Annotated in this window: 413 protein-coding genes, 2 pseudogenes and 1 riboswitch (1 of these 416 running past the window's edge); of the genes and pseudogenes, 241 read left to right on the top strand and 174 right to left on the bottom strand. The window is 61.0% G+C overall.

Going from position 1 to position 457,085, the window contains the following annotated elements; genetic code table 11:
- Together P3T20_RS16875 and P3T20_RS16870 are read left to right on the top strand one after the other, a co-directional pair.
- Positions 1-1,225, top strand: the 3' portion of a protein-coding gene (locus tag P3T20_RS16875) for a gluconate:H+ symporter (protein ID WP_074266908.1). Its footprint begins 152 nt before the window's first position; only the last 1,225 of its 1,377 coding nucleotides appear in the window; the start codon falls outside the window, past its left edge; its stop codon occupies positions 1,223-1,225.
- A gap of 157 nt (positions 1,226-1,382) precedes the next feature.
- Complete coding sequence (locus P3T20_RS16870) at positions 1,383-1,673, top strand: DUF1272 domain-containing protein (RefSeq protein WP_429287423.1); 291 nt, start codon at positions 1,383-1,385, stop codon at positions 1,671-1,673.
- A 25-nt stretch (positions 1,674-1,698) separates the two neighbouring features.
- Here the strand turns inward: P3T20_RS16870 and P3T20_RS16865 are convergent, their stop codons facing one another.
- Entirely contained in the window at positions 1,699-1,908 is a 210-nt protein-coding gene (locus tag P3T20_RS16865) for a zf-HC2 domain-containing protein (protein WP_429287422.1), read from the bottom strand.
- Positions 1,889-2,497, bottom strand: coding sequence for an RNA polymerase factor sigma-70 (locus P3T20_RS16860; RefSeq protein ID WP_429287421.1), 609 nt, complete (start codon positions 2,495-2,497; stop codon positions 1,889-1,891). Before P3T20_RS16860 ends, P3T20_RS16865 begins: the two co-directional genes overlap by 20 nt.
- 668 nt (positions 2,498-3,165) lie before the next feature.
- On the opposite strand from P3T20_RS16860, the gene P3T20_RS16855 reads away from it, so the two are divergent.
- Entirely contained in the window at positions 3,166-3,450 is a 285-nt protein-coding gene (locus P3T20_RS16855; protein WP_429287420.1) for a hypothetical protein, read from the top strand.
- A gap of 11 nt (positions 3,451-3,461) precedes the next feature.
- Entirely contained in the window at positions 3,462-3,737 is a 276-nt protein-coding gene (locus tag P3T20_RS16850) for a DUF6723 family protein (RefSeq protein ID WP_074266913.1), read from the top strand.
- 264 nt (positions 3,738-4,001) lie between these two features.
- Here P3T20_RS16850 and P3T20_RS16845 read toward each other — a convergent pair whose 3' ends face one another.
- The 3 genes from P3T20_RS16845 to P3T20_RS16835 all read right to left on the bottom strand — a co-directional run bounded on the left by P3T20_RS16845 (position 4,002) and on the right by P3T20_RS16835 (position 8,037).
- On the bottom strand, positions 4,002-4,934 hold the full coding sequence (locus P3T20_RS16845) for a hypothetical protein (protein WP_429287419.1): 933 nt from the start codon (positions 4,932-4,934) through the stop codon (positions 4,002-4,004).
- A gap of 268 nt (positions 4,935-5,202) precedes the next feature.
- Positions 5,203-7,470, bottom strand: a complete 2,268-nt coding sequence (locus P3T20_RS16840; RefSeq protein WP_429287418.1) for an ATP-binding protein — start codon at positions 7,468-7,470, stop codon at positions 5,203-5,205.
- A gap of 222 nt (positions 7,471-7,692) precedes the next feature.
- Positions 7,693-8,037 carry a hypothetical protein gene (locus tag P3T20_RS16835; RefSeq protein ID WP_429287417.1) on the bottom strand — a complete coding sequence of 115 codons (345 nt, stop codon included), beginning with the start codon at positions 8,035-8,037 and terminating at the stop codon, positions 7,693-7,695.
- Between the two features lie 120 nt (positions 8,038-8,157).
- Between P3T20_RS16835 and P3T20_RS16830 the strand changes: the two genes are divergently transcribed.
- The 8 genes from P3T20_RS16830 (at position 8,158) to P3T20_RS16795 (ending at position 15,870) form a co-directional block, all read left to right on the top strand.
- Positions 8,158-8,526 carry a response regulator gene (locus tag P3T20_RS16830; RefSeq protein WP_074266916.1) on the top strand — a complete coding sequence of 123 codons (369 nt, stop codon included), beginning with the start codon at positions 8,158-8,160 and terminating at the stop codon, positions 8,524-8,526.
- Positions 8,519-9,142 carry a chemotaxis protein CheC gene (locus P3T20_RS16825; protein ID WP_074266917.1) on the top strand — a complete coding sequence of 208 codons (624 nt, stop codon included), beginning with the start codon at positions 8,519-8,521 and terminating at the stop codon, positions 9,140-9,142. Before P3T20_RS16830 ends, P3T20_RS16825 begins: the two co-directional genes overlap by 8 nt.
- A complete protein-coding gene (locus P3T20_RS16820; RefSeq protein ID WP_429287416.1) occupies positions 9,139-10,074 on the top strand; it encodes a sensor domain-containing diguanylate cyclase in 936 nt (311 codons plus the stop codon). Before P3T20_RS16825 ends, P3T20_RS16820 begins: the two co-directional genes overlap by 4 nt.
- A 220-nt stretch (positions 10,075-10,294) precedes the next feature.
- Positions 10,295-11,143, top strand: coding sequence for a presqualene diphosphate synthase HpnD (hpnD, locus tag P3T20_RS16815; protein ID WP_429287415.1), 849 nt, complete (start codon positions 10,295-10,297; stop codon positions 11,141-11,143).
- Positions 11,143-12,420, top strand: coding sequence for a hydroxysqualene dehydroxylase HpnE (gene hpnE / locus P3T20_RS16810; RefSeq protein ID WP_429287414.1), 1,278 nt, complete (start codon positions 11,143-11,145; stop codon positions 12,418-12,420). Before hpnD ends, hpnE begins: the two co-directional genes overlap by 1 nt.
- Positions 12,417-14,519, top strand: coding sequence for a squalene--hopene cyclase (gene shc, locus P3T20_RS16805; RefSeq protein WP_429287413.1), 2,103 nt, complete (start codon positions 12,417-12,419; stop codon positions 14,517-14,519). Before hpnE ends, shc begins: the two co-directional genes overlap by 4 nt.
- An 86-nt stretch (positions 14,520-14,605) precedes the next feature.
- The gene (locus tag P3T20_RS16800; RefSeq protein WP_429287460.1) at positions 14,606-15,265 is read left to right on the top strand and encodes a phosphorylase; all 660 of its coding nucleotides are present in this window, start codon (positions 14,606-14,608) and stop codon (positions 15,263-15,265) included.
- Between the two features lie 131 nt (positions 15,266-15,396).
- Positions 15,397-15,870, top strand: a complete 474-nt coding sequence (locus P3T20_RS16795) for an acyl-CoA thioesterase (protein ID WP_429287412.1) — start codon at positions 15,397-15,399, stop codon at positions 15,868-15,870.
- A 149-nt stretch (positions 15,871-16,019) separates the two neighbouring features.
- Here P3T20_RS16795 and P3T20_RS16790 read toward each other — a convergent pair whose 3' ends face one another.
- Both P3T20_RS16790 and P3T20_RS16785 read right to left on the bottom strand, forming a co-directional pair.
- Entirely contained in the window at positions 16,020-17,126 is a 1,107-nt protein-coding gene (locus P3T20_RS16790; protein WP_429287411.1) for an MlaA family lipoprotein, read from the bottom strand.
- Complete coding sequence (locus P3T20_RS16785; RefSeq protein WP_429287410.1) at positions 17,123-19,750, bottom strand: MMPL family transporter; 2,628 nt, start codon at positions 19,748-19,750, stop codon at positions 17,123-17,125. The genes P3T20_RS16790 and P3T20_RS16785 overlap by 4 nt, the downstream gene beginning before the upstream one ends.
- Positions 19,751-19,927: 177 nt before the next feature.
- On the opposite strand from P3T20_RS16785, the gene P3T20_RS16780 reads away from it, so the two are divergent.
- Positions 19,928-20,533 (top strand): MlaC/ttg2D family ABC transporter substrate-binding protein, encoded by a 606-nt coding sequence (locus tag P3T20_RS16780; protein WP_074266926.1) that lies wholly within the window; start codon positions 19,928-19,930, stop codon positions 20,531-20,533.
- Between the two features lie 591 nt (positions 20,534-21,124).
- Positions 21,125-21,346 (top strand): hypothetical protein, encoded by a 222-nt coding sequence (locus P3T20_RS16775; protein WP_074266927.1) that lies wholly within the window; start codon positions 21,125-21,127, stop codon positions 21,344-21,346.
- Between the two features lie 36 nt (positions 21,347-21,382).
- On the opposite strand, the gene hpnH is transcribed toward P3T20_RS16775, so the two are convergent.
- Both hpnH and ispH read right to left on the bottom strand, forming a co-directional pair.
- Complete coding sequence (hpnH, locus tag P3T20_RS16770) at positions 21,383-22,534, bottom strand: adenosyl-hopene transferase HpnH (protein WP_429287409.1); 1,152 nt, start codon at positions 22,532-22,534, stop codon at positions 21,383-21,385.
- A gap of 10 nt (positions 22,535-22,544) precedes the next feature.
- On the bottom strand, positions 22,545-23,489 hold the full coding sequence (gene ispH, locus P3T20_RS16765; RefSeq protein WP_074266929.1) for a 4-hydroxy-3-methylbut-2-enyl diphosphate reductase: 945 nt from the start codon (positions 23,487-23,489) through the stop codon (positions 22,545-22,547).
- Between the two features lie 295 nt (positions 23,490-23,784).
- Here ispH and hpnC point away from each other — a divergent pair, with 295 nt between their 5' ends.
- Both hpnC and P3T20_RS16755 read left to right on the top strand, forming a co-directional pair.
- A complete protein-coding gene (gene hpnC, locus P3T20_RS16760) occupies positions 23,785-24,651 on the top strand; it encodes a squalene synthase HpnC (protein ID WP_429287408.1) in 867 nt (288 codons plus the stop codon).
- On the top strand, positions 24,651-25,826 hold the full coding sequence (locus tag P3T20_RS16755) for a glycosyltransferase (RefSeq protein ID WP_429287407.1): 1,176 nt from the start codon (positions 24,651-24,653) through the stop codon (positions 25,824-25,826). Before hpnC ends, P3T20_RS16755 begins: the two co-directional genes overlap by 1 nt.
- An 88-nt stretch (positions 25,827-25,914) precedes the next feature.
- Here the strand turns inward: P3T20_RS16755 and P3T20_RS16750 are convergent, their stop codons facing one another.
- Together P3T20_RS16750 and hpnA are read right to left on the bottom strand one after the other, a co-directional pair.
- Entirely contained in the window at positions 25,915-26,445 is a 531-nt protein-coding gene (locus P3T20_RS16750; RefSeq protein WP_074266932.1) for a hypothetical protein, read from the bottom strand.
- Positions 26,446-26,547: 102 nt separating this feature from the next.
- Positions 26,548-27,558 (bottom strand): hopanoid-associated sugar epimerase, encoded by a 1,011-nt coding sequence (gene hpnA / locus P3T20_RS16745; RefSeq protein WP_429287406.1) that lies wholly within the window; start codon positions 27,556-27,558, stop codon positions 26,548-26,550.
- Positions 27,559-27,713: 155 nt separating this feature from the next.
- Between hpnA and P3T20_RS16740 the strand changes: the two genes are divergently transcribed.
- Positions 27,714-28,010: an acylphosphatase gene (locus P3T20_RS16740; protein WP_429287405.1), complete on the top strand. Its 297-nt coding sequence runs from the start codon at positions 27,714-27,716 to the stop codon at positions 28,008-28,010.
- Between the two features lie 44 nt (positions 28,011-28,054).
- Here the strand turns inward: P3T20_RS16740 and egtD are convergent, their stop codons facing one another.
- A complete protein-coding gene (egtD, locus tag P3T20_RS16735) occupies positions 28,055-29,023 on the bottom strand; it encodes an L-histidine N(alpha)-methyltransferase (protein ID WP_074266935.1) in 969 nt (322 codons plus the stop codon).
- A 501-nt stretch (positions 29,024-29,524) separates the two neighbouring features.
- Positions 29,525-30,064 carry a DUF962 domain-containing protein gene (locus tag P3T20_RS16730; protein ID WP_429287404.1) on the bottom strand — a complete coding sequence of 180 codons (540 nt, stop codon included), beginning with the start codon at positions 30,062-30,064 and terminating at the stop codon, positions 29,525-29,527.
- A 104-nt stretch (positions 30,065-30,168) separates the two neighbouring features.
- Here P3T20_RS16730 and P3T20_RS16725 point away from each other — a divergent pair, with 104 nt between their 5' ends.
- Complete coding sequence (locus P3T20_RS16725; protein WP_429287403.1) at positions 30,169-30,885, top strand: Crp/Fnr family transcriptional regulator; 717 nt, start codon at positions 30,169-30,171, stop codon at positions 30,883-30,885.
- Positions 30,886-31,012: 127 nt separating this feature from the next.
- Here the strand turns inward: P3T20_RS16725 and P3T20_RS16720 are convergent, their stop codons facing one another.
- The 5 genes from P3T20_RS16720 to P3T20_RS16700 all read right to left on the bottom strand — a co-directional run bounded on the left by P3T20_RS16720 (position 31,013) and on the right by P3T20_RS16700 (position 34,739).
- Entirely contained in the window at positions 31,013-31,408 is a 396-nt protein-coding gene (locus tag P3T20_RS16720; RefSeq protein ID WP_429287402.1) for a hypothetical protein, read from the bottom strand.
- Between the two features lie 281 nt (positions 31,409-31,689).
- The gene (locus tag P3T20_RS16715; RefSeq protein WP_429287401.1) at positions 31,690-32,859 is read right to left on the bottom strand and encodes a glycosyltransferase family 4 protein; all 1,170 of its coding nucleotides are present in this window, start codon (positions 32,857-32,859) and stop codon (positions 31,690-31,692) included.
- Positions 32,860-33,228: 369 nt separating this feature from the next.
- A complete protein-coding gene (locus P3T20_RS16710) occupies positions 33,229-33,489 on the bottom strand; it encodes a hypothetical protein (protein WP_429287400.1) in 261 nt (86 codons plus the stop codon).
- A complete protein-coding gene (locus tag P3T20_RS16705) occupies positions 33,482-34,234 on the bottom strand; it encodes a DNA/RNA non-specific endonuclease (protein ID WP_074266941.1) in 753 nt (250 codons plus the stop codon). The genes P3T20_RS16710 and P3T20_RS16705 overlap by 8 nt, the downstream gene beginning before the upstream one ends.
- A 145-nt stretch (positions 34,235-34,379) precedes the next feature.
- On the bottom strand, positions 34,380-34,739 hold the full coding sequence (locus P3T20_RS16700; RefSeq protein ID WP_074266942.1) for a DUF3564 domain-containing protein: 360 nt from the start codon (positions 34,737-34,739) through the stop codon (positions 34,380-34,382).
- Between the two features lie 231 nt (positions 34,740-34,970).
- On the opposite strand from P3T20_RS16700, the gene P3T20_RS16695 reads away from it, so the two are divergent.
- From P3T20_RS16695 to P3T20_RS16680, 4 genes are all read left to right on the top strand, one after another.
- Positions 34,971-35,393 carry a rubrerythrin family protein gene (locus tag P3T20_RS16695; protein ID WP_074266943.1) on the top strand — a complete coding sequence of 141 codons (423 nt, stop codon included), beginning with the start codon at positions 34,971-34,973 and terminating at the stop codon, positions 35,391-35,393.
- A gap of 177 nt (positions 35,394-35,570) precedes the next feature.
- The gene (locus P3T20_RS16690) at positions 35,571-36,908 is read left to right on the top strand and encodes a heterodisulfide reductase-related iron-sulfur binding cluster (protein WP_429287399.1); all 1,338 of its coding nucleotides are present in this window, start codon (positions 35,571-35,573) and stop codon (positions 36,906-36,908) included.
- A 30-nt stretch (positions 36,909-36,938) separates the two neighbouring features.
- Positions 36,939-37,520: a DUF3501 family protein gene (locus tag P3T20_RS16685; RefSeq protein ID WP_429287398.1), complete on the top strand. Its 582-nt coding sequence runs from the start codon at positions 36,939-36,941 to the stop codon at positions 37,518-37,520.
- Between the two features lie 119 nt (positions 37,521-37,639).
- Positions 37,640-38,302, top strand: coding sequence for a DUF4410 domain-containing protein (locus P3T20_RS16680; RefSeq protein WP_429287397.1), 663 nt, complete (start codon positions 37,640-37,642; stop codon positions 38,300-38,302).
- Positions 38,303-38,427: 125 nt separating this feature from the next.
- Here the strand turns inward: P3T20_RS16680 and P3T20_RS16675 are convergent, their stop codons facing one another.
- On the bottom strand, positions 38,428-40,125 hold the full coding sequence (locus P3T20_RS16675; RefSeq protein ID WP_429287396.1) for an acid phosphatase: 1,698 nt from the start codon (positions 40,123-40,125) through the stop codon (positions 38,428-38,430).
- 239 nt (positions 40,126-40,364) lie between these two features.
- Here P3T20_RS16675 and P3T20_RS16670 point away from each other — a divergent pair, with 239 nt between their 5' ends.
- Complete coding sequence (locus P3T20_RS16670) at positions 40,365-41,321, top strand: IclR family transcriptional regulator (protein WP_429287395.1); 957 nt, start codon at positions 40,365-40,367, stop codon at positions 41,319-41,321.
- Positions 41,322-41,479: 158 nt separating this feature from the next.
- On the opposite strand, the gene P3T20_RS16665 is transcribed toward P3T20_RS16670, so the two are convergent.
- Positions 41,480-42,613, bottom strand: coding sequence for a porin (locus P3T20_RS16665; protein WP_429287394.1), 1,134 nt, complete (start codon positions 42,611-42,613; stop codon positions 41,480-41,482).
- Between the two features lie 377 nt (positions 42,614-42,990).
- On the opposite strand from P3T20_RS16665, the gene P3T20_RS16660 reads away from it, so the two are divergent.
- The 14 genes from P3T20_RS16660 (at position 42,991) to P3T20_RS16595 (ending at position 56,483) form a co-directional block, all read left to right on the top strand.
- Positions 42,991-43,305 (top strand): non-heme iron oxygenase ferredoxin subunit, encoded by a 315-nt coding sequence (locus P3T20_RS16660; protein WP_074266950.1) that lies wholly within the window; start codon positions 42,991-42,993, stop codon positions 43,303-43,305.
- Between the two features lies 1 nt (position 43,306).
- Positions 43,307-43,618 (top strand): recombinase-like helix-turn-helix domain-containing protein, encoded by a 312-nt coding sequence (locus P3T20_RS16655; protein ID WP_074266951.1) that lies wholly within the window; start codon positions 43,307-43,309, stop codon positions 43,616-43,618.
- Between the two features lie 59 nt (positions 43,619-43,677).
- Complete coding sequence (locus P3T20_RS16650) at positions 43,678-44,778, top strand: aromatic ring-hydroxylating oxygenase subunit alpha (protein WP_074266952.1); 1,101 nt, start codon at positions 43,678-43,680, stop codon at positions 44,776-44,778.
- Positions 44,771-45,544 carry an SDR family oxidoreductase gene (locus P3T20_RS16645; RefSeq protein ID WP_429287393.1) on the top strand — a complete coding sequence of 258 codons (774 nt, stop codon included), beginning with the start codon at positions 44,771-44,773 and terminating at the stop codon, positions 45,542-45,544. Before P3T20_RS16650 ends, P3T20_RS16645 begins: the two co-directional genes overlap by 8 nt.
- 27 nt (positions 45,545-45,571) lie before the next feature.
- Positions 45,572-46,099, top strand: a complete 528-nt coding sequence (locus P3T20_RS16640; protein ID WP_074266954.1) for a cupin domain-containing protein — start codon at positions 45,572-45,574, stop codon at positions 46,097-46,099.
- A gap of 137 nt (positions 46,100-46,236) precedes the next feature.
- Complete coding sequence (locus P3T20_RS16635) at positions 46,237-47,136, top strand: alpha/beta fold hydrolase (RefSeq protein WP_429287392.1); 900 nt, start codon at positions 46,237-46,239, stop codon at positions 47,134-47,136.
- A gap of 1 nt (position 47,137) precedes the next feature.
- Positions 47,138-48,010: an IclR family transcriptional regulator gene (locus P3T20_RS16630; RefSeq protein WP_074266956.1), complete on the top strand. Its 873-nt coding sequence runs from the start codon at positions 47,138-47,140 to the stop codon at positions 48,008-48,010.
- On the top strand, positions 48,010-48,816 hold the full coding sequence (locus tag P3T20_RS16625) for an SDR family oxidoreductase (protein WP_429287391.1): 807 nt from the start codon (positions 48,010-48,012) through the stop codon (positions 48,814-48,816). The genes P3T20_RS16630 and P3T20_RS16625 overlap by 1 nt, the downstream gene beginning before the upstream one ends.
- On the top strand, positions 48,809-50,467 hold the full coding sequence (locus P3T20_RS16620) for a thiamine pyrophosphate-binding protein (RefSeq protein WP_429287390.1): 1,659 nt from the start codon (positions 48,809-48,811) through the stop codon (positions 50,465-50,467). The genes P3T20_RS16625 and P3T20_RS16620 overlap by 8 nt, the downstream gene beginning before the upstream one ends.
- Positions 50,460-51,290: an aspartate dehydrogenase gene (locus P3T20_RS16615; RefSeq protein WP_429287389.1), complete on the top strand. Its 831-nt coding sequence runs from the start codon at positions 50,460-50,462 to the stop codon at positions 51,288-51,290. The genes P3T20_RS16620 and P3T20_RS16615 overlap by 8 nt, the downstream gene beginning before the upstream one ends.
- Positions 51,291-51,317: 27 nt before the next feature.
- Complete coding sequence (locus P3T20_RS16610) at positions 51,318-52,823, top strand: aldehyde dehydrogenase (RefSeq protein ID WP_429287388.1); 1,506 nt, start codon at positions 51,318-51,320, stop codon at positions 52,821-52,823.
- Positions 52,824-52,840: 17 nt separating this feature from the next.
- Entirely contained in the window at positions 52,841-53,806 is a 966-nt protein-coding gene (locus P3T20_RS16605; protein ID WP_429287387.1) for a VOC family protein, read from the top strand.
- Entirely contained in the window at positions 53,799-55,055 is a 1,257-nt protein-coding gene (locus P3T20_RS16600) for an NAD(P)/FAD-dependent oxidoreductase (RefSeq protein ID WP_429287386.1), read from the top strand. Before P3T20_RS16605 ends, P3T20_RS16600 begins: the two co-directional genes overlap by 8 nt.
- A 24-nt stretch (positions 55,056-55,079) precedes the next feature.
- Entirely contained in the window at positions 55,080-56,483 is a 1,404-nt protein-coding gene (locus P3T20_RS16595) for an MFS transporter (protein ID WP_074266961.1), read from the top strand.
- 79 nt (positions 56,484-56,562) lie between these two features.
- On the opposite strand, the gene P3T20_RS16590 is transcribed toward P3T20_RS16595, so the two are convergent.
- From P3T20_RS16590 to P3T20_RS16575, 4 genes are all read right to left on the bottom strand, one after another.
- On the bottom strand, positions 56,563-57,024 hold the full coding sequence (locus P3T20_RS16590) for an N-acetyltransferase family protein (protein WP_429287385.1): 462 nt from the start codon (positions 57,022-57,024) through the stop codon (positions 56,563-56,565).
- 258 nt (positions 57,025-57,282) lie between these two features.
- Complete coding sequence (locus P3T20_RS16585) at positions 57,283-57,486, bottom strand: DUF3562 domain-containing protein (protein ID WP_074266963.1); 204 nt, start codon at positions 57,484-57,486, stop codon at positions 57,283-57,285.
- Positions 57,487-57,629: 143 nt separating this feature from the next.
- On the bottom strand, positions 57,630-58,691 hold the full coding sequence (locus P3T20_RS16580) for a DMT family transporter (protein ID WP_074266964.1): 1,062 nt from the start codon (positions 58,689-58,691) through the stop codon (positions 57,630-57,632).
- 60 nt (positions 58,692-58,751) lie between these two features.
- Positions 58,752-59,657 (bottom strand): LysR family transcriptional regulator, encoded by a 906-nt coding sequence (locus P3T20_RS16575; protein ID WP_429287384.1) that lies wholly within the window; start codon positions 59,655-59,657, stop codon positions 58,752-58,754.
- 147 nt (positions 59,658-59,804) lie between these two features.
- Here P3T20_RS16575 and P3T20_RS16570 point away from each other — a divergent pair, with 147 nt between their 5' ends.
- Positions 59,805-61,409 (top strand): MFS transporter, encoded by a 1,605-nt coding sequence (locus tag P3T20_RS16570; RefSeq protein WP_429287383.1) that lies wholly within the window; start codon positions 59,805-59,807, stop codon positions 61,407-61,409.
- A gap of 14 nt (positions 61,410-61,423) precedes the next feature.
- Here the strand turns inward: P3T20_RS16570 and P3T20_RS16565 are convergent, their stop codons facing one another.
- Positions 61,424-62,014 carry a DUF2878 domain-containing protein gene (locus P3T20_RS16565; RefSeq protein WP_429287382.1) on the bottom strand — a complete coding sequence of 197 codons (591 nt, stop codon included), beginning with the start codon at positions 62,012-62,014 and terminating at the stop codon, positions 61,424-61,426.
- A gap of 141 nt (positions 62,015-62,155) precedes the next feature.
- Here P3T20_RS16565 and P3T20_RS16560 point away from each other — a divergent pair, with 141 nt between their 5' ends.
- The 3 genes from P3T20_RS16560 (at position 62,156) to P3T20_RS16550 (ending at position 64,837) form a co-directional block, all read left to right on the top strand.
- Complete coding sequence (locus P3T20_RS16560) at positions 62,156-62,752, top strand: lipocalin family protein (RefSeq protein WP_429287381.1); 597 nt, start codon at positions 62,156-62,158, stop codon at positions 62,750-62,752.
- A gap of 97 nt (positions 62,753-62,849) precedes the next feature.
- The gene (locus P3T20_RS16555) at positions 62,850-63,638 is read left to right on the top strand and encodes a DUF1295 domain-containing protein (protein ID WP_429287380.1); all 789 of its coding nucleotides are present in this window, start codon (positions 62,850-62,852) and stop codon (positions 63,636-63,638) included.
- An 86-nt stretch (positions 63,639-63,724) separates the two neighbouring features.
- Complete coding sequence (locus P3T20_RS16550) at positions 63,725-64,837, top strand: SAM-dependent methyltransferase (protein WP_074266969.1); 1,113 nt, start codon at positions 63,725-63,727, stop codon at positions 64,835-64,837.
- Positions 64,838-64,877: 40 nt separating this feature from the next.
- Here the strand turns inward: P3T20_RS16550 and P3T20_RS16545 are convergent, their stop codons facing one another.
- Entirely contained in the window at positions 64,878-65,801 is a 924-nt protein-coding gene (locus tag P3T20_RS16545) for a LysR family transcriptional regulator (RefSeq protein ID WP_429287379.1), read from the bottom strand.
- A 175-nt stretch (positions 65,802-65,976) separates the two neighbouring features.
- Between P3T20_RS16545 and P3T20_RS16540 the strand changes: the two genes are divergently transcribed.
- A complete protein-coding gene (locus P3T20_RS16540) occupies positions 65,977-67,314 on the top strand; it encodes an MFS transporter (protein ID WP_429287459.1) in 1,338 nt (445 codons plus the stop codon).
- A 26-nt stretch (positions 67,315-67,340) separates the two neighbouring features.
- Positions 67,341-68,393: a hypothetical protein gene (locus P3T20_RS16535; protein ID WP_429287378.1), complete on the top strand. Its 1,053-nt coding sequence runs from the start codon at positions 67,341-67,343 to the stop codon at positions 68,391-68,393.
- Between the two features lie 56 nt (positions 68,394-68,449).
- Here the strand turns inward: P3T20_RS16535 and P3T20_RS16530 are convergent, their stop codons facing one another.
- Positions 68,450-68,827 carry a glycosyltransferase family 9 protein gene (locus P3T20_RS16530; RefSeq protein ID WP_429287458.1) on the bottom strand — a complete coding sequence of 126 codons (378 nt, stop codon included), beginning with the start codon at positions 68,825-68,827 and terminating at the stop codon, positions 68,450-68,452.
- Positions 68,824-69,879 carry a tetratricopeptide repeat protein gene (locus P3T20_RS16525; protein ID WP_429287463.1) on the bottom strand — a complete coding sequence of 352 codons (1,056 nt, stop codon included), beginning with the start codon at positions 69,877-69,879 and terminating at the stop codon, positions 68,824-68,826. Before P3T20_RS16525 ends, P3T20_RS16530 begins: the two co-directional genes overlap by 4 nt.
- A 353-nt stretch (positions 69,880-70,232) precedes the next feature.
- On the opposite strand from P3T20_RS16525, the gene P3T20_RS16520 reads away from it, so the two are divergent.
- Complete coding sequence (locus P3T20_RS16520; protein WP_429287377.1) at positions 70,233-71,024, top strand: class I SAM-dependent methyltransferase; 792 nt, start codon at positions 70,233-70,235, stop codon at positions 71,022-71,024.
- A 68-nt stretch (positions 71,025-71,092) separates the two neighbouring features.
- Here P3T20_RS16520 and P3T20_RS16515 read toward each other — a convergent pair whose 3' ends face one another.
- From P3T20_RS16515 to P3T20_RS16500, 4 genes are all read right to left on the bottom strand, one after another.
- Complete coding sequence (locus P3T20_RS16515; protein ID WP_429287376.1) at positions 71,093-72,028, bottom strand: copper resistance D family protein; 936 nt, start codon at positions 72,026-72,028, stop codon at positions 71,093-71,095.
- A gap of 2 nt (positions 72,029-72,030) precedes the next feature.
- Complete coding sequence (locus P3T20_RS16510) at positions 72,031-72,408, bottom strand: copper resistance CopC family protein (RefSeq protein ID WP_074266977.1); 378 nt, start codon at positions 72,406-72,408, stop codon at positions 72,031-72,033.
- On the bottom strand, positions 72,409-73,335 hold the full coding sequence (locus tag P3T20_RS16505) for a hypothetical protein (protein ID WP_429287375.1): 927 nt from the start codon (positions 73,333-73,335) through the stop codon (positions 72,409-72,411). It abuts the gene before it with no gap.
- Between the two features lie 104 nt (positions 73,336-73,439).
- Positions 73,440-73,820, bottom strand: coding sequence for a DUF2946 domain-containing protein (locus P3T20_RS16500; protein ID WP_429287374.1), 381 nt, complete (start codon positions 73,818-73,820; stop codon positions 73,440-73,442).
- Between the two features lie 407 nt (positions 73,821-74,227).
- On the opposite strand from P3T20_RS16500, the gene P3T20_RS16495 reads away from it, so the two are divergent.
- The 3 genes from P3T20_RS16495 (at position 74,228) to P3T20_RS16485 (ending at position 77,679) form a co-directional block, all read left to right on the top strand.
- Positions 74,228-74,830 carry a cytochrome b gene (locus P3T20_RS16495; RefSeq protein WP_429287373.1) on the top strand — a complete coding sequence of 201 codons (603 nt, stop codon included), beginning with the start codon at positions 74,228-74,230 and terminating at the stop codon, positions 74,828-74,830.
- An 80-nt stretch (positions 74,831-74,910) separates the two neighbouring features.
- Complete coding sequence (locus tag P3T20_RS16490; RefSeq protein WP_429287372.1) at positions 74,911-76,362, top strand: glycosyltransferase family 2 protein; 1,452 nt, start codon at positions 74,911-74,913, stop codon at positions 76,360-76,362.
- Between the two features lie 129 nt (positions 76,363-76,491).
- Complete coding sequence (locus tag P3T20_RS16485; protein ID WP_074266983.1) at positions 76,492-77,679, top strand: aromatic ring-hydroxylating oxygenase subunit alpha; 1,188 nt, start codon at positions 76,492-76,494, stop codon at positions 77,677-77,679.
- Positions 77,680-77,692: 13 nt separating this feature from the next.
- Here P3T20_RS16485 and P3T20_RS16480 read toward each other — a convergent pair whose 3' ends face one another.
- Positions 77,693-78,937, bottom strand: a complete 1,245-nt coding sequence (locus P3T20_RS16480; protein WP_074266984.1) for an MFS transporter — start codon at positions 78,935-78,937, stop codon at positions 77,693-77,695.
- 92 nt (positions 78,938-79,029) lie between these two features.
- Positions 79,030-79,112, top strand: a riboswitch (ZMP/ZTP riboswitch).
- Positions 79,113-79,282: 170 nt separating this feature from the next.
- Here P3T20_RS16480 and P3T20_RS16475 point away from each other — a divergent pair.
- The 7 genes from P3T20_RS16475 (at position 79,283) to P3T20_RS16445 (ending at position 89,100) form a co-directional block, all read left to right on the top strand.
- Positions 79,283-80,149 (top strand): tetrahydrofolate dehydrogenase/cyclohydrolase catalytic domain-containing protein, encoded by an 867-nt coding sequence (locus tag P3T20_RS16475; protein WP_429287371.1) that lies wholly within the window; start codon positions 79,283-79,285, stop codon positions 80,147-80,149.
- Positions 80,150-80,399: 250 nt separating this feature from the next.
- Complete coding sequence (gene cysS, locus P3T20_RS16470) at positions 80,400-81,788, top strand: cysteine--tRNA ligase (protein WP_429287370.1); 1,389 nt, start codon at positions 80,400-80,402, stop codon at positions 81,786-81,788.
- 146 nt (positions 81,789-81,934) lie between these two features.
- Positions 81,935-83,806, top strand: coding sequence for a M3 family metallopeptidase (locus P3T20_RS16465; RefSeq protein ID WP_074266986.1), 1,872 nt, complete (start codon positions 81,935-81,937; stop codon positions 83,804-83,806).
- Between the two features lie 506 nt (positions 83,807-84,312).
- Positions 84,313-86,919, top strand: coding sequence for a valine--tRNA ligase (gene valS / locus P3T20_RS16460; RefSeq protein WP_074269262.1), 2,607 nt, complete (start codon positions 84,313-84,315; stop codon positions 86,917-86,919).
- A gap of 105 nt (positions 86,920-87,024) precedes the next feature.
- Positions 87,025-87,396 carry a VOC family protein gene (locus P3T20_RS16455; RefSeq protein WP_074266987.1) on the top strand — a complete coding sequence of 124 codons (372 nt, stop codon included), beginning with the start codon at positions 87,025-87,027 and terminating at the stop codon, positions 87,394-87,396.
- Between the two features lie 118 nt (positions 87,397-87,514).
- Positions 87,515-88,447, top strand: coding sequence for a prolyl aminopeptidase (pip, locus tag P3T20_RS16450; RefSeq protein ID WP_429287369.1), 933 nt, complete (start codon positions 87,515-87,517; stop codon positions 88,445-88,447).
- A 119-nt stretch (positions 88,448-88,566) separates the two neighbouring features.
- Complete coding sequence (locus P3T20_RS16445) at positions 88,567-89,100, top strand: GNAT family N-acetyltransferase (RefSeq protein WP_074266989.1); 534 nt, start codon at positions 88,567-88,569, stop codon at positions 89,098-89,100.
- A 78-nt stretch (positions 89,101-89,178) separates the two neighbouring features.
- Here P3T20_RS16445 and P3T20_RS16440 read toward each other — a convergent pair whose 3' ends face one another.
- On the bottom strand, positions 89,179-90,012 hold the full coding sequence (locus P3T20_RS16440; RefSeq protein WP_074266990.1) for a class I SAM-dependent methyltransferase: 834 nt from the start codon (positions 90,010-90,012) through the stop codon (positions 89,179-89,181).
- 103 nt (positions 90,013-90,115) lie between these two features.
- Complete coding sequence (locus P3T20_RS16435; protein WP_074266991.1) at positions 90,116-91,534, bottom strand: PLP-dependent aminotransferase family protein; 1,419 nt, start codon at positions 91,532-91,534, stop codon at positions 90,116-90,118.
- Between the two features lie 529 nt (positions 91,535-92,063).
- Here P3T20_RS16435 and P3T20_RS16430 point away from each other — a divergent pair.
- From P3T20_RS16430 to P3T20_RS16410, 5 genes are all read left to right on the top strand, one after another.
- Positions 92,064-92,639 carry a helix-turn-helix domain-containing protein gene (locus tag P3T20_RS16430; protein ID WP_074266992.1) on the top strand — a complete coding sequence of 192 codons (576 nt, stop codon included), beginning with the start codon at positions 92,064-92,066 and terminating at the stop codon, positions 92,637-92,639.
- A 107-nt stretch (positions 92,640-92,746) separates the two neighbouring features.
- Entirely contained in the window at positions 92,747-93,208 is a 462-nt protein-coding gene (locus P3T20_RS16425) for a VOC family protein (protein WP_074266993.1), read from the top strand.
- A 4-nt stretch (positions 93,209-93,212) separates the two neighbouring features.
- Positions 93,213-93,551, top strand: coding sequence for an ArsR/SmtB family transcription factor (locus P3T20_RS16420; RefSeq protein WP_074266994.1), 339 nt, complete (start codon positions 93,213-93,215; stop codon positions 93,549-93,551).
- Positions 93,548-94,051, top strand: coding sequence for an SRPBCC family protein (locus tag P3T20_RS16415; protein WP_074266995.1), 504 nt, complete (start codon positions 93,548-93,550; stop codon positions 94,049-94,051). Before P3T20_RS16420 ends, P3T20_RS16415 begins: the two co-directional genes overlap by 4 nt.
- A gap of 269 nt (positions 94,052-94,320) precedes the next feature.
- On the top strand, positions 94,321-94,752 hold the full coding sequence (locus tag P3T20_RS16410) for a rubredoxin (RefSeq protein ID WP_074266996.1): 432 nt from the start codon (positions 94,321-94,323) through the stop codon (positions 94,750-94,752).
- 56 nt (positions 94,753-94,808) lie between these two features.
- Here the strand turns inward: P3T20_RS16410 and P3T20_RS16405 are convergent, their stop codons facing one another.
- The 3 genes from P3T20_RS16405 to P3T20_RS16395 all read right to left on the bottom strand — a co-directional run bounded on the left by P3T20_RS16405 (position 94,809) and on the right by P3T20_RS16395 (position 96,398).
- Positions 94,809-95,417, bottom strand: a complete 609-nt coding sequence (locus P3T20_RS16405) for a hypothetical protein (protein ID WP_429287368.1) — start codon at positions 95,415-95,417, stop codon at positions 94,809-94,811.
- A 132-nt stretch (positions 95,418-95,549) separates the two neighbouring features.
- Positions 95,550-95,846: a winged helix-turn-helix domain-containing protein gene (locus P3T20_RS16400; protein WP_074266998.1), complete on the bottom strand. Its 297-nt coding sequence runs from the start codon at positions 95,844-95,846 to the stop codon at positions 95,550-95,552.
- Positions 95,847-96,398 (bottom strand): hypothetical protein, encoded by a 552-nt coding sequence (locus P3T20_RS16395; protein WP_074266999.1) that lies wholly within the window; start codon positions 96,396-96,398, stop codon positions 95,847-95,849.
- Between the two features lie 198 nt (positions 96,399-96,596).
- Here P3T20_RS16395 and P3T20_RS16390 point away from each other — a divergent pair, with 198 nt between their 5' ends.
- The 3 genes from P3T20_RS16390 to P3T20_RS16380 all read left to right on the top strand — a co-directional run bounded on the left by P3T20_RS16390 (position 96,597) and on the right by P3T20_RS16380 (position 99,042).
- Positions 96,597-97,163: a GNAT family N-acetyltransferase gene (locus P3T20_RS16390; protein WP_083611577.1), complete on the top strand. Its 567-nt coding sequence runs from the start codon at positions 96,597-96,599 to the stop codon at positions 97,161-97,163.
- A 78-nt stretch (positions 97,164-97,241) separates the two neighbouring features.
- A complete protein-coding gene (locus P3T20_RS16385; RefSeq protein WP_429287367.1) occupies positions 97,242-98,012 on the top strand; it encodes a class I SAM-dependent methyltransferase in 771 nt (256 codons plus the stop codon).
- Positions 98,013-98,211: 199 nt separating this feature from the next.
- Positions 98,212-99,042, top strand: coding sequence for a 4'-phosphopantetheinyl transferase family protein (locus tag P3T20_RS16380; RefSeq protein WP_074267002.1), 831 nt, complete (start codon positions 98,212-98,214; stop codon positions 99,040-99,042).
- 78 nt (positions 99,043-99,120) lie between these two features.
- On the opposite strand, the gene P3T20_RS16375 is transcribed toward P3T20_RS16380, so the two are convergent.
- From P3T20_RS16375 to P3T20_RS16355, 5 genes are all read right to left on the bottom strand, one after another.
- Complete coding sequence (locus P3T20_RS16375) at positions 99,121-101,592, bottom strand: penicillin acylase family protein (protein WP_429287366.1); 2,472 nt, start codon at positions 101,590-101,592, stop codon at positions 99,121-99,123.
- Positions 101,593-101,692: 100 nt separating this feature from the next.
- Positions 101,693-102,520 carry an alpha/beta hydrolase gene (locus P3T20_RS16370; RefSeq protein ID WP_074269264.1) on the bottom strand — a complete coding sequence of 276 codons (828 nt, stop codon included), beginning with the start codon at positions 102,518-102,520 and terminating at the stop codon, positions 101,693-101,695.
- Positions 102,521-102,574: 54 nt separating this feature from the next.
- Positions 102,575-103,345, bottom strand: a complete 771-nt coding sequence (locus tag P3T20_RS16365) for a DUF4118 domain-containing protein (RefSeq protein WP_429287365.1) — start codon at positions 103,343-103,345, stop codon at positions 102,575-102,577.
- Positions 103,346-103,555: 210 nt separating this feature from the next.
- Complete coding sequence (locus P3T20_RS16360; protein ID WP_429287364.1) at positions 103,556-104,350, bottom strand: MipA/OmpV family protein; 795 nt, start codon at positions 104,348-104,350, stop codon at positions 103,556-103,558.
- Positions 104,351-104,611: 261 nt separating this feature from the next.
- Entirely contained in the window at positions 104,612-105,775 is a 1,164-nt protein-coding gene (locus P3T20_RS16355; RefSeq protein WP_074267004.1) for a porin, read from the bottom strand.
- A gap of 340 nt (positions 105,776-106,115) precedes the next feature.
- Between P3T20_RS16355 and P3T20_RS16350 the strand changes: the two genes are divergently transcribed.
- The 5 genes from P3T20_RS16350 to P3T20_RS16330 all read left to right on the top strand — a co-directional run bounded on the left by P3T20_RS16350 (position 106,116) and on the right by P3T20_RS16330 (position 110,053).
- Positions 106,116-106,670, top strand: a complete 555-nt coding sequence (locus tag P3T20_RS16350) for a cytochrome b (protein WP_074269266.1) — start codon at positions 106,116-106,118, stop codon at positions 106,668-106,670.
- A 30-nt stretch (positions 106,671-106,700) separates the two neighbouring features.
- Positions 106,701-107,261, top strand: a complete 561-nt coding sequence (locus P3T20_RS16345; protein WP_074267005.1) for a YceI family protein — start codon at positions 106,701-106,703, stop codon at positions 107,259-107,261.
- 26 nt (positions 107,262-107,287) lie between these two features.
- On the top strand, positions 107,288-107,872 hold the full coding sequence (locus P3T20_RS16340; protein WP_074267006.1) for a YceI family protein: 585 nt from the start codon (positions 107,288-107,290) through the stop codon (positions 107,870-107,872).
- 352 nt (positions 107,873-108,224) lie between these two features.
- Positions 108,225-108,545, top strand: coding sequence for a flagellar transcriptional regulator FlhD (gene flhD, locus P3T20_RS16335; protein WP_429287457.1), 321 nt, complete (start codon positions 108,225-108,227; stop codon positions 108,543-108,545).
- Between the two features lie 215 nt (positions 108,546-108,760).
- Positions 108,761-110,053 (top strand): EAL and HDOD domain-containing protein, encoded by a 1,293-nt coding sequence (locus P3T20_RS16330; protein WP_074267007.1) that lies wholly within the window; start codon positions 108,761-108,763, stop codon positions 110,051-110,053.
- 33 nt (positions 110,054-110,086) lie between these two features.
- Here P3T20_RS16330 and P3T20_RS16325 read toward each other — a convergent pair whose 3' ends face one another.
- The 6 genes from P3T20_RS16325 to P3T20_RS16300 all read right to left on the bottom strand — a co-directional run bounded on the left by P3T20_RS16325 (position 110,087) and on the right by P3T20_RS16300 (position 115,531).
- Positions 110,087-110,581 (bottom strand): cupin domain-containing protein, encoded by a 495-nt coding sequence (locus P3T20_RS16325; protein WP_429287363.1) that lies wholly within the window; start codon positions 110,579-110,581, stop codon positions 110,087-110,089.
- Positions 110,582-110,643: 62 nt separating this feature from the next.
- Positions 110,644-111,840 (bottom strand): aminotransferase class V-fold PLP-dependent enzyme, encoded by a 1,197-nt coding sequence (locus tag P3T20_RS16320; RefSeq protein WP_429287362.1) that lies wholly within the window; start codon positions 111,838-111,840, stop codon positions 110,644-110,646.
- Positions 111,841-111,871: 31 nt separating this feature from the next.
- Positions 111,872-112,345 carry a RidA family protein gene (locus tag P3T20_RS16315; protein WP_429287361.1) on the bottom strand — a complete coding sequence of 158 codons (474 nt, stop codon included), beginning with the start codon at positions 112,343-112,345 and terminating at the stop codon, positions 111,872-111,874.
- 106 nt (positions 112,346-112,451) lie between these two features.
- A complete protein-coding gene (gene gcvA / locus P3T20_RS16310) occupies positions 112,452-113,369 on the bottom strand; it encodes a transcriptional regulator GcvA (protein ID WP_429287360.1) in 918 nt (305 codons plus the stop codon).
- A 79-nt stretch (positions 113,370-113,448) separates the two neighbouring features.
- Positions 113,449-114,795, bottom strand: a complete 1,347-nt coding sequence (locus P3T20_RS16305) for a sensor histidine kinase (protein WP_429287359.1) — start codon at positions 114,793-114,795, stop codon at positions 113,449-113,451.
- 13 nt (positions 114,796-114,808) lie between these two features.
- A complete protein-coding gene (locus P3T20_RS16300; RefSeq protein ID WP_074267013.1) occupies positions 114,809-115,531 on the bottom strand; it encodes a response regulator transcription factor in 723 nt (240 codons plus the stop codon).
- A gap of 283 nt (positions 115,532-115,814) precedes the next feature.
- On the opposite strand from P3T20_RS16300, the gene P3T20_RS16295 reads away from it, so the two are divergent.
- The 6 genes from P3T20_RS16295 (at position 115,815) to P3T20_RS16270 (ending at position 121,861) form a co-directional block, all read left to right on the top strand.
- Positions 115,815-117,986 carry a TonB-dependent receptor gene (locus P3T20_RS16295; protein ID WP_429287358.1) on the top strand — a complete coding sequence of 724 codons (2,172 nt, stop codon included), beginning with the start codon at positions 115,815-115,817 and terminating at the stop codon, positions 117,984-117,986.
- Positions 117,987-117,998: 12 nt separating this feature from the next.
- The gene (locus tag P3T20_RS16290) at positions 117,999-118,688 is read left to right on the top strand and encodes a MotA/TolQ/ExbB proton channel family protein (RefSeq protein WP_429287357.1); all 690 of its coding nucleotides are present in this window, start codon (positions 117,999-118,001) and stop codon (positions 118,686-118,688) included.
- Between the two features lie 2 nt (positions 118,689-118,690).
- A complete protein-coding gene (locus tag P3T20_RS16285; RefSeq protein WP_074267016.1) occupies positions 118,691-119,089 on the top strand; it encodes an ExbD/TolR family protein in 399 nt (132 codons plus the stop codon).
- A gap of 1 nt (position 119,090) precedes the next feature.
- On the top strand, positions 119,091-119,813 hold the full coding sequence (locus tag P3T20_RS16280; RefSeq protein WP_429287356.1) for a TonB family protein: 723 nt from the start codon (positions 119,091-119,093) through the stop codon (positions 119,811-119,813).
- Between the two features lie 63 nt (positions 119,814-119,876).
- Positions 119,877-120,935, top strand: a complete 1,059-nt coding sequence (locus P3T20_RS16275) for a YncE family protein (RefSeq protein WP_429287355.1) — start codon at positions 119,877-119,879, stop codon at positions 120,933-120,935.
- 218 nt (positions 120,936-121,153) lie between these two features.
- Positions 121,154-121,861: a YceH family protein gene (locus P3T20_RS16270; protein WP_074267018.1), complete on the top strand. Its 708-nt coding sequence runs from the start codon at positions 121,154-121,156 to the stop codon at positions 121,859-121,861.
- 59 nt (positions 121,862-121,920) lie between these two features.
- On the opposite strand, the gene P3T20_RS16265 is transcribed toward P3T20_RS16270, so the two are convergent.
- The gene (locus P3T20_RS16265; RefSeq protein ID WP_074267019.1) at positions 121,921-122,205 is read right to left on the bottom strand and encodes a hypothetical protein; all 285 of its coding nucleotides are present in this window, start codon (positions 122,203-122,205) and stop codon (positions 121,921-121,923) included.
- 53 nt (positions 122,206-122,258) lie between these two features.
- Here P3T20_RS16265 and P3T20_RS16260 point away from each other — a divergent pair, with 53 nt between their 5' ends.
- Positions 122,259-123,419: an iron-containing alcohol dehydrogenase gene (locus P3T20_RS16260; RefSeq protein ID WP_074267020.1), complete on the top strand. Its 1,161-nt coding sequence runs from the start codon at positions 122,259-122,261 to the stop codon at positions 123,417-123,419.
- Positions 123,420-123,519: 100 nt separating this feature from the next.
- Complete coding sequence (locus tag P3T20_RS16255) at positions 123,520-124,572, top strand: endo alpha-1,4 polygalactosaminidase (protein ID WP_429287354.1); 1,053 nt, start codon at positions 123,520-123,522, stop codon at positions 124,570-124,572.
- A gap of 45 nt (positions 124,573-124,617) precedes the next feature.
- Here the strand turns inward: P3T20_RS16255 and P3T20_RS16250 are convergent, their stop codons facing one another.
- Positions 124,618-127,098: a penicillin acylase family protein gene (locus P3T20_RS16250; RefSeq protein ID WP_429287353.1), complete on the bottom strand. Its 2,481-nt coding sequence runs from the start codon at positions 127,096-127,098 to the stop codon at positions 124,618-124,620.
- A 178-nt stretch (positions 127,099-127,276) separates the two neighbouring features.
- Between P3T20_RS16250 and P3T20_RS16245 the strand changes: the two genes are divergently transcribed.
- Positions 127,277-127,843, top strand: a complete 567-nt coding sequence (locus P3T20_RS16245; protein ID WP_429287352.1) for a cysteine hydrolase family protein — start codon at positions 127,277-127,279, stop codon at positions 127,841-127,843.
- A gap of 10 nt (positions 127,844-127,853) precedes the next feature.
- Here P3T20_RS16245 and P3T20_RS16240 read toward each other — a convergent pair whose 3' ends face one another.
- Together P3T20_RS16240 and P3T20_RS16235 are read right to left on the bottom strand one after the other, a co-directional pair.
- Complete coding sequence (locus tag P3T20_RS16240) at positions 127,854-128,741, bottom strand: isocitrate lyase/PEP mutase family protein (RefSeq protein ID WP_429287351.1); 888 nt, start codon at positions 128,739-128,741, stop codon at positions 127,854-127,856.
- Between the two features lie 55 nt (positions 128,742-128,796).
- The gene (locus P3T20_RS16235; protein WP_429287350.1) at positions 128,797-130,119 is read right to left on the bottom strand and encodes an MFS transporter; all 1,323 of its coding nucleotides are present in this window, start codon (positions 130,117-130,119) and stop codon (positions 128,797-128,799) included.
- Between the two features lie 505 nt (positions 130,120-130,624).
- On the opposite strand from P3T20_RS16235, the gene P3T20_RS16230 reads away from it, so the two are divergent.
- The 3 genes from P3T20_RS16230 to P3T20_RS16220 all read left to right on the top strand — a co-directional run bounded on the left by P3T20_RS16230 (position 130,625) and on the right by P3T20_RS16220 (position 135,053).
- A complete protein-coding gene (locus tag P3T20_RS16230) occupies positions 130,625-133,222 on the top strand; it encodes a DNA-binding protein (protein WP_429287349.1) in 2,598 nt (865 codons plus the stop codon).
- 239 nt (positions 133,223-133,461) lie between these two features.
- Positions 133,462-134,523, top strand: a complete 1,062-nt coding sequence (locus P3T20_RS16225) for a catalase family peroxidase (protein WP_429287348.1) — start codon at positions 133,462-133,464, stop codon at positions 134,521-134,523.
- Positions 134,520-135,053 (top strand): cytochrome b, encoded by a 534-nt coding sequence (locus P3T20_RS16220; RefSeq protein WP_074267027.1) that lies wholly within the window; start codon positions 134,520-134,522, stop codon positions 135,051-135,053. The genes P3T20_RS16225 and P3T20_RS16220 overlap by 4 nt, the downstream gene beginning before the upstream one ends.
- Positions 135,054-135,077: 24 nt before the next feature.
- On the opposite strand, the gene P3T20_RS16215 is transcribed toward P3T20_RS16220, so the two are convergent.
- The 3 genes from P3T20_RS16215 to P3T20_RS16205 form a co-directional block, all read right to left on the bottom strand.
- On the bottom strand, positions 135,078-135,869 hold the full coding sequence (locus tag P3T20_RS16215; protein WP_429287347.1) for an SDR family oxidoreductase: 792 nt from the start codon (positions 135,867-135,869) through the stop codon (positions 135,078-135,080).
- A 76-nt stretch (positions 135,870-135,945) separates the two neighbouring features.
- A complete protein-coding gene (locus P3T20_RS16210) occupies positions 135,946-137,289 on the bottom strand; it encodes an MFS transporter (protein ID WP_429287346.1) in 1,344 nt (447 codons plus the stop codon).
- Between the two features lie 118 nt (positions 137,290-137,407).
- Positions 137,408-138,340: a 3-keto-5-aminohexanoate cleavage protein gene (locus P3T20_RS16205; protein WP_429287345.1), complete on the bottom strand. Its 933-nt coding sequence runs from the start codon at positions 138,338-138,340 to the stop codon at positions 137,408-137,410.
- A gap of 136 nt (positions 138,341-138,476) precedes the next feature.
- On the opposite strand from P3T20_RS16205, the gene P3T20_RS16200 reads away from it, so the two are divergent.
- Positions 138,477-139,502, top strand: a complete 1,026-nt coding sequence (locus P3T20_RS16200; protein WP_429287344.1) for an AraC family transcriptional regulator — start codon at positions 138,477-138,479, stop codon at positions 139,500-139,502.
- Between the two features lie 45 nt (positions 139,503-139,547).
- Here the strand turns inward: P3T20_RS16200 and P3T20_RS16195 are convergent, their stop codons facing one another.
- Positions 139,548-140,063: an AAA family ATPase gene (locus tag P3T20_RS16195; RefSeq protein ID WP_429287343.1), complete on the bottom strand. Its 516-nt coding sequence runs from the start codon at positions 140,061-140,063 to the stop codon at positions 139,548-139,550.
- Positions 140,064-140,108: 45 nt separating this feature from the next.
- Positions 140,109-141,011: a DMT family transporter gene (locus P3T20_RS16190; RefSeq protein ID WP_429287342.1), complete on the bottom strand. Its 903-nt coding sequence runs from the start codon at positions 141,009-141,011 to the stop codon at positions 140,109-140,111.
- 14 nt (positions 141,012-141,025) lie between these two features.
- On the opposite strand from P3T20_RS16190, the gene P3T20_RS16185 reads away from it, so the two are divergent.
- The 3 genes from P3T20_RS16185 (at position 141,026) to P3T20_RS16175 (ending at position 143,236) form a co-directional block, all read left to right on the top strand.
- Positions 141,026-141,607, top strand: a complete 582-nt coding sequence (locus P3T20_RS16185) for an N-acetyltransferase family protein (protein WP_429287341.1) — start codon at positions 141,026-141,028, stop codon at positions 141,605-141,607.
- Positions 141,604-142,185, top strand: coding sequence for a nucleotidyltransferase family protein (locus P3T20_RS16180; RefSeq protein ID WP_429287340.1), 582 nt, complete (start codon positions 141,604-141,606; stop codon positions 142,183-142,185). The genes P3T20_RS16185 and P3T20_RS16180 overlap by 4 nt, the downstream gene beginning before the upstream one ends.
- 67 nt (positions 142,186-142,252) lie before the next feature.
- Positions 142,253-143,236 (top strand): tetratricopeptide repeat protein, encoded by a 984-nt coding sequence (locus tag P3T20_RS16175; protein WP_429287339.1) that lies wholly within the window; start codon positions 142,253-142,255, stop codon positions 143,234-143,236.
- Between the two features lie 25 nt (positions 143,237-143,261).
- Here P3T20_RS16175 and P3T20_RS16170 read toward each other — a convergent pair whose 3' ends face one another.
- From P3T20_RS16170 to P3T20_RS16155, 4 genes are all read right to left on the bottom strand, one after another.
- Positions 143,262-143,894 (bottom strand): nucleotidyltransferase domain-containing protein, encoded by a 633-nt coding sequence (locus tag P3T20_RS16170; protein WP_429287338.1) that lies wholly within the window; start codon positions 143,892-143,894, stop codon positions 143,262-143,264.
- Positions 143,895-144,247: 353 nt separating this feature from the next.
- The gene (locus tag P3T20_RS16165; RefSeq protein WP_429287337.1) at positions 144,248-145,324 is read right to left on the bottom strand and encodes a threonine aldolase family protein; all 1,077 of its coding nucleotides are present in this window, start codon (positions 145,322-145,324) and stop codon (positions 144,248-144,250) included.
- Positions 145,325-145,439: 115 nt separating this feature from the next.
- Positions 145,440-146,255, bottom strand: coding sequence for an AraC family transcriptional regulator (locus P3T20_RS16160; protein ID WP_429287336.1), 816 nt, complete (start codon positions 146,253-146,255; stop codon positions 145,440-145,442).
- A 135-nt stretch (positions 146,256-146,390) separates the two neighbouring features.
- Positions 146,391-147,332 carry an aldo/keto reductase gene (locus P3T20_RS16155; protein ID WP_429287335.1) on the bottom strand — a complete coding sequence of 314 codons (942 nt, stop codon included), beginning with the start codon at positions 147,330-147,332 and terminating at the stop codon, positions 146,391-146,393.
- 255 nt (positions 147,333-147,587) lie between these two features.
- On the opposite strand from P3T20_RS16155, the gene P3T20_RS16150 reads away from it, so the two are divergent.
- The 4 genes from P3T20_RS16150 to P3T20_RS16135 are packed head-to-tail and all read left to right on the top strand — an operon-like array spanning position 147,588 to position 150,575.
- The gene (locus P3T20_RS16150; protein ID WP_429287334.1) at positions 147,588-148,820 is read left to right on the top strand and encodes a SpoIIE family protein phosphatase; all 1,233 of its coding nucleotides are present in this window, start codon (positions 147,588-147,590) and stop codon (positions 148,818-148,820) included.
- 14 nt (positions 148,821-148,834) lie between these two features.
- Positions 148,835-149,398, top strand: a complete 564-nt coding sequence (locus tag P3T20_RS16145; protein WP_074267043.1) for a SiaB family protein kinase — start codon at positions 148,835-148,837, stop codon at positions 149,396-149,398.
- Between the two features lie 20 nt (positions 149,399-149,418).
- A complete protein-coding gene (locus P3T20_RS16140; RefSeq protein ID WP_074267044.1) occupies positions 149,419-149,805 on the top strand; it encodes a DUF1987 domain-containing protein in 387 nt (128 codons plus the stop codon).
- Between the two features lie 11 nt (positions 149,806-149,816).
- Positions 149,817-150,575, top strand: a complete 759-nt coding sequence (locus P3T20_RS16135) for a GGDEF domain-containing protein (RefSeq protein WP_074267045.1) — start codon at positions 149,817-149,819, stop codon at positions 150,573-150,575.
- A 176-nt stretch (positions 150,576-150,751) separates the two neighbouring features.
- On the opposite strand, the gene soxR is transcribed toward P3T20_RS16135, so the two are convergent.
- Positions 150,752-151,246, bottom strand: coding sequence for a redox-sensitive transcriptional activator SoxR (soxR, locus tag P3T20_RS16130; RefSeq protein WP_429287333.1), 495 nt, complete (start codon positions 151,244-151,246; stop codon positions 150,752-150,754).
- A gap of 70 nt (positions 151,247-151,316) precedes the next feature.
- Here soxR and P3T20_RS16125 point away from each other — a divergent pair, with 70 nt between their 5' ends.
- Positions 151,317-152,330, top strand: a complete 1,014-nt coding sequence (locus P3T20_RS16125; protein WP_429287332.1) for a questin oxidase family protein — start codon at positions 151,317-151,319, stop codon at positions 152,328-152,330.
- A gap of 378 nt (positions 152,331-152,708) precedes the next feature.
- Positions 152,709-153,440, top strand: coding sequence for an OmpW/AlkL family protein (locus P3T20_RS16120; protein ID WP_429287331.1), 732 nt, complete (start codon positions 152,709-152,711; stop codon positions 153,438-153,440).
- Between the two features lie 36 nt (positions 153,441-153,476).
- On the opposite strand, the gene P3T20_RS16115 is transcribed toward P3T20_RS16120, so the two are convergent.
- The 4 genes from P3T20_RS16115 to P3T20_RS16100 all read right to left on the bottom strand — a co-directional run bounded on the left by P3T20_RS16115 (position 153,477) and on the right by P3T20_RS16100 (position 155,623).
- On the bottom strand, positions 153,477-153,863 hold the full coding sequence (locus tag P3T20_RS16115) for an ester cyclase (RefSeq protein ID WP_429287330.1): 387 nt from the start codon (positions 153,861-153,863) through the stop codon (positions 153,477-153,479).
- Between the two features lie 24 nt (positions 153,864-153,887).
- A complete protein-coding gene (locus P3T20_RS16110) occupies positions 153,888-154,616 on the bottom strand; it encodes a haloacid dehalogenase type II (protein ID WP_429287456.1) in 729 nt (242 codons plus the stop codon).
- 58 nt (positions 154,617-154,674) lie between these two features.
- Positions 154,675-155,328, bottom strand: a complete 654-nt coding sequence (locus P3T20_RS16105; RefSeq protein WP_429287329.1) for a hypothetical protein — start codon at positions 155,326-155,328, stop codon at positions 154,675-154,677.
- Positions 155,329-155,449: 121 nt separating this feature from the next.
- The gene (locus P3T20_RS16100; protein ID WP_074267051.1) at positions 155,450-155,623 is read right to left on the bottom strand and encodes a DUF2934 domain-containing protein; all 174 of its coding nucleotides are present in this window, start codon (positions 155,621-155,623) and stop codon (positions 155,450-155,452) included.
- 261 nt (positions 155,624-155,884) lie between these two features.
- Between P3T20_RS16100 and P3T20_RS16095 the strand changes: the two genes are divergently transcribed.
- Positions 155,885-156,502 (top strand): rhomboid family intramembrane serine protease, encoded by a 618-nt coding sequence (locus tag P3T20_RS16095; protein ID WP_429287328.1) that lies wholly within the window; start codon positions 155,885-155,887, stop codon positions 156,500-156,502.
- Positions 156,503-156,568: 66 nt separating this feature from the next.
- Here the strand turns inward: P3T20_RS16095 and P3T20_RS16090 are convergent, their stop codons facing one another.
- Together P3T20_RS16090 and P3T20_RS16085 are read right to left on the bottom strand one after the other, a co-directional pair.
- Positions 156,569-156,877 (bottom strand): hypothetical protein, encoded by a 309-nt coding sequence (locus P3T20_RS16090; RefSeq protein ID WP_074267053.1) that lies wholly within the window; start codon positions 156,875-156,877, stop codon positions 156,569-156,571.
- 136 nt (positions 156,878-157,013) lie between these two features.
- A complete protein-coding gene (locus tag P3T20_RS16085) occupies positions 157,014-157,718 on the bottom strand; it encodes a Crp/Fnr family transcriptional regulator (protein WP_074267054.1) in 705 nt (234 codons plus the stop codon).
- 116 nt (positions 157,719-157,834) lie between these two features.
- Here P3T20_RS16085 and P3T20_RS16080 point away from each other — a divergent pair, with 116 nt between their 5' ends.
- A complete protein-coding gene (locus P3T20_RS16080; protein WP_429287327.1) occupies positions 157,835-158,599 on the top strand; it encodes a class II aldolase/adducin family protein in 765 nt (254 codons plus the stop codon).
- 14 nt (positions 158,600-158,613) lie between these two features.
- Positions 158,614-159,636 (top strand): 2-dehydropantoate 2-reductase, encoded by a 1,023-nt coding sequence (locus tag P3T20_RS16075; RefSeq protein ID WP_429287326.1) that lies wholly within the window; start codon positions 158,614-158,616, stop codon positions 159,634-159,636.
- Positions 159,637-159,639: 3 nt separating this feature from the next.
- Here the strand turns inward: P3T20_RS16075 and P3T20_RS16070 are convergent, their stop codons facing one another.
- Both P3T20_RS16070 and P3T20_RS16065 read right to left on the bottom strand, forming a co-directional pair.
- On the bottom strand, positions 159,640-161,076 hold the full coding sequence (locus tag P3T20_RS16070; protein ID WP_429287325.1) for an MFS transporter: 1,437 nt from the start codon (positions 161,074-161,076) through the stop codon (positions 159,640-159,642).
- 79 nt (positions 161,077-161,155) lie between these two features.
- Positions 161,156-162,217, bottom strand: coding sequence for a LacI family DNA-binding transcriptional regulator (locus P3T20_RS16065; protein WP_429287324.1), 1,062 nt, complete (start codon positions 162,215-162,217; stop codon positions 161,156-161,158).
- Between the two features lie 174 nt (positions 162,218-162,391).
- Between P3T20_RS16065 and P3T20_RS16060 the strand changes: the two genes are divergently transcribed.
- The 7 genes from P3T20_RS16060 (at position 162,392) to P3T20_RS16030 (ending at position 171,239) form a co-directional block, all read left to right on the top strand.
- Positions 162,392-163,921: a UxaA family hydrolase gene (locus P3T20_RS16060; RefSeq protein ID WP_429287455.1), complete on the top strand. Its 1,530-nt coding sequence runs from the start codon at positions 162,392-162,394 to the stop codon at positions 163,919-163,921.
- A gap of 99 nt (positions 163,922-164,020) precedes the next feature.
- A complete protein-coding gene (locus P3T20_RS16055; protein ID WP_429287454.1) occupies positions 164,021-165,307 on the top strand; it encodes an MFS transporter in 1,287 nt (428 codons plus the stop codon).
- Positions 165,279-166,061, top strand: a complete 783-nt coding sequence (gene hpaI / locus P3T20_RS16050) for a 4-hydroxy-2-oxoheptanedioate aldolase (protein ID WP_429287453.1) — start codon at positions 165,279-165,281, stop codon at positions 166,059-166,061. Before P3T20_RS16055 ends, hpaI begins: the two co-directional genes overlap by 29 nt.
- Before the next feature lie 111 nt (positions 166,062-166,172).
- On the top strand, positions 166,173-167,486 hold the full coding sequence (locus tag P3T20_RS16045) for an MFS transporter (protein WP_429287323.1): 1,314 nt from the start codon (positions 166,173-166,175) through the stop codon (positions 167,484-167,486).
- Positions 167,483-168,541, top strand: coding sequence for a cyclase family protein (locus tag P3T20_RS16040; protein WP_429287322.1), 1,059 nt, complete (start codon positions 167,483-167,485; stop codon positions 168,539-168,541). Before P3T20_RS16045 ends, P3T20_RS16040 begins: the two co-directional genes overlap by 4 nt.
- Before the next feature lie 128 nt (positions 168,542-168,669).
- On the top strand, positions 168,670-169,752 hold the full coding sequence (locus P3T20_RS16035; protein WP_429287321.1) for a tartrate dehydrogenase: 1,083 nt from the start codon (positions 168,670-168,672) through the stop codon (positions 169,750-169,752).
- A 14-nt stretch (positions 169,753-169,766) separates the two neighbouring features.
- Complete coding sequence (locus P3T20_RS16030; RefSeq protein WP_429287320.1) at positions 169,767-171,239, top strand: NAD-dependent succinate-semialdehyde dehydrogenase; 1,473 nt, start codon at positions 169,767-169,769, stop codon at positions 171,237-171,239.
- An 82-nt stretch (positions 171,240-171,321) separates the two neighbouring features.
- On the opposite strand, the gene P3T20_RS16025 is transcribed toward P3T20_RS16030, so the two are convergent.
- Both P3T20_RS16025 and metE read right to left on the bottom strand, forming a co-directional pair.
- The gene (locus P3T20_RS16025) at positions 171,322-172,605 is read right to left on the bottom strand and encodes a cystathionine gamma-synthase family protein (RefSeq protein WP_429287319.1); all 1,284 of its coding nucleotides are present in this window, start codon (positions 172,603-172,605) and stop codon (positions 171,322-171,324) included.
- A gap of 226 nt (positions 172,606-172,831) precedes the next feature.
- Complete coding sequence (gene metE, locus P3T20_RS16020) at positions 172,832-175,123, bottom strand: 5-methyltetrahydropteroyltriglutamate--homocysteine S-methyltransferase (RefSeq protein WP_429287318.1); 2,292 nt, start codon at positions 175,121-175,123, stop codon at positions 172,832-172,834.
- Positions 175,124-175,232: 109 nt separating this feature from the next.
- Between metE and P3T20_RS16015 the strand changes: the two genes are divergently transcribed.
- The 6 genes from P3T20_RS16015 (at position 175,233) to P3T20_RS15990 (ending at position 183,124) form a co-directional block, all read left to right on the top strand.
- Positions 175,233-176,147 (top strand): LysR family transcriptional regulator, encoded by a 915-nt coding sequence (locus tag P3T20_RS16015; RefSeq protein WP_429287317.1) that lies wholly within the window; start codon positions 175,233-175,235, stop codon positions 176,145-176,147.
- A gap of 33 nt (positions 176,148-176,180) precedes the next feature.
- Positions 176,181-177,452 (top strand): HD domain-containing protein, encoded by a 1,272-nt coding sequence (locus tag P3T20_RS16010; protein WP_429287316.1) that lies wholly within the window; start codon positions 176,181-176,183, stop codon positions 177,450-177,452.
- 166 nt (positions 177,453-177,618) lie between these two features.
- A complete protein-coding gene (locus P3T20_RS16005; protein WP_429287315.1) occupies positions 177,619-179,004 on the top strand; it encodes a glutamine synthetase family protein in 1,386 nt (461 codons plus the stop codon).
- A 24-nt stretch (positions 179,005-179,028) separates the two neighbouring features.
- Positions 179,029-180,420 (top strand): aldehyde dehydrogenase family protein, encoded by a 1,392-nt coding sequence (locus tag P3T20_RS16000; protein ID WP_429287452.1) that lies wholly within the window; start codon positions 179,029-179,031, stop codon positions 180,418-180,420.
- A 24-nt stretch (positions 180,421-180,444) separates the two neighbouring features.
- The gene (locus tag P3T20_RS15995) at positions 180,445-181,608 is read left to right on the top strand and encodes an iron-containing alcohol dehydrogenase (protein WP_429287314.1); all 1,164 of its coding nucleotides are present in this window, start codon (positions 180,445-180,447) and stop codon (positions 181,606-181,608) included.
- Positions 181,609-181,645: 37 nt separating this feature from the next.
- Entirely contained in the window at positions 181,646-183,124 is a 1,479-nt protein-coding gene (locus P3T20_RS15990; protein ID WP_429287313.1) for a M81 family metallopeptidase, read from the top strand.
- Positions 183,125-183,126: 2 nt separating this feature from the next.
- Here the strand turns inward: P3T20_RS15990 and P3T20_RS15985 are convergent, their stop codons facing one another.
- From P3T20_RS15985 to P3T20_RS15965, 5 genes are all read right to left on the bottom strand, one after another.
- Positions 183,127-184,098, bottom strand: coding sequence for a LysR family transcriptional regulator (locus tag P3T20_RS15985; RefSeq protein ID WP_074267069.1), 972 nt, complete (start codon positions 184,096-184,098; stop codon positions 183,127-183,129).
- Between the two features lie 197 nt (positions 184,099-184,295).
- Positions 184,296-185,270, bottom strand: coding sequence for a substrate-binding domain-containing protein (locus P3T20_RS15980; RefSeq protein ID WP_074267070.1), 975 nt, complete (start codon positions 185,268-185,270; stop codon positions 184,296-184,298).
- Positions 185,271-185,344: 74 nt separating this feature from the next.
- Complete coding sequence (locus P3T20_RS15975) at positions 185,345-186,376, bottom strand: ABC transporter permease (RefSeq protein ID WP_429287312.1); 1,032 nt, start codon at positions 186,374-186,376, stop codon at positions 185,345-185,347.
- On the bottom strand, positions 186,373-187,893 hold the full coding sequence (locus tag P3T20_RS15970; protein ID WP_429287311.1) for a sugar ABC transporter ATP-binding protein: 1,521 nt from the start codon (positions 187,891-187,893) through the stop codon (positions 186,373-186,375). Before P3T20_RS15970 ends, P3T20_RS15975 begins: the two co-directional genes overlap by 4 nt.
- Positions 187,894-188,110: 217 nt before the next feature.
- Positions 188,111-188,992 (bottom strand): aldo/keto reductase family oxidoreductase, encoded by an 882-nt coding sequence (locus P3T20_RS15965; RefSeq protein ID WP_429287310.1) that lies wholly within the window; start codon positions 188,990-188,992, stop codon positions 188,111-188,113.
- Positions 188,993-189,096: 104 nt separating this feature from the next.
- On the opposite strand from P3T20_RS15965, the gene P3T20_RS15960 reads away from it, so the two are divergent.
- The gene (locus P3T20_RS15960; protein ID WP_074267074.1) at positions 189,097-189,999 is read left to right on the top strand and encodes a LysR family transcriptional regulator; all 903 of its coding nucleotides are present in this window, start codon (positions 189,097-189,099) and stop codon (positions 189,997-189,999) included.
- Positions 190,000-190,054: 55 nt separating this feature from the next.
- Here P3T20_RS15960 and P3T20_RS15955 read toward each other — a convergent pair whose 3' ends face one another.
- Positions 190,055-190,789 (bottom strand): hypothetical protein, encoded by a 735-nt coding sequence (locus P3T20_RS15955; protein WP_429287309.1) that lies wholly within the window; start codon positions 190,787-190,789, stop codon positions 190,055-190,057.
- Between the two features lie 179 nt (positions 190,790-190,968).
- Between P3T20_RS15955 and P3T20_RS15950 the strand changes: the two genes are divergently transcribed.
- The gene (locus P3T20_RS15950; protein WP_429287308.1) at positions 190,969-193,578 is read left to right on the top strand and encodes a penicillin-binding protein 1A; all 2,610 of its coding nucleotides are present in this window, start codon (positions 190,969-190,971) and stop codon (positions 193,576-193,578) included.
- A gap of 14 nt (positions 193,579-193,592) precedes the next feature.
- Here the strand turns inward: P3T20_RS15950 and P3T20_RS15945 are convergent, their stop codons facing one another.
- On the bottom strand, positions 193,593-194,369 hold the full coding sequence (locus P3T20_RS15945) for an NAD(P)H-dependent oxidoreductase (RefSeq protein ID WP_429287307.1): 777 nt from the start codon (positions 194,367-194,369) through the stop codon (positions 193,593-193,595).
- Positions 194,370-194,453: 84 nt separating this feature from the next.
- On the opposite strand from P3T20_RS15945, the gene P3T20_RS15940 reads away from it, so the two are divergent.
- From P3T20_RS15940 to P3T20_RS15930, 3 genes are all read left to right on the top strand, one after another.
- Positions 194,454-195,347 carry a LysR family transcriptional regulator gene (locus tag P3T20_RS15940; protein WP_429287306.1) on the top strand — a complete coding sequence of 298 codons (894 nt, stop codon included), beginning with the start codon at positions 194,454-194,456 and terminating at the stop codon, positions 195,345-195,347.
- Between the two features lie 79 nt (positions 195,348-195,426).
- Positions 195,427-196,059: a chromate transporter gene (locus P3T20_RS15935; protein ID WP_429287305.1), complete on the top strand. Its 633-nt coding sequence runs from the start codon at positions 195,427-195,429 to the stop codon at positions 196,057-196,059.
- 5 nt (positions 196,060-196,064) lie between these two features.
- Complete coding sequence (locus P3T20_RS15930) at positions 196,065-196,592, top strand: chromate transporter (protein WP_429287304.1); 528 nt, start codon at positions 196,065-196,067, stop codon at positions 196,590-196,592.
- Between the two features lie 15 nt (positions 196,593-196,607).
- Here P3T20_RS15930 and P3T20_RS15925 read toward each other — a convergent pair whose 3' ends face one another.
- From P3T20_RS15925 to P3T20_RS15905, 5 genes are all read right to left on the bottom strand, one after another.
- Positions 196,608-197,033, bottom strand: coding sequence for a RidA family protein (locus P3T20_RS15925; RefSeq protein ID WP_429287303.1), 426 nt, complete (start codon positions 197,031-197,033; stop codon positions 196,608-196,610).
- Between the two features lie 49 nt (positions 197,034-197,082).
- A complete protein-coding gene (locus P3T20_RS15920) occupies positions 197,083-198,357 on the bottom strand; it encodes a NupC/NupG family nucleoside CNT transporter (protein WP_074267082.1) in 1,275 nt (424 codons plus the stop codon).
- A gap of 17 nt (positions 198,358-198,374) precedes the next feature.
- Positions 198,375-199,421 carry a purine-nucleoside phosphorylase gene (locus tag P3T20_RS15915; protein WP_429287302.1) on the bottom strand — a complete coding sequence of 349 codons (1,047 nt, stop codon included), beginning with the start codon at positions 199,419-199,421 and terminating at the stop codon, positions 198,375-198,377.
- Positions 199,422-199,518: 97 nt separating this feature from the next.
- The gene (locus P3T20_RS15910; protein WP_429287301.1) at positions 199,519-200,472 is read right to left on the bottom strand and encodes a nucleoside-specific channel-forming protein Tsx; all 954 of its coding nucleotides are present in this window, start codon (positions 200,470-200,472) and stop codon (positions 199,519-199,521) included.
- A gap of 396 nt (positions 200,473-200,868) precedes the next feature.
- Positions 200,869-201,846 carry a helix-turn-helix transcriptional regulator gene (locus tag P3T20_RS15905; protein ID WP_429287300.1) on the bottom strand — a complete coding sequence of 326 codons (978 nt, stop codon included), beginning with the start codon at positions 201,844-201,846 and terminating at the stop codon, positions 200,869-200,871.
- A gap of 189 nt (positions 201,847-202,035) precedes the next feature.
- Here P3T20_RS15905 and P3T20_RS15900 point away from each other — a divergent pair, with 189 nt between their 5' ends.
- On the top strand, positions 202,036-202,833 hold the full coding sequence (locus tag P3T20_RS15900; protein WP_429287299.1) for a BPSS1780 family membrane protein: 798 nt from the start codon (positions 202,036-202,038) through the stop codon (positions 202,831-202,833).
- A 77-nt stretch (positions 202,834-202,910) separates the two neighbouring features.
- On the opposite strand, the gene P3T20_RS15895 is transcribed toward P3T20_RS15900, so the two are convergent.
- The 3 genes from P3T20_RS15895 to P3T20_RS15885 all read right to left on the bottom strand — a co-directional run bounded on the left by P3T20_RS15895 (position 202,911) and on the right by P3T20_RS15885 (position 206,791).
- Positions 202,911-204,389 (bottom strand): aspartate/glutamate racemase family protein, encoded by a 1,479-nt coding sequence (locus tag P3T20_RS15895; protein ID WP_429287298.1) that lies wholly within the window; start codon positions 204,387-204,389, stop codon positions 202,911-202,913.
- On the bottom strand, positions 204,386-205,672 hold the full coding sequence (locus tag P3T20_RS15890) for a dicarboxylate/amino acid:cation symporter (protein ID WP_429287297.1): 1,287 nt from the start codon (positions 205,670-205,672) through the stop codon (positions 204,386-204,388). Before P3T20_RS15890 ends, P3T20_RS15895 begins: the two co-directional genes overlap by 4 nt.
- Before the next feature lie 210 nt (positions 205,673-205,882).
- Complete coding sequence (locus tag P3T20_RS15885; protein ID WP_429287296.1) at positions 205,883-206,791, bottom strand: LysR substrate-binding domain-containing protein; 909 nt, start codon at positions 206,789-206,791, stop codon at positions 205,883-205,885.
- Between the two features lie 595 nt (positions 206,792-207,386).
- Here P3T20_RS15885 and P3T20_RS15880 point away from each other — a divergent pair.
- Complete coding sequence (locus P3T20_RS15880) at positions 207,387-208,559, top strand: porin (protein WP_074267089.1); 1,173 nt, start codon at positions 207,387-207,389, stop codon at positions 208,557-208,559.
- Between the two features lie 113 nt (positions 208,560-208,672).
- On the opposite strand, the gene phnX is transcribed toward P3T20_RS15880, so the two are convergent.
- Together phnX and P3T20_RS15870 are read right to left on the bottom strand one after the other, a co-directional pair.
- On the bottom strand, positions 208,673-209,476 hold the full coding sequence (phnX, locus tag P3T20_RS15875) for a phosphonoacetaldehyde hydrolase (protein ID WP_429287295.1): 804 nt from the start codon (positions 209,474-209,476) through the stop codon (positions 208,673-208,675).
- Between the two features lie 37 nt (positions 209,477-209,513).
- Positions 209,514-210,719: a 2-aminoethylphosphonate--pyruvate transaminase gene (locus tag P3T20_RS15870; RefSeq protein ID WP_429287294.1), complete on the bottom strand. Its 1,206-nt coding sequence runs from the start codon at positions 210,717-210,719 to the stop codon at positions 209,514-209,516.
- 117 nt (positions 210,720-210,836) lie between these two features.
- Here P3T20_RS15870 and P3T20_RS15865 point away from each other — a divergent pair, with 117 nt between their 5' ends.
- From P3T20_RS15865 to P3T20_RS15850, 4 genes are all read left to right on the top strand, one after another.
- Positions 210,837-211,694 carry a LysR substrate-binding domain-containing protein gene (locus P3T20_RS15865; RefSeq protein WP_429287293.1) on the top strand — a complete coding sequence of 286 codons (858 nt, stop codon included), beginning with the start codon at positions 210,837-210,839 and terminating at the stop codon, positions 211,692-211,694.
- 245 nt (positions 211,695-211,939) lie between these two features.
- Positions 211,940-212,164, top strand: coding sequence for a hypothetical protein (locus P3T20_RS15860; RefSeq protein ID WP_074269277.1), 225 nt, complete (start codon positions 211,940-211,942; stop codon positions 212,162-212,164).
- A 161-nt stretch (positions 212,165-212,325) separates the two neighbouring features.
- Complete coding sequence (locus P3T20_RS15855; RefSeq protein WP_074267093.1) at positions 212,326-212,715, top strand: VOC family protein; 390 nt, start codon at positions 212,326-212,328, stop codon at positions 212,713-212,715.
- 10 nt (positions 212,716-212,725) lie between these two features.
- The gene (locus P3T20_RS15850; RefSeq protein ID WP_429287451.1) at positions 212,726-213,145 is read left to right on the top strand and encodes a hypothetical protein; all 420 of its coding nucleotides are present in this window, start codon (positions 212,726-212,728) and stop codon (positions 213,143-213,145) included.
- 136 nt (positions 213,146-213,281) lie between these two features.
- Here P3T20_RS15850 and P3T20_RS15845 read toward each other — a convergent pair whose 3' ends face one another.
- Positions 213,282-215,009 (bottom strand): methyl-accepting chemotaxis protein, encoded by a 1,728-nt coding sequence (locus P3T20_RS15845; protein WP_429287292.1) that lies wholly within the window; start codon positions 215,007-215,009, stop codon positions 213,282-213,284.
- Positions 215,010-215,107: 98 nt separating this feature from the next.
- Here P3T20_RS15845 and P3T20_RS15840 point away from each other — a divergent pair, with 98 nt between their 5' ends.
- The 12 genes and pseudogenes from P3T20_RS15840 (at position 215,108) to P3T20_RS15785 (ending at position 225,415) form a co-directional block, all read left to right on the top strand.
- Positions 215,108-215,629 (top strand): hypothetical protein, encoded by a 522-nt coding sequence (locus tag P3T20_RS15840; protein ID WP_429287291.1) that lies wholly within the window; start codon positions 215,108-215,110, stop codon positions 215,627-215,629.
- A gap of 45 nt (positions 215,630-215,674) precedes the next feature.
- Positions 215,675-216,307 (top strand): response regulator, encoded by a 633-nt coding sequence (locus P3T20_RS15835; protein ID WP_429287290.1) that lies wholly within the window; start codon positions 215,675-215,677, stop codon positions 216,305-216,307.
- Positions 216,308-217,009: 702 nt separating this feature from the next.
- A pseudogene (locus P3T20_RS15830) lies at positions 217,010-217,687 on the top strand (sensor histidine kinase); the annotation flags it as partial.
- 380 nt (positions 217,688-218,067) lie between these two features.
- The gene (locus P3T20_RS15825; RefSeq protein WP_074267096.1) at positions 218,068-218,412 is read left to right on the top strand and encodes a hypothetical protein; all 345 of its coding nucleotides are present in this window, start codon (positions 218,068-218,070) and stop codon (positions 218,410-218,412) included.
- A 251-nt stretch (positions 218,413-218,663) separates the two neighbouring features.
- On the top strand, positions 218,664-219,254 hold the full coding sequence (locus P3T20_RS15820; protein ID WP_429287289.1) for a GNAT family N-acetyltransferase: 591 nt from the start codon (positions 218,664-218,666) through the stop codon (positions 219,252-219,254).
- A gap of 132 nt (positions 219,255-219,386) precedes the next feature.
- Entirely contained in the window at positions 219,387-219,965 is a 579-nt protein-coding gene (locus tag P3T20_RS15815; RefSeq protein ID WP_429287288.1) for an RNA polymerase sigma factor, read from the top strand.
- 11 nt (positions 219,966-219,976) lie between these two features.
- On the top strand, positions 219,977-220,306 hold the full coding sequence (locus P3T20_RS15810) for a hypothetical protein (protein WP_074267099.1): 330 nt from the start codon (positions 219,977-219,979) through the stop codon (positions 220,304-220,306).
- Complete coding sequence (locus P3T20_RS15805) at positions 220,303-220,602, top strand: 4Fe-4S dicluster domain-containing protein (protein WP_429287287.1); 300 nt, start codon at positions 220,303-220,305, stop codon at positions 220,600-220,602. Before P3T20_RS15810 ends, P3T20_RS15805 begins: the two co-directional genes overlap by 4 nt.
- Positions 220,603-220,695: 93 nt before the next feature.
- Positions 220,696-221,412 carry a dienelactone hydrolase family protein gene (locus tag P3T20_RS15800; RefSeq protein WP_074267101.1) on the top strand — a complete coding sequence of 239 codons (717 nt, stop codon included), beginning with the start codon at positions 220,696-220,698 and terminating at the stop codon, positions 221,410-221,412.
- Positions 221,413-221,789: 377 nt separating this feature from the next.
- On the top strand, positions 221,790-222,833 hold the full coding sequence (gnd, locus tag P3T20_RS15795; protein WP_074267102.1) for a phosphogluconate dehydrogenase (NAD(+)-dependent, decarboxylating): 1,044 nt from the start codon (positions 221,790-221,792) through the stop codon (positions 222,831-222,833).
- Between the two features lie 118 nt (positions 222,834-222,951).
- The gene (locus P3T20_RS15790; RefSeq protein ID WP_429287286.1) at positions 222,952-223,998 is read left to right on the top strand and encodes a phytoene/squalene synthase family protein; all 1,047 of its coding nucleotides are present in this window, start codon (positions 222,952-222,954) and stop codon (positions 223,996-223,998) included.
- 115 nt (positions 223,999-224,113) lie between these two features.
- Positions 224,114-225,415 (top strand): UDP-N-acetylglucosamine 1-carboxyvinyltransferase, encoded by a 1,302-nt coding sequence (locus P3T20_RS15785; protein WP_429287285.1) that lies wholly within the window; start codon positions 224,114-224,116, stop codon positions 225,413-225,415.
- Positions 225,416-225,491: 76 nt separating this feature from the next.
- Here P3T20_RS15785 and P3T20_RS15780 read toward each other — a convergent pair whose 3' ends face one another.
- The 3 genes from P3T20_RS15780 to P3T20_RS15770 all read right to left on the bottom strand — a co-directional run bounded on the left by P3T20_RS15780 (position 225,492) and on the right by P3T20_RS15770 (position 227,856).
- The gene (locus P3T20_RS15780) at positions 225,492-226,046 is read right to left on the bottom strand and encodes a hypothetical protein (protein WP_429287284.1); all 555 of its coding nucleotides are present in this window, start codon (positions 226,044-226,046) and stop codon (positions 225,492-225,494) included.
- A 257-nt stretch (positions 226,047-226,303) separates the two neighbouring features.
- A complete protein-coding gene (locus P3T20_RS15775; protein ID WP_429287283.1) occupies positions 226,304-227,377 on the bottom strand; it encodes an asparaginase in 1,074 nt (357 codons plus the stop codon).
- 221 nt (positions 227,378-227,598) lie between these two features.
- A complete protein-coding gene (locus P3T20_RS15770; protein WP_143787652.1) occupies positions 227,599-227,856 on the bottom strand; it encodes a hypothetical protein in 258 nt (85 codons plus the stop codon).
- Positions 227,857-228,110: 254 nt separating this feature from the next.
- Between P3T20_RS15770 and P3T20_RS15765 the strand changes: the two genes are divergently transcribed.
- From P3T20_RS15765 to P3T20_RS15745, 5 genes are all read left to right on the top strand, one after another.
- Positions 228,111-228,929 carry an IclR family transcriptional regulator gene (locus tag P3T20_RS15765; RefSeq protein ID WP_074267108.1) on the top strand — a complete coding sequence of 273 codons (819 nt, stop codon included), beginning with the start codon at positions 228,111-228,113 and terminating at the stop codon, positions 228,927-228,929.
- A 98-nt stretch (positions 228,930-229,027) separates the two neighbouring features.
- Positions 229,028-229,753, top strand: a complete 726-nt coding sequence (gene ehuD, locus P3T20_RS15760) for an ectoine/hydroxyectoine ABC transporter permease subunit EhuD (RefSeq protein WP_429287282.1) — start codon at positions 229,028-229,030, stop codon at positions 229,751-229,753.
- The gene (locus tag P3T20_RS15755; RefSeq protein ID WP_429287281.1) at positions 229,750-230,538 is read left to right on the top strand and encodes an amino acid ABC transporter ATP-binding protein; all 789 of its coding nucleotides are present in this window, start codon (positions 229,750-229,752) and stop codon (positions 230,536-230,538) included. The genes ehuD and P3T20_RS15755 overlap by 4 nt, the downstream gene beginning before the upstream one ends.
- Positions 230,539-230,575: 37 nt before the next feature.
- On the top strand, positions 230,576-231,433 hold the full coding sequence (locus P3T20_RS15750) for a substrate-binding periplasmic protein (RefSeq protein ID WP_429287280.1): 858 nt from the start codon (positions 230,576-230,578) through the stop codon (positions 231,431-231,433).
- A gap of 146 nt (positions 231,434-231,579) precedes the next feature.
- Positions 231,580-231,702 carry a hypothetical protein gene (locus P3T20_RS15745; protein ID WP_302050863.1) on the top strand — a complete coding sequence of 41 codons (123 nt, stop codon included), beginning with the start codon at positions 231,580-231,582 and terminating at the stop codon, positions 231,700-231,702.
- 105 nt (positions 231,703-231,807) lie between these two features.
- On the opposite strand, the gene P3T20_RS15740 is transcribed toward P3T20_RS15745, so the two are convergent.
- Positions 231,808-234,129, bottom strand: a complete 2,322-nt coding sequence (locus P3T20_RS15740) for an FdhF/YdeP family oxidoreductase (RefSeq protein WP_429287279.1) — start codon at positions 234,127-234,129, stop codon at positions 231,808-231,810.
- A gap of 172 nt (positions 234,130-234,301) precedes the next feature.
- On the opposite strand from P3T20_RS15740, the gene P3T20_RS15735 reads away from it, so the two are divergent.
- The 3 genes from P3T20_RS15735 (at position 234,302) to P3T20_RS15725 (ending at position 236,282) form a co-directional block, all read left to right on the top strand.
- Positions 234,302-235,717 (top strand): PLP-dependent aminotransferase family protein, encoded by a 1,416-nt coding sequence (locus P3T20_RS15735; RefSeq protein WP_429287278.1) that lies wholly within the window; start codon positions 234,302-234,304, stop codon positions 235,715-235,717.
- Between the two features lie 10 nt (positions 235,718-235,727).
- Positions 235,728-235,994, top strand: a complete 267-nt coding sequence (locus P3T20_RS15730) for a helix-turn-helix domain-containing protein (protein ID WP_074267114.1) — start codon at positions 235,728-235,730, stop codon at positions 235,992-235,994.
- A gap of 153 nt (positions 235,995-236,147) precedes the next feature.
- A complete protein-coding gene (locus tag P3T20_RS15725) occupies positions 236,148-236,282 on the top strand; it encodes a hypothetical protein (protein ID WP_297351763.1) in 135 nt (44 codons plus the stop codon).
- Between the two features lie 53 nt (positions 236,283-236,335).
- On the opposite strand, the gene P3T20_RS15720 is transcribed toward P3T20_RS15725, so the two are convergent.
- Positions 236,336-236,605 (bottom strand): hypothetical protein, encoded by a 270-nt coding sequence (locus P3T20_RS15720; RefSeq protein WP_074267115.1) that lies wholly within the window; start codon positions 236,603-236,605, stop codon positions 236,336-236,338.
- A gap of 258 nt (positions 236,606-236,863) precedes the next feature.
- Positions 236,864-237,787, bottom strand: coding sequence for a LysR family transcriptional regulator (locus tag P3T20_RS15715; protein ID WP_429287277.1), 924 nt, complete (start codon positions 237,785-237,787; stop codon positions 236,864-236,866).
- A 151-nt stretch (positions 237,788-237,938) separates the two neighbouring features.
- On the opposite strand from P3T20_RS15715, the gene P3T20_RS15710 reads away from it, so the two are divergent.
- The 3 genes from P3T20_RS15710 to P3T20_RS15700 all read left to right on the top strand — a co-directional run bounded on the left by P3T20_RS15710 (position 237,939) and on the right by P3T20_RS15700 (position 241,776).
- A complete protein-coding gene (locus P3T20_RS15710) occupies positions 237,939-239,279 on the top strand; it encodes an MFS transporter (protein WP_429287276.1) in 1,341 nt (446 codons plus the stop codon).
- Between the two features lie 22 nt (positions 239,280-239,301).
- On the top strand, positions 239,302-240,477 hold the full coding sequence (locus P3T20_RS15705) for an L-rhamnonate dehydratase (RefSeq protein ID WP_429287275.1): 1,176 nt from the start codon (positions 239,302-239,304) through the stop codon (positions 240,475-240,477).
- A 264-nt stretch (positions 240,478-240,741) separates the two neighbouring features.
- Positions 240,742-241,776, top strand: coding sequence for a GNAT family N-acetyltransferase (locus tag P3T20_RS15700; protein WP_429287274.1), 1,035 nt, complete (start codon positions 240,742-240,744; stop codon positions 241,774-241,776).
- An 84-nt stretch (positions 241,777-241,860) separates the two neighbouring features.
- Here the strand turns inward: P3T20_RS15700 and P3T20_RS15695 are convergent, their stop codons facing one another.
- Complete coding sequence (locus tag P3T20_RS15695) at positions 241,861-243,045, bottom strand: glycosyltransferase family 4 protein (RefSeq protein ID WP_429287273.1); 1,185 nt, start codon at positions 243,043-243,045, stop codon at positions 241,861-241,863.
- Between the two features lie 460 nt (positions 243,046-243,505).
- On the opposite strand from P3T20_RS15695, the gene P3T20_RS15690 reads away from it, so the two are divergent.
- On the top strand, positions 243,506-244,276 hold the full coding sequence (locus P3T20_RS15690) for a transporter substrate-binding domain-containing protein (RefSeq protein ID WP_429287272.1): 771 nt from the start codon (positions 243,506-243,508) through the stop codon (positions 244,274-244,276).
- Positions 244,277-244,359: 83 nt separating this feature from the next.
- Positions 244,360-245,475 carry a succinylglutamate desuccinylase/aspartoacylase family protein gene (locus P3T20_RS15685; RefSeq protein WP_429287271.1) on the top strand — a complete coding sequence of 372 codons (1,116 nt, stop codon included), beginning with the start codon at positions 244,360-244,362 and terminating at the stop codon, positions 245,473-245,475.
- A 57-nt stretch (positions 245,476-245,532) separates the two neighbouring features.
- Here P3T20_RS15685 and P3T20_RS15680 read toward each other — a convergent pair whose 3' ends face one another.
- The 3 genes from P3T20_RS15680 to P3T20_RS15670 all read right to left on the bottom strand — a co-directional run bounded on the left by P3T20_RS15680 (position 245,533) and on the right by P3T20_RS15670 (position 248,477).
- Entirely contained in the window at positions 245,533-245,799 is a 267-nt protein-coding gene (locus P3T20_RS15680) for a cupin domain-containing protein (RefSeq protein ID WP_074267123.1), read from the bottom strand.
- A 130-nt stretch (positions 245,800-245,929) separates the two neighbouring features.
- On the bottom strand, positions 245,930-248,059 hold the full coding sequence (locus tag P3T20_RS15675) for a phosphocholine-specific phospholipase C (protein WP_429287270.1): 2,130 nt from the start codon (positions 248,057-248,059) through the stop codon (positions 245,930-245,932).
- A 64-nt stretch (positions 248,060-248,123) separates the two neighbouring features.
- Positions 248,124-248,477 (bottom strand): hypothetical protein, encoded by a 354-nt coding sequence (locus P3T20_RS15670; protein WP_429287269.1) that lies wholly within the window; start codon positions 248,475-248,477, stop codon positions 248,124-248,126.
- A 215-nt stretch (positions 248,478-248,692) separates the two neighbouring features.
- On the opposite strand from P3T20_RS15670, the gene P3T20_RS15665 reads away from it, so the two are divergent.
- From P3T20_RS15665 to P3T20_RS15650, 4 genes are all read left to right on the top strand, one after another.
- Positions 248,693-250,642, top strand: coding sequence for an amylo-alpha-1,6-glucosidase (locus P3T20_RS15665; protein ID WP_429287268.1), 1,950 nt, complete (start codon positions 248,693-248,695; stop codon positions 250,640-250,642).
- A 139-nt stretch (positions 250,643-250,781) separates the two neighbouring features.
- Positions 250,782-253,505 (top strand): MGH1-like glycoside hydrolase domain-containing protein, encoded by a 2,724-nt coding sequence (locus P3T20_RS15660; protein WP_429287267.1) that lies wholly within the window; start codon positions 250,782-250,784, stop codon positions 253,503-253,505.
- Between the two features lie 159 nt (positions 253,506-253,664).
- Positions 253,665-255,251, top strand: coding sequence for a glucose-6-phosphate dehydrogenase (gene zwf / locus P3T20_RS15655; protein WP_429287266.1), 1,587 nt, complete (start codon positions 253,665-253,667; stop codon positions 255,249-255,251).
- A gap of 207 nt (positions 255,252-255,458) precedes the next feature.
- Positions 255,459-256,214 carry an ROK family protein gene (locus P3T20_RS15650; protein WP_074269280.1) on the top strand — a complete coding sequence of 252 codons (756 nt, stop codon included), beginning with the start codon at positions 255,459-255,461 and terminating at the stop codon, positions 256,212-256,214.
- A gap of 78 nt (positions 256,215-256,292) precedes the next feature.
- On the opposite strand, the gene P3T20_RS15645 is transcribed toward P3T20_RS15650, so the two are convergent.
- The 3 genes from P3T20_RS15645 to P3T20_RS15635 all read right to left on the bottom strand — a co-directional run bounded on the left by P3T20_RS15645 (position 256,293) and on the right by P3T20_RS15635 (position 259,081).
- Complete coding sequence (locus P3T20_RS15645) at positions 256,293-257,288, bottom strand: aldo/keto reductase (RefSeq protein ID WP_074267129.1); 996 nt, start codon at positions 257,286-257,288, stop codon at positions 256,293-256,295.
- Positions 257,289-257,344: 56 nt separating this feature from the next.
- Positions 257,345-258,559, bottom strand: a complete 1,215-nt coding sequence (locus tag P3T20_RS15640; RefSeq protein WP_429287265.1) for an MFS transporter — start codon at positions 258,557-258,559, stop codon at positions 257,345-257,347.
- 216 nt (positions 258,560-258,775) lie between these two features.
- On the bottom strand, positions 258,776-259,081 hold the full coding sequence (locus tag P3T20_RS15635; RefSeq protein ID WP_074267131.1) for a HigA family addiction module antitoxin: 306 nt from the start codon (positions 259,079-259,081) through the stop codon (positions 258,776-258,778).
- A gap of 244 nt (positions 259,082-259,325) precedes the next feature.
- On the opposite strand from P3T20_RS15635, the gene P3T20_RS15630 reads away from it, so the two are divergent.
- Positions 259,326-260,120: a ProQ/FinO family protein gene (locus tag P3T20_RS15630; RefSeq protein WP_429287264.1), complete on the top strand. Its 795-nt coding sequence runs from the start codon at positions 259,326-259,328 to the stop codon at positions 260,118-260,120.
- A 33-nt stretch (positions 260,121-260,153) separates the two neighbouring features.
- On the opposite strand, the gene P3T20_RS15625 is transcribed toward P3T20_RS15630, so the two are convergent.
- The 4 genes from P3T20_RS15625 to P3T20_RS15610 all read right to left on the bottom strand — a co-directional run bounded on the left by P3T20_RS15625 (position 260,154) and on the right by P3T20_RS15610 (position 263,964).
- Complete coding sequence (locus P3T20_RS15625; RefSeq protein ID WP_429287263.1) at positions 260,154-260,627, bottom strand: GNAT family N-acetyltransferase; 474 nt, start codon at positions 260,625-260,627, stop codon at positions 260,154-260,156.
- A 33-nt stretch (positions 260,628-260,660) separates the two neighbouring features.
- The gene (locus P3T20_RS15620; RefSeq protein WP_429287262.1) at positions 260,661-261,641 is read right to left on the bottom strand and encodes a CPBP family intramembrane glutamic endopeptidase; all 981 of its coding nucleotides are present in this window, start codon (positions 261,639-261,641) and stop codon (positions 260,661-260,663) included.
- Positions 261,642-261,844: 203 nt separating this feature from the next.
- On the bottom strand, positions 261,845-263,254 hold the full coding sequence (locus P3T20_RS15615) for a sugar porter family MFS transporter (RefSeq protein ID WP_429287261.1): 1,410 nt from the start codon (positions 263,252-263,254) through the stop codon (positions 261,845-261,847).
- 188 nt (positions 263,255-263,442) lie between these two features.
- A complete protein-coding gene (locus P3T20_RS15610) occupies positions 263,443-263,964 on the bottom strand; it encodes a hypothetical protein (protein ID WP_429287260.1) in 522 nt (173 codons plus the stop codon).
- 380 nt (positions 263,965-264,344) lie between these two features.
- On the opposite strand from P3T20_RS15610, the gene P3T20_RS15605 reads away from it, so the two are divergent.
- A complete protein-coding gene (locus tag P3T20_RS15605; RefSeq protein WP_429287259.1) occupies positions 264,345-265,139 on the top strand; it encodes a sulfite exporter TauE/SafE family protein in 795 nt (264 codons plus the stop codon).
- A 25-nt stretch (positions 265,140-265,164) separates the two neighbouring features.
- Here P3T20_RS15605 and P3T20_RS15600 read toward each other — a convergent pair whose 3' ends face one another.
- Together P3T20_RS15600 and P3T20_RS15595 are read right to left on the bottom strand one after the other, a co-directional pair.
- Positions 265,165-265,965, bottom strand: coding sequence for a hypothetical protein (locus P3T20_RS15600; RefSeq protein WP_429287258.1), 801 nt, complete (start codon positions 265,963-265,965; stop codon positions 265,165-265,167).
- A gap of 220 nt (positions 265,966-266,185) precedes the next feature.
- Positions 266,186-267,394: a hypothetical protein gene (locus P3T20_RS15595; protein WP_429287257.1), complete on the bottom strand. Its 1,209-nt coding sequence runs from the start codon at positions 267,392-267,394 to the stop codon at positions 266,186-266,188.
- Between the two features lie 274 nt (positions 267,395-267,668).
- Here P3T20_RS15595 and P3T20_RS15590 point away from each other — a divergent pair, with 274 nt between their 5' ends.
- A complete protein-coding gene (locus P3T20_RS15590) occupies positions 267,669-268,373 on the top strand; it encodes a nitroreductase (protein WP_429287256.1) in 705 nt (234 codons plus the stop codon).
- A gap of 39 nt (positions 268,374-268,412) precedes the next feature.
- On the opposite strand, the gene P3T20_RS15585 is transcribed toward P3T20_RS15590, so the two are convergent.
- Positions 268,413-268,772 (bottom strand): DOPA 4,5-dioxygenase family protein, encoded by a 360-nt coding sequence (locus P3T20_RS15585; protein WP_429287255.1) that lies wholly within the window; start codon positions 268,770-268,772, stop codon positions 268,413-268,415.
- A 90-nt stretch (positions 268,773-268,862) separates the two neighbouring features.
- Positions 268,863-269,051: a glycine zipper 2TM domain-containing protein gene (locus P3T20_RS15580; protein ID WP_074267140.1), complete on the bottom strand. Its 189-nt coding sequence runs from the start codon at positions 269,049-269,051 to the stop codon at positions 268,863-268,865.
- A 202-nt stretch (positions 269,052-269,253) separates the two neighbouring features.
- Here P3T20_RS15580 and P3T20_RS15575 point away from each other — a divergent pair, with 202 nt between their 5' ends.
- The 3 genes from P3T20_RS15575 (at position 269,254) to P3T20_RS15565 (ending at position 271,590) form a co-directional block, all read left to right on the top strand.
- Positions 269,254-269,607 (top strand): YciI family protein, encoded by a 354-nt coding sequence (locus tag P3T20_RS15575; protein ID WP_074267141.1) that lies wholly within the window; start codon positions 269,254-269,256, stop codon positions 269,605-269,607.
- Between the two features lie 175 nt (positions 269,608-269,782).
- A complete protein-coding gene (locus P3T20_RS15570; protein WP_429287254.1) occupies positions 269,783-270,196 on the top strand; it encodes a YciI family protein in 414 nt (137 codons plus the stop codon).
- A gap of 119 nt (positions 270,197-270,315) precedes the next feature.
- Entirely contained in the window at positions 270,316-271,590 is a 1,275-nt protein-coding gene (locus tag P3T20_RS15565; RefSeq protein ID WP_429287450.1) for an RNA polymerase sigma factor, read from the top strand.
- Here P3T20_RS15565 and P3T20_RS15560 read toward each other — a convergent pair.
- The 5 genes from P3T20_RS15560 to P3T20_RS15540 form a co-directional block, all read right to left on the bottom strand.
- The gene (locus P3T20_RS15560; RefSeq protein ID WP_429287253.1) at positions 271,587-272,180 is read right to left on the bottom strand and encodes a DUF4337 domain-containing protein; all 594 of its coding nucleotides are present in this window, start codon (positions 272,178-272,180) and stop codon (positions 271,587-271,589) included. The two genes, P3T20_RS15565 and P3T20_RS15560, sit on opposite strands and share 4 nt — an antisense overlap.
- 122 nt (positions 272,181-272,302) lie before the next feature.
- Positions 272,303-273,253: a LysR substrate-binding domain-containing protein gene (locus tag P3T20_RS15555; protein ID WP_429287252.1), complete on the bottom strand. Its 951-nt coding sequence runs from the start codon at positions 273,251-273,253 to the stop codon at positions 272,303-272,305.
- Between the two features lie 103 nt (positions 273,254-273,356).
- A complete protein-coding gene (locus P3T20_RS15550; RefSeq protein WP_429287251.1) occupies positions 273,357-273,533 on the bottom strand; it encodes a DUF1427 family protein in 177 nt (58 codons plus the stop codon).
- A gap of 76 nt (positions 273,534-273,609) precedes the next feature.
- Positions 273,610-274,572, bottom strand: coding sequence for a quinone oxidoreductase family protein (locus P3T20_RS15545; RefSeq protein ID WP_429287250.1), 963 nt, complete (start codon positions 274,570-274,572; stop codon positions 273,610-273,612).
- 193 nt (positions 274,573-274,765) lie between these two features.
- Complete coding sequence (locus tag P3T20_RS15540; protein ID WP_429287249.1) at positions 274,766-275,584, bottom strand: AraC family transcriptional regulator; 819 nt, start codon at positions 275,582-275,584, stop codon at positions 274,766-274,768.
- 213 nt (positions 275,585-275,797) lie between these two features.
- Between P3T20_RS15540 and P3T20_RS15535 the strand changes: the two genes are divergently transcribed.
- The 9 genes from P3T20_RS15535 (at position 275,798) to P3T20_RS15495 (ending at position 281,608) form a co-directional block, all read left to right on the top strand.
- Entirely contained in the window at positions 275,798-276,040 is a 243-nt protein-coding gene (locus P3T20_RS15535; RefSeq protein WP_074267148.1) for a type II toxin-antitoxin system Phd/YefM family antitoxin, read from the top strand.
- Positions 276,027-276,317 (top strand): type II toxin-antitoxin system RelE family toxin, encoded by a 291-nt coding sequence (locus tag P3T20_RS15530; protein WP_074267149.1) that lies wholly within the window; start codon positions 276,027-276,029, stop codon positions 276,315-276,317. The genes P3T20_RS15535 and P3T20_RS15530 overlap by 14 nt, the downstream gene beginning before the upstream one ends.
- Before the next feature lie 119 nt (positions 276,318-276,436).
- A complete protein-coding gene (locus P3T20_RS15525) occupies positions 276,437-276,727 on the top strand; it encodes a YXWGXW repeat-containing protein (protein WP_429287248.1) in 291 nt (96 codons plus the stop codon).
- A 433-nt stretch (positions 276,728-277,160) separates the two neighbouring features.
- Positions 277,161-277,721 carry an RNA polymerase sigma factor gene (locus P3T20_RS15520; protein ID WP_429287247.1) on the top strand — a complete coding sequence of 187 codons (561 nt, stop codon included), beginning with the start codon at positions 277,161-277,163 and terminating at the stop codon, positions 277,719-277,721.
- Positions 277,718-278,140, top strand: a complete 423-nt coding sequence (locus P3T20_RS15515; RefSeq protein WP_429287246.1) for a hypothetical protein — start codon at positions 277,718-277,720, stop codon at positions 278,138-278,140. The genes P3T20_RS15520 and P3T20_RS15515 overlap by 4 nt, the downstream gene beginning before the upstream one ends.
- Positions 278,137-278,634 carry a periplasmic heavy metal sensor gene (locus P3T20_RS15510; RefSeq protein ID WP_429287245.1) on the top strand — a complete coding sequence of 166 codons (498 nt, stop codon included), beginning with the start codon at positions 278,137-278,139 and terminating at the stop codon, positions 278,632-278,634. The genes P3T20_RS15515 and P3T20_RS15510 overlap by 4 nt, the downstream gene beginning before the upstream one ends.
- Positions 278,635-278,738: 104 nt before the next feature.
- On the top strand, positions 278,739-280,181 hold the full coding sequence (locus tag P3T20_RS15505; protein ID WP_429287244.1) for a DUF1800 domain-containing protein: 1,443 nt from the start codon (positions 278,739-278,741) through the stop codon (positions 280,179-280,181).
- A gap of 5 nt (positions 280,182-280,186) precedes the next feature.
- Positions 280,187-281,335, top strand: coding sequence for a DUF1501 domain-containing protein (locus tag P3T20_RS15500; RefSeq protein WP_429287243.1), 1,149 nt, complete (start codon positions 280,187-280,189; stop codon positions 281,333-281,335).
- 54 nt (positions 281,336-281,389) lie between these two features.
- A complete protein-coding gene (locus P3T20_RS15495) occupies positions 281,390-281,608 on the top strand; it encodes a YXWGXW repeat-containing protein (RefSeq protein WP_074267155.1) in 219 nt (72 codons plus the stop codon).
- Here the strand turns inward: P3T20_RS15495 and P3T20_RS15490 are convergent, their stop codons facing one another.
- Positions 281,609-282,133, bottom strand: coding sequence for a DinB family protein (locus tag P3T20_RS15490; RefSeq protein ID WP_074267156.1), 525 nt, complete (start codon positions 282,131-282,133; stop codon positions 281,609-281,611). It lies immediately after the preceding gene.
- A gap of 310 nt (positions 282,134-282,443) precedes the next feature.
- On the opposite strand from P3T20_RS15490, the gene hpnJ reads away from it, so the two are divergent.
- The 3 genes from hpnJ to P3T20_RS15475 all read left to right on the top strand — a co-directional run bounded on the left by hpnJ (position 282,444) and on the right by P3T20_RS15475 (position 286,285).
- Complete coding sequence (hpnJ, locus tag P3T20_RS15485) at positions 282,444-283,886, top strand: hopanoid biosynthesis associated radical SAM protein HpnJ (RefSeq protein WP_429287449.1); 1,443 nt, start codon at positions 282,444-282,446, stop codon at positions 283,884-283,886.
- A 43-nt stretch (positions 283,887-283,929) separates the two neighbouring features.
- Entirely contained in the window at positions 283,930-285,171 is a 1,242-nt protein-coding gene (gene hpnI / locus P3T20_RS15480; protein WP_429287242.1) for a bacteriohopanetetrol glucosamine biosynthesis glycosyltransferase HpnI, read from the top strand.
- A 64-nt stretch (positions 285,172-285,235) separates the two neighbouring features.
- Positions 285,236-286,285, top strand: a complete 1,050-nt coding sequence (locus P3T20_RS15475; protein ID WP_429287448.1) for a lysylphosphatidylglycerol synthase domain-containing protein — start codon at positions 285,236-285,238, stop codon at positions 286,283-286,285.
- A 4-nt stretch (positions 286,286-286,289) separates the two neighbouring features.
- Here P3T20_RS15475 and P3T20_RS15470 read toward each other — a convergent pair whose 3' ends face one another.
- Positions 286,290-287,252: an AEC family transporter gene (locus P3T20_RS15470; protein WP_429287241.1), complete on the bottom strand. Its 963-nt coding sequence runs from the start codon at positions 287,250-287,252 to the stop codon at positions 286,290-286,292.
- A gap of 105 nt (positions 287,253-287,357) precedes the next feature.
- On the opposite strand from P3T20_RS15470, the gene P3T20_RS15465 reads away from it, so the two are divergent.
- Positions 287,358-288,224: a LysR family transcriptional regulator gene (locus P3T20_RS15465; protein WP_429287240.1), complete on the top strand. Its 867-nt coding sequence runs from the start codon at positions 287,358-287,360 to the stop codon at positions 288,222-288,224.
- Here the strand turns inward: P3T20_RS15465 and P3T20_RS15460 are convergent.
- Positions 288,221-288,886, bottom strand: coding sequence for a VC0807 family protein (locus P3T20_RS15460; RefSeq protein WP_074267161.1), 666 nt, complete (start codon positions 288,884-288,886; stop codon positions 288,221-288,223). The genes P3T20_RS15465 and P3T20_RS15460 overlap by 4 nt on opposite strands.
- 134 nt (positions 288,887-289,020) lie before the next feature.
- Here P3T20_RS15460 and P3T20_RS15455 point away from each other — a divergent pair, with 134 nt between their 5' ends.
- Positions 289,021-289,557: a GNAT family N-acetyltransferase gene (locus P3T20_RS15455; RefSeq protein WP_429287447.1), complete on the top strand. Its 537-nt coding sequence runs from the start codon at positions 289,021-289,023 to the stop codon at positions 289,555-289,557.
- Positions 289,558-289,595: 38 nt separating this feature from the next.
- Here the strand turns inward: P3T20_RS15455 and P3T20_RS15450 are convergent, their stop codons facing one another.
- A complete protein-coding gene (locus P3T20_RS15450; RefSeq protein WP_429287239.1) occupies positions 289,596-290,336 on the bottom strand; it encodes a GNAT family N-acetyltransferase in 741 nt (246 codons plus the stop codon).
- Positions 290,337-290,447: 111 nt separating this feature from the next.
- Between P3T20_RS15450 and P3T20_RS15445 the strand changes: the two genes are divergently transcribed.
- Entirely contained in the window at positions 290,448-291,974 is a 1,527-nt protein-coding gene (locus tag P3T20_RS15445; protein WP_429287238.1) for a PLP-dependent aminotransferase family protein, read from the top strand.
- 244 nt (positions 291,975-292,218) lie between these two features.
- Positions 292,219-292,539 (top strand): hypothetical protein, encoded by a 321-nt coding sequence (locus P3T20_RS15440; protein ID WP_174567561.1) that lies wholly within the window; start codon positions 292,219-292,221, stop codon positions 292,537-292,539.
- A gap of 94 nt (positions 292,540-292,633) precedes the next feature.
- On the opposite strand, the gene P3T20_RS15435 is transcribed toward P3T20_RS15440, so the two are convergent.
- Positions 292,634-293,377, bottom strand: coding sequence for an ArsR/SmtB family transcription factor (locus P3T20_RS15435; RefSeq protein WP_074267164.1), 744 nt, complete (start codon positions 293,375-293,377; stop codon positions 292,634-292,636).
- A 242-nt stretch (positions 293,378-293,619) separates the two neighbouring features.
- On the opposite strand from P3T20_RS15435, the gene P3T20_RS15430 reads away from it, so the two are divergent.
- Complete coding sequence (locus P3T20_RS15430) at positions 293,620-294,222, top strand: flavin reductase family protein (protein WP_429287237.1); 603 nt, start codon at positions 293,620-293,622, stop codon at positions 294,220-294,222.
- A gap of 221 nt (positions 294,223-294,443) precedes the next feature.
- The gene (gene thrS, locus P3T20_RS15425; protein ID WP_429287236.1) at positions 294,444-295,673 is read left to right on the top strand and encodes a threonine--tRNA ligase; all 1,230 of its coding nucleotides are present in this window, start codon (positions 294,444-294,446) and stop codon (positions 295,671-295,673) included.
- 44 nt (positions 295,674-295,717) lie between these two features.
- Here the strand turns inward: thrS and P3T20_RS15420 are convergent, their stop codons facing one another.
- Positions 295,718-297,157, bottom strand: coding sequence for a DHA2 family efflux MFS transporter permease subunit (locus P3T20_RS15420; protein ID WP_429287235.1), 1,440 nt, complete (start codon positions 297,155-297,157; stop codon positions 295,718-295,720).
- 63 nt (positions 297,158-297,220) lie between these two features.
- Complete coding sequence (locus P3T20_RS15415) at positions 297,221-297,889, bottom strand: glutathione S-transferase family protein (protein WP_429287234.1); 669 nt, start codon at positions 297,887-297,889, stop codon at positions 297,221-297,223.
- A gap of 488 nt (positions 297,890-298,377) precedes the next feature.
- Here P3T20_RS15415 and P3T20_RS15410 point away from each other — a divergent pair, with 488 nt between their 5' ends.
- The 3 genes from P3T20_RS15410 to pbpC all read left to right on the top strand — a co-directional run bounded on the left by P3T20_RS15410 (position 298,378) and on the right by pbpC (position 307,512).
- Positions 298,378-298,755 carry a lysozyme inhibitor LprI family protein gene (locus tag P3T20_RS15410; RefSeq protein WP_074267169.1) on the top strand — a complete coding sequence of 126 codons (378 nt, stop codon included), beginning with the start codon at positions 298,378-298,380 and terminating at the stop codon, positions 298,753-298,755.
- Between the two features lie 139 nt (positions 298,756-298,894).
- The gene (locus tag P3T20_RS15405; RefSeq protein WP_429287233.1) at positions 298,895-305,023 is read left to right on the top strand and encodes an alpha-2-macroglobulin; all 6,129 of its coding nucleotides are present in this window, start codon (positions 298,895-298,897) and stop codon (positions 305,021-305,023) included.
- A gap of 86 nt (positions 305,024-305,109) precedes the next feature.
- Complete coding sequence (gene pbpC / locus P3T20_RS15400; RefSeq protein WP_429287232.1) at positions 305,110-307,512, top strand: penicillin-binding protein 1C; 2,403 nt, start codon at positions 305,110-305,112, stop codon at positions 307,510-307,512.
- Between the two features lie 27 nt (positions 307,513-307,539).
- Here pbpC and P3T20_RS15395 read toward each other — a convergent pair whose 3' ends face one another.
- The 10 genes from P3T20_RS15395 to P3T20_RS15350 form a co-directional block, all read right to left on the bottom strand.
- Positions 307,540-308,763 (bottom strand): dienelactone hydrolase family protein, encoded by a 1,224-nt coding sequence (locus P3T20_RS15395; RefSeq protein WP_429287231.1) that lies wholly within the window; start codon positions 308,761-308,763, stop codon positions 307,540-307,542.
- A 94-nt stretch (positions 308,764-308,857) separates the two neighbouring features.
- On the bottom strand, positions 308,858-310,495 hold the full coding sequence (locus P3T20_RS15390; RefSeq protein ID WP_429287230.1) for an AMP-binding protein: 1,638 nt from the start codon (positions 310,493-310,495) through the stop codon (positions 308,858-308,860).
- Between the two features lie 17 nt (positions 310,496-310,512).
- Positions 310,513-310,917 (bottom strand): RidA family protein, encoded by a 405-nt coding sequence (locus tag P3T20_RS15385; protein WP_429287229.1) that lies wholly within the window; start codon positions 310,915-310,917, stop codon positions 310,513-310,515.
- On the bottom strand, positions 310,914-311,357 hold the full coding sequence (locus P3T20_RS15380) for an acyl-CoA thioesterase (RefSeq protein ID WP_429287228.1): 444 nt from the start codon (positions 311,355-311,357) through the stop codon (positions 310,914-310,916). Before P3T20_RS15380 ends, P3T20_RS15385 begins: the two co-directional genes overlap by 4 nt.
- Positions 311,354-312,568, bottom strand: coding sequence for an acyl-CoA dehydrogenase family protein (locus P3T20_RS15375; protein WP_429287227.1), 1,215 nt, complete (start codon positions 312,566-312,568; stop codon positions 311,354-311,356). Before P3T20_RS15375 ends, P3T20_RS15380 begins: the two co-directional genes overlap by 4 nt.
- 1 nt (position 312,569) lies before the next feature.
- Positions 312,570-313,421 carry an enoyl-CoA hydratase family protein gene (locus P3T20_RS15370; protein WP_429287226.1) on the bottom strand — a complete coding sequence of 284 codons (852 nt, stop codon included), beginning with the start codon at positions 313,419-313,421 and terminating at the stop codon, positions 312,570-312,572.
- Between the two features lie 26 nt (positions 313,422-313,447).
- A complete protein-coding gene (locus tag P3T20_RS15365; protein WP_429287225.1) occupies positions 313,448-314,008 on the bottom strand; it encodes a MarR family winged helix-turn-helix transcriptional regulator in 561 nt (186 codons plus the stop codon).
- On the bottom strand, positions 314,005-314,796 hold the full coding sequence (locus tag P3T20_RS15360; protein ID WP_429287224.1) for an SDR family NAD(P)-dependent oxidoreductase: 792 nt from the start codon (positions 314,794-314,796) through the stop codon (positions 314,005-314,007). Before P3T20_RS15360 ends, P3T20_RS15365 begins: the two co-directional genes overlap by 4 nt.
- Positions 314,793-317,168: a bifunctional salicylyl-CoA 5-hydroxylase/oxidoreductase gene (locus tag P3T20_RS15355; RefSeq protein ID WP_429287223.1), complete on the bottom strand. Its 2,376-nt coding sequence runs from the start codon at positions 317,166-317,168 to the stop codon at positions 314,793-314,795. The genes P3T20_RS15360 and P3T20_RS15355 overlap by 4 nt, the downstream gene beginning before the upstream one ends.
- Positions 317,169-317,325: 157 nt before the next feature.
- The gene (locus P3T20_RS15350; protein WP_429287446.1) at positions 317,326-318,081 is read right to left on the bottom strand and encodes an SDR family oxidoreductase; all 756 of its coding nucleotides are present in this window, start codon (positions 318,079-318,081) and stop codon (positions 317,326-317,328) included.
- 120 nt (positions 318,082-318,201) lie between these two features.
- On the opposite strand from P3T20_RS15350, the gene P3T20_RS15345 reads away from it, so the two are divergent.
- From P3T20_RS15345 to P3T20_RS15335, 3 genes are all read left to right on the top strand, one after another.
- Positions 318,202-319,101 carry a LysR family transcriptional regulator gene (locus tag P3T20_RS15345; RefSeq protein WP_429287222.1) on the top strand — a complete coding sequence of 300 codons (900 nt, stop codon included), beginning with the start codon at positions 318,202-318,204 and terminating at the stop codon, positions 319,099-319,101.
- A gap of 181 nt (positions 319,102-319,282) precedes the next feature.
- Positions 319,283-321,253, top strand: coding sequence for an aspartyl protease family protein (locus P3T20_RS15340; protein WP_429287221.1), 1,971 nt, complete (start codon positions 319,283-319,285; stop codon positions 321,251-321,253).
- A gap of 137 nt (positions 321,254-321,390) precedes the next feature.
- Complete coding sequence (locus tag P3T20_RS15335; protein ID WP_074267183.1) at positions 321,391-321,780, top strand: surface-adhesin E family protein; 390 nt, start codon at positions 321,391-321,393, stop codon at positions 321,778-321,780.
- A gap of 89 nt (positions 321,781-321,869) precedes the next feature.
- Here the strand turns inward: P3T20_RS15335 and P3T20_RS15330 are convergent, their stop codons facing one another.
- The 6 genes from P3T20_RS15330 to P3T20_RS15305 all read right to left on the bottom strand — a co-directional run bounded on the left by P3T20_RS15330 (position 321,870) and on the right by P3T20_RS15305 (position 328,621).
- Positions 321,870-323,531 carry a thiamine pyrophosphate-binding protein gene (locus tag P3T20_RS15330; protein ID WP_429287220.1) on the bottom strand — a complete coding sequence of 554 codons (1,662 nt, stop codon included), beginning with the start codon at positions 323,529-323,531 and terminating at the stop codon, positions 321,870-321,872.
- Entirely contained in the window at positions 323,524-324,765 is a 1,242-nt protein-coding gene (locus tag P3T20_RS15325; protein WP_429287219.1) for an MFS transporter, read from the bottom strand. Before P3T20_RS15325 ends, P3T20_RS15330 begins: the two co-directional genes overlap by 8 nt.
- Before the next feature lie 26 nt (positions 324,766-324,791).
- Positions 324,792-325,685 (bottom strand): ABC transporter substrate-binding protein, encoded by an 894-nt coding sequence (locus tag P3T20_RS15320; protein WP_429287218.1) that lies wholly within the window; start codon positions 325,683-325,685, stop codon positions 324,792-324,794.
- A 118-nt stretch (positions 325,686-325,803) separates the two neighbouring features.
- Complete coding sequence (locus P3T20_RS15315) at positions 325,804-326,202, bottom strand: putative quinol monooxygenase (protein WP_074267186.1); 399 nt, start codon at positions 326,200-326,202, stop codon at positions 325,804-325,806.
- Positions 326,203-326,300: 98 nt separating this feature from the next.
- Positions 326,301-327,425, bottom strand: coding sequence for a porin (locus P3T20_RS15310; RefSeq protein ID WP_429287217.1), 1,125 nt, complete (start codon positions 327,423-327,425; stop codon positions 326,301-326,303).
- 269 nt (positions 327,426-327,694) lie between these two features.
- The gene (locus tag P3T20_RS15305; RefSeq protein WP_074267188.1) at positions 327,695-328,621 is read right to left on the bottom strand and encodes a LysR family transcriptional regulator; all 927 of its coding nucleotides are present in this window, start codon (positions 328,619-328,621) and stop codon (positions 327,695-327,697) included.
- Between the two features lie 352 nt (positions 328,622-328,973).
- Between P3T20_RS15305 and P3T20_RS15300 the strand changes: the two genes are divergently transcribed.
- Positions 328,974-330,518 carry a carboxylesterase/lipase family protein gene (locus tag P3T20_RS15300; protein WP_074269289.1) on the top strand — a complete coding sequence of 515 codons (1,545 nt, stop codon included), beginning with the start codon at positions 328,974-328,976 and terminating at the stop codon, positions 330,516-330,518.
- Between the two features lie 26 nt (positions 330,519-330,544).
- Here the strand turns inward: P3T20_RS15300 and P3T20_RS15295 are convergent, their stop codons facing one another.
- Together P3T20_RS15295 and P3T20_RS15290 are read right to left on the bottom strand one after the other, a co-directional pair.
- Positions 330,545-331,996, bottom strand: a complete 1,452-nt coding sequence (locus P3T20_RS15295; RefSeq protein ID WP_429287216.1) for an MmgE/PrpD family protein — start codon at positions 331,994-331,996, stop codon at positions 330,545-330,547.
- A 58-nt stretch (positions 331,997-332,054) separates the two neighbouring features.
- Positions 332,055-333,764: a carboxylesterase/lipase family protein gene (locus P3T20_RS15290; protein ID WP_429287215.1), complete on the bottom strand. Its 1,710-nt coding sequence runs from the start codon at positions 333,762-333,764 to the stop codon at positions 332,055-332,057.
- 436 nt (positions 333,765-334,200) lie between these two features.
- On the opposite strand from P3T20_RS15290, the gene P3T20_RS15285 reads away from it, so the two are divergent.
- The 3 genes from P3T20_RS15285 to P3T20_RS15275 all read left to right on the top strand — a co-directional run bounded on the left by P3T20_RS15285 (position 334,201) and on the right by P3T20_RS15275 (position 335,105).
- On the top strand, positions 334,201-334,458 hold the full coding sequence (locus tag P3T20_RS15285) for a hypothetical protein (RefSeq protein WP_074267190.1): 258 nt from the start codon (positions 334,201-334,203) through the stop codon (positions 334,456-334,458).
- 63 nt (positions 334,459-334,521) lie between these two features.
- On the top strand, positions 334,522-334,782 hold the full coding sequence (locus P3T20_RS15280) for a hypothetical protein (RefSeq protein WP_074267191.1): 261 nt from the start codon (positions 334,522-334,524) through the stop codon (positions 334,780-334,782).
- Positions 334,783-334,844: 62 nt separating this feature from the next.
- Positions 334,845-335,105 carry a hypothetical protein gene (locus tag P3T20_RS15275; protein WP_074267192.1) on the top strand — a complete coding sequence of 87 codons (261 nt, stop codon included), beginning with the start codon at positions 334,845-334,847 and terminating at the stop codon, positions 335,103-335,105.
- Positions 335,106-335,172: 67 nt separating this feature from the next.
- Here P3T20_RS15275 and P3T20_RS15270 read toward each other — a convergent pair whose 3' ends face one another.
- On the bottom strand, positions 335,173-336,111 hold the full coding sequence (locus P3T20_RS15270; RefSeq protein WP_429287214.1) for an NAD(P)/FAD-dependent oxidoreductase: 939 nt from the start codon (positions 336,109-336,111) through the stop codon (positions 335,173-335,175).
- A gap of 51 nt (positions 336,112-336,162) precedes the next feature.
- Entirely contained in the window at positions 336,163-338,469 is a 2,307-nt protein-coding gene (locus P3T20_RS15265) for a hypothetical protein (RefSeq protein ID WP_429287213.1), read from the bottom strand.
- Between the two features lie 325 nt (positions 338,470-338,794).
- Here P3T20_RS15265 and P3T20_RS15260 point away from each other — a divergent pair, with 325 nt between their 5' ends.
- Together P3T20_RS15260 and P3T20_RS15255 are read left to right on the top strand one after the other, a co-directional pair.
- Entirely contained in the window at positions 338,795-341,077 is a 2,283-nt protein-coding gene (locus P3T20_RS15260; protein WP_429287212.1) for a molybdopterin cofactor-binding domain-containing protein, read from the top strand.
- Positions 341,078-341,092: 15 nt separating this feature from the next.
- The gene (locus tag P3T20_RS15255; RefSeq protein WP_429287211.1) at positions 341,093-341,551 is read left to right on the top strand and encodes a (2Fe-2S)-binding protein; all 459 of its coding nucleotides are present in this window, start codon (positions 341,093-341,095) and stop codon (positions 341,549-341,551) included.
- A gap of 31 nt (positions 341,552-341,582) precedes the next feature.
- Here the strand turns inward: P3T20_RS15255 and P3T20_RS15250 are convergent, their stop codons facing one another.
- Positions 341,583-341,780 carry a hypothetical protein gene (locus P3T20_RS15250; RefSeq protein ID WP_429287210.1) on the bottom strand — a complete coding sequence of 66 codons (198 nt, stop codon included), beginning with the start codon at positions 341,778-341,780 and terminating at the stop codon, positions 341,583-341,585.
- Positions 341,781-342,149: 369 nt separating this feature from the next.
- Here P3T20_RS15250 and P3T20_RS15245 point away from each other — a divergent pair, with 369 nt between their 5' ends.
- Positions 342,150-344,306, top strand: coding sequence for a protein kinase domain-containing protein (locus tag P3T20_RS15245; RefSeq protein ID WP_429287209.1), 2,157 nt, complete (start codon positions 342,150-342,152; stop codon positions 344,304-344,306).
- Positions 344,307-344,359: 53 nt separating this feature from the next.
- Here P3T20_RS15245 and P3T20_RS15240 read toward each other — a convergent pair whose 3' ends face one another.
- Positions 344,360-346,303: an SUMF1/EgtB/PvdO family nonheme iron enzyme gene (locus P3T20_RS15240; protein WP_429287208.1), complete on the bottom strand. Its 1,944-nt coding sequence runs from the start codon at positions 346,301-346,303 to the stop codon at positions 344,360-344,362.
- Positions 346,304-346,466: 163 nt separating this feature from the next.
- Between P3T20_RS15240 and P3T20_RS15235 the strand changes: the two genes are divergently transcribed.
- The 9 genes from P3T20_RS15235 (at position 346,467) to P3T20_RS15195 (ending at position 358,746) form a co-directional block, all read left to right on the top strand.
- The gene (locus P3T20_RS15235) at positions 346,467-346,892 is read left to right on the top strand and encodes a DUF4399 domain-containing protein (protein ID WP_083611596.1); all 426 of its coding nucleotides are present in this window, start codon (positions 346,467-346,469) and stop codon (positions 346,890-346,892) included.
- Positions 346,893-346,937: 45 nt separating this feature from the next.
- Positions 346,938-347,363 (top strand): DUF4399 domain-containing protein, encoded by a 426-nt coding sequence (locus tag P3T20_RS15230; RefSeq protein WP_429287207.1) that lies wholly within the window; start codon positions 346,938-346,940, stop codon positions 347,361-347,363.
- A gap of 262 nt (positions 347,364-347,625) precedes the next feature.
- Positions 347,626-347,907, top strand: coding sequence for a hypothetical protein (locus tag P3T20_RS15225; protein ID WP_429287206.1), 282 nt, complete (start codon positions 347,626-347,628; stop codon positions 347,905-347,907).
- Positions 347,908-348,104: 197 nt separating this feature from the next.
- On the top strand, positions 348,105-349,496 hold the full coding sequence (locus P3T20_RS15220; RefSeq protein ID WP_429287445.1) for an efflux transporter outer membrane subunit: 1,392 nt from the start codon (positions 348,105-348,107) through the stop codon (positions 349,494-349,496).
- Positions 349,497-349,717: 221 nt separating this feature from the next.
- Complete coding sequence (locus P3T20_RS15215; protein ID WP_429287205.1) at positions 349,718-352,216, top strand: FHA domain-containing protein; 2,499 nt, start codon at positions 349,718-349,720, stop codon at positions 352,214-352,216.
- Positions 352,194-353,567: an HlyD family efflux transporter periplasmic adaptor subunit gene (locus P3T20_RS15210; RefSeq protein WP_074267203.1), complete on the top strand. Its 1,374-nt coding sequence runs from the start codon at positions 352,194-352,196 to the stop codon at positions 353,565-353,567. The genes P3T20_RS15215 and P3T20_RS15210 overlap by 23 nt, the downstream gene beginning before the upstream one ends.
- 43 nt (positions 353,568-353,610) lie before the next feature.
- Positions 353,611-354,363, top strand: coding sequence for a peptidylprolyl isomerase (locus P3T20_RS15205; protein ID WP_429287204.1), 753 nt, complete (start codon positions 353,611-353,613; stop codon positions 354,361-354,363).
- Positions 354,364-354,397: 34 nt separating this feature from the next.
- Complete coding sequence (locus P3T20_RS15200; RefSeq protein WP_429287203.1) at positions 354,398-357,457, top strand: peptidase domain-containing ABC transporter; 3,060 nt, start codon at positions 354,398-354,400, stop codon at positions 357,455-357,457.
- Positions 357,454-358,746 (top strand): sigma-54 interaction domain-containing protein, encoded by a 1,293-nt coding sequence (locus P3T20_RS15195; RefSeq protein ID WP_074267206.1) that lies wholly within the window; start codon positions 357,454-357,456, stop codon positions 358,744-358,746. The genes P3T20_RS15200 and P3T20_RS15195 overlap by 4 nt, the downstream gene beginning before the upstream one ends.
- 25 nt (positions 358,747-358,771) lie before the next feature.
- Here P3T20_RS15195 and P3T20_RS15190 read toward each other — a convergent pair whose 3' ends face one another.
- Both P3T20_RS15190 and P3T20_RS15185 read right to left on the bottom strand, forming a co-directional pair.
- Entirely contained in the window at positions 358,772-359,542 is a 771-nt protein-coding gene (locus tag P3T20_RS15190) for a PP2C family protein-serine/threonine phosphatase (protein WP_074267207.1), read from the bottom strand.
- A gap of 5 nt (positions 359,543-359,547) precedes the next feature.
- The gene (locus tag P3T20_RS15185) at positions 359,548-359,838 is read right to left on the bottom strand and encodes a hypothetical protein (RefSeq protein WP_074267208.1); all 291 of its coding nucleotides are present in this window, start codon (positions 359,836-359,838) and stop codon (positions 359,548-359,550) included.
- Positions 359,839-360,307: 469 nt separating this feature from the next.
- Here P3T20_RS15185 and P3T20_RS15180 point away from each other — a divergent pair, with 469 nt between their 5' ends.
- Together P3T20_RS15180 and P3T20_RS15175 are read left to right on the top strand one after the other, a co-directional pair.
- Complete coding sequence (locus P3T20_RS15180) at positions 360,308-360,838, top strand: lecithin retinol acyltransferase family protein (protein WP_429287202.1); 531 nt, start codon at positions 360,308-360,310, stop codon at positions 360,836-360,838.
- A 72-nt stretch (positions 360,839-360,910) separates the two neighbouring features.
- Positions 360,911-361,159: a hypothetical protein gene (locus P3T20_RS15175; protein ID WP_429287201.1), complete on the top strand. Its 249-nt coding sequence runs from the start codon at positions 360,911-360,913 to the stop codon at positions 361,157-361,159.
- 3 nt (positions 361,160-361,162) lie between these two features.
- Here the strand turns inward: P3T20_RS15175 and P3T20_RS15170 are convergent, their stop codons facing one another.
- Together P3T20_RS15170 and P3T20_RS15165 are read right to left on the bottom strand one after the other, a co-directional pair.
- On the bottom strand, positions 361,163-362,488 hold the full coding sequence (locus P3T20_RS15170; RefSeq protein WP_429287200.1) for a peptidase: 1,326 nt from the start codon (positions 362,486-362,488) through the stop codon (positions 361,163-361,165).
- A gap of 71 nt (positions 362,489-362,559) precedes the next feature.
- On the bottom strand, positions 362,560-363,219 hold the full coding sequence (locus tag P3T20_RS15165) for an O-methyltransferase (protein ID WP_429287199.1): 660 nt from the start codon (positions 363,217-363,219) through the stop codon (positions 362,560-362,562).
- Between the two features lie 96 nt (positions 363,220-363,315).
- Here P3T20_RS15165 and P3T20_RS15160 point away from each other — a divergent pair, with 96 nt between their 5' ends.
- From P3T20_RS15160 to P3T20_RS15110, 11 genes are all read left to right on the top strand, one after another.
- Positions 363,316-363,963 (top strand): TetR/AcrR family transcriptional regulator, encoded by a 648-nt coding sequence (locus P3T20_RS15160; protein ID WP_429287198.1) that lies wholly within the window; start codon positions 363,316-363,318, stop codon positions 363,961-363,963.
- A 339-nt stretch (positions 363,964-364,302) separates the two neighbouring features.
- Complete coding sequence (locus P3T20_RS15155) at positions 364,303-365,277, top strand: ABC transporter substrate-binding protein (protein ID WP_429287197.1); 975 nt, start codon at positions 364,303-364,305, stop codon at positions 365,275-365,277.
- Positions 365,278-365,301: 24 nt separating this feature from the next.
- Positions 365,302-366,327 (top strand): amidohydrolase family protein, encoded by a 1,026-nt coding sequence (locus P3T20_RS15150; protein WP_429287196.1) that lies wholly within the window; start codon positions 365,302-365,304, stop codon positions 366,325-366,327.
- A 44-nt stretch (positions 366,328-366,371) separates the two neighbouring features.
- Positions 366,372-367,220 carry an amidohydrolase family protein gene (locus P3T20_RS15145; protein ID WP_429287195.1) on the top strand — a complete coding sequence of 283 codons (849 nt, stop codon included), beginning with the start codon at positions 366,372-366,374 and terminating at the stop codon, positions 367,218-367,220.
- Between the two features lie 94 nt (positions 367,221-367,314).
- Positions 367,315-368,595, top strand: coding sequence for an MFS transporter (locus P3T20_RS15140; protein ID WP_429287194.1), 1,281 nt, complete (start codon positions 367,315-367,317; stop codon positions 368,593-368,595).
- 72 nt (positions 368,596-368,667) lie between these two features.
- Positions 368,668-369,654 (top strand): protocatechuate 3,4-dioxygenase, encoded by a 987-nt coding sequence (locus tag P3T20_RS15135; protein ID WP_429287193.1) that lies wholly within the window; start codon positions 368,668-368,670, stop codon positions 369,652-369,654.
- A gap of 63 nt (positions 369,655-369,717) precedes the next feature.
- Positions 369,718-370,575, top strand: a complete 858-nt coding sequence (locus tag P3T20_RS15130) for an HpcH/HpaI aldolase family protein (protein WP_074267218.1) — start codon at positions 369,718-369,720, stop codon at positions 370,573-370,575.
- A gap of 3 nt (positions 370,576-370,578) precedes the next feature.
- Positions 370,579-372,123 carry an acetolactate synthase large subunit gene (locus P3T20_RS15125; protein ID WP_074267219.1) on the top strand — a complete coding sequence of 515 codons (1,545 nt, stop codon included), beginning with the start codon at positions 370,579-370,581 and terminating at the stop codon, positions 372,121-372,123.
- Positions 372,124-372,151: 28 nt separating this feature from the next.
- The gene (locus tag P3T20_RS15120) at positions 372,152-373,048 is read left to right on the top strand and encodes a phosphate ABC transporter substrate-binding protein (protein WP_074267220.1); all 897 of its coding nucleotides are present in this window, start codon (positions 372,152-372,154) and stop codon (positions 373,046-373,048) included.
- A 214-nt stretch (positions 373,049-373,262) separates the two neighbouring features.
- Positions 373,263-375,107 carry a hypothetical protein gene (locus tag P3T20_RS15115; protein ID WP_254368958.1) on the top strand — a complete coding sequence of 615 codons (1,845 nt, stop codon included), beginning with the start codon at positions 373,263-373,265 and terminating at the stop codon, positions 375,105-375,107.
- A 158-nt stretch (positions 375,108-375,265) separates the two neighbouring features.
- The gene (locus P3T20_RS15110; protein WP_074267222.1) at positions 375,266-376,513 is read left to right on the top strand and encodes an MFS transporter; all 1,248 of its coding nucleotides are present in this window, start codon (positions 375,266-375,268) and stop codon (positions 376,511-376,513) included.
- A 33-nt stretch (positions 376,514-376,546) separates the two neighbouring features.
- Here P3T20_RS15110 and P3T20_RS15105 read toward each other — a convergent pair whose 3' ends face one another.
- The gene (locus tag P3T20_RS15105) at positions 376,547-377,845 is read right to left on the bottom strand and encodes an MFS transporter (protein WP_429287192.1); all 1,299 of its coding nucleotides are present in this window, start codon (positions 377,843-377,845) and stop codon (positions 376,547-376,549) included.
- A gap of 193 nt (positions 377,846-378,038) precedes the next feature.
- Positions 378,039-379,067, bottom strand: coding sequence for a hypothetical protein (locus tag P3T20_RS15100; RefSeq protein ID WP_074267224.1), 1,029 nt, complete (start codon positions 379,065-379,067; stop codon positions 378,039-378,041).
- A gap of 841 nt (positions 379,068-379,908) precedes the next feature.
- Between P3T20_RS15100 and P3T20_RS15095 the strand changes: the two genes are divergently transcribed.
- The 3 genes from P3T20_RS15095 (at position 379,909) to P3T20_RS15085 (ending at position 383,939) form a co-directional block, all read left to right on the top strand.
- Positions 379,909-380,937: a porin gene (locus P3T20_RS15095; RefSeq protein ID WP_429287191.1), complete on the top strand. Its 1,029-nt coding sequence runs from the start codon at positions 379,909-379,911 to the stop codon at positions 380,935-380,937.
- A 571-nt stretch (positions 380,938-381,508) separates the two neighbouring features.
- The gene (locus tag P3T20_RS15090; protein ID WP_074267226.1) at positions 381,509-382,453 is read left to right on the top strand and encodes a helix-turn-helix domain-containing protein; all 945 of its coding nucleotides are present in this window, start codon (positions 381,509-381,511) and stop codon (positions 382,451-382,453) included.
- Positions 382,454-382,811: 358 nt separating this feature from the next.
- Positions 382,812-383,939 (top strand): lactonase family protein, encoded by a 1,128-nt coding sequence (locus P3T20_RS15085; protein ID WP_429287190.1) that lies wholly within the window; start codon positions 382,812-382,814, stop codon positions 383,937-383,939.
- Between the two features lie 138 nt (positions 383,940-384,077).
- Here P3T20_RS15085 and P3T20_RS15080 read toward each other — a convergent pair whose 3' ends face one another.
- From P3T20_RS15080 to P3T20_RS15065, 4 genes are all read right to left on the bottom strand, one after another.
- Positions 384,078-386,756, bottom strand: coding sequence for a TonB-dependent receptor (locus tag P3T20_RS15080; RefSeq protein ID WP_429287189.1), 2,679 nt, complete (start codon positions 386,754-386,756; stop codon positions 384,078-384,080).
- Between the two features lie 574 nt (positions 386,757-387,330).
- Complete coding sequence (rsgA, locus tag P3T20_RS15075) at positions 387,331-388,383, bottom strand: ribosome small subunit-dependent GTPase A (protein ID WP_429287188.1); 1,053 nt, start codon at positions 388,381-388,383, stop codon at positions 387,331-387,333.
- A gap of 701 nt (positions 388,384-389,084) precedes the next feature.
- On the bottom strand, positions 389,085-389,993 hold the full coding sequence (locus P3T20_RS15070) for a LysR family transcriptional regulator (protein WP_429287187.1): 909 nt from the start codon (positions 389,991-389,993) through the stop codon (positions 389,085-389,087).
- A 106-nt stretch (positions 389,994-390,099) separates the two neighbouring features.
- On the bottom strand, positions 390,100-390,993 hold the full coding sequence (locus P3T20_RS15065; protein ID WP_074269294.1) for an amidohydrolase family protein: 894 nt from the start codon (positions 390,991-390,993) through the stop codon (positions 390,100-390,102).
- Positions 390,994-391,213: 220 nt separating this feature from the next.
- Here P3T20_RS15065 and P3T20_RS15060 point away from each other — a divergent pair, with 220 nt between their 5' ends.
- The 4 genes from P3T20_RS15060 to P3T20_RS15045 are packed head-to-tail and all read left to right on the top strand — an operon-like array spanning position 391,214 to position 395,818.
- The gene (locus tag P3T20_RS15060) at positions 391,214-392,227 is read left to right on the top strand and encodes a D-2-hydroxyacid dehydrogenase (protein ID WP_254368960.1); all 1,014 of its coding nucleotides are present in this window, start codon (positions 391,214-391,216) and stop codon (positions 392,225-392,227) included.
- Positions 392,228-392,260: 33 nt separating this feature from the next.
- The gene (locus P3T20_RS15055; RefSeq protein WP_083611599.1) at positions 392,261-393,607 is read left to right on the top strand and encodes an MFS transporter; all 1,347 of its coding nucleotides are present in this window, start codon (positions 392,261-392,263) and stop codon (positions 393,605-393,607) included.
- A 51-nt stretch (positions 393,608-393,658) separates the two neighbouring features.
- Positions 393,659-394,984 (top strand): MFS transporter, encoded by a 1,326-nt coding sequence (locus P3T20_RS15050; RefSeq protein ID WP_083611600.1) that lies wholly within the window; start codon positions 393,659-393,661, stop codon positions 394,982-394,984.
- A 48-nt stretch (positions 394,985-395,032) separates the two neighbouring features.
- Positions 395,033-395,818 carry a class II aldolase/adducin family protein gene (locus P3T20_RS15045; RefSeq protein WP_074267231.1) on the top strand — a complete coding sequence of 262 codons (786 nt, stop codon included), beginning with the start codon at positions 395,033-395,035 and terminating at the stop codon, positions 395,816-395,818.
- Between the two features lie 114 nt (positions 395,819-395,932).
- On the opposite strand, the gene tcuB is transcribed toward P3T20_RS15045, so the two are convergent.
- The 5 genes from tcuB to P3T20_RS15020 all read right to left on the bottom strand — a co-directional run bounded on the left by tcuB (position 395,933) and on the right by P3T20_RS15020 (position 403,745).
- Positions 395,933-397,114, bottom strand: a complete 1,182-nt coding sequence (tcuB, locus tag P3T20_RS15040) for a tricarballylate utilization 4Fe-4S protein TcuB (protein WP_429287186.1) — start codon at positions 397,112-397,114, stop codon at positions 395,933-395,935.
- Complete coding sequence (gene tcuA / locus P3T20_RS15035) at positions 397,101-398,516, bottom strand: FAD-dependent tricarballylate dehydrogenase TcuA (protein ID WP_074267232.1); 1,416 nt, start codon at positions 398,514-398,516, stop codon at positions 397,101-397,103. The genes tcuB and tcuA overlap by 14 nt, the downstream gene beginning before the upstream one ends.
- Before the next feature lie 73 nt (positions 398,517-398,589).
- Positions 398,590-399,534 (bottom strand): LysR family transcriptional regulator, encoded by a 945-nt coding sequence (locus tag P3T20_RS15030; RefSeq protein ID WP_074267233.1) that lies wholly within the window; start codon positions 399,532-399,534, stop codon positions 398,590-398,592.
- A 51-nt stretch (positions 399,535-399,585) separates the two neighbouring features.
- Entirely contained in the window at positions 399,586-402,513 is a 2,928-nt protein-coding gene (locus tag P3T20_RS15025; protein ID WP_429287185.1) for a bifunctional diguanylate cyclase/phosphodiesterase, read from the bottom strand.
- Positions 402,510-403,745, bottom strand: coding sequence for an ABC transporter substrate-binding protein (locus P3T20_RS15020; RefSeq protein WP_429287444.1), 1,236 nt, complete (start codon positions 403,743-403,745; stop codon positions 402,510-402,512). The genes P3T20_RS15025 and P3T20_RS15020 overlap by 4 nt, the downstream gene beginning before the upstream one ends.
- Before the next feature lie 336 nt (positions 403,746-404,081).
- Here P3T20_RS15020 and P3T20_RS15015 point away from each other — a divergent pair, with 336 nt between their 5' ends.
- The 3 genes from P3T20_RS15015 (at position 404,082) to P3T20_RS15005 (ending at position 409,047) form a co-directional block, all read left to right on the top strand.
- Positions 404,082-404,978 carry a fructose bisphosphate aldolase gene (locus P3T20_RS15015; RefSeq protein WP_074267236.1) on the top strand — a complete coding sequence of 299 codons (897 nt, stop codon included), beginning with the start codon at positions 404,082-404,084 and terminating at the stop codon, positions 404,976-404,978.
- 69 nt (positions 404,979-405,047) lie between these two features.
- The gene (locus P3T20_RS15010) at positions 405,048-407,195 is read left to right on the top strand and encodes a tetratricopeptide repeat protein (protein WP_429287184.1); all 2,148 of its coding nucleotides are present in this window, start codon (positions 405,048-405,050) and stop codon (positions 407,193-407,195) included.
- 184 nt (positions 407,196-407,379) lie between these two features.
- Positions 407,380-409,047 carry an ankyrin repeat domain-containing protein gene (locus P3T20_RS15005; protein ID WP_429287183.1) on the top strand — a complete coding sequence of 556 codons (1,668 nt, stop codon included), beginning with the start codon at positions 407,380-407,382 and terminating at the stop codon, positions 409,045-409,047.
- Between the two features lie 174 nt (positions 409,048-409,221).
- Here the strand turns inward: P3T20_RS15005 and P3T20_RS15000 are convergent, their stop codons facing one another.
- From P3T20_RS15000 to P3T20_RS14985, 4 genes are all read right to left on the bottom strand, one after another.
- Positions 409,222-410,364: a substrate-binding domain-containing protein gene (locus P3T20_RS15000; RefSeq protein WP_074267239.1), complete on the bottom strand. Its 1,143-nt coding sequence runs from the start codon at positions 410,362-410,364 to the stop codon at positions 409,222-409,224.
- Between the two features lie 118 nt (positions 410,365-410,482).
- Positions 410,483-411,481 carry an ABC transporter permease gene (locus P3T20_RS14995; RefSeq protein WP_074267240.1) on the bottom strand — a complete coding sequence of 333 codons (999 nt, stop codon included), beginning with the start codon at positions 411,479-411,481 and terminating at the stop codon, positions 410,483-410,485.
- Entirely contained in the window at positions 411,478-413,085 is a 1,608-nt protein-coding gene (locus tag P3T20_RS14990) for a sugar ABC transporter ATP-binding protein (RefSeq protein ID WP_074267241.1), read from the bottom strand. The genes P3T20_RS14995 and P3T20_RS14990 overlap by 4 nt, the downstream gene beginning before the upstream one ends.
- A gap of 284 nt (positions 413,086-413,369) precedes the next feature.
- Positions 413,370-414,347, bottom strand: coding sequence for an SDR family NAD(P)-dependent oxidoreductase (locus P3T20_RS14985; protein ID WP_074267242.1), 978 nt, complete (start codon positions 414,345-414,347; stop codon positions 413,370-413,372).
- Positions 414,348-414,469: 122 nt separating this feature from the next.
- On the opposite strand from P3T20_RS14985, the gene P3T20_RS14980 reads away from it, so the two are divergent.
- Positions 414,470-415,048, top strand: coding sequence for a TetR/AcrR family transcriptional regulator (locus P3T20_RS14980; RefSeq protein ID WP_074267243.1), 579 nt, complete (start codon positions 414,470-414,472; stop codon positions 415,046-415,048).
- A gap of 102 nt (positions 415,049-415,150) precedes the next feature.
- Positions 415,151-415,510 (top strand): Rap1a/Tai family immunity protein, encoded by a 360-nt coding sequence (locus P3T20_RS14975; RefSeq protein ID WP_074267244.1) that lies wholly within the window; start codon positions 415,151-415,153, stop codon positions 415,508-415,510.
- A 167-nt stretch (positions 415,511-415,677) separates the two neighbouring features.
- Here P3T20_RS14975 and P3T20_RS14970 read toward each other — a convergent pair whose 3' ends face one another.
- Positions 415,678-417,231 carry a methyl-accepting chemotaxis protein gene (locus P3T20_RS14970; protein WP_083611602.1) on the bottom strand — a complete coding sequence of 518 codons (1,554 nt, stop codon included), beginning with the start codon at positions 417,229-417,231 and terminating at the stop codon, positions 415,678-415,680.
- Positions 417,232-417,900: 669 nt separating this feature from the next.
- Between P3T20_RS14970 and P3T20_RS14965 the strand changes: the two genes are divergently transcribed.
- The 13 genes from P3T20_RS14965 (at position 417,901) to P3T20_RS14905 (ending at position 433,225) form a co-directional block, all read left to right on the top strand.
- Entirely contained in the window at positions 417,901-419,085 is a 1,185-nt protein-coding gene (locus tag P3T20_RS14965; RefSeq protein WP_074267245.1) for a porin, read from the top strand.
- Positions 419,086-419,415: 330 nt separating this feature from the next.
- Positions 419,416-420,330 (top strand): LysR family transcriptional regulator, encoded by a 915-nt coding sequence (locus P3T20_RS14960; protein WP_074267246.1) that lies wholly within the window; start codon positions 419,416-419,418, stop codon positions 420,328-420,330.
- Between the two features lie 146 nt (positions 420,331-420,476).
- A complete protein-coding gene (locus P3T20_RS14955; protein WP_074267247.1) occupies positions 420,477-421,400 on the top strand; it encodes an intradiol ring-cleavage dioxygenase in 924 nt (307 codons plus the stop codon).
- Positions 421,401-421,467: 67 nt separating this feature from the next.
- Entirely contained in the window at positions 421,468-422,349 is an 882-nt protein-coding gene (locus P3T20_RS14950) for a sugar phosphate isomerase/epimerase family protein (protein ID WP_074267248.1), read from the top strand.
- Between the two features lie 42 nt (positions 422,350-422,391).
- Complete coding sequence (iolG, locus tag P3T20_RS14945) at positions 422,392-423,384, top strand: inositol 2-dehydrogenase (protein WP_429287182.1); 993 nt, start codon at positions 422,392-422,394, stop codon at positions 423,382-423,384.
- Between the two features lie 24 nt (positions 423,385-423,408).
- Positions 423,409-424,497 (top strand): Gfo/Idh/MocA family protein, encoded by a 1,089-nt coding sequence (locus tag P3T20_RS14940; protein ID WP_429287181.1) that lies wholly within the window; start codon positions 423,409-423,411, stop codon positions 424,495-424,497.
- Between the two features lie 97 nt (positions 424,498-424,594).
- On the top strand, positions 424,595-425,665 hold the full coding sequence (chvE, locus tag P3T20_RS14935) for a multiple monosaccharide ABC transporter substrate-binding protein (RefSeq protein ID WP_429287180.1): 1,071 nt from the start codon (positions 424,595-424,597) through the stop codon (positions 425,663-425,665).
- A 92-nt stretch (positions 425,666-425,757) separates the two neighbouring features.
- On the top strand, positions 425,758-427,287 hold the full coding sequence (gene mmsA / locus P3T20_RS14930) for a multiple monosaccharide ABC transporter ATP-binding protein (protein WP_429287443.1): 1,530 nt from the start codon (positions 425,758-425,760) through the stop codon (positions 427,285-427,287).
- Position 427,288: 1 nt separating this feature from the next.
- Complete coding sequence (gene mmsB, locus P3T20_RS14925; protein WP_074267253.1) at positions 427,289-428,497, top strand: multiple monosaccharide ABC transporter permease; 1,209 nt, start codon at positions 427,289-427,291, stop codon at positions 428,495-428,497.
- Positions 428,498-428,647: 150 nt separating this feature from the next.
- A complete protein-coding gene (locus P3T20_RS14920) occupies positions 428,648-428,944 on the top strand; it encodes a Dabb family protein (protein WP_074267254.1) in 297 nt (98 codons plus the stop codon).
- Positions 428,945-428,985: 41 nt separating this feature from the next.
- The gene (locus P3T20_RS14915) at positions 428,986-430,047 is read left to right on the top strand and encodes a maleylacetate reductase (protein ID WP_429287179.1); all 1,062 of its coding nucleotides are present in this window, start codon (positions 428,986-428,988) and stop codon (positions 430,045-430,047) included.
- Between the two features lie 88 nt (positions 430,048-430,135).
- A complete protein-coding gene (locus P3T20_RS14910; RefSeq protein WP_429287442.1) occupies positions 430,136-431,749 on the top strand; it encodes a methyl-accepting chemotaxis protein in 1,614 nt (537 codons plus the stop codon).
- A gap of 285 nt (positions 431,750-432,034) precedes the next feature.
- Entirely contained in the window at positions 432,035-433,225 is a 1,191-nt protein-coding gene (locus P3T20_RS14905; protein ID WP_074267257.1) for a porin, read from the top strand.
- 80 nt (positions 433,226-433,305) lie between these two features.
- Here the strand turns inward: P3T20_RS14905 and P3T20_RS14900 are convergent, their stop codons facing one another.
- Positions 433,306-436,443, bottom strand: coding sequence for an autotransporter outer membrane beta-barrel domain-containing protein (locus P3T20_RS14900; RefSeq protein ID WP_429287178.1), 3,138 nt, complete (start codon positions 436,441-436,443; stop codon positions 433,306-433,308).
- Between P3T20_RS14900 and P3T20_RS14895 the strand changes: the two genes are divergently transcribed.
- Complete coding sequence (locus P3T20_RS14895) at positions 436,418-436,828, top strand: hypothetical protein (protein WP_254368962.1); 411 nt, start codon at positions 436,418-436,420, stop codon at positions 436,826-436,828. The two genes, P3T20_RS14900 and P3T20_RS14895, sit on opposite strands and share 26 nt — an antisense overlap.
- A gap of 190 nt (positions 436,829-437,018) precedes the next feature.
- Here P3T20_RS14895 and P3T20_RS14890 read toward each other — a convergent pair whose 3' ends face one another.
- Positions 437,019-437,990: an NAD(P)-dependent oxidoreductase gene (locus tag P3T20_RS14890; protein WP_302050864.1), complete on the bottom strand. Its 972-nt coding sequence runs from the start codon at positions 437,988-437,990 to the stop codon at positions 437,019-437,021.
- Positions 437,991-438,007: 17 nt separating this feature from the next.
- Between P3T20_RS14890 and P3T20_RS14885 the strand changes: the two genes are divergently transcribed.
- Both P3T20_RS14885 and P3T20_RS14880 read left to right on the top strand, forming a co-directional pair.
- Positions 438,008-438,883 (top strand): LysR substrate-binding domain-containing protein, encoded by an 876-nt coding sequence (locus P3T20_RS14885; RefSeq protein ID WP_074267260.1) that lies wholly within the window; start codon positions 438,008-438,010, stop codon positions 438,881-438,883.
- Between the two features lie 60 nt (positions 438,884-438,943).
- Positions 438,944-440,485, top strand: coding sequence for an FAD-dependent monooxygenase (locus P3T20_RS14880; RefSeq protein ID WP_074267261.1), 1,542 nt, complete (start codon positions 438,944-438,946; stop codon positions 440,483-440,485).
- Positions 440,486-440,584: 99 nt separating this feature from the next.
- On the opposite strand, the gene P3T20_RS14875 is transcribed toward P3T20_RS14880, so the two are convergent.
- Positions 440,585-441,100, bottom strand: a complete 516-nt coding sequence (locus P3T20_RS14875; protein WP_167379432.1) for a GNAT family N-acetyltransferase — start codon at positions 441,098-441,100, stop codon at positions 440,585-440,587.
- Positions 441,101-441,391: 291 nt separating this feature from the next.
- Here P3T20_RS14875 and P3T20_RS14870 point away from each other — a divergent pair, with 291 nt between their 5' ends.
- Positions 441,392-442,033, top strand: a complete 642-nt coding sequence (locus tag P3T20_RS14870) for an MAPEG family protein (RefSeq protein WP_074267263.1) — start codon at positions 441,392-441,394, stop codon at positions 442,031-442,033.
- Between the two features lie 136 nt (positions 442,034-442,169).
- Here the strand turns inward: P3T20_RS14870 and P3T20_RS14865 are convergent, their stop codons facing one another.
- The gene (locus P3T20_RS14865; protein ID WP_429287177.1) at positions 442,170-443,924 is read right to left on the bottom strand and encodes a pyrrolo-quinoline quinone; all 1,755 of its coding nucleotides are present in this window, start codon (positions 443,922-443,924) and stop codon (positions 442,170-442,172) included.
- A 449-nt stretch (positions 443,925-444,373) separates the two neighbouring features.
- Here P3T20_RS14865 and P3T20_RS14860 point away from each other — a divergent pair, with 449 nt between their 5' ends.
- Positions 444,374-445,354 (top strand): hypothetical protein, encoded by a 981-nt coding sequence (locus tag P3T20_RS14860; RefSeq protein WP_074267265.1) that lies wholly within the window; start codon positions 444,374-444,376, stop codon positions 445,352-445,354.
- Positions 445,355-445,405: 51 nt separating this feature from the next.
- Here the strand turns inward: P3T20_RS14860 and P3T20_RS14855 are convergent, their stop codons facing one another.
- From P3T20_RS14855 to P3T20_RS14845, 3 genes are all read right to left on the bottom strand, one after another.
- A complete protein-coding gene (locus tag P3T20_RS14855) occupies positions 445,406-445,888 on the bottom strand; it encodes an SgcJ/EcaC family oxidoreductase (protein WP_074267266.1) in 483 nt (160 codons plus the stop codon).
- A 231-nt stretch (positions 445,889-446,119) separates the two neighbouring features.
- Complete coding sequence (locus P3T20_RS14850; RefSeq protein WP_074267267.1) at positions 446,120-447,487, bottom strand: sigma-54-dependent transcriptional regulator; 1,368 nt, start codon at positions 447,485-447,487, stop codon at positions 446,120-446,122.
- Entirely contained in the window at positions 447,472-448,965 is a 1,494-nt protein-coding gene (locus tag P3T20_RS14845) for an ATP-binding protein (RefSeq protein ID WP_074267268.1), read from the bottom strand. Before P3T20_RS14845 ends, P3T20_RS14850 begins: the two co-directional genes overlap by 16 nt.
- A 232-nt stretch (positions 448,966-449,197) precedes the next feature.
- Here P3T20_RS14845 and P3T20_RS14840 point away from each other — a divergent pair.
- A pseudogene (locus P3T20_RS14840) lies at positions 449,198-449,390 on the top strand (MFS transporter); the annotation flags it as partial.
- Between the two features lie 27 nt (positions 449,391-449,417).
- On the opposite strand, the gene P3T20_RS14835 reads toward P3T20_RS14840, so the two are convergent.
- Positions 449,418-449,807, bottom strand: a complete 390-nt coding sequence (locus P3T20_RS14835; RefSeq protein WP_074267269.1) for a hypothetical protein — start codon at positions 449,805-449,807, stop codon at positions 449,418-449,420.
- 453 nt (positions 449,808-450,260) lie between these two features.
- Here P3T20_RS14835 and oxlT point away from each other — a divergent pair, with 453 nt between their 5' ends.
- The 6 genes from oxlT to P3T20_RS14805 form a co-directional block, all read left to right on the top strand.
- On the top strand, positions 450,261-451,592 hold the full coding sequence (gene oxlT / locus P3T20_RS14830; RefSeq protein WP_074267270.1) for an oxalate/formate MFS antiporter: 1,332 nt from the start codon (positions 450,261-450,263) through the stop codon (positions 451,590-451,592).
- 63 nt (positions 451,593-451,655) lie between these two features.
- Positions 451,656-453,398, top strand: a complete 1,743-nt coding sequence (gene oxc / locus P3T20_RS14825; protein WP_074267271.1) for an oxalyl-CoA decarboxylase — start codon at positions 451,656-451,658, stop codon at positions 453,396-453,398.
- Positions 453,399-453,424: 26 nt separating this feature from the next.
- Positions 453,425-454,675 (top strand): formyl-CoA transferase, encoded by a 1,251-nt coding sequence (frc, locus tag P3T20_RS14820; RefSeq protein ID WP_074267272.1) that lies wholly within the window; start codon positions 453,425-453,427, stop codon positions 454,673-454,675.
- Between the two features lie 106 nt (positions 454,676-454,781).
- On the top strand, positions 454,782-455,213 hold the full coding sequence (locus P3T20_RS14815; protein ID WP_074267273.1) for a PAS domain-containing protein: 432 nt from the start codon (positions 454,782-454,784) through the stop codon (positions 455,211-455,213).
- Positions 455,214-455,676: 463 nt separating this feature from the next.
- Positions 455,677-456,246 (top strand): (2Fe-2S)-binding protein, encoded by a 570-nt coding sequence (locus P3T20_RS14810; protein WP_083611605.1) that lies wholly within the window; start codon positions 455,677-455,679, stop codon positions 456,244-456,246.
- Positions 456,246-457,085, top strand: an 840-nt coding sequence (locus P3T20_RS14805) for an FAD binding domain-containing protein (RefSeq protein WP_429287176.1), incomplete at its 3' end; no start/stop codon positions are given. The genes P3T20_RS14810 and P3T20_RS14805, both read left to right, overlap by 1 nt.

Below are 457,085 nucleotides of genomic sequence, written 5' to 3'. Positions count from 1 at the left end.
GTTTGCCGCCGGCCTGCCGCTCGAAGCGGTGGCAGGTGCTTTCAGCAAGGGAGCGGGCGCGCTGCTTGGAGATGTCGGGATCATCATCGCGCTGGGGGCGATGCTCGGCGCGTTGATGGCCGAGTCCGGCGCAGCGGACCGGCTCGTCTCGACCATCCTCAAGCACTCCACGCCGCGCTCACTGCCGTGGATGATGGCACTGGTGGCGATCATCATCGGGATGCCGCTGTTTTTTGAAGTGGGACTGGTGATGATGGTGCCGATCATCTTCGTGATGGCGCGGCGCTCCCAGCAGCCGATCCTGCGCATTGCAATTCCCGCCCTCGCCGGGATGACCACGTTGCATGCGTTGCTGCCGCCGCACCCGGGTCCGTTGATCGCCGTCAGCGCCCTGCACGCGGATCTCGGCCTGACACTTGGGCTGGGTCTGATCGTCGCCATTCCGGCGGTGATTTTGGCCGGACCGCTCTACGGCATCTGGTTGTCCGGGCGAATGGACGTGGCCGAGCCGGAGGAAATGGGCAAACTGTTCTCCGCGCAGACCGATACGGCCGAACCGCCCAGCTTCGCCATTTCGCTGATCACGATCCTGTTGCCCGTCATTTTGATGTTGGGACGCACCGTCGCGAAACTCGCGCTGCAACCGGAAACGTTCCTCTTTAACGCGCTTAATTTTCTTGGCGAGCCGCTAATTGCCCTCGGGCTCACGGTGCTGTTCGCCATCGTGGCGCTCGGCTGGTCGCGAGGCATGCCGCGCGACCGCGTGAGCGGCATCCTGCGCAAAAGCTTGCCGCCGATCGCCGCGCTGCTTCTGACCATCGGCGCAGGTGGAGGACTCAAGCAGGCGCTCGTGGTCGCGGGCATCAGTACGACTATCGGCAAGATCGCGGTCGGCGCGCACCTGCCTTTAATCCTGCTCGCCTGGCTGATCGCCGTCGCGTTGCGCCAGGCCACCGGTTCGGCCACCGTCGCCACGACGACGACGGCCGGTATCGTCGCGCCGGTCGTCATCGGCCTCAGCCCGACGCACAATTCGCTGCTGGCGCTCGCTATTGGCGCGGGTTCGGTGTTCTTCTGCCACGTGAACGACGCAGGTTTCTGGATGGTGCGTGAATATTTCGGATTGAAACTCAAGCAGACCGTTTTCGTCTGGTCGATCCTGCAGACTATTGTGTCGGTGGTTGGACTCGCGCTGACGCTCTTGATGTGGAGTGTCCTGACCTAAGCCGGATCGCTACCGCGCCCACACGCCGTGGCAGTACCTTGGTACCCGCCTGCCGCAGGATGGGCACCTCGCCTGCCCTGCAGCAGCGCCTACACTGTCTCGTATCGAAGGGCGCAGCGAACGCGCCTTTTTCTTTCTCTCAACACGGGAGCATGCGATGCTGGAACTGAGACCGTCCTGTGAAGGATGTGGCAAGTCATTGCCGCCCAATGCGCCCGACGCGATGATCTGCAGTTACGAGTGCACCTTCTGCGAAAATTGCGCGTTAGGCACGCTCGGCAACGTGTGTCCGAATTGCGGCGGCAATTTCCAGCCCCGGCCCATCCGTCCGCGCGCGATGCTCGCCAAAAATCCCGCAGGCGCGCAGCGGCATTCTGTACACATCAACGAAGCCGGCCACGCGGCCTTTCTCGAACGGTATCGCGCGATCCCGCCCGGCGAGCGCTAATCCGCTGCGGTCGCTTGCCGGCGCGTCAATCGTCAGAATGGACCTCGCCGGCTCCATCGAGCCCGCTTAACTCGCGCGACGCCGTCCGCAGCAAACTGATGTGTTTGCGGTAGTTGCGGCAGCCGCTGCAGATTGGAAGATGCAGGCCGACCGCGATCCACTCGCCGGCCTTCAATGGCCGATCAAGCGCGTCGGATAGCAGCCGCGTGATGTGCTTACATTTCCCCATTCGCATCTTCTCCGGAAAGGCCCTTTTCGGTCAGGCAAGTGCGCAGCCGTAGCCGTGCGCGATACATCAGGACGCTGCAGTGATTGGCGGTTATCTGCAATTCAGTACATATCTCTTCAGTGTCCAGATCGAGGAATTCGCGCATCATGAACACTCGGCCGATATGTTCCGGCAGATGATCGAGGCACATCTCGAAGAGCTGCCAGAATTGCTGCTGGCGTAGCGCGGTCTCGGGCGTCGGCCATAGACGCGGTTTGGCCTCTTTCGACCAGTGGCCGTTGTCCTTGAAAAGCTCGCGGTCGAGCAACGCTTCGTCGTCGAGTTCGGAGTCGAGCGCTGACAGGTTCACCGTGCGTTTGCGGGTGCGCAGGGTGTCGACCAGTTTGTGCCGCAAGATCCCGAACACCCACGTCTTGTGCTCCGATTGCGCGGCGAATCGATCCGCTTGCGACCACGCCGCGGCGAGCGCTTCCTGGACGGCGTCTTCGGCGGCGGCTGCATCGCGCAACTGCAGTCGGGCGAAGCGCAACAGATCGCGCCGCAGTTGCGTCAGATAAACCGGGTCGTCGAAACCCCGCTCCGCCGTTTGCCTCATGCCCGGTCCCACCGCCGTACGGCGTCCGGGCAAGCGTCAACTGAATCCCCAATCGGGCCCGGCGCCGCTTTAACGCGTCTGTTCGGACGCGCTGCAAGATCGATGGTGTTCATGTGTGGATATTTGGGGTATCGAAGATGGGGCGTGGCGCTCATCTTCGCGCTCGCTCCTGCTGTAGCAGACGGAAGTTCAGCATGGATTTGCCTGCAGCGGCGACGTAAACACAGATAAGTCGGTAAAAGCGCGCGTTTATGACAGCGGTATCGGCAATATTGAATGTTTTCTCTTTGAACGGGGCGCTCGAACATTTTCGCCGCGAGGCAACGATCCTCGCGCGGTCCGCCACCATTCAAATGTCCCGCGTCATTTGGGTGCATACGTGCTACAGTGGCTCAACCGCTTGTTGATCTCTCGCGCGCTTGCGCCGACCCCCTCACGTCTTCGCTTTATCGCGCTTCCCGGATCGATCAGGATCCCTCTTTAAGTCACTACGCGTGGCCGCTGCTCCAACGTAACGGAGGCGACCTTCGTTTGCGCGTATCGACATCCCTGCGCCAGTCGCAGAACCGTTTGCCGCAGAAACCGCAGTCGTGTGTTGTGAGTCGCGCAAAAGGCGGCGTCCATACCGCGATCGCCACCCGGCAAACCACTTACGGGAGACAACTACCATGAACAACATCATCAGAAGCTACCGCGGACTCGAGATTTATCCGTTGGTTTATCCGCATCAGCCTCGGGGAGCAAACGGCACGCGTCACTACGATGCGGGTTTCGATGCCGCGGTGAAGATCTGCCGGCGCGGCAAGGACGACACGATGACGACGAGCCGCGTATTTCGCGTGCCAAGCCGCTCGCCCTTCGGAACGACGGGCGATGCGCGGATGGCCTCGGCAAGTCACGCCGAACGGGTCATTGACGGCATGATTGCCGGCCAGTCGATCGTCGGGTTGTGAGCGGCGTCCCGATGGCCTATTCCACTACCACCGCCCGGCGCCAGCCGCTGCAGGACCAGCCCGATCGCCCTGGCCGGGAGAATTATCACGTTGCGGTATCGTCGCGCCGCACGTCGAGCGGGACTGTGCCGACGCTTAAGGTCACACGTTTGAGCGATGGGCGGGCGATCTACCCGTTCCAGGGGCATGCGGACATGCCGTTTTTCGAAGACGCACAAGCTGCGGAACTGTACGCGCAAACGTACGGCTTGCAGCTTGTGGATGGGGATATCGCCGTACCGGAGTAACCGCGGGCGAAAGAAAACAGACGCTATTCCGGCGTCTTGCTGGTTGTCGGCGTGACCGGACGATAGCGCCATTTTTCCGCTCCGTCGCACTACCGCGCCACGCTCCGACAGCGGCCATTTGCCTTAATTCGTCTCAGACCGGAGACGTGCTTGACTGCAAAGGCAAAACCTCCACTTATCCACAAGGTTATTCAGCGAAATTGTGGATAACTTTGGAGGCCACAGGGTTATCCACCGCGACCTCCCACGAAGCGCCTTCACGCGTCACACGTGATGGTGTCCCGTCACGCGATCCCAGCCATGCCGCACTGCTGCCTTGAACCGTTCCCACGTATCGGTCGCGGCCGGTGACGTGGTTTCCCAGTGGCGCCGGGCTTCCGGCTCGACGTCGTCCCAGGGGCGGTCGCGAAAGCGCGCGTCATGGGCAATCGTCGCGCCGTAGCGATACGCGGGCACGTAGTCCTCGTAGCGAGCTTCCTCGCTCGCGTACTGCTCGTCGTAGTGATTGCGGAAGTCTTCTTCATACTCGAGAAACTCGTCCGGAATCGTCTCGCCTTCGATGGGTTCCGGGCGTCGCGCGGCGGGCGCCACATCGACCGGCGTGAACACGGCGCCAAACCCCGGCGCGCTGCCAGCGGCAATGGTGTTGAGCGTGGCCGCTTCGCTGAGTGGCCGCGCCGTCAAAGGCTCGTCGACTAGCGGGTCGGCAGGCACGGGCGGCACGCCTCGCCGTGGATCTCCCGGGGCGACGCTCGCAGAGGGCGGCGTATTGACGCCGCCTATGCCGAGTTCGTCGAGTACCGAGTTTTCCCGGCGGGCGGCCGGTTCGTCCCGTTCTGTGTCCCAGCCCGGTTGGCGCTCACCGATGTCGGTGGCGCCCAGCCGTGCCAGGGTGCTACTGGCGAGTTCCGCATGCGATTCGCTTGCAGCGTTGACGCAAACCAGCACCGCACCGCGGCGCACGGCGTCGGTATAGCGCTCTGCCTCCGGCGCGCGCGGCTCCTTGGCAAACAGGCTGGAGATGAAGCGCTCGATATTGGCCAGCACGCCGGCGTTTTCGACTGCGTCGGCGGCAGAGGGCACCGGGTTGGCCTGCAACTCGATGGCGTCATAGGCGAAACCCGTTTGCACGAGCGTGTCGCGCGCGCTCTCCGCCTGGGCGTAAGTGCCGAATAAACCAATCACGGTATGTCGCATGGCTGTCTCCCGACGTTTTACTGACGGCCGCCGCGATAGCGCGGAGCCTTCTACTGGTCGAGACGCGCAACGATCGTGCCGGACCCCACGCAGCGTCAGGCGGCGCGTCTGCACAGCCATGTGCCGCGTGGGTTAGAGGGTTATAGGCGGTGGCCTGCAGCCTGGCAAGGCGTTTCTTTTACAACAACTGGTAATTCGGGCCGTGCGTGCTGCGCTGCCGAAAATTCAAAGTCCGGCGTACCCAGCGTCAAAACCCGCCGTAGCAAGGTCAATTCGCGGAATGCGCACTGTTCTGTGCCAGATCGTGCTGGATATCCTGCAGCAGCTTGTCGAGGAGGGCGATATCGAACGGTTTGGACAGTACCCGAACGTCGACATGTCGTGCGCGGTCGAGTTCTTCCGCATAACCGGTCACGAGAATGACTGGCAGGCGGGTTTCGAAGGCCTGAACCGCTTCGGCCAGGTCGATACCGTTCGTCGTACCGGGCATATGGATGTCGGAGATCACCAGGTCGAACGGCAGCGGATCGCCGGTGCGCTTCTGCCTGGCGTGCGCTTCGTCGAACAGGCGCAGCGCGGTATCCGCGTTGAACACGCAGGTGACCTGGTGGCCCATCATCTGCAGCAAGGCTTCGGTGCCGGCGGCGACCTCGTCGTTGTCTTCGACCAGCAGGATGCGCAAGCCTTGCGGCGTGCCCGTGTCTTCGACGTTCGGCTCGACGGGGCGTTCGACCTCCGGTAGCGCCGCGGCACGCGGCAGGTAAAGCCGCACCGAGGTGCCTGCGCCGATCGCGCTGTCGATCGCGGCGAGGCCGCCCGAGCGCTCGCAAAATGCGAACACCTGCGGCAAGCCCAAGCCGGTGCCCATGCCTTTCGGCTTGGTCGTGAAGAGCGGCTCAAAGGCCCGGGCGAGTACGTCCGGCGGCATGCCGACACCGGTATCTTCGAGCGAGAGTTGCACGAAATCGCCCGTCAGCGGAAAGCCGTCTTCATGACGGAAGGTAATGTTGGCTGCCCGGACGGTGAAGCGGCCGCCGTTGGGCATGGCGTCGCGCGCGTTGACGGCGAGATTGATCAGCGCCAGTTCGAGTTCTGCGACGTCCACGCGCATCGGCCAGACGTCGGTGCCGATGTCCATCACGAGCGAAACTTTTGCACCCAGCGACGCGCGCAGCAATTCGCGACAGGCCGGCAGCCAGCGCTCGACGGCGAGCGTCTCGTTGCGCAACGGCTGCTTGCGCGCCACGCCGAGCAGCTGGCGCGTGAGCGACTGACCGCTCTTGAGCGCCCGCTCGATGGCGGAGAGCTCGCGATCGAGCCCGGGCGCGCCGCGCCGCCGCGCGATCTGCACATTCGCCGAGACGATCATCAGCAGGTTGTTGAAGTCGTGCGCGACGCTGCCCACCAGATTGCCGAGCGCTTCCATCTTGCGCGACTGCCGGTAGGCAGATTCGATCGAGCGCCGCATCGAAGCCTCGGCCTGCCAGCGCTCCCACGCTTCCTCTTCCGCACCGAGACGCCGCAGCGACAACCAGATCACGCACCACAGCACGATGGATGGCGTGAACATCGACAGGATCAGGACACTCAGATGGCGGTACCAGGCCGCCCAGATCGCCGACGTGCGGTAGCCGCACGACACGTAGACCGGATAAGCGCCGACGCGCCGGTACGCCACGATCAGGTTGTCGTTGGCGAACACCGAGTGCAGCCGGACCACCCCGGCGTGGCTGCCTTGAGCTAAGGCCTGGCTGAGCTGCGTGTGGGGCGTGATCATGGTCGGCTGGCCAGGCGCCGGCGGGTAATGGGCGAGAACCGAGCCGTCGGCGCGGGTCAGGCTCATGGTCATCGGCGTATTGGTGCCGCCGAGCAGTTCCTGATAGAAGGCGATGAAGTAGCCCGGCCGCAAGGCGACCGAGACCACCCCGGCGAAGCCGCCGTCAGCGTTGCGCCGCGCGACGCCCGTGTTGAACACACTTTCGCCGGCAACCTGGCCGACCATATCCTTCGAGACGTGTTCGAGTACCTTGCCGTCGCGAATGCCGGTGAAGTCGTCGCGGTTAGCGATCGACACGGCTGGGGGCGGACTGAACCGGCTGCTCGCGAGGAGCGAGCCGTCCTCGCCGAAAATCGACACCGCTGCGACCTGGGGGTAACCGCCGCCCATGGTGCGTAGCTTGTCATGGATCTGCGCTTCGTCCGCGCGAATACCGTTGTCGTCGAGGCCCTGCACCAGATCGACGACGCGCGCGTCGAGCGCTTCGTTCATGTCGAACACTTTCAGCGCGTGTTCTTCTCCGACGCGCACCGTGTGCACCGTCAGATCGGTCGCGTCGGCTTCACGGGCGTGCAGATCGCTGACGGCCATGGCCGCTACGTAGACGCACGGTAGCACGATCGCCGCGATCAGCAGGGCGATCAGCGTCATGCGCCGGACGTGGAAATTCTGCTCCGGGACGACCGGGAACAGCGCCTCGTCTTCGCGTTCAGCGGAGAGACGACTCGCGTCGCGCGGGTCGGACCGGTCGGATGTCATCTTTAATACCGCTACTGTCGTCTGGGACGGAAAACCTTACGCCTACCATCATACGAGAACCCGGAATTTGCCGGGAAGGATTGTCGAAACCGGTAACAATAGACCTCGGGAATGATGCGAAAGTTTTTTCTCCAAACAGCGAAGAATCCAGAAGCGCAAACGTACACAAAAGCATAAACGGGTCATAGCTTGCGTTTGAGGATATATAAAACCCACAAACTGTCATATGGTGAGTGATTTCTGTTCGTTAAATCCATATTGGCGAGTTGCCTTTTCGCTGGAATAATTTAAGAATCCTGCCACGATAAAAAGTGCGTCCGCCATGCTCGGACGTCTTTGCCGCGAGGGCCAGCCCGAGAACGCATTGCTAGCGTGACGGAAGGAGTTCGCGGAAACGCGCGCGACAGGCTGGGGTACGCCTTCATCCATTCGGCCGCGCAGAACCACCTTTGGGGTAGGCTCGAACATGCCGGTCATCTTTATCGTCCCGCGTGCGCACGCACGCATCCGCATCGTTCCCATCGCACGCGCAACTGCGTGTGCCGTCCCTTGCTGTTCGTCATTCATGCAATCGGTAGTCCCGCTCGCGTCGAGGCATGCTTCGGCCGGTCTGTGTCCGGGCCGCTAAAGAAACTTTGATCCAGGCCGTTAATCCGACCGAGCCCATTCCGTTTTCACCCTCCCGCCATGTCATTGCCCATTGTGATCGCCGACGATTCGTTGCTTGCCCGCAAGGTGCTCACAAAGGCGCTGCCGCCGCAGTGGGATGTGGACGTCAGCTACGCATCCAATGGGCGCGAAGCGCTCTCGCTGTATCGCGAAGGCAAGGCGTCCGTGATGTTCCTCGACCTGACGATGCCGGACATGACCGGCTATCAGGTGTTGGAGGCGCTGCAGCATGAGGACCTGAACACGTTCGTGATCGTCGTGTCGGCCGATGTGCAGCCGATGGCCCAGGCGCGCGTGCGCAGCCTGGGCGCCATTGCCTTCATCGCCAAGCCCGTCACTCCCGAGGCAGTACTACCCATCCTCAAGGAGTACGGGTTGTATGAGTGAGCCAGTCCTCAACGAAGATCGGCGCGACGCGCTGCAGGAAGTTGCGAACCTTGCGATGGGCCAGGCCGCGACGCGGCTCGCACGCCTGCTCGATACGTTTATCGAGCTGTCCGTGCCGCGCGTGCAGGTGGTCGAGGTAAGCGACGCGGCTGCGGCGCTGCGCAAGATGACCGGCATTCAGGAGACCGTGAGCGCCGTGCGTCAGGGTTTCCGCTCCGACATCAAGGGCGAGGCCCTGGTCATTTGCCGCAGCGGCAGCATCGACCAGCTGTGCGCGCTGGTGAACGACCCGTATCCACGTTCGGCCTACGAGGCCGTCAGCCAGCAGGAAGTGATCTTCGACGTCGCCAATGTGCTGATCGGCGCTTGCGTCTCTTGCATCCTCGAGCAGCTTGGCCGCACGCCGGTATTTTCGGCGCCGGGTCTGCTCGGCGAGTCGATGTCGCTCGAGGACGTGTTTCAGCCCGGTTTGCTCGGCTGGGAAGTCGCGTTGCTGGTCGAAGTCAACTTCGCGCTCGAGGACCAGAGTTTCCGCGCCCACCTTGTCATGCTGATGGCCGAAGAGTCCATCGTGCACATGAATGACGCGCTCGACGCGTTGCTGTCCAGTCTATGAATGCCTCCGCTTCGCTAAGCGATCTCGTTGTCGAACGCGTCGGTTTCGGAATTTTCGTGCTTGATCGCGATATGAACGTGCTGATGTGGAACCGTTTCATGCAGGATCACAGCGGTTTATCGGCCGAGAAGGTGGTCGGCAAGTCGATTTTCGCCAATTTTCCCGAATTGCCGCGCGTGTGGCTGACCCGCAAGCTGGAGAGCGTGTTCCAGCTCGGCAGCTTCGCGTTCAGTTCATGGGAGCAGCGGCCCTATCTGTTCAAGTTCGACCACGACCGGCCCATTACCGGCGGCGTCGATTTCATGCAGCAGGACTGCACCTTTATGCCGCTCACGCGCGACCGCGAGGTGGTGGCCGTGTGCGTGACCATCTCCGATGTAACGCACGTGAGCATCGTGCAGCGCGAGCGCGAAGAGGCGGTTGCCAAGCTGCAGGAGTACGCGGACCGCGACGGCCTGACCGGCATCGCGAACCGTCGCTATTTCGAAGCGCGCCTGCGCGACGAGTACACGCGCTGGCAGCGCTACGGCGGCGATATGTCGTTGCTGCTGTTCGATCTGGACCACTTCAAGAAGATCAACGACCAGTTCGGCCACGGCGTCGGCGACACGGTACTGCGCGAGATGGCGCAACGGGTCGCGCAGGTGGTGCGAGTGCAGGATACGTTCGGCCGCTTCGGCGGCGAGGAATTCGCATTGCTCCTGCCATGCACGCCGCTCGAAGATGCGATGCAGGTGGCCGAGAAAATCCGTCATACGATTGGCGACGAGCCGGTCGAGGTGCAGGGCGCCCAGGTACCGGTGACGGCGAGCGTCGGTGGCGCATCGGCGCGGGTCGGCGTGCCGAACTATGACGTGCTGATCAACGAGGCCGACGCCGCGCTCTACAGCGCCAAGCGTCAGGGCCGCAACCGCTCGGTCGCCTTTATCTGACCGGTCTGGCGCGGCCTGCCGCCGCGCCGCCTTGTCATCCGCAAGATTGGCCGATTGCGCCCTCAAACTGCGCCGTCTCGCAAAGATTGTTATACTTTTCGCCGTTTCCGGTATCCCTTGCCGGTGTTATCGCGCGTGTCCGCGCGCGCGGCCTGCCCTCTGGGCGGGCACGCTTCCGATTTCTTGACCGCCTCCAGAGGGCCCCCCAGCGGAGATCGTCTTGGCTGTTTCCAATCTTGTCGTGGACGATACTGAAACCGACGCCGCTGCCGCCACGTCAGGCAGCTCGTTTTACCTCGCGATGCGCATCCTGCCAGCGGCGCAGCGCGACGCGATGTATCAGGTCTACGCTTTTTGCCGCGCTGTCGACGATATCGCCGATAGCGACCTGCCGCGTGCCGAGCGCTCGGCTGGACTCGAGCGCTGGCGCGCCGATATCGACGCGTGCTATGCCGGCGCGCCGCGCGCTTCGTTGCGCGCGTTGACGCGGCACATCCACACGTTTCACCTGCAACGCGAAGACTTCCACGCCATGATCGACGGTATGGCGATGGATGCCGCCGAAGACATCTGCGCGCCGGACGACGACACCCTCGACCTGTATTGCGACCGTGTCGCGAGCGCCGCGGGGCGTTTATCGGTGAGGATCTTCGGGATGCAGGAGGAGCCCGGCCGTCAGTTGGCGCATCACCTGGGCCGGGCGCTGCAGCTGACCAACATCCTGCGCGATATCGACGAAGACGCGGACATCAACCGCTGCTATCTGCCGCGCGAACTGCTCGCGCTCGAAGGTATCGCCACGACGACGCCCGCGATTATTGCCGACGATCCGTCGCTGCCGCGCGTCTGCTGCAAGCTGGTGAAGCGCGCGCGCGAGCATTTCGCCCAGGCCGACGCGATCATGGACGCCTCGCCGCGCAATCACGTTCGCGCCCCGCGCATCATGTCCGGGGTCTATCGCTGTCTTCTCGATCGCACCGTTGAACGCGGCTTCGATCTGCCGCGCACCAAGGTCAGCAAGCCTAAGGCGCGTCTGTTGTGGATCGTCGCCCGGTACGCGTTTTTCTGATGCCGAAACTCGTCCACGTGATCGGCGCGGGTCTCGCCGGTCTGGCCGCCGCCGTGCAATTGCAGCGGCGCGGCGCGCAGGTCGTGTTATACGACGCGGCCGGGCAGGCGGGTGGACGCTGCCGCTCCTGGTACGATCGGACGCTCGGTGCGACCATCGACAGTGGCAATCATCTGGTGATGTCGGGCAACGACGCGACGCTGAATTACGTGCGTGCGATTGGCGCGTTCGACGAGCTGGTCGGGCCCACTCAGCCCGAATACCCGTTCATGGACCTGGCGACACGGGCGCGCTGGACCGTGCGTCCGTCGGCTGGACTCTTGCCGTTGTGGGTCTTCGATCAGGCCGCGCGGGTGCCCAATACCCATCCGGGCGACTATCTGATGCTCGCGCCGCTGCTGTTGGCGAAGCCCGGCCGGACGATGGCGCAGACCATGCGCTGCGACGGAGTGCTTTGGGACCGCTTGCTGCGGCCGCTGCTCCGCTTGATGCTCAACCACGAGCCGCGCGAGGCGAGCGCCGAACTGGCCGCCGCGATGGTTCGCGAGACGCTTGCGGCTGGTGGTCAAGCGTGCCGGCCGCTGCTGGCGCGCAATGGCTTGAGCAGCGCCTTCGTCGATCCGGCGCTGCGTCTGTTGCAGCATGGCGGGGCGGCGATACGGCTTGGCGCGCAACTGAAGGAAATTGTGTTTGCGGACACGGGCCGGGTGAGCGCGCTGGAGTTTGCCGAAGGCGACGGCAATCAGCGCGTCGAACTCGACGATCAGGCGGCGGTGGTGCTGGCGGTGCCGCCGGATATCGCGCAGACGCTTGTGCCCGGTCTGCGGGCGCCGCAGCGCTTTAGCGCGACGCTCAACGTGCACTTTGCCGTGGAACCGCCGTTCGGGGTGCCGCCGCTGATGGGGCTGCTTAACGGCACGGCCGAGTGGCTGTTCGCATTCGACGGGCGTCTTTCGGTGACGATTAGCGGTGCCGACCGCTTGCTCGACACCCCACACGAAACGCTTGCGAAGACGGTCTGGGCCGAAGTCGCCCAGGCCGCGAGCCTGCCGCTCGAACCCATGCCGGCCTGGCAGGTCGTGTCTGAACGCCACGCGACCTTTGCCGCGCTACCGGGCGAAGAAATGCGCCGCCCCGGCACGCGCACCCGCTGGAAAAACCTGACGCTCGCGGGAGACTGGACGGCCACTGGCTTGCCCGCGACGATCGAAGGAGCGATCCGCTCTGGCCAGAAGGCCGCGGATACGCTGCTGAACGAACCGATGGAACGCAGATGAACGATTTTTCCCTTGCCCAGACGACGGGCGCCAATCAAGACGATTCAGCCGATTCTCCTGACGCAGTCGTCTCACCTGACGCGTCCGGGATGGCCGCTGTTTCGCCCGCGAGCGAGCCCGACGCTGCTGCGGCTACCGCCACTGCAGGCGTTGGTGCCGCTACACAGTCCGCCACCACGCTGGACGCCGCCGTCACCCGCGCGACCGACGCGATTCTCGCGGCGCAGCGCCCCGATGGCCACTGGGTCTATGAACTCGAAGCCGACGCGACGATTCCTGCCGAATATGTGCTGCTGACTCACTACCTTGGCGAAGAGCCGAACGTGGAACTCGAGCAGAAGATCGCGCGCTATCTGCGCCGCATCCAGTTGTCGAACGGTGGCTGGCCGCTCTTCACGGATGGCGCGCTCGACGTCAGCGCAAGCGTGAAGGCGTACTTCGCGCTGAAGATGATTGGCGATCCTGAGGATGCCGATCATATGCGCCGCGCCCGCGAAGCGATTCTCTCGCACGGCGGCGCAGAAGCGTCCAACGTCTTCACGCGCGTCCTGCTCGCGCTGTTCGGCGTGGTCTCCTGGTATGCAGTGCCAATGATGCCGGTCGAGATCATGCTGTTGCCGCAGTGGTTCCCGTTCCATCTGTCGAAGGTGTCGTACTGGGCGCGTACCGTGATCGTGCCGCTGCTCGTGCTCAACGCGAAGCGCCCGGTGGCGCGCAACCCGCGCGGCGTGCGTATCGACGAACTGTTCCGCGGCGCGCCCGTCACAACCGGGCTGTTGCCGCGTGCCCCGCATCAGCATCAGGGTTGGTTCACCTTCTTCCGCGGCGTCGATAACGTGCTTCGCCTGGTCGACGGCCTGTTTCCGAAGTACACGCGTGAGCGTGCTGTCAAGGCGGCCGTTGCCTTTGTCGACGAGCGTCTGAATGGCGAGGACGGACTCGGCGCGATTTTCCCGGCGATGGCCAACTCCGTGATGATGTACGACGTGCTGGGCTACCCGGCCGATCACCCGAGCCGAGCGATTGCTCGTCAATCGCTCGACAAGCTTCTCGTCATCAAGGACGACGAAGCATATTGCCAGCCGTGTCTGTCGCCGGTGTGGGACACCTCGCTCGTGGCGCACGCGCTGCTCGAAACCGGCGAGCCGCGCGCCGAACAGGCCGCCGAGCGCGGTCTGCAATGGCTGCGTCCGCTGCAGATTCTCGATGTGCGCGGCGACTGGATCTCGCGCCGCCCTGATGTGCGTCCCGGCGGCTGGGCGTTCCAGTATGCAAACGCGTACTACCCGGACGTCGACGATACGGCCGTGGTGGCAATGGCCATGCAGCGCTCGGCGGCGCTCACGGAGTCGAACGTCGATGATGCGGCGATTGCCCGCGCGCGCGAGTGGGTGGTCGGCATGCAGAGCAGCGACGGCGGCTGGGGCGCATTCGAGCCGGAAAACACGCAGTACTACCTGAACAACATTCCGTTCTCCGATCACGGCGCGCTGCTTGACCCGCCCACTGCGGACGTGTCGGGCCGTTGTCTGTCGATGCTCGCGCAACTGGGCGAACTGCCGGCCAACAGCGAGCCGGCTCGCCGCGCGTACGACTACATGCTCAAGGAACAGGAGTCGGACGGCAGCTGGTATGGCCGTTGGGGCATGAACTACATCTACGGTACGTGGACGGCGCTCTGTTCGCTGAACGCTGCTGGTATGGCGCATGACGACCCGCGCATGAAGCGCGCCGCGCAGTGGCTCGTGTCGATCCAGAACGACGACGGCGGCTGGGGCGAAGACGGCACCAGCTACAAGCTCGATTACCGCGGCTACGAGCGCGCGCCGAGCGTGCCGTCGCAGACCGCGTGGGGCCTGCTCGGGCTGATGGCGGCGGGGTGCGTCGAACATCCGGCGGTGGCGCGCGGCATCGAGTATCTGTTGCGCGAGCAGCGCGAACACGGTCTGTGGGATGAAGCCCGCTTTACCGCCACCGGTTTTCCGCGTGTGTTTTATCTGCGCTATCACGGCTATCGCAAGTTCTTCCCGCTCTGGGCACTGGCGCGTTACCGGCAACTGAAACGCGACGGACTGACGCGCGTTACGGTCGGGATGTAATGGTGTCTACGTCTTCTGGTTCTAGTCAGTTGTTCTCTTCATCCAAGGCAGGCGGAAGCAGGCTGCCCGTGATCGCGGTCACGGGCATGGCTTTCGAGGCGCGCATTGTGCGTGGCGAGGGCGTCGAGGTGGTGTACGCGGCGCGGGCCGATCTGCTCGAACGGGCGCTGCGCGCCGCGCTCGCGCGCGGTTGCTCGGGCATCATCAGCTTCGGTACGGCGGGCGGACTCGCGCCGGATCTGGAACCGGGCGCGCTGATCGTGGCGGATGCCGTAGATGGTCCGCACGGGCGTTTCCCCACCGATCCGCGTTGGTCCGGGCATCTGGCTGCCGCGCTGGCGGCTACGCCGCTTGGTGCGACCCTGCGCCGTGGCCTGATGGCTGGCGTGACGGCGCCGCTCACGGGCGCCGACGATAAAGCCGCCTTGCATCGCTCCAGCGGCGCGCTCGCTGTAGATATGGAATCGCATATCGCGGGCGCCATCGCCGCGGCTCAGGGCCTGCCGTTCGCAGTCTGCAGGGCGATTGTCGATCCGGCGCGGCGCACGTTGCCTTCGGCCGCCACGGCCGGCTTACGCGACGACGGTAGCACGGCGATTGGGCCAATCCTGCGCGAACTGCTGAAGCAACCTTCCCAACTCGGGGCCCTTTTAAGGGTGGCGACCGACGCCCGTGCGGCCCGCACGGCGCTGGTTCAGGCGCGGCAGGCGCTAGGTGCGGCCGGAGCGTTGCAGCCGGGTGTGTGAAACGGGGCTAGATGTCTGTACCCTCTGCTGCGCGGCATAAGGGAAAACCCTTAATTTTAGTATAATCTAGGTATTAACCCTAGGTTCCGGCTGCGATGCCGGCCCGCATCACCTCACGAAGGGGATACCAAATGAATTTCCACACCAGAAAATGGGTCAAGCCCGAAGATCTGAATCCGAACGGCACGCTGTTTGGTGGCAGCCTGCTGCGCTGGATCGACGAAGAAGCGGCCATTTACGTCATTTGCCAGCTGGACAACCAGCGCGTGGTGACCAAGCTCATGTCGGAGATCAACTTTGTCAGCTCGGCGCGCCAGGGCGACATCATCGAACTGGGCATTACCGCGACGCATTTTGGCCGGACTTCGATCACGCTGCGCGCTGAAGTCCGCAACAAGATCACCCGCAAGAGCATCCTGACGATCGAAAAGATCGTGTTTGTGAATCTCGGCGAAAACGGCGAGCCGGCTCCGCATGGCCGCACGCAGATTCGCTTCGCAGATGAGGCGTTTGAGCGCTATCGCTCGAGTTTGGCTCCGGCGGCCCAGCCGGCGGCGAGCGTCGAGGATGCGGCAGCCGGCGTCGAAGCCGATACGATGCATTGAAGTCAGGCTGGGGCGTATTCTTACGCTCGTCACCAGAAGCGAAAAATGAAACAGCCCGACCGGCGTTGATAGCCGGTCGGGCTGTTCCGTTTAGCGCTGGCGAAAGGACGGCGACAAACCACTTGCCTTGCCCAGGCGAATGCGACTAGTTATTGCCTCAGCGGAACCGGCGCGGCGGCACCGGAAGCTGCTGCTGCGGCTGCCGCGCCAGATGCCGCCGGAGCCGTGGCGGCCTTCGCCGAGCTTGCGCCGACGGGAGCCGATGCGCCATTGGCGGGTGCGGCCGGTGCCGACGAATCACCTGGGTCAGTGTAATTCGGTGCCCCTGCGGGCGCTGCACCCGATGCGCCATTGGCAGGCGCGGCCGGCGCCGATGAATCACCTGGATCCGTGTAGTTCGGCAAGCCGGCGGGTTCCGTGCCCGAAGCACCATTAGCTGGAGCAGCCGGCGCCGACGAATCACCCGGGTCGGTGTAGTCCGGCAGACCAGCCGGCGCCGTCCCAGATGCTCCTGTTGCCGGCGCCGCGCCCGCACCGTCCGAGCCCGGATCACCATAGTTCGGCAGCGGAGCGGGCGTCGAACTCGAACCGCGCAACAGCGACTGGCGTTGCTGCGTATACGCGTCGCGAACGAACGAATATTTATCGAGCGCGGCAGCCTGCAGCAGGTCCGACGCACCGAGCAGATCGGCACGCGCGCTAATGAACTGCGCGATATACATCGGATTGCGCACGGCCGGCTTCAGATAGTGGATCACGTTAAAGCGGAAGTCGACGATATAGCCCGTGCTGTCACGCACTGAGCTCGGCCCGAACAACGGCAGCACCAGATACGGGCCCGCAGGCACGCCCCAGCGGCCAAGCGTCAGTCCAAAGTCCTCATGATGCTTCGGCAAGCCAGCCGGCGTGGCAAAGTCGAGCAGACCGCCGACCCCGAACGTCGAGTTCATCACGAAGCGCATGACGTCTTCGGTCGCGTCCGTGATTTTCAACTGCAGAAGGTTGTTGGCGGCATTGCCCAGGTCGCCGAGATTGGAAAAGAAGTTGCTGATCGCCTGACGGACCGGTTGCGGCGTGACCTTCTGATAGCCCTTCGCAACGGGCTGCGCGATGGTCCGGTCGAGCGCATCGTTGAACTTGAAAATCTGCCGGTTCATCGGTTCCAGCGGGTCGCCCGGCTTGCGGTCGGGACCCGTCGCGCACCCTGCAAGCGCACCTGCAACGAGCAGGGTCAGGGCGGTGGTTCGCATCTTCATTTGGTGATTCCTTGCTTTTCTTTCGATGCGCGACGCGCGCGCGGCTTACCCATCAGGACGGGCTGAAACACCACTGCGCCGATCAGTGTGCACAACAGCGATAGTGCGAGCAACCGCCCCATGCTCGACGTGCCCGGATGATGCGACAACCAGAGGCTCCCGAACGCCGTTGCGGTAGTGGCCGCGCTGAACATCACGGCGTGCGTGAGACTCGACTGCAGCAGACCCGTTTGTCCGTTGCGCCACGCCATGACGAAGTAGATCTTGAACGCGACGCCTACGCCGAGCATAAGCGGCAACGCGATGATGTTGGCGAAATTGAGTGGCATGCCGAACACAACGCACAATTCAAGCGTGACCAGTGCCGACACCAGCAGCGGAATCAGCGTGCGCAGCACGTCGCTGAGTCGCCGCAACGCGAGCCATAGCAGGATGGTGATAGTCACCAGCGCCCACGCGGCGGCTTCCAGGAACGCCTTGATGATTACGTCTGCGGAATGCAGGATCGAGATGGTCCCGCCGATCGCGTCCGGCTCCGTCGTCTTCACCGCATGGGCGAAGCGTCGCAGCATCGCATCGTCGCCTGGGTCTGCGCCCGGCGCGACCTTGGGAGCGATGTCGACCAGCGCGCGGCCGTCGGCCGCGACCCAGTCGCGCGAGATTTCGGGCGGCAAGGTGGCACGCGTGATTTCGCTCGGTTGCAGCAACTCGGCGAGTTGCTGCAGCGCGATCTTCAGCGTGCCGGACATCGCAGTTTCTGCGCGGTCGCGCGTGGCGGCATCTGCGGCGGCAAGCTTTTGCAGCGTCGTCGATAGATGCTGCGCCTCGGCCGCACCCGGACCGGGATGGTCCTCCGCGGCAAGCGACAGCTGGTTGGCCGCTCGCTTCAAGGCGGCAACGCGCAACGCATCGCTCGACGGCGGCGCGGGCGTTTGCGTCAAGGCGGGCAACAGCTGCTGCGCAGCGCTATTGATGAGCAGAAGCTTTTGGGACTGGTCGGTCGGAATGAAGGTGCTCAGTGTCGTGACGAGGCCCACCTCCGGCAGTGTCCTGAGATGCGCCGCGATCTTGTCCGCGTCCGCGAGCGATGGCGTCAGCACGTGCACGTTGTTGACAGCGGCCTCGGGCGAATCCTTCAGCGAGAGCAGTGTCGCCATCGATTCCGTATGCGGGTCTTTCAGATGCAGCGGGTTGAAGTCGAAGCGCAGATGAGTCAGCAACGGCATCGCACCGACGACAACCACGAGGGTGCCGATCAGGACGGGTTTGCGGTGACGGTCGAGGAAATCGTCGACGGGTGCCAGTTGCTTGAAACCTGGCGAAGCGACTTCACCAGGTGGATTGAAAATCTTCAGGAGTGCCGGAAACAGCGTCATGTTGGTCCCATACGCGACGAACATGCCGACGCCGGCGATCTGCCCTAGCTCCGCCACGCCGCGGTAGGCGGTGGGCAGGAACGAGAAGAACGCTTCGGCCACGGCGACCGCGGCGAGCGTCAACGGTACGCCGATGGTATGCGCGGTATTGACGAGGGCGGCGGCCAACCGGTCATCGCGATGGCGCTCCTCGCGGTACTTCACGCCGAACTGGACCCCGAAGTCGATCCCGAGCCCGACGAACAACACCATGAACGCAACGGAAATCATGTTGAGCGCGCCGACCATCATCAGGCCGAGCGCGGCGGTGATAGCAAGACCGACGAACAGCGTGATGAGCACGGCGACGATCATCCGGCCGGAGCGCAACGCGAGCCACAGGATCACGAGTACCACGACGAAAGTGATGATGCCGTTGAGCGCGGCGCCATCTTGCACTGAAGCCAATTCTTCGTCGGAGAGCGGTTGTTCGCCGGTCAGACGGATCGACGCACCATAGTGGGCGTTGAGATCGAGCGACGCGGCCGTGGCGCGGATGGCGGCGGAGGCGCGGGCGCCGGGTTCGAGCGCACCGTAGTTGACCACCGGCTGCACGGTGATGAAGGCGCGCGCCGGGTTCGTGCTGATGTCCTTGTCGACCAGCGCGCGCCACGAGAAGGCGGCGGGCTGGCCGGCGAGCACACGGTCGAGCACGGTGGTGCTTTGCGAGAGCAGATGGCTCATATCGCTGAGCTTGACCTGGCCGAGCTGAAGCGGCAGCAGCAGGCTGGTGGTGAGGACCCCTGCAAGACCGGTCAGACTGGGATCTTTGGCGAGCGCATTGACGAGGGGACGCGACTGAACGAGTTGTCCTGTGGTGGACTGGACCTGGTCGAGCGACAGAAACAGCAAGCCGTTGTGCTCGAAGAACGAACCGCCGGCCGGTTGCGTGACGGCGACGAATTCCTTGGGCTGCTTTTTCAGCGCGTCGGTGAGAGCGTTCGCAGCGGCATCGGCGAATTCGGGGGCACGCGCTTCGACGACGACCAGCACGGTTTGGCCGCGTTGGGGGAAGGCGTTATCCATGGCGTCGTCGAGGGACGACCAGGCCTTGTTGGTTTCGACGAGGCGGCTGATGTCGGTGTTGATCTTGAAGTGATGGACGACGTAATAGCTACTCAGGACCGCGAGGATGAGCGATATGAGGATGACGCGCAGCGGGCGGCTGACCGACCAGGCGACGAGGCGGACGATAGATGACTTCAGCATGTAGGCGAGTGGGGCCCTGTCACAGATGGCGTTTTTGGCATAAGGGCATAAGTATACCGACGTAGGGCCAATTGGCTCAGGTTGTGGGGCACGGACGAAGCACCAAAATCGGTATACTGGCTTTCAGCGTGGCCCAGTGGGTCATCCAGTGGTCATATTTACTGTCCTGATGAGCTTATGAAACGTTATCTGTCTGCTTTTCTGGCAGCGGCGGTGGTTTCCACCGCGGCTTTTGCGCAAACCGCGCCTGACGCAGTGGTAAAGAATGCTGTTGAAGGCACGGTCAGCGCGATGAAGGCCGACCCGCAGGCGCGCGGCGGCGACATGGGCAAAATCACCCAGGTGGTGGTAACACATTTCGTGCCTGCAACGGACTTTCAGCGTACGACGCGGATTGCTGTGGGCAAGGCGTGGACGACGGCATCGCCGGAGCAGCAGAAGCAGTTATACGAGCAGTTTCAGACGTTGCTGGTGCGGACTTATGCTGCTTCGTTGGCGCAGTTAAGGGATCAGGATGTGACGTTTAAGTTCGCTCCTGCGAATGTTGGCGCTGGCGGCAAGGATGCTGTTGTGCAGTCGCACGTGTTGAGCAATGGCGGGGATGATTCGGTTGGGTATCGGATGGAGAAGACCGATTCCGGTTGGAAGGTTTACGACATCGATATGATGGGGGCATGGCTGATTCAGGTTTATCAGACGCAGTTTGCAGATCAACTCGCTAAGGGTGGGGTTGACGGGCTTATTAAATTTTTGACTGAGCATAATGCTCGGAGTGCGGGATAGGGCTTTGGTTTTTTTGCCTGCGGCGCCTTGGTTTTTTGGTTTTACTGGGGTGTTGGCCTTTCCTTGCTTTGTTATCGGTCTATTAGCTTCGCCCCTGTGCGGGGCGGCACTTACTTTCTTTGCCGCCGCAAAGAAAGTAAGCAAAGAAAGCGGGCTTGCAACCGCCAGCCTGTAGGTGTCCACCACTGGCATGAAGCCGAAGTGGTCCGCGCACGCAATGTGCCCCCACGCCACCCCCGTTAGTGACAAGGCAGTCATCCGTTCCAGCGTCGCGCTACGCGCCCCGCCGTTGGGCATAACGCCCTTCTCATGCTCTGTAGGGATGCTGACTATGTTGGGTGGACTTGTTTGGTGGGCTGAGAAGTTCCTTCACCTCGCGTCCGGGAGCGGCGGAATGTGCGGCGTTCTTTGCGTTCCAGCGACCCCCGCCTTCCTTTGCAAACCCATCCGCGACGCACGTAGTGCGGAGTGGGGTGGATGAGTGCTTTGTCACTAAGTGTGGTGGTGCGAGGGCACGGTGCGTGCGCGGACCGCTCCGGGTTAGCTTGAGTGGTGGACACCTAAAGGCTAGCGGTTGGAAGCCCGCTTTCTTTGCTTACTTTCTTTGCGGCGGCAAAGAAAGTAAGTGCCGCCCCGCACAGGGGCATCGCTAATAGACCGATAAGACAGCAAGGAAAGGCCAACACCCCAGTAAAACCAAAAAACCAAGGCGCCGCAGGCAAAAAAAGCCCCGCAAAGAGCGACAAAAAAAGCAAAAAGCGCACCGTCAAAAACCCGATGCGCTTCAAGCAACAACTAAGCGGAAAACAGTAAAACCAAGCCCCGCGAAGGGCCCCAAAGCGGGCAGCTTTAATGAGCCGTAGCAGTCTGGACCTTCTTCCCCTTACCAGCGCGCCCAATCTCCTCAAGCTTGATCTCGACATGCCGCGAGAAAACAAACTCAGCAGGCCTTTGCTTATCCAGAGGAAGATCCTTGGCAAACGCGCCTGAAGTCTTAGGCCCGCGCAGCGAAACCCCAAGAGCCTTCAGCGGATGGGTAACCGTATCCATGACGGCGGTAGCCTCAAACCCACAGTGCACCATGCAGTCAGCACACTTCTCGTAGTTACCCGTACCGTACTTCTCCCACTCCGTCGTCTCCATCAGTTCCTTGAAGGTCTTCACATACCCTTCGCCGACCAGATAGCACGGCTTCTGCCAGCCAAACACCGTACGCGCCGGATTACCCCACGGCGTGCACTGATACGTCTGATTACCGGCCAGGAAATCGAGGAACATCGCCGACTGGCTAAACGACCAGTTCTTGCCGTTGTTGCCGCGCTTGAAAATCTCGCGGAACAGATGCTTCGTCTTGTCGCGGTTCAGGAAGTGCTGTTGGTCCGGCGCGCGTTCATACGCGTAGCCCGGCGAGACGGTGATGCCGTCCACGCCCATTTCCTTGACCGTATCGAAGAACTTGGCGACACGCTCCGGCACAGCGTCGTTGAACAACGTGCAGTTGATGTTCACACGGAAACCGCGGCGCTTCGCTTCCTTGATCGCGGCCACTGCCTTGACGTACACACCCTCTTGCGACACCGAGTGATCGTGCGCCTGCTCGTCGCCGTCCAGATGCACCGACCACACGAAGTACGGGTTCGGCTGGTAGTCGTCCATCTTCTTTTCCATCAGCAGCGCATTCGTGCAGAGATACACGAATTTCTTGCGCGCGATGATGCCCTTCACGATCTGCGGCATTTCCTTGTGCAGGAGCGGCTCGCCGCCTGCGATGGAAACGACCGGTGCGCCACACTCGTCCACCGCGCCCAGACACTCTTCGAGCGACAGACGCTGGTTCAGAATAGGATCCGGATAGTCGATCTTGCCGCAGCCATTGCAGGCAAGGTTGCAGCGGAACAGCGGCTCGAGCATCAGCGCCAGCGGATAGCGCTTATTGCGCGACAAATGCTGACGCATGATGTATGCGCCAACCCGGACTTTCTGGAGCAACGGAATAGACAAGGTGTCCTCCTTAAACTTCGCGTGCGGCGAGTGGTTGCGTCAGCTTCGACGGCAACTTGAATTCAACTTTCTCTTCTCGGCCAGCCATCGTCGTAACGTCGACAGGCCCCAATGCGCGTAGCGCATCGATTACGTTTTCAACCATTTCCTCAGGCGCCGAAGCGCCCGCTGTGATGCCGACCGTCTGCACATTCGCAAACCACTCCGGCTTCACTTCCGAACCGTCCGCCACCAGATAGCTCGGTACGCCCGTCTCGCTGCCAATCTCGCGCAGCCGGTTCGAGTTCGAACTGTTCGTTGCGCCCACCACCAGCAATACATCAACCTGCGTGCTCAACTCGCGCACCGCCGCCTGGCGGTTTTGCGTCGCGTAGCAGATGTCCCGTGTATCCGGACCCACAATGTTCGTGAAGCGCCGCTGCAACGCGTCGATGATGCCGCGCGTGTCGTCTACCGACAACGTCGTCTGCGTCACATACGCAAGCGGCGCGTCCTGCGGCAGATCCAGGTGCGCGACCTCGGCCTCGCTCTGCACCAGCAATACCTTGCCGGGGATCTGGCCAATCGTACCTTCGACTTCCGGATGGCCCGCGTGGCCGATCAGGATCAGCGTGCGGCCGGCGCCCACGTATTGACGCCCCTGCACGTGCACCTTGGTGACGAGCGGACAAGTGGCGTCGAGCACGTCGAGGCCGCGTTGCTCCGCGGCGCGCTCGACGGTCTGAGCCACGCCGTGCGCGCTGAAAATCGCCACGGCGCCTTCCGGCACCTCATCGAGCTCTTCGACGAACCGCGCCCCTTTCTGACGCAGGTTGTCGACCACGTGCCGATTATGGACGATTTCGTGACGCACATAGACCGGTGCGCCGTGTTGCTGCAACGCGCGATCGACGATTTCGATCGCCCGGACCACCCCCGCACAAAAGCCACGGGGTTGAGCAAGGATGACTCGCATAGGCTGCCGAACTCCGACTGACGCTGGTTTCGATGAAGTCGGTAAAAACGACTTTGTCGCCGCGACCATGATATTAATTGATGTCTTAAACCAGCGTTAAGCCGGTAGACGAAAACCAAACGCGCATTCTAACGCTATCGGGCTTGCTTTGCTCTGGCCAGGGCCGGGTCGAGTGGGCTGTAAGCGCCGTGCCGCAAGATTTGCGCGCTGCAGTCCCAGTGCGGAACCCTTAAACTATGTGGCCCTGCGGTGCATGCTTACAACCGCATTACCGAATGGATTCGAGGCTCGTTGCGTGGAAGCCGACCACTACGAAAACTTACCGATCGCCGGCGCATTGCTGCCGAAGAGGTTGCGGACCCCGGTCGGCGTGATCTATCAGGTGGCCCGTACGGCCGCTGACATCGCCGAGGAAGGCGACTGGAGCGCCGCCGAGCGTCACACGCGCCTCGCCGACTTCCGGGCCGGTCTCGACGCCGTGGCAAGCGGCCGGATGGCGCCGGTTCATCCGCTGCTGTTCGGCAAGCTCGCTGGCGTGGTTGCACAGTATAAACTGCCGCTCGCACCGTTCTACGATCTCGTGGCCGCGCTCGACCAGGAGATTGACACCACCCGCTTCGCTGACCGGTCGGCTCTGCTCGACTATTGCCGCCGCTCCGCGCACCCGGTGGGGCATCTGATGCTGCATCTGTTCGGCGCTGCGAGCCCGGCGAATCTGGCCGACTCCGACACGATCTGCACGGCGCTCCATCTGATCAATTTCTGGCAGAACGTCGCGATCGACTTCAAGAATAGCCGCGTCTACCTGCCGCAAAGCGACCTCGCGCGGTTCAATGTCAGCGAGTCGCAAATCGGCGGCGGCGTGGTCGACGATAGGTGGCGCGCGTTGATGGCTTATGAAGTGGCCTACGCCCGCGCAATGCTGGTCCGAGGTGCGCCGCTCGCGCTGCGTATCCCGGGGCGCGCAGGAATCGTTCTTTGCGGCATCGTCCATGGTGGCTTGCGCATTCTGGAGCGCATCGAGCGGGCGGGCTACGATGTGTTCCGCCATCGGCCAGCGCTCGATAGCTTCGACTGGTCTGTTGTCACGGCGCGCGCGCTCGCGATGTGGCTGTCCCGGCGCGTCAGCGTGCGCGCCACTTCGATTGAGGGCAACGCGTAATGCAGGTGGTTCTGTTCGTTCTGTCGTGTCTTTCGCTGCTGATCTGGTGTGTGCTGCTGTTTTTCCGCGGCGGCTTCTGGCGCGCGCGTCCCGCTGCTCCGCTCGCGACCGCGCCGCGCGACGCATGGCCGGCGGTAGCCGCCGTGGTACCGGCGCGCAATGAAGCCGATGTGATCGCGCAGGCGGTCGGTACGCTGCTCGCCCAGGAATACCCCGGTCCTTTCCATGTGATCGTAGTCGACGACCACAGCACCGACGGCACCGCCGACGCCGCCCGCGCGGCCGCACTCCAGTTGCAATGCTCCGACCGTCTCACGGTGCTGACCGCAAAACCGCTGCCGCCGGGTTGGTCCGGCAAGGTATGGGCACAGTCGCAGGGTATCGAGGCGGTGCGCACGCTGGGTCTGCCGGCCGACTTCCTCCTGCTGACCGACGCCGACATCGGCCACCCCACCGACGCCGTCACGCAACTCGTTGCGCGAGCCGATGCGGAGAAGCGCGACCTGGTCTCGCTGATGGTGCGGCTGCGTTGCGATTCGCTGTGGGAGAAGGCGCTAATCCCGGCCTTCGTGTTTTTCTTCGCCAAGCTGTATCCGTTCTCGTGGGTCAACAACCCGCGCAACAAGACCGCGGCGGCGGCCGGCGGCTGCATGCTGGTGCGGCGTACGGCGCTGGAAGAAGCGGGCGGTATCGAGTCGATCCGCGGCGAACTGATCGACGATTGCAGCCTTGCCGCGCGTATCAAGCATCGCGGTGAGGGGCGTCATCCGATCCGGCTGGATGTGGCGGCGCGCAGCGTCTCGCTGCGTCCCTACGACAACTCGGGCGAGATCTGGAACATGATTGCGCGCACGGCGTTCACGCAGTTGCGCTACTCGGGATGGTTGCTGGCAGGCACGCTGGCGGGCATGACGATCATCTACCTGATCCCGCCCATAGCGGCACTCTTGCTCGGGCCGTTGGACTGGCCCGCCTGGCTCGCCTGGGCGGCGATGTGCTGCGCGTATGCGCCGATGCTGCGCTACTACGGCCGCTCGCCGCTGTGGGCTCCGTTCCTGCCGCTGGTGGCGCTGTTCTATGTCGGCGCGACGTTTGCGTCGGCCGTGCGCTATTGGCGCGGAAAGGGCGGTCAGTGGAAGGCGCGTGTGCAGGCGCCGGTGCAACAGGACCGGTGAGCGCAGCAGCGGACTGGATGCTGCGCGGCGGTACCTGTTGGCTCACCGCCACGCCGCATCAAGGCAAACGCCTCACGCCGCTGTCACCTTACCGTTGCGTAAGCAGCGCGTACATCTGAATGACGTTAGCCGGCGAGAACGTGAACGGCACCCAGCCGTGGCCGGTGTGCCGCACGATCAGCAGGCGGTCACCGTTCGACTGTTTCTGTACCGCCATGACCGGGTTGCGGGTCGATGCGAAGCGCCAGCCGGCTGGCACGCCCATCGGCGGCTCGGGCGTCATCGAAGCGCGTGCATTCGCCAGCTCCTCGATCAGCTGACCCACCTGCTCGGGATGCAGCGAGACGGTCTTGCCGGCGATCGTCATCGTGATGACGTTCTGAGCGGGACGGCCAATTGAAAGAGTGGGCTTCTCTTCAGCAGCTGCCTCTTGAGCTGACGCGTCTTCGCTTGCCGAAGCCGCTGTTGGCGCGACTTGCTCAGCCTGAGGCGCGGGCGCCTGGGACGCTGCGTTTGCTGCGGGTGTCTCGGGGATGTTCTGGGCCTGCGGGGCCACGACAGCCTGAATGAGCTGAGCGACGCCCACTTCAAGCGCGCCGAGCTGTTCGTGAAGGTTCATGCGAGGATTCTCTGGTAAGACCCGCGATTTTACCTGTTGCGCGCGGGCTTTAACCCGCCGCGGGTCGCGCGACGTTGTAACAAAGTGCGTGCGGGTCCGGCCTCACGCCTTCAGATACCCCGCCTGCCTGAACCACTCGAGCGCATCGGCCAGACCCTCGCGGTAAGGTCGTGCGCGATAACCGAGTTCGCGTTCCGCCTTCGCGGACGTGAAGTACATCTTGTTCTTCGACATCTTCAGACCGTCGACGGTCACAAACGGTTCTCGCTTCGTGATTTTCGCCACCGCTTCGGCGCCCATCGCCAGCGGATAGAGCGGCCAGCGCGGCAGGCTGATGGTTGGGGCTTTGCGTCCAGTGAGCGCGGCGATATCGGCGAGCATCGCCTGCAGCGGCAGGTTCTCGCCGCCGAGGATATAGCGCTCGCCAATCTTGCCGCGTTCGAGCGCGAGAAAGTGGCCGGCCGCGACGTCGTCGACGTGCACGAGGTTCAAGCCGGTGTCCACGAAAGCCGGAATCTTGCCGAGCGCCGCCTCGACGATGATGCGCCCGGTCGGCGTGGGCTTCACGTCGCGCGGGCCGATGGGCGTCGAAGGATTGACGATCACTGCGGGCAGGCCGTCTTCGGCAATCATCCGCTCGACCGCGCGCTCCGCCAGCACCTTGCTGCGCTTGTACACACCGATCGCCTGCTCGGCCTTGAGCGGTGAAGTCTCGTCGGCCGACTGGCCGGAGCTCGTGACCTTCAGCGTCGCCACGCTGCTGGTGTAGACGATGCGCTCGACGCCTTCCTTCAGCGCCGCACGCATGGTCGCCTCGGTGCCTTCCAGATTCGAGCGTTCGATCTCGCCCGGGTCCGGCGCCCACAAACGGTAGTCAGCCGCGACATGTAGCAGATAGCGCACGCCGTGCAGCGCGGCGCGCATCGACGCTTCGTCGCGCATGTCGCCCACGACGATTTCGGCATCGAGCGCTTCGACATTGCGGCGCGGACTGGTGGCGCGCACCAGCACGCGCACCCTGAAACCTTTCTGTTGCGCAATGCGCGCCACCGCCGAGCCGACAAAGCCGGAAGCGCCGGTGACGAGTACGAGATCGCGATTCTGATCCATCATTCTTTTTCAATTCCCTGCGTGGCGGTCGTCGGATTGTACGTGGCGCGTGCAGAGCGTGTCGCATTGCGCTGACTTCTTACGGGTGATGCCGTGCAAGCAATCTCGCCACGAGACGACTAGAATGCCCGCTTGAAAGTTTGCTTTGAGAGGACGGCATGACAGGCCCGGATCTGGATTCGCGGATCGAAACGTATTACGTGCGGGTGCGCGGCGTCGTGCAGGGCGTGGGTTTTCGCCACGCGACGGTACGCCAGGCGCACGCGCTCGGTATCAAAGGATGGGTGGCGAATCTCGACGATGGCTCGGTCGAAGCCATCTTGCAGGGAACGGCCAATCAGGTCGACCGGATGCTCTCGTGGCTGCGCCATGGGCCGCCGGCCGCCCGCGTGAGCGAAGTGGCCGGCGAAGAGCGGTCAACGGAAAAGCGCTACGAGCGATTCGAACAGCACTAGGCTGAGCGGTCGCGATTAAGGGTGGTTACCAGGCCACCCGTCTCTTACCGTGCGACCAGCAGGCTCTCGGCAAATCCCCACTCCCGCTCGACCCACTGATGACTGCACGCGAAACCGGCATCGTCGGCGATCGCGTGGACTTCCTCAGCGCGGTACTTGTGGCTGCTTTCGGTCCAGATGGTCTCGCCTTCTTCCAGCGTCACCGTCAGTTGCGCGGCCCGCACATGCGCAGTGACGGCGCGCCGTGCGCGCAGATGCATTTCGATGCTGCGCGCGTCGGGATTGAAACGCGCCACGTGCTCGAACGCATCGAGCGGGAAGTCGCCGCCCAGTTCGCGGTTGATCCGCGCGAGCAGGTTCAGGTTAAACGATGCAGTGACGCCAATCGGATCGTCGTAGGCCGCGACCAGCACGGGGATCGGCTTCTCGAGATCGGTGCCGAGCAGCAACGCGTCGCCGGGGGCCAGCATGCTGCGGATCGAACGCAGAAAGCGTGTTGCCGCAAGGCGGCTGAAATTGCCGATCGTGCTGCCGAGAAACAGCACAAGCAGCCGTTCGCCCGAAGCGCGCTTCTTGCTCACTTCTGCAAGGCCCGCCAGATAATCGCGCTCGTAACCGACGATCGAAATGCGTTCGATGTCGCCCAGTTCGCGCCGACATAATTGCAACGCGGCGCGCGAAATTTCAATCGGGAAGTACGAAGTGGGGCGCTTTTTACACAGCGCTTCCAGAATTCGGCGTGTTTTGCGGCCGCTGCCGCTGCCCAGTTCGGCGACGGTGACGTCGTGCGGAAGCTGCTCGACGATCTCCGCTGCGTGCTTTGCGAGCAGTCGTTCTTCGGCGCGCGTCACGCCATATTCGGGCAGTACGGTGATCACTTCGAACAGCGCGGAGCCGACTTCGTCGTACAGGTACTTGGACGGCAACTCCTTTTGCGGCGCGTGTGTGAGGCCGGCGCGGACTTCATTGGCGAACTCGGGCGAGACTTCATGCGATAGGGCTGGCTGAGTCATGCTTGCTCCAGTTTTCACGTTCTTCTGACGATTATCTGTCTGGGTAGAGTGTTCACGGGCGCGACACGGGAGGCGTCGCACGCGTCAGGAAGGAGCGGACCGTGGGTCCGCATGGACGGCGATTTAGCCGGGCTAGCCGGGGTGATCAAGCAAGAAGCGCGCTTGCACGCTGTTACGCGGCGGCGCGCCGTGTCATTGGCGCAATGGTGGATCGGCCTACGCGTGAAGTTATGTTCTAGTCCATCGCAGGCCATCGCGCACGAACTAATTATGCGCGGAGGCGCCTGGTTTTGCTGGCAACGCGTCTGGCGTCCAGGAGGCCGGCTCGTGGCACGGGAATCATCAAATTGAAATGAAGCTTGCGTATCGGCGTGATGAGCGGAGTTGCGGTGCGTGCCAGCGCAGTTCGCACGACGCCGCCGGGCATTCCGTCCGATGAATGCCCGCGAGGCGGGAAGATTGGCATCGCGACGAAACTGGCATCGCGGTTAGGTGTCAGCGTCAATGATGCGCGGCGGCGCGGTCCGGGTTGATGCGGGTCGGGCCCACTTCGGCTTCGATTGCTTCGCGTAGCGCAGGACGCCAGCCGAATTCAAACAGCGCTTCAGCTAGCACGAACAGCGGACCGATCAGCAGGCCGATGACATCGTCGACGAAGGCCGGCTTACGATGCTCATACGCCATGTGACCGACGAACTGAAACACCCAGCCGACGACGAATAGTCCTATACCGCTGGCCAACCAGGTGAGCGTGGATTGCGCGGCGAGCCATTGACCACAGATGAGGCAGAGTGCCGAGAAGATCGCCATCATCACGCCCAGCGGCACATCGAGCACGAGGTAGTAGAGCGTGCCCCCTACCAGCATCACCCACGCGGGCGAGAGCTGCAATGGCAGCGCGGCAAACACCCACGCGGGGCGGCTCGACAACACTGCGAGCGCCAGCACGATCATCGGAATGCCGATGAAATGCGTGGCGATATTGCGCCGGTCGCGGTGGTAAGCGGCGTACTGGGTCAGTTGTTGGGTCAGCGTTCTCATGGGTGCCGTTCCTGGATCAAAGCCATCATAATCGCGCTCAAGCGGTTCTGAAACCTTCGGGTAGCCGACAATCTCCGCACTCCAGTCCAGCATGGTGCCAGCCTATGAGTTCGCCTTCGCCCCTGAATGATCCGCTTGCGACGCTTGAACGTAGCGCGTGGTTCCGTGCCGCGCCCGAAGCGTTGCGCACACAACTGGTTCAGCTAGGTCGCGTTGAGCGTCTGCAGACAGGCGAGCGGCTCTTCAGACGCGGGGATCCTGACGACGGCCTCTACTGCGTGCTGGATGGCCTCATGCGTATCAGCGCAGCGAGCTTTGCCGGTAAAGAAGCACTGCTTGCGGTGATCGAACCGGTTAACTGGTTTGGCGAGATCGCGTTGTTCGACGGCCGCGAACGCACGCATGATGCATACGCCGAGCGCGAGTCCGTGCTGTTTCATTTGCCGCGTGCGGAACTGGCTGGGCTGCTCGAACGTGCGCCGCAGTACTGGCATTGCTTCGGTCTGCTGTTGACGCAAAAGCTGCGCCTCGCGTTCGACGCAATTGAAGAGGCGGCGCTGTTGCCGGCGGCGCAGCGCATCGCGCGTCGCTTGCTGCTGATGGCGGGTGGCTACGGCGAACCGGGTGTTTTGCGGCGCGTGCTGAAGGTGCCGCAAGAAGATCTCGCGATGATGCTGGCGTTGTCCCGCCAAACCATCAACCAGATTCTTAAGCAGTTCGAAGCACAGGGTGCACTGCAACTGCGGTATGCTGAAATAGAAATCGTCGACGTCAAGATACTCGCGGCGCTGGCTGACCCGGACGCGAATCGGCGTTCATAGGCTTGATCACGTGAGCTCGCCGTAAGTAAAAGCAAAAAAGGCGAGTCCGTAGACTCGCCTCCCCAACGGCATATTCGGCTTCGACTATAAGACCCCGGCGGCCGGATTATGTCGGCGACCGATCACCCTAGTTGGTTTTGGTAGCGTCGGTCTTTGCGCCGTCTGCCTTCACCGGCGCAGTGCTGGCCTCCTTGCTGCTATCCCCTGCGGCCTTTGTTTTTTCGGCATTGGCAACCGAGGCGTGCTTCTTCTTGCTGACCTGATGCGCCTTGGTCTTTTGCGTGTGAGTGGGCGCGGTCTTTTTGGCGTGAAGCTTTGCTTCGGTCTTTTCGGTGGAAGCGCTGTCTTGCTTCTTCGAGATGTCGGTCTTCGCTGCGTCCTTAGACGCCGCGCCGCCAGCTTTGAGATTTGCCTGGCCAGCCGCTTGAGTTTGTTGATCGCCTGACATCGCCGGTGCAGCGGTTTGTGCAAACACCGTCGAAACGAGCAGGGTGGAAGCGAGGGCAGCAAGAATCATCTTCATGGTTTAACTCCGTGTGTCGCGGCTGAAAAGGTTCAGCGCTGCCGGTTTAACGCTGGCCGGATCACAGGAGTTGACGCTGCTCTGGTGACAAAACGTAACGACGGAAACAATCGCTTCTCACGGACAATGCGTAAGCGTCGAAGCTCACGCATCTGGAGATTTAAGTTTTCCTTAAGAAATGTGAGAGGCGAGTGTGCGTACGATGTGAAGCACGCTCGTGAACATGACGCCGGAGCGTGGCAACACTTGATTAGATATGCTGACCGGTACCGGCGTGTTGCTCAGAACTTCTCTATGGCGTCGCGGTAGACTCCCGCGATTTGCGGCACGATAACCGAGTGGTCGAAGTGCTTGCGCGCGTAGCGGCGGCATGCGTCGTGACTTGGGGTGAGGCGTACGCCGAGTAGCGCATCGGCGATACCGCCGCCAAGCGCCATGTGGTCTCCGGACTGCACCACCAGATCGTCCGATAGTGGCGCCACGGCATTCGCAGCCCCCCCTTCGGAGGTCACCAGAACCGGTGTGCCAGTCGCCAGCGATTCAATGGCCGTCAGCCCGCAGTCTCTCATGTTGACGGTCGGCACAACCGTGAGGTCTGCCGCGCGGTAATACTCGGGCAAGACGTCATCCGATACGAAGCCGGCGAGCCGAACATGTTCCTCAAGACCGCGCGCGATGATGCGCCCGTAAAGCCGGTTTTGCTCGGGACCCATGCCGGCCATCACCAGAAGTACCTCGGGCACGCTCCTCTTGACGATAAAAATCGCGTCGACCAGCTCGTCGAGGCCGATGCCCGGGACCAACGGCCGCGCGCACAGCAGAATCGGCCGGTCGTTCGGCAGACCGAGGCGCTTACGCGCCTGCCTTTTGGTGAAACGTAACGCAAAGCGCGAGGTGTCGACGCATCCTGGCACCACGCTAATCGCTTCTTCCGGCACCTGGTAGCGCCTGTGCAGGACGTCACTGGACTCCTGCGACAGCACGATATGGCGAGTAGCGCCGCCGTACACCATGCGCTCGAGGCCGTAGCGTATCGGCCCTAACAAGGCGGCCCCGCGTTCGGTCCTGTGTTCGTCGACCCAGGAGCCGTGAAAATGCACGACACGCGGTATCTTGCCGAATTTGCCCAGGGTCGGCGCAGCCTGTGACGCAAAGTGCAACGCAACCACGTCGGGTTGACGCACCGGTTCAAGCGCGCCTTTAGGAGGGGCGCGGCGTAAAAGTTTGGCTAGGCTCGCCTGCGCGTTCGCGAAGGTCTGCACGATAGCGTTCGATGGCGCGGTTGAAACGGGCAGCGGTGGGAGCACCGGCGACTCAGCGCTCGGATCGTGTACGTTGACGCCATGACTGGGCAGTGCTGCGGCCAGGGTCTGGAGCATCCGGTCGAGACCATCGGCCCTGGCCGACGGACGGTGCATGCCAATCTGCAGGGAATCAATCGGTTCGCTCATGATCGCGCTCGCGCTAACGATTGCGCGACTGCAGCGCAAATGTTTTCCGGTACGAGACACGTACGCTTCTGGAACGAATGGACACCGGTGCCGCATTTCCGGCTACCCGGATTGCCTACCTGCCCGACGTCCACGAGGAACTGCGGATCTTTCCGATTCATGACTGCCCCTGCGGCTTGTTTGGTGCGGCGCGCCCGGTTCAGGCAGCGCTAAGTCTTTGTGCGTGCACGGTACGTCTGCAAATCGCGTATTTCTGTGTGCTAGCGCACCCAACGCCTGGCAGGAGGCTAAGGTTTTTACAAATTGTTACGATGTCGATCGTCTTGTCGGCGCTTTTGGCCTGACATGGCCGGTTTCGCCAGAAATCCGTCAATTGAATGGATTGTCGGTGACGGCGGGTTTTGCGTCTGGTTCGTCCTTGATCTGCTCAGGTAAATGAGCTTGGGCCTGCAATGTTTCGACAACCCGATCCAGCGCCTGCTTCAAGGCAAGCGCAGCCTGCAGACCGCGTTGGTCTTTGGTCAACTCGAGCGTGCCGCTCAGCGTGACACGCGTCGTACCGTTGCTGACGGTCAGCGCGTCGCCCTCAATGTTGAGTACGTCGTTGTCGTTCGCGAATGCGTTAAACACCTTTGAGTCCTCCTGGCCGTTGATCCTTCAGTGACTCGGGAATGCCCGGAAAGCGGATCCCGCTCATCGTTTCGAGTTCGTGCACGGTTTTGATGTCGTAGCGATTCGTCGAGATGTTGTCGACCACCACCGCGAATGCCATCTGCCTCGACGGCACATACACGACCTTGAACAACTGCGTCGGCACGAAGACTCTCGTGGGTCCGATGGTTTGCAATTGCTGGCCATTGAACATCGGGCCGGTCACGACGTAGGTGTCGTCGTAGCGGAAGGCGATCCCACGTACCGAGGTTTCGATGCGCGCCCACAAACGCTGATTGTTCTCGCGATTCTGCGGTACGACATTCGCCAACGTAAACGACTGTGCCATTGCCTGCGGATTCCAACGGTTGCCGGCGGGACTCATGTGACCACGGTCATAGCCACTGTGCCTGTAATCGTCGAGGGTCGCGCCCTCACCATCCGGCAGACGTGCGTCCGCGAAAAACTTGTTTGTGCGCACCATGTCCTGCGCGGCATCCATATGCGCACGAGTCAGATGTTCTGCAGACCAAAGCGGTCCATGCGTGATGCCCGAATGCAAGACCGCGAAGTCGGAGTAGCAGAGCATGCGCGTCTTCGGCGCCATCCGCGCATTGGCCAGTACGGGCCATTGCGCGTTGGGCGTGAAGTCGGTGCAGGAGGAGGGTGCAGCAATCGCGTGAGCCGCGACGGCGAACAACAGAGAGGCAAACCACTTCTTCATGGGTGAGGTATAGGACGAACGAGGGGGCAAAAGTATAGCGTCGTGCGTGAGGTTCGCGCGAGCAAACCGACGCATCGACGCGTGGGATCAGAAGTGACGCGAAGCAACAGAAACAACAACCCGGCCGCTCAACCCAAACTCAGCCCTAGCTATCGAACACCCGATGTTCCGCGCGCGTGGGCTGACGATCGACAGCTTGCAGACGCCAGTAACCATTAGTGGGCGCACGCGCCGGCACACACGTCCACGCGGCCGATCCCTGCGCCGAGCTGACGCGTTGCTTGCGGTCCACGTGCAGTCCGCGCAGCGTGCAAAGCGGTGCGTCGGTGCTGGGCGCGCAGAGTGTCGTGACGCCGTCGGCGTCGCGCAGTTCGCCCCAAGGGGGCAGATCGATCCCTTGATGCGCTTCTCTCGACCACCGGCGCTCATCGGTGTCGAGCCATAGCACAGCGTAATCGTGACTGACGGTGGGATCGGAACCGTTGATGAGAATGGTCAGGCGCATGGCAGTTCCGTTTACAGAGTGCGAAGTATCGCCTTAACAGTCTAGACCGGACTTCGCGTTATGCAAGGCAAACGGCTATCGGCGGCATTGAAAAACACAATTGGGGAACGTCTTGTCCAGCTTCTAGATTTAAAGACACGGTGCAGTCATGCGCGTCTGCCCGGGAGGTGACCGGACGATCGCTCGTCCATCGTCGCGCACCCCACATTACAGGTTTGTATGGAGGCTCAGATGTCGCAACTCAAGGGTTCGAAGACCGAGGAGAACTTGAAGGCAGCATTCGCCGGCGAATCGCAGGCGAACCGTCGTTATCTGTATTTCGCAGCAAAGGCCGACGTCGAAGGCCAGAACGATGTCGCGGCGCTATTTCGCTCCACCGCCGAAGGCGAGACCGGTCATGCGCACGGGCACCTCGAATATCTCGAAGCGGTAGGCGACCCAGCCACGGGACTACCGTTCGGCTCGTCGCGGCAAAATTTGCAAGCGGCCATTGCCGGTGAAACGCACGAATATACCGACATGTATCCGGGCATGGCGAAGTCGGCGCGCGAAGAAGGCTTCGACGAAATCGCCAACTGGTTTGAAACGCTCGCAAAGGCCGAGCGTAGTCACGCGAACCGTTATTCGAAAGCGCTCGAAGCACTGGTTGACTGATACGGCGCGCTACGACAGCCCGGCACGCATCGGCGCGAGCGCCGGCCCCGGTTAGACAGGCAACGAAAGCCTGCGGCACGGTCCGCAGGCTTTCGTTCTTGTGGGCGCGCCGCATGGTGCGGTGCACCGTCGGCTACGAAACACAAAAACAAACCCGCATTCAAGGAGTTCGACTCCATGCCCCACAAAGAAGGCAGCCTCGAGGCGCCCACCCGGCATCCGCTCGACTGGCTTTCGGAGGCGTTCTACGATCAGGACGCGCTTGACCAGGAACTGGCGCGCGTCTTCGATATCTGCGCGGGGTGCCGCCGCTGCGTCTCGTTGTGCGGTGCGTTTCCAGCGCTGTTCGATCTGGTCGACGCCACCGACACCGGCGAAATACACGAGGTCGATAAAGCCGAGTTCGGCAAAGTGGTCGATCAATGCTATCTGTGCGACCTGTGCTACATGACGAAGTGTCCATACGTGCCGCCGCATCCGTGGAACGTCGATTTTCCGCACCTGATGCTGCGCGCCAAGGCGATCGACTACAAAAGCGGCGACGTCAAGCTGCGCGACAAGTTTCTCTCGAATACCGACGCGCTTGGCCACCTCGCAGGCATTCCGGTGGTGACCCAAACGATCAACGCAGTCAATCACACCGCTGCGGCGCGCGGGATGATGGAGAGCGCGCTTGGCGTGGACAAGAACGCCTGGTTACCGAATTTCGCTCCGCGCAAATTCCGCAGTGCCGCAAAGAGGTCTCGCACCGCTGCCGTGCGCGATGGCGAGCGCACGCCCGGTAAAGTGGCGATTTACGCGACCTGTTACGTGAATTTCAACGAACCGGGGATCGGTCACGATCTGCTCGCCGTGCTCGCGCACAATGAAATTCCTTACGAACTGGTGAAGAGCGAAGCGTGCTGCGGCATGCCGTTGCTCGAACAGGGCAATCTGCAGGGCGTCGCCGATAAAAAGGCCAAGAACATTCCTGTGCTTGCGAAATACGCTCGCGAGGGCTACGCGATCATCGGCGCGATTCCGAGCTGCGTGCTGATGTACAAGCACGAACTGCCCTTGATGTTCCCCGACGACGCCGATGTCCGCGCCGTCAGCGAGGCCTTCTGGGATCCGTTCGAATATTTCGTGTCGCGTCATCGCGATGGACTCCTGAAGACCGACTTCAAGAACCCCCTCGGAAAAGTGGCGTATCACGTGCCGTGTCATGCGCGGGTGCAGAACATCGGCCGCAAAACGTCCGAGACGCTGGCGCTGGTCCCCGATACGCAGGTCACCGTGGTCGAGCGCTGCTCCGGACATGCCGGCACGTTCGGCGTGAAGAAGGAGTTCCACCGCACGGCGATGCAGATCGGCACGCCGGTTTTCAAGGCGATGGCGCAGCCGCACCCCGATTACATTTCATCGGATTGCCAGCTGGCCGGCCATCATATCGAACAGGGGCTCGACGAAAGCGGCTTGTCGAAAGGACAGCTTGCGCATCCGCTGACGTTGCTGCGCAAGGCGTATGGCCTCTGATAACCCCTCACTGACTGGAAGGACACCGAGATGAGCATCGCCCGTAACTCGCTGCTGTCGCTCGAAAACTATTCGAAGTCGCGTATCGCGATGCGCGCCAAGGTGATCGAGCACAAGAAAGACCGTACGGTCGCGCTCGGCAACCACGTCACGTTCCTGTTCGAAGACGAAACCACGATCCGTTATCAGATTCAGGAGATGCTCCATATCGAGAAAATTTTCGACGAGGACGGCATTCAGGGCGAACTGAATGCCTATTTGCCGCTGGTGCCGGACGGCAGCAATCTGAAGGCGACAATGCAGATCGAATACGAGAACGAGATCGAGCGGCAGGCGGCGCTGGCGCGGCTGATTGGGATTGAGGACCGCGTGTTCCTGCAGGTGGTGGGCGAACCGCCGGTCTATGCGATCGCCGACGAGGACCTGGAGCGCGAAAACGAGCAGAAGACTTCGGCCGTGCATTTCGTTCGTTTCGAGCTGACGCCCGCGATGAAAGCGAAGCTACGCGACGGCGCGGCGCTGCAGATCGGCTGCGATCATCCGAATTATCCGGTGCCGACCGAGGCTATCGAGCCGAAGGTGCGGGCGGCGTTGATGAAGGATCTTGCGTGAGGTGCCCGGCGCAGACCCTAGGGGTTTATCCCTTGCGCAAATAAGTGCGTGCCAACCTTACCTGGCAAGCTTGGCCATGTAGGATAGCGGCGTCAATACGACGATCGCGGAGGCGCGTCATGCTACGTCGATGGATGCAACCCGCCGTGGTGGCGGCGTCGCTCGGCACGCTTACCGTTGCCAGTTGCGCCGCTGACAGCGCGCCGCTTCAGCCCCCAATCGTCTATGTGGCTGACTTCGATCTCGACGTCGCCAACGTCAAGCCGGACAGCGGCCCTGGCAGCCGACTGCGGCGCTTTGGCAGTGCGTTGCCGAGCGGTCCTCTACGCTCGTCGAAAGATCCGCAAACCCATGCCAAAGAGATCGTCGCCGAAATGGCGGAGAACCTCACGGATGATCTGAGCAAAGCCGGGATCGACGCGCGCCGGATGCCACTTGGCGCGGCGTTGCCGGCTACGGGCTGGCAGGTGCGCGGCGTGTTTCTGAGCGTCGACGACGGTAACCGCCTGCGTCGCGCGATGGTAGGTTTCGGTGCGGGCCAGACTGACTTTCAGGTGGCCGTTTCGCTCGACGATCTGTCGACGCCCACTCTCCCACCGCTCTACGAGAGCACCGAACAAGGCTCGAGCAAAGATAAACCCGGCGCCGTCATCAAGCTCAATCCGTACGTGATTGCCGCGAAGTTCGTGATGGCCGGCCAGGACGAGAAATCCACGATCAAAAATACCGCACAGCAGATTTCGGACTCGGTGGTGGAGAAGTTGAAGGCCAAAGCGCAGTAAGGGCGGAACGGGGTGTCGCGAAGGCACGCGGCTGCAGCCTCCGAGGTGAGTGCCTACTTACGCCAGACGGGCCGCCCGACGGTCCCGCCACCAGCATTGGCAGGACCGCCACACGCCTTTGCCAATCAGGCTAGATTCAGCGTCCCCGTCATATCGCCCAGCGGCGCCAAGCCGTTTTGCGCGAACGCACGATCGCGCGCCACCACCCCGTCGAGCGGCCTCAGTCCGTGCACCCGCGTGATGAAGCGCAGGATCGAATTGGTGTCGTAGACGGTGTGATCCACATAGCCCTTCTTTGCGAGCGGCGAGACGACCAGCGCCGGAATCCGTGAGCCCGGACCCCAGCGGTCGCCCTTCGGCGGCGACACCGGATCCCACCAGCCGCCGTTTTCGTCGACGGTGACGATCACCACCATGTTGTTCCACTGCGGGCTGCGCTGCAGATGGTCGATCACCGTGGCGATATGGCGGTCGCCCGATTCGACGTCCGCATAGCCCGCGTGCATGTTCAGATTGCCTTGCGGCTTATAGAACGTGACGGCCGGCAAACGCCCCGCGTCGATATCGGCGAGCAGGCGATTGGTCGACGCGTCGTCGCCCACGCCCGCGTCGCGCAGATGCTGGCGGCGCGCCTCGGTTCCCGGCGCATAGCTGACGAAGTAGTTGAACGGTTGATGGTGATACTGGAAGTCGGGCACATCGCCGGTATCGTGATGATCCATCGCGTACTGCCAGGCGCCCGCATACCACGCCCAGTCGACGCCCTTATCCGACAGACGATCGCCAATGGTTGCGTAGTTCTGCGGCGGCAGCACGCGCGGATTGGACAGATCGGCCATCGACTTGTCGCCACCCGGCGCGGGCGGCACAAAGCTCGGCTGATACGGCGGCGCCATCGTGTTGACAGCGTAACCATCGGGCGTGAACAGGCCGTCGTTAACGAACTTCGGCGGCCCATCGAGTGCGGAAGCAGGCGAGTGCGCCGCCACCTTGAGCGCGGTGCCGGCCGGATCATCCCCTTCGACCACGGAGACAAACTGCTTCGCCGCGCTGTTATGCACATCCGGCACGAGCGGCGCCTGGGCGGAAATCAGGAAGATGTGGTTAAGCCACGAGCCGCCGAAGGCCGCCATAAAGAAGTTGTCGCACAGCGTGTACTGCTGCGCGAGATTCCAGATTCGCAGCGTTTCGGCGGAACTGCGGTAATGCCCCATCACCAGACCGCCCGAGTCAGCCCAGGCGACGAACTGGTTGTTGCGCCCGGCGTTGATCTGCATCTGGTTCTGATAAAAGCGGTGCCACAGGTCGCGCGTGATCACGCCGTTTGGCAAAGGCGCGCCCTGTGCATCGGTGATGCGGAATGGCTTGTTGTTCAGACCGGCGATGTCATGCTCGCCAATCATGTAGCGCTTGCCGTCCACCTCCTGCGCTTGCGGCACGAGGCCGCCCCAGATCTTCGGCAGTTGCGGCAACGGCGTCTTGCCGTCGCGATCGAGTTGCACGTAGCGCTCGGCCGGTACGGCATCGAGCGGATGCTGCACGCCCGGGAAATTGCCATACAGATTGGCGAAGCTGCGGTTCTCGGCGTAAATCACCACGATCTGCTTCACCTGATCGTGCAACGCGGCGTCGAGCCGCAGGTCGGCGGCACTGCGCGGGGTGGCGGCTGCCTGCTCTTCCGTGGTGCAGCCGGCGAGGGCGAGTCCCAGCCCTACCGCCGCGATGCCGGTGAGGACCCGGCGACGCTCGGGGTTGTCAGGGCTGTCGTCGCCGGCAAACGCCGCGTTCGCATGCGGCAGGGGCAAATCGTCTTTTTCGTTCATTGGTATGGCTCCTCAGGTCTGGTTCGCTCCCGCGTGCCGTTCGCACACGTCGACGATCCGCAATGATCGCTCGCGACGTCGTCATTTTGTGTGTCAAACGAAAGACACGGCTGCAGATAGCGGTTCGACTTCGGCGACATCGTACGATGCCAGAATTCGCTTCATCCGGCCAAATTCGCCCGCGACGCTTCGCGCTATCATGCTGTCCTATAGACGATCAGCACGAACCACAGCCGGACATGGCAAAAGAAAACATGACAGGAGCGGGACGCAAACAGGCCAGGCCGCGCAGCGATGCGCCAGCCCCGCACGAAGAGGCCGCAGCACCCGTCGACCTGACCGACACTGCCGATGACGAGAGCGCCGGTGGCTCGACCTACCTCGTCCCGGGTCTGGAGCGCGGGCTGCGCATTCTTGCGGAGTTCAGCGCGCGTGAACCGGTGCTGGGTGCGCCGGAGTTATCGAAGCGCATCGGCATTCCGCGTACCACCACCTTTCGTTTGCTGCAGACGCTGGAAGCGCTCGGGTTTCTCGAGCGCGTGAACGGCGACCGCCATTTCCGGCTGAGCGTGGCGGTGTTGCGGTTGGGCTTCGAATATCTGAGTTCGCTCGAACTGACGGACGTGGGTACGCCGCTGCTCGAGCGCTTGCGTGACGCGACGGGACTCAGCGCGCATCTTCTGATCCGTGATCAGCGTGACGTGGTATTCGTTGCGAAAGCCCAGGCGCACGATCCGATGTTCAGCTCGGTCAAGGTGCATGTCGGCACACGTCTGCCGGCGCATGCGACTGTGCATGGCCAGGTGTTGATGGGCGATCTCACATACGACGAACTGCGTCAGCTTTATCCGGAGCCGCAACTCGAGCGCTTTACCGATCGCACTCCGGCCACTGTCGAAGAGCTCAATGAGCGGGTTCGCGAAAGCGCGGCGCAGGGCTATGCGGTGAGCGAAGCTTCGTTCGAGCGAGGCATTTCGGTGGTGACGGCGCCGGTGCGTGACCAGACTGGCCGCATCGTGGCGGCTTTGACGGTGACGGTGCCGCGCTCGGATATTGGTGACGCCAGCGAACGAGAGCCTCTGATCGCGGCGGTTTGCAATGCGGCTGTTGAGTTGTCGACACGCCTCAATTACCGTCCGCCCGCGGACGATCCGACCGTGGTCGAGGCACGCCGCAGGACTCTCGCCGCGAACTAGGCCAACCGGGCGAACCGGGCAAGCGACGCCGCAAAGCGATGCGGCCGGCTGCAGGGCAACCGGCCGCTTACTCAACTCTCTAAAGAAAACGCCCGGCCGCTCCGGATTTTATCGAGTACATCGGCGGACCTGCCACGCAGTGACAAATCCGGTAGCACTCAGAACGAGTGGTGAATGCCCGTCAGAAACACCGTCTGATTGCGGCTATCCGAGACGCCTGCCGTGAAGAACGCCGCATCCGTATTCGACCCCGCACGCTCATACAGCGCGTTCACATAAATCTGCGTCGACTTCGACAGCGCATAGATATCGCCGATCTCGAACTGCGTCCAGCGATGACCATCGAAGCTCGTCGTCGCCGCGCCACCCGCTACGCTGTTAAACGGCGTGAACTGATAGTTCGCGCCCGCATCGTAGCTCTGATACGTGCTCGAGTAGCCGGGCGATTCCAGCTTCACACGCGTGTACAGACCATGCACCAGCAGGTTGCCGAACTGGTAGGACGCACCTGCACCCATGTTCTCGACATTGTCGGCCGTGTATGCCGTGGCCGCGACACCCTGGAAGCGCGTGATGCCGGTCGTGACGATCGACGGCGTGCGGTCATGTTCATTCGAGTAGACCGCGCCGGCATTGAACGGCCCGTTTTTGTAGCTGGCCTCGAAGCTCAAGGTGCGACCGGTCGCGAAGTTCGTCGTATTGCCCAGCCCCATCATCGCGCCGACCGTGAAGCCGGCAAAGCTGGTTGAGCGGAACTTCACCGAGTTGTTGAACGGCACGACACTCGTATCTGCCAGCTCATCGATATTGCCCGGGTGGAACGCATACCAGCTCGCGGCGAGATAACCCGTGCTCAACGGACCCAGCACATCGAAGTTAAACGGCGTCTGGTGACCGAGCGTCAGCGTTCCGATCTGATCGGAACTCAAACCGACATACGCCTGACGATTCCACAATGTTCCGGGCGAAGCCATTGCCCCAGTCGTCGTATAGAAGCCATTTTCCAACTGGAAGATGGCGTGCAGACCGCCACCCAGATCCTCTACTCCCCTCAGACCCCAACGGTCAGGCTGCATGTTGCCCTGCTCTGCGATCCATTTCGAACTTCCGCCGGCATTGCTGATGTACGCGACTCCGGCATCGAGACTACCGTAAAGCGTGACACTGCTTTGCGCCCATGCCCCTGTCGTGGCGCACATCGCTGTGAGTGCGACTGCAATGATTCTTTTCACCGTTGGTTCTCCTAATCGTGTGACGAATGGCTGGATCCCATTCCGCCGTCCGTAGTGCATTGAGTGAGGGAGCGTTGGTCCTGGTTTATGCGCCAAAACTCTGCTTCTTATTTGTTCCACCTATGGGCATGTGTATCGCCTATGGAAAGTATAGGGTCTTCAGAAGTGGTCAAAATAAATTTTCGAGCCCCGAGGAAACCCGAATGCCGCAGGAGGGACGGTTTCAGTCGTGGACAAAAAAGCCTTACGGAATAGGCACGTAGGCTGACGCTCGTGGTCAGGTGAGGAAGGGAACGGTGTCTTTCCTCCGCCACATCAGTGTTTTCCCCTAACGCCGCAGATTTTTATTTTTTCTCGCTCAGACGGCTCCTATAATTGTCCATACACGAACTGATGTTCCTTGTATGGAACATTCGGGATTCAGGAGAAGGTAGCACATGACTGAAGAATGGCGTTGCGCCGGACATGCCGGCGACCTGTCCGAAGACGCGCCGCTCGAGTACAAGCTCGAAGGCACGGAGATCGGCATCTACAAGGTGGGCGATGCGCTGTACGCGCTGGAAAACGTCTGCCCCCACGCGTACGCGTTGCTGACGCAGGGATTTGTCGACGGCGATACCGTCGAATGCCCGTTGCACGAAGCCGTGTTCCATATCCCGACTGGCAAGTGCTTGAAAGAGCCGGGCGGCCGCGACCTGAAGGTGTATGCGGTTCGTCTCGCCGGTGAAGAAATCCAGATCAAGGTGGAATGACATGCGAGAGCAAGCCGTGAAATTCAATCCCTCCCTGAAGCCGTGGCTCGCGCCGCAGCCGAACAACGTGGCCGGCAAAGGCGTCATCGAAAAGCCGGGCGAGGCGCAAAACCTCGTGTGGCAAACCCGCAAGGCCGAACCGACGCAATACGAGAACGACTTCGGCGATGCGCTCGAGAAGGTGTTCGATGCGGGTGCGGTGGAGTTGCAGGACGTTGTCGACGGCTTGAACCGCATCGGCTTCCGGACCCCGGAAGGCGCGGCGTGGACCGCCGAACGCCTGACCGCCGAATTCCGCCTGCTCGCCGAATAGGCGCGCTACCCAGACAACCTTGCGAAACCGTCGCACCGCCTACGCATCTGGAGTCTTTTATGACGTCCCCCACACCCCATCCCACCACGGACCACGGCACGGCCGATCCGCTTCAGGCTTACCTCGACCTCGGTCTGCGCAATTACTGGTATCCGGTCGCCCCGAGCTGGCAAGTCGGCAATGCGCCCATCGGCCTGACGCGCCTCGGCGATCAGATCGTCCTGTGGCGCGATCAGGAAGGCCGTGTCCATGCACTCGAAGACCGCTGCCCGCATCGCGGTGCGCGTCTGTCGTTGGGCTGGAATCTTGGTGGCAGCGTCGCGTGCTGGTACCACGGCATTGAAATCGACGGCGGCGGCACGGTTACCAAAGTCCCGGCCGTGTCGAACTGCCCGCTCGAAGGCCAGAAGTGCGTGAAGTCGTATCCCGTGCAAGAACATGCGGGGGCTATCTTCCTGTGGTTCGGCGACGACGCTCACAAGGAACCCGCGCCACTCGTTTTGCCGGAAGAACTGGTGAACGAGGAGTACGCGAGCTTTCTGTGCATGTCGAACTGGAAGTGCAATTACCAGTACGCGATTGACAACGTGATGGATCCGATGCACGGCGCCTATCTGCATGCGACCTCGCACTCGATGGCCGAAGGCGACAAGCAGGCCGACATGCGCGTGCGCAAGACCGATACCGGTTTGATGTTCGAAAAGGTCGGCCAGCGCGACGTCAATTTCGACTGGGTGGAGCTCGGCGAAACCGGTTGCCTGTGGATGCGCCTCGCGATTCCCTACAGGAAGAAGTTTGGCCCGGGCGGCAACTTTGGGATCATCGGCTTTGCCGTTCCCGTCGATGAAAGCAACTGCCAGGTTTACTTCTGGCGCACGCGCAAGGTATCGGGATGGCAGCGCGACGCATGGCGTTTCATGTACCGCAACCGCCTCGAAGGTCTCCATTGGGACGTGCTGGAGCAGGACCGCTATGTCCTCGAGAGCATGGCGCCGGATGCACGCAAACACGAATTCCTTTATCAGCATGACGTCGGCATGACGCGCGTGCGTCGTATGTTGCGGCAGCGCGCGCAGCAGGATTTCGATGCACTCGCCGCGCACCGTGCGCAAGCGGCCACTGCCACGACGGGTACAGCAGCAGGGCATAGCCATGCATAACGCCAACGCTGCGCCCGCGGCACTCACCGGCCGGCGCGTGATCGTCACGGGCGGCGCGCGCGGTCTTGGCGCGGCGTTTGTGCGCTCGCTGGTGCAGGCCGGTGCGCAAATCGTGTTTGGCGATGTTTTGCACGACGAAGGTCGTGCGCTCGCCGAGACGCTGCAAAGCGAAGGTCACGGGGCGTACTTTCTGCCACTGGACCTCGCCGATCCATCGAACATCCGGAGCTTCGTCGTCCAGGCGGTGAAGCAGCTCGGAGGCCTCGATGCGCTCATCAACAACGCGGCAATCACCAACTCCGGCGGCAAGCTGGCCGGCGAACTGGCGGTCGATACGTGGGATGCGGTGATGAACGTCAACGTGCGCGGCACGTGGCTAATGAGTACCGCGGCGCTGCCGCATCTGCGCGACTCGGGCCGCGGCAGCATCGTCAATATCGCTTCGGATACTGCGCTGTGGGGCGCGCCGAAACTGCTGGCTTATGTCGCCAGCAAGGGCGCCGTGATCGCGATGACGCGTTCGCTGGCGCGTGAATTCGGCGCCGACGGCATCACGGTCAACGCGATCGCACCGGGGCTGACCGAAGTCGAGGCCACCGCCTACGTGCCCGCCGAACGTCACGAGTATTACCTGAAAGGCCGTGCGCTGACCCGCGCCCAGGTTCCCGACGATGTGACGGGGCCGGTCCTGTTCCTGTTGTCCGATGCCGCACGCTTCGTGACCGGCCAGTTGCTGCCGGTGAACGGCGGCTTTGTGATGAATTGATCTTGTCTTGACCGAAAGGAGAAAGAGATGGCGGACACCGATTTCGAACGTAAGTCGTGGGATCAACCCGCGGAAGCCAGTTTTGCGCAATGGATGGACACACGCGTTGCACGTCTTGAAACCCGTCGCTACGACTGGGACGCGCTGAAGTTTCAGGCCGATTACGACCCGAAGTATCGCCGGGCGCAAATGCGCTATGTCGGCACGGGCGGCACGGGTGTCGCGAAGGATGTCAACACGGTGCCTGCAGGGGGCTTCACGTTCTCGACCATGGTGATCCCGGCCGGCAATATCGGGCCGAGCCATATTCATATGGACGTCGAAGAAATTTTCTTTGTGCTGCGCGGCAAGATGAAAGTGATCTGCGAACGCGACGGCGAGACCTGGGAATCGGTGCTCGGCGAACGCGACCTGATTTCGGTACCGCCGGGCGTATATCGCACGGAAGTGAATATCGGCGAAGAGGATGCGCTGATGTGCGTGATGCTCGGTTCTCCGAAGCCGATCACGCCGACCTATCCGCCGGATTCACCGCTTGCCAAGCTGAAGCGATAAGCGACAAGCACTTGGGTGCGAAGCGCAGGGTGGTTGCCCGTTCGACGCTTTGCACTAGCCATACCCACGCGACGACCCTGTGCACCGCACCGTCGCCGCACTGAAGTCACCTTACTTTGCACTTGCAGATAGAAACCATGTCCGCTGTCCCGTCTGTTACTGCCGATCTCGCTGCCTCGCTGGAAGCGCGTCTTGCGCGCTTTCCGCTGCAGCAGGCCGTTACCGCGGCGACGCAGACCGTGGGTTATCGCGAAGCGCGAGAACCGGCTTCTGTGCGCGACGAGGCGTTGCCGCTCGTGTTGCTGCACGGCATCGGCTCGGGAGCAGCGTCGTGGGTGCAGCAGTTTGAAGCGCTCGGTGCGACGCGGAACGTGCTTGCCTGGGATGCGCCGGGATACGGCGTATCGACGCCGGTCCTCCCAGCTTCGCCCCACGCGTCGGACTACGCAGACGTTCTGCGTGGCTGGCTCGACGCGCTCGGCATCGCGCGTTGCGTGCTGGTAGGGCATTCGCTGGGCGCGATTGTCGCTGGCGCATTTGCTGCTGCAAATCCGCAGCGCGTCGCCGGCCTTTTGTTGCTGTCGCCTGCTGGCGGCTACGGCGCGGCCACAATAGACGTGCGCGAATCAAAGCGCGACCAGCGTCTTGCGATGCTCGCCGAACTCGGCCCCGCAGGCCTCGCCGAAAAGCGCAGTACAAACATGCTGTCTGCGCGCGCCGACGAGACAGCCCGTGCGTGGGTACGCTGGAACATGGCGCGCATCGTGCCGCAAGGCTACGCGCAAGCCACACATCTGCTCGCCAACGCCGATCTTGCCGCCGACCTCTCGCGCTTCCACGGACTGGTCAACATTGCTGTAGGCGCCGAAGACACCATCACGCCGCCGTCCGCATGCGAACGGCTGGCCCTCGCGGCTCGTACGTCCTTGCAGATCGTGCTGCGCGCCGGTCACGCCGGATATATCGAAGCCGCTGACGCGTACACCGCGATCATCGACACGTTCTGCCGCGCGAGCGCGGCACCACGGAGCCACTGAAATGACGCCCGACACGATCAACGCCGAGCGCGCAACCGACGACGACAACGCCGAACCCGGCTACAAAGTGCCCGGTCTCGAACGCGGTCTGAAGATTCTGACTGAGTTCTCGCCACGCGAGCCGGTATTGGGCGCACCGGAATTATCCCGGCGCTTGAAGATTCCCCGCACGACGGTCTTCCGTCTACTGCAGACGCTCGAATCGCTCGGCTTTCTCGAGCGAGCCGATAAGGACCGCAACTATCGCCTAGGCGTCGCGGTGCTGCGCCTCGGCTTCGAATATCTGAGCTCGCTCGAACTGACGGATCTCGGCTTGCCGATCATCGAGGCCTTGCGCAACGACACAGGCCTGACAAGCCACATCCTGATCCGCGACGGACGCGACGTGGTGTTCGTCGCCAAGGCGCAAAGTCACACGCCGATCTTCAGTTCGGTGAAGGTCAACGTCGGCACACGCCTGCCCGCCCATGCGACGACGCACGGCCAGGTGCTGATGGGCGATCTGACGCTCAACGATTTACGCGCGCTGTACCCCGAGCCGAAGTTGCATCGCTTTACCAAACTCACACCCGAAACGGTCGAAGAGTTGTACGAACGAATTCGCGATGACGCACAGCGTGGCTTTGCGATCAGCGAATCGTCGTTCGAACGTGGCATTTCGGTCGTGACGGCGCCGGTGCGTAACGACACGGGCCGCATCGTTGCGGTGATCACCACGACGATTCCGCGGCCGGAGATCGATGCAGCGCTGCTCGACAGCGGTCTGATCGACAAGGTGCGCGGCGCCGCTGACGAACTCTCGCAACGCCTGAACTACCGTCCCAAGAACGGGCCGGCCGCGGGCAGCAAGTACATGAAGGCATTGGGGCTCTAATGATCCAGATCGATTTGACCGGTCAGGTAGCGGTGGTGACGGGCGGCTCGTCCGGCATCGGCCTCGCGACCGCCGAACTGTTTTTGCGTGCGGGTGCATCGGTCGCCATCTGCGGACGCGACGCCGAACGCTTGGCGCATGCGGAGACGGCGCTGAAGACGCAATTTCCGTCTGCGCAACTGCTGGCAACGCGCTGCGATGTGCTCGACGCAGAAGAAGTCAACGCCTTCGCGCAAGACGTGCGGCGCCGTTTCGGTCGCGCTGACATGCTGGTGAACAACGCTGGCCAAGGCCGAGTCTCGACCTTCGCCGACACCACCGACGACGCCTGGCGCGAAGAACTCGACCTGAAGTATTTCAGCGTGATCCGCCCGACTCGCGCGTTTCTGCCAATGCTGCGCGACGCGGCTGGCATGGGCAACGCGTCGATCGTCTGCGTGAATTCGCTGCTCGCGCTGCAGCCGGAGCCGCATATGGTGGCGACTTCCTCGGCACGTGCGGGTTTGCTGAGTCTCATCAAGTCATTAGCGGTAGAACTCGCGCCGCAGCGTATTCGCGTGAATTCGATTCTGATCGGCATTGTCGAATCGGGCCAATGGCGCCGCCGCTTTGAGACGCAAGCCGCGCCGGGCCAGAGTTGGGAAGACTGGACGGCAGAACTCGCACGCAAGAAGAACATTCCGCTTGGCCGCTTCGGCCGTCCCGAAGAGGCCGCACAGGCACTCTTTTATCTGGCTACTAATCTGTCGTCCTACACGACAGGCAGTCATATCGATGTCTCTGGAGGCAATGCACGACATGTCTAATAAAACCACCGTCGGCGAGCTGATTGCCGCCTTTCTCGAGCAATGCGGCGTTCGCACGACGTTCGGCGTGATTTCGATCCACAACATGCCGATCCTCGACGCGATCAACAACCGCGGCAAGATCCGTTATGTCGGTGCACGCGGCGAAGCCGGTGCGGTCAACATGGCCGATGGCCTGGCACGCGTGTCCGGTGGCCTTGGCGTCGCTTTCACCAGCACGGGCACCGCAGCCGGCAACGCAGCAGGGGCGATGGTCGAAGCGCTGACCGCGGGCACGTCGCTGCTGCATATCACTGGCCAGATCGAAACCGAATACCTCGACAAGGATCTCGCGTATATCCACGAAGCGCCGGACCAGTTGTCGATGTTGTCGTCGATCTCGAAGGCTGCCTATCGTGTCCGTACTGCCGAGACTGCACTCCCGACGATCCGCGAAGCGGTGCGCGTCGCGCAGACCGCGCCGAGCGGCCCGGTGAGTGTCGAGATTCCGATTGACATTCAGGCAGCAGAAATCGAATGGCCCGCTGACCTCAGCGCGCCGCACGTGACGACGCTCACGCACGACAGCAAGCGTGTCGTGCAACTCGCCGATGCGTTGGCCAAGGCCACGCGTCCGCTGCTGTGGCTTGGCGGCGGCACGCGTCACGCGCGGGCAGCGGTTGAGCGTCTGGTGGCGCTGGGTTTTGGCGTCGTGACCAGCGTGCAGGGCCGCGGCATCCTGCCGGAAGATCATCCGGCGACGCTCGGTGCGTTCAATGTGCACGCATCGGTGGAGAGCTTCTACAAGACTTGCGATGCGGTCCTCGTGGTCGGTTCGCGTCTGCGTGGCAATGAGACGTTGAAGTACAAGCTCGCGCTGCCGCAACCGCTGTACCGCGTCGATGCCGACGCACTCGCAGACAACCGCGGCTATCGCAACGAGCTGTTTGTGCATGGCGACTCCGCTGCGGTTCTGGAAGAACTCGCGACGCTGCTCGAAGGCCGTCTCAAGGTGGATCCGAAGTTCGCTGCCGATCTGGCCGCTGCCCGGGAGATCGCCGTAGCGGATGTAGGCAAGGGTCTCGGGCCGTACAAGCGCCTCGTCGACGCGCTGCAACGATCGGTGGGCAGGGACTATAACTGGGTGCGCGACGTGACGATCTCGAACAGTACGTGGGGTAACCGCCTGCTGCAGATTTTCACGCCGCGTGCGGGGGTGCACGCCTTGGGCGGTGGTATCGGTCAAGGGATGCAGATGGCAATCGGTGCGGCGCTGGCGGGAACAGCGGCGAAGACGGTGTGCCTCGTCGGCGACGGTGGCCTGATGGTCAACGTCGGTGAACTGGCGACGGCCGTGCAGGAAAACGCCAACGTCATGATCGTGCTGATGAACGACCAATGCTATGGCGTGATCCGCAACATTCAGGACGCGCAGTATGGCGGCCGCCGCTGCTTCGTCGATCTGCATCAACCGGACTTCGCGCAGTTCTGCGAGAGCCTGAAGCTCACGCATTACCGCATCAAGTCACTCGACGACGCGGACGAGATTATCCGCGAAGGTCTGGCGAAGACGGGCCCGGTGCTGGTTGAAGTGGACATGCTGTCGGTCGGCTCGTTTGCCACCGCGTTTGCTGGCCCGCCGGTCAAGAAGCAGGAGCCAGAACATGCATGATCTTCGCCACGCGGGACATCATGCGCCCGTCGACGTTGCGATGATCGGCTTCGGGGCGATCGGCCAGGCGGTGTATCGCTCCGTTGTAGCGGATCCGCAAGTGCGCGTGTCGCATGTGATCGTGCCCGAGCGGCATGCGGCGTCGGTGCGCGAGGTGGTGGGCGCGTCGGTAGATGTGGTGTCGTCGGTGGCTGCGCTGAGTAGCCGCCCGCAGTTCGCGCTGGAATGCGCGGGCCACAGTGCGTTGGTCGACCACGTTGTTCCGTTGTTGAAAGCGGGCACCGATTGCGCAGTGGCTTCTATCGGCGCTCTCTCGGACGTGCTGCTGCTCGACGCTCTCTCGGCCGCTGCGGATGAAGGCGATGCCACGCTGACGCTGTTGTCCGGCGCCATTGGCGGCGTAGACGCTTTGGCCGCGGCGAAACTGGGTGGCCTCGACGAAGTGCTGTACACGGGTCGCAAGCCGCCGCAGGGCTGGCTCGGCACACCCGCCGAAGAGATATGCGACCTGCAGAGCCTGACGGAAGAGCGGGTCATTTTCGAAGGTAGCGCCCGCGAAGCGGCACGGCTTTATCCGAAGAATGCCAACGTGGCGGCGACGATTGCACTGGCAGGTCTCGGCCTCGATCAGACCATTGTGCGTCTGATCGCAGACCCCGCTGTGACGCGCAACGTGCACCGCATCCTGGCGCGCGGCGCATTCGGCGAGATGTCGCTCGAAATGTGCGGCAAGCCGTTGCCGGACAACCCCAAGACGTCCGCGCTGACCGCGTTCAGCGCGATCCGTGCCCTGCGCAATCGCGCGGCGCGTTGCGTGATTTGATGAGAAGTAACTGAGCGGATGACCGACATGACTCACTTCGATACCAGCCTCGTGCCCACCGGCGATATTTTCATCGGCGGCGAATGGCGGCAAGGGCGTGGCAACCCGTACAAAAGCCTGTATCCGGCAGATCAGTCGGTCAACATGGAAATCTCGACGGCCAGCGCCGACGATGCGCGCGATGCGGTCGAAGCCGCGGACATTGCATGGCGCAAAGCGGATTGGGCCGGTCTGAAGCCGCATCAGCGTGCCTTGGTTCTGTACCGTATTGCCGATCTGATCATGGCGCGTCACGAAGCACTGGCGCATCTGCAGCGGCGCGATAACGGCAAGCCGATCGGCGAAACACGCGTACTGGTGGCGAGCGCCGCCAACACGTTCCGCTATTTCGCTGCGTGCCTCGAAACGCTCGATGAAGAACTGACGCCATCGCGCGGCGACTACATGACCATGAGCGTGCATGAGCCGATAGGCGTGATCGCGGCTATCACGCCGTGGAACTCGCCGATCGCATCGGATGCGCAAAAGCTTGCTCCTGCGCTTGCGGGTGGCAACGCGGTGGTGTTGAAGCCCGCTGAAGTGACGCCGCTGGTCTCGCTCGCGTTGGCGCGCATCTGCGAAGAAGCGGGCGTACCGAAGGGCGTATTGAGCGTGTTGCCCGGTAAAGGTTCGGTGATCGGCGATGTGCTGGTGCGTCATCCGCTCGTGAAGAAAGTGTCGTTCACTGGCGGGACCGAGGTGGGACGTGGTATCGCGCGCATCGCCGCGGACAAGCTGATGCTGGTGTCGCTGGAACTGGGTGGCAAGTCGCCAACCATCGTCTTCGAAGACGCGGATATCGATCACGCGGTGAACGGCGTGCTGTACGGCATTTTCAGTTCGTCGGGCGAGGCATGCATCGCGGGCTCGCGGTTGTTCGTGCATCGCCCGATCTACGACGCGTTCATGAAGCGACTGGCCGAAGGCGCACGCAGGTTGCGCGTGGGCGACCCTTCGAGCCCGGAAACACAGATGGGCCCGTTGATTACGCCAGCGCATCGCGAATCGGTGGAGCGTTATGTCGCTTTGGGCCTGGAAGAAGGTGGACGCCTGTTGTGCGGTGGCGAGCGTCCCGTCGGCGACGGACGCGAACAAGGCAACTTCTATCAGCCCACGATTCTCGAAGGCCTGTCGAACAGCGCTCGTATCTGCCAGGAAGAAATTTTCGGACCGGTGCTGGTCGCCATGCCATTCGATGACGAAGCCTCGCTAATCAAGCAGGCCAACGACAGCGTGTTTGGCCTCGCTGCCGGCATCTGGACGCGCGACTACAAACGCGCCTGGCGCGTGGCCCGCGCGCTCGAAGCGGGCACCGTGTGGATCAACACCTACAAGCTGTTCTCGATCTCGACGCCGTTCTCCGGCTGGAAAGAGAGCGGGATGGGTCGCGAGAAAGGGCGTCTCGGCATTCGCGAGTACATGCAACAGAAGAGCCTGTACTGGGGCTTGAACGACGCACCTTTGGCCTGGGCCAATGCGCCCCAGACGAATTGAGAAACAAGAGGCACGACATGACGATTCTCGGCATTGAACAGATTACCTACGGTGTGACGGACCTCGAAACCTGCCGGCGTTTTTTCACCGACTGGGGTTTGAAAGAGACTGCGCACGACGAAACCCGCGCTCGCTTCGAATCACTGAACGGCTGCACGATTCTGGCCGTGGATTCGAACGATCCGTCGCTGCCGCCCGCTTTCGAAGAAGGTCCGACGCTGCGTGAGGTGACGTGGGGTGTAGCGACGCGCGCCGAACTCGACGCGTTGCGAGGCCACTTCGCAGGTCAGCCTGGACACTTCGAAAACGACGACGCGGTGGGTTGCATCGACCCGAACGGCATGGCGATTCGTGTGGAAGTCACCCGCAAGCGCGACGTCGAAACGCATGGCTCGCCGTCGAACGTGTGGGGCCAGACGTTACGCGTGAATCAACCGTCGCCGATCTATGAGCGAGCTGAACCGGTGGAAGTGGGGCATGTGGTGTTCTTCACCAACAACCTTGCCGAAACGGAGAAGTTTTATCAGGAACTGCTCGGCTTCGAGATGTCGGACCGTTACCCGGGACGTGGGGCGTTTCTGCGCTGCGCGCCGCATGGCGGACATCATGACCTGTTCCTGCTGGCGTTGCCGAACGGCAAACGTGGCCTGAATCACGTGGCCTTCACCGTGCGCGATATTCACGAAGTGTTCGGTGGCGGCATGCATATCAGCCGCTGCGGCTGGGACACGCAACTAGGGCCGGGGCGCCATCCGGTGTCGTCTGCTTACTTCTGGTATTTCCAGAATCCGGCTGGCGCGCTCATCGAGTACTACGCGGATGAGGACCAACTGACGCCCGAGTGGCAACCGCGCGATTTCGAGCCGGGGCCGACCGTGTTCGCCGAATGGGCGATCGATGGCGGCATCGACGGCAACACGCGTCGTCAGAAGAATGCGAAAGCGCCGGAGGGCAAGTTCATGACGGAGCGCAAACATGACTGACGCCGCTGCATCAAGCGCACACGCGAGCCTGGAGGCACCACGCACGATCGTCGTGATCGGCGGTGGCCAGGCGGCCGGATGGGTCGTGAAGACCCTGCGCAAGGAGGGTTTCGACGGTCGCCTTGTGATGATCGCTGATGAGATTCACTTGCCGTATGAGCGTCCACCGCTGTCGAAGGCGGTGCTGGCGGGAGAAGCGGATATCGACACCGTGCGCCTCGTCAAGCCGGACGACTTCGATGCCCTGAACATCGAAGCGTGGCAGCCGGATACGGCTACGTCGATTGATCGTGAGCAGCGCATCGTGCGTACGCTGTCGGGCCGCGAGGTGCAATACGATCGCTTGGTGATTGCCACGGGTGGGGCCGCGCGACGCTTGCCCGATGCATTAGTGAAGACTTCCAACATCGCTTACCTGCGCACGCTCGATGAAGCGGTCGCGCTCGGCGAACGGTTGCGCGCGAGCCAGCACGTTCTGGTGATTGGCGGCGGCTGGATCGGGCTGGAAGTGGCGGCAACGGCACGCAAGCTTGGTGTTGCGGCAACTGTCGTCGAAGGTGCGCCGCGTCTGTGCGCCCGCTCGGTGCCGCCGGCTATTTCCGGTTTCCTGGCTGAACTGCATCGGGCCAATGGTGTGGACGTGCGCCTCGATTCAGGCCTTGTATCGCTCGACGATCACCCCGATAGCGCCCGCGGCGTGCGTGCCACACTGGCCGACGGCACAACGCTTGATGCCGATTTCGCCGTCGCGGGTATCGGTCTCACGCCGCATACGGCGCTCGCGCAAGCAGCAGGCCTTGCGATTGCCGATGGCATCGTGGTCGACCATTTCGGTGCGACCTCCGACCCGCGCGTCTTTGCATGCGGCGACGTGGCGAATCATCCGAGCGCGTGGCTAAAGCGCCGCGTGCGGCTCGAATCCTGGGCGAACGCGCAGAACCAGGCTATCTCCACGGCGAAATCCTTGCTTGGCACGTTCGAGCCGTATGCGGACATTCCGTGGTTCTGGTCCGATCAGTACGACGTGAACCTGCAGATCCTCGGCGACATTCCCAACGACGCGCAGCTCGTCGTACGCGGCGATCTGCCAGGCAAACGCGCCACGCTCTTTTACGTGGAAGACGGTGCGATACGCGGGGCGATTGCGATCAACACGCCGCGCGATCTGAAACTCGCGCGCAAATGGATGAACCAGGGCCGCACGGTCGACCTTGCAACTCTCACTGACGCCAGCACGGCGCTCGCGTAACTCTTTTCGGACGGCGACAACGGCATGAGAACCATCGACAACACCATGGGGGACCGCAGCAGCGCCGGTGTCTCAGGCCCTGTGACCCGGGGCTCGATCATTGCGCGTCTGGAACGCTTGCCGGGCAATGCGATGCAGGTTCGCGCGCGAATCCTGATTGGACTCGCGACGTTCTTCGACGGGTTCGATGTAATCGCCATCGCTGCTACGTTGCCGATCCTGATCCAGAAATGGGGGCTCACGCCTTGGGAGATCGGTTTTCTGATCGCGTCGGGATCTATAGGGCAACTGTTGGGCGCGTTCGTGTTTCCTTGGTACGCCGAGCGTAAGGGGCGCGTGCGCGCGATTGCGTTGAGCTCCGGGATCATCGGCGTGACGAGTATTGCGTGCGGATTCGCGCCGACGTTTGTTGCGTTCGTTGTGCTGAGGATTGTCCAGGGCCTGGGCCTGGGTGGCGAGTTGCCGGTGGCGGCGACGTATATCAACGAGATCAGCCGCGCGCATGGCCGTGGGCGCTTTGTGCTGCTGTATGAGATCGTGTTTCCGGTGGGTTTGCTGGCGTCGAATGCGCTGGGCGCGTGGATCGTACCGCGTGTTGGCTGGCAGGCGATGTATTTCATCGGCGGCTTGCCGTTGATCCTGTTCTTTGTGCTGCGCAGACTGGTGCCGGAATCGCCGCGCTGGCTAGCTGAGCGCGAACGCATGGCCGATGCGGATGCAGCGGTGCTGGCCTTCGAACGCGCGACCAAGGGACCGCTGGCGCCGGTTGAGCATGCAGTCGAATTCGAAGCGATGGCGAGTCGGCATCCTAAGCGCCGTATCGGCGATCTGTTTGGGCCGGCTTATCTGAAGCGCACGTTGGCGGTGGCGATGCTATGGGTGACGTGCGGATTTATTCAGTACGGGCTTTCCACTTGGCTGCCCACGATCTATCGCACGGTTTATCACGCGCCGTTGCAACTGGCGCTGAACCTTGCGGTGGCGGCTTCCGTACTCGGTGTGATTGGGTCGCTGACCTGCGCATTGCTAGTCGACAAGGTGGGGCGCAAGCCGATCATCAATCTGTCGTTTGTGTTGTGTGCGATTTCGCTGGCGCTGGCCGGTGTGTTCCACGATTCGTCGGTGTATGTGGTGGCGACGTGTTGTGCATTTGCGCTGGGCTTCCTCGCGTGCGGGTTTATCACGGCGTATGTCTATACGCCGGAGTTGTATCCCACTAGCATCCGTGCGTTTGGCTGTGGAGTTGGCGGTGCCTGGCTAAAGGTGGCGGCCATCTTCGCGCCGGCGATCGTTTCGAAGACGATGGTGGGTGGTCATCTCGACGTCGCGTTTTACATTCTCGCGGCCGTGCCGTTCCTCGCCGCGCTGACGGTGCATTTCCTTGGGATTGAGACGAAGGGGAAGGTGTTGGAGCAACTGGAGGCTTAGCGGCTCTTTTAGCTCGGCGCGCTAGCGTAAAAGGAAGAGCGCATCGTTCCGGCAAGAAGCCGTGCGATGCGCGCTCTCGTTACAAAGCCTTCCTATAAACCACAAACCCCGACCGGTCAGCGACACGGTCATACAGCTTCATCGCCGTCTGATTCGTCTCATGCGTTTGCCAATAAACGCGACTTGAACCCGCCGCTTTCGCGTGTTCGTAGACGGCTTCGATCAGCGCTCGCCCGACGCCTTTGCCGCGCTCGCTCTCGAGCGTGTAGAGATCCTGCAGATAGCAGATGGGTCCGGCCATCGTGGTGTGTCGATGATAGAGATAATGCACGAGACCGAGCAGCTGACCGTCGCGCTCGGCGACCATCGCATGCATGGGTTCATAACCGTCAAAGAAGCGCGACCACGTGAGAAGTGTTATTTCGCGGGGCAACGCTGTCTCGCCGGAACGTCCGTAGAAGGCGTTATAGGCATCCCACAGCGGCAGCCATGCCGGAAAATCGGCGTTGGTTACTGGACGGATCTGGATTGATTGAGTCATGCACAAAGCTCCTCGGCTGGGCGTCGTGAAACAAAGCTCCACGACCACCGTCAGCTTAAGAACTTTGCGGCACTATTGTTAGCTCCACGGTTCAGCAATAACCTGGAGCCACGCACTTGCGCTGAGGCCCGCTAACGTGAGATTTCCGGAGCTTGTGCTGCGCCCGCATGCGCCTAGGCACGTCGCGCGCGAACGCACGACATGAACGGCGGAACGATCAATCGAGCGAAGAAGCCCGCGCGAACCGCGGCGTTGGTGTCAGTTCTTCCGGCTTCCTGAATGTCGCAGCGTGTCGCGCACCTTCTTGGCGACCAGCAGCGGCATGTAATCGAACACTCGAGCATCAGTCTTATAGTTGGCCAAAGTATCGGCGTAGATCTTCGAGACCGTTTCCGTGGGGGTATTGGTTTCCGCGGCGATGGCCTGTACAACTTCGTCAACGTTGGGCTGGGGCTGAGCCATTGAGGTTCTCCGGGTTTGGCAGGGGGGAAGTGCAAACGGCAGGAGTTCCATTACAGGACGAGCTTGGCCAGGATGCCAATTGAATCGTCCTATCGCGCTTTCGGATCAGGAAAGGGAGCGATCGCAAATCGCGATCGCTATGCTCAATGTGAGTGCCGATGATGAATATCTGGGAAATGCGCATGCGTGTGCGTGATTGGTGCATGCCGGTGCGGATGCACATGCGGCTCCTCGCCGTCCCATTCGAAATCGTGTTCGTGCTGATGATGTTCGTCATGACGGTGCCGGTGGTTATGCTCCAGCACCTGGTGCGTATGCGGATGGTCGTGCCGTTCGCGGATATGCAGCCAGATGCCGAGAGCCATCAACGCCGCGGCGACCCAGAACAGCAGCGGCGGCATTTCGGGCCACAGAATCAGCGAGATCGTCACGCCGAACAGCGGCGCCACTGAAAAATATGCGCCGGTGCGCGCCGTACCGAGATTGCGCAGCGCGACCACGAACAGCACCAGACTGACCCCGTAACCGGCGAACCCGGTCACCATCGCGGCCGCCATGATTCCGGCATGTGGGAGTTGAGCGCCCAGCAGCAGTGCAATGACGAAATTCACCGACCCTGCGGTCAGCCCTTTCAGACAGGCGATGACCATCGCATCGTTGGTGGAGACCTTGCGCGTGAGATTGTTGTCGATCGCCCAGCATGCGCACGCCGCGGCCACCAGTAGGGCGCCGAGCGGCACGCTTGTAGCGCCGGGATGCCATGACAAGGCCACACCGCCCGCCACGATCGCCACCATGCCCAGAAACACCTGGGCGTCGACGTTCTCGCGAAACACGATCCATGCGATCAGCGCGGTGAAAACGCCTTCCAGATTCAGCAGCAACGAACTCGTGGCTGCCGGCGTCGCGTTCAGGCCGAGCATCAACAGAGCGGGTCCCGCGACGCCGCCCGTGACGATGGCGCCGAGCAGCCACGGGACTTCGCGCAAATGGATCTGTCCTTCGTTGGCTCGCTGGTCGTTGCTCAGTCTCAGCTTGCGTACGAGGATCGTGATAGCCAGGCCAACGCCGCTGCCTAGGTAGAACAGCCCGGCCACCATAAACGGTGACAGGGTGCCGAGCAGCGCCTTGGCAAAAGGCGTCGTCGCACCGAACAAGGCGGCAGCGAGAAGGGCGGTGAACGGTGCGTTCAAACGTGCTGACATGGCTTTTGTCGCGATGAATCGGGCAATCAGCTTAAGGTGCTGACGGCGCCGCGTGGAGTGCTAAGCGGTTCTGGCTGGTTCGGGAAACAGGCGCTCGGAAAGAAAGTCGACCCAGACCCGCAGTTTGGGCGACAACTGTCTGCTCGATGGCCATAGCACCGAGAATTGTCCAGCCTGCGCGAGGTGGTCCGCCATGACCGATTGCAACGCGCCGCTTTGCAAGGCGTCGCGCGCGAGGAACTCGGGCATATAGGCGATGCCAAGCCCCAACTCTGCCGCTGCCCGGAGCGCCTCCATGTTGTTACAGGTCAGCGCGGTCGGAAAGCGTGTGACCGTGTCTTCCGGCAGATCGCGAAAGCGCCACGGCTCCAGTTTGCCCGAGGTCGGAAAACGAAACCGCAGGCAGGCATGCTGCGCCAGATCGGCCGGCACCTGCGGCACGCCGCGCCGCTGCAGATACGTCGGCGACGCGCACAGCACAAAACAGAACGGCCCCAGCCGCTTGGCCATCAGTTGCGAATCGTCGAGCGGCCCGCTGCGGATCGCGGCATCGAAACCGCCTTCGATTACATCGACCAGACGGTCGTTGAAGTCCAGTTCGAGATCGATCTCTGGATAGCGCGCCGCGAACTCCGGCACGATCGGCAGCAAAAAACGGTAGCCGATGGTCGGCAGGCTCACCCGCAGACGGCCGCGCGGGGTCGCCGTGGCTTGCAGCATCATCGTTTCGGCGTCGTGCACGGCCTCGAGAATCTGGCGGCAGCGCTCGTAGAAGCGCTCGCCGTCGTCCGTCAGGCTGACGCGCCGCGTGCTTCGCTGCAGGAGTCGCACGCCAAGATGCTGCTCGAGGCGCGCCACGCTTTTGCCAACCGCCGACGCAGACACACCGAGCCGCTGCGCGGCGCCGACAAAGCTCGAAGCCTCCGCGGTTCGCACGAACGCGATCATGCCGGTCAGGTTTTCCATGGCCTCATTCGAGAATTTTTGTCCGGATTGATCCGACTTTAGCAGTATTTATCACGTTCGAGTCCGTAACTAGACTTGCCTGACCCGTTTTCCGTGTGCGTCGGAAATCGCCAGTCCTCGGTGCCCTGTCTATCCAAAGGAAGCGTCATGTCTGACTCGATCGATCACACCGCCTCGCGAGGCGCCGCCGTGCTTGCCGCGGTTTGCGTCGCGGCGGTTATCCTGCCGCTCAGTTTTTCGGCGGGCGCCATCGCGACACCGGCAATCGGCCGCGCTCTCGGTGGCGGTCCGGTAGCGCTGAACTGGATTACCAATGCGTTCATGCTCGCATTCGGCAGTTGTCTGATGGCGGCGGGCACGCTTGCCGATCGCTTCGGCCGTCGCCGCGTGTTTCTCTGCGGGGTGAGCGTTTTCTCGCTGATGTCGATGCTCCTCGCGCTTGCTCCTGGCATCGTCTGGGTCGATCTGCTGCGGGCAGCGCAAGGGGTGGGCGCCGCCGCTGCGCTGGCGGGCGGCTCGGCGGCGCTCGCGCAGGAGTTCGACGGCCACGCCCGGACCCGCGCGTTCAGTCTGCTCGGCACCACCTTCGGCGTTGGCCTTGCGTTCGGACCGGTGCTGGCCGGCGGCCTGATCGAACTGTTTGGCTGGCGCGCGGTGTTTGTTTCGACCGCGCTGCTCGGCGCGATGTCGCTGCTGCTAGCGGCACCCGGCATGCCGGAGACGCGCGATCCGCACGCGTCCGGCGTGGACTGGCCAGGCATGGCGAGCTTTACGGCGGCGCTCGGGTTGTTCACGGTCGCGATTCTGGAGGCGCCGGATATCGGCTGGGGCCATCCGGCGGTCGGTTCGCTGCTGGCGGTCGCAGCCGGGTCGCTCGTGGCATTCGTGCTGGTCGAGCGGCACACCGTCCGGCCGATGCTCGACCTCTCGTTGTTCCGCTATCGCCGTTTCGTGGGCGTGCAGTTGCTGCCGATCGCGACGTGCTACTGCTTCGTGGTGCTGTTGGTGATCTTGCCGATCCGCTTTGTCGGCATCGAAGGATACGCGCCACTTAATGCCGGCTTGATGATGATTGCGCTTTCGGCGCCGATGCTGGTCATGCCTGCACTTGCCGTGCGCCTGACCCGGCATGCGTCGCCGGGGCTGATCTCCAGCCTGGGTCTGCTGATTGCAGCAGCGGGACTGGTTTGGCTCGGCGGCGTACCGGTAGGCGCGGAACCCGCTGCGCTGCTGGTGCCAATGGGTGTGATCGGCACTGGTACGGGGTTGCCATGGGGATTGATGGATGGTTTGTCAGTCAGCGTGGTGCCGAAGGAGCGTGCCGGCATGGCAACCGGCATCTTCAGCACAACGCGCGTGGCCGGCGAAGGACTTGCGCTGGCGATGGTCAGTGCGGCGCTGGCTGGCATCGTGGCGGCGCGCCTTACGCCGGTTGTTGCCGCGTTGGCGCCCCTTGCACCTGGCCACAAGTTAATGGCCGCTGGTAGCGGTGCGCCGCGCACGGCGATTGATCTGGCAGCCCAACGGCTTGCAACCGGTGACCTGAGCGGCGCGTCGGCGCTATTGCCTGGGGTCTCACTAGCGATGCTCCGTCAGCACTATGCAGATGCGTTTCATCTGTCGACGTATGGGTTAGCTGCCATCACGGTATTGGCGGCGCTGGCAACATTGCACTACCTCGGCCTGGGCGATCGGCAGGAGGCGGTGGTCGCGACCACCGCGACCACCGCGACCTGCGACGACGCGCGCTGATTCACCACGGTCGTTCAATCCGCGACGTGCACGCCATCCCAACGCCGCGCTAGCGCCAGCATTACCGGCATCAACACCGCCCATCCTGCCCCGAGCGCGGCGAACGCAAGCATCGGGTCGGGAAAGCGCACCGCGCCCAGCGCTGCGCCGGCACGAAACGACAGCGGTCCGGCCAGCGCGCCCAACAGGGCAGCCAGCAGTGGGCGATGTTTCAGCCAGCCGAACACGACGTTGAACTGGACTGCGAACAGAGCCCATAGCGCGAGGAGCCACCACGGCGCGGTGCCGGGAATCAGCACGCCGTTCGGATAGACGAGCAGCCCTGTCGCGACGAGGACACTTTCCCAGACCGCCCCGATCAGCACGGCCGCAGCCACCAGCTTGAGTTCCTGCGCAGGCGCGGGCACCTGGCTGGCGTGCCAGACGACCGTGGCCATCACGAACAGCACGCCAATCCACGCCAGCCCGTGCGCCGCGCTCATCACGCAGACCATCCAGCCGGCCTGACAGACGATGAAATACAGCCACGCCTTTGGCGCGCCAGCGCGCGGCGTTCTGGCGTCGGCATTAGCGTTGGCGGCCTGGTGAAGATCTCCAGATGACATGCGATGGCACCGTCCACGTGGTCTCATATCTCTGCTTACGTGGCAGGGCGCCGGTTGGATTCAGATGGGAGGGAGCGGTAAGCGCATCCAGCGGAGCGCGTCGAACGTAATACCTATATCGCCACGACATCCGAGGTCACCATGCGCCGCTTTGCCTGCGCTGCCGCCGCCGTTTTTCTGCTGTTCATGCTGAACGGCTGTTCCGGCGAGCCGCCCAATCCCAACCCGCGCGCCAGTGTGCCGCTTCAGACCGTGCCAGTTGATCTGCCGCGCTATATGGGCCGCTGGTACATCATCGCCAACATTCCCTATTTTGCCGAGCGTAACTTCGTGGGCGCCTATGTGGAATGGAAGTTGCGGCCCGATGGGAAGATCGACGATTCGTACCTCGCGCACAAAGGCAGCTTCGACGCTCCGCTCAAGCACTACCAGTTCCTCGATACGCCGGTGCCCGGTAGCGGCGGCGGTGAATGGAGCGTTCAGGTGTTCTGGCCGGTGCGATTCAAGCAGCTCACGTTGTATGTCGACCCCGACTACCGTTACACGATTCTCGGTTATCCGGGCAAGAACCTCGGCTGGATCTTCTCGCGCGACCCGGACATGAGCGACGAGACCTATCACGCCATGCTGGCCAAGCTCGACGAGATGGGCTACGACACTTCGCGTTTCAGGCGTGTGCCGCAGCGGCCGGAGCAGATTGGTATGCCGGGCTTTTGGTCGCCCGGCGACAAGAACTAGCACTGCCTTCGTGGATGCGGCGTGCTCGGGACGCGGAGCCGCATCCACTGGGCATTTGTCTGCGTATAAATCTGCATTGCCAATGAATGAGGATGTCATGCCGCCTGTCGTCGCCGCCGTGATTGCATTGATCGGGCTTGTGCTGGTGTTTTCCGCCGTCTGGGCATGGCAGTTGAAGTCGGAAAACGCGGGCATGGTCGATCCGGTCTGGGCGTATTCGCTCGGCGCAGTCGCGGTTTTGTATGCCGTGCTGGGTAAGGGTGATTCGTCGACCCGCGTGCTCGCGGCGCTCGGCGGCCTCGTTTGGGGTGTGCGGCTCGGCACGCACCTATGGCGCCGCAACTTCGGGCAGCCGGAAGATGCACGTTACCGGCGCTTTCGCGAGGAATGGGGCGATGCCGCGCCGCGCCGGATGTTCTGGTTTTTCCAGTTGCAGGTCGTGATCTCGATGTTGCTTTCCCTGGCGTTTCTGGTGCCCGCTTACCACTCGAGCGAACCGTCGACCGTCTGGCTCATTCTGGCCGTGGCGGTGTGGATCGCTTCGGTTGTGGGGGAGGCGATCGCGGACCGGCAACTTCGGCGTTTCAAGAGCGATTCATCGAGCCACGGCAAGGTGTGCCGCGTCGGACTGTGGAATTACTCGCGACATCCGAACTACTTTTTCGAATGCGTGCACTGGGTGTCGTACATCCTGCTGTCGATCGGCTCGCCGTGGGTCTGGCTGACGCTTTTGCCGCCGATCCTGATGGCGTGGCTGTTACTCAAGCTGTCCGGGATTCCCTTGCTCGAAGCGAGCCTCGCTAAAACCCGCGCCGGTTACGCGGAGTACATGCGCACGACCAATGCGCTGATCCCATGGCCGCCGCGGCGCTCGCCGCGGGACTAACTGCGTGACGGATTCGATGACACCACAACAAGACCAACGGGTCGCCGTTCGCGTCGACGTCGTGACCGCAAAAGGAGCCAGCCGATATGAGCCTCTCAACCCTTGACCCCGCCCTGCCGCAGCCGCCGGCTTCGGCTCCCGCAGCCCCCGATGACGGCTGGCTGATCCGTTGCTGCGAGCGCCGCTGGCTGCCCGATCCGCTGATCCGCCTTGGCATGCGTCAACTGATGGGCCAACGTCTGCGCGACGAAGCCATCAACGACGGCGAGTTGCGGGCACGCCGGCTCAACCGTCTGCTCGATGACCTGCGGACGAGTCCAATCGCCATCGAAACCCAGGCCGCCAACACGCAGCACTACGAAGTACCCGCGTCGTTCTTTCACGCGCATCTCGGCCCGCATCTGAAGTACTCTTGCTGTCTCTATCCAGAGGGTAAGGAGACGCTCGCTCAGGCCGAAACCGCAATGCTCGAACTCTATGCAACCCGCGCCGAACTGACCGATGGTCAGCGTGTGCTCGATCTGGGCTGCGGATGGGGTTCCCTGTCGCTGTGGCTCGCGGCGCGTTACCCGAATTCGCAGATCGTCGCGCTCTCGAACTCGCTCGGCCAGCGTCTGTTCATTGAAAGCCGCGCGGCGGAACGCGGCCTGACAAACCTCAAGGTCATCACGGGCAATATCGTTGACTTCGAGTTTTCCGAAGCGCAACTGGCGGGCGGTTTCGATCGCGTATTGTCGATCGAAATGTTCGAGCACATGAAGAATTACGGACTGCTACTCGCCAAGATTGCGCGCTGGATGCGCGACTCCGCGAAACTGTTCGTGCATATTTTCGTGCACCGCACGCTTGCCTACCATTTCCAGGTAGAGGATGGCAGTGACTGGATGTCGAAATACTTCTTCACTGGCGGCACGATGCCATCGGAGAATCTGCTGCTCAATTTCCAGGACGATCTGCGCGTGGAGCGGCAATGGTGGGTAAGCGGCACGCATTATGAGCGCACTGCAAACCACTGGCTGACCGCGCTCGATGCCGCGAAAGACCGTGTGATGCCCATGCTCGTCGATACCTACGGCGCGCGCGATGCCGCTATCTGGCTGCAGCGCTGGCGCATGTTCTACATGGCTGTAGCGGAGCTGTTTGGCTATGCGAACGGCAACGAGTGGGGCGTCGGGCACTATCGCTTCGAAAAGCGCTGAGCAGCGGTAGGCACTAGCGACGCAGTGGGCGAGGCGTTGTCTAAACTTCCTGCGCCTGCGCAAATTCAATCACCGTCTGCGCGAAACGCACCGCCGCCGGATTGCCGGCATCGCGGTGCGTGACCAGATGCAACGGCGCCGTGATGGCCGCGTCGCTATCAATCGGGCAATACACCACGCTCTCCTGCTGATAGCGCTGCATCGACGCGGGCACCAGCGTCACGCCCGTACCGGCTGCTACGAGATTGATCGCGCTCAGCATGCGCGGCACCTCGCTGGCGACGCGCGGCGTGAAGCCTGCTGCTTCGCAGGCGTCGATGAAATCCGAATACATGCCGCGCGCACCGGGTCGGCGCACAAAAATAAACGGTTGATCAGCCAGCGAATCGAGTGCGACGGGACGCATCCGGCCCGACTTGGCGCGTCCTTGCAGCAGGCGATGTCCTAACGGCAGCACCAGCACCATGCTTTCTTCGAGCAGCAGATCGAAGCGCAACTCGTCGGGCGTGTCGCTCGGTTTGCGGAGGATGGCCGCGTCGATGCGGCCGCTCACCATCCGCTCGATAATTTCCGCCGCGTTGATTTCGTTGAGATCGATGGAGATGTCCGGACAGGCGTCACGGAACGCGCGAATCGCAGCCGGTGCCAACGGGTGAAATGCCGATGAGCTGGTCAGGGCGATCCGCACCGAACCAATCCTGCCGTCCGCGATGCCTTTGCCTTTGACGACAGCCTGATCCAGCGACTGCAGCAGGGCGCGCGCATCGTCGGCGAAGGACGCACCCGCCGAGGTCAGTTCAACGCCGCGTGCTACCCGCGTGAACAGCGGAAAGCCGATTTCACTTTCGAGCGCCTGAATCTGCTGCGACAGCGGCGGTTGCTGGATATGCAGTTTCGCGGCGGCACGAGTGAATTGCCGCTCGTCGGCCACCGCCAGGAAGTAACGCAGATGCCGCAATTCCATCGCAATGCCTCGTATATGTGAAACGTATGGCAGGGGTATTTGATTGGTATTTTACATTTACCGCGATACTCCGTACGCTTGAGGCATAAGCGCAACGACATTGCACGGACCAGAGTAAGCACCAAAGAGCCAACTCTGGTCGACACATATACGTCTCAGGAGACCCATGGACTCGATGCTTTCCGGCGCGGCGACCCCCGCCCGACCAGCCGCCGTACCGGCTGCCGCGCAGGTGCGGCGTGCCGTGATCGCCTCGGTGATCGGCAACGGTCTCGAGTGGTTCGATTTTCTGATCTACGGTTATTTCGCCAAGACCATCGCGCATGTGTTCTTTCCGGTGGGCAACGTGCTGCTGTCCACGGTGCTGACGCTGGCGACCTTTGCGATCGGCTTCATCGTGAGGCCGATTGGCGGCATCGTGTTGGGCGCGTACGCGGACCGGGTGGGGCGCCGCCGTACCTTATCGCTGCTGATTCTGCTGATGGCTGCCAGCACGCTGCTGATGGGCCTGACACCGGGTTACAGCAGCATAGGCATTGCTGCGCCCTTGCTGGTGCTGCTATCGCGCGTGCTGCAAGGTCTGTCGGTGGGCGGCGAGTTCGCCACCGCAGCGGCGATGTTGTCGGAATACGCGCCGCGCGGCAAAAAGATGTTTTACGGCAGTTTCCAGATGACGTCGCAGGCGTTTGCGTTGCTGCTGTCGTCGGCGTGCGGCTATCTGCTGACGACGCATCTCGACCGCGCGTCGCTGGAAACGTGGGGTTGGCGCGTGCCGTTTCTGCTCGGCGCGCTGATCGGGCCGATCGGCTTTTACATTCGGCACAAGGTGGCCGAGTCACCCGAATTCGTCGAGATGCGCGAGCGGCTCGGCCATGCACCGCGTCAGTCGATCCGCCAGTTTCTGCGCGAGCGTAGCGATGCATGTATGTGTGCGATGGGGGTGATCATCGTCGGCGCGGCGACCAACTATCTGTGGCACTCATTTTTGCCGCTATATGTCGAGCGCCAGTTGCATTTGCCGTTGAAGAACGCGTTGCTGGGTACCGCCGTGTCTGGTCTGATCAGCATCATTGCGTATCCGCTGGCAGGCAAACTCGCGGACCGCGTCGGCGCATGGCGAGTGTTCTTCCCGGTGGTGGTGCTCTGGGCCTTGATCGCGTATCCGCTGTTCGCGTGGGTGGTCGCGCAGCCGACGCCAGAGCGCCTCTTCACCGCGCAGATGATCGCCACGCTGGTGTTGAGCATCATGTCGGGCCCGCATCCGGGGATGTTGACACAACTTTTTCCGACCTCGACGCGTTCTACCGGGGTGGCGCTGTCGTACAACATTGCGGTCACGCTGTTCGGCGGCCTCGCGCCGTTGATCGTGACGACACTCATCAGCTTCACTGGCTCGAACCTGGTGCCGGCCTACTTCCTGATTTTTGCGGCGATCGTCTCGCTGTTGATGGTGGGCTTGAGCCGGTCCGGAAGACACTTGTGGCGCGATCCCGATGCCGTTCCGCAAGAATAATTTCATTCCTTCACTTTGATTCGAACATGACGTCTTCAGGTCCCGGCGAACGGGTACGACCGCGCAATGAATACCCAGTGCGCGAGGTGGCCGGCGCACGCTTGCGTGTTACGACGGCGCGTGGCTCCGGCACGATGCCGGTTTATCGCTCGGCAGACGAGGCGTCGGACGCGCGAGTGAGTCGCGTCGTCATCGTGCTACATGGCCGGTTGCGTGACGCGGATGCGTATCTTTTGTCCGCACAACGGGCCTTGGCTGCGGCTGACGTGGATGCTAGCGACACGTTGCTGATCGTGCCTCAGTTTCTGGCGAGCGCCGACATCGTCGCTCATGGTCTCGATCCGGAAACGCTGCACTGGGACTGGACCGGCTGGATGGGTGGCGATGACGCGGCAGGTCCCGCGCCGATCAGTTCGTTCGATGTGCTTGATAGTCTCGTCGAAGAGGTGGCGGATCGCTCGCGATTTGCCTCGCTGCGGGAGGTGGTGATTGCGGGGCATTCGGGCGGTGCACAGGTGGCGCATCGTTATGCGGTGGTGGGACGCGCGGCGGCGCTGCTTGAAGAGCAGGGCGTTCATTGCCGCTATGTGATTGCGAATCCGTCTTCGTACGTGTATTTCGACAAGCTTCGGCCGCATGGTGACGGCGGATTCAGTCCTGCTGACGAGAGCGCTTGCGCTGGGGTCGATACGTGGAAGTACGGCATTCATCAGCCTCCGCGTTACGCGAGCGGCGATGCGTCGTTTGATGTGCTTGAGCAACGTTACGCTCGTAGCGATGTGATCTATCTGCTCGGGGAGTCCGACTGCGATCCGCAGCATCAGGCGCTCGATCGTTCGTGCGCGGCAAATGCACAAGGGCCGCATCGGCTGGCGCGTGGACTGGCTTACTTTGATTACTTGTGCCGTCGGCATCCGCAGCTTGCGCATCGATGCTGGCAGGTGCCGGGTGTCGGGCACAACGGGCAACGGATGTTCAACTCGGCTGAAGGTTTGCTGGCGTTGTTCGATGCGAAGGCGCGTGCGGATGGAATGGGGGAGGGGCAAGGGCTTTCGACCGAGGATGGTGCGGCCGAGTGAGCGCATTGCGGTGTGGTGTGGCACGCTGCGATCCATACTGCGTGTGGCGCACCCCGCTACCTCCAATGCGAATCTACCGGCTCGTCCAGCCATTCCCTCAACGCGTCTCGCACCTCCTCGATAACTGGATCCCACTGCCCTAACTGGCGTTGACGGAATAGGCGCATGGATGGATACCAAGGGCTATCCGTGCGGTCGGCGAGCCACCGCCACTCAGAATAGCCGGGCAGAAGCACCCATACGGGCAGGCCGGCGGCGCCGGCAAGATGCGCAACGGACGAATCTACAGTGATAACCAGATCCAATGTCTCGAGTATGGCGAGCGTGTCGGTAAAGTCCTCAATCATTGGCCCCAAGGTGTGTACGTCGAAATTGTCGGCCAACGATTTGCGTTCCGCCTCAGTGTCGTCCTTTTGGACAGAGAACCACGTTATTGAGGGTAATTCAAATAATGGCCGCAGCGCGTGCAGCCGAATAGACCGGAAGCGGTCATTGGCCGTGTTAGGACTACCTTTCCAGACGAAGCCGACGCGTCTGGATTTCGCATTTCCTGGCGCGGAGCGGTCGACTCGACGTATGCGCGCCAATGTTCGTGTCGCTCATGTGTTGTCGTGAGATACGGCATTGCAAGCGGGAGCATTGATACCTCCAACTCCATGTATGCCGGTATCTTCATCATATAAGACCAGTATGCATACGAGCCGCCTGGTACGGCGGGATAGGAATAGACGGTTCGCACGCCCGCCATGCCAGCAGCAATTCCGGCTAGTGGTGGATCGACGAGTACATCGACCGTCGCACCTTGTTGGTGTAGCCATTTCGCGAATCTAAGGAACTGGATCTGGTCGCCATATCCTTGATGGAGTACATACAAAAATTCGCAACCCACTAGCGGTTCGCCATTCCACTCAGGAAAATCCGGACGGAACAATTGGCTGCTTATCGACGGATACGTATAGAAAATTTTATGTCGCTTCCAGCCTTCTTTGAAATCACCAAGGGCAAGCTGGACGCATGAGAGGAAGTACTGCACACACGTTCCCGCGTTATCAGGCCAAAGGCGAGCCGCTTCCATGGCATACGGAAGACATTCTCTGGGCAGTCCGCACATCCACAACACCCTGGCCGCGTTGTAGTGCAGAAAATGGTTTTCGGGGTCGATGGATAGCCCCTGTTTGGCGAGTCTGAATCCATCGGCATAACGGTCGTTCTGGTTCAGTGCGCTGGAAAGAAGCGTGAGTGCTTCGACATCGTTCCAGTAACGGCTGCTCAACTGTTCGACTGCACCTTCAATTTCGCCTTCGAGGCCCGTTTTGATCAGAGCGGAGATTCGCTCCAGTTCGTTTTGCAGGCTCGCGTCACTGGAGACGGAAGCGGGCCCGTGTGATCCATGCCGCCGACACACGGACATACTTCGCGTGCGACCTGTCCCGCTGATGATGTGTTGAAAACGAACCTGTCCGGTTTTCGGCGAATCTTCCCTCATCTTTGCGTCTCTCTCAGTTTTTGGTAAGTCGTTATAAGGAAAGCTAACATTCAAAAATGCGTGTGAGCGTTCGCAATAAAAGAGTAAGCGCTTAGAAACCGGGGAGCTAGCAGACGCCGCTGCTTTGTGTGAAAGGTAATTTACTGGCAACGTCAGGAAAGGCGGCGCACCACTCGCGATTTGCGGCAGGCGGTTGAAGAGAGCCTCACAACGGTCTGGCTCGCGAGTCTGTCCGGGAGCCCAGAAGAATGAAATGCACTACGACGGTCTCGACATCGAACGCGGCACAGCGTCATACTCTGAAACTGCCTGCTCCCTCCATGTCCTGTTAGCTCGGTTTCACCAACCCGCCCATGACCACACCCATCCCCTTCGTACCCGACCGCTTCAAGAACAACGCCGCTCACTACCTGAGCGGCCGCCCCGCTTACTCACCGCGCCTGATCCGCCGCGTGGCCGAAGCCTGCAAGCTCGACGGCACGCAACGCCTGCTCGACCTCGGCTGCGGACCGGGGCAACTCTCGCTGGCATTTTCATCATGGGTGGACTCGGGCGTGGCGCTCGATCCTGAACCCGAAATGCTGCGCATCGCCTCAGGACTGGGACTCGGCGTCGCCCCAAACATCGAATACCGGTTGGGCAGTTCCTACGATCTCTCGCCAGAGTGGGGCCGTTTCCAGATCGCCGTCATTGGCCGCGCTTTTCACTGGATGGACCGGCCCGATACGCTCGCGCGTCTGGACAAGCTGATCGACCCATCGGGCGCCGTGGTGCTCTTCGGCACCTCGCACGCGAACGACGCGTCGACGCCATGGCTCGACTCGTACCGCGCGTTGCTCGACGAATACGCGCAAACCGATCCGGCGCGCGAGCAGCGCAAATCCGATAGTTGGGAGAGTCACGAATCCGTCTTGTTCAAGTCGGCGTTTGCTTCGCTCGAACGCGTGTCGTTCATCGAGAAGCGGCGCGTCGCGCTGGAATCGTTGATTGCGCGAGCGTTGTCGATGTCGAGCCTGTCATCGGAGCGCCTCGGTGCGCGGCTCGACGAACTGGTGACGCGTGTGCGATCTCTGCTTGAACCGCACGCCGCGGAGGGCTGGCTTGATGAGCGAGTGGAATCGATCGCGCTGATTGCGCGTCGTTAAGTTGGCGTAGAGGAGGGACGGATGCACCAGCGCGCCATCGAAGCGCTAGCGCATCCGCAAACCATGGTCTAGCCGCCCGAGGGCGACGTGTGGCCCAGTACGCCTGCCACGATCAAGATCGCCACCATTGCGACGGCTTCGACGGCCAGCAGCCGGTCGAAGCTGCGCTGCGCATTGCGATAGGCTTGTCCATCACCGGTCACCGTGTGTTGCAAGCGTGGTAGATGGATCATCCGGTTATAGGCACCGAGCAATACCGCCAACGTGACGAGTATCAGCTTGAGAGTCAGCACGCGTCCATACACCACGTCGAGCAACGGCGTAGTCAGATGCGCCGTGTCCTGCGTAGCGTTATAGATGCCGGTCACGATCACAGCTGCGAGCGCGCCGGTTGCCAGATGCGACAGGTACGTGCAGAACTTCACACGGTTGCCAGGCGCGACATCCGCCACCGCTGTCGCCGCTCCGGCACCTCCACACCACAACAGCGGCGCCGCGACAATCACACTACCTGCCCACAACGCAGTCGCCGCGAGATGCAGCACATGCACGGCTTCGCGCAGGGTGAAATCGCCCGCGTCCGCGGCGTGACTGGCTGCAGCTTTCCCCGCCACATAGACGACCATACCCGCCGCCGTTAGCCACCACGCCGCATGGCTACGACGCGCGCCGCCGAAACATGCGAGCACTACGCCGGCAAAACCCACCGACCACGCAATCCCGAAGTGCGATTGCGTCAGCACCGCGCCCACCACGGGACCCGCCTCACGCAACGGCGTACCGCTCATCACGGCAGCCTCCAGCCACAGGTACAGCACGCAGGCGAGCGAGAGTGCGCAGAGTGCAGCCAACCGCGAGCGTCCCAGCCCGGTAGCAGACGCCATGGCGCGGGTGTCATCCACCCGCGCCAGCATCGCACTGCATACGAGCGCCCCGACCGCCACCGCGAACAGCACGTCTTGCGCAGCTTCGACGACGATCTGTACGACGACGAGCGGATCCACCGTTACTTCACCGTGAAGGTGTAGTGGCCCTGCGTACGGTGGCCATCTTCCGCGACCGCCACCCACGCGACCGTGTAGTCACCCGGCGTGAGCGGGTTCAGCGCGACCGACATATGCTTCTTGTTCGCCGGATCGACCACGGCCTTCGCGCTTGTCACGGGCTTGCCCTGCGCATCGGTCACGGTGATCGCGCTGAAGGCCGGTTCGAGGCCATCGTCGAAATCGATCGCCACGTCCTTTTGCGAGGTGGTCACGGTGGACCCGGCGGACGGCGCCTGGTGAGTCGGGTATGCATGAGCGTGCGCGAGCTGTGCGACCGTCAGCGTCAGCGCGGCAACGAGGCCACGCGCCAGAGATGAGTTCAGGAGAGTGTTTTTCATTTAGTTGAAGAGCGGCTTGCCAAGAGAGTTAGGGAAGATGTCGTCGAAGTACAGGTGCGCATCGAACAGCACGCCCACGTGATTGCCGGTCAGGTGATTGACCGGAATCTGCGCTTCGATGCCGAACTGGCCGTAGCGGTTAAGCCAGAGAAAGCCCGGGTTGATGGTGCCGGTGGTTTGACCGGCACAAGCGCCCGCCGTACAAGTGCTCATCGGCGCTTCGACGACGAGCACCATGTTCTTGAAAGGCTGCGGAATGCCGAGATCCTTCACCTGGCTTTGCAGATACGGAATGCTGTATTGCAGCGTGAAGCCCCAGCCGAATGAATTCGGCCCGTTGGCGGACGACGCCGTGGTGAGGTTCGGTCCGAGTTCGCCGGTGATCGCGAACGGCCGCAGATAGCTGAGCGAGGTGGGCAGATCGCCGAAGCCCTTGCCGAAGTAAAAGTCCGGCGTGAACGTCGAAAACGAGTTCCCAACCGACCTGGAGCCCGTGCCGCCGATCTCCGCCTCAAGCCCGATCGACGCCATGAACTCATGCCGCGCGTTCGCGTAGAGCAGATATTTTGCGCCTATGGTCACGTTGTCCCAGCCCTTCGTCGAGCCGCCGTTCGGGTCGTTCTGGCTGACGTAATCGCTCGAAACGCTGAAGGCCAGGTTCTTCGTGATCAGCTTGTCCCATTCATACGAGACCGTATTGACGTTCATGTTGTCACCGTTGTCGTCCGGACTCTTGATGTGACCGAACTGGGTGTCGAATTCATCCCCGACGCCGGGGTCGTCCACGGTCAGCGTGGCGGGAAAGACGCGGTCACCCACTACCGCGTGAGCAGAAGCCGCCGGTGAACCGGCGAGGCAGGTGGCGCCCGCAGCCGCCATCAACGCGGCGCGTGCGGGCGCCGCGTGTCGTTTGAAAAACGTACGCATGATCTAATTCTTCTCCTAATTGTCTTGATGCCGCGCCGCGTGGTTGTGCGGCGACATCCCGCGACTGCTTGCGCAGCGCGGATGCGGTTCAGGTACAGAACACGTCAGGAGAGAACGGGAGGCGCGCGCGGCTGCGCCGCGGTATAAAAGAGGGGGACGTGGACGGCGTCGCGCGTGACCGGAACCGGTGCGCGCGCAACCGATAGTTCGGCCACGAACACCGTAGCCGTGCCGGGCAGCACCGGCACGTGAGCCAGCATGCCGCAATACGCACAGGCCTGCCAATGCCAGGTAGGCGAAGGCGACGACTTGTCCGTCTTCTCGACCTGGCTGTTATCCGGGTCCGCCGAGCAGTAAGTGGCCAGTGCCTGGCCAAGTCTGTCGTGTGCCGCGAGCGCCTGCGAAACGGTCGGCGCAAGCGTGCTCATCAGGATTGCAAGCAATCCCAACAAACTGCCGATTTTCTGAAGGCGGAGGCGAAGCATGCTGTGCGTCGAGCATGAGAAGGGGCGATGATTGGCGCAGATTATGCCATGCAGGCGGCCGCGAACCTATGTGTAAACCACATGCCCGGCATCTTTACTCTGCGCATATCGGCAGCTGGCGGCAATGCGTCGCACGCGAGATGTGTGGCTGCCGCACGCCTGATGCAATTTCGTAGGAAGATTGCGATTTTCACCACGGTTCGTCTGATTCGGGAAGCGGCACAGCGCCGTTGAAACGAGCAGAAATCTGCCTATAAGGGCATTCTGGGAATAAATCGCCGCGCGGCGACGTTAGCACTATTAGCTGCGATGACGTTGCATTCAGGCGTCGGCGCTTTTGCCCGGTTCACGGCCATTTAAATTTCAAAAAGCTTTCGCATAAGCGCACCTTTCGGACGGAATTACCGATGAGCACTCAGGCAAACTCTCCGCTAACCGACGCCAGCAGCGTGCAGGCGGTCTCTCACTACACCCGCACGGCAATGGCCCTGCACTGGATCATCGCGATCCTGATTATCTGCAATGTGGTGTTGGGGTTGAGCGCCGATTCGCTGCCCGACGACTGGGTGCGTCCAGTGGTCGACACGCATAAGTCGATCGGCATTACCGTGCTCGGCCTCGTGCTGCTGCGCATTCTGTGGCGCGTCTCGCACAAGCCGCCGGCGTTGCCGGCCGCGTTTCCCGCATGGGAGCGGATCGCCGCCCATGTCGCGCACTTTCTGCTTTACCTGTTGATGATCGGCCTGCCGCTGTCTGGCTGGCTGCACGACTCGGCATGGAAGGACGCCGCGACGCATCCGATGCGTTTGTTCAACCTGTTTCCGTGGCCGCGCATTGGCTACGTGATGAACCTCGATCCGACGCTCAAGGAAACGCTGCACGACCGCTTTGGCGCGCTGCATACGTGGCTCGGCTACGCGCTTTACGCGCTGCTGGCGATGCACGTAGGCGGTGCGCTCAAGCATGAGTGGATCGATCGCAAGTCCGTGCTAAAGCGCATGATCCCTTGAGGAACGCGTCTTCGCCAAACGACTCTGACCCACAAGCTCAACCATTCAACCACGCAGTATCGACAGATTCAGCCGCTATTTTGAAGAGAACTCTGGAACAAGCTTTGGCGCTCGCGTCGCCTCGTATCGTGCCTCGCCCGGCCACGTTGTTGAGCACGGTGATCCATCTCAGCGTCGTGGCGCTCTGGCTGCTGCTGTTCGCGCGGGCGTTCTTTCTGCAGGGCGTGGTGGCATGGTCGACGGGGATTGCGTACGTGCTTTACGACACCCTTCTGCTCGTATTCGTCGCGGTCAAGACGCTGCCGCTCATGCGGCCGCTGGCACCGCTCGATCCGGCTTCGGACCGACGCAGTTTGCCGAGCATGGGCGTGATCGTCGCCTCGCATAACGAGGCAGCGGTGCTGCCGATCACGCTGGCTGCGTTGCTGCGGCAAACGCACGGCCCGGAGCAGATCGTGATTGCCGACGACGGCTCGACCGACGATACCGCCGCGCTCCTGACCGGACGCTTTGGCCTGACGGCGGCGCCGGATGGACACTTGAGCGCGCCGAGTTCGCTGCATCCGAACCTGTACTGGCTGCGCGTGCCGCACGGCGGCAAGGCGCGGGCGCTGAACGCCGCCATCACGGAGATGACCACCGACACGGTCATGACCGTCGACGCCGACACGCTGCTCGACGACGACGCCACTTACGCCATGCGGGCGGCCTTCGCGAGCGAACCGAAGCTGGTGGCGGCAGCGGGCATCCTCGTGCCGGTCTGCGGCAAGTCCTTTTCAGGCCGCGTGTTCCAGTGGTTCCAGACCTACGAGTACATGCGCAACTTCATTGCCCGCTTTGCGTGGATGCGCGCCGACAGCCTGCTGCTGATCTCCGGCGCGTTTGCCTCGTTCAAGCGCGAGGCGCTCGTCGAGGTCGGCGGCTTCGACCCGCAATGTCTGGTGGAGGACTACGAACTGATCCACCGGTTGCGTCGCTATTCGGTCGATCACGGGCTCGGCTGGGATGTGCGCGTGGTCGGCGATGCACAAGGGCGAACCGACGCGCCCGGAACGCTCGGCAGTTTCCTGCGGCAGCGGCGCCGCTGGTTTGCGGGCTTCCTGCAGACGCAGTACTGGAATCGCGATATGACGGGCAACCCACGCTACGGCACACTCGGCATGCTGATGTTGCCGGTCAAGGCGATTGACACGATGCAGCCCATCTACGGGTTGACGGCCTTCGTGTTGCTGCTCGCTTTCCTCGCCGGCGGCCATGGGACGCTGGTGCTGTCGATTTTTGGCGTGATCGGCGCGAAAATCGCCATCGACCTGGCTTTCTACGTCTGGTCCATCCATCTGTACCGCCGCTGGACGGGTCAGCGCGTCGGCTCTAGCGTGGGATTGGCGCTGGTCGCCGCAATAGTCGAGCCCTTCACATTCCAGTTGCTCCGCCACGCTGGCGCCCTGCTGGGATGGCTGCATTTTTTACGTGGTGGCCGCGTCTGGGGCGTGCAGCGACGCTCAGGACTGGTCGCACCCGACGAAAGTTGACGGCAGGCGGGAAACCCCAGGTATTGTCAAAAACATCAATTGCGCACCTTCTAGTAGACTGACTCCCCATGTCGGCCCCAATCCTGTTGGGGGCCCATCCAGATTTCAGACTATAAGGAGGCGTCGCCCATGCATGGAGTTCCTTCGCTGGATAGCAGCACTATCGATGCGCCTGTCGACGCTATTGCCGATGCATCTGACGAAGTATCTTCCGCGGCATTCGTCGAAGCGCGCCCTGACGCGCCTGTTCGCGATTTGCGTCGCGTTCCGATCCACCCCGATTACTGGTATCCGCTTGCCTGGTCGCATGAGGTCAAGCGGGGCAAGGCGCACGGCGTAACCTTCGCAGGCGAGCCGATCGTACTCGTGCGTACCGAGTCGGGCGTCACGTTTGCGCTGGAAGACCGCTGCGCGCATCGCCAGGTGCCGCTGCACGGCGGCGTGGTGGACGGCGAAAACATCCGCTGCTGTTATCACGGCTGGACCTACGATTGCACGGGCCGTTGCGTCGATATTCCCTATCTCGGCCGTGAGCGGCTGCCCAACGGCGTGCGCTCGTACCCGTGCCGCGAGGAACAAGGGTTGATCTTCGTGTTCCCGGGCAATCCTGCGCTGGCTGAGGAGCGCCCGTTGCCGCCGCTTGCCTCGCTTGGCGACAAGGCGTACAAGACGCGCCGCTTTGGCCGCGAAGTGAAGTGCCACTACTCGTTCATGCACGAAAACCTGATGGACATGAACCATCAGTTCCTGCACCGCAAGCAGATGGGGCAGATGCGGGCGCGGTCGCTGGGACGGCGTCGCGGCGAGGGCTGGGTCGAGGTGGACTACACGTTCGCGCGGATGGCCGGCGAGCAGCCGATCGGCGAAGCGCTGGTCTTCGGCCAGAGCCGTAAAGGCACGCAAGGCGCGGACAAGGACGTGATGACCATCCGCACCGAATATCCGTACCAGACGCTGCAGATCCGCACGTCGGATTCGACGCTCGTGATGAACCTGTGGATCGTGTATGTGCCGGTCGATAGCGAGCAGCGCGTCAACCGCACCTTCGGCCTGCTGTCCATCCGCAAGCCGGGCATTCCGGTCCTGCTCGATATGGCGTGGCCACTGCTAGTGTGGTTCACCGAGCGGATTTTCAAGGAAGACCGCTGGATCGTTGAGCGTGAACAGGAAGCGCACGATCGCCAAGGGGCGGACTGGAACCACGAGGTGTTTCCGGTCATCAACGAACTGCGCGCACTGTTGCGCGAGTGCGGCGCGCCGCCGGCTGCGGGCCATTTCAAAGGTGTGCGTATTGGGCCGGCCGAAGCAACGACCTAAGGCGACGGCGGGCTCATTCGCTTTCCGCGATGCCCGCCTTGGACAAGCCTGATTCACTCTCGGCGCGGGCTGTGCGTCTGCGCTGCAGCCATGGCTCCGCAATCGACGCCACAGCGCCGATTGCGCCCATCGTCAGCGAGAGCGTCACGATCAGCAAACCCGTATGGGCGCGGCTGGCGAACACCCCTACCAGCAATCCCGCCAGTGGCTGGGTCATGTTGTTCAGCAGGATGATGACGCCCGTGGTTTTGCCGTAGTCCTGGGGTGGAATGATCTTTTGCCGGGCGCTTCGAATGTAGACGTTGAACATCTTGTCGAAGCCGGTGATCAGCACGAAGCCCACCGCGTAGCCCCACGGGCCTGGGCTCGCGCCGGCCAGCACGCCTCCCAGGCAGATTGCCAGAAACGCCAGCAGACCCAACGTTTTCCTCGAAAACGAGGCGCGGGCGATCGTCACCAGAATCAAGACGGTGGCGATTGCGCCGATGGTTTGCAGCACCGCGTAAAAGCGTCCCGATTGATGATGGATGCCGGTGACCATGGCAGCGGATGTGGCCAGCGTCACGCCGATGACCAGGTTCTCGGCGGCGGCCAGCAGAATGACCTTCTTCAGACCGGGTAGGCGCACGACATGCTGTACTGCGGTTCGCAGCGGTTGGGTCCAGTGGCCTTGGGGCGGTTCTGCTGCGATAGCCTGAAAACCGCTCATGCGCTGCCACAACACAAACGACGCGTCGGCGATCAGGAACAGCACTCCGGTGGTGACCACGACGAACTCCCAGCGCCACCAGCCGAGCAGCAGCGCCGCTGCCATTGGGCCAAGTACGACGCCGAGCTGATCGGCCAATTGGGAGACCGCCAGCACGCGTTCGAACTTATGCGCTTTGAAGATTTGCGGCAGCATGACTTCGCGGGCGACGAAGCCTTGGCTCGTCAGGATGCCGCAGCAAGCGGAGAGCGCAATCAGCCAGCCGATTCCGCCGAAGGCCGCGTAACCGACGACCCCTGCGATACAGACGACGGCACGGTAGGTCTGGCTGATACGCATCAGCTTGAGTGGGGAGAAGCGGTCGCTGAACGCGCCGAAGAGCGGGAAGAACAGATAGCGCGGCAGCGCTTCGACGAAAAAGGCGATACCGGACCACGACACTTTCTGGGTCGTCTGGAATACGACTAGTGGTACCAGGAACAGCAGAATCTGGTCGGCCAGCCGTGCAAAGAAAAGCGAGCAGAAAAATGCCTGATGGTTGACGCGCACGGTTCTTTACCTGTTGGTCACGGTGCTTCGCAGGGGTGGCGGGAGCGTAGCGGGCAGACTGAAGGATAACCGGTGTTAGCGTGAGTTATCATAGGCGCCTACGCGACTGGCGAGAGAAGATGGATCACCATCGGGAAGCGTAGAGGTCGCACCGCCGTTCGCCTGGGCATCTTGATCGTTCTCTTAAGGAGACTTCCGATGACTGCCCCGAGTATTGCCCTTCCCCTCGCTTCATTTCTATTGCCCGCATGTCACCGTCTGCGCGGCGTCGTATTTCCCCGGTATTGCGTCCATCTTTTGCAGCGTAGCGGCTATTACAGCGCGACCATCGTGTGGAGCTGAGCCATGAACAATCCTCTGAATTGTGTGATCCTGGACGGCAAGGCGCTCGCCGCTTTGGGCGAACAGTCTTTGTCCGCACGCGTAGCCGCCCTCAAGACAAACAACGGCGCCCAGACGCCCATACTCGCTACCATTCTGGTCGGTGACGATCCGGCCTCCGCTACCTATGTGCAGATGAAGGGCAACGCGTGCCGGCGCGTCGGGATGGATTCGCGTCTGGTCAAACTGCCTGCCAGCAGCACCACGGACGAGGTCCTCGCCGAGATCGAAAAGCTCAACGCCGATCCTAACGTTCAAGGGATCTTGTTGCAGCATCCCGTGCCCGCTCAAGTCGATGAACGCCGATGTTTCGATAGCATCTCGATTCTCAAGGACGTCGACGGCGTGACGAGCCACGGCTTTGGCCGCATGGCGCTGGGCGAACCGGCGTTCGGCCCCGCGACGCCAACCGGCATCATGCGGCTGCTCGCGCACTACAAGATCGAGCTGGCCGGCAAGCGCGCGGTCGTGGTGGGCCGTAGCGCGATCCTCGGCAAGCCTATGGCGCTGATGCTGTCGAATGCGAACGCGACCGTCACCTTGTGTCATTCGAAGACGCTTGATCTCGAGGCCGAGGTACGCCGCGCGGAAATCGTCGTGGGCGCGGTGGGCAAGCCGAGGTTCATCCCGAGTCGCTGGATTAGCGACGGTGCTGTCGTGATCGATGCCGGCTACCATCCTGGCGGTGTCGGCGATATCGATCTCGATGGGCTTACGAGCCGCTGCTCGGCAGTGACGCCAGTGCCGGGCGGCGTGGGTCCGATGACGATCGCCACGCTGATCGCGCAGACCGTTGATGCCGCCGAGCGGGCAGTGCGCGGCGAAGATTAGCGCGGCGAAGGCTAGCTCGCAGCCCGCCAAACCGATTGACCAAAAAATAGACGCGCGTTAGCATCGTCCTCATGAACACCTCTGCCCTCTCCCTCGTCTGCCGCAAACACGCATGCTGTCAAAGCCTGCCAGAGGGAGCTTGCGTCTAGCGCGTCGGTTTGCGTCACGTTCAAGCTGGTTCCTGATGGCCACCCGTTGAAAGACTGGTGGCTTTTTTGTTTTTCGCCTTCCAAACCATACGGAAACTTCGATGTCTCTCGCCCTGTACGACACCTGGTCGCGCACTGTGCGGCCGTTCACAGCTCTGCAACCCAGTCACGTGGGTCTGTATTGCTGCGGACCTACGGTGTACGACCATGCGCACATCGGCAATCTGCGGACATATGTTTTCGAAGACGTGCTGCGACGAGTTCTTGCGCTAAACGGCTACAAGGTGCGGCACGTCGTCAATATTACTGATGTCGGCCATCTTGTCTCCGATGCCGATGAAGGTGAAGACAAGATGGAAAAGGGCAGCCGTCGCACGGGCGAGTCTGCATGGGAGATTGCGGAACGCTACACGCGTGCGTTCATGAGCGACTGGCGGGCGCTCAACCTGCTGGAACCCACGCTGTGGTGCCGCGCGACGGACCACATCGCGGAGCAGATCGCTTTCGTTGCCGAACTGGAACGCACCGGTTGCACATATCGGACGAACGACGGTGTGTACTTCGACACGAGCAGGCAGGACGACTATGGCTATCTGGCGCGTCTCGATCACGCCGGTTTGCAGGCTGGCAAGCGCGTTGCGCTAGGAGAGAAGCGCAGTGCGACGGATTTTGCGTTGTGGAAATTCAGTCCACCTGGATCGACGCGGCAAATGGAATGGGACAGCCCGTGGGGTCGCGGTTTTCCGGGTTGGCATATCGAGTGCTCGGCGATGTCCGCTAAGTACTTGGGGCCTTGGTTTGACATTCATTGCGGTGGCGAAGATCACATCGCCGTGCATCACAGCAATGAGATCGCGCAGACGCAAGCTCGACACGGCACGCGCTCAGCCAACTTCTGGATGCATGGACACTTTCTGACCTTGGATGCCGCCAAGATGTCCAAGTCGAGTGGGGACTTCTTGAGGCTGCAGAGCTTGATCGACCGCGGGATCGATCCTTTGGCCTACCGCTATCTTTGCCTTGGTGCGCATTACCGTAGCAAGCTGCGTTTCAATCATGAGGCACTTGAGGCCGCGCAGGCGGCGTTGGACAGGCTGCGCAAAGCCTATACAAGCTGGCCCGTCAGCGGCACTGCAGATGAGGATTTTGTGGCGCGCTTTAACGCAGAGGTCAATCAGGATCTGAATCTTCCGCGGGCGTTGGCCGTGCTGTGGGAACTGGTCAGGAGCGAGCTGCCCGATGAAACACGTCGGGCCACCGTTGATGTCTTTGACGCGGTGCTCGGGTTGCAGTTGGCTGAGTGGCGGGCGGATACGTTCGAAATTCCAGCGGATGTTGCTGACCTGGCGCGTCAGCGTGGGGAGGCACGCGCATGCAAAGATTGGCCCGAGTCGGACCGTTTGCGCGAGGTATTGAGAGCGAAGGGCTGGCAGATCGAGGACGGTGTGGATGGACAGCGTTTGAGTCCGCTGGATGCTAAAGGCGCTTAGAGAGCGCAGCGCAAAACCAGGCTCTCGCGACACCGCTTAGCAAGTCAACTGTATGCCGACTACGCTACGATAAACGCCGAACGTTGCGCTCTCCCTCGCCGCTTTTCCGGGCCACACAAAACAACGCCTCTAGTGATGCTTCGTACATGAAAAACGCTCGCACCTTCTTCGACCAGATCAATCAGGATTATCTGCAGATTCATCGGAAGGAGGGCGAGCTTTTCTGGCTGACCCACACGGGCCAGAGCGATGAACATGACGCGCAGCGTGCGGCTGGTCTTGCACGCAAGACCTTCCTCGCCGACTCTCGGCTCCTCGCGCAGACCAGAGAACATCTTGCGAGGGTTGAAGCCGCCCAGCAATCCGCTGAGCGCGATGCGTTGGTGAGCGGCTTGCGCGGCTGGGTCGCCGCATTCGAAGGCAATGCGATGGGTAGCGAGCGTGCGTCTACCTTACTTGCCGAACTGATCGCAATGGACGCCGATCTGTTTGCGCGCCGCCAAGCCTACAAGATGCATCACATCGGCGCGTCGGGCCGCACTGAAGAAGCTTCGCCCGCTGCGTTGCGTTCAAACCTCGCGTCAAACCCAGACGAAGCCTCGCGCAAAAGCTCACACGAGGCACTGTCTGGACTCGAACGCTGGGTGCTGGAAAACGGCTTTCTCGAGATCGTGGCGAAGCGCAACGAATTGGCGCGTGAACTCGGATATCGCGACTTCTTCGATTACCGGTTGCGCACCAATAGCGGTATGAGCCCGGAACAGCTCTTTGCGATCTTCGATGAATTTGAACGGAATACGCGCAATACGCATTTTGCTTCGATGGATCGCCTCGTCAGCGAGTACGGCGACGAAGTCTTGCAGCCGCACAACCTGCCATTCAGAGTTCGCGGAGGCGCCGCGCTAAAGGCGGATGCTTACTTTCCCTTTAGCAAGGCGTTGGAGCGTTGGGCTGAATCGTTCCGGCGTCTTGGCGTTTCGTATCGCGGCGCACGCATCGAAATCGATCTGCTGGACCGGCCGGGGAAGTTCACTACCGGCTTTTGCGCGTCGCCCGTAGCCAGTTATCACGACGACACGAACGGCTGGGTGCCTGCCGACGTCCGCTTCACCTCGACGGCCCGTCCGCAACAAGCGGGCGCAGGGCTGCGGGGGATCAACGTGTTGTTTCACGAAGCGGGACACGCCGCTCACTTTTCGAACGTTGCGCTCAATTCGCCGTGCTTTTCGCACGGCTTTGCCCCGACCACACCCGCATACCTCGAAGCCCAGGCAAAGTTCTTCGAAGCGTTGCCGGGTGACCCTTGCTGGATCCGACGCTACGCGCGCAACGCGGACGGCGAACCGATGCCTGACGAGATGATCCGCGACCGGGTCGAGTCGAACCGGGCTTTCCTCGCTTACAACGAACGGCGCGACCTGGTGCCGACTTACTTCGAGCAGGCCCTCTATGCCATGGACGATGCAGAGCGCACCACGGAGTCCGTGCTTGATCTGGAGCGCTCGTTGACGCAGCGCATGCTCGGTGTTTCGAGTAACACCGTCTATGTGCTGGGTATGCCTCACCCCATCTATCACGACATGGCCGTCTACTACCATGGCTATCTGCTAGCGAAGATGGCCGCGTCGCAGACCCGCGCTTATCTGACTCGCACGCTCGGCTATATCGTCGATAACCCAAAAGTGGGCCCCTTGCTGGTGAAGCATTGCTGGTCTGCCGGCAACAGTCTCACGCTCGATCAAACGCTGCGCAATATGACCGGGGAGGGTTTGACGTCGGCTTATCTGGCAGATGAATGCAACCGTTCACCGCAGGAAGCTTGGGCACTCGCGCAGGAGGCCATCGAGCGCACGGATCGGGCACTCGCAGCGCAGGCCGAAGCCGGTGGGGATCTGGATGCATCGATTTCGATCGTGCACGGTGCGCAATGCATTGCGACCAATGAGGAATCTTTACCGGCGATGTATGCGACATTTGAAGCGTGGATCGAGGATATGGCGACACACGACGTCACATAAGACTTGTGCCAATCTCAATGATCGATTATAAAAACATATCCCGACCACAAGTCGGGACACACCTTATCTAACGTTCACTCGCGGAGGATGCTATGTCACCGTTAAACGTAATGCCGCACTGATTTACCTCATCCCCTCGCAGCACGCGCAGCTTTTCATACGCTCGCCACGGCTGCTTCGAGCATTTCGCCGTACCTGTTCTCGCTTCTTTCCCTCGCTTCACTCCGCGCCCGTCGGCCTTTCGGTGTTCTCCAGAGCATCGCTGCTGCATTTCGCGCTATGGAGCTTTCGTGAGCCTGCATCGGGCGTTCCTCCGCCTCGATCGCGCTGTTCGTAAGCCACGTCGCTTAAACACATAGCCTGGCCAAAGACGTACCAAGGCCGCACCGCTCGCGTGTATGCTGGATTCGTTCGTGATCCCTGTCCGGGTCGCGTGGATTCGTGCGTTCGCGTGTGGCCTTCGATACGCACTGCAACCCGAATTTCCTATCGACAGCGAAGCAGCGATGAAACCTTCATCTACCTTATCGGCCACCGAACGTCGTCGTCCGACACGACGGCACGCCGCTCCACGCGTGCCCGAGCGGCCTGGTCTCGACGCACTCGAAGCGCGTTGGGCAGAGCATTGGCAAGTGCACCAGCTCTATGCCTTCGACCGCAATACACCGCGCGAAGGCGTGTTCTCGATCGATACTCCCCCGCCCACGGTGTCCGGCTCGCTGCATGTGGGGCACGTGTTCAGCTATACGCATGCCGACATCATCGCTCGTTATCGGCGCATGACAGGCAAGAGCGTGTTTTATCCAATGGGATGGGACGACAACGGCCTGCCCACGGAGCGGCGCGTCGAGAACTTCTATGGCGTGACGTGCGATCCGGATGCGGCGTACGAACCGCACTATGGTGAGCCTGCTACGCCCGCCACGCGTCGCTCGGAGTTTGCGCGGATCAGCCGGCGTAACTTCATCGAACTTTGCCATAAGCTGACCGCCATCGACGAACGCGCGTTCAGAGAGCTGTTTGTGCGTCTCGGGATTTCGGTCGACTGGAGTTTGACCTACGCCACAATCGACGATCGAGCGCAACGCACGAGTCAGTTGGGATTCCTGCGCAATCTGCAGCGAGGCGAGCTGTACAGTCAGGACGCACCATGTTTGTGGGACGTGACTTTCCAGACGGCAGTTGCACAGGCTGAACTCGAAGACCGTGAGCTTGCAGGTGCGTATCACGACCTGCGTTTCGTCGATGGTCTAGGCAATGCGTTGATCATCTCTACGACGCGCCCGGAGTTACTGCCGGCTTGTGTCGCTTTGGTGGCGCATCCCGATGACGAGCGCTATCGCCATCTCATTGGAACCAAGGCGCGCGCGCCCCTCTTCGATATCGAAGTGCCGGTGCTGGCGCATCCGCTCGCTGAGCCTGAAAAAGGCACCGGACTGGCGATGATCTGTACGTTCGGCGATGTCACCGACGTGATCTGGTGGCGCGAACTCAATTTGCCGACACGCTGTGTGATAGCCAAAGACGGTCGCCTGCAGAGCGAGACGCCAGATTGGCTCGCATCGCCGCACGCCCGAGACGCTTATGCACGCCTCGCTGGCGCAACTGTTCCGCAGGCACGCAACCGGATGGTCGAAATGCTGACGGAAAGCGGCGATTTGCTGGGTCCGCCGCGACCGCTTAAGCACCGCGTCAAATACTTCGAGAAGGGGGACCGTCCGCTAGAGATCATCGCAACGAGGCAATGGTATCTGCGTAGCGGCGGGCGCGACAATATGCTGCGCGAGGAACTCCTTGAGCGAGGCGCGCAGATCTGCTGGCATCCAGGGCACATGGCCACGCGCTATGGCCACTGGGTCACAGGCCTGAATAGCGATTGGTTGATTAGCCGCCAACGGATCTTCGGTGTGCCGATTCCGCTTTGGTATCCCCTCAATGCAGCGGGCGAACCGGATTACAGCACGCCGATATGTCCGGATACGGCGTCATTACCGATCGATCCGCGCTCACATGTGCCACCGGGTTATACCGAGGCGCAACGCGGCCAACCGGGCGGTTTCGTGGGAGAAGCGGACATCATGGATACATGGGCAACCAGTTCGCTGACGCCGCAGATTGCAGGCGGTTGGGAGCAGCCCGACGGATGCTTTGCGAATATCTTCCCGATGGACCTGCGTCCCCAGGGACATGAAATCATCCGCACGTGGCTGTTCTACACGGTGGTGCGGAGCGGCTTCGAAGCGCAGAGCGGACCTTGGCGGCACACGATGCTTTCCGGTTGGGTTCTCGATCCGGATCGCAAGAAGATGTCGAAATCGAAAGGTAACGTGGTTACGCCACTGTCGCTGCTCGATACTTACGGCTCCGATGGTGTGCGTTACTGGGCAGCGTTGGGCGGTCCGGGTACGGATACCGCTTTCGAAGAGAAGCAGATGAAGGTGGGCCGTCGGCTTGCACTCAAGCTGTTGAACGTTTCGAAGTTTGCGCTGGGCTTCGATGGCGAGCCGGATGGCGCCATCACGCATGGACTCGACCGCGCCATGATGCTGCGTCTTACCGCTGTGGTTGAGGATGCGACGGCTGCGCTGGAGGCGTTCGAGTACAACCGGGCCATCGAACGCATCGAAGCCTTTTTCTGGTGGTATTGCGACGATTACGTCGAACTTGTGAAGGGCCGGGCCTATGGCAGTGGATCGCAAGCGGCGTCGGCACGCAATGCGCTGGCGGCTTCGCTTTCTGTGGTTCAACGGCTGTTGGCGCCGTTTCTGCCATTCGTCACGGAAGAGTGCTGGTCGTGGGGGATGGAGGGATCGGTTCATACTGCGCCGTGGCCTACGATGGATATGTACTTCGGCGCGTCGAGCCGCTCGAAAGACGATTCGTTTGATGAGCTCATCTTTGCCGCTTCCGAAGTGCTAAGCGCGATCCGCAAGGCAAAATCCGAGGCTAAGTTGTCGATGAAGGCCGAGGTCGAGCGGGTCTGCGTGGAAGGCCCGGCGGCCTGCCTTGAGCTGCTTAAGATCACTGAAAGCGACTTGTGCGACGCCGGGCAGGTCAAGCGATTTGAAATGAGTGAAGCGTCCGCATTCGGCGTGAAAGTGGAGCTATCCTAGCGAAGGGTTGCGAAGAGGTACAGTCGTGTTATGTATAAAAACGCTGCGCCGCCTCGCGCCGATTCCGATCTTTAGCAGCATTGAACAAGCCAACGGGAGAAATACGTGGACATCTCCATGAGCCGGTTAATACTCTACGTGCACGATGTCGAAGCACTGAAGTCTTTTTACGAAGCGCATTTCGCGTTACCCATCGTTGAAGAGATTCCCGGCGAATGGGTTGTCCTCAAAGCGGGTGCGATTGAACTCGCGCTACATCTTGTGGGTCAGCCGTATCGCAACACGATGGCTAAGCACGTTCACTCGAATGCCAAGATGGTCTTCTCTGTGCCATCGGGATTGAATGCGTTGCGCGACAAGTTCGTTGCAGCAGGCGTCAACATGCGCGAACTGAAACGGTACGAAGGTTTCCCCTATTTGCTTTGCGACGGAGAAGATCCCGAGGGAAATGTGTTCCAGTTATCCCAGGCGGACTAGCGGCCGAGCCGCGTCCGCATCCGAAACGAGTAGCCGGGTTGGAGTTCATCGGGCAGAATCTATTGGATGCGCACGCGGTTCGCCGCAATGCACTGGCATCCACACTCTGGAATCAAACATGTACCCATCAATCGAACCCTATAAGCACGGCTTTCTCGATACCGGTGACGGTCATCAGGTGTATTGGGAGTTGTGCGGCAATCCGAACGGCAAGCCGGCGGTGTTTCTTCACGGCGGCCCCGGCGGCGGATGCAGCCCGGAACATCGTCGCCTGTTCGACCCGGCGCGCTACAACGTGATGCTGTTCGATCAACGCGGTTGCGGCCGCTCCAAGCCGCATGCGAGCCTGGACAACAACACGACCTGGGACCTGGTCGCGGATGTCGAGCGCTTGCGCGAGATGATGGGCGTCGAGCAGTGGCTGGTGTTCGGCGGATCGTGGGGCAGCTCGCTCGGTCTGGCGTATTCGGAGACGCATCCGCAGCGGGTCAGCGCGCTGATCGTACGCGGCATCTTCACGATGCGTCGCGCCGAACTGCTTTGGTACTACCAGGAAGGTGCGTCGTGGTTGTTCCCGGACTTGTGGGAGGGCTTCCTCGCGCCGATTCCTGTCGAGGAGCGCGGCGATCTGATGGCAGCGTATCGTCGCCGCCTGACCGGCACGGATGAGGCCGCGAAACGGGAGGCCGCGCGCGCATGGAGCTTGTGGGAAGGCCGCACGATCACATTGCTGCCCAGCCCCGAACTGGAGGAGCATTTCGGTGAAGACGATTACGCGCTCGCTTTCGCGCGCATCGAAAATCATTACTTCGTCAATGACGGGTTTGTGGAGGAAGGGCAGTTGCTGCGGGACGCCCATCGCCTCGCCGACATCCCCGGCGTGATTGTGCAGGGGCGGTATGACGTGGCGACGCCGGCGCGTACCGCGTGGGATCTCTCCAAAGCCTGGCTGAAGGCGGACTTCCAGCTGATTCCGGATGCGGGGCATGCCTACAATGAACCGGGCATTCTAAAAGCGTTGATCGCAGCGACAGACCGGTTTGCACGCTGAGCGGACTTAAGCCGAAAGCAGGTGTGCGCTGTCCATCGATGGCGTCGGACAGTGCATAGCCGGCCGTAAGCAGAAAATTCACTCTGCACCAGGAAATCCAACATGGCGGAGCGGCACGAATGAATGCATCGGGGGTCTCATATCAAGTCGTCAGTCCTGCTGACCAAGACGCTTACAAGCAGTTCATGACCGATTTGTTCGATGAAGAACTGGAGACATTGCCAGATCGGTTGGCGACCGTCAGCGATCAACAGTGGGCCGAGTTCATCAAGCGTCGCGCGGGCGAGCATTCGGTGTTGTACGTCGCGCGGCACGAGGGACGACTGGTAGGCGGGGGCGGTGTCGGGCGGATCGAACAACCGAGCCGCGAACACACGGTGGGGCTAGCGCTCAACGTCGCGCGGGAGTATCGCGGTCAGGGAATCGGTCGGGCATTGTTAGTGCATACGCTCCTATGGGCCGCCCGCGCTCCGTCTGTTGAGCGCATCGAACTTGAGGTAACCGCGAACAATGCGTCGGCGATTCACCTTTACCAATCGGTCGGCTTTGTTGTGGAAGGCGTGAAGCGCGATGCATTCAAGAAGGGCGAGCGCCTGATTGACCTTGTGCAGATGGCCATAACAGGACACGACGTGCGATTGCCGAAATGCTAAGGATCGCGCTCGCTGCGCAACGGCCTCAGGTTGCCTGATCCCGTTGCGCAGTGAAGCCAGAAAGTCGCAGGACTTTTTCTACTTCGCCCTCGCACGAATCAACCGAACCCCCCAGCCGGTGCGAATGGTCCCATCGCTCTGTTGCAAGCCGCTTAGCGCTTCCAGAAGCTCCTCCCGAAAGCGTGCCTTAGCCGGCTCGGATAGCCGGTCGATAGTGTAGGTTTCAGTCAGCGACTCCCAAAGCTCGTCAGGCTTTGGTTCCCAATCCACATCCAGATCTTCGAACTGCAGGTTTTCAAAGTCCCTCGAGAGCAACTCCGTCCATCCCTCTACGGTGTGGGTGCGTGCATCGCCGAACGGCAACGGCGACGAATCTTCCCTGAGAATCGGCAGCAGAACTTTGTGCAGGACCTGATTCGCCTCACCGAGCAGAAACGCTCGCCCAACTACGGTCGCAAACTGACCGTGCGGACGAAGCACGCGGCGGACCTCCTTGATAACCTGCTCGACGTCATCCATCAGCATGATGGCCATGTGCGACAGTAAGCAGTCGACACTGCCCGTTTCGATGGGCATTTCCTGCGCACGCTCTTTTAACAACTCGACTTCCTTAGGGAGCGTTGCTCGTGCGACGTCCAGTTCGCCCTGACTCATGTCTACGCCAATCAGCCGCAGCGACGACTGTTGCCGGTCCGACAGCAGCTTGAGCAGATATCCATCGCCGCAAGCGAGATCGAGGACGGTCAGCGGCGCAGCCGATGCCGGCACGCACCCAGCAAGCGCTGCATAAGAGGATGCATATTCGGCCACGCTCGAGCGGGCACGAAGGTGACCGAATGCTGCGCTCGTGGCGCCGGCCTGACGTTGATGGAAGTCCTGCAGATACGACTCGACGGGGGATAGCACGCTCATGCGATGAGACTCCACGGAAATATGCTTGATGCTTGGTCGACGGAAGCGATCGGGTCGAGCGGTGGGCAATTATCGACCACCTTCGACTTTCAGATCACCATCATTATGCGGTGCGCAGTTGCGCCAGCTCTTCCGATATCAGCTGACCCAGCGCAGCGATATTCCGTTCAGTACGATCAGTCAGTGGCATGCCCATATTGAGCCGCAAACAATGATTGAGACTGCCGTCGGTGCAAAAAAGCTGGCCTGGCGCAAAAGCAATACCAGCCGTTAGCGCTCTGCGCAACAAGGCGACGGAATCGAAGCCGCGCGGCAATTCCACCCATAGCCAATGGCCGCCCGAAACTGCATGGCTACAGGCTTCCGGTGGAAAATGACGTTGCACGGCTGCCCGGTACATTTTTGCATAGGCTGCCAGCGTCTGACGCAAACGTCGCAAGTGCGGCTCGAACAGACCACTGGCCATAAATGCAGCCAGCGTGTGCTGAAACAGCGGCGCCGGCTCCGGCATAAATTCAAGCTCCCTACGCAAGTTAGTCACCGCGAAGCCCAGAGACATGCCGGGGCTAATCAAGTCGCTCAGGTTCGTGATGTAGTGAACCAGTCCGTCTTGATCAAACGCCTTGAAAGGCAACGGACGGCTCTTGCCGAAATACAGCTCCCCGTTGTGGTCGTCCTCGATAAGCGGCACGCCATACTTTGCAAGCAACCCGACCGTGCGGCGCTTCGCGTCGTCGCTCATGAGTCCGCCGGTGGGATGCGAAAAATTCGCGGAGAAGATACATGCCGCCACCTTCTCCCTTTTCAGCACGAAATCGAGTGTATCGGTGGAAAGACCGTGCTCCGGATGGGCCGGTATTTCGAGCACATTCAGTCCCATCGCATCGAGGTCCCATAACAGCCTCATGGAGGTTGGGGAAGCAATCGCCACTGTATCGCCGGGTTTGATTAGCACTCGCAACAACGCGCGGTGGCTGAATTTCCCGCCAGACGTGATGGTGATGTCTTCAGTCCGCCAGTTGAGGCCCATCAACCGTCCCCGGCGTGCCAGCTGTTCAGCGAGCGGCGATTCGGCGCACATGTCTCCCAGGGTAAAAAACGAAGGATTACGGCGGGCTTGCGCTGTCATGATGCGTTGCAGGGCAACGACCGGATACAACTCAGGATCTATCACGGCAAACAACATGGGCTGTTCGTGAACGTGCAGCCGGTCGAGTTCTCGTAGCAAGGCGCGTTGCGCTGGCAGTGCGGGTTGTGTGGCCACCTCGGGCCGAGGCTGAGACGGCTGGCCAACAATTGCCTGACGTTCCCGAACGTAGAAGCCTGGACGCGGGCGCGCCGCGATCAGGCCGGCGTCTTCAAGCAAGTACAGGGCATGCGTGACCGTGGCGCTGCTTCCCTTGAAGCGCGAGCATAGGGCGCGGATGGATGGCAACTTGTCGCCCGGGCGAAATTCACCTGCGCAGATTTCTGCGTGCAATTGGCTGGCAAGTTCGCCATAACGAGTCGTTCGGTCCCACATCCGCCGTCCACCTGTTTTGGAAGCACAACCAATTCTAACAGTGCCCAACGCCGGTAAAACAGGCCTCGACTCGAAGTAAGGCGCGTCACCCAGCAGGCATCTCAACTGTACCGATTGACCAAGGGATACAGACAGGAAAAACGACGCAGTGCGCCGGTTCAGATTGCTACGCCTGGTCCTATCGCGCGGCCTTACCGATGCGCAGAATGATCCCATGACACCTTCCGGGGATATTCACAATGAACCAGCAGCCACTTTGTTCAAACCAGGACCACGCAACACTGGAAGATCCAGTCCGGGAATGTCTGCATCAGGCAGCCCGATTACTGCGACTCATCCGGCATTTCCTGCGTAGTCAATGGCAATCGTCCTTAAACCGGGTTGACGCAGAGCCGGAAGATTCAGTTCAGGAGCGCCTCGATCGGTCGGCCCGATTGCAGCGGCTGATACGGCATCTCTGGCGCTAGTGGCATTGCGCGAGCCTCTTTTCTGTATTCAAGGATAACTAAATAATAAGCGCATTCATCTTATGCTCTCCGAACTTGAAGAAACGACGCCGGCCACCGTTCTGGGTGGCAAAATTCGCGCGTTACGGCAGCGGCTAAAACGCACACTCGACTACACGGCGGGCGCGGCGGGGATTTCGAAGCCTTTTCTTTCGCAGGTTGAGCGTGGGTTGGCCAAACCGTCAATCACATCCCTGAACGGGATCGCCAGCGCGCTCGGCGTCGCCGTGCAGTACTTCGTGGACACACCCGGCGAACAACGTCCGGTGTGCCGTGGCGATCAGCTGAAATTCTTCAGGTTTGCAGAGTCGCCGAACCTGTTTGCGCAACTCACGCGTGGATCACCTTCCCAGCAACTCGAGGCTATCCTCGTAAGATTCCCGCCCGAGCAAAGGCGACCTACGGATATGCCAACCAGTGCAGCGGAAGAGCTTCTGTACGTGATATCCGGCGAGGTGTCGCTGACCCTGGAGGGCGAGACGTTTGTCTTGCAGGCCGGAGACAGCGCCCATTATCAATCTACGTTGCCACATGGATGGATCAACAGTCAGCGTATGGAAGCTCTCGCACTTTGGGTTGGTACGCCGAAGTTATTTTAGGGGTGTCCGGTCTGGTCGATCCTCCTGGTAACGGTCACCCTTGACATCCCCATTTACTAAACTAATATGTTAAATATTAACCTGTTAGTTTATGAAAGGAGGCTGCCATGAGTGAGGCACTGTCACGTCCGTCCTTGGGCGCTGCGGTCTACTATGACGATCCGCTGGCCGCGCTGGATTGGCTCGAGAAGGCCTTCGGCTTCGAACGTCAGTTTGTCGTCACGGACAACGACGGCCAGCTCGCCCATTCGGAAATGCGGTTTGGCGACAGCTATGTGATGGTGTGCCGTGCATGGGCGGAGGACATGGCGAGCCCGAAATCCATAGGCGGGAGGAACACTCAATCCGTCCATGTGCAACTGCGCGATGGCATTGACGAGCATTGCGTCCGGGCACGCGCAGCCGGCGCTGTGATTACACGTGAACCGGCGGATCAATTCTACGGTGACCGCGTCTATGCGGCGCGTGACCCTGAAGGACACGTCTGGAGTTTCGGCCAGACATTGCGCGAGGTATCGCGTGAAGAGGCTGAGCGAGTGAGTGGCCACAAGATCGACGGGTGGGTGTGAGCCGATGGCACTTGCTGCAAGCGCGTCGCTGGACCGGACGCTGTCCGCGCTAGCCGATCCTAGCCGGCGCCAGGTGGTCGATCTGCTCAGCGAGAAGCCGATGCGCGCCGGCGAACTTGCTCAGGCCACCGGTCTGAGTCCGCAAGCGATGAGCCGGCATCTGCGCGTGCTGCGCTCGAGCGAGCTGATCGAGGAGTCGCACGATGGCATCGACGCACGCGTGCGTCTCTATGTCCTGAGGGCCGCACCGATGACCGAGCTGAAAGCGTGGCTCGAAGCGACCGAGCAATTGTGGTCATCGCAATTGCTCGCGTTCAAGGCACATCTGGAGGCACAGCCGTGAGCTCGCGCGTGCAGGTGTCGGTCCGCGTATCCGCTGCTCCGCACCGGGCCTTCGATGTCTTCACGCGAGACATCGCCTTGTGGTGGCGGCCCAATTCGCTCTTCCAGTTCACTCCGCGGGGCGCGGGTACGCTGTCGTTCGAGGGTGGTGTCAATGGTCGTTTGATCGAGACGCAGACGGATGGCAGCGTGTTCGAAGTGGGGCGCGTCACGGTGTGGGAGCCTGGTGTACGGCTCGCGTTCGGCTGGACTCAGGCGAGCTTCTCCGCTGATCAGCAGACTCATGTCGAGGTGCGCTTCGAGGCGGTAGGCGACGAGACCCGCGTCACCGTCGAGCATCGCGGCTGGGATACGGTGCCGCAAGATCACGTCGCACGTCATCACTTCCCCGATGGCATCTTTCTGCGGCGTCATGGCGAATGGTGGCAAGTGCTGCTGGGTTCTTACGGTGCGCGGATGAAGCACGACGGATCTCTTGCTGCATCGCCGCCTACCGCGTGATCCTCACCGAACATGGAAGCGCGTTTTCGCACAGCCTGTCCCGAGCTTTTAGCTAATGGGAGGAAACAGTGCATCTCTGCAGTGTAGCTAATGCGCTATCCGGGGAAGGCGATAATGGTGGTCTGCCATGAGGGCTGTGGATTGCTCGCAGCGACCGCGCGAATCACCCCTTTAGCGCTGAGTTCGTCGCGCTTGCGTTGCGTCCGTGTCTGCTTCGTTCAATTGCAAAGGGCTGGTGAAAATGGTCGGCCACCGGGATACCGTTTGTTATGTATAAGAAGGGCGTGGCCTTAGAGATTCAGTTTTCCTCCGAGCGACTCAACGATGGTGCTGGTGATCCCTACTGGATCGATCTGACGCAGGCGGAAGCGCAGTCGCTTCTGCAAACGCTTCAGGCGCATCTAGCTGTCAGTAATGCAGGGACCGCGCCGCCGCTCGTCGTGAGCCTCGACGATTCGAAATCTATGCACGCGGTGGCATCCGAAGATGCATCTGTATTGCCCGCTACTGCTCAAGACGCCCAGACGCGCGATGAGTTCAAGCAGTGGGTGTGTGTGATTTGCGGCTGGATCTACGACGAAGCGGCTGGCTTGCCCGAAGAGGGCATCGCCGCTGGAACGCGCTGGGCCGATGTGCCTGCCGACTGGCGCTGCCCACTGTGCGACGTGGGCAAGGAAGATTTTGCGTTGGTGGAGTTTTAAGCAAAGGGGCACGAATACCCGTACTCGATGGAATATCTCGGAGACTTCAAGGTCCGCTAGCGAACTTCGTTCGCCAGTACTCCTTGGCGTTCAACCACTCCGCCTGAACTTTTGCCAAGATGGCCGCGCAGGGAAGTATAGAGTGCGCTGATCCAAAGGATCGCTCCAGTGGCGAACTCGCCGGAAGGGTAGTTGGGACCGCCGCAGTTCATCCACGGGTAGGCCAATGCTACGACGATAAGCGCGATACCTGTGACGTAATGCCGGGGAGCGTGGAAAATTCGCGCTAGCGGAATCAGGTGCAGGCCGACGATGAGGACCACCGCAGGCGTACTCCATTCGGGATGCCCAAGCGCACTCAAGATGAAACTCACCGCGAAGACCGCAAGCCATTGCACGAGGTTGACCCACCTGAAGACGCGCTGCCGCGCCTTGCGTGCTTCGGGTTCTGCATTCATGTCGACATGCGGACGGAACGCGCGAAAATCGCACATAGCCCACAGAAAGAGGGTGCCTCCGGCCAGCACGATTAGCCCGAGCATCGGCCAATCTACTCCATGTGTTTGCAGGCACCACCCTGTCATCCACAGCGTGCCAAATCCGGCAAAGAACATCTGACCAACTGCCGAGCCGGTTCTGTGAGCGTAGATGGTGTTGTGTCCCACGAATATCCCCCGACAAAGGTGTGCGCACGAATTTCGCTAAAGAAGTCGCGGCGTCGCTTAACTGATTAGAGCCAAGGCGACGCTGGCGTCGCCCAACCTGGATTGCCTGCTCCGGTGTGTCTACCGAACGCATCAAGAAGTACCGTCGAGAATGCCTCGCAGATAATCCACATAGCGTTCGAATGCCCGCCTTCCTGACGTGGTCATGGCCACACGCGTGCGCGGCTTTTTGCCGACGAAGTCTTTGGTGATCTCGATGTAACCACTCTTCTCCAGAGTGGCGAGATGCGCGCCGAGATTGCCTTCTGTTGCATCGACGATGGCGCGCAATCGCACAAATTCAATCGCCTCGCGGTTCGGTAATGCTTTGAGCGCTGCCATGATCTTGAGCCGAACCGGTTGATGGATGGTTTCGTCGAGCTGATCCATTCACGCGGTCCTCAGCCAGGCACCAGCCAGTATCAACGCGCCGCCGCCGACCACCGCCATCCACAGGAGGAAGTAGGCAGGAAGCAGGTAGTAGCCGACGAGCGTGAGCACGGCGAGGGCCAAACCTGTGACCGCGAGGCGCGATCCGATCCAGAGGCCGCTCAGAAAGTAGAACAACGCGACGATCAACGAGATCAATACGGCCGACTTCTCGCCGGTGGCTGGCTGAAAGACGTTAAGCACAGCGATGTAAAACACCACAACGGCCAACGCCGACGCGAGCCAGCGCCACGACTTGTCATTGGATGCGTCCTGCTTGCCTCTTCTGCCAAGGAAAATGCAACCGCCTATGCCGATTACGTCCAGCGGGATCCAGATCTGCGAAGCGCGTGTGGGGAAAAAATGGGTCACAGCGAAGCCGACTAACCAGATCACACCCCAAAGCATCAGCATGGGCGCGAACTTCTGATAGCTATACAGCTGGCTGCTGCGATGGCTGACAGCCTCGACTTCGCGCAAGGCCTGTGATGCCTGCTCAGATGAGAGTGACATGATGGCTCCAGAAGGGTTTATGTAGAGTACTCTATACGGCAGAGTATAAAAGTGCAAGTAGTTCGTTTGCGGGGGTCGTAGGGGTGATGTGGTGATCAGTGGTATGCGCCGTCGGTGCGCGGCGCATACCACTGCCGGTCGGTTGCAAGGTCATTTGATAGAGTGGCGAGGTCACGTTAAACCACTGGCGACCATCGAATGTCTTCCCCAGCAAGCCAACCTTACCCAAACGTGGTTCACACGAGACGATTTGTCCTTTCTCCGCTGACGTCCGGCCACGCGGAACGCATGTTCGAGGGATTGAGTGACGTACGCGGTCACGACTACATTCCCGATATGCCGCCCGCAAGCGTGGCCGCGTTAGAGGAGCGCTACAGACGCCTGGAAGGTCAAGCTTCTGGCGATGGCCGAGAGGTGTGGCTGAATTGGGTAATCGGCTCGATAGACGAGCCGACGCTGTACGGCTACGTTCAATTCACGATCAGTCAGGCAGAACAGCGCGCGTTTGTCGCGTATTTTGTTTTTCCTCGCTATCAACGACAGGGGATTGCATCAGAGGCCGTAACCGCTGCCCTGTCGAGTGTTCTGACAACATTTCAGATAACGCGAATCGACGCGCAGATCGATACTCGCAACGCGGCATCGATCGCGTTAGTGGAGTCTCTGGGGTTTGTCCGCACCCGACTGATCGAACAGGCAGACGAGTTCAAAGGCGCCGTAAGCGATGAATATCACTACTCGTTCGACGCGTCTCGCATGCGCTAATCACGCGCCCTGTTCACCATGCCCCCGAACCCGCACCCACGGTCGCAACGCACCCACCTACAAGAAGGAGTTTCCGCAGTGACCAACGATCCGGCATCCGCTACCGCCCTGACGCCGCAAAACATCTACGACGATACGACCTTCTTCCAAGGCTACAAGGCGCTTCGCGACACCGACACCGGCTTGAACGGTGCCCTGGAAATCCCTGCGTTGCATCGTCTGTTGCCCGAGCTTTCCAATTCGCACGTACTCGACCTGGGTTGCGGCTTCGGCGAGTTCGCGCGTTTCGCAAGCGCACGGGGAGCGGCCTCCGTGACCGGCGTCGATATCTCCGCGCGAATGCTCGAAGAAGCCGTCCGACGAACGAGCGATCCGTCGGTGAGTTACGAACGCTGCCCCATCGAACAGTATCGACCCGCAGCAGATTCATTCGACCTTGTCGTCTCCTCGCTTGCGTTGCATTACGTCGAAGACTATGCCGGCGTGGTCGAGCGTGTATTTCAAGCCTTGAAACCGGGTGGCCGCTTTGTATTTTCCGTGGAGCATCCGCTCTGCACCGCCTACCCGGTAGGCTGGGTTCGGGATGACGAGGGGCACCGGCGATATTGGCCGGTCGATCACTATCGCGAGGAAGGGAAGCGAGACACGCGCTGGTTTGTCGATGGTGTCATCAAGTATCACCGGACCGTTGAAACCTACGTCAACACGTTGATCCGCGCCGGGTTGCTGCTCGAGCATCTTGGCGAGCCGGGGCCCACTGCGGAGGCATTGAAAGACCGCCCCATGCTGGAAGCCGAACGTCGCCGGCCGCCCTTTCTGCTACTGCGAGCCTTGCGGCCAGCGGGCTGAAAAGTAGGAACCGCCCGCGTCGCAAGTCGAATTCAATCCATTCAGCATAATTGCAAATGCGAATCATTTGCAATTATGCTGAAACTGTCCGATGATTGAGCATGCTTCACAACCGTGATTCTTTTGCGCATGCTTTCATCCGTTTCAAACGCCCACCCCGATCGCACCGTGTCATCCGCATGTACTGACGAGTCTCAGCATGCCGTCTGATTCGTCAATTGCAAACGTGGACGAGGCGGCCTCGTTGGCCGGTCAATCCGGGTCCACTCAAACCATTCGGCGCGCCGCGGAACTGGAGTTCATCCCCCAGCGTCTCGCTTACCGGCTGGCCGCTGACGTCGCTTATCCGAACGACGGCGAACTGCTCTTGTGGCGTTGCCGTTCGGAATGGCACTTTGTGTCCAAGGACGCGGCGTACGCCCGTCTGTCGCAAGCCGAACTCGCGCGGGTCAAGAGCCATCCGAATCCCGCATTGGGCAAGCGCTTTGTCGTGGGTCGCGCCGCGATGCGTGAGATTCTGGGCGACATGATCGGCTGCGCGCCCGCGGAGGTCGATCTGGTAGAGGATGCGCAGGGTCAACTGCGTGTTGCCAACGTCGGCGAGCGCGAGCCTATCGAGATCGCCATTGCCTATGCCGGAATCTGGATCGTGATCGGCGTGAGCAACAGCCCGCTCGGCCTCGCGACGAGTGTGCCGACGCTGCCTGATAACGCTGCGAGCGGCCATCCTGACGGCGACACAGCGTCGTCCCGTCGCCAGAAAATGTCCCGGTCAATCGAGACGCGAAGCCACGTGCGTCATGCGAGTCTCACGTATGCCATGGGCGCGCAATTGATGAACGCCGACGCCCACGTACTGCAGCAAGATGCGGCTACTTTCTTCGTCGATGCGCCCGACGCGCGTCGCTGGCAGATCATCGACTTGCCGATGCCGGGCATCATTAGCGCGGCAGCTGCGGTCGCTCAACCGGTGACGCGGGTTCATGCGTTCGGCTGGATGGGGCGCGACGGCCGGGCAATCGCTGAGTAAGTTGCGCGCTAACACCAACGTTCACTCGCACCGTCCGCGGTACTGCAACTTTTCAGCAAAACCTCCCCGCAGCAAGACTCAACGCGCCGCCGCACGGTCCGCCGCGGGCGCCGTCAGCACCTGAGTGACCAGCGCCGGATCGTGCGCAATTGCTTCCTCGCTAAACGGCACCCGCATCCAGTGTTTGCTCGCGTATTCGCGGGTCCCGTCGGCGTAATGCGGCGAAGCGGGATCGTCCGATTCCGATGACGCGAGCAACGTATCGGCCACAACCTCTCCTTGCTCGAACCGCACCACCTGCAGGTAGCTGTTGCCGTTCGGATTGACGTTCATCGAATCGCCACGGGTATCGAACGGATGCTGCGCGCAAGCCGCCGTGAAGTACCCTTCCGTGTCGCAGCCGCCAAAGAGCGGAATGCGCTCGTCGTTGCGCTGCACGTAGAGCGCCGCGCTGCGCGGTGCATCGATGGCAATGCCAGCATTGTGCATGTCGGCGAGGGCGGCTTGCATTGCCGTCGCGAGTTTCGCATGGTCCACCGCGATACCAGCCGGTGTGGTCAACGGCTGTTTCGGATCGAACGGCACGGCGTACAACTGCGCCGCCGGGATGTCCCTGAGATGTTCCCAGAAAGCGTTCCACAACGTTGCGCCGCGGGCGTCGGCATCGGCAGTATCGTTCCATGCCGCGAGAACAGCACAGGCCTGTTGCAGATCGTTTGCGTTACCTGTCACGCAAAGACGGTCGAGCACCGGCTGCTTGAAAAGGATCGCTGACATCGAGCGGCTGTCCAGTGCGGCGCGTTGCAGCGCGCCCGGCGATACGCCAGCCGGATCGGCCTGCAGTTGCGCGGCAATCGTGTGGCCGAGGCGGGTGCGCAGAGACTGCGCCGCATCGGTTGGGCCAATCACCCGCGCGTAGCCGGTCAAGGGCTCAGCCGGATTGCTGAGCCAGAAGCTGCCATTGAAATTGCCCACATAGTCACGTCGCAACAGGCTCGGCATCTGCGCGACCGGCATCGCGCCAGGCTGCACAGCACCCCGGTCGAGCTGCCAGTCGCAATCGCTGCGTGTACCGTCAAGCACGGGCACGCCCGGAATCGCGTGGGCGAACGCCTTGCCGACGGGCGGCGTGCAGCGCTCCACGAGACTGTCGGGCGCATTCGGGATGGCGCCGATATCCGCGTACCAGACGCGCGGATCGCCGCGACCAATGGCAAGCGTATTGACCCAGGGCACCGCAGCATTCCGTTTCTGGATGCGGATGAAGTCATCGAGTGAACGTGCCTGATTCCAGTCAAGGAAGTTTTCGAAGACGCGGAAGTTGTCCGCGTCGATGTCGCGCAGGGCGAACGCTTGCTGTGTGTTCCATGCGAGTGCCGGCGACATCGAACTCAGGTTGAGCATTGGCCCAAACCGCGAACGGTAGAGCGTCCGGGTGACTGGATGCACCGTGCCGTCGTCGGAGCGGACCTCAACGGTGACGCGAGTCGGCGTCATCGCTTCCACCTGTCCGTCGTACCGATACGACGTCGTCAAGCCCGGCACCAGGCTCAACTGAAACAACCCGAACCGCGACGCGGTGGACACCGTATGCGTCCACGCAACGTCCCGGTTGAAGCCGATCTCAATCACCGGTGAACCGAGAAACGACACACCGCTGACATCGAGCTTACCAGGGATGGTCAGTTGTGCCTGGTAGAAGCGGGCCGGGCCGCTCCAGAACCAATGCGGGTTACCGAACAGGATAGCGCTGCCATTGTGAGTGGCATCAGCACCAAACGCGAGGCCGTTGCTGCCCACGCCAGCGTGGCCGCCGAAATCCATCAGCGGAGCGGTGGACGCCAGGTTCTGCGAATCCGGTGAGCCTTGCGGCGAAGTCGCGGATGCCATCGGCTTTGCGCCGCCGGGCGTAGCGCCCGGCGGCTGCGCCGTAGCAATCGCGGACACAAAACGGCCCGCACCGGCTGCCAGGTTAGCCGTATAGAGACGCCGGTAGATATCCGCCGTGCTGATCTTGCCGACCCACGGCGCCGAGCGGCAGGCCGCATGCGCCCCGACGAATTCGCCCTTGGCAAGCTCATCCACATAGCGGTTATAGCCGCTCGCGAAGCCGTCTATCAGCGCACGCATTTCCGGCGTCTGGCTGTTGCGGTATCGAGCCACGGCTGCACCGTCGTCGATGAAGCGGAAGAAGAAATCGGCGTCGAGATTGGACGGCAGGCCGAACGTGTCATCGTTGGACGGCCGCGCCTTGGCGCCGAAGTAGCGCGAGCGCTCGCCCCGATAGGTAACGAAGGCATCGGCCATCGTGCACAGATTGTCCTGCGCCTGCACATAGCCGTATCCGTAGCCGAGGCTGCCCCAGTCATCTGCCTTCAGATGCGGAATGCCGAGCGCAGTGCGGCGAATCTCGACCTGGTATGCCGGTGTGGCGGCGTCGGCGTGCGACTGGATGTCTGTAGAAGGCGTGCTGCAACTGAGCAACGCAAGGACAAAGGGAAGAGCAAGCAACAGGCGGGCGCCGCGGGTGAGAGAGGGCATCGGACGCATGGAATGGTAGCAGGGCGGGACCTCATGCTAATGCGAATGAGTCGCAATTACAAGCCTGCGTTGACTTAGATTCCTTTCAATCCACCACGAAACCGCGTTATCAGCTTCCCAGCGCCGCCAGTTGCCGCAGCCGCCGCGCGAGCGCCTTGGAGACGACCTGGGACTCCGCACCGCTGCCAATGCCGCGGGCGGCTTCGCTCTCGCGCAGGAACGCAGCGGTTTCGGACGCCACGATTTCACGCTCGTTGTCCGAGGTGATCATGTGATACGAGTCGTCGAGATAGATCGTGCGCAGAAACGGCGAGGCAATTTTCGCTGCAACGTCATGCGCGTTGCGCGGATTGGCCGTTTCATCGTCGATAGCATGAATGATCAGGCAGTCGGTCGTGATGCCGGCGAGGCTCGCGCGAACGCGTTTTGCTAGCCGGCTCGCCTCGCGCAACGCGGGCAGCGAGATCGTAGACGGCCCGACCTCGCTGATGCCATTGCGCTGCATGGCGCGCGCGATCTTCGCACGCAAAGCCTCGTTGCGCAGACCGAACGGCGAGGCTTCGCGATAACGCCAGCGACTGCGCAGCGGCGTGTAGTAGGCCCAGCCGAGTAAAAACCGGTACCACGGTATCGCCCAACCGTCGTATGAGAGGGTGACCGATAGCAGAACGACTGCGTGGGCCGTCGGCCGTTTGCCGACCACGGCCAGCGCGAGCGCCGCGCCTACCGACAAGCCGCATACCGACACCCGCGCATACCGCTCGGCCAGCAAGTCGAACTCACGTACGGCAGCGTCGACCCAGGCTTGCATGTCGCGTTCAGTTGAGCCCGCGCTGTAGCCATCCAGAACTGGCGCGAAAGTGGTAAATCCTTCGGTGTTCAAATGACGTGCGAGAAAGCGCATTTCGAGTGGCGAACTCGAGAGGCCGTGCAGCATGAGCACGGCGTGCTCACCGCCTTCCTGGAGGATGTGTGTGGCTTGATCCAATGCTTAAGTCTCGATTCGCAGGACCAGAAAGTCTCCGGCATGCGTCGTAAAACGCTCGCCGACGCAGTCGACAGGCTTATACGTGTGGTCGCCGCTCCTGATTCGCAGGCGATGACTGCCAGGCGAAAGGCTGTTCTGGAGGCGTTCGATATCCGCGGGATGCACGACCGAAAAGCGGCTGCCTGGCGCCGAAGTATGCGGCAGGGCGTGCACTGTGCCAGCCGCCTGATCTGCGTCCGGACGCAACGACGCTTTCCGGTCGAGCGCCTGGATCAGGATGATGGAGTCGTGATAGTGCGGCAGATGGCGCAACAGCCGATGCGTTTCGTCGATCGTGCGAAGCCGCAGCGCGCGCTTGTTATCCGCGCGCAGCAGCATTTCATACCGCGATTTGGCCACTGACGCGAACATCTCCGCGCGAAACTGTGCCCGGCGCAGGCGCTCGATCAGACAGATGATGAGAAGCGTCACCCAAGGATACGAAACGACGAGCATCAGGTCGCTGTGATCGAAAACCGAAAAGTCGGCATACGGCGGCACAAACAGATAGTCGGCGATGACCAGTCCGACGAGCATGACGGTCAAGGCGGGACCTAGCCCGAAAAAATATTCGATGAGCGCAGCGGCGACGCAGAATAATGCGCCCGGCATCGCGGGGCCGACGAACGGGCTGAGTAGCATGCGTACTCCGCTTGCTGCCGCCAAAGCGAGAAACGCGGCAAGCCAAGCCCGGGAACCGCGTGGGGCCCACCTTTTGGCGTTTTTAATTTTCACAGCACTGCGTGCTTCATGGCACGCCTAACTTATTGATTGGGGGGCAATGGTATCGCATTCGATGCCGGAGGACATGGGCTCTCACGTGAGATTTTTGCGGAAATGCAGGACATCTGGCTCTTTTCTATCCCTCTCTGCCTGTTGCGCATGTATGACATCTATTCGAAAGGTTTGGGGGTACTCAGCAATTCGCACCGTGGAGAATACGCGTCAAAACGTGTACGTCAGCGCGAAGGTGTCCGTATTTTGCTGTACACGCCGCGTGATCGGACTCGACGCGGAGTTTCCATATAGGCGCGCGAATTTCAGTTCGACCGTGGCGATCAGCGATTTGGTGATCAGATAATCGGCCTCGGCGGTGATGTAGCCGGTGGCCGCGCCGGAATGCGCGTCGTAGACCGCCAAACCGGAAGCTGCGCTTTGACTCTGCGTGATGCCGAAAAATGTCTGCTGATACGTTCCATTTGTCCACGTGACACCGGGGCCAGCGGTCAGAAACAGCTGTTTGCCGATGGGCAGCGTGACCGTGGCATTGGTATCGACCACCAGCCCTTCACGGTTCCCGCCAATATCCTGGGCCGCAGAGTTCGACCACGTGAACGCCGATTGCGTGTAGTTGAGGAAAACCTTGGCTCGTGGCGTCGTGGGCACATTGCGTAGCCCATGCAGGTGGGCGTCTTCACTCGTCTCGCGTTCGGTGAAATCGTACTGCAGCGCCAAGCCTGCGCTCCAGTTCGCGTTGTTAACCAGATACACGCCCGCCAGCATGTCTTCTTTGGCGAAGAAGCGATTCTTGTATTCGATATCGAACGCTGGATAAGGCCTGAGGCGCATGAAGTTTGCGCCGGGATACGCGGGTTCCCACTGCGCTTCGGCGCCGAGCGTCACGGTCCAGTCCGGCGTCGGCGCGGCGTTAGTCGTGGTCTGCTGCGCGAACGACACGACGGGCGTCAGAAAGGCGGCAAGCGCCATCAGGCCAGCGCCGAGTTGGGGTGACGAAAACATAAAGCCAGTTCAGAGAAGGGAAATCTGAGGCGGGACGCTGCGGTAAACCGGTGGGGTCTTTTGCTTTGGGCCTCGTTACGTAGCCCGGAATATTCTGGGCGCGCGTGATTATGAGGCATGCCGAGCAATCTCGCACGTCCCCTGCGAATGCAGTGAACTGGGGGGATGAATACGAAGGTTTGTGTCGGAGGTGAGGTAAGCGGTGGGCGATGAGCGAGGCCGCGCTTGCCGCGCGGCCTCTGTCTTTCAAATACCTTCTATTTAGAACTGGTGACGCAAGCCGACCGTCACGGCCACTTGCGTACCGCTCGACGAGGGCGATAGCGTGTTGATCGATGCGTCGCTGAGTACCGAGCCAGCCGGTGCACCGTGGACGTGCTGATAAACACCTTCGAGGTAGACGTCGGTGCGCTTGCTCAACGAGTAGTCGGTTTGCAGCGTGAACTGATTCCATTCCGGCGATGCGCTCGTGCCGCCATTGCTGAACGAGCCGTCCGTGAACGTGTACGCGCCGGCGATGCTCAAGCTCGGGGTCAGCGCGTAATGCGCGTTCACTTCATAGTTGTCGAGCCGCAGGCCGCCACCCAAGGCGACGAAACCATCGCCGCCGGCAAACACGCTCGACATGTTGTCGATCTGCGAATGGGTCCAAAGGAGGCCAACGGTGGCCGAGCCGAACGTATAGTTGCCGCCTGTGCCCCAGATGCGCTGGCGTTGCGCCACGAAATCGGCGCTGCCGTCATCGAGCGCCACCGCGCCGTTCTGATTCGTGCCGCTGACGCCGCCGCCTGCGTTGTTCAGTTCCAGGTAACCCGCAGCCAGGTTGAACGGGCCGTGCGCATACGTCGCGCCGAAGCCATACACGCGGTTGTTCGAGAACTCGCCGGCCTTGTTGCTGAACCCGTACATGCCTTCGACGGTGACGCCGGCGTAGGTGTTACTCGTGAACTTCACCGCGTTGTTGATGCTCATCGAATCCGCAGCGAGGTTGTCGTTGTTGAACGGATGCGCAGCGAGGTTGCCGCCGTAGGTGCCGCCGGCAGACGAGATCGGTCCGAGCACGTCGTTGACGGTGTCGAACTGGCGGCCGAACAAAACGGTGCCGAACTGGTCGCTTTGCACGCCCACATACGCCTGCTCGCCAAATGCATCGCCCGCGTTAAACAGGCTGCCGCTATTGAGGTTAAAACCGTTTTCCAGTTTGAAGATCGCATGCAGTCCGCCGCCGAGATCTTCGGAGCCTTTAAGGCCATACACGGTGTTTTCCGTCGAGGCGCTGGTTTCTTGCCAGTTGTTGTGGCCGCCCTGGTTGTTCGTGAACACAAGGCCCGTATCGATGACGCCGTACAGGGTGACGCTGCTTTGCGCGTGGGCGGTCAATGCAAATGCGCCTGTCAGCGCAAGTGCCAGTAAAGACTTCTTCATGCTTTTAAGCTCCGTGTTGTCGCGGGACTGCGAGGGTCAATCGCCCGAAGCGGCAATGCGGGCTTGGCGCCGCGGAGAGAAATTCGCATACGAAAACTCAATGATCGATTGCCGGTCGGGTCTAATAATTGAGAACCGGATGCTACGGGTTTGGAGATAAAAACGTTGTATAAAGTGCAGGTTCGAGCCGTGGAAGTCGTCGATTAACGTCGCCAGCACAACAATCTGTTCACTTTCAAGCCGCTATTCAGCATGATTTCGCACTCCTAGAATCGCATCCCAATGACCTGTTCGTTTCCTGTGTGGACGAACTGCCCTCAAGACGCCAGACGGGATGACGATGACGACAGTTCCTCCATTCAAGCAGCGGTACAGCGCAACTGCGATGAGCCTTCACTGGCTGATCGCCTTGCTGATCGTGGCCGGCTTCTATCTGGGCTGGATCATGACCGACATTCCCGGCTTCACGCCCACCAAGCTCAAGTACTTTTCGTGGCATAAGTGGATCGGCGTGACGGTGTTCATGCTTGCCGTAATCCGGCTGGCGTGGCGCCTGACACACCGCGCCCCGGAACTGCCGCGGGGCATGCCGCCGTTGCAGAAGCTGGCGGCGGAGGTGGCGCACGTGATTCTGTACGTGCTGATGTTCGTGATTCCGGCGTCGGGTTATCTCTACAGCTCTGCCGCCGGAATTCAGGTGGTTTATCTGGGTATCGTGCCGCTGCCGACGCTGATCGGGCCGGACACCGCGCTCAAGATCGTGCTGAAGTCCATCCACATCTGGTTGAACTACACGTTGCTCGTGATCGTGGCCGCTCATACGCTGGCTGCGCTGAAGCATCACTTCATCGATCGTGACGGCCTGCTGGCGCGTATGATCCCCTTTCTCAAGTAGCCTTAGGTTTAAGGCAGATTGAAGGCAGACATGAAAACTCCTTTCCTTCGCTGGTTAGTCGCAGCGACCGCAGTGACTTCGCTGTTCCTCGGCGTGGCGCATGCGCAGGTCGATACGTCGAAGAGCACGGTAACCGCGACCTCGAAACAGATGAACGTGCCTGTCGAAGGGACGTTCAAGAAGTTCACGGCACAGCTCGATTTCGATCCGGCCAAGCCGGCGGCGGGCAGCGCCAGGCTGTCCATCGACACCGCCAGCTACGACCTCGGCGACGATAGCTACAACCAGCAGGTGCGCGGCAAGGAATGGTTCGACACCGCGCACTATCCGAACGCCACCTTCGTCTCGAGTGCGATTGCGCCGGCCGGCAGCAACCAGTTCAACGTTAGCGGCACGCTGACCATCAAGGGCAAGTCCGCAAACGTCACGGTGCCGGTCAAGGTTACCCAGCAAGGGTCGACCCAAAGCTTCGACGGCGCATTGCCGATCAAACGCAGCCAGTTCGAAATCGGCACGGGTGAATGGAAAGACACCTCGGTTGTTGCCGACGAGGTCGTGATCAAGTTTCACATCATTGCAGCCAAGAAATAAACCGCAAACCTCCCAGGAGAATCACTTTGAAAAAGCAACTTTTAGCCGTAGCAGTCGCCGCCTTGGCAGTGGGTGCATCGTTTAGCGCGATGGCTGCCGACACCACCTATACGCTCGATCCGACGCACACTTCGCCGAGCTTCGAAGCCGACCACTTTGGCGGCGTCTCGATCTGGCGCGGCAAGTTCACGAAATCCACCGGTACGGTGACGATCGATCGTGAAGCGAAGACGGGCACGCTGGAGGCGACCATCGACATGACTTCGGTGGACATCGGCAACGACACGCTGAACACGGAACTGAAGAGCTCGAAGTTCTTCGACGCGACCCAATTCCCGACCGCGGTCTACAAGGGTACGTCGATGAAGTTCAAGGGCGATGTGCCGGTTGAAGTGATCGGCGAGCTGACCCTGCACGGCGTGACGAAGCCGCTGAACCTGAAGATCGAATCGTTCAAGTGCTTCCAGCACCCGATGCTCAAGCGCGAAGTGTGCGGCACGGAATCGACGGCGACTTTCGACCGTTCGGACTTCGGTATCGACTTCGGCAAGACCTACGGCTTCAAGATGGCGACCGTTCTGCACATTCAGGCGGAAGGCGTGAAGCAGTAAGCAGGCTTTGCCCCGCCAGACGACGGCGGGTTGCATCGACGTGACGACCCGGTCCCATGTGGCCGGGTCGTTTGCATTTTGGGCGCTTGCTCGTCACGAGGCAGGCCTTCTTTAGCGGCTCGTAAGGCCGCGTAATGGTCGACTGACGATCTACCTTTCGGAAAATTTCGCGAACATTGTCTTCGTGGAAGGGCATCCCTACACTCCACTCAAACGTATCAAAATGTAACTTTGTGTTTCTGCTGGTAAATCACAGCGAGTTCGGCCGTGCGTCTGCCCCGCTGCACAAGGCTTTAGCGCGCCAGACGATTGCCGGCTAGAAATGAAGTGGATGTTTACCGAAGGGCGAAAGATCATGAGCGACGGCGAAGCGCAGGGTTTCATCAGGGAAGTCAATCTGTCGTACATCATGCTGGCGCAACGCATGCTTCGTGAGGACAGGCTGGTCGGCATGTTTCGGCTGGGGCTGTCCGCGCAGAGCGCGGAGCTTCTCGCGACCCTGACGCTGGCGCAAACGGTCAAGCTTGCCGCCTCCGACCACGTGCTCTGTCAGTGCCGTTTTGACGACCACACGATCCTGTCCACCCTGACGCAGTCCGGAGGCCATGTGGACGTGACGCCCGCCCATACGGCCATCCTGCTCGCCAGTCAGAAAGCGGCACAGTTCGTTTAAGCCGGCTTCCGATTGCCCCTTTACCTTTCTGCGGCGGCCCGGTGGCGGGGTCAATAACGCCGTCGTCGCGACGCGCGGGATGTCCAAACGCCTTACGCCGGCTTATCCGCCTTCAACTTTTCCCTGTTTGCAGCCGTTATCACCGTTAGGGCCTCTACGCCGCCGCTTGCCAGCGATCGGACAGCGTGGCGCAGGTTCGCTAACCGGTAACCCGCATGAATGACATGTCGCACGATGCTGCCGCGTTGTCCCTGATCGCGATGACCTCGTATCTCGGACGGCAGCCGATCCTCAACCGCGAGGGACAACTCGTCGCTTACGAATTGCTGTTTCGGCCGTTCGCTTTCTCCGATAACGCCGAACCCGCCGACGGCACGCCGCTCGACGAGACGCGCGCCACCGCCGACATCGTCATTGAGACGCTCGGCGAACTTGGCATGGAAAGCGTATTGGCCGGCCGCGCCGGCTACATCAACGCGGGGCGCGACTGGCTGATGAACGAGATGTTTAGCCTGCTGCCATCCGCTCACTTCGTCGTTGAAATTCAGGCAACCGCGCAGTACGACGATCAACTGGTTCAACGCATCAAGGCGCTGACGCGATCCGGCTACCGCTTCGCCATGGAGGATGTTCGCGAGGCCGCCTTGGGCCACGCGGAGGTGTTCGACTGCGCTGAAGTCGTCAAGATCGATGTGCCGGACTGGACTGCGTCGCGACTGGCGCCGTTCGTTGCTGCAATGCACCGCGCCGGCAAGCGCGTCGTAGCGGAAAAGGTCGAGACACCGGACGACTACCGGTGGACCCACGAGGCCGGCTGCGACCTGTTTCAGGGCTACTACTTCGCCCATCCCCATCTGCTCGCGGTGCGCAGGATTCCGCCGCTGCGCCAGGCGCTGGTCAAACTGCTGGTGATGCTGGGCGCCGAGCCGCCGCTGCCGACCCTGGAAGACGAGGTCAAACGCAATCCCGCACTGACGATGCAACTGCTGCGCTTCGCCAGTTCGGCGCATCACGCGTTGACGCGACGGCGCCTGCGGATCCGCGATGCGGTCCAACTGGTCGGCACCGACTGGCTGCGCCGCTGGGCCCTGCTCGCCCTGTACACGGACGGCAATAGCCGGTCTGTCGCATCCAATGCACTGGTGCAACTGGTCGGCACGCGGGGGCGCTTCATGGAACTGGCCGCGCGCAGGCTTAGGCCGCACGACGAGGAGTTCGTCGACAACGCATTCATGACGGGCATGACCTCGCTGTTGCCTGCCGTACTGCAGCGCAACCCCGTCGATCTGTTTTCTGAACTGCAGTTGGCGCAAACGGTGCGCGAAGCCATCCAGACGCGGGCCGGCCTGTTGGGTCAACTGCTCGCGTGTGCGGAAGCCATGGAGAGTCCGGCCGCGGCGGCAAGGGTGACGCAGATGTCCGAGGATCTCGCCCCGCTCAATGCCGCGGCGGTCGCGCTGCTGTCCGCCGCCGCAGCCAACTGGATGGCCGACCGAACCCGTTTTTGACGGCTATCGAGGTGGCCGCGTGCGGCGTGTCGTTCAGGACTTGCTGCCGGACGGCTTGCCGTCATGCGGACCCATCGGGCGCATAGGCCAGTCGACCCAACGGTCCGGGCGAGTGGCTTCGTGAGCCTCATGCATCGGATAACGAATCCGGTTTTCCTTCTTGTCGGTTTCTCCGACCACCAGCAACCGCACGTCCTGATCCGTGTTGTTGATGAAGGTATGGCAAATCCCGGTACCCGCCGGAAACGCCACCGAGTCACCGGGCTTGAGCGGATGCAGATGACCGTCGAGCCACACATCCGGCGTGCCCTCGATGACGAAGGCGAATTCCTCTTCGGCACTTTCCGCATGCGGATACGAGGTTCGACGTCCAGGCGGCACGCGCACATGGTGAATGCCGATGCGCTGAAGTCCAAGCTTCCTGGCAAGCGGCGCACCGATGGCAAGTAGCTCGGTACTGCCCTTGTAGTGGGCATCGTCCGGGTTTTCCAGTTCGCTCCAGTGGCGGATGAACTCGGGTCGCTCCATTGACGTCTCCTTGTATTGGCGTGCGTGATAGCGTCGCCGCGTTGTGTCGCGTGAAGCGTGCCTTAACGGACGAGCGTGCGCAAGCTCCCCACCAGCTTGCCTATCTCCGCCTCGGTGGTCAGGTAACTGACGGAAGCGCGCGCTATCTGGGTGAGACCTCGCGCGTTCATATCGAACGGTGTGTAGCCCACGCCGTTGCTGCCGATGGCCACACCTTGCGCCGCCAACGCACGTTGCACCTCTTTGGCATCGATACCGGCCACGCTGAAGGCCACCAGCCCCGAACGTTCGCGTCCCTGATCGAGGACCGTCACGCCGTCGATCTGCGCGAGTTCGGCGCGCAGCGTCTGCGCGACGGCGTCGATGCGAGTGCGGATGTTTTCAACGCCGATATCCAGCGCCTCCTGCAGTGCATTGGCCAAACCGCAGCGCAGCGCGGACGCGACTTCGACAGATTCGAACCGCGCTGCGTCGCTGCGCACGACAGGTTCGCCGTCGTCATCGAGCGGCGCCGTTTGGGTATCGACATAGGCCGGTGTGAGCCGAGGCAGAAAGTCCTGCCGCACGTACAGCAACCCTGTGCCTCGCGGACCGCGCAACGCCTTGCGGCCCGCGCCGGTCAGCACGTCGCAACCGAGTTGCTCCACATCCACAGGTATTTGTCCGACCGCTTGCGCGGCGTCGATGAAGTAGGCGATGCCATGACGTCGCGCGATTTGTCCGATGGCGGCGGCCGGGTTGATGAGGCCGCCGTTGGCCGGCATCCACGTCAGCGCGATCAGGCGTACCCGTTCGTCGAGCATCGCCTCGAGTGGCTCGGGATCGACCTCGCCGCTGTCATCGGAAGGGATCACCTCGATCGATGCCCCCGCACGCACTGCCGACAGGCGCATGCTGGCCAGATTGCCGCCCCACTCGTGACGCCCAACCAGAATGCGATCGCCGGGCTGCCATTTGCCCAACGCGGCGAATGCGCTGCCCCAGGCCTGCGAGTTGCCCGTCGTCACGGCGATCTCCGCCGGTTGCGCGTTGAACAACTGCGCGGCGAGGGTACGGGCACGCTCTATTTGCGCGCGCGCTGCGACACCGGCTTCCATGGGTCCCATGGTCGCTTCGCGCCACAGATGGGCGTGGACTGCTTCCAACGTCGCTGCGGACGGCAGCGATGCGCCAGCGTGGTTGAAGTGCGTGGTGTGCTGCGTGCCCGGCGTCTGGGCGCGCAATCCGTCTACGGTTGCATCGGTGAGGGGGGCTGACATGACTTGAAGGTTCCAGTGATGCAGGATGGATTCAGGGTTGCTTCAACGAGACGACTGCTTCGACTTCCACGGCGACGCCGGACGGCAGCGATGCAACACCCACTGCGGCACGCGCATGGCGGCCGGCGTCGCCGAACACTTCTACCATCAGATCCGAGGCGCCGTTGGCGATGGCGCTCTGACGGTTGAACTCCGGCGTGCTGGCGACGAAGACACCGAGGCGCACGATGCGAGCTACGCGATCGAGCCGGTCGCCCGTGGCCGCCGCAAGCTGCGACAGTATGCCAAGCGCGGCGAGCCGTGCTGCCTGCACGCCCTCGTCGTCCGAGATATTGTCACCCAGGCGGCCGACGTAGGCAGGCTTGCCTTCCTTACGCGAGATCTGACCGGAAATGAATAGTAGCGAGCCGTCCTGCACGAACGGGACGTAGTTGGCCGCAGGCGCGGCGGCGGATTCGAGCGTGATACCGAGTTCGGCTACGCGGGCGGAGATCGAGAGGGTCATGTCGTGTGCGTCCTATGAATATGTGGATGGACGTTCCATCCTATTGCGGCTGCCGTCGGCTGACGAATGAATTCTTGCCGGCCACGCATGAGCGAAACTAATGCGTTCAGTTTATCGGGTCTTGCGCCGCGGTCTGCATCAGCCAGTCGCGGAAGACCGTTACAGCCTCAATCTCGCCCTTCGCTGCGCGCGGCGTGACGAGCCACCAGCCGATGCGCGGATCGTCGAGTACCGCATCAGGCACTGCCTGCACCAGTGCGCCGCTCGCCAGTTGCGGAGCAATCAGGCGATGCCGGCCCATGGCAATACCTTGTCCTGCGAGGGCCGCTTCCACGACGATGTTGTAGTCGTGCAGATGCACTGTCTGTGCACCGCGCAGGTCCACGCCGAAGCGGGTCCCCCATGCTTGCCATTCGAAGGGCAGTTTGGCGTGTGACGCGAGCAGCGGATAGCGCACCAGGTCTTGCGGCTTGCGGGGACGGCGCGTGCCGCCGAGCAGGGTGGGAGAGCACACTACCGAGAGCCGTTCCGGCATGAGTTTGCGTGCGCGTACGTCGGCCCAGCCGCCGCGGCCGTAGCGGATGGCCAGGTCGACTTCGCCGCCGGGGACGTCGGCGAGCGCGATATCGGGCCGCAATTGCAGTTCGATGCCGGGATGCGCTGCCGAAAACGCCTGCAAGCGGGGGGCGAGCCAGCGTGTGGCAAACGAAGCCAGCAAGCCGACCGTTAGCTTGATCCGCGCGGTAGTGGTTGCACGCGTTTCCGCGGTGCCGGTGCGCAAGAGTTCAAAGGCGGCATGCACTTTTGCAAAGTAGGCCTGCCCTGCTGTGGTCAGTGCAACTGCGCGCGTGCGCCGTTCGAAGAGTGTTACTCCCAGTTCGCTCTCGAGCTTCTGGATGTGATGGCTAACCGCGCTTTGCGTGACGAACAGTTCCTGCGCCGCCAGGCTGAAACTCAAGTGCCGCGCGGCGGCTTCGAAAGCACGCAGAGCGATAAGCGGCGGCAACGGTCGCGTGGAAGGCATGAGACTCGAAAGAGGGCGTAGGGGAGTGCGCCATGCTACGCCTCGCAACCGACCGCAAGCAAGGTGACCTGTGATTCGATTACCGCGCCAGCATATTCCCCCTGAAACGCAGCACCATCCTGCATCCCGGCTGGTTATCGTGGATCTCCACGTCGGCGTCATGCACTCGCGCAATGGCCGCCACGAGGCTCAAACCGAGGCCGTGACCGGCCGGCGCCTGGGCGTGCTGGCTAGGACTGCGATAGAACGGCCGCAGAACGGCTTCGCGCTCGCCGGCTTCAATGCCGGGGCCTGAGTCGGCCACGTGCAGGATGGGCTCGCCTGCCTCAATCCTCGTTTCGACCGAGATTGAGCCGCCTCCAGGGGTGAATTTCAGCGCGTTGTCGAGCAGGTTTTCGATCGCGCCGAATAGCAGATCGATATCGCCCCGCACCTTGACAGGCGCGGGCGCGTGCACCGACACCGTCAGACCGCGGTCGTCCGCTACCGGCTCGTACAGATCTACGACGTCGCGGATCACGGTGTCGAGCGACACATCGCCAAAGCTCGCGCGCCGGCCGTCGGCTTCGATCTCCGCGATTCGCAGCAGGGCGGTAAAGCGGTTGAGCATGACGTCCGATTGCACGATGGCCGCATCGACCGCGCTTTCGTAATCGTCGACGCTATTTGAGCGCCGGCGCGCACGCTCAAGCCCTGCGCGCAAATGGGTCATCGGCGTTCGCAAGTCGTGCGCGATCCCGGCACACACGCCTCTGACTTCGGCAACCAGCCGCTCGATCTCGTCGAGCATCGTGTTGACGATCTCCGCCAGGCGGTCCAGATCGTGATGCGTGCCGCGGGTCGGCAAGCGCCGGTTTAGCTGCCCCGCCATGATCTCGCGCCCAGTCAGGCTGATGGCGCGGATGCGGCGATTGGACATTGCATTGAGCGCCGCGCCGCATCCCACAGCAAGGATGATCGTGAGCGTCAGACCTATGCACAGCATTTTCAGCAGCGTGTGATCGAAATAACGGATCTCATCGATCGAGTGTCCGACGACGACGCGCACGCCGCTAACGGTGGGCACGATGATGCCGCGAAAGTGTTCTGTTTCGGTGCGGTCACCCTCGCGCACGATCTGCGCGTAGTTGAACGGCTTACCGTCGTGCGCTGGCGGCAGGACGTGGATGTTACCGGCGAGCCACGTGCCGTCTGTATCGAAGACGCCATAGGGACGACTGCTTGCCACATCGCGCCGGCTCAACGCATCGATGTTCGCGATCGCCTCGTCGCGGCCGATGGAATGGAACTCGGCCACCTCGCCGAGCAGGCGCTCATCGACCTCGTGCACGAGGTAACTGTGGGTCGCCCAGTAAAGCATCGCGAACAGCACGATCGCCGAGGTGATGAACACCGCCAGCAGCCAGCCGACGCTGCTCAGATGCATGCGTGTTCGCCGCTTACTCGCCGGCATGGAGGATATAGCCGACATTGCGCACTGTATGAATCATTACCGAGAGCCGCCCGTTCAGACTGATCTTGCGGCGTAGTTGACCGATATGCATGTCGATCACGTTGGTCTGGGCGTTGAAATGGTAGTTCCACACGGACTCGAACAGCATCGCCCGCGTGACCGGTTGTCCGGCGTGCCGCATCATGAATTCGAGCAACTGGTACTCGCGCGGCTTGAGCTCGATCACCTCACCGGCACGTTCGACCTGATGCGTGCCCATATCGAGCACAAGATCGCCGACGCTCAATGCAGACGGCTCCTTGGATGACGAACGGCGGCGCAGCAGCGCATTCAGGCGTGCGGTGAGTTCGAGACTGTCGAATGGTTTGGTCAGATAGTCGTCGCCGCCGGCGCGTAGACCTCTCACACGCTCATCCACCGCGGACAGTGCACTGAGGATCAGCACGGGCGTTTCCTTGCCGACATTGCGCAGGGTGGAGAGGATCGACAGACCGTCGATATCGGGCAGCATGCGGTCGAGCACGACCGCGTCGAAGTCGCCATCCAGCGCGCGCAGCAGGCCGGTGTGCCCGCTCGCCACGCTATCGGCCGCGAAGCCATAGTCTTCGAGTGCTGCTGCGACTTCGAGGCGCACACGCTCGTCATCTTCGACGATCAGAATCCGAGGTCTGCGCCCCGCCGGGTAAGAGGCCGATGCATCACTTTCCAAGAGAGCGTTTTTCCGATTGATCGTGTGGCATGAAGGAGGGCCGGCGCCTGGACGAAAGTGCCCATCCTAACGTGGACAAATGAATGCGTAGTGTACGGAAACTTACAAATCTAAGCGCACGTCTGCGCCGTTTTGTTTGCAGCACAGGTTGTTGGGTATCCGTAATAAGAACTTTAACTTCGTAAGTTACCCATCACTCGGTATTAATGCGCTATCGATAGCATCCCGCCTTGTCTGCTCCATCGCCCCCACCGCTCTATTCAAAAACAAGGATGCATGAATCATGCAACGGGTACGTTCAAAGCTCAATCAGAAGCCTCTGACGCAATTCGTTCTTGCGACGCTCTGCGCCGCCGGAACACAGATCTCGCATGCGCAGGCAACCGGCGATCTCGGTTCGGTACAAAGCACGGCCGTGTCGTCGTCCGCTAACAGCACGCCTGCTACGACGAATGTGGAGTCGGCGCCGGCCCAGGCGCCCTCGCAGGGCTCGCTCACGACTACCGAACCGAAGTCGATCATCAGCCAGCACTATATCCAGAACAGCACGGCGCCTACGTCGAACTACAGCGACATCATCCAGATCGCGCCGAGCGTGTCGAACATCGATCCGAACGGCGCGGGGTTGATGGAATCGCAAAGCCTTTCCATTCGGGGCTTCCAGGACGGTCAGTACAACGTGACATTCGACGGCATCCCGTTTGGCGATTCCAACGACTTCACGCACCACTCGACGTCGTTCTTCTCGAATCAGGTGCTGGGCTCGATCAATATCGACCGTGGTCCGGGCGACGCCTCGCAGATCGGTTTCGCAACCTTCGGCGGCACGATTGGGCTGGACTCGAAAGATCCGTCGCTCACGCCGTCGTTTTCGGTGCTGGGCTCATACGGTAGCTGGAACACGTGGACCGCCGGTGCCGAGATGAACACGGGCGACATCCAGCAATGGGGCGATGCCCGTGCGATGGTCGGCTATACGCAAACCAATAGCGACGGCTACCTGACTGATTCTGCGCAACGTCGGGAAAATGTCTACTTCAAGCTCGAAAAGCCGCTTGGCGACGACACGCTGGTCACCTTTTTCGCCACCTACAACAAGATCCACCAAAACGTGCCGCTTGGCGCGACCGCCCAGCAGATCCAGGATTTTGGCCCGAACTTCGGCCTGAACAACAATCCGGCGAGCCAGGCGTACTACGGCTACAACGTCGATCTGATCAATACCGACTTCGAATACATCGACGTTAAAACGAAAGTCGCCCAATGGGTGATCGATAACAAGGTGTACACATACGGCTACTACCATAACGGCTTTAACGGGCTCGATCCGAACGGTGAAACCCCCAATGGTACGAGCCTCGGACCGAACGACGTGCCGGGTCAGGAGATGAACAACAATTACCGCGCGTGGGGCGACGTCCTCACCGCCGAGCGGAAGATCGGCCCAGGCACGCTGCAGCTAGGCGCCTGGATCACGCATCAGTCCAACTTCCGCGACAACTTCAATGTGGACGACTCGCTGAACTTCGCGTTCCTGTCACAGAACTTCACGATGACCGATACGCTGCTGACGTTCGAGCCGTATCTGCAGTACGCATTGCAACTGCCGTATGGTTTGACGGTGACGCCGGGCGTGAAATACGTGTCGTTCAACCGGCAAATCGACTCGCCGATGAATCAGGGCTCAGGCACTCCGGTGGACTTCGGTCATACCTGGTCGAAGGTGTTGCCCTCGCTCACGGTACATGATCAGATTACCTCGGACTGGAGCGCGTATATCCAGTACGCGCAGGGCTTTCTGGCGCCGAACCTGAATGTGTTCTATGTGCAGAGCCCGACGGTTTCTGGCCAGCCCGATCCGGAGCAGACGGATAACTATCAGATCGGCACGACCTTCAAGACGAACCGTTTGACCGTTTCGGCGGACCTGTACTACATCAACTTCCGCAATGCCGTGACGAGCCGCACGGTGGGCGACAACACGATCTTCACCAATGCCGGTGGCGCGGTCTACAAAGGCTTCGAATCGGAAGCGACGTTCTCGCTCGGCTACGGCTTCAGCCTGTACGCCAATCTGACGTTCAACTCGGCCAAGCAGAAGAGCACCGGCGACTGGATGCCGAATGCGCCGCAACAGACCGCCGCGGCTGGCGTGCTGTATGAGCATGGTCCGCTGGCCGGCTCGCTGATCACGAAGTTTGTCGGTCACCAGTTCGGCGATACGGGCGACACCCAGCCGATTGGCGGTTTCACCGTGACCAACTTCTCGGCCGCCTACACGATCAAGAACCTCGCGCCGTGGATGCATGACACGCGTATCGGCTTCCAGATCGACAACCTGTTCAACCGCACCAGCATCGATGCGCTGGCAGGCTTTACCGCTGCCGACAATACCCCGCTGTACTGGACCATCCCGGGCCGTGCATTTATCGGCACGCTGTCCACCGATTTCTAACAGGAGTTTTCCATGACCGTCGACACTCTGCTGCACCTCGCGAACAATTCGGGCGGTGTCCTCTACGTCATCGCTGCCATGCTGTTCGTTGCCCTGACGATCATTATCGAGCGCAGCTGGTTTTTACAGCGCGCTGCCGGCAATAGCCGCGCTGCGCTCGAACAGATCGACCGGCTCGACCAGTTCAATGCGACGACGCTGGGCGCCTGCGCCGAGCAGTTCCACTCGTTGCCGACGGCTACGCTATTCTCTACCGCGGCCCGTCTTGCCGGGCACACCTCACGTGAAGACCTCGACGCATGTCTCGAGGAAGCGATCATGCGCGAAGCACCGCGTATCGACCGCTTTCTCTGGGTGCTCGACACGGTGGTCACTTTGGCGCCGCTGCTTGGGTTGTTCGGCACGATCGTCGGCATGTTCAACGCGTTTCAGGTGCTCTCCAATCCCGGCAACGCACCGACCCAGGTGACGGGTGGCGTCGCCGAAGCGCTGATCGCGACAGCCTCCGGGCTGTTTGTGGCGATGATCGGTCTGGTGTTTTTTAACGGCTTGCACAATCGCGTGCGGGGCGTTGTGCATCAGCTCGAGACCGTGAAGGCTGCGCTCGTCAATCGCCTGGCTGGAACGTCGCAAGAAGCCTCGAAGGCCGTGCGCGAAGCACCGCGCGCCGTGGTCGGAAAACTCGCGTCGCAGGGAGCGTGACGATGAAGTATTTCGAAGCGCGCAAGGCTCGCATCGAGATCATTCCGATGATCGACATCATGTTTTTTCTGCTGGTGTTTTTCATCATGATCACGCTGCACATGATTCCGAATGCCGGCTTGCGCACGCAGTTGCCGACGAGCAGCACGACACAGTCTTTGCCGCCGCCGAAGGTGACTGTCACGCTCGCCACCGACGGCAGCCTCTCTGTCGATGGCCGAACTTTGAGCCCTGCTGAACTGACGGCAATGCTGGCGGCGCGAGCGGATGCGGCGCACACCGTGGTGACGATTGCCGGCTCGAAACAGGCGCAGATCCAGAAGCTCGTCGCGGTCATGGACGCCTGCCGTGCCGCAGGCGTCTCGCAGATCGCGCTGGCTGCGCAACCCGTGGCGAACTGACATGGCGACTGTCTCCGCCCCTGAGGTTGTGCGGGAACGGCCGCGTCTCGCGTCTGCTGCGGCGTTCGCACTGCTTGCGGAAGTGTTGCTGCTTGGCGGCGGCGTTGTGCTCCTGACGCATCGCTCGCAGCCGGCACCCGAACGGCCGCCGACGTTGCTGACGCTGGCGGCGCCCGCGCTTGCTCCCGTCCCGACGCCGCAACCTGCTGCGAAACCGCTGACTCCGCCGAAGCCGGAGACGCCCCAGGTCACGCGCCCGGTTGTCCCGCCGCGTCATGTCCAGCACGTTGTGCATGTTGCGCCGCCTAAGGCCGCACCGGTTCCAGCACCGACGCCTGCCCCGGCGCCGATGCTGCCGTCCGCGACACCGACCGAAGCTCCGCCCGCGCCGCGTCCGCCTCCGCCGGCTGCCGCACCCGCTGCGACGGCGCCGAACGCAAGCTTTGAGGGCGCGCTGCGCGCGGCGATTCAGGCGGCGCTGCGTTATCCGGAGTCGGCGCGCATGGCGGGCATGTCCGGCCGCACACGGGTCGCATTTCAGTATCGCGACGGCGTGGTGTCCGATGTAAGCGTGGTGGTATCGAGCGGCATCGGGCTGCTGGATCGTGCCGCGCTGGCTGCCGTGCGGGATGCAGCCTATCCCAAACCCGAGCCCGCATTTGTGGGCAAAACGCTGTCCGAGCAGTTATGGGTCACCTTCAACCTCAACGACCACGATTCGTAATCGTTCGTCCGGTTGGCCCTATCTGAAACAGCCATAAACAAAATCCACTGGAGTCGACTGAAAGTGAAACAAGGAAACGTTCTGAAGAGCCTTCTTGCCGGCGCGCTAGCGTCAATGCTGGTAGGGGCGGGAGCCTGTGTCGCCGCGGAAAGCGCTCATACGCAGTTCGAAATAACCCAACACTACGGTCTAAGCGGCGCAGATCACTGGGATTACGTGGCATACGATCCGGTGCGCCACCATCTGTTCGTCAGTCGCGACACCCATGTACAGGTGGTCGATACGCGCACCGGCAAGCTGTCTGGAGAGATCGAGAACACCGAGGGCGTGCACGGCTTCGCATTCGTACAGGATCGCAAGCTTGGCTTCATTACCAACGGCCGGGCGAACACCATCACTGTCATCAACCTGGATACGCTGAAGGTGATCGACACGATCAAGGCGGCAGGCCCCGACCCCGACGGCATCCTGTACGTGCCGGCGTTGCAGCGGGTATTCGTCAGCAACGGGCATGACAACAGCGTGAGCGCAATCGATGTGGCCAGCCGCAAGGTGGTCGCGACCATGCCGGTGGGCGGCAAACCGGAGGCGCTCGCCGCGGATAACCACGGGCACGTCTTCGTCAACGTCGAGGACAAAGGCGAGATCGTCGAGATGGACGGCAACGCTGGCGCAGTGCTTACGCACTGGTCGATCGCGCCGTGCGAGGAACCGACCGGGCTCACCATCGACACCACGCAGGAGCGCCTGTTCACCGTTTGCGCCAACCAGCGCATGATGGTGATCGACTCGACCACAGGCCGTCACGTGACGGAGGTGCCGATTGGCGGTCACCCCGACACCGCCGCATTCGATCCCGCCTTGAAGCTGGCGTTCAGCTCGAATGGCGCGGACGGCACGCTGACGATCGTTCACGAGGACGATGCCGATCACTATTCGGTGGTGCAAAACGTTCAGACGCTGGAAGGCGCAAAGACGATGGCCCTCGACGCCAAGGCTCATCGCGTGTATCTGGTGTCGTCTAAATTCGGCCCTGCGGAGGCGGCGACGGCAGACAATCCCCATCCTCGTCCAGCGGTGATTCCGGGGACGTTCGAAGTGTTGGTGGCGCAGCGTAAGTAGTGGCTGAAGACCGCCGGGCATCCTCGCCCGGCGGACGTAGTCGTCTGGGGGGGCGCACCTCATTCGACAACCTGGCGTGCAACGCAGGGCGCAATACATGACGCGAACCCGTCGCGCAGACGCCCCCATGCCGGATATCATAGTGATCTTCGCCCGACATTCCCGTCAGGCTCACGATCAGGGTGGCCCGTCTGGCGCTGCCCGAAGCGAAGTCATCTATGAATACCACCCCTGACGCTATCCCGCGCCCCGCCATGCGTTCCCTGACGCCCATCGAAGCGCGCGTGCTGGGTGTGCTCGTCGAGAAACAGCACACGGTGCCGGACACCTATCCGCTTTCGCTCAACGCGCTGACCGCGGGTTGCAACCAGAAAACCGCGCGCGCTCCGGTGATGAACGTCAGCGAGGCCGAGGTGCTCACCGCCATCGATAGTATGAAACGCCTCAGTCTCGTGCTGGAAGGCAGCAGCAGCCGCGTGCCGCGTTTCGAGCACAACATGAATCGCGTGCTGGGCATTCCGAGCCAGTCCGCCGCACTGCTCACGGTGTTGATCCTGCGCGGTCCGCAAACGGCCGCGGAATTGCGCCTGAACAGTTCGCGCCTGCATGACTTCGCTGATATCTCGTCGGTTGAAGTGTTTCTGGATGAACTTGCGGCGCACGAACCGGCACGCGTGGTGAAGCTGCCGCGTGCGCCGGGTGGACGAGAGCATCGCTGGGCGCATCTGTTGTGCGGAGAAGTCAGCGTGAGCGAAGAGGCCGCGCGTGGCGGCGTTGCGGAAGACCCGGCGGCATTCGCCGAGGTCGAGACACTGCGAGCGGAAGTGAAGCGTCAGGGCGAGGAGTTGGTGCGCCTTCAGACGCTCGTCGAGCATATGGCTGCGGAACTGGGCATCAGCCTCGATAAATTCTCGCGCGAGCCCTGACCGTCTGCGACGCTCAGTCAATTCTTTGCGATTGTTTGCAATTTGCAACTCAGCGCAACTCAGTCGCCCGGAAAGTCGCCGAAGGGGTTTTCCGCTTCCTTTGCTTCCGTGCGCAGATTGTATTCAGCGCGTACCGCCTGGAGCACTGCTGCAATGTCCCGCTCGAATCCTGCGGCGTTGCCGAAGTGCTTCATATCCCAATTGCAGCCGGTTTTGTCGGGCTCTTGCAGCTGCGGACGAGGAACGCGAATCTTGACGCCGTCTTCGACGACTTCCTGAAGACGATGCAGTCGCCGGTTCACTTCCTGCTGTAGCTGGGACGCGTTGAGTGTCTTGCGTATCATGTTGAAATTCGCCTCGAAATCTCAGGCTATATGGTACCGGAGGAGACATCACCATGAACACATTCCGCTTTCAGACCGTGCCGACGCTCGTCGTCGAATATGGCGCCGCACGTCGCCTCGGCAGTTTGCTGCGTGAGCAGTTTCCGGCGCTGACGCGCCTGTGTGTTGTCACGGATAGCTTTCTGCATCGCAGCGGTCTGTTGAATCCCGCCCTGGCCGATCTCGCCGCCCACGGCTGGCAGGTCACCGTGATCGACGATGTGATCGCCGATCCGCCCGAACATATCGTGCTGGAAGCCACTTCGTGGGCGCGTGACGCAAACGCCGAGATTGTGCTGGGCCTGGGCGGCGGCTCCTCGATGGACGTGGCGAAGCTGCTGGCCGTGCTGGTGCCGCAAGACCAGCAAACGCTTGGCGAAATGTACGGCGTCAACAAGGTCGAAGTGGCGCGCTTGCCGCTCGTGCAGATGCCTACCACGGCAGGCACTGGCTCCGAGGTGACCGCGGTTTCGATCGTCACCGTTGGCGAAGCGAAAAAGATGGGCGTCGTGGCGCCGCAGCTGATCGCCGACCTGGCCATTCTGGACGCAGAACTCACGCTCGGACTGCCTGCCGCTGCGACCGCGGCGACCGGCATCGATGCGATGGTGCATGCCATCGAGGCGTACACGTCGGTGCGTCTGAAGAACCCAATCTCGGACATGCTTGCCGTGAAAGCGCTCCAATTGCTGTCGAGCAATCTGCTGCCTGCCTGCGAGAATGGCCAGGACCGCGCGGCGCGCGAGGCGATGCTGCTCGGCGCGACGTTTGCCGGTCAGGCCTTCGCCAACTCGCCGGTGGCGGCGGTGCATGCGTTGGCCTATCCGATCGGCGGTATCTATCATGTGCCGCATGGTCTTTCCAACGCACTCGTGCTGCCGCACGTGCTGCGCTTCAACGCGGAGGCGGCGGCGCATCTGTACGCCGAACTAGCCGGTGTGATCGTGCCGGCAGCGAGCGGTAGCGACGCTAGCCGTACCCAGGCCTTGATCGAGCATATAGAACACCTGATTGCCGCGACGGGGATACCTGCGACGCTGCGGGCGGTGGGCATCGAACGTAGCGGTCTCGAACGGATGGCCAGCGACGCGATGCTGCAGACGCGCTTGCTCGTCAATAATCCCCGGGTCGTTTCGGAGGCCGATGCATTGGCTATCTATACTTCTGCATTCTGATTCACCCGAGTTGCTGAGGCCGCCCGCGCACTGCTACATTTGCAGCGCGCGGCGGCCCGCCGCGCATGCCACGCTGTAGAAAACTCCAACCAGATAAATCATGCGCTCACTATTTGCTCGCTGCTTCTTTGGGGCTGTTTTATTCCTCGCGGCATTGTCAGGCGCGTGCGGTGGCGGCGGAGGCACGCAGAGCTCTTCCGGCAGTTCCACCGGCAGTGCCGGCACGACTTCCAGCGCCACCAGTGCGGTCACGCTGAGCGGCTCGACCAACGTGTCGATTGCGGCCGCGCGAAACCTTCCGGCCTCTGCGGTGTGGGCGGTGTACTACGGCACCGCGGCACAAGCCAATCCTACCCAACTGGCTTCGAGCTTCAACGTGATCGTCATCGACGCCGATCCGGGCACGGGCAGTCCCAACTTCACGCCCGCGCAGATTACCGCGCTCAAGGCAAAAGGGGCGAAGGTGCTCAGCTATCTGAACGTCGGCGCCTGCGAGACCTGGCGAACCTACTGGACAACGGTGCCCGCCGGCTTCGAGTCCTGCGGCGCGAATACAGCGGCCCAGCTCGGCCAGTACAGCGGCTACTCGGACGAGTACTGGATGAACGTCGGCAATGCAGCCTATCAGAACCTGATCGTCAACTACGTTGCGTCGCGCCTTGCGGCGACGGGTGTCGATGGATTCATGCTGGATAACATCGAAATCGTGGGCCACGGCGCGAATGCAGCGCAGGGCCCGTGCAACGCCGCTTGCACGCAAGGCGGTCTGGACCTGGTTGCGCAGCTGCGCACGGAATTCCCAAACCTGACGATCATGCTGAACAATGCGCCGACCTCGGCCCTCAGCGGTTCAAGCGGCGGCGTGTCGTTCCCGATGCTCGTGGATGGCAACTTCGCCGAACAGGTATTTCTGCCGTCGCTGGATAGTTCGCTGTTGCAAGAGCTGCAGACGTGGAAGAGCACGGAGGGAAAGTTACCGCGCAGCGCGTTCTTTACAGGAACGCTCGACTACGTCAGCAGTTGCTCGGACAGCACGGACGCGCAAAACGGCTGGAATGCCAGCGTCGCGGCCGGGTTCAGTCCGTCGATCGCCACCTCCGCGCTTGATCAGGTTTGCTGGTGGTCGTTCTTGCCGGCAGTGACGTCGAACTAAATTTGGGCGGTCCGCATCTTCGTTCGCTCGAAGATTGCTGCGCGGTCAATGCACCTGTGGCACGAGTTCAAGCCGGTGCACCGTAGCACCCGGCAAGAACGGCGTGGTGTCGCCATGTACCCACGCCTCATGTCCCGCCAGAAAGTACGGTGAGAGCGGATTGCCGGACTGCCCGCCCGGCATCTCGAAGATACCCTCCTGCTCGCGTCCCGGCGACACGATCATCCGCTCAGACGCGCCGAACGAAGGTGCCTGCACGCGCGGCATGTTGAAGTCGCCCGGCAGCGGATCGCGTGGCGCAGCGAGCCAGCCGCGTATCCACGGTAGCCAGCCTGGGACGATCCGCGCGAACGGATGTTCGATGGCCGCGCGGTTGCGATCGCCCCAACGCGCATCCGATACGTTCACGTCCGGCGGTAACTGGTCGATTGCGTGGTCGACACGGTTGAGCATGAAGGCACGCCAGTTGGCGACGCCATCCGGCACCCATGCCTGATGGGCGGCGAGCGCTTCCATGACCGCTTCGTAGCGTGAACTTGCAGCGCGAAAGCCCGTCTGCGGGTTGTCTGCGTTATTGCCAAAGCTCGCCGGGATATCTTTGTCGAGCTTGCCGAACCATGCGTCGTACAGCGAGAAATAGAACGCGCGAACGAGACGGTAGCCAATGGCGTCTGCATCGGCGCGGCCGTTCCATGCGAGCACCTGACTGCGGAATTCGGCGCGCTGCGGATGGTCGCGCAACGCATCGGCATCGAGCGCAGAGAGGGCGAGACGGCGCCAACTGTCTATCCATAGCGCGCGGTCGTCGGTCTGGATAGCCAGCATGTCGTGCTCGTTTGCATGTGGCAGCGCGAGCAGGTCATCGCGAATCTGCGACGCACGCGCACCGAGGTCGGCGCCGGCATCGCCAAGCAGCCCCGCTTCGGTGGGTGGCAGCGTATGGTTGTTCGCGGTCCACAAGCGTCCAAGCGGCGGGGCGATTCGCGAGGGGTAATTCGCCGGTTCGAGATAGCCTTGCCAGCCCTGGTAGGTGGCGGAATCAAAGGGCAGATCGTCGAACGAGTTGCTCGCGGCTGTCGCGCCGCTGGTCCAGTGCGGCAGCGGTCCAGCCAGCGTCCAGCCTATCTTGCCGTGCGAATCGGCGACCATGAAGTTCTGCGTTGGAATGCCGCTGGTTTGCGCCGTATGCAGCGCGTCCTCGACGCTGGTGCTGTCTTCGAGCCGCTGCAGGTTGACGTTGACGGCCTGCGCGTCGTGGGCAACCCAGCGCAACGCAAAAGTGTGCGAACCGACCACGATCTCGGGACCCCATTGCGTATCGGCGACCGCCAGGTCGACCGACGCGCCACCCTTCACGTCGATGCGTTCGTGATGCACCGTTGCACTTTGCCAGCTGCCGTCGGGAGTCTTGTATTGCAGCGGATCAGCAGGGTTGCGCTGCAGTTCGATCAGGTCGATGAAGCGGCCGTAGCTGTTGGTGAAGCCCCAGGCAATCTGCCCGTTGCTGCCGGCGATGACGAGCGGCGCACCAGGCAGGCTGACTCCGGTTATGTGCCGCGGATGCCCGTCCGCACCTGGCCACGTGAGCGACAGGCGATACCAGATGTTGGGCAGCGAGAGCCCCAGGTGCATGTCGCTCGCGAGGAGCGCGCCGCCTTGCGCGCTGTGTGCGCCATCGACCGCCCAGCCGTTGCTGCCGATCATCGAATTGCCGGCCATCAGGTCGCTGTAGGCGAGATCCGTCGCAGGCAACGCAATGCTTGCGGTCTTCGACGCGCGGAGCCAGTCGGGGCGAGTGGCGGGCGGTGTCGCGAGGTCGACGGGGGGAGGCTTGGCGACGTCGAACGGTGCGTCCCAATGGCTTGTTGCTGGCAGCAGGAACGCGAACAGATCGGCGGGTACACGCTGGCGCAGCGCCGCGCGCGAAAGAATGCGGCTGACCTCGCCTGACTGGAGGTCGAAGTACATTGCGTAGACGACGAGGAGGGTATCCTCGGGCCGCCAGGCGGCCGGCTGGGTACGCAGTACCCAGTATTCGAATGGACGCGAAGCGAGCGACGCTAGGCCGTCGTTGACACCCGCTGTGTAGCGGTCGATCAACGCGCGCTGGTCGGCGGGCATGGCGTCGATCAGCGCGCGGGCGCGTTCGCGGAAACGGTTCGGCCGGTTGCGGCGGTCGAGGTCGAGCGCGGGCGCCCCGACTAGCGCGGCCATCTCGCCTGCCGCGACGCGGCGCAACAGGTCCATCTGGAAGAAGCGATCCTGCGCGTGCACGAAGCCGGTGGCATAGGCTACGTCCGCCCGTGTATTGCCATGCAGGGTGGGTACGCCGAGCATATCGCGTTCGACCGTGACCGCGGCGGAGAGGGCTGCTGCGTTATGCGTGCCGTCGAGTTGCGGGAGGCTGGCGCGTAGCGTCAGCCAGGCCGCGAGTACGATCGCGGCGAGGATCAGGACGAGGACGTAGAGCGAGCGAAGCAACCAGTTGGCGCGCGGCTGTCGGAAGGAAAGGCTCGGGCGATTCATCGCTGATGACGCATGTTGTGATTGCGGTTAGATGGCGCGGGCACATGCACCGATGGCGTATGACCATAGCACGGGCAGGTTTTTCGGTGTGGTTGGTTCTTGGTGCAGCGGGTCCTGTTCGTACGAGACTTTTCCCTGGCTATACTTCATTCTCCCGGTTCAATTAAGGGTGTGGTCTATGCGCACATCTTCGACCCAAGGCGCCGTGCTCCTTCTGATCGACCTGCAAAAGGCGATTGATCATCCTGACTGGGGTGTTCGGAACAACCCTTCTGCTGAGGCGCAAATCGGCCGACTGTTGACTCGCTGGCGTAAAGAGAAGTGGCCGGTATGGCATGTGCGGCATGATTCCCTTGAGCCTGCTTCCCACTATCGCCCTGGACAGTCGAGCCACGATTTCAAACCCGAAGTCGCTCCGTTACCCGGAGAGCCGGTTATTCCGAAGCGCACCAACAACGCGTTCATTGGCACAGGTCTAGAGGATCGCTTGCGTGAGGGCGGCCATACAGTGCTCGTAGTTGTCGGCGTGATTACAAATAACTCCGTCGAAGCCACGGTGCGCATGGCAGGTAATCTCGGCTTCGAGACCTACCTTGTCGAGGATGGCTGCTTTACATTCGGCCGCGCGGCCTGGAACGGCCGCATGTGGAGCGCGGAAGACGTCCACGCCATGTCGCTCGCGAACCTGCATGGAGAATATTGCACTGTGGTCTCTGCCGACCAGCTGCTAAACGACGCGGCTTAAGCGTGCACGGTCAGTCGTTATCTGCGGCGTATTGTTTGTCGAGGCGATCGAAGAGCGGCTTGTCGACCAGGCGCTGGCGCTCGTTGAACGGAGCCAACAAGGTCGGGTCTTCGTCGAGCTTGCCTTCGTCGCGCAGCACGGCAAGTGCTTTTTGCATGCCGAGCACCGCGCTCTGCAACGCTGCATTCGCATACAGTACGATGCCGAACCCCAGCTCCGCGAGTGCGCTCTGCGGCATGACCGGGGTTTTGCCACCCACCACGATGTTGATCAGCTGAGGTGTGCTCAACAGGGTCGGCAGGCGTTTGATTTCGTCGAAGGTTTCGACCGCCTCGACAAACAGAATGTCCGCACCCGCCTCGGCAAAACGATGCGCGCGTTCGATGGCCGCCTCGAAGCCATGAACAGCGCATGCATCGGTGCGCGCAACGATCTGGAAATTCGCATCTTCACGCGCGTCGACAGCGGCGTGTAGTTTGCCGACCATCTCGCTCGTCGAAATCACGGCCTTGCCTGCGAAATGGCCGCATTTCTTGGGGCTGACCTGATCTTCGAGCTGGATCGCGTCGGCGCCGGCCCGCTCGAGCATCCGCACCGTTTGACGCACGTTGAGCGCGTTGCCAAAGCCAGTGTCCGCATCGACGACGAGCGGCAGATCCACGGCATCGCGAATCCGCGAGGTGTGTTCCGCAATGTCACTCAGGCCGATAAAGCCGAGGTCGGGCAAGCCGAACGACATGTTCGTGACGCCCGCGCCAGTGATATAGAGCGCGCTGAAACCGGCATCCGCGACGACGCGTGCGCTCATCGCATTGAAGGCGCCGGGCATGAGCAGGGCGCGGCGTTGCTGGACGGCCTCGCGAAAGGCGGCGCGCCGCGCCGCGGATGACTGTGACATGGCTGATCTCCCGGAAGATGGAGAATGAGTATGCAGGATTTACGCCGATCCGGCATCAGGCAGCGGGTTCGATCCCCTCGTCGATAATCGGCCGGCGGGCCATGAACCAATAGAACAGCGCCGCACAGCCGGCAATGATGCCGCCCGAGATGAAGGCGAGGGCATACGAACCGGTGCGGTCGACGATAAACCCGGCCACGACCGGCGAAAAAGCCCCGCCAAAGTAACCGCCGAAGTTCTGGATAGCGCTCACCGACGCGACCATCGACGACGGTGCGATATCGGCTGCGAGGGCCCATGCCGAGCCAACCACGGCAGACACGAAGGCGAGACCAACGGTAAACAACGTCAGCGTCACGTTGAGGGAGTGAGTGAAGGGCAACGCGACCGCGCACACGGCGGCGCCTGTCGCGCAGCAGGCAATCAGTAACCGCTTGGCATCGATCGGCGCCGCGAGATGGCGATCGACGATTTTCTTCGCCAGATAGCCGACCGCGATCTCGCCGACCGCGCCGCCGGCCCACGGGATGCCCGCATACACGCCCAGTTGTGCGAACGAGATATGAAAGCGATCGAGCAGATACAGCGGTAAAAACACCAGAAAGATGTTCCAGAGCCAGATGGTGCAGAAGTAGCCGAGGATCATTCCCCAGACGCTGCGGCGCGTGAACAGCGAACGCCACTTGACTGACGACGTCGTCAGCGAGCGTTCATGACCGCCGCCACCTGCTTCGATGTAGGCGCGTTCTTCGTTCGAGAGACGCCGGCTGTCCACCGGGTTGCGATACAGCATCAGGAACAACAGCGCAAACGCGATGCCGAACGCGCCTGTCACGTGGAACAGCGAGCGCCAGCCGAATGCGATCATCAGCGCGACGAGCATGGCCGGCGCAAGCGCCGGTCCCCACTTTGACGACGAATCCCACACGCCGGTCGCAAAGCCTCGCTCCTTGGCCGGAAACCATGCCGCGGTGATTTTCGCGGAGGTCGGCCAACACGGTGCTTCGCCGACGGCAAGCAAGGCGCGCATGACCAGCAAGCCGGACATCGAACCCACTACACCCGTTAGCCACGTCGCGACGCTCCACCAGATCATGCCGAGCGCGTACGCGCGCTTCGCGCCGAAGCGGTCGATCACCCAGCCTGCGGGCAATTGCATCACGGCATACGTCCACGCGAACACGCTTCCGAGCAGGCCGATCTGCGTGCGTGTCAGGCCGAGTTCGTGAATCATGCCGGGCGCGGCGATCGACAGGCTCGCGCGGTCCATGTAGTTGATGATGCCGCCGATCAGCAGCCAGATCACGACATGCCAACGGTAGTTGAGGCGGGTGGTTCCTGCCGCAGCAGCGGATACGTGAATGCTGGGTTCGTCCAAAGCTTGTCTCCGTTCGCATGGCCTTTGGCGGCCATTCATTGTCGTTACCGGCGTCTGTTCCGGCATTGTGCAACGCGAGGTGGATTCGCGTGCGCAAAGCGACCAGTGTACGGACGGAAACCGGCTGGCTCCAATCAGCAAACCGTATGGGCCGATACCGTTTGCGTTATCGGCCCCCGGTGCTTGGTCCCGCTCACGCGACTTGGTCGCTTTCGGACAAGAAATGCGTGATCTGGCGGGCGGGAATGGCTAGGGAAAAGACTTTGTGGTGCGGCGGGTATGCCTATAAAGTATGCCCGTCGGCCCTTCGACAGGGCCGCTGGCTGGCACAGGCGGACGAGGAAGCCACCAGGCAATCAGGTGAAAAGAAGAAGGGAATTCGTAAGGTTTTCGGCCTTTGAGGCAAACTCACGGCAAACGTTATTTCCTTTCATCGGATACGTTGTTGATCGTAGTAACGTATCGGATTATCTTTCGCCCGCTTACATCGATTTTTGAGGCGCTTATGTCCACGGACGCAGACACAATCACCGATGAACAGGTTGCAGCAATCGCGGACCGCATGGTCGAAGAAGGCAAACGGGTCTCCCCGGTAACGATCTGGTCGGAGGTTCGCGGAGGATCGCTGGTTGCGATCGTCGCGGCCTTGCAACGCTGGCGCGAAGCGCGCGAGGACAAAACCCTCGAACTGCAACTGCAGACCGGCTTGCCGGGCAGCCTCGCTGAAACCGTGATGAGCGCCGCCTCCCGGATCTGGACCGCATCCCAGGAGACGGCAGAGCAGGCGTTTAACCAGCGCCTGACGGTAATGGGCCAGCATCTGGAGTCTGCCTTCGCGGATCGGGACGAGGCGCACGCTGAGTACCAAAAGATGTTCGAAGAAGTCGAGGCGCAGCGCGAGCGGCTTGATGCCCTGACGAATGCGCTGAGCGCTGCGGAACAGACCGCCGCACAACTGGGTTCGGAACTCGCGGCGGCGACGAGTCGCGCCGAAGCGGCTGAGGCGCGCGTCGAAGAACTCGCACAGCGTGTGTCGATTGACGAGGCCAGCCTGGAAGCGACGAAAATATCGCTCGACGAGGAACGCGCAGCGCGCGAGGAATTGGCCTCAGTTGTCGCCAGCAAGACCGATGAGATAGTGCAGATCAGCCAGGAGCGTGATTCCGCGCGCCAGGAAGTTGCGACGTTGGGTGAGACCTGTCGGGCGAAATCGCAGGAAGCGGAAAGGTGGTCGCAGGAGTCGAGCGAGGCCACAGCGCGGGCCGAGTCGGCTGAGGCGCGTATAGCGGAGCTGGTGCAGCAGGCATCGGTGGACACGGCGAATCTCGAAGCCACGAAGGCGTCGCTCGACGAGGAACGCAAGGCGTGCGAAGACCTGGTGGCGGTTGTTTCCAGCAAGAGCGACGACATAGCGAGGCTCACTCAGGAACGCGATGACGCACGGCAGGAGATCGCGGCTTTGAGCGCCACGTGCCAGGCGAAGTCGGACGAAGTGGACCGGCTGTCAGCGGAATCGAGCGCGGCTTCGTGGCGCGCGCAAGCTGCCGAGGCGCGTATCGAGGAACTTGTGCAGCGGGCGTCGGTGGAAGAGGCGAATCTGGAACTCACCCGGACTTCGCTTGAAGAAGAACGCAAGGCACGCGAAGTGTTGGCGGCGGCTGTCGCAAGCAAGAGCGATGAGGTCTTGCAAACTGCTCAGGAGCGCGATGCTGCGCGGCAGGAAGCTACCACGCTGACCAATGCCTGCCAGGCGAAGTCAGACGAAGTGAACCGGCTGCTAAACGAGTCAAGCTCACTGGCATGGCGTGCGCAAACCGCGGAAACGCGTATTGAGGAGCTCATGCAGCGCGCGTCGGTGGAAGAGGCCAGCCTTGCCGCTACACAGACGACACTTGAAGAAGAGCGCAGGGCGCGTGAAGAGTTGGCCGCGGTTGTGTCGGGCAAGAACGACGAAATAGCGCGGATTAGTCAGGAATACGATGCACAGCGGCAGGAGGTCGCGACGTTGCGCGACACGTGTCAAACGCAGTCATCCGAACTGAACCGGTTGCTGCAGGAGTCAGGCTCGCTCACGTCGCGCGCCCAGGCAGCCGAGGCTCGCTTGGAGGAACTTGCCCAGCGTGTGTCGGTGGAAGAGGGCAATCTGGAAGCCACCAAGGCCTCGCTCGAAGATGAACGCAGAACACATGACGAATTGACTGCGGTTATTGCCAGCAAAAACGATGAAATAGCGCGGATCACTCAGGAGTACGAGTCAGCACGGCAGGAGGTCGCAACGCTAAGCGCCGCTTCTCAGGCGAAGTATGACGAAGCGAACCGGCTGTCTGATGAACTCAGTGCGACCTCTTCTCGCGTTGACGCCGCCACCTCGCAGGCGAACGAGAGCTTCGCGCGACTCGCCGCGCTGGAGATGGAACTGAACGAGGCGCGCGCGGCACTGGCGGCGGAACGCGAAAACGCTGCGGCGCGAATCGATGGGGCATCGGCTCAGATCGACGAATTGCGGCGCATCACCGATGAACTCGACGAGACCCGCAAGCAGGTCAGCGCGTTGAGCGAAGCGAAAACGGCAACTAGCGCGGAACTGGACCGGCTTTCGCAGGACGCCTCTGCCGCGCGGGAGCGGGCCGAGGCGGCCGAACGGCATGCCGCGGAACTGGAGCAGCGTCTTGCGGAGCAGGCCGATGCTGCCGCCAAAGACGATCAACCTGGGCGGCCAACCGGTGCGCCATCGGACGGCACGGAGAGCGCGGACGAAGTTGGCGCGTTGCAACGCCAGATATCGGCCCAGGCCAAAGCCCACGCAAAGGCGCTCAGCGAACTGCGCACTAATGCCGAACAATGGGTGGCGCACGCGAAGGAGCTTCGACAACGGCTTGGCCAGGCTAGCGAGAAGATCTTGTTCATCGATGCACGCAGCACCGGAGAAGTTGCGCTGGTACGGCGGCTCTCGTCGGAACTGGAACGGCTCAAGCCGGATCACGAGTTGATCGCACGGGATGCGCAGCAACGGCTGATCGGCGCGACGATGGCCCAGCAACTTGCGCAGAAGGGCTACCGGTATGACCCGAGTACGGCGGTCATGTCGAAGGTGGAGGGGTGAGGGACGGGCCCATGCTGTCAACGTAGGTTGACGCAAGGTCGAGAATTTTGTCCATACTATGCGGATGTCTTCGCGGGGACGCTAGTCTTAGGGGTGTCTGTTAGCCGGGCCGGCCGCTCATGGCGGGTTCGCGGACTGCGGCACCCGCACGCCAACGTGGCGCGGTCCACAGATCAATGGCACTATTGTCGCCGCACTGCTAGATTTCTACTCAGCCGAATCACTGTTCGGAGAGATCGATGGCCGACCGACCGACTTCCAACGCGTCCACGGCGCGTTCGCTGGTCCTGATTGCAGTCGTGGTGGTCGTGCTGGTCGCGGCCTTCGCCTTTACGGCCGGTTGGCTATCGCCAGACCGCCTGACGCCGGCCAGGATCGTCAACGCCCTGGCGCCACCGGGCGGCGCGGCGCTCGGCTTCCGGCGCAATCATGCCAAGGGCATCTGTTTTACCGGCACTTTCGAATCGAATGGCACGGCCGCGGCGCTTTCCAGGGCGCCGATGCTCGCGGCCGGCTCGTTCCCTGTCACCGGGCGTTTCAATCTGGCTACAGCGGACCCCAAGGCGCCAGACGCCACGGTGCGGGTGCGCGGCCTCAGTCTGCGCATCGTCGCACCGGATGGTAGCGAATGGCGCACCGCCATGATCGACGCGCCTTTCTTCGCGGTCTCCACGCCGCAGGCCTTCTACGGTCTGCTAAAGGCTTCGGCCGACAAGAGCGATCCGGATGCCATGAAGAACTTTATCGCCGCGAACCCGGAGTTCGGCAATTTCGTCGCGTGGGCCGGCAGCGCGCCATGGACGGGTTCTTTTGCGCAAGAGCGGTACAACAGCCTGAACAGCTTCATCTTCACCAATGAGGCGGGACAGGACCAGGCCGTGCGCTGGTCGTTCGTGCCGGCGGCGCAACCCGAGGCTGTGTCCCCTGACCAGTTGAAGGCGCGTGGCGACGGCTTCCTCGACACCGATATCACGCAGCGGGTGCATAACGCGCCGCAACGATGGACGCTCGTCATCACCGTGGCCAATCCTGGCGATCCGACCGCCGACCCCACCAAGGCCTGGCCGGAGGATCGACGCAAGGTGGAAGCGGGCACGCTGGTGGTGAGCGCCATCGAGCCTGAACCTGACGGGCCGTGTCGCGATCTCAACTTTGACCCCACCGTCCTGCCGCCAGGCATGCACGTGTCGGACGATCCGTTTCCGGCCGCCCGCTCAGCCGCCTATGCCGTCTCGTTCGACCGGCGGACCGCTGAGGATAAGGACTATCCGCACACCCCAGCGGCAGGAGCCACGCCATGAACCCGATCCATGATCGCTTTACACCGTTGCAGCGCGCGCTTCACTGGCTCATGGCAATCTGCATTCTGGCGATGTTGTTTATCGGTGTCGGGATGGTGTCGACTGTCCGCCCCGACTATCTCTCGCTGGTATCTATTCACAAGCCGCTGGGTATCGTGATTCTCGTGCTGGCGCTGGTTCGTCTCGTGGTCAGGTTGGCGTATGGCGCGCCTCCGCTGCCGGCCTCGATGCCGGAACCGATGAAACTCGCCGCGCGCCTTTCGCATCTCGCGTTCTATCTGCTGATGATCGGGCTACCGTTGATCGGCTGGGGCATGTTGTCGGCCGCGGATTATCCTGTCGTGGTCTTCGGGGTACGTCTGCCATCGATCCTGCCGCATAGCAACGGCTTGCACACGCTGCTCTGGAACGCGCACAGGGCCCTCGCGCTGTGTTTCTTTGCGCTGATCGTTCTGCATCTGGCAGCGGCGCTGTTGCACGCGCTGGTTAGACGTGACGGTGTCTTTGAGGCGATGGCGCGCTGGCGGTGAGGCGTCTATCGAGGTGATCAGGCGTCAAAGATACTCGACGTTCCCGTCGACGCTGATTGCCTGACCCGAGATGTTGCGGCCTGCGGGCGACGCCAGGAAGAGCGTCAACGCGGCGATGTCCTGGACTGTCACCATGCGTCTAAGCGAGATCTTCTCGAGGTATTCGCCTTTCATCGTGTCGAAGCTGACGCCGAGAGCATCCGCACGCGCGGAGATGACGCGATTCATGCGTTCCCCTTCGACGACGCCTGGCAGGATCGCATTGACGCGCACGTTGTTCGGCCCAAGTTCGATTGCCAAAGATTTAACCAGGCCGACGATGGCCCATTTGGTGGACGCATAAGGCGTGCGATACGGATAGCCCAGTCGTCCCGCCACCGAAGACATCGCGATGATGCACGGGTCCGACGACGTTTTCTTTAGCACCGGCACCGCTTTCCTGAGGAAATAGTACTGGCTGTTGAGGTTCGTCGTGATGGTGCGGTCCCATTGGTCCGCGTCCATGTCTTCCACGGCCCCGGTCGGTCCGGCGATTCCCGCGTTGTTGATGAGGATGTCCAGGCCGCCGAGTTTGGCGTGTGCGTCGTCGACGATCCGGTCCACCTGTTCACGGTCTGCAACGTCAGCAACGCCCACATGGAGTTGCGGATTGTCGGTTTTCGCCTTGTCGACGGCTGCGGGGTCGATGTCGCAAATGTAGACGTTGCAACCCACTTCCACAAACGCCTGCGCGATCGCAGCGCCGATGCCAGTTGCTGCGCCCGAAATCAATACGCGAAGTCCGGGGGATGGTTTGAGAAGGTCAGCTGTCCTCATACATTTCCTTGATGGTGAGCGTTGATCATCGGGGTAACGCGCATCGCTTCAACGCGATGCGATGCGCGTCCCAGGCTCATTGTTCTACATTCAACAGGGGTTCGCTCAGACTGGCCGTACGCCCTTCGGACTGGATCGCTTTTGCCAACATTGGCACGATAATAAGTCCCAGAACCGACGCGCCGACGATCACCGAAAAGCCTGACGCACTTTTCCCAGATGCGCTTTCCGCCAGTCCGAAAAGATACGGACCTACGAATCCGCCAGTCAATCCGAGGGTGTTGATAAAGGCCAATCCTGCGGCGGCCTGAATGCCGTGCAGCCGTTTCATCGAAATCGCCCAGTACAAAGGCAACACGCCGCCTGCGAAGAAAGCTGTGGCGACGAAGAGGGCAAGTTGCACCGGCAGCCAGTCCGACGAGATGAACAGGATCGCGCTGACAATCAGGCCGGCGGTCAAAACGGCGAGATAGATGCAATCATGGGTCACCCGGCGATGAATGCGCGGCAGTATCAGGACACCAAGCAGAAAGCCGATGCCGACGCTGCTCGAAAGCACCCCAATCATTAATGGAGACTTCACGTGCATCTGCTGGATCATCGCCGGAGTGAAGAAGACGAGACCGACAAACGCCACCTGATTCAGGAAATAGATTAGTCCGGTAAGCACGGTAGCGGGACTTTTCAACGCTGCGACCCAATCGTCCGAAAAGATGCTGGCGTGTACGGCATCCGGAATTGCGCGTGCCTCGAGAATCCGCGCTTCGTCATTCGACAACCAGCGCGCGTCCGACGGTTTCTCCGGCAGCTTGAACCACAGAATCACGCCGACGACGATCGTAGGGAGTCCTTCGAGTAGAAATAGCCACTGCCATCCGTGCAGGCCGGCGAAGCCGTCCATCTGCATGAAGGCGCCGCCCACCGGATTGCCTATTACCAGTGCAAGAGCAGGCGCGACGTAAATCCACCCCACAGCCACCGAACGGTCTTTCGGCGCGAACCATAGTGTCACCATGTACATCAGCGCGGGAAACAGACCCGCTTCGGCGATACCGAGCAACACGCGGATCGTATAGAACGACCATTCGCCCTGCACGAACATCATCGCAGCGGACAGTGCGCCCCATGTGACCGCAATTCGCGCGATCCAGCGGCGCGGCCCGACTCGATGAGCTGCAAGATTGCTTGGTACTTCGAGCAGTGCATATCCGATGAAGAAAATGCCTGCACCCAACCCATATGCGGCGGCGCTGATGCCCAGATCGGCAGCAAGCCGTGCCTTCGCTAGCGACACGTTCGTGCGATCGAGGTACGACATGAAATAGATCGCGCACATGAGCGGGATCAGCCGCAACATCGCCTTCTGCGTCGCGACGCGGTGTAGTTCGCTACTGCTGCCACCCGTTGTTGGGGTTGCCATGATGTCTCCTCCGGGGATGATTGTTCATCGTTGTTTTTGTTAGCTCTGAACGGCCGGCGTGATCTCCGACGCCGGCACACTGCTGCATTCAACTACTGCTATTGCTAAAAGGCCGCGCTCAAAAGTTGACCTTGTCAGCGCCTTTCAGACCAAGCATTTGTCGCGCTTCTGCTGGTGTAGCGATCTCGAAGGAAAGCTCTTCGAGAATGCGTCGAATCTTGCGCACCTGCTGAGCATTAGTTTCGGCTTTCACGCCCTTCGAAAGAAAGACGCTATCTTCCAGGCCGACCCGGACGTTTCCACCCATGATCGCGCCCATCGTCACGAAAGCCATTTGATGGCGACCTGCGCCGAGAATTGAAAACTGGTAGTTTTCGCGCCCGAAAAGACGGTCTGCCGTGGCGCGCATGACCGTCATGTTCTCCGGCTCGGCGCCGATTCCACCGAGAATCCCGAACACCGACTGAATGAAAAGCGGTGGTTTGACCAGCCCTTGGTCGACGAAATGCGCGAGGTTGTACAGGTGACCGACGTCGTAACATTCGAACTCGAAACGCGTGCCGTGCTCGCCCAGTTCGAGCAGGATGCTTTTGATGTCCTTAAAGGTATTGCGGAAAATCGTGTCTTCCATCCCTTCGACGTAGTCCTTCTCCCAGTCGTATCGCCACGACGAGATTCTCGCGGCGATCGGGTGAATCGAGAAGTTCATCGAGCCCATGTTCAACGAGCACATCTCCGGCTTGGCGAGTCGCGGATAGGCGAGCCGGTCCGCGAGTGTCATCTTGGTGCTGCCGCCGGTCGTGATGTTGATAACCGCGTCGGTCGCTTCGACAATCGCCGGCACGAATTGCCTGAACACGTCGGGCGATGGCGTCGGGCGGCCATCGCTAGGGTCGCGCGCGTGCAGATGGAGAATTGCGGCGCCGGCCTCGGCAGCCTCGATTGATTGAGATGCAATCTGCGATGGCGTCAACGGCAGGTATTCGGACATCGACGGCGTATGCGTTGCACCGGTAATCGCGCATGAAATGATGACTTTGCGATTGAGCAAGCGTGTCTCCAGAATCGTTGGCTGGCCAATCGATGGAGTGGCCTGTTGTGATATCGATACTAGTGGGATACGATTGCGCCCGTAAGGTCATTTTCGGACAGCTGGATGTGGTTGCAGGACATTCTGAGGTGAAGCGGTGTCATCGAAACTGCCGTTACTGAACGAGCGCATCTACGCGCCTTACAAGATCGCCGCGCTGGTCGAAGTGCTCAGTGAGCAGGGGATTGCGCCCGAACAGAGCCTGAAAGACAGCGGGGTCGACGCCGACAAGATTTACGACGCCTCGGCGTTGACCTCGGTCCGGCAATACGTTGCTGTCTGCAGAAATGCGATCTTGTTGGGGTGCAGTTCCGCGACGCCGTTTATCACCGGGTCGCGATTGCACCTGTCCGCTTACGGGATGTACGGCTATGCGCTGATGTCCTGCCTTTCCCTGCGTGACTATTTCCGGCTTGGCGTGAAGTACCACCGGCTTGCGACACCTACGCTTACCATCGAATGGACCGAGTATGCCGACGAGGGCATCTGGACGTTTCCCGATGCGTTTATCTCCACGCCCTCACGCGAGCTGGGTCAGTTCCTGATCGAGCAACAGTTCACGCAGCACGTGACCCATTTACAGGACGTTGCCGGTCACACCTGCCCACCGACCAAGGCGTGCTTTGCGTATCCGGCGCCCGCGTACGCGGACATCTATTCGGAGTACCTGGGTTGTCCGTGCTACTTCGATCAACCGCAATGCGAGCTTCATTACGACAGTGGCATCCTTGAACAAAAGCCTCAGCTAGCGCATCGGCTAACGGCGACGCTATTGCAGGAAACGTGTGACAGGTTGATTGGCCAGGCGAAGACTTCGGTGGGTGTTTCGGGTGAGGTCTATCAGGTGTTGATGCGTAAGCCCGGCGAGTTTCCGAGCATGGAAATCGTTGCGGATGCGTTGAAGATGACCAGCCGGACCTTGCGGCGGCGTCTCGAAGCTGAGGGCACTTCGTTTGTGGCGATTGTTGATGACGTGCGTTGCTCGCTCGCGACCGAATATCTGAAGACGACCAGTATGAGTACCGACGATATCGCGATGTTGCTCGGGTTCAGCGACCCTGCGAATTTTCGGCGGGCGCTGAAACGGTGGACGGGGAAGGGGCCGGGGGAGTTGCGTCGATAGGTCTTGCGTGATCGAAAATGCGAATCCATTCGTGCGACGAGGAATTTAAATTTTCTGAGGCGGCATCGACAGACGACTGACGATTGTCTCGACAGCCTGCTCAATCGAAACGTTAGCCGTGTCGACTACGAGATGTTCCGATTCCCATGGATCGTATTGACGTTCAAGTACGTTTTTCCATGTCGGTAGCTTGTGACCGGGAATATCGGCGTTTCGTCCCTCGACTCTTTGACGGTGCGTCGCGGCATCCGAACAAATTATCTCAATCTCGAAGATCGGCACATCTGTCTCGAGCGCAACGTTTCTCCACGCGCTACGCGTAATATGCAACGAGTTGACCGAGTCTGCGACGACAGTCAGGCCGAGGCGTAGATTGTCGGCCGCGACCGCATATGCCGCGAGATAGCCGGCAGGTCCAATATCCGCGCCGGCGTCCCCGGATGCGATAAGTGCCTGTTCCAAGGTATCGATGCGTAGATATACCGCGGCGAGTTTGCGGGCGAGCGCTTGCGCGATCGTCGTCTTTCCGGTTCCCGGCAGACCTCCGAAAGCAATCAACATTGCGATGTTCCCTGTGAGTTAGTGCGAGGCGGCTAGGTGCCCCATTCAAGCCAGCGGCCCCTCTTTATCTTTCCGCCGCACCGCGACCGCAATAGCGCTCCCGACGATGAGCGCAATTCCCGCGAACGACAGCGGTTGAATCGTCTCACCCCAGATGACGTAACCGAACAGCGCCGCCCATACGATGCTCGTATAGTTATACGGCGCAAGCTTCCCAGTGTCCGCCTGGCGAAAGGCGACCGTCATCAGGAGTTGTCCTGCGGTCGCGAACGCACCGAGGAGTGCCATGACCAACAGCGCCGCCACGGACGGCGTTCGCCAGCCGATTACGAGGGTAAAGCCGGTAACAAATGTCCCAACGAGAGTGAAAAACAGAACCGTTGTCGCCGAATCGTCGGTAGACCGTATGCGCTTGATCTGAACGATAGATAACGCACCGAAGAAGGCGCTCAGGAGAAGGAACGTCGGACCGAGCCAGCTCGAAGGACCGCCGCCCGGACGCACCACGAGCAGCACACCGCAGAATCCAACGAGCGCTGCTGCAACTCCGCTTGCTGTCCATCGCTCTTTCAAGATCAGCGGCGCGAGCAGGATGACAATCAACGTCTCCGAATACGCGAGCGCCACCGCTTCGCCCAATGGAACGTAAGGCAAACCGGCAAAGAAGAATCCTGAAGCGCCGAGAAGCGTAAGCGCACGCAGAGTCTGACCTTTGACATCGATATTGGCCAAACGCTCAGCTAGCGAAATGCGACCCCGGCAGCACATCGCCACTGCCGGCACCAGGCCGAACAGCATCCGGAAGAATGTCACTTCATTAGCCGGATATTGCAGCGCAACCGTCTTCGCCAATGCATCCACCACAGCAAAGCAGAACATCGAAGCAAGTATGCTGACGACGCTGTTCAGCGGAAGAGGGTTGGCGCCTGTTGCGCTGGACGATGGCATAGCGGTACGGAAGTATGAGCGTGTCGGTATCATCTCATACGACTGAGCACCGCCCTTTTGTTGCATTTAGAATTACCGCTCTCACTTCGACGGTTCACCTGATGCTAACAATCCGCCGGCTCGCCAACGAGTCGCACGACGACCGCGCCAATGTGCTGCGCATTTTTCTGGAATCGCCCTCGTACACCGAACTGGTTGAAGGTCGTTTGCCCTCTGCAGAAGATGTCGAGGACTTCTTCTATGGCAAACCGGACGCCAAGGATGTGGCGGACAAATCGGTGTTCGGCTTCTATGTTGGGTCGGAGATGATCGGGTGTGCTGACGTGATTCGCGCGTATCCGACTGATGACTGTGCGTGGATCGGGCTGCTGTTCTTTTCTGAAGCGCACCAGCATCGAGGTTACGGCACAGGCGCATTGGCGTTGATAGACGCGATGGCGCGTGAGTGGGGTTACCGCAGATTGCAGCTCGCAGCCATTTCAACGAACCCGGGTGGATTAGCTTTCTGGCGGCGCGAGGGCTTTGAAGAGATCCGTCGCACGACCAATCAGCGATTCACCGGCGAAGTCATCGTCATGGAACGAACTATCAAATGAGTGCGACCCTGGAGCACCGTTTGATTCAGGTTACGAGAGCGAATCAATGGAACTCGCTAATTCTTGATCGGGCGGTACAACTCGGCTTTGAGGATTGGTGGCTGACGGCTGGCTGCATTGCGCAATCCGTCTGGAATATTGCTTGCGCACGAGATATCCATGTAGGCATTCGGGATTACGACCTGTTTTACTACGATCCGGATACGTCATGGGATGCGGAAAACGAGGTCATTGGCAATGCGAGTCGCATATTCGCCGACCTCCCCGTTGAGGTGCAGGTACGCAATCAAGCGCGTGTTCCACTTTGGTATGGGCAGAAGTTTGGAATCCCGGTTGGCCCTGTAAATAGGGCTTCGGATGGCATAGATCGATTTCCGTGCGCGACGACTGCGGTTGGGGTCAAGCGCCGGCAAGGAGAGTTTCAAGTTTATGCGCCCTTTGGTCTGACGTCTCTGTTCGACGGCATATTGAGGCCCAATCACGCACTTTGGATACCTGAGGTGTACGAAGAGAAAGCCGCGCGTTGGCAGCGCGAGTGGCCGTATCTTCGGCGGGTGTCCTGGCAGTTAGTGGAATAGCATTTTTTTCGCGCCGTCATTTGACGCTAGCATGCGAGTTTTCCCCAGGATGTTTATGCCGGTGACCATGAAGCAGATCGAACCGATGCAATCTTTGCTGCGCATTCATCGCCTCCGATGGAGCCGCACGTCAAGACGATCGCGTGGGCAGATCCGGCTATATGCCGCGCTCGCATTCCTTATTGCAATCAGCCTTTCTCGACCGCTGCTCGCCGCGCCGATAGACATCAATCAGCTTTGGAACTGGGATTCACCTGCCCAGAGCGAGGAACATTTCCGCGCCGCGCTGGCAGGTGCCGATGCAGATCAAACATTCATTCTCCAGACCCAGATCGCGCGAACCTACGGTTTACGCGGTCAGTTTGCCCGGGCACGTCAGATCCTCGACAGTCTCAAACCTGAACTGGCCCACGTCTCGCCAGAGGCACAGGCGCGCTATCACCTGGAGCGGGGCCGCACATTTGCCTCGGCCGTATCCGTTCCTGGAGGGGTAACGCCGGACATGATGCGCGAGGCGCGTAATGAATATAGCGCGGCGTTTCGCGTAGCAAACCAGCATCATCTCGACGCGCTAGCGGTGGATGCTCTGCACATGATGGCCTTCACCGATACCGCGCCGGCGGATCAGTTGCGCTGGGACGAGCGCGCGTTGACACTCGCCTTGCAGTCCTCGGATTCCACGGCGCAGCATTGGGAGGCGTCACTGCGCAACAATATTGGAAACGCGCTCAATGATCTCGGCCGCTACGCGGAGGCACTCGAACAGTTTCGCATTGCGCTCGCGCTGCGCGAACGTGAGGGAGACGCAGAGGCAACCCGTCAAGCATGGTGCTCGGTGGGTTGGACGCTGCGCCTTTTGGGCAGGAATACCGAAGCACTAGCGATTCAGCAGCAACTGCTTGCCGAATACGACGCTATCGGAGCAACAAATCCAGATGTTCTGGACGAGCTCAAGGAAATCTATCGGGCCACTGGCGACGAACGGAATGCCGCGGTGTACGCGAGTCGCCTGCAGGTGTATCAGGCGGCGCATCCTGATGCTAGTCAGTGATCGGGGAATATGTGTGCCTGGTAACTCATGGAGGTGCTTCCGTCAGCTCAAATGTGGCTGCAACCGCTTGTTCGATCGCGGCGAGGCTTGTCTCGGGTTTTAGCGCCATTTTGAATACTTCGCAGTGTTTCGCGTTCATGTCTTCCATGGTGCGCAGGGCTTGCTTTGGGCCTAAATACCATCGACCTCGGGCCGCGAAGTAATCCTCGAGCAGTGAGAACAAGAGCCAATGACGCCGGTAGTCACCTTCAGCATCTCCTTTAGCAGCTCGCCTTAGCATCTTCGCTGCCCAAGCCTTGCGAATCGATATCTCGGCCTCGGGTATCTGTTCAGGCCCGGCGGTGTACTGAGCATGCACTTTCGCGAGCACGTCGTCACCGAATGCGCCTCGCTGGAATAGCACTCGACCTGCATGAATGCGGATCCAACCGGGATCGGCTTCGTCGTTTGTGGCGTACACGAACAAGTCCAGGAATAACCCATTCCATTGCGATGCGACACGCTCGGGACCTCCGGCGTCACGAAACGCCATTACGTCGATGTCGCTCGCTGCGTCCCAGTCATCGCGTGCGCGCGAACCATAAAGAATCGCGGTATGGCAATCGTAAGTAGTCTGAAGTTCAGCAGACAGTTTCGTCAGCAAGTCTTTATTGAACATAGAACGCCTCGCCAGAGCTCAATAGCGTTGTTGGCGGGCAGCGATCAAGATCGACCAGCAGCGGCGAAAGGCACGATGCGCGAGACCGGGCGCACGAGTGTAGACAGGGGTGCTTATGCACCCCAGGTAGACTATGTTCCATTGATAAAATCCGTTGTCCATGCAGATACAACCGCACCCGTGAGGATGGCGGCGGCAAAGAGCTATACAGCGGAAACGGGTTTTACATTGGAACGTTTAGATGGAGTCGCTAGGTTTTCGCGCATCCTAATTCAGAATAAGCTCGATACGCAAGTTGATCTTTAATGTCCAACGCCCGCTCATTACTTTGGGCAGGCGTCTTCGCACAATCATCATCGACCCGCGTAATGACGTGTCACATGCGCAAGCAGGTTGTCGACATCCTCAGCCGTGGTAGAAAACGACGTCACGAAGCGGACGACGTTGGTTTCCCAACGATCGTGATAAAACTTGAATCCTGCCTGAAGTAGCGACTCGATCACCGCTGACGGCAATCGGCAAAACACGATGTTGGCCTCAGGCGCGCCGAGCACTTCGATGCCGCTCAACCCCGCGAGTCCCTGGATCAGGCGCTGCGCAGCGTCGTTGGCCTGGCGTGCGTTGCGCAACCAGAGATCGTCGGTCAAGTACGCGTCTATCTGGGCCGAAAGAAAGCGCATCTTCGAGAACAGATGGCCCGCACGCTTGCGGCGGTAGCCCATTTCGGGCGCAAGGGATGCATCGAACAGCACGATCGCTTCCGCTGCGAACACGCCGTTCTTGGTTGCACCGAACGACAAGGCATCGACGCCAGCCTTCCATGTCATTTCCGCAGGCGAGCAGCCCAGCGAGACCAGTGCATTGGCAAATCGTGAGCCATCCATATGAAGTTTGATGGAGGATGCCTTGCAGACCTCCGCCAGCGCTCCGATCTCGTCGAGGGTGTAAACGCCTCCTTCTTCCGTCGCCTGTGTGATGCTGACGCACGATGGTTGCGTCGAATGGACGTCACCCACTTTCACGCGAGCCGCGCTACCAAGACTTGCGGGGTCGATCTTCGCGGATGGGCCGTCCACCGCGACCAGCTTCGCGCCATTCGCATAGAACACGGGCGCGCCGCACTCGTCGTTGTTGATATGGCTCGCCGGATGGCAATAGATGTTGCCCCATGGTGGCGTCATCGCGCTCAGGCACAGCGCGTTGGCGGCGGTGCCGGTGGGCACCAGAAACACGTCGACTTCGCGCTCGAAGATTTCGCTTAACTTATCTTCGACGCGAGCCGTGAGCTCATCTGCTCCATATGGGCTCGCTTGCCCGGTGCTATTCGCCAAGATGGCTTCAATGACCTCCGGCGACGCGCCCGCGATGTTATCGCTCGTGAATCCCATAGCCGGCGTCTGGGCGCCGTGCGACCGATTACTACTGTCCATTGTCGTTTCCTTAACTCGACGGGCGGAGAACTTCCTCCCTGATTGGCGCATCGTATGTCGAGTGAGGTCGCTGGACTTGTAAAAAATTGATCGATCGTCAAGCCGTGGGCACGCTTCAGGCCCTGTAGTTCGACGGCGCGGCGCCGTAGGCCTGCCGGAAAGCGCGATTGAAATGGCTTTGATCGTAAAATCCGACTTCCTGAGCGACGGTTGCGATTGCCTGTGAGCTTCGGGACAAAAGCGCGCAAGCTCGCTCGAGACGAAGACGGAGCAACCACGCGTGAGGCGTCATCCCGACGGTCTGCTTGAATTGCTTGAGGAACTGGAACCTGCCGAGCGAGCAGAGTGCGGCCAGTTCATCCAGCGTGATCTTGTCGCCGAGGTGGTTGAAGCAGTAGTCTTTGACGCGTTCCCACTGAATGCGCGAAAGCGAGCCGCGCACCGTTTCAGGCACGATCGTGCGCGATTGGCTCAACAGACGTTCCAGCAACGTGAGCCATTCCGTCTGCATCTCAAGACTGCTCGCAGCGTTACACCACCTCATCTCATTGTGCAGGCGCAGGAGATGGCCAGCTAGCAGCGGGTCTTCGAGTAAGGCGCCTGCGAATTCCGGTGTGCGGTGAAGGCCGCCGATTTCCTCTGCCACGCTGGCGAGGAGTTCCTGTGAAAGGCGGAATGTCCTGAGCGTGGATTGGCTGCCATCTGCCGTGACGCCATCGTGGATCTCGCCTGGCGGCATCAGAACCACTGTCCCGGGTCCGTGCAGGACAGCCTTTCCGTTGACCCTCTGGCGCTGAACCCCGTCCGTCACCAGCCCCACATGTAAATCGAGGTGGAAGTGGCGGTCGAAACTGAAATCCGTGAAGCGTGCGGTACTCAGCACCAGGCCGGGTATCTCGGACACTTGCTGGAACTGGGCATACTCAGTCATGGAAAAGGGAGCGATGACGCGTGTTGTCGGGCGTTAGTAAAGTATAACGCCGCAAATCTCACCGCGAGGCCACGCCACGTCACGCGATCTGGCTGGTACGAATAGCGTATTCGATGACCCGGAAGTCGCCTTCGTTTATTGCGTGCGGCGCGGAATAAAGCCGGGGCTACCGGTCTTGACGACTTCGTTGAACCTCTGCCGCGTCTCAATCCGGTTAATCTCATCGAACGCGTCTTCTGGAAGTGCGGAAACATCCAGATTCTCTTGCGCGCGTGCTGCAGTTTTCGGGGTAGTAAGCAAAGCCCCACCACGTTGGATCGCCCACGCAAGCAGTACCTGGGCTGGCGTCTTTCCAGTTCGCGCGGCAATCTGCGAAATGACCGGATCCTCGAGCGGTCCCGGCCTGATTCCGTGACCTAGTGGCGCAAAGGCCAAAAACACGATCCCATGCTCTTTGCAGAACTCCAGGAGTTCGGTTTCCGGGAGATACGGATGTGCTTCCACCTGTACCGCCGCTGGCTTGATTCGTGCCGATTCATAGAGCGGCCGTAACTCGTCCAGACCGATGTCGGACAGCCCGATAGCCCCGCATCTTCCATGGTCGACGAGCTTTTCCATCGCGCCCCATGTGTCCAGCAAAGTCACGCCTTTGTCGTAGATGACATTACCGTTCGCATCTCGCGGGTCCTGCTCATCTCCCGGTTGAAATGCAAACGGAGTGTGGATCAGATAGAGATCAAGGTAATCGAGGCCGAGCCTTTCAAGGCTTGCGTTGAAAGCTGGTTCGACTCGCTCGGGCCGATGATTGGAATTCCACAATTTTGTGGTCACGAAGATGTCTTCGCGTGCGATTCCGCCGGCGGCAAGCGATGCGCGCAGCGCTTCGCCCACCTCGCGCTCGTTGCGGTATCGCTCGGCACAATCCAGGTGTCGATAGCCCGCTTCCAGCGCGTCTCGGGTAGCGCTGATAGTGACAGCGGGATCGGGAATCAGCGTGCCAAATCCGAGTGCGGGCATGCGGCCGCCTCCATGATTGAGCACCAGCTTTTTGCTCCGGAAATCGGAAGACTCGAGCATGATGAAACCTCCGCACAACTTCACATCCCGCGATGTATAACCTGCACTTGTTGTAATTGTGGCGCAGGAGTCGTTTCGTCGATCAAGTGTAGCAAATGACGGTCAAAGCCAAAGGAAAACGTTTGCCACGGGCCTTCCGGCCCGCTCGCGTTTTTTCGGGGTTTTTAGCAGGTTTCCTTTAATGGTCTGGCGTAACGAAACTGTCATAAAGACCCTTTAGCGTGCTTGATTTCTCGTTCAACCGGTAGTCGTGAAATGCACCCCGCGCTTGCGCAGTTTCGTCGTCCCGGCGTGCCAGGAAACCCGCGTTGCGCCGGCGACCTGTGTCAGGAAGTCCCCGCCATCGAGGCGGCCGATTCGAACTCCCTGGCAATGGAGATTTTCTATTCGCGGGGCGACATGGTCAGTTTGGCCGTTCTGGAGGGCGATCGCCCCATCGGTCTGATCAATCGCGATATTTTCCTGTCGCAGATGAGCAAGCCGTTCCACCGCGAGCTTTACAACAAGAAAAGCTGCATCGCGTTCATGGACAAGGATCCGCTCATTGTCGACGCGGATATGAGCATCGAAGCGCTGACGTTCAAGACGGTCGAGGTAGGTAACAAGGCGCTCTCCGATGGATTTATCGTGACGCGACAGGGCCGGTTCGCCGGACTGGCTAGCGGCTTTCAGTTGTTAGGCGCCGTAGCCGAGATGCAGGCGGAAAAGAACCGGCAAATCATGCAGAGCATCGAATATGCGAGCGTGATCCAGCAAGCGATGTTGCGCGCTTCGCGCGACGCGTTGTCGTCCATGTTGCCCGATGCCGAACTGGTATGGGAGCCGCGTGATGTGGTGGGCGGCGACTTTTATCACTTTGCTTCGTTCCCCGACGGATGGTTTGGCGCTGTAGCCGACTGCACCGGACATGGCGTGCCGGGCGCTTTCATGACGCTGCTTGCTTCCGCCTCACTCTCGCAGGCGCTTGAACGAATCGGACCACGTGATCCAGCCGCTCTTCTCGCAGCTGTCAATCGCAACGTCAAGGGGTTGCTCGGTCAAGTAAATGGGGCAGGCGAGTCGCCGCAGTCGAACGATGGCCTCGACGCAGCATTCTTCTGGTTCGACGCTGCACAGCAGCGACTCTATTTTTCCGGTGCACGCATCGCCCTTCATGTTTTGCGGCCGGATGCCGATAACTTCGAGAGCATTCCGGGCGAACGCATGGGCGTAGGGTATGTCGACAGTCTGGCGGACTATACGTGGGCGCTGAACGCAGTCGCGCTTCCGCACGGAAGTCTTTTGTTCGTTTCGACAGACGGGTTGATCGATCAGATTGGCGGTCCCCGAAAAATTGCTTTTGGGAGGCGCCGCGCTCTCGAGTTCATTGTCGAGAATCGCGCGCAACCATTGTCCGGCATATGTGAAGGTTTGCAGCGCGCGCTCGCCGACTGGCAGGGCGCACAATCGCGTCGCGACGACGTAACGCTATTTTTTGCACGCGCTTAGGGTAGTCCATGAATATGTTTGAACTCTTAGAACAGGATGCTGCCTTTTTCGAACTTGCTCAGAGGCGCAACCTGCTTTTTTATCACAAGGGCTACTTCTCCCATAGCATAGTCGCGGCGATGAGTGAGGTCGTGAAACTGCAACTGGAAGTGGCCGGCATCAACGCGCCGACCCGGCGCAAATTGTTTTCGTCGTTTATCGAACTCTCGCAGAACATCATTCACTATTCGTCCGACTCGCTCGCCGAGGGCGGCGGGACCGGCGGAGCCATCCGTGAAGGCGCGGTGTGCATCACGACGGACGGTGAACGTCATCTCATGTTATGCGTGAATCCTGTTGCGACGTCGGCTGTGAGCCATCTGCGCGAGAGGCTTGAGCCGTTGTGCAACATGTCGCTTGAAGAAATCAAGCAGGCGTACAAAATATCGCTGCGCTCCGATACGCCAGAAGAGAGCAAGGGCGCAGGGCTCGGGTTTCTGACAATGGCTCGCGACGCGAGCGCTCCGCTGGAATTTGCCTTTTATCCGCGTGTCGATGCCCCTGAAACCACGCTGTTTTGCCTCAAGACCATCATCTGACCAAGGGACGAGTCGGCACCATGGACAACCTTCATATCGCGGCCACGAGTACGTCGCCGGAAATCGATTTTCAATTTGACCAGAACGTTCTGACGTTCAGGGGCGAGTCTTACCCTGAGAACGCAGCCGCGTTTTATGCTCCGGTGATCGAGCGGCTTCGCGCGTACCTTGCGGGTTGCAGCGATGCCGTTATCACAGTGGAAGTCACGCTGACTTACTTCAACAGTTCGAGCACGAAGATGCTGTTCAGCGTGTTCGACGCGTTGGATCAGGCAGCTTCATCTGGGAACCGCGTGGTGGTGAGATGGTTCCGGGACGCCGAGGACGAAACCATTCTCGAGTTTGGCGAGGAACTGCAAGCCGATTTCACGGCAATCGAGTTCAACGATTGCCCAGTTGCGACGTAAGGGCGGCCACGGTGGGCTCAACTTCCTCATCGGACGCAGCTGCGAACGACGCTCCGGACCTGTTTAAGACCGAGAGCGAGGCGCTGGAGAAGGCGCGCGCGATCCATGCGAACGCCGACGCCGACGCGGAGCAGTGTCGTCTGGCGCTGGCTGAGCTGATCGGAAATTTCGAACGCCTGATGCGCGAGACGCGCCGCCTGATTGGCCGCAGCGACCGCGCCGAGCGTGAGATGCATGCACTGACGCAACAGCTGCAATATCGTGCGACGCACGATGCGCTGACCAATGTATTGAATCGTAGCGCCGTGATCGAGCGGACGATCAAAGCGCTGCGCGCCGATCGGGCCGTGATGATCCTGCTCGATATCGACGACTTTAAAAAAGTAAACGACGACTACGGACATCCTGTTGGGGATGCGGTGATACTCGGCATTGTCGACTGCCTGCGGCGCATCGTTGGTGAAGAGGGTGTTATCGGTCGCGTCGGCGGTGAGGAATTTACGGTGTTGTTGCCGGGGTATGGACTCACCGACGCACTGCAACTGGCGGAGAAGATGCGCGGGGCGATTGGTAGCCACGTCTTTCCTGCGCCGGTGAATCGTCGTATTACCGCGAGTTTTGGAGTCAGCGCAAATTCTGCTCGCACTGACTTCGATACTGCATACGGGCTAGCGGACTCCGCCTTGTATAAAGCGAAGCGAGGCGGGCGGAATCGCGTGGAGTTTGCTAATCCGCAGGTGGTCTGTCCCGCGATGCCGGGTGGGGATTGAAGGGGAAGTTGTCGCGGCAGGTAGCGCAGCGACTTTTGGCTTCCGAGCCTACAAGGCCGGCTTGAATCGCCCTGCATTCCGGGCCTTCTACCGTGCATTTGCCCGAAACCGAATGACCATTTCCAGGCGACTCGGCCTGAAAATCCGTCCTGCATGCACGGACGAAAAGTGCGCGCTCAAGATTGGCCTTTAGCCTCGGCCAGCACCGCACGCGAAGTGTCGCCCAGTAGATAGCGGGCACCGCTGCCGCGCCGTCGGGCGACGTCTTCGGGGTTGTAGAGCGAGCAGGATTTCAACGACAGGCATCCGCAGCCCACACAGGACGCAAGCTGATCGCGCAAAGCGATCAGTCCGTCTATGCGCTCCTGGAGCAAAGGCTGCCACGCCCGTGAGAGGCGCTCCCAATCCTGTTTGGTCGGAGTGCGCTGCCCGGGCAACGCGTCAAGCGCGGAGCGGATCTCCGCCAGATTCAATCCAACGGCCTGTGCGGCGCGGATGAACCCGACCCGGCGCAGCGTCTCCCTTCGATACTGCCGTTGACCGCCGTCCGTTCGGGTGCTGCTAATCAGCCCCTGTTCCTCGTAGAAGCGGATCGCACTTGTCGCCACGCCGGAGCGCTTCGCAAGTTCGCCAATGGTGATTATCGTCTCGTTCACGACGCTCCCGGGCATTTGCTCTTGACTTCAAGTTTACTTGAACTTTTACAATGGGACCTCCTTCCTTTGACTGAGAGACAGTCACATGCACAGCGACTCGGTTCGGCTCAAGTTGAGCGAGCTTCTGGATGCGAACGCACGTTTCGACCTTGCCGCAAGAGGTATAACCAATCACTGCCCAATGGCGCTCGTTGCATTGGCGGAAATGGGGGCGTCGCCAGATCGACTGCAAGCGTTCTTCGATATGTGGGAGCGCGAGTACGCCTTGAGTGCACCGCCTGTTGACGCGACTATCTCCCGTAACGATTGGAAGCGACACGTGGGCGAACGTGAGGCATTCGGTGCTTTACGACTTTGCTTCTTGGACTGGATCGTAGACGCCGGTGCTGTTCCGGTGATCACGGCAGTGCTGCAAGCGGTTCCTTTCGCGCCTGCTACGCAGGCCTTTCATTCGCTTATCAGGCTGGCCTACGGCATCGAAGCGGGGCATGCCGGCGAGATTGCAGCGGGGCTGGCGTCGTTGATTTCGTCGCATCTGCCTATTGACGTTAGCCTGGACAAAAATCCGAGGGCTGAGAGTGTCGATGCTGGATTCGATCACGCCGCTCGCGCATTAAGCGGTACGGTGTTCGCCGGTAGCTCGATCACGGCACGCTTGCGCGCCGTTGCAAGCGATGTGCGGTTTGGCACGGCGGTCCTTGCGCCTCCCGCCAGTGCAGCCTTGCTGGACGATCTGGCGCGAGCGACGATTGCCGCATACTGGCGCAAACCTGACTTCACATTGCTGCACACGGTCACGGCAACGCGCGCCGCGCGAATCGTCTTTGCCGAGCTTCACGAAAGCCTCGTCGAGCAATTGCTGCCCGGCTTATGGGTTGCGCTAAGCGCAGCTTACGCAATGATCGGCAGACCAGCCAACACGGAAACGAGCGTTCCGAATAGCGCCGCTGACTGGAGCGAGTTGTGCCGTATGGCGGTCGCCTCGGACGATGATCATGTGATCAAGATGACGTACACATGTCTTTGCGAGGACCGTCGCCAGCCGTCGCCGCTTTATCTCGCTTCGGCAGCGAGGCTGTTTGAGCCGTCGAAAGCTTAGCGTCGACGCTCGAATGCAGGTAAGAAAAGAGAAGGGAGTCGAGGCCAACATCTTCGCGCTAGCCCTTGCATACCGAGTTTCTGCTGAGGTTAAATGGCATTGCGTTGTCGTGTTCCAGGTGACGCGACGATGCAAAAGTATTTTCTTCCACAAAAGGCAACCGGAAGCCCGCTCTAACCAGCGGGCTTTTGGCTTTGTCCAGTCGCTGCGTTGAATGAGATCACACATATTCAAAGCATGCCGAACTAATTCGCCAGCGCGAAAATCCTTACCAAATTTCAGAGGCAACATTCGACAGATAGGATAGCGAATCGAACGAGCGTACGCATAGAATCGCCTCTGATTTATCAAAAAACTGACCTAAACGGAGGAGACAAGATGAGGAAGATTCGCGTGATCGCGCTGGCGGCTGCATTGTTGGCGAGTACTGGTGCGCATGCGCAAAGCGCTGGCGATTTTGTCGCGAACCTTGGATGGTTCCATCTCTCGCCGCAGGACTCGAGCAAACCGCTTACGGTCAATGCCCTTGGCACGAGCGTGACGGAGAGTGGTACGGGCGCGTCGGCTGACGACTCCGACACGTTCGGCATTACAGGCACCTATTTCATTACCGATCACATCGCAACCACCGCAGTATTCGGCATACCGCCAAAATTCCATCTGAGCGGCACCGGGTCGCTTGCGGAGCTTGGGCAGCTCGGCTCGGCCTACGAATGGAGTCCGACGCTGCTCCTGAAGTACTACTTCAACGACGCTCAGAGTCACTTCCGGCCATACCTTGGCGCAGGTGGATCGTACGTCTGGTATAGCGGCGTGAAATTGAGCCAGGCCGTGTCGAGTGGCAGCTTTCTGTACTCGAGTACCTATGGAACTGCGCTGGAGGGAACTACGACGGCGAAGCTGAGCAGTTCTTTTGCGCCGGTCATCAACGCGGGGTTCGCCTATAACATCGACAAACACTGGTCGGTGGATGCGTCGTTGTCGTATATGTGGCTATCGACGCGAGCCACTTTAACGACTCACACGGCGGAGGCCGGGACTGTGACGAGCACCACGAAGCTCAAGCTCAATCCCATCATTTCGTTTGTTTCTATCGGGTATCGCTTTTAACGGCGCTCCACATTGCCGGTCGCAATGTGGAGCAGATTATATTTGCGCTTCGATCGCGCTTTTGTCGATCACCGACCATACCTGCGCGATCTTTCCGTCGCGGAACGCGTAGAACACGTTCTCCGTGAAAGTGATGCGCTTGCCGTCGATGTGCAATCCGAGGAAAGTGCCCTTGGGAGAGCAGCTAAAGCGCAGACGGCTTGCGATAACCGGAGGTTCGGTTACCAGCAGTTCGATATCGAAGCGCAAGTCCGGAATGTCGCGAACGTCCTGCTCCAACATTTCGCGGTAACCCGACAAGCCAAACGGTCGGCCGTTGTGGATGACGTCGTCGCCGACGAACTGGCCTAGCGACGACCAATCCCGTCTATTCAGGCAATCCAGGTAGTTCCGGTAGAGGGTACTCAGGTCTGGCTCGTCCACAGTGACCTCCTTGTCGCTTGACGGCTAGGTAGGGCATCCCAGCTTCGTAGCCAGATCGTTCATATCCGATGCTACAAAGTCCCACGCCTGTGTGGGATGCAGGTCGCTCTGTTGAGCGGGTCCGTGTTCGGTTGGTCGTATGACGAACGCTGTCTTTAGCCCACACTGTCTCGCTGCGGCCAGGTCACCGTTGTGGGCTGCAACCATGCAAACCTCGGCGGGTTTCAGACCGAGAATCTCGACGGTGTCGGTATAGACTTGCGGCGACGGCTTGTATGCCCGAACGACCTCCGCGCCGAGAATCGCGTCCCAAGGAAGGGCAGCCCGTTTGGCCATATCCACCATCAGCCGGATGTTGCCATTCGAGAGCGGCGCAATCATGAAGCGGCGCTTGAGTCTTAGCAGTCCCTCAACGGAATCGGGCCATGGGTCGAGCCGATGCCAGGCGCGGTTCAGTTCGTCGAGTTCATCGTCAGGAATTGAACCCGGATCGATTTTATATGCGGCCATTGCCTTGGCCAGGTTTTCCTTATGCAATACATCGAGCCTGACGAATGGGCGCCGTCCGCTTCGTATCTCTTCCATTGCCGGTGTGTACTCACGCCGCCACGCGTCTGCAAATTCAAACGGGTCAATCGCCAGCGCGTGTCGGCTGAGGAATGGGCCTACGTCGCGAGCGACACCATTGCGCCAATCGACAACCGTTCCGAACACATCGAACACGAGTGCCTTGATTTCAGGGTGGTCCGCCATCTTGTCTACCTCGTAGCCAGTGCGATACAGCAAGTTTAGCTAGTCGTTTTGTCTTTAGTTATCTTTCGCGCTTCCTTCGATATATCATCATCGCGCCCACGCCCAATACGACAATAACGAACAGAAGGCCAGGAACGATGAAGAACGGACTGGACGAATTCCCGCTTACCGTAACGGTGTTCGCGGATGCCGCACTGACCTCAGCCGGGGCGGACGCAGCCGCTGGAACCGACTGCGGCAGCGCAACGCCATAAGCGCTTCCCTGGCGCGAGACGGGGACACTCGACGCTTGCTGGCTTGCCGCAGAGGCGACTTGAGCGGCGACCTGAGAGGCGGGCAACGCACCTGACGCAGGCCCAAGCGCTTCCGATGCGGTCATGACAGGCGCCGCGACGATATTCGCGGGACTTTTGTCGACGGTGCTGTTCGCTTCAGCGAAAACGCCATCAATGCAGTGCACGTCAGTGCAGGCGTCGCGCTTTTGTTTCCAGGCGGCAACATCGCTCGGCGTCAGCTTTCCCTCTTGCAGGAGCCTTTGCTGCTGCTCATAGACGTCATCGTACTCATGATTCAGAATCGCGTGGTCGCAAATGATCCGCTGAGCGGGTTGGCGCGTGCTCTCGCACTGGATGTCGGTGGCCCACGAGCTTGCGCTAAACAGCATGCAGGGAATCAGAACAGCGAGTTTGATGGTGCTTGCGGGTAACGGCAATTCAGCCCCTCCGAATGCGTGATGGGTTGATGATACTCTGGACTTCGCCGCTTATTGATTGGCGCCTCAGCGTTCGTACCAAGGCTGACTTGCGCTAGTCGGACAATAAGACGTTCGCACCTCAGACGTCGTTTGGCGTCACGGACGGTGGCTCGTCCTGTGCTTTGTCCTCACCGGCCAGTTGCCTCTGCGCTTTTAGCCAGTACTCGTCAGACTTGCCTTCCGGACTGCCGTCTTTCTCCCAGAGGTAAAAGGCAAGCGTTCTGATCTGCTCTTCGGTAACGGGGAAGTCCATTTAAGCCTCCGGCACTTGATACGGTTGGATTGATTTCCGCGCTGTTATTGCTGCACGGCGTCGGTGTCAGTCCGTAGCAAACGCTGTGCCGCAGTGCGGAAATCGCCCCCCGCCTATGCCTGGTCGGCGTGTCCTGCTGTGACGCTCACCTGTCCGGAATTGACTTTGCCGGGCAAATTGGATTCCGCTACTATGCATGTCAAAAGGGGCAGGCTCGCGACGCGACTACCCCGCGATGGCACATTGGTAAAGTGACTCGTCATGCCACAACCCTCGATACGGCTCGCACGCCCGACCTCCACCGCCGACTCGCTGTTTGCGCAGCTTAGGGCACGCATTTTCCTTCTCGGTGCCTTTGTCGGTTCGATGTGGGTGATCTTTTTTCTGTCGGCCGCGTTGCCGTTCCTGCAATTGAATCGACACGGAGTGGTGCCGCGTACGCTCAGCGGGCTGCAGGGCATCCTGTTCGCTCCGTGGTTGCATGCAAACGTGATGCATATCGTGTCGAACACGGGTCCACTGATCATCCTGGGCTGGCTATGCATGTGGCCGCGCATCGCGAACTTCTGGCCGGCGACAATCGGCGCAATGCTTGGCGCGGGCCTGTGCGCCTGGCTGCTCGGTGCGCCTTACACGGTGCATATCGGCGCTAGCGGTCTGGTGTTCGGCTACGCTGGCTATCTGGTTGCGCGGGCTTACTACACGCGGCAGATCCTCGCGATGCTGGTGGCGCTGTTCGTGGCAGGCAGCTACGGGCTGACTATGTTCTTCGGCGTGATGCCGGTTTATCCCGGCGTGTCGTGGCAAAGCCATCTTGGTGGCGCGCTGGGGGGGATTCTTGCTGCTGGCGCAGCGGCTCGCAGTTTGCGACGCTCGTGAGCCTGGAGGTCTCGCCCGAACAACCCTCGGCGACGTGCCGGATTCAATCGATCGGCGCAGAGCCGGTCACGATTTCCCTTTGAGGGTAAAGGGAGCTAGCAGCGACTGCACATCGACCTGTTGGCCCTGGAGCATGAGCAGTCTTGCGTGGAGCACCGTGTTTTCGAGGACCAGCTTGGCCGTGCTTAGCAGGTATAGCGCGTGAACGTCGGAGACCGACATGCCTGCTTCGACCAGATGGTGACGCTCGACTAGCGAACTCATCACGAGACGTCTGAGTTCCTGCTCACCAAACGGGAGGTCCGCGTAATCGATGGGATCGTCAGCTTCCACTTCCCGCAGCATGTCAACAAGCGTTTCTGTGCTCACTTCCATGTCGGCTCCACGTAGTCGTGTCGATTGAGATCAGCTTAACCAAACTATAAGCTACGCGAAAGAGATTTTTGCGGGCATATTCGGCTTGAAGTCTTTTCGAGCGGACTTAGGGCATACGCAGCGACATCGACATCCCTCACGTCTCGAGATCCCCAAGACTAGCCGCCCTCAACCGGTCAAAATCAAGAATGGTGATCTCCCCGGATTTCAGACTCACTATCCGTTGACTCTCCAGATTCTTGAGCAACTGATTCGTGGTCTGCCGCGACAGCGACACCATTGAAGCGAGACTGTCTTGCGAGAGCCTTATCCTGTTCTGCGCCGCATTGAGACCGCCGTACCCGCCCGCAATCGACAGCAAGCGGTTCGCTACGCGTTGCGCTGCCGGTAACAAGGTCATCGCTTCAGCGTTGTCGAACGAAAGCCGGAGTCTTTGAGCCATCAACAACGCAAAATCGCGCCAATAGCGGGGCGCAGTGTCGAGCAGGTCTTTCAGCGCAGCCTCGGGCACGTGCAGCAGAAGCGTCCTGCTAACCGCGGTGGCATTGTTCGGACGTGGCAACCCATCGAACAGCGAGATTTCTCCCACCCACGCAGTCGGTCCTAATACCGCAAGCAACGCCTCCTTCCCATCCACCCCGACTGTGCCGATAGCAAGCGCACCGCCGAGCACAGCATACAGACCGTAAGACTGTTCGCCACGCCGATACAGGACTTCACCCCTTTCCAGCGTCACCAGGCTGGCGTGGCTGACCAGATAGTCCCGCAATTCGACGGACAGGCCGCGGAACCACGGCGTCGTTTCGAGTTGCGTCCGGTAGCGGTTCTGGCTGGATTCCATTGGTGCGTCGACCTGTCGTGTACCCGACAGATTTTAGGCCGGTTCGCGAACATCATGGGGACTTGCCGTTGTCCCGGGTTATCCCATGCTTGAATCATCGAATAAGGAGTGTCGACGTGGCCTCATCTAATCTCAGTCTGAAGAACGAAGTTTCATCTGCCGAGTGGGAAGCGCGAGTCAATCTCGCGGCGGCGTATCGCCTCGTTGCGCTGTTCGGGTGGGACGACCTGGTGTTTACGCACATCTCGGCGCGCGTGCCCGGTCCCGAACACCATTTCCTGATCAACCCGTATGGCCTGATGTTCGACGAAATCACCGCGTCGTCGCTGGTCAAGGTGGACCTCAACGGCCGCAAGGTTGTCGAATCGCCTTATGACGTCAACCCGGCTGGCTTTACGATCCATAGCGCTGTGCACGCGGCCCGCGAAGACGCGCTGTGCGTGATGCACACGCACTCGGTCAACGGCGTTGCAGTGTCGGCGCAGGAAGCGGGCTTGTTGCCGCTCTCCCAGCAATCGCTTGGGGTGCTGGCATCGCTCGGCTACCATGACTACGAGGGCATCGCACTTAACGAAGCCGAGAAACCGCGTCTCGTTCGGGACCTCGGAAGCAACACGTATCTGATGCTGCGCAACCACGGCCTGCTGACGGTTGGCGCTTCGCCGGCAGACGCCTTCGTCGCCATGTATTTCTTTGAGGCGTCCTGCATGATTCAGGTACGTGCCCAGTCGGGTGGCGCAAAGCTGACTCCGATCCCCCAGTCGATTCGCGCCGGCATCAAGGAACAGATCCGGGCGGTAACGAGCGGCACGCCAGGAGCGCTGGCATGGCCAGGCCTGCTGCGCCGGCTTGACCGTCGTAGTCCCGGATACGCTGACTAACCGTGAGAACCAGCATGGCAAAGATCTTTATCTATGGCGCTGGCTCGATTGGCTGCTATGTCGGTGGACGACTTCTTGCCGCGGGCAGCGACGTCACCTTCATCGGACGTGCGCGCGTGGCCGACCAGTTGCGCGATCGAGGCATCACACTGTCGCGGCACGACGATAGCCGCTGGCATGCGCCACCGGAGCGGATCGACGTATCAACGGACGCGGCGAGCGCCGCCGCCGCCGATCTCGTGCTTGTCACCGTCAAATCTGCCGCGACGCCTACGGCCGCAGCAGAGCTGGCCGGTGTGCTCCGCCCCGGCACGATCGTTGTGAGCTTCCAGAACGGCGTTGGCAACGCGGACGTGTTGCGTGCCGCGCTGCCACAGCACACGGTGCTGGAAGGGATGGTGCCATTCAATGTCGTCGAACGCGGCCCGGGTGCGTTTCATCAAGGCTCGGGCGGCGAACTGGAGATCCGGCATACGCCGGCCATGCAGCCGTTCGTCGAAGCATTTAGGAATGCAGGACTGCCGCTGATTCAGCACGACGATATACTGCCCGTGCAATGGGCCAAACTATTGCTCAATCTTAACAATGCAATCAATGCGCTCGCGAACCGGCCGCTCAAGGAAGAGCTTTCGCAACGCGCGTACCGGGTTTGCCTCGCTATGGCGCAGGAAGAAGCGCTCGCGCTTCTGAAGCGGGCCGGCATACGGCCAGTCAAAGTGACGCCGCTTCCCGCTACCTGGATACCGCGTGCTCTTCGCTTGCCTGATGCATTATTCGAACGCGTCGGTCGCGCGATGCTGACGATCGATCCCCTCGCGCGTTCGTCCATGTCCGACGACCTGGAGGCAGGGCGCGCTACGGAAGTCGACTGGATCAACGGCGAAGTGGTGCGCCTCGCGCAACGTCTGGGGCAAACGGCGCCGGTGAACGAACGACTCTGCCAGCTCGTGCACGAAGCCGAGCGAGCCGACGCACGCCCTGCATGGTCAGGAAAAGCGCTGTTAGGCGAGTTGCGAACTGCCGCGAAAGCCGCTTAGCCGTCAAGATTTGCCGACGCTCCGTCGATGCCCGCTGACGTGTTCGCCCGCGTCGGGGGCTAACGTAAACACATCGAATATCGCAATCACGCTTAACGCTGCCACCATCAGAAAGGCGATGCTGAAATCTGCCGGCACTAATGTTTGAGCGTCGTGGCCGTGCCACCACGAGGCGATTCGCAGCGCGATTGCGCCGGCTGCGACGCCCATCCCCATTGTCATCTGACTCATCGTGCTCGACAAGGTCGAGGCGCCGCTCATCTGCGGTTTTGGAACGTCAGCGAAACCGAGCGTATTGATGGCGGTAAATTGCAACGAACGTGCGACGCCGCTGACGAACAGTGCGCCGAGAATCCATCCATACCCCGTGGTCGGCCTTAGCAGGCTCATGCTCGCGAGTGTGACTGCGGCAAACGCGCCGTTGTAGACGAGCACGGTCCGGAAGCCGAAACGCTGCAGGATTTGCGTCGTAACGAGTTTCGTCGACAGATTGCCCGCAAACACAGCGAGCGTTAGCAAGCCCGACTGAAACGGGTTCATGCCAAAGCCAATCTGAAACATCAAGGGCAACAGAAACGGCACCGCGCCGATCGAGATCCGGAATAGCGAACCGCCAGAGATCGCCACCACGAACGTCTTGATCCGGAACGCGGACAAATCGATCATCGGATGCGCGGTGCGGCGAAGATGGAACCAGGCTACCGCGCAGGCCACGAAGCCGACCACGAGAAACACCAGCGACGAGTGCCAGGACGTGTCGGCGCGGCCGATTGCCTCCATCGCATACATGACCGAGGTGCCCGCAACGCCGGTCAGCACAAAGCCCAGTAAGTCGAAAGGGCGGGAAGCCGTGTCGCGCTCCGCGCTGAGGAAACGCCAGGCCAGCACCATCCCTATCAAGCCCAGCGGCAGGTTCAGGTAGAAAATCCAGCGCCACGTGAAGTATGTCGTGATGAATCCACCGAGCGGCGGCCCGAGGACCGGCGCGACCAGCCCCGGCCATGTGATCACCGAGATCGCGCGCACCAGCTGTTCCTTGGGCGTGACGCGCAGCACAGCGAGACGTCCGACTGGCACCATCATTGCGCCGCCTATGCCCTGCAGAATGCGTGCGCCAGTGAATTCGACGAGATTGCCGGTCAGGCCGCAGAGTATCGATGCACCGGTGAAGATCGCGAGGGCCGCGGTGAAAACGTTGCGAACGCCGACGCGATCGGCAATCCATCCGCTGATCGGAATAAATACGGCAAGCGTTAGCAGATAAGACGTGATACCGATACTTAGTTCTACTGGCCTGATATGAAACGATTGCGCCATCTGCGGCAACGCCGTGGCAATAATCGAACCGTCGAGGTTTTCCATGAAGAACGCGGCAGCGACCAGTGACGTGACCAAAGTAGTACTACCGTGGCGCACGGAACCTGATGACGAAGTCGACATCGGCCAACACTCCTGAATGGCGAACTGAGGCAATGAAGAAGGTATGAAACAGGGCGATGCTGCTATGGCGCCGACGGCGTCAGGTGCTATCCCGCTCGATCAGATTAAACCCGACGTCGACCATCTGCTCGGTGTCCGGACCGTTTTCAATCCGGTTGACGAGCATGGTCGCCGCAAGCGAACCGATTCGCGTGCCATCGATTCTCATGGTCGACAAAGGCGGCGTGGTGTCCCTGGCAAAATTCTGGTCACCGTAGCCAATCACACGCAGCCGTCCAGGCACTGCAATACCCTGGCTCTCGGCTTCCATCAATACGCCCAACGCAAGGCTATCCGCGCCGCAGAAAACGGCGTCGATATCGGCATCTTTCTCAAGCAAGTCCTTCAACGCCCGCCGCCCGTCGCCGAGATTTGCCGGTGACTCGATCGTCACCACGGGGATGGCGGGGCTCGTCTTGGCGCCACCGAACGCTTCAAGGAACGCTTTGGTGCGAGCCTGCGCGCGCTGGTCGCTGGGTGTGAAGACAGCGGGGCGCCGCGCGCCACGCTTCTTCAGGAATTTTGCCGCGGCTTTGCCAACCTGCTCATGCGAGAAGCCGACCAGCATGTCGATCGGCTCGCTCGTCAGATCCCAGGTCTCGACAACCGGGATGCCGCTCGCATGCAATTTTTGCCGCGCACTCTGGGAGTGAACGACGCCGGTCAAAACGATGCCGGCCGGCCGGCGGCCAATCACTGCATCGAGCAGGGCGTCCTCGCGCGACTCGTCGTAGCCGCTTTGCCCGATCAGCAACTGATAGCCCGACGCGGCAAGCTCGCTTGTGAGGGCCTCGACGGTCTCCTGAAACACGCTACCGCCCATCGCGGGGATCAGCGCGACGATGAGATCGCTGCGTGTCGATGCCAGCGATCCTGCGATGAGATCAGGGGTGTAGCCGGTTTGCCGGACCGCCTCGCGGATGCGTTCCAGCGTGTCGACCGAGACCAGTTCCGGCGTATTCAGTGCGCGTGAGACGGTCACCTTGGTCACGCCGACGAGCGCTGCAAGATCGCTGAGCGTGACGCGCCCGGAGTTCTTGCGGGCGCGCCGCGAGGCGCTTCGTTCGACAGGGGCAAGCAGGGAAGTAGGCGTTTTGCTCACGTCGTTGATCACTCGGGCCCGAAAAAAGTTGCTGGTAATTGTCTCAAAAGCATACTACCATGCGCCCTATGTTACCGGTTACATAAACCGGTAACATTTGTCCGAAGATAAGCGGAACAGGTGCCGCAGGACTTGCAGAGACAGGAGACGTGTATGTCGCAGGCTGGTGAGATGATGGTGAACGAGCCGCTAATCCGGCTTAACGCCGCGGACAATGTACTGATCGCGCGCGAGGCGTTGTCCATCGGGCAACAGCTTTCCATTGGCGATGCGGCCATCCGCATGCGCGCCCAGGTTGCCGCGGGTCATAAAGTGGCGGCGCAACATATTCCGCGGGGCGCGGCCATCCGCAAATACGACACCATCATTGGCCGGGCCGCTCGCGACATCGAGGCGGGTGATCACGTCCATACGCACAACGTCGAGTTGATCGATTTCGAACGCGATCCGGGTTTCTGCCTGGATGTGCGTCCCGTCGAGTACGTTGAACAAGCCGAACGGGCAACCTTCAACGGCATCGTGCGACCCGATGGGCGCGTCGCGACGCGCAACTTCATCGGCATTCTGGCCTCGGTCAACTGCTCTTCTACCGTCATCAAGAATATCGCCGCGTGGTTTACGCCTGAGCGGCTCGCACGTTACCCGAATGTCGACGGCGTGGTCGCGTTTGCGCAGACCAGCGGCTGCGGGATGTCTTCGCCTAGCGAACACTTCGATGTCTTGCGCCGCACGCTCGCCGGCTATGCGCGTCATCCGAATCTTGGCGGCGTGCTGATCGTCGGGCTAGGCTGTGAGCGCAATCAGGTCGGCGCCTTGCTCGAATCGCAGGGGCTTCAGGCCGGTGCCGCGGTCCACACGCTGGTCATGCAGGACGAGGGCGGCACCCGTGCGACGATCGCGGCAGGGATCGCTGCCATAGAGCAGATGCTGCCGGCTGCGAACGATATTCGCCGCAGTCCGGTGCCCGCGAGTCACATCAAGATCGGTCTGGAATGCGGCGGCTCGGACGGCTTTTCCGGCATCACGGCGAACCCGGCCCTGGGCGCGGCGATGGATATTCTGGTGCGCCACGGCGGCACCGCGATCCTTTCCGAAACCCCCGAAATTCATGGTGTCGAATACATGCTGACGCGCCGCGCGGTGACGCCGGAGGTCGGCCAGAAACTGCTCGACCGGCTTACGTGGTGGGAGCAGTACACGCGCGGACACAACGGCCAGTTCAATGGCGTCGTAGGACCGGGTAATCAGCAAGGCGGACTCGCCAACATCTTCGAGAAATCGCTTGGTTCTGCGATGAAAGGCGGGACGACGCCGCTGCAGGCCGTCTACGAATATGCCGAGCCGATCGATCGCGCCGGCTTCGTCTTCATGGACTCGCCCGGCTACGACCCCGTCGCGGTGACCGGGCAGATCGCCAGCGGTGCAAACCTGATCTGCTTCACGACCGGCCGCGGCTCCATGTTCGGTTCGAAGCCCGCGCCCACGATCAAGCTCGCAAGCAACACGCCGATGTTCGAGCGGCTGCGCGACGACATGGATATCAACTGCGGACTGATCCTCGATGGCGAACGCTCAGTCGAAGAAATGGGCGAGGACATCTTCCAGCACATCCTGCGGGCCGCATCGGGCGAACGTACCCGCAGCGAACTGCTCGGCCTGGGCGATCACGAGTTCGTGCCCTGGCACATGGGCATCGTTAGCTGAAACGCCGCCTCGCACCTACAACAAAATCGGAGACAGAGATTGAGCCAAGCGTTGCAACAGGAGCCCCGCAGCAAAGTGCGCTGGGTGGTGGCTGGCCTGATGTGGTCAGCCATTGCGATCAACTACATTGACCGGACGGTGCTATCCGCCGCGGCACCCCATCTTCAGTCCGAGTTCCATCTTGGCGCCATGGAGATGGGCATCGTGATGTCGGCGTTCTTCTGGTCCTACGCGCTGCTGCAACTGCCCGCAGGCATGCTTGCCGACCGCTTCGGGCAGAAGATCGTACTGGGCATGGCCGTATTCTGGTGGTCGCTCGCGACGGCCGTGACCGGACTCGCCAGCGGTTTCAAATCGCTCGTGGCGCTGAGGGTGATGCTGGGTGTGGGCGAAGCGGGCTCCTATCCGAGCAATGCGGGCATCGCGACGCGGTGGTTTCCGCGCCAGGAGCGCGCCACCGTCGCGGGCATCTTCGATAGCGGATCGAAGCTTGGCGGCGCCATCGCGCTTCCGTTGATTGCCTGGCTGCTGGCGGTCTTCGACTGGAAAGTCACGTTTGCGATTACCGGCGCGCTTGGGCTGGTCTGGTGCGTGGTCTGGGTGTTGGTGTTCAAGAACTCGCCGGCCGATCATCGGCGTGTCAGCGCATCCGAACTCGCCTACATTCGCGCCGATGAAGAAGCGCCGCGCCAGAACGGTGCCGCGCTTGCCGATGTTCCCTGGTACCGACTGTTCGCATACCGGAACATCTGGGCCATGTGTATCGGCTTCTTCATGATCAACTACAACTCTTACTTCTTCATCACGTGGTTGCCGACGTATCTCGTCAAGGAACGTGGCATGAGCATGATGGAAATGGGCTTCATGGCTTCGTTGCCGCTCATCCTTTCGATGGTCGTCGAGATCTTCGCAGGCTGGGCCTCGGATCACGTGTATGCCTCGGGACGGCTCTCGCTCACGGCAACCCGCAAACTGTTTCTCATCATCGGCCTGTTGATGGCGTCGAGTATCGGCTTCGCGGCATTCGCCGCCTCACCTTTGGTGGCGGTCGCGTTACTCTGCGTGGCGAAATCAGGCACGACCGTCGCTGCATCCCAGGTCTGGGCACTGCCCGGAGATGTCGCGCCACGCAACATGGTGTCACGCGTTGCGGGTATCCAGAACACCGTTTCGAACATGGGCGGCGTAGTCGGCCCGGTTGTCACGGGTGCGATCGTGGGTTCAACCGGTTCCTTCGTTGCGGCGTTGCTGTTCTCGTCGGCGCTGATCGTGATCGCGATGCTCAACTATCTGTTCCTGCTCGGCAAAGTGGAACCCATCCAGTTCAATCAAGTCCCCATGGAGGCTAGAAATCGTGATGAACGCAACGTCGACGTCCGTGCTTAATCCGTTCAAGACGGCGCTCGCAAACGGCCAGAAGCAGATCGGCTTCTGGCTTTCGATGGCCGATTCCTATCTGGCCGAAGTCAGCGCGACCGCTGGCTTTGAATGGCTGTTGATCGACGCAGAGCACGCTCCGAACGACGTGCGCAGCATTCTTGGGCAATTGCAGGCCGTTGCGCCTTATCGCGCCGAACCCGTCGTGCGTCCTGTGAACGCCGATCCGGCGTTGCTCAAGCGGCTGCTCGATATCGGCGCGCGCAACGTGCTGATTCCGATGATCGATACCGCCGATCAGGCCCGCGCGAGTGTCGCCGCTGTGCGCTATCCGCCGCACGGAATTCGTGGCGTGGGCAGTGCGGTGGGACGTGCGTCGCGCTGGAGTTCGCGTGCCGACTATCTGGACATTGCGGACAGCGAAATCTGTCTGCTCGTGCAAGCGGAGACCGTCACGGCGCTCGAGAATCTACAGGCGATCTGCGAGGTCGACGGTGTCGATGGTGTATTCATCGGCCCGGCGGATCTGGCAGCGTCGATGGGATATCGCGGCAAGCCCACTCATCCGGAGGTACAGAAGGCGATCGAGGGGGCGATTCGCACCATCGTCGCTTCGGGTAAGGCAGCCGGCACGTTGACATCGGACCAGACACTCGCGCGCCGCTATCTCGAGCTTGGCTGCACATTCGTCGCGACCGGTGTGGACATTCTCATGTTCGCGAACGCGGCTCGCAAGCTTGCCCGGGAATTCATCGAGCAATGAACCATGGCGCACGGACCCGGCAAGCCTAAGCATGGGCCGTGCAAACCAGAGCGATAAAAGCGGGGCGTAAGCCCCGTATCACGTCGGACTTTGACCATCAGGAGACAATCCATGCCCCACAACGCAATGGAGCCCGCTACCTTCGCGGAAGGGGCGACACATTCGAATGCAGCTTTGCTCAGGAAGCATTGGCACATTATTTTCGCCGCGACAGCAGGCTGGGCGCTCGACGCGTTCGACTTCACTATCCTCCTGTTTCTGATTCCGCATCTGCGCACGGTGTTCGACGTGGGTCTGCCTGCGATGGCGTTCATCGTCACCGCCACGGGTTTCGCCAAGATCGCGGGCACGATTGGGTGGGGACTCGCTGCCGACCGCTTCGGCCGAAAGTTCGCGTTTATGGCCGCCGTACTATGGTTTTCGTGCGCCGCCGGCTTGAGTGGGCTCGCATGGAGCTATGCGTCGTTCATGGCGTTACGCATCCTGTTTGGCCTCGGGTTCGGTGGTGAATGGACGGCCTCCGTATCGCTGTTGATGGAGACCGTACCCGAAAAAATCCGTCCGCTTGCCTCCGGCATCATGGTCGCGGGCTACGAGTTCGGCTACATGCTGGCGGCACTCTCGTTCCATTTTGTGTTTCCGGTGCTCGGCTGGCGCTGGATGTTTTTTATCGGCGTAGTGCCTGCACTGCTTACGCTTTTCCTGCGTCGTAACGTCAAGGAATCGGACGACTGGGTGCGTCAGCAGCAACACAAAAAGGAAGGTCGAAAGTTCAAGCCGTTCGTATTCAATCCTGCTGTCGCGCAGGCCTGGGCGTTTTCGGCAGGCATCAACTTCATGCTTTGGGCCGTACAGGTGCTTTATCCGACGTTCCTGCTCACGACTCAACATCTGGACTCAGGTTCGATATTTCCTTTTATCGTGGCTTATTCGGTCGGCTCGGTGATTGGCAAGCCGCTCTCAGGTTATGCGGCGAGCCGTTTCGGCGAGCGCTTGACCATCATCGTCTTCATGACGATCGTGATTCCGTCCACGGTCCTCTACACGCTTGTTTCCGATCACTTTCAGCTGGGTGTCGGCGCATTTCTGATGGGCATGTTCGCGAACGGACTATTCGGCATCCTGCCGCTCTATCAGGCGCGGCGTTTCCCGGTCGCAGCTCGGGCAACCGGCATCGGCATTAGCTACGCGATGACTTCGGTGAGCGTGGCTGCGCCCTACGTGATCGCGCTTGTGACGCCGTCGCTCGGACTCAGATTTTCGATGGCGTCGTTTATCGCCGCAGGGGCATTGTTGATCATCGCCATCAGCGTCTTCAATACGTCGCGCTGGATGCCCGACGAGGAAGTTGGTCCAGAGACCCGGTCAGGTCTGGATGGTGCCAACGAAGACGCGAGTTTTGCCATAGGAGATGTAGTGAGATGATGCGGTCAAGCAGTGCCCGGCGGTGGAATCAACGGCCGGAGGATTCGAACTGGGGCGACTTCGGTCCCGACGATCAACTTGGACGGCTCAATCTGCTGACGCCAGAGAAGGTCCTCCAGGGCATACGAGAAGTCAGTGAAGGTCGCGTTTTCTGTCTGAGTTTGCCGCTCGACTGTCCGGGCGGGACGGCGCTTAATCCGCGCCGTCAACCGCCCCGCATCGAGCCGACGCGGCGAGGCAGCCGCCCGAACATGACGTACCCGCTGTCACGCGATAACCCTCATCTACTGGATGTCATCTGCGACGACACGGTCCATCTGGCGCTCCAGTACTCGACGCAGTGGGACAGCCTCGCGCATATGGGGCAGTGGTTTGATCTCATGGGCGATGGTGTGCCGGAAATGGTCTTCTATAACGGCTTTCGCGCGGGAGAGGATATCGTCGGGCCGATCGATTACCGGAATGGTAACGAACGTGTCGTGGAGCATCCTGTGGGTGCGAAGCGCCTCGGGATCGAAAACATGGCTGCGACGGGCGTGCAAGGACGCGGCGTCATGATCGACCTCAAGCGTCATTTCGGCACGAAGAAGGTAGCTGTTGGTTACGCCGAGTTGAGCGAAGCGATGGACGCTCAAGGCGTGGACGTCGAGCCAGGCGACATGGTCTGTCTGCGTACCGGCACGGATGAAGCGTTGATCGAAATGGCCGGCAATCCCGACATGAGCCGCCTGAACCAAAGTTTCGCTGCGCTCGACGGCCGGGACGAGAAATTGCGCGACTGGATTGTCGAATCCGAAGTGGTAGCGCTGATCTCGGACAACGCCGCTGTGGAGATGTTGCCGCCCAAAGCCGCTGAAAGTGATCGGTATGCCTCGCATCCGTTGCATGATCTCTGTCTGTTCCGGCTGGGCGTGTATCTCGGCGAATTGTGGCATCTGAGCGAACTTGCCGACTGGTTGCACGCAAACGGACGCAGCCGGTTTCTGCTTACCGCACCGCCGCTGCGTTTGCCGGGCGCAGTGGGCTCCCCGGTGACGCCTGTGGCCACCGTGTAGGGCAGTTGGCAGCGTGATTCTCGCGTTAGAGCGAAAATGAATCCCGAGGCCCCATCTTTTGAAAGAGAAACCTGCGCAATTCGCCGGGTCGCTCAATGGACCATTCGTTATCTGCAGAGGAGAGTCACATGAACAAGCCGTACCGCATCGCCGTCATCCCCGGAGATGGCATTGGCAAGGAAGTGATGCCGGAGGGGTTGCGCGCGCTGGAAGCCGCCAGCAAAAAATTCGGTATCGCGCTGGAATTCAAGCACATCGAATGGGCAAGCTGCGACTACTACGCGAGGCATGGTCAGATGATGCCAGACGACTGGAAAGCGCAACTGCAGCCCATGGATGCGATTCTGTTCGGTGCGGTCGGCTGGCCGGAGACGGTGCCTGACCATATCTCGCTGTGGGGATCGCTGCTGAAGTTCCGGCGCGAATTTGATCAGTACATCAACCTGCGTCCCGCGCGTCTCTTTGCCGGCGTGCCTTCACCGCTCGCAGGGCGCAAAGCAGGCGACATCGATTTCTGGATCGTGCGCGAGAACACCGAGGGCGAGTATTCGTCGGTGGGCGGCGTGATGTTCGAAGGCACGGACCGTGAGTTCGTGCTGCAGGAGTCCGTGTTCACGCGTCACGGCAGCGAGCGCGTCCTGAAGTTCGCATTCGACCTCGCGCAACGGCGCGAACGCAAGAAGATCACCGTCGCGACGAAGAGCAACGGCATCGCGATCAGCATGCCATGGTGGGACAAATGCGCCGCCGGCATCGCGGCGCAGTATCCGGATGTGACGTGGGACAAGCAGCACATTGACATTCTCTGCGCGCGCTTCGTGCTGAATCCGGACCGCTTCGACGTGGTCGTGGCCACCAATCTGTTCGGCGACATCCTGTCCGATCTCGGTCCCGCGTGTACGGGGACGATCGGCCTCGCGCCCTCGGCGAACATGAATCCCGAACGCACGTTTCCTTCGTTGTTCGAACCGGTTCACGGCTCGGCGCCCGATATCTTCGGCAAGAACATCGCCAATCCGATCGCGATGGTCTGGTCGGCGGCGATGATGCTCGACTTCCTCGGCAACCACCAGGGGGCCGAGCGTGAGGCTCACGATGCGATGCTCGCCGCGATCGAGGCGGTGCTCAAGGAAGGTCCGCTTACTGGCGATCTCGGTGGCCGGGCCAACACCACGGAAGTGGGCAAGGCGATTGCCGAACGGCTCGCCTGAACAAGGAGATTTCGATGGCAACGAAATTTGAACTGAGCGACCTGATCCGCACCGAGCATTTTATCGACGGCAAATGGGTCGCTTCTATTGGCGGCAAGCGCTTCGACGTGACGAACCCGGCGACGGGCGAGGTGATCGCCACTATCGCTGATGGCGGTGAGGCCGACGCCCGCGCCGCTACCGACGCCGCCGCGCGTGCGTTCCCCGCATGGCGCGATGCCCTGCCGAAGGATCGCGCGGCCGTGCTGCATCGTTGGCACGCGTTGATGCTCGAGAACGCCGACGTGCTTGGCCGCCTGATCTCGCTCGAGCAGGGCAAGCCGTTCGCGGAAGGACGTGGCGAAGTGCTGTACGGCGCATCGTATGTCGCGTGGTTCGCGGATGAAGCGACGCGCATCTACGGCGACCTGATTCCGCAACAGCAGCGCGGCAAGCGGATGAGCGCGGTGAAGGAGCCGGTTGGCGTGGTCGCGGCCATCACGCCGTGGAATTTCCCGCTCGCGATGATCGCGCGCAAGATTGCGCCTGCACTTGCTGTGGGATGCACGGTGGTTGGCAAGCCCGCTGAGGACACGCCGCTCACCGCCCTCGCACTCGTGATGCTGGCGCACGAAGCGGGCGTGCCGCCCGGCGTGCTTAACCTGATTGCTTCATCGCGCGAGAGTGCGGTACCTACGGTGGCGGATTGGTTGCACGATGGCCGCGTGCGCAAGATTACCTTCACGGGTTCGACGCCAGTTGGCAAGTATCTGGCGCGCGAATCGGCCGAGACGCTCAAGAAGCTCTCGCTCGAGCTGGGGGGCAACGCACCGTTCATCGTGTTCGACGATGCAGACCTCGACGCCGCGGTTGAAGGCTTGCTCGTGTCGAAGTTTCGCAATGGTGGCCAGACGTGTGTATGCCCGAACCGGGTGTACGTGCAGTCGTCGGTGTACGAGAAGTTCGGCGATATGCTCGCCAAACGCGTCGCCGCGCTGAAGGTCGCGCCGGCCACCGACTCCGCCGCGCAGATCGGTCCGATGATCAACACACGTGCTGTCGACAAGATCGCACGCCACGTCGATGATGCCATGTCGAAAGGCGCACGCACTCTCACCGGTGGCAAGCGCCTCACGGCGTTGGGTCCGAACTACTATGCACCTACCGTTCTCGCCGATGCCACCAGCGAGATGCAGCTAAGCTGCGAGGAAACCTTTGGCCCCGTCGTACCGCTGTTCCGTTTCGAGGATGAAGCGGAAGCGATCCACGCGGCCAACGACACGCCATTTGGGCTCGCATCGTACTTCTACAGTCAGGATGTGCGCCGCATTGACCGCGTCTCAAGACAGCTGGAAGCGGGGATCGTCGGCATCAACGAGGGCGCGATTTCGAGCGAGGCCGCGCCGTTTGGTGGCGTGAAAGAATCGGGCTATGGCCGCGAAGGGTCGAAGTATGGTCTCGATGACTATCTGTCGATCAAGTATCTCTGCCAGGGTGGGCTTGATTAACTAATGGCATTCTTCGGTTCTGGCCCGTAGCAGGTGCCAGAACCGAAGCCCAACGACGCTCCGCAGCCGTGCGCTGCGCGACTCAGCAGTGTTCCAGCGCGTAAGACAGATCGGCGATCAGATCGTCAGGATGCTCCAATCCAACGGACACGCGAATCAATCCCTCCGACACGCCTGCCTTGGCGCGTGCCTCTGCTGGCACGCCGGAATGTGTTGTGGAAGCGGGATGACAAATCAGCGACTCCGTGCCGCCTAGGCTCACCGCCGACTTGAACAGACTCAAACCGTTGATGAGTTTGAACGCCTGCTCGCGACCGCCGTTGAGCACGAAGGCAAACGTCGACCCAGGTCCGCTGCACTGACGCTGATAAACCGCCTGGTAGGTCGGATCTTCAATCAGTTCGGGATGCAAAACTTTCACCGGATGATACGGATTGCTCGCGAGCCATCGCGCGACGGCGCTGCCGCTGCGCGCGGCCTGCTCCATGCGCAGCACGAGGGTTTCCATGGAACGTGTGATCATCCATGACGAGTGCGGATCGAGTTGCGAGCCGAGCGCGCTGCGAATCGAGCGCACCTTCGTGATCAGACTACGGCTACCGGTAACACCGCCCGCGACCAGATCGCTATGACCGCCGATGTACTTCGTCAGCGAATATACGTTGAGGTCGATACCTTGCTTCACCGGCTTCTGATACAACGGCCCTAGAAGCGTGTTGTCGCAAACCGAAAGCGGACGATAGCCGTGGCGCGTTTCGAACGCGTCGATCTCGCGACGCAGTCCTTCAAGGTCGAACAATGCGTTGGTCGGGTTGGCCGGCGTCTCGATGTAGCACATTCGCACGTTGCCCTTTTTCGCCGCGGCTTCGAGCGCGTCGCGGATCGCCTCGACCGAAAGCCCATCCTCGATTACTTGCGAAGTGATGCCCCATTCAGGCAGAAACTTTGAAATGAGCATTTCAGTCCCGCCATAAAGCGGCACGGACTGAACCACACAATCGCCCGGTCGCAGCAATGCCAGCAGAATTGCCGCAATCGCAGACATGCCGCTCGACGTCACGACAGCGGACTCCGAGCCATCGAGCAACGCTAGTCGATCTTCGACAATCTCGAGATTCGGGTGATTGAAACGGCTATAGACGAGGCCCGCGCTTTCGCCTTCGGGCGAAGGCTTGCGGCCTGAGACCATATCGAAGAAGTCGGCGCCGTCCTCGGCAGTACGGAACGCAAACGTCGACGTCAGGAACACGGGCGGCTTAACCGATCCTTCCGAAAGGAACGGATCGTAGCCATACGACATCATCTGGGTTTCTGGGTGCAGATCGCGATCGGCGATCTTGCGCTTGTGATAGTTGCCATAGGCCATGCTTTGCTCCATGTGATGTCGTAGGGAAGGTAGAACGGTGGTTGCTGTCCCAGCGCGCATTTCGCCGAAAGAGGATCGCTCTTTTTGGCTTGCGCGTGATCATGCTACTCCATGGCGGAGATTTATAGCGAGGAGCGTGCCTGTAAACGACGGCCGGCCACCCGAAGGTGGCCGGTGTTGGTTTCCCCGCCATTCAAACATGGCGTGGATTCAAAAAAAGGAGCCCTTAGGCAGAAGCGCGCAGCTTCTTCGCCGCTGCCACCATGTTGGTCAGCGCCGGAATGACTTCTTCCCACTGACGCGTCTTCAGACCGCAATCCGGATTCACCCACAGGCGTTGCGGCGGAATGCGTTCCGCTGCCTTCTTCATCAGTTGAACGATGTGTTCTTCGGTCGGGATGTTGGGCGAGTGAATGTCGTACACGCCCGGGCCGATTTCGTTCGGATAGTTGAAGTTGTCGAAGGCGTCCAGCAGTTCCATGTCCGAGCGCGAGGTTTCGATCGTGATCACGTCGGCGTCCATATCGGCGATCGACGCGATGATGTCGTTGAACTCCGAATAGCACATATGGGTGTGGATCTGCGTTTCGTCATCCACACCATTGGCGGTGATACGGAACGACGTCACTGCCCAGTCGAGATATTCACCCCATTGCGACTTACGCAGCGGCAGACCTTCGCGCAGGGCTGCTTCGTCGATCTGGATCACGCGCACGCCGGCCTTTTCGAGGTCCAGCACTTCTTCGCGTATCGCCAGGGCCAACTGATAGCACGACACCGAACGCGACTGGTCGTCACGCACGAACGACCAGTTCAGGATCGTGACCGGGCCGGTCAGCATGCCCTTCATCGGCTTGCTGGTGAGCGACTGCGCGTACTTGACCCACTCGACCGTCATGGCCTTCGGACGGCTGATGTCGCCGAACAGGATGGGCGGCTTCACGCAACGCGAGCCATACGACTGCACCCAGCCGAACTGGCTGAAGGCGTAGCCGTCGAGCTGCTCGCCGAAGTATTCGACCATGTCATTACGCTCCGCTTCGCCGTGCACCAGCACGTCCAGGCCCAGAGCTTCCTGCTCGCGCACGCTACGTTCGATTTCGGCGCGCATCGCAAGCTTGTAACCGGCTTCATCCAGCGCACCGCTTTTGAACTGGCTGCGCGCATGGCGGATCGTGCCGGTCTGCGGGAACGAGCCGATCGTCGTGGTCGGGTAAGCGGGCAGGTTTAGCAACGCGGCTTGCTTGTCAGCGCGTGCCGGATAGGCGTTCTTGCGCTGGCCCAAGGCCGGATTGATCTTCGCGAGGGCGGCTTTGACAGCGGGGTTGTTCACGCGCGGCGATGCGCGGCGGGCGGCAATCGCGGCACCGTTAGCCGCCAGCTCTGCCTTCACCGCGTCGCGACCGTTGTTCAGCGCGGTAGCCAGCACCTTCAGTTCGCCCAGCTTTTGCAGCGCGAAGGCGAGCCACGAGCGGACTTCCGCATCCAGCTTCTGTTCGTTTGCCAGGTCCACCGGCACGTGCAGCAGCGAGCACGACGGTGCGATCCACAGGCGCTCGCCCAGTTGCTTCGCGACCGGCTCGAGCCAGTCCAGCACGCTGTTGAGGTCCGTCTTCCAGATGTTGCGGCCGTTGATCACGCCGAGCGACAACACGCGGTCCTGCGGCAGTTGTGCGATCACGGTGTCGACTTCGGTGCGCGCATTGATCGCATCCAGATGCAGGCCTTGCACTGGCAGCTTGACCGCCAGCGACAGGTTGCCGAGCAACTGGCCGAAGTACGTCGCCAGCAGCAGCTTGACCTTGCTGTTTGCGAGAGCCTGGTAGGCGGTGACATACGCTTGCTGCCATTCAGCAGACAGTTCGGTCACGAGAATCGGCTCGTCGATCTGCACCCATTCGACACCTTGCGCTGCCAGCGTGGCAAGCAGTTCAGCGTAGGCTGGCAGCAGACGCGGCAGCAGGGCCAGCTTGTCGGAATCGTCTTTGGCCTTGCCGATTGCCAGATAGGTCACGGGGCCGATGATCACCGGCTTGGCCTTGACGCCTTGTGCCTTGGCTTCGCCCAGTTGTTCGAGCAGACGCGATGCATCCAGTTTGAATTCGGTGCTGGCGCTGAACTCGGGGACGATGTAGTGATAGTTGGTGTCGAACCATTTGGTCATCTCACCGGCGGCAACACCACCGCAGCAGGCAGCGTGGTCTTCGGCACCTTTGGCCGAACGGCCGCGGGCGACGCGGAAGTAGTTGTCGAGGGTATCGCCATGGAAGCCTTGCACCCGTTCCGGCAGGTTGCCGAGGGTGAAGCTCATGTCCAGCACCTGATCGTAAAAGGCGAAATCGCCGACGGCCGCAAAGCCTAGGCCGGTCTGGTTCGTCCAGTGACGCTCGCGCAACTGCGCGCCCAGTGCCTTCAGTTCTCCGAGCGAGGACTCGCCTTTCCAGTAGGACTCGAGCGCGAACTTCAGTTCGCGCTTTGCGCCGATACGGGGAAAGCCTAGATTGTGTGTCGTTGCCATCGTGTCGCCTTGATTCGGTCGGTTGCGGATCGGAGCATCCTAACGAAGGCGTCTTATGAAGTAAAATGGTGATAATTCACCTAACCATTAGTTTCGCTCATGTGCAATCATGCTTGAGAGAGTTCATCTGGCCATCGTCCAGGCCGTGGACAAGCACGGCTCGCTGACCGCCGCGGCGGAGATCCTGTGCGTGACGCAGTCGGCACTGAGCCACTCCATGAAGAAACTGGAACAGCAGCTGGGGACGGATATCTGGTTGCGCGAGGGGCGTAGCCTGCGTTTGACCCAGGCCGGTCAATACCTGCTTGCGGTAGCTAACCGCCTGCTGCCGCAACTGGATCTCGCCGAGGAGCGCCTCAAGCAGTACGCACAGGGCGAGCGGGGCGCGCTGCGTATCGGCATGGAGTGTCATCCCTGCTATCAGTGGTTGCTGAAGGTGGTCTCGCCCTACCTCGCGCGCTGGCCGGACGTGGATGTCGACGTCAAACAGAAATTCCAGTTCGGCGGGATTGGCGCGTTGTTCGGCTATGAGATCGACCTGCTCGTGACGCCGGATCCGCTCTACAAGCCGGGTTTGCGCTTCGAACCGGTGTTCGACTATGAGCAGGTGTTGGTGGTGAACCGCGAGCATCCGCTTGCCAACGTCGAGTATGTGAAGCCGGAGCAGTTGACGCGAGAAGTGCTGGTGACTTACCCGGTAGAGACCGACCGGCTCGACATCTATAATCAGTTTTTGATGCCGGCAGGTGTCACGCCTCGTCGCCATAAGGCGATCGAGACCACCGACATCATGCTGCAGATGGTGGAAAGCGGCAGGGGCGTCGCGGCGCTGCCGCGCTGGCTGGTGGAAGAATATGCCGGCAAGATGAATCTTGTGCCTGTGCGGCTTGGGCGGAAAGGCATCGCCAAGCAGATTTTCCTGGGCGTCCGCGAAACCGACATTGAAATCGATTACCTCAAGGCCTTTATCGAGCTGGCGCGCATGCCGGCGGTGGCTTTGACTGAAACACAGGACACGCCATGACACAGTCTCCCGAACGCTCCGCGCTCTACGCACATGCTGCTACGCGACCCCATCCACGGTGATATCGAACTCGGCAGCCTCGAGACCACGATTCTCGATCTGCCGGTGATGCAGCGGCTGCGCGGCATCAAGCAGCTTGGTACGGCGCACCTGGTTTATCCCGGAGCGTTGCATACGCGCTTCGATCATTCCGTCGGCGTCTGCGCGGTAGCGCATCGTATCGTGGCGAGTCTGCGTCGCTCGGGGCTGCAGGTTCCCGCCGAACTGGAAGATGCGATTGGCGTTGCCGCGTTGCTCCACGACGTCACGCATGTGCCGTTCGGCCACACACTGGAAGACGAGCGTCGGCTCTTCGCGCGGCACGACAAAGGCTCGCGCCTCGCGGACATGTTCGCGGGCGAGCTTGGACATGCATTGGACGGCCTGGGCATTCGCGATGCCGTGGGCAGTCTGCTTGGCCTGCCATCGCCTGAAAGCGTGCCTCATTGGGCAAAAGACATTGTCTCGGGCAGCATCGATGCCGACCTGCTCGACTATCTCCGCCGCGACAGCTTCTTTGCCGGCCTGTCCCACGATTACGACGACCGGATCTTCCGCTGCTTCGCCGAGCACGACAACCGTCTTGTGATCCGACTTGCCAAGCATGGCATGGACCGTTCCGACGCCCGTTCGGAAATCATCGGCGTGCTCCGGCTGCGCTACTTCCTGACCGAGCGTGTCTACTACCACCACACCAAGGTCGTGGCGGGCGCGATGATTTCGAAATCGGTGGAGATCGCGCTCGATCATGGCGTACTCGTCGAAAGCGATCTGCTTGAACTTAACGACTGGACATTGCTGGACCGTCTGGCGCGTTGCGGTATCGCGGATGCCGCCGCCCTCGCGCGCCGCACGTTGAATCGCGATCTACTCAAACGCGGCTACGTGGTCTCTGGCCGCAGCGTGCCGCCCGCACTGCGAAAGGATTGGGTGGCGCGGTATCACGTGTCGCACACGCAGCGCGCGCAAACCGAGAGGGAGCTGGCAGAGAAACTGGGCGTGCCTTTCGCGGACGTCGTGTTGTACTGTCCGGCATTGACCGCCATGAAGGAAGCCGCCGTGCCCGTCGAAACCAGTCGCGGCCTCGAGCTTCTGAACGACGCCGGCAGCGGCACCACCACGGAAATATGCGCACTGCAGGACCGGTATGCGGACCTCTGGCGCTTCTACGTATTCGTTCCGGCAGAGGCAGTCGGGCGCGCCGCGCCGATTGCCGCTGAGATGTTCCAGACGCCGTGCGAACTCCACATTGCAGCCCGCGTTTGAGAAAAACGCCGCTCGCATGTGACCTCACAGCGCCGATCATTACCGCAACCGATCATCGCCATAAAGAATAACGATTGTTGTTGATCTGGAATTTTCTCGTTTCTAGGATGGGTCACCGTAACAAGTACAAGCCGGCAACGCGGGGAGACTGAATATGGACGCGCAGGTGAAGCCAGAACGAGCAATCAGGACATTAGACGATGCGATTCGCCTGGTGGAGGCGAGCCGGCTGACGCATATCAAGGTCGGTTTATCCGACGTCGACGGCATTCTGCGCGGCAAATATCTGCGGAAGGATAAATTCCTCGGGGCCCTGCGTTCAGGTTTCGCATTCTGCAATGTCGTACTGGGCTGGGACGTGGATGACCAGATGTACGACAACACGAAGTATACGGGCTGGCACACCGCCTATCCGGATGCTCTGGTGCGCATCGTGCCGGAGAGCTGCCGGCGTTTGCCGCTTGAACAGGGCGACGGCGAAGACATGTTGTTTTTCCTGTGCGAATTCGTAGAGGATGCCGAAGCAATCTGCCCGCGAGGCTTGCTGAAGCGCGTATTGAAGCGCGCAGCGGATATGGGCTTCGAAGCTTTTTCTGCACTCGAATATGAATTCTTCATGTTCGACGAGACGCCGCATTCGGCGCGTGAAAAAAATTATCGTGGCCTGAAAAACTGGACCCCTGGCAACTTCGGTTATTCGGTTTTGCGCAGCACGGTTGAGGGCGATTTCTACCGGCAATTGCTCGATTTGTGTGAGCAGATGGATATGCCGATCGAGGGCCTGCATACCGAAACCGGTCCAGGCGTGCTGGAGGCCGCCCTCGCGGTGGACAACGCGTCCGATATGGCGGACAAGGCTATCCTGTTCAAGACCTTTACCAAGGCGCTGGCCCAGAAGAACAATCTGATGGCCACCTTCATGGCGAAATGGTCGCACGACCATCCGGGACAGAGCGGTCACATCCACGTCTCTTTGCGTGAGATCGGCACCGGCAAGTCGGTGTTCCACGACGCAGGTCGTCCTCACAACATGAGCGCGAAGCAGGCCAATTTTATGGCGGGCGTACAGCGCTATCTGCCCGAATTCATGTCGATGTTCGCGCAGACCGTGAATAGTTATTCGCGTCTGGTGCCGGGCTACTGGGCCCCGCTCGATGCAACCTGGGGCGTGGAAAATCGAACCACGGCGTTGCGGCTGATCCCGGGCTCTGAGAAATCGCAGCGCGTTGAAGTCCGTATCGGTTCGGCCGACGCGAATCCCTATATCGCGCTGGCAGCCGCGTTGGGCGCTGGTTTGCGTGGTATCGAGCAGGGCCTGGAGCCAGAACCGATCGTCCAGGGCAACGCTTATACGCAAGAGTTTCCAGCCCATCTGAGATTGCCCAACACCCTGTGGGATGCCGCACAGCGACTGCGCAATTCCGAAGCCGCGAAGACCTTGTTTGGCGAAGCGTTCGTCGAGCACTTTGTCGCCACTCGCGAATGGGAAGAGCGGCAGTTCCGTCGGCATGTGACCGATTGGGAGTTGGCACGTTACTTCGAGATTATCTGAGTCCAGGAACCCAGGCCCACCATGATGAAAGATGAGTTGATTACCATTAGCCCGATTGACGGCAGCGAATTCGTGCGCCGCCCTTATGCGAGCGAATCGCAGATCGGGGAAACGCTGCAGCGTGCGCAGCTTGCCCAGAAGGCATGGGCTGCAACGCCGCTCTCGGAGCGGCTGGCACTCGTTGGCCGTGCTATAGATCACTTTGTCGAGAACAAGGCAACTATCGCCGAAGCGATTACCCGACAGATGGGACGTCCGCTACGCTACACCGCTGGTGAGGTAGACGGCTTCGCCGGGCGGGCGCGCCATATGATGGCGATTGCGGAAGATTCATTGAAGCCCGTTCAGGTGGAACCGCAAGCCGGCTTTACGCGGTTTATTTCGCGTGAACCGGTTGGCGTGGTGTTGACTATCGCGCCGTGGAATTACCCTTTGCTGACGGCGGTCAACAGTATTGTGCCGGCCCTGCTCGCAGGCAACACGGTGATTCTTAAGCACTCCGATCAGACGCCGTTGTGTGCCGAACTGATCCATCAAGCTTTTGTTCAGGCCGGAGCACCCGAAGGTGTATTCCAGTATCTGCATGTCGACCATGAACGTGTGCGTCGCTTGATACGCTCGAACGAGATCGGCTTTGTCTGCTTCACCGGTTCAGTTAGCGGCGGTCGGATCGTCGAGGAAGCGGCAGCAGGGCGCTTTATTGGCGTTGGGCTGGAGTTGGGCGGTAACGATCCGGCCTATGTGCGAAGCGACGCCAAGCTTGATCATGCCGTGGAGATGCTCGTCGACGGGGCCTTCTTCAATTCAGGCCAGTCGTGCTGCGGCATCCAGAGAATCTATGTGGCTCAGCCTCTGTACAAGGATTTTGTCGAGCGTGCGGTGGCGCTGACGAACCAATATGTATTGGGTAATCCGCTCGATGCGCAAACCACGTTGGGTCCAGTGGTGCGAACGTCGGCAGCGGATGGGGTGCGTTCAGTGATTGCTGAAGCACTCGCCAAAGGCGCCAAAAATCTGATCGCCGAAAGCCAGTTCGGCATGTCGCGCACTGGTACGCCGTATGTGGCGCCGGGTGTGTTCGTGGATGTCGATCACGGTATGACGCTGATGAACGACGAATGTTTCGGCCCGGTGGTGGGCATCATGCCTGTGTCGGGAGATGATCAGGCCATCGAACTGATGAACGACAGCCCCTACGGTTTGACCGCAGCTGTATTCACCACCGACGAAGAAGCCGCGCTATCGATCGGTCGGCGCGTCGAAACGGGTACGTTCTTTATGAACCGCTGCGACTATCTCGACCCGGCGCTCGCCTGGACCGGCGTGAAGAACACGGGCCGTGGTGCGACGTTGTCGGCGGTCGGTTACGAGCACCTGACGCGACCCAAATCTTTTCATCTGAAAACCGGCCTCTGACCGAGACCTTCGAAGGAATTTCGTATGTCACTTCCCTCCGTGAACTGGAATTACCCGACTGCGGTGAAGGTCGGTGCTGGCCGTGTGCGCGAATTGCCGCAATGGTGTGAGAGCCTCGGCATGCGCCGGCCGCTTCTGATCACCGATCCGGGTCTGGCGGCGTTGCCGCTCATCGGTAGCGTGCTCGATCACTGCCGGTCCGCCGGTCTGGAATGCGGGCTGTTTCACGATATCAAGGGCAACCCGACCGGCAAGAATGTCGATGATGGCGTGGCGATCTTCAAGGCCGGCGGCCATGACGGTGTGATCGCCTTCGGCGGCGGCTCGGCCCTCGACGCGGCTAAGGCCGTAGCGCTGATGGTTGGGCAAGACCGTCCGCTGTGGGATTTCGAGGACGTCGGCGATAACTATCTGCGCGTCAACGTGGCCGGTATGGCGCCGGTGGTGGCGGTGCCGACTACTGCCGGAACCGGTTCGGAAGTGGGACGCGCCTCGGTGATCACCGACGACCACGCCCACGTGAAACGGATTATCTTTCACGCGAAGATGTTGCCTGCGGTCGTTATTCTCGACCCTGAGCTGACGGTTGGCCTGCCTGCAAAGCTGACGGCAGCGACTGGCATGGATGCGCTCTCGCATAACCTCGAAGCCTACTGCTCGCCGTTTTATCATCCGATGGCCACGGGCATCGCGCTCGAGGGTATTCGTTTGATCAAGCAGTTTCTGCCGCGTGCGGTCAAGGATGGCCACGATCTCGAAGCGCGCTTGCAGATGCTGGTGGCGTCGAGCATGGGCGCTACGGCGTTTCAGCGTGGTCTCGGCGCAATGCATGCGCTGGCCCATCCGCTCGGTGCGTTATATGACGCTCACCATGGCATGCTGAACGCCATTCTGATGCCGTATGTGCTCAAGGCCAATGAGGCCGTCATCGCCGAGCGGATTGAATTGTTGGCGCGCTACCTTGAACTGGCGCAGCCGTCGTTTGCATCGTTCCTCGACTGGGTGTTGGCGATGCGCGAATCGCTGGGCATTCCCCATACGCTGAGTGAGATCGGCATCGGTGCGCAAGACGCGGCGAAGGTGGGCGAAATGGCGGTGGTCGACGGGTCCGCCGGGACTAACCCGATTCAGTTTAGTGCTGCAGACTACAGTCGCATTTTTGTAGCGGCTGTAGAAGGCATGTTGTAACGCCAGTCGTAACGAGTCGGTGTTATTGGGGGATGGCGTGGCAAGAATCGGGATTGGCGGCTTTCTACACGAGACGAATACCTTCGCCGCCAGCCGCGCGCGCTTCGCTACCTTCGTCGAAGCGGACGCGTGGCCCGGTTTGCTGGTTGGCGAGGAGATGTTCGGCGCGGTCTCGGGCGTGAATCTGGCAATCGACGGTTTTATCCGCGCTGCGCAGACCTCGCATGAACTGGTGCCGCTATTGTGGGCTTCGGCAAATCCAAGCGGCCCGGTAACGGAAGACGCATTCGAAGCGATTGCCTTCATGCTCGACCGGATGATCCGCGATGCGGGTCCGCTAGATGCGCTGTTCCTCGATCTACACGGCGCGATGGTGAGTGAACATCTGGAGGACGGCGAGGGCGAGTTGCTCCGGCGCTTGAGGCAAAGAGTCGGTGCCGCGCTTCCGATCGTCGTCGCGCTCGATTTCCACGCCAACATCACGCCCGCCATGTTCGAACATGCGAGCGGCCTGCTGGCATACCGCAGCTACCCGCATGTCGATATGGCGCAGACCGGGCAGCGTGCGCGGGAGTTAATGGACCGGTTGCTGGGCGGCAGAGTGCTGCACAAGGGCTACCGCCAATTGCCCTTCCTGATTCCCATGCCTTGGCAAAGTACCTTGGCTGAACCGATGCGCAGTCTGGTTGCACTTGGTGATTCACTGGCATCGGAACAGGTTTTTTCTGCCGAGTTTGTGCCGGGCTTTCCACTTGCCGATATTTATCACAGTGGGCCGAGCGTGATCGCGTATGGTCACGATCGCATGGCGGTCGAGCGCGCGGCCGAATCGTTGACGCAAGCTGCTCTCGCGAGGCAGGCTGATTTCGGTGGCCGTTTATATGCGCCCACGGACGCGGTTGCGTATGCGATTGAGCAGGGACTACGTAGGGAAGCCGGCACCATCATCTTGGCCGATACCCAGGACAATCCTGGCGGCGGGGGGAGTGGCGATACGACCGATATCCTTCACGAACTGTTGCGTCAAAACGCGCAACGGGTTTGCGTCGGCGTAGTGTGCGACGCGGGATTTGCCGAAGCGGCGACGTACGCTGGTGTTGGCGCTGTGATCGAGATCCCGCTCGGCGCAGCGAGTGGCATCGGAGCGCCGCCGCTGCAGGTGCCGTTTGAGGTGCTCGCGCTGGGAACGGGCCGTTTCACCGGCACAGGACCGTTCTACCTTGGCTGTCATATGGATCTCGGGCCGATGGCTCGGGTGCGTTGCGGTGGCCCCCTGGGCATCGAGGTCGTGGTATCGAGCCGCAAACAGCAAGCTGCCGATCGCGCCATGTTCCGCCATCTCGGCGCTGATCCGGCTCACTACCGCATTCTGGTTCTAAAGAGCTCGGTTCATTTCCGGGCCGATTTCGGTGAGCTTGCGGACGAAATTCTGGTGGTGGCCGCGCCCGGCGCCAATGCTGCAGACTTGCGGCAGTTACGCTACGAAAAACTGAGGCCCGGCGTCACGCTGCTTTGAAATCAGCCCAACACGATAGACGGCAGCAACCACGGCGCGTTGGCCTCGATGATTGGCAAGAAGCGATCCTTTAGCAACTGCACGCTGTCCTGAGCGAGTTGCTGCGGTAGCAGGCCTAGATCGTCTTGACGGGCAACCATGGTGAGTTCGCGAAAGAACTCCTCTCCGGGAACTGGCGCCAGGCGAAACGCCTGGGAGAACTGCCTATCTGCGGTCAGCCCCGATTGCAGCAAACAAAGTGGCGTCGTGATGGTCCAGCCGGCATTGGCCATCACGAGAGACATGATCGCGAACGTGTTGTCGAGTTGCAGGCGCACGGGTGGCCGAAATCCCCATTTTTCCAGCTGCGTTTCGATACTTCGGCCTATTACGCTGGTGTTGCTGTAGCGAATGAAGTCGTCTCTGACCTGCAGGCTGCGCAAAGAAGGAACCGCTCCTTTGAAATTGCTGGGCAACACCAGAACAAAGGGCTCACGCAGAATGCGCTGGCGGTACAGCGAAGGGTTTTTCGACACCACGTCATCGGAGATGATGATGTCGACCTTTCGCGCGAGCAACGCTTCGGCATGTTGATGCGATAGACCGGTCACCATCGACCAGTTGGCGGTGCGTTGCCGTATTGCGGCCAGCAACTCGGCGCCGATGCTGGTGGCCATGGAATCGACCAGTGCGATGCGAATGTGTTTGAGCGGTTCGCCGTGGGGCTTGTGGAACTCCTGACTCAAATGCCTGGCGTCGTCCAGCAGCGTAAGCGCGCGGTTATAAAACTGACGACCCACGGGTGTGAGCATCGGGGGACGCTGCGAGCGATCCAGCAATTGCAGATTGAGCGCCTGCTCTAGGTTCGATAACGTTTGAGAGACGGAGGACTGTGTGATTTTGAGCCGCTGACCGGCAGCCGTCATGCCGCCGGATTCGACGATAAGCACGAAGACCTCGAGCGCCTTCAGATCGAAATTGATTCCATTTTGCATAAGACCGGCTGATTCGCCACGGGAGGTGGTCAGGAGCGGGTGAGGGGCGTGACGCTTCCAGGTAGTGTACCCGCCGTTAGCGATGGTAGAGAAATGTGGAACCTAAAGCGTGAAAAAAATGGATGTCCTTTGATCGCCTTGCCGTGCTGCAACAAGGCGATCGATCTCGGAGTGCATCATTCAGACTAAAGCCGGAACTAAAACTGCTCCTTGCCGAAAAGCGACTTCGCATTGTTCTGGTCGATACGCTGGGTCGGCACCGTGACATTGCGTGGCACCTCGGTCGCGCAGTCGATCAGGATCTTCTTGGCAAGTTCGAGCGCCTGCGCGGCTCCCGTGGGATAGGTGTAAGTCGCAGCCCATTGACCGTCCGCGACCGCGCGGATGCCGCCTGACGGCCCCGGCAAACCATCCGTGCCGATGATCTTCACCTGATCGGTCTTGCCAGCTTGCTTCGCTGCGATATATGCCCCCGCTGCCGCGAGATCGTTGCTGGTGTACACCAGCTTGATGTCGGGATGCGATTGCAGCATGGCGGAGAAGACGGTCACAGCCTGGTCTTCCATCCAGTCCACGGGCTGCACCGCGACGAGCTTGATCTTGGGATTCGCAGCAATGCCAGCCTTGAATCCTTCGAGTCGCTCAATGGCGGGCGACGAACTCGGCAGACCTTCGAGAATCGCCGCTTCGCCACCATCGGGCAGTAACGTCTTCGCTGCCCACTCGCCCGCTTCTTTCGCGATCTGGCGGTTGTCCCCACCCACGAAAGCCGTGTAGTTGTCGCCCGTGGTCTTGCGGTCGAGTTCGATCACGGGCACGCCGGACTTGTAGACGGCTGTTACGGCAGGCGTGAGCGGCGCGGCCTCGAACGGCGAGATCATCAGCAGATCGACGTGCTGGGTCTGGAAGTTCTCGACCTGCGACACCTGCGTGTTCACGCTGGCCTGTCCGTCCGCGATCACGAGCTTGAATTTCGGGTAGTTCTTCACGAGGCGCTCGAGCTCGTGATTGACGTGCTCGCGATACGGCTCCTTGAAGTTGGCCTGGCTAAAGCCGATCACGTAATCGTTATTCGGCCCGCACTCTTTCGCGAGCGGCGTACCCGCAGCCCACGCGCCGGAGGCGACAGCCGCGCCGGCAACAAGCAAAGTCGTCTGCAGAAGTGTTTTCATGTGTCCGTCTCCAAATCGTTTTGAAAGATGCCGGACGCAACCCCGATCTTCGCCGCCGGGAGCCGCGCGAGAGACTACCGCTTCGAACCTCCGCGGCCGACGACGTAGGTTTGCAGTGCTGCGGCGATCACGATGATTGCGCCCGTCGCGAGAAGCTGCATGGCGGCACTGACGTCATTGAGCTGCAGGATATTGGCGAGCGCCCCCAGCATGATGGCGCCTGCAATCGTGCCGATCATCGAACCGGCACCGCCGAACAGGTCGGTGCCGCCGATTACGACGGCGGCGATCGCGTTGAGCTCATAGCCCAGGCCGTCGTTAGGGCTACCGAATGAAAACTGTCCCGCGTGAACGATGCCGGCAATCGCGGAGGCGAAACCGGTCAGTGCGTAGACCGAGATCTTGATCGCGCTGACCGGAATGCCGGACAGACGCGCCGCCTTCTCATTGCCGCCGACAGCGACGACATAGCGCCCATAACGCGTGTTGTTAAGCAGGAACGCAGCGATGACCGCGAGCACCACGAACACCAGCGTAGCAACAGGGAAAACACCGCCGATTCTCTCGCCGAGCACCCCGAAGGCCGGTGGCGCGTTGCCAGGGCCCACGCCATATTGGATGTTGATGAAAGCGTTATTGGAGGCGATCAAAGCGAAACCGCGCGCTGCCTGCAGACCGGCGAGCGTGACGATAAACGCCTGAATGCGAAACGCGGTAGAGATGGCTCCCTGAATGGCGCCGAATATCACTCCCGTCACGATGACCAGTGACAGCGTGCTCCAGAGCCCCCAGCCCTGGTTGATAAACAAGGTCGCGGTCAATACCGAGCAGAGTCCGAGCACCGCGCCAACGGAGAGATCGATGCCGGCCGCGATAATCACGAACGTCATGCCGAGCGCAAGAATGCCGGTTTCGGAGATCGACCGGATGATATTGGCGATGTTGTCGGGCGCAAGAAACAGGATGTGGCCGTGCCTGCGCGGCGAACAGATAATGCCGGCGGCCATCACGAGTATGAGTCCCAGCAGGCTCTGAAACCGGACTAGATAAGTGAGCAGGCCACGTGGACGGTCTCCGGCCGTGGTGGATGTCGGTGTCGTGCTCATGCGGCCAGTCCCTCCCCTTCACTGACGCGCCGGATCGCCTCTTCGCTGGGATTCGGGCCGAATTCCTGAATCGTCTGCCCCGCGTGCATCACAATGATCTTGTCGCACAGGCCGATCAGCTCCGGCAGTTCCGAAGACGCCACCAGCACGCCAAGCCCCTGTTCCGCGAGGCTGCGCAAGCGCCGGTAGATTTCAGCCTTGGCGCCGACGTCGACGCCGCGAGTCGGTTCGTCGAGCAGCAGCAAGCCCGGATCGCTCATCAGTTCCTTGGCGAACACGACCTTCTGCTGGTTGCCGCCCGAGAGGTTGACGACCTTGGCTTCGGGGCGCCGCGGACGTACGTCGTAGTCTTCAAGGGCGCGGATCACCTCGCGCCGTTCGAGTGCACGTGAGACGAGGCCAAAGGGCGTGACGCGCTTTAGCGTCGACATTACTGTGTTCTGCGCGACGGTGTGATTGAGGATCAGTCCGGTGCCGCGCCGGTCGTCAGTGACATAAGCAATTCCCGCCTGGCGGGCGGCCTTGATATGACCGAGTGCAGTTGGCCGGCCACGCACTTCGACGAGTCCGCGCCAATGTCCGCTTGTGCCGAAGCCGTACAGGGTCGACAGGAGTTCCGTACGTCCCGCTCCCATGATGCCCGCGAGACCGACAATCTCGCCTTCGTGGACGGTCAGCGAAACATCGCGTGGCACCTGCCAGCCGACACGTGGGATGTTGGACTCGAAGGCAGCGTGTTCGAGTCGCAGGATCGGTGCCCCTATCTTTTCTGAGCGCGGTGGGAACAGATCGGAGAACGGGCGCCCGACGAGAAGCTGGACAAGCGTAGCTTGCGGCGCATCCGGGGCAGTCGTGCCGACCACGGCGCCGTCGCGCATCACCGTCACGCGGTGCGCGATGCGCGTCACCTCCTCAAGCCGGTGAGAGATATAAACGATCCCGACGCCGCGTTCGGATAGCTCTTTCACGACGGAGAAGAGATGGTCCGCTTCGACAGCCGACAAAGCGGCGGTGGGTTCATCCATGATGAGGATGCGTGCATTGGCCGACAAGGCTTTGGCGATCGCGACAAGCTGGCGCTCGCCCATCCGCAGGCTCGAAACCGGCAGACTGGCATCCAGCGACACGCCTGCATGAGCCAGCAGATCCTGCGCTTTGCGCCGCATGGCGGCGCCGGCCAGCACGCCCCAACGGGTCATCTCGTTGCCGAGGAACAGATTGCCCGCGATGTCGAGGCCCGGAACCAGATCGAGTTCCTGCGGGATCATGGCGATTCCCGCAGCATGGGCGTCGCGAGGGCTCGCGAAGCTCAGCGGATTGCCGTCGAGTTTGATGACACCTGCATCGGGCCGAACTGCGCCCGACAATACCCCCATCAACGTGGATTTGCCCGCGCCGTTTTCGCCGAGCAGAACGTGCACCTCGCCGGCCGCGACGTCGAAATCGACCCCCTTCAGCGCATGAACACCGCCGAAGCGTTTGCGGATTCCCAGTAATTCCAGGTGGCAAGCCGTCATGGCATGCCGGCGCGAGCTTGACGTACGGGCATACGCAGGTTCTTTTCCGGTGTAGGCGGGCGTCCCCAACGCAGGGGTTCGTTAATTCCTTACTTCCCCAACAAGCCTACGAAAAGCTAAGCGCTCCTACAAGCGCTTGCTTCTCGATACTTACCCTGATATTTGGCAAATGCCCCGGTCGTCCGAGGCATTGCGTTCAGTTCATCAAACCCTGCGCTTAATGCTCCCCGCTTACCTGACGGATCGTGTCCAGTTCAGCGAGCACCGTTTCGGACAGCTTCAACTGCGCCGCCCGCAGGTTTTCGCGCAAATGCCCGACCGACGAGGTACCCGGAATCAGCAGAATGTTAGGCGAACGATGCAAGAGCCACGCGAGCGCGACCTGCATTGGCGTTGCACCGATCGATTCCGCGACCTTGGACAACCCCGACGACTGAATCGGCGTGAATCCGCCAAGCGGGAAGAACGGCACGTACGCGATGCCCTTGGCGGCGAGTTCGTCGACCAGCGCGTCGTCTTCGCGCTGCACGAGGTTGTAATGGTTCTGCACGCAGACAATCTCCGCGATGCCCTGCGCTTCGGCAACCTGCGTCGAGGTCACGTTGCTCAGCCCGATGTGGCGAACCAGGCCTTGACGCTGAAGTTCGGCCAATGCTTCGACCTCCCTGGCAATCGAACCTTCCGCTGGACCGTGGATCTTGCCCATGATCCGCATATTGACGACCTCGAGCGTGTCGAGACCCAGATTGCGAAGGTTATCGTGGACGCCGCGTTCGATATCTTTCGGGTCGGTTGCTGCAAGCCAGGCGCCGTCGTCGCCACGAACCGCGCCCACCTTGGTGACGATGACGAGATCGTCCGGATAAGGGTGAAGCGCTTCGCGAATGATCTGGTTGGTGACATGCGGCCCGTAGAAATCGCTCGTATCGATGTGGTCGACGCCCGACGCAATGGCTTCGCGAAGCACCGCGATGGCCGCGTCACGATCCTTCGGGGGACCAAATACGTTGGGCCCCGCAAGCTGCATGGCGCCGTAGCCCATCCGTTTGACGGTGCGGCCGGCAAGCTTAAAAGTGTCTACAGGGGTAGGTGTAGTCATAACGCCCTCCTTTGGCGAGTGATGGGACGCAGTATGGTCGTGATTGCGTTGTTTGAAAATCCGATCTAAATTGCACAGGTTGTTCAAAATTTTGCACAATCGCCATGGAATTGAATGATCTCGCCGCTTTCGTCTCTGTGGCGCATGCCGGGGGTTTTCGCGACGCCGCGCGCATCAGTGGCGTGTCGGCGTCGAGCCTGAGCATCGCCGTGCGCCGGCTTGAGACGAAGTTCGGCCTGCGTTTGCTCAACCGGACCACGCGCAGTGTGGCGCCGACTGAGGCAGGGCTACGCCTGCTCGAAACGCTGACGCCCCTGTTCAGCGAGATGGAAGCGGCCCTGGATGTCCTGAACGGGTTTCGTGAGAAGCCGACCGGCACGCTCAAGCTCAACGTGCCGTCGAGCGCGGCGCGGATTGTCTTGCCCAGCGTCATTGCGTCGTTTCTGAAGGCCTATCCCGACATCCGCGTGGAGGTTGTGGTGGAGGACGGCTTTGTCGATGTGCTTTCAATCGGCTGCGACGCGGGTATTCGCTACGACGAGCGGCTTGAGCAGGACATGATCGCTGTGCCGATCGGACCGCGTGTGCAGCGTTTTGCTACGGCTGCGGCGCCGGGGTATCTCGATGTGCATGGGAGACCCGAACATCCGCGCGAACTGCTTTCGCATGCTTGCCTGCGTGGGCAGTTTGCTGGAGGCGCGAAACCGACGTGGGATTTCGAACGGGACGGTGAAGTAGTGCGGTTGGATCCTTCGGGGCCGCTGCTTGTCCGGCCGGGGGCCGCAATGGACTTGGCGATCAGCACCGCGGTGGCCGGGGTAGGGGTGATTCACCTGTTCGAGGATATGCTGCGCCCGCATCTCGAGAGCGGAACGCTCGAGCCAATTCTGGAGCCGTGGTGGCAGCGTTTTCCGGGGCCGTTTCTCTACTACCCGGGGCGGCGGCATTTGCCGGCGCCGTTGCGGGCTTTTGTGGATTTTTTGAAGGCGGGTGAGGGATCGAACTAGCGCTCACCCGAACTTCATTCAACCCGTCATATCAGCCAATGGCTAAGGAAAGCGGCTACTGCGTGGCGTGCTTGAACGATTCCAGTTCGCTCGTAAACCGTTGAGTCCTGACGCCGTTGCTTCCGTAGTATTCCTCGACGGACTTAACCCAGCGGCCGGTTTCGGGCACGTACCAGAACGCCTTGTAGAGACGGCCAGTGACGGCCGTCGGCGCGGCCTTGCGGGTCTGCGCTATAACGGTCGTTCCTCCCTGCGTGGAGAAGGCGCCTCCCGTTGCGGATTGAATCGGCGCAGTCTCCGCGGTCCAGTCTCCTTCGGCTTCGACCTTGATCGCGTCAAACTTTCCCGCGGGCACTTCTACGGATTCGGGGCCGACCACCTTGAACCGGCTGTCGAACGACTCCGATGCGTGCTGCACATTCGGATGCGCCTCGGTGTATTTCACTTCCCACGTCTTGCCGACGGTCAGCGGGAACGACAAAGGCCGATTGACCGTAGTTTCGGAGCCGTTCACGTTACGCGAACGGCTCCAGTCCGAGCCCGCGATCAGTTCTTTTGCGGCCTGGGTCGTGCCAACCTGCTTCGTTTCGAAGTAGATATGATCGGACGTGGTCCGCAGTACGACGATCTCGTCATGACTCTGGTGCCAGCCGTTAGGGCCGTTCTCGATCGTATTGACATACGTCCAGGTGTCGCCCTCGCTGAGTTTGGGGGCAGCGACGGACTCTGCGTGCGCAAGCGTGGGAGCAACAAGGGAAATCAGTAGCAGGATGGTTCTTGTCGTTTTCATGGTCTTTGGTTTTTCTCAATTGGTCTGCCGGACGATTCTAGTCACCCAATCTTTCGGTTAGCATTCAGGCCGGTTTTACCAAAACCGGTGTTCCCGATCTCTTTCCACATCTGCCAGAACCTGGGCCCACATATGCGGTTTGATACCATTCACGCTTTTCAAGATGGGCCGAAACCAGCGTGAGTCGCCAATTTGTATCGTCCGTACGTGAATTCTGCCGCCTGTGGGCCGGCCGGCTTGCACGTTTGCTGGGGGCCGCCCTTCTTCTCGTCGTGGAGTTGATCGGGTTCGCCGCTCGCCTGCTCAAACCCTTGCTGGTCAAGGTGCTGTTCCATCTACGTCATCCGACGCGGCGCGGTGTTCTGCTTACGTTCGCCACACCGCCTGCGCTCGTGCTGCTGTATGTGATTGTGCTGATTCCGTTCACGCCGAGCATTAGCGATATCCGCAAGGCGCGGGTCGACCAGCCGGCGCAGATTCTCTCGGCCGACGGCAAGCTGCTCGCTGAATTCAAGCCTTCGAACCGCGAATGGGTTCCGCTCGCCGATATCTCGCCCCACATGGTCGACGCGCTGATCTCTACCGAAGACCACCGCTTTTACCAGCATCATGGTATCGACTGGCGGCGCACGGGATCTGCGGCATTGCACACGTTCGGCGGCGACCGCCAGGGTGGTTCGACGATCACCCAGCAACTGGCGCGCAATCTCTATCCGGACGAAATCGGCCGCGCTCCGACTCTCACGCGCAAAGTGAAAGAAGCGATCACCGCGCTAAAGATCGAGGCGGCTTACAGCAAGGACCAGATTCTCGAAACGTATCTGAACACGGTGCCGTTTCTGTACAACGCGTACGGTATCGAAATGGCTTCGCGCACGTACTTCGGCAAATCCGCGGATCAACTGGATATTCTGGAAAGCGCCACGTTGACCGGCATGTTGAAGGGCAACAGCTATTACAACCCGGTGATCAATCCGGACCGCGCGCTGGAGCGCCGCAATACGGTGCTCGTGCAGATGGTCAAATACGGCCGTCTCTCGCAGGCGACCTACGCAACATTGAGCCGCAAGCCTCTGCGCGTCGATTTCGAACGGCAGATCGAACCGCCGGGACCTGCTCCGCACTTCGCGCAGCAGTTGCGTAAGTGGCTGATCTCGTGGGCCGATCGCAACGACTACAACATTTACTCAGATGGACTAATTGTTCATACGACGATCGATTCGCGTCTGCAGTCGATGGCGACCGCGGCGGTTGTCTTGCAGGGCAATGCGTTGCAATCGGTTGCCAATGGGGCGTGGAGCGGACGCTCCGGCTGCTCGCCGCAAAGCGATCTCTTCAAGAGTTTCATCCGCGAGACGCCGGATTACAAGGCTGCGATCAGCGCCGGTCAAAGCGACGACGATGCGCTCCAGCATCTGGGCGCTGACCGCACATTCGTGCGCACGCTGTGCCACGACAAGACCGAAGTGCAGGCAGGTTTCCTCGCCATCGATCCGCGTAACGGGCAGATCAAGGCATGGGTGGGCAGCCGCGATTTCACTGACGAGCCGTTCGATCACGTTCAGCAGTCACGGCGTCAGCCCGGTTCGACGTTCAAGCCGTTCGTGTACGGTGCCGCTTTTGCAGATGGCGCGAAGCCCACGGACACCTTCATCGATCAGCCGATCGAAATACCGCTGAAGGGCGGCGAGATCTGGCGTCCGAACGACGACGCGCCGCCGAGCGGCAAGCCGATGACACTGCGCGATGCGCTCGCTTATTCGCGCAACCGCATCACCGCGCAGTTGATGGAGCAGGTTGGGCCGGACAAGGTGGTCCGGCTCGCACGCGCGATGGGCGTGCGCGACAGCGAACTCGCCCCTGTGCCATCGCTTGCACTGGGCACGAGCCCGGTGACGATCAAGGAAATGGTCTCGGCGTATGGCACGATTGCGAACGACGGCGAGTATCTCGAGCCGCGCATGGTGACGAGCATCGAGGATCACAATGGCAACGTGCTCGCGCAATTCGAGCCCGCTTCGCCGGAGCGGGCGTTGTCGGCTGCGGCGGATAGGACGCTGCTCGATGTGATGCGCGATGTCGTGAATCGCGGTACTGGTGCCGCTATCCGTTCGCGTTTCGGCATTCGCGCGGATGTGGCGGGCAAGACCGGCACGACGCAGGACAATGCCGACGGCTGGTTCATCCTGATGCATCCGCAACTGGTGGCGGGTGCGTGGGTTGGCTTCGACGACGGGCGTGTCACGTTGGGCAGCAATTATTGGGGCGAAGGCGCGCATACCGCGTTGCCGATTGTCGGGGATTTCTATCAGCGTGCGCTGCGAGCGCGGCTGATCGATTCGCGAGTGAAGTTTGCGACCGAGGTGCAGCCGAGTCTGTTCGATGAGTTCCGCGACAAACTGAATGCGTGGGTGAGCTATCTGTTTGCATCGAAGCCGAAGACGCAAACTGCGCCTGCACCGCTGCGTCATGTGGCACCGAAGCCGGCGCCAGTTACTCCGCCTTCGTCCTCGGCATCGCCAGCACCGCCTGCAGCCCCAGCAGCTTCAGTGCCGCGTGAAGTGCCGCCTTTGCTCGGCGCCCCTGGCGCAGCTGCATCGGCGCCTGCGGCTGCTTCGAATTCTGGCTCGAGCGCTATACCCCCTGCAGCGGTGCTCTCGCCGGCATCGGCCGCCGAGTTGATGGGCGTGCCGCAACGCAACGGCGGTTTCCCCGTTGAAGGGCCAGGTTCGTCGCCTACACCCTCGCCGGATGTACCTGAGGGCGATTCTGGGTCGAGCAGGCAGTGAGCCCAGCGCACTTTCTACGCGACGTGTGCGGCGAAGCCGACCTGTTCAGGAGCAATCTCAGGTCGAAGCGTGCATTCGGGAATGTCGTATTCGCCTGCATTCTGCTGGCGGTACGGTATCGGGTTCGTATTCCAAAGGTCGTCGAGACGTTGTCCGAGTTTGTCGCAGGTTTCCAAAAACCGTTCGTCGTCCATACGGCTGGTCCGATAGACGACGAACGGCGGCAACACGTCGAAGCCGGGGTAATACAGTATCCCGTGCTGAATCGGGAATAACACGTCGTCGATGGGTCCGTTGATACCTCGCGGGCCGTAGTGCGATTCCCATCCACCAGTGGTGGCGATCAGCATCGCCCTCTTGCCCGTCATCGAACCTTCTCCGTAGCGATCGCCCCAGTGAGAATTGGAATGTTCTCCTACTCCATACGCGAAGCCATACGCATAGACGCGCTCTACCCAGCCTTTCAGGATCGCCGGCATCGAGAACCACCACAGCGGAAACTGCAGGATGAGCGCATCCGCCCAGCGCAACTTGTTCTGTTCCAAGACGATGTCCTGACTCTGCCTACCGCTCTCGAACGCAAGTCTGGACTCATGCGACGGATCAAAACGCGTACCGGCTGGCCGATCGATGCTGTCGTCCTGGTCGAGCGACGCTTTCCAGTTCATTGCGTACAGGTCTGATACTTGTACCGTATGCCCCGCATCTTCAAGACGCTTGATCGAGAAGTCCTTGAGCGAACCATTCAATGATCGAGGCTCGGGATGGGCATACACGAGAAGAATATTCATGACTTGGCCTCCATTGCAAAGAGAGGCAGGATAGGTCTCGGTCGGGTATATTGGAAATGAATATCCAATATTGCAGGTATTACCGTGAATAATCTCAGGCGGCTGGACCTCAACTTGCTAGTCACGCTGGATGTCCTGCTCTCGGAACACAACGTGACGCGTGCAGCTGAGCGGCTGAATTTTTCGCAACCATCGGTCAGCGTACATCTCGCCAAGCTAAGGGATATCTTTGGTGATCCACTGCTGTTGCCGGGGCCGCGCGGCATGCGGCCCACCGCGCGGGCGGAATCGCTGCGCGAGCCTTTGCGGCAAGCGCTTGAAGCACTGGAGAGAACAGTCGCCCCAGCCAGCCCCTTTGATCCCGCCACGGCGAGTCATACGTGGCGTGTCGCCGCTGCCGACTACGGGGAATCGACGATCCTGCTGCCGGTGTTGGCCGGCTTGCGCTCGGCGGCCCCTGGCACCCGGCTGGCGGTTGTGGAGATGTTTCCGTCGCGCATCGCCAGACAAGCGGAACGGGGGGAGATCGATCTTGCTTTCCATACCAGCGAGGGGTCACCCGCCGGATTGCATCGCCGGGTGCTGTTTGCGGAGCGGTACGTGCTGGTCGGTCGTGCGGGACATCCGCGCCTGAAGCGGCGGCCAACGCTCGCGCAATTCTGCGAGCTTGAGCACGTAATCGTGTCGCAGGACGGCGCCGGGTTCCTTGGCATTACCGACGAAGTGCTTGCAGAAGCAGGAATGTCACGCCGGGTTGTGCTTTCGGTCCCGCACTTTCTCTTTATGATGTCGGTTTTGGCGAGCACAGATCTCGTCGCGATGTTGCCATCGCGCCTGACTCGCAATACGTCAACGTTGCGCGTGGTCGAGCCGCCGCTGGAGGTATCTGGCTACGAGATGGCCATGCTTTGGCATGAGCGCTCCCATCGCGATCCTGCGCATCGATGGTTGCGCGATTACATTGCGGATTCAGTGTGATCTGCGTCGCTGCGGCACGGAATATGCCGCTGCTATTATCTCCCGCACCGCAAACGAACCGCCCTGAGTGGAATGTCCAATGAACGCACCGATCTCCGATGATGGAAATAGCCAACGTTCCGGCCCGCGCGCCGACGCGCCCTTCGCTTCGCCTAAGCCGACTTTAGGCGAAGTGTTCGGTGCGTTCTTCATGATCGGACTCACCGGTTTCGGCGGTGTATTGCCTTGGGCGCGCCGCATGCTAGTCGAGCGCCGCGGGTGGTTGACCGATCGCGAGTTCGCCGAAGTGCTGCCGCTGGCACAGCTCCTGCCTGGACCGAACGTATCGAACATCGCCACCATCATCGGACGGAAGTATCACGGCGCACTCGGCGCGGTGACGGGTGTATGCGGGCTTTACCTTGCCCCTACGATCATCACCGTAGGCGTCGGCTACGCTTACGCAAGCTGGGGTAACGCGGCCGTTACGACGCACCTGCTCGCAGGCTTGATGCCTGTGGCTACGGGATTGGTGATTGCGACGGTGCTCAAGCTGCTTGTGAGCTTGCCACGCGACCTTCGGAACCTGGTACTGGTGGTCGCGATGTTTGTCGCGGTCGGCTTGCTGAAGCTGCCACTGCTGCCGGTTCTCGCGGTGCTCGGCCCGTTTGGCTCGTGGCTGATGTGGCGTGCGCTGCACGCAGAGGCTTTAACGAAGCCTCGTGCGGAGTGAGCCTGATGACCTCCAGGCTGACCGATCTCGCGCTCCACAGCGCGCTGTGGTCCGTCCTCGCCGTGGGCGGGATGAACTCCACACTGGCCGATATTCAACGTTACGCAGTGGATACGCGTCACTGGCTCACTGCCCAGCAGTTCGTCACGTTTTTTTCAGCCATGCAGGCGGCGCCGGGTCCTAATGGCATGGCGGTCTCGCTGATCGGTTTTCAGGCAGCAGGGCTGGCTGGCGCGCTGGTCGTGACGATTTCCATGATCGTGCCGTCCGCGTTGCTCGCTTACTTTGTGAGCGGCTGGGTCGAACGGCGCAACGATTCACTTGTTGTGAAGGCGGTTCGCCGTGGTCTCGCGCCTGGGACAGTGGGTCTGCTCGCTTGCGCATCCTACGTTTTCGTTCGGGAAATCGACGTCAATATCGGTCGTGCCGTGTTGACGATCGTGACGGTGGTCGTCGCTTATCACACGCGGTTCAACCCGATCTGGCTGGTTGCGGTGGGTGCGGTGTTGGGGCTGGCGGGGTTCGTCAAATAGCGGGCAAGGTCAAGGTCAAGGCGTGTCGGAAGCGGGGTGCCGAAACCTCTGCCGCGGAATTTCCGCAATCGCGGCGATTTCGATCATCAGTTCCGGACGATACAGTCGCTCAACCTGAACCGTGGTGGTGACAGGAAACGGTGCGGCGAAAAACTCCTTGCGGATATCTCCTGTACCCATGAACGCATCGATATCCGTTGCGTAGTGCACCAGTGATATCACGTCGGCCATTTGTCCACCCATGACCGCTAAAACATCGCGGATGTTCTCCAGCACCTGGCGCGTCTGCGCGCGCATATCGTTGTGGCCCACTACCTGTCCGTTTCTATCGAGCGAGATCTGACCTTTCAGGTGCACGATATGGCCGTCACCCTGGATGACGGCCATCGAGAACGCGCCAAACGGCGACCATAATTCGGGCGGATTGAAGGCCTGCACCATTGTCGAACTCCGTTGACGGATTGCTCCCGGAGATTATGCCCCGTCCCGCTCAGTGCAACGAAAAGAACAACCCCGCAATCGCAGCGCTCATCAAATTCGACAACGTACTCGCCGTAAGCGCTCGCAGTCCATGTCGCGCCACTTCAGAGCGTCGCTCAGGCGCCACCGCACTGAAACCCCCAGCCAGAATCGCGATCGAAGAGAAATTCGCAAAGCCGCACAGCGCGAACGATACGATCGCAATCGTCTTCGGATCGAGAATCTGCAGTCCTGCCGCAGCGACCTGGACGCTGTCCTTCAGGTACGGGGAGAGGTCGCCGTAGGCAACGAACTCATTGAGAATCAGCTTCTCGCCGATAAAGTTGCCGGCAAGCGGCGCGTCGTGCCACGGCACGCCGATCAACCAGGCGAGCGGCGCCAGAAGCGTGCCGATGAGACCCTGAAGCGTCACATGTGCGAAGCCGAACAGCGCCGCGATGCCTCCGACGGACGTGTTGACGAGCGCGATGAGTCCGATGAACGCAATCAGCATCGCTCCGACGTTGATGGCGATTCTCAGGCCAATGGTTGCGCCAGAGGCGGCCGCTTCGATGACGTTGGTCGAACCCTTCTCGTCGAAATCGAGCCCCTCTATCGTCGTCTGGCTCGGCTCGACAGTGGGATACAGCAGCTTGCCGAACAACAGGCCGCCTGGGACCGCCATGAACGACGCGGCCAGCAGGTACTCCATCTTCACCCCGAGGCCGGCGTACGCGGCAAGCACAGAACCCGCGACGGAAGCCATGCCGCTCGACATCACAGCAAAGATCTCGGCACTGGTCATCTGCCGGACGAACGGCTTTACCAGTGCAGGCATTTCGCTTTGACCGAGGAAGATGGTTGCAACCGCCGAGCAGGCTTCAATGCGGCTCACGTCGAGCAACTTTTCCAGCGCGATGCCGACGATGGTGACGATCCACTTCATGACCCCGACGTAATAAAGCACCGCGATCAGTGCTGTCACGAAGATGATCATGGGCAGCACACGTAGCCCAAATACGAAGCCACCCGCGCCGAAGAGCTCGAACATCTTGTTGTCGACCAGACCGCCAAAGATAAACGACACACCATGGTTGCCCATTTCGAGCACCCGGTTGACTCCTGCAGCGGCTGCCGCAAGGGCAGTGCGTCCGAAGGGTACGAACAGCACCAGTGCACCGATTGCCAACTGGGTCGCAAGCGCAGCGACCAGGGTGCGCGGCCGAACCGCGCCGCGATTGTTCGACAGCAAATAGGCGATCAACAGCAATATCAACATGCCACAAAGGCTGCGGACAATATCCACGTGGTTCCCCTCGAAATTTAGTTGGCCGGCACGCCGTCTTTCCAGTGCGGCCAGTCCTTGACGATCGCATTCACGAGCGGCGATCCGGCGAGATACAGGTTGTTCAACGCCGGGACAAAGCCTCCCTGATTCTGGTAATCGAGCAGGTTGTCGACGTTCGATACGCCTTGCGGAGGCCGGTCGAAGTCCGAGCCAGCACGCAATACCGCCACACGTTGCGTGTCGGCGAGCCCAGCAGACGCTGCGCGTTTGATGACCTCGAAAGTGGCGTTATCCTCCTGCTGCGTCGTGCAGTACACGCCCTTGCCGTCGGTCAGGAGTTTGGTCCAGTCGCGAGCGCGCTGTCCGATGGCATTCCCGGAAAACCAGGTATCGCCCGCGAGGGTGTCACACTGAATGAGACTCGGGCGTTGATTGGCGGGCGCGCTCGAGTACTTCGCGCGATACGCTGCAGCCTGCGGGCTGTCTGTCAACGTCACGTCGCGCGAAAGACCATAGGCCTTTTGCAGTAGCGCCTCGTTCAGTTGAAACACTTCGGTGCGGTAGTCCAGCGGCGGCTTTTCATTTTCGCTTTTGGTATTGATGCCAAGGTAGCCGGACTTCCAACCCGGCGGAATTTCACGTGCATCCAGTTCCCACTGGATGCCGAAGTCCACCAGGTAGCGCGCCCATGCGGCTGAGCCGAGGGTGCCCTGCGCCGGGTCGATGCCGGCGATACCGGATACAAGGAAGTACGTCTTGCGCAAATCGAACTGTTTCGAGTACACGAGCGCGGACATCGACGCCGCCGCATTCGTGTGCCCCATGCCGGTCGTCAGGACACAGACGCCGTCGTGGGTGCAGTGGACTTCGGGATAGTCGGGGGACAGCCCCAGCACCTTGATGCTCTCCATCGGGCCGAGGTGGTCCAGCCACACTTTGCCCTCCGGTCCAAACATGGAGATGATCAGAACCTTGACCGGGCGCGGGTGATGCGCGTTGTCCCCGGCGGCATGCACGCCGGCAACCAGCGACACGGCGAGTCCCAGTCCGGCGAGCATCCGTAGAAATTTCGTCTTCAACATGAGATCTGTATTCCTAATGGGTTGTTCAAACTTGTCCGGCGTCTGCGACTTCGCTCATGGTGCGATCGTCGATCGCGCCGGATGATGCAGCATACGATCAGAACTGATAGCCGACACTCGCGTAATAACCCCAACCGGTCGCGCGGTTGGCAAACGGGCCATTCCCGAAGTCGAGATCGCCACCAGACCATTGGCCGCCATCGTGGAAGTACCGGGCTGCGGCCCAGAAGCGCCAGTGCGTGAATGAATAGAGCAGCACGTTCGTTTCGACGAAGGCCGTGTCCGTGCGGCTGGTGCCGCCGGTCTCCTCGCGCAGCTTCGAGCCGAAGTCATAGTTGAAGAAGCCGACGTACGTCAGATTGCCGCCATGAAAGCTTCCGAGCGGATAGATGTATTTCATCTGGGCGCGATAGCCGTCCCACGAGTTTTCATTCGCCGCGCCGTAGTTCTCCCATTGCCTGCGCACGTAGAGATTTGCGGACAGGATCAACGGCGTGTGCGTGTCGATATCCGTGCCGATGCCGCTATACAGGGTGTTCTGACGGCCGCCGATGTTGTAGCCCTCGTCATAGATCCAGTCGAACGCCAGATACCATTGCTTGAACGGACCAAAACCGAGGTGCCTGCCGACGAGGTCGTCGATCGATACGCGCGGTTCCTGCTCACTGAACAGGGGAGAGCCGCGGTCCCACATGCCGGTGTCATGCGTATTGCCTACTCCGAACACCTTTGGTGCATCGATATACCCGTATAGGTCGAACGGGCCTTTTCTGCCGAAGTACTCGTACTCCAGATACATGTCGTTGGTCTCATAAGGTCCGAAGCGGATGTCTTTTGAGCCGATCACGCCGAGACTCTGATGAAACCATGACGATAGATAAGGAGACGCGGCGGCCGGTTGCGCTGCGGTATTGGGGACGACGGTGCCGCTTTCCGCGAGAGTCGGGTCGGTCGACGCGTCGGCCCTGGCTGTTTGAACTACGAAGAGGCTGACCGACATGAGCGCTGCGATCAGGGCAGCAAGCTTGCAATGGCGCTTCACGGCAGCCATCCACTTATTTCCAGCTATTTCATTTGGATGCCTAATTGTTATCATCTGATCGAATCCTTACCGTTATTAATATTTACGATGACTGCTGCCGTGCAAGTCTCTTCGGTCCTTGGCAGAAGCACCGCTAGATTGCACAGGCTGCATGCTTCGAGTGCGCTCGCGCCCCAATGTCGACCAGTTGGTCAGGTTAAGCGCACGCTATGCATGTAGGCGGCGATTGAACGCACGAAGCATGCCAAAGTTGTCTGGTTGGTCAGGATTCAGGATTGAGGAACTGCACGCCAGGGAAATCCTGACGCCATCTGATGGATAGATGCGAAATGGATAGGTGAGCGTGAGATTGGCGAGTGTTGGCACTCGTTGCGGGCGACGTGGGCGCGTAATGGCCGTCGTGCCCTAATGTGCTGCTTTTATAGCTCGTCCCAAAGTCCGGTCGATGCGCGCGTTCATTGCTCGCAGGAACTCTAAAAGCTCGGGAGGCTCCTGGATGTCGTATTCGACTTCCAGCGTGCACAGCCAGGATGCGATCGTGTGCAGATCATGCGCTCCCGTGTGCACGATGCAGCGCTGCGAATCGAGCGGCGCCAGTTGCCCTACGAGTGGACAGATGCTTTGGGCGAGCGCCTGCATCGGCGCGTGAAGGATCACCTTGGCGCGCACCGGGTAAGCCGCCGTTGAAACCGAGCGCGAGACGTAGGCGGCAAGATCACCCTTGTCCGGCCCACTACGAGGTTCGAAACGCGCTCCGCTCGAAATCGGCGGAACTACCCGGTCGACACGGAACGTACGCCAGTCCGCCCGCCTGACGTCCCAGGCAACGAGGTACCACCGCGACTCCGCGTTGACCAGGCCTTGAGGTTCGACCGTGCGCTGGCTGACCTGGGCTTTGCCATCCCTATAGTTGAATTGCAATTGCTCGTGGTCCGCACACCCGCCGGCCAGCGTAGCCAGCACGGCCTGGTCGACCTTGGGGCCCGTCTGGGCCAACTTCTGGATAGATGCGAAAAAAGCCCTCGCCTTGCGGTTGTGGCCTGGAGGCATCAAATGTTCCAGCTTGACGAGGGCGGAGAGCGCCGACTCTTCGACGTCTTCCACACCGCTCGCAGCAAGCGTTCGCAGCGCCAGCGAGACGGCCAGTGCTTCGTCCTCCTCGAACAGCAAGGGCGGCAGGGTGGTCCCGGCTTCCAGGCTATATCCGCCATCCGGCCCCGGCGTCGCGCCGATCCGGTAGCCTAGACCGCGCAAGTGGTCGACGTCGCGACGCACGGTCCGCTCGGTGACGCCAAGGCGCTCGGCCAGCACGGCACCGTGCCACGACGGGGAACTCCTGAGCATCCCCAGCAGACGCAGCAGTCTCGTGGAGTTTTGCAACATTTCGGCGTCGCCCTCCTTAGATGCGGACAACCTTTGTCCGCAATGATCCGTAGATTAGCAGTAACAGCACGCCAGGACGATACCGTGGATGCTGGGGAAAGAAGAGGCAATACCCGGACGGCGATGAACCGGATTTTCAGTTTGTAGGAGTACGAATAACAACGCTTCGTTTTCACTGAGGAAACTGTCATGAACATCGATTTTCCGAGCGACGTTTCTAAGCAAACGCGTCTTCATCGTCTGTCGGGACTACCTTTTTCCGGTGGGAGGGAGGTCAACCCTCTGCATATTTCCGATTGGCTGAGGAGTGGCGTGCGCGTCGCGAGCATGCAACCGGTGCTGTGGCTTAGCGTGTTGCTGGTCTGCGCCGATCTCGCGACGTTGCTGGGGTTTGTGCCGCAGTTGTATCCAGTGGCGGTGCTGCTGGCGCCACTCGTGATGGGTGGGTTGATGTTCGTGCAGGACGGCGCTAGCAAGGGGCAACCGGTGTCGCTGCGCGAGACGTTTGCGGCGCTGATTCGGCGCAGCAACGCGTTATGTCTGATCGGTTTGTATGGAGCGGCGATCGTTGCTATCGGCTATGTGGTTCTGCTGGCAACGTTCCATCTGTCTTTGAACGTGTCGGTTACGGCGAGTGGGGTGCATAACGTCTCGATCAGCTTTGGCGGCGACCATGGCGTACGCGGTGCGCTCGAATCGCTGCTGGGGGTGTCCATTTTCGCCGTCGCGATTGCATCGGCCTGCTTCGCCCCGGCTCTGGTGATCTTGCACAACATGACGCCGCACGGAGCAATGTTCGCAAGTCTGAATGGCGCGGCGCGCAACTGGCCGGTGATGGTGATGTACTTCGCGGCGATGACGGTGGCCGTGCTGTTCGCACCGATGGTTCCGCTGGTGTTGCGTGCATTGGTGTTGACGCCGTTGTTGACCGCATTGCCGCTGCTGTCGATTTATGGCGCTTACAGGGACGTGTTTTTGGGGCGATGAGCGGGGCGTGGGCGGTGCTTGATGTTCCTGGCGAGCCATTGTCCGGGGGATACTCAATCCCCTATGGCTCTCCCACCCTAGGCACGCACCACCCCCATCTCCCCACGCGCATAAGCCACACAGCGCCGTGCAAGGATTTCAGTCGGATCCACAAGCCTCACAGCCCGACCGTCACCCGAATATATCTTCGCCTCAGGCAGCAACAACGGCAATTCAGTACACCCAAGAAGAATTACCTCAACGCCGCGCCCGCTTAGTTCATCGACAGCTGCGCGAATATCGTCGAGGCACTCGCCGGTAGTAAATCCCGCCTTAACACCACACTCCCCATAAATCGCATTCATCACCCGCGTCTGCAGATCATCGCTCGGAACGATCTGCCTCAGCCCACGCGCCTCGAATGCTTTTTTATAGACCCCACTCCTGATAGTCCCAGTGGTAGCAAGCAACCCAACCTCACGTAGATCGGGAAACGCCAGCTTCAGATATTCGACGCTCACCGTCAGCATATTGACGATCGGTACGTTCAGATACGGCTGTATCCGTTCGACAAACGCATGAGCGGTATTGCAAGGGATGGCGATAATGTCCACCTCCCCCGCTTCCAGCTTCTTGCACGTCGCGTACAACGACACCGTCGGGTCCCGCCCGTCACCCAGCAGATTCTCCGTGCGATCCGGAATCTGCGGGTTCTGTTCAACGAGCAGTTTGATGTGTTCCTGATCACGCGTCGCCGGCGTGCTACGCACCAGCTTTTGCATGAAGTCAACGGTGGCAGCAGGACCGACACCACCCACCACACCAACCTTGAACGCACGGTTGTTGTGGCTAAAGGATTGCCCCACAGACGCGTATTGCGCGTACACCAGGTTCGAATCGACGATCGGGACGTCCAGCGCCGCAATCTGACTCAACACGAGACCAATTTCAGTCATCCCAGGCAAAATCACGTCCGCCCCCTGCGCGATCAGATCCTGACACGCCTCGCGCAATAGTTCGACGGGCCGTCCACCAAGGTTGCCGCTCTTGATCCCAGCCTCGCCATAGACAGCTTCGGTGACGGGATCCATATCAGCTGAACTACGCTGACGCGGATGCAGCACTTCGAACTCCGGTGCCCGGAAGTACCGCTCAAAAAGCCCCTCGTCGCGAATGTAGTCCGAGGTCAATACACCCACGCGCCGCGCCGATGGAAACGAGCGAGCTACATGGCAACGCAGCGCATCCAGCATGTCGACGATCTGCACCGACGTGTTCTCCTGCAACTCATCGATGAACGTGTGGCTCAAAAAGCAAGGCAGAAGAACACTCGTGACGCCGCGCTTTTCGAAATCGCGGATCATGTCGAAGATGTACAGCTTGCGCTCGGTCGTCGCAGCGCGAGATGGGCTTGCATTGCGAAACGGACGCTGTTCGAACAGGACGTCGAAGTGCTCCGCGTCACTATGCGCAGGACTTGCCTGGATCAGCTTGAAAAGTACATCCGCGCCGGCGAGCGGCCCAAGCCCGCCGATCACGCCAAACACCCGCCTGTTAGCTAACTTCCTTGCTGTCATTGGACTTCGCTCTGAAGTTGTTCAAACTGCGGGGTGGGAGCGGCAATTTCGCTGCTGCTGCGGCGCGCCTCCCATTTTGCGATCACGGCAGTCGCCACGCTGTTGCCGATCACGTTGGTCATCGTGCGTCCCATATCGAGAATCTGGTCGATCGCGAGGACCAATACGACCCCCTCGGCGGGCAAGTGGAACAGCGGTGCCACAGCTGCGACCACCACAACCGACCCTCGCGGCACGCTTGCCATGCCCTTGCTGCTTAGCATCAACACTAGCAGCATGAAGATCTGCTGCGACAGCGGCATGTCGATACCGAAGGCCTGGGCAATGAAAATTGCCGCAAACGATTGATACATCATAGACCCGTCGAGGTTGAATACGTAGCCCAGCGGTAGCGTAAATCCAACTACTTTCTTGTCGATGCCGAATTTCTCGAGTTGCTCGGTCAGGCGGGGATAGGCCGCTTCACTGCTGGCGGTCGAAAACGCTAGCATGGCCGGTTCGCGCACAGCCTTGAGCAAGCCTCCGATCTGCTTGCCCAGAAACAGGTAACCCACGCCAATCAGGAGCGTCCACAGCAGCAGAAGACCCAGGTAGAACGAACCAATCAGCTTACCGTAAGTAAGCAATACGCCCAGGCCGCGCAGCGTCACGGCGGACGCGATCGCACCGAACACCCCAAACGGCGCAGCGCGCATGACGTAATCGGTGAGTCGCAGCATCACGGGTACCATGCCGTCGATTGCCTGCACAACCACCTTTACGCGTGCGTCGTGCTTTAGCGCGCCTAGCCCCAGGCCGAAGAACAGCGAAAACACGAGTATCTGCAAGATGTCGTTGCGCGCCATCGCATCTAGCAGACTGGTCGGAAACGCGTGGGTAATGACGTCCTTGAAGTTCAACGCGGCGGTATTGAGGCCGGTGTTCACGTCGCTGCCGCTCACCACCATGTGCAGCGCTGCGCCCGGTTGCAGAGCATTGGCGAGTACTAATCCGAGGGCGAGCGACACGAGCGACGCACAGATGAACCAGCCGACCGTACGCAGTCCAATGCGCCCGACCTCCTGACCGCTCTCCATGCCAGCCAGTCCGGAAACGAGCGTGGCGAAAACCAGCGGCGCGATGATCATCTTGATCAGCCGCAGAAAGATATCCGTGATGATCGAGAAATAGCCGGCCAGGGTTTTTGCCGAGTCAGCATCGGGGGCGCCGGCGTGACACACGTAGCCTGCTGCGACGCCGAGCACCATGCCGACGGCGATATAAAGCGTAAGGCGATTTTTCATAGCTGTCCTTTTTTTCGTCGACTAGGACGAACATCCGCTTCCGCACGGCTTCCTATACAAAAGCGTGCATATCGCCTTCTCGCGCGACCGAATCGCGGTGATGAGAAGACTTGGACGGATACTAGAGACGAAAAAAATGAACGTGATGCGGGCTTGACATTGCACTATGCGGCAGCCGCATAGATATCGCGAAAGGAGCCCTGGCGTGCCTCAAGCCTCGATGCGGGACTCCAGGTATTCCCAGATGTCCTTCACGAGAGGCATCTCGTTGTTGCGATCGCGGTAGAGGCGCAATTGCAGATCGAGTTGCCACGTACGGTCGCCGGCGGTCACGAGCGTGCCGCTATTCAACTCTGTTTCGATCAGGCTACGCGGTAGCCAGGCGATGCCTTCGCCGTTAAGCGCGAGTTTCTTTAGCACATCCGCCATATCTGATTCGAAGTGCGGAGTCAGTGCTGGATTTTTGGTCGCCCTGTGCAGCAGCAGGTGCAGGCAACGGGCAAAGTAGGTGGTCGCGCTATAGCCAATCAACGGTAAGGGACGGCCCGGCGTCCCTGGAAGACGGAACGACGGTGTCGAGCGCTGGCTGGGTGCGCAGACGGGCAGGAAGACGTCGTGTCCGACGGTGAGGTGAGGATAGCGCGTGGCGTCGAGATGCAGGGGCAGGTCAGGGTGCTCGTAAGCAAGCATCAGCTCGCAGTTACCGTTCACCAGCATCAGAATCGAATCGTGGACGTTGGTCGGGACAATCCTTACACGCAGTCCGCTAAAGCGGCTTTGCAGCGAGCGCAGCCAGTCCGGCACAAAGCCAACGGAGATGGCGTGGCCGGCGGCGATCTGCAATCCGGTCCCGGGCATGCGCTGCTCGCTGCGGATGATCGCCCGCGTGTCGAACAGCTTGCCCAACATGTCCTCAGCGGCTTCGCGGAACAACGCGCCAGCGGGCGTGAGCGTGGGCGGATAGGTGCTGCGGTCGATCAGTTCAGCGCCGATCCACTGTTCCAGCGCCTGAATGCGCCGGCTGAGCCCGGATTGGGTGACATTGCGCACTTCCGCCGCGCGCGAAAAGCTCTGGTGCTGCGCGAGCGCGATGAAATCCTCGATCCACTTGACTTCCACGTTAGCTCCTCGACAACGTGTGAACTGGCTGGCCTGCCAGACTCCCCGTCGACCGATTCTAGCGTCGCCATTTTTTATCGCCAACCGACTGTGGACGCCACGCGTCGGTGCGTAGAGCGACTTTTTCTGCGCGATAGATCGGTAAAACTAAAGCGCGTATCTGATAACGTCTTTCGAGTTTTCAGAGTGCATGTGACGTATTAAATACGTGATCAAAATGACGGCTTGCTGAACGATATTTCGCGGCGCGAGATTCGGTTCCAGACGAAGTATTCACATGTGGCAATCATCCAACACCTGCCAAATAAATCGCTGCGCAGGAGATGGAAAAAAACCGGAGATCCCCTCTGTGTAGGGTTTCCAATCCTTTCAGGTTGCTGAAAGATAGAATTTCAATATGGGTCTGTTTTTTATCATGAAACCATCAGATATATTTGCGCCGCGGTAGTCGATCAGGTCTGTAAACATCAACCAGCTGTTATCCGGACATTAATGTCGCGTTGAAAGTACAGGCTTGAGCGCAATAGCCTTCGGTTTGCGAATCGTCTCGCGGGATAGTAAATCGAGACCAATATCTTTAATTGGATAAATTTTCATGAAAAAAACAATTCTTGCAGTCGCGTCTCTCGCAGCCATGACGTCGATCGCCCATGCGCAAAGCAGCGTCACCTTGTACGGCGCGCTCGATACGAGTATTGCGTACTTCGGCAACCAGCAGGGCACCAACCATTCGGGTGGGACCTTCGAGATGGCGGCAGGCAATATTTCGCCTAACCTGTGGGGCTTGAAAGGCACGGAAGATCTGGGCGGCGGTTTGTCGGCCATCTTCAAGCTGGAAAGCGGCTTCAACATCGACAATGGCCGTCTCGGCCAGGGTTCGCGCATCTTCGGCCGTACCGCGATGGTCGGTTTGACGGGTGACAACACCGGCACGATCTCGCTCGGCCGTCAGTACGATCCGCTGATCGACCTGATCCAGCCGCTGACGAACGACGACACCTTCGGTCCGACCTTCGCCACGCCGGGCGACATCGACAACTACGACAATAGTTATCGCACCAACAACTCGATCAAGTACACCACGCCGAACTACGCAGGTCTGCAGGGTTCGGCGATGTACGCGTTCGGTGGTGTGCCTGGCAGCACCGCGAGTGGCCAGACCTACGCGGCGGCTCTCGCGTACAACCACGGTCCGTTCGGTTTCGCCGCAGGTTACTTCCACGCCAATAGCGATCACGGCACAGCAGCATCGTTCGACGGCCTGAACCCGGATGCAGCCAGCTTTGCGGTAGATTCAGAAGCGATCTCTGGTGGGTTCGTCTCGGCGAACTCGATGCAGATCATCCGCGCCGCGGGCGATTACGTGTTCCGGAATTTCACGTTCGGCGTTTCGTATAGCAACGTGCAGTACAACAACTACACGACTTCTTTCGGTGACCAGAACAACACGAAGTTCAACACGGGCCAGGCGTTCGTGAACTATCAGCTGACACCGGCGATGGTTCTTGGTGTGGGCTACGACTACACGAAGGGCAGCGGCAACAACGTGACAGTGTCGTATAACCAGTTCAGCTTCGGCGCCGACTACTTCCTGTCGAAGCACACGGACATCTACGCGCTGGCCGGTTATCAGAAGGCATCGGGCAATACGATCAGCGCATCGTCGGGCGACGTGGTCGCAGCGGTGGCGTCGATGGGCGACTTCGGTAACGATGCGTCCACCAACAAACAGGCTATGGGCATGATCGGTATCCGTCATAAGTTCTAAGCTGCGGTTTGCAGATAGCGGACATCGAAACGACAAAGCCCGCCTGGGTTATCCAGGCGGGCTTTGTTACTGATGCGGAGTGCCTAATGGACCTCAGGCGTCCTCACGAACTCTTAAGGCCGTTCCCCGCGCGCCAGCCTTGCCTCGATGTCGTACACCACCGGCATCAGATCGGCGACGCTGTCGACCACATAGTGTGCGCCTGCATTGCTCAAGCGTTGGGTCGCCGCGGCGCGGCGTTGGGCAAATTCCTGAGGGGCCAGCGCCTTCACATCGGCTTCGGCCATCCCGAACGCATTGCCGCTCACGGCCACGCCCACCGCCCACGTTCCGCCGTTGATGCCTTCTTCGATGCCCACTTCCGTATCGTCGACCTTGATCGCATTCTTCGCGAGCCATACGCCGAGTTGCGGCAACGTCTTATAGATCATGTACGGCGAAGGACGTCCCTCCGGGGTATCGCCGGTGCAAACGAGGCTATCGGGTGAAAACCCCTGCGCAGCAGCGCCCGGCGTGATCTCAGCCATGATCTCGCGCGTGTAGCCGGTCGTCGTACCGATGCGGATATCCTCAGAACGCAGCGCCGTCGTGACTTCCGCGACGCCCGGGATCACCTGGCTATAGCTTGCCGCTACCGCGATGTTCTTCGGCACGAAGACGTCGTAGACGGCGTCGATATCCTGCTCGGTCGGCGCGCGGCCGTATTTGTCGGCCCACGCCTGCGACACCCTCGGCAGGGCCATCAGCGCGGCGATATGCGGACGCTTGGCCATACCCATCGGCCCGCGCGCCTCGTCGATGGTGATCGAAACGCCGAACTGTTCGAATGTCTCGACAAACGCACCCATCGGCGCCAGCGAACCATAGTCGACCACGGTTCCGGCCCAATCGAAGATCACTGCTTTTACGTGTTTCATTGATGTCGCATCCTGAGAAGAGTCTGGGCCGTCGATTTCAAACCTGTTCGGCGAGCAGGTGGCGTTCTTTGAGCGCGGTGGCCGGTGGGGCAGCGTGCTCTACGCCCATCGTGCGCAACGCCTGAGCGCTCGCTTCGACGACGCGTCGCATGACATCCGCATCCACCTGGCCGATACATCCCACGCGGAAGCTGTCCACCACGGTCAGCTTGCCCGGGTAGATGATGAAACCTTGCTGCTTCATCAATTCGTAGAACTGCTCAAACCGGAACGCCGGATCCGCGGGTGCAAAGAACGTCACGATGATCGGCGAGCGCCAGTGCGCGTCGAGCAGCGGTTCGAAGCCGAGTTCCTGCATGCCGGCGACCAGCACATCGCGGTTGTGGGCGTAGCGTGCCAGCCGGCCAGGCTGACCGCCTTCGATGGCGTGCAGCCTGAGCGCCTCGATAAATGCCGCGACGGTGTGCGTGGGCGGTGTGAAGCGCCACTGTCCAGTGCGGTTCATCACGTCCCATTGGTCGTACACGTCGAGGCTCAGCGAATGGCTGCGGCCCTTCGCCTCCTGCAACGCGCTCTTGCGCGCGATCACGAAGCCGAAGCCCGGTACGCCTTCGATGCACTTGTTTGCCGACGAAACGAACGCTTCGCACTGCAGATGCCGCACATCGAGCGGCACCGCGCCGAACGCGCTCATGGAGTCGATCAGCAGCTTGCGGCCTTTCTTTGCTGTGGCTGCGGCGATTTCTTCGAGCGGGTTGAGAATCCCCGAGCTGGTCTCGCAGTGCACGGCGACAACGTGTGTGATGCCTGGTTCGGCGTCGAGCATGCGCTCGATTTCGCTGCCGCGCGGCGGCAGATAGTCACCCTTGTCGAGCACGGTGCAACGGCGGCCCAGATAGCCAAGCGTGGTGGCGATGCGCTTGCCGTAGGCGCCGTTCGCCAGCACCAGCGCATGTCCGTCACGCGGGACCAGGCTGCCGAGCATGGCTTCGACGCAGTAGCTCCCGCTGCCCTGCAGCGGCACGCAATCGTAGTCACCGGCGGTGTCGCCGGCGATTTCGAGGAGGCGGCGGCGAAGCAGCGCGGTCATCGCGCGGAAATCGCTGTCCCACGATCCCCAGTCGCGCAACATCGCTTCCTTGGTCGAGAGCGCCGTGGTAAGCGGCCCCGGCGTCAACAGATACGGCTCCCCTTTGGCGGGGGCGGCGCACGAAGTAACGGAATGGTCGACTGGGGTGTCCATGCTTGACGTCCGATGAGGATCTCAGTGCTTGGCAGAGTACAGAATCCGGGTTCATCGGTAAAATCGATATAATCGATGTGTGTATCACCGAAACTTATAGTCGAGGACGAGGCGCAGATGCAATACGCTCAATTGCGGGCGTTTCACGCGGTCGCGGAGCACGGCGGGTTTTCGAAGGCCGCGCAGGCGTTGTCGCTGACGCAGCCGGCCATTTCCGATCACGTGCGGCGGCTCGAGCAGGATTTTGGGGTCAAGCTGTTCGATCGCGGGCCTCGTGGCGTCGAGCCGACCGAGCTTGGACGGCGCCTCTTCAGTGTGACGCGGCAAATGCTGAGTTGCGAGCGCGACGCTCGTCAATTGCTCGATTCCGCGGGCGGACTGGCTTCCGGCACGTTGTCGCTCGTGGCGGACGCGCCCGACCTCGCGGTCAAACTGATCGGCGCGTTTCGCAAGCAGTACCCTGGCATCGTGGTGACGCTGTCGATCGCGAACGCAGCCGAGTGCATGCAGCGCGTGCTATCGAGCGCGGTGGACGCGGCCATTACCGCCGCGCCGCAGGTCCACAGCCGGCTCGAATCGCGCATATTGCGGCGCGATCCACTGGTCGCGATGGTGCCCGCCACAAGTCCAATCGCGAAGAAGCGCAAGCTGACCTACGCTGAGTTCGTCAAGGAGCCTGTGATCTTCCGGGAAGCGCAATCGGTGACGCAGCAGTTGCTTGAGATCGAACTGGTGCGACAGTCGTTGCAGGTCGAACCGGTGATGTACGTGGACGGCCGAGAGGCGCTAGAGGAAGCGATCGCGCAGGGCATGGGCGTGGGCGTGATCGCGTCCGCGGAATTCAACGAATCGCGCCGCATCAGAATGATTCCGCTGCAGGACTGCCAGGTCGAGATGATCGAGTCGCTCACACGGCTTGCCGAGCGGCCCGCGTCGAACCTGCTGAATGCGTTGTTCAAGACCGAACTTGAGTAGCGCGGCGTGTCACATCGAATGGAAAATGTAATCTCGATGCGACTGCGTGGTCTGCTCAATTTGATGGCGTGCATGCTACGCGATTAGCGATTTGCGATGATCCGGCAACGCCGCGTCTGAAGCGCCGGAAGTTGACAATGTTTTACAGCTTTGCCCATTCTGAGATGCTATCGTCGTTGCGGATGGCGTGCGGCGAACTGCCATCAGCGAATTCATATCGACCTTCAACATATACGGTGATTGCCATGGGTATTCTGGATACGGTAGGTGAGATTGCAGGCGCAGTCGTGGCAGTAGAAGCAGCTGAAAAAGTCGATCCGGATGCGGGTCTGCTGACAAAAGGCATCGCAGCAGTCGCCGGCTTCAAAGGCGCTGGCGCGCTGGAGTCGCTCGCTGAGAAGAAAGAAGGCGAGGGCAGCGAGCAACAGGCGTCCGACACGGATGCGGACAGCGCCGCTCCGCAAGCCTGAGTTTGAGTTGAGTTGTTCCCAGACCGGTCGCTCGCTCGAGCGGATGGTCTGGCGCCTGATCGCGTCATGCCGCACAGTGATAGAGTTTCGTCTCCGATCTACCGTTTTGGATGGCGCAAAGCCAGTGCAGGTTGCGACCGGCTCGCCAGGGAGGAGACAGCATGTCCGTTCTAGGCTTCAGTCACTACAACCTTCGGGCCAGCCGCGCGGTACTCGATACCCTGCGCAATTTTTATATCGAGGTGGTGGGGTTGCAACCCGGCACCCGACCGCCGTTTCAGAACTTTGGATACTGGCTTTATATCGGCGACGAGGCCGTGCTGCACCTTTCCGAAGCCGACGCGGACGAAGTACGTCCTCCCAACGTGACCAACACGTTCGACCACGTCGCATTCACCTGCCGCGACCTGCGCGGGTTCGAAGCACATCTGACTGAACTGAAGATCCCATATCGGCAAGACGATGTGCCGTTAACCGGGCAGCGGCAGTTGTTCTTTAAGGATCCAGCGGGCAACGGGGTGGAATTGAACTTCGCGCAGAGCGATCTTTGAAATGCCGGCCATGGAAAATGCCTGGCAGTTCCAACTAAGAATCGATGTTTCCCCAGAGCTTGCGGCGAGCCTGCGCGGCGATCCCGCGAGCCAATCATACGCACTGCTTGGCGATGTTCTGCGCAAATACAACGCGTCGTTGAAGTGTCAGTTCGATGCGTTTGCTGACTACGTTAGTGAGGCCGAAAAACGCGGCGTCGAAAATTATCCACTCTATCTTTGGACCAAAGAGACCATCGAGAAGCCTGAGAAAAAGGCCCGCTATCTGCGATCCTTTACGCTCTACGTAGATGGAGAAGAGGTCTACAGCAAGGAGCGCGCCGATCCTATGCAGGCGGAACTCGACGCCCTTGTCGGCCTTGGCGGGATAGAGAGCGTGGTGAAGTTCGATACCAATCCGGCGAACAACCCGCAGCCGCCCGCGCGGTGACAAGGACGCGTCTGGTCCCGCATGGACCTGCCGTCCGGCACCCCATCGATGTTAAAAAAGCGGCGTCGTGCAACGCACGACGCCGCTAAAGGTTCTGGCGCTTTACGAGGGCTATACCAGAACCTGAGAGAACGGTTTAGAAGGTCGCCCAGTCCGCATCCGCCGTGGCGGCGCCTGCCGTGTCCGGGTGTTTGTCTGCAGTAGCGGGGCGATCATCTGCCAATCTTGCGGGCGTTGCCCGATGCCTGGTGACAACGCGTGAAGGCGCCGGGCGAGCCCTGGTTTGCGGAATCGTCCTGATCGGTGCGGATGTCCCGGTGTCGGTCAGCTTGAATGCCGAGACCGCATCCTTTAGCCTGTTAGCCTGCTCTTCGAGCGACTGGGCCGCCGCTGCCGCCTGTTCGACGAGCGCTGCATTCTGCTGGGTGACTTCGTCCATCTGGCCTACAGCCTGGTTCACCTGTTCGATACCGCGGCTTTGCTCTTCGGATGCGGCCGTGATCTCGCCGACAATGTCTGAAACCTGCTTGATCGCTTGCTTGACCTGTCCCATGGTCGTGCTGACTTCGGTCGCCTGCTTCGCGCCGTCCTGAATCATCGTGACGGATGAGCTGATCAGTTCCTTGATTTCCTTAGCTGCTGCGGCCGAGCGTTGAGCCAGACTACGCACTTCGCTGGCGACTACGGCAAAGCCCCGGCCCTGTTCGCCGGCGCGTGCAGCCTCGACGGCTGCGTTCAACGCCAGGATGTTGGTCTGGAATGCAATGCCTTCAATCACTCCGGTAATCTCGGAGATCTTGGTCGAACTGCTGCTGATCTGGCCGATGGTGCCGACCATTGTCTGCACAGAGTCGTTGCCGGTATCGGCCATGTCCGTGGCCCGGGTTGCCAGGGTGTTCGCCTGGCGTGCATTGTCCGCGTTCTGCTTTACCGTTTCGGTCAACTGCGTCATGCTCGCCGCCGTTTCTTCGAGCGACGCCGCCTGTTCTTCCGTGCGCGAAGAAAGATCGGTGTTGCCGCTCGCTATTTCGCGCGCCGCTACGCTGACCGATTCGGTGGACGTCTTGATTCCGCGTACGGTGTTGCTAAGATTCCGGTCCATTTTGCCGAGCGCGTCGAGAAGCTCACCGAATTCGCCGCGTGAGTCACTCTCGATGCGGTTGTCCAATAGCCCGTCGGCGATGTGGTTTGCTGCGTCGATCGCTTTTCGGAGAGGTCGCAAGATCACGCGCAACAGATAGACCGAAACGCCAATAGCAACGACGAGACCAATACCCACCAGGACGATGGCGATCGACAGCAATGTTCTATACAGCGACTCGCCGTCGTCGGAGTACTGCTTCGCTTCCTCTACGTTGATCTGCGAGTCATCCCTGAGCAGGCCGGCGACCGCATCGGCCGCGTCGGCGCTCCGGTTGATCACGTCGCCGGCGGCATCGAAGTTGCCTGCCTTGAAATCCGAAAGGGCTTCGTTGGTCTGCGCCTGCAAGTCCTTCAGGCCACTCGCGATCTGGTCTGCAACCGCACGTTCCTTGTCGCCGGATACGCCTGCCGGATAGTATGAGGACCACTGCTTGTCGATAATGGCCAGATCGGCCTCGACGCTCGTGGCGTTTTTCGCTACATTTTCAGGCGACCTGGCCACCTGCATGCGCCGAAGCTTGGCGCGGATATCCAGCTCCGCGGCGCGCACATCCGAAAGCTGGGCGATCGGGAGCACGGCGGTGGAGAAGGTATCACTCATGTTCGAGTTCAATCTGGCCAGTCCGTTTGCGCCGGACAAGCCGACCGCGATATTCACGGCGACGCATGCGCCAAGCGACACGATGATCTTGAACCTGATGGTATGGACGAACTTGTTCACTTCATTTCCTGTAAGAAATCACTTCGAATTCCGCAGCGTTTCATTCGACATTAAGGCGTCTGCTGATCCAGCAAGTCTCTACAGGTATACGGTTTCAAATGATCGAAGCTAAAGGGCTTTTCGCGTCAGGCGTTGCTGGAATTCTTGTAGGGATTTTCCGCCTAAGGATTTCCTTACCTTCGGTTCAGCGTCCCCGTCGCGCAATTTCCACGCTTCCTGACTGCGCCGGTCGGGCCCACCGCCTAGTATCAGTTATCGAAAACCAATCAGTGGTGGCGACCATGATTTCTCGCCTGTCCGAACGTGAAAATGCGATTGAGCATATCAACGCGATTTGCCTGCGCCTGTTTGATATCTGGTGCCAGCGTCGAAGCACGACCGCGCTGACTTATCTGCTGCACTGCTGGCCGCTCATGGATAGCCGGCCTGCGACAGTCCGGCGTCTCCACAAGACGCTATCGGAATTGCGCAGGACGCACCTTGAAACGATCGACGCCGAGACTGAGCAGGCGCTGTTCGAACTGGCAGACTGGACAGACGAAATTCTGCAGGACGCCCCATTGCCGGATCGCAGCCTGCCATTGGCTAACAGGGAACTCGTGCACGCAATCTCGGGTTAAGGTCAAGCTGACCGGACATATTCCGCCGGCTGGCGGATCAAATTGATGATAAAAATATTGATTGCGGATGACCACGCGATTGTGCGCGGGGGATTGAAACAGATTATCGCTACCACCGACGATATCGTCGTGACCGGAGAAGCGGCGCAAGGCTCTGAAGTGGTCGACAAGCTGCGCATCTGCGAAGTAGATCTGCTGCTGCTGGACATGACGATGCCAGGCATCAGCGGCGTCGATCTGATCCGGCGGGTGCGCGTCGAGCAACCTGCGTTGCCGGTGCTGGTGCTGAGCATCCACAACGAGGCGCAGGTCGTATCGCGTGCTCTGCGTGCCGGTGCGACGGGCTATGTGACGAAAGACAGCGACCCCGATGTGCTGCTTGCCGCGATTCGCAAGCTGGCTGCGGGTGGTCGTTTTATCGACCCGAAGCTGGTCGACGCGATCATCTTCGAGACGCACTCGGGCGATGCGCCGCCGCATGAGGTTCTGTCCGACCGCGAATTTCAGGTGCTGCAGATGCTGGCCGCAGGCACAAGCATCAACGAGATTGCCGAGACCCTCGCGCTGAGCGCGAAAACCATCAGCACGCACAAGATGCGGCTCATGCAAAAGCTCGGTCTCGCCAACAATGCGGAATTGATTCTTTATACGGTCAGACACGGACTCGCTGCTGAATAAGCGGGTTCGCGCGTAGCGCGCGGCACGGGGTGTGCGTTTCGTGGAGCCGGTACTCAAGGGTAGCAATGCGCCCTAAGCCGGCACCTCCGCCATATCCCGGTGTTTCTCGCGAAGAATGGTCAAGCAACAGAATTCAATCGGGCCACCTCCACTGGCCGTGAAGGGCCGGGCATGAAACGGCTCGTGGATATCCCACAGTACCGACTGGTCGAGCGCTTGCGTCGCAGCGTTGCGCTGCGGCTGTATGTCGTCGCCTTCGCGTTTGGCTGCATCGTGACCGTGAGTTCGACTGCGCCACAGTTGTATCGTGATCACCGCACTGGCGTCGAGTTCGCGCGCGCGGCGGCGAAACTCTTCGCGATCCAGGGTGCCGGCATCTTTTCGGTGGCGTTGCTGGTGGCCTGCGCGGCGGATCGACTTATCGTGCGGCATCTGCGCGTAATTGCGCGAGCGGCCCGCAGCGGAGACTATCGCGAAGCGCCACGCCCGCGCCCGCTCGCGCTTGCACGCCGCCGCACCACGACGCTCGACGAACTCGACCGTGTCGTGTTGGCCCTCAACGCATTGAGCACGCACCTGTATTGCTCGCATCTGATCCGCGATGAACTTGAGGCGCGCGTAGCTCAACTCGCCACACAACTTGCTCGGGCAAAGGATGATCTGAACGCACAGACGGATGAGCGCGTGCGTACCAGGGCGAATCAACAGGAACTGCTCGAGTCGCGTGAGAAATTACGTGAGTTCGGTGCGTACATGGAAGCGACGCGCGAAGACGAGAGAAAACGCATTGCCCTGGAAATCCACGACGAGTTGGGGCAACTGCTGACGGCGCTAAAGATGGACGTGTCGTTGCTGAAGATGCGTTTGAGCGCACCGGATCTGCTTGAGAAAGTGGCCGACATGCACGTGCTCGTCGACCGGACGATCTGGATGGTGCGCAACGTCGCCAATCATTTGCGCCCTGCCGCACTCAATTTCGGTCTTGCCTCGGCACTCGAATGGCTTGCCGAAGATTTCGCGCGGCGCAACACGATACCGTGTCTGTTTCGTATGAACGGCAGCGAGCCGGTGCTTCCCGAAGCGCATGCAACCGCAGTGTTTCGCGTCGTTCAGGAATCGCTCACTAACGTGGGCCGCCATGCCCGGGCTTCGCACGTCCATGTCACGCTCACGCGCACCGAACGTGGCTTCGATCTGCACGTCAACGATGACGGCTGCGGATTCGAGCCGGAGACGGCGCGCAACGGCTATTCGTATGGACTTTTGAGCATGAGCGAACGTGCCCGTCTGATTGGGGCTTCATTGCGGATCGACAGCGCGCCGGGTGCGGGCACCACGGTGTCGGTGAACGTTCCACTCCACGTTGGAAGGCTCACGTGACCGGCAGAATATCAAATACGCATATTGTTAAATCGAAGTAGGCATTTCCTGATTTGCAGTAAGGATATCCCGAATCATATTTCCGCTTATATGAGGATTTCCCAATTTAACTCGTAAAATTCGCCATATTGCATATTATTGGCTTAAGAGTTGTACTGGTTCGTCGTAAACATGATCGTGGAGTCAGGGCCTGCCAGAGGGCTTGGCATATGGGATCGACCGGGTAGGGCCATTTTGCATTGCAGCCTTCCCGATAGGCAATTGGGATATGCGGTAAAAAATACCGAAATCATTGATTCGATTATGTAACAGTTGAATCGATTTTGCCGGTGAACGTATGTTTTATAGAAACAGTTTCATCTTGATGGGGAATCAGCAGCATGCAAGACAGACGAGAGATCGATCCAGCTTCGCCCGGAGATAACGGGCTGGTCGAGCCCACGCAGGGGCAGCAAGGCGACGACGAGTTGATTGATCTGCTTGCCACCTTGTCCAAAACCAACGGCAACGCGGTGATCCAGCAAGGCGCACGGATTGCGGTGATCGGCGAATTGCTGGCGGCGTTGCTGAGTCATCTGCCCCAAACGATGCGTAACGAAGTCGACAAGTCATTCCGTGACAGGGTCGAATTCCTGTTGTCGCTGGCCGACGATAGCCGTTTGCCGGAACAGTATCAGTCGGCGCTGCTCACCGAAGTCAATCGCTACCTGTATGCAAGTAAATAGCGTGCAGCGTCCAGCTGCATGGCTTTCTCATCTCCCGTCTAATTGACACTCCCCTCGAAGCTTCTGCGTGCGCGTTAGGCGATATGGCACGGCGCTCCCCCGCGCAAAGCTTGCGTGGAGTGTGCCGACTGAAGACTCGAAGATTCCGTGTTTTTCTCGACGAATGGGGCGACACCGCGCGCAAGTGCAAGTTCGCCGATCCGTTTCCAGAGTGGTCACACTGAAGAGGAACAGATTGATATCCTGTGCGGATGACCGCACCCTTTCCCAATCTGCACCTCCCTGCGACGGCGCGCCTCCAGCTCCGTCCGCTCGACGTTTCCGACACACAGCGCATCTTTGAAATCTGGTCCGATCCGGAAGTGATGCGCTTCTACGACGTGGCGCCGCTGACCCGCTTCGAACAGGCCGAGCACGTGGTGGCGAGGCTCATGCAGGACACGGCTGAACAAACGGGCATCCGCTGGGCGATCGTGTCCACGAACGGCGGATGCGTCATCGGGACCTGCGGATTCCGGCTCAACTTCGCGTTCCGATCGGCAAGTCTCGGCTTCGAACTGGAGCGCCGGTACTGGCGTCAGGGCTTGATGCGCGAAGCGCTCGATGCCGCAATCACCTACGCCTACGATCAGCTCGCGATGAACCGCATTCAGGCGACAACGGACCTGGACAATCACGCGTCAGCGGGGCTGCTGGCAAGCCTGGGGTTTGTCGAAGAAGGCGTAATGCGGCAATGGGGCTACTGGAAAGACGCGTTTCACGACGTGCGTCTGCTGTCGCTAATCAAGTCGGATCGTCGCGAGTGCTGCCAGCCGGCGCAGACCTCTGCCAACGGCGGGTGACCGGCTGACCGCTCAGCCGCCTGAGCGGACCGGCACCTAGGCTTGCGGGACTTATCAACCCCGGCTCGCGCCAGAAAACGCATTATTTTCTGCCCGCCACAATATCCCCGCTCCCCAGTCGTCTACAGACGTATGGAAACGCCGCCGCCCCCGGACCCGATGCTCGAACGAGACAACGACCTCACTGCAACCATTTTGCGTGAGCGTACGCGGCTTGGGCATTTCATCCGGCGCCGGGTGCATGATCCGAGCGACGCGGAAGACATCTTGCAGGACGTCTTTCATGAGTTCGTGCAGGCCTACCGGCTGCCCGCGCCGATCGAACAGGCCAGCGCCTGGCTGTTCCGCGTGGCGCGCAACCGCATCATCGACGTGTTTCGCAAGAGGCGGGAACTGCCGTTGGTCGAAGCCGCGGCAGAGCCGGATGACGAAAGCGAATACCGGCTCGACCTTGCGCTGCCGTCACAGGATGCCGGCCCGGAGGCGGCCTATGCGCGGTCGGTGCTGCTCGATGCGCTACAAGCCGCGCTCGACGAACTGCCGGCCAATCAGCGCGACGTTTTTGTCGCGCACGAGCTCGAAGGGCGCAGCTTCAAGGAACTGGCTGGCGAGAGCGGCGTCAGCGTGAACACGCTGCTCGCACGCAAGCGTTATGCGGTGCTGCATCTGCGTGCCAGCCTGCAAGCCGTGTATGACGAACTGGAAATTTAAAGGAGCAGGTGATGAGATTCAAAGTGAGATGCTTCGGCAAAGCACTGCTGGCCCTGGTGGCGATCGCGGTGCTTGGATGGATCGTAATGTCGCTATGGAATTGGGTGATCCCGGCGATATTCGTCGGCGGCCGTTCGATTGATTTTCTGCACGCGATAGGTTTGCTGGTGCTGAGCCGCATCCTGTTCGGCGGATTCCGCGGCCGCGGCGGCTGGCACGGCGGTGGACGCGGACATTGGCGCCGCTGGGAGCGCATGACGCCGGAGGAACGCGAGAATTTCCTCAAGGGCTTCTCGCCCCGGGACCGCAGGGCGCAGTCGCAGGAGGACAACCCATCGTGAGCAAGACATCGACAGCTGCCGCCTGCAAGCAGGCACCGGGTGTGATTGCGCCGGTGGTCGACTTCAGGCGTTGCGAAGGGAAGGGCGATTGCGCGGTGGTTTGCCCTGAGAACGTGTTCGAGATTCGTAAGATCGACGCTGAAGATTACAATCAGTTAGGTATGTTGAATAAATTCAAGCTGCGGGTGCACGGTCTGAAGGTCGCTTATACGCCGAATGCGGATGCATGCCGTTCCTGCGGGTTGTGCGTGACGGCTTGCCCGGAGCGGGCTATTACATTGGCGCGGGTGAAGTGACGTGAATTGTGACATTCGCAACCTGCACCGCCCGCCAGCATCCCCGCACGACAAACGCTATGCTATGCGTTTCGCCCAACCGAGGACCGCTCGATGACACATTCACCAGGATCCATGATTACCTTCCGCCGTCCCGATGGAAAGGATGTTGAAGGTTATCTCGCCAAGCCGCAGAACCCCGTAGGCGCTCCCGCCATTGTTGTGATTCAGGAATGGTGGGGCTTGAACGACCAGATTCGCGGCGTGGCCGACCGCCTTGCGCAAGCCGGCTATCTGGCGCTCGTTCCCGATCTCTACCGCGGCAAGATGACGGTCGAGAAGGAAGAAGCGCACCATTTGATGAGCGGCCTCGACTTCGGCGACGCCGCTTCCCAGGATATTCGCGGCGCCGTTGAATACCTGAAGCAACACGCGGACCGTGTGGCCGTCACCGGCTTTTGCATGGGCGGCGCGCTGACGCTGCTGGCGCTCGGCCAGATTCCCGAATTGTCCGCCGGGGTGGTGTGGTACGGCTGCCCGCCGCTCGACTACATCCAGGCTGACAACATCAAGGTGCCGGTGCAAGCGCACTGGGCTACGCAAGACGCGTTTTTCCCGCCTGATGCGGTCGAGGCGGTCGAAGCCAAGCTGCGCAACGCGAAAGTCGATCTCGAGTCGTACCATTACCAGGCCCACCACGCGTTCGCCAACGAGACGGCGGTCGGACCCGGCCGTATCGCGGAGACCCAGTACGATCCGGTCTGGGCTCAACTGGCCTGGGACCGCGCTCTGACTTTCTTTGGCCGCACGCTATGGCCGCAGAAGGCTTAAGCTAGTCCAACTTTCGGCGGCGGCGAGCCGCAGCATTCTTCAGCACGCTCGCCGCAGCATTGAACGCCTTCCGTCCTCCCCCTGTCTCACTGTTGCGCTGACCCGCAATCCGGCGCATTGCGTCTTCTTGGCGCATCGGCATCCCCGGCAAGAACTGCGGCGCGCCAGACTTCTGCCGGGAATCGTTCGGAAAAAGATTCCCTGCAAAAGCGGCAAGTGACGACTAACGTACTACGGTACGACCGCGCAGAATCCCCGTTTTCGCATGTGAGCTTCGTTGCCTCGTAACGCAGCGCATGCAGCGGCGGTTCTGCTTCACAACTGCTTGAACGGCCGCGGCAGCAGCCAGCGCGGTATCGCAACGTAAGGAGTGAGAGATGCAGCTAGGCATGATTGGATTGGGGCGCATGGGCGCCGACATGGTGCGGCGTCTGACCGCCGGTGGTCAGACCTGCGTGGTCTACGACGTAGCGCCGGCGGCGGTGGAGAAACTCAAGCAGAGTGGCAGCGGCATCGAGGGAGCCTCGTCCCTCGAAGATCTGGTCAAGCAACTGGCGAAGCCACGCGCCGTCTGGCTGATGGTGCCGGCCGCGGTGGTCGATTCGACGCTGGCGAAACTGACGCCCTTGCTCGAGCCGGGCGACATCGTGATCGACGGCGGCAACTCGTTCTATCACGACGACATTCGCCGCGGCAACGAACTCGGTAGCAAGAAGCTTCACTATGTGGACGTCGGAACGAGCGGCGGCGTGTTCGGCCGCGAGCGCGGCTATTGCCTGATGATCGGTGGCGAGACGCCGATCGTCGAACACCTCGCGCCGATTTTCTCGACGCTGGCGCCGGGACCGGGCGCGGCCGTCCCGACACCCGGACGTCCCAAGGACGCGGGTACGGCGGATCAGGGCTATCTGCATTGCGGGCCGCAAGGCGCCGGCCACTTCGTCAAGATGGTTCACAACGGCATCGAATACGGGATCATGGCGGCTTACGCGGAGGGCTTGAACATCCTCCACAACGCCAACGCCGGCAAAAAGACTGCGGAAATCGATGCGGAAACCTCGCCGCTGCACGGCCCGGAGTTCTATCAGTACGACCTGAATTTGCCGGAAATCACGGAGGTCTGGCGCCGCGGCAGCGTGATCGGCTCATGGTTGCTCGATCTGACCGCTGCATCGCTGGTCGGCGACGCAGGCCTTGAACAGTACTCTGGGCGCGTGTCGGACTCGGGCGAGGGGCGTTGGACCGTTAACGCGGCGATCGACGAAGGCGTGCCGGTGCCCGTGCTGAGCGCGGCCCTGTTCGCCCGCTTCAGCTCGCGCGGCGAGGCGGATTTCGCTAACCGTGTGCTGTCGGCAATGCGGCACGATTTCGGCGGCCATATGGAAAAGGCGGCCGCCAAGACCGGCAAGCCGATCGCGTAAGAAACCGGCGCCCGCCGCGAGGCCAGCAGGCCTGCGCGGCGGCGCCGACGGGTCGGTCGCGTTTTGCAGGATACAATTCGGCAGCGCCCAAATTGTCCCAAACCGACCTGATCCATTCATGCTGAATCCTACCCGGACCTATCTCCTGGGTCCGCTGCTAAAGGGCGTTTCTCGCTCCTTTTACCTCACGCTGCGTATCTTGCCTGCTGGAATGCGCGACCCAATCGGCCTCGCGTATCTGCTCGCGCGCGCCGCCGATACGATCGCGGACACCTCGCTGATTCCGCCGGAGCAACGTCTGGAGCTGCTGCTGTCGCTGCGCGCTCAGGTCAACGGCGCGGCTGACGAAGGCACGTTTTTGCAACGGATGTCCGTCGAAGTGGCGGGCCAGCAGACGCAATCGGATGAGAAGGTGTTGCTCGAATCGCTCGGACCGGCGCTCGCCATCCTGTTGCAGTTGAACGAGTCGGATCGCGCGGCCGTACGCGAGATTGTCTCGACGCTAACGGAAGGCATGGAGTTCGACCTGCGCACGTTCCCGGACGAGCGTTCCGGCCAGATTGTCGCGCTTGAGCATGTGTCGGAGCTGGATCGTTACACCTATCTGGTCGCGGGCTGCGTGGGCGAGTTCTGGACCCGGATGACATACGCGCACCTGCCGGGGACGCTTAAAGCCGAGCCCGCAACGATGCTCGCACGCGGAGTCCGGTTTGGCAAAGCGCTGCAGATGACCAACGTGCTGCGCGATTGCGGCAAGGATCTGCGGATCGGCCGCTGCTACCTTCCCACCGAAATGCTGGATCGCTTCGGCCTCGCGCCGCAGGACCTGCTGGAGCCCGGCAATTCGGTCCGCGCGCAACCGTTGCTATTCGAACTCGTGCGGATGTCATTGGCACACTTCCGCGAGGCCGTCGACTACACGCTGGCGATCCCGCGCCTGTCCATTCGCTTGCGCCTGGCGTGTCTGTGGCCGGTGCTGATCGGTCTGGAGACGTTGCTCCTGCTGGTTCAAAACGAGGCGTGGCTCGATCCGGCGAAGGTCTCCAAGATCCAGCGCAGCAAGGTGTATGAGGTGATCGGATATTCCACGGCGCTAGCGGCCTCGAATACCGCGCTGCGCCGCTGGACTGGGAGCCTGATTGAGCGGATCGAGGCGCGCCTGTAAAGCTGACAAGGCCAAACCGGCCTTTGCAGAAAATCACGTTTTCCGGTCGAGCGTGCGCGCTCGCGCGGTGGCATGATATCGACCTCACGTCCCCTTCCATACGCCTGCGCCGAACATGTCGAACCTGATCGTTCATGGCGGTCTCCCGCTCCGCGGCGAGATCGAGCCATCCGCCAACAAAAATGCCGTCCTGCCGATTCTCTGTGCCACGCTGCTGACCAATCAGCCCTTGCGTTTGATCGGCGTCCCCGAGATTACCGACGTCAAGAAGATCCTCGAGATTTTCCGCACGCTCGGCAGCGAAGTGTCGATGGATTTCCAGACCGGCGTTCTCGAGCTGCATCATCACGCCACCACGTTCGATCCCGTCACGCACAAGCTGCCGGAGGAGATGCGTTCGTCGATCATGCTCGTGCCGCCCTTGCTGGCCCGTTTCGGCGTGGCGCGTCTCGAGAATGACGTGAAGGGTTGTACGCTCGGCGTGCGCGAGATCGATCCGCACGTCGAGGTGTTCGAGCGCTTCGGCGCGCGGGTGACGCGCACGGCCGAGTCGCTGATCGTGCGTGCCGACTCGCAGATGAGCGCGAATCACCACTGGCTGGATTACGCGTCGGTCACCACCACCGAGAACTTCGTGCTGTGTGCCGCGTCGGCAAGCGGCACGTCGACGCTCGTGAATGCCGCGTCCGAGCCGCACGTGCAGGAGTTTTGCCGTTTCCTCGCGATGCTGGGCGTCGAGATTGACGGCATCGGCACATCGCGCCTGAGCGTTTCGGGCGGCGGCAAACTGGGCGGCGGCGAATTCCGCTTCAGCGAGGATTTCCACGAAATTGCCACGTTTCTGGCACTGGGCGCGATCACCGGCGGCGACATCGTAGTCAGGAATACCGCGCCCGAGCAGTTTCCGCTGATCGATCGGACATTCGCCAAGTTCGGCGTCGATGTAGTGCATCGTGACGGCTGGTCGCGTGCATTCCGTGAGGGTCCGTTGCGGGTGCGTCGGCCGTTCACACAGAACATTCTCACCAAGGTCGAAGCGGCGCCCTGGCCTTATCTGCCCGTGGATCTGCTGCCCATTTTCATCGCGCTCGGCGTCAAGGCCGAAGGCAGTGCGATGTTCTGGAACAAGGTCTATGACGGCGCAATGGGTTGGTCCGTCGAGCTTTCCAAGTTCGGCGCACACGTGTTCCTGTCAGACCCGCACCGCCTCATCACGTTTGGTGGGCTGCCTTTGACGCCGGCCAGGGTCGAAAGTCCGTACATCATTCGTGTCGCCATCGCACTGTTGATGGTCGCGGCGAGTATCGAGGGGCGCTCGGAAATCATGAACGCGTTGCCGATTCGGCGCGCGCATCCGCACTTCGTGGAAAACCTGCGCTCGGTGGGCGCAAACGTGGAGTGGACCAGCAGCGAGTAAGTACGCCGCTACTGTGCTGAGGGCCACTGGCCGACAATCACCGCCGCATATCGTCACGCCCGGCTCGGCGCCGATTTCACTGCACGGCGTAACCCTTTCCCTGCATACAGCCGGCGTAGGCGCGCCAGTAGCGCGTCATTGGCGGCTCGGGCGGTGGCATTGGCGGCGGCTTAACCTCCGCCGCGGTTTGCGGGTCGCTGGCACCGCCTAATTGCGGGACGCCGTTCTTGTCGGTTTTCGGCATCGGTTCGCTCGCCTGCGCCGTGGTGGCCGGCGCGCCGCTGGCCGGCATCGCAGTGGCCGGCATGCCGGTAGCCGGCGAAGCGCCTGTGGTTGTCGCACTGGCCGACGCGAGGGATGTTCCGCTAGCAGGCAGCGGCGGTTGCGATACCACGCCGCCTCCGCCTATTCCGGGGGCGCCGGACGCGAGCTTGGGCGGCATTGCAGATTGCGCTTGCCGCGTGATGTTGATGTTGGTTTGACGGCTGGCCATGCCGTAGCACGTGGCGGCGTCGGCGTTCTGCTGCCAGGGGCTCTGGCTGCGAATCGGATAAACCACCGGCTGCCACGCCGAGGCGGCACCGCTCAGCGTGAGCAGCGTCAGGCCCATGATGGATAGGGTGATTTTCATCGCGGAGCCTCCTGGTGCGGTCTCGCTGCAATCCGTGTCTGGATCCACTGCCCCAAGGGGCGTGTTGCGACGTGGACCCATCCCCCTATGCGGCTCGCGCTCGACCGGCGATAGATTTCAATCGAGCGTAACACCGTGCCCTGAAGGCACGCGCTGCGAAATATCGGCTCTGTCGGCCATTCTGAAGCTCAATTAGGGCAGGGTGATCCCTCGCGTGGGTAGGGTTCATTGGGACGGCACGGCTGGCCGTTCAGCCCTTATTGCTTCGCGCCAACCGGTTCGAGCGCGACCGACAGCGCGAGACGTCCGGTTTCCACGCCCATCGTATTGCGCATGGGCGGCGCACGGAACGATTCGAGCTGGGCGCGCTGCGCAGCTGTGCCGATGTCGAGTTGCGTCAGCAACTGTGCCACCACGGCGTAAAGCACAGTCGTATTCCCGTCTTCGACTTTGACGGCGATTCCCAATGCGCCCTTGGCGCCAAGCCGCGCCGTCTGCTCGTTCGGCCGCACGCCGATGGCGTAGCTTGCCTCGGCGCCGAGCTTGCCGACCAGCGCCCCATCGAAGCTGCGCATGAGCGCGGTACAAAAACGTCCTTCGCCCGCGACCATTTCCGGGTACCGGGTCATCGCGCGGTAGATGCGCGCAAGCGCCGCGCTGCGCGCAGATGCTTCAGACGATTGAGCCGCCGCGTCGGCGAGCTTTGCGTAAAGCCGTGCGAGACGCTCGAGCGGGAAAGCGGGCGTGGGCAGATTGCAGCCGTCGACAGCCCACTGGACCGCCTCGTCGGGCAGATCGCAGACGTCGGCGACGGTGTGCTTCACGCGAAGCTGCAGCGGATGATCGGCCTTGTGATAGTCCCGCACGTCCGCGCCGATCGCCTGCGCGCCCGCGAGCATGCCGGCGTGCTTGCCGGAGCAGTTGCTGCATACCGCACCCGGCGTGAAATCGCGCTTGATCCACGACCGGTAAACGGCGTCGGATATAGGCGGATGGCCACCGCAGCGCAGGTCGGCTTCGCTCGCATTGGCTTTCGCAATCATCTGCCGTGCACGTTCAATATGCCGGTCCTCGCTATTGTGCGAGCCGCACATCAGCGCGAGGTCGGCCTCCTCGAAGCCGAAGCGTTCGAGCGCGCCGGTTTCGAGTACCGCCAACGCCTGCGCGGGCTTGGCTGCGGAACGCGCCAGCGTCATGCGCGAAGGGTCGCCAAATCCGTAGAGCAGACCGCCCCGCGCATCGACCACCGCCACATGTGCAACATGCGTGTTTTCGATCGCGTCGCCACGGTAAGTCGTAGCCGCAACCGGCCCATTTACGCGCCCAGTCATTGATGTGCTCCTGATGATCATCGGAATGCAGCCGATTTTACTTTTTATATTGCGCAGACCAAACCGGACCGCGGCTTGAGGCGGAAATTCGCCATGTCATTAGCATGTCAGCAAATGGACGTAACAATGCCAGCGTGGCGTTGCAGTCTTCGTGGGATACCCGATAATGGCGCGCGGATCGTACGATCAATCCGGGGTGACTTGCCGCAGATGTAGATGGCCTAATCCGACAGGCCGGCAAGAATGCGGTCGATTTCGCCGAATTGTGCCGGCGACAATTGATGATTCTCCATGACGCTGCGCAGGCGCTTGCGCCAGTAAGCGCGCGGCAACCCGGACTGGTCGAGGTCGGACGCCGACAAGCGCCCAAGCACGAGTTTGATATGCGCGAGTTCGCTGTGGACGAGTTTCGCGGAGTGTGCGCCTGACATTTTCGACTGCCCGTCGATGCACAAGCCTTCTTCAGAGACTATTCCCATGGTCCTTGCCGCCGAGCTGTGTGACGCCGCGCAAAAAATCCCCGGAGCGCGGCGCCTCTCGAATTCGGCCTCCTGTCGCTATTTTTGTGGCGAGGCGAGCCGCGAATCCGGAGCGCCAGATGCTGACCGATTAATCGTTCGGCACTACCGAACCACGTTCGGCAATAAGTTCATCTTAATTTCCGATTTAGTGACTGTCAATATGAGATGTGGGATGCTACCGGGTAGCTTCATCAACGGAATCAAAACAGAAAATGACAGATGCAGTTCAAACTGCTGAGGACCGATACGCGCTACGCAGTGTCAATCGCGCGCTCGATGTCCTGGAGGCCTTGGGGAAGGCCGCCAGCGAAGGTATGACAGTCGCTGGGGTCGCCGAACAGATCGGGGTGTCGAAGAGTACGGCGTTCGCGCTGCTGCAGACACTCCTGATGCGCAATTTCGTGACCGACGTCCGCCTCGGGGGCTCGCGCCGCTACCGGTTGGGGCTTTCGCTCGTCTATCTCGGCGATCGCGCGGCGGAAGATATCGGCGTGTCGCAACTGGCCATGCCGGTGCTGCGTGAGCTCACCGAACTGACTGGACTGACGTCACGCCTCGCGATCCTCGATCAGGGCTACGCGGTCGCGATCAACCGCGTCGACGCGCCCGGCATTCTGCGGATCGCGTCGGCGCTTGGGCAACGCGAATTGCCGCATTGCTCGGCGCTTGGCAAATCGCTGATGGCCCTGCTGCCGCCGGCAAGGGTGGTCAAACTGCTGGCGCAAACCGGCATGCCGCGCCGCACCGAATACACCCTCGTGACACCCGCCGAACTGATGAGCGACCTGATGCTGGTCGCCGAGCGCGGCTATGCCTTCGATAACGAAGAGGACAACATTGGTGTGGTGTGCATCGGCGCGGCCATTACCAATCGCGAAGGCGAGGGCGTCGCCGCGATCAGCGTGACCACGCTGAAAAGCGGTTTGAGCGATGAGGATCTGCATGAGCTGGGTCGGACGATCCGCAGACATGCAGACCGCGTAAGCAAGATGCTGGGTGCCGAGGTGGATCCGGAAGTCTACGCGGTGTAAATAACCAGGCCACGACATCGAGCGTATTGCCCGGAGCGCGATACCGCAATCAGGTGTGGGAGGGTTGCGCGCGTCAGGCTTCGGCACGAAGGAACCTCATGCTGACAGAATTTCTTGCCCTGTTCGACTTGCACGGCGTGGGCGACTACCTGCCCGCGTTGCTAAAAGGCGCCGCCACCAGTCTGGCGCTGACTGTTTGCATCACGTTGATCAGCTTGCCACTCGGACTGCTGATCGCACTCGCCAAACTTGGCCGCTCGCGGCTGCTGCGGTGGTGTGCTTCGATCTATATCGAAGTGATTCGCGGAACGCCCGCGCTGCTGCAACTTTTCTATATCTACTTCGTTCTGCCGTCGTTCGGTATTCGCTTCGATCCGTTCGTGGCCGGAGTCATCGGGCTGTCGATCAACTATTCGGCTTATCTGGCCGAGGTGTATCGCGCCGGCATCGCTGCGGTTCCGCGTGGCCAGATCGAAGCCGCCAAAGCGCTCGGCATGTCGCGCCGCAAGATGCTGCGTCTGATCGTGCTACCTCAGGCCATCCGCGTGGTGATTCCGCCGCTCGGCAACTACGGCATTTCGCTGTTCAAGGACACCTCGCTGGTATCGATTGTCACCGTCAAGGAATTGATCTTTACGGGGCAAATCATTTCGTCGACGAATTTCCAGTACGCCACGGTGTTCACCATCATTGGCGCGATTTATCTGGCGTTCTCTTACCCCAGCGCGCTGGCGGTGCGCTGGCTCGAACGGCGCATGAATGTCGGTAACAAGGCGAAGCCCATAGATCATGGCGCTCCTGATGCCACGGTGGGTACGCCATGATCCGTCTTGACGGTGTGAACAAGCGCTTCGGCGACCACCATGCGCTGAAGGACGTATCGCTTAGCGTCGCGAAGGGTGAGGTGCTGTGTGTCGTCGGACCGTCGGGGTCGGGCAAGTCGACGATGCTCCGCTGCATCAACCATCTGGAAACCGTCGACAGCGGCACGATCTATTTCGATGAAGCACCCGTTTACCAAGGCCTCAGTAACGGCCGCCGTCGTGCCGATAGCGACAGGGAGGTTGAAGCGATTCGGGCCAAGGTCGGCATGGTGTTTCAATCGTTCAATCTGTTCTCGCATCTGAGCGTGATCGAAAATATTACGGTTGCGCCCGTTCATGTACTGGGTCGTTCGTTATCCGATGCAACGCAATCCGCGTATGCGCTGCTGGACAAGGTCGGCCTGCGCGCGAAAGCGAGTGCCTATCCGCACGAGTTGAGCGGCGGCCAGCAGCAACGCGTGGCGATTGCGCGTGCGCTCGCCATGCAGCCTGAAGTCATGTTGTTCGATGAAGTCACGTCCGCTCTCGATCCCGAACTGGTGGGCGAGGTCTTGCGCGTGATGCGCACGCTTGCCGACGAAGGCATGACGATGGTCGTTGTCACTCATGAAATGGGATTCGCGCGTGAGGTAGCCGACCGGATCGTCTTCATGGCCGATGGACGGATCGTTGAAGAGGGGCACCCTGCAGCGTTCTTTGCGGCGCCTCAGCAAGCACGCACCCGGGATTTTCTGCGTTCGTTGTGGGAACGGAACCGGCAACTTGGTGGAACAGCCAGCCTGTAGCACTCCAAACTTAAGACCAACGATTCAGGAGTTTTCCATGAGAATGGCGACGCTGCTGCTTGCATCGATCGTGACAGGGTTGCTGTCTGTCTCCACAGTCTGGGCCGCCGATGAAGCAGCGGTCAGCAGCGCGCGTTTCGATGGCGGCGACGGCTCTTACCGGCGTGCCGTCGAGAATGGCATTACCCTGGTTATTGCAGCCGACCCCCCGTCGACGTTCCAGGACAACAAGACCAATAGCTTCGACGGTGCGGACGTGCGCATCTTCCGCGAAATCACCAAACGCCTCGGGATCACCAAGGTGAACTGGGATATCGTGCCCTTCGACGCGCTGATTCCCACCTTGCTGTCCGGGCGGGGCGATGTGATCGTCGATAACCTGCATGAGACGGAAGCGCGGTTACGCGTCGTTGCGTTCACGAGTCCGGCCTACTGGTACGGCTCGGGCATCGCAGTCGCGCGTGGCAATCCCCTGAAGATCCACAATTGGGCCGACTTCGCAGGCCATACCGTGGGCACGCTGCGCGGCGGCATCAACCACGAACTGCTCAGCCAGCGTACCGATCTGAAGGAAATGAAACTGTATGCAAGCAACGAGGCGGAATTCGCTGACCTGATGGCGGGACGCATCGACGTGGCGATGGAAGATGGCATCAAGATCTCACAGTTCCTTGAGGCGCATCCCACCGTCGCGATGGAGATGGTGCACGACTACCAGCCGCGTCCCAAGGAATATGGCTACGCTCGTTACACGCTGCGCAAGAACGACGTGGATCTGAACAATGCGGTCTCGCGGGCGCTCGATGAAATCCGCGCAGACGGCACGCTGGGAACGATCATCAGACAGTTCGGCTATAGCGACCGCAATCTCTGGTACTTCCCGGTCAAGAACTGAACCGCAAGGGGGCGGCAATCCGCCGCCGCCCGCAAAAAACCGGCTGTCCCGAACCAGGACGTACAATCACGCCTTCGCAAAACGTCCAGCTCTCGCCGGGCGCCGCGCGGCGTATGCCGTTCCTTGAATTGAAACCAGAAATATTCGTGACTTCTTCCTCAAACTCCTCGTTGTCCCGCTCGCGTAAATCGCTGACCATCATCCAGACGCTCGTCATCGTCGGCACGGCTGGACTGATCGGCTCCTTGCTGGTCAAACTGCTGGTCTAGTTTTGCCAAAGCACGAAGTGAAAAGGCAAAAGGCCGTTCCGACTCATATCGGAACGGCCTTTTCTTTTGCTTCAACCGGGAATCAGGCGGCGTTCGATCTCAGGCTCAGGCGGCCACCGCTTCCAGCTCTTCCACTGAAGCCGTGAGCAGCACCGGGATCGATTTCGACGTCGGCGTACCAGCGCCGTCTGCGACCGACGAAAGCGGCACCAGCGGATTCGTCTCCGGATAGTAGGCTCCGAGGCAGCCACGCGGGATGTCGTACTCGACGAGCAAAAAGCTGTCCGCCCGACGCTCGATGCCGTCGTCCCATACGCTCGTAATGTCCACGCGCTGGCCGGCCACGAAGCCGAGCATCGCGAGGTCGTCCTTGTTGGCGAACAGCACGCGCCGCTGGCCGTAAACACCGCGATAGCGGTCGTCCAGACCGTAGATCGTGGTGTTGTACTGGTCGTGGGAACGGGTGGTCATCAGCGTCATCAAGCGCTCGCCGTGGCGGCTGCGGGCGCGGTGAATCGGCGTGTCGAAGGCAATCGCGTGCACGAGGAACTGCGCCTTCTTGCTAGGCGTGTTCCAGATCCGGTCGCGCGAAGCAACCCCGAGGTGGAAGCCACCAGGATGCTTGAGCCGCTCGTTGTAGTTCTCAAAGCCGTCGAACACCTTTTCGATGCCGTCGCGGATCAGCGCGTAGTCGTTCATTTGCGCCAGCCAGTCGACCTTGCTGCTGCCGAGCGTCGCGTCCGCCATGCGCGCCACGATGGCGATTTCCGACAGCAGATTCGGCGAAGCCGGCTTGTTCATGCCGTACGAGATGTGCACCATGCTGAACGAATCTTCGACGCTCACGCCTTGTGCCACGCCGTTCTGCATGTCGATCTCGGTGCGGCCGAGCGTCGGCAGGATCAGCGCTTCGCGGCCGTGCACGAGGTGGCTGCGGTTCAGCTTGGTGGTGATATGCACGGTCAGGTCGCACGAACGCATGGCTTCCCACGTGCGCGGCGTATCCGGCGTCGCAATCGAGAAATTGCCGCCCAAGCCGATAAACACCTTCACCTTGCCGTCGAGCATTGCCTGAATCGAATTCACGACGTCGAGGCCGTGTTCGCGCGGCGGTTCGAAGTCATAGACCTTGCCGAGGCGGTCGAGGAACGCCTGGGTCGGACGCTCTTCAATCCCCACCGTGCGGTCGCCCTGCACGTTCGAGTGACCGCGCACCGGGCACAGACCGGCCCCGCGCTTGCCGATCATGCCGCGCATCATCATCAGGTTCGACAGGAGCTGGATCGTCGGTACCGAATTCTTGTGCTGAGTGAGGCCCATGCCCCAGGTGGAGATGACCGCTTTGCCCTTGACGTAGATATCGGCGAGCTTGAGCACGTCCTCCATCGGCACGCCCGATTCGGCGACGATGGCGCCCCAGTCTTCCGCGCGCAGATCATCGGCGAAGGCGTCGAAACCTACCGTATGTTCGGCGATAAACTCCACGTCCAGCACGCGTTCGCCGCCGCTCGCGAGCGCCGCGTCGTCCAGCTCGATCACGCGTTTGGCGACGCCCTTGATCAGCGCGAAGTCGCCGCCCACCTTCGGGCGAATGAACACCGAACTGATCTTGGTGCTGCCCATGGTCAGCATTTCGACCGGATGCTGCGGGCTGGCGAAGCGCTCGAGGCCGCGTTCCTTGATCGGGTTGATCGACACGATCGTCGCGCCGCGCTTGGCGCACTCGCGCAGTTCGCCGAGCATCCGCGGATGGTTGGTGGCCGGGTTCTGGCCGAAGATCAGCAGCGTGTCGCTGTGCTCCAGGTCGTCCATCGTGACCGTGCCCTTCCCGACGCCTACCGTGCCCGGCAAACCGCGGCTGGTGGCCTCGTGGCACATGTTCGAGCAGTCGGGGAAGTTGTTGGTGCCGTACATGCGCACGAACAACTGGTACAGAAAGGCGGCTTCGTTGCTGGCGCGCCCCGAGGTGTAGAAGGCGGCGCGGTCGGGATCGTCGAGGGCTTTCAGATGACGCGCGATCAGTTCGAACGCCGCATCCCATTCGATCGGCACATAGCGGTCGAGCAAGGCGTCGTAGACCATCGGGTCGGTCAGGCGGCCGTGTTGTTCGAGTTCGTAGTCCGACTGCGCCATCAGTTCTTCGATGGTGTGCTGCTCGAAGAACTCCGGTGTCACGCGCTTGCTGGTGGCCTCGGCGGCTACCGCCTTGACGCCGTTTTCGCAGAATTCGAAGGTGGAGGCATGTTCGCGGTCCGGCCACGCGCAGCCCGGGCAATCGAAGCCGTTTGGCTGGTTCTGCTTGAACAGGGTCTTGTAGTTGACGCCAGCAACCCTTTCCTTGATGAGATTGATGGCGACGTACTTCAGGGCGCCCCAGCCGGCGGCGGGGTGGGTGTACGGTTCGATGCGCGCTTCGGGTTTTTTCATGACCTTGCTGCCGGTAAACAGGCGGATTTGCCGATAAACCGAAGCCTACTGTGTTCCGAAAAGTTGGCGGAACACAGAAAACGGGAAAGGGGAGGGATACAGTTTTCGGCGATTTGGCATAAACTGCGGTCATTTCCTTTGCCACGCGCCGCCCGCCCGGTCGCCTCGTCCCTTGAAGCTCTACGAAAAACTCGCCGATGAAATCGGTGCGGCCGTGCGCCGCGGCGTGTTCGCCGCCGGCGAGCGGATCCCGTCCGTGCGCCAGGCGAGCCAGCAGCACGGCGTCAGCATCAAGACCGTGCTGCACGCCTACGCGTTGCTGGAAGGCCGCGGCCTGATCGAGACGCGCCCGCAGTCGGGCTACTTCGTGCGTGAGCTGGCAGTCCCGCCGCAGACCGTGCGCGATCACACGGCGGCACCGCCCGCGCCCGCCTCGGAGGTCGACGTGAGCCGGCTGGTGCTGTCGACCTTGCGCAGCATCCGTGCTCACGACGCTGTACCGCTCGGCTCGCCGTATCCTGATCCCACGCTGTTCCCCTGGCGGCGCATCAACCAGTACGCCAACGCGATTGCCCGGCGTCACGCGAGCTGGAACCTGATCGACGACCTGCCGCCCGGCAATCCCGAACTGATCCGCCAGATTGCGCGGCGCTACGCGGAAAACGGCGTGCCGGTGGATCCGAACGAGATCATCGTCACGCTCGGCGCGACCGAGGCGATCAATCTGAGTCTGCAGGCGGTGGCGAAGCCGGGCGATACGGTGGTTGTCGAGTCGCCGACTTACTACGCTATGCTGCACGCCATCGAGCGTCTCGGCATGCGCGCCATTGCGGTGACGACGCATCCAACCGACGGGATCGACGTCGAGGTGCTGGCCGGCATTATCGACAAGCAGAAGATCGCGGCGTGCATGGTGATGCCGAATTTCCAGAATCCGCTCGGTTTTCAGATGCCGGATGAACGGAAGAAGCAGCTCCTCGACCTGCTCACGCAACACGATATCCCGGTGATCGAGAACGACGTCTATCAGGAGCTCTACTTCGGCGACGCGCGGCCTTCCACGCTCAAGCAGTACGACACCAAGGGACTGGTGTTGCACTGTGCTTCGTTTTCGAAGAGCCTGACTGCGTCGTACCGGATCGGCTGGGCGATGCCGGGCCGTTACCGCGCGCAAGTGGAAAAGCTCAAATTCCTGAACACGTTGACGACGCCGTCGGTGCCGCAGGTGGCCGTGGCCGACTATTTGCGGCAGGATGGATACGACCGCCATTTGCGCCACGTGCGCAAGTTCTACCATCAGCAGGCTCGCTTGATGAGCGCGATGGTGCTGCGTTTCTTTCCGTCCGGTACGCGCGTTTCCGCGCCGCAGGGCGGCTACGTGCTGTGGGTGGAAATGCCGGAACGCGTCGATTCGATGCGGCTCTACCGGACCGCGCTTGCGCGCGGCATCACGGTCGGGCCAGGCTACATGTTTTCGACCCGCAACGATTTTCGCCACTTTATCCGGCTGAATTACAGCTATCCCTGGACTGCGCAGACGGAAGCGGCGCTCAGGACGCTGGGCGGCCTTGTTACAGAGATGGCCTGAGGGGGCTCCGATGAACGACGAAGTTGATCCGATGCTGGTAGCAATATTGATGCAGCTGTGGCGCGCGGAGCAGGAGACGCCCGGCCGCGACTGGTCGCTGGCGAAGCTCTCGAAGCAGGCAGGTGTGCCGATGAGTACGCTGCGGCGTCACCTGACGGCGCTGGCCGACGGAGGCATCGCCGAGACGACTTTGAACGAGGAAGGCACCGGCACCGCGCGATTGAGCGACGCGGGGCGGAGTTTGTGCGCTGATCTGTTCCGCGATCCGGCAGAGTGAGCGAACTGGCGTGCCGGCAGCGAGCTTTCAGGCAAGCGTGATATTCTGCAACTGGTTGTGTAGCTAATCATATGGGGGTCGTAAGCGCGTTCCCTACGCCCTCATGATTAGACACGGCAGAAACCAGAGCTCCGCCGTTGCGGCTATTTCATCATGAAGCGAATTGCAGCCTTTACTCTTGCCACCTGGTCGGCCGCGGCCATTCTTTACTTTGGCCAGCACTCTGTCGCGCTGATTGCGCTAAGCGGAGTGGTCGTGCTGGGCGGTTTCGACCTGCTGCGTCCTTAGCACGGCGGACACTCCGCACGCGCACGGGCCGTCACTTACCGCTGATTCGCCCTTCACTCGCCGCCACGCAATTTGACGGCGATTTCATGCCACTCGCGCACTCCGTCTTGCAGCTCGCTGCATAGTTGCGCGTCGACTTCGCCCAGTCGCTTCCATAGCTCGTTCAACTGCTTTTCCCGCAACTGGAATACCGCCGCAGCGGCCATTTTCCTGCTACCCCGCAAGCGTTTTTCGGCATCGAGGCATTCCAGGTAGAGTCGAGCCACTTCTGGATCTGCCAGATCGACCGGGCGCAGTTCGACACTGCTCAAGCGTACGTTCATGATTCCCTCTGATATTTTTTATCGCCGCAACTGACCAGCGAGAGGCTGGGTGAGCGGTCAATCGCGCCGTGACGAAGCGGCGTCGTTAGTGGTGCTAGGCAGTATGCAGGGTCCGTGCTTGACGTTGCAAGCGCAAATCCACCGATTCAACCGTCCTTGAAGACGCAAACGTTTTACTTCGTACGGTAGCGCGCATTTCGTCATGCGCGTCGCATCTCGTCGCTTGTGATGTTCTCATTTCATTAAGCCACCCGCAGCTTAAGCCGTGCGAATTGCGTCGATCACGAGTTGCGTCGCGGGACGGATCCGGCGGTTCTTCCTGAGGATCAGCCCATAGGGGGCGAGGCGGCCGCGCAGCGGTGTGGCGAGTGCGGCCATGGTCCCCAGATCGACGTAGTACTGCGCTACGGAAGTGGGCAGCACCGCCAGCATGTCGGAGTCGAGCAGGAGTGACAGCGTGGTCAGGATCGACGAAGTCTCCACCGTGCTGATGGGCGGCGCCACGCGCGCCTCGCGAAAGGTCTGGTCGATGATCTGCCGCATCGGACTGGGATGCGGCTGCACAATCCAAGGGTATTTCGCCAGTTCGTTGAGCTTCGGACGAACCGTTGCGTGCGCAACCGGATGATCAGGCCGCGCGACGATCGACAAGGCCTCTTCGCCCAAGGTTTCGAAACTCAGGTCGAGCGCAGGAAAGCCATCGGGGATGCGTCCAAGCATGATGTCCAGCTGGTCCTGCTGCAGCGCCTGCACGAGTACGTCACTGGTATCGATCTGCACCGAAATCTGCAGGCGCGGATGCGCAGCCTTGAGCGCAACGATGGCGTGTGTCAGTAGTTCGGGGGCTGGCGCCATCACTGCACCGATGCGCACCTTGCCGATATCGCCAGCCTCGATTGCCGCCAGCTCGTCGCGCAATTCATCGAGGTCTTCGAACACGACCCGCGCGTAGCGCATCACTGCTTCGCCGAAGACGGTCGGCTCCATGCCGCGCGCGTGCCGCACGAACAGCGAGACGCCAATGGTGTCTTCGAGCTCTTTGAGCGCCTTGGTGGCGGCGGGCTGCGTCATCGCAAGCTCGTCGGCCGCGCGACGAAGCGACTCCGTTTCCGAGAGCGCCACCATCAGTTGCAGGTGACGCAGGCGCAGCCGTTTGCGAATGGTCGAGGCAGGCGCAATCATGCGAGCGATAACTCCAGGGAATAAGCCGATTCGATTAATTCACTAGTCAGTTATCGCATAGTTTCGCACACTAGCGAAGCTTAAGCGCTACCAGAGGCGTCCGCGCAATGACTGCGTGCGGCGCACAAAACAAGACTCAGGAGACGAATCAATGAACGCGACAAGCGGCGTGACGCTCGAGAGCGCCATCGCGAAGGCACGCACGAGACTGCTGCCTTTCCTCGTGCTGATGTACATATTGGCTTTTATCGATCGCGCCAACGTCGGCTTTGCGAAGAACGTGCTGCAGGCCGACACTGGCCTGAGCGATGCGGCGTTCGCCTTCGGCGCCGGCATCTTCTTCATCGGCTATGCCGTGTTCGAAGTGCCCAGCAACCTGTTGATGTACCGGCTCGGTGCGCGTGTCTGGATGAGCCGCATCATGGTCACCTGGGGGCTTGTCTCGGCGTGTACCGCACTGGTCCACGACGCATCGAGCTTCTACGCATTGCGGGTCCTGCTCGGTATCGCTGAGGCAGGCTTCTTCCCCGGCATCATCCTGTTTCTGTCCAGCTGGTTTCCGGCAAACACGCGCTCGCAAACCATGGGCGTGTTCTATTTCGGCTTCCCGCTTGCCATGCTGTTTGGCAGTCCGGTATCGGGCGTGTTGCTCGATATCTCCAACCCGTTCGGCTTGCATCCTTGGCAGTGGCTGTTCGTGGTGGAGGGTATCGCTGCTTCCGCGGTCGGCGTGATCGCATTCTTCTATCTGACCGACCGTCCCGCGGATGCCCGCTGGCTCGATACCCCGCAACGCGATGCATTGGTTGCCGCCTTGCGTGTGGAGGACGAGCATAAACGCGCACATGGTCCCGCCTCTGTGCTGGCGGCACTGCGAGATCCACGCGTGCTGTTTCTCAGCCTCATTTACTTCGCTGTTCAGATGAGCGTGTACGGCGTGGTCTTCTACCTGCCCACCCGCATCGCCGGCCTGACTGGTGGCCACGTCGGTACGAAGGTCGGCTTGCTGACCGCCATCCCGTGGATCGCGGCGATTGTTGGCACCTTTATCGTTACGCGCACAGCGGACCGCCATGGCCATCATCGTAACTGGGCCGCGGCAATGCTCACGCTCGCGGCGCTCGGCATTGCCGCCTCCGCGGTGACCTCATCGGTCGTACTCGCGATTGCCGCGTTTTGCGTCGCGGCAATCGGTTTCGTCGCCGTGCAGCCGCTTTTCTGGACTTTGCCGACGGGCTACCTCGGTGGCGCGGCTGCCGCGGGCGGAATCGCACTCATCAATTCGATTGGCAATCTGGGCGGTTTCGTCGCGCCGAATCTCAAGGCTTTTGCCGAGCGCCTCGTAGGCTCGCCGCAGGCCGGCATGCTTTCGCTGGCGGTGGTCGGCCTGATTGGCGCCGCGTTGCTGCAGTGGTTCAAGTCGACCTCGCCGGAGACCGTTCGCCTGCCTCAAGAATCCACCGCATCGCTTGGCAAACGGCCGAGCCACTAATCTTTCCAAGGAGTTGACGTTTATGAAGATCAAACACATCCGCACCCGCGTCTTTGAATGGAAAGGCAAGGTCGTGCCGCCGCAAGCGCATTTCTGCACCAACGCGGTCGATATTCTCTTCGAGCGTGGCGATGCGATGGGCTCGTTCCGTTTTCACGGCTGGCTGGTGGTGGAAGTGGAGACCGACGATGGCATCGTCGGTATCGGCAACTGCGCGCTTGCGCCGCGTGTGGCCAAGCAGATTATCGACGAACATCTCGCCCCGATCGCGCTTGGCGAAGACCCGTTCGACAACGAATACATCTGGCAGAAGATGTACCGCCGTACGCTCGCGTGGGGCCGCAAGGGCATCGGCATGGCGGCGATCTCGGCGATCGATATCGCGCTGTGGGACATCATGGGCAAAGCAGTCAACAAGCCGGTGTTCAAGCTGCTCGGTGGGCGCACCAAAGAGAAGATCTGGTGCTACGCCTCCAAGCTCTATAACAACGACGACCGTGATGCTTTCCTCAGCGAAGCAAAGGGCTATCTCGAGCAGGGCTTCTCTGCGATGAAGATGCGTTTCGGCTACGGTCCCAAGGACGGCCCGAAGGGTATGGCGAAAAATATCGAGCAGTTGCGCCTGTTGCGCGAACTCGCGGGCGATGAGATCGACATCATGGTTGAGTGCTACATGGGCTGGACGCTCGAATACGCGCGCCGCATGCTGCCGCGTCTCGCCGAATTCAATCCACGCTGGATCGAGGAACCGGTGATTGGCGACGACGTCGAGGGATATCAGGAACTGAAGAAGATGAACATCATTCCCGTCTCGGGCGGCGAGCATGAGTTCACGATCTACGGCTTCAAGGACCTGCTCGAACGGCGCGCAGTGGATGTGATCCAGTACGACACGAATCGCGTCGGCGGCATTACCGCTGCGCGCAAGATCAACGCGATGGCCGAAGCGTGGTCCGTGCCTGTGATCCCCCACGCGGGGCAGATGCACAACTATCACCTGACGATGTCCACGACGGCGAGCCCGATGTCGGAGTTCTTTCCGGTGTTCGATGTGGAAGTGGGCAATGAACTGTTCTACTACATTTTCGAAGGTGAGCCGCAGCCGGAAAATGGCTTTCTGCAACTATCCGACGAAACGCCTGGGCTTGGCATTACGCTAAGCGACAAGTATCTGAAGGACTTTAATATCATCGGATAAGCGTAGAAATCGGCATCACACCGGTAACCCTTTCGACCTAAGTGGGCTATCGAGCAGAACACTTTTCCGAGACCTGCCTTTCTCCATACGAGTCCACTGTTTTTACTCGATTTTGGCGTGAAAGTACTACCAAAGTGCGAATAGACTCGCCGTAGTCGGCTCGAACCGCGCGCATTCGTCTGAGCGAAACAATGCGTCTCGCGGCTTGGGGGGAAAGGCAAACAGTATCAACGGGGATCGGGCCCGGAACCATGTGAGTTGCCGATGACAACCGTACGAGACTCAGCGGTGCCTCTTGAACGCGTGATACGCAGCACCCCCGTGGTGCCGTCTGTCACCGCGTCGGCGCGCTCAGTCGAAGCATCGGTTGCTCAATCCATTTTCCACGAACCCTGGTGGCTCGATATCGCGACCGGTGGTAACTGGAGCACGGTGAAAGTCGTGCGCCGCAACGAGGTGCTCGGCGAATTGCCTTACTATCCGACCCGCATGGGGGTGTGGCGGATTTCGCATCTTCCGCCGCTCACGCGGACGCTGGGTCCGGTCATCAAACCCATGGGCCTCGACCGCACGCACGAGCAGCATCACCGGCTGAGCGTCACCTCGGAGCTGATCGATCAACTGCCGCATTTCGACAGCTTCTTCCAGTTGTTCGATCCACGCACTGAAGATGCGCTGGCGTTCGCCTTACGCGGATTTACCGTCTCGGCGCGCTACACGTTTCAGATCGCGCCGGATTGCACGGTGCCTGAGACCTGGGCTCGTCTGCATGGCAAAACCCGCAATGTCATCCGGAGTGCAGAGCGAAATCTCACGGTCGCGCCCATCGCGACACCTAGCGAATTCCTGCAGTTCTACGAAGCAAATCTGCTTGAACGTTCGCGCACGAATGCCTACGGATCGACCGTTATGCGGCAACTGGTCAACGCGTTCGTCGCTCGCAAGGCGGGCCATCTGCTGGGGGCTTATGGCCCGGGTGGGCGGCTGGTTGCAGCTATCGGTCTGGTGTGGGACCAGCATTCGATGTATTACCTGCTCTCGTCGCGTGCCCTTGGCGCGCATGGCGGGTCGATCAGCCTGCTGATCTGGATGGCGATCCAGCATGCGCTCGAGCGCAAGCTGACGTTCGATTTCGATGGATTTTCCAGCCCCGCCACCTTCAACTTCCTGGATGGCTTCGGTGGAGAGCTGAAGCAACGGCTTGGGGTGGAACGGCTGAGTACGATGTATTCGGTCGCGCGGATTCTCAAGCGCCGCATTGCGCCGGGTTCGGCGGCCGTGTTCGCGCCTAATCTTTGAGTATCGCGCTGTTCGTCTAGTGGCTTCGTTGCGTGCGTGACAAGCCACGCAACGAACGGCGATCCAGTGCCCCTGTTCGCGTTCCTAGGCCGCTTCCTGCGTGCGGCTCGCCGGGCCGATCATCGCTTCTGCCAGTTCGATGGTATTCGACGCGAACAGCGCCGGCGTCCAGCGCTTCGCTGATGCCAACGCGTTGGCGGAGAAGCGTTCGCGCAACTCGCTGTTCGTGCCCAGTTGCATGATCTTTGCCGCTAGCGCCGATTCGTCATCCGGCTCGACGATAAAGCCGTTGACGCCGTCCTGCACCAGTTCGTTCGCCACACCGCAAGCGTGTGTGACGATGGCCGGGGTGCCCGCTGCAAAGGCCTCGTTGATACACAAGCCCCACTGGTCGAACTTGCTGGCGAGCACGACGAAATCCGCCAGCGCGTAGAGCCCCGGCATATGGGGATTCGGCACGGAACTCAGAATGAGCACATGTTTGGCCAAGCCGAGCCGGTCGATCTGCTCCAGCAGTTGCGCCTTGCATGGACCTTGCCCTACCAGCACGAGAGAGATGCCGCGCAGGTGCAGTCCCGCGTGAAAGAATGCGCCAATCAGCAGATCGATATTCTTGCGCGCCACAAAGCGGCTGACGCACAGCACGTAGCGCGGCGGCAGCGTAAAGCGTGCGCGAATCTCGTCTGCCGCCGAGGCGGCCTCGCGGGCCATTCTGGAAAAGTACTCCACGTCGATCACGTCGAAGCCCACGCGCGAGCGTTCCATTGGGATACCCAACGATTCCGCGTAGACACGGTGTTTTTCACCAGCGACAAGGGCCGCGTCGAACCTCGACACCAGCAGACGTTTCGCACGTTCCTTGATGGTGTAACGTTTGCCGTCGTCGGCTTTCGAGTCCGACATATAGATCAGCGAGAAACGGCGCGTCAGTGCTTTGAGCACGCACAGCACGATCGAATAGTTCGTGTTGTAGCCCAATGTGACGACGACGTCCGGAGCAAACTTGCGGAAGACCGCGAGCAACTCAGCCGCCACTCGGAAGGTGTGACCATCGCCTTCGCCCGCGTCCTTGATCAACGTGACGCAGTTCGCAGGATGGGTATTGAAGAAGGCCGCGCGGCGATCCTGAGGGAAGCCGTACACGCCGGATTTGCCGAAGATCTCGACGAGAAATACTTCGTGGCCGCGGCTGTTGGCAAGACGGACAAGCGCTTGATACCGGGGCACATGGTAGTCACCCAGATTGCCGACGACGAATAGAACTCGCATGGAAGGGCTAACGGATCGGGATAAGGTTGGCAGGATGCTCATGGCGCAAGCATGTCACTTGTCTCCTTGACCGATTGAGGCGATCGGAGTGTTTTGCGACTACGTTGCCGGTTAAGCGTAGTGTCCTTGTGGGCATCCTAACCTGCTGGCGGCCTTGCCCAAAGAGTTGTCCGGGGACGGCGAGGGTTTGGCGGACAAGTCAGAGTGGCGGACCCCATTTCTCGACGGGACGCTTACGGATCGCGCCCATTCGCCGCTATCCCGCCCGCGCACGGGTCGTGCGGGACGAGACAGGTAAGACCTCGCGCCATGGGTGATCGCTAAATGTGATCGCGATAGCCCCGGAGGGCTTCTTTGACACGCCAACGAGGGTTAGCATGACGCCTGCCAGACGCCACGCGGTCCAGCCGCACGCCATCCGCTCCTTTCCGACATGCTCTCCGAACCGGACCGCCTCGCCATGAAGACCCCGTTGATGATCCTGACCGCCGCGCTGACTTTCAGCAGCGGTGCGTTTGCTGCTGATAGCGCCACGTTGCGCCTTGGCATTGACCCGAGCTATCCGCCGATGGACTCCAAGGCGCCAGACGGCAGCGTGAAAGGCTTCGACGTCGACCTCGGCAATGAAATCTGCCGGCGCATCCATGCCAGATGCGAGTGGGTGGAACTGGAGTTCTCCGGGATGATCCCGGCGCTGCAGGCGCGCAAGATCGACGCGATCATGTCGTCGATGGCGATTACCGAAAAGCGCCAGCAGCAGATCCTGTTCTCGTCGAAACTGTTCCAGTTCAAATCGCATCTCATTGCGAAGCAAGGCTCGGGATTGAGCGACGCGCCGGCGTCGCTGGCGGGCAAGCAGATCGGCGTGCAGTCGGGCACGCAGTTCGAAACCTATGCGCAAACCCACTGGGCGCCCCATGGCGTGGGCGTGGTAGCGTATAAGAGTCAGGACGAGGTCTTTGCGGACCTGGTGAATGGCCGCCTCGACGGCGCCCTGCTGGGTACGGTGGAAGCGGATCAAGGCTTTCTGCGTACACCGGCCGGCAAGGGCTTCGCGTTTGTCGGCGCACCGCTGTCGATGGGCGACCATGGCACAGGCATCGGTCTGCGCAAGGACGAAACAGCCCTGCAGGCGTCGATCAATGACGCGATCGCTTCGATGTTGAAGGACGGCACGTATGCGAAGATTGCGCACAAGTACTTCGACTTCGATCCGTACGGCAGCGATTGAGCATCGATCGCTGCGCTCGCGCCGCTGCACAGACATAGAACAGTCATAGATAACGTTGGTCTCTCCGCATTCGCTATACGCTCATGAAGAAACAATCGATCCCTCTGCTGTCCGCCGCCATTGGCACTCATCGTGAACTGGTGAGCTTTCACTTTGGACCCGAGGACAGTGGTCAGAAAATCTACATACAGTCGACCCTGCACGCGGACGAAACACCCGCAATGCTGACGACGGTCCTGTTGAAGCGGCGTCTGCTCGAGCTGGAGGCGCAAGGCGCGCTGGCTGCGGAGATCGTAGTGGTGCCGGTGGCGAATCCCGTCGGGCTCGGCCAATACGTGTTGGGCCAGTTTCTCGGCCGCTTCGATCTGGCCAGCGGCAAGAACTTCAACCGCAATTTCCTGATGTTCCCGCGTCTGCTTGAACGCGCCAAGGAGTCGCTCGGGGCGGACCCGGTGGCGAACATCCAGATCGTTCGGCAACTGATGAACGCGGAGCTGAACGAGCAAAAACCGCTGACCGAGTTCGAATCGCTGCAAGTGGCGCTGCAAAAGCTTTCGTTCGATGCGGATGTCGTGATCGATCTACATTGCTCGCTGGAAGCCGTGATGCATCTGTACACGAGCGAGGTGGGTTGGCCCGATTTCGAGCCGCTCTCGCGCTATCTCGGCGCACGCGCTTCGCTGCTCGCCACGGACTCGGGCGCTGCAGCGTTCGACGAGATGTATAGCCTGTTGTGGTGGCAACTGCAGCAGAAGTTGCCGGCGCATCAACCGGTCGGTACCGGCACGGTTGCGGTGACGGTGGAATGCCGCGGACAACGGGACGTCTCGTACGCAGTGGCGCAGCAGGATGCCGATGCGCTGGTCGATTACCTGATGTGGCGTAAGGCGATTCGCGGCGAGCCGAAGGCGCTGCCCGAACTGCTCGCGCCGGCCACGCCGCTCGCGGGCAGCGAGCAGTTCTATGCACCGGTGAGCGGAATACTCGTGCACCGCGCGAATATCGGCGACAGCATTCGTGCGGGCGATCCGCTATTCGACATCATCGATCCGCTGACCGACGAGACGACCACCATCAGCAGCAAGACGGATGGCATTTTCTATATGCGTCGTGCGATCCGCTTCGTGACAGCGGGCGCGCCGCTGGGCCGCGTGACGGGAACGAAGCCGCTGCGCACCGGCGTGCTGCTGGGTGCGTGATTCGTCCGGGGAGCGGGGGCGTTACCTATGATGCGCTAACGCGTTACTCGATACGCCTTATTTGCGCCCTACCAGATACTGCACGCCAGCCGGCCCATAGCGCTCTGAATGCGCGATGTGCGCCGGCAGATGGAACACGTCGCCCACCTTGTAGAGCCGCTCTTCATCTCCAACGCGCAGGCTGATTTCGCCTTCGAGAATCAGCGCTTTCGCTTCGAACGGATGCTCGTGCACATCGAGCGCGCCGCCGGGCTCGCGCGTCACGGTGACGAACTCCTTGAACCCCTCTTTTTCGAGGGTGCCGACAAAGGCTTCGCGTTCCATAAAACCTCCCTGGTGATATCAGCGGTGCTGCGCGCGGCCACACCGCTGAACGCGCCGGGCAACGACCGGCACACGCCGCCTAACAACAGCGACGCGTGCAAGTTCGTTGCCCGGCGGCACCTCAGCGGTTTCAGACTACCGTCAACGTCGGCGCGATAGCGGCCGGGTCGCTGATACTCGGACGGCCGTTTTCGACGTGGCCGGCGAGGCGGCGGCTGTAGCTGGCGTCGTCATTGCTGCTGACAGTCAGATCGTACCAGTGGTGGCTCGACGCCAGCACCCATGCTTCCTCGATCTCCGCGCCGGCCGGCACGATCACCTGACGCGGACGCGCACCGTACGCATTGTCGATCACCGTCAGGCGCGCGGTGCCTTTGCCCTTGTTGGTGAACTTCAGGTACACGTTGCCGTTTGCCACGTCGTAGTGCGTGTGGACTTCCGGCAGCGACGGCTTGTCGTTCCTGCTCTGCGTCTCGACGGCATTGCCTGCAAACTTGCGGACAAAGCCATTCGGGCCGAACGCTTCGAACGTGTAGACGCCGATCGTCGAGGTCAGATCGAAAGTCTCCGTCAACGACTTGCCTGCTTCGACCGTATAGCGCCACGGGCCGTCGGTGCGGTTGGTGGCATAGACGTAGAAGTGCGCACCGTGCGTGCCGGTGTTGGCGAGATCGATCGTGAAGGTGTTCGCCTTGACGTCCACCTTGCCATTCACGTGCAGCTCATACGGCAGTGCACGGGCAAAACGGATACCCGACTCCTGCGCGTCGAACGGACCCGGCGTGGCCGGCACGACCGGCGCCGGATTCACGGCGCACTGGTTGTTGGCCATGTTGATGTAGTTGCTGGTGTCTGGCAGCGGCGGCATCGTCGCATCCGGCGTGCGGAAGTCGAACGCCGTCGTCAGGTCGCCGCATACGGCGCGGCGCCATTCCGTGATGTTCGGCTCCGTCACGCCGAAACGCTTCTCGATGAAACGGATCACCGACGTGTGATCGAACACCTGCGAGCAGACAAAGCCGCCCTTGGTCCACGGCGAGACGATCGTCATCGGCACGCGCGGTCCGAGGCCGTACGGCAGGCCGTCCGCAGTGTAGCTGCCGCCGCGCAGCGGATTCACCACATTGTGGATTTCGCCGGCCACGCTGACCGTCGATTGACCCTGGGCCGCGGTCGTTGCCGGTTGCGGCGGCACGAGGTGATCGAAGAAGCCGTCGTTCTCGTCGTACATGATGAACAGGACGGTCTTGCTCCAGACTTCCGGATTCGACGTCAGCGCTTCGATGATCTGCGAGGTATATTCCGCGCCATAAGCGGGCGTGTAGCTCGGGTGTTCCGAGTACGCTGCCGGCGGGCACAGCCACGACACCTGCGGCAGGTTGCCTGCGAGCACGTCGTTCTTCAGATCGACAATCGTGCGCACCGTCTGTGCGCGCTCGTAAAGTGCCGAGCCCGGTTGTGCGTTGATGAAGTTGACGAAGTTCTGCAGGATGTTGGTACCGTAGTTGCCGTTCAGCGGATCGGCGCCGGTCAGCCCTTGCTGGTAAACCTGCCACGAAATGCCCGCAGCCTGCAGACGTTCCGGATACGTCGTCCACGAGAGCAGTGCGTACTTCGGCGGGCCATCGCCGTCCACGTAATCGTTGTTGTCGAGCAGCGGTCCGCCCATCGTGCCGCTCGGGTCGACCATGCCGGTCATCAGATACGAGCGGTTCGGGTGTGTCGGGCCGGGCATCGAGCAGAAGTAGGCGTCGCAGATGGTGAACGCGTCGGCCAGTGCGTAGTGAAACGGAATGTCGCTACGCAGGTAGTAGCCCATCGTCATGTCGGTCTTGTACTGCGGCCACTGGTTGTACGCGCCGTTGTTGATGGCAGAGTGCGTCGGGTACCAGTTGTGGTCGAGATCGCCGATACATTGTGCGCTGGTGGTCTGCGTGTTCAGGTGGAACGGAAGAACCGGTTGCGCCGCGTTCTCTTTCGACGGCTGATACCACACCGGCTGTTGGCCGCCCGGCAGCGGAATCGGGAAGCGGTCGTTGTAACCACGTACGCCGCGCATGTGGCCGAAGTAGTGGTCGAACGAACGGTTCTCTTGCATGAATACCACGATGTGCTCGACATCCTCGATCGTTCCGGTGCGCGAATTGGCCGGGATCGCCAATGCATTGCGGATCGATTCAGGGAATGCGGCCAACGCGGCGGCGGCACCGGCGGATGATGCAACGGTCTGCAGGAAACGGCGACGGCTGTTTGAGGTCATTGGTTATCACCTTCTGCGGGGGGAAAGAATAGCGCGTCTCGATGCGCTGGGGGTAATCCGTTGGTTAATTGCTGTGGCCACTCTGGTCGCTGTCGCCGGGCGCATAGCGCAGCACGGGAGTAACCTGCTGGCTGTCTCCTGCGAGGCTTGCTTCCACGCTTTGCACAGCGCTGTCCGATGCGGCGGTGGTACCAGGCGTAGCGGTGCCTACTAGCGCGGCTGACGCGCCCCATGCGGGAGGCGTCGCCGCCAGGTTTGTCTGAGGAGCTGAGGGTGTGGCCGCGGGTGTGACTGAACTGGTTGCGGCATTGCTTTGGCCGACGCTTGCCGAACTGCTTTCGTCCGGACCACAGGCGGTCAACAAAACGGTTGTGAGTGCAACGACTACGGCCGTGGCCGCGACCTGGAAATTTCGCATGTCTGCATCCTCGTTCGGGTAGCGGGATGCAGTCTCCAGTGACTTGAAGAAAATATTATGAAAGACGGTGTAACGTTTGCGACCTGCGAATTTGATGGCTATTTGTTGGAATTCAGAAAGTGATTAGAAATCATGGCGAACGCCTATCTGGCGATTTTTCCTTGCTGTTTCATTAAATCGGTAAGATCGAAGCAGTAAAAATGGCGGGTGTAAAAATGACGCGCATCGAAAAAACTTTCGATTCCTTCCAGCTCGAATACGAGTGGCTCGAGGCGGACGGCTTCGGCGGTTTCGCATCGGGAACAGTCGGCACGGCGCGTACGCGCCGCTATCACGCGCTGCTGCTGACGGCGATGCATCCACCTGGCGGGCGCGTTGCACTCGTCAATGGTGTCGAAGCGTGGCTCGAAGCAGACGGCAAGCGTTATCCACTCACCATGCAGCGCTATGTGCCAGACGTGGTGTATCCCGACGTGTCATCCAGCCTGCTCGGTTTCGATACGCAACCTTGGCCGACGTGGCGTTTCCAGCTGGACGGCGAAGCGGTACTGATCGCCGAGGTCTTCGTTGCGAAGGCGAGCTGCGAGACGGTCCTGCGTTGGCGTCTTGCGCCGGGCAGTGCTAGCGCGGAAGCCGCAAGCCGTTATACGTTGAACGTGCGGCCGCTTTTGTCGGGTCGCGACTATCACGCGCTGCATCACGAGAACGCCGCGTTCAACTTCAATGCGCAGACAGATGATGCCCGCGCCAAGGTGAGCTGGCAGCCATACGGTGACCTGCCGGCGATTCACGCGTCGACCAACGGAACGTACGCTCACGCGCCGGACTGGTATCGAAACTTCTGCTATGTACGCGAGCGCGAACGTGGCCTCGATTTCAGCGAAGATCTTGCGACGCCCGGTGTGTTCACTTTCTCACTCGCCGACGGTGCCGCACTGATGATCCTGCGCGCCGGCCCTCAAGCCGATGACACGCCGGCTGTCGAACGGGCGCAGGCGCTGGCCGATGGCGAATTTGCGCGTCGCAGCGCATTCGTCTCGCAACTGCATCGCTCTGCGGATGCTTACCTCATCGCGCGTGAAAAAGGCAGCACGCTGGTCGCGGGCTTCCCGTGGTTTACCGATTGGGGCCGCGATACGTTCATCGCGATGCGCGGCTTGTTGCTGGCATCGGGCCGTCACGAAGCGGCAAAGTCGATCCTGCTCGAGTGGGCCAGCACGATCTCCGAAGGCATGTTGCCGAATCTCTTTCCCGACTACGGCAGCACGCCGGAATACAACGCCGTCGATGCGTCCCTATGGTTCGTGGTTGCGGTGCACGACTACCTGGCCGCGGAGCACGCTTGCGACGACACACGCAAGCGTCTGCAGCAGGCGGTCGAGGAGATTCTCACGGGGTACAGTGGTGGCACCCGTTTCGGCATCCGTGCCGATGACGACGGTCTGCTCCGCGCCGGCGTGCCAGGTGTGCAACTGACGTGGATGGATGCGAAGGTCGGCGACTGGGTCGTAACGCCGCGTATCGGCAAGCCAGTAGAAGTGCAGGCGCTGTGGATCAACGCGCTGCGCATTGCTGCGAAGTGGAATCCACAGTGGCAGGAGCCAGCGGCGCGTGCCTCGCAGGCATTTGCAGAGCGCTTCACGGATCCGGCGAGCGGTGCTTTGTTCGACAACGTCGACGCGGACCACGTGCGGGGCAAAATCGATCACTCGATCCGGCCGAACCAGATTTTCGCGGTGGGAGGCTTGCCGTTTCCGCTGCTCGAAGGCGCCGCGGCGCGTGCGGTGGTCGAACAGGTTGAGACGCATCTGTTGACGCCGCTTGGCCTGCGCACCCTGGCGCCGTCCGATCCCGCCTATCGGGGACGCTACGCGGGCGGTCAGGTCGAGCGTGACAGTGCTTATCACCAGGGGACAGTGTGGCCCTGGCTGATCGGGCCGTTCGTCGAGGCATGGTTGCGCGTGAATCAACCGGCCGAGGGTGCGCGGGCGCAGGCGCGCACGCGCTTTCTTGCGCCGCTGATCGAGTATCTCGACCGCGGCGGCCTCGATCACCTCTGCGAGGTGGCCGATGGTGATGCACCGCATCATCCGGGCGGCACGCCGTTTCAGGCGTGGTCGCTGGGGGAATTGCTGAGGGTTAAGCGGATGCTGGCGAATGGGTGAACCGCGAGGCGGACTGCGGAGCAGGCACGGGACAAGCTCCGGATAGGCCCCGGATAAAGCCCACGCCGGCGCACCCTTTGAGCAAAACGCGCTAGGATGTGAGTCCCACCGCCAAGCTCGAAAAGCAAGGGACCGCTCCATGCCGCCGCTGCGTGCCGCCAATCTGCTCGCAACTATCGAAGGCACCCGCCTGCACTCCAGGGAATGCGCCCGCTGGCAGCGCTGGGGGCCCTATCTGAGCGAGCGCCAGTGGGGCACCGTGCGCGAGGACTACAGCCCGAACGGCACCGCATGGGACTATTTTCCCCACGACCATGCCCGCAGCCGTGCTTATCGCTGGGGCGAGGACGGCATTGCCGGCTTCGGCGACGACAAGCTGAACTGGTGCGTCTCGCTGGCGCTCTGGAATCGCCAGGATCCGATCATCAAGGAACGCCTGTTCGGCCTCACCAACTCGCAGGGCAATCACGGCGAGGACGTCAAGGAACTGTATTTCTACCTCGACGGCACGCCCACCCATTCTTATATGCGGATGCTGTACAAGTATCCGCACGCTGCGTATCCGTATGACGATCTGGTGCAGGAGAACGCGCGGCGCGGCGCCGATATGCCCGAATACGAGGTGCTCGATACCGGCGCATTCGACGACAACTGCTATTTCGACGTGCAGGTCGAATACGCCAAGCACACGCCCGAAGACATCGTGATGCGGGTCACGGTCGAAAACCGTGCCGACAAGTCTGCCCCGCTCGATGTGCTGCCGCAGATCTGGGCGCGAAATACGTGGTCGTGGAAAGAAACGAAGGACCGCCCATCGCTCTCGAAGCAGACAGCGAACGGCGCAACGTCTCTGCTGGGGCGCCAGCCAGGACATGATCCGTTTGTGGTGACCGCGTGGTCGAAAGACGTGCCCGAACTGACGTGGCTGTTCTGCGAGAACGACACCAATGTCAAACGCCTCTTCAATATGGATGGGGCGGGTCCGTTCAAGGACGGCATCAACGATTACCTCGTGCATGGCGACGCGCAAGCGGTACGGTCTGACACCGGCACCAAGGCAGCGGCCCACGTGCCGCTCGAACTCCCGCCCTACGGCCGCGCGGTGATTTATATGCGCTGGCGTCCCGAGTCCGCACCGGATGACGTGCCGCTCGATGTCGATGCGCTGTTTGCTCGCCGTCTTGCCGAAGCCGACGGGTTTTATGCGGCGTTGCAGCATGAGATCCACGATCCCGACGCGCGGCTCGTGCAGCGGCAGGCGCTCGCCGGCATGCTGTGGTCGAAGCAGTACTACCAGTTCGACGTCCAGCGCTGGCTGGATGGCGATCCGGCGCAGCCCACGCCTGACGCAAATCGCAAGCGCGGCCGCAACGCCGACTGGCGTCATCTGTGCAATGCGGACATCGTCTCGATGCCCGACAAGTGGGAGTACCCGTGGTACGCATCCTGGGATCTCGCCTTCCATGCTGCGGCCTTTGCGCTGATCGATCCTGAGTTCGCCAAGCGGCAGTTGCTGTTGCTGGTCAAGGACCGTTATCAGCATCCCAACGGACAGTTGCCGGCCTACGAGTGGGCCTTGGGCGATGCCAATCCGCCGGTGCACGCATGGGCCGCGTGGCGCGTCTATGAAATCGACCGGGCGCTGATGGGCAAAGGCGATCGCGATTTCCTCGAGTTGGTGTTCCACAAACTGCTGCTGAATTTCTCGTGGTGGGTGAACCGCAAGGACGCCGACGGCCGCAATATTTTCCAGGGTGGCTTTCTTGGGCTGGATAACGTCGGCATCTTCGATCGCTCGTCGCCGCTGCCGACCGGCGGTCACATCGATCAGGCCGACGGTACCGCATGGATGGCGGCGTATGCGCTCGATCTGATGCGCATCGCGCTGGAACTGGCGTTTGCCAATCACGTGTTCGTCGATATCGGCGTGAAGTTCTTCGAACACTTCCTGTATATCGCCGAGGCGGTCAGTTGCGACGACAACTGCGAGACCGGCTTGTGGGACAGCGCCGACGAATTCTTCTACGACAAGCTGAGACTGCCCGACGGCACCAGCGAGCCAATGCGGGTGCGCTCGATCGTCGGTCTGATCCCGCTGTTTGCGGTGCATGTGCTCGAAGAGCGCCTGCACGGCAGCCTGCCTGGGTTGCGGGAGCGACTGTTCTGGTTCCTCGAGCACCGTCCCGATCTGGCCAAACTGGTGTCGCGCTGGGATGAAACCGGTAAAGGCAACACCCTGCTGCTGTCGTTGCTGCGCGGACACCGGATGAAGGCCTTGTTGCGGCGCGCCCTCGACGAATCAGAATTTCTTTCCGATCACGGCGTGCGGGCACTCTCGCGGGTACACGGCGACGAGCCTTTCGTGTTCAGACACAACGGCGACAGCTTTTGCGTCAAGTACTTGCCTGCCGAATCGGACTCGCGTGTGTTTGGCGGCAATTCGAACTGGCGCGGACCGGTCTGGATGCCGGTCAACTACCTGCTGATCGAGTCGCTGTACGAGTTTCACCGCTACTACGGAGACGATTTCCGCGTGGAGTTTCCGACCGGTTCCGGCCAGAAGTTCTCGTTGCGCGAAATCGCCGATCAGCTTGCACGGCGTGCCACTACGCTATTTCTCAAGGACAGCAACGGCGAGCGTCCGGTGATGGGCGCGTATCCGTTGCTGCAGGCCGACCCGCGTTCGAGCGATCTCGTGCTGTTCCACGAATACTTTCACGGCGACAATGGCCGTGGCGTCGGCGCTTCGCACCAGACCGGCTGGAGCGGGCTCGTTGCGTTGCTGCTGCAGCCGCGTATGGCGGGCGAGACGGGCGAGGTGCCGGCCACAGCGGACGCCGAGGCTGCCTTGGTCACCAAGTAGGTTCTGCAGCAAAACGAAGGGGGAGGGCAGGGTTAAGCGTATTACAGTCACCCTGCAGACAGACGATTCGTAACTGATTTTGAACTGTGCAGCGGCGGCCCTGGTCTTTCTTCTATTGCCACGTCTGTTCCACTGGCTTACTTCGATCAAGTGAACCCTATGTCGACTCCTTCGAATGCACCTGATTCAAGTTCCTCCTCTGCGGGCGCGCAGTCTTCCACTCCTACCGTACCGGCAGGCAAACACCCGGCACCGCCGTGCACCCTCGTGATCTTCGGCGCAGGCGGCGATCTCACCAAACGCCTGCTGATGCCCGCGCTGTACAACCTGACTGTAGACGGCCTGCTGGATCCGCAGATGAAGATCATCGGCGTGAATCACGGCCAGGTCGAAACCAGCGCGTGGCGCGACGACCTGTACAAGGCATTGCAGCAGTTTGCTGCCGACAAGGCCAGCACCTTCCACACTTCGAAGCTCGACGACAAGGCGTGGAGTTCGCTGGCGCAGCGCCTCGAATATATGGCGGGCGAATTCGAAAGCGACGACACGTTTTCCGCCCTGAAACAGAAGCTCGAAAACACGCCTGGCGGCAACGTAGTGTTTTACCTCGCCGTCAGTTCGCGCTTCTTCAAGCCGATTGTCGAGCACCTCGGTAAAGCTGGCCTGCTCAAGGAAGGCGACGACGGCAAAGGCTTCCGTCGCATTGTGATCGAGAAGCCGTTCGGTACGGATCTTGCGTCGGCTCGCGATCTGAATGAACATATCCTGAGTAATGCGAAGGAAGAGCAGGTCTATCGTATCGACCACTTTCTCGGCAAGGACACCGTGCAGAGCATCATGGCCGTGCGCTTTGCGAATGCCTTGTTCGAACCGATCTGGCGGCGCGAGTACATCGACTGCGTGCAGATCACGGCGTCCGAGACGATTGGCGTGGAAGGGCGCGGCTCGTTCTACGAACAGACCGGCGCGTTTCGTGACATGTTGCCGAACCATCTGTTCCAGCTGCTCGGCATGGTGGCCATGGAGCCGCCCAATTCCTTCGACGCCGAAGCAGTGCGCGACAAGAAAGCCGATATTTTCGACGCAATTCAGCCTGTAAAACCGGATGACGTGGTCTTCGGACAATACGAGAAGGGACCGGCAGGGCCGGGCTATCGGCAGGAGCCTGATGTGGCGCCCGACAGCCAGACGGAGACGTATGCCGCGGCGCGCGTGCTCATCGAAAACTGGCGCTGGTCCGGCGTGCCGTTCTATCTGCGTACCGGCAAGCGGCTTGCGGCGCGTCGCACGGAGATATCGGTGCAACTGAAAACGGTGCCGTTCCGGCTGTTTCGCGACACTCCGGTGGATGCGCTGACGCCTAACGTGCTGACCTTGCGCATCGATCCGACGCATGGCACGAGTTTCGATTTCAACGTGAAGGCGCCGGGGCCGATCATGCAGATGGGCGCTGTGCAGTCGTCCTTTAACTACGGCGACTTTTTCGATGAACAGCCGAACGTCGGCTACGAAACGCTGTTGTACGACTGCATGCTCGGCGACGAGACGCTGTTTCAGCGTGCCGACAGCATCGAAACGAGCTGGGCCGCGGTGGACGACGTGTTGCATCCGAAGGGCAGTCCGCTGCCGGTGCACGGCTACCCCGCGGGTAGCCAGGGTCCGGCCGAGTCGGATGCGCTGCTGGCGCGCAGCGGCCATGCATGGCGGCCTTTAAGCAGGGACAAGGACGCGGACGCGAAGAAGTAAGGCTCAACATCACACTAACAGGGGACCACTGTGGCGACACGTAAGACCAACGTCAAAGGTAACGTCAAGAGCAGCACAGGCAGCGCCGTTAAGACCACTGCCAAACGTGCGGCGAAGAAGACCGCGGTGAAAGCCGCGGCTAAGCCCGCTGCCAGGACTGCGGCCAAACCCGCGGCTAAAAGTGCCGTCAGGCACGGCGGAGGGTACATCCTCTCCATCGATGTGGGCGGCACCGGTTTGAAGGCCGCGATCATCGACACGCACGGCAAGATGGTTACCGAGCGTCTGCGCGTGGCGACGCCGCATCCTTGCACGCCAGATCAACTCGTCGATACGCTGGTGAAGCTGGTCGAGCCGCTGATTGCAGAGCATGCCCCTTCGCGCATCTCGATTGGCTTTCCGGGTTTCGTGCGTAACAACCGGGTGCTCACGGCACCGCATTTCGGCGACGAAGGCTGGCACGACATTCCGCTTGCGGATTCGCTGGCCAAGCGGCTCGGCGGCTTGCCGGTGCGCATGATCAACGACGCCGAGGTGCAGGGCTTTGCAGCAATCGAAGGTCATGGCATCGAGTTCGTGCTGACGCTTGGCACGGGTGCGGGCACGGCGCTGTTTCGCGACGGTGAACTGATGCCGCACCTTGAGCTTGCGCATCACCCGGTCAGCAAGAACCGCGCATACGACGAATATATCGGCGACGCGGCGCGCATGCAGGCGGGCAACAAGCGCTGGAACCACCGCGTCGAGAAGGTGATCGGGATTCTGGCTTCGCTCGTGAACTACGACAAGCTATGGATAGGCGGCGGCAACGCCGCGCGCCTGAACTTCAAGCTGCCCGCGAATGTGGCGGTTGTGTCCAACGATGCGGGTATCGAAGGCGGGGCCAAGCTCTGGCATCCGCGCTCATTGCGTGATACACGGCAGTTGCCGGAAGCGACGCAGCGTACCGGCATTTTCGAGTAATCGATGTGCGAGATGCGATTGCCGGTTGGCAATCGCATCGCCGGTTACGCGCTTTAGGACCTTTAAGCTCTTGAGCCTTTAGCGTGCCGCGTCACCCCAACGATATTCGTGCGTCACATCGTCAAGTTGCGCTTTCAGTTCGGCATTCAGTGTTAGATCTATCGCGCTGAGTGTGTCCGTCAATTGATCAGGATTGCTTGCGCCGATGATCGCCGATGTGATGTGCGGATTCGCAAGCACCCAGGCGAGCGACGCTTTCGTCAGCGACACGCCGGCGTCCGCTGCGATGCCCTTCAGCTTTTCGATGGTGTCGAATTCGCGCTTATGCCAGTAGCGTTCCTGATACGTCGCCCCCGCTTTGCCCACCGTTTCGGTGAAGCGGCCGGCCTCAGGCTGCGCATCGTGGCGGTGCTTGCCGGTCAGCAGGCCGCCTGCCAGCGGGTTATACGGAATCACCGCCAGCTGTTCCTCTCCGCAGAGCGGTAGCAACTCGCGTTCGATCTGCCGGAACAGCAGGTTGTAACGCGGCTGAACGGAGACGAAGCGCGCCACACGCAGCACATCCGCGCGTCCCAATGCGCGCGCCAGCCGGTAAGCCAGAAAGTTCGATACGCCCACGTAGCGCGCCTTGCCCGAGCGCACGATGATGTCGAGTGCTTCCAGTGTTTCGTCGAGCGGCGTTTCGTGATCGTCGGAGTGCAGCTGGTACAGGTCGACGTAGTCGGTGCCGAGGCGTCGAAGAGACGTGTCGATGGCATCGAGCAGGTGCTTGCGCGACGCACCTTGATCCCATGACGACGGCCCAACCTTGCCCACTGCTTTAGTGGCAAGGATGAAGCGATCGCGCTTTCCCCTCAACCAGCGGCCGACGATCTCTTCGGTGCGTCCCGCGAGATCTTCGCCGCCGCCCAGCGGATAGACGTCCGCGGTATCGATGAAGTTGACGCCGGCTTCCGCGGCCTTGTCGAGGATGCGGTGCGAGACCGCCTCTTCGGTTTGCAAGCCGAATGTCATCGTGCCAAGACATAGACGTGAAACGCTCAGGCCAGTGCGGCCGAATTTACGGTATTGCATGGTGGACTCCGCGAGAGGAACAGGTTGCCGGTTGCGTGAAACAAAAAGCATAGCGCTTATCGATAATCTGCGTCCGCGGCGACGGCAAGCGCGGCAACCTGCGGCTGCTTGCTAAAACGTAAGGCTACAGCCGCGAGGCAAGCCGCCGCGACGCAGCCAAGGACGATGAAGACATCGCTGGTGGACAGCAGACTCGTCAGTACGGCACCCACGCATGGCGCGACGAATTGCACGAACATGCCCGCGGATTGCAGTGCGGCACTGGCGCTCGCCACCTGATCTGCGAGACGCCGGGCGATAAACAGCCGGCACTCAACCCTGAAGCGCGCACTCATGAAGCCGGTCGCGAAGAACGCGAGCGCGAGCAGCCATTCGGCCGGACGCAACGGCAACCGGAAGATGCCGCCAATGGCGATGAACACGGCACACGACACGAACGCTGGCGCAAGCAGTGGTCCGAGGCCGGCCCGCTCGGCATTGCGTCCCATGGGCAGGAGACTGCCGAACATGCCGCCCAGCGCAGCACAAGAGACCACAATGCCGAGCGCCGACTTGTCGAACCCCTGGTTTCTTAGCATGAGCGGAAACTGATTGTTGACGGCCGCCGCCAGCGCGAAGTAAATGCCGGTGCAAAGCAGCAGCGGCAGGATGGCACCGGTCCAGCGCGTACGCGGTGCAGCCTTTGCGTCAGGTGCAGCGGCAACGGGTAGCACGGCCTTAGCGGCCGGCGCGGCCAGCAGCATCATCAGGATGGCTGCGGCGATGAACACGATCGAGACGAGCATCGTGTGATTGTCGCCGGCCCATGCGCCGACGATTCCACCGGCAGCGGGTGCGCAGATCTTCGCCATGCTTTGAGCCAGACTGAGTAAGCGGAACGCACGGCTTTGCTGCGCCTCGTCGACACTGGTGGTGACATACACGGTTTCGGCAGGATCGGTGAAGCCGAGGGCCGCCGACTTGAACGCGACCACCAGCAGAAAGGCGACGAAGTGGCCGACCCAAAGCAGGGCGGCCGTCGTGCCGAGCGTGATCGCCAATGCGCCGACAAGGACACGTGTGCTGGCATAGCGGTCGCAAACCTGGCTGATGATCCGCGTGAGCAGAATGGGCGGCACCAGCAATGCGGCACTCAGGATCACCAGATCGAATGGTGTCGCGTTGAATCGATAGGTTGCGATGTTCAGTATCGCGAGAAAGTTAATCCATCCACCGAAGCTGGCAAAGAAACTGCCGATCAGAAACATATGGAAGCGGCGATTACCGGACATGTTCATCCTTAATGCATCCTGGTTCTGGATGTCGTGGCGTTTCGATCGCGCGACGGCAGGACGCAACAACGCCTTCGATGCGAGTCGAATAATTAAATAAGGAATGCTAAAAAGGCAGGGCGAAACAATGCGAACCTTTGATGATTCAAAGGTTCAACACTTGCTAACGGGTATGACGGCTAATGCGGATCTTACCGATCGTCGATACGCCGGCGCCTAGAACAACGCCGGCTGTTGAGCGTTCACCATGGGTACGACGTTGAGTTCGTCGAGCCGCAGGCGCGCCTTCGCGAGATCGTGAAGCACTTGCCTTTGCAACCAGGTTTCCGCGCCGCCGCCGAACGCCTTGTCGAGGCGCAGGGCCATCTCCGGTGAGATACCTGCCTTGCCGCTCAACAGATTCGTTAAAGCCTGGCGACTGACGCCCAGAACCAGCGCACCTTCGGTGACGGTCAAATTGAACCGCTCGAGGCAGTTCTGCCGGACAGTGACGCCGGGATGGATGAATTCTGAATCGGCCATGGACCGAACAATATCGATGAATTGATTGCTCGTCAACTGACAAGCGCTTCTTGTCATGCAGGTCTTTGAGCCTTCACGGCGCGTGTTTGAGAATGTATTTACCGCTGCCGATGAAAAATCTGCGGCACGTTGCTTGCTGTAAGCGGAACTCAGGCATCCCGCATGGCGAAGCGCCGGAAGTGCACATATCGCTTTCCGGTCTAGCTGCTACAATCCACGCATTTTCCTCGTCGTAGACTGCATCATGGGCTTTGAACAACTCGCGGCACTGAAAGAACAGCTGGCGAAACAGGCTGAAGAGAAACGCGCAGCCAGGCACGCAAAGCACGCCAGGCCGGCGAGGCCAGCGAAGCCGGCTGAGGCAGCAAAGCAGGCCGCGGTAGCGAAGCACGCTAACGGGGGCCGTAACACGCCCGACGCGGCGCGCACCGCACCTGAGCAAAAAGCGGCCGCACATAAGTCATCTGCACCGAAGCAGTCCGCGCAGAAATCGCCGGCGCAAAAGTCAAAGCCGGTAGATCCGGTGGTGCTCTCTATCGGCAAGCTTCAGAAGCGATTCCCGAAGGCGTTCCCCAAAAATCCGGCTCCGAAGGTGCCGCTCAAGGTAGGCATCTTCAAGGATCTGCTCGAGCACTCCGAAGAACTCGGCTTAAACGAAGCGGCTTTGCGCGACGCCATCAAGGTGTGGTGCTGGGGTAGCCGTTACTGGGCATGCGTCACCGAAAACGCCATGCGCGTCGACCTGAACGGTCAGGATGCCGGTCAGGTGCTGCCGGCGGAAGCCGCGCGTGCGCGCGGCTTGCAGGCCAAGCGGCAAAAAGCCAGGAACGCTGCGCAAGGCGCTTCCGCTCCGCAGGGTGCGGCGGCTGCGCAAGAAGGCGCGGTTCAGCAAGACGGTAGTGCGTCGGAACAAGGCGCAGCTCCGCAAGAGGCTGCGGTTCAGCAGGCTAATAACGCTGAGCAAAACGTCTCCGCTCAACCGGACCACCCCGCCGCTCAGGAAGACAGCGCAGCCCCGCAAGGCAGCGCCGTCGAATAAGCGCGCGTCGCCATCGCGCCCTTGTCGCGCCTGCTATCGGGCGGGCAACGGTCGCGATGCAGACAGGAACAGCGCCATCGGCGTGCTCGTACTTAACTGAGTCTTGTCGTCCACCCGCGTGAAGCCCATCGCACTGTAGAACTCCACCGCGTTAGGCGCTGCATTGACCCTCACATAGGGCCGCTCGTTGCGCGCCACGCACTGTCTGATCGCTTCCTCGATCAGGCTTCGACCGATGCCGCGTCGATGGTCGCCCGGCTCGACAAACAGACTGCACAGATTCCAGAAATTCTTGACCAGTACCGCGCCGGCAATGCGCCCGTCCACGACGCATTTCAGGTGTACGCATTGGTGTGCATGATCGAACGCCCAGTGCATATTTGCGAGAACGTTGGTGATCACGGCGGCCATCTCGTCCGCTTCAATCCGTACACTCGTCCGGATGGTTCTCAACATCATCGACGCTAGCGCGGCTTCGTCGCTGGACTGGACTGCTTCTATTTTCATTCGGTGTCCATTGGAAACCTGTTGAGCGCGACGTTAGCGGATAGCGGTACGCGCCGGCTTCCAGCCGCTGCCGCGGAATGGCGATGTGGTTCGGCGTCCCCACCATAACCAGATCAACACCGCGGTGATAAGGAGCATTGGGAAGATCAGCAGGCTGCCTTCCGGACCGGTTTTGCCGCCGCTCATCAGGATGTTGCCGAGCGGATGCGCCGTAAAGAGCCGGGTATCTACCAGCGTGCCACTATCGGATGTGCCGTAGAAGTACGACTCACCCCAATCCCACGCCGCATGAAAGCCGATTGCCCAGAATAGCGATCCCGTGTACCAGAGACTCAGGCAGATCACGATCCCGAAGCCGCCAGCGGAGATCAGTCCGATGGGCGTCTCTCCGGGATTGGAGCCATGCAAACCGCCGAACAGGATCGAGAGCAGCAGCACGCCCCACCAGAAGCCGATGCCTCGCGTCAGCGTGTATTGCAGATATCCGCGCAACGTCGACTCTTCGAAGATCCCGACCAGCAGAAAGAAGCCGGCCCATGCGACCGCACGCGTCCAGACTGTTACACCGTGGTCCGTGGGTGGGTCGAGCACCAGCAGATGCATTTGCACGAGGACAAGCACCATCAGACTGATTGCGCCAAATCCGCACAGGAGGCCGCCTCCGAAACGCGTCCAGGCGGCGGAATCCCGCAAGCCAAAAGACAGCATTGAGCGTCGCTCGATGGCCGCCACTACGGCCAATGCAGCTATCAGGCCGGCAAGCTGAAATGTCTCGCCTAGATAGGCAACCGGCAGAGTAAACAGGGTGATGGGGTGGTGATGGTGCCCGAAGTGCGCCCGCACCGCGGCGATACCGAAGACGACCGCCACAAACGTCGCGATAAAAACCGCGACACCCCAGCCGGCCCGCATTCCGTTGCGACCGGTGAATACCCAGCGCACCCTTCGTTTGAAGCGGCTTCCGCGTGTTGCGCTCTTTGTTTGTTCTTCAGGCTGCGTGAGTGAGTCGTCCAAGAAGGCCTCCGTTCGAATGACGACGAGGGAATGCGCGAACCGTGCTTTCCGTTGTTATGCTTTTTCTATAGCACGACGGCCTCAAGGATGTCTGGCGTATAACGCTCGTCGAGCTAAGCGCATTACTTTAACTTCGTTTCATGCGCTCGCCAACGTTGTAAAAAATCATCTCTTTCGGGCGGGGGGACGCGGCTGCAACATCCTTACTCTCCGAGCTTGCGCAATGCCCGCCCATCCATCAGATTTCGTTCGATCTGCTCGAGCGAAACGCCCTTCGTTTCCGGCACGAGCCATAGCGTCAGGAATATAAATGCAGCGTTCATTACCGCGTACAGCCAGAACGTTTGCGCATGACCCAGCGTGTTAAGCAAGGTGAGGAACGTTGCGCCGGCAATCGTGTTGGCCACCCAGTTGACGAAGGTTGAAGCCGCGATGCCGAAATCGCGACCCTTCATAGGCTGGATTTCCGCGCAGAGAATCCAGATCATCGGTCCCGCCGACATCGCGAAGCCCGCGATAAACACCAGCAACATCACCACCGCCGCGATCTGGCTAGCGCCGCTCGTCACGCCTATATGCAGTAGTGCGCCGAGCGTAGCGAGCGCAAGTGCCATCACGGTGAAGCCGGTGTAGAGAATCGGCTTGCGGCCCCAGCGGTCCACCAGACCAATAGCGATAAAGGTTGCCGCCACGTTCACAGCGCCCACGATCACCGTGCCCCACAGCTGGTCGTGCGAGGTCCCGTAGCCGGCGAGCCCGAAAATGCGCGGTGCGTAATACATCACCACGTTGATGCCGGTCAATTGCTGCATTACCTGCAGCATGATGCCGAGCCCCACAGTACGACGAAAGTTCGGATTGCTACGGAATAGTCCCCATCCCTGGAATTCTACTTTGAGCTGATCTGCGATCTCGCTCATTTCGGTTTCTATGCTCTTGCGGTCGCTGCGCAGCTTTTCCAGCACGCGCTCAGCTTCCTCGTTGCGGCCACGGCTCATCAGCCAGCGCGGGCTGCGCGGCAGGAACAGCAAACCGAATAGCAAGGCGAGCGCCGGAAAGGCGATCACGCCGAGCATCCAGCGCCAGTCTCCTGCGCCGCTAAAGGCGGTGTTGGAGAGGAAAGCCGCCAGAATGCCGACTGTCACCATTAACTGATGCAGGGAGATCATGGCGCCGCGCATGGTACGGGGAGCGATTTCGGACAGATAAAGCGGTGCGGTAAAAGAAGCGATCCCGACCGCGACGCCAAGAAAAACGCGTCCGGTAATCAGCATCTCCGGGCTCCATGCGAATGCACACACGCCCGACGCGCAAGCGAACAACGCTGCGCCGATCATCAACGAGTATTTGCGGCCGATGGCTTTGGCCATCCACCCCGAGCCAAGCGCGCCGAGCGCCGCTCCGACCATCATCGAACTGACAATCCATTCCTGCATCTGGTCGCCGACATGAAACTGTCGCGCAATAAACGGCAATGCGCCTGAGATCACGCCGATATCGAGGCCAAACAATAAGCCGGCCAGCGCGGCGATTACGCTGGTCAGCACGACGTGAAAGCGGTTATGCGGGTGCGCAGCGGCGTTCGCTGCCAGCCCATGAGGTGTGGCGGACATGGCTTTTCCTTTTAAGAGGCCAGCGGTACGCCATGGGATGCCTGTGCAGATAGCGCGCAAACGTAGAAGTGCGCGATCTGCGGCTACGCGCTTCTCTCATGGCGGACTGCGGCGCGGCTTGTTTTCTTCAGGGGACATAGCATCCGCCGTGCCCGGTCCGGTCATCCGTCCACCGTGTGCAAGGGTCTTTAAACCAGCAGTGAAATGATTCCCCCGATGGTGAGTCCGGCCGCCAGCCATCTGCCCGCAGTATAGAAAGGGTTGTGATTGTCTTGCGATTGATCGGGGCGCTCTAGCCCCAAGGTGCCGTAGGTAAACGATTTGAGCGGCGAGGCGTTGGTGGTGCCGCCGGAGGTGTCACTATTGCCAGCGGTGCCGGTCGTGCTGGCGTCGCTGGTGCTGTCCGTTGCGCTGGGGTCGCTAGCCGAGTCGGCGTTACTGGCGTCTGTCGTGCCGCCAGCAGTGTTTGACGGCGCTGCGCTCTGCGTCGTCGCGTCGCTCTGGGTGCTGCTCGCGTCCTGCGCGGCAATCGCGGCGCCTTCTGGCGAGATGGTAACGGCCGAGTCCTGGCTGGGGCTCGCAGCGGTCGAGCTAACCGATGTCGTTGGCACATCGCTAGTGGCAGACACCGGGGGCGAGTTCGATGCTGTGCTCCCGCTGGCACCCGTTTGCGTCAGCGTAGATGACGCCGCGGCGTTGCTAACTTGCATGGCAATCCTTTCTCATCCGTGTATCCATCTGGGACGGTCTGGTCTCGCGCGACCAGACGCCCATTCAGCGTTGCCGCGGGCCGCCGGAGACGAGACGCCTTCTCCGCGGCGGCCAGTCGGCACGCAGTGCGATGTCGCCTTACCTGACTTTTCGACCGCGCAGAAACTTATCTTTAGGGTTGGTAAGGCGATGTAAGGACGCGCGATGCATAAAGGCCGGCCGGGTGGCCCTAGGCGCACCGGGGTATCATGCGGCTCCGGCGGGCATAGGCGCTCACGGTCAGCGGGCCTGCATGGCGGGTCAGCGAAGACACAAGAAATTCACTGCGCGATATTCGAAGCCACCCATCCGCAGTCATAGCGGGCAGACCCAACACATCATGGTTCACATCAATCTCTCCGACGGCGTTTTAGGCCCCGCTCTGCAGACGCTCGATCCGTACGCGCTAGTCGGTATCCTCGCCGCGTTGTTATTGGGCGGCATGGTCAAAGGGGTGGTTAGCATCGGCGTGCCATTGGTGGCGATGCCGATTCTTAGCCACTTTCTGCCGATCAAGCAGGCGGTGCTGCTACTGTCGATGCCGATCATTCTCGGCAATATCCCGCAGGCGCTCGAAGGTGGCGAGATGCTCGCCACCGTGCGCCGGATCGCGGCGCCGCTGGTCGGCACGGTGCTCGGCAACATCGTCGGGGTGACGATGCTGATTTCGCTTGCGCCTCATCGCGCGCAGGCCGCCGCCGGGATTGCCCTGATCGTCGCGGCGTTGCTGCTGTTCGCTTCGCCCCGGCTCACGCTATCGCCGGGTTTCGCCAAACCCGTGGGGCTGGTGCTCGGTTTCGGGGCGGCCGTGATGGAGAGCATTGCCTCCGTGCCGGGACCGCTACTGGCCATGTACCTGATTGCAACCGGAGCCACCGGCAAGGCGTTTACCAAGCAGATTGCCATCATCCTGGTGGTCTCGATCGTTTCGCTGATTGCCGCATTTAGCGGCGGCGCCCACGCGAGCTGGGTCGATCTCGCCATCTCGGCCGCCGCGAGCATCCCGGTGATCGCCGGCATGCTGATCGTGCGTCCGCTGCGTGACAAACTGCCGCCAGCGGTCTTCCGCAAGCTCGTGCTGCTGTTCGTTCTCGTAGCGGCCGCGCAGATGATCTGGAAGTCCGGCGTTCTGTAGACATCGCCCTTAGCGCAACGCCGTTTCAGGCGGAGACGTCGACCAGTACGCCCACGGGTTGCCAGTTCAGGCTGCTGGCGGTGTCCGAGAGCCCGTCGAGCACATCGGACAGCGTCACCGTCGCGCCGGGGTCCTGGTCGAGCGCGGCAACGTGCGCCTGCAATGCGTTGCTCAGGTTCGACATGGCGGTGTCGAGCGGATCCTCACCGTCGGCCGCTTCGGCTTCCTCGGGTTCGGAAATCTCTTCTACGTCGTCGACTTCAACGTCCCATTCCCCTGCGTCGGTATCGGCATCGGTATCGTCGACTGCCGGACGCGATGCGGTCGACAGATCCGCAATACGTGAACCCATGTCGCGATAGGCGCTCACACCGCCACCCGAGGTCGCCGCATCGTTAAAGCTGGCAATCGCGTTTGCCGAGCTATCGCCGGATGACGTGGCCCCGTTGCTCGACGCGATCGACTGTTGAAGCGCTAGCGCCTGATAGAGCGCGGCAAGGAATTGCGCGCCTGTGCTGGCCGGGTCGCTGCTGGTCGCGCTGACGGTGATCGTCGTGGTGCCATCGGCGCCGTCTGTGCCGCTAGCGGCGTCCGTACCGCTGGTGGCGTCTGTCGTGAGCGAGCCGGATGGCATGTTGTAGCCGAGCCGCGACAGTGTTTGCTGAAGCGCGGCCATCAGCGGGTCGGTGCTTGCAGTCGAAGTCGACGCCGACGATTCCGTCGAAGTGGACTGCTTCTTCGCGGGCACGGCTTCCACCGACGACGCGGGCGGCGCGGCGGGCGTCGGCAGCGACGCCATCGTCATACCGAACGAATCGATCGACATGGTCCATTTCCTCCAGGTAAACACGTTGGATAGCGCAGGGGCCGGTGACATCGAAGGGCGAACTCACTTCGTCATCACGAGCCTGATCGAACGGTTTATCGGAGGGACGGGTCCAGAGGTTGATGGTTTGTAAGGCGAGGAAAGAGCAATGCGCCGTTCACGCCGCTCGGCAGCGTGAAGCGGGTACCAGGGCGGAACGAGTCCGTGGGGAAGAGAATGTCTACGATTCGCTGCGCGCGAACGATGAGAACTGACCCGGATCGGGAAAGCCGCGCGTCCTGTAGCGCGCCGGATACATGGGTTCTTCTTCGAGCAGGCTGCCCACCAGCGGCGTGATCTGTTGCCACGGGACAATTCGTGTCTCGCCCGTTTCGGGACGCACCAGCACGACCCGATCGGCCTGCGGCAACAAAGATTCGACGCCGGCGGTCCACGTTGCGGCCGAGAACATTTCCCCCGCATCGTCCTTGGTGCCATAGAGCAGATAGTTCGCAACGAACACGTCGCTGCCTTCCTGCTTATGCAGACGATCGAGCGCGGCCTTTTGCGAGTCGTAGTCCTCCTTGTGATAGCGCAAGACCAGCTGTGCGAGGCGGCGTACCACGTGGCCCTGGCGCGGCGTAAAACGTCGCAGGCCTTCGTGGTAGCAGTACATGAACGGCGAAACAGGGCGGCCGCTGTGCGCGGCTTCGCGGCTCAGTTCGACCATGCGCGCGATGCCGCCGTCGTCCTTGTCGCTGGTGACGAGCAGCACGTCGCGCGTGGGGATCATAAAGACGGGAACGCCATGCACCGGCGCGCGGTGCAGCAGGTCGGGCAGCAGCGCACGGCTCGCATCGTAGCCATCGCGCCAGTTGCCGCGATATACGCCGCGGGCCACTTCGACGAACGAGTCGGTGGTGATGTCACGCAGGTTGTCGCGCGCAATCGCGAGCGCGTCATCGAGCGAAATGCCCCACGATTCCACGGGTCCGCTCATAAGCGTCGAGGTGGACTCCGGATAGTCGAGTGCAAGAAGGACGGCACAGTCGTCGCCGAACGGTCGCCACGCGGGTGCGAATGAGGCCTCCCTGCCGCTGGTGCGTAACTGATGCAGGCGTACGTCTTCGAGCACACCCCGGCCGCGGATCAGCGGCCGCAGCATCGCCCGCGCCTCGGACAGGCGTTCGGGGGCGGCTCGATGACTCGCGCATAGTGTCGCGACGAACCCTTCCATCGCAGCCCCGCGGAATGCCCTGTCGCTACCGCAATAGGCGCGGTATGCGTGATGCAGGTTAAAGACCGCGTTGTCGCCGTACTCAAGCCGGAATTCGTCGGCGTTGTAGTTCAGCGAGGCATCGAAGCCCCGATGTTGGACGGCTTCAATGAACAGGGCGGCGAACGCATCCGGTGAGGGTTTGCGTCCTAACAGCGCATTGAGAAATCCCATGTTGATCAGTCGTTACGAATCGCACCGGTTGGATTGCCCAGTTTTGGAGCATGTAAGGATTAACGGCCTCGTGCCGCAATTCTTGAAGGTTTCGTGTGAGGGATGTTCGAGGCGGCCGTGCCTCGGGCGGCTGCGGCTTATGGGCCGGGGCTGGGCCGTTTTTACCCCTCACCAGCAGGGCGTGGCGGGGTTGGCTAGAATAGTTTGAAGCAGGGTGCCAGCCGGCGCGTAGATCCCGGTCCATGTGGCGCAGATGATTGGAGATGCTATTCGCATGAATGACACCCCGATGAACGAAACGGTCAACGAGATCGATGCAGTATTGAAGTCGCGGCGTTCGATCCGCGCGTTTTTGCCGACGCCGGTTGCGCGTGAAGAGATCGAAGCGATTCTCGAGGCGGCGAGCCGCGCGCCCTCAGGCACCAACACGCAGCCGTGGAAAGTCTATGTGGTGACGGGTGAAGCGCTCGAAAGGCTCTCACAGGCATTGCTCGCCGCGTATGACGATCCGCAGCGCGACAGCCTGTATCAGGAAGACTACCGGTACTATCCACGTCAATGGGTGTCGCCGTATATCGATCGCCGCCGCAAGATTGGCTGGGATCTGTACGGATTACTAGGCATCGCAAAGGGCGAAAAAGACAAAATGCATGCACAGCACGCGCGCAACTATGCGTTTTTTGGCGCCCCAGTGGGGCTGTTCTTCACGATCGACCGGATTCTCGAGCGGGGTAGCTGGCTCGACTACGGTATGTTCCTCGAAGCCGTCATGATCTCCGCACGCGGACACGGTCTCGACACGTGCCCGCAGGCAGCGTTCGTGCCGTTTCATCGCGTGATCGCGAGCCATCTCGGTCTACCGGATGAAGAGCAACTGGTCTGCGGCATGTCGCTCGGCTGGGCCGATCAGGACGCGCTCGTCAACCAGTTGAGTACCGAGCGTGAGCCTGTCGAGCGGTTTGCGAAGTTCTTCGAATGACGCGAGTACTCGCGTACCCGCTGCCTCGGCAAGATCAGATCACTTGCCGAACACTTCGAGCTTGAGCTGATGCGAATGACCAATCCACATGGCACGGTCACGATGATCGCGTAAATCGTCGCCGGTATTCGGGTGCAGGAAAACGTCGAGCTCGCCGTGATTGAGCGTCAGCCATTCCACGATCTCGGCAAACTGCGTGGGAGCAAACGCAAGCTGATATGACCATTTTGGATGCGGTCCTACCGGGCGCTCGTGAAAACGGCCCAACTCCAGTTGGTTCGCGAAACGCGCCTCAATCTGTTCGCGCAGAGCCCATGCGGCGTCGCGATGATCGCCATCGAAATACACGTGAGCATGCCAGCTATGAACGACGGGTGCGGGTACGACTGAATGGGTCATGTGCTGAAGGTGCTTGAGTCAGGTATTTGGCCCACTCGTGGGCCGCGAGGCAGTGTGCTCTGCCTCGCGCCGCGTGTCAAACTTACCGGCCTATTTACCGAGCTCGTAACCGATCGCGCCGCCGACTACAGCGCCGCCCACGGTACCCGCTGTGCTGTGATTGGTCGCTTCGTTGCCGACTACACCGCCTGCCGCCGCGCCGCCTAGTGTGCAACCGGTCGCGAGGGAGGCTAAAACCACGAGAGTCAGGATTCCTGTCCACCTGGATCGAATCTTCATTTTCAACCTCGTTTTACGCCTTGATACCTGCTTTAACAGCAAGGCGCGTGCCGTAACAGCGTTTTGCACTGCGGCTCCAGGGCAAGCCGCGTTAAGCAAAGGCTGAAGTATCTCGACGTGTTTGCGTCGATCCAGCGGCGCTTGTAGACTGCCTTCGCAAATCGTGCGCAAGACTGCGCATATCCACCGATCGGAGTTCCTCATGGCCTACATGCTGTTCATCGTCGAACCCACTAACCAGCGTAACGAACGCACCGAGCAGGAAGGGCAGGTGCTCTACGAGCGTATGTCGAACTACGCCGACGATCTGCGCGAGCGCGGCTTGCTGCTTGCATGCGAATCGCTGAAGTCCACGCGAGATGCCGTGCGTGTGGAGGTGCGCGGCGGCCAGCCAAGGCTGCTTGACGGCCCCTTCGCCGAAGCCAAGGAAATGGTCGGCGGTTTCCTGCTGCTCAATGTCGATACGCGCGAAGAAGCGGTGGCGATTGCGACGGGCTGTCCGGCCGCGCAATGGTGCACTGTCGAGGTTCGCGAGGTTGGTCCCTGCTATCAATGATGCGGGGTGGCGTGCGTGCCGGGCACTGGCCGCGGCGCGGAGTGTAGTAGGCGCCAGGGTTTTCCCCAGTCGGCGAAATTCGTGTCGATTCAGCGATGAATCGTGCGTCGTGTGAATGAAGAGCCTCCCATGCACTCAAGCAGGCTCGATATCCACGACGACAAGGAGCGATGAAATGCGATTCATGATCATGGTGAAAGCGACCGCGGCGAGCGAATCCGGCCTCAGGCCGGACGAATCCCTGATGGCCGTGATGGGCGCGTATCACGAGGAACTGGCGAAGGCCGGCGTGTTGCTCGACGCAACCGGATTGCAACCGACTTCGAAGGGTTGGCGTATCCATTATTCGCAGGGGAAGCGCACTGTGATTGATGGTCCGTTCGCCGAAACGAAGGAACTGCTGGCGGGCTACACGCTGATCCAGGTGCGCTCGCGTGAAGAGGCGATGGAATGGGCGCGCCGCTTTCCGGCACCGTTCGGTGAAGACGCCGACGGCGAGATTGAGGTTCGGCAACTGTTCGAATGGGACGACTTTGAACCGGGGCCTTCCGTGGACCGCTTTCGCGAACTGGATGAGGGACGGCGCTAGGCCATGTTGTCAGGATGCCGAATCATGTACAAGCCTATTAATCCCGATGGGAAAGCTTGCGCATTGAGCCTCTCGGACGCATGCGAGCGTGCAATGAAAAGCGGTGAACTGAAGTGGCGGTGAACCCGGCGGCGACCCATCGCGCGATCGAAGCGGTGTGGCGCATCGAGTCCGCGAAGGTTATCGCGTGCGTTGCTCGCATGGTGCGCGATGTGGGTGTCGCGGAGGAACTGGCGCAGGATGCATTGGTTGCTGCGCTCGAACACTGGCCCGAACGCGGTGTGCCTGACAATCCTGGAGCCTGGTTGATGGCCACTGCCAAAAACCGCGCGCTCGACCGCTTGCGCCAGGAAGTGCTGCACGCACGCAAGCGCGAGGAGCTCGGTCGTGACCTGGACGCACAGGAGGCCCACCTCGTGCCCGACTTTGTCGATGCGCTCGATGCCGCGCGCCAGGATGACATCGGCGACGATCTGTTGCGTCTCGTCTTCACGGCGTGTCATCCGGTGCTTTCCACCGATGCACGCGTGGCGCTCACGCTGCGCCTGCTCGGCGGTTTGACGACTGACGAGATCGCGCGAGCCTTTCTCGTGCCCGAGCCGACCATCGCGCAACGGATCGTGCGCGCCAAACGCACGCTGACTGCCGCCAAGGTGCCGTTCGAAGTGCCGCAAACGGATGCACGGGTTGCGCGGCTCGCGTCGGTGCTCGAAGTGATTTACCTGGTTTTCAACGAAGGCTATTCGGCCACCGCCGGCGACGACTGGATGCGTCCAGCCCTGTGCGAAGAAGCGCTGCGGCTCGGGCGCGTGCTGGCTGGCCTCGTGTCTGACGAAAGCGAGGTGCATGGCCTCGTCGCGCTGATGGAAATTCAGGCTTCGCGTACGCCTGCGCGAGTCGACGCGCAGGGCCGTCCCGTGCTGCTGCTCGATCAGGACCGCAGCCGCTGGGATACGCTGCTGATCCGGCGAGGCTTTGCCGCGCTTGAGCGCGCCCAGTCACTCGGGGGCGCCAGTGGCCCCTATGCGTTGCAGGCGGCGCTGGCCGCATGTCATGCGCGTGCGTACACCGCTGATCAGACCGATTGGGTGCAGATCGTCGCTTTGTACGACGCACTCGCGCAGATCAGTCCGTCACCTGTGGTGGAGTTGAACCGGGCGGTTGCCGTCGGCATGGCGTTTGGTCCGGCGGCGGCGCTCGAGATTGTCGACCTGTTGGCCGCTGATGCAGCGCTCGCGAACTACCACTGGCTGCCTAGCGTGCGCGCAGATTTGCTGGCGAAGCTCGGAAGAGGCGACGAGGCACGCGCGGAATTCGAGCGTGCCGCCGCGATGACGCGCAATGCGCGCGAGCGCGAGCTCTTGCTGGAACGGGCGCGCTCGGTCTCCGCTTAAATGGACAAAAACGCTGCCGCACCGAACAGAAGGCCGGCCGCGGCGACGCCTATCGAAAGATTACGCAACCACTTCTTGCGCGTGAGCAACGTGATTGCGGTCAGCGCGATCGAGATCTGGATCAGCATGGTGGCCTGCGCCCAACGGTGATGACCGTGCATCAGCGTTTCGCTGCGCGCGTCGTTATCGTTGACCTGCTTTTCGATCGCTTCGGCATTGGCGCGAATCGGCTCTTTCTGCTGCTTGTACTTGTCGACATCGGCGACGAACTTCGCATGTGCGTCGCTGCCCGGCGTCGACAACGAAGCGCCCAGTTCCGCGAGGTTTTCTTTCTCGCCCTTTGCCTGGTAGTACGACCATTGATTGGCGGCCTCGGTCTTCTTGATGGCCGCTTCGTTCTTGTAGTACAGCGCGAGATTTTCGCTGGTGCCGCTCTGGTAGGCGTAGATCGCGCCTATGGTCGCGAGAATGGCCGTCATTACCGCCATGCGGCTCGCGAACGGATCGGCGTCCGCGTGAGCGCTATGTCCCTCACCAACGTGCTCTACAGCATGATCGTGCAGACCATGCACTTCATATTCATCAGACATCCAACACTCCCGCGACTAGCGTATTGAGTTTTTATGAAGAATCGTAGCGGCGCAGCGATCTGCGCGGTCCTGCGCGAGGCGGCACCCGTTGGCCGAGGTGCACACTCTCGCGAGGCTCAATCTTAGCGTGTTTGCGTTGAGGGTCGCTTGGCGTTGCGATCAGCGAGTTGCTCGACCAGAAATTCCACGAAGCAGCGCACGCGGGCCGACAGAAGCCGCCCATGCGGATAGAGAAGCACGAACGGTCGCGTGGCGCCACCGAAGTCCCGCATCACCTCGACGAGATTGCCTTCGCGCAGATCGCGCTCAACCACGAAGCGGTAGGTCTGAAACAGGCCCGCGCTGTGACGCGCGAGCGTCGCTCCGCCAAGGACATCACCGCCGATCGTATAGCCGCTGTCGGTGTTGAAATCGACGAAATCGCCGTCTTTGGCGAGCGTCCACGGAATACGCCGGCCCGTGCTGGGAAGGTCGAACTGGATGCATTCGTGGTGCTGCAGATCGTCGATCGAGCGCGGCGTACCGGCTTGCGCGAGATAGGCCGGCGTCGCCACGACGACCAGTTCCGCATCTTCGAGTTTGCGTGCGATCAGGTTGGAGTCAGCCGGTGCGCGACCGCGGATGGCCAGATCGTAGCTGTCCTCAGCGAAATCGATGTTGCTGTTGCTGATGTGCGCGTCGACCCGCACGAGCGGATAGCGCTCGCGAAACAGCGGCAGCAACGGCAGCACCCGATAGTGCGCATACGGCGTGGGCATACTGATGCGCAGCAAGCCGGATGGCGTCGCTTGCTGTCCGGTGACGAGACGTTCCGCATCCACCAGTTGTGCGAGTGCACCGCTGCATTGTTCGAAATAAAGACGGCCGGCTTCGGTCAGCCGGATTTGCCGGGTTGTACGCACGAACAACCGCACGCCCAGCCTTTCCTCGAGACGCGACACCGAGCGGCTGACCGCCGCGGGCGTGACGCCGGCTGCCGTCGCGGCGGCTGTGAAACTCGCCAGCTCCGCGGCGGCGCAGAACAACTCGATGCTGCCGAGCAGCAAATCGTCGAATTGCCGCTTGGTATTCATTGGAAGATGTATGGACTGAGATGCATGAGGGCCAACTTGCCGTCTCAAAGGGCATCAGTATAGTCCGCACCCGGCCCACTGGACGGCCAGGGCTGCTGCAGCCCTAGTTCACGCTGAAACCGAGCAGCGAGCGCAGCAGCGGAATCAGATGCTCGCCGCCGAGCATGCCCAGCAGTCCGACCAGCGCGATGGTGGGCGGCGCCGGAGATTTCACGTTGACGACGCTGTAGAACAGGCCGACCACAAGGCCCACTACGAGGGAAACGAAATACGCTTTCATGATGGATCACCCATTAGCCAATTAGCCATTAACCATGGCGGGCGGCGGGTATCCGGACCCACCGCCCGAATCGGATTCACATCGTGATGACGACGCGCCCACGGGTGCCCGCGGTGACCGCCTCGTACGCCTCGCGGGTATGCTCGAGTGTGAAGCGCTGCGCGATCGCCGACGGCTGGAACGCGCCGCTCTCGAAGCCTTCGACCAGCGCTGTCATCAGGCGGGCCGACTCGGCGACCCCTAGCTTGGCGCTGTCGACGCCGAGCAGTTGAGTCTCGTTATGGTAGAAGTCGATCATGTCGAACTCGACGCGGCGCTTGCCCGTCGCGCTGATCTCGACCACCCGGCCACGCCGCTTGACGAGGCTCAACGCGGTTTCGAACACCACGCCGCCGACCGCGTCGTAGACCACATCCACGCCACCGTTGGTCAGGGCCTTGACGCGCTCGGCCGCGTGCTCGTCGATTTGCACGAACTCGTCGATCAGACGACCCGCCGGCGAATCCGCCAGCGGCGCATGACGGTCGACACCAATTACGCGGCAACCGCGCGATTTGGCGATCTGCACCACTGCGCCGCCTACGCCGCCGCTGGCGCCGATCACAGCAATCGTCTCGCCGGCCTTCAGTTGTGCATATTCCACCGTGCCGAGCCATGCGACCACGAAATTTACGCCAATCGCGGCGGCCTGTTCGTGACTCAGCGTTTTTGGCTTGCGCGACAACGCGGCAAGCGGAATCTTGATGAACTCGGAATGCGTACCGTCACGCGTAAAACCGATGTCGCCGCCGGTGCCCCAGACGTCGGCGCCGATCCATTCCGCAGGACCGTCCACGACCACGCCGCTGAAGTCGCGGCCCGGCGTGCGCGGCAAAACGGTGTGCTCGAAGTGGCCGGAAACGTTCTTCACGTCGCTCGGATTCACCGAGGCGCTTTTGATTTGCACGACGGCGTTTTCGGCATCGGCTTTCGGTGTCGGGACCTCGACGTATTCCAGTACATCGGGGCTACCAAACGACTTGAACTGAATGGTTTTCATCGAAACTCTCCTGAGTGGATTGGGCCGCGTGGTGCAGCGTTGAAGCCATTCTAGGTGTCCGCGATGGCCTTGTTGAGACAAGGACTTTCGAGTTTCGGACAGGGCTGAAACTGCTGGTTGGGCTCTGCCCGAACCGGTCACTACGCAATTCCGCGACGGCTCCCACCTGCTTCTGCTGCGTACGCTTCGCTGTTTAGCCGCCGGCGGGCGCGCGCGATTCCTCGCGCCCCGTGCTGAGCGTTTCCTGTGGATCGAATTCGGTGGGTGGGGCGCCGAGTTCACGGCGGAACATATCGCTGAAGCTGCTAGGCAGATAACCGAGCGAGCGCGCGATACTGCTGACCGAGCGGCCTTCGGCCAGCCCGGAGACGGCCACGGCTAGTTGCACCTGACGCCGCCATTCGGAAAAGCCGATGCCGAGTTCGCGCGTGAAGAGCCGCGCGAGCGTCCGCACGCTGGCGCCGACCGAGGCGGCGTGCTGTTCGAAGCTGACCGCAATCGAGGGATTGTCGATCACCGCGCGGCACAGCGCGTCGAGCCGGCGATCCGACGCGTCAGGGAGCGGAATGCGCAGCGAAGAGCGGGGCGCGTGCCCCAGTTCCAGCATGGCGAGCTTGTAGGCCGTTTCCATATACGCGTTGTCGCGTGCGTGGTTGTGTTCGTATTCGGCGATGGTTGTGATCAGCTCGCGCAGCAAACCGTTGATTTCGAAGACGTCGCACTGTTTGCTGAGGTGCTGGACGTTGCGCTTGTGCAGATAGATATTGCGCATCTCGACCTCGCTCATCATATGGATCGAGTGCACGGTGCCGGCGGGTAGCCAGACAGCGCGTTGCGGTGGCACCACCAGCGCCTCGCGGCCGACTTCGACCCACATCACCCCGGCCACCGCGTACAGCACCTGTGCCCAGGTGTGCGAGTGGGGCTCGATGTGCAGCCCGCGCGGGTAACGCCGGGCGAGCGAGTGAGCGTCGTCGTCTTCGGGAAGTTCAGGAGGGCGGGCTTGGGACACGGCGTCGTCAGGTCGGAATGGCTTTGTGGGATCAGGCGCATAAGCATAACGCCGCGAGCGGTTTGGTGCGTGTAGAAGGGGGCAGACGGGGTCGGCGCCGAAGATTGGATGCACATAGAGCGGTTGACGAGACCAAATAAAAGACCTATTATTCATGCTTGCATGAGGTCTTTTAATCCACACGATTTGGCCTATAGCGCTTGAGGAATCACCATGGAAAGCATTCTTGCCCGCGCCTCAATCGGTATCAGCGAGCTCAAGGTCAACCCGACCGCAGCAATTGAGCAAGCAGACGGTCCGATCGCGGTGCTGAACCGTAACAAACCGGTCGCGTATCTGATCCCGGCTCAAGAGTGGGAAGCGATCTGCAACAGACTTGAAGATATCGAGCTGGCAGAAATCGTCAGGGCGCGAAGCGGCGAAAAAGCTGTGAGCGTGCGACTTGAAGACCTATGATCTGCAGTTTTTAGAAGTCGCTCTTAAAGAGTGGAAGAAGCTGGACAGCACGGTGCGTGAGCAGTTCAAGCGCAAACTGGCTGAGAGGTTGGCAAATCCACGTGTCGAATCGGCGCGTCTTGGTACGCTTCCTGATTGCTACAAGATCAAATTGACCGCCTCGGGATATCGACTGGTGTATCGCGTCGTCGATAGCAAAGTCACTGTGATCGTAGTGGCAGTAGGAAAGCGGGAGCGTAGCGCCGTCTATTCTTCGGCCATGGCTCGACTGAAGTAAAAGCCCGCTTCGGCGGGCTTTTTCACAAAAGCGCGTCAACCCGCGACGGATTTCCCCCGCAGCCGCGTTTAAGACAAAACGGAGCCAATCCGCTTTCCTTAAACCTACGGGAGCCTTACATGAAATCCAAAACCCTCACACGCCTGCTGGTCGCCGCCACGGTGTCGCTGTCGGCCTCCGCCGCCTTCGCGCAAGCGATCGTCGTCGCCCCGCCAGCACCGCGCGTCGAAGTCGTGCCCGCACCGCGCGATGGCTATGTCTGGGATCACGGACACTGGCGCTGGGACCACGGCCGATACGTGTGGATAGCAGGTCACTGGCAGCCGGTCCGGGTCGGTTATCACTGGGTGCCGGGCCATTGGGCGCAGCGTGGCCCGAACTGGCTGTGGGTGGAAGGTCACTGGGCGTAAGCCGCCAGGGCTAGCCTTCTGATCCCTGTTGCCGGACGCCGCGGGGCGCGCTTGCAAGCGCTGCTCGCTCCGCGGCCTCGGCGCTCTACCCAAACCAGCAGAGTTTTATGAAAACGCTTTTGATTCTGGCACTGGCGGCGGCAACGCTGACCGGTTGCATCGTAGTGCCGGCGCGGCCGGCGTATTACCATCCTGCCGTCGTCGTATATTGAGGACTCGGTCGTCGCGATTGACGAGCTTCAGGACCGGGTCACCCAGTCCTGAACCAGATGCGACAGAAGGTTGATAACAAGCCTGAAACAGGCGCAAAGCGCCCCCTCTCGGAGCAACGGCAAGTGAGAAACGCTCGTGTCGCGACACGATATGTCCGGGTGCAACGGCAACCGCGGCTCACGCCGCCGCGCATGCCGTGGATATCACGGGACCGCGCGCCTTGAGCGAACGCGATCCCGACGCGGACCTCGTCGCACGGGTCGGCAAGCAGGATCCGGCAGCGGTGCGCACGCTCGTGTCGCGCAAGCTGCCGCGTTTGCTCGCGCTCGCGACGCGCATGTTGGGAGACCGTATGGAAGCGGAAGACGTAGCACAAGAGGCCTTTGTGCGGATCTGGAAGCAGGCGCCGCACTGGAAAGAGGGCGAGGCCCGGTTCGACACGTGGATTCATCGCGTGGCGCTGAACCTCTGTTACGACCGCTTGCGAGGGCGGCGCGAAGACCCCGTCGCCGATCTGCCGGACGAAGCCGATCCCCAACCCATGCCTGACATGCAACTTGAAGCCCGTGTGCGCGACGAACGTGTGCGCACGGCGCTTGCCGCGCTGCCGGTAAGGCAGCGCGAAGCCCTGGTGCTCAACTACTACCAGGAGCTATCGAATATCGAAGCTGCCGCCTTGATGGGTATTACCGTCGATGCCCTCGAAAGTTTGCTCGCGCGTGCGCGTCGCAATCTGCGCGCACAACTGGCCGACAGTGGCTTTAGCAAGGATCTGCCATGACACCTGAGAGATTTCGTACCATCGTCGACGCTTACGGCGCCGATCCGCGCCGCTGGCCGGATGAGGAGCGCGCGGCGGCCGAAAGCTGGGCCGATCTTCACCGGATCGAGGCCGATGCCGTGCTGGCCGAATCGGCCAACCTTGATGCATGGCTCGCAGACCATACGGTCGCGCCGCCGGAGCGCGCATTGGTCGAACGCGTAGTTGCGGCGGCGCCCAACCGGCGCCCGGCGAAGCATCGCGTGCGGCTCTGGTGGCAGGGCGCCGCGTTTGCCGGTATCGGGCTCGCAGGTGGGCTGGCGGGTGCCTTTGCGGTGTCGTTTTTTGTCATGACTGGCCAGCCGCCGCAGACGCATGATTCGCCGTCCTACCTGGCTTCGAGCTTCGACGGTTCAGGTGCCGACTGGAGCGGCGAATGACTGATCGTACATGGAAGCTTTTGCTGGCTGGCTCGTTCGTGGTCAACGTCTTTCTGCTGGGCGGCATTGCGGGCGGTGCGTACGAATGGTTCACCACGCACGACAACGTCGCCAAGGCGCCGCAGCAACGTACGGCGCTGCGCTTCGCGACGGATGGGCTTTCGTCCGAGCGTCAGAAGCAGTTCCTCGATGGACTGAAGGAGGCGCGCCGTAACGCTAAGGACTACGCGCGCGAGGCCCGCGAAGGACGTCACGAAGTACTGGCGCTGCTGGCCGCGCCGCAATTCGACCGCACCGCGCTCGACGCCGCGTTACAGCGCACGCGCGCAGCCGATATCGCGCAACGTACCGAAGTCGAAAGCAGCGTGGCCGACTTTGCGACAACGCTCACGCCCGACGAGCGCGTGAAGTTTGCCGAAGGCCTGAAGCAGGCGGGCAACTGGCGTGAACCGCCGCCTCCGCCACCAAAGGAAAAGCGGCCGGCGAATCAATGAGCGAGACGATCTTCGTCTCGCCCGAATAAAAACTTCCGCCAGTAGCGACGGAAACCGCGACGCCGAACGTTTAAAGAAGGTACGCAACGTTCGAAGGAGCGCGCATGATTCCGTCACCCAACGACAAAGCCGCGGCAATTGCGCTGAACCGCTTCGGTCTCGGCGCTCGCCCGGAAGACACGCCGCCCGCCGATCCGAAGCGATGGCTGCTTTCGCAATTCGATCAATATCAGCCTCTGCCCGCGGCGTGGGCGGGCCAGCCGGGGGCGGTCGCGCTCGCGACCCAGTTGGGCGAGCAACGCATGCAGAATGCGAACGTCAACGCGAATGCCGGTCCCGCTTCCGATGCGACCGTCAATCCTGCAGACAAGCAAGCCGCAAAGCAGGCCGCGAACAAGGCGATGCGCGCTGAAATCCGCGATGTTTACCGTACGGCGGTGAATGTGCGCGTCAATAGCGCGCTGACGAGTTCCACACCGTTCATCGACCGGCTCGTCCATTTCTGGGCGAATCATTTCGCGGTGTCCACTGAAAAGCCGCAAGTCGCGGCGCTGGCTGGCGCGTTCGAAATGGAAGCAATCCGCCCGCACGTGCTGGGCCGCTTCGACGACATGCTGGTAGCGGTAGAGCAGCATCCTGCGATGCAGATCTTTCTCGATCAGACGCGCTCGGTCGGTCCCGACAGCATGGCGGCGATGCGTGCGGAGCAACGCAATCCCGACAACAAGCGCGGTCTCAATGAGAACCTCGCACGCGAAATCATGGAACTGCATACGTTGGGCGTGCGCAGCGGCTACACGCAAGCCGACGTGACGGAGTTTGCCCGCGCACTGACCGGCTGGAGTGTAGCCGGCGTGAGGGGGCCGCAGCCAAATGGCGCCGCGCCCGGCAGTTTTGTGTTTCACGAGCAATTGCATGAGCCCGGCTCGCGGACCATCCTGGGGCGCCGTTACGATCAGCAGGGCGAGGATCAGGCGCTGGCGGTCCTGCATGACTTCGCAGCGTCGCCCGCTACCGCGCAACATATCGCGAGCAAGCTGGCACGTCATTTTGTTTCGGACAACCCACCACCCGCGGTTACCGAACGGCTCGCCAATGCGTTCGAGCGCAGCGGTGGCGACCTGCCCACGGTCTATCGCGCGTTGATCGATTCGCCGGAGGCCTGGTCTCCGGTGGCGGTGAAATTCAAAACGCCGTGGGAATGGACCATATCTTCGATGCGCGGCCTCGGCTGGCAAGACGTCGGCAACCTGCAGGGCGCGCCGCTTCTCACGCAACTCGGCGAGCCGGTCTGGCGACCAGGGTCGCCCGCCGGCTACGACGATATCGCCGCGAGCTGGGCCGCGCCCGATGCGCTGGTGCGCCGCGTCGAAGTCGCCCAACGCTTCGCTGCGCGTGTTGGCGACCAGCTCGACCCTCGCACTCTCGGCCAGACCTTGCTGGTCGGCTCCATCAGTGCGCCGACTGCGACTGCAGTGTCACGCGCTGAGAGCGCTTCGACGGCGATAGCGCTGTTGCTCGTGTCGCCCGATTTTCAACGGAGATGAACGCCATGATGTCCCGTCGCCAGTTTCTCAACTTCGCCGCAGCCGGTGCCGGCGCGATTCTCGTCTCGCCGCACATGGCCTTCGCCAGGGTCGAAACGGACCGCCGCTTCGTCTTCGTGATCCAGCGCGGTGCCGCCGATGGCCTGAACATCGTGGTGCCGTACGCCGAGCCTTCGTATGCGAGCTTGCGTGGCGCGCTCGCCGTCGATCCGGCCACGGCGACCAAACTCGATGGCACGTTCGCGCTGCATCCTTCGCTCGCCGAAACCGCGAAGATGTACGCATCGGGCCAGGCGCTGTTCGTGCATGCCGTGGCCTCGCCGTATCGCGATCGCTCGCATTTCGACGGTCAGAACGTGCTGGAGACGGGCGGCACTTCGGCGTACCAGGTGAAGGACGGTTGGCTCAACCGTCTGGTTGCGATGATGCCCGCTACGCATGAAAACGCCATCGCGTTTGCGCCGACTGTGCCGATGGCACTGCGCGGCAAGGCCGACGTGACATCGTACGCACCCTCGGGTTTACCGCAGGCGCCCGACGATCTGCTCATGCGGGTATCGGACCTTTACAACCAGGACGCGCAACTCAGGCCGTTATGGGAATCCGCCATGACGGCGCGCGGCCTCGCTGGCGACGCCGGAGCGCGCCAGGACCCCGCCAGCCTTGGCAAACTCGCCGCGAGTTTTCTGTCACGCGACGACGGCCCACGCATTGCGATGATCGAAACGGGCGGCTGGGACACGCACAGCGCGCAGAACCCGCGTCTCGCGAATCAGCTGAAGGCGCTCGACACGATGCTCGCTTCCTTGCGCGACGGTCTCGGCCCGCTGTGGGGCAAGACGACGGTGCTGGTGGCTACTGAGTTTGGCCGCACCGCTGCCGCCAACGGCACGGGGGGCACGGACCATGGACAAGGATCGGTCGCGATGGTGATGGGTGGCGCCGTGAACGGTGGACGGGTGATCGCCGACTGGCCGGGACTGAAGCCCAACGAGCTGTATCAGGGACGCGATCTCAGACCCACGACCGGACTGGACGCGGTGATCGCGGATGCCGCGAGCGAAAGTCTCGGCCTCGATCCGCATCGAACCGCGGCGGCCCTTTTTACGCAAGCGGGCTCCACGCAGCCCATGACAGGCTTGATCCGTAGCTAGCACGACGTGTATGCCGCGGATGTGTAGTTGCAGTTCTAAAAACGGGAGAGTTATATGACAAAACGATCGACCTTCACTGCTGCCTTGCTTTCTTGCGTGTGCGCTTCATTACTTAGCGCATGTGTCGTTGAGCCGGCGCGGCCACCTGAACCTGCGCCGCTGGTCGAAGTGATGCCGGCCGCGCCCGCGCCCGGCTATCACTGGATGAAGGGTCATTACCGCTGGGAAGGCGACCACTGGGTATGGGTGCACGGGCACTGGGTCCCGAACTGATCAGCCAGGCTGTTGGAGAGCGCGCGCCGCGCGCTCTTCGCGTGCGTACACGGGCAGATCGGTAACAGGCGCCTTGACCGGAATCTGACAAAACATATCCGCAACAAATCCCCGGTGATATGTCGTGTGATTGACGACATGCAGCACCATCTCACTACGCGTCATGGCGCCTTCGCCGCCACCCACAAACTTGAAGTGCACCGTTTCCTCTGCGTCGTGCGGCGTGAAGGCGTCGCTGCGGGCGATATACCAGTTGTCAATTGCCTGCTGCATTTCGCGCAACTTCGCTAGCGGCATGGGTTCGCTGAAATTGCGGCTCGAGAAACCGTGCTCCCGCCCTTCGAGGTGGGCACGAAAGATTTCGCCGACGACATAGCAATGGCTCAATGTATGGACGATGTTGCCAAACACCGTTTCGCGACGCTTGAGTGCTTCGCCGTCCGGCAGCGCGGCGACTGCGTCGAAGATGCGCTGGTTGGCCCAGCGGTTGTAGCGGGTCAGCATACCGAGAGTGCTTTCGCTCATTTCACAAAATCTCCATGCAAGGCTCTCATAATCAAAGAAGGCACTTCTGCCTTTGAACCTGATATTACGTCCGCTTTCGTTTCTGTGTGTTGGCGCCGGTTCATTTACGTTTTGCATACGACTTGCCTGCAAATACGGCAGCGTATTTTAAAAAGATCGTTTGGGAGACGATACCTGGTTGATCGGAGTATTGCGGCGGGTTAAGGTCGAACGCGTCCAGAGACGCGTGTGACGGAATCCCCTTAAGTGCGGGACGAATTCCGCGCACGGCGTCAATAACTAATTGCCATTCCCTACGCTATCAAGCTCGATGGAGCTGGCCGGAGCATTCATGAAGACGCTGTTTTTGCAGGCCCCGTCGTATGACGGTTTCGATGGCGGCGCGGGGTCGCGCTATCAGGCGAAGCGTGAGATCCGTTCGTTCTGGTATCCGACGTGGCTCGCTCAGCCCGCGGCGCTGGTGCCGGATAGCCGCGTGCTCGACGCGCCGGCGGATGGTCTTTCGGTAGAGGCTTCGCTCGATATCGCGCAGCAGTATGACCTCGTCATCATTCACACGAGTACGCCGTCGTTCCCTACGGATGCGATGTTTGCGCAGGATCTGAAGAAGCGCAAACCGTCGATGATGATCGGCATGGTGGGCGCAAAGGTCGCCGTCGATCCGCACAACTCGCTGACCGCAAGCGAAGCGATCGATTTCGTCTGCCGTGAAGAATTCGATTTCACCTGCCAGGAAGTGGCGGCGGGCAAACCGCTCGCGCAGATCCAGGGCTTGAGCTATCGCGCTGCGGACGGTTCGATCGAGCACAACGAGGCGCGCGCGATCCTCGAGAACATGGATGAACTGCCTTTTGTAGCACCCGTCTACAAGCGCGACCTGAAAATCGAAAATTACTTCATCGGTTATCTGAAGCATCCATACGTGTCGATCTACACGGGCCGCGGCTGCCGCTCGAAATGCACGTTCTGCCTGTGGCCGCAGACGGTGGGCGGTCACCGCTACCGCACGCGCTCGGTAGAGAACGTACTGGAAGAAGTGAAGTGGATCCGCGACAACATGCCTGAAGTCAAGGAGATCATGTTCGACGACGACACCTTCACCGACTTCAAGCCGCGCGTCGAAGAGATCGCACGCGGGCTGGGCAAGCTCGGCGTGACATGGTCCTGCAACGCGAAAGCGAACGTGCCGTACGCGACGCTGAAGATCATGAAGGAAAACGGCCTGCGTCTGCTGCTGGTGGGCTATGAATCGGGCGACGACCAGATCCTGCTGAACATCAAGAAAGGCCTGCGTACGGATATCGCACGACGCTTCAGCGAAGACTGCCGCAAGCTCGACATCAAGATCCACGGCACCTTCATCCTGGGGCTGCCGGGCGAGACGCAGGAGACGATCGAAAAGACGATCGAGTACGCAAAGGAAATCAACCCGCACACGATCCAGGTGTCGCTCGCGGCACCCTATCCGGGCACGACACTCTACAACCAGGCCGTAGAAAACGGTTGGCTGCAGGAGAACAAGGTGATCAACCTGGTGAGCAAGGAAGGGGTGCAGCTCGCGGCGATCGGTTATCCGCATCTGTCGCGCGAAGAGATCTATCACCACGTCGAGAGCTTCTACAAGCGCTTCTATTTCCGGCCCTCGAAGATCTGGGAGATCGTGCGCGAGATGCTGCTGAGCTGGGACATGATGAAGCGGCGTCTGCGCGAAGGCGTGGAGTTTTTCCGCTTCCTGCGCGCTCACGAAGCATAACGGGCATGTGCCTCTTCCGTTGTTCCGCGCGGAGGGACCAGGCATGAAGCGCCTCGCCTGGCTTGTGTGTCCGATCGCCGTGCTGCTTGCAATCGGGCTTGTCGAATTCGAAGGGCCTGGGCGCGCAGTGCATCTGATGCTCTCCGCGCTGGCGCTGCTGTGTGGCATGGGTGCTGTGTTCGGTATTGTGTACACGCTGCTGGCCGGCGCGTTGATCCGACGTTTCTTTGCTCGTACTCCTTCGCAACCCACCAGCTTTCCGCCGGTCACCATCGTCAAGCCATTACATGGCGACGAGTGGACCTTGCTCAGCAACCTGTCGAGCTTCTGCCATCAGGACTATCCGGGTCAGCTGCAATTCCTGTTCGGCGTGCACGACTCGGAAGATCCTGCGCTGCAGACCGTAGAACAACTGCGTTTGCTGCATCCCGAAGCGCACATAACGGTTGTGGTCGATGCGCGCCTGTATGGGCCAAACCGCAAGATGAGCAACATCCTCAACATGCTGCCGGAGGCGCAGCATGATGTGTTGGTCTTTGCGGACAGCGACGTGAGCGTTGGCCCGAGTTATCTGCGCAATGTAATCGGCGAGTTGCAGAAACCTGGTGTGGGACTGGTCACCTGTGTCTATCGTGGTCAACCGGATCCGGGCTTTTGGCCGCGTCTTTCGGCGAAAGCCACCAATTACCAGTTCCTGCCTAGCGTCGTGACGGGCCTGGCGTTTGGAATGGCGCGGCCGTGCTTCGGACAGACCATAGCCATGCGGCGCGAGACGCTCGAGAAGATCGGTGGCTTCGCGCAGTTCGTGCATCATCTCGCGGAAGATCACGCGATAGGCGAAGCAGTGCGGATGATCGGCGAAAAGGTGGTGATTCCGCCATTCACTGTGTCGCATGCCTGTGTGGAAAGCAGTGCCGCCAAGCTGATTGCGCACGAACTGCGCTGGAGCCGAACAATTCGCATCATCGATCCGATTGGGCACCTCGGCTCGGCACTGATTCATCCGCTAGCGTTTGCCTGGCTGACCGTGGCGTTTTCTGGCGGTGCAGCATGGGCATGGCCGCTTGCTGCGGTGGCGCTGCTCGCGCGCCTTGCGCTTAAAGTCCAGTCCGATCACGCATTGCGGCAAGCGCATCGCGATCTGTGGCTACTACCGTTCTGGGATATCGTATCGTTTTTGATCTTCGTGGCGAGCTTCTTCTCGACACGGGTGATCTGGCGAGGCTTCAGTTTCAAGGTGGACGGCGATGGTTTGCTGTCGCCGGTTCAGGACGAGTCAAGGTAATGCGGATTTCTTTGAAAGGTTGCGTGGGTCTGGAGCTCGACGAGCCGCGCATAGCGGCTACGTGATGAAGCATCTTGGCCGTATTGCCGCGCTGGCGGGGCTGATTGCGTCGCTGTGGTTAGTTCTGCATGACAACCCGGGTGCGGTGCTTGGGCTGATGCGTGCCGCAGGCGCCGGGTTGGTGCTGGCGGGACTGGCCCACGTCCTGCCGATGCTTGCCAACGCACGTGACTGGCAAAGCCTCATCCGCGGCGCAAACCGCCCGAGCGTTGCGGGCATGTTGCAGCTGGTCTGGATCCGCGAATCGGTCAACAGCATGTTGCCGGTGGCGCGCATCGGCGGCGAGGTGGTGTCGTTCCGCATGATGCGGCGGCGTGGCCTGCGCGGCTCGACCGCGGCGGCGAGTCTCGTCGTCGACATGCAACTCACGCTGATCAGCCAGTTGATGTTCACGATGGTGGGCATCGGCTTTCTGTTCGCGCATGCGGCATCCGGCACGCTGCGTCTTGCTGCCGATCTGGCATGGGGCATTGTCGCGCTCACACCGCTACTGGTGCTGTTTTCGCTGGTGCAGCATGCAAGCCCGTTCGAACGCATCACCCGTGTGCTCAACCGCGCAACCAGCGGCAAGCTGGCCGCGCTCGTCGGTCAGTCGGCGCAGATCGATCAGTCGATCAAACTGATCTGGCGCCGCCGTGGCGTAGTGCTGCGTTACCTCTTCTTCTGGCAACCGTTGCAGTGTGTATTGACCGCGCTGGAGATCTGGCTCGCGTTGCATTTTCTTGGCGCGCAGGTGAGCTTTGTCGAGGCGATAGTGATCGAATCGCTGATCCAGGCGGTTAGCAGTGCGGCCTTTTTTGTGCCCGGAGGCCTGGGGGTGCAGGAAGGCGGTTTCATCCTGATCGGCGGCGCACTCGGTCTCGACCCTTCAACCTGCCTCGCACTCGCGGGCGCGCGGCGGATTCGCGATCTGCTGATTTTCCTGCCGGGTTTGTTTGCCTGGCAGATTGCCGAGTCTTCCGGCGAGGCGCACGGCCGACTGGTCAGCGCGCTATCTTCGACTACGAGGACGACAGTTGCAGCCAGCCAGGGCCACGAAGTCAAGAAGTCCTGATGGATCAGCCGCGCGGCATATACAGCAACAGCAGGGACAGCGTCACGAGTGAGCCTAGCGTCGACAGAAGTATTGTCCGTGACGTGATGTGCGCCTCACGCCGATAAAACTCCGCGAGCATGAACGGCCCGGTGCCTGTGGGCAGCGCGGCCAGCACGACCGACATCTCCACCAGCATGGGCGATAGCGCGAACACGCGCGCGGCCAGCCACCACGTCAAAGCCGGTTGCAGCAGCAATTTGGCGCCCGTCAGTGCCCAGGACGCGACGTGGTTCGACGTCGAGGGTGCGGAGGACCTGTCTGCAGGCGTCCGTTTTTCAGCAAGGAACAATCCGAGGCTGACCAGCGCGCAGGGGCTTGCCGCACCGCCCAGCAGCTTCAGGAATGTCTCCGCGCTTTGCGGCAACGTCACGTGAACGCTGGCGACCAGCACGCCGACGATCGGCGACACGATCAGCGGATTGCGCGCCAAGGACCGCACTACCTTGAACGCCAGCCGATGTGGCGCGCGTTCGGTCTGCAGTCCCACTTCAATCAGGACGATCGCGATCGCAAACAACACGCAGGCGACGAGGATCGTGGCGATCGTGGTCGGCGTCTGGCTGGCTTGTCCGAATGCGATCAGGCACAGCGGAAAGCCAATGTAGCCGGTGTTCGGATACGAGCCTGCAATGGCGTCGACGCTGGCATCGGCGAGCGGCCGGCCACTCAGCAGACGGACCACGAGAATCAGCACGAATACGACGGAACAGGAGAGCGCGAAGGTGGCGACAAACGCCGGCTGATAAAGCTGATGCCAGGTAGCGTGCGCCATGATGTCGAACAGCAGCGCAGGCAAGGCGAGCCAGACGACAAAACGGTTCAGCTCCGACGCCGCCGTGGGGCCCAGCAGGCCCCGCTTGCGGCACACGAACCCCGCGAAAATCAGGCCAAATACGGGAAGCAGGATCTCAAGGGTCGATAACATCGGTGTGGCAGGCTGGCGGCTGGAAAAGACAATGCGCCAGAGTAGTGGTTCGGGTTGATACAATCAAATACCGTTTCAGGCGTTCAACAATACCTTTTTTGCATCGTGATCGACGTCAAACCGCTGCGCTATTTCGTGACGCTTGCCGAGACCCGCCATTTTGGCCGGGCTGCGGCACGGCTCAATCTGTCGCAACCGCCGTTGAGCCGCCAACTGGCGGCGCTCGAGGCGAGTTTGGGCGTTACGTTGATCGAGCGCAGTCCGCGCAGCGTCACGCTGACGGCGGCGGGCGAGCGCTTCTATGTGGATGCCAAGGCCATTCTCAGCGCGATTGAACAGGCCGCGCGCAATGCGCAGGCCGCCGCGCATGGCGATGCCGGCACGCTGGCGATTGGCTTCACGATGTGCGCGGCGTATAGCGTGGTGCCGGGATACGCGCGGACCTTCGGTGCCGCGTATCCGGAGGTGACGCTGAATCTGCGCGAGGTGGTGTCGAACGATTTGGCGGCACAGGTGCTGGCCGGCCAGATCGACGCGGCGATCATGTTTCCGAGCGTGCCGAACAGGGGGCTCGAGGCGCGCACGATTGTCCGTGAACCGCTCTGTGTGGCACTGTCGCGCGCGCATCCGCGTGCCCGGGCGCGGCAGTTGAAAATTGGGCAACTGGCGGGCGAGCCGTTCGTGTTGGCCTCGGAGGAGGTGGCGCCTACGTTGCGGGCCACCATTCTCGAGCATTGCCGCTCAGGTGGTTTCGAGCCCGACATCCGTTTCGAAGTGCAATTGCAGCAGACCGTGCTCAGTCTTGTCGACGAAGGCGTCGGCGTTGCGCTGGTGCCTGCGTCGATGCGTAAAGCGCAGCTTGCGGGTGTGGTGTTCCGGCCGCTGGCGGATGCGCCGATGATTGAGCAGGTGCTGGTGTGGTCGCCGGCGAACCGGAATCCGTGTCTGGTGCGGTTTTTGGAGCTGGCTTAGCGAGGGACGTTAGTGCTGTGCGACGCATTGTGCGGCCCACTGACCAAACGTTCGGCATCCTGCTTGATACGTCGTCGATACCAGAACGTCCACAACATAAGGACGCCATAAAAACTGTAGCGCACGAGATTCGACACCAGCGCCGCATGAGGACTACTCTCGGCGTCCCAAACAATCGACGTGCGTATCACGTTCTCCGCTACAAGACCGATACCCCACACCAGCGTCATGACGCGGACTCTCGAGGCCAGTGTGGGACTCTCCCGCCAGTCCCGTTCGAATTCGCTCGCGTTTTGCATACTCTCGCGAGCCATGGTGGATCGCGCCAGGTAGAACACGATCGGACGCGGCAGCAACAGCGAAACAAGAAAGGCGACGCCGATCATGCCCGACACCATCGGCTCTTCAATCGTCAGCTCTTGCGGAACGCCAGTCACAGTGACCGTCGCCAGCGACAGCAGGATGCCGATCAGAACGATGCTGCTCAAGGCGTCGAAATGACGGTGACGTACCAGGTCCCAGGCCATCCACGCAATGAGCGGCAAGGCCGAAGCGAGCAGGGCACCCGCTTGCCCCCAATGCGGATGGGCGAGGCGGTAAGCGAGCCACGGCAGCGCGAAGTTGATGAAAACGGCGGACAGGTATCTGAGTCGAAGCTTCATGCGCTGTGCTCCGAGTGGGCGCTTATGCTTCTTGCGGGCGTGCGTTCATGCAGGTCAGAGCGGATCGCGCGGACCATTTTATGCCCAAAATCTGCCATCATCCCATCCACCCCTCAACCTTCTTCCTCCTCCCTATGACCGAGTTAAGCACGCTCCTCGAAACCGATCGCCTGATCATGCGTCCCCACGTCCGCGCGGATTTCGACGATAGCTTCGCGATGTGGTCCGATTCCGAGGTGACGCGCTTTATCGGCGGCCAGCCGTCCACCCGCGAGGAGACCTGGTCGCGTCTGCTGCGCTATGTCGGACATTGGACGATGCTGGGATTCGGGTACTGGGCGGTGCGCGATAAAGTGAGTGGCACGTTTATCGGAGAAATCGGTTTTGCCAATTTCGAGCGGCAGACCGAGCCGTCGCTCGGCGGCATGCCCGAAGTCGGCTGGGCGCTGACGCCCGCCGCACAGGGGCGTGGCTATGCGACCGAAGGCGTGCGCGCGGCCCTGAAGTGGGCCGATGCAAAATGGCCCGCCGCCGACACCGCCTGCATTATCGCGCCGGAGAACGCGCCCTCCTTGCGTGTGGCGCAGAAGTGCGGCTACGTGGAGTGGACCCGCGGAACCTACAAGGGCAAACCGCAGATCCATCTACGTCGCGGCGCAGGGGCCGCCTGAGACGCGTGCGTCAGGGCTCGAGCCTCGACGCACCGAACTCAGGCGCCCGCCTCGCCCGCTACCGCTCGCCGCCGTGCAATCAGATCCGCAAGCTTTTCGCGCTGATTACCCTCGGCGTCGAAATTGCTCTGCTCGAGCCATTGCGCGAAACCCTCGCGTACCGCCGGATATTCACTGTCGATGACAGAAAACCACGCGGTATCGCGATTGCGTCCACGTGTGACGATCGCCTGGCGGAAGATTCCTTCGAACTTGAAGCCGTACCGTAGCGCCGCTGCCCGCGATGGTGCGTTGAGCGAATCGCACTTCCATTCGAAACGCCGGTAGCCAAGGTCCTCGAACACGTAGGTCATCAACAGCGCCATCGCGTCGCTGGCGATACGGGTTCTCTTCAGACGCGGCGAGTAGGTGACGTGGCCGACTTCGATCACGCCATTGGGCGCGTCGATGCGCATCAAGGCTAATGTGCCGATGGCCTTGCCGGTTGCGAGATCGATCACTGCATGGTGCATCGGATCGGCCAGCGCCGCGGCCTTCGTCAGGTGTTCGCGATACGCTTCGAGGCTCTGGAACGGCCCCACGGCCAGATAGGTCCAGTCGCGACCGTCCGTGGCGGTGCTATAGGCTCCGTAGAGGTCTTCGACATGCCGCTCCACATCCACCCGCTCGATCCGGCAATAGCGTCCGACGATCGGCTCGCGCCCGGGTAGCTGAGCGCCCTTCCAGTCTGGTAAGGCAAAGCCGATTGGCTGCTTGTATTCGTTGAGGCGTGGTTCCACTTTTTTCTCCTGGCTTGCTTGCATTCAGGAGAGACAATACGGCAAACGTGGTATGTTAAAAAGATCCACGAAAGCAGTATTTGATAGGTCCACAGGGTAGTTCGATACACGATGATCGAAATCATAGGGCCGTTGACGCATGACGCCGTCACGCCGGCCGGCAAGCCTGTGCCGCTGCAGAAGCAGTTGATCGGGCGTCTGCAGCAGGCGATTCTGGCGGGTCGGCTGCCGGCCGGCGCCTTGTTGCCGTCGTCGAGGCTGCTCGCGGCAGAACTCGGCGTCTCGCGCAACACGGTGGTGATCGCGTACGACCATCTGGTCGCCGAAGGCTACGTGCTGGCCGATCGCAAGGGCACGCGCGTGAATCCGCTATCCAGCCCCGCATCGCGCGTCGACGCGCGCCCGGATATGGCTACCGCCGAGGTTGCCTACGCGGCGCGGCTCGAGCCGTTCGCCGCGCTCCGGCCGCATCCGGGCGGGATGGCTGTTTTGATGCCGGGCACCCCGGCGCTCGATCGCTTTCCGCTCGGCGCGTGGCGCCGTTCGCTCGAGCGCGCCATGGAGCGTGCGTTGCCGCATTTGCTTGGCTACGGCGACCCCGCCGGCGAGCCGGCTTTGCGCGACGCCATTGCCGCGCATCTGCGCGTGGCGCGTGGCGTCAGTTGCGACGGCTCTCAGGTGGTTATCACCGAGGGCGCGCAGGAAGCGTTGAACCTGTGTGTGAGGCTGCTCACCAATCCCGGCGATATCGCATGGGTCGAAGATCCCGGCTATCGCGGCGCCAAAGCGGCCTTCAACCTGGGCGATCTGAAAACCGTGCCGATCCGTGTCGATCAGGAAGGCATGGACGTGCCGGCAGATGCGTGGCGCGTCAGCCCACCCAGACTGATTTATACGTCGCCCGCGCATCAGTATCCGACGGGCGCCGTGCTCTCGGTGGCGCGGCGGCTCGAACTGATCGCGCAGGCGCGGCGTGCGGGCGCCTGGCTGATCGAAGATGACTACGACGGCGAGTTCCGGCACACCGGCGAACCGATCGCCAGCATGCAGGGGCTCGTGCCCGACGCGCCGGTGCTGTATGTCGGATCGTTCAGCAAGACGATGTTTCCGGCGCTGCGGATCGGCTTTGTCGTGCTACCGCGCAGCATGGTGGCGCAGACGCGCACACCGTTGCAGGAAATGCTGCGCGGCGGTCATCGGCTTGAGCAGTGGGCGCTGGCGAACTTTATCGAAAGCGGCGAATTTGGCCGCCATCTGGGGCGGATGCGGCGGCTTTACCGTGAGCGGCAACAGGCGTTGCGCGAGGCGCTGGCTGCGCACTTCGAACCCGCGCAGGTTCTGGGCGGCAATTGCGGCATGCATCTGACGCTCAGACTGCCGCCGCACATATCGGATCGCGCGGTCGTCGATCTTGCGCAGCAGCAACAGATCAGCGCGCGTGCGCTTTCCGGGTTCACGTTACAGCCGCAAGACGAAGACAACGGGCTTGTGATCGGCTATGGGAATACGTCGGCGGAGCAGATTGAGACGGCGGTCCGTTCGCTGGCGCGATGTGCAAGCGAGGTGGCGGGCACGGTGCGTCCGAGACGGCGTGTTGCAGGTGCGAAGACCTGGAGACCTAAAGACCTGAACGCGTGAACGCGCAAGCATGTCCATGACCTCACGTCGTGTAAGTTTTACTTTTGTTGAAACGCTCGGCGCGTTGTCTTTACGCGATCTCAGAACGCCTGAAGCTCGCCTGCACGCTGTCCCGGCTTTGCGATGTCCATGCCACCGCTTATCCCACCGGACTCACACCTCACTGGCCGTATTCGGCATTGCCTCGGGCATGAAGAATGCCTTATGTTCTCTCGTGACGAACCTTCGTTCATTCAGAGAGGACATGATGGATATTCGACCGACCGCGTGGTTTCCGCTGGACCGTTATACGCCCGTCCGTGACGGCTGGTACGAGGTTCAGCTAGTGAGCGGCGATACGGCGTTTGCGAAGTTCGGCGAGAACGAGTGGAGCGAAAAGCCGCTGCTCGTATTCACGCATTGGAGAGGGCTTTCCTCCGATCCGGCCCGCTCTGGCGAAAGCGAGTCGTTCAGCGCCGAGGCAACCGCGGCCGAAGGCGTTCGCGCGGCTTGGAATGCGTTCTTTCCGGGGCTTGGTGGGGAGCAGCACAAACCGCTGGAACCTGAGCACGGCGAGAAGAGCTAATTCACGTGCGACCGTGATGCGCCATCCACGGATTGCGATGGCGCATCTCGACAGCAAACCGGTGACGCACCGCGTCACTCAACTTTCATCGTGTCTACGCTTCGGGCACGACCTCCACACGTCTGTCGTCGACGGCGAGTTCCCCCAGCCTTCCTTCGATACCCAATTCGTCTTTTAGCCACGCCCAGCCTTGCGGCGTCACCTGTACCGCACGCGTTGCCTTGACCCGCCGCAACCAGCCCTTCGCGCACAGCAGCTTCATCCATTGCACGCCGAGCGGCCCAGCCAGATGATGCTGCCGCTCCGACCAGTCCAGGCACTGGCGCGCGAGACCTCGGCGCGTGGGTTGCAAATCAGGCACGTTCAACCCCATCCGGGCGAACCAGTCCATTCCAGCGGGGCTGACCTCGAACTGCTTGTCGGTTGCCGCTACGATCACACCGCGCCGTTCCAACGCCTGAGTGACCGCAACGCCGAGTTGTCCGGCCAGATGATCGTAACAGCAGCGTGCAAAGCGCAACTTCCTGGCGTCCGCGCTGAGCGGCTTGATACGAGGGCGGCTCGGCGGCGTGATCGACGCGAGGTTTTCCAGCAGCAATGCCACGTGCGAGCCGCCTAGCCGGTAATAGCGGTGCCGGCCCTGCGCTTCCACTTCGACGAGTCCCCCGGCCAGCAGCTTCGCCAGATGCGTGCTGGCGGTCTGCGCGGTCACGCCGGCCGCATAGGCGAGCTCGCCGGCGGGCAGTGCCCGTCCGTCGACCAGCGCCATCAGCATGCTGGCGCGGGCCGGATCGGCGATCAGGAAGGCGGTGGATGCGATATTCGGCTGGGCACACATGGTCGATCTCCTGTCGATCGGCGCCGGCGCTTTAGCGCGCGACGCCGATCCCATGCAACGTAGTGGCTGCGATGTTTCCATCATAGGGGCTCGCGGAGGCCGCATGCTTCGATGCGTATCGAAACGTTGTGGCGCCGCTGGGCAATGGTGACCCAAGTCTTGGCTAGAATGCCATCTGGCTCGGATTCGATACGCAGGCACGCCGCACGAACCGATGAAGTGTTCGCACGATGAAGGCAGATATGAAAGGCACGAGAGAAGCAGTTGAACTATCGCGGGCGACCCAGTTACTGAATCACGGTCCAGTCACCGTGATCACCAGCGCGCACGCCGGACGTACGAACGTCATGGCGGCGTCGTGGGCCATGCCGCTCGATTTCAATCCGCCGAAAATCGTAGTGGTGGTCGACAGCCGCACCCTCACGCGGCAACTGATCGAAGCGAGCGGCGTGTTCGGCCTGCAACTGCCGAGCCGCGGATTCGCCCGGCAAACGCTTGCGGTCGGCTCGACGCCCGGCAACGATCTCGACAAGTTCGCTGCATTCGGTCTGGAGACGTTTCCGGGTGAGCGCATCGACGTGCCGATGCTAGCCGGCTGCATCACGTGGATGGAATGCAAGGTGATTCCCGACGACAGCCAGCGCCACGATCTGATTATCGGCGAAGTGGTGGCGGCATACGCCGATAGCCGTGTCTATTCGAAGAACCGCTGGCATTTCGGTGACGATCCGGATCTGCGCACCTGTCACTACGTGGCAGGCGGGACTTTTTTCGCCACCGGCGAGGCGTTTGAAGTGGAGCCTGCGATAAGCGGGGCGGCAAGCAATTCCGAAAGTGTCGATTGACGTTTCACCGACAGATCGTTTATTGTCGACTCATGGACCTCTTTTCGTTCTCCTTCGCGCCTGTCACCACCACGACGACCACCCTCATGGGCGGGTCGTCTGGAGGTTGCGCGCGCTAGAGCAACAAGCTGCTGCAAACCCCCAAGGGCCCCGCCGGAGACGGACGGGGCCCTTGGCGTTTACGGCCTTCCGTCGATGGCTCACATCAAACGGAGCGTACTGTGAACGACCTCAATCATCGTGTATTGGGTAACAGGCTGGACCTTTTCCACCAACAGGAGGAAGGCCCCGGCATGGTCTTCTGGCATCCGCGTGGCTGGGAGTTATACCGTGTGCTGGAGGACTACATTCGCCAGCGAATGCGGCGCGCGGGTTTCCGCGAAATCCGCACGCCACAGCTGCTCGCCCGCGCGTTGTGGGAACGCAGCGGGCATTGGGAAAAATTCGGCGCGAACATGTATTCGTTCTCCGAAGGACACGAAACGGGCGGTGAAGAAAGCGCCTCCGAAGCGCGCGCGCTCTGTCTCAAACCGATGAGCTGTCCTTGTCACGTGCAGGTGTTCAATCAGCGCGTGCGTTCGTACCGCGAGTTGCCGGTACGTTATAGCGAGTTTGGCGCTTGTCATCGCGATGAACCCTCCGGCTCGCTGGAAGGGCTCAAGCGTACGCGCGCATTCGTGCAGGACGATGCCCACGTGTTCTGCATGGAAGCGCAAATCGAAGCTGAAGTCGGACGCTTTTGCGATCTGCTGCGCCACGTCTATGCTGATCTCGGATTCCCGGCATTTTTAGTGGCGCTGGCGACGCGTCCCGATGTGCGTGCGGGCTCGGATGAGGTATGGGATCGTGCCGAAGCAGCGCTCGCGCAAGCCGCCTTCGCGGCCGGACTCCAGTTCGAGGTGCGCGAGGGAGAGGGGGCGTTCTATGGCCCCAAACTGGAATTCCATCTGATCGATAGCCGCGAGCGTAGCTGGCAATGCGGCACGGTTCAACTCGACTTCGTCCTGCCGGAGCGGCTCGATGCGCTCTATGTCAACGAGCGCAACGAACGCGAGCGGCCAGTGATGATCCATCACGCGGTGCTCGGCAGCATGGAGCGTTTCATTGGCCTGCTGCTCGAGCATCACGAAGGCTGGCTGCCTATGTGGCTGGCACCGGACCAGGTTGCGGTAGCGACGATCAACGATGCAAGCGCCGCGTACGCCACGCGGGTCGTGCAGGCGCTTGAGGAGGCCGGCGTGAGAGTGGTCCTCGACGACCGGCCGGAACGGCTCGAAAAGAAGATCTACGACGCGCGCGAAATGCAGGTGCCGATCTTCGTCGCAGTCGGGCCGCGCGACGAACGCGACCAGACGATCAGCATCCGCGAACGGGATGGGCAACAGGTGGTGCTTGCAATTGCCGAAGGTGTTGAGCGTTTGCGACACGCAGGCACGCCGCCCGCGAAATAGCAGGGCTCACTGCGGATATCTAGCCGGGTGCGGCCGGGTTTTCATCACTCGGCCGCCGCCTCCGCATGAGCGTTGTTCTGTTGCCCGTTGGCGCGTAGCAACGAAGCGCCAAACAGCGCCGCCACTGCTGCAAAAACCGCTCCGGTCAGAAAGGCGAGGTGGTAGCCGCTGTTCAGTGCGGCCACCGTTCCTTGAGATGCCTGCAGCGCATCCGTGCGCGCCGCGGCAACGCTCGCGAGCACCGCGAGACCCACGGCACCGCCCATCATGAACGCGGTATTGACAATGCCCGACGCGAGACCGGATTCGCTCGGCTCCACGTCGCTCATCGCTGCCAGCAAAACCGGGTTGAACGCGATACCTGCGCCGAGCCCAAGCAGTGTCATGCCGGGCAACACGTCGAGGATAAAGCTGCCGTCAACCGGGGCCCGTGCGAAGCACGCAAGTCCAGCGGCAGCCAGCAGCAAGCCGACGCCGAGCGGCAAGCGTAAGCCGAAACGCATCACGAGCCGCGCGGACAAGCCAAGCGAAAACAGCGCCATGATAAGGTTGGCAGGCAGGAAAGCGAGCCCGACCTGCATGGGCCGGTAACCCAGCACGCGCTGCAGATAAAGCGCCGAGATAAAGAACCACGCGAACATCGCCGCCGCCCACAGCACGCCGACGACATTCGCCACGGCGACGTTGCGCAGCTTGAACAGACCAAGCGGCATCAGCGGATGTTGCACGCGCGCTTCGATGCGCAGGAACAGGAGCAGCAGCGCCAGCGCGGCGACCAGCATGCCGATGGTCTGCAGCGACAGCCATCCCGCTTCGTTGCCATTGACGATCGCGTACACAGCGAGCATCAGCGAAACGGTAATCGTCGCCGCGCCTGCAACGTCGAGTCGTTCGCCGTGCGCGCTGCCGCGGCCATTGGGCAACAGCGCGATACACATGGCGTAAACGGCGATGCCGATCGGCAGATTGACCAGGAAGATCCAATGCCAGCTCAAGAGGTTGGTCAGAAGACCGCCTGCCAGCACGCCGATGCTGCCGCCACCGGCACACACGAAGCCATAAACCCCCATCGCCTTGGCGCGCTCGCCCGGTTCGGTGAACAGATTCATGATCAACGACAGCGAAACAGCCGACACGACCGCACCGCCGAAGCCCTGCACCGCGCGCGCACAAACCAGCAGCACCTGCGAATTCGCCATGCCGCAGGCGAGCGACGCCACGGTGAAGAGAGTGATGCCGCCCAGAAACAGCTTGCGATGGCCGTACAGGTCGCCCAGCCTGCCGCCGAGCAGCAGGAAGCCGCCGAACGTCAGCATATAGGCGTTGACGACCCAAACCAGCGAGGTCTCGGAGAAGCCGAGATCCGCGGCGATCGACGGCAGCGCGACGTTCACGATCGTCGAGTCGAGCACGATCATCAGCACGCCGAGGCACAGGACCATCAGGGCCAGCCAGCGTTTGCGCGCGTCGATGTTATGGGTCATGCGGTGTGTCTCCGTAGTCGGGTTGCAGCGTCCGTCGGCGAGCGTTCGCGCCGGCGGGGGCGCTCAACTCAGCAGGTCATATTTGCCGCCACGTTCCAGCGCACGCTGATACGCCGGCCGCGCGTGGATGCGGTCCAGAAAACCGCGAATCGCGGCAATGTTGTCAACTCCGCCGCGCGCGGCGCCGGCTTCGAGCGGGAAGCTCATCTGCACGTCTGCGGCGCTGAACTCGTTGCCGACGAACCAGCCGGTCGGCGTGAGTGCGTCGTTGATATAGCCAAGGTGCAGCTTGATCTGCGGATCGACGAAGCTCGATTGCAGCGTCGAGGCGATCTTGCGGGCAATCGGCTTGGCGAAGAACGGCATCGGTGCGCTGCCGATCCGCGTTGCCACCAGCTTGAGCAGCAGAGGCGGCATCACCGATCCTTCCGCGTAGTGCAGCCAGTATGTATAGCGCAAACGCTCAGGCGTGCCAACTGCCGGCGCGAAGCGGCCCTGGCCGTAACGGTCCACCAGATACTCGATGATAGCGCCCGATTCGGCGATCGTGAGGCCTTCATCGGTGATAACCGGCGACTTGCCGAGCGGGTGGACCGCGCGCAATTCGGGCGGCGCCAGCATGGTCTTGGGGTCGCGCTCGTAGCGTTTGATCTCGTACGGCACGCCGAGCTCTTCAAGCAGCCACAGAACTCGTTGCGAGCGGGAGTTGTTCAGATGATGGACTGTCAGCATAGGGGATCCGGGCCTGTGGAGTGCCACATGATAGCTCTGTTGGATGGGGCGCTTTTAGAACCCACGGTCGGCTTCCAGGCGGTTCGTGTCCGGGGAGAAGCAAAAGCGCAGGCTTCATGCATCGAATTCACGGCGCCGGATATCAGGCGATGGGTTTGACTCATCTGCACGTGAGCTTTGCCCTACCCGCGCTTTATTGTGGTTTTTTGGTTTAACGATTGCGGTCGTCACAATCAATATTGAAAGTGGCTCTATCCCAGGTGCAGCGCTTTAGTGAATAATCTGCCCGGGAGATTTGCGTTAGAAACTGGCAACTGGATATTGAAACCTGCGCACCCGCTGCAATACGCGGAGGTGATTGGTGTGTCCATGGAAGCCATTAATGCAGCTGGAATAGATTTATGGGACGCGACGAAGAAGCGCCGGTTTTCGGCTGTACCCGTTAATGATAAAAAAACCTTCGTTTTAATCTAAAGGATGCATTGAGCATGAAAAAAATCGTTTTGCCGTTACTGCTGGCTGCATTTTCGATGACGGCTCACGCAGCCGGTTGCGCCAAGCCCCGCAATGCATTTGACCAGGTGTATTGCTCGAGCACGCAGTTCTCCCAGTCCGACCGCGACCTGAACCAGGAATACGACCGCGTGAAGCTGGCCTTGCACCCGGCGGAACAGGCGACGCTCAAGCACGGACAACTCGCATGGCTCAGCCAGCGCGATGCCCGATGCAGCCTTGAAAAGGACGAGGGCTACTTCGTCAATCTCGAGTGCGCAACGGACATGACGCAGCAGCGCATTGCCTTCCTGCGCGAGCGTGAACGCGAATGCAGCAGCACGGGATGCGTCGACGCGAAGCTGGGCGAATAACCGGCTGAAGTTGCTTCTACCGCATCCACGTCAGGCACCGGCAGCACGAGCACGAATCGAGCAGCAATAAAACTAGCGCTAACAAAAGCAAGAGGAAACGGGGATAAGAAGCCGCAAGCTTATCCTTGATGAGGGAAGCATGGATATTCTGCGATTTCTGTTCGTTCTGCCGCTGCGTCTGGTGCGCGGCCTGTTCCGCCTCATCGCGAAGATTACGCGGCCGGTCTTCGGCAGTGTCTCGTGGTCGGCTCCCGCATGGGCGCCGGCCACGGGCGCCGCGATCCGGCGCCGCCCCCGGCACTTCGCTGGCGGCTTGCTCGGCGCCATCGTGCTGGTGGTCGCGGCAGTGGCCGGCTGGCATTGGTATTCGCATCGTCCGAAAGCCCCTGAACCGGAACGGATTAGCTTCCAGGCCAAGGTGCCCGCTGTCACGGATTATGTGCAGGCGGATGGCACGCCCAAGATTACGATTCATCCGCTGGAAGTGGACTTCTCGCGCTCGGCTGCGCCGATCGAACTGGTCGGCAAGACAGTCACCAAAGGCATCACCATGACGCCGGCGCTGAAGGGCGAGTGGAGCTGGGCGGACGATCGCACGCTGCGCTTCGTGCCCGCGGCGGACTGGCCGGTCGGTGCGCATATCGAACTGGCGTTCGATATCAAGCAGGCGTTCGCCCCGCACGTGCTGATGGCCGATGACCATCTGGCCTTCGACATCGCACCGTTCATCGCCAAGGCGGGTGCCGCCGAGTTCTATCAGGATCCGCAAAACGCGGCGGCGAAAAAGACCATCATGCCGGTGAGCTTCAACTACCCGGTCGACACGGCGCAATTCGAAAAGCGCATCTCGCTGGCGCTCGCCGGTAGCGACGGCAAGTTCAACACGCCGCTCAAATTCACCGTGATCTACGACACGGCCAAACTGAACGCGTGGGTCCACTCGCAGCCGCTCGACCTGCCGCGCGACGACGGCGCGGTGCAACTCACGCTCGATAGCGGCGTGCGCAGCTCGCGCGGCGGTGCGGGCACCAAAGACCCTTTGAAGTCGGTGGTGCGGGTGCCGGGTCTTTATAGTCTCGCCGTCAACAGTGTGACTCCGACGCTGGTCGACAACGACCGCTACGAACCGGAGCAGGTGCTCGTTACCGAACTCAGCGGCGCCGTGCGCGGCAGCGATATGAGCGGCGTGATCAAGGCCTGGGTGCTGCCCAAACGCAAGCCGGACGTGGACCAGAAGGGCGACGATCCGCCGTATGAGTGGGACCCCGCGGACGTGAGCGAGAGTGTATTGCGTCAGTCGCAGCCGCTCAAACTCGAACTGGTGCCGACGGAAAACGAATTCGCGGAACTGCAAAGCTTCAAGTTCCACGCCGACCCGGGACAGCGCGTCTATGTGCGGATTGCTTCCGGGCTGAAGTCGTTCGGCGGTTACATGCTCGGCAAGCCTTCGGTTCAGGCCTTCACGGTGCCCGACTATCCGAAGCTGTTGCACTTCATGGCGGATGGCTCGCTGTTGTCGTTGAGCGGCAGCAAGCGGATCTCCGTGGTGTCGCGCAATCTGCCCGGCATGAAGGTGGAGATCGGTCGCGTATTGCCGGACCAGTTGCAGCATCTGGTGAGCTTCAATCAAGGTACCTATACCAAGCCGGAGCTCGGCTACAACTTCAGCGAGGATCATATCGTCGATCGCTTCGAGGAGAAGCGGGCGTTTCCGAAGGCGGGTCCGGGTCAGGCGCATTACGAAGGAGTGGACCTCGGTCAATATCTGAAGGACGGCAAGCGCGGCGTGTTCCTGCTGCATCTGTCAGCCTACGATCCGGTCGCCGAGAAGAAGGCGGCTGAAAAAGCTGCCAAGGAAAAGAGTCAAGATTCCAGCGGCGACGCCAGTTCGAGTGACGACTCCGGCAATGACAACGGCGACGTCAACAGCGACTCGAGCGACGACAGCAGCAACGGCGACGACCAGTCGCCGACCGATACGCGCATGATCGTGGTCACGGATCTGGGCATGCTCGTCAAGCGCGCGCTCGACGGCAGCCAGGATGTGTTCGTGCAGTCGATCCACACCGGGCAACCGGTGGCTGGTGCGACGGTGTCGGTGCTGGCGCTCAACGGTCAGACGCTGTACACCCAGGACACCACCGCCGATGGCATGGTGCACTTCCCGACCTTCAAGGGACTGGACCACGAGAAGCGGCCGACGTTATACGTCGTGAAGAAGGACGATGACCTGTCGTTCCTGCCGGTGGGCGGGCAGGACCGCCAGCTCGACTTCTCGCGCTTCGACGTGGGCGGCGAGCGCAATCCGACCAGCGAAGGTCAACTGTCTGCCTATCTGTTCTCGGACCGCGGCATTTACCGGCCGGGCGATCTGTTCCATATCGGCCTGATCGTGCGCGCGGCGAGCTGGGCGCGTAGCCCGGCCGGCGTGCCGTTGCAGGCCGAGATCGTCGATCCGCGCGGCATTACGGTTCAGCGCATGCCGATTAGCGTTGACAACTCCGGCTTTAGCGAGCTGGCGTATACGCCTTCCGAAACGGCGCCGACCGGCGCGTGGACGGTGAACCTGTATATCGTCAAGGATGGCAAGGCTACGGATCAGCCGATCGGCTCGGCCACGGTGCAAGTGAAGGAGTTTCTGCCGGACCGCATGAAGGTCGAAGCCAAGCTCTCGTCGCAGGTGGCCGAAGGGTGGGTCAAGCCGGATCAGTTGAAGGGTATCGTCGACGCGCAGAATCTGTTCGGCACGCCGGCGGCTGACCGGCGCGTCGAGGCTTCATTGACGCTGCGTCCGGTATGGCCGGAGTTCCGCAGCTGGCAGGACTATCATTTCTTCGACGTCCGACGCGCCCAGGAGGGTTACACCACCAATCTGCAGGACGGCAAGACCGACGACAAGGGGCACGCCGAGTTCGATCTCGACCTCAAGAAATACGCAGATGCGACTTATCAGCTGTATTTCCTGACCAAGGCGTATGAAGCGGACGGCGGCCGCAGTGTGGCCGCGAACGTGCAGACGCTGGTCTCCAGCGACGACTGGCTGGTCGGCTACAAGTCGGTCGACGATCTCTCCTACGTGAAGCGCAGCAGTCCGCGTACGGTGCATCTGGTCGCGATCAATCCGCAGGCCAAATCGATCGATCTTAAGGATCTGAAGGCGCAACTGGTCGAGCGGCGCTATGTATCGGTGCTGACCAAGCAGGATTCGGGTGTCTACAAGTACGACTCGCGTCTAAAGGAAGTGCCGATCAGCGAAAATCCGCTGACGATTCCGGCCGCGGGTCTCGACTACACGCTGCCGACCGACAAGCCGGGCAACTACGCGCTGATTATCCGGAGTGCTGATCGAACGGAAGTGAATCGCGTCGAATATTCGGTGGCGGGCGACGCCAACGTGTCGCGTTCGCTGGACCGCAACGCAGAGTTGCAGATCAACCTGAGCAAGCACGACTACGCCCAGGGCGAGCCGGTGGAGATCGCGATTCGCGCGCCGTATGCGGGTAGCGGTTTGATTACGATCGAACGCGACAAGGTCTACGCGCATGCGTGGTTCCATGCCGACACCACCAGCTCGGTGCAACATATCACCGTGCCGCCGGGCTTCGAGGGCAACGGCTATATCAATGTGCAGTACATCCGCGATCCGTCGTCGGACGAGATTTTCATGAGCCCGCTGAGCTATGGTGTCGTGCCGTTCTCGGTGAACATGGACGCGCGCCGTAACGCGCTCACGCTCGATGCGCCGCCGCTGGTCAAGCCAGGACAGACGGCGACGTTCAAGCTGCACGCGGCGCATCCGACGAAGGTCGTGGTGTTCGCGGTGGACGAAGGCATCCTGCAGGTCGCCCGCTATAAGCTCGGGGATCCGCTCAAGTTCTTCTTCCGCAAGCGCATGCTCGAAGTGGGCACCTCGCAGATTCTCGATCTGATCTTGCCGGACTTCGAGAAGCTGATGGCGATGGCGGCGCCCGGCGGCGATGCAGACGATGCGATCGGCAGTCAGCTCAACCCGTTCAAGCGCAAACGCGACAAGCCGGTGGTGTACTGGTCGGGGATCGTCGATGTGGATGGCGAGAAGGATGTCAGCTATACCGTGCCCGATTACTTCAACGGCAAGCTGCGGGTGATGGCGGTGTCGGTATCGCCGGATCTGGTGGGCACTGTTGAAGCGGCCACCACGGTGCGCGGCGACTTCGTGCTGTCGCCGAACGTGCCCAATATGCTGGCGCCGGGAGACGAAGCCGAGGTCAGCGTGGGTGTGGCCAACAATCTCACGGGCCTCGGCGACAAGCCGGTACCTGTGACGGTGACGCTGAAGACCGGCCCGCAGCTGAAGGTGCTCGGCAATGCTTCGCAGAACCTGAGCCTGGCGCAGATGCATGAGGGTGTGGCGCTGTTCCGCGTCAAGGCGACCGATACGCTGGGCTCGGGCAACCTCACTTTTATGGCGAGCTACGCAGGCAAGTCGGCGGCGCAGAGCCTCGATCTGTCTGTGCGGCCGGCTGCTGCGTATCGATCGCAGGTCGATATCGCCCGCGTCGGCGCTAACAGCAACACGGATCTGCCAGGCTTGCGCAAGATGTACGACGCGTATGCATCGCGCGATGCGAGCATCTCTACGGTGCCGGTGGTGTTGTCGGAAGGTTTGACGTCGTGGCTCGTCAACGTGCAGAACTATTGCAGCGAGCAGATCGTCAGTGCGGCGATGCCGCGGTTGATTGCGTCGAAGTGGCCGTCGGTACCAGCACTGACACACGCGCTGCAACCCGCTAACGGCGACCCGCAAGTCACCAACGACCAGGCGCTGGCGCAAGCGCTCGACGTGCTGCGTACGCGTCAAAACAGTCAAGGCGGGTTTGGACTGTGGTCAGCGACACCAGATGCTGAGCCGTTTATATCGGCGTACGCGATGCAATTCCTCCTGGAGGCGCGCGATCGGGGTGTCGCAGTGCCGGGCGACGTGCTCGACGCAGGCAACCAGTATCTGCATCAACTCGCGAGCGACGATAGTCTGGATACGCTCGACTTGCTGCGCCAGCGTGCCTATGCGGTCTACTTGCTGACCCGCCAGGGGAATGTGACGACCAACGATCTGGCAGCGGTGCAGAAACGTTTGCAGGAAGCGTTCCCGAACGACTGGAAGAACGATCTTGCTGCTGCGTGGCTGGCTGCGTCCTACGAACTGCTCAAGCAGGACAAGGAGGCGAACACGCTGATCGCAGGTCCGCAGCGCGAACTGGAACGCAAGCAGGATCCCGCGAAGTTCGAGTATGGTTACTACACCGATCCGCTGACGCGCGATGCGAGCGTGCTGTATCTGTTGTCGAAGTACTTCCCTGACCGGGCGAAGGGGCTCTCGCCGCAGGTGATGGAGAACATCGCTGGGCCGCTGGCGCGCAATCAGTTCAACACGTTGTCGTCGTCCATGACGGTACTCGCGCTCGATGCGTACGGCAGTTTGAACGCAACCGGTGTCGACAAGCTGGCGATCGACGAGGTGCACGCCGACGGCAGCGTCAAGGCGATCTCGACGCTGCAGGGCAACCTGTTGCAATCGGGTAGCTGGAGTGCGGCGGCCACGAAGCTGCGTTTCGTCAACGGCAGCAGCTTGCCGGCGTGGCGCGTCAGCAGTCAGACGGGCTACGACCGCGGCGTGCCGGACAAGGCGATCAAGAACGGCCTCGAGATCGTGCGCGACTACACCGATACCAACGGCAAACCGCTCGACAAGATCACGCTAGGTGAGGAGATCGAGGTTCACGTGAAGATTCGCGCGACCGGCGACGAGGGCGTGGGTAACGTGGCGATTGTCGATCTGCTGCCGGGCGGTTTTGAGCCGGTCATCGAGCCTCCGTCTGCTGCGGATAGCCAGACAGACGACAGTAACGCGCAGAGTGGCCAGGGCGATCAGTCCAGCCAGGGGAATCAAGGCGACCAGGCCAACCAGGGCGATAACAACAGCAGCGATAGCGACAACAACAACGGCGACAGTAACAGTGACAGCAGCGACGCGAAGGCTGCGCCGTACCGCTCGCCGATCGGTCTGTCGAGCTCGACCTGGCAGCCCGAGTACGCGGATATCCGCGAAGACCGCGTCGTGATCTACGGAACCGCGACGCCGGACGTCAAGGAGTTCGTATATCGCATCAAGGCCAGCAATGCCGGCACCTTCATCGTGCCGCCGGCTTTCGGCGAGTCGATGTACGATCGCCGGATCCAGGCCCGTTCGCCAGGAGGCGCTACGCTAACGGTGGTACGCACACCGTAATCCCGCGGCCACACGTCTGAAGCGAAAGCCCATGACGTGTGGCCCGGCAAGCGACGCTGTTCCAGCTTTCTGCGAATCTCATCATCGTGTCTTTACTTCGTTCCTTGCTGCATGCGTGTGGCCGCTGGCTGCACCGCTGGCAGAACTGGCTGGTCGGCGCGCTGCTCGTCGTGGGCGTGCTGGCGGGTTGCCGTCTCTGGCCGCATCCTTCGCTGCAGGGATGGAAACCGTCCTCCACTGCCTTCTACGACGATCACGGCCGCCTGTTGCGTTTGACGCTGGCGAGCGACGATCGTTATCGCCTGTGGGTGCCGCTCAAGGATATGTCGCCGCAACTGGTTGACGCAGTGCTGTTGCACGAAGACCGCTGGTATCGCTGGCATCCCGGTTTCAATCCGTACGGCCTCGCGCGCGGCGCGTGGGTGACCTACGTGCGGCACGGCAACCCGCAGGGTGGTTCGACCATCACCATGCAACTGGCGCGCTCGCTATGGCAACTGAATACGCGCACGCCATGGGGCAAGCTGAAGCAGGTGGGGCGCGCGATCCAGCTCGAGCTGTTCTATTCGAAGCAGCAGATTCTCGAGGCGTATCTGAACGATGCGCCGTATGGCCGGAACGTCGAGGGGGCCGGTGCGGCCAGCATCGCGTATTTCAACAAGTCGGTGGGCGCGTTGAGCTTGCCGGAAGCATTGACGCTGGCGGTGATCCCGCAGGATCCGGCGCGCCGTTTGCCGCGCGTGCCGACGCGAGGGCCGGCGGGTGCCGATGGCGTGATCAATCCGCAGCTCACGACTTCACGCAACCGCCTGTACGCGCGTTGGCTGGCGGGCCATCCGCAGGATGCTTCGCTCAAACCGCTGTTTGCGTTGCCATTGAATATCCGGCCGTTGTCGCGCCTGCCGTTCGAGGCGCCGCATGCAGTGGAGCAACTGCTGGCGGCGCGACAGATCGACGGCGAAGATCACGAATCGCGTCTGCGGACGACGATCGACCTGGATCTGCAGCACATCCTCGAGCGGCAGATTACCCGCTACGTTGCACGTAACAACGGGATCGGGATTCGCAACGCGTCCGCCATGCTGGTGGATACGCGCGACATGGGCATCAAGGCGATGGTTGGTTCGGCTGATTATTTCAACCGCTCGATACAAGGTCAGGTGAACGGAACGTTGGCGCGGCGCTCGCCGGGGTCGACGCTTAAACCGTTTATCTATGCACTCGGTTTCGACCAGGGCGTGCTGCATCCGCAGACCGTGCTGCGCGACGTGCCGACCTCGTTCGGCCCGTACACGCCGGAGAATTTCGACGGCCATTTCCTCGGGCCGATTACCGCAACCGATGCACTGAACCGCAGCCGCAATATTCCGGCGGTTTGGGTGGCGTCGCAATTGCATCAGCCTGATCTGTATCAGTTCCTGCAGCAGGCCGGCATCGGACATCTGGCGAGCGAGCAGCACTACGGGCTCGCGCTGGTACTCGGCGGTGGCGAGGTGACCATGCAGGATCTGGCCGGCCTCTATGCGATGCTCGCCAATCGCGGCGAACTGAAACCGCTGCGCCTGCTCGCCAGCGATCCTCAGGTACCGGGTACGCGCATGCTGAGCGACGAGGCGAGCTTCATGGTCATGGATATGCTGCGTCAGCATCTCCGGCCGGATGAAACCACCGGGGCGCAGCCATCGCATCTGCCGGTGTACTGGAAGACTGGCACGTCATGGGCGTTTCGCGATGCGTGGACCGCAGGCGTATTTGGTCCTTATGTGCTGATCGTGTGGGTGGGCAATTTCGACAGCACGAGCAATCAGGCATTCGTTGGCGTGGATGCAGCTGCGCCGCTGTTTTTCCAGATCGTCGATGGGCTTGAAGCCGAACGTCCGCAGCTTGCCGAGCCATTCCGGCCCAGGCCGGGTAACGTCAAACGCGTGCAGATCTGCCTTGCCAGCGGCGAGCTGCCGAATCAATGGTGTCCAGAGAAGGGTTGGACGTGGTTTATTCCAGGCAAGTCGCCGATCCGCGTGAGCAATGTGCATCGTCCGGTGGTGATCGATGATGCGAGCGGTCTGCCGGCGTGCCCGCCTTATACGGGCAAGCGCACGCACGAAGAAGTGTATGAATTCTGGCCGTCCGATCTGCAGCAGGTTTTTGCGCAAGCAGGTATCCCGCGCCGCAAGCCACCGCAAAATCCGGAGTGCCGTAATGCGGGCACGCCGGATGGCGATCCGCCGCAGATCACTTCACCCGTGCGTGGCAGTGTCTATGCGATGCGTCTGAAACAGCTTGGCCAGGAGCGTATCGCCTTCAATGCCACCACGGATGCCGATGCGCATGCGCTGTACTGGTTCGTCAACGACGCGTATGTGGGCCGTAGCGATCCGGGCACGGCGCTTTACTGGCAACCGCGCACGGCGGGTAGTTACAGCGTGCGGGCGATCGACGATCATGGGCGGATCGATCAGCGCACGCTTGAGGTCGGGTTGGTGGATTGAGCGCGCTGCTTTTGCGCGCTAGGCCCCTTACGCCTTTGCCTTCGCGCCCATGAGCTGATTCGACGGCAACGTCTCATCAAGCAGCTTGCGCGCGCTCTCGATACCCGCCACCGGCAGCCCTGCCGGATCGATCAGCCCCACCTGCACGAGTACCGACGCCTGATCCCAGTAGATATGCTCGTTGTACAGCTTGTCGCCGCGGAAGCACACCACAGCCAGCATCGGCACTTCGAAATACTTGCCGGTGGGCGCGACACCCGGCAGCAGCCAGTCGATCTCGCATGTATGCGTGCAGCTGAAAACGAATTCGTCGACGATGCGGTCCGCGCCGATCGTCCGTGATATCGGAATCAGCTTCGTATCCTCAGGGTTCGAATGAACGAAGTGATGCGTGTAAAAGCGCTTGAGGTTGTCGTGGCCTACGCCGCCCGTCATCGTCGGAACGTGATTGACGTACGGTTGTGCAACCATGGTCGGCATGACCGCGTCCACGTCGCGCGTGGCGAACTCGTAGTAGCAGTGCTGTTCCCACAGCGTATTCAGGTCGTACACCGGCCCCAGCACCTTGCGCAGAAGCGTGAGGGTGCGCGAGTACGCCATCATCGTGGCGGGCTTGTCGTAGCTCTTGCGTGAGGGATTGGCGAAGGCGTGATCGCATCCCGCGTAGACGTATTGCTCGATCTGTGGCCGGGTCTTCAGCGCGCTGCCGATGCGCTCGCGAACCTCGGGCGGGCAGTGCGCATCCTGTTCAGGGAAGTGAAACACCATCGGACATCGGATGGCGGGCACTTCGTCCAGATAGGCTTCGAGCCCGGCGCCGTAATAACTGACTGCGCAGTCCACGTCGGTACGGGCTGCGCTTAGCATGGCGAGCTTGCCGCCCAGACAGTAGCCGATTGTGCCGACCTTGCCTGCCTGCTCCGGCAGCGCGCGTAACGCGCCGATGGTTGCTTCGATGTCGCCTATCGCGCGGTCAATGTCGAAGCGTTGCAGGTAACCGAGCGCGGTTTGCATATCGGCATCGCCGTAGCCGAGCACGACGCCTGGCTGGATCCGCCAGAACAGGTCGGGCACCAGCACCACGTAGCCCTCTTCGGCAAAGCGGTCGGCCATCGACTTCATAAAGTCGTTGATGCCGAAGATTTCCTGCAGCAGCACGAGTCCTGGCCCCGAGCCTTGCGCGGGGCGTGCTACGTAAGCGTTGAAACGGCCGCCATCGTGGGCGGTGACTTCGATGAATGACGCGGACATGCCTGTCTCCTGTTGACCAGAGTTCGCGCTTCAGCGCGCTACATCGGTCCCATGCAACACGGTTGCGGAAGGAAGAACGTGAGGCTACATCGTATTACAGGGTGCGCAGGGCGAACCGTTTGAGCTTGCCCGTTTCGGTGCGCGGCAGTGAATCGACGAAAGTAATCAGGCGCGGATATTTGTACGGCGCAACGCTATTCTTCACGAAATCCTGCAATTGCGCGACCAGATTGTCGTCTCCGGTATAGCCGGGATTGAGGACGATAAACGCTTTGACGACCTGGCCACGCGTTTCGTCCGGTGCACCGATTACGCCGCATTCCGCCACCGCATCGTGTTGCAGCAGCACGCTTTCCACTTCCGGACCGGAGATGTTATAGCCGGCGGAGACGATCATATCGTCGGCGCGTGCCTGGTAGAACACGTAACCGTCGGCGTCCAGATAGACAGAGTCGCCAGGCAGGTTCCAGCCGTCGCGCACGAACTTCGCTTGCCGTTCGTCGGCCAGATAGCGGCAACCGGTCGGTCCGCGCACGGCAAGCTTTCCGATGGTGCCGGGTGGCACGGGCCGCATGGCATCGTCGACGGCTTGCACGACATATCCGGGGACGGCGCGTCCGATTGCATGTGCCCGGGTCTCCGCGCCCGCGGCTGAAATGAAAATATGGATCAACTCGGTCCCGCCGATACCATCGATCATTTCAATGCCGCTTGCCTCGCGCCATAGCCGCCGCGTCGAGTCGGGCAGCGCTTCGCCAGCGGAAACGGTCTTCTCGAGGCTCGAGATATCGAAGCGCGGTATCAACGGCGCCATCTGCCGATAGAAGGTCGGCGCCGTGAACATGATCGTGGCGCGAAAGCGTTCGACGGTATGCAGCAACGTCTCCGGTGTGAGCTTCTCGATCAGCACCGTAGAAGCGCCGACCCGAAGCGGGAAGCACAGCAGACCACCGAGTCCGAACGTGAAGGCCAGTGGGGGCGTGCCGCAGAACACGTCGCTGGCGGTGGGCTTGAGTACGTGGCGCGGGAACAGGTCGCACATCATCAGGACGTCGCGATGAAAGTGCATGCAGCCTTTGGGTAAGCCTGTTGTGCCGCTGGTGAAGGCGATCAGGCAGACGTCGTCGCTTGCGGTATCGCAGGCGCTGAAGTATTCTGGTTTGCTCGCGGCAAGTGTTTCCAGGGAGTCCGGAGCATCGTCATGGAACAGGCGGATCTGCTGCAGATCCGGACAAAAATACTCGTCTTGTGGATTACGGCAACGCTCGAGTTCCTCGTTCAGACGTGTGTCGCACAAGGCGGCACTGATCTGCGCCTTATCGATGATCTGCTTGAGTTCCTTGACACGCAGCAGCGGCATCGTAGGCACCAGCACAAGTCCCGCCTTGAGCGCGGCCAACGCGGCGACTGCCATCTGCAAGGTATTCGGCCCGCGCAGCAAGACGCGGTTGCCCGGTTGCAGCCCCATCTCATCGACCAGCACATGTGCGCTGCGATTCACCAGCGTAAGCAGTTCGCGATAGGTGGTCGCATGAGGCACGCCATTCATGTCCGACCAGATCGCGGGACGCTCGCCGTGTCCAGCCTCGATCGTGCGGTCAAGCAACTCAGTCGCGCAGTTAAAACGCGCCGGGTAGGCGATGTCGGGATTGTCGAGCAGAAACACTGGCCACTGATCCTGCGGCGGCAGATGATCGCGGGCAAAGGTATCGACGTGAGCTGACGGTTCCATGAGGTTCTCCCGGACGGTTAGCTGGCTTCGTGGGGGATCACTGCAGTGGCTTCGATTTCGACCTTGGCTTCGTCTTCGATCAGCGCGACGACCTGCACCGCGCTCATGGCGATGTCGTAATCGCCGATCAGCTCGCGAAACGCGCGGCCGATGTCCTTCAGCGCCGCAAGGTACTCGCGCTTGTCGGTCACATACCAGGTCAGGCGCACCAGGTGTTCCGGCTTGCCACCGGCCTCGTTGAGCACGGCGACGATGTTACGCAAGGCTTGAATAGCCTGAGCCGCGAAGTCGTTTGACGTGAAGCGCGCCTCGGCATCCCAGCCGATCTGCCCGGCGATGAAGACTTGCGTCCCGACGGCCGCGACGCCGTTTGCGTAGCCGCGCGGTTTGACCCAGCCGGCGGGGAGAAGGGGTTTTTTCATGAGCGTGGCTCGTCGATGAGGGCAGGCGGTGGAGCGAAGGACGCGAGAGCGCTCGCGATGTCGTCGGGAATATCGATGGACTGGCCGGTCTCGAGCGAAGTGGTTACCAGCACCTGATGTGCGCGGAAGCGCACTTCGTCATGGCAATGGCCAACAATGCCGATCCGGATCGAACGGCGGCCGATTGAGCTCACTGTCAACGTGAGCGTGACTGTCTCGCCCATGCGGCTGGGCCGCGAAAACTCGCAATCAAGCTTGACGATCGGCAAGCCGATGCGGCGCTGGCCGATCATATGCGCGTAGTCGATTTTCAGGCGCTCGGTGAACCAATCTTCCACCAGTGCATTCGTCAGCACGAGATATTGCGGAAAGAACACGATGCCGGCCGGATCGCAATGCGCGAAACGGATGCGTACGGGCATGTCGAACGTGGCGCTCATGGCTTGCTCTTGCTGTCCTGCTGGGCGGCAGCGTGTGCCTTCAGCAGGTCACGGCCCACGATCAGCTGCTGCACTTCGGTTGCGCCTTCGTAGATGCGTAAAGCGCGAATCTCGCGATAGAGCATTTCGACAGCGGTGCCGCTTTGCACACCCATACCGCCCCACAGCTGAACCGCTGCGTCGATCACTTGCTGCGCGCCTTCGCTGGCGTGCCACTTTGCCATTGCGGCTTCGCGTGTGACGCTTTCGCCCTGGTCACGCAACCAGGCTGCGCGATAGACGAGCAGGGCGCTGCTGTCGATGGTCAGCGCCATCTGCGCGAGCTTCGCCTGGGTCAGCTGAAAATCGCCGAGCGTCTGGCCGAACATTTTGCGCGAGGCTGCACGCGTGAGACCCTCGGCCATGGCATGGCGCGCAAAGCCGAGCGATGCCGCTGCTACCGAGGTGCGGAAAATATCGAGCGTGCGCATGGCCAGTTTGAAACCTTCGCCGGGTTCGCCCAGCATCTGGCTGCGCGGCACGCGTGCGCCGGCAAAATGCAAACGCGCGAGCGGATGCGGTGCGATCACGTCGATGCGCTCGGCGATTTCAAGGCCCGGCGTATCGGCATCGACAATAAACGCGCTGATGCCGCGTGCGCCAGGCGCCTCGCCGGTTCTGGCAAACACCACATAGAAGTCGGCGATTCCACCGTTGGAAATCCACGTCTTGTCGCCGTCGAGTACATAGGCGTCGCCATCTTCTCGCGCGGACAAAGCCATGGCTGCGACGTCCGAGCCTGCTTCCGGCTCCGACAGCGCGAATGCGGCAATGGCCGTGCCGTTCGCGACCCGCGGCAAATATCGCTGCTTCTGTTCGTGCGTGCCACCGAGCGAGATCGCGCCGGAGCCAAGTCCTTGCATGGCGAGCGCGAAGTCGGCGAGACCAGAATGCCTGGCAAGCGTTTCGCGCAACAGGCAGACGGCGCGGGTGTCGATGGTGTCGCCGTGCCCACCATATGCAGTGCCGCCGACGCCGTATTTCAGCCAGCCCGCAGCACCCAGTTGGCGCACGAGACGACGGCAGGTTGCGTCGACATCGCCGCCATGTTCCGCGTCAGCGAGATGCTCGCTGCACCACGCTTCGATGCCAGCCGCGAGTTCGCGATGACGGTCTTCGAAGAATGGCCACGCCAGCGCGCTATGGAGATCGGTCTTGCCGGAAGAGCTCAATTCAGTCTCCTTCGAACACAGGACGCGTCTTTGCCGCGAACGCGCGGTAAGCACGTTCGAAATCATGCGTGCTCATGCAGATGGCCTGCGCTTGCGCCTCGGATTCGATCGCTTCGTCGATGCTCATGCTCCATTCCTGGTGCAGCATCTTCTTGGTGATGCCGTGCGCGAAAGTCGGCCCGGCGACGAGCTCGGCGGCGAGGTTGGCGGCTTCGTCGAGCAGCGCATCGGGTTCGCACAGACGGTTATAGAAGCCCCAGGCGTAGCCTTCGTCACCGCTTGCCGAGCGGCCGGTGAACAGCAATTCCGACGCGCGTCCCTGACCGATGATGCGCGGCAGGATCGAGCACGCACCCATATCGCAGCCGGCCAGACCCACACGCGAAAACAGGAACGCGAGCTTGCTACGCGCGGTGCCGAGACGCATATCGGATGCCATCGCGAGAATGGCCCCTGCACCCGCGCAGACGCCGTCGACGGCGGCGATCACAGGTTGCGGGCAGTGGCGCATCGCCTTCACGAGATCGCCGGTCATACGCGTGAAGAGCAGCAACTCCGGCATCGACAGATCGATCAGCGGCGCGATGATGTCGTGCACGTCGCCGCCCGAGCAGAAGTTGCCGCCCGCGCCGTGAATCACGACGGCCTTCACATCGGTTGCGTATGCAAGCTGGCGAAACAGGTCGCGCAACTCGGCATACGATTCGAAGGTCAACGGGTTCTTGCGTTCGGGACGGTTCAACGTGATGGTCGCGACCTTCGCGTTCACCGACCAGCCGAAGTGTTTGGCTTCGTAGCCCGCCAGCGTTACGCGATTGCCGTCTAGCAATGCGTCGACGTGGGATCGTGTCATGGATATCTCCTCCAGTTCGGTGCCGCTCAACCCTTGAGGTTGTCGAGCAGATGTTTCTTGAGCTTGCCCAGACGCTGATGCGTGCGCGACTTCTCATCGAGGCTAAGGCCGCCGAACATTTCGACGACCCATTGTTCATGTGCCACGGCCATGCGGTCGAACAGCTTGCGGCCTTCAGGTGTCAGGCGCACGCTGATCGAGCGGCGATCGTTTGGATCCGCATCGCGTACCACGAGGCCTTCCTGTTCGAGCTGATCGGTAATGCCGGTGACGTTGCCGCCTGTGACCATCAACCGGCGCGAGAGCTCGGTCATCTTCAGGCCTTCCGGATGACGTTCGAGTTGGGCCATCAGATCGAAGCGGGGCAGCGTGGTGTCGAATTCGCTGCGCAGGCGTTTACGTAGTTCGGCTTGCACGAGGTTGGTCGTGGTGAGCATGCGCAGCCATAGACGCAGGCCCATATGGCTGTCGACGCCCGTGCTCATTTCCATGTCGACGACGTTTTCCGCAGGCTTCGCGACGCCTTTGCGCACCGCCGGCTTTGCTTCTGCGGATGCCGCCTTTTTAGCGCCAGCTGCACGGATCATGTGACTTCTCCCCCGGAGACGGAAATGGATTGGCCGGTTATCGCTGCCGAGCCCGGCATGCATAGCCACAGGGCGGCGTTGGCGACTTCGTCCGGTGCGACAAAGCGTTGTTGCGGGTTATTGCGCAACAGGATGCTGCGTGCTTCTTTCTCGCTACGTGACGTCTTGCTGGTGATCTGGTCGAGCGAAGCGCGCAGCAGTTCGGTCTCGGTGTAGCCGGGGCAGACTGCGTTGACGGTGATGCCCTTGGTTGCGACTTCGAGTGCGAGCGAACGCGTCAGCCCGATCACACCATGCTTTGCCGCGCAATAAGCGGCGACGTAGGCATAGCCGATCTGCCCAGCAGTGCTGGCGATATTGACGATGCGGCCATAGCCGCTCTCGAGCATGCCCGGTAGTACCGCGCGCGTGCAGAGGAATACGCCGGTGAGATTGACGTCCAGCATGCGCTGCCAGAGCGCCATGTCGGTCTGTGTGAACGGGGAGGCCTGCGCCTGGCCCGCGTTATTGATCAGGATGTCTACAGGACCGGCTTGCTCGAATGCGGCAATGACGGCGCCTTCCTGCGCCACGTCCAGCGTGATACACGCGAGTTCGTCTGCTGCACCGCTTGGGCTTATCGCAATTAACGCGTCCCGTTGCGTGGCTAGACGCGCGGCGTCGCGGCCCATCAACGTGACGCGCGCCCCGGCGCGCACCAGCGCCGCAGCGGTGGCAGCGCCGATGCCGCTTCCGCCGCCGGTTACGACCGCGTGTTTTCCGGCCAGTCCGGAGAGTTCTGTGTTCACACCGTTCCTTCTGCGCGTTGTGCGCGTTCTTGCGGCGAGAGGCCTGCGTTTGCCGCGGCCTGAGCGCGCTCGCGCTCGAGATTGCGTTCGAGTTGCGACTTCGCTGCCGTGTATTGCTTGGGCCACATCACATCGAAATAGCCGATTTTTGCAGCTTCGTTGAGCGTCCACGAAGGATTCGCCAGATGCGGCCTTGCTACCGCGCACAGATCCGCGCGGCCGGCGGCGATGATGCTGTTCACGTGATCCGCTTCGGAGATCGCACCGACGGCGATTGTCGCAATACCGGCTTCGTTGCGGATGCGGTCGGCGAACGGCGTCTGGAACATGCGGCCGTAGACGGGCTTTTCTTCTTTGCTAACCTGGCCTGAAGATACGTCGATCATGTCCGCGCCTGCTGCCTTGAAAGCGCGGGCGATTTCTACCGCGTCGTCCGGCGTGGTGCCGCCGTCTACCCAGTCGTGAGCGGAAATGCGTACGGAGATAGGTTTGTCTTGCGGCCAGACCTTGCGGATCGCAGCGAACACTTCCAACGGATAACGCAGGCGGTTCTGCAGCGAGCCGCCGTATTCGTCGCTACGCTGGTTGGTTAGCGGAGAGAGGAAGCTCGATAGGAAATAGCCGTGGGCGCAGTGCAGTTCGAGCCAGTCGAAGTCCGCTTCCGCAGCCATTTCCGTTGAGCGGACGAATTGCGCTTCGATTTCGCGCAGATCGTCGAGGCTTGCTTCGCGCGACCATTGGCTGACGCCGCGCAGATACTGTTGCGGCGAAGCCGACACGAGAGACCAGTTGCCGTCGGGCAGCGGCTGATCGATGCCTTCCCAACTCACACGTGTCGATGCTTTGGCGCCTGCATGCCCTAGCTGTATGCCGATCTTCGCATCCGACTGCTGATGTACGAGTTCAACGATGCGCTTCCACGCGGCGAGATGTTCCGGCGCGTACATGCCGGGGCATCCTGGCGTAATGCGTGCCTCAGGCGACACGCAGGTCATTTCCGTCATCACGAGTGCGGCGCCACCCATGGCGCGCGCGGCCAGATGCATGAGGTGATAGTCGCCGGCGATACCGTCGACGGCGGAATACTGCGCCATCGGCGAGACCACCACACGGTTCTTGAGCGTCACGCCGCGCAGCTTGAACGGTGTGAACATTGGCGGGACGGAGTGTTTTGCCGGCGCGCGTTCTATACCGGAGCGTGATGCAAGCCAGTCTTCGAACCCGGACACGTAGCCCGCATCGCGCTCACGCAGATTTTCATGCGAGATGCGCTGTGAGCGCGTCAGCAGCGAATACGCGAACTGCTCCGGTTCGAACGCGGTATAGCGGTCGACGTGCTCGAACCACTCCGTCGAATTACGTGCCGCGTTTTGAATGCGCAGCACGCCGACGCTGCGCACTTCGGTGTAGTGCTTGAGCGCGGCGGCCAGATCGCCGGGATGCGCGTCGATGCTGTTGGCGAGTTCAATCGAATCTTCCAGCGCGAGTTTGGTGCCCGAGCCGATTGAAAAGTGGGCCGTGTGAGCGGCGTCGCCCATCAGCACGACCGGTGTGTCCGGGGTGCCGTTGGCATTGCTGCGCCAGTGCACCCATTCCCGATTGACCACGCGTGGAAAGCGAATCCATTGCGATGAGCCGCGCAGATGCGCGGCGTTCGAGAGCAACGCATTGCCGTCCAGATACTTGGCGAACAGCTTCTCGCAGAAGGCGATGCTGTCTTCCTTGCTCATCTCGTCGAGGCCGGCAGCACGCCAGACGCGCTCCGGTGTTTCGACGATGAACGTGGAGGTCTGATCGTCGAACCGATAGGCATGGGCCTGAAACCAGCCCCATTCGGTTTCTTCGAAAGCGAACGTGAATGCTTCGAAAAGTTTTTTCGTGCCTAGCCAGACGAAGCGACAGTCGCGCATGTCGATGTCGGGCTGGTAGGTCGCGGCATACTTCTGACGAATGGCGCTGTTCGCGCCGTCGCAGGCGATGATCAGATCGGCCTCGTAAGCAGCGTCGTCCGTTACCTGGGTTTCGAACACGAGTTTGACGCCGAGTGTTTCGCACCGCGCTTGCAGGATATTCAACAGGCGCTTGCGGCCGATGCCGCAAAAGCCATGGCCGGACGAGCGGATCTTTTCGCCGCGGAAATTGATCTCGATGTCGTCCCAGTGATTGAAGGCGTCGAGTATGGCGTCCGCGCTGGGTGCGTCCGCTGCGCGGAGGTTGCCGAGCGTCTGGTCTGAGAACACCACGCCCCAGCCGAACGTGTCGTAGGGCCGGTTGCGTTCAATGACCGTGACCTCATGCGCCGGGTTGCGGCCCTTCATCAACAGCCCGAAGTACAGGCCGGCCGGTCCTCCTCCAATACAGACGATGCGCATGCTGATGCTCCAGTTGCAATCTGGAATGTAATTTAGTCCTCGATATTTTAGATGTCAAGTAAATCGTGGGGGAGATGACTACAGGGGGAGGCCTGCAGAACTCATGTCCGGACCGCGAGTTCGCTTTCAAAAAGCGCCCCCGCGGTCTCCATTCCACTCAAACCTGAGCCATGCCCCCGTCAACAAAGAATTCAGCGCCAGCGATGAAACTCGCTTCATCCGAGGCAAGGAAGAGTACCGCGTTGGCGATTTCCTCAGGGTTGCCAACGCGACCGAGAGGCACCTGTGCCGCCATGTGATCAAGAAGCCCCTGTTGCTGCGCTGGGTCACTGCCCGCAAGTTCGACAAGCCCCGGCGTCTTGATCGGCCCCGGGCTCACCACGTTGACACGGATACCGCGATCCTTGAGATCGAGCGTCCAGCTGCGAGCGAGATTGCGCACGGCGGCCTTCGATGCACTGTAGATGCTGAAAGCGGCTGTCCCGGTCGATCCCGTAACGGATCCCGCCAAAATAATGGACGCTCCATCCCGAAGCAGCGGAAGCGCCTTCTGGACCGTGAAGACAACCGCCTTCACGTTGCGTCCGAAGGTGTCGTCGTAGTGCTCTTCGGTGATCGATCCAAGCGGCAGCATCGAACCGCCGCCCGCGTTAGTGAAGAGCACATCGATATGAGAATGCTTTTGCTGAACCGCGTCGTACAGACGATCGATGTCTGCAAGCTTCGACATATCGGCACGCACACCGGTCACGCGGCCACCAATCTTTCTGGTCGCGGCATCCAGTTCCTGCTGGCGTCGGCCGGTGATAAAAACCGAAGCCCCTTCGGCCGCGAATCGGGTGGCTGTCGCGAGGCCAATGCCACTGGTGCCGCCGGTTACAACCACGACCTTGCTATCAAATTTGCCAGTCATTTCAGTTCTCCTTGAGTTCCAGCGAACAGCTCGCTGCGTTGGAAACATCATGCCGGTGGGACAAAGATAGCGGTAGGCGGTTAAAATGGACATGATTGTTCCAAAAATGGGTCAATAAGCATGAAAGACGTCAACGACTACGTGCTTTTCGCGGAGGTGGTCACGCATGGCGGGTTTGCTGCGGCCAGTCGCGTTCTGCGCACGCCCAAGTCCACGGTCAGCAGGCGCATCGCCGTGTTAGAGCAACGGCTTGGGGTAAGGTTGATCGAGCGTTCGACCCGTCGGTTCAGGGTGACCGATGTTGGACAGGCGTTCTACGAGCGCTGCCGGACCATCATGCTCGACGTGCAGCAGGCCGACGCGGTCGCTTCGGAGGCATTGGGCGAGCCGCAAGGCGTCGTGCGATGCAGCTGCCCGCTAGGACTGGTGGAAGTGCTATCGACGGCATTCGCATCGTTTCTGTCGCGTTTCCCAAAGGCCACGCTACAGGTGGTGGCAGCGGACCGTGCAGTCGACCTGATCGAAGAAAGGATCGACGTTGCGATTCGTGTGCGTGTGAAGCTCGACTCGGATGCGTCGCTGATCATGCGCACGCTCGGCTATTCCTCGCGTATCCTGGTTGCCGCGCCGAAAGTGGCCTCGCTATGCGGGGGCGGCGACATTGCGATCCTGAACGAGGTGGCAACGCTCGCAACCACGGACCAGATGGGGGAAATTGTGTGGGAGTTTCGTGGTCCGAGCGATGAGTCCTTTGCGCTTCGACATCAACCCCGTATGACCTGTGTGGACTTCGCCGCGTTGCGCGATGCCGCCGTTGCGGGACTTGGCGTGGCGCTATTGCCTGACCATGCCTGCCGTGACGCACTTGATGACGGAAAGCTTGTCCACGTATTTCCGCATTGGACGACTCCGGTCGGCATCATTCATCTGGTTTTTACAACGCGCCGAGGCTTGCCACCCGCTGTGCGTTCGTTTATCGATCACCTGGCTTCGACCTTCAGTGATGGAACACCTCGGTGATAAAGTCAAAGCCGCTCCGGATTCAGAAGGCTTTGACCCATGGTGACCGGTAGCGGTGGCATGGTATCCGAAGAGCTATTGCAATTTGTATGGATTACTAATAAAAAGTAGAGAAAATTGACTGGTGGTGTGGCAGGAAGAGCAGATTGATTTGTGATCCAGGTATATTGGTTCAGTTACGATGGCGGTTGCCTGGATTCCGCAAGCGATCATTTTTAAACCGCCCTTTTGTTATTGGTCCATGAATAGACGACTAGAGCATCCTTACTGCGAGGTTCTGCGTTTCACGGGTTTAATCGGAGTCGCCGCCTTGATGGCCACCGTCCTTAGCCAGGCGGTTGCCGCTGCGCCAACCGACACGCCCGCCGATCGTGCCGCTTCCGTTGTCGCCCAACTGCGGGATGCGTCTTCCGTCAATCACACCACAGGTTGCGCAGCGCGTATTGACGAGGGCGATATCGAATCCGGTGGGCTGAAAGGACGCTTCCTGATCGCGACGGATCCCGGTATGCAAACCGGCATCATCAAAACGACGAACCTGGGGCTCCTCGATTTTTCCATCGGCGTCACCAAAACGGGTGCCTGGGTTCGGGACGGAAATGCGACGATACGCGACGCCGATTTCCCAGGCTTCCGCGCCGGCCTCGCGAGCGAGATCTACTGGGCAAGCGGCGGCCTTGCCAATGCATGCTGGCCTGCCGAAGTGCGATACGTTGGCGAGGAATCGCAAGGCGCAGACGTGGCGGACATTCTCGAGGTCGTGCCTCAAGGCGGCAAGGTCACGAAGGTATGGGTTTCGCGCGAGTCGCATTTGCCGCTCAAATGGACGCGCCGTGACGAACCGGCTGTGGCGACTACATCATACGCAGCGTATGGGAGCGGCACGTCGCACGGGATCCCCCTTGAGCAGACATTCGTCGATCGTGACGGCACGCGTTGGGTGTTGCATACGAAGCGGGTACGCCGGGCAGTCCCGCCGTCTGACGTGGCCGCCCTTTCTACAAAACCTCAAACCCGCTTGACCGACTACGGAATCGACTCGGCAACCACTACAACCGTGCCGATGCGGATCGAAGGCCAGCTTTACGCCGACGTGTTCCTCGACGGCAAGGGGCCGTTCAACTTCATGGTCGATACAGGTGCTACGCTGCAGTTATCCTCGAATACCATCGCCCAACTCGGTCTAAAAGCCTTAGGAGAAGGGAGCGACACCGACATCGATGGAAATGCTTTTGTTGAGCGTATTGTGAAGCTGCCGGAGTTTCGTCTTGGCGATGCCCGCATAAGTGGCTTGTATGGGAAGGAGGCTGATTTGGGCGGCGGCGCCAGCGGCGGACCCAGGCCGCTGGATGGCGTTATCGGCACCGAGCTATTGGACCGGTTCGTGACCACCTTCGACTATCCACACCATTCGCTGACGCTCGCACTTCACCCAAACCTGGGCGCTGCCGATGACGCGCGGTTTAGCATTCCCTTTATGCTGGACCACACCTTGCCGGTGACGACGGGTCAGATCAATGGCATACCCGCTCAATTCTGGATCGATACCGGGTTGAATACGGCAGTGGTTGTCAACGTGCCATTTGCTTTGTTTCATGCGGGACAGATGCCGAGCCGCAGGTATGATGGCGGGTCGATCCATGGTGCGTCCGGCAAGGGATCGCCTGTATTTCTGGGCCGGCTCGCATCAATCGAGGTCGGTCAGCTAACCGTACCGAAACCTGTCGCGCTGTTCCCTACTTTGAACGTGGGGCTGGTAAGCGACACAGAGACCGCTGGCGATCTCGGTGACGCTTTGTTCATGACGTCAGCTTTGACGTTCGACTATCAGGATCGCAAGGCGTGGGTCGTTCCCGACGCGACGGCGGCGCCCTCTGCGTCGAAAAACGTTCAAACCGGTATGAGAGTGGAAGTCGATTCGACCGGCGACGCCGTGGTCGGAGCGATTTACAAGGATTCGCCCGCGTGGGAGGCTGGACTCAGGAAGGGCGACCAGATCACAGCGATCGACGGGAATCCGGTGTCGCAGGATCTGGTGAATGCTACGAGGCGGAAGATCTCTTCCGGTGAACTGAAGTCGGTGCGGTTGTCGGTGCTTCGCGACAAGGCCAGCTTTGACGTCGTCGTGCGACCGCTCGATTACATCCAATGATCCGGACCACGCTCGGCGCACAGGCCCGCAGCGCGCCTCATGGCTCGTTAAATCACGTAACGCAGGGTAATCAAGCTCAAGATGCAATCGAAATCTGTCCGATCTACACTGATGCTCCTCTTAAAGTAGGACCGAAAATGCTCAAGAAAGGGGTAATCTGCGCCGCGCTGCTGTCCATGTCGATGACGGCATTGGCGGAGAACTGGAAGGTATTTCAATGGAACAACGATACTACGCTCAGGTACGACACCGAGTCGATCACGCATAAGGGCAAAATCACTGCCACGTGGGTTTCCGCCACTTACGCGCAGCCTGCCGTACGCCCTGGGTACAGCGTCCCGCTCACCAGGCAGGTCTCGCACTGGATCTTCAACTGCGCCGACAAGACGACTGCCATCGGCCAGGTCGTGTCTTACGGTGCAGACGGTAACCAGGTGGATTCAAACCCCGGCGATCCAAACGACTTCCGTAGCGTAACGCCGCACTCGGTTGCCGATGCGATGATGAACACGGTGTGCCCACGCTGAACGAGGCCTGGCAAAAACTGGCTAGACGTGTATCGCACAACGGGCGGCACAGCGGCTCGCCGCCGCCGCATCGCCCGTCGCTATAGCCGTCATTCAAGTCGCAGCGCAGGTGTGATCTGTCGTGGATCGGTACGCAACTCGAGCAAAGCGGGAATACCGGCCGCCTGCGCCCGAGCGAAAGCCGCGGGAAAATCCTCTGTACGCTCGACCACTTCACCGAAGGCCCCAAACGCGTGAGCCAGCGCGACGAATCCGGGATTCTGCAAGCTGGTGCTGGAGATTCGTCCAGGATACTCACGCTCCTGATGCATACGGATTGTTCCGAGCATGCCGTTATTCACCACGATCACGATAACAGCCGCGCCGTACTGTACCGCTGTCGCGAGTTCTTGCGGATACATCATGAAGCAACCGTCGCCGGCAAAGCACACTACCTGACGTTGCGGGTGCTTCAGCTTGGCGGCGACCGCCGCAGGCAACCCGTAACCCATCGCACCGCTAGTCGGCGCCAGTTCCGTTGCATGCCGGCGATAGCGATAGAAGCGATGAACCCACACGGTGTAGTTGCCCGCACCGTTGCTGACCAAAGCATCGTCAGGCAACACGTCGTTCAGATGGGCCACTACCTGCGCCAGATCCACACCGCTGTGGTCGGGGTGTGGCGGTTGCGGCGTCGAGTGCGCGAGGTAAGCGTCCCGTGCGGCCTGAGTCCACGCGGACCAGTTCACGTCGACACCGGGCAACGCGTCTAGCGCCTTCGCAAAGTGGCGCATGCCGGCATTGATGGCCAGCCGTGCCTGATACACCCGGCCCAGTTCGTTTGCATCGGCATGGACGTGAACCAGCTTTTGCTTCGGCACAGGGCTTTGCACCAGCGTATAGCCGCCGGAACTGACTTCGCTCAGGCGCGTGCCGACGGCGATCAGCAGGTCGGCCGCCTTGACGCGTTCAGCCAGTTGCGGCGAAATCCCGAGTCCGATCTGCCCTACGTAGTTGTCCGTACGATTATCGAGCAGATCCTGACGTCTGAACGAGGCCGCCACGGGCAATCCGTAGCGCCGCGCAAAGCCCAGCAAGTGCGCGCAGGCCTGCTCGTCCCAGCCGGATCCGCCTACCACCACCAGCGGCTGACGCGCTTCGCTGAGCAGCGTCTGCAAGGCGTCCATGTCTTCGGCGGTGGGCGCGGCCTGGACCGCCTGCGAGGGATGGGCATCACCCACTACCCCTGAACCGAACAGGATATCTTCGGGTAGCGCGATCACCACCGGGCCTGGCCGTCCCGACATCGCGACACTGAAAGCGCGTGCCAGTACTTCGGGAATGCGCGCCAGGTCTTCAATCTCCGTCACCCACTTTGCGATGCCGCCGAACATGCGCCGATAGTCCACCTCCTGGAAGGCCTCGCGCCCCAGAAAGCCGCGTTCGACTTGCCCGACAAACAGAATCATCGGCGTCGAATCCTGGCTGGCGGTGTGCACCCCGATGCTGGCATGCGTCGCGCCTGGCCCGCGTGTCACAAAACAGATGCCCGGACGGCCCGTCAATTTGCCATAGGCATCGGCCATATTGGCAGCGGCCCCTTCGTGACGGGCCACGTAGGTGCGGATTGCAGTCGCATCGCGCAGGGCATCGAGTACCGGCAGATAGCTCTCGCCAGGCACACAATAAACGCTGTCCACACCATTGAGGACCAGCGCGTCGACCAGGATGCGACCACCGGTTCGGCCAGGCTGCGGAGTCAAGTCAGACATGTAATTCAAGCTCCTTGTTGCGGGTTTCGGGCATGGCCAGCGCGGCGATAAAAACCACCGCGTACGCGGCGGCGGCCCAGGCGCCTATCGAAGCGCCCAGACCGTATCCGGCACTGGTGATGCCGACCGCGGCCGGCACCAGTGACCCGGACGCGCGGCCAAAGTTATAGGAGAAGCCCCCCGCGCTAGCGCGAATCTGCGCGGGAAACAGTTCGGAAAAGCAGGCGCCCATGCCGGAGACGATGCCGGACTGGAACATGCCGACCAGAAAGCCCACGAGCAGCATGGTCAGGCCCACGACAGGCAGGTAGGTGTAGCTGAGAATCGCCAGCGTGGCGCCGAGTGCGGACAGCACGAACGTCCTGCGGCGTCCGAGCAGATCGCTCAGATAGGCCGCACCGACATAGCCGCAAAACGAGCCGAGGATATTGATCGCGAGGTAGGTCGTGGTGTTGCCCACCGACATGCTGTGCGTTTGCCTCAGGTACGTCACCAGCCAGGTTAGGATCGTATAGTTCCCACCTAGCGCTCCAGCAGCCAGCATCGAAGCGGTCAAGGTGCGGCCAATCATATTGCGCGAAAACATCAGGCTGAGATTGGTGAAGATGCTGGTTTTCTCGCGCACGTCAGCAGTCGCCTTAAACGCTTCGGACTCCGGTACATTACGGCGCATCCAGACCACGGAGAGGGCCGGCAGTACGCCGACAAGAAACAGCCAACGCCACGCCATTTCAGCAGGCAACAGGCTGAAGATGATGAAATAGGCGAGCGCAGCCAACGCATACCCGATGGGCCAACCCGCCTGCACCGTGCCGACTGCACGTCCGCGAATGCGCTTGTCGACCGCTTCGCCGATCAATACCGCGCCCGCCGCCCATTCGCCGCCGAATCCCAGCCCTTGCAGACTTCTCGTCAGCAGCAACTGATGGAAGGAGTTTGTGAAAGCCGACAAGCCGGTAAACACGGCGAACCATACGATGGTGATCTGCAGCACCCGCACCCGGCCGATGCGGTCGGCCAACAGTCCTGCAATCACGCCGCCGACGGCCGACGTGATCAGGGCCGCTGTGCCGACGATACCCGCCTGCGATTTGGTCATGCCCCACACCGTGATCAACGTCGGAATCACGAAGGCAAATAATTGGACATCCATGGCGTCCAGCGCCCAACCCATCAGACATCCCCAGAACGTTTGCCGTTGCGGGCGAGTCATGCTGCGGTACCACGCTGTCATTGTGTCTCCTGGTGTTTTTAGCTTTTTTATTGCGGCGCGGTTTCTGCGGGCGCTACTTCTGCGCTATCGACATGATGCCGCTGCAAGGACGCCGCCACGAAACCGGAGGACTTCATTTCCTCGACGAATTGCGTGAGATAGCGCGTCGCCTCGGGCCGGTTGCGGGGCGTGGCCATGGCCTGGCGGATCACCATGAAATTCCCGTCCAGCAGACGCAGTCCTGGCAGACGTGCGACGTCCGCCGCGAGCCGCTGTTTGACGCCTGCCGCGACTTCATAGTGCTGCGTGAGCATCATGTCGGTCACCAGTGACGGAGCCGGCGCCCGCACAAGCTGTGCGTTCTTGATGCGTCGCGAGAGATACAGATCGTAGACACTGCCACCGCTGATAGCGATGCGCACGCCGGCCCGGTCCACATCGGCGTTGGTGTTGATCTTCGAATCCTGAGGCACCATATAGACGCCCTGGATAATCACGTACGGCGGCGTGTAGTCCATATACTCTGCCCGCTCGGGATCGATGCCGACGAATCCAACGTCCCACTGCTGTGCCTGGACTCCTGCCGTGACCTTACCGGCCGCGTTGTAGATGACGAAGCTAACCGGTACGCCCAAACGCTTGGCCAGCTCGCGCGCCAGATCGACCGAGATGCCCTCGGGTTGGCCGGTGGCGGTATTCATTGTGGCCAACACCGGGTTGCCGACGTTGATTGCGGCGCGCATCGTACCGGACGGTGCAAGCTCCGACACCACCTGGGCAGACGGCCGGCTGGCCTGTGGCGAGGTCGTGCAGGCAGCCAGCGCGGCAACGCAGGCCATACAGACAAGCGCACCGAGCCGCGAAGCCATCCACGCACTGCTGCGCCGAAGTGCCGAGTACCGCCGTTGGCCTGCCGTGTCGTTCGGTGTCTTAAGTTCCATAGATCTTTGCATCATGAGTAGCGGTCCATATCAATGGTGAAATGCGTATGCGCACAACGCGGCGCAGTCGCCCGGTGAGTCAACCAGACGACTGAAAAATGGTTACGCCGCTTCAAGACTAGCTTGCCGAGATTTCCGTATGAATGCGATCGTCGTACGGACTCGCCAGAAACGGGAAAATCCGGGTGCGGTAATCGCGAATCGCTTGAGACGCGTTATGTGCATCGTAAGCCGCGCGGTCGTCCCATGTCTCTACTACGGTGAAGTGATTGTCCGTGCCGACCTGCAACAGAAGTTCGACATTGCGGATGCCGTGTTCCTGGCGCGTGGTCGCGAGATACCCCCGCATGATCGGCAGCGCCTGGCTCACCTGGGGACGGACGATGTCCAGATGCACTACGACAACTACAGGGCCGTTGGCCGTATCGCTTGTCGCATCGGCCAGCGCCATATTGGCGCCACCCGCGCAGAAACAGCTCGCCATCACCAGTATGACCACGCGAATCAAACGCTTCATTGCGCCTCCATCTTTTGAAGTATCGAAGAAAACTGCTTAGCCTTGCCACCTGAAGTCTTGCTTACGAAGTGCCTGAATGGTCCCGCTCGAACGTGTCTTCAGAATGAATGACGCATACCGAGCTGAAAGCCGGTTTCACCCTGTCCAGTCCCTGGCGTCAGGAAGGTGCCCGTCGTGGTTGCCGCATCGCCCATTTTGAACTGTGCGGTATGCGAGTTGTTGATCCGCGATGCAACCGCGTAAAGCGTCGTGCTCTTGGACAGCGAGTAGGTCGAAATCAGGCTGAACTCTTCAGCGTTGTTATGCAGCGAAGAGTCGTCCTGGATATACGCGTAGCCGGCACCTACTGTTAGTGCAGGATTGAACTGGTAGTCGGCAGAAAGGCTATAGGTGTTGTGGTAGTTCCCCGGCGTATTGCTGACTGCACCCACAGCCGGATCGAACTTGCCGCCGGGGCTGCCGAGTGCGTTGCCCGTGGTGGCGGAAACCACGTCATTGGTGCGGAAGAAGCCCACATAGACTTTGCCCGATCCGTAGTTGTAGTTGCCGCCCGCCATCAACTGCTGGACCCGGTTGGTTTGCGTGGCATTCACCGCGTTCAGGTACGCCACAGCGACGTACACCGGTCCCTGCCAGCTTTGCACTGCCGCCTGGAAGATCCCGTTGCCGCCGGTATTGCCCGCCAGGCCGCCGAGCGAATAGTGGACTTCGACCTGGGTATGGAAGAAGGTTGGCGCAAAATAGGCGATGTCGTTATCGACCCGTGCCTGCCACTGCGCGAAATTATTGAAGCCCGAACCATAGGTGGCCGCGCCGAACGCATCCATATTGCCGCTGTAGAACCACATCGCGGTTTCCTGGCGGCCCACGCGGAAGCTACCGAAGCGGTCATCCGACAATCCAACCCAGGCCTGACGATCGAACATGCGAAACGAGTTCTGTTGTGCACCGGTGCTGGGATCGAAGCCGCCCTCAATGTCGAAGTTGGCCTTCATGCCGCCACCAAGATCTTCGACCCCCTTCAGGCCGTAGCGGCTGGTGGACAGACCGTTGCTACCCAACACCGTTAGCGATGTGCTCTTGCCTCCGACGGTGGACGATTGGTAGCCAATGTAGTTATCCAGCACACCGTAGAGCGTTACGGAAGATTGCGCGAATGCCTGGGGCGACGCGACCACACCTAGCAATGCACCGGCGGCACCGATCCTGATCAGCTTTTTCATTGGGTCTCCTTGAATACTATTATTTTGTTAGTCATGTTTAGTATCGGATCTAACGCCGATTTATATTTGTCTTCTCATGCGGGCCGCGCGCATCGCCGTATTGGCTGGCTGAATTCTTCCCGAACGGGTATGCGCTAGCAATACGTTTGACGCATAGCAGCTATGAAATTTTGCGGGGTGTGGCTTGCGCGCCCGATTGGCCATATCGGGTAAATACCCGTATATGGCAACACGTTGGCGAGCACGCCGGGCAGCAGGGTCGCGCGGTATCAGACCAGTGTCGCGCCGGCCCAGGCACCGCTATTCACGAGATGCACGATCTGTTGGCGCACCGTTTCCAGCACCTGGCGCTGGCTAGGGATGGGCGGTCTGTTGCGTGCGGAGATGATGGCGACGTCCCGGATGATCTCGGGATTGATGAGCGGCACGGCTTGCAAGGTGCCTTTGCGCATTTCCTCTTGCACCGATACGAGTGGCAGGATCGTGCAGCCGCAGTTTTCCGCCACCAGTTGCTTGGTGATGTAGACGGAAGCGTCGCACTCCATGCTGAGATTGATGGACCTGGAAAAGCGGGCCGTCAGCGATTCCGCGAGAACCCTGAGTCCGTGGGGATGCGCGGGCAGAACCAAGGGCACGCTGGCGAGACGTTCAACCGGAAAGCCTTTGCCGATCGGGCCGAATTCGGGCGGCGCCACAAAATACAACTGCTCGCGCAGAATGACATCCGCGCCCAGCGACGCGTGATTTTCCGGCAGATACACGATGGCCGCGTCGATCTCGCCGTTCGCGATCCACTCCCGGATATAGCCGCCCAAGCCCTCCTTGAAGCGCATCTTGATGCCGGGATACTCCTGTTTCAAAGCCTTGCCGATCGATCCAAACAGGATCTTGGCAATGGTGGGCTGCGCGGCCAGCACGATGCTCGACGGCCCTTGATGCTCCGGCGAAGACAGATCGGCAGTGGCATGCTCGAGTAATTCCTTGACCTCGGTCGCGTATTTGACCAGACGATGCCCCGGCTCCGTTAGCACGACGCCGCGGCCGCTGCGATAGAACAGACGGATATTCAACTCCGCCTCGAGGGTCGAGATTTTCCGGCTCAAAGCCGATTGCGACAGGCCGACTTCAATGGCCGCTCGCGAGAAATTGCCGCTGGTCGCCACGCTGAGAAACATCAATAGATCTTCGGAGGTCATCTTGCAGTCCCGGTCAAACGCATGCCTTCCACCTGCTTCCTCCTGCTGGTGCGCGCGTGTCGGTGTGTGCGCTTAGGCGTCGTCGGACATAGTTGCATGATCGTGGAAATCTCACACTTAGCTTTCACCCGATATGATGCGGCGGGGCGACGGTAGCCCTAAGGGTTTGCGCCAGGTCTTAGGTCAACGAAGGGAATATATGGCGGCTTTGCCATTCCAGTGACAGCTTGCCGCCATGAATGCTGCGCCGCCCACGCGTCATTTGCAAAGCGTGCGTATTATCATCGACTCGCGATCGCGGTTCGCGATCGGACCTGCTGGGGAAACAGAACAACCGAAGGGAATTCTGCTCATGATCAACGTCATTCGGACGGCAGTTTTCATCGTGCTTGCGATGCTCACGCTCGACGCATTTGCGGCGCCGCTGGTTCAAACCCAAAGCGGCGAATTGAGCGGCGCCACGGAGGGGCATGTCCTCTCCTTCAAGGGCATTCCTTACGCGGCGCCACCGGTTGGCCCGCTGCGGTGGACTCCACCCGCGCCGCCGACGGCCTGGCAGGGTGTGCGCGACGCCACGAAGTTCGGCGCCAGTTGCGAACAGCCGCGGCGCAATTCGAAAGCGGTCATTCCCTGGACTGCGGAATATCTCGCCGATCCGCCGTTTAGCGAGGACTGTCTGTTCCTGAACGTCTGGACTCCCACGCTGCGTCCTGCGGGCAAGCTGCCGGTCATGGTATGGATTCACGGCGGCGGCTTTTCGGAAGGCTCGGGCGCAGTGCCGGTTTACCGGGGCGATCATCTTGCGCAAAAGGGCGTTGTGGTTGTCACGATCAACTATCGGATGGGCCTGTTCGGCTTTCTCGCGGATAAATTGCTCGATGCCGAGCAAGGCAGTTCGGGCGAGTACGGCATGATGGATCAGGTCGCCGCGTTGCAATGGGTCAAGGCCAATATCGCGAGCTTCGGCGGCGATCCGGCCCAGGTGACGATAGAAGGGCAGTCGGCCGGCGCGATCTCGGTCCATCATCTGCTCGCCGCGCCGTCGGCCGAAGGGCTGTTTGCGCGCGCGATTGCAGAAAGCAACTCGTGGGGCGATACGACGCTCATCCCGCGTGAGCGCGCCGAAGCGGTTGGCGACAAACTCTCTGGCCTGAGCGGCGCAACGACGCTCGAGGCGCTGCGCGCTCTCTCTGCGGATCAGCTTCTCGCATTGCAGACGGATCCGCGTCTGGGCGATCACGTGCGCTTCTTCCCTGTCGACGATGGCAAATTCATTCCTGAAGGGACGAAGGAGCGGACTGATGTGCCGGTACTGCTCGGGTCTAACCATGACGAAGCTAGCGCCTTTAGCCCGACGTGGCAGATCAGCACGACCCAGGCTTACCAGGCAATGCTTGGCGATCGTTTCGCACCGGTGTCTGCGCGTTTTGCTGCGCTGTATCCAGTGAAAAGCGATGCGGACGTATCGGCGACGGTGCGGCGGTTATTGGCGGATTCTGCTTCAGCAGGGGTGATTGCATGGTCGCAGGGGCGCGACGGCCAGGCGGCACCTGCGTACGGCTATCGCTACACGCATCCGGAACCGGGCCCGCTTGCCAAGCGCTTTGCGACGTTTCATAGCTCAGAGGTGCCGTACGTATTCGGCACGCTGGAGTATGGTCATCGGCCGTTCACTGCGAAGGACCGGGAGATTTCGCATCAACTTCAGTCTTACTGGGTCAACTTCATTCGCACCGGCAATCCGAACGGGCCGGGTCTGATGACCTGGCCGCAGCTCGATAGCGGCAACTTCATGCAGTTGGGTGACAAGCAGGCAGTCACACCGTTGCTGTCGAAGGAGCAGCGTGATGCGTTTAGCGACTGGCTAGCGGCGGGTGGGCGGATAGGCTTGTTCTAAAGAGGACCGCCGTTAGCGCCGTTCGGTCACGTCGTGATCAACGGGCGCAACTGGCGGATGTTGTCCAGCGTCTCCAGCCTGTTGATCCGCTCGATGAGCTGTTCCGTTCTGGCAGCCCCGAGGACCGGAGCCATCAGGTCACGCGCTTTCGCGCTAACGGCCTCGGTGCTGAGCGGATTCTCCTTGGTGCCGGGCGGGAACCTGGTGAAATGCTCGACGGTTCGTCCGTCGGTCGTCGTGACCTGAACGATTCCGCCACGCGGTGCGGCCGGGTCCATCAGAGCAGCGTCCGGCACGACGGTGATTTTCGAACGTTGCGCAAGAATGCGCGGATCGTGCATCAGCGCGACATCGTGGCTGTCGGTAAACGAGACCGCGCCCTTAACGAGCGCGACTGCAACCAGATGCTGGCAATTGACGTCTGGCATGGCACTTTCACCTACGATGCCCTCAGCATCGGTAGGAATCTTGACGACAATGCTGCGGACATTGTCCGGGGTAAGACCGTATTGCTTGCGCAACGTGAGGAACGCGTCCAACGGCGACTGGATCGGATAGCCCACCGAATAGGTCTTGATTGCCGTCTCGGTGACGTAAAACCGGCTGCCGAGTCCGTCGAGCATCGCTTCCGGCTTGGGATTGGTGGATAGCGCGATGAAGAGGTTATTCGCGCCGTCGAGCACATCGTTGACGCCCGTCATGCCCGCCTGCACCATCGTGACCGCTGTGACGCCATTGCGTGCGCCCATGCCGGCAAAGTCGAATGCCTTCTCGATGTGGTCCTTGTCCTTCACCCAACTCCAGAGTCCGGACACCTGCTGGGAGGAATAGGAAACGGCATAGCGCATGCCTTGCTCGTCGAGCTGCGCGAGAGATGCGGCGGCGCCGAGCGCCCCGAAAGTGGAAGCCGTGCCCTCGGCGCTGCGATGCGATCCGCGCACCAGATCGGGTCCAAGCGCCATCAACAGGCGGCATGCAAGGTCGTACCCGAGCGCCACCGCGCGAATCAGATCCTGGCCGCTACGGCCCTCGTATTCACCCATTGCTAGCGCGGCAGGAACGACCGAGCTGCCGGGGTGCGCCTTGGTGACGGGTTCGAAGTCGTCGGTCTCGTCGGAGTGCGCGCACATCGCATTGGCGAGTGCCGCGTTGACCGTCGTCGTGCGAAAGCGTGCGCCAATCACGGATGCTTGCGGTGTGCCCCCTAGTTCCTGCACGTACTTCACGGCCAACTCGCCTGGCCTCATGCGCGAGCCGGACACCATTGCGCCGAAGGTGTCGAGGATACGGTGCTTGCATTCCACCACGACCTGCTCAGGCAGCGCATTGTCGCGAGCCGCAGTCATATAGCGCGCAAGCCGGCCCGTTATATCAGCGTCTTCTGCCGCAAACAGGCGCACAGGAGATACCGCCATTGCGGCGACGGCACCGGCGTATTGAAGCACGCGCCGGCGCGTCACCGTTCGATCTTCTGACATGCAGTCCTCACTTCATCGTCGTGGCCGGCAAATCGTTTTGGCAAGCCGGCTGATTGATTTATTGCATCGAGGCCCAGAAGGCGCAGTGATGCTCGTTGCTGTAAGCGTCGCCCGATACGATTTCAGTAGCACCGCCCGCTAACAGACCGAGCCGTTGCGTTTTGGTCGTATCGTAGCGAGGCCAGTTCGGTTGTGACGCCGTGTTGGGATCACCGGCTCGCGCAAAGCTGGCCCAGTAATTCATCATCATGTGCGACAGCTTTGTTTGCGCGCTGGTAAGCGGCAGATAACCGCTCGACTGCCCCGCGGAGACTGGCGTGGACGCATCGCCGCGCCAGATGTACTGGAGTTCGGACGAGTGCGCGGCGCCAATCTCAAACGACGGCGTGATCACCATGTAGGGTGTATGCGGTGCCGTTTCGTCGCGGAACTCGTAGGTGTAAGTGGGCACCCAGGCCGACAGCGCGTCTTCGACCGGAACCGAACCGCATGCAAAGCGCGAATCGGTTTGCACCGCGGCGAGCGCGACCCCTGGCGCCGGATACGCGGAGAGCGGATACTCGTTGAGCACGCGGTCTGCCTTGTCGCCTTCCATAGTGCGCACGTTCGACACATAGGTTTCGGGCGTCACCGGTTGGCGGATCATGTCGTTGCCTTCGTAGACAAACACGCGGGTCTCGTGGCGCACATTGCCGACGAGCACGGGTACGCGATTGAATTTACCCGAGTGGAACGCATCGAGTACCGGCACAGGCTGAGCCTCCCCTCCGACTACGGGGCGCCAGTTCAGATTGGTTTTCGCTTGTGCGTCGATGATCTGAGCCGGCGTCTTCTGCCGTAGACAGGCTAACTGGCTTGCTGGATCCGCGCAGCCGATCGCTTCGGCAAACGACTTGCCATGCGCAGCAGCGGTGTCATGGCTGATGATCGCGCAGTCGCCGATGCTCTCGATGACCGCCCGGTTGAATAGGCCCGCAGCGGCAGGCGAGGCGAGCAGCCAGCAGACTGAGCCTGCGCCAGCCGATTGCCCCCCGATCGTGACATTGTTGGCGTCGCCGCCGAATGCGCCGATGTTTTGCTTGACCCATTGCAACGCGCGGATTTTGTCGAGATCGCCATAGTCGCCGCTCGATTGACCATCCGAGGATTCCGTGTCGAGCGCGGGCAGCGAGAGATAGCCGAGTGCGCCAAGCCGGTAGTCGACCGTTACGACGATATTTCCGTGCGAAACGATCTGTACGGGTTGCATGTCGGTGCTTGCCCCGTTGATCCATCCGCCGCCGTGGAACCAGACGATTACGGGCAGACGCGCATCCACATGACGCGGTTTCCAGACGTTCAGGTAGAGACAGTCTTCATTCCAGCTCGCCGCGTTGCCGGGGCGCCAGAACACGGCCGCCTGTACGCATGCATTGCCGGGTTGGGTGGCGTCGCGAACGCCGGTCCATGCGATCGCGGGTTGCGGTGCGCGCCATCGCATATCGCCGACCGGCGGCGCTGCGTAAGGAATCCCTTGATAGACATCGACGATGCCATGCGTGCTGCCGCGCAGGGCGCCTTCGCTGGTTGTGATCACCACAGCTTCGGCGGTCGCCGTGCTGTTGCCGGCAGCTTGCGTGGCCGTGGCGGCCAGCATCAGCGTGCAGGCCACGCAGGCCACGCAGGCAACGTGGCTCACGATGGCGACACACCGGGTCAGGAAATTTCCAAGCGGACCGCGACTGTTCGAACTCAGGCGCGCACGAAAAGCGTTAGTGTCATTCGACATGCTGAATCGTCTCCTCTGAAGGTCGTTCCTCGGGCATGCGGTGTGCCGCGTGGTGGGCGTCTTCGCGATTCGCTGCCTTCGTGCCCACGTCGTTCTCGCTGATTCCTCAGTTGAATGATACCCGGACCGTGAAAAGGCGGCTGCCGAACGAACCGGCGGGACCTTCGCCCAGCGTTGCGCGGACTGTTCGGCCCAGGTGTCTGTCAACGGCGGACTGTTGTCACCCTCCCTGTCTGGCCATGAACAACACCCCGCTCAACGCTGCCCGCCTGGACCGAGGCCGGGACAACGTGGCCTTTCCCTTGTGCGGCAAGGCGCTGGGGCCCAATTGCACATGTTGGCTGCTCGCCTGGCACACCCTATGCGTTAGCTGGTGTGAGCGCGACACCCGATGCTCACTTAACGTAACCCGCATAACACTTTAGGAGTATTAACCATGAAATCGACTCTCATGATCAAGGATCTGCCGATCGCCGAAGAACTCGACAGCAAGGCAATGTCAGCCGTGCGTGGCGGTAGCGCAATCTCCATCGTCGGCGGCAATGGCCAGAACGTGGTCGGCGGCGGCGGCTTTGCCAGCCCGACGACGGGTATCCAGGTTGGACCGGCCGTCAACACGGTCGATGCAAGCTCGCATCTCAACCTGAGCCTCCCCACCATCCAGAATTTCGGTGGCACCCAACTGGTTGTCTAAACAATGTGCGTGCCAACCCCACGACGGGGTGGCCACATCAATCTTTTCTCCAAGGAGTTAATCATGCACTCGAACCTCATGATCAAAGATCTGCCCATCGCCGAAGAACTCGACAGCAAGGCAATGTCAGCCGTACGTGGCGGCAGCGCCATCGCTGTGGTCGGCGGCAATACCCAGAACGTGGTTGGCGGCGGCGGCTTTGCCAGCCCGACGACGGGCCTGCAGATCGGGCCGGCCGTCAACACGACCGACGCGAGTTCGCATCTCAACCTGAGCATCCCCACGGTCCAGAACTTTGGCGGCTTGCAAGGCGTATTGCTGTAACAGGTGCGCGCGTCACCCTTCGCGGAGGGTGACGCCCGTCCGCTCAACTCCAGGAGTCAGTCATGCAATCGACCCTTATGATCAGAGATCTGCCCGTTAGCGAACAACTTGACCGCAAGGGCATGTCCGCTATTCGCGGTGGCAGCGCACTCGCCGGCGTCGGCGGAAACTACGGCAACGTGTTCGGCGGCGGCGGCTTTGCCAGCCCCACCATCGGTATCCAGGTTGGGCCGATCGTGACGACCACCGACGCGAGCCAGCACGTCAACGTTAGCATTCCGAACATCCAGAATTTCGGCGGCTATCAGCTAAACGCGCTGTAATGGTCCGCGGTATCACCTTCCGGGGAGGGTGGTGCTGCACACTTCAAGCGTTGGGACCACACGCGCTTTATTCCGCCCAGAGCAGGTCGGCGTTCGCGTAGCACTCTGCAAGCGCCGCTGTGCGGGACACATAGAACTGCACGATCCAGTCCGAGTACAACGCCTCGATGAGACTGGAGCTTTCGGGGTGGCGGCGAAGTTGTGCCGCCATCGATGCCGCGCGGGCGCCGGATTCGACAGCGAATCGGAATCCGTCGCCCGTGGCGGGATCGAGTTGCACGGCGGCGTCCCCGCATACGAAGTAGCCGGGGCCGGCTGCCTGCTGAAGGCAACGCCAACGGCGGCAATCACGCCATCGCCTGCCGATGGGCCACACGCCATCCGGCCATTGGACGGCGGTCTCACGCTGGGTTGACAGGGACGTCCAGATGGTCTGCGTGGCGGTCGCCTTGATCCACAGCCAGCCTTGCTGCGCGATTTCCCAGTGATTTTGCGGCGCTTGGGAGCTTGCTGCTGCTAGTCCACGCTCTAGCCACAATGCCGGGGAACCGATCGACTCTTCGAGTTGCATGGCACGCCGAAGCCAGCCGTTTGATCCGCTGGCGTCGATCACAATGGGGCTCGTGACCGACAATTCTCCCCAGCACACGCCGGAAATTCTGCCTTGCGCAACGTGCGGCTCGAGTCGGCCGGTAACGAGCGGAACGTATCGCACGCCTGTCTCGACAGCTTCGATCCTGAAGCATTGATCGAACTTGTCGCGCATCAGTGCGCGACCGGACTGCGGTAAGGGTTCTGGGTCGAGCCAGATGTCGGCCGCGTGCGAAAGACGCGGAGCAAGAGCAGCAAGCAGCGTTACAGAGGCGTGTGAAAGGTATTCCGGTGCGCCGCTCGAACGGCCGCGTCCGAGCATGACGACCTCCAGTCCCGCACGCGCGGCTGTGATGGCCGCAGCGCAAGCAGCGGGTCCGTCGCCAATGACGACAACATCTGCGTCGCTGTTCATTGCATGTCGCTAGCTAGCGGATGGCGCGACGCGCGTCGCGCGTCAAGCGCCTCATAGATAAAGCGCCAGTGCTGCAGCACCTGGCGCGGCGGTGCGAACCTGGTTCAGCAGCGCGGTGGCGGTCGAATCGCAACACAGGGCCTGTGCATACGGCACGCGCAAGCGGCCCGGTGTAGTTTGCACCGGCTTTGGAGCATGGTCGACCGGAAGCACAAACAGGAAACGGTAAGCGGTTTGCGCCCCCGGCGCCCGGTCGTCGACACGACGCGCCGAGACCAGCCACAAGCGGGTATGGGCGGGTGTCTGTCCAGGATCGCAGGCAGCCACGGCGTGACGTAGTGCCCTGATGCGCCGGATCAGCTCGGCAGCATCGACGTGCTGCAAGGAACCGAACAGCATATTGCCAGCAAGCGCATTCGCTACGTAATCCGAACGATAGATGTCGGCGTATTCTGCCATACCGTCTGGCGTCAGATAAGGGCCATACTCACCGTCCCATCCGCGACAGTCCACGGCCATGCCCTTGACCACCAGCGGATGCGAAGGATGCAGGCCAATCTCCTCATCCAGCATCGGGATGGCGGTTGGAGCATCGGCACGATTGAAGGTGCGAGAAGCGTCCGGACTGAGCGCGGGCCAGAAGCTGTTCGAGGCCGCGCATAGCTTGACGTCTTCGGCGAACGGACTGCCGAGTCCATGCGTCGCGAGAAAGATGCCGCCGCGATCGCCCGAATACGTCACGTCCCAGCCGGGTGCAAATACATTGGACGAAGCATCCGACAGGAACGACACCATTCTCACGCTGGAAGCCACCGGTCCTGTGTGATGGTCGGTGCGGGCCGCGAGGCTGAATGCGACGGAGATCGTGGTGTCCCTGGAGGTGAATGCCGGCGCGCCGGTGAGCGGATCGCTATGGTCCGGATTGGCAGTCAACCGTTCGCCGCTGAGCGACGAAGGACCGCCATTTCTGAACTGCGATTTAGGATCGGTGTGCGTTTGCCGAAACCAGCGTTCCAGCTCGACCTGATCGGCATACGGATAGAAATCGGGCGCGGCGACGATCGAATAGGCGGGAAGAACGGGCAACGCAGATGGTCCGCCGAGCGCGACGCTAACCACGCCCTCGGCGCAATGGTCGATGAAGAACCGGGTGTCGTATCCGCCGTCTTTGACCTCGTCCAGAAATTTCACCCGGTTGTCCGGGTGCATGCACATGTTCAGCGGCGCCGCGCTTCCAGGTCCTGCGGGGTGACGGATGTTGATGAACTCCGGCGCGTTGCGCGGCTCGGGGTAGCGCAGCCAGTTCGGCGCGAAGTGTGGAAAGTAGAGTTGTCGCACTTCATCGACCCCCGCGAGAAAAACCCGGAACAGGGAATTGACGATGCGCATCGTGGTATAGCGCCGATTGACGATCTCGAGCAACCAAGGCCACTGGCGTGGCACTTTAAAGCTATATATTGGCGCGCTGTCGGCCTGCACGGACTCGATAAGCGGCAGAGGTTTGGGCATCACCAGCACGGCAGAACCGGATCGCACCAGCGCCACTGTATCTCCAGCCTGGCCGCTGCTCGTCATGGTGAACGGCGGTGCGTCGAGGTTCGTCGAGCGAGGCACCTTAACGCCCCATGTCGCCTGCGCCGCGCGCTTGAGCTTGTCGCCGACATGGTGTTGCATGAAGGAGAGCGAAACAGAGATTCCAGGAATACATTCCGGGCCTTCGAACAGCTTGTAGACAGGCGTCACGAAGTCCCGCTCATGATCACGCATTTGCTCGCCTTCGATTAGCGCTAGCGCGTGCGGTCCCTTTTGGCGACGCACAAGGAACGCGCCGAAACGTGCCGGTAGCACGCGGACGTGTGCCACGTCTCCGGCATTGGGCGAAAAGCCGCGACCAGGCGGATCGAACAGAGCTTCGACGTCGCCATTGCGGGCAATACCCAAGCGTGAAAACACCATGTCGGCGTGTACCTGGTGGCCGGTGCGGCGGGCCGGCCGATACTGGTAGGCAAGCACTGCGACGTTCAGCTCCGGCCAGTCGCCGGGCGGCCCTGCTAGTGAATAAACGTAGTTCTCCAATAGATCCAGTTCGTCGAGCGAGATGCTTTCACCCACGGACTGCTCCGCGGGACGCGCGAGCACGTGATAAAGCAGGCTACGTGCCGGGTCTCCGGGTTCGATGGCCCGGTATGTGGTGCGGCATAAGTCGCAGACAAGCGGATCGGTCCAGTCGATCTTCAGCGCACGGGCGAGTTCGCTCACGGTGTCCGCTGCGCGAAGATTGAGGCCGTGACGTGCGAATGCCGCTTCCCAGCCAGGGGCGATGCGATTCAGTAAATCGCGTACAAGATCAACGAGCATCGGCGACCTCCGCGTGGCGTTGCTGTGCGAACTCTGCTTCTGGCGTGCGATGCGTTGACGGTCTCTTGCCTGGTATGAATGCCGGTTTCGGCGCGTTACTGCCCAGATTAATATAGGTGATTCATGTGCTTGCGGTACTAGCGGATGTCCCTGGTCGTATCGCGGTGTTCCTGTTTGCAGGAAGCGTTGTTCTTTTCAAAACGATCTGGAGTCCGTTATTTCAATTGCGCGCAAGCGCGCGCGTTCTTCTATTGATGGTCGGTAGACGCCAGCCGACGCGGCAACAGGACTGATCGACGATGAACTACCGGCTCCCAGCCCTCTCATGCTAACGCGCAGAACCTTCCTGATCGGTGGTATCGGCGTCGCCGGCGCCCTGGTCGTGGGGTGGTCGGCGTTGCCGCTGCGCCAGCGTCTGGCAGGCTCCGCGCCATTGCCGGTACAGGGCGCGCAGGTGCCGCTCAACGGCTGGGTCAAGGTTTCGTCGGACAACAGCGTGACAGTGATGATGTGCAAAGCGGAAATGGGCCAGGGCATCTATACCGGAGCGGCCATGCTGCTCGCAGACGAGATGGATGCCGATTGGGCGCGGGTGAAGGTCGAGCAGTCGCCGATCGACAAGATCTACAACAATCTGGATAACATCATTGGCGATCTTCCGTTTCGCCCCGACGATCACGGTGTCTTCGAAGAGTTGACCGTCTGGATGTTACGCAAGGCTTCGCGTGATTTCTTCGGCACGATGATCACGGGCGGCTCCACGAGCATCAACGACCTGTGGCAGCCGATGCGCGAAGCCGGCGCAAGCGCGCGCATGATGTTGTGCGGCGCGGCAGCCGAACAATGGCACGTACCGGCGGGCGAATGCCGCGCCGAGAACAGCCGCGTGCTGCATCCGTCGGGACGTTCGGCAAGTTTCGGCGAGTTGGCCGAACTCGCGGGCCAGCAATCGCTGCAGACGCACGTCGTGCTGAAGACACCAGCGCAGTTCAGGCTGATCGGCAAACCGGTCAAGCGTATCGATGGGCCGTCCAAGCTCGATGGGAGTGCGAAGTTCGGTATCGACGCGTTGCCGGACGGGTTGTTGTACGCGAGCGTGCTGATGTGTCCGACACTGGGAGGAACGCTCAAGGATTGCGACGACTCGGTGGCCCGCGCTTTGCCAGGGGTCGTCAAGGTGCTGAAGGTCGATGCCTATAACGGCGGCACCGGCGGTGTAGCGGTGATTGCGGAGAATGTCTTCATTGCGATGTACGCGCTCGATGCCGTTGCCGCCTTGGGGATTGAATGGAACCATGGTGCAGCGGCCGAAGTTTCGGATTCCGACGTGGTTCGCAGCCTCACGGATGCCCTGGAGCATTCGGAAGGGCATGCTTACTATAGCCGGGGCGATGTCGACGGCGCCCTGAAAACAGCTGCCCGGGTGGTGAGCGCCGAATACCGTGCGCCGTATCTCGCGCACGCGCCTCTTGAACCCATGAACTGCACGGTACAGGTCACGGCCGACGGCGCCAAAGTCTGGGTCTCCACTCAGGTCCCGGCACTCGTGCGGAAGCAGGTGGCGAAGGTGTTGCACATGGATACCGACAAGGTGGAGGTGCAGGTGTTACTCCTCGGTGGAGGGTTCGGCAGGCGCCTGGAAGTGGACTACGTATCGCAGGCGGCCGCCATCGCGAGTGAGGCTGACGGCAGGCCGGTGCAGACTATCTGGAGCCGTCCGCAAGACATGACGCACGACTTCTACAGACCCGCCTGCGTGTCCCGCTTCAAGGCCGGGCTGAATCGCGCAGGCGAGCTGGTGGCGTGGCGCAACCTGTCGGCCAGCCAGTCGGCCGTTGTTGCATCGCTCAAGCGCAACTATGGTATCCCCGACCCGCTGCGCGATCGCACCACGGTGGAGGGCGCGTTCGACCAACCCTACGAGTGGCCCAATCTGCGGGTTGCGCAAACCACGGTCGACCTGCCGGTTCCGGTCGGGTTCTGGCGTTCGGTAGGGCATTCGCATCAGGCATTTTTTGTCGAGAGCTTCATGGACGAACTGGCCGCGGCCGCAGGCAAGGATCCGGTGGAGTTCCGGGCGGCTTTGCTCGAGCATCATCCACGGCATCTTGCGGTGTTGCGGCGTGCCGCTGTGCTTTCGAACTGGGGGCGTCCGCTTGCGCGAACCTCTGACGGCGCTGCCTGCGCGCGCGGCATTGCGCTGCACGAGGCGTTTGGCAGCATCGTCGCGCAGGTGGCGGAGGTTTCGATCGGCGCGAACAAAACCGTGTGTGTGCGGCGGGTGGTCTGTGTGCTCGACTGCGGTACGCCCGTAAACCCGAACCTGATATGCCAGCAGGTGGAAAGCGGCATCGTGTTCGGCCTGTCGGCGGCATTGTACGAAGCCATCACGATCGACCACGGGCAGGTGCAGCAGCAGTACTACAGCGACTTCCCAATCGTGCATATGGACGACTGCCCCGTCATCGACACCGAAATCATGTCGAGTGAAGCCGAGCCTCAAGGCGTGGGCGAAATTGCCACGCCGCCCATAGCGGCGGCCGTGGCCAATGCGATTTTTGCGCTGACTGGTCAGCGCCTGCGCACGCTGCCATTGCAACTCGCGTAAGTGGTGGGAGAGAACATGCTAACGCTCGACATCAACGGCAAGAAGGTGATGGTGAAATCGGACCCGGCTACACCGCTGCTTTGGGTGCTGCGGTGTGAACTCGGTATGACGGGCACCAAGTTCGGCTGCGGGATTGGTGTGTGCGGAGCCTGCACGGTACATCTGGATGGTGCGGCCCAGGTGTCGTGCCAGGCTGTCATCTCCACGCTGGGCGACAGCAGAATCACCACGATAGAAGGACTCGGAGGCGCCGAGGCCGTCGCGCTCAAGGCCGCGTGGAGCAACATCGACGTGGTGCAATGCGGTTATTGCCAGAGCGCGCAACTGATGGCGGCCTCGGCACTTCTGAAGCAGAAGCCAACGCCGAGCGACAAGGACATCAACGACGCGATGTCGAACGTGGTGTGCCGTTGCGGCACCTATCCGCGTATCCGGGCGGCCATTCACGAGGCCGCTCGAAAGAAGACCGGATAAAGCGTTAGTGCTTGTTCGTGTCTATGTCTGACTATGATTTGGCGGTTGGAACGGGTTGACGCATGGATGAAAAGCCTTGCGGATATTCGAAGAGACGGGTTGGGTTTGGTGCTGGTTGCAGAAGCGAGCCGTACTGTGCGCCGCTTCGCGCGCCACCTACGATGGCTGTCATGGCCTGCCTGTCGAGTTCGACGCTGTCTGGAAGATCCTTGATTGCGATGATAGCCATGGTTGTTCCTTATGTCGTGATCGCCTGATTGCGTGGAATGAAGGTAGAGCTCTTCGGAATGTGACGGAGCAGCGGGAAATCCATAAAGGACTGCTTCGATTCAGTATAGACAATGCATCGCTCGCACGTGTTTTGCTCTGCACGGATGCGCCTCACGCGATGACTGGGAAGTGATGGGCTGAAACCAACACAATAGGGCGATGCTGTTAGAAGCGGCACAACACCTGTGTATCGCAGGACGCTCTTGTGACATTGTTGTGTAATCCTGAATTGCGGAAGGCATGGGTGCGGACTAGTATCGATCGTGAGCATGTAACTTCTTACGACAGGTTGATTACGGTTTATCGGGAGCTGCGTGGCTTTAAAAAAATGGCAAACCTTGCGCACGCGATTAGCGAATTCCAGAACGGCGAGCTGTCGCAAGATGACTTCATCGCACAGCTCGACAGCACGCTGACGAAGGACAGTGTTGGTTCGGCACGGCTACTGGAGATATTGGGTGAAGCACATACACACATGCCGCTGCCTCCGGAGGTGTACGCGGAAGTTCAGCGCAGGATCGAGCGGCTGAGCGGCGCCAACCTGACACTGGGCGGCGGCGAGACGCGTGTGCAGACAACGCCGCGATATTCCGCGTCCCTTGCGGGCAGTCCAGCGCAATCTGCAAGCGGTGCAGGACAATCGAGACAATCGGTGCAACCCGGACAAGCGGGTGCGCCTTCTGACGCTCAGCCCGCCACCAGTTCCGAGGCTGTCAAAGGCGTTGGCGACACGCTCAATAACCGCTTCGTGCTAGAGGAGTGCCTTGGCGTCGGTGGCATGGGCACGGTGTACAAGGCACTTGACCTGCGCAAGCTGGAAGCATCCGACCGCAAGCCCTACGTCGCCATCAAGGTCCTCAACGTACAGTTCCGCGGCAATCCCCAGTCGCTGATCGCGCTGCAACGTGAAGCCAAGAAAGCTCAGGTACTGGCGCACCGCAATATCGTCACCGTCTACGACTTCGACCGGGACGGTGCGGTCGTCTATCTGACGATGGAATATCTGTCTGGCAAGCCGCTCAGCCGTCTGTTGCGCAACAAGAATTTCAAGGGCATGCCATACGACGCGGCGCTGCCGATCGTCAAAGGCATGGCCAGTGCGCTCGCCTATGCTCACGAGCATGGCTTCGTGCACTGCGACTTCAAGCCAGGCAATGTATTGCTGACGGACAAGAGCGACGTCAAGGTGATCGACTTCGGTATCGCCCGGGCGTTTCAGCGGCCTGATGAGGAGAGCGATGCAACCGTGTTCGATCCGGGCACGCTCGGCGCGCTGACGCCTGCTTATGCGAGTCCCGAGATGCTCGAGCATATCGAGCCCGATCCGCGTGACGACGTGTACGCGCTCGGTTGCATTGTCTATGAGCTGCTGACGGGACATCACCCGTTCGGCCGGCTCGCGGCCACCCAGGCTCGCAGTGCCGATCTCAAGCCGCAGCGTCCCGAAGGTTTGGGTACGCGCCCGTGGCGGGCCTTGCGCGGCGCTCTCTCCTTCGATCGCCGTACGCGCATGCCGACCGTCAACCGGTTCGTCAGCGAATTCTCGGCCCAGCCGCGTATCACAAGGCAACGCATGCTGATTGCCGGGGGCGCTGCGCTCGCGGGGCTGAGCGTGGCTGCCCTCGGAGTCCTTTGGTACCGGATGCCTGGCAATTCTAACGGTGCGCCGAGTACAGCTTCAGCGCCACTGATTGCGGCGGCGCCGGCAACGCCGAAAGCGTTGACCGACCGCGTGCAAACGCCAGCGCCGCAAGCTGCATTGGCGTCAGGGGTGGCGTCGTCGTTAGCCGCGGTGTCGGCGCCGCTTCCACCTACGCTCGCATCGGTCGCCACATTGCTTGCGCACATGCCGTGTTCCGCGCTCGCCGCCTCGGTACAAAGCCATGCGGTAAAAGTGCATGGGTTCGTGCCGCAGGCAAACGGTATCGCCACGCTCAAGGATCGCCTGAGTGCGCTGCCGGGTGTGAGCACACTGAATGTCGACGTGACACCGGTTGCAGCGGACAAATGCGATGTCATTCAGTTCGTAGCGCCATACTGGACCCGCAACTGGCAGGCTGGCCACCCCGCCGCGCTTCAGGTGAAAGCGACTGACGGGCAACTTGCGGAGGGCGATCCTCTGGTGGTCAGCTTGACGACGCCGGACTATGAGTCGTACGTGAATATCGACTACTACCAGTTAGACGGCAGTGTCGTGCATATGGTGCCCAGTCCGCGCGCGCCAGATAATCAGGCACCGGCGAATTACGCAGCGACCGTCGGCGGCGCGGGGGACTGGGTGATTGCCAAACCGTTCGGAACCGAACTGGTGGTGCTGATGGTCACGCCGGCACCGCTCTTCAACGCACTCCGGCCGGAAAGCGAAGCGCGCGCGGAGTATCTGCGCGCACTCGACACACGTCTCACACAGATCGCGGGCAAGTATGGTCCGGATCACATCGTGGCCGACGTTACTCAGATCAACACCCAGCCTCGCAAGCAGTGAGGGCCGCGCAGCGCGGCCCCCTTCGACATCGCGGCTCATCTCCACTGGTTCGCTTACTTCAGATCTTTGACAACGCGGAAGCCGTTCTGCGACTGTCGCACGCTTTCGCTGTACTTAAAGCGCGTCGAAGCGAGCATGTAGTCGGCGCCTTCGAGCCACGAGCCGCCACGAATGACGCGCATGTTGCAACCGGACGCATCCCAGATACGACCGTCTGCCGGGGCGTCCTTGTACGAGCTGTGCCAGCAGTCACTCACCCACTGCCAGACGTTGCCACCCATGTCATACAGACCATAGGCGTTTGCCGCGAACGTTCCGACGTTTTCCGGTCCCGCTTCGTGCCATGGGTCTCCGCAGCCCTTGCAGTTCGCGTTGCCCTTGCGCATCTGATCGCCCCACCAGTATGGCGTCGAGGTGCCGCCCCGTGCGGCGTATTCCCATTCTGCTTCGGTGGGCAGGCGATAGGGTTTGCCGGTCACTTTGCTGAGCCACTTGATGTACTGCTGGACGTCGTCCCAGCTGAGATCGCGAGCGGGAGCTTTCGTGCCCGTTGCGTTTTCGCTCGACAGCTTCGGGCAGGCATTAGCCGTTACGCAGGCATTCCATTGTTCGACAGTCACGGGGTATTTGCCGATCGCAAACGGCGCGCCGACCGTAACGTGATGCGGTGGCCGCTCCGAGATGTCGCCCGCATTGCTGCCCATCGTGAACGAGCCGGCGGGTAGCAGCACCATCACTGGGCAAGCTGCGCAGTCCTTGCTCTCGCCGGCGACCGGAGTGTTGGCCACGGGATTAGCGGGCGCCTTGGGAGCAGCGGCGATAGGCGCGGGCGGCGGCGCAGGGGCAGGTGCGGGACTACTCGCCACAACCGCGTGACCTGGTTGCGCCGCGGAGGCCTGTGCTTTTGATGCGGGAGGTGGCGCGGGCGGCACAGTTGCCGGCGCGGTGCCCGGCGTCGGCGCTGACGCGGCGGCCTGCAAGCGCTCGATCCGTGCTTTCGCGAGCGCAGCAAAGCGGCCGTCAGGATAAGCCTTCAGGTAGGCCTGGTAATCGCTCGCGTAGTTGCTGTTCTTGATCGAGTCCCAGAACGTCAGTTCGTATTGTTCGCTGCTGTCCTTCGGCATGATGCCGCGGCTGCGCATGGAGACAATCGCTGCGCTAGCAAGCTCCGGGATTTCCTGGCTTGCCACAGCGCCACCCGGATAGCGTGCGAAGCGAAAGGTGCCGGCAAGCGACGACACTGACCAGGGTCTTTGCTTATCGCCGGTATCGGCGCGTACGCTTCGTTCGACCCCACGGATGATCCCGTCGATGTCGCGTTCCGGCGCATTGCCGAGCGCACGCAGTAGCGCGCGTGTGTAGACGCCGTGGCTGCGACCGTCGGCGGCAAAGCCGCCTGGGGCTGCAGCGTAGGCGATAAAAGTCTGCTGTGGCATCGGTAAGCCGGGCTTCTGGGTATCGGCGGTATGGAATGGATTTTCCAGGCAGGTATCGAGTATGACCACATTGGTCTTGCGCACTCGGGGTGCTGACATTGCGGCGAGCACATTGCTCAGGCCGATTCCATTGACGAGAAGAGAGGCGGGGGAGCGGGTGTCGACACCTGCCGGTACCAGGATCGTTTCGTTGCCGACCTGCAGACCATGTCCAGCAAAATAGAAGAGGCCGACACCACCGCTCGCAAGACGTGTGCGAAACGCGGCGAGCGCCTGTTGGATCTGTTGCGGCGTCCCATCCGTGAGGACGCTCACCTCGAAGCCTAGCGAAGCCAGCAGTGCGCCCATGCTGCGGGCGTCGTTGGTCGCACTGCCAGGCGGAGTGGCTGCGCTGTCGCTATTGCCGATGACGAGCGCGACGCGCCGCTCGGCCGTGCTTTCCACGGCTCGCGTTGTCGTCTGAAGAATCGCGCTGCTGCCAGATCGAGTGACCGCATTGGCATCCGTCCACGACACGTGTAGGGCCCCGGCTATGCATACGAGCAGGAATTTTCGCCACATATTCAAATCCTGGTTGTCCGTACCGAACCTGCTTCCCGATGAAACAACGATAGCACGCGCCACATGCGTCACAAGGTTAACGAATGGTTCGTTTCTTTTTGTGAAGTTACGTTCTAAGCTAAAGGACGAAATACGAGCTCCGCACTCCCAAAGGAGGCGCAACATGCCAGTAAGAACAGCGCTCAGTGTTCTGGCCGTGATCTGCCTGACGGCCGCGGCGCCAGTCCCGCACCAGTCGCCGTCGCCGCCCGGCGCCGAGGAGTACATCATCTGGCCACCCGACGGCACCGTGATTCACGGCGGCAAGCTCTGGGTGCGAATGGGCTTGCGCGGCATGGGCATCTGTCCGAAGGGCGTCAGTTTTCCCAATAGCGGGCATCATCATCTGCTGATCGATACCGATCTTCCGCCGCTCGACCAGCAGATCCCCTCCGACCGCAATCATCTGCACTACGGTGCGGGCGAAACCGACGCGCGCGTCGAACTCGCGCCGGGTACCCACACCCTGCAGCTTCTGCTCGGGGATGAGAACCACGTGCCGCAGGTTCCCGCGGTGTATTCGAAAAAGATCACCATTTACGTACGTTAGGACCGCTTTGTATGCTTCGGTCCGGGAAGACGGGGGGCAAGCACGATGAAGAAGATAATCGCTCTCGCTGCATTGGCCGCCATGGTCTGGCTGAATGCTGCCTTCGCGGCCGGCACGCCGTCGCCGCCCGGCGCATTCTGCTATATCGGCTATCCGAACGAAGGACAGACGATGCCTGCGGGCAAACCGTTTCGCGTGTGGTTCGGCCTGCGTAACATGGGCGTGGCACCCAAAGGCGTCAATTACCCGAACACTGGCCACCACCACTTGCTGATCGATACCAGCCTGCCCCCGCTCGATCAGGAGATTCCTTCCGATCGTAACCATCTGCATTTCGGCGCGGGCGAAACCGAAACGACGTTGGTGCTGCCGCCCGGGAAACACACGCTTCAGCTATTGATGGGCGACTACATGCATATGCCGCACGATCCGCCGGTCTACTCGAAGAAGATCACGATCTACGTCAAGTAACTACATCAATGCTGTGTCGGGCGTTGTCTGTTGGTGCGGCGCCAACGGTGTGAATGGATCGTGTTGGAACGCGGCAATCACATGGCGGCTTGCCTATCCTGATGATGCAAGAGGCTATGTCCTTCGATTTGCTGAGCAGCGGCGTGATTTCAGGCGATTGGGTGCTTTTGAGCGGGCAGCAGCGGGGTTATGGCACGACCTGTGCATAAGATGGGTGCGAGCAGACACGAGATGCTTCCACCCTCGACACCGGAGAACCGCAATGAACACGCTCATGATTTCAGATCTGGCCGTCACAGATGAACTTGACCGCAAGACGATGCGCGCGGTGCGCGGCGGCCTGACGGCAGGTGGCCTGATGTCCTTGTTTCCCTCCCTTAGCCAGTTCAAATTAGGCAATGGCATCACGATCGGCGCTTCGCAACTGATCAATCAAGGCCTGAACATCGACAACGTCAATGGCATGGACACGGCCTTCGCGACTGGCATGTCTTCGACGATCGCGCCGCATCAGTCCGCCAATAACAGTATCACGCTGATCTGACAGCTGCGCTCCGGCTACAGGCCGCAATCAAAACGCGCCTGCAACTGATCGTTCTGTCCATACAGCTGCGCTTACTGGAGAAAATCGTGTCTGCCTTGTTCTGTCTGGCAGCGGGTCATCGCACGCCGGTTGCGGCAGCGACGCAAGAAAGTACCTGCAGCCGTGTGCACGTCGAGCATCGAAGCTCAGCGCTGTGGGTGCTGGGGGCCGTGACGCTGTGTGCAGTACTGCTATGCGGTTGCGTCGACGTCAGCATGCCCGCCTATCAGCGCCCCGATACGCCGGCGAAGGAATCGTGGTCGAACGGGAGCGTGGCCGTATCCGCCGCCGCAACCATCGAGCCCGACTGGTGGAAAACCTTCCAGGATCCGTATCTGAACACTTTGATTGCGAAAGCGATAGCAGGCAATTTCGACATCAAGATCCTTGCCGCACGTATTCAGGTGGCGGGCGCCCAGATCGGCGAGGCGCAGGCGGGCGCCCTGCCTACCCTGGACGCAGGCGCTGGCGGTAACTTCCAGAAGAGCACAGGCGTGCCGTTCCAGCAGCAGTACATGCTGGGGACCCAGGTCAACTGGGACATCGACATCTGGGGCAAGGTCGAGAAGGGCGTGCAGGCACAGAAAGCCGAATTTCATGCGACGGAAGCGGATTGGCGCGCGGGGTACCTGGAACTGGTTTCCAACGTCTCCGTGACCTATTTCCAGATTCTTCAGTACGACGATCAGATTACCCAGCAGGAGAAGACGCTGGCTACCAACCGGCAGATACTCACGATCTACGATGGTCAAAGCCGCAGCGGCCTGATTCCTCAAACCGTCGTTATGCGCCAACAGGCCGAAATCAACCGGTTGACGAACGAGTTGCTGGAACTGCGCCGCTCGCGCGATCTCGCGAACAATGCGCTTGCCACGCTGGTTGGCGTGCCGGCGGGTGAATTCCAGCTGCCGGACGGGCACTTGCAGCAACGCGTCCAGTTGCCGCCGGTCCCCGCGGGACTGCCCGCCCAGTTGCTGGCGCGGCGGCCGGATGTCGTGGCTGCGGAATTCCGTGTGCTCGAAGCCTACGACCTCGTCGGGCAGGCGAAGCTGGCCCAATTGCCCACCATCAGTCTGACGGGGCACGCCGGCACCGCGAGCTTTGCGCTGTCCTCCCTGCTGAAGGCGTTCACGTACGGCCTGATGCCCAGCATCGACTTTCCAATTTTCGATCCCGGCGTGCGCGCCCACGTGAAGACGAGCAAGGCACAAGGCGATCTTGCCGAGCAGCAGTATCGCCGCACGGTGATGGGTGCATTCGAAGAGGTCGAGAACGCGCTCGTCAATCTCGACTCGCATCGCAAGCAACGTGTGGAACTGCAACAGGAAGTAGCGCGGTTGCGCCTCGTTGCCGATCAGATCGAAGCGCAGTTGAAGGAAGGCGTGGTGTCGCAGCTTGAAGTGTTCGAGACGGAGCGCACGCTGCTCGAGGCGCAACTCGCGCTGCTGGCCAATCATCAGCAGATTCTCTCGGACACCGTGCTGCTCTACAAGGCGCTTGGCGGTGGCTGGCCCGCGCTCGATGTGCAGGCTGAAGTGAAGGAAAACTAAGGGAATACTGAGGTAAAGCGTAGGCACACGCAGACAACATCAAGGCAAAGGCAACACTAGGGGCAAACGGATAATTGACTCCCGCAATGCGTGTCTTACAATTTGATTGTCATCGCCCGTCCGACGGTTCGTCGCGCCAAAGCATTCGCGCCGCGGGTTTCGCCGGCCTTTCGCTGAGTCATTCGTGGCGGCAGCGAATCAACGCTTCGTGATGAAGACAAATGAATCCCGGCGAGGCTCCAATTGCAGAGTTGAGGGTGACCCACGAGCGCGAGTTCGATGTGGTGCTTTCGCCTGTCTCGAACCCGGAGCTGGGTACGATCCGTATCGGCGATTGCCTGTTTGCGGTCGGCCGCGGTGAGTCTCCTTTTACCGGCTATCCTGACGAATTGATCGCTGCGTTGTCGCGCAGGCATGCCAGAGTCTTTGTCGAGCACGGTGTCGCTTATGTCGCCGATCTCGATAGCAAGAACGGCACGACGGTCAATGGCACAAGCGTACGGCAGACGCCACACCACCTGCGCGACGGGGACGAAGTCTGCTTTGGCGGTACGTTGTGCTATCGCGTGGGCATTCAATCACGTGCGCAGGTCGAGGCCTACACGGCACAGCCCGTCACCCTCACGCTCGTTCCCGAGCGCGGCGACCTTGGGCTTCAGCCTATCGAAGTCCACACCTTCCCGTTTCTCGTCAGCAAGATCGACGAACTGTTCTCACGCTACAAGACGCGCTATCCGCATCAGGTCAATTACATATCGCGGCGTCACGCTCACATCTTTCTGAACGCTGGCGTTCCCTGCATCGAGGATCTCGGCAGTACGAACGGTACCTTCATCGCCGGAAAGCGGCTCGAGGCATCGGCAGTTTCCCTACATGACGGCGATGTCCTTGCATTCGGCGGGGACCACTTCGTCTACAAGGTGCAATTGCAAAAGGCGTCCGACCTCGAGGCTACCGTGACCGCGATATCCGTTTCCGACCCTACCCAGTGTGAGCTGCTCGATACCGACAAGACCACCTTCGTCGGCGCCGCGCATTCATTTCTCGAGATCTTTTGCGTCGATCAGGTCGCGCAGCGAGAGGATGAGGTCAACGAGGCGGTCTCCCACGTTCCACACGCAGCGGATCACGACACACGAGCCGCGGACAGCCCGCGCAAATGGCGCGTGTTCGCTGCCGAGTGGATGCGCGTGTTCTCGGGCGGCGATCGCACCGCAATCCGACGCGGCGCGGCGTGGGGAATAGCGGGCCTGGTGCTGCTGCTGGTCGTGGCGATTACGCTCTATATGAGAGGCGCGTCGCAACGCGAGGTGAAGGCGCTGCTGGCGGAAGGCAACTATTCCAATGCCGTCAGGCTGGCGAACAAGGATCTCGAGCGTCATCCTGCCGATGCGCCGATGGAAGCTCTTGCAAGCGAAGCGCTGATGAAGGCCTCTGTGCCCGTATGGCTTTCGGCATTGCGCAGAGGTAATTTCGATCAGGCGGCGGCGACGCTCGCCGGTGCAAAGGACCAGGCCAGGCCCAACCCCGACGCGAGGCCGCTCGTCGATGAACTGGCATGGGTGGGGGATCTGGAACAGTTCGTCGTAGGCAGAGGGGGCTCGCAAGCGCCTATCCGGATGAATGCGGATGAGGACCGCATCACCCAACTCCTTGAGCGCTGGAACGCCGACCCGCAGGCACATCAACACGCGCTGGACCGTATTTCGTCATACGTGCCCGAATTCGCTGAGCCGTACGCGCTGGCGATGAGTCACCTGCGTGCGCTGCAGCGCGACAACTCTGTGTATCTGCCGGCGATCGCACGACTGAACGCGGCCATCGCCACTGAGTTGCCGCAAGGCAACTTCGACGCGCTGCGAGCGATGTTTAGCAACTACGCCGAGAAATACCCGCGTCTTGCCGGTCTTGATGCACTGCGAGCGGATCTTCAGCGATACGCCGCCCTCGCCGACGAGGCGCGTGCGCGCAAGCTCGGTCCCCTGCTGGCGCTGATGAAATCCGCGCACTTTGCGACGCCGCCGTTCCAGCAACAGTACCGGTCGTTCGCCGCGACGCAGCTTCCTTCTGATGCGCTGATACGTCAGCACGACCTCGTCGCCGCGGCGTGGCAGCGCGGCGACGGGCGGCAGGCGCTCGCCGGCTTGCAGTCGATGCCGCCTTCGCCATGGTCCGACGTACTCGCCCAGGAGCAGGCGCACAAGCAGGCTGTGTTCGATCAATTCGGTGCGCTGCAAAAAACGCGCGGCACGAAGGACTACGATCAGCAACTGCTGACCTTCTACGGCGCGCTGGACGCCACCGACGACGCCTGGTTCGTGCAGGCAATCGGCACCGACGTGTCCTCGATCCGCGACAAGGCGCTGGCCCGCGCGCAAGACGGGCTCACGCATGCGCAGGCCCTGTGGCGTCAATATCGTGAGAACGGTGCGATCGGGGGCACCCAGCGGCTCGAGTCAGGCATCTCCGCACAGTTTCGTAACCAGGCCAGAACGCTATCCGAAGCACAGTCGGTGGCTCAACAAGGAATGCGCATCTATACGCAGTTGCGCGCCGACCATTCCGGCGACTGGGACAGCCTGCTCGCCGCCATCAACGCCGAGGTGGAATTGCAGCGCCGTTCGCTGCAGGAGTTGCGCATGGTACTGGACCCGGATCTGTTGCGCGCAAAGCTCGCCCTGATCGGAGGCACCGGCAGTGAAGCGGGAAATTCACCTTAAACCGCTTGCCGAGGCGCTGGAAGATCACAGCGCCGAAGGCATCGCGATCCTGACTGCCGAGCCGGTGCGGTTGGCACGCGCGCTCGTGCTCCTCATGGTCGGGCTCGTGATCGCCGGTCTGCTCTGGTCTTTTTTCGGGCGCGCCGACGTGATCGTGAATGCGCAAGGCACGCTTGCGCCCGAGTCGGAGGTACGCCGCTTCTACGCGCCCATCGACGGCGAACTCGCGGACCTCTATGTGGCTGAAGGCCAACCGGTCTCGAAGGGGGACGTGCTGGCGCGCTTGAACGCCCGTGGTGCGATCGAGGCGGCGAGCAACGCCCTGCAGGCACAACTCAAACTCGAGGAGGCCGAGCGCGAGTGGCGCGAATTTCCCGAGAAGAAGGCGCTGATGGAGCGCAAGGCTGCGGCATTGAAGGAACAGATGGAAGTGGAGTCCAATCTGCACCAGAACCGCATGTCGGAGGGGACGACCAAGCTCGCCGAAGGGCAGCGGGCGCTGCTCGAAGAGGCGCGCAGCAATCTCGACAACGCGCGGCACGCACGCGACGCGGCACGCGACGAACAGGATAAATATGTGCGCCTGTTTGCGCAGCCGGGTGGCGGCGGTGTCGCGGAGCTCCAGGTCGAAGCGAAGAAAAACGCCTATCAGGAGGCGGAAAACGCCTACCGTGTGGCGCAATCGAAACTCTCCGAGCTGGACTTCCAGTTGAGCCACGAATATGCACAGGCCAATGCACAACTCGCCACGAGCGGCGAGCAAGCCACCGACCTGCAGATTCAATACGATTCCGCGGTACGCGATATCGCCACGGCCGAGGACAAGGTGCGGCTGGAACTGCAGAGTGCCCGTCTCGTGGCGGACGCAGCCGCGCGGATTCGCTTCGAGAATATCGACAAGGACAACTTTCTTTTGATCGTCGCGCCGGTGTCTGGCGTCGTCACGGATGTGACCTCGACGCAACCCGGCGACAAGGTACAGGCCAACACGCCGCTCGGGGCGATCGCACCGCAGGACGCAAGACCGGTGTTGAAGGTTGAGATTGCCGAGCGCGATAGGGCCTTTCTGCATGAAGGTCAGTCCGTCAAGCTGAAGTTCAATGCGTTTCCGTATCAGCGCTATGGGTTGATCAACGGCACCCTGGAGTACATCTCGCCGGCGACGAAACCTTCCGCACAGGATAAACAACCGGTCTACGAAGGGCGGGTTGCACTCGAACAGAACTACTACCAGGTAGCAGGCAGCCGATACGCGTTGCGTTATGGCATGACTGCCAATGCCGAAATCGTCGTGCGAGAGCGGCGTCTGATCGATCTCGGCCTCGACCCGTTCAGGCAACTGGCCGGATGACGCATGTGCGGCACGCAGGCCCTTTCTTCAAGGAGCGGATGAGATGACCGCGATAGTGCGAATCGATGACGAAGTCGTGGACGTCGCCGAGTTCATACGTCTACTGAAACTGACCGGACAGTTCGAGAGCCTGATTGAAGGCGTCGTGCGGGAGAAGCTGACCGTCCACGCGGCGAGAAAGCAAGGCGTCCGGCTATCCGAGGACGAAATACAGCAGCGTGCCGATCAGTTTCGCCGGGTACGCGGCCTGCATCGAGCGACCGACATGAATCACTACCTCGACGCGCTTGGGGTGAGTCTGGACGAGTTCGAGCGCTTCATCACCGACGGCCTCTACCAGGAGAAGATGCTCGCCACGATCGGAGACCGGGTCGCAGTGGAAGAGTACTTCTCGTTGAATTCGCCCAGGTTCGACGCGATCGAGGTCAGCCATGTCGTGCTGGACAGCGAGGGAAAAGCTCGCGAAATGATCTCAGTGCTGCGCGACGATCCCGACAGCTTCGCCGAGATGGCGCGCGAACACTCGATTGCCGAGACGCGAGAGCGCGGCGGCGTAATCGGCAAAGTGCTGCGCGGCTCGCTGAAGCCCGAGATCGAAGCGAAGATTTTCAATGCCGAAGCGGGTGACCTACTGGGGCCATTTGCGTCGCCTGACGGCTCCTGCTACGAGATTTTCGCGGTGACGGCGAAACATCCCGCAACGCTCGACGAGGATGTCGAGGCCGAAATCCAGCGCCTGCTGCGCGAAGAGTGGCTGATGGCGCGCGCCCAGGAACACGTGATCGAAGTGCGTTAGGCCCTGCGCTGGCAAGGTCGAGGTTCGCAAGCATATGGATGCACCACAGACAGCTTCGCCCGCGGTCGACTTCCTCTCGACGGTCGAGATTCTCTCGCCATTTTCGCGGGACGAACTCGAACGGCTGGCCGCGCACGCCGAGTCCCGGCATTTCGCGTTCGGCGAAACCGTATGCAATGCCGGCGAACCCGCGGACGGACTGTTTGTGATCAAGTCCGGCTCGGTGCGCATCTTTACCGAGGAACGGGGTAAAGAAATCAGCATGGGAGTACGCAAGACCGGTGAGATTTTTGCGGACATCGCGATGCTGCGCGACTATCTGCACGAGTCGTCGGTGCGTGCATCGGCGAAGACTGAACTGCTGTTTATTCCGCGTATTGCCATCGAGCCTGTGATCGCCGCCAACCCGGACGCGTTGGCGTTCGTGACGAGCTACGTCGCAATCAGCTCAGCCGGCGGATTCGTCACGCAACTGTTCGACTTACGCAGCAAACTGAACAAGGCCGAACTCGAAGAATGCGTGCGTAGCGTCGGTGCGAAACGGATGGGCGCGGACAAGGATATCCTCAAGCAGGGCGCGCGGGAAGACCGCCGGCTCTATGTGGTCCGTCAGGGCGAGGTGCGCCTTGTGCGGCACGAAGAGGGCCGCGATTACGTGCTGGCGACGCTTCGGCAAGGCGAGATCTTCGGTGAGAAGGCCTGTTTGCTGCGCCAGGAGCAGATGGTCTCGGTTATTGCCAACACCGAGACCCGGCTTCTCGTCATCCCCGAGAAAACGGTGCACTTCATTCTGGAGCGCAACCCGAAGCTGCGCGAAGCGCTCGAAGAACGGATCCGCTTTGCGGAACGGGAGCTGGAAAGACAAAAGCGCGTCGAGCAACGACGCAAGCACCCCGTGGTGCTCGACCTTCATACGAAACCGGAGTCCGGCGAAAAGGTGATCCGGCGTTTTCCGCTGGTCGAGCAGGCCGAGGAGATGGATTGCGGCGCGGCCTGTCTCGCGATGATCTGCAGGCACTACGGCATTTCGATGACGCTCGGCAAGCTGCGCGATCTGGCCAATGTGACGACCATGGGCGCGACACTGGACAGTCTGGCACGGGCTGGCGAATCGCTAGGATTTACCACACGGGGCGTTCAGTGCATCTATGAGTCGCTACGTAGCTTCGAGCTGCCCTTCATCGTGCATTGGGAGGGGTATCACTACATTGTCGTGTACGGAACCTCGAAGGAATGGGTGTGGATAGCCGACCCGGCGCTCGGCTTCAGGAAGCTGAGTGTGGAGGACTTCGAGCGCGGCTGGAGCGGCACCTGTCTGCTGTTTACGCCCGGACCCAACCTGGTGCAGATGGCGGCGTCACGTTCGCCATGGATCCGCTTTGTTGGGTACCTGACTCCGTACCGGAAAATTCTCGCGCATCTCTTTCTGGCGACCTTCGTGATTCAGGTGCTCGGCGTAATTCCGCCTCTCATCATCCAGAACATTCTCGACGGTGTCGTCGTACACCAGAACGTCAGCCTGCTTGAACTGCTGATCGTAGGGCTGATCGTCTCCAGTGTGTTTTCACAACTCATGGCGACGGTGCGCGCCTATCTGGCGAATTTCATGGTGCGCAACATGGACTTCGCGATGATGTCGCAGTTCTTCAAGCATACGATGTCGCTGCCGTTTTCCTTCTTCGCCAGCCGCAAGACCGGCGACATCTTCGCGCGCTTTCAGGAGAACCAGACCATTCGCGCGTTCCTGACCGAATCGACGGTGACGACCGCGCTGAATCTGCTGATGGTGTTCATCTACTTTACGATCATGTTTGTCTACAACGTGAAGATGACGCTGGTTCTGATTGGCTTCGTCATTCCCATCGTTGCGCTGACCGCGCTCGCCACGCCGAAGATCAAACGTTACGCGCGCGAAGTATTCGCCGCATCGACGGATTCCAAAGCATTCCTGATGGAAGCGCTCGCCGGCGTCGAGACGATCAAGGGCATGGGTATGGAGCGTCCGGTTCGTCTCAGGTGGGAAAAGAAATACGCGAAGGCACTCGAAGTGCAGTACCGGTCGCAGGCGTTCAACATTCTGGTGGGCCTGGGCAGCCAGTTGCTGAACGCGGCGACGACCATCGCGATCCTGTGGGTAGGTGCGAATCTCGTGCTCGCTCGTGAGCTGACCATCGGTCAGTTGATCGCCTTCAATGCGTTCATGGGCAGTGTGCTAGGCCCATTGATGGGCCTGGTCAGCCTGTGGAGCATGCTCAACGACGCGGGCGTCGCCATGGAACGGCTAGGCGATGTGCTCGATATCGAACCCGAACAGAAGCCGGAAGATCTGGCCGCGCGTGTGATCCTGCCTGATCTCCAGGGTGAAATCAGCCTGAGCGGTGTGTATTTCCGCTACGGTGGCGGCGAAAACGAATACGTGCTCGAGAACATCAGCTTCGATATCAAGCCGGGCGAGCTCGTGGCGATCGTCGGCCGCAGCGGCTCGGGCAAGACGACGCTCGCCAAGCTGCTGGTCGGTTTTTATGGCCCCAACGAGGGCAAGATGACGGTCGACGGCTACGACCTCAACGTGATCGACAAGGCGTGTTATCGCGGGCAGATCGGCTATGTGATGCAAACCAATCTGCTTTTCTCCGGGACGATCGCAGACAACATCGCGAGCGGCGACGATGCGCCGGACCGGCGCCGCATCGAGGAGGTCGCAAAGATGGCGGACGCGCACGCATTCATCAGCAAGATGCCGCTCGGCTACGAACAGGTAGTGGGCGAGCGCGGTGTCGGACTGTCGGGCGGCCAGATCCAGCGCTTGTGCATTGCGCGGGCGCTTTACCACGACCCGAAACTGCTGGTGTTCGACGAAGCCACCTCGGCGCTCGATACGCAGTCCGAAAGCAATATTCTCGGCAATATGCACGACATTCTGAAAGGGCGTACTGCGGTCATCATCGCGCACCGCCTGAGTACGATCATGCGCGCCGACAAGATTCTCGTGCTGTACGAAGGCGCTATCGCCGAGCAGGGGCGTCACGAGGAACTGGTTCAGCGCAAGGGGATGTACTACCAGCTCGTACAGAAACAGTTGAGTGCCGGATGAAGATACTTGACCAGACCGAGGACCCGAGTCCCGCCATCTCTTACGCCGGCTTGATCGAGAAGATCGAAATCCTGCGTTCGATGTTGCGCTGGGCATCCAGGCTCGAGCGCGCCGACATCGAAAAAGTGCTCCGGCAGGCGAGCGTACTGCGTGACGAGGTGATGCAACTGTCGCACAAGGAGCGCTTCGTGCAGGCGGTGGCGGAGCCCGTGCGCGTTGAACTGTCGCGCGGCGCACGACGCGAGGCGTTGCTGGCACGCAGCTTCATTTTCGAGGGGACATTCGGCGACAATCCACAACTGCTCGAAGCGCTCGAAATCGCGGAGAAGGCGGCACCCACTGAGTTACCCGTGTTGATCGACGGCGAGAGCGGTACCGGCAAGGAACTGATGGCGAAGGTGATTCACGCAAACGGCAGCCGTGCGGACAAGCCGTTTATCTCGGTCAATTGCGGTGCGATTCCCGAGAACCTGCTGGAGTCCGAACTGTTTGGTCATCGGAAAGGGGCGTTTACAGGTGCGTCGAGCGACCGGAAGGGCAAGTTCGAAAGCGCGCACACGGGGACGATCTTTCTCGACGAGATTGGCGAGTTGCCGTTGGCGGGCCAGGTCAAGCTGTTACGCGTGCTGGAAGCGCACGAAATCCAACGCGTGGGTTCGGACGAGACGATTGCGGTCGACACGCGCATTGTCGCGGCGACCAACCGCAACCTGCGGCGCCTGAGCGAAGAAGGCAAGTTTCGCGAGGACCTGTTTTACCGGCTCAGCGTGATACACATCACCTTGCCACCCCTGCGCGAACGGCGCGACGAGATCCCGCTGCTGCTTGCGTACTTCAGCGACGAAGCGGCCGGCATTCTGAAGCGCCGTCCAGTTCGAATGACACCACGGTTGCGAGATTTCCTGCTGACGTATCCCTATCCCGGCAATATTCGGGAGCTGCGCAACGTCATCTACCGGATCTCGTGCCTCGCAGGCGATACGGCGGATGTCGAGCATCTGCCAGTGGATGTACGACCCAGTTCAGCGTCGCCGTCCGCGTCCGCCGTAAGCGTGGTGCCGAATCTGATGTCGCTCGGTGATGCCAAACGTGCAGCCAGCGACGAGGCGGAGAAAGTGTTCCTCGAACGCGGTCTCCAGGAAGTGGGCGGCACCGTTGCTGAACTGGCGCGGCGCGTCGACATGAACCGCTCTCATCTGCAAATGCTGCTCAAGAAGCACGGACTGCATTCAAAAGACTTCCGTCATCGCAACGGCCAGACGCATGACAAGGAGCCGGGCAGCAGTTGAGCAGCAACGGCCTCAAGGTTGCACGCTAGGGTGTGGGATTCAGGAGGGTTTTGTCGGCGGCGGAGGGGTCTTCGGCACGGACCACGACAGCGGTGATGTTGTCGCGGCCGCCGCGCGTAAGGGCAGCTGCAATCAAGGCCTCGCAGGCAGCGTCGCAATCGGCCGCGATCAACGCGGCCTGCATCTGCTGCGCACTCAATTCGTTACTTAACCCATCGCTGCACAGCAGGAACATGTCACCGTCGGCTACGGCCAGCGTGTTGGTGTCGAATTCGAGCTGATCGGTGGCGCCCACCGCGCGGGTGATCACGTGCTGGGCCGGATGATTGACCGCTTCTTCCTCAGTGAGAAGTCCAAGCGCCTTGAGCTCCTCAATCTGGCTATGATCCCGGGTCAGTTGCCGCAAATGTCCATCGCGGTACAGATACAGCCGGCTGTCGCCCGCCCACAGATAGCCGCAGTAGCTATCGCATGCGAACAGCGCAACGACTGTACTGCCGATCACGGATACCTGCCGTCTTGCGGCTTCCTGCCTCAGCCGTTGATTGACCGTCAGCAGGCGCTTGCGCGCGTCCGCGAGGTAGCGGGCAATCGTATCGGGCGCAGACAGACGGCTTAGCGCGTCGACGATCAAGCCGCTCGCGAGGTCGCCGACGGCATGGCCTCCCATGCCATCGGCGACTGCCCAGCAGGCGCGCTCCGGCTGCTGCAGGCAGGCGTCCTCATTGTGTTCGCGGACCCGGCCCACATCCGAGCGGGCCGCCGATACCCATCTGAATTGACTGGTACACGTCACGATATTTACGCCGCATGGTTCGTGCTGCGTTCGTCGGGAGAAGCATTGATGTTCGCACCCGTTCCGGTGTTGTTGACATTGATCGACTGGAACTGGTTGATCATCTGTCCAGCATAGAAGTTGTTGGTGGTCTGGTACAGGTTGGCGACAACCGGGCCGGCGCTCGGCGTACTTGGCGTGAACGGCTGTATCCAGCCGTATAGCCACGGGGCGCCGTCTCCGCCGCGGATCATCGCCATTGCCTTGTGGTCAAGCGCGAAGCTGTCTGGAAGGTCGTGGATCGTAATGGAAGCCATGTCGATTCTCCGGAGTGGTCGCCGACTCGCGACCGCGGTTCATGGGGCAGATGGCCGATACGGTGCAAGTAACGTGCTAGCTTTGCGGCGCTTTGTGCGCATGCCGGTAAGCCTTTGATTGCGTGGGAATTGTTCGTTAGTCCTCGCGTGGCGCGGAGCACGCGGCACAGCGAAATGTGGGGGCCTCGCCAACACCGGTGGATGCAGCTGTGTCCGCGACCCAACAAATCGGGCGGACGCTGTGGAATGCTTCGGGCTCCTGATATGGCGGGCGGCCTCCAACAGTTCGGCACGACGAGTGTTGGCCAGACGCTGACATAGTAACCCGGTCACTTTCGAGAATTCTCCGATTCCGTAGGAAAATCAATGGCTTGAATGCTCTGGTCCGGTTGATGCAAGAGAGCTCGCAACAGTGTTGGATATGTGTGCAAGCGTCGCTTGCGGGAACCCGGAAACACAGAGGCGAGCCATGAACAGCAAACAACAAGACGTCCGTAGCGAACGGCAACGCGTAATGCGTAGCGCGGCTGGCGCCTCGTCGGACCTTCCGTTCGTTGACGAATGCGACATACCGCTTGGCGCGCATCTCGTGACGAGCCGTGGTGGCTACGAACACCACGGCATCTACGCAGGCGCAGGCAAGGTCGTTCACTACGCGGGGTTTGCCGCCGGCCACTGCCGCGGGCCCGTCGTCGAAGTCACGCTGGACCGTTTTGCCGCCGGTAGCGCGATTGCAATCCGCCTTCATCCCTGTGCGCAATACATGGGCGCGGAGGCCGTTCTGCGGGCCCGTTCGCGCCTGGGCGAAAACCGCTATCGCCTGTTGACGAACAATTGCGAGCACTTTTGTGCGTGGTGCCTGTCCGGCGAGAGTCGCAGCCAGCAGGTCGAGACTTGCCTCACGCATCCGCGTGCGGGGCTGCATGTATTGGCGAGCCTTTTCAAGGCCCTCGTCGCAGCCGAATTGAAGGGTGCCTATTCGGGCGCCCGTGTCGCCTGATGGCCGTTCCGTTCACAGAACTTAGGTTGCGAACGACGGGCTGTAGGGCCTCAAGCTTCGAAGGAGAATGACATGTATGCCGCCGAAAAGTCTTTGCGTTGGATCGTCGATAAGTGGCTCGCGCCCACCCCCGCGATGCCGGCACGCGTCACGCGTCTTTGTCGTGCGGGTTCGCGTCGTGGGTGTGTGGTGTACGTCGAGACATCGCGTCCCGGAGGTGTACTCTCGATCGTCTTCTTTCGTCATGACGACGGTTCGTGGAATGTGTTTCCTCCAGTGGCCGAGCGTCCGGCGATGAACGGCTACAGGCGGGCTGCGTGAGCTTCAGCGCTGCTGTCGAAAAATCCATTCACGAATCGGCTCAATCGTGTATGCGATACGCCAGGTGTTTCGATGTCCGCTGGCCCCTGCCGACGACTCGCCTGGCGGAATGACGGTGCCTTTGCGGAACGTCACATAATTGATTGAGCTACCTTCAGCGTCGATCTTTTCAAACGCGGCCTGAAATTCCTGAGCCGTCCACGTTCCATCCCACACCGCGCGGCTAGTCCTGGCGCCGTCCTTCTTCAGTTCCTCAGTGATGGCGTTTTGTCCCGGGTACGCTTTGTCGTCATCCTGCGAGACCAGAATCCACAGCTTCTGTCGGGCCATCGGCTTTACGCGCGCGGGATCCCATTGGCCGGCAACGAGGAACGAGGCCGCAAAGAATTCGGGGTACTTGATATCCATTGCGATGGACATCATGCAACCACCCGACTGGCCGGTGGTGTAGAGCCGCTTGCGATCGATGCTGTACTGACTTGCCAACGACTTGATGAGATCGATGGTGGTGTCGAGCATGCTGGACGTACGCGAATCGTCGTCGGCGATGATTTCGGCAAACTGCGGTGCCAGCACGAAACAAGGACGCGTGGCCTGATCCTCGGGGCTTGCCCACGAGATGGCACCCAGTCCCTGGAACAGTGTGGTACGCGTGACGTCGCTAGTTGCGCCTGCATCGTGCATGAAGAGCACCAGCGGATAGGACTTGCTCGCGTCATAGTCCTTCGGCACAAACAGGTTGTACCGGAGCATCTTGCCGGTCTTCGGATCGTGGAATTCCCTTTGATGGAAATCGTCGACGATCAGGTTCTTGACCTTTGTCGTTGCCAGCGTGCGCCCGCCTGGCATCATGATCGATGCCTCGGCGCGCTTGTAAACGGTGTCGTAGTGCGGGATATCGCCGGCCTTTCCTGGACCGCCACCACCGGGACCGCCACCGCTGCCGCCAATCGGTGGTGGCATAACGCCTTGGCCTTGAACCTTCTCGGCGAGGGTGGCATTTGTGTCGTCGGGCGAAAGAGTCACGATAACGAAACGGCCGGTCTCTGCACGGTCTGCCGGATCGGCGCTCGTGCTGGTGAACACGCCTGTAACGGTTCGGCCTTCGACGCGGAAGTCCGCAGCGGACAGGTCCGCACCCTTGACCGGTGTGTCATATTCCACCGCAACTGCGCTTAGACGAATACCGTCGCCGAAAACCTGCGTGATCGCCGTGGCGCGCTTCGCATGCGGCGCGCTGTTGCTTGCAACAGCCGGTACGCTGACTGCGAGAATCACTCCCACACCTGCAGTCATGATCAGAAAGTCTCTACGCGTTTGCAACTTCATGCTCCTTCAACACCCTATGCGCTGCATATACCCCAGCCTGCCGACGATCGCGCTCACAACGGTACGATCGCTCACTCGACCTTCAACGCGAGTTCCGTGCCGCGCTTGATCGGCAGCGTGATGGAGATGAAACCGTTCTTCGGGTCGCGGATATAGTCGAGGAAATCCGGCTCGGCGTTATCGTTCAGGATATAACCGCCGACCCGCAACTGCGGTGCGACGAGTTCGACGACCTGACGGGCGAGCGATGGTCCTTCGGCAACAGGCCAGCCATCGATCAGCGCGAAATCGATCGGTCCGCCGAGGTCGCGCAGCGTTTCGCGTGCGTCGCCGGCGCGGATATCGGCGTATTCGGCCAGCCCCGCATCGTCGAGATTGCGACGCGCGACTTCCACCTTCGCCGGAACAAACTCCGAACCGATGACGAGGCCGCCACCGTTATCGCGCACGGCTGCCGCAAAATAGATAGCGGACATGCCGATTGACGTGGCGAAGTCCACCACCCGCTTTGCGCCGAGGCCTCTGCACAGCAGGTAGATCAGATCGCCCTGGTCGGGGTGGATGGAAAACCCATAATCCGCGAACGCTTCGGGGTCCTTGCCGACCGGACCGTCGAAGGCCTCGCGTGGCGGGAAACGGCGCGAAGCGTTCATACGCGCAATGACTTCAAGGACGCGAGGATCCCGGATGGGACTCGGTCCGGTTGCTTGAGGAACGGTGACCTGTGCCATGCTTACTCTCCTTGCTAGTTCGAACGACATTTCGGTACTATCAGAGTACCATATATAAACGACACGGTTGTTTCAATGGAAAGGCAGGAGAAGGAAGTGGAAATCACCAAAGAGAAACCGTCTGCGAGACGCGGGCGGCCGAAGGTGATCGGGGAGACGCAGCGGCGCCAGTCCATCGTGACGGCAGCGCATGAGGCCTTCGTCGAACTGGGGTTCGCACGAACGACGACGGCCGTCGTTGCGACGAAGGCCAAAGTGTCAAAGCGCTCCATCTACGAGGTCTTCCGTGACAAGACCGAACTGTTTGCGGCCGTTGTCGGCGCGAACCAGCATCTGATCCTCGATCTGCCGAGGCCTCAGGATGAGACCTTGCCGATCCTCGAAACGCTGATCCAAATTTTCCGTCTGGACATCGACGACGAAGCCGAACGTGCGCGGGAGGCGATTCTTAACCTGATCGTCCGGGAGTCCGTGCAGTTTCCGGAACTGTCTGACTACCTGTACGAACACAAGATCATTCGTTCGCGCGAAAAGTTGATCGAATGGCTGCAACGGGAGGCCGAGCGCGGACGGATGACGATCGCGGATCCGCTGCTGTGTGCAGGCATGCTGATGGACATCGTCTTCGGTGCGCTTCTGCCTCGCAGACGGTTGTTGCAGGCGGTGGACAGGGCGCGCAGAACGCAGGACATCAAGAAGCGGCTTGAGATATTCCTGCGCGGTATTGGATTCGATGCGCCGTAGGCTTACGGTAATCACAGTGTTCCATCAACCGCCGACCGTCTTGCGAAATAGCCCGCAAGCGGCACCCTCTCCGCTGACCTTCGCCGTACCCGGGTGGGGCGCACAAGCCCACGGCGCGCGCGTCCTGCCTTCCTCGGCCCATCAACAAAAGTGCCATTGAATCTGATTTTTGTGTAGGGACGCGGGGCTCATCCTCCCATATTCTCACCCCATCGAGACGATCCGTCCGGCGCTGGAGCCTTCATTCAGCTGTCTGCGACGATCAATCCGCAAATGTCTTTGCATGGGACCGGACCAAGCGCTGAAGCGCCAACTCCGGCCGACACATTGGAGAGGAAGTTGACCAGAAAAGTCCCGCTCAAGATCGCTATCGCTGAGCACCCGCACACGTCGGCCATCCGTAACGGATCCATTCCCATTGAGGGCGTGGACGCCGAGTTCATCACCGTTCAGCCGCAAATTGGCGCTTTCCGCCGCATGGTGCGCGACGTCGAATTCGACGTCTGCGAACTGGCGCCGACTACTTACATCATTGCTCGTGCCTATGGCGCGCCATTTGTCGGCTTGCCGATCTTTGTGGTGCGGCGCTTTCACCATGGCGGGCTGCTGGTACGACCCGATGCAGGGATCAACACCCCCAGGGACCTGGAAGGAAAGAAGGTCGGCGTACGCGCCTACTCGGTCACGACCGGCGTGTGGACGCGTCAGGTGCTGATCGATGAATTCGGCCTCGATTCATCCAAGGTGACCTGGGTGGTCGACGACGAAGAGCATGTCACGCAGCTCAAGTTGCCGTCGAATGTGATCCATGCTCCTGCGGGCAGCTCGCTGGCGGAAATGATGGCTTCGGGTGAATTGTCGGCGGGTTTTGCCGCCGCCGCGGGTATCGGCCGCACCGGTGCTCCCACGGGTGGATGGAAGGAAGTCGAGGCTGACTACCCGGATCTGCTGCCCAATGCGACCGAGCTCGAGACCGAGTACTACGCTCGCACGGGGGTTTATCCGATGCACGGCACGATCGTCGTCAAGGACTCGGTGCTTGCCGAGAATCCGTGGATCGCCAGGTCGATTTACGACGCTTTCGCTCAGGCGAAAAAGGAATGGCTGGCGCGACTCGACTCGGGCGAGGCCACGAGCGCCGGCGACAAGAAGTATCTCCAGTTGCGCAAGATCGTCGGACACGATCCGCTGCCGTACGGTCTGCAAGAGAACCTCAAGACGATCGAAACGCTGGAGGCCACCGCGTTCAAGCAAGGTCTCACGCCACGCCGCATGTCCATCCACGAACTGTTTGTGGACCCGCTGGCTCGTTGACCTCAAGACCCGAACGGAAAAAACATGATCATCGATTGCCACGGTCACTTCACGACCGTACCCGCATCATTTCGCGCCTGGCGCGCCAGGCAGGTCGAGTTTGCCAACAACCCGGCCAACGCCCCGTCGCGTGACGGCGCTTTTGTCAGCGACGACGAGATTCGCGAAGCGATCGGCAATGGCCAGCTCAAGCTGCAACGCGAACGCGGCAGCGACCTGACGCTGTTTTCGCCGATCGCCGGTTTGATGAGCCACCATCTCGGCAACGAGCGCACCAGTCTGGAGTGGGCCGAGGTATCGAACGACCTCGTGTATCGCGTGACCGAACTCTACCCGGACAACTTCGCGCCGGTATGCCAGTTGCCGCAATCGCCAGGTGCTGCGCCCGCGAATTCGATTCCCGAGTTGCGCCGTTGCGTCGAGCAACTGGGCTTCGTAGGCTGCAATCTGAATCCCGATCCGACCGGCGGCTACTGGACCGGCAAGCCGATGACCGATCGCGAGTGGTACTCACTTTACGAAGCGCTCGTCGATCTGGATGTGCCCGCGATGATCCACGTGGCCGCTTCGTGCAATCCGTGCTTCCATGGCACGGGCGCGCATTACCTGAATGCGGATACGTCGGTGTTTATGCAGATCCTGCAATCCGATCTGTTCAAGGACTTCCCGACGTTGCGTCTGGTGATTCCGCACGGCGGCGGCGCCGTGCCGTATCACTGGGGCCGTTATCGCGGCATGTCGCTCGAGATGCGCGACCGTCCACTCGAAGGACTGCTCAACAACATCTTCTTCGACTCATGCGTGTATCACAAGCCCGGTGTCGAGTTGCTGACCAAGGTGATTCCCGCCGACAACGTGCTGTTCGGTTCGGAAATGATTGGCGCAGTGCGTGGCAAGGATCCGGCAACCGATCAGTACTTCGACGACACCAAGCGCTACATCGACGCTTGCACGGCGCTGTCAGACGAGGACCGCTACAAGATCTTCGAAGGCAATGCGCGTCGCGTTTATCCGCGTCTCGATGCACGCCTTAAAGCGCGCGGCAAGTGACACCGGCGCGAGCCGTATGCAATGAGTAGAGTACAGAGGCAATCATGACTTCCATTGTTGATATTCACCCACACATCATTTCCGACGACGAAACCCGCTATCCGCCTGCGCCGCTGTTCGGCAAGCGCTCGGACTGGTCGCAGGAACGTCCCACGACCGTTGAAACCTTGATCGCGGCCATGGACGAAGCCGGCGTCGCCAAGGCTGCTGTGGTGCATTCTTCTACCACTTACGGTTTCGATAACAGCTACGTTGTAGACGGTTGCGCGAAGTATGCGGACCGCCTGGTGGCCATCGGCTCCGTTGACGTCTTGCAACCGGACGCACCGGGGCGCATCCGGGAATGGGTCGGGCGCGGTCTCGCGGGTCTGCGTCTCTTTACCGGCGGCAGCACCAAGGAGTTCGACCCGAGCGAGCTCGACGATCCGCGCTCATTTCCCGCATGGGAGTTGTGCGGTGACCTGGGCCTGCCGATGTGCATCCAGACCGGCCCGATCGGCCTGCCGCAAGTCACGGCGTTGGCGAAGCGCTTCCCGAACGTCGCGATCGTCCTCGACCACCTGGGACGACCGGAGGTTGCCGACGGCGCACCCTATGCGGCAGCGCAAAGCCTGTTCGACCTTGCGCCGCTTTCGAACATCTACCTGAAGCTCACGCCGCGCATCTTTGGCGACGTGAAGAAGGAGAAGGCCAGCGCCGAAACGTTCTTCCCGCGTGTGGTGGAAGCCTTCGGCGCAAAGCGGATGGCTTGGGGCTCGAATTATCCGACTTCGACGGGCACGCTGCCGGAAATCCTCGCGAAGGCCCAGGCGGGTCTGGCGTGCCTGAGCGACGAAGATCGTGCGTGGATATTCGGCAGCACTGCGCAGCAACTGTATCCGGCCCTGGCCTGAGGCTGCTTCGCATCTGTGCGGGCTACCCGTGATGTTCAAGGCCAGATCGGTTAGTGCGCACGCAGAACCAATCACACTAAAGAGAAACAAGCAGATGGAGACAAGCAAACCTGCACGACCCGGGACTGCGAACCGCTGGGCCATACTCGCGCTCCTTGCGATCGGTGTTCTGATTTCTTTTGTCGATCGCACCAGCATTTCTTCCACGCTGGCGGACGCAGGCTTCGTTCAACATTTTGCGCTGACCGATGTCGATCGCGGCTGGATCAACTCGGCCTTCTTCTGGTCGTATGGTGTGTTTCAGGTGCCGATGGGCTGGGTCGCCGACCGCTACGGCGTGAAATGGCCGTACGCGGTCAGCTTCGCGCTGTGGTGCCTCGCCACCGCGTTGATGGGTGCGGTGACGGCGCTCGCGAGTCTGGTGGTCATGCGTCTGATCATTGGCATGGCCGAGGCCATAGTGATTCCTGCGAGCTACCGCTGGATTCGCAACAACTTCGGTGAGAGCCAGAACGGTCTTGCGGTAGGCATTCTGGCGATGGGAAACAAGTTCGGTCCCGCACTCGGTGCGCCGGTCGGCGCGTGGTTCCTCGTCAACTATTCCTGGCAGGTCATGTTTATAGCGACCGGTCTGGTTGGCCTGCTATGGCTGGCTCCGTGGTTGTTGATGGTCCGCAACGACCTGCCATCGAAAGCAGAACTGACCGTGGCGAATCGCAGTGCGCGCACGGTTGGCCTTGGCAGCATTCTGGCCAGCCCGGTTGTGTGGGGCGGCATGATCACCAACTTTTGCTACGGCTACTTCACGTTTTATTGCATGACGTGGATGCCTGCTTATCTGGTCGAGCAACGCAGCCTGTCGATTTCGCGCTCCGGACTCTTCACATTCTTTAGCTTCGCCGGGATTGCGATTGTCGCGGCAGTCGCGGGGTGGGCAGCGGACCGGATCATCGCCCGTGGCGGCAACCCGATTCGGGTGCGCAAGGCGTTCACCATTGCGGGCTTCGGCGGCGGATGCACGGTGCTGCTTGGCGCCTATGCGCACACGCTGAATATGGCGCTTTTCTGGAATGTGCTCTCGCTATCGCTGCTTGGACTCGCCACTGCGAACAACCTTGTCTTGTCGCGCCTGACCTTGATTCCCAGGCAGGCAATCGGCCTGGTGACTGGCGTGCAACAGGTCGCTACCAGTCTCGCGGGCGGTGTAGCGGCAAGCTTGTCGGGCTGGCTTCTCCATGTCAGCGGAAGTTATGACCTGCCGATGCTGGTGATCCTGGTCTTCCTGCTGATCGGCGCGTTGGCCACGGCGACTCTGTTTCGTCCCGAGTGGGCGCCCAAGGTAACCGAAGCGCACGGATCGCTGCGGCGAGCCTAGAAATCAAGGTGCGGCCGCAACAGCAGAAATAGCCGGCTTTGTTGAACACATTAATTTACTGAGAAATCCTAAATGGCGAAGATTGTATTCGGGATGGCGGTGCCGCATAGCGGCATGCTGGGTCAGGCACCGGAGGACTGGCTCAAGAACGGGGAACGCGACCGCAACAATCCGGAATTGTGGTTTCGCAATCAGACCTGGACTTATCCTGAGCTGGAAGCGCACCGCGGAGCAGCGTTCGAGAAATTCCTGACGCTTGAGGAACGTACTGCGCGCGCCGCACGCTGCCGTAGCGCGCTTGACGAGATGGCTGCTGCTTATCGCGACGCCAATATCGATGTCGCGATCATCCTGGGCAAGGACCAGAAGGAGATCTTCACGGACTTCTCCCCTTCGATCGCCATCTACAGTGGCGAAGAAGTGCACAACGGTCCGCCGCAGCGCGCCGTCTACGCTCCGGATCATCACGTCACGCACAAGTGTCATCCGAAGCTGGCCGCCTATCTGATTGAACACTTCCAGGGCGAAGGTTTCGATCTGACCGATCTCTTTGCATGGCCGGACAACGTGTGGATGAAGCCGTTGCCCGAATATCCGGTGGTGCCGCATGCGTACAGCTTCGTGTATCACCAGATCATGGGAGATAACCCGCCGCCGCACGTGCCGATCATCATGAATTGCTTCTATCCGCCAACGCAGCCGTCCATGTCGCGCTGCATCGAATTTGGCCGGGTACTGCGCGATGCAATTACGGCGTGGCCTGAGGATGTACGGGTCGGCATTTTTGCTTCGGGTGGGCTGTCGCACTTCGTCAATGACGAGGAATTCGATCACAACATCATGAAGATGCTGGCCGGTTACGACTACGACGGCCTCGCTGCGGTAGATAACCGCTCGTACCAGTCGGGCACTTCGGAAATCAAACTCTACGTCAGCGTGATGAAAGCGGTGCAGGAAACGGGCGCAGAGATGACGCTGGTGGACTACGTGCCCTGCTGGCGCACACCAGCCGGTACGGGTGAGGGTATGGGATTCATGTACTGGAAAGCGGCTGACTGATCTGGCTGGATGCAACCACTCAGTGCAGTCACTTAGGTACCCAATCAACGAGAGAGAAACACCATGAGCGATACCCGTCTGAACAGCATCATTCGCGCCTTCGAATCCGGCAAGCCCGCTTTCGCCGCGTTTTCAAAACTGGACAAGCAGAACGCCATCGAGATGAGCGACGCGCCGTACGACGGCCTCATCTTCGAGATGGAGCACAACCCCTACGACGTCTCGGCGCTGGGCGATGCGTTGCAATACATGCTGAGCCGCAAGCAAATTGCCGAGTCCGGCTCGGTTGCGCCGCGTGTCACCCCGATTGCGCGTATTCCGGCCAACGGTGCCGAGATGAACCAGTCGTTCGCCAAGCAGGTGCTCGATCGTGGCGTTTATGGCGTGGTATGGCCGCATGTGTCGACTGTGGAGCAGGCCTATAACGCCGTGGCATCGTGCCGATATGCGCGACCCAAGGATGCACCGCTGTATGAGCCAAAGGGTATCCGCGGCGACGGCCCGGCTAACGCGGCCCGCTACTGGGGTTTGAGCATGGCGGATTACTACAGGAAGGCCGACGTGTGGCCGCTGGCCCCGGAAGGCGAAATTCTGGTCGGTCTCATGTGTGAAAGCACCGAGGCGATTGAAAACCTCGACGACATTCTCGCGAACGTGCCGGGTATCGGTTTCATCCTGATTGGTGAGGGCGATCTTAGCCAGCAGCTGGGCCATCCGCGCGATTACGAGCATCCGGTCGTGGTCGACGCAATGCGCCAGATCGTCGAGACGTGCCACAAGCACAACGTCGTGGTTGGCAATCCGCACGTCAATGCGAAGAACCATAAGCGCCTGCTCGAAGAAGGCTATCGCTTCCTGATCTCGGCTCCGCTGAAGAGCTACGGCGTGGTCGGCATGGCGCGCGAGATGGCGGGGTACTAAACAATGAACGGAGCCGAAAGCCTGGTTCAGACGCTCACCGATCAGGGCGTCGACATCTGCTTCGCAAACCCGGGCACCTCGGAGATGCACTTTCTGAAGGCGCTTGAGAACCCGCGTATGCGCAGCGTCCTTTGTCTGTTTGAGGGCGTGTGCACCGGCGCTGCGGATGGCTATTACCGGATGAAAGAGACGCCGGCCTCTACGCTGCTGCATCTCGGACCGGGCCTCGCGAATGGTCTGGCCAATATCCACAATGCAAAACGAGCATCGTCGGGTATGGTCAACATCGTGGGCGAGCACTCGGCTTCGCACCTGAAGTACGATCCGCCGCTGACGTCCGATATCGAGGGCCTCGCGCGGCCGTTGAGTCACTGGGTGCGCCGTGTCGAGTCACCGCAAGCGGTGGCGTGGGACGTTGCGACGGCGGTGAGCAAGGCAAGCGGACATCCGGGGCAAATCGCGACGCTCATTCTGCCTGGCGATACCTCTTGGCAGGATGCGGGCGAACAGGTCAAGCCGCCGCGCGCGGTTGCCAAGGCGAAAATACCGGACGCCGCGCGTATCGAGCACATTGCGAAGGTGCTGCGTTCGGGCGAACCGACACTCATCGTCCTGGCTGGTGGGTCGACACGCGGACGCGCAATCGAGCTGGCGGGCAAAATCAAGGCGGCGACCGGCTGTCGCATCGCGACGCAATTCTTCAGTTCGCGAATCGAACGCGGAGCAGGGCGCGTTACGCTCGAACGCATTCCTTATGCGGTTGGACTGGCTGTTGAGTATTTGAAGGAATTCAAGCACATCGTCACGGTCGAGACGACCGAGCCGATAGCTTTCTTCAGCTATCCTGACAAACCGAGTTTGCTTAAATCGCCCGCCACCAGCGTTCACTCGCTGGTGGAAATTGGCGAGGACGGTGCTGCTGGTCTTGAGATGCTGGTTGAAGCGCTTGGCGCAACGAATACGGCAGCGGTTTTTCAGTCACGTTCCGACGCTCCACCGCCGACCGGCGCATTGACTCCGGCGACGATTGCCCAGGCGCTCGCCGCGGCGCTGCCGGAAAACTGCATCCTCATCGACGAATCGCTGACCACTGGCCGCGAGACGATGGGCCTGACTGTTGGCGCTGCGCCTCATGACCTGATCAATAACATGGGCGGCTCGATCGGCTATGGCACTCCGGTTGCCACCGGCGCTGCGCTCGCCTGCCCTGAGCGGCGCGCGTTCTGCATGGTCGGCGATGGCAGCGCGATGTACACCATCCAGTCGCTGTGGACCCAGGCGCGCGAAGGCCTGAACATCACAACGATCATCTTTGCCAACAACAGCTACGCCATCCTCAAGGCCGAGTACACCAACATGGGTGCCGGCGCACCCGGTGCGCGTGCATTGGCGATGATCGATATCGATCGTCCCCGCATCGACTGGCTGGCGATGGCAAAAAGCATGGGCGTTCCGGCTGTCGCAGTCGATACGGCCGAGGCCTTCTACAAGGCGATGGCTGACTCGGTGAACGAGGCTGGCCCCTGCCTCATCGAGGTCAGGCTGTAAATCTATTCAAGCGTAAGGAGAGACATCAATGACAACGACGCGGACCGACGTGCCGACGCTGCGCACCAATCTGGCCGATTATCCGGTAACGAAGGCAATGAAAGACGGCCGTGTAAAGTCGGACCTCGTCAACCTCGACTATTGCGGACCAACGCCGGCGCATAACGGCTTCAAGGCGATGGTTCGCGAGAACAAGTTCGACGCGGGCGAACTGGCCATCGTCACCTTCCTGCAGGCCAAGGCGTACGGCAAGCCCTATGTCTTGCTGCCGACGCCGATCTCGGGACGCTTCCAGCATCATTGCGCCGGCTACAACATCGACTTCGGCGAGTTGAAGCCGAAAGATATCGAAGGCAAGAAAGTCGGTGTACGCACCTATACCCAGACAACAGCGCTCTGGATTCGCGGTATTCTGCGCCACGAATATGGTGTCGATCTCGACAAGGTGACGTGGATGACGCTCGGTGACGGGCATCTCACCGAGTATCGCGATCCGAACAACTGCGAGCGCCTGCCCGCTGGCTCGTCGATTCCGCAGATGATGCTCGACGGTGAATTAAGCGCGGCGTTGCTTGGCGAGGACATGCCGAAAGACCCGCGTGTGCGCACGCTGGTGCCGGACGCACAAGCCGCGGCCAAAGACTGGTTTGCGCGTGAGGGCGTTGTGCCGATCAATCACATGTTTGTGGTGCACGCCGACATTTCGAAGAAGCACCCGGAGGTGGTTCGCGAACTGTACCGGATGATCGTCGAAAGCCGTGCGCTCACCGAAGGCGGTGTGCCGGCTATCTTCCCGCCGATCGGACTCGAAGCGAACCGCAAGGGGATCCAGTTGGCGATCGACTGGGCGCTCGATCAGAAGATCATTCCGCACCGGCTCTCGGTTGACGAACTGTTCGACGACGTTACTGGCAGCCTTGGCTGAACGACTGCGGGGACAGCGGGTAGACGCGGGATGCATAGGTAAGCAACGGAAGCACAATGCGTCGACGAAAAGTACGGCGCAGAAGCAGTCAAGCGGTTGAGCGGTTCCACGCCGCTCACCTACGCATAATTAATGGAGGCATTTTGCTGTGTATCTAACTACGTCTTTGAAGAAACTCATGGCTTGTGCGGCCATCGGGGGGGCCTGGATTCTCATGCCGACGGGAGCAGGCGCGGCGACGAAAGGCACTTTGCTGCTCGATCGCGTGGGGCCTGTTACATCCCAGCTGTATATCTCCAATGCAGACGGTAGCGGCGAGCACCGGCTGCTTCCAACCGATGGTTTCGATTACCACGCTTCGTTTTCGAAAGACGGACAGTGGATCATATTCACATCGGAACGCGACGGTCTCGGTCAGTCCAACCTTTATCGTGTGAAGGTGAATGGCACGGACTTGCAGCGGCTCACCGATCACCCCGGCGTTTCGGATGCGGCCGTTTTTTCGCCGACGAACCCGAATATCATCGCCTTCGTTTCGTCGCGCCGAGGCGAGAAGGACTACGGTACGGTCAACATCTGGACGCTGAACATCGCGACCGGTGCCCTGAAGAACGTCACAGGTGCGCTGAAATTCGATCCGAGCAAGCCGCATAGCTATTTCAGGCCTTCCTGGTCCCCGGATGGCAAGTGGCTCGCCCTTTCTTCCGACACGGGCTCCGATTGGCGCGGCCACAATCTGCCGGTCGGCTGGGAGCGCACGCAGGAAAGCAGTATCTACCTCATCAAGCCGGATGGCTCGGACTGGAAGAAGATTGCCAGCAATCCCGGCTTCGATGAAGGTTCGCCTTCGTGGTCGCCCGATGGCAAGCACGTGGTCTTTTACGAAACGCCCGTGGAGTCGACCTGGGGCGCACACCGTCCCGAAGGAATCAATAAGGTTAGCTCGCAACTGGTATCGGTGGATGTGTCCACGCTCGAGCGAAAGGACTTGACCTCGACCCCCGGTTTCAAGGTGTTTCCGCAATACCTCAGCGATAACAACATCGCGTATCACGTGAAGGGTGGCGACACCGAAGGCTTGTACACCACAGCTGGCACGTTCCGCTCGACGGCCAACTCGGGTATCCGCTCGCCTCACTATTCGTCGGACGGCAGCAAGGTGGTCTACGAAAAAATCACGATGCGTCCGGCACATACGAATGGCACGCCGTTGTATAGCTTCGACCCGGAGTGGAACTATCGATACATCGATGTGTTCCCGCAGCTGTCACTGGATCGGCAGAAACTGGTGTACACGGAGAAGGCAGTCAACTCTTCCATTGCCATCATGAACCCCGACTTCACTGGCTATCAGCGGATTTACGATCCTGCGAACAGCGGGCTGGATCCGGTCATGATCAAGCAGGGTCTCGCCGGTGCATTCCAGCCGACCTGGTCGCCGGATCGTCAATGGGTCGCCTTCGGCGTAGGGGACTGGTTCTTTACGCGTGGCATGGGCCCCGGCCGCATCATGCGGATCAAGACCGACGGCAGCATGAACGGCAAGCCGGAAGTCCTGACCGATGGCTCGATCAATGCGGGTTTCCCGAGCTACTCGCCGGATGGCAAGAAGATCGTCTACCGCGTCTGGAGTCCGAAGGTGCAGGGTCTGCGTATCATCGATCTGGATACGCACGCTGATACGGCCTTGACCACCGAGCCGGACAACCTGCCTGGCTGGTCGCCCGACGGTAGCAAGATCTTGTTCACGCGCAAGGAAGTTAACCCGGCGGATCCGAACAAGTTCCACTATGACGTGTACACGATCCACCCGGATGGCACGGGCCTGACCCGTCTGACGACGCCGGGCGCGAACCAGGGCCATGCTGTCTGGACTTACGATGGCCGTATCGCGTATAGCTCAGGCGTGTATGGCTTCCGCGATGAACTCGCGCTGTACGACAACAGTTTCCAGCCCGATGGCCAGAACTGGGTGATGAACGCTGATGGTAGCGATCAGCATCCGATCACCGATACGCTGTGGGAAGAAGCGATGCCGCTTTATATTCCGAACCCTTAGGGCGGATATTGGATCGGCGTGGTGAAGGCGCTGTGCGGAAGCACGGCGCTTTTTTATTCGTGGGCCAACCAGTTCTGTCGTTGGCGGAAGACGCTGCCGGCCACATCTACAGGCAACGCTTATCATGTCGGTCTGGGTAACCTACAGAGACATCATCGATGAGCGACACGCGGCGCGACCTTACCGGGCATCGTAGCCAGACGGCAACGTTCCTGAGCGACTACGGCTTCTGGGCGCTGACCTTTAGCTACGTGTTGAGCCAGTTTTTTCGCAGCTACGTCGCGGTCATTGCGACTCAGGTCATCGCCGATTTCCGTTTTTCATCGGAGATGTTTGGCTGGTTTGCCGGCGCCTTTTTTCTTGTATTCGCGTTCGCGCAAATACCAGTCGGCCTGATGTTCGACCGCTATGGCGTCCGTGCGCCGACCGCGGTGCTGATGGCCATAGGGACGCTCAGTGCCGGCGTGCTGGCGTGCACCGCTGATCCATGGACCGCCATTGCTGCGCAGGCCGGCATAGGGTTGGGCTGTGCTCCCGTTTTCATGGGGCTGCTCAACTACGTGCTCAGCAGCGGCGCTGGACCGCGGCAGACAAGTGCGGTCACGACCGCCAGCGCCATTGGTATGGCGGGGGCATTGCTTGCAGCGTGGCCGCTCAGCCGGGCCACTGCTGAAGCAGGGTGGCGAACCCCCTTGCTGATTGCCGCGGGGGCGATGCTTTGCGCTACGCTCAGCGTCGTCTTGTGCGTGAAGCGCCGGGATCCTGAGTCGCATGCGTTGCGCGTCGCAGTGGCGAACGGTACACCGCGCTCGGGAGTTGGGCGCTTCTGGGCGCTGGGGCCTGCGTGTCTCGCGATGTCGGTAGGTGCAACGTTTCGCACGTCCTGGGGTGGCCCCTATCTGGCGGACGTGTTTGGCTTTGACCTGTTGGCACGCGGCAACGCGATGACGATCACCAGCCTGGCCGGAATCGCTGCATCGTTCTCCATTCCTTTGATGGTTCGGCTCTGGACGCCCAAATCCATTTCCTTGCTATGGCTTATAGCGGGGGCACTTGCGGCCGTGTTGCTCGCTGTTCTCCCTGGCGCCAGTAGCGTCCTCGGCGTGGGATTGATCTGTGTCCTGTTTTCGGTAGGTGCGATTCATCCGTTGGTCATGTCACAGGCGCGCGCGATCACACCTGCTGAGAGGCTGGGACTCGCCTTGGGTCTGCTCAATAGTCTCGTCTTCCTTGGGGTGGCGTTAGCTAGCGGTTGTTTCGGCTGGATCGCGGGACATGCAAGGCTGGCGAACGCTTCGTCCGCTCAGGTCTATGCGTTGCTGTTCGCGGTCACCGCATTGCCGCTCACGGTCGGGGCAATCGTCTATGTTTTTAGTCCTCGCACACGAGCGCCGCGCTCGGCCTGATTCATACCGCTGGGTGCAAACGTTGCTGCGCGCCTAAATCGAAGTCTGCGTTTCTGTCTGCGGCGGTTCGAGGGCGATGTCGTTGACTTTCGGCGCCCATTTACGTTGAAGCAGCACCAGCGTGCTCGTTGCGCCCATCAGCAGGAAGGCGAAGATCGCCATCATCGGCAGTAAATAGCTGCCGCCTAGATGGAGCAACCAACCTGAAAGGCTGGCCGATACGCCACCTGCGAGGCTGGTGGCAACCTGCTGTAGTCCGGTGTTCAATCCAACCGCTTGCTTGGGGATCAAGGTCAGCTTGCACAGCGCCAGATTGTTGGCTGTGACAAGGCCAAGCAGCGAAAGCGATAGCACGTTCCAGAACAACGCCATCTCGAGCGACGGCGCATAGGCACCGAGCAGCACGGTGGTTCCACCAATAAAGCCGGCAACGATGAACGCTTTACGCACAACGACGGCGTCGTTGCCACGCGCGATAATCCGGTCTGCAGCCCATCCCGCTATGGCCGCAACGATCGCGATTCCAGCAAAGCTAAAGAAGGTATAAAGACCCGATCTCTCAAGAGAAAGACCGCGTTGCTCGACCAGATAGGCTGGCATCCAGGTCATGCAATAGAAAGCGAAATAGCTGTAGCAGAAGTTATTGATCAGTCCGCCCCAGACGACAGGGCTCGCCAGCAGGTTCTTAAGGGGTACAGAGGAAGCCCTATGTATTGCTGCCGCAAGTTGCTCCCTGGACGGATAGTCGTTTTTGACCATCAGCAACCATGGCACGAGCCAGACCAGGCCAACGAGTCCCGTCGCAATGAACATCATCTTCCACGAATACGCGACGATCATCCAGGCCGCGATCGGTGCGCCCAGCGCGGGGCCCATCTTGCCGCCAATCGAAAAGATGCCTAGTGCGGTGCCTTTTTGGGTTTCTTCGAAGTTGTTGGCCAGATAGCGATAGGTAGCGGGAATCACAACGGATTCGGCCACGCCGATGAGCAGACGCATGATGATCAGGGCGGACAGCGTTGTCACGAGGCCAGTGACTGCCGCAGCGATGCACCACAGCGTGAAGCAGATCGTGTAAGGCCATTTCACGCCGTAGCGGTCGACGAGCCAGCCCATGGGCATCTGGACGAAACCGTAGGACCAGAAGACCGCTGAATTGAGCCAGCCGCGCTCGACGCTCGTCAGTGCAAATTCTCGAACGAAGCTCTTGTCCGCCAGAGCAGCGGACAGGCTCGTACGGTCGACAAACGAAATCAGCAGTCCGAGCGCGAGGAGCACGACAATGCTCCAGGGATTCTCGGCTGCCGGTCGTTTCAATTGATACGTCTCCATGAATTCTCTCTTTTCGACCGTGCTCAAAAAAATACACAATCTTATCGGTCGAAGCTGCTCGGACTGAGACGCGCCATGCCTGTCAGCATTATTACTCTAAAAGGATAGCAGGCAACATCAAAGCGTTCTCCAGAACGACGATTGGCGACCCGCCTGACGGGTCGCCAATGAGCGCATTCACGAGCACTGCTGACTAGAAATGAACCTCGGCTACAAACATCGGTGCCGACGTTATCGTGCCGACCGTTTCGTTAGTCGGCGATCCATACATGTGATACCAGTATTCGTAACCTACACCGGCATAGACCACACGCGGATGACCGGCAAACGAACCCAGATCAGCCAACAGCGAAGCGCGAGCGAGAAACTCTGTCGTAGTCGGCACGCCGAAGCCGTCCCGGCCTTTTGGCCCGGTCACGCTGGCGAAGCCCTTGAAGACCAAAGGCACAGGCCCCGCCTGAAACGGAACGAGCCACGAGCTCTCGATGTGCCACGCGGGGTTGAAATGCACGTCCACGCCCGTGATGCCATTGTGGTTGCTCTCGGTACGAACGCCGGCCGTGATGTTCCAGAAGCCACGCGGCACGGCGAACTCGATGGTTGGGCCGAACACCAGCATCCGGGCACGTTCGCCATACGCGTCGTTTTTGGTGCCGAACTCGTAACCGCCGGTGATACCAAAGTCGCGGATGAAGCCGTAACCCATGTAGTGGCCGAGAATCTTGCCGGCGCTCAACTCGACCCGGCCGATGCTATAGATTTCCTGAGCTCCGCCGTTGGACGGTCCACCGGCTTCCGGGTTGGCGGAGTTCGAGACAAGGTAGTCCACGTTGAATGCGTAACTACCGTACTTGAAACCGCCGATGGTCGAGAGATAGCCGATGTTCTGCACAACCTTGTCTGGCACACCGGGGTAGTGGAAATCGCTGCCATAACGGTAGCCGACATACGTATCGTTCCACGAAACAGGTGGCGCGCCGAACTGTTCCGCCGATTTCAAATCCGGAGCACTGAGAGCCGCTGCACCGTTCTTGTAGGTACCAGGGGCGCGTTGGCTCTGCGTCTGCTGGTCCTGCGGGTTCTGCTGGGTCGGCTGCGCTTGCGGCGGAGCGGAATCGCTCGGTGCGGTGATAACCTCTTCCGCATGACTCACTCCGCTCAAACAGCAGAAGATGGCTGCACCGAGAAGCGGCTTGCGCAAAGCTACGGATAATTTTTGCATGTCTCCTTCCATATGGTTTTTTATCGGCTCTGCTGCTGTTTAGTCTTCTTGGAGACGAACAGAGAGGCAGATGCTCGGGGCGAAATTGTCAAAAGCCGTTCGACGTACGATTGCTACGAGAAGCTAAGGCAATAGCAGGGCTTGGCGCGGTGCGCCAGATTGAAGTGGTTGTGCGTGTCTCCGTCCAGATTGGATCAGTGTTGATATGGGCGGCGTGGTCGTTTTTCGACTCTCAATCGCGCCGCACGGCCGGCAACTCGCTGGGTAATCCAACACAGAAAATTCTTGTTGCGGTGATGAGGATAGTATTTGAAGGTCGAGCGCGTGCCTCTACACAAAAACTAGATTCGCTTGCATTTTTTGTTGCAGCGGTCGTGGCGCGATGAGATGGATCGGTTCGAACCATATCTCACCACTCAGACGTGCAGCACGTTGTTCCCACTACCTCCACGTCATCGCGGAAACGGAACGTTCCGCCTTCATCCGCCAATCGACGAAAAATGCCAGTGAATCTAGTTTTTGTGTAGGGACGCACGGCCGGGCATCCAATACTCTTATTTCTCATCAAGGGCGTTCGGCCCAAGCAGTCCAATTCAAAAAGAGCAACGGAGACTTTCATGGGACGGAGCATCGCTCTTGTCTTTTCGGCGCGATGAATGCCGCCGCCAGATTCGCTCGTCTTACCCTCTCGTATCGCCTGGCACATGGTGGCCCGAAGTGCCAGGCTTATCGGCGCTTTGAGCGCGTTTCGCTGCACGGTATGTGGTTGGAGGAATCTGCCAATTTTTAAAAATTAGGCATACGAAGTACATAAATAACTAGACGTTAAATCGGAGACTGCATGAAAAAGCTGAGAGTTTTTGTGTCTGGCGCGGTATCGGCATGTGTTTTCAATGCCGCATACGCCCAGTCGTCAGTCACGCTCTACGGCGTGATCGATAACGGTGTGGAATATCAGAACCCAGGCTCTGCCCCTGCGACGATCCGCGCCATATCCGGCGGGCTGTTTGCAAGCCGATACGGCTTGAAGGGCAGCGAGGACATCGGCGGCGGTCTTCACGTCAACTTTCAGTTGGAGCAAGGCTTCTCGGGCGCGACCGGCGCGGCGTCGAACGCCGCGGATGCCTTTAATCGTCAGGCTTGGGTGGGCCTGTCCGGGAGCTTTGGTGAGGCGCGCTTTGGGTTGCAAAATACGCCCCAATACATATTCATGAACCCCGAACTCGACCCTATGGCAGTGATGAGCATCGGGTCCCCAATGAACAATTTCAACAGCCTGACCATCCGGGTCAATAACGCGATTTCCTATTTCACCCCCACGGTATACGGCCTCACCGCGCAATTTATGGTCGCGATGCGCGATCAAACGACCAGACCGAGTGACGGATTGCAGTTCTACAACGCGGCAGTCCGCTATGTAAACGGGCCGTTTCGCGCGGCGGCCGGCTATGAGCAGGCGGCCAATGCAACCGGGACGTCTATCCTGAAGGTGTTTAACGCAGGGGCTTCGCTCGGCGTGGGCGCTGCCCGGTTTTATCTGGCCTACCACACGGAGCGCCAGACCGACGACAGCGAGAAGCGTGACGTCTATGAGGCATCGGGTTCGTACTCGTTCAGTAGCGCTGACCAGCTGTCGCTGATGTACGGCTATGCGCATGACAGAACAGGGCAGGGGAACAACGCGCAGCAGGTTGGTTTGACCTATGAGTACTTCCTGTCGAAGGCCACCACCCTCTACGCGGCCACCGGTTTCATTCAGAACCGAAACGAAGCGGACTTTACCCTCAACGGTACTTCGTATGCAGGCGTCACTGTCGCGCCGGGTTCCAACACGCGCGGCGTAACGCTTGGAATGGTGCATTCGTTCTGAGTACGCGGCGCCCGCGTCTCGAGACCGGCGCCGCCCGTGGGGGTAAGTCGCAAGTTACCCCTTCGGAAATCTATGGAAAAATATGCCCTGTTTCCGCGATCTTGCGAGACGGTTAAGATTGCGTGCTGCACGGGGCGATTCCAGCGACGAGATACGCTGAAAACAGCGGATATTCGAGCTCGGCAGAAGATCTTCAAGACCTTCGGCGGCAGGATGGCCATTGGTAAATACCCTCCTGTAACTGCCGCAGATTCGACGAGCGGTTGGCTTGAAGTCAGGTTGGAATCCGTTCTCAACGTCAGTGAACGAACGTAGAGGCGGTTTCATAAATTCCCCGGGACTGTTAGCATTTCTGCAATCGCGATCGGCGCGAACCGTCATGGTGTCGTGCAACTTCGGCCCGCGCTCGGTGCGCCACTGTGTCGTGTGCGCTTCGAAGCCGATCGCTTCAAGAGCCAAGGTGCTCTACGCCGGTATATGGCCTGCGCGGAATTCGCGTCAGAAATCTTCCGCGTGAGGCTGGAATTTCAAGGACGGCCGTACGCATCGATACGGCCGCCAAGGAGACGTTATGACATACAGTACCGTGGCAAAGTACCCGCCCAAATCTGTCCCCAAAGCGAAGCAGACAACCGTTCCGAAAGTCCGCCTGTACGTTGAGCGCCCTGAAAAAGAGAACTGGTTTGTTCACGTTGGACATGTCACCGACAGGGGCCGCTGGAAAACGGAGCCCCACGCGCATCCCGCTTATGGTCAGGTGATATTCGTTCGTAGCGGCCGCGGCGTCATGAATCTCGAGGGAAGCAGCGTGCCGTTCGAGGGCCCATGTGCCTTGCTATTGCCTACTGAATGCGTTCACGGTCTCGACTATGAAATCGATGTGGACAGATGGGTCGTGACAATCGAGGTGGCATATCTGACCCAGGTTAACGCCAAACTTCAGGAGTTCATCTCGCTCTGGGCGGCGCCCCGGATGATCCCGCTCTCCTATTCGGCCGAGGCGGGAATCGAGTTCTGCAACCTGATCAAGAGCCTCAAGCACGAGGTCGAGTCGGACGCGGTTGGTCATGTGGTGGGCACAGAAGCATTGCTGACGAGTCTTCTGCTCATGCTGGTACGCGAAACACGCCTGGAAGAAACCGGCAACGAAAGTGCAACACGCAACGATGTCCGCCAGGTCGACCGGTTCCGCAAACTGATTGACGAACATTTCCGCGAGAACCTGCAACTGCAAGACTACGCATCAATGATGGCCGTGTCCCTAGTGCAATTGCGTGCAGCATGTGCCTCCGCTACTGAGCAAAGTCCTACGAAAATGATCCACGCGCGCATTATTACCGAGGCAAAGCGTAACCTCATTTTCGGAGACATGTCGGTGGAGCAGATCGCCTTTGGGCTTGGCTTCGCGGACGCCGCGTACTTTACGCGTTTCTTCCGGCGGGAAGTCGGACAAGCGCCGAGCCAGTTTCGCGTCGCTGCCCGGCAGCAGCCTCATCGCAAGGTCGTTTCGCAGTAAGCGAACTCATGGTGCCGTTGGAGCGTCTATGACGCCAGCACCGGACCCCCTTTTTTGCCAGCGGTCGAGTCGACTCGCTTGCCCGGGTCGCCTGCCGCGGCGATTCGTTTCCATTCCGCGCGACCCCATCGTCTCAAGCCCACGTTGTAGCTGAGCACATCAAAAAAGTGCAAGTGAATCGGACTTTTGTGCAGGGACGCGGGCTTGCGAATCCGATACTCTTGACCGGCACGGTCACCGCATCGACGATCTCGAGACCGATGATTGACCGTTTGCGTGCTTTGAACGAATTTTAAAAAAACACACTATGAGACAGCCTCTCCCGAGAAACAGGCTGACGCGGTACGGAGCTGCCGCGATGCTTGTTTCGCTTGCGTCAATCGCAGGAACATACAGCACGCCTAACAATGCTGCCACGTTACCGGACAGTGCACAGACAGAACTCGTCTACGTGGGCACGCAGAAGAGCCAGATCGACGCGCTAAGCCTCGACACGGCCACCGGCAAACTGACGGCAATCGGCCCGGTTGCGGAAGGACCTAAATCCACATGGGTCGCTGTACATCCCCATCTGCCGATTCTCTACGCGGTCGATGACGACAACGCCAGAGAAGGAAGCATCACCGCATACGCGGTGGATCGCGGGACGGGTGCGCTCACGAAGATGAACGCTGTTCTCACGGGGGGCAACGGAAGCACGTATCTGGGGTGGGACGCACCGTCGATGACCTTGTTCTCCGCCAATTACGCAAGCGGTTCCGTGTCCAGCGTCTCCGTCAACCCCGACGGAAGCCTGGGCTCACTCGTGTCGACGATCAAGGAAACGGGTTCCGGGCCGAACCGTCGACAGGCGAGCGCGCATGCGCATAGCGCTGCAGTCGATCCGTCAGGTCGATATGCGCTCGTCCCCGATCTGGGTGCCGATCGTGTGTTCGTTTACGGCTTTGACCGCGCAACTCATGCGTTGTCGCCAGGTGACGAGTCCAACTCACGTGCTTTCGTTGTTCCACCTGGCAGTGGCCCCCGTCACATCGCTTTCGGTATGAGCGGCGAGTTTGTCTATCTGCTGACCGAACTGAGCGCGAATCTCATGGTGCTGCGCTGGGATGCATCGCAAGGACACCTGACGTTAGTGCAATCGGTGCCGACAACCAGCCCGGAATTCCAGGGGGCGAAGAGCGGCGCCGAGCTTGCGATCAGCGGTGACGGACGTTTCGTCTATGTGGAGAACCGCGGTGAAAATGCGCTGGTTGTTTATAGCGTCAACCCTGAATCGGGCGAGCTTTCGCTTGTTCAGCGCACGTCCGCAGGCGGTGAGAAACCATGGGGATTTGGAATCGATCCGTCGGGAAAGTGGCTGCTAGTTGCCAACCAGCAGAGCGGCACAGTCAATGCGTTCAATATTGACCCTGTGTCTGGCATGGTTTCGGACACCGGGCAATCGGTTGACGAGCCGACTCCGGTCAGTGTTGCCTTCGTGAAATAAGGTACTACATCGCGTCGCCCCTGCACGCTTTTCGCTGTGAAGAAAAAGACGGCCGCTCCGGAGACGAAGGAGGGGATCCGGAGTCCGGAGCGGCCGTGAGAGGAACAGACGACTACTTCAAAGTGAACTTGCTGCGCTTTAGAACTTGTACGTTGCGCCAACCTGCAGATAACGGCCCATGTACGTGTACAGCGACTGGTCGTAACCGGTCTGGTCAATCTGGTTGACCCACAGCGGATCGTACGGAGGCGCCTTGTTGAAGATGTTGTTCATGCCACCGTAGATCGTCCAGTGCTTGAAGCCCGTGTACGCTACGTTCAGGTTGAACACGCTATAGGAGGCGGTGGAGTAGTCCAGACCCAGCGCGTCCGAGTACGGCCCGGTGTATTGCCATTCCAGATCGGCATTCCACTGGTGGAAGTTCCACGACAGGTCCGTGTTGCCCTTCCAGCGCGGGAACGAACCGCCGAACGGCTGAGCGAGCGTCAGGTCGTTACCTGCGCCATCAACCGTCGAGGCGAGGCCGCCAATGCCGTTCATCTTGAAGTGCCAGATATAAGCCCAGTCGGCCGACAGCTTGAACGTACCGACCGGGGTCGGCAACGACTGCGAGAACGTCGTTTCGAAGCCGTCCGTATCGAACGAACCCAGGTTCTCGTACGTGTTGACCATGTACGCGATCGAGCCGTCCGCATTGAAGACCGTGGCCGACGGATCGAGCTGGGTGCCAATCGCCTTGTCGACGTGAATCTTGTACCAATCGAAGCCGATGTCAGTCGTACGCGTCGGCGACAGTTCGAAGCCGATGTTGTAGTTCTTCGTGCGTTCCGGTTGCAGCGCCGGGTTGCCCTTGGTAATAACGTTTTCGTCCTGACCGTTCGGACCGATCGGCATGATGCCGATGTTCGACGAATTCGTATTCTCGAGGAATTCCGGTGCACGGAAGCCACGGGTGTACGAAGCGTAGGTGGTCAACTGCTGGATCGGCTGGAAGCGCAGGGCGAAACGCGGCGAGAACGCACCGCCGAAGTCGCTGTAGTGGTCGTAACGGCCCGACTGGCTGAACGTCAGCATCTTGTCGATCAACGGCACATCGACCTGGTAATACACGGCCGCCACATTACGCTCACCGGCCACTTCCTGGAGGTTCGGGTTCAGTACGTTACCGCTCAGGTAGTTGCCGCCTTCCTCGATCAGTTCGCTTTCGTGCAGGAACTGTGCACCGAGACCGAGGCCCACATCGCCTGTCGGCAGATGGAACAGGTTTGGCGTTGCCAGCGTTGCGTCGAAGGCGTCGAGCTTGGAAATACCGAGGTTGTCGGCCGTCGTCAGGATGCTGTTCAGCGCACCGGGTGTAGCCGACGGATTCACGAAGTTAAGCGTGCCGTTGTTGAGCGCAGTCTGCAGGGCGTTCGGGTTAATCACACTGCCGAGCGTGTTGCTCACCGTGCTCATAGAATGGGTGTAGCCCACATTCCAGTCCCAGTCCTGCTTGCCGAGCTCGTAGCTGCCCTTCAAGCCCATTGCAGCGCGCCAGAAATTCGAATCCGTGGTCGAGCTATACGTGGTCGGGAGGTAGCCAAACAGTTCCTGCGCTACGCCGGTCGTGTTGTACGGATTGTTGGCCGGAACGGTAAAGCTGAGAGGGCTGACGGTCTTGGTGGTCGGGCTGTACGCAAGCCCGTTGCCGACGACTACTGGGCCATCGTTTGTGGTGGTCGTGTTGTTGCTTTCCCAAAGGTCGGCGTAGGCGGTCGTCGTGTCGTTGATCTTGAAGTCGGCGTGAACTTTAGCGTTCAGACGCTCGGTCATCGGCTCGATCGAAACGTCTTCAGCCGTATTCTTCAGGCACACGTTGCCGCTACTGATTGCGCCAGTTTGTGACGCAATAATGCTGTTGCCAGCCGGCACAGAAGTCGCGCAGCCGTAAGGCGTCGCTGCACCCGTGTTGGGGTTCAGGAGGTATGACGGTTGCTGGATACTGCCGCCAAACGGCTTGTTGCTGAAGTCCTGGTTCTCGGTCGTGTCGCGATCGGCAAGCGTATAGCCGTTCGACTTGTAATAGCTGGCGGTCGCAGTGACGTTGAAGCCATCCGACGCGAGGTTACCGAAGCCGCCGAGGACGCCGAACTTGGTCGTGCCGCCGCCGCCTTGCGTGGCGCCGCCAATGCTGCCGTCGAGTTGCAGGCCCTGGAAGTCATGCTTCGTGATGATGTTGACCACACCGCCGATAGCGTCCGAACCGTACTGCGATACAGCACCCGTCTTCACCACTTCAATCCGGTCTACCACGTTTAGCGGCAACGTATTCAGGTCGAAGAACTGGTCTGAACCGTTGACGGCAAATGCGAACGGCGCGACGCGCTGACCGTCCACGAGCACCAGCGTGTATTTTTCGCTGAGGCCGCGCAGTGCGATGCCCGAACCGCCTGCAGCAAAACTGTCGGAGGTGGACTCTCCCCAGCTATTAGCCGAGTTGGCCGAGATCTGGCGCATGTAATCGGACACGTCCTTCGCACCCGAATCTTGGATTTCCTTCGAGTTGATGACCTGGACCTGATTGAACCCGGTCTTGTCCGCCTGACGGATCAGCGAACCTGTCACCTGGAACGTCTGCAGTTGCTTGACGTTCTTGCCGCCCGTCGCTGTAGCGCCCGATGCTGCCGCCGGAGCGGCTGCTGCAGCCGTGCCCGACGCCGCTGCTGCCGGCGTCGCCGGCTGGCTTTGCGCGAATGCCGGAACGGCGATCGCCGTGGACAACGCTAGTTCAGCCCAAATTATTCTTCTGATGGCAATCGCCAATGCCCTTTGCTTCATCTCACCCCTCACACTTGTCAGTAAGGCCACACGTTGTTATGCGGAGAGTGGTTTTATGGACCTCTCCCCGCGGTTCGCGGCGTCGATGCGCCGTATTCCGCCGAAACGCTGCGCGCAAGCGTCTCCACACGCACTCCATGTATGAGGTGCGCGCAGCATGGATAAACCGATGGTGATATCCCCGATGTCTGTCGGACTACTAACGGTTATGTCTTGATTTGCATAGCAATTAAAATTTTTTTCGTGAGAGCGTCAGACGCCCGGGTCTATGACACGCTTGCCGACAAATGCTTGTAATTCTCTCTGCCCCAGCACCTTTTTTGTGCTTTCAAAAAGGGTGCACAGATTACGCTCATTGTCGTGCACCGCCTATGTGCGAGCTGCACAAGCCCGTTGCTTGGGGTTTTTACCTAACACAGCCATTACAGGGTGTTGCCAGATGTAATCTAGCTAAGATACATATTTCTAAATTTGTTAGATACAAATAAAAATGTTTTACCTAGAGGAGGACGTCGGTGTGGCGTAGCAACGACAGCGGTGTGGAACCCGCTAGTCGTTGCGTTAGGGCTTCCCCTCATTTCGGATCACGCTCAAATCTTTGCCGGCTGCCCCGTCGCGCTGCCCGCTGCCTGGCCTCGTCGCGCTGGCGCCGCATCGCCGCTTGCTTGTCCTCAAAGAACTCTGCTTCGCGCTGTAACTTCTTGTACGAGTTGAGGCGTCTTAACGTTAGGCGACCTTCGTCCACGGCCTGCGTGACCGCGCAACCTGCTTCCCCGTTGTGCCCGCAATTGCGAAATGCACACTGGCTCATCAAGTGCGCGATGTCTTCAAAGGCGTCGCTCAGGCTATCGGCGCTAGCGCTTACGCCGACGCTCCGGATGCCCGGGGTGTCGATGATCACGCCGCTTTCCGGCAGCATGAACAGTGATCGGCTGGTGGTCGTATGCGATCCGCGCGCGCCCTTAGCGCTTACGCCTAGCGTCAACTGCCGTTGTGATTCGGTCAAGGCGTTCACGATGGAACTCTTGCCAACGCCAGAAGACCCGACGAACACGCAGGTTTCATCCTCCGCGATCATGAGCTTGAGTTGCGTTACCCCCGGTTCGCTAAAAGTGCTTAGCACACACACGGGGATTTCCGGTCCGAGTTCCGCGATCTGTTCGAGATAGGTATTTGGGTCCATCGCCAGATCGGCCTTGTTCAGGACAAGAACGGGTGAGATGTGGTTCGCGCGAGCCAGGAGCAGATAGCGTTCGAGTCGCGACAAGTTGAACTCGTCCGTGCAGGACGTGACGATGAACAGCTTGTCGACATTGGCCGCCAGCAGTTGCACACGGTCCTCGCCTGTACTGCGCTGGAAACAACTACTGCGCTCGAGGATGTCGATAAATTCGACTTCGCCGGTTTCCGTCGGGGTGCCAAGTATCCAGTCGCCGATGATCGGCGCTCGTTCGCTCTTCCTCGCAAAGGTCAGGTTGAATGGTCGCAGTTGTCCTCCTGCGTCGCCGGATACGACAAAGCGCAAGCCGAAGTCCTCGGTGACGCGATAGGGTTGGCCGATGCCGTAGCGTGCGGCGTGTTCTGCGAAGTGATCGTTGAAGCCCAGTTTTCTTAAGGAGTTGGACAAGATTGTTAGTTCCTGAATGATCTATAGGTCGGGCATTCGCATAGGGATGCTTCAATGCCACAGGCACACACGGTGGCGTGCCACGCTGAATGAAATAAGCATGACTAACGAGACCCGATGCGTTCGCCGCCGGAATGTATGGGACGAGCGCGAGCCACCGCGACGACTGACGCGACGCGGTTTAGGCCTGCATGAGGTCTGGAGAGCGTGCTAGAAAACGCAACGCCTGGAAGGAGGGGGATCGTGGAGCAAGCGGAATCCGTGGACTTGCGCAAGGCACGCTAGTCCGGCGCCAATGCTGCCGAGGCGCGGGTTATTTCGCTGGAGAAGGAAGACGCGCAACCAGCGCGTTAGTTCAACGATTGCAGACCCATTAGGGCCGAGTGTCCTGCTTGGACGTTGAGGACTTGGAGGATGAAGGCTAAGACGCGCAGACGCGGTCTTGCAAAGCAGGTTGGATTCGAGCGTGGTCATGATCCCAATGCATGGAAGAATTCAGAAGAAAGTCGCCTGAAGCTGCGGTGTAAAGATCTTTCATATCCAAACCTCCTGATTGCAGTGGGTCCGCCCTGAAACAAAACAATAGCCTGACGCCAAGTGGGACCGAGTGTTGACGGTGTACGACGGCGCCTATGATATCCGAGAATAAAAATTCTGGAGGAGGAATCTTTGCATTGGGATACGAGGCTGCCCCAGCAGCCTCATTCTGATGCTTTCTCATCCGCCGCCGCAGCGAGCAAATGCGCAATAAAAGTCGCCAGCAGCGGCGGCTGCTCGCCGCTGTTCCTAAGGCCAATATAGAACTGGCGAGTTGCCCACCCATCGAGCAGGCGGATAGCCCTAAGACCATAACGGCCGAGATAGGAAGCGGCAATCAGCTCCGGCATGATGCCAATGCCGATCCTTTCGCGGATCATGCGGCAGCGTGCTTCGTAGTTCGAAACTTCGATGCGAACATTGAGCGGTCGCGACAACCCGTCTTCAGCGAGCGACAGAAACGCCTCATATGAGTGTCGCGGAAAATAGCCGACGAACGGATAGTCCTTTGCCGCTTCGAGCGTTGTTTCGTTGTGCGTGGCGAGTGGGTGGTCGAGCGGCACGACCAGCACGACGCGATCGCGGTGGTAGGCAATCGAATGAATGCCTGGCGCGGGCGTGACGGCATGATAAATACCGATGTCCGAATCGGCATCGGCGATCAAGCGCGGAATGTCGTAACTGTAGCGTTCCTGCAGTTCGATCTGAACATTGGGCTCGCTCACGTAATAACGGCTAAGCGCTTGCGGCAGGAACTGGATGATCGACGAGCGGTTCGCGGCCAGCCGGATTTTCGGCTGCCCGCTCATGCCGAACTCCGCTACCGAGTTTTGCGCCAGTTCGACGCTGCGCAAGATCGCCTTCGCGCGATGATAGAGCGCCGCGCCAGCGGGTGTCGGTTCGACGCCGCGTCCATGGCGCACGAGCAGCGTCGTGCCGAGCCGCCGCTCCAGCTCGGCGATGCGCTTGCTCGCCGCCGACGTAGCCAGATTCTCGCGTTCTGCAGCTTTCGAAAGGCTCTTCGCCTCGATGGCGGCCACCAGCATCTGGAGGCCGGGCAAATCCATTTTCATGCGCGGGACGATCCATGGGATGACGCGGGCCGGCGTTTCGCCACGCCCGCAAGGGTGGATGCATGATACGCGAGGTCCCCGGCTTGCCGCGCGCAGTGCGCGAGGATCAAAGCGGGAAATCGTAGAGGCGCGCCGGATTGCTTACCAGTATGGCTTGTCTCGACGCAGCATCGGGCACGGCGCGCAAGAAATGCTCGATCAGTGTGCCGTCGTCCGGCATCCTTGCGGACTCGAAGTAATTGACGTGCGGCCAGTCGCTGCCCCACACCACATGATCGGGGTTGGCCGCAAGAATCGCGGCCTCGAAGGCGAACACGTCTTCGTACGGTGCCCCCGTTGCGGAAATCCGATCCGCGCCCGATATCTTGGTCCACGCGGCGCCGTCGGCGAGCAGGGCGACAAGCGTCTGAAAGCCGGCGTCATCCGTGCCGCGTGAAACATTCATGCGCCCCATGTGATCGACGACTAGCGGGATCGACAGTGCACGCAACGTGGGCGCGAGTTCCGGCAGGTCGGGCGCGTGAACCCATATCTGCGCGTGCCAGCCGCGCGCCGCAAGACGCGGGGCGAGGGCGCGCAGATCGTCGAGGCCGGCGCCGTTGCGGTACACCTTCTGCCCGTGCTCCTGATAGAGATTGAAGCGGGCGCCGCGCACCCCATGCAGCGTGAGGCTGTCGAGCTCGGCCTCGGAGGTGCTGCCGTCGATTACCGCCACGCCGCGCAATCGCGTAGGGGCTTGCCGGAGTGCGTCGACGAGAGAGCGGTTATCGGTGCCGTACACGCTTGCTGTTACGACTACGCCGCGCGCGAAGCCTGTGGCATCGAGTTGTTCGATGAAGCGCGTCACGGGGTTTTCCGGTGGTGTATAGCTGCGTTCGTCGGCCAAAGGAAATTGCGTGTAAGGGCCGAACACGTGTGCATGGCAATCACACGCGCGCGGTGGAATGGCGGCCGGCACAAAGGCCGGGGGCGGCAGGGGACCGAGGCAGGGTTTCGTCATTGTGAACAGGTGTTTAGTCGGGCTGAACGGAAGGCGGCAAAGCGCAGCGCATACTTGCATGGTACGGATCGTTTGCCGCTCGAGCGTTATCTAAATGGAAACGCTGCATTCGCCAAAATGAACAGCAGCCCTATCTGGGGCGGCCACAATCTGAACAGGAGTGTGCCGGTTTTCCCGGCGGAGGTACCCCACCCATTCGAACAAAAGACGGAGACTGGCTTTGGATATTCTACTTTCGCGCTCGGCGGCCGAACGGTTGGGTGGCGCGATCGCGAACGTGCTTGGCGATACCGCTTACCGCATCGTGACGCCCGACGAGCCGCATCGCGGGCGAGCCGACATTGCGTTCATCAGCCGCGATGTGACGGGTCGCTCAACCAAGACCGACCTCACCGCGGAACTGCAAGCTTTCTACAAGGTACTGCGTGAATCGCCTCGTCTTGCATGGGTCCATACGCATTCGTCCGGCGCCGACCGGCCAATCTTCCCGGAATTGCTGCAGCGCGGTGTGACCGTCACGACATCCTCGGGGGCGAACGCGGGTGTCGTGGCGCAGTCGGCGCTCGGCGGAATGCTTGCGCTCGCGCGCCGCTTTAGCCGTCTCTACGAAGCTCAACACCGTCATGCGTGGGAGCCGTTGCTTGGCGAGGCCTCGCCAAGCGACCTCGCGGGCCAAAATGCCCTCATTGTCGGCTATGGTCCGATCGGGCAGCGGCTCGCGCGTTTGCTCGGGGTTCTCGAGATGAACGTCACCGTCGTGCGCCGCGAAAGCGGCGCGGGCGGAGCGGCGGGTGCAGAGACGAGCGGGACCGTACGTACGATCTCGTTCGGACAACTCGACGATGCGCTTCCGCACACCGATTGGCTAATCCTCGCGTGTCCGCTGACGCCGCTCACAACACGCCTGATCGACGCGCGTCGAATCGCATCGCTGCCTTCACGTGCTTACCTCGTCAACGTGGCGCGTGGCGAGGTGGTGGCGCAGTCCGCGCTTATCGAGGCCCTTGCGCGCGGCGCGCTCGCCGGCGCATGGCTCGACGTGTTCGAACGCGAGCCGCTCGATGCGGCTTCGCCGCTATGGGATTTGCCCAACGTGCTGATCTCGCCGCACACCGCAGGGCATTCGGACAGCTACTACGACGCCGTCGGCCGCATCTGGCTCGACAACCTGGCGCGCTGGCAGCGCGGCGCACCGCTCGTCAATGCGGTGCCGCCGCAGTTCGCCGTCGTCTGATCACACTTGCAGCCCACCAACTGGAGTTACCGCATGGCGTTGAGTATCGATTCGCCCCCCGCAACTCTCGACACAGGCGCGACGGCTGACGCGTTCGAGCGGGCGGTCTATCGCAAGGTCGCGCTGCGTATCCTGCCCTTGCTGGTGTTCGGCTACATCCTTAATTATCTCGACCGGATCAACATCGGCATTGCGCAGATCCAGTTCAAGTCCGACCTTGGGTTTAGCGATGCGGCCTACGGTTTCGGCGCCGGTCTGCTGTTCGTTGGCTATGTGGTGTTCGAGATTCCGAGCAATCTGATGCTCGACCGCATCGGCGTGCGCAAGACCTTCTTGCGCATCATGGTGGCCTGGGGAATCTTGTCGACGATGACCATGTTTGTTCGTACGCCGATGCAGTTTTACCTGGTGCGTTTTCTGATCGGTGTGGCCGAGGCCGGTTTCACGCCCGGCATCTTTCTTTACCTGAGCTACTGGTTTCCGGCGCGGCGTCGTGCACGCATGACGTCGATCTTCTACCTGAGCATTCCACTCGCGGCGACGCTCGGCACACCGCTCTCGGGATGGATCATGCACGCGTTCCAGGGACAACTCGGGCTGCATGGCTGGCAGTGGCTCTTCCTGCTCGAAGGCATGCCCTCGGCCGTCTTCGGCGTCGTGCTCTTCTTCGTGCTGAGTGACCGGCCCGATACAGCGCCCTGGCTGGCAAGCGCCGAACGCGCATTCATTCTCGCGGATCTCGACCGTGACGAAAGCCACAAGACGCGCCGCTCGAAGCACGCGCCGTTTCGCGCGATTCTGTCCGACCCGCGCGTATTCTGCGCGGGCTTCACCTTCGCGTGCAGTTTTTCGCTAGGCAACACGCTGGCCTTCTGGGCGCCGATGGTGATCCGTAATTCGGGCGTGGCGCAGGTCGTCAACGTTGGCGTTCTGGCGGGAATCCCGGCGTTCATCGGGACCATCGTGATGCTGCTAGTGGGGCGCCACTCGGACCGCACGCTCGAGCGGCGCTGGCATGCGGCTATCGCACTCGTTTGTGCTGCCGCGGCGCTTGCGATGCTGCCGCTCTTTCACAGCAACACGGTCGTGGCGATCGTCCTGCTGGCCGTGGCGTCGGCGGGCCACTATTCCTGTCTTTCAGTGTTCTGGTCGATTCCGCCGACTTACCTCACACGCGAAACCGCAGCCGGCGGTATCGCGGTGATCAACGTGATCGGCTCGCTTGGCGGTGCGTTGAGTACTGCCGCGCTGGGCTGGATGAGTCATGGCGCGGCCGGCTTCGGCAGCGGCCTGGTCGTGCTGGGCGCGATCATCGGTTGCGGTGCTGTTGTATTGCTAGTGGCGTTTCCGGCCCGGACGATCCGTTCGGCGCCGGCATGACTTAAGGCCGCACAGAAGGCCATTACACAAAACTACAGGAGACAAACGTCCATGAACGACATACACGCAACGGCCGCCGCCCCTGATGCTGTGCCGGGCATCCACGCGGGGTCATCAACGCGCCGTGCGGCGCGTTCGATAGTCGGCGGCTCGATCGGCAATCTGATCGAGTGGTACGACTTTCATGTGTACACGACGTTTTCAATCTATTTCGCGGCGTCGTTCTTCCCGCGCGAGAACCGCACCATCCAGCTACTCAGCGCAGCCGCCGTGTTCGCGCTGGGCTTCCTGCTGCGTCCAATCGGAAGCTGGATGATTGGCCTTTACGCAGACCGGCGGGGCCGGCGCGCCGGCCTCACGCTCTCGGTCATCCTGATGTGCGGCGGCTCGCTTGCGATTGGCCTGTGTCCAACCTACGTCCAGATTGGCGCCCTCGCGCCGCTGGTGTTGCTGCTCGCGCGTCTCGTGCAGGGGTTTTCTCTCGGCGGCGAGTACGGCGCAAGTTCGGTCTATCTAAGCGAGATTGCCAAGCCTGGTCGTCGCGGCTTCTACAGCAGCTTCCATTACGTCACGCTGATCATGGGCCAGTTGCTCGCCACGCTCGTCCAGGTCCTGCTGCAGGAGTTTTTCTTTTCGCGCGCTGAGCTCAACGCGTGGGGTTGGCGTGTACCGTTCATCACAGGTGCGGCGTTGGCGCTAGTCGCCTATTGGGTGCGCCGCAATATCGACGAAACGCCCGACTTTCGCAACCTCTCCGAAGCCGCCAAGGAACGCACCGGACTTTCCGAGCTGCGCAAGCACTGGCGTCCCGTGATTCTCGTGTTCGGCCTCACCACAGGCGGCACGCTCGCATTCTTCACCTACACGGTTTACATGCACAGCTATCTCGTCAACACGGTGGGGCTCTCGGCACGTGCCTCCGCGTGGGTGTCGCTATCCACGCTGACGTTGTTCATGCTTGTGCAACCGCTGTTCGGCGCGCTTTCGGATCGCATTGGACGACGGCCTCTGCTGATCGCGTTCGGCGTGGGCGGGACATTCGGTACCTGGCCGCTGCTTGCTGCACTCGCGCACACCCACAGCGAATCCACAGCCTTCCTGCTGCTTGCCGTGGCGCTGCTGATCGTATGCGGCTATACGTCGGTCTGTTCGATTGCGAAGGCGGACCTCTTTCCTGCGCGCTTGCGTGCGCTCGGCGTAGGCGTGCCTTATTCGATTGCGACCGCATTGTTCGGCGGCACCGCCGGCTATGCGGGTCTCTGGTTCAAGAGCGTCGGCTACGAACAGGGCTTCTACCTGTACGCGTCGGCCTGTATCGCCTGCACGCTGGTGGCCGCCTTATGTCTGCGCCGCAGCGATTCGCAGATGACCGCATGAAGCACGTATTCCTTTGTTCACTTCCTTTATGACCTGCAGGAGCATCGCATGAAACCGATTCCCGAATTCGACATCCCCTCGATGCGCGAACACTGTTCCGAAGAGGAGTGGCAGGTGCGCGTGGACCTGGCCGCGTGTTATCGCCTCGTCGAACACTACGGCATGTCCGACATGGCGGCCAACCATATCTCCGCGCGTGTGCCCGGCGAAGAGGCGTTCCTGATCAACGCATACGGGATGCTGTACGAAGAAGTCACGGCGTCGAGTCTCATCAAGATCGACAACGATGGCAACATTCTGAGCAAACCTGCATTCGTCGGCGCGGACTATGGCATCAACCGCGCCGGCTACGTGATTCATGGCGCGATTCATGAGGCGAAGCACGAGCTTGCCTGCGTGATCCATACGCATAGCTGGCCGGGGATGGCCGTGTCGGCGCTCAAATGCGGACTGCTGCCGATGACGCAAACCGCCATGCGCTTCTACAAGATCGGCTATCACGATTACTGCGGCGTGGTGCTCGATACGAGCGAACGTGACTCGCTGATCGCGGATCTCGGCGACAACAACGCACTGATCCTGCGCAACCATGGGTTGCTGACCGTCGGCCGCACGATTCCGGAGGCGTTCAACGCGATGCATCGACTGGAGCTGTCGTGCCGCTCGCAACTGGCGGCGCAGGCGTGCGGTGTCGAACTCAACGAAGTCTCGCCCGAAGTGCTCGAACAAACGTACATGAACTACCAGCCGCAGACGCGTCGTCCGTACGGCCTGCTCGAATGGCCGGCGTTGCTGCGCAAGCTGGACCGGATCGATCCGAGCTATCGGGAGTGAGCTGCAGAGGATGGGCGCTGCGGCGCCTATCCAAGGGTTGGTTCTGCTCCAGACGGAGAGGGACGCCCACGGTCTCTGAACACAGGAGAGCTGCGAGCAGGTTGTCTGGATTGATCAGTCATCCGTAAGGCCGACCCGGTTCGGCTGGCGGCGCTCGATTGCCCACTTGAGCAACGCGGCCGCGCGTAGCGGTCCGTGAACGAACTTGCCGTAAGGCATGGTCAGGAACAAGGCGATCACGGCGCCGAGATGCAGCGCCAGCAAACTGGGCATCGCAGCGCTGCTACGCAGCACCATGAGTGCGAGGCCACTGAGCGCGACGATTAGCAGCAGAGCGATGAAGCCGAGATCCATCGGCTTTTGCGCGGCGTCGCCCTGGTTGGGATGGCGTTGCAGATTCAGCCAGCCAAGACCGAGTGTACCCACGGCGATGCCAATGCCACCGACGGTGCCGAGTAGTGTCGGCGGGCTCGTATAGGCATACGGCGCCTCGAGCCGGAACACATAGTGATAGAGCGTGGCGACGCATGTCGACAGGAAACATAACGCGAAACCGTAGGCAGTGGCATGGTGGCAATGCCGGCGCGCGAGCGAAAAGCGGTCGTCCTCGTTGTTGCAGCCTTCACCGTGTCCACCACCCAGGTACCGGAGCGTTGCGACCGCGCTGGTGGCTTCGGCAAGCGCCGCGCCACTGGCCGAGCCCGGCACGGCTTCGCGCCAGAAGCGACGCACACCGATCCCCAGTGCACAGATAGCGAACAGAAAGACCGGCGCGAAGATATCGACCATCAGCGTGTGCGGGAACACATCGTAGAACGAACCACTCACAGAGGCCTGCCACAGGTTACCGCTCATCGCGAGCGCGAGGATCAGGAACAGTGCGACGCCGCCCGCAAGCGCGAGGGCGACCGCGAGGCCGTTGCGCTCGTACAGCGCCGCGAACGAACGGGGCCATGCAAACAGGCGGTACGTGCGGCCGCGCACGCTGGCCATCGTCTGCGGGACGTTGACGGCAAACTCATGCGGCGGCGCGTACTGGCACGCGTGCAGGCAGGCCCCGCAGTTGTGGCACAGGTTCGCCAGGTAATGGACGTCGGCGGTGCCGAACTCGAGGCGCCGTGTCATGGCCGGAAAGACGGCGCAGAAGCCTTCGCAGTAGCGGCACGCGTTGCAGATCTGCAGGATCCGGGCGGCTTCGTCCTCCGGCACGGAGAGAAGCGGCGCCCTTGCGACGGTCACGGCGACGGGCGACCACTCGTCGCTGGCTTGCTGGATCAGTTTTTCAAGAGCTTGCACGACTGCTTTCCTTATGTACCGAAGCGACGGCATGCGCGGCGGCGTTGGTGCCGGCGATGCGGCCGAATGCCGTGCCGATGCTCATGCCGACGCCGGCCGTATAGCCTTTGCCGAGCACGTTGCCGGCCATCATTTCGCCGGCGACGAAGAGATTTTCGCTAGGCTCGTCGCCAAAGCGAACCGCGGCCGTCTGGTCGGTTTTCAGGCCGAGATAAGTGAACGTGATACCCGGACGCAAGGCGAAGCCGAAGAATGGCGGCGTATCGAGCGGGAGCGCCCAGTGAGTCTTCGGCGGAGCGAGCTCATCGGTGCGGCAATCGTCGAGCTTCGTGTGATCGAACGTGCCGGGGCGGCAGGCGGCGTTGTACGCGTTAAGGGTCTCCATGAAACGCGCGGGGTCGAGTCCGAGGGCCGTTGCAAGTTCAGGCAAGCTGTTCGCCCGCACGCCCGGAAACACCGGCGGCATGAAGCGTCCAACGGCCTTCGCATCGATGATCGACCAGGCGGTCTGCCCCGGCTGCTGGGCGACGAGACGCCCCCAGATCGCGTAGCGCTTCGGCCAGAAGTCCTCGCCTTCGTCGTAGAACCGTTCGGCGTCCCGATTCACCACCACGCCGAGCGACACGCAGTCGACGCGCGTGCAGATGCCGCCGTCGTAGAGCGGCGCGCGTGCGTCGATTGCCACCATATGTGCCTGGGTCGGGTCGCCGATGCTGTCCGCGCCCGCGTCGATCATGAAGCGCAGCAGCGTGCCCATGTTGAAGCGCGTGCCGCGGATCAGGAAGTTGTCGGCGGGGTGTTCTCCGCGCTCGTTGACGCCCCAGGCATCGCGCAACCACGCGCGGTTCGACTCGAAGCCGCCCGCCGCGAGCACACAGCTGCGCGCCGTAATGCGTTCGTTGCCCGCCCACGCGGCCACGAAGCGCGGGCCGTCGAGCTCGATGCGCTGCACCGGCGTTTCATAGCGGATCTGCACGCCGAGTTGTTCCGCGCTGCGGTAATAGGCGTTGACGAGGGCCTTGCCGCCGCCCATGAAAAAAGCGTTGGTTCGGGCGGTATGCAGCGCGCCCGAGAGCGACGGCTGGAAGTGCACGCCATGCTGGCGCATCCACGGCCGGCAGGTCGACGACGCGCGAATTACAAGCCGCGCGAGCGCCTCGTCCGTGAGGCCGCCGGTGACTTTCAGCAGATCCTGCCAGTATTCCTCTTCGGGGTAGGCATCGACGAGCACGTCCTGCGGCGCGTCGTGCATACAGCGCAGATTGCGGGTGTGTTGTGAATTGCCGCCGCGCCATTCGCGCGGCGCGGCCTCCAGCAACAGAACGGAAGCACCGGCTTCCCGAGCCATGAGGGCGGCGCATAGCGCAGCATTGCCGCCGCCGATGACGAGAACATCGACCATCGAGTTGTCTCCTTTGGCTCGCACTGTACGGGCGAACGCGCCGCACCGCCATGGGCGGCGGGGCAAGGGGGCTTCAGTTTTCGTGAAGGGTCGCGCTGGCGCGGAGCGCCGCGCCGGGCCAGCGGCCGGCGGCCACGATTTCGCGCGCGACATCGAGGAGCACGACACGCGCGGCGAGGCCAGCCGGCGACAGCTCGTCGTCGGATGCGCTGACGATCAGGTTGGGGCGCGTCACGTCGGCATCGAGGATCGGGATACTGGTGAGCTGGGCGTTTTCGGGGCGCGCCAGTGCGGCGCCCGGCTGGATCGTCGCGCCAATGCCGGCGCGCACGGTGTCCATGAGCATCGCGAGGCCGTCGATTTCCGCGGCTATCAGCGGTTCGTAGTGCGCGCGCCTGAAGGCGGCGCTCAGCAGCGCACGCAATCCGTGCGATCCGCTTGGCAGGACGAGCGGCAAGCGCTCCAGTTGCGCGAGCCATACCGACGCTGTGGCCGGCATGCCGGCCAGCGTCGGGTTGCCGATCACGAACAACTGCTCGTCGAGCAACGGCAGGCTGCTCCAGCGCTGAGCCGGTTCTTCCTGAAACAGAATCGCGAGGTCGATCTGGCGCGCGTCGAGCATCGAGCCCAGATGACCGGACAGGCTTTCTACCATGTGCAGCCGAACTTCCGGATAGCGCTCGCGCATGGCCTGGATGAAGGGCAGCCCGAGCACGCCCGTCGTACTCGGTGCGAGCCCGACGCTGACATGCCCCGATAGCCGCGCTTCCTGCGCTGCCAGCGCGGCCGCATCCACGTGACGCAGCGCGAGTTGCGCCTGGCGCCAGAAGGCGAGGCCGGCATCGGTCGGCACCACGCCGGACGAGGTGCGCCGCAGCAGCCGAGTGGAGAGTTCGCTTTCGAGCCGGCTGATCTGCTGGCTCAGTGCCGATGTGACCACGCCGAGCTCGAGCGCGGCGCGCCCCATGCTGCCGTGGGCAACCACACTGACGAAATAGCGTAACTGCCTGAGTTCCATGGGGAGGGCGCGGGTGGGGATCGGCTGATTATAGGGCGCGTCGCGTCGTTCCTAGTCAGCAATCGCCGTGACGGCCGGCCACACCCGCTCCTCAAACTGATCGGACGGAACTGGCTCGGAGTACAAAAAGCCCTGCGCAAAGTCGCAACCCACGGCGGCGAGAAAGTCGCGTTGATCTGTCGTCTCGACCCCTTCAGCGATCACCTGAAGCCCAAGCTTGTGAGCCAGCATGACCATCGCTTCGCAAAGCGCCTGGTTGCCGCCGTCGAAGCCGAGGTTCTGCACGAATGAGCGGTCGATCTTGAGATAGTCGATATCGAAGCGCTTCAGATACGCCAGGGACGAGTAGCCGGTCCCAAAGTCGTCGATCGAAATCCCCATTCCCGCATCACGGAAACTCAGCAACTTCTCATTCAGTTCCGCGTCCAGCAATAACCCTTCGGTTATTTCAATGGCCACGCTTTGTCTGGGCATCCCTTCCCGTATGAGGTATTCGGACCATTGGATACACACCAGATTGTCTTGACGAATCTGCACCGGTGAAATGTTGACGCTGATCTGGAACGACGGATGGAATCGTTGGCGCCATTGATGCGCCTGGCGCACGGCCTGTTTGAACACCCAGTCGCCAATTGGAACGATGAGCCCCGTGTCTTCGGCCAAGGCGATGAAATCTAGCGGACTGATCGTGCCGCGTTCGGGATGCATCCAGCGTATCAGTGCTTCGGCCTTGTAGATTTCGCCCGTCGCGAGATCGACGATGGGCTGGTAATAGACCTGGAACTGTTCCGCTTGCAAGGCGGTGCGAAGATCGCTCGTGAGACGCCGGCGCTTTTCCGCCGCCACCTGCAACTCGGACGTGAAATAGTGGACACGGTTGCGTCCAGCGGCTTTCGCCGCGTACATGGCCTGGTCGGCATTCTTGAAGAGAACGTCGAGTTCGCTGGCGTCGTCGGGGTATAGCGTGACGCCGACACTCGCAGAAATGAAGGCCTCATCCGCGCCGAGCTTGAACGGCTCGGCGAGCTTGGCGATGACCGTCTTCGCGATCTGTTCGATGCGTCCGGTGTCGTCCAGCCCGGACAGAATGACCGTGAACTCATCGCCGCCAAGACGAGCGACCGTGTCGGTTTCACGCACGCAAGAGGTGATGCGTCTCGCCGCCTCGATCAGCAGGATGTCGCCGGTATCGTGTCCCAGTGAGTCGTTGACTTCCTTGAAGCGGTCCAGATCGATCAACATCAGGGCCATGGGCCGCCCAGAGCGATCCGACACGCCAGCTTCGTGGTCGAGACGCTCATGAAACATCTGGCGATTCGGAAGATGGGTCAGCGCATCGAAATTGGCCTGTTTCCAGATCGTTGCCTCGAACACCATCCGGTCCGACAAATCACGGCCTACCGCCAGCACGGAGTTCACCTTGCCCGATGCATCGATCTCCGGCGTGAGCCGGATATGACTGCACTGTTCCTTTCCATCCTTGCCGAGCCATCGCAGTTCAAACTGATGACTTTTGCCGGTTGTAATGGTTTCTTTGATCTTCCTCTCATAGGTCAGCGCATTGGCGCCGCCCGGGACTTCTGAGGGCCGCTTGCCGAGCGATTCGGCGAGGCTGCGGCCCGCTGAAACACAGAACGCGGGATTGGCGTAGGTGCGGCGAAGATCGCGGTCGTAGCGCGTAATCGTGTCGGGCGAGTTTTCGATCAACGTGCGCGACTCCTGCTCGCGCGCGACCAGTTCCACTGTGCGCTCGATGACGGTTTGCTCGAGAGAGGCGTTGATCTCGTTGATCTTCTGGATTTTCTGTCTGATCGCCGCACTCATTCGTTCGAACCGCTGCGCCAGTCTACCCAGTTCATCCTTGGCGCCAATGTCGCTGTGTGCGTCCACCGGTATCTCTACCTCGGCGCCCGCGTCGCTGCCGGTGTCGTGCATCTTTCGCACCAGTTCCTTGAGCGGGGCAGAGATGCTGTGAGAAATGAAGTAGGCGAGGAAGATGGAAAGCAGAAACCCCGAGATGCCCACCAGGATGATCTGGTTGCGCACCGACTGTGCCTCCCCAGTCAGCTTCTGCTCCGGGATGGTACTGACCACAAACCATGGCGTTCCGGCGATGGCGGTGTACGCGGCGAGATATCGGCCGCCACTTGTGCCCTCGAAGTCGACGAAGCCACTCGGCTCGCCGTGCGGATCGGCCTGTGTGATTTTTTCGATCAGGCCCGGCTCGGCCCTGCCGTCGGTGGTCACCGAAGTGCCGTCGGCGCCGACAATCCGCTTGTCGGTGCTGGCGTCGACGACGTAGATCTCCGTTCCGCTGCCCGTAGCGACGTCATCGAAAATCGCCGAGAAATGTTCGGGACGAATCACCAGAACCAGATTGCCGATCTGCTGATTGTTGCTCTTGCCGATGATGGCGCGCACCATCCCCAAGTCCTGTTGACCGGCTCCGTTGTCGTAGCTACCCCAGTAAGGCCGGCCATTGCGGTTGGGCGCCTGCTGGACCAGACGCACGACACCCCGCGTCAGTTGCGCGAACGCCTGGGTGTCCATGATCCGGTTGTTCTGGTCGAGCAGATATTTCTGGTTGATGTAATCAACCGCGCCGTAGTGCTCGAGGAGCAGTCGGGTCATATCCTGGCGCGCTTCGCTTTGCTCCTTTTCATTGCCGCTCGCGACGCGGGTCAGCGCGTCCTGAACGCGATCGGAGAGCACCAGCAGACTGCTCTCCGTCTCGATCTGCTCCATGCGCAGCGAGATGTTTTTGGCGACCTGTTTGACCACCTCTTTCGAGAATATCTCCGCCTTCTGCTTGATCGCCGCGGTCGAATCTACATACGATATGTAGCCCGAAACAAGTATCGGGATCAGCGAAAGCAGGATGAACGCGGTTATCAGCCGGTAGCGAATCTCGACACGGCGCAGCAGATCTAACGAGAAGTAGGCGAATGCGTTTCGCAGCCAACCGAGCAGGGAAGTCATTTGTAGTGCATCTTCGCTTCATTCTTAACCGACTCGTCCAGGAGTTTCGCCGCCTGTCCTGGCGTGATTTTGCCAAACAGCACATCCTGCATCAATCGATGCAAACGCTCGATGGAATTGGAGGGTAGAAACGAATAGTACGGGCTTCCGGTCACCGCATAGCGACTAACCGTGTTGGTGTAGTCGATAATCTTCGGATCGCTAACTGCTTTCCCCGAGACCTGCTTGAACGGGGAGATGTTCTGGCGTTTTGTCTGCAGAATGGGAAACCCCTGCCCGGCGATAAACTCGAGAAAACGCATCGCAGCGGCCTTTTTCGGCGTCTCGGACACCGCAAAGCCGGTTTCGCTGCCGATTACCGGCACGACCCGCTCACCTGGCGCGTTCCACGGTGGGATGAATACGCCTACCTTGAAGGGGTTCCCGTGCAGCAACAGACCGGCGGCCCAACTGCCGTGAAAAGCCATCGCGACCTTGCCTTCCTTGAAAAGCCGTATGCCATCGTCGTAACCGGTCGTCATGAACGAGTCCTGGACGAAACCACGTTCGGGTATCAGCAACATCTTGGCGAAAATATCCGCTACCTGAGGGGTGTTGAGATCCAGCGTGCCGTCGCTGATCCGGTTTTTCCAGTCTGGCTCGTGCGCCACCACATTGTTGGCAAAGCCTGAACTGAAAGGGCCGTTGCCGAGCATGTTCGGAAAGCCGCCGTTCCACATGATAGGCGTAATACCCGCCCGTTTGAGCTGTTCGCACACCGCCAGGAATTCGTTGAAACTGGTCGGCAGTTCCTTGATCCCTGCCTTCGCGAACATGTCCTCGTTGTAGTAGATCAGCGTCGTCGCCACTCCACCCGCTATTCCAAAGTGCCTGGACTGGCGATTGGTCCAGTCCTTCTTGAGCGGGTCGAGCATGTTGTTCCAGGCGGACGTCTTGCTCACATCGGCCAGGAGCCCTTGATCGGCCAGGTCGGCTGCGTAGGCATTCGGGTTGATACTTACCAGATCGGGCAAGTTGCCGGAGGCGACCCGCGGCTTGATGTTTTCCTCCACCGAGTTGCCGATCATGAACTGCACATCCACGTGTATGTCTGGATTCAGCTTGCTGAATTCGGCGGCAATCTGCAGCATTTCCTGCGGCCAGTCGGGAGCCCAGATCAGGGCGGTGATCGTGGTGCTGGCGGGCGCGCTCGTGCTCGAAGAAGTCTGGTCCTGCTGATGGCAACCGCACAACGAAAAAACAATCAAACAGGCCAAGATGGACAGCAAAGACGCAAACGCAGTTTGTCGCACTTGGGGTTCACTTTTCGACGTCGGTCCGATCGGCACCTGATTCTTTGCAAAACAGGGCTGCTTGGGCGCCCCCTGGAGGGCTGCTACTCACACAGCATATCGGCAGTCAGCGCAGATACTTTAACTGGACGACCCGAGCCCGAATCTTGCTGGCGTCGGGCGCAGGCGGCCCGGAGAACTGTATGTGATGGGCGTTTGATACACTGACCGTATTGAGCACTATGTCCCGACTGGGCGTGCTGGTCCGATTTCCATTGTCGAAAAAGGGAGCAAATCGTGGCTGATGAGAAGATGCTGACGCAAGTTCGTGAAAAACAGGGATTTTTCGCGGCCCTGGACCAAAGCGGTGGGTCGACCCCCGGTGCCCTGAAGCTTTATGGCATCCCGGAGAGCGCCTACAGTGGCGACGCCGAGATGTTCAAACTGATCCACGAGATGCGGGTGCGCATCATCACGGCGCCCGCCTTTACCGGGGACAAGGTCATCGGAGCCATTCTGTTCGAAGCCACCATGGACGGGCAGGCTCAGGGGAAGCCGGTTCCGGCCTTCCTGTGGGAGGATCGCGGCGTCGTGCCGTTCCTGAAGGTCGATAAGGGCCTGCAGGACGAAGCGGACGGTGTCCAGCTGATGAAACCAATTCCTGGGCTGGACGCGCTGCTCGAGCGGGCGGTGAAACTCGGTATCTGCGGCACGAAGATGCGTTCGGTCATCAAGCTGAATTCGAAAGAGGGTATCGCCGCAATCGTGAAGCAACAGTTTGAACTGGGCGCACAGATTGACGGCCACGGTCTCATGCCGATCCTGGAACCCGAGATTTCGATCAAGAGTCCGGACAAGCCGGGCGCGGAAGCCACGCTGCTCGCGGAGTTGACCAAAGGTCTCGACGCGTTGCCGGAGAGCCGTCAGGTGATGCTCAAGCTGACCATACCTGACGTACCGGACTTCTATCGTCCGCTGATCGATCATCCGCGTGTGGCACGGGTCGTCGCGCTTTCCGGCGGTTATACGCGCACCGACGCGTGTCAACGGCTCGCTAAAAATCACGGCATGATCGCCAGCTTCTCCAGGGCCTTGATCAACGAACTCAAGGTATCGATGAGCGATAGTGAGTTCGACTCGACGCTCAAGGAAGCCATCGAAGAGATCTATCAGGCCTCAGTCGCCAAGGTCTGACGCAACTTGCAGGAGGGCGCCCCTGGCGGATCAAGATCTTGGGGCGCCTCCGAAGACAATCCAAATCCCATGCCACTCGCGCCGAAGCCCGCGCTTCCCGTCATAGACCGCATTCAGCAAGCCAGTTCACTCTTTTCGGAGAGGAAATTTTCCGAAGCGTTGTCCATTGTTCAGCCAGCACTCGACTCGACCGTAACTGTTCCTCCAGGGCTTCGCGCTGAGGCGCTCAACATCGCTGCGGCGTGCTCGCTCGGCCTGAACCGGCTGGCGGATGCGGAAACGTATTGGCGCCAATGTATCGACCTGCAGCCTGATTTCGCTGCGGCCTATGACAGCCTCGGTACGTTGCTCATGTCGCTCAAGCGTCCTGCGGAGGCCGTGGCGATCTACAAGGAGTTGCAAAAAATTCGGCCCGGCGTTGCCGAGGTTCACCACAATCTCGGCGCGGCTCTGCATGATCTCCGCTATTTGCTCGAGGCGGAGACGGCATACCGGCAGGCAATTGCAATTCGCCCCGGCTATGCGCAGGCCCACTTCAATCTGGCCCTCGCACTTCACGAGCTTCGCCGGCTCCACGATGCCGAGACCGCATACAGGTTTGCTGTGGCGGCGCGTCCCGATTTTGTCGAAGCGCACCACAACCTCGGCAACGTGCTTAAGGAGCAAGGACGCCTTTCGGAGGCAGAGGTGGCTTACGGGCAAGCGCTGCGGCTGAAGCCGGACAATCCCGCTGCCTTGAACAGCCTGGGCGGAGTATTGCTGGGGCTCAACCGGCTCCGCGAGGCCGAGCTCGCGTTTCGGCTCGCATCGACCATTCGACCCGACTATTCGGAAGCACACGCGAATCTCGGTGCTGTGATGCTCCAACTCAAGCGTCTGCCCGAAGCAGAGGCCGCTTTCCGGCAAGCTATCGCATCCAATCCGGACTATGCCGAGGCTTACCATAACCTCGGGAATGTGCTCTATGCCCTCAATCGGCTAGCCGAGGCCGAGGAGGCTTATACACAGGCGCTTCGCTGCCGGCCGGGAATCGTGGAGGCGCATCACAACCTCGGCTGCGTACTCGGAGCACTCGAGCGTCTGCCCGAAGCCGTTGCGCACTTTCAGCAGGCGGTCGCCTTACGTCCCGGATACGCCGAGGCTCACTACAATCTCGGTAGCACGTTGAAGCGCCTCAATCGTCTGCCGGAGACCGAAACCGCATTCCGGCAAGCGCTCGCGTTGCGCCCCAACTATCCCGATGCCAGGTTCTATCTGGGAACGCTGCTGCTGGGCACGGGACAGTACGCGCAAGGATGGGAGCTTTACGAGTCGCGCTACGAGCATCCCGGATTTGCTCACCACAATTCGCGCGTCCTGCTACGTTGCCCACAGTGGCAAGGGGACGATCTGGCAGGCAAATCCCTGCTGGTCTGGCAGGAAGACGGCCTTGGCGACATGATTCAGTTCGGCCGTTATTTCGCACTGCTCAAGGCGCGAGGGGCCGCGACCATTGCGTTTGCGTGTGCGCCTGCCTTACGCAGGCTGATGGCCACCGTTGATGGTCTCGACGAGGTCGTGGATCATGAAACGGCGCTCGCGCAATCCGCGCGATTCGACTGCTGGACGAGCCTGATGAGCTCACCCTGGCATCTCCGTACGACCTTGGAAACGATTCCGCCGCCGCTTCACCTGGTGCCGGAGCCGTCGATCGTCGAGCGTTGGCGCTCGCGGCTCGCAACGCTTCCGCCTGGCCGCAAGGTCGGGCTGGTGTGGAAGGGCAATCCGCAGCACCACAATGACGCGCACCGGTCGCTACCTTCGCTGGCTACGCTGGCGTCTCTCTGGAGCCGGCCTGACGTCAGCTTCGTGAGTCTGCAAAAGGGGCAGGGCGAGGCCGAAGCTCAATGCCCGCCCGCGGATCAACCGCTTCTGCACCTCGGGTCGGAGGTGGAGGATCTCGCCGACAGCGCTGCAATCATCGGCCAGCTGGATCTGGTCGTGTGCGTCGATACGGCGATAGCCCATCTTGCTGGGTCCCTGGGTACGCCCTGCTGGATACTGCTTCCCACGACGGGTGTCGACTGGCGATGGATGCAGGAAAGAGCGGACTCGCCCTGGTATCCGGATATGCTGCGTCTCTTTCGGCGAGCCGAAGGGGAGTCCTGGCTCGCTACAGTCGAAAGGGTTCGGCAGGCGTATATCGAGCAGTTTGTCAGTCCTGTCCAGCAGGGCTGACCTCCGCCTCGAGCCTGGGTTGACGGAGCAGCACACCATCGCCTAGCATCCGGATTAGCGGTGCAGGCCGCTTCTGGGTCCGCGGAAAGGGTTGAACCCACCTGTTGCAGCGTGTCAGATATCTCACCATCCTTTGTGCTGGCGGTATTGCGGACCTTCGGCCATCAATGCACGAGGATCCGCCATGAACAAGCTGCCTCCCAAGGCCAATCTCGACCATCTCAAGAAGCAGGCGAAGGAGTTGTTGCGTCTTTACCGCGACGACAACGCAACAGCGATCGCCCGCTTCGTCAATCATCTTCCCGCCGCCGCGCACCGCTCAGATAGCGAAGCGATAGCGCTTCAGCTTCGTCTACACGACGCGCAGTCCTGCATCGCGCGCGAGTACGGTTTTTCTTCCTGGGCGGATCTCGCGCTGTATGTCGAGACGAGTGCTTTCGCGCACCACGATCAGGCGGCTCTGATACGCCGCTGGCTTGGCCTCGCCTATGGTGGCGATGTCACAGGAACGTATAACGCGGCACGGCCACGCGTTGCAGTTCAGCTTCTACAGGAACACCCCGGCTTTCTGGCCACGGACGCGTACGTGGCCTGCGCTGCGGGGCATCTCGAAGTGGTGTCGCGAATGACCGCGGCTGATCCCGGGTGGGTCAACCGCGCGGGGGGACCACTAAGCCTCCCGCCGCTCGTCGCGGTGACGCACTCGAGGCTGGGTCAACTGCCGGAGTTCATCGCACCGCTACGCGAATGCGCCCAGCACCTTCTTGCGGCCGGGGCCGATCCTAACCAGCGTATCGGTAACCGGTTTCCACCGGCTTCTCTCGCAAAACCCAACGAGTCGGAGCCGCTGTCTGCGCTTTACGGTGCGGCCGGCGTTGTCCGCGATCTGGCGCTCACAGAGATGCTTCTGGAGGCGGGCGCGGATCCCAATGACGGTGAATCGCTCTATCACTCGCTGGAAAATCCGGACTGCACGCGCTTGCTGTTCCGGTACGGCGCGCGTGTCGCCGGGACGAATGCGCTGCGGCGAGCGCTAGATATGCCGGACCCGGCTGCCCTCGAACTGGTGCTGGCGCATGGTGGCGACGCCAACGAGCCGGCGGGAGAGGGGCCCACGAAAGTCTGGGGGCCTCCGTTGCTGCGTGCGATCGCCGTGAGCCGATCGACTCGCCATATTGCCGCACTACTGGCGGCCGGCGCCGATCCCACCGCGCAGACGCCCGCCGGCATCAGTGCTTATCGGCTGGCGAGCCAGGTCGGCCTACCGGAAGTCGTAGCACTCCTGCGTACCTACGGAGTGCAGGAGACGCTAAGCGACGATGACGACTTCGTGGCAGCTTGTGGACGTGCTGACGCGATCGAGGCGCGTCGTATTCAGGCCCGACGTCCGGATCTGCCAGGCGCGTTGCCGGAGGACCGGCTGCGCTTGCTGCCCGATGCCGCGGCATGGGGATCGATCTCTGCGGTCAAGGTGATGGTCCAACTCGGTTGGCCGATTGCCGCGCGCGGAGGAGACTGGGATGCGACGGCGTTAAACCACGCTGTCTTTCACGGTGACGCGGATCTCACGGCCTTTCTGCTTTCTCACGGAGCTAGCTGGCGTGAGACGCAAGGCTTCGGAGACGATGTGCTCGGTACGCTTTCCTGGGCCTCTGTCAACGAGCCGGTTTTGGCGCGGAACCCGGACTGGCCAGGTTGCGCGCGCGCGCTCCTGGCTTACGGGCTTCCCAAGGTGGAGCGGGATCCGTCGAACCCGGAACGGGTAATGATCGAGGGCCGGCCGAAACGGTTTTCGGAGGCAGTGACGGAGGTCTTGCTGGAAGGTGGGGGCGTGAACTCCGAAGCGAGCTGAGCGGTGGAGTGATATATCGCGCTGAGTTTCGGCAATATAGCGGTGCATTCATCGCAAGGGGCGAAGAACGCAAAGCGGGGCGAAGAACTCGAAGCGCAATAAAAAAGAGCGAAGCCCGCAAAGGCTTCACTCTCAAGCTCACGCTTACACCTACACGTCACACCGCGTCGGTCATCAACCGCAAGCGGGCGCTGCCTTCTTGCAGGCATCGGCCAGTTGCGGCGGCGGGTCCTTCTTGAATACCGTCTTGTACGATTCGAGCACGTTGGACTGTACGACGGGCAGCGATTGCACGCCGATCCACGCCGGTGGCGTCTGGCCGATCAGCGCTTTCATCATCGCCATCGCTTCCGCTACGCCCTGATCGTACGGACGTTGCGAGCCCGTTGCTTTGAGCGGGCCGCCCTTGGCAATTTCAATCGCCGACTCAAGGCCGAGGTCGACCGTCGTCATGGGCGTGTTGAGGCCCTGCGCGCGCATCGACGTCAGCGTGTCGAGCGCGGGCTGGTCCCAAACGGCAAACACACCCTTCACGTCCGGATTGGCGGTGAGGAAGTCGCCGGCAACCTGACCGACCTTCGACGGGTCCGTGAAGGCGACCTGTTTGATCTTGATGTCGGGGCGATTCTTCTTCATCCAGTCGTTGACGGCCTTCGTGCGCTCCGTCGTGCTGAAGTAATCGACGCCGAAGTTCACAAGACCCACCGTACCGCCCTTCGGCACGCACGATGCAAGCACCTTCGCCGCGATCTGGCCGTTGCCCTCGCTATCCGCCGAGACCATTGCCGAGTACTCCTGCGGATGTTTGAGTCCCGTCGGCACGTTGTCCATGAACACCAGCTTGATGCCGGCCTGCGAGACTTTCTTGTACGTCGCAGCCGTCGCCGTGCCGTCGACCGGAATCGAGATGATGCCGTTCGGATGGCGCTGGATCGTGTTCTCGATGTCGGCAATCTGCTTGTCGACCTGATACTCGGCCGACGCCGTGCCGATCACTTCCACGCCGTATTTCTTCAGCGTGTCGGTGATGCCCTGCACCTGCAGTTGCGACCAGTCGAGGTTCATCGTCTGCATCGAAATGCCGACCTTGAAGTTGCCGGCCTTGACCTTGGCGGCCTCGGCATCCGTCAGCTTGACGGCATCCACAGACGCCGCCTTTTCGCCATTCGGTCCCTGCCCGACGATACCCTTCGGTCCAATTGAATTCACAGGCAGATTCGTGCATGCCTGCGCAAATGCCTGCGAACAGCACAGGGTCATGGCAGTGATTGCGGCGACACTCGCCAGCCTCGCTGCTGATCCACGACGATAGTTCATGATCTTCCTCCGGTGGTCTTGTTGTACTGCGTCTCCAGCTGTTTTTGAACTTGCCCTGCGTGGCCTGCCGTGCAACGTCGCATGCACGGGAGACCGTTTTACTCGGACTGCTTAGTGCCTATTTGCGGGTGAACGCGACTGCCGCGACGATGATGACGCCCTTGATGACGAGTTGCAGCGACGAACTCACGCCGAGCAGTACGAGTCCGTTATTCAGCGTGCCGATGATGAGGCTGCCGAGCAGCGTGCCCAGAATGAAGCCGCGTCCGCCGAACAGGCTGCAGCCGCCGAGCGTAACGGACGCGATCACGTCGAGTTCCATGCCCTGCACAACGTCGGGCCGCGCCGCATGCGAACGCGCGGACAGCACGAGCGCGGCCAGGCCGGCAAGCGCGCCGGTCAGCACGAAAGCGAGCGTCGTCACGCGGCGGATGTTGATGCCTGAATAAAGCGCGGCCGTGGGATTGCCGCCGGCCGCATAAATCTGCCGGCCGAACACACTGTAGTGCAGCAGCAGAATGCCGCCGATCACGGCGAGCAGTGTCCAGAGGATCGGCACCGGCACGCCAAAAATCGTGCCCTCGCCGAAGATCGCGATGAAGTTGTCGTTGGTGATGATCTCGGGGCGCGTCGTCGTAACCATCAGCGCCAGACCGCGTGCTGCGCTCAAGCTTCCGAGCGTGACCAGAAACGACGGAATCGAGAGGCGCGTCGTGACGAAGCCGTTGATCGCGCCGACGATCGCGCCCGTGCCGATGCCCGCAATCGCGCCGAGAATCCAGTTATCGCTGATGTGCGACATCGCGAGCGCCGCCGACATCCCCGACAAGGCCAGCGCCGATCCCACGGAAAGGTCGATCTGCCGCGCAATGATTACGAACGTCATGCCGATCGCGATGATCGAGACAAGCGCCGTTTGCCGTCCGATATTGAGGAAGTTGTCGATCGAGAGGAACCACGGCGACGCAAAGCTGAACACGACCAGCAGAATCGCAAACGCGATATACAGCATGTACGGGCGATCGCCTTGCAGCAGAAGCTGCGCGATCCGCCACGTGCGTCCATGACGCGGGGTGCTCTGTTGCTCGGCGGGCATCGGCGAAGCGGAGTCGTTCATGTTGCAAGCTCTTCCATAGGCCGGGGAAGTTGAATGAGATGGTGAAGTTCTTCCGCGTGGCGAATCTGCGCGCGCTCGACGGTCCGTTCGATCGAGCCGTCCATCACGATGGAAATGCGATCGCATAGCCGCAACAGTTCGTCCAGATCCGACGACACCACTACGACACCTGTACCCGCATGCGCCGCGTCGCGCACCACGCCGTAGATTTCTTCGCGCGCGCCTACGTCCACACCGACCGTCGGCTCATCGAGCAGCAACAGCTTCGGCCGCGGATGATTCCATTTGGCGAACACGACTTTCTGCTGGTTGCCGCCGGAGAGAAACTTCACTTGCGTCGACGCATCGGGCGCTTTTACGGAAAGCTGCTTCATCGCCGTGCGCGCCTGTTGTGCAGCGGCTTTCGCGAGCAGCCAGCCGCCTCGCGAAAACTGCGGCAGACGCGGCAAGGTCAGATTGCGTTCAATCGAGTGATCGAGCACGAGCCCTTGCAGATGCCGGTCTTCCGGGACGAGCGCGATGCCGCGCCTGATGGCATCGGCGGGTCGGCGAGCGGCGAGCGGTTCGCCGTCGAGCTCAATCGTGCCTGCGTGCGTCGGCAGCAGGCCGAAGATCGTCTGCAGAATCTCCGTGCGGCCGCTGCCGATCAGTCCTGCGAGGCCGTGCACTTCGCCTTTGTGCACGGAGAAGTTCACGCCGGAAAGACGCGCATTGCTCACGTTTGATAGCGTCAGCACGGGCGCATTGTGTGCGACCTGTGAGGCGGCTTGAGCATCTACGCCAAGCCCCGGTTGCGTCACTACGCCCCCGGTGGTTTCCTGTCTGGCCTGCATCGCCGCATGACGCGGGCCGACGATGGCAGCGACCAACTGCTTCATGTCGGTCTCGGCCGTGGCGAACTGGCCGGCGTTCGCGCCGTCGCGGAACACGGTCACGCGCTGCGAGATACGAAACACCTCGTTCAGACGGTGCGTCACGTAGATCACACCAACGCCGCGCTCCGTCACCGCGCGAATCGCGTCGAAGAGAATCTGTTCTTCGCCGCCCGTTAGCGCGGACGTCGGCTCGTCGAGGATCAGCACGCGCACGTCGCCCATCAGCGCCTTGCAGATCTCCGTCATCTGCCGGTAGGCAAACGGCAGCGAGTCGACTGGCACGCGTGGATCGAGTGGAATATTGTGTTCGCGCAGAAATGCGCTGACCTGCGCCAACAGTTCGCGTTGCCTGACGAAGCCAAACCGCGTGCGCGGCTCACGCCCAAGCATCAGGTTGGCACCAACGGACAGCGATTCGACGAGACTCAGGTCCTGATAGACGACGGCGACGCCCGCCTCGCGCGACTTCGCCGGCGATTCGAACGCGACCTTCTGGCCGGCGATTTCGATCGAGCCTTCGTCGTAGGTATGGACGCCGCTAAGTATCTTGATGAGGGTGGATTTGCCCGCGCCATTTTCGCCGAGCAGTGCATGCACTTCACCCGGCAGAACTTCCAGATCGACGCCGCGCAACGCCTGCACGCCACCGAATTTCTTGGTGACGCCAGTAACGCGGATCAATGGCAGTCGAGGCGATGAAGCGGCCGCGACCGCAACCGGCTCACTCATCCTGATGTCTCCTTCGTCGGTATGACGAATGCTTATGCTTCGCGATCGGGCGCGAACTGTCTTGTGATCTTCGCATCATGCATATGATGCGTCAATAACATTTAGCCCCTATTCGACCGGCATTCGGCAGGAGAATTGCGACAATTATCGCGATTTTTGTGATGATCCTATCGTTTTCACCGATTTGAGCTGTGAGGAAAGTTGCGCTGTCACAGGTCGCCGCGCCAAAGATCTGGGTCAAGGCGCGGCGGGCCCCGTTTCGATGACGCTCGACGAAGCGTTGGTCAGAACGACTCGCCAACCATCTCTTCGCTCTTGCGCCAGAGTGCGTCAGCATTCGCAACGTCGAGAGCGTAGCGGCGAACGCCCTCGCTGACGGGCGTGATGACAACATCGTCCGCCACGACTTCGCTTACGTGGCAGTTTTCGCAATATCTGCCTCCCACGTCTTCGGCTGCCGCCACCGCCGCGGCCCATACCGAAGTCGCCGCACCCTGCGGGATCGTCTTGAACTGGAACGGTCCTTTCCCCTCCGATGCCAGCTGACTGTTGATCCTGTCCACGAGTGCAGTCAGCTGGCTCTCGTCCATATGGCGGGCCAGCTCCGTGTGAATCCCGCCAGGATGAACAGCGGCTGCCCGCACGCCGCGCGCGCGATGTCGCTGATCGAAAGCAACCGCGAAGAGGATGTTCGCGGTCTTGGAGCGGCCGTAGGCGAGAAACGGCTCGTAAGGCGTACGCTCAAAGCCGGGATCGTCGATATCCACGTCCGCGAAACGGTGCCCGGATGACGCCAGTGCGACCACTCGACCACCAGACGGAATCAGCGACGCCAGGCGATTCACGAGCACGAAATGCCCCAGATGATTCGTGCCGAATTGCGTCTCGAATCCGTCTGCGGTTTTGCCGAAGGGCGTCGCCATTACGCCGGCATTCGTAATGATGACGTCGAGCGGTTTGCCCTCGGCCAATAGCTTGTCGGCGCAAGCCCGGACGCTCCCGAGGCTTGCGAGGTCGAGTTCGACCAGGTCGATACTGCCGCCTGCCGCGGCGGCATCGCGCCGCGCTTCGGCAATCGCCAGCTCCGCTTTTGCCAGGTCTCTGGCCGCCCCGATCACGCTCGCTCCGTGCGCTGCAAGCGCCCGGGCGGTCTCCACACCGAGTCCCGCCGAAACACCAGTGACAAGAATTCGCTTGCCGTGAAGATCGACGCCTGCAAGCACGTCGTCTGTCGTTGAAGTTGCTCCAAATTTCTCAGCCATTTCCGCTTCTCCATCACAATAGCGTTGACGCCATTCCCCGTCCGGGATAAAACGGAGACTCTCTCCGCTTTTTTCAGTATATCAACCGGAGAAATTCTCCGCTTGCAAGGATTCAACCTGCAGTGAGTCACTCGACGCCGAAAGAACGAAAGCCCCGGGCCGACGCGCTACGCAATCGCGAGCGCATCCTCGAAGAAGCAAAAACGGCGTTTACGCACGCGGGAAGCGACGTCAGTCTCGACGACGTGGCACGTCAGGCGGGCGTCGGCGTAGGCACGGTCTACCGGCACTTTCCCACGCGTGAGGCGCTGCTGGAGAGTGTCTACCGTGCTGAGGTGGGCAAGCTTGCGGAGGAGGCGCGAAGGATGACCGAGTCTTTGCCTCCGCTTGATGCGTTGCGATCCTGGATGATGCTTTTCGTCGACTACATCGCCACCAAAAAGATCATCGCGCCTGCATTGAACTCAATCGTGGGAGGGTCGACGAAGCTGTTCGAATCGTCCGGGGCCCAGATCAAGGACGCGATCCAGTCGCTTGTGACGCGCGCCGTGGACAGCGGCGACATTCGCGCTGACCTCGTGCCGCTGGATCTGCTGCGCGCTCTCGTGGGCGTTTCCAACGTCGCGTCTGCGCCGGACTGGCAGCAAAGCGCGAAAAGACTGGTTGACATACTTCTGCTCGGATCGCGGCCGCCGGGCTAGTTTTTGCAGTCGACCTCTGGCGTCGGTCCGGAAATCGTCACAATAGCGGCCCACAATAGCGCACCCCCAATCCCTCCGAATCGACATCAGATGAACAGATCAATGGCCGCGGCCTTGCTTATGACAGTTTGCTCCATCGCACACGCGAGTCCGGCGTCCGATATCAACAATGGATTTCTCACGGGCAAATCCTTTCAAAGCGGAAGCCAATCGATGCGTACCGCTTACGTGATTGGTGTGCTCGACGGTTTCTCTTACGCTCCTGTCTTTGGCGCGCCAGATGCGAAGATCGAGAAACTTCGGCAGTGCATTGGAACGATGCATGCCGACGCGCGACAAGTGGGCACCATTGTCGATAAGTACCTCGAAGCAAATCCCGATTCGTTGAGTCTGCAGATGCAGCCGATCGTCCTGCGCGCGATGCGGCAGGTTTGCGCGACTCATGGCATGACGGTCGACTGAAAGGCTGCCGGCCAATTCGACCAGCGAACGACGCCGATCAGTCGGTGAATACGTACTGACCGGCCACTTTCCTGGCGCCTATAAAAGCAAAGCGCGGGAATAAGCGCTGGCGGACAAACCATACGTACGCGACGATCCGCGTGCTTGCGGTCGCCGGCTCGTGATTATTAGCTAGCGAGTTTGAAAACCGAGACGACTTGTACCAGCTCGTGAGACTGACTGCGCAGGCTGCTGGCCGCGGCCGCCATTTGTTCCACCAGCGCTGCGTTCTGCTGGGTCGCCTCGTCCATCTGCGTGACAGCCTCACCGACCTGAGCGACGCCCAACGATTGTTCGTTGCTGGCGGCACTGATCTCACCCATGGTATCGGTGACGTGGCGAATGGAACGGACGACTTCGGACATGGTGAGACCGGCCTGCTCGACCTGGGCCGAGCCTTGTGCGACGCGTTCCACGCTGGCGTTGATAAGCTTTTTGATTTCCTTGGCGGCATCGGCGGAACGCGCGGCCAGGCTGCGCACTTCGTTGGCTACTACCGCGAAGCCACGGCCTTGCTCGCCGGCCCGGGCTGACTCCACCGCTGCGTTCAGGGCGAGGATGTTGGTCTGGAAGGCAATGCCATCAATCACGCCAATGATGTCGGCGATTTTCCTGGAGCTGTCGTTGATACCCTTCATGGTCTCCACGACCTGGTTGACGACTTCGCCACACTGGATGGCGACTGTGGAGGTGTTCATGGCCAACTGGTTCGCCTGACGGGCGTTGTCGGCGTTCTGGCGCACGGTGGAGCCGAGCTCTTCCATGGAGGCGGCGGTTTGTTCCAGGGCGCTGGCCTGACTTTCCGTGCGAGCGCTGAGGTCGTCGTTGCCTTGCGCGATTTCGGCGCTGGCAGTGGCCACGTTTTCCGATCCGGAGCGCACGTTGGAGACAACGCGCACCAGGCTGCTTTGCATGTCTCTCAGGCTGCTGAGCAACTGGCCGACTTCGTCGGTGCTTTGATTGTCGATACGGGCGGTCAAATCGCCTTCGGCGACCTGACGGGCCACCGCGGAGGCCTTCACCAGCGGCCTGGTGATACTCCCAGAGATGAGCCACGCGCACACCACGCTCAGCAGCAGGCTGACCACTCCCAAAGCAATCATCAGCGTGCGGCTGAACTGGTAGTTGGCGTCGATCTGCGTTGCTACCGTGTCAATTTCCTCGCGCTGATGGTTCACCAGGGCATCAATTTTCGTCACGAAGAGCCGGGAGGCCGGTATGAACTTTTGCTCCAGCACCTGGTTCGCCTCGTCGGCTTTGCCCGCCTTTTTCAGCGCGTAGATCTCGTCGCGGGTAGAAATGAAAATCTTGCGCTGTTCGCCAATGGCGGCAAACAAGGACTTTTCCTCGTCCGAACTCATCAAAGCTTCTATCGACTTTTGCAACGCTCCCGACACCTTGGACGAAGCTGCGGCTTCCTCCACGAAGTAACTGGCGAGGCTTGGGTCAGCGCTCTTGGCGATCGCGGTTGTGCGGGTGACAGCGGTATTGATGTTGCGCGACCAGTCGTTGATAAGCCGCTCGGTCCGGATTGGACTGGCAACCATATCGCGGGTTGCCTGCGCCACAGACGAGAGGCGCGCAAGCCCTATGACGATGCTGATCAACGACATGATCAATACCAGCACAAAACCGGCACCCAGTCGTTTGGCGATGGGCAAGTTGGACATAAAGGTCGGCATAGTGGCTTTCTTCAATGACTAAAGGGCGAAGATGCCCATTAGCGGTTTCGGAGTTCGGTCACTACAGGTATACGGCTGAAACGGCGGAGACTGAAGGTGCTATCCATAGGGTGTTGCTGAAACTGATGTAGGGATATCCTGATGTGACGAACCATGCATGATTCGCTAACGGACACCAGTCTGGTGTATGCGTGGTCGCCGCGTGTAACGTCAACTGTTCGGCTGGTCCTTGACCGCTTCGATTTTCCCGATTTCTGCGAAAGAGATTCCCCTTTCGGCTCTATGTCTCCATCGTTGACGAATATACACTCGGGCCAGAGTCAAACGAGAACGACGATGGAGACGCGCCTTACCGCAAGCAGCCCCAGCTTGGCGATCCCCCTGTCCTTCGACCAACCGCACTCAGCGAACGCGTTCAGCAACCGCCTGGATCTTGTTGTTGTCGAACGGCTAGCAACTGCAACAAGCGAGCGCAACTTAACCAGCAGGATAGTCGGCAGACCTGATTTTCTTTGAACCGGATTCGGGAGAGCGTGGCATCTCCGTGCGAGTCGCTGATGGCACGCTCTCCCACCTGGATCTGAAATTGCCGGCAGCATCAAATCGCCGTAGTCAGGTTTCCATTGGACCGGCGATTAAAATAGTAGTACTACATATATAGGAGATGTGATGAGGAAGGTTCTGATTGGGATGTTTGCAATGACAGCGGCGGCGTCGGCGACTGCACAAAGCAGCGTCACGCTGTATGGCATCGTAGACAACGGGATCGCATACGAGACCGGTATGCCGAAGGGGCACGTGTTCGGCGCAGAGAGCGGGGGATGGGCCCAGTCGAGATTTGGCCTCAAGGGCGCAGAAGATATCGGCGGCGGTACCCAGACCATTTTCCACCTTGAGTCTCGCCTCAACACAGTCAACGGTAGCTTTGCCAACGGCAGCTTCTTCGAGGGGCAGGCGACCGTTGGTTTGCATAACGACACGTGGGGTCAAGTGAAGTTAGGCAATATGGGCTCGGCTGAAATCAGCCAGTATTCGGGCGATGTCGATCCTCAACAGACCGAGAAATATGCGATCGGTACACTGGTGCGTGGCCGGATCTTTTCGCAGGCGGGTAACGGCATAGAGTATCTGTCGCCGCTGGTAGGCGGGTTCACGGTGCAAGGCCAATACGACCTGACAAACTCGACGAAATGGAACTCCGGAAGTCCGGGAAGCGCACCAGGCCAGTTGGGAACCTCAAGCGGCTTGGGTAGTGCGCAGGGGAGAACGGACGGCATCAAGCTTTCGTATCAGACCGGCAGCCTTTTCTGGCAGGCGACATACGATGAGGTGCGCGATCCTAACGGCCAGTTCAGCAATGTGTACCTGGCCTCGCGCTCGATCCTCACGGGTGGAACGTACGCAATTGGCCCGGTCGTAGCGTTCATCGGCTATCAGCACCTCAGCGCACCCGATGCGTCCAATGCCGGATACTATGGGACGGCCACTCCAAGCACGCTGCCGGCAGGCACATCGCTGCCGACAGCGGTCAATCACGAGTGGCTTGGGGCGATCTGGCACACGACGACGGCGCTTTCGGTCACCGGTGCGGTTTACCACGCCAATGCCAACCGGGGTAATGGCAACGCGACGCTATACACACTGGGTACGAACTATTCGCTCTCGAAGCGCACGCTTCTGTATACCGAGCTCGGTTACGTCCGCAACAGTTCGACGTCCAACCTTGGGCTCGACAGTGGGCTGTACGGTGCGAACAGCAACGACGACCCGACGAACAGCAACGCGTCCAGCACCAACCCGAACTATGGCAAGAGCCAGTTCGGCGTAATCGCAGGTGTCGCCACCCAGTTCTAGGAGACACGCAAGGGTTCATGTCGCGGTGGCGGTCACATCTGGTTTGCCTGACGGAAAACCCTTTCCGTCAGGCGTTTTGCCGCGTATTCGCCCCATGAAGATGGCGACACCGCTGACGCGGGCCGGAATGGGAGAAAATTCCTGAGGTGTTTTTGATGTGTTTCCGCTGCCCCGGCGATGGTTCCTGGGGCTATGCTTGGCCTATAAATGGAGAGAGACACTGTGCAAGGCAGTTTATCCGGCATTGCGCGAGCGATCGCATTGGGGCAGGCAGATGAAATCGAAGCCACCCAAGGCCACCGCAGCAATTGCATTCCGAGCTGATAAGAGATGGATCAGTTCAAGGAACTACGGCTTTTTGTCGAGGTTGCCGAGTCGGGCAGCATAAGCCGCGCCGCGGAGGTCGTGGACCTTTCCATCTCTGCGGCAAGCCGGTACCTGATCGCGCTGGAAACCCGGCTTGGCGTCCAGCTCGTGCGCAGGACGACACGCAATCTTTATCTCACGCAAGCTGGGGCAGAGTTCCATCGACGTTGTAAGTCCATACTCGCAGATCTGGGTGAAGCCGAGTCGGTTATCAAGGAGGCGACAGTTCGACCGAGTGGCGTACTGCGTGTTACTGCATCGCTCTCGTTCTGCATGCTGCACGTTGCACCGATGCTTCCGGAATTTACAGCGCGTTATCCAGACATTACGGTAGATGTGGTGGCGGCGAATCGCTACCACGACATCATTGAGAATGGCATCGACGTCGCCATCCGTACCAAGGTTCTTGAAGCAGACAGCAACATAACGGTGAAGCGGCTTGCCTCGACCCGGCGAATATTGGCCGCGGCTCCTTCGTATCTCGAAGCAAATGGCTCGCCACGCCTTCCCGCGGAACTGACCCGGCACAAGATATTGAATTATGCACTCGCCGACAATCCGCGCGAGCTCGCATTTTGCCGAACGGGCGAATCGGTCCTCGTCAAGGTCAAGCCTCTCCTCGAATCCAACGACGGCCAGATATTGCGGGTCGCGGCCCTCGACGGCCTGGGCATCCTCGTGCAGCCCAAGTACATCGTCTACGACGACCTCAAAGCCGGCCGCCTCGTCCCTGTGCTGAATGACTGGGATTTGCCGCGGCTGACGATCAACATTGCCTTTCAGACACGCGCGCATATGCCGGTGAAGGTTCGGCTGTTTATCGATGCACTCGTCGAGCGGTTTCAGCAGAACGAGTACGAGCGTCACTGGACAGCGTAATAGTCACGTGGCCAGGGTAATCCCGGCTGCTCTTTCCCAGTTTCCCATTCATCGCGAAAGAGATTCCCTTTTTAGCTCTGTTTTGCCGGCTGCGGGGAATATAGACTCGTCTCAAAGCGGTACGAAAACATTGAAGGAGACGCTCCATGCAATCTGCAGCACCCTCTGAATCGCCATCCCCATCGCCGTATTTCGATGAAACGCACTCGGCCGACGTCGTCAACGCGCGCATGGCGCCGAATGTCGACGAACGGCTGCGGCAGGTCATGACAGTTCTGGTCAAGCATCTGCATGCAGCGGTGAAGGAGATCGAGCCGACGCATGAAGAATGGTTCACCGCCATCCAGTTCCTGACTGAAACCGGTCATATGTGTACCGACTGGCGCCAGGAGTACATCCTGCTGTCGGACATCCTGGGTGTCTCGATGCTCGTCGACGCGATCAATCATCGCCGGCCGAGCGGAGCGACACCCAACACGATTCTCGGCCCGTTCTATGTTGCGAATTCGCCGGAGTACGAAAACGGCGCCAACATCTGTCTCGACGGAAAGGGCGAACCTCTGGTCGTAGCCGGGCGTGTGACGGACATTGACGGCACACCGATTCCGAACGCGAAGCTCGAAGTCTGGCAGACCAATGACGATGGCTTCTACGACGTGCAGCAAAAAGGGATTCAGCCCGATTCGAATTTGCGTGGCGCATTTACTTCGGATGCGGAGGGGCGCTACTGGTTCAAGTCCGTCAAGCCGCGCCACTATCCGATTCCGTCGGACGGCCCGGTCGGCAAACTCCTTGGCGCAATGGGGCGCCACCCGAATCGTGCGGCCCACCTCCATTTCATTGTGACCGCGCCGGGCTATGAGCCCGTCATTACCCACATCTTCACGCCGGACTGCCCGTACCTTCCTGAGGACGCGGTCTTCGGCGTCAAGCGTGAACTCATCGCCGAATTCAACAAGGTTGACGACCCGGAAGCCGCCAGGCGTGTCGGGTTCTCATCACCGTTCTGGTCTGTGTCGTGGGACTTCACGCTCGCAACGTCTACCAGGCCCACGCGGCCAACCCCGTAACCGTTTTGGCACGCGGGAGCGTGTGCCGTCGACGAACCGATGAAACTGAGAAACAGGAGTACTACACATGAGCGCGAAGAAAATTGAACTGCTGGCGGCATACTGGACCATTGCGGGCGACGTCTATCCGTGTGGCCCGGTCGAAGTCAGCCCGTTCCCGCTGCGAGATCGTTGCGAAGCGGCATCGCGTGCTGGCTGGAGCGGCGTCGGCCTCATCCTCGATGACCTCGAGCATAGCGTCGAGAAATACGGACTCTCTGGCGTCAAGCGTATTCTGGACGACACCGGCATGAAGTACTTCGAGCTCGAAATTCTCATGGACTGGTACCTCGATGGCGAGGCGCGTGTCAAATCGGATAATTTCCGTCGCCGTGTCATCGAGCTGGGCGGCGAGCTTGGCATGCGCAATCTGAAGATCGGCGCGAGCCCCTTCGATGAAAGTCCGGCCGACTTTGCGCGCATGACCGACGAATTCGCGAAACTTTGCGAAGACGTCGCGACGGTTGGCGCGACGGTTGCAATCGAGTTCATGCCTTTCTCCCCCATCCGAAACATCGGGGAAGCGCTGAAGATTACTGAAGGTGCTGACCAGCCCAACGGTGGCCTGATGGTCGACCACTGGCACGTAGCTCGCGGTGGCAGCCCCTATAGCGAAGTCGCCAAAATTCCGGCGCGCTTCATCACCGGTGTGGAACTGAACGACGTAGCCGCGCAGATCAAAGGGACGCTGTTCGAGGACTCGAGCTTTAACCGTCAGCTTTGTGGCGAAGGTGCTGGCGACTGTCCCGCCTTCATTGATGCTCTGCAACAGGCGGGGTGCACGCTTCCTTATTACGGCGTGGAGCTTATCTCCGAGACGCACCGGAAGTTGCCGCTCGACGAGATGGCAAAGCGCGCCTATGACACTACCGTCGCTCAGTTCTCGGAAAAAAGCGCGGCTTCCGTCTGACGCGCCTGACCTTAAACCCACAAAGTACTTCTGGAGACTCACATGATTCGAATCGCCGTACTCGGTGCTGGCCGCATTGGTCGCATTCACGCTGGCAACGTCGCCGCGAGCCCGAACGCAAAACTGGTCGTCGTTGCGGATCCTGTTGAGAAGGCTGCGACCTCGCTTGCGGAAAGACTTGGCTGTGAAGCGTCGACGGATGCTTCGGCCGTCCTCGATCGCGATGACATCGATGCTGTGGTCATCGGCACGCCGACGGATACCCACATCACATTCATGTTGAAAGCCGTGGCGAACGGCAAGGCTGTGCTGTGCGAGAAGCCTATCGACCTCGACATGGAAAAGTCGCTCGCCGCGGCGAACACGGTCGAACGCCTCGGCGGCCGTGTGATGCTCGCGTTTAACCGTCGCTTCGATCCGACGTCCCAGGCCTTCCGCAAGGCGATCGATGCAGGCGATGTCGGCGAAGTGCGCCAGGTCATCATCTCCAGTCGCGATCCGGGCATGCCGCCGCGCGATTACGTCGAGCACTCCGGCGGGATCTTCCGCGATATGGTGATTCACGATCTCGACATGGCCCGCTGGCTGCTGGGCGAAGAGCCGGTCGAAGTCATGGCAACCGCAAGCCGGCTCGTCGATCCGTCGCTGGAAGCGCTCGGCGACTTCGACACGGTGATGGTGCAGCTTCGCACCGCGTCGGGCAAGCAATGTCACATCAATTGCTGTCGCGAGGCGCTGTACGGCTACGACCAGCGTATGGAAGTGTCCGGCTCCAAGGGCATGCTTCTGCAGGAAAACCTTCGCCCTTCGACGATCCGTCGCTGGACGAAGGACGCAACCGATGTCCGCGAACCGCTCCTGAACTTCTTCCTCGAGCGCTATGAAGCGGCTTACAAGGCCGAGCTCGAAGCATTCGTCGAAGCACTGCGTACGAATTCGCCCCTGCCGACCTCGGTGCAGGACGGCCTCAAGGCATTGCGTCTGGCTGAGTGTGCGCTCGAGTCCGCGGTGTCGGGGAAGACGGTCAAGGTGTAACGGGAAATCCGGAGGAGATAAGACATGACACGAAAGATTGGTGCCAACGAAACGTTAGGCGTGGCGTGCCTCGGTATTACGCATCCGCACACGTCCGGTCGGGTCAAGGCGATCCAGCGTCGTACCGACGCGAAGATGCTCGGCGCGTGGGACACCAGTCCGCTGCTCGAGCCATTCGTGGATGCGCTCGGTCTGGAAGTGCGCACGAAAGACGATATTCTCGCTGACGACAACGTGCACGTGGTGCTCGTGCACTCGAAGAGCGAGAAGATGGCCGACCTGACCATTGAAGCACTCGAGGCCGGCAAGTCGGTGCTGTGCGAAAAGCCCGCAGGCCGCAGTTCCGCGGATGCCAAACGGATTGTCGAGGCGGTCGAGCGTACCGGCGGTCTCGTGCAGGTGGGCTATTGCTGGCGCTTTGCTCCGTCGGTTGACGCCATGCAGGCAGCGCTGAAGAGCGGCCGCCTCGGCAAGGTCGTCCAGGTGCGTGCGCACGGCGGTTGTTCGCATGACGAGGCAGGCACGGCTCACATGACCCAACCGGGCGACATCGGCGGCGCTGTGTTTGTCATCGGCTGCCATCTGGTAGACCGCATTCTCCTGCACTTTGGCTTGCCGCAATCCGTCAATGCCCGCATCACGAAGTTCCCGAACTTCCATGGCGACGAGTCTCGCGAAGATGCTGCGGGCGCTGTGCTGAACTACGAAGACAAGATCGTCGTCATCGACTTCATGTCGTGGGACGTGCTGCCGTGGACGGAAAGCTGGGACATCACGGCATACGGCACCGAAGGCATCATGTCCTCCCGTTCGCTGCCATCGAGCTACAAGATTTACGACGCGGGTAAGGGCGTCCATGCGGAAGGATGGACCGAATGGCAGGAAACGAGCTTCCCGGAAATCTGGGCCACGAAGAAGACCGAATATTCCCCCGACATTGCTGAAATCGGCAATCCGGTTTACTTCGACCGCGAATCGAACGCGTTCTTCGACGCGCTTCGCAACGGTACCCCGTCGGTTGTCCCCGCCACACAGGCATACAACATCAGTCGCGTCATTGAGTCGATGTTTGCTTCTTCGAAGCAGGCCGGAGCCGAGATCTTTATCGACTAGGAAGGAAAACGGCCGGTCTCTTTTCGGGGCCGGTCAGTAGAAACTGGCTAACGATAGTCAGACGTTAACTATGTAGTCCTTATCAGGAGACAAAACGATGAACATGATCAAGAACGTTGCGGTGGCTTTGGCCGCTTCGATTACATTGTCCGCGGTGTCGGTATGCGCTTACGCCCAGGACAAAGGGGTCATTGGGATTTCCCTCCCCGACAAGACGGAGTCGCGGTGGATCACCGATGGTAAGAGCATGGTCGACGCGCTGAAGGCGAAAGGCTATTCCTCGGATCTCCAGTACGCCAACTATGACGTGCCGACGCAGGTCAACCAGGTCGAGAACATGCTGGCCAAGGGCGTCAAGGTGCTCGTGATTGCCCCGATTGACGGTAAGACCTTCTCCGACGCGCTGGCGCTTGCGCAACAGAAGGGCATCAAGGTTATCTCGTACGATCGCCTGATCAGCCAGACCAAGAACGTCGACTACTACGCCACGTTCGACAATTATGGTGTGGGTGTTCTGCAGGCGCAGAGTATCGTTGCCGCCTGGCAGAAGAGGGGCAGCAAGACGCCTTTCGACATTGAGGTATTCGGCGGCTCGTCCGACGACAACAACGCTCATATGGTCTACGCCGGCGGGATGTCGGTGCTCAAGCCATATATCGACAGCGGCAAGTTCGTGGTTCGCAGCAAGCAGGTGGAATTCGACAAGGTTGCTACGCGCAACTGGGACGGCGCTACGGCGCAGTCGCGTATGGATAACCTGCTGAGCGCTTTCTACGGCAACAACCGGCTCGATGCCGTTTGGACGCCGAACGATGCCATCGCGATCGGTGTGATCTCGTCGCTCAAGGGTGTCGGCTATGGCACACCGCAACAACCGATGCCGATCGTCACGGGACAGGACGCCGACCTGCAGAACGTCAAGGGCATTGTCCGCGGCGACCAGACGACCACGGTATTCAAGGACACGCGCAAGCTGGCCAGCATCACGGCCGACATCGTGGACGACGCGCTGACCGGAAAGCCCGTACCTGTGAACGACACGAAGAGCTACAACAACGGGGCCAAGATCGTTCCGACCTACCTCGTGAAGCCCATCCTCGTCGACAAGGACAACTGGCAGCCGGAACTGGTCACGAGCGGGTACTACACGCAGGCGCAGTTGAAGTAACAAATCGCAGGCCAATGAGGGTGCCGGCGGCGCATTTGCAGCCGGCACCGAACAGAGGTCTGTTGCAGTTGATCGACCCGAGGAGTACGACGATGGAAACCATTCTGGAGATGAGCGAAATTCAGAAAAGCTTTGGCGCGGTCAAAGCCCTGAACAACGTCAATCTTAAAGTCCGAAAAGGCGAGATTCACGCCATATGCGGCGAGAACGGCGCGGGTAAGTCGACGCTGATGAAGATCTTGAGTGGCGTTTATCCGCACGGCTCTTTCGCAGGAAACGTGGTCTACGACGGTGAAGATCGCGCGTTCTCGGATATCTCAGACAGCGAGCAGGTCGGGATCATCATCATCCATCAGGAACTCGCACTCGTGCCCATGCTCTCGATTACCGAGAACATCTTCCTGGGCAACGAGCAGTCGAAGCGAGGCGTGATCGACTGGCAAGGCTCCCGGTCCAAGGCAAAGGAACTGCTATCGAAGGTCGGTCTGACTGACTCCCCCGATACGCCTGTAGGCACGCTCGGCATCGGTAAACAGCAGCTGGTCGAAATTGCCAAGGCGCTGTCGAAAGAGGTCCGTCTGTTGATCCTCGACGAACCCACGGCAAGCCTCAACGAAAAGGACAGCGATACGCTGCTCAATCTCCTGCTGGAGCTGAAGGCGCGTGGCGTGACGTCCATCATCATTTCGCACAAGCTCAACGAGATTTCACGCGTTGCCGATGGCATCACGGTCATCCGCGACGGCTCCACGGTCGATGCGCTCGACTGCAAGGCGGAAAGCGTGAGCGAAGACCGCATCATCAAGGCGATGGTCGGCCGTGAGATGTCGGACCGCTACCCGAAGCGTGTGCCGAAGATCGGCGACGTGATCTTCGAGGTCAGGGATTGGCGCGTACAGCATCCAACCCAGCGGGACCGCGCTGTCATCAAGGGCGTCAATCTGAAGGCACGAAAAGGCGAAATCGTGGGTATCGCCGGTCTGATGGGATCCGGGCGTACCGAGCTTGCCATGAGTGTTTTTGGCGGAACGTACGGGCAGGACATTTCCGGAACCGTGCTCATGCACGGAAAGCCGGTAGACGTTTCGTCGGTGCGGAAGGCCATCAAGGCGGGCCTTGCGTATGTGACGGAAGACCGGAAAGGAAACGGTCTGATCCTTGACGACAACATCCAGCGAAACATCACACTGGCGAACCTCACGGGCGTGTCGAAACTCGGGGTCATTAATGAACACGAGGAAATGACGGTTGCGGCAGATTTTCTGAAGAAGCTCCGTATCCGCGCCCAAGGGGTAACCCATGTGGTCGCCAATCTGTCCGGCGGCAATCAGCAGAAAGTGGTGCTCAGCAAATGGCTGTTTTCGGGGCCCGAAGTACTCATTCTGGATGAGCCCACGCGAGGCATCGATGTGGGCGCGAAATACGAAATTTACAGCATCATCAATCAGGCGGTTGAAGCGGGCAAGTGCGTGGTCATGATTTCTTCGGAAATGCCGGAGCTTCTTGGCATGTGCGACCGCGTTTATGTGATGAACGAAGGCCGCTTTGTTGGCGAGTTCACCGCGGAGGAAGTCTCGCAGGAGAAGATCATGCGGGCAATCATGCGAAATGGAGGCATCTAAAATGCGTAAGGTACTTTCGCCGGCGGCGCCGCAGGAAGCCGGAGTTGAAAAAAGCGAAATCGTTCGCGCGTTCAAGCGGGGCGCGAGTGAATACGGACTGCTGATTTCGCTCATCGTCATCATGGCATTCTTCCAGGTGTCGACGAACGGCGTGTTGATGCAGCCGCTCAATCTGACGAATCTGGTGCTTCAGAACAGTTATATCGTCATCATGGCGCTCGGTATGCTGATGGTGATCGTCGCAGGCCATATCGATCTCTCGGTCGGTTCGACCGCCGGACTGGTGGGCGCGCTCGCGGCGGTTCTGATGGTGCAGTTCAATGTCAACTACGTGCTGGCCACTGTCATCTGCATCATCACCGGCGCGCTGATCGGAGCCATTCAGGGTTACTGGATTGCGTTCTGGCGGATGCCGTCGTTCATCGTCACGCTGGCCGGCATGCTAGTGTTTCGCGGCCTCACCAACCTCGTGCTTCAGGGCCAGTCCATTGGGCCTTTCCCGGACGCGTTCGCTACGGTCAGCTCCGGCTTCATTCCCGACGTTTTTCACGGCCAGAATCTGCACATCACGTCCATCCTGCTTGGAATTCTGGTGGGCGTGCTCTTCTTCGTGATCGAGCTTCGGCACCGCGCGAGCGCAACGAAATACGGTATGACCAGCGGATCGTTTTCGATGTTCATCGCGAAGAACGTTATCCTCACCGGCCTGATCGTCTTTCTCTGCTACATCCTCGCGTCGTATCGCGGTCTACCGACGGTTCTCGTCATCATGGGCGTGCTGATTGGTGTTTACACATTCATCATGAATCGCACCACCATTGGCCGTCGTATCTATGCAGTGGGGGGCAACGCGAAAGCAGCCAGATTGTCGGGGGTCAGTGTTCCTGCAGTCAGCTTCATGACCTTCGTGAATATGGGTGTGCTGGCGGCGTTGGCCGGTCTCATCTTCGCGGCTCGCCTGAACAGCGGCACACCGAAAGCAGGTACGGGCTTTGAACTCGACGTGATTGCTGCGTGCTTTATTGGCGGTGCGTCTGCTTCTGGCGGTGTTGGGAAGGTGGTCGGTGCGGTCGTGGGCGCTTTCATCATGGGCGTGATGAACAACGGGATGTCCATTATGGGCATTGGCGTCGACTATCAGCAGGTGATCAAGGGGATAGTGTTGCTCGCGGCGGTTTTTGTGGACGTCTACAACAAGAACAAGGCTTGAGCATTGTGTTTCGGAGGTGCCGTCAGATGACGTGCACCTGGACCTGGAAAATTTCAGCGGGCAAGTGGGCAGTCGATCTATGTGGGCAAGTACCCGCAGGGACGCTCGCGCATGGTTTCCCAAGGCATTGGAAGTTAATACGGAATCGACATGATCAAGCACATCGTTATGTGGGATGTTCGCGGTGATACGCCCGAGCAAAAGAAGGAAACGGCTCAGCTTGTAAAGAGTGCCTTCGAAAGTCTCACTGGGAAGATCCCGGGGCTCACAAAGCTGGAGGTCGGCGTGGACGTCAGCGGAGTCGATTACGCCTGTGACGTCGTGCTCTACACCGAGTTCGAGAGTCACGAGTCGCTTGAAGCGTATGCGGTTCATCCCGAGCATATCCGCGTTAAGCAGATCATCGGAGATAGTCGTATTGCCAGGCATCAGGTGGATTACATCTGAGCCCGAACGCCTGTTTCCCATAACGAGGAAATCCAGATCTTATGTACGACTTTACGTATACGACGCTTGCCTCCCGGGTGATTTTCGGCGCAGGCAGCATGAAACTCATCCAGCAGGAAGTCGAGACGCTGGGAGCGCGCAGGGCGTTGGTTCTGTGCACGCCGGAGCAGCGAGAGCAGGCCGAGATCGTTTCCTCTCTCCTCGGCCCCTCGAGTGCCGGCGTTTTCGACGGCGCGCAGATGCATGTGCCCATTGAAAACGCCCGACGTGCTCGCGAGCATGCGAAGTCGGTCGACGCCGACTGCGCGGTAGCCATTGGCGGCGGCTCGACCATTGGCCTTGGCAAAGCCATCGCGCTCGAGTCGTCGCTGCCGATTATCGCGATTCCGACGACGTATGCCGGTTCGGAGATGACGCCGATATACGGCATAACCGAAGGGGGACTCAAGCGGACCGGGCGCGACGCAAAGGTACTTCCGAAAACAGTGCTCTACGATCCGGAGCTATCGCTCGGTTTGCCGATCGGTCTTTCGGTGGTGAGCGGCTTGAACGCGATTGCTCACGCTGCCGAGGGCCTGTATGCAAAGGATGGAAGCCCCGTCATGTCGCTGATGGCTGAAGAGGGAATCCGCGCGCTCGCCAAAGGTCTGCGTGGCGTGAAAGCGAGCAGCACGAACAGAGAAGCGCGCAGTGAGTGCCTCTACGGGGCGTGGCTGTGCGGGACGGTTCTCGGCAGCGTAGGAATGGCACTTCATCACAAGCTTTGCCATACCCTTGGAGGCACCTTCAATCTGCCGCATGCGGAGACGCATGCGATCGTTCTTCCGCATGCACTCGCGTATAACAGCATCGTCGCAGATGACGCAATGACACGTGTTGCGCGGGCACTCAACGTGGATGTCGCCGCAGATGGACTGTACGAACTGAGCCTGGAACTCGGTGTGCCACGCGGGTTGCGTGAGATCGGACTGAGCGAGTCCGATCTTGATCAGGCATGCGAAGTAGCCTTGTCGAATCCCTACTGGAATCCGCGTCCAGTGGAGGCTGTTCCCCTTCGGGCGCTGCTCCAGCGCGCCTGGGAAGGCGCTCGGCCTCGGCCTTGAGAAACGGTTTGCGACAGACGCGAGTGCATAACTTCAAAATATCCACGCAGTAAAGGTGGTATGTCACCCCGGGGATAAGTTCATGAGGATGACCGTAGGCAGAAAGCTTGCCGCAACGTTCGGCGCAGTTGTAGTCGTTTCGCTGGTTGGAAACACGATCTCCATCATCAACTTCCTTCGGCTCAATCAGGCGAACGGTTGGAACGTTCGTAGCTACCAGGTCCTGCGCACCAGCGATGACATGTTGACCAATATGATCAAGATGGAAGCGAGTGTGCGTGAATTCGTCGCGTCCGGAACCGAACCATTGCTGGAGCCGTACAACGCAGGGAGTGAGCAGTTTGACAAGGCGCTGAATGTGGCTCGCTCGTTGACAGCCGACGATCCCGACCAGCAACAAAGACTCAAAACCTTGAGTGAGATGCGCACAAAGGTCAAGGAGATCGACGAGAAACTGATCGGGCTGCGCAGAGACGTAACCGCGGGTCAACAACCCTGGAATGCGTTGTCGGACTATTTCAGGCAGGGGAATGACAAGCCGTTCATGGGTCGCTATAGGAAGGTCGCGGCCGAATTCGACAGCGCTGAGCAGATGGAACTCGACAGACGCTCTAACGAGGTCGCAGCGTTAGCCTTGGCAACAAAGCTCGTGCTTGCGGCGGCGGGTGCCATGACCGTGCTTCTTGCGGTTGCGCTGGGAATCTGGATTACCCGCGGGATCGTGCGGTCGCTGGGCGGAGAGCCAGCCGATGCAGCGGATGTTGCGGCGCGCATTGCGCAAGGCGACCTGTCGGTTGCAGTGCCTGTGGCGCCGAACGATCACGCTAGCCTGATGGCGTCGCTGGAGTCTATGCGGCAGCAACTCAAGTCGATCGTTGCGGGTATCCAGTCGTCAGCCGAGTCGATCAAGATTTCTGCCGGAGAAATTGCGCAGGGAAATATGGATCTCTCCCAGCGTACGGAGGAGCAGGCAGCATCGCTCGAGGAAACCGCGGCGAGCATGGAGGAACTGACTTCGACGGTGCGTCAGAACACGGCAAATGCGAAACAGGCGAACGCGCTGGCGGGAGGAGCCTGTGCAGTCGCGATGCGCGGAGGCGAAGCGGTGCATCAGGTGGTCGAAACGATGCAGTCGATTTCACGGAGCTCGGATAGGGTCGCCGAGATTATTTCGGTGATCGAAGGGATTGCGTTTCAGACCAATATTCTCGCGCTCAACGCAGCGGTCGAGGCGGCCCGGGCCGGCGAGCAGGGCAGGGGGTTCGCGGTCGTCGCGGGCGAAGTCCGGACGCTGGCGCAGCGCAGCGCGAGTGCTGCGAAAGAAATCAAGGAATTGATTCACGATTCGGTCCAGCATGTGGCCGAAGGTTCGGAGCAGGTCGAACGGGCTGGCGCAACGATGCATGACATCGTGAAGGCGGTACGCGAGATGACTGACATCATGAGCGAAATCGCGACGGCTTCTGAAGAACAGGGTACCGGAATCGAGCAGGTGAACAACGCGGTCGGTCAGATGGACGAGGTGACACAGCAGAACGCGGCGCTCGTGGAGCAGGCATCGGCGGCCGCGCAGGCCATGTCCGAGCAGGCGACAGCGCTGCGGGACGCAGTCTCGGTCTTCAAAATCGAAGCTATGTCCGCTTCTGACCTAAAGGATACCCGCCGACCGATTGGAGAAGCCTGGGAGTCCGTAACCGGCTAGGAGCGAAGATGCGCGGCTACGGATGGCGCCTCGCCGCAAAGCATAGCAAAGTTATCGGGTGGCGTGATAGAACATTCTGCTTCGAATTTACCCTGATTTAAGAGCATGCTGTGTAGTGGCATTGTTGGCTCTGTTAAGTCGTCAGCGACAAGCTGACGTTACGGACTCCTGTCTCGAGTGTGACGCTCCATAACGTATCAGCCGCTTCCATGCGGTTTGATTGGCGTTGCTTCGTCCGGTTGCGACAGGCTCTGTTTAGACAGTAAAACAACAATCACCCACCAGATGAAAAAATCAACTATCGCCCTCGTCGCGCTCGGCACATTAGCCGGCGCCGCACACGCACAAAGCAGTGTCACCCTGTACGGCATTATCGACGAAGGGTTCGACATGATCACCAACAACAAAGGCGGCCACCAATACCAGTTAGCCGGGAGCGTGATGCAGGGCAACCGGTGGGGGCTGACCGGCGCCGAGGACCTCGGTGGCGGCATGAAGGCGGTATTCCTGCTCGAAAACGGCTTTAACGGCAACAGCGGCGCGCTGAGCCAGAACGGCCTTTTGTTCGGCCGTCAGGCCTGGGTTGGCCTCGCGACTCCCTACGGCACGGTCACCCTCGGTCGCCAATACGACTCGGTTTTCGATTATGCGGCTCCGCTCGCAGCCGGGCAGTTGGGCGGCGGCGTCTACGGCGCGCACCCAGGCGACCTCGATAACTCGAACATCGATTACCACGATAACAACACCATCAAATATGCCAGCCCGAACTATTCGGGCCTGAAATTCGGCGGTACGTACAGTCTCGGCGGTACGGCTGGAAACTTCACCAATAACCAGATCTGGTCGCTCGGTGCTTCGTATAACCAGGGGCCGGTCGCCGTTGGCGCTGCCTACCTGAACGCGCGCAACCCGGGCACCGGCATGTTTAGCACTGCCGCTTCGAGTCTGCCCGAAACCTTGATGACGCCGATCTACTCCGGCTTCATGAGCGCAAACACGTTTCAGTTGATCGATTTCGGCGGATCCTACAAGTTGGGGTCGGCAACGCTCGGCGTCACGTATACGAACGCCAAGTTCATGAATCTGGGTAGTAATCCGATGCCGACCGGCGCCAAGGGTCCGGCCGGTGGCTACGCGACGGGTAGCACGGCGACCTTCAATGACGTGCAGGTCAATTTCATCTATCGGATCTCGCCCGGATTGCAGTTGCTGTTGGCATCCGACTACGTCGATCGCAATTCGCTCACGGAGCGGAACGGAAAATCAGTCGAAAGCGGGAAGTATCTGCAATACGACGCGGCGCTCGACTACTCGCTGTCCAAGCGTACCGACGTATATGTGATGGCGCTCTACCAGCGCGCTATCGGCGACGACTCTACCGGCGGTCCGGCAGTCGCGGCCATCACCGATACCACCGCCATTTCGTCGAACGGCAAGCAGTTGGTCGGACGCGTCGGCATTCGCCACAGGTTCTAGGAGCACAGCTTCGCGCACGCCCCGACCGGCAGTCGCTGCCGGTCGGGGCGTGATCGCTTTTAAAGACCAGGGATGGCGTGCTACCAGGTCCAGCGAGCGCCGGCATTGCCGGTAATCGTGCGCTGATGTTGGCCACCGAGATTCGTGAGATAGCTGGCCGTCGCATACACGCTGCCATGCTTCGTCAGTTGCGCGACGAGCCCTGCGCCGATCTGACCGGCCGTCTGGCCGACCTGGGTGCCCAGTGTCGTCGTGCCGCTAAAAGTCGTCTCGTCGTCTGCGCCGAATGAGCGCAGCACGCTCACACGCAGGTAAGGCTTCCAGGCGATTCCGTTCGCATCGAATGCCCATTGCAGCCGTGCGCCAACCCGGGCGAGGAACGTGTTGCCGTTATTCCACGTCACGTCGGAGACTCCGTCGTTGAACCGGTCAAGCGACAGCCATTGCCACACCAGTTGCGCCTGAGGCTCCAGCGTCAGCCCGTAGCCCAACGCGATCGGCAGCCCCGCCTCGACCGAGCCCGTGAACGCGTTGCCGTCCGTCGAACCGCTCACGCCGTCGTTCGAAAGTGTGCGCACGGTCAGGGCGCTACCCATCATCACTGCGTCCGTGTACCAGCCGCCCGGACCCACGTGCGTCCAGTAGCCGCCCAGGTTGTACGCATTCACCTGCAGCGTACCGACGCCCAGATCCTGTTGGCCCAGTGCAAAGCCGTTCACGTCGCCTACCGCGCGCGAGAAGCCGAGGAAGAATCCATAGTGATTGCTGTGGCCGCTGGGGCTGTTGTCCGCGTATAGCTCCTGCCCGATCTGTATCCCCCATACCGTGCCGTCGAAGGACGGCGCCACGTCGCCTTTCTGCTGCAGGTCGCTGTAGCCGCCCCAGACACGCGCCCACGATGCTGGCGCCTGGCCGTTCCCGGTCAGTAGCCCCTGTTCGCCCTGGCGATCGTGGAACGTATCGATCTGCTCCAGCCCGAGTTGGCGGGCGACCGCCGGCGCTTCCGTGTACAGCGGCACTTCCTGCCGGTAGACCGGCACTTCTGCGGCGCCTGGGGCCGCAGCGGCGACGGCCTGCGCGATGGAGAGCGGCGTGCCCTCCGCGACGATGGGCGATGGGGGAGTTGGAGCCGGCTGACCGGGCTGACTCGGCTGATCCGGTTGCGATGCCAGCGGCTGCGGTTTCGGCGGCACCGTGTTGCGCAGATACCAACTGTCGCTCGTCCCCGTCGACGTACCGCCTTTCGCGAGGTAATACGTGTAGGCGCCCGCACTGACCGATCCACCGGACAGTGTGAAGGCGCTCGCGGCCGTCGTCGCGCCGTTGGCCGCCTGCACGACCTGGATTCCGTCTGTGGGAGTCAGCGCACCAGGGCCGCCGACATTCGTCACCTTCAGCGTGCTCGTGCCGCTTGCCGCGCCGCCGTTGATCACGAGCTTGTCCGACGCTGCGCCATCTCCGGCCAGATAGGTGTTTAGCGCGATCGTTGCATTCTGACCGACATAGTTGCCCGCGACCGTCAACGCATTGCCGATGCCGCTGCCACCGAGTTGCACGAGGCCCGCATTCGTCAGATTGCCGTTGATCTGGAAGTTGCCGGTCGAACCACTCGAAAGACTGCCGAGCGCATTCGCCACGGAAATCGTGCCGCTGTTCGTCACGTTGCCCGTCACGCTGCCGTAGCCGCCAAGCGTTGCGCCCGATGCGACCGTGACCGGGCCGCCGCCGGACAGCGCCGCCGATGAGCTCGTTCCGTCGCCGACGATAAGTGTGCCCGCATCCACATTCGTTCCGCCGGTATAACTGTTCGCACTGTTAAGCGTCAACGCGCCGGAGCCGAGCTTCGTCAGCGAGCCCGCGCCCGTGATGTTCTGCGTGATCGTCGAGTCGTAGCCTTGCGTGTCGATTGTGCCATTGTTCAAGGTGATCGAGAGAGCACGGCTCGACGCGAGATTAAACGCGCTGTCGAGCTGAAGCGTGCCGCCGTTGAACGTCAAGCCGCCGGATGACGCGCCAAGCGCATTGTCTGCCGCGACGGACAGGGTGCCTTGCGTGATGGTCGTGCCGCCCGAATAGGTGTTGCCACCCGACGCAGCCGGGGACAAACTCAGCGTGCCCGCGCCTGCCTTCTCCACTGCGCCCGCGCCGCCGATCAGTCCCGTGTAGGTGCCCGCGCTGTCCTGCTGAAAGCGCACAAGGCCGTTATCCGTCACGGAGAGTGGCAGGTTCGACGCATTGGCCTGCAGGGTCGCGCCGCTGTTGATCGTCGCGATAACCGATGCCGTCGTCGTGCCGAGCGTGCCTGTCAGGTTCAGCGTGCCGCTCTGCACGAGGGCGTTCGAAAACGTGCCGGTACCCGCCCAGGTCCACGCGTCGCCTGCCATCGTCAGGCTCTGGAAGTTGACGAATGCGTTCGACGCGGTGCCTGAGCCTTGCAGGTTGACGACGTTGGTACCGCCGCCGCCATCGGCCGTGCCGATGATCTGTGAGCCGGTCTGCAGGTTCAGAGTGACATTGCCGTTGCCGCCCTTGATCGCAGTGCCACCGCCTCCCTGGATCAGCCCGGCGTTCGTGATCGTCGTATTGCCGTTGGTCGAGCGTACGCCAATGCCGTTATTGCTGATGATCTGTCCACCCGTCTGGTTCGTGATCGTCGCTGTGAACGATGTACCGAGGGTGTTCGACACGACCGCGTCGACGCTTCCGCTGCTCGTCGCGGTACCCGTGGTCTGGATCTTGCCGCTGTTGATCAGCGTGTCGTTGTTGCCCTGCATGTAGACAGCCGGGCTGTCCTTGCCGCTCGAGGTCAGCGTGCCGCTGTTGTTGATCGTGCCGCTGCCGCCTAGCAGCGACGCGGCGCGCGCGTTGCTGCCCGTCGTGGAGACTGTCCCCGTGTTGGTGAGGGCGTTGCCCGAAGCGCCTGCGTTGCTTTGCCCCCACGCGGCTGTCATGCCATACGAATTGTTGCCCGTCGTCGTGATCTTGCCGTTGTTGATCAGCGCGTTGTTGTTGCCGTTCGCTGCGAGACCGTCGTTGTAGGCACCCGTCGTGGAGATCACGCCTGTCGTGCCGTTGGTGATCGTATTGCCGTTGTTCATGCCGATCAGTACCGCCCCGCGGTTCGCGACACCCGTGCCGTTGCCTGACAGGGAGAGCGTGCCGTTGTTGGTGATCGCGCTGGAGGAGTCAACCGTGAATGGCGTCGGCGTTCCCGGCAATGAGAAACTGCCGGTCGCCGTTGAATCGATGTTGATGGTGACGTTGGTGCTTCCCGTCGCGGCAACGACGGATGAGATGCCTGTGCCAGAGCAGGTAACGGTGGTATTACTGACCGGTGCTGTCGCCGAACAGGCTGCATCAGCGCCCACCGGCATCGCGCCGGTAAGGATTGCCATCCCGCCAAAGCCGAGACTCCACACGTTCCTTTGCATAATTTCGCCCGCTTTAAATGAGCGTTGTCGATGCAGACCGATGCGTGGCTTTGTTTATATCATCTATTTACAAAATATCAACAAGACTGGTCGAACTGGATTTCATAAAGAGTGCGAAAGAGACGCAATGAAAATGCATCAAAAGAAGCTATCTTTGTGCATGACAACATAATCAGGTAACCGAAATTATTACCGATACGAGACGACTTGGTGGAATGGGCGATTGCCTTACTGGCGCGCGATCAGGAGGGAGATCGGGAGAGAAACTAACGATGCCGTGCACACCCCTGCGCATGCCCGGTCATTGTGCGACGCCGCGTGCCTCAGAGCGGGTCCGTGCTTAAGGCGAAAACAAAAGAAGCTTATAGCGAACCACCTGCCGTACGCGCTTCGAATGCCCGGACAACGGCCGCCATGTCTTCCTCGCCAAAGCCCAAGGCTTCGGTTTCGCCATAGAGCGAGAAGCATGTTTCCATGAGCGGTGCTGCGACGGCCGCCTCGCGGGCCGCCTCGACGATCAGCCGACTGTTTTTCAGCACGTCGGAAATGCCGGCTTGACGAGCGAAGTCGCGCTGTACCAGCTTGGCGGCCTTGACTCGCGATACATCGCTCGCCATCGGGCCAGCACTGAGGATGGCAGCGAAACGCTCCATATCGAGACCATGGCGCTCGGCAAAATGTGCAGCTTCGGTCAGGCCGGTGACCATTGTGATCAGGAAGACGTTCACTGCGAGCTTCATGCGCAGGGCTGACGGCACCGGGCCGCACTCGAAACATTCCCGGCACATCGCAGCCATCAACGGGCGTACCGCAGCGACGTCCTCGTCATCCCCCGCGAGCATGGCGACAAGCTGTCCCGCTTCGGCCGGCTTGCGTGAACCCGAGACCGGCGCCTCCACATAGTGACCACCGGCTGCGCGGATGTCGGCCGCCAAGGCCTCCGAAAACCCCGGCGACACCGTCCCCATGGCGACCAGCCTGCGTCCTGCGACACGCGCAACAAATTCGGGCGTGCCTCGGCCGAGTACGGCATCGATGGCCGCACCGTCGGCCAGCATCAGGATGATCGTGTCGCACCTCGCGAACACGTCGGCGATGTTCTGCGCGACCGTCGCGCCAGCTCGCGACAGAGGTTCACACCGTTGCGCCGACCGGTTCCACACCATCAGCGGGATGCCGGCGCGCAGAAGATTGTTTGCCATCGGCTCGCCCATGGTGCCGATGCCGATGAAGCCAATTGCCTTCGATGTATTCATGGCCTGTTCCTTTTTTAGTTGCCCATGATTCTGATCAACGGCTACCATTTCGTCTAACGGATATATATGAAGTAACACTTCAAGGATTCAGATAGATGAGGCCACATTTCGATATCGAAGCGCTGCGTACCATGGTCGTCGGTACGGAACTGGGCAGCTTCGCGCGTGCGGCTGTTCAGCTCGGGCGGTCGCAATCAGCCGTCAGCATGCAGTTGAAACGCCTTGAGGAGCAGGCGGGCCACATCCTGTTCCAGCGCAACGGCCGCGGACTTGTGCCTACCGAGGCGGGTGAAACACTGCTCGCGTATGCGCGGCGGATCGTTGCCATGCATGACGAAGCCGGCGCGACGCTGGGTGCGACGGTTGCGGCGCCGGCTATCCGGCTGGGATTGCCGCAGGATTTCTTCGAGGACGTCATGCCCGATGCGATCGCCCGCTTTTCGAAATTGCAGCCGAACGTGCACGTCGAGGTCCGCGCAGGGCGCAACTATGCCTTGGAGGAAGAGGTTAGGGCGGGACGGCTCGATATTGCGCTCGCGTTTTCGGAAGCGGGGCGCTCGAGGGCGGGTGACCTGCTGGCATCCATGCCGATGTTCTGGTTCGGCCGGGAGGATGCCGCGGAGGTAGTGCGCGGGTATCAGGACGGTCTTCCGCTCGTGCTTTTCAATCACCCGTGTCTGTTTCGGCAGGCCGCCCTCCAGGCATTGGATGCGGCCGCGGTCCGCTGGCGTCTGTCTCTCACTACGCCAAGCCTGTCTGGCTTGTGGGCCGCGGTCCGCTTTGGCCTCGGTGTGACTGTCCGGACGATGCATGGCATTCCTGATGGAATACGACGGCTCGATTTTGGGCTACCGCGATTGCCGGCGCTTGAGCTGCGCATTCTCACCGGCACGGATATATCTCCTGCAGCGTCGGAATTCGTGAGCGTTCTCGAAACGGTCACTCGTAAAAGGCTGATAGCCAAGTCTTAGGTAGCGTATTGCTAGTTCCATTTTAGTTGGGCTTTCTTACCTTTAACGGAGGCCGCATCGATGTCCACTGTCATGATTGTCGGGGCGGGTCCAACCGGCTTGACCCTCGCCTGTGAGCTTGCCGTGCGAGGGATGCCGTTCCGGATCATCGATTCTGCCGAAGGTCCTTTCGCCGGTTCACGCGCCAAAGGTGTACAACCGCGCACGCTTGAAGTGTTCGACCGGCTGGGCATTGTCGATGAGATTGTGAGTTCAGGTCTTGTCGGCTTGCCCTATCGACAGTACACGGCCGATGGCGGTTTTCGCGACGTGCCGCGTCCCGTGCCGGCCCAACGGCCCGATGCGCCTTGGCCGTCATCCGTCCTGATCCCTCAGTGGCGCACCGAAGCCGCGCTACGCGGCCGCCTCGAAGCGCTCGGCGGCCGCGTTGAATTCGGAACGGCTCTCATCGACGCTGAAGTGGCCAACGACGTCGTGCGCGCGAGACTCCAGCACGCCGGAGGCACTGACGAAGTCGACGTGGCCTGGCTGGTGGGTTGCGACGGCGGGCGCAGCACCGTGCGGCACATCGCCAAGTTGGGTTTTCTCGGCGAGACGCATGAGGACATGCGCATGCTGGTCGGCGACCTGCATGTCGAAGGGGTAGACCGCGCACACTGGCACGTGTGGCGCCCTGAAGGCGGAGGTTTTCTTGCGATGGCGCCGCTGGCCGGCACCGACGGATTCCAGTTGCAGATCGCAATCGGTCCGAAGTCGCCCGATTCCCCCACCCTGGAGAACTTCCAGCAACTGGTCGAGCGCTACACGGGCCGCAGCGACATCCGCCTGTCGAGGCCCGACTGGACTTCGCTGTGGCGCGCGAATGTGCGCATGGTTGAGCGGTATCGTGCCGGGCGCATCCTGGTAGCCGGTGACGCAGCGCATGTGCATACACCTGCGGGCGGGCAAGGCATGAACACCGGGATACAGGACGCCTTCAACCTCGGCTGGAAGCTGGCGGCGGTGCAGCGGGGCGCCGACAGTGCGTTGCTCGACAGTTACGAGGCCGAGCGGTTGCCGGTAGCGCGACATGTACTCGAACTTTCGACGCGGCTGGCCGCCACGACGCTGTCTTCGAACACGCAGGGCCTTGTCGCTCCATCGGAGGACACGTCCCAACTCGGCATCAGCTATCGGGAGTCGACGCTTTCGCACGAACTACGCTCGGCACCCGGCAGCCTGCACGCTGGGGATCGTGCGCCAGATGCACCGGGTTTGGTCGATCGTGAGGGCAGGTCATTGCGGCTGTTCGATGTCTTCCGCGGACCACGGGCCACGGTGTTGGCGTTTGGCGAAGGGTGGGGGGCGGTGCTTGACGCAGGCCTCGCTGCTGCCCCCGACGCTGTTCACGCGGTCCGTGTGTTGTCGCCCGGCGCTTCGATGCCTGAGGACGGCGGCGTGCCGACGCTCGTGGATTCGCTCAACCACGCAAGCACGATCTGGGAACCCAGCACGGGAGCGATCTTCGTGGTGCGTCCAGATGGCGTGATCGGTTTTGCTGATGACCGGCGTGACCCTGTTGCACTTGTGACCTGGCTACGCCTGGCCGGATTGGCGCGATAAATCGGTGGCTGGCGCCCGAAGTCCAGCAGGCAAATCGGTGAACCGCCGACCCAGCGAACGACCGCCTGTTGCCGGCACCTGCCTGACCCGAGCGCAAACTCACGCTAGCTTCGAATAAATGCGCGTGTTTCGCAAACTGCCGTCCGATGCGCGCCGTTCCTGCCGCAACACGCCTTCCAGTTGCATTCCGATGCGTTCACAAACTCGAATGCTTCTTTCATTCAAGTCGTCGCAGATCGCTTCAACTCGCTTTGCGCCGAAATTGGCAAAAGCATAATTTGCCAGGCCGTTGGCGGCTTCACTGAACAGTCCGCGTCCCACATGCGATGACCTTCCCCAGAAGCCAAGTTCAAAAGCTGGAACAGTCCATCTTGGCCGGTGAAGACCGCCGCTGCCCACAACCATGCGCGACGTCTTGTCGATAAACAAAAACGGAAAGTCTTTTCCGGCCTGAAAATTTGCGGAGCCCGCCAGGCAAAACGACTCGGAGGTCTCGATTGATGGTGTTTCGAGCGCCCATGGCAACGACGCTGGAAAGCGCCTCAGTTCCGTCAGCGCGTCGACGACCGCGTCAAACAAGTCGGGACCGTCGCCAGACCGAGGACACCTGATCACGAGGCGGTCTGTTTCAAATGACGTAGGTAGAGTTGGAGAGGTCAATGTTGTCGAGGACGTCGGCGGAATGATGGTGCATTAAATTGTCGGTGATTGGGGTGGGCTTGTCGACGGTTGTGTGTGGCTATCTCTGCGACTGTCGGGCTGTACCTGCCGACATGCTATCGGTCGCATGCGACCCGAAAAGGTCTTGCGGGTTTGCCGAGACCCGACATTCAACGTGTTACCGTCCTCTCGACTGGCCTGTTATAGCCAACGACGTCACTGTTCGAAATACCAGGGGGAAAATCTATGACCGATCCGGCCCATGACCCGTCCAACTTTCGCCAGCAGCGCACAATAGGCATTGCTGGCATCGCGGCTGCCTCGCTTCTTGCCTCGGTACTCTGGTTTGGTATCGACTATCTGATGTCGCCCTTGCCGGGCATGGATAGTCTCGACGCCCGGATGCTGCTGACACTTAAGTGCTGGTGTGTTGCCGTGCTGTTCTGCCTGGTGACGGGTGTCGAAGCAGTGGCGCACGAGCGGTTGACCTCACCCGCGTTCGATCCGCTGGCGGGCTTCGAGACACGCAGGTTGCGCGTCAACCAACGATACCTGCAGAACACGGTAGAGCAGATCATCGTGTTTGCGGCGTCGCTTTTCGGTCTGGCCGCCTACTCTCCCGACGGTTCGGCGATGCGCGCGGTCGTAGCGACAACCGTGGTCTGGATCGCCGGGCGGGCCGCGTTCTGGGTCGGCTATCATCGCAGCGCGGCGCTTCGCGGGCTCGGTGCGCCGGGCATGGCGGTCAGCATGATCGTGCTGCTTTATGTCGCGAGCCGGTTTGGACGTGACATCGCAGGGACGGTGGGGGCGATTGTGCCGGTTGTTGTATTTTTCGCCATTGAAGCTGTGTTGTTTTGGGGGACGCGGCCAGTCGAAAATGATTGATTCAATAGATTCGGGTGATCCGGCTTGCTGAGGCTAACGCTGGGTGAGCGGCCTAAATAGTATTTCGATCAGGCTATGAGTTCTCACGAATAGAGATCACCTGGCGTGACGCCCGTGCACGCCTCGTCTCCCGCCATCAATTTAGCAAGCCGTAGACCGCAACGCCGTTCGTCGCACCTACATAAACTTTCCCATCCGCGATCATCGGTGTGATGAACTTGTTGCCCGGACCGAACTGATCCCGCGTGCCGGCCTGATTGCTGTTGTACAACTCGTGCGCGAGATTGGTGGCATCGTAGGCGTGCAACGCGCCGACTGTGCCGTTTTCCGCCGCCCACACAATACCGTTACTCGTACCGTTCGCGGAAATGGCCGGCGTGGCGCCGGGATAAGCGAACGTTGTCGGGCTTTGCGACGACGGCGTGGTGGCAAGCAACGCGTTGGTAACGGGCAGCGCCTTAAGCGCATCGGTCTGTCCTCCGTAATAAACCACATTGTTAAAATACGCCGGCGAACCCCAGATGCCGCCGGTCAACACACCGGTGATCTCCTGCCAGATGTTGTTGGTCGTTGAATTGAACTTGCCCATGTTGTCGCGATCCACCACGTAGATATGGGTATCCTTGCCCGCTCCGACAGCCAGATGCTTGACGGTTCCATCCGAGGCGGTTTGATCGGGCAGCAGCATCGCCCCACCCGAGCCGAAGTCGTTATCCGCAGCGGCCTGGGCCACGACGTCGTACATGGCAAAGTAATCGGTTGCGACCAGTGCAGGGGTGGCAGAGAGCTTGATAAATGCATCACCCAGATCGCCATCGACTGGAAATCCCTGTGCATTGAGCGTCGGGTTGAAGGTGCCGTTGCCGTCGATCAAATAGATGGACGTCCCATCCGATGCCATGCCCGAGCCCGCCATCCAGACCGATCCCTGGCTGCCGTTCGGGGTAACGGGCAGCGCTCCCGTTTGCTGCAACGTATCCTCGCTGTACGCCATGAGCCAACCGTTGTAGTTCCCGGACATGCAGTGGGCGGTCCAGCCCATGTAGATGGTGCCGTTGACCAACGTCAGTGCAGCGCGCACGGTGTGCAGGGAGGGCGTGAAGGTAAGGACGCCATTCGCACCTTCTGCGCCGCTTCCCGGATACGTCGCGGCGATTTCGGTCGGGCCGCCAAACAGTTCCGCACCTGTTGCAAGATCGATCGCGTGAAGGCGGTGATGGACGTTCCCGCTGGCGTCCGTGCTCATGGCCACGGCATATAGCGCGCCATTCGGACCGCGTGAGCGGTCGATGACCGGCGTCGAAGTGATACCAATCTCCGGTGTGATATCCGTGCAGCCCGGATCAGGACTCGAGGTTTCACCCGCAGCGGCCAGCGAGATCTGCCACAGCGCGTTACCGCTATCGGCGTCGTAAGCGTAGACGCTGTCGTGCTCTGTCACAACATAGACAACATTGTGCGCGGCCGTGCCGATCATAAGATTCGTTACGAATAGAGGCTGCGCGTCGACTTTGCCGTCCGCCGGCAGGAAGCGCAACTTGCCGAACGTCGTCGAGTTGACGTTGGCTAGCGTGAGCGTTGTTTCCGCAAGCATCTGACCGGTTCGCGCGAGGTCGTTGTGGTGCATGAGAACGTCGGTCGGGTAGGTTTGCGCAGTTGTCGGTGTCGAGCCAGTAGTTGTGCCCCCGGGTGTAGTCGTGCCCGGCGTACCAGGCGCAGAAGTGGTTCCGGAGGTACTGCCGGCGCTGCCCGAACCGGTGGCGCTCGGGCTGCTACCCGAACCGCCGCCGCACGATCCAATGCCCGAGGCGATTAGCAATCCGACGCAAATCTCCAATAGGTGACGCCAAAAAGTGGAAGAAAAAGCCGGCCTGCGTTGTAGAGATTTCATGGCGATTCTCCAGCGGCTTTTGAGCGGTCCACAGCACGTCATACCCACAGCGCGCAAGTGGCCACGGGGTTAATGTCAGACGAATGGCATTGCTGAACCACCCGCTGAATTCGCGAGGTCGGTGGACGCGCAGGACATTGTTCACACGTTTAGGTTCGGGTCAATCTACGACAGCCGCCGACGATGCACCCGCCAATACTTCGCAGCATTGAGACAGGCGTAGGTTTGCGAGCGTCCGAAAGGTAGCGTTGGATTAGCGCTGGCCTGCCGGTCCTGTAACTACTACCGGCCAAGGAAAGGATGAAAGACAGGCAACCGTCCTGTGCGCGCGGGACGACCGCTCGAGGTGAGCGAAAGTCGGCGACTTCCTGCCGCCCCCGGGCACGCGTGTTGCGCCCACTACGACACGGCGGCGAGACTGTCGCACCACGATTGCGGAGGAGCAAATCATGAGACAGACTGTTTTAGGCGTGTTCGATAGCTACGCTGACGCGCGCTCGGCACAACGGACATTGGGCGAGGCTGGCGTAGCCCAGGCCGATATTGCCATCTATGCCAAGTCAGATGACGCACCGGTCGAAAGTGGCCCGCGTGTTTATGCACCAGGCAGCGGCGATCTGCGGCATCACAACCCAGTGTTCGATCAACTCGAACAATTGTTTGCGCGGCTGTTCAAAAGCGGACAATATCCGCCGGAAACTGAGGATTACAGAGAATTGATCCGCCGAGGTGGAGCGATCGTCAGCGCCGACGTGTCCGAAATGCAAGTAGACCTGGCTCGCGATTTGATGCGCCGCACCGGCGCAGCCGACATCGAAGAGCGTGCCAAAGTATGGCGAAATGGTTCGATAGAGACGAGCGAGGAGCCTTCACCCGGGCGGCCCGTAACGCAGGGCGCTACCGATTATTCTTCGGCGGGCGGGAGGATGGTTGGCGGGATGCAGCAGGTAACGACTCGTACGGAGGGGCTCGGATCGACTGCGTCCGTGCAAAGCGGCCAGCAGCTGACGGGTGTACCCGACGTCGGGCTCGCCCGCCCGCCCGAGGATGCGTTCGCAGGCGTCAAATCTCCTCGTGCAGCGTACTCGCCCGAGGACAGCACGAGCGGGATAAAGACGGAGGAGACATTGGGGACGGGCCGTCTGGGCGATCCCGTCGCCGGCATTCCGATGGACGACACGCCTTATGTCGATGAACTGCGGGAAGAATACGACGCCCATTACGCGAGTACGGGTGCGTCATACGACGAATATCAGCGGGCCTACGCACACGGAGCCACGCTCGGAAAAGATGAGCGGTATCGCGGACATGATTGGCAAGGGGTGGAAGCGAACGCTCGCGAGGACTGGGAGTCGCGTTACCCGGAAAGCGGTTGGGAGCGATTCAAGGCTGCCGTGCGGCACGGCTGGGACCGGGTTACAGGCGGCTGATACGTTGTTCGGGACCGCGGCGAGCTGGGGACGGTAACAGGTTTACCCCTGTTACTGCTTCTCCGGCATGACCGATGAGTGATGACTTGTGATTAGCCATTGCGCTCCATCCCAGCGATAGGTGTAGGTGTAACGGGCTTGAACAACCACTCCCGTTCTTGCGAAGGTGAATGTGTAAAGCCCGGCATCTACAGCGGAATTGCACCCCAGCTCAATGTAGCGGAAGTCAATCTTTCCGGATGGACGATCCTGTAGAAAATGGCGGAAATAGTCCTCTTTCTCCGCCACCGTTAAGCGCGGCTTGTTGGATACCGTGGGGAGAAGAATGGACCGCTCCGCATAGTTGGCAACCACGGCGTGTGGATCACCGGTTTGCAGCGACTGATTCCATCGATCGAACAACGCCGCAATTTCTTGATCTGATGTGACCTTACAGCTTTCCGTATGCCCCGCCGCCGCATTGGTTGACATGCCTTGGTTCGCGACGCACCCGGCGAGCACGACCGCCAGGATAGCAATGGTAAATAGCTTCATGGCGGCACTTCTCCTGTCGGGCAGTGAGAGGAAGGCACAACGCTTGAAGTATGGTACGTCCCGTGTGCGTTAGCCACATCTGATTGATGGCTTGTGCCCGGTCGCTGGCGGGTGGCGACCGGCGACACGTTATGGGAAAAAGGGCCGTTCGAACGTTTTGATGAGTACCGGAACGAGCGTCGCTTTCTGGGCGATATGAACCGGACATCGGTGACGCATTGCCCAGCAATTTCAGCCCAGCTTGTACGCAGCCATCTTCGTATAGAGCGACTGGCGGCTAATGCCGAGACGCCGCGCGGCTTCAGCGCGATTGCCGGCAGCGAGTCGCAACGCGCGTTCGATCGAGGCTCGCTCCAGGCGTTCAATGGCTTCAGGCAGCGGCAAATCGAGCAGCGCGCCGGGCAGATCGCTGGCCGCGATCTGCGGTGCGGTTAGAAACGCGAGGTCGTCGTCGGTGGCAAGCGGGCCGCGCGCGAGTGCGGCGACACGCTCCATCGCGTTTTTCAGCTCGCGCACGTTGCCCGGCCACGTATGCGCGAGCAGACGTCGCTCGGCGCTCGCACCGAGCGTGCGCGAGATTCCGGAGCGCTGCGCGGCGAGCGCCAGAAAATGCGCGGCGAGCGCAAGGATATCGTCGGGGCGTTCGCGCAACGGCGGCAGATGAATCGGGATCACGTTGAGCCGGTAGAACAGATCCTCGCGGAATCGCCCCGCGGCGACTTCGGCACCGAGGTCGCGATGCGTCGCCGCAACGATCCGTACGTCGATCGGCGTGTTGAGGTTGCTTCCGAGCGGCGTCAACACGCGCTCCTGAATTACCCGCAGCAGTTTCGCTTGCATCGGCAAAGGCAGATCCCCAATCTCGTCGAGAAACAGCGTGCCGCCGTTCGCCTCGACGAAGCGGCCGACGCGTTGCATTTGCGCTCCCGTGAACGCCCCTTTCGCGTGACCGAAGAGTTCGCTCTCGAGCAGTTCAGTGGGAATGGCCGCGCAATTTATCGCAACGAAGGGACGCAGGCGGCGCGCCGACGCGTCGTGCAGGACGCGCGCCGCCACCTCCTTGCCTGTGCCGGTTTCGCCACTGATCAGCACAGTCGAATCCGTGGCGGCAGCACGGCCGATCTGCTTTTGCGCGTCGCGTAATGCATCGCTGCTGCCTAGCAGGCGCGGCGCGGTGTCGTCGCCCCACGCCTCGTCAGACGCAACCTGGGTGGCGGTGAACGAGCTTTGATTCGATGCTGCAATCTTGCGCAGCAGCTCAGCAATTGCGTCACGTCCCACCGGTTTGGTCAGGTGTTCGAATGCACCGAGACGCATCGCGTGAATGGTATTGTCGCTGGTGGCGAATGCGGTCAGCACGACAACCGGCAGGGTCTTGCGCTCGGGCATGGCGCGCAACTGTTCGAGCAGCTCGATGCCGCTCATATCCGTCATCCTGAAGTCGAGGAATGCGCAGTCGATAGGCACGCCGCTCGTGAAACACTCGAGTGCCTGGCGGCCTCCGCTTGCCTCGATGACGGTATGGCCCAGATCGCCAAGGGTTTCGGCGAGACTCTCGCGGAACGCGTCATCGTCGTCGACGATCAGGATGTGCGGCATGGCAGCTCGATCACAAAACAGGCGCCGCGTGGACGCACGGCATAGAAGGCGCGGCCGCCATGCGCCACGGCAATTTCCCGCACCACGGCGAGACCCAGCCCCGAGCCGGTGGCGTGGCCGGTCACGAATGGCTCAAAGATGCGCTCGCGCTCGGCGGGTGGCACGCCCGGTCCGTCGTCGGCGACTTCGATGCTCAAGGTATCCGCATGCTGCGCCGCGCGCAACATGACGTGGCCCCCAGCGGGTGTATGGCGCAGTGCGTTTAGAATCAGATTGTCGATAGCGCGTGCCAGTTGCGCCGCGTCGAAACGCGCCTCGTGCGGCAGGTCCTTATTCTCGTCAAGGACGAGCGCGATGCCGGCCTGCGTCGCGGCATCGAGATACAGCTCGATGCGCTCAGCCAGCCATTCGCGCAACACGACCGGTTGCGCGTCGATGCGGACCGGCTGCGTGAGCGCAAGCAAACCGGCCAGCTGCGTTTCCACGCGCTGAATCTGTTCGAGGATCGACGCAAGCGCGCGGTGCTGGCGCTGTGCGTCTCCAGCCAGCGCGTTTTCTGCTTTGAGCCGCATCGCGCCGATCGGATTACGGATCTCGTGAGCGATTTGCGCCGCCAGCCGGCCGAGCGCGGCAAACCGTTCGGCGCCCGCAAGCTTCCTGTCGAGGTCGCCCGTCCGATGTTGCAGTGCCGTGGTGCGCGTACCGTAAGCGTTAAATGCGGCGACGATCTTGTCCAGGTCCGGCTCGCCGGTGGGCTCGATCGGAGTGAAAGGCGCGTGCAGATCCGCTGGCTCGCTCAGGCTCTTCTCGACGCGGGCAAGATTGCCGCGCCAACGGCGCAGCAGTATGCCCAACGCAATCGCAATTCCGATGATTACAGCGAGCAGGACAGCAAGCGCGGTGACGAGGGTCTTGCCATACGGGCCGAGCGGCGGCCGCACGCGTGTGAGCGTCCACGCGAGCAGGCCGGCGCGATGCGGCACGGGACAGGCCGAAACGATGACAGCGTCCTGCCGTCCTTCGACAAACCCGGACGCTGCCTGGCCGCCCGTCACCCCACGCAGCGTGCGCAGAATCAACGGCGTTTCGGCTTCCGGAATATCTCGCTTGATGCCGCTGCCCTCGTAGGTCGGAAAAGCGTAGGCGTCGAACGTGCCACGCGCGCTGTCCGTCGGACGCCAGAAGCCGCCTTCGACGCCTGGCATCTGCGCGAGCACCACGTCAAGAATCGCATGCATCAGGTCTGTGTTCGGCGCGCCTTGCGCATCGGAGCTTCGGTCTAAGGAAAAGTCATAGCGGGAGGCGACTGCCTCGCAACCGGCCTGCGCCTGTTGACGCGCAACGCCGATCTGCCGCTCCAGATTGCCTTGCGCCATGAACCAGACGAGGCCGATGAGGAGCGCGCACATCACCGCAACCAGCAGCCAGAAAACCACGAGTTGGCTGGCGAACGAGAGACGACGTCGGGTTGCGGGCATAAGCCGGTAGCGAAAGGGAGGACTTCAAGAGTAGCAAAAAACCGGCCACGCAAAGCGGGGAGGATGAGCCACGCCGGCTGACAGGGCAAACGTCACGGCGCTCTCGGGCACCACTTACTGTCGACTCTGCGGACAGCGGCTGTCCAGTAACGCGACACCTGCTGACGTGGGCCCGTGCGCAAGGTTGGCCGGGAATGGCATCGGCGGGTGGAATGGGGGTTGCACAAGTGCCGGCACTGGGCGTGTCAATGCCGGACAAGGCGTCGTGATAACAGTGCAGGCGGCGGGCGCCGCGTTGAGCCCGGCGCCCGGCGCCTGGCGGTTTGCTCGCGCGTCACTTTGGCTATCCCGCGCCCTTCATCGCCCTTGGGGCGATTTCAACCGGCTCGCCTGTGTTGTGGCTCTACTGCGGTGCAGGGCTCAGATACTTCCATCGTGGAGCGGCACCGCCTCTAAACACCAGCCAGCGCCGGCAGCTCGACCTCGTACGACACGCGCGCGTGCCGGCTGTTCATCTGCGGCTGACGTGTCACGTGATTCAGAGGCGGTGCACTTTCGACGTGCATCGGTAGGCGCGCTGGACGGCGAGCTTTTTTCTTCTCGAGAATGGCCTGGCTCAGAAATACGGCGCTATACGCTTTCAGCAAGTGCGGATGGTGCGCTTCGATGTACGTAGCAATTTGCGCCTGCTCATCGTCGATCCGGGCTAGTGACGCCAGCGTGCTCGCGTCCCAACGGAAGCGCAGGCCGAGTTCATCGAATGCGCTGTTATAGGCGCACAGTTGCGCCTCGACTTCCGCATCATGCGCGCTCTCGCGAACATCGAACTGGGAGGGGTTCATGGTCGTCTCCTTGAGGAATAGGCACGACCAAGAATAGGCTGGCGCATCAATAAACAATAATTAAAGTTATTTGGATAAACGATAACTCATTGCTTATGTGTCGGCTCCCGGCACAGCAGCAACCAAATTCGGTGCCTGGACAGTCGCGTTGCCTTTCTCACAAGCCCACAGCCAGCGGCCGCAAACCCATCCATTAGGTATGCCTAATACAAACCATAAAATGTTTTAACTTTCACTTATTGTTGTTCTCGCGCAGCATCCCTCAGACGCGCTCTACGCCAAACACCTTCCCAGTTGTCGTTTCGATCGACGGTAAGGGTTTTCGTTAGCGCAATTTCGTCTGGCCGACCATTGGCGCTTCATTGCCCACAGGCAAACGGGCCATGAAGCGATTCGATCACGTAGGTCCAACGCGCCGTTCGAGCGCGACGGAATATACAGGAGACGAAAGACATGGGACATTCCAACGTACCCGGAGGAAGCCGCACGGCCTTCTGGCATCACCGCTGGATGCAACTGGCGATCGGCGTCGTGTGCATGGGGCTTGTCGCGAATCTGCAATATGCGTGGACACTGTTCGTCGTACCGATGGACAACGCCCACCATTGGGGCCAGGCGGCAATCCAGACCGCGTTCACAATCTTCATCGTCACCGAAACCTGGCTTGTGCCCGTCGAGGGTTGGCTCGTCGACAAGTTCGGGCCGCGCCCGGTTGTGATCGGCGGCTCGCTGTGTGCGGCGCTCGGCTGGATCATCGACGCGCATGCGAGCAGTCTCGCCGAGCTATACGCCGCGGCAGTGATCGCCGGCATCGGTGCGGGCTGCGTGTACGGCACCTGCGTCGGCACGGCACTCAAATGGTTTCCGGACAAGCGCGGTCTCGCAGCCGGTTTGACCGCGGCAGGTTTCGGCGCCGGCGCGGCTGTCACCGTAATCCCAATCGCCAACATGATCCAGCGCTCAGGCTACGAGCACACGTTCATGTTCTTCGGCATTTTCCAGGGCGTCTGCATTCTGCTGCTCGCCACCATGCTGGTACGGCCGAAGCCACCCGCAACCGCGGTCGCAACCAGACGCGTGGTCGCAAGCAAGATCGACTACACGCCCGGCGAGATGATCCGCTCGCCGCTCTTCTGGGTGCTGTATCTCATGTTCGTGTTCGTCGCGGCCGGCGGCATCATTGCGACCGCGCAGCTTGGGCCCATCGCGAAGGAATACGGCTTCGCCAAACTGCCGGTGAATCTGCTGGGCATCACGCTGCCGCTGCTCACGATGACGCTGTCGATCGACAACTTGTGCAACGGCTTCACGCGTCCGTTGTGCGGTTTTCTGTCGGACCGCATTGGCCGCGAAAACACGATGTTCATGATCTTTCTCGGCGAAGGTCTCGCGCTGCTGGGACTCATGCAGTTCGGCCATAACCCCTACGCATTCATGTTCTTCGCCGCTGCCGTGTTCCTGTGTTGGGGCGAGATCTTCTCGATCTTCCCGGCAACCTGCGCGGATACGTTCGGCAGCAAATACGCCGCGGCTAATGCGGGAACGCTCTATACCGCGAAAGGTACCGCGTCGATGCTGGTGCCGATCGCGTCGGTGCTGTCGGCAAACGGCGGCTGGAGCACGGTGTTCATTTCGGCGGCAGTGATCTCGATCACAGCGGCTGTGTCCGCGAAGTTCATCCTCGCCCCGATGAGAAAGCGCTGGATTGAAAATTCTGGCGCGACGGCCGGTGTGGTCATCGCCGAAGCACGACTGCAGCCATCGCCTGGCGGTTCACCTAAATAAACCACGACGTGAGCGCGCCCTCACGACGAATCCCACAAAGCCCCGTGACCAAGGAGACATATCATGGCAGAAGCCGATAGGCCCGCAACAGAAGCGACCCCGAAGCAGGAGATAGCCCAGACGACCGATGGATTTCATCTCGTCATCGACGCGCTGAAACTGAACGACATCAGCACCATCTTCGGCCTTGTCGGTATCCCGATTACCGACCTGGCGCGGCTGGCGCAAGCGGAAGGGATGCGTTTCATCGGCTTTCGTCACGAACAGCACGCGGGTAACGCAGCGGCCATTAGCGGCTTCATGACGCAGAAGCCGGGCATCTGTCTGACGGTGTCGGCACCGGGCTTTCTCAACGGCCTCACGGCGCTCGCCAACGCGACCACCAACTGCTTCCCGATGATCCTGATCAGCGGCTCGAGCGAGCGCGAAATCGTCGATCTGCAGCAGGGCGATTACGAAGAAATGGATCAGTTGAACGCGGCCAAGCCGTACGCGAAGGCCGCATATCGCGTGCTGCATGCCGAAGACATCGGCATCGGTGTGGCGCGTGCGATTCGTGCTGCGGTGTCGGGCCGCCCTGGTGGCGTGTATCTGGACTTGCCAGCCAAGCTGCTCGCGCAAACGCTGGACGCCGTGAAGGCGCAGCAGTCGCTGGTCAAAGTGGTCGACGCCGCGCCACGTCAACTGCCGGCGCCGGAATCGGTCAAGCGTGCAATCGACGTATTGAAGAGCGCGAAGCGTCCACTGATCCTGCTCGGCAAGGGGGCAGCGTATGCGCAGGCTGACGCGGAGATCCGCGCGTTCGTCGAGCAAAGTGGCATTCCATATCTGCCGATGTCGATGGCCAAGGGCCTGTTGCCCGATACGCACGAGCAATCGGCGTCGGCGGCGCGCTCGTTCGTGCTGCAGGAAGCGGATGTCGTCGTGCTGATCGGCGCGCGTTTGAACTGGCTGCTCTCGCATGGCAAGGGTAAAACGTGGGGCGCAGAGCCGAAGAAGTTTGTTCAGGTTGATATTTCGCCGACCGAGATCGACAGCAACGTCGCGATTACCGCGCCGGTGATCGGCGATATCGGCTCGTGCGTGGCGGCATTGAGAGCAGGCCTCGAGGCGGGATTTTCGAAGCCGAGCGACGAATGGACCGGCGCGATCGCCGAGCGCAAGAGCAAGAACCTTGCAAAGATGGCTGCCACGCTCGACAAGAACCCGTCGCCGATGAATTTCCACAGTGCGCTGCGCGCGATCCGCGATGTACTGAAGACGCGCCCGGACATCAACGTCGTCAACGAGGGCGCGAATACGCTCGACTACGCGCGCAGCATCATCGACATGTACGAGCCGCGCAAACGCTTCGACTCGGGCACGTGGGGAATCATGGGCATCGGCATGGGCTTCGCGATAGGCGCGGCGGTGACGAGTGGCAAACCGGTTGTCGCGATCGAAGGTGACAGCGCGTTCGGTTTCAGCGGCATGGAACTCGAAACCATCTGCCGTTATGACTTGCCTGTTTGCACGATCGTATTCAACAACAACGGCGTGTATCGCGGTACCGACGTGAACCCGACGGGCGGCAAGGACGTCGCGCCGACCGTGTTCGTGAAGGGCGCACGCTACGACAAGATGATCGAGGCATTTGGCGGTGTCGGCCACCACGCGACCACGCCGGAAGAACTGACCAAGGCGCTGCTTGAAGCAATCGCATCGGGCAAGCCGACCTTGATCAATGCCGTCATTGATGAAGCGGCGGGGACCGAAAGCGGCCGCCTGACCAATCTGAATCCGCAAAGCGCGGCAATGAAAAAGTGATCCAGAGTAACTACGGAGATACCAAAGTGACCAAACCTCTCGAAGGCATCAAGATCATCGACTTCACCCATGTTCAGGCTGGCCCGGCGTGCACCCAGTTGCTCGCGTGGTTCGGCGCCGACGTGATCAAGGTTGAACGACCGGGTTCGGGCGACGTGACGCGCAATCAGTTGCGCGACATCCCCGACGCCGACGCGCTGTACTTCACGATGCTCAACAGCAACAAGAAGTCGCTGACGTTGGACACGAAAAAGCCCGAAGGCAAGGAAGTACTCGAAAGACTGATTCGCGAATCAGACGTGCTAGTCGAAAATTTTGGGCCGGGCGCGTTGGACCGGATGGGCTTTTCGTGGGAACGCCTGAACGAACTCAATCCGAAGATGATCGTTGCTTCGGTGAAGGGCTTCAGCGACGGCCATCACTACGACGACCTGAAGGTCTACGAAAACGTCGCGCAATGCGCAGGTGGTGCGGCATCCACCACCGGCTTCTGGGACGGTCCGCCGACCATCAGCGCCGCGGCACTCGGCGACAGCAACACCGGCATGCATCTGGCAATCGGCATTCTGACCGCGCTGCTGGGGCGCGACAAAACCGGTAAAGGCCAGAAGGTCGCGGTGTCGATGCAAGACAGCGTGCTGAACCTGTGCCGCGTGAAGTTGCGGGACCAGCAGCGGCTGGAGCGCGTGGGCTATCTCGAGGAATATCCGCAGTATCCGCACGGCGAATTCAGCGACGTCGTGCCGCGTGGCGGCAACGCAGGCGGCGGTGGTCAGCCGGGCTGGGTGCTCAAGTGCAAGGGCTGGGAAACGGATCCGAACGCGTACATTTACTTTACGATCCAGGGCCATGCGTGGGAGCCGATCTGCAAGGCACTCGGCAAACCCGAATGGATCGATGATCCGGCCTACAAGACTGCCGAAGCACGTCAACCGCATATCTTCGAGATCTTCGGAACCATCGAAGCCTGGCTGGCCGACAAGACCAAATTCGAAGCGGTCGACATCTTGCGCAAGTTCGACATTCCGTGCGCGCCGGTGCTGACGATGAAAGAACTCGCCAACGATCCGTCGTTGCGCGCGAGCGGCACGATCGTCGAAGTACCGCACAAGAAACGCGGCTCGTATCTGACGGTCGGCAGTCCGATCAAGTTCTCGGATATGAAGCCGGAAGTCACCGCGTCCCCCTTGCTCGGTGAGCACACGGAGGAAGTACTGGCGAGCCTTGGCTACAGCAAGCAGGACATCTTCAACCTGCGCGAAGTCAAAGCGGTTTAACGGTGCAAGGCAGGCCCATTTTGTATGGTTGGGCCTGCAGATACGGCGTCCCTGGTGGCGCCGTATCCGATTCAAGGGTCTGCGGTTTTACGTTGGGGGGAGCGCTATGCAAACAGCTATCGACTTTCAGCAACTCGTCAATGCAATCGGCGACGCGATTATCATTTCCGATGCCGGCGGCAGCATCACATTGTGGAACCCCGCGGCCGAACGCATGTTCGGCTTTACGCAAAGCGAAGCGCTGGGAAACTCACTGGACCTGATCATTCCGGAACGCTTGCGCGGCCGCCATTGGGACGGCTATCACAAGACCATGGCAACGGGCGAAACCCGCTATGGCAACGACGTACTGCGCGTTCCCGCCACGCACAAGGACGGGCGGGCACTGTCGATTGCGTTTACGGTTGCGTTGCTGCATTCGCCGCAGAATGAGCTTACCGGTATCGTTGCAGTGATCCGTGACGAAACCAGCCGCTTTCAGGAGGATCGCTTGCTGCGCAAGCGCCTTGCGGAACTGGAAGGGGGCGTGGGTGCGTGAGTGGAGACTCGGGAGATTGCGGGGGCATGTAGAAATGCTGGGGAACCGGCTATACCCGTTGCGCCATCATCTATTGGAATCGGTACGTGTTTTCGACGATATCATCATATTGTTAGCTGGCAGTCCAATGCGAAATCCTCTTCTGGCGGCGGTCCCTCTTCTTACCGCAATCGGTTTGCGCTACCACCATCGTCGTTCATAGGTCTGACTTAAGGGATCGGATACGACTGACCGACGAATCAGGTTACAAGCCGCACGGAGTCCTCACAATATCGGCATCCAAACATCAAAGATTCGCTGCCATACGTTCTGCGCGAATTCTTGCAAACCGACGATGGGCATCTATAATTTTTGGACCGAGCAGATTCTGCCGGTCCTGTCTGTGTTGACTGAAGCCTCATACCGCCAGACTTAGGACGGAGTGAGGCATCCTCGTAAAGACGAGCGTTTGCCGAGGCCTGTCATGAACAACGATTCGTTGACCGCCGTTGCCGGTCCCGCGACAGACGGCGAGACAATCACGGCGAATGGGCAGCCTGATCCAGAAATGGAAACGCGGTTTGCCCCACGCAGGTGGACGCACGTCCAGATCAATGGCGTTGAGCATTCCGTCAACGTGGAAGCAAGGACGACCCTTTTGGATCTGTTGCGCGAACAGGTGCAGTTGACAGGCGCAAAAAAGGGCTGCAACCGCGGAGAATGCGGCGCTTGCACGGTGTTGATGGATAACCGGCGCGTCAATGCCTGCCTCGTGCTCGCAGTCAGTGCCGATGGCAAGAAAATCACCACGATAGAGGGATTAGCGAGTGATGGGGTGCTGCATCCCGTCCAGCAGGCCTTCATTGAGCACGATGCCTTCCAGTGTGGTTTTTGTACCTGTGGCCAGATCATGTCCGCTGTGGGCTGCATTGCCGAGGGACACACCGGTTCCAACGCTGAAATTCGCGAATGGATGAGCGGTAATATCTGTCGCTGTTCTGCGTATCCGCAGATCGCGGCGGCTGTCGAGGCTGCCGCGAAGGAGATGGGCTGATGCGCGACTTTAGCTATGCCTGCGCGACGACGCGGGCCGACGCCCTGACGCTCGCCCAACTGCCCGACGCGGCGGTGCTGGCGGGTGGGACGGAGCTCCTCAACTGGTTCCGCATCGGGATTACCAAACCTGAACGGGTCGTCGATATCAGCCGTGTGCCTGAAATGGATCGCATCGAAGCGTTACCATGCGGGGGGCTGCGGATCGGCGCACTTGCCAGGCTTAACGATGTGGCGCAACACGAACGGGTCCGCAACGCTTATCCCGTCCTGTCGCAGGCGATTCTGAAATCGGCCTCTGCCCAGTTGCGCAATCTTGCGACTATCGGCGGCAATCCCCTGCAACGTGTACGCTGCGCCTACTTCCGTGCCGATGCGCCCACACCGTGCAACAAGCGAGTGGCGGGCTCGGGCTGCGCAGCATTGCACGGCCTGAACGAAAGGCACGCGATCTTCGGCTGGACCGACGAGTGTGTGGCGGTGCAGCCCTCCGACCCGGCGGTGGCGCTCGCTGCACTGGATGCGGTGATCGTAACCGAGGATGCGCAAGGCAGCGGCCGGCGCATTCCCGCACGCAGCTTCCATGTGCTGCCCGACGAAAATCCATCCGCACACACCGTGTTGCGTCATGGCGAACTGATCACCAGTATCGAATTAGGTGGGCCAGCGCCGAAATCTGCATATTTGAAGATTCGGGAGCGGGAGAGTTATGAGTACGCCATCGTGTCCGCGGCGGTAACGCTCCAACTGGACGGCGACGTGATCAACAAGGCGCGCGTTGCTTTGGGGTCCGTAGCAATGCGCCCCTGGCGTCTCGACGAGACAGAGCGACTGCTAGTC

Origin of the sequence: Paraburkholderia sp. GAS206C (assembly GCF_050435645.1) — a bacterium.
Lineage (GTDB): Bacteria > Pseudomonadota > Gammaproteobacteria > Burkholderiales > Burkholderiaceae > Paraburkholderia > Paraburkholderia phenazinium_B.
Note: the sequence above shows the minus strand (reverse complement) of the source record. Positions and strands in the feature narration are given on the sequence as shown.

What these genes read in the sequence shown, in the direction of transcription:
- P3T20_RS15180 (WP_429287202.1), top strand. Translation starts at nt 360,308, where the DNA reads ATGAACAGCAAACAACAAGACGTCCGTAGCGAACGGCAACGCGTAATG.
- P3T20_RS16605 (WP_429287387.1), top strand. Translation starts at nt 52,841, where the DNA reads ATGACGATTCTCGGCATTGAACAGATTACCTACGGTGTGACGGACCTC.
- P3T20_RS14835 (WP_074267269.1), bottom strand. Translation starts at nt 449,807, where the DNA reads ATGAACCCCTCCCAGTTCGATGTTCGCGAGAGCGCGCATGATGCGGAA.
- P3T20_RS15785 (WP_429287285.1), top strand. Translation starts at nt 224,114, where the DNA reads ATGTCGAACCTGATCGTTCATGGCGGTCTCCCGCTCCGCGGCGAGATC.
- P3T20_RS16170 (WP_429287338.1), bottom strand. Translation starts at nt 143,894, where the DNA reads ATGTTCAATAAAGACTTGCTGACGAAACTGTCTGCTGAACTTCAGACT.
- P3T20_RS16075 (WP_429287326.1), top strand. Translation starts at nt 158,614, where the DNA reads ATGGCAAAGATCTTTATCTATGGCGCTGGCTCGATTGGCTGCTATGTC.
- P3T20_RS16595 (WP_074266961.1), top strand. Translation starts at nt 55,080, where the DNA reads ATGAGAACCATCGACAACACCATGGGGGACCGCAGCAGCGCCGGTGTC.
- valS (WP_074269262.1), top strand. Translation starts at nt 84,313, where the DNA reads ATGAAACCTTCATCTACCTTATCGGCCACCGAACGTCGTCGTCCGACA.
- P3T20_RS15110 (WP_074267222.1), top strand. Translation starts at nt 375,266, where the DNA reads ATGAGCGACACGCGGCGCGACCTTACCGGGCATCGTAGCCAGACGGCA.
- P3T20_RS15205 (WP_429287204.1), top strand. Translation starts at nt 353,611, where the DNA reads ATGACCGCGATAGTGCGAATCGATGACGAAGTCGTGGACGTCGCCGAG.
- P3T20_RS16785 (WP_429287410.1), bottom strand. Translation starts at nt 19,750, where the DNA reads ATGCTGAAGTCATCTATCGTCCGCCTCGTCGCCTGGTCGGTCAGCCGC.
- hpnA (WP_429287406.1), bottom strand. Translation starts at nt 27,558, where the DNA reads ATGATGGATCAGAATCGCGATCTCGTACTCGTCACCGGCGCTTCCGGC.
- P3T20_RS16500 (WP_429287374.1), bottom strand. Translation starts at nt 73,820, where the DNA reads ATGCTTCGCCTCCGCCTTCAGAAAATCGGCAGTTTGTTGGGATTGCTT.
- P3T20_RS16210 (WP_429287346.1), bottom strand. Translation starts at nt 137,289, where the DNA reads ATGGCAACCCCAACAACGGGTGGCAGCAGTAGCGAACTACACCGCGTC.
- P3T20_RS15115 (WP_254368958.1), top strand. Translation starts at nt 373,263, where the DNA reads ATGCCGACGGGAGCAGGCGCGGCGACGAAAGGCACTTTGCTGCTCGAT.
- P3T20_RS15295 (WP_429287216.1), bottom strand. Translation starts at nt 331,996, where the DNA reads ATGTCAGAAGATCGAACGGTGACGCGCCGGCGCGTGCTTCAATACGCC.
- P3T20_RS15355 (WP_429287223.1), bottom strand. Translation starts at nt 317,168, where the DNA reads ATGCGCATCGTCTGTATTGGAGGAGGACCGGCCGGCCTGTACTTCGGG.
- P3T20_RS15320 (WP_429287218.1), bottom strand. Translation starts at nt 325,685, where the DNA reads ATGGAACTTAAGACACCGAACGACACGGCAGGCCAACGGCGGTACTCG.
- P3T20_RS15495 (WP_074267155.1), top strand. Translation starts at nt 281,390, where the DNA reads ATGACAAAACGATCGACCTTCACTGCTGCCTTGCTTTCTTGCGTGTGC.
- P3T20_RS16740 (WP_429287405.1), top strand. Translation starts at nt 27,714, where the DNA reads ATGACAGGCCCGGATCTGGATTCGCGGATCGAAACGTATTACGTGCGG.
- P3T20_RS16070 (WP_429287325.1), bottom strand. Translation starts at nt 161,076, where the DNA reads ATGTCGACTTCGTCATCAGGTTCCGTGCGCCACGGTAGTACTACTTTG.
- P3T20_RS15100 (WP_074267224.1), bottom strand. Translation starts at nt 379,067, where the DNA reads ATGCAAAAATTATCCGTAGCTTTGCGCAAGCCGCTTCTCGGTGCAGCC.
- P3T20_RS15105 (WP_429287192.1), bottom strand. Translation starts at nt 377,845, where the DNA reads ATGGAGACGTATCAATTGAAACGACCGGCAGCCGAGAATCCCTGGAGC.
- P3T20_RS15930 (WP_429287304.1), top strand. Translation starts at nt 196,065, where the DNA reads ATGACCTCCAGGCTGACCGATCTCGCGCTCCACAGCGCGCTGTGGTCC.
- P3T20_RS15525 (WP_429287248.1), top strand. Translation starts at nt 276,437, where the DNA reads ATGAAATCCAAAACCCTCACACGCCTGCTGGTCGCCGCCACGGTGTCG.
- P3T20_RS15900 (WP_429287299.1), top strand. Translation starts at nt 202,036, where the DNA reads ATGAACATCGATTTTCCGAGCGACGTTTCTAAGCAAACGCGTCTTCAT.
- P3T20_RS15200 (WP_429287203.1), top strand. Translation starts at nt 354,398, where the DNA reads ATGGATGCACCACAGACAGCTTCGCCCGCGGTCGACTTCCTCTCGACG.
- P3T20_RS16555 (WP_429287380.1), top strand. Translation starts at nt 62,850, where the DNA reads ATGCCGCCTGTCGTCGCCGCCGTGATTGCATTGATCGGGCTTGTGCTG.
- P3T20_RS16425 (WP_074266993.1), top strand. Translation starts at nt 92,747, where the DNA reads ATGAGTGAGGCACTGTCACGTCCGTCCTTGGGCGCTGCGGTCTACTAT.
- P3T20_RS15670 (WP_429287269.1), bottom strand. Translation starts at nt 248,477, where the DNA reads ATGCGAAATTTCCAGGTCGCGGCCACGGCCGTAGTCGTTGCACTCACA.
- P3T20_RS15235 (WP_083611596.1), top strand. Translation starts at nt 346,467, where the DNA reads ATGCCAGTAAGAACAGCGCTCAGTGTTCTGGCCGTGATCTGCCTGACG.
- P3T20_RS15645 (WP_074267129.1), bottom strand. Translation starts at nt 257,288, where the DNA reads ATGCAATACCGTAAATTCGGCCGCACTGGCCTGAGCGTTTCACGTCTA.
- P3T20_RS15780 (WP_429287284.1), bottom strand. Translation starts at nt 226,046, where the DNA reads ATGAAAATCACCCTATCCATCATGGGCCTGACGCTGCTCACGCTGAGC.
- P3T20_RS16780 (WP_074266926.1), top strand. Translation starts at nt 19,928, where the DNA reads ATGAAACGTTATCTGTCTGCTTTTCTGGCAGCGGCGGTGGTTTCCACC.
- P3T20_RS15475 (WP_429287448.1), top strand. Translation starts at nt 285,236, where the DNA reads ATGAAGCATCTTGGCCGTATTGCCGCGCTGGCGGGGCTGATTGCGTCG.
- P3T20_RS15935 (WP_429287305.1), top strand. Translation starts at nt 195,427, where the DNA reads ATGAACGCACCGATCTCCGATGATGGAAATAGCCAACGTTCCGGCCCG.
- P3T20_RS15350 (WP_429287446.1), bottom strand. Translation starts at nt 318,081, where the DNA reads ATGACTGGCAAATTTGATAGCAAGGTCGTGGTTGTAACCGGCGGCACC.
- P3T20_RS16380 (WP_074267002.1), top strand. Translation starts at nt 98,212, where the DNA reads ATGCCGTCTGATTCGTCAATTGCAAACGTGGACGAGGCGGCCTCGTTG.
- ehuD (WP_429287282.1), top strand. Translation starts at nt 229,028, where the DNA reads ATGCTGACAGAATTTCTTGCCCTGTTCGACTTGCACGGCGTGGGCGAC.
- P3T20_RS15895 (WP_429287298.1), bottom strand. Translation starts at nt 204,389, where the DNA reads ATGACAGCAAGGAAGTTAGCTAACAGGCGGGTGTTTGGCGTGATCGGC.
- P3T20_RS16440 (WP_074266990.1), bottom strand. Translation starts at nt 90,012, where the DNA reads ATGAGCGTGCTATCCCCCGTCGAGTCGTATCTGCAGGACTTCCATCAA.
- P3T20_RS14970 (WP_083611602.1), bottom strand. Translation starts at nt 417,231, where the DNA reads ATGCCGACCTTTATGTCCAACTTGCCCATCGCCAAACGACTGGGTGCC.
- P3T20_RS16305 (WP_429287359.1), bottom strand. Translation starts at nt 114,795, where the DNA reads ATGCATCTGAGCAGCGTCGGCTGGCTGCTGGCGGTGTTCATCACCTCG.
- P3T20_RS15505 (WP_429287244.1), top strand. Translation starts at nt 278,739, where the DNA reads ATGATTCCGTCACCCAACGACAAAGCCGCGGCAATTGCGCTGAACCGC.
- P3T20_RS16350 (WP_074269266.1), top strand. Translation starts at nt 106,116, where the DNA reads ATGACGACAGTTCCTCCATTCAAGCAGCGGTACAGCGCAACTGCGATG.
- P3T20_RS14860 (WP_074267265.1), top strand. Translation starts at nt 444,374, where the DNA reads ATGAGACAGACTGTTTTAGGCGTGTTCGATAGCTACGCTGACGCGCGC.
- P3T20_RS16055 (WP_429287454.1), top strand. Translation starts at nt 164,021, where the DNA reads ATGTGGTCAGCCATTGCGATCAACTACATTGACCGGACGGTGCTATCC.
- zwf (WP_429287266.1), top strand. Translation starts at nt 253,665, where the DNA reads ATGTCGACTCCTTCGAATGCACCTGATTCAAGTTCCTCCTCTGCGGGC.
- P3T20_RS16190 (WP_429287342.1), bottom strand. Translation starts at nt 141,011, where the DNA reads ATGCCATCGTCCAGCGCAACAGGCGCCAACCCTCTTCCGCTGAACAGC.
- P3T20_RS16325 (WP_429287363.1), bottom strand. Translation starts at nt 110,581, where the DNA reads ATGGAGCGACCCGAGTTCATCCGCCACTGGAGCGAACTGGAAAACCCG.
- P3T20_RS15420 (WP_429287235.1), bottom strand. Translation starts at nt 297,157, where the DNA reads ATGACCCATAACATCGACGCGCGCAAACGCTGGCTGGCCCTGATGGTC.
- P3T20_RS14865 (WP_429287177.1), bottom strand. Translation starts at nt 443,924, where the DNA reads ATGAAATCTCTACAACGCAGGCCGGCTTTTTCTTCCACTTTTTGGCGT.
- P3T20_RS15840 (WP_429287291.1), top strand. Translation starts at nt 215,108, where the DNA reads ATGATCGAAGCTAAAGGGCTTTTCGCGTCAGGCGTTGCTGGAATTCTT.
- P3T20_RS16400 (WP_074266998.1), bottom strand. Translation starts at nt 95,846, where the DNA reads ATGGATCAGCTCGACGAAACCATCCATCAACCGGTTCGGCTCAAGATC.
- P3T20_RS16545 (WP_429287379.1), bottom strand. Translation starts at nt 65,801, where the DNA reads ATGGAATTGCGGCATCTGCGTTACTTCCTGGCGGTGGCCGACGAGCGG.
- phnX (WP_429287295.1), bottom strand. Translation starts at nt 209,476, where the DNA reads ATGAAACACGTAAAAGCAGTGATCTTCGATTGGGCCGGAACCGTGGTC.
- mmsA (WP_429287443.1), top strand. Translation starts at nt 425,758, where the DNA reads ATGGAAACCATTCTGGAGATGAGCGAAATTCAGAAAAGCTTTGGCGCG.
- P3T20_RS15410 (WP_074267169.1), top strand. Translation starts at nt 298,378, where the DNA reads ATGAAAAAAATCGTTTTGCCGTTACTGCTGGCTGCATTTTCGATGACG.
- P3T20_RS15435 (WP_074267164.1), bottom strand. Translation starts at nt 293,377, where the DNA reads ATGTGTGCCCAGCCGAATATCGCATCCACCGCCTTCCTGATCGCCGAT.
- P3T20_RS16540 (WP_429287459.1), top strand. Translation starts at nt 65,977, where the DNA reads ATGCTTTCCGGCGCGGCGACCCCCGCCCGACCAGCCGCCGTACCGGCT.
- P3T20_RS16025 (WP_429287319.1), bottom strand. Translation starts at nt 172,605, where the DNA reads ATGGCCTATGGCAACTATCACAAGCGCAAGATCGCCGATCGCGATCTG.
- P3T20_RS15460 (WP_074267161.1), bottom strand. Translation starts at nt 288,886, where the DNA reads ATGAAGCTTCGACTCAGATACCTGTCCGCCGTTTTCATCAACTTCGCG.
- oxc (WP_074267271.1), top strand. Translation starts at nt 451,656, where the DNA reads ATGGCAGAAGCCGATAGGCCCGCAACAGAAGCGACCCCGAAGCAGGAG.
- P3T20_RS16085 (WP_074267054.1), bottom strand. Translation starts at nt 157,718, where the DNA reads ATGGAATCCAGCCAGAACCGCTACCGGACGCAACTCGAAACGACGCCG.
- P3T20_RS15720 (WP_074267115.1), bottom strand. Translation starts at nt 236,605, where the DNA reads ATGAACGTACGCTTGAGCAGTGTCGAACTGCGCCCGGTCGATCTGGCA.
- P3T20_RS16155 (WP_429287335.1), bottom strand. Translation starts at nt 147,332, where the DNA reads ATGCTCGAGTCTTCCGATTTCCGGAGCAAAAAGCTGGTGCTCAATCAT.
- P3T20_RS16620 (WP_429287390.1), top strand. Translation starts at nt 48,809, where the DNA reads ATGTCTAATAAAACCACCGTCGGCGAGCTGATTGCCGCCTTTCTCGAG.
- P3T20_RS15250 (WP_429287210.1), bottom strand. Translation starts at nt 341,780, where the DNA reads ATGGCTATCATCGCAATCAAGGATCTTCCAGACAGCGTCGAACTCGAC.
- P3T20_RS16465 (WP_074266986.1), top strand. Translation starts at nt 81,935, where the DNA reads ATGAAAAACGCTCGCACCTTCTTCGACCAGATCAATCAGGATTATCTG.
- P3T20_RS16270 (WP_074267018.1), top strand. Translation starts at nt 121,154, where the DNA reads ATGAATACCACCCCTGACGCTATCCCGCGCCCCGCCATGCGTTCCCTG.
- P3T20_RS16045 (WP_429287323.1), top strand. Translation starts at nt 166,173, where the DNA reads ATGCCCCACAACGCAATGGAGCCCGCTACCTTCGCGGAAGGGGCGACA.
- P3T20_RS15090 (WP_074267226.1), top strand. Translation starts at nt 381,509, where the DNA reads ATGACATACAGTACCGTGGCAAAGTACCCGCCCAAATCTGTCCCCAAA.
- P3T20_RS16315 (WP_429287361.1), bottom strand. Translation starts at nt 112,345, where the DNA reads ATGACCCTCTCGATCTCCGCCCGCGTAGCCGAACTCGGTATCACGCTC.
- P3T20_RS16835 (WP_429287417.1), bottom strand. Translation starts at nt 8,037, where the DNA reads ATGAATGACGAACAGCAAGGGACGGCACACGCAGTTGCGCGTGCGATG.
- P3T20_RS16685 (WP_429287398.1), top strand. Translation starts at nt 36,939, where the DNA reads ATGAGCATCGCCCGTAACTCGCTGCTGTCGCTCGAAAACTATTCGAAG.
- P3T20_RS16820 (WP_429287416.1), top strand. Translation starts at nt 9,139, where the DNA reads ATGAATGCCTCCGCTTCGCTAAGCGATCTCGTTGTCGAACGCGTCGGT.
- P3T20_RS16375 (WP_429287366.1), bottom strand. Translation starts at nt 101,592, where the DNA reads ATGCGTCCGATGCCCTCTCTCACCCGCGGCGCCCGCCTGTTGCTTGCT.
- P3T20_RS15725 (WP_297351763.1), top strand. Translation starts at nt 236,148, where the DNA reads ATGAAGCGAATTGCAGCCTTTACTCTTGCCACCTGGTCGGCCGCGGCC.
- P3T20_RS16360 (WP_429287364.1), bottom strand. Translation starts at nt 104,350, where the DNA reads ATGTTTTCGTCACCCCAACTCGGCGCTGGCCTGATGGCGCTTGCCGCC.
- P3T20_RS15390 (WP_429287230.1), bottom strand. Translation starts at nt 310,495, where the DNA reads ATGGAACCGTCAGCTCACGTCGATACCTTTGCCCGCGATCATCTGCCG.
- P3T20_RS16030 (WP_429287320.1), top strand. Translation starts at nt 169,767, where the DNA reads ATGGCAACGAAATTTGAACTGAGCGACCTGATCCGCACCGAGCATTTT.
- P3T20_RS16240 (WP_429287351.1), bottom strand. Translation starts at nt 128,741, where the DNA reads ATGTCACAGTCATCCGCGGCGCGGCGCGCCGCCTTTCGCGAGGCCGTC.
- P3T20_RS16640 (WP_074266954.1), top strand. Translation starts at nt 45,572, where the DNA reads ATGGCGGACACCGATTTCGAACGTAAGTCGTGGGATCAACCCGCGGAA.
- P3T20_RS15555 (WP_429287252.1), bottom strand. Translation starts at nt 273,253, where the DNA reads ATGAATACCAAGCGGCAATTCGACGATTTGCTGCTCGGCAGCATCGAG.
- P3T20_RS15755 (WP_429287281.1), top strand. Translation starts at nt 229,750, where the DNA reads ATGATCCGTCTTGACGGTGTGAACAAGCGCTTCGGCGACCACCATGCG.
- P3T20_RS16165 (WP_429287337.1), bottom strand. Translation starts at nt 145,324, where the DNA reads ATGGACAGTAGTAATCGGTCGCACGGCGCCCAGACGCCGGCTATGGGA.
- P3T20_RS16060 (WP_429287455.1), top strand. Translation starts at nt 162,392, where the DNA reads ATGGTGAACGAGCCGCTAATCCGGCTTAACGCCGCGGACAATGTACTG.
- P3T20_RS15630 (WP_429287264.1), top strand. Translation starts at nt 259,326, where the DNA reads ATGGGCTTTGAACAACTCGCGGCACTGAAAGAACAGCTGGCGAAACAG.
- P3T20_RS16185 (WP_429287341.1), top strand. Translation starts at nt 141,026, where the DNA reads ATGAGCGTGTCGGTATCATCTCATACGACTGAGCACCGCCCTTTTGTT.
- P3T20_RS16395 (WP_074266999.1), bottom strand. Translation starts at nt 96,398, where the DNA reads ATGTCACTCTCATCTGAGCAGGCATCACAGGCCTTGCGCGAAGTCGAG.
- P3T20_RS15515 (WP_429287246.1), top strand. Translation starts at nt 277,718, where the DNA reads ATGACACCTGAGAGATTTCGTACCATCGTCGACGCTTACGGCGCCGAT.
- P3T20_RS15995 (WP_429287314.1), top strand. Translation starts at nt 180,445, where the DNA reads ATGTCACTTCCCTCCGTGAACTGGAATTACCCGACTGCGGTGAAGGTC.
- egtD (WP_074266935.1), bottom strand. Translation starts at nt 29,023, where the DNA reads ATGACTCAGCCAGCCCTATCGCATGAAGTCTCGCCCGAGTTCGCCAAT.
- P3T20_RS15300 (WP_074269289.1), top strand. Translation starts at nt 328,974, where the DNA reads ATGATCAACGTCATTCGGACGGCAGTTTTCATCGTGCTTGCGATGCTC.
- P3T20_RS15165 (WP_429287199.1), bottom strand. Translation starts at nt 363,219, where the DNA reads ATGGCACAGGTCACCGTTCCTCAAGCAACCGGACCGAGTCCCATCCGG.
- shc (WP_429287413.1), top strand. Translation starts at nt 12,417, where the DNA reads ATGAACGATTTTTCCCTTGCCCAGACGACGGGCGCCAATCAAGACGAT.
- P3T20_RS15740 (WP_429287279.1), bottom strand. Translation starts at nt 234,129, where the DNA reads ATGAAAAAACCCGAAGCGCGCATCGAACCGTACACCCACCCCGCCGCC.
- P3T20_RS16430 (WP_074266992.1), top strand. Translation starts at nt 92,064, where the DNA reads ATGCTCTCCGAACTTGAAGAAACGACGCCGGCCACCGTTCTGGGTGGC.
- P3T20_RS16600 (WP_429287386.1), top strand. Translation starts at nt 53,799, where the DNA reads ATGACTGACGCCGCTGCATCAAGCGCACACGCGAGCCTGGAGGCACCA.
- P3T20_RS15575 (WP_074267141.1), top strand. Translation starts at nt 269,254, where the DNA reads ATGGCCTACATGCTGTTCATCGTCGAACCCACTAACCAGCGTAACGAA.
- cysS (WP_429287370.1), top strand. Translation starts at nt 80,400, where the DNA reads ATGTCTCTCGCCCTGTACGACACCTGGTCGCGCACTGTGCGGCCGTTC.
- P3T20_RS16410 (WP_074266996.1), top strand. Translation starts at nt 94,321, where the DNA reads ATGTATAAGAAGGGCGTGGCCTTAGAGATTCAGTTTTCCTCCGAGCGA.
- P3T20_RS16280 (WP_429287356.1), top strand. Translation starts at nt 119,091, where the DNA reads ATGGCGACTGTCTCCGCCCCTGAGGTTGTGCGGGAACGGCCGCGTCTC.
- P3T20_RS14845 (WP_074267268.1), bottom strand. Translation starts at nt 448,965, where the DNA reads ATGCCCGCAACCCGACGTCGTCTCTCGTTCGCCAGCCAACTCGTGGTT.
- P3T20_RS16495 (WP_429287373.1), top strand. Translation starts at nt 74,228, where the DNA reads ATGAGCACTCAGGCAAACTCTCCGCTAACCGACGCCAGCAGCGTGCAG.
- P3T20_RS15695 (WP_429287273.1), bottom strand. Translation starts at nt 243,045, where the DNA reads ATGCGAGTTCTATTCGTCGTCGGCAATCTGGGTGACTACCATGTGCCC.
- P3T20_RS16850 (WP_074266913.1), top strand. Translation starts at nt 3,462, where the DNA reads ATGGCCTATTCCACTACCACCGCCCGGCGCCAGCCGCTGCAGGACCAG.
- P3T20_RS16670 (WP_429287395.1), top strand. Translation starts at nt 40,365, where the DNA reads ATGGCAAAAGAAAACATGACAGGAGCGGGACGCAAACAGGCCAGGCCG.
- P3T20_RS16035 (WP_429287321.1), top strand. Translation starts at nt 168,670, where the DNA reads ATGAACAAGCCGTACCGCATCGCCGTCATCCCCGGAGATGGCATTGGC.
- P3T20_RS16705 (WP_074266941.1), bottom strand. Translation starts at nt 34,234, where the DNA reads ATGAAGAAGTGGTTTGCCTCTCTGTTGTTCGCCGTCGCGGCTCACGCG.
- P3T20_RS16145 (WP_074267043.1), top strand. Translation starts at nt 148,835, where the DNA reads ATGTTTGAACTCTTAGAACAGGATGCTGCCTTTTTCGAACTTGCTCAG.
- P3T20_RS15430 (WP_429287237.1), top strand. Translation starts at nt 293,620, where the DNA reads ATGAAAGGCACGAGAGAAGCAGTTGAACTATCGCGGGCGACCCAGTTA.
- P3T20_RS15825 (WP_074267096.1), top strand. Translation starts at nt 218,068, where the DNA reads ATGCAAGACAGACGAGAGATCGATCCAGCTTCGCCCGGAGATAACGGG.
- P3T20_RS16140 (WP_074267044.1), top strand. Translation starts at nt 149,419, where the DNA reads ATGGACAACCTTCATATCGCGGCCACGAGTACGTCGCCGGAAATCGAT.
- P3T20_RS16010 (WP_429287316.1), top strand. Translation starts at nt 176,181, where the DNA reads ATGCTGCTACGCGACCCCATCCACGGTGATATCGAACTCGGCAGCCTC.
- P3T20_RS15405 (WP_429287233.1), top strand. Translation starts at nt 298,895, where the DNA reads ATGGATATTCTGCGATTTCTGTTCGTTCTGCCGCTGCGTCTGGTGCGC.
- P3T20_RS16715 (WP_429287401.1), bottom strand. Translation starts at nt 32,859, where the DNA reads ATGAGCGAACCGATTGATTCCCTGCAGATTGGCATGCACCGTCCGTCG.
- P3T20_RS16790 (WP_429287411.1), bottom strand. Translation starts at nt 17,126, where the DNA reads ATGAAGATGCGAACCACCGCCCTGACCCTGCTCGTTGCAGGTGCGCTT.
- P3T20_RS16825 (WP_074266917.1), top strand. Translation starts at nt 8,519, where the DNA reads ATGAGTGAGCCAGTCCTCAACGAAGATCGGCGCGACGCGCTGCAGGAA.
- P3T20_RS16855 (WP_429287420.1), top strand. Translation starts at nt 3,166, where the DNA reads ATGAACAACATCATCAGAAGCTACCGCGGACTCGAGATTTATCCGTTG.
- mmsB (WP_074267253.1), top strand. Translation starts at nt 427,289, where the DNA reads ATGCGTAAGGTACTTTCGCCGGCGGCGCCGCAGGAAGCCGGAGTTGAA.
- P3T20_RS16755 (WP_429287407.1), top strand. Translation starts at nt 24,651, where the DNA reads ATGCAGGTGGTTCTGTTCGTTCTGTCGTGTCTTTCGCTGCTGATCTGG.
- P3T20_RS15285 (WP_074267190.1), top strand. Translation starts at nt 334,201, where the DNA reads ATGAAATCGACTCTCATGATCAAGGATCTGCCGATCGCCGAAGAACTC.
- P3T20_RS16245 (WP_429287352.1), top strand. Translation starts at nt 127,277, where the DNA reads ATGCGCACATCTTCGACCCAAGGCGCCGTGCTCCTTCTGATCGACCTG.
- P3T20_RS16565 (WP_429287382.1), bottom strand. Translation starts at nt 62,014, where the DNA reads ATGTCATCTGGAGATCTTCACCAGGCCGCCAACGCTAATGCCGACGCC.
- P3T20_RS14920 (WP_074267254.1), top strand. Translation starts at nt 428,648, where the DNA reads ATGATCAAGCACATCGTTATGTGGGATGTTCGCGGTGATACGCCCGAG.
- P3T20_RS15010 (WP_429287184.1), top strand. Translation starts at nt 405,048, where the DNA reads ATGCCACTCGCGCCGAAGCCCGCGCTTCCCGTCATAGACCGCATTCAG.
- P3T20_RS14990 (WP_074267241.1), bottom strand. Translation starts at nt 413,085, where the DNA reads ATGAGTGAGCCGGTTGCGGTCGCGGCCGCTTCATCGCCTCGACTGCCA.
- P3T20_RS15635 (WP_074267131.1), bottom strand. Translation starts at nt 259,081, where the DNA reads ATGGCCGATTCAGAATTCATCCATCCCGGCGTCACTGTCCGGCAGAAC.
- P3T20_RS16260 (WP_074267020.1), top strand. Translation starts at nt 122,259, where the DNA reads ATGAACACATTCCGCTTTCAGACCGTGCCGACGCTCGTCGTCGAATAT.
- P3T20_RS14960 (WP_074267246.1), top strand. Translation starts at nt 419,416, where the DNA reads ATGGATCAGTTCAAGGAACTACGGCTTTTTGTCGAGGTTGCCGAGTCG.
- P3T20_RS16635 (WP_429287392.1), top strand. Translation starts at nt 46,237, where the DNA reads ATGTCCGCTGTCCCGTCTGTTACTGCCGATCTCGCTGCCTCGCTGGAA.
- P3T20_RS16345 (WP_074267005.1), top strand. Translation starts at nt 106,701, where the DNA reads ATGAAAACTCCTTTCCTTCGCTGGTTAGTCGCAGCGACCGCAGTGACT.
- P3T20_RS15860 (WP_074269277.1), top strand. Translation starts at nt 211,940, where the DNA reads ATGGGTATTCTGGATACGGTAGGTGAGATTGCAGGCGCAGTCGTGGCA.
- P3T20_RS16580 (WP_074266964.1), bottom strand. Translation starts at nt 58,691, where the DNA reads ATGTCAGCACGTTTGAACGCACCGTTCACCGCCCTTCTCGCTGCCGCC.
- P3T20_RS16225 (WP_429287348.1), top strand. Translation starts at nt 133,462, where the DNA reads ATGGCCGACCGACCGACTTCCAACGCGTCCACGGCGCGTTCGCTGGTC.
- P3T20_RS14955 (WP_074267247.1), top strand. Translation starts at nt 420,477, where the DNA reads ATGCAATCTGCAGCACCCTCTGAATCGCCATCCCCATCGCCGTATTTC.
- P3T20_RS15310 (WP_429287217.1), bottom strand. Translation starts at nt 327,425, where the DNA reads ATGAAAAAGCTGATCAGGATCGGTGCCGCCGGTGCATTGCTAGGTGTG.
- P3T20_RS16355 (WP_074267004.1), bottom strand. Translation starts at nt 105,775, where the DNA reads ATGAAGAAGTCTTTACTGGCACTTGCGCTGACAGGCGCATTTGCATTG.
- P3T20_RS15005 (WP_429287183.1), top strand. Translation starts at nt 407,380, where the DNA reads ATGAACAAGCTGCCTCCCAAGGCCAATCTCGACCATCTCAAGAAGCAG.
- P3T20_RS15415 (WP_429287234.1), bottom strand. Translation starts at nt 297,889, where the DNA reads ATGCTGACAGTCCATCATCTGAACAACTCCCGCTCGCAACGAGTTCTG.
- iolG (WP_429287182.1), top strand. Translation starts at nt 422,392, where the DNA reads ATGATTCGAATCGCCGTACTCGGTGCTGGCCGCATTGGTCGCATTCAC.
- P3T20_RS16215 (WP_429287347.1), bottom strand. Translation starts at nt 135,869, where the DNA reads ATGAGGACAGCTGACCTTCTCAAACCATCCCCCGGACTTCGCGTATTG.
- P3T20_RS15440 (WP_174567561.1), top strand. Translation starts at nt 292,219, where the DNA reads ATGATGGATATTCGACCGACCGCGTGGTTTCCGCTGGACCGTTATACG.
- P3T20_RS15715 (WP_429287277.1), bottom strand. Translation starts at nt 237,787, where the DNA reads ATGATTGCGCCTGCCTCGACCATTCGCAAACGGCTGCGCCTGCGTCAC.
- P3T20_RS15245 (WP_429287209.1), top strand. Translation starts at nt 342,150, where the DNA reads ATGGCAAACCTTGCGCACGCGATTAGCGAATTCCAGAACGGCGAGCTG.
- hpnI (WP_429287242.1), top strand. Translation starts at nt 283,930, where the DNA reads ATGAAGCGCCTCGCCTGGCTTGTGTGTCCGATCGCCGTGCTGCTTGCA.
- P3T20_RS15600 (WP_429287258.1), bottom strand. Translation starts at nt 265,965, where the DNA reads ATGTCGATCGATTCGTTCGGTATGACGATGGCGTCGCTGCCGACGCCC.
- P3T20_RS16015 (WP_429287317.1), top strand. Translation starts at nt 175,233, where the DNA reads ATGCTTGAGAGAGTTCATCTGGCCATCGTCCAGGCCGTGGACAAGCAC.
- P3T20_RS16725 (WP_429287403.1), top strand. Translation starts at nt 30,169, where the DNA reads ATGAGTTCGCCTTCGCCCCTGAATGATCCGCTTGCGACGCTTGAACGT.
- P3T20_RS16250 (WP_429287353.1), bottom strand. Translation starts at nt 127,098, where the DNA reads ATGAATCGCCCGAGCCTTTCCTTCCGACAGCCGCGCGCCAACTGGTTG.
- P3T20_RS16095 (WP_429287328.1), top strand. Translation starts at nt 155,885, where the DNA reads ATGCCACAACCCTCGATACGGCTCGCACGCCCGACCTCCACCGCCGAC.
- P3T20_RS16645 (WP_429287393.1), top strand. Translation starts at nt 44,771, where the DNA reads ATGCATAACGCCAACGCTGCGCCCGCGGCACTCACCGGCCGGCGCGTG.
- P3T20_RS14880 (WP_074267261.1), top strand. Translation starts at nt 438,944, where the DNA reads ATGTCCACTGTCATGATTGTCGGGGCGGGTCCAACCGGCTTGACCCTC.
- P3T20_RS15690 (WP_429287272.1), top strand. Translation starts at nt 243,506, where the DNA reads ATGAAGACCCCGTTGATGATCCTGACCGCCGCGCTGACTTTCAGCAGC.
- P3T20_RS15185 (WP_074267208.1), bottom strand. Translation starts at nt 359,838, where the DNA reads ATGGCTTCCATTACGATCCACGACCTTCCAGACAGCTTCGCGCTTGAC.
- P3T20_RS15065 (WP_074269294.1), bottom strand. Translation starts at nt 390,993, where the DNA reads ATGACGAAACCCTGCCTCGGTCCCCTGCCGCCCCCGGCCTTTGTGCCG.
- P3T20_RS16575 (WP_429287384.1), bottom strand. Translation starts at nt 59,657, where the DNA reads ATGGAAAACCTGACCGGCATGATCGCGTTCGTGCGAACCGCGGAGGCT.
- P3T20_RS15675 (WP_429287270.1), bottom strand. Translation starts at nt 248,059, where the DNA reads ATGACCTCAAACAGCCGTCGCCGTTTCCTGCAGACCGTTGCATCATCC.
- P3T20_RS15085 (WP_429287190.1), top strand. Translation starts at nt 382,812, where the DNA reads ATGCTTGTTTCGCTTGCGTCAATCGCAGGAACATACAGCACGCCTAAC.
- P3T20_RS16750 (WP_074266932.1), bottom strand. Translation starts at nt 26,445, where the DNA reads ATGAACCTTCACGAACAGCTCGGCGCGCTTGAAGTGGGCGTCGCTCAG.
- P3T20_RS16720 (WP_429287402.1), bottom strand. Translation starts at nt 31,408, where the DNA reads ATGAAGATGATTCTTGCTGCCCTCGCTTCCACCCTGCTCGTTTCGACG.
- P3T20_RS15640 (WP_429287265.1), bottom strand. Translation starts at nt 258,559, where the DNA reads ATGTCCGGTAATCGCCGCTTCCATATGTTTCTGATCGGCAGTTTCTTT.
- tcuA (WP_074267232.1), bottom strand. Translation starts at nt 398,516, where the DNA reads ATGGTCGATGTTCTCGTCATCGGCGGCGGCAATGCTGCGCTATGCGCC.
- P3T20_RS15120 (WP_074267220.1), top strand. Translation starts at nt 372,152, where the DNA reads ATGACAACGACGCGGACCGACGTGCCGACGCTGCGCACCAATCTGGCC.
- P3T20_RS16615 (WP_429287389.1), top strand. Translation starts at nt 50,460, where the DNA reads ATGCATGATCTTCGCCACGCGGGACATCATGCGCCCGTCGACGTTGCG.
- P3T20_RS16420 (WP_074266994.1), top strand. Translation starts at nt 93,213, where the DNA reads ATGGCACTTGCTGCAAGCGCGTCGCTGGACCGGACGCTGTCCGCGCTA.
- P3T20_RS15775 (WP_429287283.1), bottom strand. Translation starts at nt 227,377, where the DNA reads ATGACTGGGCGCGTAAATGGGCCGGTTGCGGCTACGACTTACCGTGGC.
- P3T20_RS16695 (WP_074266943.1), top strand. Translation starts at nt 34,971, where the DNA reads ATGTCGCAACTCAAGGGTTCGAAGACCGAGGAGAACTTGAAGGCAGCA.
- P3T20_RS15815 (WP_429287288.1), top strand. Translation starts at nt 219,387, where the DNA reads ATGGAAACGCCGCCGCCCCCGGACCCGATGCTCGAACGAGACAACGAC.
- P3T20_RS15490 (WP_074267156.1), bottom strand. Translation starts at nt 282,133, where the DNA reads ATGAGCGAAAGCACTCTCGGTATGCTGACCCGCTACAACCGCTGGGCC.
- P3T20_RS14885 (WP_074267260.1), top strand. Translation starts at nt 438,008, where the DNA reads ATGAGGCCACATTTCGATATCGAAGCGCTGCGTACCATGGTCGTCGGT.
- P3T20_RS15055 (WP_083611599.1), top strand. Translation starts at nt 392,261, where the DNA reads ATGGCGTTGAGTATCGATTCGCCCCCCGCAACTCTCGACACAGGCGCG.
- P3T20_RS14810 (WP_083611605.1), top strand. Translation starts at nt 455,677, where the DNA reads ATGAACAACGATTCGTTGACCGCCGTTGCCGGTCCCGCGACAGACGGC.
- P3T20_RS16150 (WP_429287334.1), top strand. Translation starts at nt 147,588, where the DNA reads ATGCACCCCGCGCTTGCGCAGTTTCGTCGTCCCGGCGTGCCAGGAAAC.
- P3T20_RS16090 (WP_074267053.1), bottom strand. Translation starts at nt 156,877, where the DNA reads ATGGAAGTGAGCACAGAAACGCTTGTTGACATGCTGCGGGAAGTGGAA.
- P3T20_RS16040 (WP_429287322.1), top strand. Translation starts at nt 167,483, where the DNA reads ATGATGCGGTCAAGCAGTGCCCGGCGGTGGAATCAACGGCCGGAGGAT.
- P3T20_RS16655 (WP_074266951.1), top strand. Translation starts at nt 43,307, where the DNA reads ATGCGAGAGCAAGCCGTGAAATTCAATCCCTCCCTGAAGCCGTGGCTC.
- P3T20_RS16665 (WP_429287394.1), bottom strand. Translation starts at nt 42,613, where the DNA reads ATGCACTACGGACGGCGGAATGGGATCCAGCCATTCGTCACACGATTA.
- P3T20_RS16570 (WP_429287383.1), top strand. Translation starts at nt 59,805, where the DNA reads ATGTCTGACTCGATCGATCACACCGCCTCGCGAGGCGCCGCCGTGCTT.
- P3T20_RS14950 (WP_074267248.1), top strand. Translation starts at nt 421,468, where the DNA reads ATGAGCGCGAAGAAAATTGAACTGCTGGCGGCATACTGGACCATTGCG.
- P3T20_RS15140 (WP_429287194.1), top strand. Translation starts at nt 367,315, where the DNA reads ATGGAGACAAGCAAACCTGCACGACCCGGGACTGCGAACCGCTGGGCC.
- P3T20_RS15835 (WP_429287290.1), top strand. Translation starts at nt 215,675, where the DNA reads ATGATAAAAATATTGATTGCGGATGACCACGCGATTGTGCGCGGGGGA.
- P3T20_RS15890 (WP_429287297.1), bottom strand. Translation starts at nt 205,672, where the DNA reads ATGAAAAATCGCCTTACGCTTTATATCGCCGTCGGCATGGTGCTCGGC.
- P3T20_RS16520 (WP_429287377.1), top strand. Translation starts at nt 70,233, where the DNA reads ATGACCACACCCATCCCCTTCGTACCCGACCGCTTCAAGAACAACGCC.
- P3T20_RS15230 (WP_429287207.1), top strand. Translation starts at nt 346,938, where the DNA reads ATGAAGAAGATAATCGCTCTCGCTGCATTGGCCGCCATGGTCTGGCTG.
- P3T20_RS15025 (WP_429287185.1), bottom strand. Translation starts at nt 402,513, where the DNA reads ATGACTTCCCTGCTCGGTTGGCTGCGAAACGCATTCGCCTACTTCTCG.
- P3T20_RS15680 (WP_074267123.1), bottom strand. Translation starts at nt 245,799, where the DNA reads ATGGAACGCGAAGCCTTTGTCGGCACCCTCGAAAAAGAGGGGTTCAAG.
- P3T20_RS15730 (WP_074267114.1), top strand. Translation starts at nt 235,728, where the DNA reads ATGAACGACGAAGTTGATCCGATGCTGGTAGCAATATTGATGCAGCTG.
- P3T20_RS16290 (WP_429287357.1), top strand. Translation starts at nt 117,999, where the DNA reads ATGACCGTCGACACTCTGCTGCACCTCGCGAACAATTCGGGCGGTGTC.
- P3T20_RS15570 (WP_429287254.1), top strand. Translation starts at nt 269,783, where the DNA reads ATGCGATTCATGATCATGGTGAAAGCGACCGCGGCGAGCGAATCCGGC.
- P3T20_RS15985 (WP_074267069.1), bottom strand. Translation starts at nt 184,098, where the DNA reads ATGCAAAATGGAATCAATTTCGATCTGAAGGCGCTCGAGGTCTTCGTG.
- P3T20_RS15175 (WP_429287201.1), top strand. Translation starts at nt 360,911, where the DNA reads ATGTATGCCGCCGAAAAGTCTTTGCGTTGGATCGTCGATAAGTGGCTC.
- P3T20_RS15665 (WP_429287268.1), top strand. Translation starts at nt 248,693, where the DNA reads ATGACGCGCATCGAAAAAACTTTCGATTCCTTCCAGCTCGAATACGAG.
- P3T20_RS14965 (WP_074267245.1), top strand. Translation starts at nt 417,901, where the DNA reads ATGAGGAAGGTTCTGATTGGGATGTTTGCAATGACAGCGGCGGCGTCG.
- P3T20_RS15960 (WP_074267074.1), top strand. Translation starts at nt 189,097, where the DNA reads ATGGAATTGAATGATCTCGCCGCTTTCGTCTCTGTGGCGCATGCCGGG.
- P3T20_RS15820 (WP_429287289.1), top strand. Translation starts at nt 218,664, where the DNA reads ATGACCGCACCCTTTCCCAATCTGCACCTCCCTGCGACGGCGCGCCTC.
- P3T20_RS15045 (WP_074267231.1), top strand. Translation starts at nt 395,033, where the DNA reads ATGAAACCGATTCCCGAATTCGACATCCCCTCGATGCGCGAACACTGT.
- hpnE (WP_429287414.1), top strand. Translation starts at nt 11,143, where the DNA reads ATGCCGAAACTCGTCCACGTGATCGGCGCGGGTCTCGCCGGTCTGGCC.
- metE (WP_429287318.1), bottom strand. Translation starts at nt 175,123, where the DNA reads ATGGCAACGACACACAATCTAGGCTTTCCCCGTATCGGCGCAAAGCGC.
- P3T20_RS16865 (WP_429287422.1), bottom strand. Translation starts at nt 1,908, where the DNA reads ATGCGAATGGGGAAATGTAAGCACATCACGCGGCTGCTATCCGACGCG.
- P3T20_RS15030 (WP_074267233.1), bottom strand. Translation starts at nt 399,534, where the DNA reads ATGGAACTCAGGCAGTTACGCTATTTCGTCAGTGTGGTTGCCCACGGC.
- P3T20_RS15865 (WP_429287293.1), top strand. Translation starts at nt 210,837, where the DNA reads ATGCAATACGCTCAATTGCGGGCGTTTCACGCGGTCGCGGAGCACGGC.
- P3T20_RS15585 (WP_429287255.1), bottom strand. Translation starts at nt 268,772, where the DNA reads ATGACCCATTCAGTCGTACCCGCACCCGTCGTTCATAGCTGGCATGCT.
- P3T20_RS16860 (WP_429287421.1), bottom strand. Translation starts at nt 2,497, where the DNA reads ATGAGGCAAACGGCGGAGCGGGGTTTCGACGACCCGGTTTATCTGACG.
- P3T20_RS14985 (WP_074267242.1), bottom strand. Translation starts at nt 414,347, where the DNA reads ATGGCTGAGAAATTTGGAGCAACTTCAACGACAGACGACGTGCTTGCA.
- P3T20_RS15915 (WP_429287302.1), bottom strand. Translation starts at nt 199,421, where the DNA reads ATGTTGAAGACGAAATTTCTACGGATGCTCGCCGGACTGGGACTCGCC.
- P3T20_RS16870 (WP_429287423.1), top strand. Translation starts at nt 1,383, where the DNA reads ATGCTGGAACTGAGACCGTCCTGTGAAGGATGTGGCAAGTCATTGCCG.
- P3T20_RS15445 (WP_429287238.1), top strand. Translation starts at nt 290,448, where the DNA reads ATGATCGAAATCATAGGGCCGTTGACGCATGACGCCGTCACGCCGGCC.
- P3T20_RS16195 (WP_429287343.1), bottom strand. Translation starts at nt 140,063, where the DNA reads ATGTTGATTGCTTTCGGAGGTCTGCCGGGAACCGGAAAGACGACGATC.
- P3T20_RS16625 (WP_429287391.1), top strand. Translation starts at nt 48,010, where the DNA reads ATGATCCAGATCGATTTGACCGGTCAGGTAGCGGTGGTGACGGGCGGC.
- P3T20_RS15275 (WP_074267192.1), top strand. Translation starts at nt 334,845, where the DNA reads ATGCAATCGACCCTTATGATCAGAGATCTGCCCGTTAGCGAACAACTT.
- gnd (WP_074267102.1), top strand. Translation starts at nt 221,790, where the DNA reads ATGCAGCTAGGCATGATTGGATTGGGGCGCATGGGCGCCGACATGGTG.
- P3T20_RS16160 (WP_429287336.1), bottom strand. Translation starts at nt 146,255, where the DNA reads ATGACTGAGTATGCCCAGTTCCAGCAAGTGTCCGAGATACCCGGCCTG.
- P3T20_RS15225 (WP_429287206.1), top strand. Translation starts at nt 347,626, where the DNA reads ATGAACACGCTCATGATTTCAGATCTGGCCGTCACAGATGAACTTGAC.
- P3T20_RS16830 (WP_074266916.1), top strand. Translation starts at nt 8,158, where the DNA reads ATGTCATTGCCCATTGTGATCGCCGACGATTCGTTGCTTGCCCGCAAG.
- P3T20_RS15905 (WP_429287300.1), bottom strand. Translation starts at nt 201,846, where the DNA reads ATGTTGCAAAACTCCACGAGACTGCTGCGTCTGCTGGGGATGCTCAGG.
- P3T20_RS16175 (WP_429287339.1), top strand. Translation starts at nt 142,253, where the DNA reads ATGAAGCAGATCGAACCGATGCAATCTTTGCTGCGCATTCATCGCCTC.
- P3T20_RS15975 (WP_429287312.1), bottom strand. Translation starts at nt 186,376, where the DNA reads ATGAGCACGACACCGACATCCACCACGGCCGGAGACCGTCCACGTGGC.
- P3T20_RS15685 (WP_429287271.1), top strand. Translation starts at nt 244,360, where the DNA reads ATGAAGAAACAATCGATCCCTCTGCTGTCCGCCGCCATTGGCACTCAT.
- P3T20_RS16840 (WP_429287418.1), bottom strand. Translation starts at nt 7,470, where the DNA reads ATGACATCCGACCGGTCCGACCCGCGCGACGCGAGTCGTCTCTCCGCT.
- P3T20_RS14850 (WP_074267267.1), bottom strand. Translation starts at nt 447,487, where the DNA reads ATGCCGCACATCCTGATCGTCGACGACGATGACGCGTTCCGCGAGAGT.
- P3T20_RS16265 (WP_074267019.1), bottom strand. Translation starts at nt 122,205, where the DNA reads ATGATACGCAAGACACTCAACGCGTCCCAGCTACAGCAGGAAGTGAAC.
- P3T20_RS15855 (WP_074267093.1), top strand. Translation starts at nt 212,326, where the DNA reads ATGTCCGTTCTAGGCTTCAGTCACTACAACCTTCGGGCCAGCCGCGCG.
- P3T20_RS15705 (WP_429287275.1), top strand. Translation starts at nt 239,302, where the DNA reads ATGAAGATCAAACACATCCGCACCCGCGTCTTTGAATGGAAAGGCAAG.
- P3T20_RS16680 (WP_429287397.1), top strand. Translation starts at nt 37,640, where the DNA reads ATGCTACGTCGATGGATGCAACCCGCCGTGGTGGCGGCGTCGCTCGGC.
- P3T20_RS16230 (WP_429287349.1), top strand. Translation starts at nt 130,625, where the DNA reads ATGTCCACGGACGCAGACACAATCACCGATGAACAGGTTGCAGCAATC.
- P3T20_RS16610 (WP_429287388.1), top strand. Translation starts at nt 51,318, where the DNA reads ATGACTCACTTCGATACCAGCCTCGTGCCCACCGGCGATATTTTCATC.
- P3T20_RS15590 (WP_429287256.1), top strand. Translation starts at nt 267,669, where the DNA reads ATGAATGACACCCCGATGAACGAAACGGTCAACGAGATCGATGCAGTA.
- P3T20_RS15330 (WP_429287220.1), bottom strand. Translation starts at nt 323,531, where the DNA reads ATGTCTGACTTGACTCCGCAGCCTGGCCGAACCGGTGGTCGCATCCTG.
- P3T20_RS16795 (WP_429287412.1), top strand. Translation starts at nt 15,397, where the DNA reads ATGAATTTCCACACCAGAAAATGGGTCAAGCCCGAAGATCTGAATCCG.
- P3T20_RS16505 (WP_429287375.1), bottom strand. Translation starts at nt 73,335, where the DNA reads ATGCGTACGTTTTTCAAACGACACGCGGCGCCCGCACGCGCCGCGTTG.
- P3T20_RS15385 (WP_429287229.1), bottom strand. Translation starts at nt 310,917, where the DNA reads ATGAAAAAACCCCTTCTCCCCGCCGGCTGGGTCAAACCGCGCGGCTAC.
- P3T20_RS15625 (WP_429287263.1), bottom strand. Translation starts at nt 260,627, where the DNA reads ATGAAAATAGAAGCAGTCCAGTCCAGCGACGAAGCCGCGCTAGCGTCG.
- P3T20_RS15260 (WP_429287212.1), top strand. Translation starts at nt 338,795, where the DNA reads ATGCTAACGCGCAGAACCTTCCTGATCGGTGGTATCGGCGTCGCCGGC.
- P3T20_RS16730 (WP_429287404.1), bottom strand. Translation starts at nt 30,064, where the DNA reads ATGAGAACGCTGACCCAACAACTGACCCAGTACGCCGCTTACCACCGC.
- P3T20_RS14905 (WP_074267257.1), top strand. Translation starts at nt 432,035, where the DNA reads ATGAAAAAATCAACTATCGCCCTCGTCGCGCTCGGCACATTAGCCGGC.
- P3T20_RS15790 (WP_429287286.1), top strand. Translation starts at nt 222,952, where the DNA reads ATGCTGAATCCTACCCGGACCTATCTCCTGGGTCCGCTGCTAAAGGGC.
- P3T20_RS15280 (WP_074267191.1), top strand. Translation starts at nt 334,522, where the DNA reads ATGCACTCGAACCTCATGATCAAAGATCTGCCCATCGCCGAAGAACTC.
- P3T20_RS15145 (WP_429287195.1), top strand. Translation starts at nt 366,372, where the DNA reads ATGACTTCCATTGTTGATATTCACCCACACATCATTTCCGACGACGAA.
- P3T20_RS15580 (WP_074267140.1), bottom strand. Translation starts at nt 269,051, where the DNA reads ATGAAGATTCGATCCAGGTGGACAGGAATCCTGACTCTCGTGGTTTTA.
- P3T20_RS16110 (WP_429287456.1), bottom strand. Translation starts at nt 154,616, where the DNA reads ATGGCGGACCACCCTGAAATCAAGGCACTCGTGTTCGATGTGTTCGGA.
- P3T20_RS16000 (WP_429287452.1), top strand. Translation starts at nt 179,029, where the DNA reads ATGAAAGATGAGTTGATTACCATTAGCCCGATTGACGGCAGCGAATTC.
- P3T20_RS15970 (WP_429287311.1), bottom strand. Translation starts at nt 187,893, where the DNA reads ATGACGGCTTGCCACCTGGAATTACTGGGAATCCGCAAACGCTTCGGC.
- P3T20_RS15605 (WP_429287259.1), top strand. Translation starts at nt 264,345, where the DNA reads ATGGTTCACATCAATCTCTCCGACGGCGTTTTAGGCCCCGCTCTGCAG.
- P3T20_RS15660 (WP_429287267.1), top strand. Translation starts at nt 250,782, where the DNA reads ATGCCGCCGCTGCGTGCCGCCAATCTGCTCGCAACTATCGAAGGCACC.
- P3T20_RS16295 (WP_429287358.1), top strand. Translation starts at nt 115,815, where the DNA reads ATGCAACGGGTACGTTCAAAGCTCAATCAGAAGCCTCTGACGCAATTC.
- P3T20_RS15305 (WP_074267188.1), bottom strand. Translation starts at nt 328,621, where the DNA reads ATGACCTCCGAAGATCTATTGATGTTTCTCAGCGTGGCGACCAGCGGC.
- P3T20_RS15050 (WP_083611600.1), top strand. Translation starts at nt 393,659, where the DNA reads ATGAACGACATACACGCAACGGCCGCCGCCCCTGATGCTGTGCCGGGC.
- P3T20_RS15710 (WP_429287276.1), top strand. Translation starts at nt 237,939, where the DNA reads ATGAACGCGACAAGCGGCGTGACGCTCGAGAGCGCCATCGCGAAGGCA.
- P3T20_RS14995 (WP_074267240.1), bottom strand. Translation starts at nt 411,481, where the DNA reads ATGAACGACTCCGCTTCGCCGATGCCCGCCGAGCAACAGAGCACCCCG.
- P3T20_RS14870 (WP_074267263.1), top strand. Translation starts at nt 441,392, where the DNA reads ATGACCGATCCGGCCCATGACCCGTCCAACTTTCGCCAGCAGCGCACA.
- P3T20_RS15880 (WP_074267089.1), top strand. Translation starts at nt 207,387, where the DNA reads ATGAAAAAAACAATTCTTGCAGTCGCGTCTCTCGCAGCCATGACGTCG.
- P3T20_RS14815 (WP_074267273.1), top strand. Translation starts at nt 454,782, where the DNA reads ATGCAAACAGCTATCGACTTTCAGCAACTCGTCAATGCAATCGGCGAC.
- P3T20_RS16330 (WP_074267007.1), top strand. Translation starts at nt 108,761, where the DNA reads ATGAATGACATGTCGCACGATGCTGCCGCGTTGTCCCTGATCGCGATG.
- P3T20_RS16585 (WP_074266963.1), bottom strand. Translation starts at nt 57,486, where the DNA reads ATGGCTCAGCCCCAGCCCAACGTTGACGAAGTTGTACAGGCCATCGCC.
- P3T20_RS15215 (WP_429287205.1), top strand. Translation starts at nt 349,718, where the DNA reads ATGAATCCCGGCGAGGCTCCAATTGCAGAGTTGAGGGTGACCCACGAG.
- hpnJ (WP_429287449.1), top strand. Translation starts at nt 282,444, where the DNA reads ATGGAGCTGGCCGGAGCATTCATGAAGACGCTGTTTTTGCAGGCCCCG.
- P3T20_RS16445 (WP_074266989.1), top strand. Translation starts at nt 88,567, where the DNA reads ATGAATGCATCGGGGGTCTCATATCAAGTCGTCAGTCCTGCTGACCAA.
- P3T20_RS15125 (WP_074267219.1), top strand. Translation starts at nt 370,579, where the DNA reads ATGAACGGAGCCGAAAGCCTGGTTCAGACGCTCACCGATCAGGGCGTC.
- P3T20_RS16125 (WP_429287332.1), top strand. Translation starts at nt 151,317, where the DNA reads ATGCACAGCGACTCGGTTCGGCTCAAGTTGAGCGAGCTTCTGGATGCG.
- P3T20_RS15095 (WP_429287191.1), top strand. Translation starts at nt 379,909, where the DNA reads ATGAAAAAGCTGAGAGTTTTTGTGTCTGGCGCGGTATCGGCATGTGTT.
- P3T20_RS16845 (WP_429287419.1), bottom strand. Translation starts at nt 4,934, where the DNA reads ATGCGACATACCGTGATTGGTTTATTCGGCACTTACGCCCAGGCGGAG.
- P3T20_RS15700 (WP_429287274.1), top strand. Translation starts at nt 240,742, where the DNA reads ATGACAACCGTACGAGACTCAGCGGTGCCTCTTGAACGCGTGATACGC.
- P3T20_RS16510 (WP_074266977.1), bottom strand. Translation starts at nt 72,408, where the DNA reads ATGAAAAACACTCTCCTGAACTCATCTCTGGCGCGTGGCCTCGTTGCC.
- P3T20_RS16690 (WP_429287399.1), top strand. Translation starts at nt 35,571, where the DNA reads ATGCCCCACAAAGAAGGCAGCCTCGAGGCGCCCACCCGGCATCCGCTC.
- P3T20_RS15925 (WP_429287303.1), bottom strand. Translation starts at nt 197,033, where the DNA reads ATGGTGCAGGCCTTCAATCCGCCCGAATTATGGTCGCCGTTTGGCGCG.
- P3T20_RS15750 (WP_429287280.1), top strand. Translation starts at nt 230,576, where the DNA reads ATGAGAATGGCGACGCTGCTGCTTGCATCGATCGTGACAGGGTTGCTG.
- P3T20_RS16320 (WP_429287362.1), bottom strand. Translation starts at nt 111,840, where the DNA reads ATGTCAGCCCCCCTCACCGATGCAACCGTAGACGGATTGCGCGCCCAG.
- P3T20_RS15945 (WP_429287307.1), bottom strand. Translation starts at nt 194,369, where the DNA reads ATGAATATTCTTCTCGTGTATGCCCATCCCGAGCCTCGATCATTGAAT.
- P3T20_RS15610 (WP_429287260.1), bottom strand. Translation starts at nt 263,964, where the DNA reads ATGCAAGTTAGCAACGCCGCGGCGTCATCTACGCTGACGCAAACGGGT.
- P3T20_RS15560 (WP_429287253.1), bottom strand. Translation starts at nt 272,180, where the DNA reads ATGTCTGATGAATATGAAGTGCATGGTCTGCACGATCATGCTGTAGAG.
- P3T20_RS14915 (WP_429287179.1), top strand. Translation starts at nt 428,986, where the DNA reads ATGTACGACTTTACGTATACGACGCTTGCCTCCCGGGTGATTTTCGGC.
- P3T20_RS16525 (WP_429287463.1), bottom strand. Translation starts at nt 69,879, where the DNA reads ATGAGGGAAGATTCGCCGAAAACCGGACAGGTTCGTTTTCAACACATC.
- P3T20_RS16700 (WP_074266942.1), bottom strand. Translation starts at nt 34,739, where the DNA reads ATGCGCCTGACCATTCTCATCAACGGTTCCGATCCCACCGTCAGTCAC.
- P3T20_RS16675 (WP_429287396.1), bottom strand. Translation starts at nt 40,125, where the DNA reads ATGAACGAAAAAGACGATTTGCCCCTGCCGCATGCGAACGCGGCGTTT.
- P3T20_RS15240 (WP_429287208.1), bottom strand. Translation starts at nt 346,303, where the DNA reads ATGTGGCGAAAATTCCTGCTCGTATGCATAGCCGGGGCCCTACACGTG.
- P3T20_RS16560 (WP_429287381.1), top strand. Translation starts at nt 62,156, where the DNA reads ATGCGCCGCTTTGCCTGCGCTGCCGCCGCCGTTTTTCTGCTGTTCATG.
- P3T20_RS15130 (WP_074267218.1), top strand. Translation starts at nt 369,718, where the DNA reads ATGAGCGATACCCGTCTGAACAGCATCATTCGCGCCTTCGAATCCGGC.
- oxlT (WP_074267270.1), top strand. Translation starts at nt 450,261, where the DNA reads ATGGGACATTCCAACGTACCCGGAGGAAGCCGCACGGCCTTCTGGCAT.
- P3T20_RS15340 (WP_429287221.1), top strand. Translation starts at nt 319,283, where the DNA reads ATGGCGGTTGCCTGGATTCCGCAAGCGATCATTTTTAAACCGCCCTTT.
- P3T20_RS16800 (WP_429287460.1), top strand. Translation starts at nt 14,606, where the DNA reads ATGGCTTTCGAGGCGCGCATTGTGCGTGGCGAGGGCGTCGAGGTGGTG.
- P3T20_RS15955 (WP_429287309.1), bottom strand. Translation starts at nt 190,789, where the DNA reads ATGAAAACGACAAGAACCATCCTGCTACTGATTTCCCTTGTTGCTCCC.
- P3T20_RS15365 (WP_429287225.1), bottom strand. Translation starts at nt 314,008, where the DNA reads ATGATCCGTGCAGCTGGCGCTAAAAAGGCGGCATCCGCAGAAGCAAAG.
- pip (WP_429287369.1), top strand. Translation starts at nt 87,515, where the DNA reads ATGTACCCATCAATCGAACCCTATAAGCACGGCTTTCTCGATACCGGT.
- P3T20_RS16630 (WP_074266956.1), top strand. Translation starts at nt 47,138, where the DNA reads ATGACGCCCGACACGATCAACGCCGAGCGCGCAACCGACGACGACAAC.
- P3T20_RS15380 (WP_429287228.1), bottom strand. Translation starts at nt 311,357, where the DNA reads ATGAGCGCCACGTTCGACATGCCCGTACGCATCCGTTTCGCGCATTGC.
- P3T20_RS16550 (WP_074266969.1), top strand. Translation starts at nt 63,725, where the DNA reads ATGAGCCTCTCAACCCTTGACCCCGCCCTGCCGCAGCCGCCGGCTTCG.
- soxR (WP_429287333.1), bottom strand. Translation starts at nt 151,246, where the DNA reads ATGCCCGGGAGCGTCGTGAACGAGACGATAATCACCATTGGCGAACTT.
- P3T20_RS15080 (WP_429287189.1), bottom strand. Translation starts at nt 386,756, where the DNA reads ATGAAGCAAAGGGCATTGGCGATTGCCATCAGAAGAATAATTTGGGCT.
- P3T20_RS15455 (WP_429287447.1), top strand. Translation starts at nt 289,021, where the DNA reads ATGACCGAGTTAAGCACGCTCCTCGAAACCGATCGCCTGATCATGCGT.
- P3T20_RS15800 (WP_074267101.1), top strand. Translation starts at nt 220,696, where the DNA reads ATGACACATTCACCAGGATCCATGATTACCTTCCGCCGTCCCGATGGA.
- P3T20_RS16390 (WP_083611577.1), top strand. Translation starts at nt 96,597, where the DNA reads ATGTCTTCCCCAGCAAGCCAACCTTACCCAAACGTGGTTCACACGAGA.
- P3T20_RS16220 (WP_074267027.1), top strand. Translation starts at nt 134,520, where the DNA reads ATGAACCCGATCCATGATCGCTTTACACCGTTGCAGCGCGCGCTTCAC.
- P3T20_RS15170 (WP_429287200.1), bottom strand. Translation starts at nt 362,488, where the DNA reads ATGAAGTTGCAAACGCGTAGAGACTTTCTGATCATGACTGCAGGTGTG.
- P3T20_RS15000 (WP_074267239.1), bottom strand. Translation starts at nt 410,364, where the DNA reads ATGAACTATCGTCGTGGATCAGCAGCGAGGCTGGCGAGTGTCGCCGCA.
- P3T20_RS15315 (WP_074267186.1), bottom strand. Translation starts at nt 326,202, where the DNA reads ATGAAGCGTTTGATTCGCGTGGTCATACTGGTGATGGCGAGCTGTTTC.
- P3T20_RS14975 (WP_074267244.1), top strand. Translation starts at nt 415,151, where the DNA reads ATGGCCGCGGCCTTGCTTATGACAGTTTGCTCCATCGCACACGCGAGT.
- P3T20_RS15395 (WP_429287231.1), bottom strand. Translation starts at nt 308,763, where the DNA reads ATGTCCGCGTCATTCATCGAAGTCACCGCCCACGATGGCGGCCGTTTC.
- ispH (WP_074266929.1), bottom strand. Translation starts at nt 23,489, where the DNA reads ATGCGAGTCATCCTTGCTCAACCCCGTGGCTTTTGTGCGGGGGTGGTC.
- P3T20_RS15265 (WP_429287213.1), bottom strand. Translation starts at nt 338,469, where the DNA reads ATGCTCGTTGATCTTGTACGCGATTTACTGAATCGCATCGCCCCTGGC.
- P3T20_RS16535 (WP_429287378.1), top strand. Translation starts at nt 67,341, where the DNA reads ATGACGTCTTCAGGTCCCGGCGAACGGGTACGACCGCGCAATGAATAC.
- P3T20_RS15595 (WP_429287257.1), bottom strand. Translation starts at nt 267,394, where the DNA reads ATGGGATTTCTCAATGCGCTGTTAGGACGCAAACCCTCACCGGATGCG.
- P3T20_RS15195 (WP_074267206.1), top strand. Translation starts at nt 357,454, where the DNA reads ATGAAGATACTTGACCAGACCGAGGACCCGAGTCCCGCCATCTCTTAC.
- P3T20_RS15500 (WP_429287243.1), top strand. Translation starts at nt 280,187, where the DNA reads ATGATGTCCCGTCGCCAGTTTCTCAACTTCGCCGCAGCCGGTGCCGGC.
- P3T20_RS14855 (WP_074267266.1), bottom strand. Translation starts at nt 445,888, where the DNA reads ATGAAGCTATTTACCATTGCTATCCTGGCGGTCGTGCTCGCCGGGTGC.
- P3T20_RS15370 (WP_429287226.1), bottom strand. Translation starts at nt 313,421, where the DNA reads ATGACACGATCCCACGTCGACGCATTGCTAGACGGCAATCGCGTAACG.
- P3T20_RS15070 (WP_429287187.1), bottom strand. Translation starts at nt 389,993, where the DNA reads ATGAAAATGGATTTGCCCGGCCTCCAGATGCTGGTGGCCGCCATCGAG.
- P3T20_RS16660 (WP_074266950.1), top strand. Translation starts at nt 42,991, where the DNA reads ATGACTGAAGAATGGCGTTGCGCCGGACATGCCGGCGACCTGTCCGAA.
- gcvA (WP_429287360.1), bottom strand. Translation starts at nt 113,369, where the DNA reads ATGCCTTCCACGCGACCGTTGCCGCCGCTTATCGCTCTGCGTGCTTTC.
- P3T20_RS15470 (WP_429287241.1), bottom strand. Translation starts at nt 287,252, where the DNA reads ATGTTATCGACCCTTGAGATCCTGCTTCCCGTATTTGGCCTGATTTTC.
- P3T20_RS15980 (WP_074267070.1), bottom strand. Translation starts at nt 185,270, where the DNA reads ATGAAAACACTTCTGCAGACGACTTTGCTTGTTGCCGGCGCGGCTGTC.
- P3T20_RS15255 (WP_429287211.1), top strand. Translation starts at nt 341,093, where the DNA reads ATGCTAACGCTCGACATCAACGGCAAGAAGGTGATGGTGAAATCGGAC.
- P3T20_RS15135 (WP_429287193.1), top strand. Translation starts at nt 368,668, where the DNA reads ATGGCGAAGATTGTATTCGGGATGGCGGTGCCGCATAGCGGCATGCTG.
- P3T20_RS16100 (WP_074267051.1), bottom strand. Translation starts at nt 155,623, where the DNA reads ATGGACTTCCCCGTTACCGAAGAGCAGATCAGAACGCTTGCCTTTTAC.
- P3T20_RS15535 (WP_074267148.1), top strand. Translation starts at nt 275,798, where the DNA reads ATGGAAAGCATTCTTGCCCGCGCCTCAATCGGTATCAGCGAGCTCAAG.
- P3T20_RS15910 (WP_429287301.1), bottom strand. Translation starts at nt 200,472, where the DNA reads ATGGCTGCCGTGAAGCGCCATTGCAAGCTTGCTGCCCTGATCGCAGCG.
- P3T20_RS15325 (WP_429287219.1), bottom strand. Translation starts at nt 324,765, where the DNA reads ATGACAGCGTGGTACCGCAGCATGACTCGCCCGCAACGGCAAACGTTC.
- P3T20_RS16370 (WP_074269264.1), bottom strand. Translation starts at nt 102,520, where the DNA reads ATGCTGCACGGCCTCTCGAGTTCGCCACTCGAAATGCGCTTTCTCGCA.
- P3T20_RS16475 (WP_429287371.1), top strand. Translation starts at nt 79,283, where the DNA reads ATGAACAATCCTCTGAATTGTGTGATCCTGGACGGCAAGGCGCTCGCC.
- P3T20_RS16590 (WP_429287385.1), bottom strand. Translation starts at nt 57,024, where the DNA reads ATGACTCAATCAATCCAGATCCGTCCAGTAACCAACGCCGATTTTCCG.
- P3T20_RS15770 (WP_143787652.1), bottom strand. Translation starts at nt 227,856, where the DNA reads ATGGGAATAGTCTCTGAAGAAGGCTTGTGCATCGACGGGCAGTCGAAA.
- P3T20_RS15270 (WP_429287214.1), bottom strand. Translation starts at nt 336,111, where the DNA reads ATGAACAGCGACGCAGATGTTGTCGTCATTGGCGACGGACCCGCTGCT.
- P3T20_RS16120 (WP_429287331.1), top strand. Translation starts at nt 152,709, where the DNA reads ATGAGGAAGATTCGCGTGATCGCGCTGGCGGCTGCATTGTTGGCGAGT.
- P3T20_RS15615 (WP_429287261.1), bottom strand. Translation starts at nt 263,254, where the DNA reads ATGTCCGCCACACCTCATGGGCTGGCAGCGAACGCCGCTGCGCACCCG.
- P3T20_RS16285 (WP_074267016.1), top strand. Translation starts at nt 118,691, where the DNA reads ATGAAGTATTTCGAAGCGCGCAAGGCTCGCATCGAGATCATTCCGATG.
- P3T20_RS15765 (WP_074267108.1), top strand. Translation starts at nt 228,111, where the DNA reads ATGACAGATGCAGTTCAAACTGCTGAGGACCGATACGCGCTACGCAGT.
- P3T20_RS15870 (WP_429287294.1), bottom strand. Translation starts at nt 210,719, where the DNA reads ATGGACACCCCAGTCGACCATTCCGTTACTTCGTGCGCCGCCCCCGCC.
- P3T20_RS16255 (WP_429287354.1), top strand. Translation starts at nt 123,520, where the DNA reads ATGCGCTCACTATTTGCTCGCTGCTTCTTTGGGGCTGTTTTATTCCTC.
- P3T20_RS15510 (WP_429287245.1), top strand. Translation starts at nt 278,137, where the DNA reads ATGACTGATCGTACATGGAAGCTTTTGCTGGCTGGCTCGTTCGTGGTC.
- chvE (WP_429287180.1), top strand. Translation starts at nt 424,595, where the DNA reads ATGAACATGATCAAGAACGTTGCGGTGGCTTTGGCCGCTTCGATTACA.
- hpaI (WP_429287453.1), top strand. Translation starts at nt 165,279, where the DNA reads ATGAACGCAACGTCGACGTCCGTGCTTAATCCGTTCAAGACGGCGCTC.
- P3T20_RS15150 (WP_429287196.1), top strand. Translation starts at nt 365,302, where the DNA reads ATGATCATCGATTGCCACGGTCACTTCACGACCGTACCCGCATCATTT.
- P3T20_RS15290 (WP_429287215.1), bottom strand. Translation starts at nt 333,764, where the DNA reads ATGTCGAATGACACTAACGCTTTTCGTGCGCGCCTGAGTTCGAACAGT.
- P3T20_RS14910 (WP_429287442.1), top strand. Translation starts at nt 430,136, where the DNA reads ATGACCGTAGGCAGAAAGCTTGCCGCAACGTTCGGCGCAGTTGTAGTC.
- P3T20_RS15345 (WP_429287222.1), top strand. Translation starts at nt 318,202, where the DNA reads ATGAAAGACGTCAACGACTACGTGCTTTTCGCGGAGGTGGTCACGCAT.
- P3T20_RS16485 (WP_074266983.1), top strand. Translation starts at nt 76,492, where the DNA reads ATGCATGGAGTTCCTTCGCTGGATAGCAGCACTATCGATGCGCCTGTC.
- P3T20_RS16180 (WP_429287340.1), top strand. Translation starts at nt 141,604, where the DNA reads ATGAGTGCGACCCTGGAGCACCGTTTGATTCAGGTTACGAGAGCGAAT.
- P3T20_RS15810 (WP_074267099.1), top strand. Translation starts at nt 219,977, where the DNA reads ATGAGATTCAAAGTGAGATGCTTCGGCAAAGCACTGCTGGCCCTGGTG.
- P3T20_RS15550 (WP_429287251.1), bottom strand. Translation starts at nt 273,533, where the DNA reads ATGAAAGCGTATTTCGTTTCCCTCGTAGTGGGCCTTGTGGTCGGCCTG.
- P3T20_RS16650 (WP_074266952.1), top strand. Translation starts at nt 43,678, where the DNA reads ATGACGTCCCCCACACCCCATCCCACCACGGACCACGGCACGGCCGAT.
- P3T20_RS15335 (WP_074267183.1), top strand. Translation starts at nt 321,391, where the DNA reads ATGCTCAAGAAAGGGGTAATCTGCGCCGCGCTGCTGTCCATGTCGATG.
- P3T20_RS15965 (WP_429287310.1), bottom strand. Translation starts at nt 188,992, where the DNA reads ATGACTACACCTACCCCTGTAGACACTTTTAAGCTTGCCGGCCGCACC.
- P3T20_RS15545 (WP_429287250.1), bottom strand. Translation starts at nt 274,572, where the DNA reads ATGAAAACCATTCAGTTCAAGTCGTTTGGTAGCCCCGATGTACTGGAA.
- P3T20_RS16435 (WP_074266991.1), bottom strand. Translation starts at nt 91,534, where the DNA reads ATGTGGGACCGAACGACTCGTTATGGCGAACTTGCCAGCCAATTGCAC.
- P3T20_RS14940 (WP_429287181.1), top strand. Translation starts at nt 423,409, where the DNA reads ATGACACGAAAGATTGGTGCCAACGAAACGTTAGGCGTGGCGTGCCTC.
- P3T20_RS15850 (WP_429287451.1), top strand. Translation starts at nt 212,726, where the DNA reads ATGGAAAATGCCTGGCAGTTCCAACTAAGAATCGATGTTTCCCCAGAG.